The organism is Halostella salina, from assembly GCF_003675855.1.
Lineage (GTDB): Archaea > Halobacteriota > Halobacteria > Halobacteriales > Natronoarchaeaceae > Halostella > Halostella salina.
Window position 1 is genome coordinate 55,207 of the sequence record NZ_RCIH01000001.1, and the last position, 442,370, is coordinate 497,576.

General features: G+C 69.4%; 460 protein-coding genes, 5 tRNA genes and 2 pseudogenes (2 of these 467 only partly in view). 251 read left to right on the forward strand and 216 right to left on the reverse strand.

The features are described 5' to 3' along the window. Both D8896_RS00315 and lwrS read right to left on the reverse strand, forming a co-directional pair. Positions 1-234: the 5' portion of a hypothetical protein gene (locus tag D8896_RS00315; RefSeq protein ID WP_121820082.1), read on the reverse strand. It extends 366 nt beyond the left edge of the window; the window shows 234 of its 600 coding nt (coding positions 1-234); it begins with the start codon at positions 232-234; its stop codon lies beyond the left edge, outside the window. An 85-nt stretch (positions 235-319) separates the two neighbouring features. Next, entirely contained in the window at positions 320-721 is a 402-nt protein-coding gene (gene lwrS / locus D8896_RS00320) for an LWR-salt protein (protein WP_121820083.1), read from the reverse strand. 88 nt (positions 722-809) lie between these two features. On the opposite strand from lwrS, the gene D8896_RS19050 reads away from it, so the two are divergent. From D8896_RS19050 to D8896_RS00335, 4 genes are all read left to right on the forward strand, one after another. Beyond that, on the forward strand, positions 810-965 hold the full coding sequence (locus tag D8896_RS19050) for a hypothetical protein (protein WP_162991371.1): 156 nt from the start codon (positions 810-812) through the stop codon (positions 963-965). Between the two features lie 98 nt (positions 966-1,063). Next, positions 1,064-1,975: an ABC transporter ATP-binding protein gene (locus tag D8896_RS00325; RefSeq protein WP_121820084.1), complete on the forward strand. Its 912-nt coding sequence runs from the start codon at positions 1,064-1,066 to the stop codon at positions 1,973-1,975. After that, positions 1,972-2,781, forward strand: coding sequence for an ABC transporter permease (locus D8896_RS00330; protein ID WP_121820085.1), 810 nt, complete (start codon positions 1,972-1,974; stop codon positions 2,779-2,781). Before D8896_RS00325 ends, D8896_RS00330 begins: the two co-directional genes overlap by 4 nt. Further along, on the forward strand, positions 2,778-3,596 hold the full coding sequence (locus D8896_RS00335; protein ID WP_121820086.1) for an ABC transporter permease: 819 nt from the start codon (positions 2,778-2,780) through the stop codon (positions 3,594-3,596). Before D8896_RS00330 ends, D8896_RS00335 begins: the two co-directional genes overlap by 4 nt. A gap of 34 nt (positions 3,597-3,630) precedes the next feature. Here the strand turns inward: D8896_RS00335 and D8896_RS00340 are convergent, their stop codons facing one another. Beyond that, on the reverse strand, positions 3,631-4,020 hold the full coding sequence (locus tag D8896_RS00340; protein WP_121820087.1) for a DUF2237 family protein: 390 nt from the start codon (positions 4,018-4,020) through the stop codon (positions 3,631-3,633). Between the two features lie 261 nt (positions 4,021-4,281). Here D8896_RS00340 and D8896_RS00345 point away from each other — a divergent pair, with 261 nt between their 5' ends. Beyond that, positions 4,282-5,511: an amidohydrolase family protein gene (locus tag D8896_RS00345; RefSeq protein WP_121820088.1), complete on the forward strand. Its 1,230-nt coding sequence runs from the start codon at positions 4,282-4,284 to the stop codon at positions 5,509-5,511. Here D8896_RS00345 and D8896_RS00350 read toward each other — a convergent pair. The 4 genes from D8896_RS00350 to D8896_RS00360 form a co-directional block, all read right to left on the reverse strand. Continuing rightward, positions 5,508-5,900 (reverse strand): hypothetical protein, encoded by a 393-nt coding sequence (locus D8896_RS00350; protein ID WP_375137041.1) that lies wholly within the window; start codon positions 5,898-5,900, stop codon positions 5,508-5,510. The genes D8896_RS00345 and D8896_RS00350 overlap by 4 nt on opposite strands. Beyond that, positions 5,900-6,037 (reverse strand): hypothetical protein, encoded by a 138-nt coding sequence (locus D8896_RS19055; RefSeq protein WP_162991372.1) that lies wholly within the window; start codon positions 6,035-6,037, stop codon positions 5,900-5,902. Before D8896_RS19055 ends, D8896_RS00350 begins: the two co-directional genes overlap by 1 nt. A 125-nt stretch (positions 6,038-6,162) precedes the next feature. Next, positions 6,163-6,567 (reverse strand): helix-turn-helix domain-containing protein, encoded by a 405-nt coding sequence (locus tag D8896_RS00355; protein WP_121820089.1) that lies wholly within the window; start codon positions 6,565-6,567, stop codon positions 6,163-6,165. Positions 6,568-6,683: 116 nt separating this feature from the next. Further along, positions 6,684-6,998 (reverse strand): hypothetical protein, encoded by a 315-nt coding sequence (locus tag D8896_RS00360; protein WP_162991373.1) that lies wholly within the window; start codon positions 6,996-6,998, stop codon positions 6,684-6,686. 247 nt (positions 6,999-7,245) lie between these two features. Here D8896_RS00360 and D8896_RS00365 point away from each other — a divergent pair, with 247 nt between their 5' ends. Both D8896_RS00365 and D8896_RS00370 read left to right on the forward strand, forming a co-directional pair. Further along, a complete protein-coding gene (locus D8896_RS00365; protein ID WP_121820091.1) occupies positions 7,246-7,491 on the forward strand; it encodes a sulfurtransferase TusA family protein in 246 nt (81 codons plus the stop codon). Positions 7,492-7,493: 2 nt separating this feature from the next. Then, positions 7,494-8,072, forward strand: coding sequence for a DsrE/DsrF/DrsH-like family protein (locus tag D8896_RS00370; protein WP_121820092.1), 579 nt, complete (start codon positions 7,494-7,496; stop codon positions 8,070-8,072). Between the two features lie 43 nt (positions 8,073-8,115). On the opposite strand, the gene D8896_RS19060 is transcribed toward D8896_RS00370, so the two are convergent. Together D8896_RS19060 and D8896_RS00375 are read right to left on the reverse strand one after the other, a co-directional pair. Continuing rightward, positions 8,116-8,283 (reverse strand): hypothetical protein, encoded by a 168-nt coding sequence (locus D8896_RS19060; RefSeq protein WP_162991374.1) that lies wholly within the window; start codon positions 8,281-8,283, stop codon positions 8,116-8,118. A gap of 244 nt (positions 8,284-8,527) precedes the next feature. Next, positions 8,528-9,025, reverse strand: coding sequence for a DUF1269 domain-containing protein (locus tag D8896_RS00375; protein ID WP_121820093.1), 498 nt, complete (start codon positions 9,023-9,025; stop codon positions 8,528-8,530). 78 nt (positions 9,026-9,103) lie between these two features. Here D8896_RS00375 and D8896_RS20205 point away from each other — a divergent pair. Further along, positions 9,104-9,274 (forward strand): annotated as a pseudogene (locus tag D8896_RS20205) (GAP family protein); the annotation flags it as partial. Positions 9,275-9,307: 33 nt separating this feature from the next. On the opposite strand, the gene D8896_RS00380 reads toward D8896_RS20205, so the two are convergent. After that, the gene (locus tag D8896_RS00380) at positions 9,308-9,964 is read right to left on the reverse strand and encodes a helix-turn-helix domain-containing protein (protein ID WP_121820094.1); all 657 of its coding nucleotides are present in this window, start codon (positions 9,962-9,964) and stop codon (positions 9,308-9,310) included. 122 nt (positions 9,965-10,086) lie between these two features. Between D8896_RS00380 and D8896_RS00385 the strand changes: the two genes are divergently transcribed. Continuing rightward, on the forward strand, positions 10,087-10,284 hold the full coding sequence (locus D8896_RS00385; protein ID WP_121820095.1) for a hypothetical protein: 198 nt from the start codon (positions 10,087-10,089) through the stop codon (positions 10,282-10,284). A 24-nt stretch (positions 10,285-10,308) separates the two neighbouring features. On the opposite strand, the gene D8896_RS00390 is transcribed toward D8896_RS00385, so the two are convergent. Next, complete coding sequence (locus D8896_RS00390) at positions 10,309-10,977, reverse strand: hypothetical protein (protein ID WP_121820096.1); 669 nt, start codon at positions 10,975-10,977, stop codon at positions 10,309-10,311. A gap of 108 nt (positions 10,978-11,085) precedes the next feature. On the opposite strand from D8896_RS00390, the gene D8896_RS00395 reads away from it, so the two are divergent. Next, positions 11,086-11,781: a YqjF family protein gene (locus D8896_RS00395; protein ID WP_121820097.1), complete on the forward strand. Its 696-nt coding sequence runs from the start codon at positions 11,086-11,088 to the stop codon at positions 11,779-11,781. A 70-nt stretch (positions 11,782-11,851) separates the two neighbouring features. Here the strand turns inward: D8896_RS00395 and D8896_RS00400 are convergent, their stop codons facing one another. Next, complete coding sequence (locus tag D8896_RS00400; protein ID WP_121820098.1) at positions 11,852-12,712, reverse strand: sulfurtransferase; 861 nt, start codon at positions 12,710-12,712, stop codon at positions 11,852-11,854. A gap of 341 nt (positions 12,713-13,053) precedes the next feature. Between D8896_RS00400 and D8896_RS00405 the strand changes: the two genes are divergently transcribed. Then, complete coding sequence (locus D8896_RS00405; RefSeq protein ID WP_121820099.1) at positions 13,054-13,329, forward strand: HalOD1 output domain-containing protein; 276 nt, start codon at positions 13,054-13,056, stop codon at positions 13,327-13,329. 69 nt (positions 13,330-13,398) lie between these two features. Here the strand turns inward: D8896_RS00405 and D8896_RS00410 are convergent, their stop codons facing one another. After that, positions 13,399-14,502: a bactofilin family protein gene (locus D8896_RS00410; protein ID WP_162991375.1), complete on the reverse strand. Its 1,104-nt coding sequence runs from the start codon at positions 14,500-14,502 to the stop codon at positions 13,399-13,401. Between the two features lie 103 nt (positions 14,503-14,605). Between D8896_RS00410 and D8896_RS00415 the strand changes: the two genes are divergently transcribed. Beyond that, a complete protein-coding gene (locus D8896_RS00415; protein WP_121820101.1) occupies positions 14,606-15,589 on the forward strand; it encodes a replication factor C small subunit in 984 nt (327 codons plus the stop codon). A gap of 16 nt (positions 15,590-15,605) precedes the next feature. On the opposite strand, the gene D8896_RS00420 is transcribed toward D8896_RS00415, so the two are convergent. After that, positions 15,606-17,702, reverse strand: coding sequence for an ATP-binding protein (locus tag D8896_RS00420; RefSeq protein ID WP_121820102.1), 2,097 nt, complete (start codon positions 17,700-17,702; stop codon positions 15,606-15,608). A 60-nt stretch (positions 17,703-17,762) separates the two neighbouring features. Next, positions 17,763-18,269, reverse strand: coding sequence for a TspO/MBR family protein (locus D8896_RS00425; RefSeq protein ID WP_240451978.1), 507 nt, complete (start codon positions 18,267-18,269; stop codon positions 17,763-17,765). A 127-nt stretch (positions 18,270-18,396) separates the two neighbouring features. Here D8896_RS00425 and alaS point away from each other — a divergent pair, with 127 nt between their 5' ends. Together alaS and D8896_RS00435 are read left to right on the forward strand one after the other, a co-directional pair. Further along, complete coding sequence (alaS, locus tag D8896_RS00430; RefSeq protein WP_121820104.1) at positions 18,397-21,171, forward strand: alanine--tRNA ligase; 2,775 nt, start codon at positions 18,397-18,399, stop codon at positions 21,169-21,171. 5 nt (positions 21,172-21,176) lie between these two features. Further along, positions 21,177-21,491 carry a hypothetical protein gene (locus tag D8896_RS00435; protein ID WP_121820105.1) on the forward strand — a complete coding sequence of 105 codons (315 nt, stop codon included), beginning with the start codon at positions 21,177-21,179 and terminating at the stop codon, positions 21,489-21,491. 18 nt (positions 21,492-21,509) lie between these two features. Here D8896_RS00435 and D8896_RS00440 read toward each other — a convergent pair whose 3' ends face one another. Beyond that, entirely contained in the window at positions 21,510-22,712 is a 1,203-nt protein-coding gene (locus D8896_RS00440) for an HD domain-containing protein (RefSeq protein WP_121820106.1), read from the reverse strand. 97 nt (positions 22,713-22,809) lie between these two features. On the opposite strand from D8896_RS00440, the gene D8896_RS00445 reads away from it, so the two are divergent. The 7 genes from D8896_RS00445 to D8896_RS00475 all read left to right on the forward strand — a co-directional run bounded on the left by D8896_RS00445 (position 22,810) and on the right by D8896_RS00475 (position 29,301). Next, positions 22,810-23,076, forward strand: coding sequence for a hypothetical protein (locus D8896_RS00445; RefSeq protein WP_121820107.1), 267 nt, complete (start codon positions 22,810-22,812; stop codon positions 23,074-23,076). An 85-nt stretch (positions 23,077-23,161) separates the two neighbouring features. Continuing rightward, the gene (locus D8896_RS00450) at positions 23,162-23,950 is read left to right on the forward strand and encodes an alpha/beta fold hydrolase (protein WP_121820108.1); all 789 of its coding nucleotides are present in this window, start codon (positions 23,162-23,164) and stop codon (positions 23,948-23,950) included. A gap of 84 nt (positions 23,951-24,034) precedes the next feature. Then, positions 24,035-24,736 carry a type 1 glutamine amidotransferase gene (locus D8896_RS00455; RefSeq protein ID WP_121820109.1) on the forward strand — a complete coding sequence of 234 codons (702 nt, stop codon included), beginning with the start codon at positions 24,035-24,037 and terminating at the stop codon, positions 24,734-24,736. Positions 24,737-24,774: 38 nt separating this feature from the next. Then, positions 24,775-25,641 (forward strand): hypothetical protein, encoded by an 867-nt coding sequence (locus D8896_RS00460; RefSeq protein WP_121820110.1) that lies wholly within the window; start codon positions 24,775-24,777, stop codon positions 25,639-25,641. A gap of 49 nt (positions 25,642-25,690) precedes the next feature. Next, positions 25,691-26,854: an acyl-CoA dehydrogenase family protein gene (locus D8896_RS00465; protein ID WP_121820111.1), complete on the forward strand. Its 1,164-nt coding sequence runs from the start codon at positions 25,691-25,693 to the stop codon at positions 26,852-26,854. Between the two features lie 213 nt (positions 26,855-27,067). Next, positions 27,068-28,243, forward strand: coding sequence for an MFS transporter (locus tag D8896_RS00470; protein ID WP_121820112.1), 1,176 nt, complete (start codon positions 27,068-27,070; stop codon positions 28,241-28,243). Positions 28,244-28,365: 122 nt separating this feature from the next. Continuing rightward, on the forward strand, positions 28,366-29,301 hold the full coding sequence (locus D8896_RS00475) for an aminoglycoside phosphotransferase family protein (protein WP_162991376.1): 936 nt from the start codon (positions 28,366-28,368) through the stop codon (positions 29,299-29,301). Here the strand turns inward: D8896_RS00475 and D8896_RS00480 are convergent. Together D8896_RS00480 and D8896_RS00485 are read right to left on the reverse strand one after the other, a co-directional pair. Further along, positions 29,298-29,651 carry a thiol-disulfide oxidoreductase DCC family protein gene (locus tag D8896_RS00480; protein WP_121820114.1) on the reverse strand — a complete coding sequence of 118 codons (354 nt, stop codon included), beginning with the start codon at positions 29,649-29,651 and terminating at the stop codon, positions 29,298-29,300. The two genes, D8896_RS00475 and D8896_RS00480, sit on opposite strands and share 4 nt — an antisense overlap. After that, positions 29,651-30,118 carry a cupin domain-containing protein gene (locus D8896_RS00485; RefSeq protein WP_121820115.1) on the reverse strand — a complete coding sequence of 156 codons (468 nt, stop codon included), beginning with the start codon at positions 30,116-30,118 and terminating at the stop codon, positions 29,651-29,653. Before D8896_RS00485 ends, D8896_RS00480 begins: the two co-directional genes overlap by 1 nt. Before the next feature lie 105 nt (positions 30,119-30,223). Between D8896_RS00485 and D8896_RS00490 the strand changes: the two genes are divergently transcribed. The 3 genes from D8896_RS00490 (at position 30,224) to D8896_RS19065 (ending at position 31,822) form a co-directional block, all read left to right on the forward strand. Next, positions 30,224-30,547: a 4Fe-4S dicluster domain-containing protein gene (locus D8896_RS00490; protein WP_121820116.1), complete on the forward strand. Its 324-nt coding sequence runs from the start codon at positions 30,224-30,226 to the stop codon at positions 30,545-30,547. A gap of 84 nt (positions 30,548-30,631) precedes the next feature. Then, on the forward strand, positions 30,632-31,612 hold the full coding sequence (locus D8896_RS00495; RefSeq protein WP_121820117.1) for a tyrosine--tRNA ligase: 981 nt from the start codon (positions 30,632-30,634) through the stop codon (positions 31,610-31,612). Positions 31,613-31,654: 42 nt separating this feature from the next. Beyond that, positions 31,655-31,822: a hypothetical protein gene (locus tag D8896_RS19065; protein WP_162991361.1), complete on the forward strand. Its 168-nt coding sequence runs from the start codon at positions 31,655-31,657 to the stop codon at positions 31,820-31,822. 12 nt (positions 31,823-31,834) lie between these two features. Here D8896_RS19065 and D8896_RS00500 read toward each other — a convergent pair whose 3' ends face one another. After that, positions 31,835-32,023 carry a DUF7470 family protein gene (locus D8896_RS00500; RefSeq protein WP_121820118.1) on the reverse strand — a complete coding sequence of 63 codons (189 nt, stop codon included), beginning with the start codon at positions 32,021-32,023 and terminating at the stop codon, positions 31,835-31,837. Between the two features lie 90 nt (positions 32,024-32,113). On the opposite strand from D8896_RS00500, the gene eif1A reads away from it, so the two are divergent. Together eif1A and rio1 are read left to right on the forward strand one after the other, a co-directional pair. Further along, complete coding sequence (eif1A, locus tag D8896_RS00505) at positions 32,114-32,398, forward strand: translation initiation factor eIF-1A (protein ID WP_121820119.1); 285 nt, start codon at positions 32,114-32,116, stop codon at positions 32,396-32,398. 57 nt (positions 32,399-32,455) lie between these two features. Next, positions 32,456-33,316: a serine/threonine-protein kinase Rio1 gene (gene rio1 / locus D8896_RS00510; protein WP_121820120.1), complete on the forward strand. Its 861-nt coding sequence runs from the start codon at positions 32,456-32,458 to the stop codon at positions 33,314-33,316. 73 nt (positions 33,317-33,389) lie between these two features. Here the strand turns inward: rio1 and D8896_RS00515 are convergent, their stop codons facing one another. Genes D8896_RS00515 through D8896_RS00555 form a run of 9 tightly spaced genes read right to left on the reverse strand, consistent with a single transcriptional unit; the run spans position 33,390 to position 43,546 of the window. Then, positions 33,390-34,517 (reverse strand): XdhC family protein, encoded by a 1,128-nt coding sequence (locus D8896_RS00515; RefSeq protein ID WP_121820121.1) that lies wholly within the window; start codon positions 34,515-34,517, stop codon positions 33,390-33,392. 1 nt (position 34,518) lies between these two features. Next, positions 34,519-35,340, reverse strand: coding sequence for a Rossmann-like domain-containing protein (locus tag D8896_RS00520; protein WP_121820122.1), 822 nt, complete (start codon positions 35,338-35,340; stop codon positions 34,519-34,521). Further along, positions 35,337-36,719, reverse strand: coding sequence for a VWA domain-containing protein (locus tag D8896_RS00525; protein ID WP_121820123.1), 1,383 nt, complete (start codon positions 36,717-36,719; stop codon positions 35,337-35,339). The genes D8896_RS00520 and D8896_RS00525 overlap by 4 nt, the downstream gene beginning before the upstream one ends. A 2-nt stretch (positions 36,720-36,721) precedes the next feature. Beyond that, the gene (locus tag D8896_RS00530) at positions 36,722-37,681 is read right to left on the reverse strand and encodes an AAA family ATPase (protein ID WP_121820124.1); all 960 of its coding nucleotides are present in this window, start codon (positions 37,679-37,681) and stop codon (positions 36,722-36,724) included. Further along, positions 37,678-38,835 carry an XdhC family protein gene (locus D8896_RS00535; RefSeq protein ID WP_121820125.1) on the reverse strand — a complete coding sequence of 386 codons (1,158 nt, stop codon included), beginning with the start codon at positions 38,833-38,835 and terminating at the stop codon, positions 37,678-37,680. Before D8896_RS00535 ends, D8896_RS00530 begins: the two co-directional genes overlap by 4 nt. Positions 38,836-38,893: 58 nt before the next feature. After that, entirely contained in the window at positions 38,894-41,392 is a 2,499-nt protein-coding gene (locus tag D8896_RS00540; RefSeq protein ID WP_205596734.1) for an aerobic carbon-monoxide dehydrogenase large subunit, read from the reverse strand. Further along, positions 41,389-42,069 carry a (2Fe-2S)-binding protein gene (locus D8896_RS00545; RefSeq protein WP_121820126.1) on the reverse strand — a complete coding sequence of 227 codons (681 nt, stop codon included), beginning with the start codon at positions 42,067-42,069 and terminating at the stop codon, positions 41,389-41,391. Before D8896_RS00545 ends, D8896_RS00540 begins: the two co-directional genes overlap by 4 nt. Beyond that, on the reverse strand, positions 42,066-42,953 hold the full coding sequence (locus D8896_RS00550; protein WP_121820127.1) for an FAD binding domain-containing protein: 888 nt from the start codon (positions 42,951-42,953) through the stop codon (positions 42,066-42,068). Before D8896_RS00550 ends, D8896_RS00545 begins: the two co-directional genes overlap by 4 nt. Then, positions 42,953-43,546, reverse strand: coding sequence for a CoxG family protein (locus D8896_RS00555; RefSeq protein WP_205596735.1), 594 nt, complete (start codon positions 43,544-43,546; stop codon positions 42,953-42,955). The genes D8896_RS00550 and D8896_RS00555 overlap by 1 nt, the downstream gene beginning before the upstream one ends. Positions 43,547-43,780: 234 nt before the next feature. Between D8896_RS00555 and D8896_RS00560 the strand changes: the two genes are divergently transcribed. Beyond that, positions 43,781-44,971 carry a molybdopterin molybdotransferase MoeA gene (locus D8896_RS00560; protein WP_121820671.1) on the forward strand — a complete coding sequence of 397 codons (1,191 nt, stop codon included), beginning with the start codon at positions 43,781-43,783 and terminating at the stop codon, positions 44,969-44,971. Then, positions 44,968-45,696: a nucleotidyltransferase family protein gene (locus D8896_RS00565; RefSeq protein WP_121820129.1), complete on the forward strand. Its 729-nt coding sequence runs from the start codon at positions 44,968-44,970 to the stop codon at positions 45,694-45,696. The genes D8896_RS00560 and D8896_RS00565 overlap by 4 nt, the downstream gene beginning before the upstream one ends. A gap of 12 nt (positions 45,697-45,708) precedes the next feature. On the opposite strand, the gene D8896_RS19070 is transcribed toward D8896_RS00565, so the two are convergent. Further along, the gene (locus D8896_RS19070) at positions 45,709-45,864 is read right to left on the reverse strand and encodes an AbrB/MazE/SpoVT family DNA-binding domain-containing protein (protein ID WP_205596736.1); all 156 of its coding nucleotides are present in this window, start codon (positions 45,862-45,864) and stop codon (positions 45,709-45,711) included. Positions 45,865-46,021: 157 nt separating this feature from the next. Here D8896_RS19070 and D8896_RS00570 point away from each other — a divergent pair, with 157 nt between their 5' ends. Together D8896_RS00570 and D8896_RS00575 are read left to right on the forward strand one after the other, a co-directional pair. Continuing rightward, positions 46,022-46,909 carry a GAF domain-containing protein gene (locus tag D8896_RS00570; protein ID WP_162991378.1) on the forward strand — a complete coding sequence of 296 codons (888 nt, stop codon included), beginning with the start codon at positions 46,022-46,024 and terminating at the stop codon, positions 46,907-46,909. Beyond that, positions 46,902-47,552, forward strand: coding sequence for a DUF7504 family protein (locus D8896_RS00575; RefSeq protein ID WP_121820131.1), 651 nt, complete (start codon positions 46,902-46,904; stop codon positions 47,550-47,552). The genes D8896_RS00570 and D8896_RS00575 overlap by 8 nt, the downstream gene beginning before the upstream one ends. A 95-nt stretch (positions 47,553-47,647) precedes the next feature. Here the strand turns inward: D8896_RS00575 and D8896_RS00580 are convergent, their stop codons facing one another. Next, complete coding sequence (locus D8896_RS00580) at positions 47,648-47,938, reverse strand: hypothetical protein (RefSeq protein ID WP_121820132.1); 291 nt, start codon at positions 47,936-47,938, stop codon at positions 47,648-47,650. Positions 47,939-48,067: 129 nt separating this feature from the next. Between D8896_RS00580 and D8896_RS00585 the strand changes: the two genes are divergently transcribed. From D8896_RS00585 to D8896_RS00600, 4 genes are all read left to right on the forward strand, one after another. Continuing rightward, the gene (locus tag D8896_RS00585; protein ID WP_121820133.1) at positions 48,068-48,493 is read left to right on the forward strand and encodes a CopG family ribbon-helix-helix protein; all 426 of its coding nucleotides are present in this window, start codon (positions 48,068-48,070) and stop codon (positions 48,491-48,493) included. Between the two features lie 43 nt (positions 48,494-48,536). Continuing rightward, positions 48,537-49,463 carry an ArsR/SmtB family transcription factor gene (locus tag D8896_RS00590; protein WP_205596737.1) on the forward strand — a complete coding sequence of 309 codons (927 nt, stop codon included), beginning with the start codon at positions 48,537-48,539 and terminating at the stop codon, positions 49,461-49,463. 194 nt (positions 49,464-49,657) lie between these two features. After that, entirely contained in the window at positions 49,658-50,356 is a 699-nt protein-coding gene (locus tag D8896_RS00595; protein WP_240451980.1) for a class I SAM-dependent methyltransferase, read from the forward strand. A gap of 6 nt (positions 50,357-50,362) precedes the next feature. Continuing rightward, entirely contained in the window at positions 50,363-52,882 is a 2,520-nt protein-coding gene (locus D8896_RS00600) for an efflux RND transporter permease subunit (protein ID WP_121820134.1), read from the forward strand. A 40-nt stretch (positions 52,883-52,922) separates the two neighbouring features. On the opposite strand, the gene D8896_RS00605 is transcribed toward D8896_RS00600, so the two are convergent. The 5 genes from D8896_RS00605 to D8896_RS00625 all read right to left on the reverse strand — a co-directional run bounded on the left by D8896_RS00605 (position 52,923) and on the right by D8896_RS00625 (position 57,186). Further along, the gene (locus D8896_RS00605) at positions 52,923-53,393 is read right to left on the reverse strand and encodes a carotenoid biosynthesis protein (RefSeq protein WP_121820135.1); all 471 of its coding nucleotides are present in this window, start codon (positions 53,391-53,393) and stop codon (positions 52,923-52,925) included. A 75-nt stretch (positions 53,394-53,468) separates the two neighbouring features. Next, the gene (locus D8896_RS00610) at positions 53,469-54,725 is read right to left on the reverse strand and encodes an MFS transporter (protein ID WP_121820136.1); all 1,257 of its coding nucleotides are present in this window, start codon (positions 54,723-54,725) and stop codon (positions 53,469-53,471) included. 99 nt (positions 54,726-54,824) lie between these two features. Then, a complete protein-coding gene (locus D8896_RS00615) occupies positions 54,825-55,832 on the reverse strand; it encodes a sodium:calcium antiporter (RefSeq protein ID WP_121820137.1) in 1,008 nt (335 codons plus the stop codon). Between the two features lie 61 nt (positions 55,833-55,893). Then, positions 55,894-56,343 carry a pyridoxamine 5'-phosphate oxidase family protein gene (locus tag D8896_RS00620; protein WP_121820138.1) on the reverse strand — a complete coding sequence of 150 codons (450 nt, stop codon included), beginning with the start codon at positions 56,341-56,343 and terminating at the stop codon, positions 55,894-55,896. Positions 56,344-56,409: 66 nt separating this feature from the next. Next, the gene (locus D8896_RS00625; protein WP_121820139.1) at positions 56,410-57,186 is read right to left on the reverse strand and encodes an SDR family oxidoreductase; all 777 of its coding nucleotides are present in this window, start codon (positions 57,184-57,186) and stop codon (positions 56,410-56,412) included. Between the two features lie 175 nt (positions 57,187-57,361). On the opposite strand from D8896_RS00625, the gene D8896_RS00630 reads away from it, so the two are divergent. Both D8896_RS00630 and D8896_RS00635 read left to right on the forward strand, forming a co-directional pair. Beyond that, complete coding sequence (locus tag D8896_RS00630) at positions 57,362-57,871, forward strand: plastocyanin/azurin family copper-binding protein (protein ID WP_205596738.1); 510 nt, start codon at positions 57,362-57,364, stop codon at positions 57,869-57,871. 41 nt (positions 57,872-57,912) lie between these two features. Beyond that, the gene (locus tag D8896_RS00635; RefSeq protein WP_121820141.1) at positions 57,913-58,347 is read left to right on the forward strand and encodes a universal stress protein; all 435 of its coding nucleotides are present in this window, start codon (positions 57,913-57,915) and stop codon (positions 58,345-58,347) included. 33 nt (positions 58,348-58,380) lie between these two features. On the opposite strand, the gene D8896_RS00640 is transcribed toward D8896_RS00635, so the two are convergent. Further along, a complete protein-coding gene (locus D8896_RS00640) occupies positions 58,381-58,986 on the reverse strand; it encodes a GAP family protein (RefSeq protein WP_121820142.1) in 606 nt (201 codons plus the stop codon). Between the two features lie 206 nt (positions 58,987-59,192). Here D8896_RS00640 and fer (D8896_RS00645) point away from each other — a divergent pair, with 206 nt between their 5' ends. Together fer (D8896_RS00645) and D8896_RS00650 are read left to right on the forward strand one after the other, a co-directional pair. Further along, positions 59,193-59,873, forward strand: a complete 681-nt coding sequence (gene fer, locus D8896_RS00645) for a ferredoxin Fer (protein ID WP_121820143.1) — start codon at positions 59,193-59,195, stop codon at positions 59,871-59,873. 98 nt (positions 59,874-59,971) lie between these two features. After that, the gene (locus D8896_RS00650; RefSeq protein WP_121820144.1) at positions 59,972-61,141 is read left to right on the forward strand and encodes an MFS transporter; all 1,170 of its coding nucleotides are present in this window, start codon (positions 59,972-59,974) and stop codon (positions 61,139-61,141) included. Between the two features lie 46 nt (positions 61,142-61,187). On the opposite strand, the gene D8896_RS00655 is transcribed toward D8896_RS00650, so the two are convergent. Next, positions 61,188-61,481: a PadR family transcriptional regulator gene (locus D8896_RS00655; RefSeq protein WP_121820145.1), complete on the reverse strand. Its 294-nt coding sequence runs from the start codon at positions 61,479-61,481 to the stop codon at positions 61,188-61,190. Between the two features lie 185 nt (positions 61,482-61,666). Here D8896_RS00655 and D8896_RS00660 point away from each other — a divergent pair, with 185 nt between their 5' ends. Together D8896_RS00660 and D8896_RS00665 are read left to right on the forward strand one after the other, a co-directional pair. Continuing rightward, positions 61,667-62,446, forward strand: coding sequence for a sulfurtransferase (locus D8896_RS00660; RefSeq protein ID WP_121820146.1), 780 nt, complete (start codon positions 61,667-61,669; stop codon positions 62,444-62,446). Between the two features lie 85 nt (positions 62,447-62,531). Further along, positions 62,532-63,917 (forward strand): arylsulfotransferase family protein, encoded by a 1,386-nt coding sequence (locus D8896_RS00665; RefSeq protein ID WP_121820147.1) that lies wholly within the window; start codon positions 62,532-62,534, stop codon positions 63,915-63,917. 25 nt (positions 63,918-63,942) lie between these two features. On the opposite strand, the gene D8896_RS00670 is transcribed toward D8896_RS00665, so the two are convergent. After that, on the reverse strand, positions 63,943-64,242 hold the full coding sequence (locus D8896_RS00670; RefSeq protein WP_121820148.1) for a hypothetical protein: 300 nt from the start codon (positions 64,240-64,242) through the stop codon (positions 63,943-63,945). Between the two features lie 87 nt (positions 64,243-64,329). Between D8896_RS00670 and hisI the strand changes: the two genes are divergently transcribed. Further along, positions 64,330-64,704 carry a phosphoribosyl-AMP cyclohydrolase gene (gene hisI / locus D8896_RS00675; RefSeq protein ID WP_121820149.1) on the forward strand — a complete coding sequence of 125 codons (375 nt, stop codon included), beginning with the start codon at positions 64,330-64,332 and terminating at the stop codon, positions 64,702-64,704. Further along, complete coding sequence (locus tag D8896_RS00680; protein WP_121820150.1) at positions 64,697-65,809, forward strand: DUF7118 family protein; 1,113 nt, start codon at positions 64,697-64,699, stop codon at positions 65,807-65,809. Before hisI ends, D8896_RS00680 begins: the two co-directional genes overlap by 8 nt. A 33-nt stretch (positions 65,810-65,842) precedes the next feature. Here the strand turns inward: D8896_RS00680 and glmM are convergent, their stop codons facing one another. Next, a complete protein-coding gene (glmM, locus tag D8896_RS00685; protein WP_121820151.1) occupies positions 65,843-67,207 on the reverse strand; it encodes a phosphoglucosamine mutase in 1,365 nt (454 codons plus the stop codon). A 115-nt stretch (positions 67,208-67,322) separates the two neighbouring features. Between glmM and D8896_RS00690 the strand changes: the two genes are divergently transcribed. Continuing rightward, positions 67,323-68,132 (forward strand): HVO_0234 family beta-propeller protein, encoded by an 810-nt coding sequence (locus tag D8896_RS00690; RefSeq protein ID WP_121820152.1) that lies wholly within the window; start codon positions 67,323-67,325, stop codon positions 68,130-68,132. 42 nt (positions 68,133-68,174) lie between these two features. Here D8896_RS00690 and D8896_RS00695 read toward each other — a convergent pair whose 3' ends face one another. Together D8896_RS00695 and D8896_RS00700 are read right to left on the reverse strand one after the other, a co-directional pair. Next, positions 68,175-68,417, reverse strand: a complete 243-nt coding sequence (locus D8896_RS00695; RefSeq protein WP_162991379.1) for a HalOD1 output domain-containing protein — start codon at positions 68,415-68,417, stop codon at positions 68,175-68,177. 81 nt (positions 68,418-68,498) lie between these two features. Beyond that, positions 68,499-69,521 (reverse strand): prepilin peptidase, encoded by a 1,023-nt coding sequence (locus tag D8896_RS00700; RefSeq protein ID WP_240451981.1) that lies wholly within the window; start codon positions 69,519-69,521, stop codon positions 68,499-68,501. Positions 69,522-69,653: 132 nt separating this feature from the next. Between D8896_RS00700 and D8896_RS00705 the strand changes: the two genes are divergently transcribed. The 3 genes from D8896_RS00705 to D8896_RS00715 all read left to right on the forward strand — a co-directional run bounded on the left by D8896_RS00705 (position 69,654) and on the right by D8896_RS00715 (position 73,624). Next, the gene (locus tag D8896_RS00705) at positions 69,654-71,333 is read left to right on the forward strand and encodes a hypothetical protein (protein ID WP_162991380.1); all 1,680 of its coding nucleotides are present in this window, start codon (positions 69,654-69,656) and stop codon (positions 71,331-71,333) included. Between the two features lie 289 nt (positions 71,334-71,622). Next, a complete protein-coding gene (locus D8896_RS20110; RefSeq protein ID WP_121820155.1) occupies positions 71,623-71,970 on the forward strand; it encodes a helix-turn-helix domain-containing protein in 348 nt (115 codons plus the stop codon). 214 nt (positions 71,971-72,184) lie between these two features. Next, positions 72,185-73,624 carry a PAS domain S-box protein gene (locus tag D8896_RS00715; RefSeq protein ID WP_240451982.1) on the forward strand — a complete coding sequence of 480 codons (1,440 nt, stop codon included), beginning with the start codon at positions 72,185-72,187 and terminating at the stop codon, positions 73,622-73,624. A gap of 439 nt (positions 73,625-74,063) precedes the next feature. Here the strand turns inward: D8896_RS00715 and fer (D8896_RS00720) are convergent, their stop codons facing one another. Both fer (D8896_RS00720) and D8896_RS00725 read right to left on the reverse strand, forming a co-directional pair. Then, entirely contained in the window at positions 74,064-74,453 is a 390-nt protein-coding gene (gene fer, locus D8896_RS00720; protein ID WP_121820157.1) for a ferredoxin Fer, read from the reverse strand. 129 nt (positions 74,454-74,582) lie between these two features. Then, positions 74,583-75,809 carry an inorganic phosphate transporter gene (locus D8896_RS00725; protein ID WP_121820158.1) on the reverse strand — a complete coding sequence of 409 codons (1,227 nt, stop codon included), beginning with the start codon at positions 75,807-75,809 and terminating at the stop codon, positions 74,583-74,585. A 125-nt stretch (positions 75,810-75,934) separates the two neighbouring features. On the opposite strand from D8896_RS00725, the gene hisA reads away from it, so the two are divergent. Beyond that, positions 75,935-76,663, forward strand: a complete 729-nt coding sequence (hisA, locus tag D8896_RS00730) for a 1-(5-phosphoribosyl)-5-[(5-phosphoribosylamino)methylideneamino]imidazole-4-carboxamide isomerase (protein ID WP_121820159.1) — start codon at positions 75,935-75,937, stop codon at positions 76,661-76,663. Between the two features lie 5 nt (positions 76,664-76,668). On the opposite strand, the gene D8896_RS00735 is transcribed toward hisA, so the two are convergent. Further along, the gene (locus tag D8896_RS00735; RefSeq protein ID WP_121820160.1) at positions 76,669-77,256 is read right to left on the reverse strand and encodes a transcription initiation factor IIB family protein; all 588 of its coding nucleotides are present in this window, start codon (positions 77,254-77,256) and stop codon (positions 76,669-76,671) included. 230 nt (positions 77,257-77,486) lie between these two features. Here D8896_RS00735 and hisB point away from each other — a divergent pair, with 230 nt between their 5' ends. The 3 genes from hisB to D8896_RS00750 all read left to right on the forward strand — a co-directional run bounded on the left by hisB (position 77,487) and on the right by D8896_RS00750 (position 80,178). Beyond that, positions 77,487-78,074, forward strand: a complete 588-nt coding sequence (hisB, locus tag D8896_RS00740) for an imidazoleglycerol-phosphate dehydratase HisB (RefSeq protein WP_121820161.1) — start codon at positions 77,487-77,489, stop codon at positions 78,072-78,074. A 133-nt stretch (positions 78,075-78,207) separates the two neighbouring features. Then, positions 78,208-79,521, forward strand: coding sequence for a serine hydrolase domain-containing protein (locus tag D8896_RS00745; RefSeq protein WP_162991382.1), 1,314 nt, complete (start codon positions 78,208-78,210; stop codon positions 79,519-79,521). A gap of 321 nt (positions 79,522-79,842) precedes the next feature. Next, entirely contained in the window at positions 79,843-80,178 is a 336-nt protein-coding gene (locus D8896_RS00750; protein WP_121820163.1) for a hypothetical protein, read from the forward strand. Between the two features lie 42 nt (positions 80,179-80,220). On the opposite strand, the gene D8896_RS00755 is transcribed toward D8896_RS00750, so the two are convergent. Continuing rightward, positions 80,221-82,779: a PAS domain S-box protein gene (locus D8896_RS00755; protein WP_121820164.1), complete on the reverse strand. Its 2,559-nt coding sequence runs from the start codon at positions 82,777-82,779 to the stop codon at positions 80,221-80,223. Positions 82,780-82,884: 105 nt separating this feature from the next. Between D8896_RS00755 and D8896_RS00760 the strand changes: the two genes are divergently transcribed. The 3 genes from D8896_RS00760 to D8896_RS00770 all read left to right on the forward strand — a co-directional run bounded on the left by D8896_RS00760 (position 82,885) and on the right by D8896_RS00770 (position 84,601). Beyond that, positions 82,885-83,388, forward strand: a complete 504-nt coding sequence (locus tag D8896_RS00760) for an amino acid-binding protein (RefSeq protein WP_121820165.1) — start codon at positions 82,885-82,887, stop codon at positions 83,386-83,388. Between the two features lie 80 nt (positions 83,389-83,468). Next, positions 83,469-84,002, forward strand: coding sequence for a hypothetical protein (locus D8896_RS00765; protein ID WP_121820166.1), 534 nt, complete (start codon positions 83,469-83,471; stop codon positions 84,000-84,002). Continuing rightward, entirely contained in the window at positions 84,002-84,601 is a 600-nt protein-coding gene (locus D8896_RS00770; protein ID WP_121820167.1) for an IMPACT family protein, read from the forward strand. The genes D8896_RS00765 and D8896_RS00770 overlap by 1 nt, the downstream gene beginning before the upstream one ends. A gap of 135 nt (positions 84,602-84,736) precedes the next feature. Here D8896_RS00770 and D8896_RS00775 read toward each other — a convergent pair whose 3' ends face one another. Both D8896_RS00775 and upp read right to left on the reverse strand, forming a co-directional pair. Further along, positions 84,737-84,940: a DUF7569 family protein gene (locus D8896_RS00775; RefSeq protein ID WP_121820168.1), complete on the reverse strand. Its 204-nt coding sequence runs from the start codon at positions 84,938-84,940 to the stop codon at positions 84,737-84,739. A 33-nt stretch (positions 84,941-84,973) separates the two neighbouring features. Beyond that, a complete protein-coding gene (upp, locus tag D8896_RS00780; RefSeq protein ID WP_121820169.1) occupies positions 84,974-85,648 on the reverse strand; it encodes a uracil phosphoribosyltransferase in 675 nt (224 codons plus the stop codon). Between the two features lie 54 nt (positions 85,649-85,702). Between upp and D8896_RS00785 the strand changes: the two genes are divergently transcribed. Beyond that, positions 85,703-86,113: an SRPBCC family protein gene (locus tag D8896_RS00785; protein ID WP_121820170.1), complete on the forward strand. Its 411-nt coding sequence runs from the start codon at positions 85,703-85,705 to the stop codon at positions 86,111-86,113. Positions 86,114-86,146: 33 nt separating this feature from the next. Here D8896_RS00785 and D8896_RS00790 read toward each other — a convergent pair whose 3' ends face one another. Then, positions 86,147-86,515, reverse strand: a complete 369-nt coding sequence (locus D8896_RS00790; protein ID WP_121820171.1) for a cupin domain-containing protein — start codon at positions 86,513-86,515, stop codon at positions 86,147-86,149. Positions 86,516-86,629: 114 nt separating this feature from the next. Between D8896_RS00790 and D8896_RS00795 the strand changes: the two genes are divergently transcribed. The 3 genes from D8896_RS00795 to D8896_RS00805 all read left to right on the forward strand — a co-directional run bounded on the left by D8896_RS00795 (position 86,630) and on the right by D8896_RS00805 (position 88,979). Beyond that, the gene (locus tag D8896_RS00795) at positions 86,630-86,836 is read left to right on the forward strand and encodes a hypothetical protein (RefSeq protein ID WP_121820172.1); all 207 of its coding nucleotides are present in this window, start codon (positions 86,630-86,632) and stop codon (positions 86,834-86,836) included. A gap of 63 nt (positions 86,837-86,899) precedes the next feature. Beyond that, entirely contained in the window at positions 86,900-87,604 is a 705-nt protein-coding gene (locus D8896_RS00800) for a DUF5828 family protein (RefSeq protein WP_121820173.1), read from the forward strand. Between the two features lie 184 nt (positions 87,605-87,788). Further along, the gene (locus tag D8896_RS00805) at positions 87,789-88,979 is read left to right on the forward strand and encodes an inorganic phosphate transporter (protein ID WP_121820174.1); all 1,191 of its coding nucleotides are present in this window, start codon (positions 87,789-87,791) and stop codon (positions 88,977-88,979) included. Positions 88,980-88,983: 4 nt separating this feature from the next. Here the strand turns inward: D8896_RS00805 and D8896_RS00810 are convergent, their stop codons facing one another. Then, positions 88,984-90,372, reverse strand: coding sequence for a hemolysin family protein (locus D8896_RS00810; protein ID WP_121820175.1), 1,389 nt, complete (start codon positions 90,370-90,372; stop codon positions 88,984-88,986). Between the two features lie 142 nt (positions 90,373-90,514). On the opposite strand from D8896_RS00810, the gene D8896_RS00815 reads away from it, so the two are divergent. From D8896_RS00815 to D8896_RS00825, 3 genes are all read left to right on the forward strand, one after another. Beyond that, positions 90,515-90,781, forward strand: a complete 267-nt coding sequence (locus tag D8896_RS00815; protein ID WP_121820176.1) for a glutaredoxin family protein — start codon at positions 90,515-90,517, stop codon at positions 90,779-90,781. Continuing rightward, positions 90,781-91,287: a redoxin domain-containing protein gene (locus D8896_RS00820; RefSeq protein ID WP_121820177.1), complete on the forward strand. Its 507-nt coding sequence runs from the start codon at positions 90,781-90,783 to the stop codon at positions 91,285-91,287. Before D8896_RS00815 ends, D8896_RS00820 begins: the two co-directional genes overlap by 1 nt. 85 nt (positions 91,288-91,372) lie before the next feature. Continuing rightward, a complete protein-coding gene (locus tag D8896_RS00825; protein ID WP_121820178.1) occupies positions 91,373-91,951 on the forward strand; it encodes an L-threonylcarbamoyladenylate synthase in 579 nt (192 codons plus the stop codon). Between the two features lie 61 nt (positions 91,952-92,012). Here the strand turns inward: D8896_RS00825 and D8896_RS00830 are convergent, their stop codons facing one another. From D8896_RS00830 to D8896_RS00840, 3 genes are all read right to left on the reverse strand, one after another. Further along, on the reverse strand, positions 92,013-92,663 hold the full coding sequence (locus D8896_RS00830) for a CRISPR-associated protein Cas4 (RefSeq protein ID WP_121820179.1): 651 nt from the start codon (positions 92,661-92,663) through the stop codon (positions 92,013-92,015). Between the two features lie 62 nt (positions 92,664-92,725). Next, the gene (gene sufU, locus D8896_RS00835; protein ID WP_121820180.1) at positions 92,726-93,154 is read right to left on the reverse strand and encodes a Fe-S cluster assembly sulfur transfer protein SufU; all 429 of its coding nucleotides are present in this window, start codon (positions 93,152-93,154) and stop codon (positions 92,726-92,728) included. A gap of 84 nt (positions 93,155-93,238) precedes the next feature. Further along, positions 93,239-94,231: an aldo/keto reductase gene (locus tag D8896_RS00840; protein WP_121820181.1), complete on the reverse strand. Its 993-nt coding sequence runs from the start codon at positions 94,229-94,231 to the stop codon at positions 93,239-93,241. A gap of 113 nt (positions 94,232-94,344) precedes the next feature. On the opposite strand from D8896_RS00840, the gene D8896_RS00845 reads away from it, so the two are divergent. Continuing rightward, entirely contained in the window at positions 94,345-95,943 is a 1,599-nt protein-coding gene (locus D8896_RS00845) for an LVIVD repeat-containing protein (protein ID WP_121820182.1), read from the forward strand. A gap of 34 nt (positions 95,944-95,977) precedes the next feature. Here the strand turns inward: D8896_RS00845 and D8896_RS00850 are convergent, their stop codons facing one another. Beyond that, complete coding sequence (locus tag D8896_RS00850) at positions 95,978-97,225, reverse strand: aminotransferase class V-fold PLP-dependent enzyme (protein WP_121820183.1); 1,248 nt, start codon at positions 97,223-97,225, stop codon at positions 95,978-95,980. A gap of 134 nt (positions 97,226-97,359) precedes the next feature. Here D8896_RS00850 and D8896_RS00855 point away from each other — a divergent pair, with 134 nt between their 5' ends. Genes D8896_RS00855 through D8896_RS00865 form a run of 3 tightly spaced genes read left to right on the forward strand, consistent with a single transcriptional unit; the run spans position 97,360 to position 99,485 of the window. Beyond that, positions 97,360-98,334, forward strand: coding sequence for an ABC transporter ATP-binding protein (locus D8896_RS00855; protein WP_121820184.1), 975 nt, complete (start codon positions 97,360-97,362; stop codon positions 98,332-98,334). Between the two features lie 55 nt (positions 98,335-98,389). Then, on the forward strand, positions 98,390-99,262 hold the full coding sequence (locus D8896_RS00860; RefSeq protein WP_121820185.1) for an ABC transporter permease subunit: 873 nt from the start codon (positions 98,390-98,392) through the stop codon (positions 99,260-99,262). Positions 99,263-99,293: 31 nt separating this feature from the next. Next, on the forward strand, positions 99,294-99,485 hold the full coding sequence (locus D8896_RS00865; RefSeq protein ID WP_121820186.1) for a hypothetical protein: 192 nt from the start codon (positions 99,294-99,296) through the stop codon (positions 99,483-99,485). Here D8896_RS00865 and D8896_RS00870 read toward each other — a convergent pair whose 3' ends face one another. Together D8896_RS00870 and D8896_RS00875 are read right to left on the reverse strand one after the other, a co-directional pair. After that, positions 99,486-99,779: a DUF424 domain-containing protein gene (locus D8896_RS00870; protein WP_121820187.1), complete on the reverse strand. Its 294-nt coding sequence runs from the start codon at positions 99,777-99,779 to the stop codon at positions 99,486-99,488. Then, the gene (locus D8896_RS00875; protein WP_121820188.1) at positions 99,776-100,504 is read right to left on the reverse strand and encodes a tetratricopeptide repeat protein; all 729 of its coding nucleotides are present in this window, start codon (positions 100,502-100,504) and stop codon (positions 99,776-99,778) included. Before D8896_RS00875 ends, D8896_RS00870 begins: the two co-directional genes overlap by 4 nt. Positions 100,505-100,868: 364 nt before the next feature. On the opposite strand from D8896_RS00875, the gene thpR reads away from it, so the two are divergent. The 11 genes from thpR to D8896_RS00930 all read left to right on the forward strand — a co-directional run bounded on the left by thpR (position 100,869) and on the right by D8896_RS00930 (position 107,831). Next, positions 100,869-101,426 carry an RNA 2',3'-cyclic phosphodiesterase gene (thpR, locus tag D8896_RS00880; RefSeq protein ID WP_121820189.1) on the forward strand — a complete coding sequence of 186 codons (558 nt, stop codon included), beginning with the start codon at positions 100,869-100,871 and terminating at the stop codon, positions 101,424-101,426. A gap of 42 nt (positions 101,427-101,468) precedes the next feature. Next, entirely contained in the window at positions 101,469-101,954 is a 486-nt protein-coding gene (locus D8896_RS00885; protein WP_121820190.1) for a hypothetical protein, read from the forward strand. 74 nt (positions 101,955-102,028) lie between these two features. After that, entirely contained in the window at positions 102,029-102,181 is a 153-nt protein-coding gene (locus D8896_RS00890; protein WP_121816662.1) for a 50S ribosomal protein L39e, read from the forward strand. Then, positions 102,181-102,459, forward strand: a complete 279-nt coding sequence (locus D8896_RS00895) for a 50S ribosomal protein L31e (protein ID WP_121820191.1) — start codon at positions 102,181-102,183, stop codon at positions 102,457-102,459. Before D8896_RS00890 ends, D8896_RS00895 begins: the two co-directional genes overlap by 1 nt. Before the next feature lie 2 nt (positions 102,460-102,461). After that, the gene (locus tag D8896_RS00900; protein ID WP_121820192.1) at positions 102,462-103,127 is read left to right on the forward strand and encodes a translation initiation factor IF-6; all 666 of its coding nucleotides are present in this window, start codon (positions 102,462-102,464) and stop codon (positions 103,125-103,127) included. An 89-nt stretch (positions 103,128-103,216) separates the two neighbouring features. Continuing rightward, entirely contained in the window at positions 103,217-103,393 is a 177-nt protein-coding gene (rpl18a, locus tag D8896_RS00905; protein ID WP_121820193.1) for a 50S ribosomal protein L18Ae, read from the forward strand. Next, a complete protein-coding gene (gene pfdA / locus D8896_RS00910) occupies positions 103,393-103,845 on the forward strand; it encodes a prefoldin subunit alpha (RefSeq protein WP_121820194.1) in 453 nt (150 codons plus the stop codon). The genes rpl18a and pfdA overlap by 1 nt, the downstream gene beginning before the upstream one ends. A 6-nt stretch (positions 103,846-103,851) precedes the next feature. After that, entirely contained in the window at positions 103,852-105,072 is a 1,221-nt protein-coding gene (gene ftsY, locus D8896_RS00915; RefSeq protein ID WP_121820195.1) for a signal recognition particle-docking protein FtsY, read from the forward strand. Between the two features lie 242 nt (positions 105,073-105,314). After that, positions 105,315-105,875 carry a response regulator gene (locus D8896_RS00920; protein WP_121820196.1) on the forward strand — a complete coding sequence of 187 codons (561 nt, stop codon included), beginning with the start codon at positions 105,315-105,317 and terminating at the stop codon, positions 105,873-105,875. A 47-nt stretch (positions 105,876-105,922) separates the two neighbouring features. Then, on the forward strand, positions 105,923-107,335 hold the full coding sequence (locus tag D8896_RS00925) for a signal recognition particle protein Srp54 (protein ID WP_121820197.1): 1,413 nt from the start codon (positions 105,923-105,925) through the stop codon (positions 107,333-107,335). Between the two features lie 307 nt (positions 107,336-107,642). After that, positions 107,643-107,831, forward strand: a complete 189-nt coding sequence (locus D8896_RS00930) for a hypothetical protein (RefSeq protein ID WP_121820198.1) — start codon at positions 107,643-107,645, stop codon at positions 107,829-107,831. A gap of 3 nt (positions 107,832-107,834) precedes the next feature. On the opposite strand, the gene surE is transcribed toward D8896_RS00930, so the two are convergent. Further along, entirely contained in the window at positions 107,835-108,668 is an 834-nt protein-coding gene (surE, locus tag D8896_RS00935) for a 5'/3'-nucleotidase SurE (protein WP_121820199.1), read from the reverse strand. A gap of 92 nt (positions 108,669-108,760) precedes the next feature. Here surE and D8896_RS00940 point away from each other — a divergent pair, with 92 nt between their 5' ends. From D8896_RS00940 to D8896_RS00955, 4 genes are all read left to right on the forward strand, one after another. After that, positions 108,761-109,339, forward strand: a complete 579-nt coding sequence (locus D8896_RS00940) for a magnesium transporter (protein ID WP_121820200.1) — start codon at positions 108,761-108,763, stop codon at positions 109,337-109,339. Between the two features lie 24 nt (positions 109,340-109,363). Next, the gene (locus D8896_RS00945; RefSeq protein WP_121820201.1) at positions 109,364-109,933 is read left to right on the forward strand and encodes a magnesium transporter; all 570 of its coding nucleotides are present in this window, start codon (positions 109,364-109,366) and stop codon (positions 109,931-109,933) included. 82 nt (positions 109,934-110,015) lie between these two features. Next, positions 110,016-111,005 carry a hypothetical protein gene (locus D8896_RS00950; protein ID WP_121820202.1) on the forward strand — a complete coding sequence of 330 codons (990 nt, stop codon included), beginning with the start codon at positions 110,016-110,018 and terminating at the stop codon, positions 111,003-111,005. Positions 111,006-111,042: 37 nt separating this feature from the next. After that, positions 111,043-112,011, forward strand: coding sequence for a nucleoside recognition protein (locus tag D8896_RS00955; RefSeq protein ID WP_121820203.1), 969 nt, complete (start codon positions 111,043-111,045; stop codon positions 112,009-112,011). Here D8896_RS00955 and D8896_RS00960 read toward each other — a convergent pair. The 8 genes from D8896_RS00960 to D8896_RS00995 all read right to left on the reverse strand — a co-directional run bounded on the left by D8896_RS00960 (position 111,971) and on the right by D8896_RS00995 (position 122,734). Further along, complete coding sequence (locus tag D8896_RS00960) at positions 111,971-112,654, reverse strand: MinD/ParA family ATP-binding protein (RefSeq protein ID WP_121820204.1); 684 nt, start codon at positions 112,652-112,654, stop codon at positions 111,971-111,973. The genes D8896_RS00955 and D8896_RS00960 overlap by 41 nt on opposite strands. Beyond that, positions 112,651-113,352 (reverse strand): DUF7857 domain-containing protein, encoded by a 702-nt coding sequence (locus D8896_RS00965; RefSeq protein ID WP_121820205.1) that lies wholly within the window; start codon positions 113,350-113,352, stop codon positions 112,651-112,653. Before D8896_RS00965 ends, D8896_RS00960 begins: the two co-directional genes overlap by 4 nt. A gap of 25 nt (positions 113,353-113,377) precedes the next feature. After that, on the reverse strand, positions 113,378-114,202 hold the full coding sequence (locus D8896_RS00970) for a DUF7856 family protein (protein ID WP_121820206.1): 825 nt from the start codon (positions 114,200-114,202) through the stop codon (positions 113,378-113,380). Further along, entirely contained in the window at positions 114,199-114,537 is a 339-nt protein-coding gene (locus tag D8896_RS00975) for a DUF7855 family protein (protein WP_121820207.1), read from the reverse strand. The genes D8896_RS00970 and D8896_RS00975 overlap by 4 nt, the downstream gene beginning before the upstream one ends. Before the next feature lie 35 nt (positions 114,538-114,572). Next, a complete protein-coding gene (locus D8896_RS00980) occupies positions 114,573-115,169 on the reverse strand; it encodes a DUF7504 family protein (protein ID WP_121820208.1) in 597 nt (198 codons plus the stop codon). Between the two features lie 52 nt (positions 115,170-115,221). Beyond that, a complete protein-coding gene (locus tag D8896_RS00985; RefSeq protein ID WP_121820209.1) occupies positions 115,222-115,497 on the reverse strand; it encodes a DUF7854 family protein in 276 nt (91 codons plus the stop codon). Then, complete coding sequence (locus D8896_RS00990; RefSeq protein WP_121820210.1) at positions 115,498-120,750, reverse strand: LAGLIDADG family homing endonuclease; 5,253 nt, start codon at positions 120,748-120,750, stop codon at positions 115,498-115,500. It abuts the gene before it with no gap. A gap of 70 nt (positions 120,751-120,820) precedes the next feature. Continuing rightward, positions 120,821-122,734 (reverse strand): SLC13 family permease, encoded by a 1,914-nt coding sequence (locus D8896_RS00995; protein WP_375137043.1) that lies wholly within the window; start codon positions 122,732-122,734, stop codon positions 120,821-120,823. Positions 122,735-122,833: 99 nt separating this feature from the next. On the opposite strand from D8896_RS00995, the gene D8896_RS01000 reads away from it, so the two are divergent. Beyond that, positions 122,834-123,646 (forward strand): aldo/keto reductase, encoded by an 813-nt coding sequence (locus D8896_RS01000; RefSeq protein ID WP_121820211.1) that lies wholly within the window; start codon positions 122,834-122,836, stop codon positions 123,644-123,646. 31 nt (positions 123,647-123,677) lie between these two features. Here D8896_RS01000 and D8896_RS01005 read toward each other — a convergent pair. Continuing rightward, positions 123,678-123,751 (reverse strand) — tRNA-Pro (locus D8896_RS01005). A gap of 70 nt (positions 123,752-123,821) precedes the next feature. Beyond that, complete coding sequence (locus D8896_RS01010; protein ID WP_121820212.1) at positions 123,822-125,678, reverse strand: SLC13 family permease; 1,857 nt, start codon at positions 125,676-125,678, stop codon at positions 123,822-123,824. A 108-nt stretch (positions 125,679-125,786) separates the two neighbouring features. Here D8896_RS01010 and D8896_RS01015 point away from each other — a divergent pair, with 108 nt between their 5' ends. Then, positions 125,787-126,242, forward strand: coding sequence for a hypothetical protein (locus D8896_RS01015; RefSeq protein WP_121820213.1), 456 nt, complete (start codon positions 125,787-125,789; stop codon positions 126,240-126,242). Here D8896_RS01015 and D8896_RS01020 read toward each other — a convergent pair. Both D8896_RS01020 and D8896_RS01025 read right to left on the reverse strand, forming a co-directional pair. Next, positions 126,239-128,293, reverse strand: a complete 2,055-nt coding sequence (locus tag D8896_RS01020) for a DEAD/DEAH box helicase (protein ID WP_121820214.1) — start codon at positions 128,291-128,293, stop codon at positions 126,239-126,241. The genes D8896_RS01015 and D8896_RS01020 overlap by 4 nt on opposite strands. Before the next feature lie 42 nt (positions 128,294-128,335). Further along, the gene (locus tag D8896_RS01025; protein WP_121820215.1) at positions 128,336-128,545 is read right to left on the reverse strand and encodes a hypothetical protein; all 210 of its coding nucleotides are present in this window, start codon (positions 128,543-128,545) and stop codon (positions 128,336-128,338) included. A gap of 135 nt (positions 128,546-128,680) precedes the next feature. On the opposite strand from D8896_RS01025, the gene D8896_RS01030 reads away from it, so the two are divergent. After that, complete coding sequence (locus D8896_RS01030) at positions 128,681-130,705, forward strand: hypothetical protein (RefSeq protein ID WP_121820216.1); 2,025 nt, start codon at positions 128,681-128,683, stop codon at positions 130,703-130,705. Positions 130,706-130,764: 59 nt separating this feature from the next. On the opposite strand, the gene D8896_RS01035 is transcribed toward D8896_RS01030, so the two are convergent. Further along, positions 130,765-131,133, reverse strand: coding sequence for a cupin domain-containing protein (locus tag D8896_RS01035; RefSeq protein ID WP_121820217.1), 369 nt, complete (start codon positions 131,131-131,133; stop codon positions 130,765-130,767). An 83-nt stretch (positions 131,134-131,216) separates the two neighbouring features. Between D8896_RS01035 and D8896_RS01040 the strand changes: the two genes are divergently transcribed. The 5 genes from D8896_RS01040 to D8896_RS01060 all read left to right on the forward strand — a co-directional run bounded on the left by D8896_RS01040 (position 131,217) and on the right by D8896_RS01060 (position 135,421). Beyond that, the gene (locus D8896_RS01040; RefSeq protein WP_121820218.1) at positions 131,217-132,389 is read left to right on the forward strand and encodes a CBS domain-containing protein; all 1,173 of its coding nucleotides are present in this window, start codon (positions 131,217-131,219) and stop codon (positions 132,387-132,389) included. Between the two features lie 78 nt (positions 132,390-132,467). Beyond that, the gene (locus tag D8896_RS01045) at positions 132,468-132,893 is read left to right on the forward strand and encodes a low molecular weight phosphatase family protein (RefSeq protein ID WP_121820219.1); all 426 of its coding nucleotides are present in this window, start codon (positions 132,468-132,470) and stop codon (positions 132,891-132,893) included. A 31-nt stretch (positions 132,894-132,924) separates the two neighbouring features. After that, the gene (locus D8896_RS01050; protein ID WP_121820220.1) at positions 132,925-133,701 is read left to right on the forward strand and encodes a PHP domain-containing protein; all 777 of its coding nucleotides are present in this window, start codon (positions 132,925-132,927) and stop codon (positions 133,699-133,701) included. Between the two features lie 119 nt (positions 133,702-133,820). Continuing rightward, on the forward strand, positions 133,821-134,783 hold the full coding sequence (locus tag D8896_RS01055) for a ring-cleaving dioxygenase (protein ID WP_375137047.1): 963 nt from the start codon (positions 133,821-133,823) through the stop codon (positions 134,781-134,783). Next, on the forward strand, positions 134,780-135,421 hold the full coding sequence (locus D8896_RS01060) for an alpha/beta hydrolase (RefSeq protein ID WP_121820222.1): 642 nt from the start codon (positions 134,780-134,782) through the stop codon (positions 135,419-135,421). The genes D8896_RS01055 and D8896_RS01060 overlap by 4 nt, the downstream gene beginning before the upstream one ends. A 20-nt stretch (positions 135,422-135,441) precedes the next feature. Here D8896_RS01060 and arsN2 read toward each other — a convergent pair whose 3' ends face one another. Then, a complete protein-coding gene (gene arsN2 / locus D8896_RS01065) occupies positions 135,442-135,882 on the reverse strand; it encodes an arsenic resistance N-acetyltransferase ArsN2 (RefSeq protein ID WP_121820223.1) in 441 nt (146 codons plus the stop codon). Positions 135,883-135,978: 96 nt separating this feature from the next. Here arsN2 and D8896_RS01070 point away from each other — a divergent pair, with 96 nt between their 5' ends. Further along, positions 135,979-136,299: a cupin domain-containing protein gene (locus tag D8896_RS01070; protein ID WP_121820224.1), complete on the forward strand. Its 321-nt coding sequence runs from the start codon at positions 135,979-135,981 to the stop codon at positions 136,297-136,299. A gap of 44 nt (positions 136,300-136,343) precedes the next feature. Here D8896_RS01070 and D8896_RS01075 read toward each other — a convergent pair whose 3' ends face one another. Both D8896_RS01075 and D8896_RS01080 read right to left on the reverse strand, forming a co-directional pair. After that, positions 136,344-137,990 (reverse strand): DUF1565 domain-containing protein, encoded by a 1,647-nt coding sequence (locus tag D8896_RS01075; RefSeq protein ID WP_121820225.1) that lies wholly within the window; start codon positions 137,988-137,990, stop codon positions 136,344-136,346. 94 nt (positions 137,991-138,084) lie between these two features. Further along, positions 138,085-139,143, reverse strand: a complete 1,059-nt coding sequence (locus D8896_RS01080) for an alcohol dehydrogenase catalytic domain-containing protein (protein ID WP_121820226.1) — start codon at positions 139,141-139,143, stop codon at positions 138,085-138,087. Between the two features lie 127 nt (positions 139,144-139,270). Between D8896_RS01080 and D8896_RS01085 the strand changes: the two genes are divergently transcribed. From D8896_RS01085 to D8896_RS01095, 3 genes are all read left to right on the forward strand, one after another. Further along, positions 139,271-140,194, forward strand: coding sequence for a DUF3267 domain-containing protein (locus D8896_RS01085; RefSeq protein WP_121820227.1), 924 nt, complete (start codon positions 139,271-139,273; stop codon positions 140,192-140,194). A 90-nt stretch (positions 140,195-140,284) separates the two neighbouring features. Then, positions 140,285-141,754, forward strand: coding sequence for an MATE family efflux transporter (locus D8896_RS01090; protein WP_240451983.1), 1,470 nt, complete (start codon positions 140,285-140,287; stop codon positions 141,752-141,754). A 154-nt stretch (positions 141,755-141,908) separates the two neighbouring features. Next, the gene (locus D8896_RS01095; protein WP_121820228.1) at positions 141,909-143,393 is read left to right on the forward strand and encodes an MATE family efflux transporter; all 1,485 of its coding nucleotides are present in this window, start codon (positions 141,909-141,911) and stop codon (positions 143,391-143,393) included. A gap of 28 nt (positions 143,394-143,421) precedes the next feature. Here the strand turns inward: D8896_RS01095 and D8896_RS01100 are convergent, their stop codons facing one another. Beyond that, positions 143,422-143,601: a hypothetical protein gene (locus tag D8896_RS01100; RefSeq protein ID WP_121820229.1), complete on the reverse strand. Its 180-nt coding sequence runs from the start codon at positions 143,599-143,601 to the stop codon at positions 143,422-143,424. Positions 143,602-144,878: 1,277 nt separating this feature from the next. Here D8896_RS01100 and D8896_RS01105 point away from each other — a divergent pair. After that, positions 144,879-145,706, forward strand: coding sequence for an HNH endonuclease (locus D8896_RS01105; protein WP_121820230.1), 828 nt, complete (start codon positions 144,879-144,881; stop codon positions 145,704-145,706). 83 nt (positions 145,707-145,789) lie between these two features. On the opposite strand, the gene D8896_RS01110 is transcribed toward D8896_RS01105, so the two are convergent. Next, a tRNA-His gene (locus D8896_RS01110) sits at positions 145,790-145,862 on the reverse strand. 159 nt (positions 145,863-146,021) lie between these two features. Between D8896_RS01110 and D8896_RS01115 the strand changes: the two genes are divergently transcribed. The 5 genes from D8896_RS01115 to D8896_RS01135 all read left to right on the forward strand — a co-directional run bounded on the left by D8896_RS01115 (position 146,022) and on the right by D8896_RS01135 (position 151,195). Then, complete coding sequence (locus tag D8896_RS01115; RefSeq protein ID WP_121820231.1) at positions 146,022-147,044, forward strand: alcohol dehydrogenase catalytic domain-containing protein; 1,023 nt, start codon at positions 146,022-146,024, stop codon at positions 147,042-147,044. 145 nt (positions 147,045-147,189) lie between these two features. Next, the gene (locus D8896_RS01120) at positions 147,190-148,551 is read left to right on the forward strand and encodes a hemolysin family protein (RefSeq protein WP_121820232.1); all 1,362 of its coding nucleotides are present in this window, start codon (positions 147,190-147,192) and stop codon (positions 148,549-148,551) included. Positions 148,552-148,701: 150 nt separating this feature from the next. Then, positions 148,702-149,538: a phosphoenolpyruvate hydrolase family protein gene (locus tag D8896_RS01125; protein ID WP_121820233.1), complete on the forward strand. Its 837-nt coding sequence runs from the start codon at positions 148,702-148,704 to the stop codon at positions 149,536-149,538. Beyond that, entirely contained in the window at positions 149,535-149,981 is a 447-nt protein-coding gene (locus tag D8896_RS01130) for a cupin domain-containing protein (RefSeq protein WP_121820234.1), read from the forward strand. The genes D8896_RS01125 and D8896_RS01130 overlap by 4 nt, the downstream gene beginning before the upstream one ends. Then, on the forward strand, positions 149,978-151,195 hold the full coding sequence (locus D8896_RS01135; RefSeq protein WP_121820235.1) for a Tm-1-like ATP-binding domain-containing protein: 1,218 nt from the start codon (positions 149,978-149,980) through the stop codon (positions 151,193-151,195). The genes D8896_RS01130 and D8896_RS01135 overlap by 4 nt, the downstream gene beginning before the upstream one ends. A gap of 49 nt (positions 151,196-151,244) precedes the next feature. Here D8896_RS01135 and D8896_RS01140 read toward each other — a convergent pair whose 3' ends face one another. After that, a complete protein-coding gene (locus D8896_RS01140; protein WP_375137048.1) occupies positions 151,245-152,561 on the reverse strand; it encodes an MFS transporter in 1,317 nt (438 codons plus the stop codon). Positions 152,562-152,881: 320 nt separating this feature from the next. Between D8896_RS01140 and D8896_RS01145 the strand changes: the two genes are divergently transcribed. After that, on the forward strand, positions 152,882-153,337 hold the full coding sequence (locus D8896_RS01145; RefSeq protein WP_121820237.1) for a DUF5814 domain-containing protein: 456 nt from the start codon (positions 152,882-152,884) through the stop codon (positions 153,335-153,337). On the opposite strand, the gene D8896_RS01150 is transcribed toward D8896_RS01145, so the two are convergent. Then, a complete protein-coding gene (locus D8896_RS01150) occupies positions 153,334-153,753 on the reverse strand; it encodes a ribbon-helix-helix protein, CopG family (protein ID WP_121820238.1) in 420 nt (139 codons plus the stop codon). The genes D8896_RS01145 and D8896_RS01150 overlap by 4 nt on opposite strands. 185 nt (positions 153,754-153,938) lie before the next feature. Between D8896_RS01150 and D8896_RS01155 the strand changes: the two genes are divergently transcribed. Further along, on the forward strand, positions 153,939-155,120 hold the full coding sequence (locus tag D8896_RS01155) for a glycosyltransferase family 4 protein (RefSeq protein WP_121820239.1): 1,182 nt from the start codon (positions 153,939-153,941) through the stop codon (positions 155,118-155,120). 114 nt (positions 155,121-155,234) lie between these two features. Here D8896_RS01155 and D8896_RS01160 read toward each other — a convergent pair whose 3' ends face one another. Then, positions 155,235-155,789 carry a metal-dependent hydrolase gene (locus D8896_RS01160; protein ID WP_121820240.1) on the reverse strand — a complete coding sequence of 185 codons (555 nt, stop codon included), beginning with the start codon at positions 155,787-155,789 and terminating at the stop codon, positions 155,235-155,237. Between the two features lie 168 nt (positions 155,790-155,957). Further along, positions 155,958-156,977 carry a glycosyltransferase family 4 protein gene (locus tag D8896_RS01165; protein ID WP_240451991.1) on the reverse strand — a complete coding sequence of 340 codons (1,020 nt, stop codon included), beginning with the start codon at positions 156,975-156,977 and terminating at the stop codon, positions 155,958-155,960. 699 nt (positions 156,978-157,676) lie between these two features. Here D8896_RS01165 and D8896_RS19075 point away from each other — a divergent pair. Next, on the forward strand, positions 157,677-159,404 hold the full coding sequence (locus D8896_RS19075; protein ID WP_162991384.1) for a right-handed parallel beta-helix repeat-containing protein: 1,728 nt from the start codon (positions 157,677-157,679) through the stop codon (positions 159,402-159,404). Between the two features lie 68 nt (positions 159,405-159,472). Here the strand turns inward: D8896_RS19075 and D8896_RS01180 are convergent, their stop codons facing one another. Together D8896_RS01180 and D8896_RS01185 are read right to left on the reverse strand one after the other, a co-directional pair. Beyond that, the gene (locus D8896_RS01180; RefSeq protein ID WP_121820244.1) at positions 159,473-161,446 is read right to left on the reverse strand and encodes a hypothetical protein; all 1,974 of its coding nucleotides are present in this window, start codon (positions 161,444-161,446) and stop codon (positions 159,473-159,475) included. Between the two features lie 183 nt (positions 161,447-161,629). Beyond that, the gene (locus D8896_RS01185) at positions 161,630-163,108 is read right to left on the reverse strand and encodes a lipopolysaccharide biosynthesis protein (RefSeq protein WP_121820245.1); all 1,479 of its coding nucleotides are present in this window, start codon (positions 163,106-163,108) and stop codon (positions 161,630-161,632) included. A 556-nt stretch (positions 163,109-163,664) separates the two neighbouring features. Here D8896_RS01185 and D8896_RS01190 point away from each other — a divergent pair. The 3 genes from D8896_RS01190 to D8896_RS01200 all read left to right on the forward strand — a co-directional run bounded on the left by D8896_RS01190 (position 163,665) and on the right by D8896_RS01200 (position 166,884). Beyond that, positions 163,665-164,636, forward strand: coding sequence for a glycosyltransferase family 4 protein (locus tag D8896_RS01190; RefSeq protein WP_121820246.1), 972 nt, complete (start codon positions 163,665-163,667; stop codon positions 164,634-164,636). 81 nt (positions 164,637-164,717) lie between these two features. After that, positions 164,718-165,797 (forward strand): DUF1616 domain-containing protein, encoded by a 1,080-nt coding sequence (locus D8896_RS01195; RefSeq protein ID WP_162991385.1) that lies wholly within the window; start codon positions 164,718-164,720, stop codon positions 165,795-165,797. A 70-nt stretch (positions 165,798-165,867) separates the two neighbouring features. Beyond that, the gene (locus D8896_RS01200; protein ID WP_121820248.1) at positions 165,868-166,884 is read left to right on the forward strand and encodes a glycosyltransferase family 2 protein; all 1,017 of its coding nucleotides are present in this window, start codon (positions 165,868-165,870) and stop codon (positions 166,882-166,884) included. Between the two features lie 75 nt (positions 166,885-166,959). On the opposite strand, the gene D8896_RS01205 is transcribed toward D8896_RS01200, so the two are convergent. Then, positions 166,960-168,522 carry a hypothetical protein gene (locus D8896_RS01205; protein WP_121820249.1) on the reverse strand — a complete coding sequence of 521 codons (1,563 nt, stop codon included), beginning with the start codon at positions 168,520-168,522 and terminating at the stop codon, positions 166,960-166,962. Between the two features lie 392 nt (positions 168,523-168,914). Between D8896_RS01205 and D8896_RS01210 the strand changes: the two genes are divergently transcribed. Next, positions 168,915-169,955, forward strand: coding sequence for a GNAT family N-acetyltransferase (locus D8896_RS01210; RefSeq protein ID WP_162991386.1), 1,041 nt, complete (start codon positions 168,915-168,917; stop codon positions 169,953-169,955). A gap of 3 nt (positions 169,956-169,958) precedes the next feature. On the opposite strand, the gene D8896_RS01215 is transcribed toward D8896_RS01210, so the two are convergent. Both D8896_RS01215 and D8896_RS01220 read right to left on the reverse strand, forming a co-directional pair. Next, positions 169,959-170,879, reverse strand: coding sequence for a polysaccharide deacetylase family protein (locus D8896_RS01215; RefSeq protein ID WP_121820251.1), 921 nt, complete (start codon positions 170,877-170,879; stop codon positions 169,959-169,961). 208 nt (positions 170,880-171,087) lie between these two features. Beyond that, the gene (locus tag D8896_RS01220) at positions 171,088-171,732 is read right to left on the reverse strand and encodes a helix-turn-helix domain-containing protein (protein WP_121820252.1); all 645 of its coding nucleotides are present in this window, start codon (positions 171,730-171,732) and stop codon (positions 171,088-171,090) included. A gap of 85 nt (positions 171,733-171,817) precedes the next feature. Here D8896_RS01220 and hutU point away from each other — a divergent pair, with 85 nt between their 5' ends. The 4 genes from hutU to hutH are packed head-to-tail and all read left to right on the forward strand — an operon-like array spanning position 171,818 to position 177,348. Then, entirely contained in the window at positions 171,818-173,566 is a 1,749-nt protein-coding gene (hutU, locus tag D8896_RS01225; protein WP_121820253.1) for a urocanate hydratase, read from the forward strand. Continuing rightward, entirely contained in the window at positions 173,563-174,522 is a 960-nt protein-coding gene (gene hutG / locus D8896_RS01230) for a formimidoylglutamase (protein WP_121820254.1), read from the forward strand. Before hutU ends, hutG begins: the two co-directional genes overlap by 4 nt. Then, positions 174,519-175,736, forward strand: coding sequence for an imidazolonepropionase (hutI, locus tag D8896_RS01235; protein ID WP_121820255.1), 1,218 nt, complete (start codon positions 174,519-174,521; stop codon positions 175,734-175,736). Before hutG ends, hutI begins: the two co-directional genes overlap by 4 nt. Continuing rightward, a complete protein-coding gene (gene hutH / locus D8896_RS01240) occupies positions 175,729-177,348 on the forward strand; it encodes a histidine ammonia-lyase (protein ID WP_121820256.1) in 1,620 nt (539 codons plus the stop codon). The genes hutI and hutH overlap by 8 nt, the downstream gene beginning before the upstream one ends. A 272-nt stretch (positions 177,349-177,620) precedes the next feature. On the opposite strand, the gene D8896_RS01245 is transcribed toward hutH, so the two are convergent. Together D8896_RS01245 and D8896_RS01250 are read right to left on the reverse strand one after the other, a co-directional pair. Beyond that, on the reverse strand, positions 177,621-178,223 hold the full coding sequence (locus D8896_RS01245; RefSeq protein WP_121820257.1) for an RPA family protein: 603 nt from the start codon (positions 178,221-178,223) through the stop codon (positions 177,621-177,623). Between the two features lies 1 nt (position 178,224). After that, the gene (locus tag D8896_RS01250; RefSeq protein WP_121820258.1) at positions 178,225-179,154 is read right to left on the reverse strand and encodes a replication factor A; all 930 of its coding nucleotides are present in this window, start codon (positions 179,152-179,154) and stop codon (positions 178,225-178,227) included. Positions 179,155-179,440: 286 nt separating this feature from the next. Here D8896_RS01250 and D8896_RS01255 point away from each other — a divergent pair, with 286 nt between their 5' ends. The 5 genes from D8896_RS01255 to D8896_RS01280 all read left to right on the forward strand — a co-directional run bounded on the left by D8896_RS01255 (position 179,441) and on the right by D8896_RS01280 (position 183,229). Continuing rightward, positions 179,441-180,232: a glycosyltransferase family A protein gene (locus D8896_RS01255; RefSeq protein WP_205596741.1), complete on the forward strand. Its 792-nt coding sequence runs from the start codon at positions 179,441-179,443 to the stop codon at positions 180,230-180,232. Further along, complete coding sequence (locus D8896_RS19700; RefSeq protein WP_205596742.1) at positions 180,210-180,776, forward strand: methyltransferase domain-containing protein; 567 nt, start codon at positions 180,210-180,212, stop codon at positions 180,774-180,776. Before D8896_RS01255 ends, D8896_RS19700 begins: the two co-directional genes overlap by 23 nt. Further along, a complete protein-coding gene (locus D8896_RS01270) occupies positions 180,773-181,789 on the forward strand; it encodes an alkaline phosphatase family protein (protein ID WP_121820259.1) in 1,017 nt (338 codons plus the stop codon). The genes D8896_RS19700 and D8896_RS01270 overlap by 4 nt, the downstream gene beginning before the upstream one ends. Positions 181,790-181,919: 130 nt before the next feature. Next, positions 181,920-182,195, forward strand: coding sequence for a DUF7091 family protein (locus tag D8896_RS01275; protein WP_121820260.1), 276 nt, complete (start codon positions 181,920-181,922; stop codon positions 182,193-182,195). Continuing rightward, positions 182,192-183,229 carry a mannose-1-phosphate guanylyltransferase gene (locus tag D8896_RS01280; protein ID WP_121820261.1) on the forward strand — a complete coding sequence of 346 codons (1,038 nt, stop codon included), beginning with the start codon at positions 182,192-182,194 and terminating at the stop codon, positions 183,227-183,229. Before D8896_RS01275 ends, D8896_RS01280 begins: the two co-directional genes overlap by 4 nt. 6 nt (positions 183,230-183,235) lie before the next feature. Here D8896_RS01280 and D8896_RS01285 read toward each other — a convergent pair whose 3' ends face one another. The 3 genes from D8896_RS01285 to D8896_RS01290 form a co-directional block, all read right to left on the reverse strand. Further along, on the reverse strand, positions 183,236-183,487 hold the full coding sequence (locus tag D8896_RS01285) for a bZIP transcription factor (protein WP_121820262.1): 252 nt from the start codon (positions 183,485-183,487) through the stop codon (positions 183,236-183,238). Between the two features lie 99 nt (positions 183,488-183,586). After that, positions 183,587-183,730 (reverse strand): hypothetical protein, encoded by a 144-nt coding sequence (locus D8896_RS19080; RefSeq protein WP_162991387.1) that lies wholly within the window; start codon positions 183,728-183,730, stop codon positions 183,587-183,589. An 86-nt stretch (positions 183,731-183,816) separates the two neighbouring features. Continuing rightward, on the reverse strand, positions 183,817-184,602 hold the full coding sequence (locus D8896_RS01290) for an SDR family oxidoreductase (RefSeq protein ID WP_121820263.1): 786 nt from the start codon (positions 184,600-184,602) through the stop codon (positions 183,817-183,819). A 113-nt stretch (positions 184,603-184,715) separates the two neighbouring features. On the opposite strand from D8896_RS01290, the gene D8896_RS01295 reads away from it, so the two are divergent. Continuing rightward, positions 184,716-185,411 carry a cupin domain-containing protein gene (locus D8896_RS01295; RefSeq protein ID WP_121820264.1) on the forward strand — a complete coding sequence of 232 codons (696 nt, stop codon included), beginning with the start codon at positions 184,716-184,718 and terminating at the stop codon, positions 185,409-185,411. Between the two features lie 24 nt (positions 185,412-185,435). Here D8896_RS01295 and D8896_RS01300 read toward each other — a convergent pair whose 3' ends face one another. The 5 genes from D8896_RS01300 to D8896_RS01320 form a co-directional block, all read right to left on the reverse strand. Further along, positions 185,436-185,924, reverse strand: coding sequence for a Tfx family DNA-binding protein (locus D8896_RS01300; protein WP_121820265.1), 489 nt, complete (start codon positions 185,922-185,924; stop codon positions 185,436-185,438). Positions 185,925-185,998: 74 nt separating this feature from the next. Next, positions 185,999-186,454, reverse strand: coding sequence for a TRAM domain-containing protein (locus D8896_RS01305; RefSeq protein ID WP_121820266.1), 456 nt, complete (start codon positions 186,452-186,454; stop codon positions 185,999-186,001). 106 nt (positions 186,455-186,560) lie between these two features. After that, entirely contained in the window at positions 186,561-187,802 is a 1,242-nt protein-coding gene (locus D8896_RS01310) for a Zn-dependent hydrolase (protein WP_121820267.1), read from the reverse strand. After that, entirely contained in the window at positions 187,799-189,061 is a 1,263-nt protein-coding gene (gene thrC / locus D8896_RS01315) for a threonine synthase (protein ID WP_121820268.1), read from the reverse strand. The genes D8896_RS01310 and thrC overlap by 4 nt, the downstream gene beginning before the upstream one ends. Before the next feature lie 77 nt (positions 189,062-189,138). Then, positions 189,139-190,308 (reverse strand): M20 family metallopeptidase, encoded by a 1,170-nt coding sequence (locus D8896_RS01320; protein ID WP_121820269.1) that lies wholly within the window; start codon positions 190,306-190,308, stop codon positions 189,139-189,141. Positions 190,309-190,391: 83 nt separating this feature from the next. Between D8896_RS01320 and D8896_RS01325 the strand changes: the two genes are divergently transcribed. After that, entirely contained in the window at positions 190,392-190,991 is a 600-nt protein-coding gene (locus D8896_RS01325) for a hypothetical protein (RefSeq protein WP_121820270.1), read from the forward strand. A 9-nt stretch (positions 190,992-191,000) separates the two neighbouring features. On the opposite strand, the gene D8896_RS01330 is transcribed toward D8896_RS01325, so the two are convergent. Both D8896_RS01330 and D8896_RS01335 read right to left on the reverse strand, forming a co-directional pair. Further along, the gene (locus tag D8896_RS01330) at positions 191,001-191,816 is read right to left on the reverse strand and encodes a hypothetical protein (RefSeq protein ID WP_121820271.1); all 816 of its coding nucleotides are present in this window, start codon (positions 191,814-191,816) and stop codon (positions 191,001-191,003) included. Positions 191,817-192,041: 225 nt separating this feature from the next. Continuing rightward, positions 192,042-193,034, reverse strand: coding sequence for a radical SAM protein (locus D8896_RS01335; protein WP_121820272.1), 993 nt, complete (start codon positions 193,032-193,034; stop codon positions 192,042-192,044). Positions 193,035-193,184: 150 nt separating this feature from the next. Between D8896_RS01335 and D8896_RS01340 the strand changes: the two genes are divergently transcribed. Next, positions 193,185-194,285, forward strand: coding sequence for a DUF373 family protein (locus D8896_RS01340; protein ID WP_121820273.1), 1,101 nt, complete (start codon positions 193,185-193,187; stop codon positions 194,283-194,285). 31 nt (positions 194,286-194,316) lie between these two features. Here D8896_RS01340 and D8896_RS01345 read toward each other — a convergent pair whose 3' ends face one another. Then, positions 194,317-195,159: a polyprenyl synthetase family protein gene (locus D8896_RS01345; protein WP_121820274.1), complete on the reverse strand. Its 843-nt coding sequence runs from the start codon at positions 195,157-195,159 to the stop codon at positions 194,317-194,319. An 85-nt stretch (positions 195,160-195,244) separates the two neighbouring features. Between D8896_RS01345 and D8896_RS01350 the strand changes: the two genes are divergently transcribed. Together D8896_RS01350 and D8896_RS01355 are read left to right on the forward strand one after the other, a co-directional pair. Continuing rightward, positions 195,245-196,471 carry an FAD-dependent oxidoreductase gene (locus D8896_RS01350; protein ID WP_121820275.1) on the forward strand — a complete coding sequence of 409 codons (1,227 nt, stop codon included), beginning with the start codon at positions 195,245-195,247 and terminating at the stop codon, positions 196,469-196,471. Between the two features lie 96 nt (positions 196,472-196,567). Further along, complete coding sequence (locus D8896_RS01355; RefSeq protein WP_121820276.1) at positions 196,568-197,227, forward strand: hypothetical protein; 660 nt, start codon at positions 196,568-196,570, stop codon at positions 197,225-197,227. A 224-nt stretch (positions 197,228-197,451) separates the two neighbouring features. Here the strand turns inward: D8896_RS01355 and D8896_RS01360 are convergent, their stop codons facing one another. The 4 genes from D8896_RS01360 to D8896_RS01375 all read right to left on the reverse strand — a co-directional run bounded on the left by D8896_RS01360 (position 197,452) and on the right by D8896_RS01375 (position 200,909). Then, the gene (locus D8896_RS01360; protein ID WP_121820277.1) at positions 197,452-198,408 is read right to left on the reverse strand and encodes an electron transfer flavoprotein subunit alpha/FixB family protein; all 957 of its coding nucleotides are present in this window, start codon (positions 198,406-198,408) and stop codon (positions 197,452-197,454) included. Next, a complete protein-coding gene (locus tag D8896_RS01365) occupies positions 198,405-199,196 on the reverse strand; it encodes an electron transfer flavoprotein subunit beta/FixA family protein (RefSeq protein ID WP_121820678.1) in 792 nt (263 codons plus the stop codon). The genes D8896_RS01360 and D8896_RS01365 overlap by 4 nt, the downstream gene beginning before the upstream one ends. Before the next feature lie 86 nt (positions 199,197-199,282). Continuing rightward, on the reverse strand, positions 199,283-199,675 hold the full coding sequence (locus D8896_RS01370) for a hypothetical protein (RefSeq protein WP_205596743.1): 393 nt from the start codon (positions 199,673-199,675) through the stop codon (positions 199,283-199,285). A 61-nt stretch (positions 199,676-199,736) separates the two neighbouring features. Continuing rightward, positions 199,737-200,909: a helix-turn-helix transcriptional regulator gene (locus D8896_RS01375; RefSeq protein ID WP_121820278.1), complete on the reverse strand. Its 1,173-nt coding sequence runs from the start codon at positions 200,907-200,909 to the stop codon at positions 199,737-199,739. A gap of 243 nt (positions 200,910-201,152) precedes the next feature. On the opposite strand from D8896_RS01375, the gene D8896_RS01380 reads away from it, so the two are divergent. Together D8896_RS01380 and D8896_RS01385 are read left to right on the forward strand one after the other, a co-directional pair. After that, positions 201,153-202,355 (forward strand): DUF7094 domain-containing protein, encoded by a 1,203-nt coding sequence (locus D8896_RS01380; RefSeq protein WP_121820279.1) that lies wholly within the window; start codon positions 201,153-201,155, stop codon positions 202,353-202,355. A gap of 89 nt (positions 202,356-202,444) precedes the next feature. Then, positions 202,445-202,951 (forward strand): type IV pilin, encoded by a 507-nt coding sequence (locus D8896_RS01385; RefSeq protein WP_121820280.1) that lies wholly within the window; start codon positions 202,445-202,447, stop codon positions 202,949-202,951. Between the two features lie 33 nt (positions 202,952-202,984). Here the strand turns inward: D8896_RS01385 and D8896_RS01390 are convergent, their stop codons facing one another. Further along, entirely contained in the window at positions 202,985-203,608 is a 624-nt protein-coding gene (locus D8896_RS01390) for a methyltransferase domain-containing protein (protein ID WP_121820281.1), read from the reverse strand. Between the two features lie 213 nt (positions 203,609-203,821). On the opposite strand from D8896_RS01390, the gene D8896_RS01395 reads away from it, so the two are divergent. The 14 genes from D8896_RS01395 (at position 203,822) to D8896_RS01460 (ending at position 218,028) form a co-directional block, all read left to right on the forward strand. After that, positions 203,822-204,133 carry a V-type ATP synthase subunit H gene (locus tag D8896_RS01395; RefSeq protein WP_121820282.1) on the forward strand — a complete coding sequence of 104 codons (312 nt, stop codon included), beginning with the start codon at positions 203,822-203,824 and terminating at the stop codon, positions 204,131-204,133. Then, a complete protein-coding gene (locus tag D8896_RS01400; protein WP_121820283.1) occupies positions 204,120-206,336 on the forward strand; it encodes a V-type ATP synthase subunit I in 2,217 nt (738 codons plus the stop codon). The genes D8896_RS01395 and D8896_RS01400 overlap by 14 nt, the downstream gene beginning before the upstream one ends. Positions 206,337-206,588: 252 nt before the next feature. Then, positions 206,589-206,870: a hypothetical protein gene (locus tag D8896_RS01405; protein ID WP_121820284.1), complete on the forward strand. Its 282-nt coding sequence runs from the start codon at positions 206,589-206,591 to the stop codon at positions 206,868-206,870. Between the two features lie 20 nt (positions 206,871-206,890). Then, on the forward strand, positions 206,891-207,475 hold the full coding sequence (locus tag D8896_RS01410; RefSeq protein WP_121820285.1) for a V-type ATP synthase subunit E: 585 nt from the start codon (positions 206,891-206,893) through the stop codon (positions 207,473-207,475). Beyond that, a complete protein-coding gene (locus D8896_RS01415; RefSeq protein WP_121820286.1) occupies positions 207,472-208,518 on the forward strand; it encodes a V-type ATP synthase subunit C in 1,047 nt (348 codons plus the stop codon). The genes D8896_RS01410 and D8896_RS01415 overlap by 4 nt, the downstream gene beginning before the upstream one ends. Then, positions 208,515-208,838, forward strand: coding sequence for a V-type ATP synthase subunit F (locus D8896_RS01420; RefSeq protein WP_121820287.1), 324 nt, complete (start codon positions 208,515-208,517; stop codon positions 208,836-208,838). The genes D8896_RS01415 and D8896_RS01420 overlap by 4 nt, the downstream gene beginning before the upstream one ends. Before the next feature lie 7 nt (positions 208,839-208,845). Continuing rightward, positions 208,846-210,612 (forward strand): ATP synthase subunit A, encoded by a 1,767-nt coding sequence (locus tag D8896_RS01425; RefSeq protein WP_121820288.1) that lies wholly within the window; start codon positions 208,846-208,848, stop codon positions 210,610-210,612. 3 nt (positions 210,613-210,615) lie between these two features. After that, positions 210,616-212,040 carry an ATP synthase subunit B gene (locus D8896_RS01430; protein ID WP_121820289.1) on the forward strand — a complete coding sequence of 475 codons (1,425 nt, stop codon included), beginning with the start codon at positions 210,616-210,618 and terminating at the stop codon, positions 212,038-212,040. A gap of 94 nt (positions 212,041-212,134) precedes the next feature. Further along, positions 212,135-214,153, forward strand: a complete 2,019-nt coding sequence (locus D8896_RS01435; protein WP_121820290.1) for a bacterio-opsin activator domain-containing protein — start codon at positions 212,135-212,137, stop codon at positions 214,151-214,153. 44 nt (positions 214,154-214,197) lie between these two features. Continuing rightward, positions 214,198-214,929, forward strand: coding sequence for a bacteriorhodopsin (locus tag D8896_RS01440; RefSeq protein ID WP_121820291.1), 732 nt, complete (start codon positions 214,198-214,200; stop codon positions 214,927-214,929). Positions 214,930-215,024: 95 nt separating this feature from the next. Continuing rightward, on the forward strand, positions 215,025-215,759 hold the full coding sequence (locus D8896_RS01445; RefSeq protein ID WP_121820292.1) for a lycopene cyclase domain-containing protein: 735 nt from the start codon (positions 215,025-215,027) through the stop codon (positions 215,757-215,759). After that, positions 215,750-216,811, forward strand: coding sequence for a Brp/Blh family beta-carotene 15,15'-dioxygenase (locus D8896_RS01450; RefSeq protein WP_240451984.1), 1,062 nt, complete (start codon positions 215,750-215,752; stop codon positions 216,809-216,811). The genes D8896_RS01445 and D8896_RS01450 overlap by 10 nt, the downstream gene beginning before the upstream one ends. 50 nt (positions 216,812-216,861) lie before the next feature. Next, complete coding sequence (locus D8896_RS01455; protein WP_121820293.1) at positions 216,862-217,551, forward strand: V-type ATP synthase subunit D; 690 nt, start codon at positions 216,862-216,864, stop codon at positions 217,549-217,551. Between the two features lie 87 nt (positions 217,552-217,638). Next, entirely contained in the window at positions 217,639-218,028 is a 390-nt protein-coding gene (locus D8896_RS01460; RefSeq protein ID WP_121820294.1) for a DUF6276 family protein, read from the forward strand. On the opposite strand, the gene D8896_RS01465 is transcribed toward D8896_RS01460, so the two are convergent. The 3 genes from D8896_RS01465 to prf1 are packed head-to-tail and all read right to left on the reverse strand — an operon-like array spanning position 218,025 to position 220,954. Then, positions 218,025-218,798 carry a helix-turn-helix transcriptional regulator gene (locus D8896_RS01465; RefSeq protein WP_121820295.1) on the reverse strand — a complete coding sequence of 258 codons (774 nt, stop codon included), beginning with the start codon at positions 218,796-218,798 and terminating at the stop codon, positions 218,025-218,027. The two genes, D8896_RS01460 and D8896_RS01465, sit on opposite strands and share 4 nt — an antisense overlap. A gap of 59 nt (positions 218,799-218,857) precedes the next feature. After that, on the reverse strand, positions 218,858-219,640 hold the full coding sequence (locus D8896_RS01470; protein ID WP_121820296.1) for a helix-turn-helix transcriptional regulator: 783 nt from the start codon (positions 219,638-219,640) through the stop codon (positions 218,858-218,860). Positions 219,641-219,700: 60 nt separating this feature from the next. After that, a complete protein-coding gene (gene prf1 / locus D8896_RS01475) occupies positions 219,701-220,954 on the reverse strand; it encodes a peptide chain release factor aRF-1 (protein WP_121820297.1) in 1,254 nt (417 codons plus the stop codon). Between the two features lie 174 nt (positions 220,955-221,128). Between prf1 and minD the strand changes: the two are divergent. Next, a pseudogene (minD, locus tag D8896_RS01480) lies at positions 221,129-222,010 on the forward strand (cell division ATPase MinD); the annotation flags it as partial. Positions 222,011-222,568: 558 nt separating this feature from the next. Here the strand turns inward: minD and argS are convergent. Further along, entirely contained in the window at positions 222,569-224,347 is a 1,779-nt protein-coding gene (gene argS / locus D8896_RS01485) for an arginine--tRNA ligase (protein WP_121820298.1), read from the reverse strand. 126 nt (positions 224,348-224,473) lie between these two features. Between argS and D8896_RS01490 the strand changes: the two genes are divergently transcribed. Beyond that, a complete protein-coding gene (locus D8896_RS01490) occupies positions 224,474-224,830 on the forward strand; it encodes a TRAM domain-containing protein (protein ID WP_121820299.1) in 357 nt (118 codons plus the stop codon). A gap of 3 nt (positions 224,831-224,833) precedes the next feature. On the opposite strand, the gene D8896_RS01495 is transcribed toward D8896_RS01490, so the two are convergent. The 6 genes from D8896_RS01495 to D8896_RS01520 all read right to left on the reverse strand — a co-directional run bounded on the left by D8896_RS01495 (position 224,834) and on the right by D8896_RS01520 (position 231,694). Beyond that, positions 224,834-226,168, reverse strand: coding sequence for a VWA domain-containing protein (locus D8896_RS01495; protein ID WP_121820300.1), 1,335 nt, complete (start codon positions 226,166-226,168; stop codon positions 224,834-224,836). A 2-nt stretch (positions 226,169-226,170) separates the two neighbouring features. Next, on the reverse strand, positions 226,171-227,094 hold the full coding sequence (locus D8896_RS01500; RefSeq protein WP_121820680.1) for an AAA family ATPase: 924 nt from the start codon (positions 227,092-227,094) through the stop codon (positions 226,171-226,173). Between the two features lie 139 nt (positions 227,095-227,233). Next, positions 227,234-228,118, reverse strand: coding sequence for an FAD binding domain-containing protein (locus D8896_RS01505; RefSeq protein WP_121820301.1), 885 nt, complete (start codon positions 228,116-228,118; stop codon positions 227,234-227,236). Continuing rightward, positions 228,118-230,496, reverse strand: a complete 2,379-nt coding sequence (locus D8896_RS01510; RefSeq protein ID WP_121820302.1) for a xanthine dehydrogenase family protein molybdopterin-binding subunit — start codon at positions 230,494-230,496, stop codon at positions 228,118-228,120. Before D8896_RS01510 ends, D8896_RS01505 begins: the two co-directional genes overlap by 1 nt. 1 nt (position 230,497) lies before the next feature. Further along, positions 230,498-230,992 (reverse strand): (2Fe-2S)-binding protein, encoded by a 495-nt coding sequence (locus D8896_RS01515; protein ID WP_121820303.1) that lies wholly within the window; start codon positions 230,990-230,992, stop codon positions 230,498-230,500. A 99-nt stretch (positions 230,993-231,091) separates the two neighbouring features. Next, positions 231,092-231,694 (reverse strand): CoxG family protein, encoded by a 603-nt coding sequence (locus tag D8896_RS01520; protein ID WP_121820304.1) that lies wholly within the window; start codon positions 231,692-231,694, stop codon positions 231,092-231,094. 364 nt (positions 231,695-232,058) lie between these two features. On the opposite strand from D8896_RS01520, the gene D8896_RS01525 reads away from it, so the two are divergent. After that, on the forward strand, positions 232,059-233,432 hold the full coding sequence (locus tag D8896_RS01525) for a metallophosphoesterase (RefSeq protein ID WP_121820305.1): 1,374 nt from the start codon (positions 232,059-232,061) through the stop codon (positions 233,430-233,432). Positions 233,433-233,656: 224 nt separating this feature from the next. On the opposite strand, the gene D8896_RS01530 is transcribed toward D8896_RS01525, so the two are convergent. Beyond that, complete coding sequence (locus D8896_RS01530; RefSeq protein WP_121820306.1) at positions 233,657-234,397, reverse strand: DUF2270 domain-containing protein; 741 nt, start codon at positions 234,395-234,397, stop codon at positions 233,657-233,659. A 142-nt stretch (positions 234,398-234,539) separates the two neighbouring features. Here D8896_RS01530 and D8896_RS01535 point away from each other — a divergent pair, with 142 nt between their 5' ends. From D8896_RS01535 to ribB, 6 genes are all read left to right on the forward strand, one after another. Continuing rightward, positions 234,540-235,784 carry an inorganic phosphate transporter gene (locus D8896_RS01535; protein ID WP_121820307.1) on the forward strand — a complete coding sequence of 415 codons (1,245 nt, stop codon included), beginning with the start codon at positions 234,540-234,542 and terminating at the stop codon, positions 235,782-235,784. Between the two features lie 113 nt (positions 235,785-235,897). After that, positions 235,898-236,209: a hypothetical protein gene (locus D8896_RS01540; protein ID WP_121820308.1), complete on the forward strand. Its 312-nt coding sequence runs from the start codon at positions 235,898-235,900 to the stop codon at positions 236,207-236,209. A gap of 106 nt (positions 236,210-236,315) precedes the next feature. Then, a complete protein-coding gene (locus D8896_RS01545; protein WP_121820309.1) occupies positions 236,316-236,783 on the forward strand; it encodes a GNAT family N-acetyltransferase in 468 nt (155 codons plus the stop codon). 52 nt (positions 236,784-236,835) lie between these two features. Next, positions 236,836-237,813, forward strand: coding sequence for a 4-demethylwyosine synthase TYW1 (gene twy1 / locus D8896_RS01550; RefSeq protein WP_121820310.1), 978 nt, complete (start codon positions 236,836-236,838; stop codon positions 237,811-237,813). A 148-nt stretch (positions 237,814-237,961) separates the two neighbouring features. Continuing rightward, positions 237,962-238,666, forward strand: a complete 705-nt coding sequence (locus tag D8896_RS01555) for a DUF120 domain-containing protein (RefSeq protein WP_121820311.1) — start codon at positions 237,962-237,964, stop codon at positions 238,664-238,666. After that, the gene (ribB, locus tag D8896_RS01560) at positions 238,663-239,316 is read left to right on the forward strand and encodes a 3,4-dihydroxy-2-butanone-4-phosphate synthase (protein ID WP_121820312.1); all 654 of its coding nucleotides are present in this window, start codon (positions 238,663-238,665) and stop codon (positions 239,314-239,316) included. The genes D8896_RS01555 and ribB overlap by 4 nt, the downstream gene beginning before the upstream one ends. A 36-nt stretch (positions 239,317-239,352) precedes the next feature. Here ribB and D8896_RS01565 read toward each other — a convergent pair whose 3' ends face one another. Next, a complete protein-coding gene (locus D8896_RS01565) occupies positions 239,353-239,760 on the reverse strand; it encodes a hypothetical protein (RefSeq protein ID WP_121820313.1) in 408 nt (135 codons plus the stop codon). Positions 239,761-239,901: 141 nt separating this feature from the next. Between D8896_RS01565 and D8896_RS01570 the strand changes: the two genes are divergently transcribed. After that, the gene (locus D8896_RS01570) at positions 239,902-240,831 is read left to right on the forward strand and encodes a branched-chain amino acid transaminase (RefSeq protein ID WP_121820314.1); all 930 of its coding nucleotides are present in this window, start codon (positions 239,902-239,904) and stop codon (positions 240,829-240,831) included. A 90-nt stretch (positions 240,832-240,921) separates the two neighbouring features. Here the strand turns inward: D8896_RS01570 and D8896_RS01575 are convergent, their stop codons facing one another. Beyond that, the gene (locus D8896_RS01575) at positions 240,922-241,593 is read right to left on the reverse strand and encodes a DUF502 domain-containing protein (RefSeq protein WP_121820315.1); all 672 of its coding nucleotides are present in this window, start codon (positions 241,591-241,593) and stop codon (positions 240,922-240,924) included. 42 nt (positions 241,594-241,635) lie between these two features. After that, positions 241,636-242,472: a proline dehydrogenase family protein gene (locus D8896_RS01580; protein WP_121820316.1), complete on the reverse strand. Its 837-nt coding sequence runs from the start codon at positions 242,470-242,472 to the stop codon at positions 241,636-241,638. A 145-nt stretch (positions 242,473-242,617) separates the two neighbouring features. On the opposite strand from D8896_RS01580, the gene D8896_RS01585 reads away from it, so the two are divergent. Beyond that, complete coding sequence (locus D8896_RS01585; protein ID WP_121820317.1) at positions 242,618-243,163, forward strand: CDP-2,3-bis-(O-geranylgeranyl)-sn-glycerol synthase; 546 nt, start codon at positions 242,618-242,620, stop codon at positions 243,161-243,163. 285 nt (positions 243,164-243,448) lie between these two features. Next, a complete protein-coding gene (gene pyrE, locus D8896_RS01590) occupies positions 243,449-243,973 on the forward strand; it encodes an orotate phosphoribosyltransferase (protein ID WP_121820318.1) in 525 nt (174 codons plus the stop codon). Here pyrE and D8896_RS19085 read toward each other — a convergent pair. Continuing rightward, a complete protein-coding gene (locus D8896_RS19085; protein ID WP_162991388.1) occupies positions 243,970-244,155 on the reverse strand; it encodes a hypothetical protein in 186 nt (61 codons plus the stop codon). The two genes, pyrE and D8896_RS19085, sit on opposite strands and share 4 nt — an antisense overlap. Before the next feature lie 262 nt (positions 244,156-244,417). On the opposite strand from D8896_RS19085, the gene thrS reads away from it, so the two are divergent. The 3 genes from thrS (at position 244,418) to D8896_RS01610 (ending at position 247,517) form a co-directional block, all read left to right on the forward strand. After that, complete coding sequence (gene thrS / locus D8896_RS01600; RefSeq protein WP_121820320.1) at positions 244,418-246,367, forward strand: threonine--tRNA ligase; 1,950 nt, start codon at positions 244,418-244,420, stop codon at positions 246,365-246,367. 126 nt (positions 246,368-246,493) lie between these two features. After that, complete coding sequence (locus D8896_RS01605) at positions 246,494-246,676, forward strand: hypothetical protein (protein WP_162991389.1); 183 nt, start codon at positions 246,494-246,496, stop codon at positions 246,674-246,676. 130 nt (positions 246,677-246,806) lie between these two features. Then, the gene (locus tag D8896_RS01610) at positions 246,807-247,517 is read left to right on the forward strand and encodes a phosphoribosyltransferase family protein (protein WP_121820322.1); all 711 of its coding nucleotides are present in this window, start codon (positions 246,807-246,809) and stop codon (positions 247,515-247,517) included. On the opposite strand, the gene D8896_RS01615 is transcribed toward D8896_RS01610, so the two are convergent. Continuing rightward, complete coding sequence (locus D8896_RS01615) at positions 247,514-249,430, reverse strand: DEAD/DEAH box helicase (RefSeq protein WP_121820323.1); 1,917 nt, start codon at positions 249,428-249,430, stop codon at positions 247,514-247,516. The two genes, D8896_RS01610 and D8896_RS01615, sit on opposite strands and share 4 nt — an antisense overlap. 149 nt (positions 249,431-249,579) lie before the next feature. On the opposite strand from D8896_RS01615, the gene D8896_RS01620 reads away from it, so the two are divergent. The 4 genes from D8896_RS01620 (at position 249,580) to D8896_RS01635 (ending at position 252,365) form a co-directional block, all read left to right on the forward strand. Beyond that, positions 249,580-251,007, forward strand: coding sequence for an NCS2 family permease (locus D8896_RS01620; protein ID WP_121820324.1), 1,428 nt, complete (start codon positions 249,580-249,582; stop codon positions 251,005-251,007). Between the two features lie 84 nt (positions 251,008-251,091). Continuing rightward, positions 251,092-251,349 carry a glutathione S-transferase N-terminal domain-containing protein gene (locus D8896_RS01625; protein ID WP_121820325.1) on the forward strand — a complete coding sequence of 86 codons (258 nt, stop codon included), beginning with the start codon at positions 251,092-251,094 and terminating at the stop codon, positions 251,347-251,349. Between the two features lie 117 nt (positions 251,350-251,466). Further along, complete coding sequence (locus D8896_RS01630; RefSeq protein WP_121820326.1) at positions 251,467-251,823, forward strand: hypothetical protein; 357 nt, start codon at positions 251,467-251,469, stop codon at positions 251,821-251,823. Positions 251,824-251,933: 110 nt separating this feature from the next. Beyond that, positions 251,934-252,365 (forward strand): universal stress protein, encoded by a 432-nt coding sequence (locus D8896_RS01635; protein WP_121820327.1) that lies wholly within the window; start codon positions 251,934-251,936, stop codon positions 252,363-252,365. Here the strand turns inward: D8896_RS01635 and D8896_RS01640 are convergent. The 3 genes from D8896_RS01640 to D8896_RS01650 form a co-directional block, all read right to left on the reverse strand. Then, entirely contained in the window at positions 252,362-253,558 is a 1,197-nt protein-coding gene (locus D8896_RS01640) for an inorganic phosphate transporter (RefSeq protein ID WP_121820328.1), read from the reverse strand. The two genes, D8896_RS01635 and D8896_RS01640, sit on opposite strands and share 4 nt — an antisense overlap. Beyond that, positions 253,558-254,439 carry a universal stress protein gene (locus tag D8896_RS01645; RefSeq protein WP_121820329.1) on the reverse strand — a complete coding sequence of 294 codons (882 nt, stop codon included), beginning with the start codon at positions 254,437-254,439 and terminating at the stop codon, positions 253,558-253,560. The genes D8896_RS01640 and D8896_RS01645 overlap by 1 nt, the downstream gene beginning before the upstream one ends. Positions 254,440-254,526: 87 nt before the next feature. Then, positions 254,527-255,492 carry a transcriptional regulator gene (locus tag D8896_RS01650; protein WP_121820330.1) on the reverse strand — a complete coding sequence of 322 codons (966 nt, stop codon included), beginning with the start codon at positions 255,490-255,492 and terminating at the stop codon, positions 254,527-254,529. A gap of 148 nt (positions 255,493-255,640) precedes the next feature. Between D8896_RS01650 and D8896_RS01655 the strand changes: the two genes are divergently transcribed. Continuing rightward, entirely contained in the window at positions 255,641-256,909 is a 1,269-nt protein-coding gene (locus D8896_RS01655) for a tRNA(Ile)(2)-agmatinylcytidine synthase (protein WP_121820331.1), read from the forward strand. Between the two features lie 28 nt (positions 256,910-256,937). On the opposite strand, the gene D8896_RS01660 is transcribed toward D8896_RS01655, so the two are convergent. Beyond that, positions 256,938-258,206 carry an outer membrane protein assembly factor BamB family protein gene (locus D8896_RS01660; protein WP_121820332.1) on the reverse strand — a complete coding sequence of 423 codons (1,269 nt, stop codon included), beginning with the start codon at positions 258,204-258,206 and terminating at the stop codon, positions 256,938-256,940. A gap of 145 nt (positions 258,207-258,351) precedes the next feature. On the opposite strand from D8896_RS01660, the gene D8896_RS01665 reads away from it, so the two are divergent. Next, on the forward strand, positions 258,352-259,152 hold the full coding sequence (locus tag D8896_RS01665) for an inositol monophosphatase family protein (RefSeq protein WP_121820333.1): 801 nt from the start codon (positions 258,352-258,354) through the stop codon (positions 259,150-259,152). A gap of 61 nt (positions 259,153-259,213) precedes the next feature. Here D8896_RS01665 and phnE read toward each other — a convergent pair whose 3' ends face one another. From phnE to D8896_RS01690, 5 genes are all read right to left on the reverse strand, one after another. After that, complete coding sequence (gene phnE / locus D8896_RS01670) at positions 259,214-260,200, reverse strand: phosphonate ABC transporter, permease protein PhnE (RefSeq protein ID WP_121820334.1); 987 nt, start codon at positions 260,198-260,200, stop codon at positions 259,214-259,216. Further along, positions 260,197-260,955, reverse strand: coding sequence for a phosphonate ABC transporter ATP-binding protein (gene phnC, locus D8896_RS01675; protein ID WP_121820335.1), 759 nt, complete (start codon positions 260,953-260,955; stop codon positions 260,197-260,199). Before phnC ends, phnE begins: the two co-directional genes overlap by 4 nt. A 75-nt stretch (positions 260,956-261,030) precedes the next feature. Continuing rightward, positions 261,031-262,002, reverse strand: coding sequence for a phosphate/phosphite/phosphonate ABC transporter substrate-binding protein (locus tag D8896_RS01680; RefSeq protein ID WP_121820336.1), 972 nt, complete (start codon positions 262,000-262,002; stop codon positions 261,031-261,033). 153 nt (positions 262,003-262,155) lie between these two features. Next, complete coding sequence (locus D8896_RS01685) at positions 262,156-263,349, reverse strand: pyridoxal-phosphate dependent enzyme (protein WP_121820337.1); 1,194 nt, start codon at positions 263,347-263,349, stop codon at positions 262,156-262,158. Then, complete coding sequence (locus tag D8896_RS01690; RefSeq protein WP_121820681.1) at positions 263,349-264,305, reverse strand: succinylglutamate desuccinylase/aspartoacylase family protein; 957 nt, start codon at positions 264,303-264,305, stop codon at positions 263,349-263,351. Before D8896_RS01690 ends, D8896_RS01685 begins: the two co-directional genes overlap by 1 nt. 112 nt (positions 264,306-264,417) lie before the next feature. On the opposite strand from D8896_RS01690, the gene D8896_RS01695 reads away from it, so the two are divergent. Continuing rightward, the gene (locus D8896_RS01695; protein WP_121820338.1) at positions 264,418-264,708 is read left to right on the forward strand and encodes a DUF7536 family protein; all 291 of its coding nucleotides are present in this window, start codon (positions 264,418-264,420) and stop codon (positions 264,706-264,708) included. 10 nt (positions 264,709-264,718) lie between these two features. Here D8896_RS01695 and D8896_RS01700 read toward each other — a convergent pair whose 3' ends face one another. Next, positions 264,719-265,915, reverse strand: a complete 1,197-nt coding sequence (locus D8896_RS01700; RefSeq protein WP_121820339.1) for a potassium channel family protein — start codon at positions 265,913-265,915, stop codon at positions 264,719-264,721. 117 nt (positions 265,916-266,032) lie between these two features. Here D8896_RS01700 and D8896_RS01705 point away from each other — a divergent pair, with 117 nt between their 5' ends. From D8896_RS01705 to thsB, 9 genes are all read left to right on the forward strand, one after another. After that, positions 266,033-266,716 (forward strand): haloacid dehalogenase type II, encoded by a 684-nt coding sequence (locus D8896_RS01705; protein WP_121820340.1) that lies wholly within the window; start codon positions 266,033-266,035, stop codon positions 266,714-266,716. Between the two features lie 131 nt (positions 266,717-266,847). Next, a complete protein-coding gene (gene citZ, locus D8896_RS01710; protein ID WP_121820341.1) occupies positions 266,848-267,987 on the forward strand; it encodes a citrate synthase in 1,140 nt (379 codons plus the stop codon). 322 nt (positions 267,988-268,309) lie between these two features. Then, the gene (locus D8896_RS19090; protein ID WP_162991390.1) at positions 268,310-268,498 is read left to right on the forward strand and encodes a DUF7511 domain-containing protein; all 189 of its coding nucleotides are present in this window, start codon (positions 268,310-268,312) and stop codon (positions 268,496-268,498) included. A gap of 261 nt (positions 268,499-268,759) precedes the next feature. Beyond that, positions 268,760-269,971, forward strand: coding sequence for a threonine ammonia-lyase (gene ilvA, locus D8896_RS01715; RefSeq protein ID WP_121820342.1), 1,212 nt, complete (start codon positions 268,760-268,762; stop codon positions 269,969-269,971). A 55-nt stretch (positions 269,972-270,026) separates the two neighbouring features. Next, positions 270,027-270,407: a RidA family protein gene (locus D8896_RS01720; protein ID WP_121820343.1), complete on the forward strand. Its 381-nt coding sequence runs from the start codon at positions 270,027-270,029 to the stop codon at positions 270,405-270,407. Between the two features lie 31 nt (positions 270,408-270,438). Further along, positions 270,439-270,645 (forward strand): hypothetical protein, encoded by a 207-nt coding sequence (locus tag D8896_RS01725; RefSeq protein WP_121820344.1) that lies wholly within the window; start codon positions 270,439-270,441, stop codon positions 270,643-270,645. Positions 270,646-270,674: 29 nt separating this feature from the next. Continuing rightward, positions 270,675-270,756, forward strand: a tRNA-Ser gene (locus D8896_RS01730). A 521-nt stretch (positions 270,757-271,277) separates the two neighbouring features. Continuing rightward, positions 271,278-272,006 carry an SOS response-associated peptidase gene (locus D8896_RS01735; protein WP_121820345.1) on the forward strand — a complete coding sequence of 243 codons (729 nt, stop codon included), beginning with the start codon at positions 271,278-271,280 and terminating at the stop codon, positions 272,004-272,006. A 200-nt stretch (positions 272,007-272,206) separates the two neighbouring features. Beyond that, positions 272,207-273,847 (forward strand): thermosome subunit beta, encoded by a 1,641-nt coding sequence (gene thsB / locus D8896_RS01740; RefSeq protein WP_121820346.1) that lies wholly within the window; start codon positions 272,207-272,209, stop codon positions 273,845-273,847. Between the two features lie 405 nt (positions 273,848-274,252). Here the strand turns inward: thsB and lrp are convergent, their stop codons facing one another. Beyond that, a complete protein-coding gene (gene lrp / locus D8896_RS01745; RefSeq protein ID WP_121820347.1) occupies positions 274,253-274,711 on the reverse strand; it encodes an HTH-type transcriptional regulator Lrp in 459 nt (152 codons plus the stop codon). 126 nt (positions 274,712-274,837) lie between these two features. Between lrp and glnA the strand changes: the two genes are divergently transcribed. Beyond that, positions 274,838-276,205 (forward strand): type I glutamate--ammonia ligase, encoded by a 1,368-nt coding sequence (gene glnA / locus D8896_RS01750; RefSeq protein WP_121820348.1) that lies wholly within the window; start codon positions 274,838-274,840, stop codon positions 276,203-276,205. A 10-nt stretch (positions 276,206-276,215) separates the two neighbouring features. Here glnA and D8896_RS01755 read toward each other — a convergent pair whose 3' ends face one another. The 3 genes from D8896_RS01755 to D8896_RS01765 form a co-directional block, all read right to left on the reverse strand. Further along, positions 276,216-277,091, reverse strand: coding sequence for a phosphatase PAP2 family protein (locus D8896_RS01755; protein ID WP_121820349.1), 876 nt, complete (start codon positions 277,089-277,091; stop codon positions 276,216-276,218). Next, positions 277,088-278,383, reverse strand: a complete 1,296-nt coding sequence (locus D8896_RS01760; protein ID WP_240451985.1) for a YihY/virulence factor BrkB family protein — start codon at positions 278,381-278,383, stop codon at positions 277,088-277,090. The genes D8896_RS01755 and D8896_RS01760 overlap by 4 nt, the downstream gene beginning before the upstream one ends. A 75-nt stretch (positions 278,384-278,458) precedes the next feature. Then, entirely contained in the window at positions 278,459-279,568 is a 1,110-nt protein-coding gene (locus D8896_RS01765) for a tRNA (guanine(26)-N(2))-dimethyltransferase (protein WP_121820350.1), read from the reverse strand. Positions 279,569-279,922: 354 nt separating this feature from the next. Between D8896_RS01765 and D8896_RS01770 the strand changes: the two genes are divergently transcribed. Further along, complete coding sequence (locus D8896_RS01770) at positions 279,923-280,279, forward strand: hypothetical protein (protein WP_121820351.1); 357 nt, start codon at positions 279,923-279,925, stop codon at positions 280,277-280,279. Between the two features lie 209 nt (positions 280,280-280,488). Here the strand turns inward: D8896_RS01770 and D8896_RS01775 are convergent, their stop codons facing one another. From D8896_RS01775 to D8896_RS01800, 6 genes are all read right to left on the reverse strand, one after another. Further along, on the reverse strand, positions 280,489-281,103 hold the full coding sequence (locus D8896_RS01775; RefSeq protein WP_121820352.1) for an SOUL family heme-binding protein: 615 nt from the start codon (positions 281,101-281,103) through the stop codon (positions 280,489-280,491). A gap of 56 nt (positions 281,104-281,159) precedes the next feature. After that, positions 281,160-281,822 carry an imidazole glycerol phosphate synthase subunit HisH gene (gene hisH / locus D8896_RS01780; RefSeq protein ID WP_121820353.1) on the reverse strand — a complete coding sequence of 221 codons (663 nt, stop codon included), beginning with the start codon at positions 281,820-281,822 and terminating at the stop codon, positions 281,160-281,162. Between the two features lie 38 nt (positions 281,823-281,860). Further along, positions 281,861-282,523: an HAD family hydrolase gene (locus D8896_RS01785; RefSeq protein ID WP_121820354.1), complete on the reverse strand. Its 663-nt coding sequence runs from the start codon at positions 282,521-282,523 to the stop codon at positions 281,861-281,863. A 57-nt stretch (positions 282,524-282,580) separates the two neighbouring features. Continuing rightward, complete coding sequence (locus D8896_RS01790; RefSeq protein ID WP_121820355.1) at positions 282,581-283,177, reverse strand: uracil-DNA glycosylase; 597 nt, start codon at positions 283,175-283,177, stop codon at positions 282,581-282,583. Positions 283,178-283,246: 69 nt separating this feature from the next. Then, positions 283,247-283,828, reverse strand: a complete 582-nt coding sequence (locus D8896_RS01795; RefSeq protein WP_121820683.1) for an endonuclease dU — start codon at positions 283,826-283,828, stop codon at positions 283,247-283,249. Positions 283,829-283,910: 82 nt separating this feature from the next. Beyond that, positions 283,911-284,096, reverse strand: coding sequence for a DUF5786 family protein (locus D8896_RS01800; protein ID WP_121820356.1), 186 nt, complete (start codon positions 284,094-284,096; stop codon positions 283,911-283,913). 130 nt (positions 284,097-284,226) lie between these two features. Between D8896_RS01800 and D8896_RS01805 the strand changes: the two genes are divergently transcribed. After that, positions 284,227-284,838, forward strand: coding sequence for an MBL fold metallo-hydrolase (locus D8896_RS01805; protein WP_121820357.1), 612 nt, complete (start codon positions 284,227-284,229; stop codon positions 284,836-284,838). Positions 284,839-284,879: 41 nt separating this feature from the next. Here the strand turns inward: D8896_RS01805 and D8896_RS01810 are convergent, their stop codons facing one another. Both D8896_RS01810 and D8896_RS01815 read right to left on the reverse strand, forming a co-directional pair. Then, positions 284,880-285,029 carry a 50S ribosomal protein L40e gene (locus tag D8896_RS01810; protein ID WP_121820358.1) on the reverse strand — a complete coding sequence of 50 codons (150 nt, stop codon included), beginning with the start codon at positions 285,027-285,029 and terminating at the stop codon, positions 284,880-284,882. A 48-nt stretch (positions 285,030-285,077) separates the two neighbouring features. Then, the gene (locus D8896_RS01815; RefSeq protein ID WP_121820359.1) at positions 285,078-285,572 is read right to left on the reverse strand and encodes a DUF367 family protein; all 495 of its coding nucleotides are present in this window, start codon (positions 285,570-285,572) and stop codon (positions 285,078-285,080) included. 105 nt (positions 285,573-285,677) lie between these two features. Between D8896_RS01815 and D8896_RS01820 the strand changes: the two genes are divergently transcribed. Next, a complete protein-coding gene (locus tag D8896_RS01820; protein ID WP_121820360.1) occupies positions 285,678-286,562 on the forward strand; it encodes a redoxin domain-containing protein in 885 nt (294 codons plus the stop codon). Positions 286,563-286,590: 28 nt separating this feature from the next. On the opposite strand, the gene D8896_RS19095 is transcribed toward D8896_RS01820, so the two are convergent. Further along, on the reverse strand, positions 286,591-286,734 hold the full coding sequence (locus D8896_RS19095; protein WP_162991391.1) for a hypothetical protein: 144 nt from the start codon (positions 286,732-286,734) through the stop codon (positions 286,591-286,593). 86 nt (positions 286,735-286,820) lie between these two features. On the opposite strand from D8896_RS19095, the gene D8896_RS01825 reads away from it, so the two are divergent. Continuing rightward, positions 286,821-287,153, forward strand: coding sequence for a nuclear transport factor 2 family protein (locus D8896_RS01825; RefSeq protein ID WP_121820361.1), 333 nt, complete (start codon positions 286,821-286,823; stop codon positions 287,151-287,153). A 6-nt stretch (positions 287,154-287,159) separates the two neighbouring features. Here the strand turns inward: D8896_RS01825 and serS are convergent, their stop codons facing one another. After that, positions 287,160-288,542 (reverse strand): serine--tRNA ligase, encoded by a 1,383-nt coding sequence (gene serS, locus D8896_RS01830; protein WP_121820362.1) that lies wholly within the window; start codon positions 288,540-288,542, stop codon positions 287,160-287,162. Between the two features lie 142 nt (positions 288,543-288,684). Between serS and D8896_RS01835 the strand changes: the two genes are divergently transcribed. From D8896_RS01835 to D8896_RS01855, 5 genes are all read left to right on the forward strand, one after another. Beyond that, positions 288,685-289,416 carry a cupredoxin domain-containing protein gene (locus D8896_RS01835; protein ID WP_121820363.1) on the forward strand — a complete coding sequence of 244 codons (732 nt, stop codon included), beginning with the start codon at positions 288,685-288,687 and terminating at the stop codon, positions 289,414-289,416. Positions 289,417-289,483: 67 nt separating this feature from the next. Continuing rightward, positions 289,484-290,398, forward strand: coding sequence for an MBL fold metallo-hydrolase (locus D8896_RS01840; protein ID WP_121820364.1), 915 nt, complete (start codon positions 289,484-289,486; stop codon positions 290,396-290,398). A gap of 93 nt (positions 290,399-290,491) precedes the next feature. Beyond that, positions 290,492-292,441: an AMP-dependent synthetase/ligase gene (locus D8896_RS01845; protein ID WP_121820365.1), complete on the forward strand. Its 1,950-nt coding sequence runs from the start codon at positions 290,492-290,494 to the stop codon at positions 292,439-292,441. A gap of 81 nt (positions 292,442-292,522) precedes the next feature. Next, positions 292,523-294,523, forward strand: coding sequence for an AMP-dependent synthetase/ligase (locus tag D8896_RS01850; protein WP_121820366.1), 2,001 nt, complete (start codon positions 292,523-292,525; stop codon positions 294,521-294,523). A gap of 128 nt (positions 294,524-294,651) precedes the next feature. After that, positions 294,652-296,550 (forward strand): cation:proton antiporter domain-containing protein, encoded by a 1,899-nt coding sequence (locus D8896_RS01855; protein WP_259372637.1) that lies wholly within the window; start codon positions 294,652-294,654, stop codon positions 296,548-296,550. A gap of 37 nt (positions 296,551-296,587) precedes the next feature. Here the strand turns inward: D8896_RS01855 and D8896_RS01860 are convergent, their stop codons facing one another. From D8896_RS01860 to D8896_RS01870, 3 genes are read right to left on the reverse strand one after another with little or no spacing between them, the layout of a single operon-like run. Further along, positions 296,588-297,340, reverse strand: coding sequence for an ABC transporter ATP-binding protein (locus tag D8896_RS01860; protein ID WP_121820367.1), 753 nt, complete (start codon positions 297,338-297,340; stop codon positions 296,588-296,590). A 38-nt stretch (positions 297,341-297,378) separates the two neighbouring features. Beyond that, positions 297,379-297,834, reverse strand: coding sequence for a 30S ribosomal protein S19e (locus tag D8896_RS01865; protein ID WP_121820368.1), 456 nt, complete (start codon positions 297,832-297,834; stop codon positions 297,379-297,381). A gap of 60 nt (positions 297,835-297,894) precedes the next feature. After that, complete coding sequence (locus tag D8896_RS01870) at positions 297,895-298,923, reverse strand: lysylphosphatidylglycerol synthase transmembrane domain-containing protein (RefSeq protein WP_121820369.1); 1,029 nt, start codon at positions 298,921-298,923, stop codon at positions 297,895-297,897. A 97-nt stretch (positions 298,924-299,020) separates the two neighbouring features. Here D8896_RS01870 and thiL point away from each other — a divergent pair, with 97 nt between their 5' ends. After that, on the forward strand, positions 299,021-299,896 hold the full coding sequence (gene thiL / locus D8896_RS01875) for a thiamine-phosphate kinase (protein WP_121820370.1): 876 nt from the start codon (positions 299,021-299,023) through the stop codon (positions 299,894-299,896). 26 nt (positions 299,897-299,922) lie between these two features. Here the strand turns inward: thiL and D8896_RS01880 are convergent, their stop codons facing one another. From D8896_RS01880 to D8896_RS19100, 4 genes are all read right to left on the reverse strand, one after another. Beyond that, a complete protein-coding gene (locus D8896_RS01880) occupies positions 299,923-301,026 on the reverse strand; it encodes a site-2 protease family protein (protein ID WP_121820371.1) in 1,104 nt (367 codons plus the stop codon). Between the two features lie 93 nt (positions 301,027-301,119). Further along, on the reverse strand, positions 301,120-301,374 hold the full coding sequence (locus D8896_RS01885; RefSeq protein WP_121820372.1) for a DUF7123 family protein: 255 nt from the start codon (positions 301,372-301,374) through the stop codon (positions 301,120-301,122). A 238-nt stretch (positions 301,375-301,612) separates the two neighbouring features. Continuing rightward, positions 301,613-302,440, reverse strand: coding sequence for a molybdopterin synthase (locus D8896_RS01890; RefSeq protein WP_121820373.1), 828 nt, complete (start codon positions 302,438-302,440; stop codon positions 301,613-301,615). Positions 302,441-302,480: 40 nt separating this feature from the next. Further along, positions 302,481-303,737 carry a hypothetical protein gene (locus D8896_RS19100; protein ID WP_162991392.1) on the reverse strand — a complete coding sequence of 419 codons (1,257 nt, stop codon included), beginning with the start codon at positions 303,735-303,737 and terminating at the stop codon, positions 302,481-302,483. 156 nt (positions 303,738-303,893) lie between these two features. Between D8896_RS19100 and pyrH the strand changes: the two genes are divergently transcribed. The 3 genes from pyrH (at position 303,894) to D8896_RS01910 (ending at position 308,176) form a co-directional block, all read left to right on the forward strand. Beyond that, a complete protein-coding gene (gene pyrH, locus D8896_RS01900) occupies positions 303,894-304,613 on the forward strand; it encodes a UMP kinase (RefSeq protein ID WP_121820374.1) in 720 nt (239 codons plus the stop codon). Continuing rightward, positions 304,610-306,304, forward strand: a complete 1,695-nt coding sequence (gene lysS, locus D8896_RS01905) for a lysine--tRNA ligase (RefSeq protein WP_121820375.1) — start codon at positions 304,610-304,612, stop codon at positions 306,302-306,304. Before pyrH ends, lysS begins: the two co-directional genes overlap by 4 nt. Before the next feature lie 84 nt (positions 306,305-306,388). Continuing rightward, entirely contained in the window at positions 306,389-308,176 is a 1,788-nt protein-coding gene (locus D8896_RS01910; protein ID WP_121820376.1) for a site-2 protease family protein, read from the forward strand. A 21-nt stretch (positions 308,177-308,197) separates the two neighbouring features. Here the strand turns inward: D8896_RS01910 and D8896_RS01915 are convergent, their stop codons facing one another. Further along, positions 308,198-308,716 carry a PadR family transcriptional regulator gene (locus D8896_RS01915; RefSeq protein WP_121820377.1) on the reverse strand — a complete coding sequence of 173 codons (519 nt, stop codon included), beginning with the start codon at positions 308,714-308,716 and terminating at the stop codon, positions 308,198-308,200. A gap of 63 nt (positions 308,717-308,779) precedes the next feature. Next, entirely contained in the window at positions 308,780-309,247 is a 468-nt protein-coding gene (locus D8896_RS19705; protein WP_205596746.1) for a hypothetical protein, read from the reverse strand. A 117-nt stretch (positions 309,248-309,364) separates the two neighbouring features. On the opposite strand from D8896_RS19705, the gene D8896_RS01925 reads away from it, so the two are divergent. Continuing rightward, the gene (locus D8896_RS01925; RefSeq protein ID WP_121820378.1) at positions 309,365-311,119 is read left to right on the forward strand and encodes a heme-binding protein; all 1,755 of its coding nucleotides are present in this window, start codon (positions 309,365-309,367) and stop codon (positions 311,117-311,119) included. A gap of 6 nt (positions 311,120-311,125) precedes the next feature. Here D8896_RS01925 and D8896_RS01930 read toward each other — a convergent pair whose 3' ends face one another. From D8896_RS01930 to D8896_RS01940, 3 genes are all read right to left on the reverse strand, one after another. After that, positions 311,126-312,190, reverse strand: coding sequence for a PAS domain-containing sensor histidine kinase (locus D8896_RS01930; RefSeq protein WP_121820379.1), 1,065 nt, complete (start codon positions 312,188-312,190; stop codon positions 311,126-311,128). A 124-nt stretch (positions 312,191-312,314) separates the two neighbouring features. Then, a complete protein-coding gene (locus D8896_RS19710) occupies positions 312,315-312,839 on the reverse strand; it encodes an HVO_2922 family protein (RefSeq protein ID WP_205596747.1) in 525 nt (174 codons plus the stop codon). 266 nt (positions 312,840-313,105) lie between these two features. After that, the gene (locus D8896_RS01940; protein ID WP_121820380.1) at positions 313,106-314,164 is read right to left on the reverse strand and encodes an aldo/keto reductase; all 1,059 of its coding nucleotides are present in this window, start codon (positions 314,162-314,164) and stop codon (positions 313,106-313,108) included. Between the two features lie 126 nt (positions 314,165-314,290). Between D8896_RS01940 and D8896_RS01945 the strand changes: the two genes are divergently transcribed. After that, positions 314,291-315,196: an acyltransferase gene (locus D8896_RS01945; protein ID WP_121820381.1), complete on the forward strand. Its 906-nt coding sequence runs from the start codon at positions 314,291-314,293 to the stop codon at positions 315,194-315,196. Here D8896_RS01945 and D8896_RS01950 read toward each other — a convergent pair. After that, on the reverse strand, positions 315,187-316,503 hold the full coding sequence (locus D8896_RS01950) for an aryl-sulfate sulfotransferase (RefSeq protein WP_121820382.1): 1,317 nt from the start codon (positions 316,501-316,503) through the stop codon (positions 315,187-315,189). The two genes, D8896_RS01945 and D8896_RS01950, sit on opposite strands and share 10 nt — an antisense overlap. An 80-nt stretch (positions 316,504-316,583) precedes the next feature. Here D8896_RS01950 and D8896_RS01955 point away from each other — a divergent pair, with 80 nt between their 5' ends. Next, positions 316,584-316,904, forward strand: coding sequence for a DUF7577 domain-containing protein (locus D8896_RS01955; RefSeq protein WP_121820383.1), 321 nt, complete (start codon positions 316,584-316,586; stop codon positions 316,902-316,904). Positions 316,905-316,980: 76 nt separating this feature from the next. Then, positions 316,981-317,697 (forward strand): Nmad3 family putative nucleotide modification protein, encoded by a 717-nt coding sequence (locus D8896_RS01960; RefSeq protein WP_121820384.1) that lies wholly within the window; start codon positions 316,981-316,983, stop codon positions 317,695-317,697. 28 nt (positions 317,698-317,725) lie between these two features. Here the strand turns inward: D8896_RS01960 and D8896_RS01965 are convergent, their stop codons facing one another. From D8896_RS01965 to D8896_RS01975, 3 genes are all read right to left on the reverse strand, one after another. Beyond that, complete coding sequence (locus tag D8896_RS01965) at positions 317,726-319,864, reverse strand: beta-glucosidase (RefSeq protein WP_121820385.1); 2,139 nt, start codon at positions 319,862-319,864, stop codon at positions 317,726-317,728. Positions 319,865-319,965: 101 nt separating this feature from the next. After that, the gene (locus D8896_RS01970; RefSeq protein ID WP_121820386.1) at positions 319,966-320,868 is read right to left on the reverse strand and encodes an ROK family protein; all 903 of its coding nucleotides are present in this window, start codon (positions 320,866-320,868) and stop codon (positions 319,966-319,968) included. Between the two features lie 395 nt (positions 320,869-321,263). After that, positions 321,264-321,334: transfer RNA gene (locus D8896_RS01975), tRNA-Gly, on the reverse strand. Between the two features lie 294 nt (positions 321,335-321,628). On the opposite strand from D8896_RS01975, the gene D8896_RS01980 reads away from it, so the two are divergent. Then, positions 321,629-322,426 (forward strand): NAD+ synthase, encoded by a 798-nt coding sequence (locus D8896_RS01980; RefSeq protein WP_121820387.1) that lies wholly within the window; start codon positions 321,629-321,631, stop codon positions 322,424-322,426. A 37-nt stretch (positions 322,427-322,463) separates the two neighbouring features. Here D8896_RS01980 and D8896_RS01985 read toward each other — a convergent pair whose 3' ends face one another. Beyond that, positions 322,464-323,066: a hypothetical protein gene (locus D8896_RS01985; protein WP_121820388.1), complete on the reverse strand. Its 603-nt coding sequence runs from the start codon at positions 323,064-323,066 to the stop codon at positions 322,464-322,466. Positions 323,067-323,091: 25 nt separating this feature from the next. Next, positions 323,092-323,778 carry an enoyl-CoA hydratase/isomerase family protein gene (locus D8896_RS01990; protein ID WP_121820389.1) on the reverse strand — a complete coding sequence of 229 codons (687 nt, stop codon included), beginning with the start codon at positions 323,776-323,778 and terminating at the stop codon, positions 323,092-323,094. Positions 323,779-323,838: 60 nt separating this feature from the next. Here D8896_RS01990 and D8896_RS01995 point away from each other — a divergent pair, with 60 nt between their 5' ends. Together D8896_RS01995 and D8896_RS02000 are read left to right on the forward strand one after the other, a co-directional pair. Beyond that, complete coding sequence (locus tag D8896_RS01995; RefSeq protein ID WP_121820390.1) at positions 323,839-324,510, forward strand: DUF7114 family protein; 672 nt, start codon at positions 323,839-323,841, stop codon at positions 324,508-324,510. Between the two features lie 61 nt (positions 324,511-324,571). Continuing rightward, positions 324,572-324,643 (forward strand) — tRNA-Thr (locus tag D8896_RS02000). A gap of 60 nt (positions 324,644-324,703) precedes the next feature. Here D8896_RS02000 and D8896_RS02005 read toward each other — a convergent pair. The 7 genes from D8896_RS02005 to D8896_RS02035 form a co-directional block, all read right to left on the reverse strand. After that, positions 324,704-325,603 carry a mechanosensitive ion channel family protein gene (locus D8896_RS02005; protein ID WP_121820391.1) on the reverse strand — a complete coding sequence of 300 codons (900 nt, stop codon included), beginning with the start codon at positions 325,601-325,603 and terminating at the stop codon, positions 324,704-324,706. A gap of 98 nt (positions 325,604-325,701) precedes the next feature. Next, on the reverse strand, positions 325,702-325,989 hold the full coding sequence (locus tag D8896_RS02010; RefSeq protein WP_121820392.1) for a 4a-hydroxytetrahydrobiopterin dehydratase: 288 nt from the start codon (positions 325,987-325,989) through the stop codon (positions 325,702-325,704). 61 nt (positions 325,990-326,050) lie between these two features. Next, entirely contained in the window at positions 326,051-327,391 is a 1,341-nt protein-coding gene (gene hemA / locus D8896_RS02015) for a glutamyl-tRNA reductase (protein ID WP_121820393.1), read from the reverse strand. Further along, positions 327,391-328,047, reverse strand: a complete 657-nt coding sequence (locus D8896_RS02020) for a precorrin-2 dehydrogenase/sirohydrochlorin ferrochelatase family protein (RefSeq protein ID WP_121820394.1) — start codon at positions 328,045-328,047, stop codon at positions 327,391-327,393. The genes hemA and D8896_RS02020 overlap by 1 nt, the downstream gene beginning before the upstream one ends. Positions 328,048-328,069: 22 nt before the next feature. Continuing rightward, positions 328,070-329,134, reverse strand: coding sequence for a siroheme decarboxylase subunit beta (gene ahbB, locus D8896_RS02025; RefSeq protein ID WP_121820395.1), 1,065 nt, complete (start codon positions 329,132-329,134; stop codon positions 328,070-328,072). A gap of 69 nt (positions 329,135-329,203) precedes the next feature. Next, on the reverse strand, positions 329,204-329,602 hold the full coding sequence (locus D8896_RS02030; RefSeq protein ID WP_121820396.1) for a DUF5778 family protein: 399 nt from the start codon (positions 329,600-329,602) through the stop codon (positions 329,204-329,206). 207 nt (positions 329,603-329,809) lie between these two features. After that, positions 329,810-330,004 (reverse strand): cold-shock protein, encoded by a 195-nt coding sequence (locus D8896_RS02035; protein ID WP_121820397.1) that lies wholly within the window; start codon positions 330,002-330,004, stop codon positions 329,810-329,812. A 124-nt stretch (positions 330,005-330,128) separates the two neighbouring features. Between D8896_RS02035 and uppS the strand changes: the two genes are divergently transcribed. Further along, positions 330,129-331,073: a polyprenyl diphosphate synthase gene (uppS, locus tag D8896_RS02040; RefSeq protein WP_121820398.1), complete on the forward strand. Its 945-nt coding sequence runs from the start codon at positions 330,129-330,131 to the stop codon at positions 331,071-331,073. Positions 331,074-331,192: 119 nt separating this feature from the next. Here uppS and D8896_RS02045 read toward each other — a convergent pair whose 3' ends face one another. Further along, positions 331,193-331,801: an undecaprenyl diphosphate synthase family protein gene (locus D8896_RS02045; protein WP_121820399.1), complete on the reverse strand. Its 609-nt coding sequence runs from the start codon at positions 331,799-331,801 to the stop codon at positions 331,193-331,195. A 103-nt stretch (positions 331,802-331,904) separates the two neighbouring features. Between D8896_RS02045 and D8896_RS02050 the strand changes: the two genes are divergently transcribed. Both D8896_RS02050 and D8896_RS02055 read left to right on the forward strand, forming a co-directional pair. Next, positions 331,905-333,245 carry a DUF92 domain-containing protein gene (locus tag D8896_RS02050; RefSeq protein WP_121820400.1) on the forward strand — a complete coding sequence of 447 codons (1,341 nt, stop codon included), beginning with the start codon at positions 331,905-331,907 and terminating at the stop codon, positions 333,243-333,245. Then, positions 333,242-333,688, forward strand: coding sequence for a GNAT family N-acetyltransferase (locus D8896_RS02055; protein ID WP_121820401.1), 447 nt, complete (start codon positions 333,242-333,244; stop codon positions 333,686-333,688). The genes D8896_RS02050 and D8896_RS02055 overlap by 4 nt, the downstream gene beginning before the upstream one ends. Before the next feature lie 37 nt (positions 333,689-333,725). Here the strand turns inward: D8896_RS02055 and dnaG are convergent, their stop codons facing one another. The 3 genes from dnaG to thiC form a co-directional block, all read right to left on the reverse strand. Next, entirely contained in the window at positions 333,726-335,072 is a 1,347-nt protein-coding gene (dnaG, locus tag D8896_RS02060) for a DNA primase DnaG (RefSeq protein WP_121820402.1), read from the reverse strand. 104 nt (positions 335,073-335,176) lie between these two features. Next, a complete protein-coding gene (locus D8896_RS02065; RefSeq protein WP_121820403.1) occupies positions 335,177-335,896 on the reverse strand; it encodes a sugar phosphate isomerase/epimerase family protein in 720 nt (239 codons plus the stop codon). A 91-nt stretch (positions 335,897-335,987) separates the two neighbouring features. Continuing rightward, positions 335,988-337,481, reverse strand: a complete 1,494-nt coding sequence (gene thiC / locus D8896_RS02070; protein ID WP_121820404.1) for a phosphomethylpyrimidine synthase ThiC — start codon at positions 337,479-337,481, stop codon at positions 335,988-335,990. A gap of 102 nt (positions 337,482-337,583) precedes the next feature. Here thiC and D8896_RS02075 point away from each other — a divergent pair, with 102 nt between their 5' ends. Next, positions 337,584-338,489 (forward strand): HFX_2341 family transcriptional regulator, encoded by a 906-nt coding sequence (locus tag D8896_RS02075; RefSeq protein WP_121820405.1) that lies wholly within the window; start codon positions 337,584-337,586, stop codon positions 338,487-338,489. A gap of 26 nt (positions 338,490-338,515) precedes the next feature. On the opposite strand, the gene D8896_RS02080 is transcribed toward D8896_RS02075, so the two are convergent. Then, the gene (locus tag D8896_RS02080) at positions 338,516-341,107 is read right to left on the reverse strand and encodes an efflux RND transporter permease subunit (protein WP_121820406.1); all 2,592 of its coding nucleotides are present in this window, start codon (positions 341,105-341,107) and stop codon (positions 338,516-338,518) included. Positions 341,108-341,179: 72 nt separating this feature from the next. Between D8896_RS02080 and D8896_RS02085 the strand changes: the two genes are divergently transcribed. From D8896_RS02085 to D8896_RS02095, 3 genes are all read left to right on the forward strand, one after another. Then, positions 341,180-341,818: a hypothetical protein gene (locus D8896_RS02085; RefSeq protein ID WP_121820407.1), complete on the forward strand. Its 639-nt coding sequence runs from the start codon at positions 341,180-341,182 to the stop codon at positions 341,816-341,818. 266 nt (positions 341,819-342,084) lie between these two features. Continuing rightward, a complete protein-coding gene (locus D8896_RS02090; protein WP_121820408.1) occupies positions 342,085-344,727 on the forward strand; it encodes a valine--tRNA ligase in 2,643 nt (880 codons plus the stop codon). Between the two features lie 136 nt (positions 344,728-344,863). Next, complete coding sequence (locus tag D8896_RS02095; protein WP_162991393.1) at positions 344,864-345,748, forward strand: hypothetical protein; 885 nt, start codon at positions 344,864-344,866, stop codon at positions 345,746-345,748. Between the two features lie 39 nt (positions 345,749-345,787). Here D8896_RS02095 and D8896_RS02100 read toward each other — a convergent pair whose 3' ends face one another. Continuing rightward, positions 345,788-346,366: a hypothetical protein gene (locus D8896_RS02100; RefSeq protein WP_121820410.1), complete on the reverse strand. Its 579-nt coding sequence runs from the start codon at positions 346,364-346,366 to the stop codon at positions 345,788-345,790. A 196-nt stretch (positions 346,367-346,562) separates the two neighbouring features. Here D8896_RS02100 and D8896_RS02105 point away from each other — a divergent pair, with 196 nt between their 5' ends. Then, positions 346,563-347,519 (forward strand): RNA polymerase sigma factor, encoded by a 957-nt coding sequence (locus D8896_RS02105; protein ID WP_121820411.1) that lies wholly within the window; start codon positions 346,563-346,565, stop codon positions 347,517-347,519. A 16-nt stretch (positions 347,520-347,535) separates the two neighbouring features. Then, on the forward strand, positions 347,536-347,898 hold the full coding sequence (locus D8896_RS02110; RefSeq protein WP_121820412.1) for a hypothetical protein: 363 nt from the start codon (positions 347,536-347,538) through the stop codon (positions 347,896-347,898). 11 nt (positions 347,899-347,909) lie between these two features. Here the strand turns inward: D8896_RS02110 and D8896_RS02115 are convergent, their stop codons facing one another. Beyond that, a complete protein-coding gene (locus D8896_RS02115) occupies positions 347,910-348,626 on the reverse strand; it encodes a DUF1405 domain-containing protein (protein ID WP_121820413.1) in 717 nt (238 codons plus the stop codon). A gap of 109 nt (positions 348,627-348,735) precedes the next feature. Here D8896_RS02115 and pdxS point away from each other — a divergent pair, with 109 nt between their 5' ends. After that, positions 348,736-349,644, forward strand: a complete 909-nt coding sequence (gene pdxS, locus D8896_RS02120) for a pyridoxal 5'-phosphate synthase lyase subunit PdxS (protein WP_121820414.1) — start codon at positions 348,736-348,738, stop codon at positions 349,642-349,644. On the opposite strand, the gene D8896_RS02125 is transcribed toward pdxS, so the two are convergent. Then, complete coding sequence (locus tag D8896_RS02125) at positions 349,641-349,988, reverse strand: hypothetical protein (RefSeq protein WP_121820415.1); 348 nt, start codon at positions 349,986-349,988, stop codon at positions 349,641-349,643. The genes pdxS and D8896_RS02125 overlap by 4 nt on opposite strands. Then, a complete protein-coding gene (locus D8896_RS02130; protein WP_121820416.1) occupies positions 349,978-350,862 on the reverse strand; it encodes a homoserine kinase in 885 nt (294 codons plus the stop codon). The genes D8896_RS02125 and D8896_RS02130 overlap by 11 nt, the downstream gene beginning before the upstream one ends. Before the next feature lie 111 nt (positions 350,863-350,973). On the opposite strand from D8896_RS02130, the gene D8896_RS02135 reads away from it, so the two are divergent. Next, positions 350,974-352,314 carry an NAD(P)/FAD-dependent oxidoreductase gene (locus D8896_RS02135; protein WP_121820417.1) on the forward strand — a complete coding sequence of 447 codons (1,341 nt, stop codon included), beginning with the start codon at positions 350,974-350,976 and terminating at the stop codon, positions 352,312-352,314. A gap of 81 nt (positions 352,315-352,395) precedes the next feature. Continuing rightward, positions 352,396-354,225: a formate/nitrite transporter family protein gene (locus tag D8896_RS02140; RefSeq protein WP_121820418.1), complete on the forward strand. Its 1,830-nt coding sequence runs from the start codon at positions 352,396-352,398 to the stop codon at positions 354,223-354,225. A gap of 23 nt (positions 354,226-354,248) precedes the next feature. Here the strand turns inward: D8896_RS02140 and D8896_RS02145 are convergent, their stop codons facing one another. Beyond that, positions 354,249-354,827, reverse strand: coding sequence for a DUF6149 family protein (locus D8896_RS02145; RefSeq protein ID WP_121820419.1), 579 nt, complete (start codon positions 354,825-354,827; stop codon positions 354,249-354,251). An 84-nt stretch (positions 354,828-354,911) separates the two neighbouring features. Here D8896_RS02145 and D8896_RS02150 point away from each other — a divergent pair, with 84 nt between their 5' ends. The 12 genes from D8896_RS02150 to D8896_RS02205 all read left to right on the forward strand — a co-directional run bounded on the left by D8896_RS02150 (position 354,912) and on the right by D8896_RS02205 (position 367,936). Further along, entirely contained in the window at positions 354,912-356,186 is a 1,275-nt protein-coding gene (locus D8896_RS02150) for an NAD(P)/FAD-dependent oxidoreductase (RefSeq protein ID WP_121820420.1), read from the forward strand. 117 nt (positions 356,187-356,303) lie between these two features. Then, on the forward strand, positions 356,304-356,546 hold the full coding sequence (locus tag D8896_RS02155) for a hypothetical protein (protein WP_121820421.1): 243 nt from the start codon (positions 356,304-356,306) through the stop codon (positions 356,544-356,546). A 57-nt stretch (positions 356,547-356,603) separates the two neighbouring features. After that, on the forward strand, positions 356,604-357,017 hold the full coding sequence (locus tag D8896_RS02160; protein WP_121820422.1) for a DUF7124 domain-containing protein: 414 nt from the start codon (positions 356,604-356,606) through the stop codon (positions 357,015-357,017). Position 357,018: 1 nt separating this feature from the next. Beyond that, on the forward strand, positions 357,019-357,795 hold the full coding sequence (locus tag D8896_RS02165) for a hypothetical protein (protein WP_121820423.1): 777 nt from the start codon (positions 357,019-357,021) through the stop codon (positions 357,793-357,795). Positions 357,796-357,844: 49 nt separating this feature from the next. After that, positions 357,845-358,114 carry a hypothetical protein gene (locus D8896_RS02170; RefSeq protein ID WP_121820424.1) on the forward strand — a complete coding sequence of 90 codons (270 nt, stop codon included), beginning with the start codon at positions 357,845-357,847 and terminating at the stop codon, positions 358,112-358,114. Positions 358,115-358,157: 43 nt separating this feature from the next. Beyond that, complete coding sequence (locus D8896_RS02175) at positions 358,158-358,691, forward strand: DUF5815 family protein (RefSeq protein ID WP_121820425.1); 534 nt, start codon at positions 358,158-358,160, stop codon at positions 358,689-358,691. A gap of 99 nt (positions 358,692-358,790) precedes the next feature. Beyond that, the gene (locus tag D8896_RS02180) at positions 358,791-359,015 is read left to right on the forward strand and encodes a hypothetical protein (protein WP_121820426.1); all 225 of its coding nucleotides are present in this window, start codon (positions 358,791-358,793) and stop codon (positions 359,013-359,015) included. Between the two features lie 61 nt (positions 359,016-359,076). Further along, positions 359,077-360,645, forward strand: a complete 1,569-nt coding sequence (locus tag D8896_RS02185; RefSeq protein WP_121820427.1) for a DUF7827 domain-containing protein — start codon at positions 359,077-359,079, stop codon at positions 360,643-360,645. 137 nt (positions 360,646-360,782) lie between these two features. Beyond that, positions 360,783-362,462, forward strand: coding sequence for a zinc-ribbon domain-containing protein (locus tag D8896_RS02190; RefSeq protein WP_121820428.1), 1,680 nt, complete (start codon positions 360,783-360,785; stop codon positions 362,460-362,462). Between the two features lie 141 nt (positions 362,463-362,603). Then, positions 362,604-365,849, forward strand: coding sequence for a carbamoyl-phosphate synthase large subunit (carB, locus tag D8896_RS02195; protein ID WP_121820429.1), 3,246 nt, complete (start codon positions 362,604-362,606; stop codon positions 365,847-365,849). Between the two features lie 96 nt (positions 365,850-365,945). Next, positions 365,946-367,067: a FecCD family ABC transporter permease gene (locus D8896_RS02200; protein WP_121820430.1), complete on the forward strand. Its 1,122-nt coding sequence runs from the start codon at positions 365,946-365,948 to the stop codon at positions 367,065-367,067. Next, positions 367,067-367,936 (forward strand): ABC transporter ATP-binding protein, encoded by an 870-nt coding sequence (locus D8896_RS02205; RefSeq protein ID WP_121820431.1) that lies wholly within the window; start codon positions 367,067-367,069, stop codon positions 367,934-367,936. Before D8896_RS02200 ends, D8896_RS02205 begins: the two co-directional genes overlap by 1 nt. Positions 367,937-367,950: 14 nt before the next feature. Here the strand turns inward: D8896_RS02205 and D8896_RS19105 are convergent, their stop codons facing one another. Both D8896_RS19105 and carA read right to left on the reverse strand, forming a co-directional pair. Further along, positions 367,951-368,094 carry a hypothetical protein gene (locus D8896_RS19105; protein WP_162991394.1) on the reverse strand — a complete coding sequence of 48 codons (144 nt, stop codon included), beginning with the start codon at positions 368,092-368,094 and terminating at the stop codon, positions 367,951-367,953. A 261-nt stretch (positions 368,095-368,355) separates the two neighbouring features. Continuing rightward, on the reverse strand, positions 368,356-369,438 hold the full coding sequence (carA, locus tag D8896_RS02210; RefSeq protein WP_121820432.1) for a glutamine-hydrolyzing carbamoyl-phosphate synthase small subunit: 1,083 nt from the start codon (positions 369,436-369,438) through the stop codon (positions 368,356-368,358). Positions 369,439-369,544: 106 nt separating this feature from the next. Between carA and D8896_RS02215 the strand changes: the two genes are divergently transcribed. Beyond that, positions 369,545-369,958, forward strand: a complete 414-nt coding sequence (locus D8896_RS02215) for an Lrp/AsnC family transcriptional regulator (protein ID WP_121820433.1) — start codon at positions 369,545-369,547, stop codon at positions 369,956-369,958. On the opposite strand, the gene D8896_RS02220 is transcribed toward D8896_RS02215, so the two are convergent. Next, positions 369,955-370,671 (reverse strand): CehA/McbA family metallohydrolase, encoded by a 717-nt coding sequence (locus D8896_RS02220; protein ID WP_121820434.1) that lies wholly within the window; start codon positions 370,669-370,671, stop codon positions 369,955-369,957. The two genes, D8896_RS02215 and D8896_RS02220, sit on opposite strands and share 4 nt — an antisense overlap. Before the next feature lie 116 nt (positions 370,672-370,787). Between D8896_RS02220 and D8896_RS02225 the strand changes: the two genes are divergently transcribed. The 4 genes from D8896_RS02225 to D8896_RS02240 all read left to right on the forward strand — a co-directional run bounded on the left by D8896_RS02225 (position 370,788) and on the right by D8896_RS02240 (position 375,113). Beyond that, positions 370,788-371,714: a diacylglycerol/lipid kinase family protein gene (locus D8896_RS02225; protein WP_375137049.1), complete on the forward strand. Its 927-nt coding sequence runs from the start codon at positions 370,788-370,790 to the stop codon at positions 371,712-371,714. Between the two features lie 39 nt (positions 371,715-371,753). After that, positions 371,754-372,323: an NUDIX hydrolase gene (locus tag D8896_RS02230; RefSeq protein ID WP_121820436.1), complete on the forward strand. Its 570-nt coding sequence runs from the start codon at positions 371,754-371,756 to the stop codon at positions 372,321-372,323. Between the two features lie 162 nt (positions 372,324-372,485). Then, entirely contained in the window at positions 372,486-372,806 is a 321-nt protein-coding gene (locus D8896_RS02235; RefSeq protein ID WP_121820437.1) for a DUF7853 family protein, read from the forward strand. A gap of 270 nt (positions 372,807-373,076) precedes the next feature. Next, positions 373,077-375,113, forward strand: coding sequence for a DUF7282 domain-containing protein (locus D8896_RS02240; protein ID WP_121820438.1), 2,037 nt, complete (start codon positions 373,077-373,079; stop codon positions 375,111-375,113). Between the two features lie 9 nt (positions 375,114-375,122). On the opposite strand, the gene D8896_RS02245 is transcribed toward D8896_RS02240, so the two are convergent. Together D8896_RS02245 and D8896_RS02250 are read right to left on the reverse strand one after the other, a co-directional pair. Further along, positions 375,123-375,398: a hypothetical protein gene (locus tag D8896_RS02245; RefSeq protein WP_121820439.1), complete on the reverse strand. Its 276-nt coding sequence runs from the start codon at positions 375,396-375,398 to the stop codon at positions 375,123-375,125. Then, entirely contained in the window at positions 375,388-376,428 is a 1,041-nt protein-coding gene (locus D8896_RS02250; protein WP_121820440.1) for a zinc-binding dehydrogenase, read from the reverse strand. The genes D8896_RS02245 and D8896_RS02250 overlap by 11 nt, the downstream gene beginning before the upstream one ends. Before the next feature lie 93 nt (positions 376,429-376,521). Here D8896_RS02250 and D8896_RS20065 point away from each other — a divergent pair, with 93 nt between their 5' ends. Beyond that, positions 376,522-377,373, forward strand: a complete 852-nt coding sequence (locus D8896_RS20065) for a MogA/MoaB family molybdenum cofactor biosynthesis protein (protein ID WP_121820441.1) — start codon at positions 376,522-376,524, stop codon at positions 377,371-377,373. A gap of 70 nt (positions 377,374-377,443) precedes the next feature. After that, positions 377,444-378,034, forward strand: a complete 591-nt coding sequence (locus D8896_RS02260) for a riboflavin synthase (protein WP_121820442.1) — start codon at positions 377,444-377,446, stop codon at positions 378,032-378,034. Between the two features lie 10 nt (positions 378,035-378,044). Here D8896_RS02260 and D8896_RS02265 read toward each other — a convergent pair whose 3' ends face one another. Then, positions 378,045-378,365: a cupin domain-containing protein gene (locus tag D8896_RS02265; RefSeq protein ID WP_121820443.1), complete on the reverse strand. Its 321-nt coding sequence runs from the start codon at positions 378,363-378,365 to the stop codon at positions 378,045-378,047. Between the two features lie 376 nt (positions 378,366-378,741). Here D8896_RS02265 and D8896_RS02270 point away from each other — a divergent pair, with 376 nt between their 5' ends. Both D8896_RS02270 and D8896_RS02275 read left to right on the forward strand, forming a co-directional pair. Beyond that, positions 378,742-379,698 carry a WD40/YVTN/BNR-like repeat-containing protein gene (locus D8896_RS02270; protein ID WP_121820444.1) on the forward strand — a complete coding sequence of 319 codons (957 nt, stop codon included), beginning with the start codon at positions 378,742-378,744 and terminating at the stop codon, positions 379,696-379,698. 226 nt (positions 379,699-379,924) lie between these two features. Next, positions 379,925-380,194, forward strand: a complete 270-nt coding sequence (locus tag D8896_RS02275; RefSeq protein WP_121820445.1) for a HalOD1 output domain-containing protein — start codon at positions 379,925-379,927, stop codon at positions 380,192-380,194. A gap of 12 nt (positions 380,195-380,206) precedes the next feature. Here D8896_RS02275 and D8896_RS02280 read toward each other — a convergent pair whose 3' ends face one another. The 4 genes from D8896_RS02280 to D8896_RS02295 all read right to left on the reverse strand — a co-directional run bounded on the left by D8896_RS02280 (position 380,207) and on the right by D8896_RS02295 (position 383,876). Continuing rightward, complete coding sequence (locus D8896_RS02280; RefSeq protein WP_121820446.1) at positions 380,207-380,530, reverse strand: DUF7126 family protein; 324 nt, start codon at positions 380,528-380,530, stop codon at positions 380,207-380,209. Positions 380,531-380,592: 62 nt separating this feature from the next. Further along, positions 380,593-381,510: a glutamine-hydrolyzing GMP synthase gene (gene guaA, locus D8896_RS02285; RefSeq protein WP_121820447.1), complete on the reverse strand. Its 918-nt coding sequence runs from the start codon at positions 381,508-381,510 to the stop codon at positions 380,593-380,595. Continuing rightward, complete coding sequence (locus tag D8896_RS02290) at positions 381,510-383,195, reverse strand: CTP synthase (RefSeq protein ID WP_121820448.1); 1,686 nt, start codon at positions 383,193-383,195, stop codon at positions 381,510-381,512. Before D8896_RS02290 ends, guaA begins: the two co-directional genes overlap by 1 nt. 87 nt (positions 383,196-383,282) lie before the next feature. Next, on the reverse strand, positions 383,283-383,876 hold the full coding sequence (locus tag D8896_RS02295; RefSeq protein ID WP_121820449.1) for a CocE/NonD family hydrolase: 594 nt from the start codon (positions 383,874-383,876) through the stop codon (positions 383,283-383,285). A 54-nt stretch (positions 383,877-383,930) separates the two neighbouring features. Between D8896_RS02295 and D8896_RS02300 the strand changes: the two genes are divergently transcribed. Further along, on the forward strand, positions 383,931-384,788 hold the full coding sequence (locus D8896_RS02300; protein ID WP_121820450.1) for a PspA/IM30 family protein: 858 nt from the start codon (positions 383,931-383,933) through the stop codon (positions 384,786-384,788). Between the two features lie 101 nt (positions 384,789-384,889). Here the strand turns inward: D8896_RS02300 and D8896_RS02305 are convergent, their stop codons facing one another. Continuing rightward, the gene (locus D8896_RS02305; RefSeq protein WP_121820451.1) at positions 384,890-385,918 is read right to left on the reverse strand and encodes a hypothetical protein; all 1,029 of its coding nucleotides are present in this window, start codon (positions 385,916-385,918) and stop codon (positions 384,890-384,892) included. Between the two features lie 77 nt (positions 385,919-385,995). On the opposite strand from D8896_RS02305, the gene D8896_RS02310 reads away from it, so the two are divergent. From D8896_RS02310 to D8896_RS02325, 4 genes are read left to right on the forward strand one after another with little or no spacing between them, the layout of a single operon-like run. Next, positions 385,996-386,184: a hypothetical protein gene (locus tag D8896_RS02310; RefSeq protein WP_162991395.1), complete on the forward strand. Its 189-nt coding sequence runs from the start codon at positions 385,996-385,998 to the stop codon at positions 386,182-386,184. 48 nt (positions 386,185-386,232) lie between these two features. Beyond that, positions 386,233-387,777 (forward strand): His/Gly/Thr/Pro-type tRNA ligase C-terminal domain-containing protein, encoded by a 1,545-nt coding sequence (locus tag D8896_RS02315; RefSeq protein ID WP_121820453.1) that lies wholly within the window; start codon positions 386,233-386,235, stop codon positions 387,775-387,777. Between the two features lie 38 nt (positions 387,778-387,815). Further along, positions 387,816-388,499 (forward strand): helix-turn-helix domain-containing protein, encoded by a 684-nt coding sequence (locus D8896_RS02320; RefSeq protein ID WP_121820454.1) that lies wholly within the window; start codon positions 387,816-387,818, stop codon positions 388,497-388,499. A 44-nt stretch (positions 388,500-388,543) separates the two neighbouring features. After that, a complete protein-coding gene (locus D8896_RS02325) occupies positions 388,544-388,837 on the forward strand; it encodes a HalOD1 output domain-containing protein (protein WP_162991396.1) in 294 nt (97 codons plus the stop codon). On the opposite strand, the gene D8896_RS02330 is transcribed toward D8896_RS02325, so the two are convergent. The 4 genes from D8896_RS02330 to D8896_RS02345 all read right to left on the reverse strand — a co-directional run bounded on the left by D8896_RS02330 (position 388,838) and on the right by D8896_RS02345 (position 392,319). Next, positions 388,838-389,878 carry a dipeptide epimerase gene (locus tag D8896_RS02330; RefSeq protein ID WP_121820455.1) on the reverse strand — a complete coding sequence of 347 codons (1,041 nt, stop codon included), beginning with the start codon at positions 389,876-389,878 and terminating at the stop codon, positions 388,838-388,840. Beyond that, positions 389,875-390,888 (reverse strand): DUF1611 domain-containing protein, encoded by a 1,014-nt coding sequence (locus tag D8896_RS02335; protein WP_121820456.1) that lies wholly within the window; start codon positions 390,886-390,888, stop codon positions 389,875-389,877. The genes D8896_RS02330 and D8896_RS02335 overlap by 4 nt, the downstream gene beginning before the upstream one ends. A 53-nt stretch (positions 390,889-390,941) precedes the next feature. Continuing rightward, a complete protein-coding gene (locus D8896_RS02340) occupies positions 390,942-391,832 on the reverse strand; it encodes a Vms1/Ankzf1 family peptidyl-tRNA hydrolase (protein ID WP_121820457.1) in 891 nt (296 codons plus the stop codon). 130 nt (positions 391,833-391,962) lie between these two features. After that, on the reverse strand, positions 391,963-392,319 hold the full coding sequence (locus D8896_RS02345) for a DUF5802 family protein (RefSeq protein ID WP_121820458.1): 357 nt from the start codon (positions 392,317-392,319) through the stop codon (positions 391,963-391,965). Positions 392,320-392,480: 161 nt separating this feature from the next. Here D8896_RS02345 and D8896_RS02350 point away from each other — a divergent pair, with 161 nt between their 5' ends. Beyond that, positions 392,481-393,173 (forward strand): metalloregulator ArsR/SmtB family transcription factor, encoded by a 693-nt coding sequence (locus D8896_RS02350; protein WP_121820459.1) that lies wholly within the window; start codon positions 392,481-392,483, stop codon positions 393,171-393,173. On the opposite strand, the gene D8896_RS02355 is transcribed toward D8896_RS02350, so the two are convergent. Together D8896_RS02355 and D8896_RS02360 are read right to left on the reverse strand one after the other, a co-directional pair. Then, positions 393,170-393,655: a flagellar type III secretion system protein FlhB gene (locus D8896_RS02355; protein ID WP_121820460.1), complete on the reverse strand. Its 486-nt coding sequence runs from the start codon at positions 393,653-393,655 to the stop codon at positions 393,170-393,172. The two genes, D8896_RS02350 and D8896_RS02355, sit on opposite strands and share 4 nt — an antisense overlap. Positions 393,656-393,718: 63 nt before the next feature. Beyond that, the gene (locus D8896_RS02360; protein WP_121820461.1) at positions 393,719-394,240 is read right to left on the reverse strand and encodes a hypothetical protein; all 522 of its coding nucleotides are present in this window, start codon (positions 394,238-394,240) and stop codon (positions 393,719-393,721) included. Positions 394,241-394,383: 143 nt separating this feature from the next. On the opposite strand from D8896_RS02360, the gene gatD reads away from it, so the two are divergent. Continuing rightward, entirely contained in the window at positions 394,384-395,634 is a 1,251-nt protein-coding gene (gene gatD / locus D8896_RS02365; RefSeq protein WP_121820462.1) for a Glu-tRNA(Gln) amidotransferase subunit GatD, read from the forward strand. Next, positions 395,625-396,545, forward strand: a complete 921-nt coding sequence (locus D8896_RS02370) for a GNAT family N-acetyltransferase (protein WP_121820463.1) — start codon at positions 395,625-395,627, stop codon at positions 396,543-396,545. The genes gatD and D8896_RS02370 overlap by 10 nt, the downstream gene beginning before the upstream one ends. A 39-nt stretch (positions 396,546-396,584) precedes the next feature. On the opposite strand, the gene D8896_RS02375 is transcribed toward D8896_RS02370, so the two are convergent. Genes D8896_RS02375 through D8896_RS02385 form a run of 3 tightly spaced genes read right to left on the reverse strand, consistent with a single transcriptional unit; the run spans position 396,585 to position 399,294 of the window. Further along, positions 396,585-396,860: a ubiquitin-like small modifier protein 1 gene (locus D8896_RS02375; protein WP_121820464.1), complete on the reverse strand. Its 276-nt coding sequence runs from the start codon at positions 396,858-396,860 to the stop codon at positions 396,585-396,587. Positions 396,861-396,880: 20 nt separating this feature from the next. After that, positions 396,881-398,029: a TrkA C-terminal domain-containing protein gene (locus D8896_RS02380; protein ID WP_121820465.1), complete on the reverse strand. Its 1,149-nt coding sequence runs from the start codon at positions 398,027-398,029 to the stop codon at positions 396,881-396,883. Continuing rightward, positions 398,026-399,294 carry a potassium channel family protein gene (locus D8896_RS02385; protein ID WP_121820466.1) on the reverse strand — a complete coding sequence of 423 codons (1,269 nt, stop codon included), beginning with the start codon at positions 399,292-399,294 and terminating at the stop codon, positions 398,026-398,028. Before D8896_RS02385 ends, D8896_RS02380 begins: the two co-directional genes overlap by 4 nt. 105 nt (positions 399,295-399,399) lie before the next feature. Between D8896_RS02385 and D8896_RS02390 the strand changes: the two genes are divergently transcribed. Beyond that, positions 399,400-400,554 carry an NAD-binding protein gene (locus tag D8896_RS02390; protein ID WP_121820467.1) on the forward strand — a complete coding sequence of 385 codons (1,155 nt, stop codon included), beginning with the start codon at positions 399,400-399,402 and terminating at the stop codon, positions 400,552-400,554. A gap of 90 nt (positions 400,555-400,644) precedes the next feature. Then, positions 400,645-401,130, forward strand: coding sequence for a hypothetical protein (locus D8896_RS02395; RefSeq protein WP_121820468.1), 486 nt, complete (start codon positions 400,645-400,647; stop codon positions 401,128-401,130). A gap of 63 nt (positions 401,131-401,193) precedes the next feature. On the opposite strand, the gene D8896_RS02400 is transcribed toward D8896_RS02395, so the two are convergent. From D8896_RS02400 to D8896_RS02415, 4 genes are all read right to left on the reverse strand, one after another. Further along, entirely contained in the window at positions 401,194-402,549 is a 1,356-nt protein-coding gene (locus D8896_RS02400; RefSeq protein WP_121820469.1) for an HPP family protein, read from the reverse strand. A 68-nt stretch (positions 402,550-402,617) separates the two neighbouring features. Next, the gene (locus D8896_RS02405) at positions 402,618-403,343 is read right to left on the reverse strand and encodes a nucleoside phosphorylase (RefSeq protein WP_121820470.1); all 726 of its coding nucleotides are present in this window, start codon (positions 403,341-403,343) and stop codon (positions 402,618-402,620) included. Positions 403,344-403,394: 51 nt separating this feature from the next. Further along, positions 403,395-403,700, reverse strand: coding sequence for a HalOD1 output domain-containing protein (locus D8896_RS02410; protein ID WP_121820471.1), 306 nt, complete (start codon positions 403,698-403,700; stop codon positions 403,395-403,397). A 133-nt stretch (positions 403,701-403,833) separates the two neighbouring features. Continuing rightward, the gene (locus tag D8896_RS02415) at positions 403,834-404,658 is read right to left on the reverse strand and encodes a DUF63 family protein (protein ID WP_121820472.1); all 825 of its coding nucleotides are present in this window, start codon (positions 404,656-404,658) and stop codon (positions 403,834-403,836) included. A 118-nt stretch (positions 404,659-404,776) separates the two neighbouring features. Between D8896_RS02415 and deoC the strand changes: the two genes are divergently transcribed. Continuing rightward, positions 404,777-405,412: a deoxyribose-phosphate aldolase gene (deoC, locus tag D8896_RS02420; protein WP_121820473.1), complete on the forward strand. Its 636-nt coding sequence runs from the start codon at positions 404,777-404,779 to the stop codon at positions 405,410-405,412. 9 nt (positions 405,413-405,421) lie between these two features. On the opposite strand, the gene D8896_RS02425 is transcribed toward deoC, so the two are convergent. Further along, positions 405,422-407,377: a PGF-CTERM sorting domain-containing protein gene (locus D8896_RS02425; RefSeq protein ID WP_121820474.1), complete on the reverse strand. Its 1,956-nt coding sequence runs from the start codon at positions 407,375-407,377 to the stop codon at positions 405,422-405,424. A gap of 166 nt (positions 407,378-407,543) precedes the next feature. Here D8896_RS02425 and D8896_RS02430 point away from each other — a divergent pair, with 166 nt between their 5' ends. Both D8896_RS02430 and D8896_RS02435 read left to right on the forward strand, forming a co-directional pair. Then, positions 407,544-408,794 carry a tRNA (N(6)-L-threonylcarbamoyladenosine(37)-C(2))-methylthiotransferase gene (locus D8896_RS02430; protein ID WP_121820475.1) on the forward strand — a complete coding sequence of 417 codons (1,251 nt, stop codon included), beginning with the start codon at positions 407,544-407,546 and terminating at the stop codon, positions 408,792-408,794. A gap of 3 nt (positions 408,795-408,797) precedes the next feature. Further along, the gene (locus tag D8896_RS02435; protein WP_121820476.1) at positions 408,798-409,166 is read left to right on the forward strand and encodes a hypothetical protein; all 369 of its coding nucleotides are present in this window, start codon (positions 408,798-408,800) and stop codon (positions 409,164-409,166) included. 47 nt (positions 409,167-409,213) lie between these two features. Here the strand turns inward: D8896_RS02435 and D8896_RS02440 are convergent, their stop codons facing one another. Beyond that, positions 409,214-410,140, reverse strand: coding sequence for a cation diffusion facilitator family transporter (locus D8896_RS02440; RefSeq protein WP_121820477.1), 927 nt, complete (start codon positions 410,138-410,140; stop codon positions 409,214-409,216). Positions 410,141-410,193: 53 nt separating this feature from the next. Then, on the reverse strand, positions 410,194-410,736 hold the full coding sequence (locus D8896_RS02445) for an HIT family protein (RefSeq protein ID WP_121820478.1): 543 nt from the start codon (positions 410,734-410,736) through the stop codon (positions 410,194-410,196). Positions 410,737-411,046: 310 nt separating this feature from the next. Between D8896_RS02445 and D8896_RS02450 the strand changes: the two genes are divergently transcribed. Continuing rightward, complete coding sequence (locus tag D8896_RS02450) at positions 411,047-411,247, forward strand: DUF7835 family putative zinc beta-ribbon protein (protein WP_121820479.1); 201 nt, start codon at positions 411,047-411,049, stop codon at positions 411,245-411,247. Here D8896_RS02450 and map read toward each other — a convergent pair. Beyond that, positions 411,244-412,140: a type II methionyl aminopeptidase gene (gene map, locus D8896_RS02455; RefSeq protein WP_121820480.1), complete on the reverse strand. Its 897-nt coding sequence runs from the start codon at positions 412,138-412,140 to the stop codon at positions 411,244-411,246. The genes D8896_RS02450 and map overlap by 4 nt on opposite strands. Positions 412,141-412,523: 383 nt before the next feature. On the opposite strand from map, the gene D8896_RS02460 reads away from it, so the two are divergent. Further along, on the forward strand, positions 412,524-414,272 hold the full coding sequence (locus tag D8896_RS02460; protein ID WP_162991397.1) for a midas domain-containing protein: 1,749 nt from the start codon (positions 412,524-412,526) through the stop codon (positions 414,270-414,272). A 93-nt stretch (positions 414,273-414,365) separates the two neighbouring features. Beyond that, the gene (locus D8896_RS02465; RefSeq protein WP_121820482.1) at positions 414,366-414,731 is read left to right on the forward strand and encodes a hypothetical protein; all 366 of its coding nucleotides are present in this window, start codon (positions 414,366-414,368) and stop codon (positions 414,729-414,731) included. Between the two features lie 11 nt (positions 414,732-414,742). Here the strand turns inward: D8896_RS02465 and D8896_RS02470 are convergent, their stop codons facing one another. Then, positions 414,743-415,681: an isoaspartyl peptidase/L-asparaginase gene (locus D8896_RS02470; protein ID WP_121820688.1), complete on the reverse strand. Its 939-nt coding sequence runs from the start codon at positions 415,679-415,681 to the stop codon at positions 414,743-414,745. An 85-nt stretch (positions 415,682-415,766) separates the two neighbouring features. Between D8896_RS02470 and D8896_RS02475 the strand changes: the two genes are divergently transcribed. Together D8896_RS02475 and icd are read left to right on the forward strand one after the other, a co-directional pair. Next, on the forward strand, positions 415,767-416,459 hold the full coding sequence (locus tag D8896_RS02475) for a hypothetical protein (RefSeq protein ID WP_121820689.1): 693 nt from the start codon (positions 415,767-415,769) through the stop codon (positions 416,457-416,459). 122 nt (positions 416,460-416,581) lie between these two features. Further along, the gene (icd, locus tag D8896_RS02480; RefSeq protein WP_121820483.1) at positions 416,582-417,859 is read left to right on the forward strand and encodes an isocitrate dehydrogenase (NADP(+)); all 1,278 of its coding nucleotides are present in this window, start codon (positions 416,582-416,584) and stop codon (positions 417,857-417,859) included. Between the two features lie 102 nt (positions 417,860-417,961). Here the strand turns inward: icd and D8896_RS02485 are convergent, their stop codons facing one another. Further along, the gene (locus tag D8896_RS02485; RefSeq protein WP_121820484.1) at positions 417,962-418,234 is read right to left on the reverse strand and encodes a hypothetical protein; all 273 of its coding nucleotides are present in this window, start codon (positions 418,232-418,234) and stop codon (positions 417,962-417,964) included. 83 nt (positions 418,235-418,317) lie between these two features. Here D8896_RS02485 and D8896_RS02490 point away from each other — a divergent pair, with 83 nt between their 5' ends. Next, the gene (locus D8896_RS02490; protein WP_121820485.1) at positions 418,318-418,767 is read left to right on the forward strand and encodes a GNAT family N-acetyltransferase; all 450 of its coding nucleotides are present in this window, start codon (positions 418,318-418,320) and stop codon (positions 418,765-418,767) included. Between the two features lies 1 nt (position 418,768). Here the strand turns inward: D8896_RS02490 and D8896_RS02495 are convergent, their stop codons facing one another. Beyond that, positions 418,769-420,205: a PAS domain-containing protein gene (locus D8896_RS02495; RefSeq protein ID WP_121820486.1), complete on the reverse strand. Its 1,437-nt coding sequence runs from the start codon at positions 420,203-420,205 to the stop codon at positions 418,769-418,771. 131 nt (positions 420,206-420,336) lie between these two features. Then, positions 420,337-420,678 carry a cupin domain-containing protein gene (locus tag D8896_RS02500; RefSeq protein WP_121820487.1) on the reverse strand — a complete coding sequence of 114 codons (342 nt, stop codon included), beginning with the start codon at positions 420,676-420,678 and terminating at the stop codon, positions 420,337-420,339. 83 nt (positions 420,679-420,761) lie between these two features. Between D8896_RS02500 and D8896_RS02505 the strand changes: the two genes are divergently transcribed. Then, the gene (locus tag D8896_RS02505) at positions 420,762-421,289 is read left to right on the forward strand and encodes a DUF5817 domain-containing protein (protein WP_121820488.1); all 528 of its coding nucleotides are present in this window, start codon (positions 420,762-420,764) and stop codon (positions 421,287-421,289) included. Position 421,290: 1 nt separating this feature from the next. After that, complete coding sequence (locus D8896_RS02510) at positions 421,291-421,650, forward strand: hypothetical protein (RefSeq protein ID WP_121820489.1); 360 nt, start codon at positions 421,291-421,293, stop codon at positions 421,648-421,650. Here D8896_RS02510 and D8896_RS19960 read toward each other — a convergent pair. The 3 genes from D8896_RS19960 to D8896_RS02520 all read right to left on the reverse strand — a co-directional run bounded on the left by D8896_RS19960 (position 421,645) and on the right by D8896_RS02520 (position 423,799). Next, positions 421,645-421,773 carry a hypothetical protein gene (locus tag D8896_RS19960; RefSeq protein WP_259372638.1) on the reverse strand — a complete coding sequence of 43 codons (129 nt, stop codon included), beginning with the start codon at positions 421,771-421,773 and terminating at the stop codon, positions 421,645-421,647. The two genes, D8896_RS02510 and D8896_RS19960, sit on opposite strands and share 6 nt — an antisense overlap. A gap of 200 nt (positions 421,774-421,973) precedes the next feature. Next, positions 421,974-423,233, reverse strand: coding sequence for a hydroxymethylglutaryl-CoA reductase (NADPH) (gene hmgA / locus D8896_RS02515; RefSeq protein WP_121820490.1), 1,260 nt, complete (start codon positions 423,231-423,233; stop codon positions 421,974-421,976). 35 nt (positions 423,234-423,268) lie between these two features. Then, complete coding sequence (locus tag D8896_RS02520; protein ID WP_121820491.1) at positions 423,269-423,799, reverse strand: GbsR/MarR family transcriptional regulator; 531 nt, start codon at positions 423,797-423,799, stop codon at positions 423,269-423,271. Positions 423,800-423,865: 66 nt separating this feature from the next. Here D8896_RS02520 and D8896_RS02525 point away from each other — a divergent pair, with 66 nt between their 5' ends. From D8896_RS02525 to D8896_RS02540, 4 genes are all read left to right on the forward strand, one after another. Then, positions 423,866-424,666, forward strand: coding sequence for an ABC transporter ATP-binding protein (locus tag D8896_RS02525; RefSeq protein WP_121820492.1), 801 nt, complete (start codon positions 423,866-423,868; stop codon positions 424,664-424,666). A 1-nt stretch (position 424,667) separates the two neighbouring features. Further along, positions 424,668-425,435, forward strand: coding sequence for an ABC transporter permease (locus D8896_RS02530; protein ID WP_121820493.1), 768 nt, complete (start codon positions 424,668-424,670; stop codon positions 425,433-425,435). Further along, complete coding sequence (locus D8896_RS02535; protein WP_162991398.1) at positions 425,432-426,166, forward strand: ABC transporter permease; 735 nt, start codon at positions 425,432-425,434, stop codon at positions 426,164-426,166. The genes D8896_RS02530 and D8896_RS02535 overlap by 4 nt, the downstream gene beginning before the upstream one ends. 98 nt (positions 426,167-426,264) lie before the next feature. Further along, on the forward strand, positions 426,265-427,791 hold the full coding sequence (locus D8896_RS02540; RefSeq protein ID WP_121820495.1) for an amidohydrolase: 1,527 nt from the start codon (positions 426,265-426,267) through the stop codon (positions 427,789-427,791). A gap of 13 nt (positions 427,792-427,804) precedes the next feature. On the opposite strand, the gene D8896_RS02545 is transcribed toward D8896_RS02540, so the two are convergent. Beyond that, a complete protein-coding gene (locus D8896_RS02545; protein WP_121820496.1) occupies positions 427,805-428,128 on the reverse strand; it encodes a hypothetical protein in 324 nt (107 codons plus the stop codon). Positions 428,129-428,327: 199 nt separating this feature from the next. Between D8896_RS02545 and nadA the strand changes: the two genes are divergently transcribed. The 3 genes from nadA to nadC are packed head-to-tail and all read left to right on the forward strand — an operon-like array spanning position 428,328 to position 431,793. Then, on the forward strand, positions 428,328-429,455 hold the full coding sequence (nadA, locus tag D8896_RS02550; protein ID WP_205596749.1) for a quinolinate synthase NadA: 1,128 nt from the start codon (positions 428,328-428,330) through the stop codon (positions 429,453-429,455). After that, on the forward strand, positions 429,452-430,972 hold the full coding sequence (locus D8896_RS02555) for an L-aspartate oxidase (protein WP_121820498.1): 1,521 nt from the start codon (positions 429,452-429,454) through the stop codon (positions 430,970-430,972). Before nadA ends, D8896_RS02555 begins: the two co-directional genes overlap by 4 nt. A 2-nt stretch (positions 430,973-430,974) precedes the next feature. Beyond that, positions 430,975-431,793, forward strand: a complete 819-nt coding sequence (gene nadC / locus D8896_RS02560) for a carboxylating nicotinate-nucleotide diphosphorylase (protein WP_121820499.1) — start codon at positions 430,975-430,977, stop codon at positions 431,791-431,793. Between the two features lie 51 nt (positions 431,794-431,844). On the opposite strand, the gene D8896_RS02565 is transcribed toward nadC, so the two are convergent. Next, positions 431,845-432,897: a hypothetical protein gene (locus tag D8896_RS02565; RefSeq protein WP_162991399.1), complete on the reverse strand. Its 1,053-nt coding sequence runs from the start codon at positions 432,895-432,897 to the stop codon at positions 431,845-431,847. 113 nt (positions 432,898-433,010) lie between these two features. Here D8896_RS02565 and D8896_RS02570 point away from each other — a divergent pair, with 113 nt between their 5' ends. Further along, a complete protein-coding gene (locus D8896_RS02570) occupies positions 433,011-433,214 on the forward strand; it encodes a hypothetical protein (RefSeq protein WP_121820501.1) in 204 nt (67 codons plus the stop codon). Here the strand turns inward: D8896_RS02570 and gpmI are convergent, their stop codons facing one another. Continuing rightward, positions 433,215-434,768 carry a 2,3-bisphosphoglycerate-independent phosphoglycerate mutase gene (gene gpmI / locus D8896_RS02575; RefSeq protein WP_121820502.1) on the reverse strand — a complete coding sequence of 518 codons (1,554 nt, stop codon included), beginning with the start codon at positions 434,766-434,768 and terminating at the stop codon, positions 433,215-433,217. A 152-nt stretch (positions 434,769-434,920) separates the two neighbouring features. Here gpmI and D8896_RS02580 point away from each other — a divergent pair, with 152 nt between their 5' ends. Continuing rightward, on the forward strand, positions 434,921-436,162 hold the full coding sequence (locus tag D8896_RS02580) for a DNA double-strand break repair nuclease NurA (protein WP_121820503.1): 1,242 nt from the start codon (positions 434,921-434,923) through the stop codon (positions 436,160-436,162). A 33-nt stretch (positions 436,163-436,195) separates the two neighbouring features. On the opposite strand, the gene D8896_RS02585 is transcribed toward D8896_RS02580, so the two are convergent. Then, positions 436,196-439,654 (reverse strand): PAS domain S-box protein, encoded by a 3,459-nt coding sequence (locus tag D8896_RS02585; protein WP_121820504.1) that lies wholly within the window; start codon positions 439,652-439,654, stop codon positions 436,196-436,198. Between the two features lie 242 nt (positions 439,655-439,896). Between D8896_RS02585 and D8896_RS02590 the strand changes: the two genes are divergently transcribed. Beyond that, complete coding sequence (locus D8896_RS02590; RefSeq protein WP_121820505.1) at positions 439,897-440,223, forward strand: DUF7344 domain-containing protein; 327 nt, start codon at positions 439,897-439,899, stop codon at positions 440,221-440,223. Between the two features lie 8 nt (positions 440,224-440,231). On the opposite strand, the gene D8896_RS02595 is transcribed toward D8896_RS02590, so the two are convergent. Beyond that, positions 440,232-440,576, reverse strand: a complete 345-nt coding sequence (locus tag D8896_RS02595) for a DUF7113 family protein (RefSeq protein ID WP_121820506.1) — start codon at positions 440,574-440,576, stop codon at positions 440,232-440,234. A gap of 104 nt (positions 440,577-440,680) precedes the next feature. Here D8896_RS02595 and D8896_RS02600 point away from each other — a divergent pair, with 104 nt between their 5' ends. Beyond that, positions 440,681-442,370, forward strand: partial view of an ATP-binding protein gene (locus D8896_RS02600; protein WP_121820507.1) — the 5' portion only. It continues 170 nt past the right edge of the window; only the first 1,690 of its 1,860 coding nucleotides appear in the window; it begins with the start codon at positions 440,681-440,683; its stop codon lies off the right edge, out of view.

Sequence of the window (442,370 nt, forward strand, 5' to 3'; positions counted from 1 at the left end):
GCCCAGGGCGACCGGATCGTCCGGCAGCACCGAGTCGACGGTCCCGCCGGTGATCTCGTCGATGCGGTAGAAGAAGTAGACGACGGTCACGACGAACGCGGCGACGAAGCCGATGACGCCGTAGATAAGCCCCCCGACGGGCCGGAATCCGTCTGTGGGAGACTGCGTCGTCTGTCCCGCCTGTCTCGCCTGCCCCGTCTGTCTCGGCTGTTGTTGTTGTCCTCGTGAGGACATACAGCTGTCCTGACAGCGTGCCGGCATAAAACCTCGCGAGGAAGCAATATCTCAAATGAAACGTTGGTCGTACAACACCCAGGACTCACCTGGTCTCCGGATCGGGGAGAACGTGAATCGAACTCCCCAGATACTTCGAGAGGGCGTCGTCGACGGTGTCAGCGTTGAACTCGTCGAGCGACGCCCCGACCTCGTCCCGGAGCGCGTCCAGATACGCCTCGTCGGTCCGCAACTCGCTGAACGAGACCTCGGCGACCGTGACGCCGAGGGCGTCTTCGGTCAGGGCGCGGAAGTGTTCGGGGTCGCTCAGTTCGCCGCGCCAGAGGTTGTCCCGGAAGAACAGCCAGCCGTCATCGCCGGGCGGCGCGGCCTCGCGGGACAGGGTCGTCTCGAACGTCGCCGGGTCGACCGTCGTCCCGGGCGGCGACGGGTCGAGGCGAAACGCGACGCGGAACACGTATCGGGCGGTCCCGACGTGACCGGACATAGTCGGCGGTACGCTCGCTCCGATGAAAAGCGCTCGTCCGGCCACAATGGTTATCTATCCGATCCGAGTTGGGTGTGAACGGACAGCAATGGTCGATCTCCCCGGCATCCTCGCGACCGTGTTCGGCGACCGCTCCGCGACCGTCAGGGAGTGTCGCCGCTGTGGGGCCACGGCGGCGGCCGACGAGGACGTCTGCTCGAACTGCGACGCCGGGGAGATCGTCGAATACAGGCTCGACTCGTGACGGCCCCCGATCTGCGATCGCTTATAACCCTTTGGCAGGCTTGCGCCGCCTGATACCGGTCTGCTCGATTCATTACCGTTTGGTTGTTCGTGGGTGGTATGGCAGCCATCGAAGCGACCGACGTGTCGAAACGGTACGGCAGCGTGCACGCGCTGGACCGAGTCAACCTGACCGTCGAGGAGGGGGAGACGTTCGGCTTCCTCGGACCGAACGGGGCCGGCAAGTCGACGTTTCTCAACACGCTGCTCGATTTCATCAAGCCGACGGCCGGGTCGGTCGAGATATTCGGCCACGACTGCCAGACCGAGACCGTCGCGGTCCGCGAACGGGTCGGCGTCCTCCCGGAGGGCTACTCGGTGTTCGACCGGCTGACGGGCCGCCAGCACATCGAGTACGCCATCGAGTCGAAGGACAGCGACGCCGACCCGATGGACATCCTCGACCGCGTCGGGCTCAGTCCCGAGGCCGACCGCAAGGCCGGGGGCTACTCCAAGGGGATGGCACAGCGACTGGTGTTCGGGATGGCGCTCGCCGGCGAACCGGACCTCCTGTTGCTGGACGAGCCGACGACGGGGCTGGACCCGAACGGCGCGAAGGAGATGCGCGAGATCCTCCGCGAGGAGAACGAGCGCGGGGCGACGATCTTCTTCTCGTCGCACATCCTCGAACAGGTCGAGGCGGTCTGTGACCGCGTCGGGATCCTGCAGGGGGGCCAGCTCGTCGCCGTCGACACGATAGAGGGACTCCGGAGTTCGCTCGGTGGCGGCACCAAGCTCGTCATCACGCCGGACGAACTCCGCGACGGGACCGTCGAGACTATCCGGGCGGTCGAGGGCGTCGAGACGGCCGTCGCCGAGGAGGGGCCGACCATCGAGGTGACCTGCACGAACGACGCGAAGATGGACATCCTCGTCGAACTGCGCAACGCGGGCGTCGATATCATCAACTTTCGGACCGAGGAGGCGTCGCTCGAGGACATGTTCGTCGAGTACACCGGTGGCGGGCGATGACGTGGGAGGACGTGGTCCGGCACGACGGCCGGCTGTGTCTCGGCGAGCGGTCGGTCAGGCTCGTCCTCGCGGCGGTCGTGTTCGCGGTTCTCGTGCCGGCGTACTTCTATCCGATCAACGGCACGCCCCCGTTCACGACGGCCCGGTTCGGCGGGTACGCCAGCGGCTGGGTCACCCTTCTCGTCCCGCTGGCCGGACTCGTGCTCGGCTACAACGCGATCGCCGAGGACCGGGAGTCCGGGGCGGTCCGGCTCTCGCTGTCGCTCCCGAACAGCCGACAGGACCTGCTGTTCGGGACGTTCCTGAGCCGCACCGGGCTGCTGACGGCCGCGATCCTGACGGGGATGGCCCTCGGCGGCGCGCTGGTCGTCTACCCCTTCGGCGAACTCGTCCTCCTGCCGTTCCTGGGGTACGTCCTCCTGACGGTCCTGTTCGGGGCCGTCTGGACCGGCCTCGGCGTCGCGGTGTCGTCGGCCGTCACGACCCAGCGCCGGGCCAAGGCCCTCGGGTTCGTCCTCTTCGCCGCCTTCGTGCTCCTCTGGGACACCGGCGTGAACGCCGTGCGGATCGGGCTGGAGCGGGTCGGCCTGACCGACGGGACGCTTCCCGACCCGGTCCAGTTCCTCGTCGGCAGCACGCCGGGCAACGTGTACGGACGGCTGGTCCGCGGGTTCGTCGAGCCGACCGGCGGCGTCGGCGGCCCCTGGTACCTGAGCGAATGGGTCGCCGTCCCCCTGCTAGTGCTGTGGCTAGTGGTGCCGCTCGGGATCGCAAATCGCCGGTTCGACCGGAGTGATCTGGCATGAGCTGGCGGGCCCTCGCCGGAAAGGACGTTCGCGACGCCGCGCGGTCGCGGACCGCGTGGCTGCTGACGGCGCTGTCGCTGCTGGTCTACGGCGGCATCGCCGTCTATCAGGGCTCCGTCGGTGAGCCGACGCTGGCGTCGCTGGTCGGCACCCTCTCGGCCGCCGTGGTTCGGGTCGTCCCGGCGCTCGGCCTGCTGGTCGGCTACAAGTCGATCGCCGACGAGCGGGCGGACGGCAGCCTGCTCCTGACCCTGTCGATGCCCCACAGCCGCCGGGACCTGGCGGTCGGGAAGTTCGTCGGCCGGACCGTCGTGTTGCTCGCGCCGACGCTCGGCGCGCTGCTCGTCGCCGGCGCGATCGGCGTCGGCAAGTTCGGCACCGACGGGCTCGCGAGCTTCCCGTGGTTCCTGCTGGTGGCAGCCCTCTACGGGACCGTGTTCGTGGCGGTCGGCGTCGGTATCTCGATGACGACGACCGACGACCGCCGGCTCACGCTCGGCGCGATCGGCGCGTACGTGTTCCTCGTGAACCTCTACGGCGGCGTCCACTCGGCGGTGCTGGTGTTCCTCCATCGCGGGCGGTTCCAGGTGCTTTCGAACCTGCCCGACTGGGCGCTCCTCTACCGCCTCTTCCAGCCCAGCGAGGCCTACTACCGGCTGCTCCATCTCGGCTTCGACGCCGCCCCCGCGGCCCGCTATCTGGCGGGCGGCGCGCCGTTCTACGTCGACTGGTGGATGGCGCTCGTCGTGCTCGCCGTCTACTGTGTGGGGGCGCTCGGGATCGGCTACCGGCGGTTCAGCGCCGGCGACCTGTAGCCCGGGCCGGTGCCGGGTACGGTCGCCGCGGCGCTCACGCGTCGTAGGCGTGTGCTTCGAGCGTCGCCAGCTCGACCGAATCCAGCACCGCCTCGTTCGTCGCTTCGAGCACGACGGGCGGGACGGTCGTCTCCGGGAGGCGCTGGGTACGCGTGGCTTCGAGCGCCTCGACCCACCGCCCGAGGCAGAGACACCAGCGGTCGCCCGGGTCGAGCCCGGGGAACTGGAGCTCCGGGCGCGGCGTCACGAGGTCGTTGGCCCGCTCCTTGCTGAAGCTCAGGAACTCCTCGGTCATCACCGCACAGAGTTCGTGTCTGCCCCGGTCGTCGGGGTGGGTGCCACAGCAGCCGTCGCGCTCGAAGCCGGTCGTCGGGTCGGTGCTGCAGGCCGCGAGTTCCTCGCCGAGAACGTTCCGTTCGGACATACGGGCGGATCGTGTCGTGGGGGTAAAATTCCCCGTGCGTGACGGTCCCCTGGCCTCCCAGTAGTCGCCATCGGCGGTCATCCGGCGTAACTCGGCGACCGAATCGCGACGAGCGTCGTCGCGGGGCCCCCGACAACCAGTTGACGCATACGTCCTATGGACTACATCGGATAGTTTGCACACCGTCGGGTGTCTGCACGAGCGTCACGACGGGATTCCCCCGACCGGACAGGCTTTGCAGCAGCAACACAACCCGTACGTATGCCAGACCTGATCGTCCGGGACGCGTATCTCGCCGACCGGGACGCGGTGGTCGACATCGCCGTCGAGTCGGGCCGGATAGCCGCGATCGCGCCGGCGGTCGACGCGACCGCGCCGACGGAGGTCGACGCCGACGGCGGCCTCGTGTCGCCCGGACTCGTCGACAGTCACGTCCACCTCGACATGGCCGAGTCCGCGTCCGACGGGCGGCGGCCGCGCAACAACGACGGCGGGTTCGACCGCGACGACGTGATCCGGAAGACCGCGTCGTACTTCGAGGCGACGGACCCGGCGACGATCCGGTCGACGGTCCGGTCGGTCGGTGCCGAGGCCGTCGCCAACGGCGTCCTGCACGTCCGCACCCACGCGTACGTCGACGGAACGGTCGGCTCGGACGTCGTTCGAGCCGTACTGGACGCCCGCGAGGAACTCGCGGATCTGCTGGACATCGAGGTCGTCGCGTTCCCACAGCGGGGGATCGGCCGGGACGCGGGGTCCGAAGCCGCAGTCCGAGCGGCACTCGACGCGGGCGCTGACATCGTCGGCGGGCTCGACCCGGTGACGCGCAACGACGACCGGGCGGGCACCGTCCGGCGGTGGTTCGACATCGCCCGGGACCACGACGCCGACCTCGACGTCCACGTCCACGAGCCCGGGGAGACGGGCCTCCGGACGCTCGAACACGTCGCGAAGCAGGCGGTCGAACGCGACCACCGGGACAGGGTGACCGCCAGCCACGCCTACGCGCTGGCGGATTCCGAGCCGGACCGGCTCGAAGCGCTGTTCGATACCTTCGATGAGGCGGGGCTGAGTCTGGTCACGTGTTATCAGAGCACGCCGGATGGAATGCCCCTGCGGGAGGCCCACGAGGCCGGCCTCACACTCGCACACGGGACGGACCAGGTCCACGACCTGTGGGGCGCACACGGGAACGTCGACGCGCTCGAGGCGATGCTGGTCGAGTCATTAAAGCTGCCGGCGTACTCGACGAACTCCGGCCTCGAAACGCTCTGGGCGCTGATCACGGCCCACGGCGGCGACCTCCTCGGCGTCGACGGCTACGGCGTCGCCACGGGAACGCCGGCGGACCTGGTCGTCCACGACGCCGCGTCCCCGCAGTGGGCGATCCTCGAAAACAGGCCGCCTGCGTACGTGCTCAAGGACGGCGTCGTCGTCGCGGCGGACGGCGAACTCTCCGACTCACACGACTGGACATTCGGGCCGCGCTAATTCAGGTCCGCCCCGTCAGCCGTTGGGGTTCCTTCGAGGGCGGCCGTCCGTGGGACGACTTCGATGGCCGTCTCGGCCGCGATGGCGGCCCCGCCGTCGACGCGCTCGACGCGCAGGACCACGTCCTCCGGGGTGGCACAGCCGCAACTCACGAACTCGTCCCACTCGTCGCCGACCGAGACGGGTCCCGCGTGGGCCCGTCGGAGGTACTGTCGGTACGTCCGCTCGGTCAGGTTCTCGCGGAGCCACTCGCCGTCGGCGACCCACCAGTCGCCGTCTGCATCCGGGTCCGTCTCCGGGGGGCGAAAGGAGACCACGATCCGGTCGGCACCGTTCTCCACGGTCTCGGGGTCGGCCGTATTGACGCCGGGCGAGTCGCTCGTCCCCATCAGTCGTCCGCCCCCGTGTCGATCGATCCGGCCGGTTCCGGGCCGGACGCGTTCGGTTCGGGGTACGCCTCCACGTCGAGGACGGTCGTACTCCCCACGCCGGCGGCGGTGACCGCCTGCTGGTAGTCGCGGTCCATCACCGAGAGGTACGCGGCGTTCGTAAATAACACCTTTGGATAGAATATACAATACTGCCGGGGCAGTCCCGTTGCGTCGGAACCCCGAACGGCGGAGGGAGCGAACCGGGGAGCAAGGCGGCCGGTTAGCCTTCGACCTGCGGTGTCCCCGCCTCCTCCTCCTCGTACTTCGTCTCGAACTCCTGAATGAGCTGGCCCATCTTGGCGTACCAGTCGTTGAGCAGCCGCTGCATGTTGTCCGCGATGTTGGCCGGGTCGGTCGGCTTGTACACGTGGTAGTAGCCGCCCTGTTCGTAGTTGACCTGCTCCTTCTGGATGAAGCCGGCCTGCAGAAGCCGCTGGACGGCGCGGTACGCGGTCGACCGCTCGCGGTCGACGGCCTCCCCGATCTCGTCGACGGTGAGCGGCTCGTCGGTGTCGACGAGCGCCTGAAACACCTCCCTGTCGAGTTGCTTGAGCCCGTGGAAGCATTCGAGCAGCCCCTCACACTCCATGTCACGCTGGAGCTGTTCGGACATCGAATCTGGCATTGTTCTCACCTCTCCGTTGACGCTACGCGGTTAAAAGATTTGTGTAGAGAACGTACAATCCTCTGCGAAGGCGCGGGCACGTGACGGAAAACGCTGCTGTGCGAAAGCGGCGGTCGTCACCCCACGGGAAGCAGCCGGACTGCGAGAAACCCGAGCGCGAGCAGCACACGCCGCAGGCCACCGGTCAGGTCGCGGCGGACGTCGAGCGCGACGACTCCGGCGACGAGTAGCGACGCCGCGACCGGGAACCACAGCCCGTCGACTCCGAGCGCCCGCTGCTCGACTCCGACGACGGATCCTGCCGTCCCATTTGGGCCGAGCGTCGCGAACTCGACGTTCGCGAGAACCGCGCCGACAGCCCCCGCCAGAAGCCGGACGCTGTGTCGCTCCGCCACGTCGGCGGCCGGCGTCGGAAAGTCGTCAGCGTTCATGTCGTACACCCCCAGCTACCCGACGGATGTACAAAAGGTTTGTATAGAAATACATTTACTACACAATATAGAAACGACAACCAGATCCGGGAAAGCGTCTTAAAGGCTCAAAAGCCGACTATGGCTCGAAAAATGGACTATCTGGCTGTCTGAATGTTCGCAGCACTCACAATAACCAACATTCTTTTGACCGCGGATGCAATATTGTGCGATAGCTCCAATACGAATCAACGGAGCGGATCAACCAATGAGTGCAGAATTCGACATCGCGGAGACGCTCGACGTGAAAGGTGCATCGTGTCCCATGCCGGTCGTGCAGACGAAGACGGCGGTCGACGACATGGACGCCGGGGACGTGCTGGAAGTGCTGGCCACCGACCCCGGAAGTATGAGCGACATCGACGGGTGGGCCGACGGTACTGACGGCGTCGAACTCGTTGACCAGGCGGAGGGCGACGACGTGTACAGATACTACGTGCGCAAGACGGAGTGACGATGAGCACGGAGACACCAGACGCGTCGGCCGAGGGCCCCCCCTCGCGCGCCGAACTCGCCGCACGCGTCGACGAACTGGAGGACGCACTCGCGGCGACCACCGTGGAGAGCGAGGACGACAGCAGGAAGATGAGTATCATCGCCACGAAGGGGACCCTCGACATGGCGTACCCGCCGCTCATCCTTGCGAGCACCGCGGCCGCCTTCGGCTACGAGGTTACGGTCTTTCACACGTTCTGGGGGCTTGACATCCTCCACGAGGAGCGCTCGAAGGACCTCAAGCTGAGTTCGGTCGGAAACCCGAACATGCCCGTGCCGAACGCGGTCGCCGCGCTGCCGGGCATGGACCGCGTGACGACCAAGCTGATGGAAAAGCGGATCGCCGACAACGACACCGCCACCATCGCGGAACTCATCGAGACGAGCCTCGACATGGGCGTGGAGTTCCAGGCCTGTCAGATGACTATCGACCTGCTGGACTACGACGAGGACGACTTCTACGACGGCGTCACGACCGGTGTCGGCGCGGCGACGGCGCTGCAGGACATGGCCGAGGCCGATATCCAACTTCTCGTCTGAACGGACGATCCCGACGCGGCCATATCGGACGAACTCGGCCGGGCTACCCGTCGACCGCAGCGTCGTAGTCGTCCGGAGCACCCGAGAAGAGCGTGATCGTGTCGTAGCCCAGCCAGACGATGACGACGACCAGCACCGTCCGATCCCAGGGCTTACTCGTGCTGATCGCCCCCGACGCTCGCGGAGAACTCGTCGTCGGGGTGCCGTTCACCCACCAGCGGCGTCGTCTACATCCGCGAGGAACTCGTCGAGCGCTGTGAGGTCGCTTTCACGCTGTCCCTCGGGGATCAGTACCTGTACCAGACGCATGGACGGCGTAGATCGGAAGCGGGAATAAAGCCGACTGTGGCCGAGTAGCACCGTCCGCTCCGTCCGGACGAACGAAAAAAGCCCTCGGAGCGGAAACGGATCTGAATGGCCGTGGGGCCGCTTCGGGGTCCACTCCCGCTACTCGATCAGGCAGCCATTTTCTCCGCGGCGAACTGCTCGCGGAGTTTCTCCTCGTCCTCGGCCGAGAGGTTCGTCTCCAGGATCTCGGGGCCGAACGGTTCGAGCGCATCGACGACGCGGTCGCGCTGGACGCTGCTCACGAGCATGAAAAGCGCGGACTCGCCGGGGTCTATCTGTTCGCCAACCGCCTCGATGAACGAGTCGTCGATCCCGATGTCCGAAAACCGTCCGCCCAGCGCGCCACTCACCGCACCGACCGCCATCCCCAGCACCGGCGCGAGGAAGATAAGCCCGATGAGCAGCCCCCAGAACGCGCCGCCCATCGCTCCTGCCCCGACGAGGCTCTGGGCCTGTTTCACGTCCGTCTTTCCGTCCTCGTTCCGGACCACGACGGCCGCGTCCTCCATCGTGATAAGCTCCTGTTTCTGTAGTTCGAAGAGCTTGTCGCGCACTTTGAGCGCACCCGATTCGTTGTCGAACGCCAGTACGATCAGTTTCTTCATTTCGTTCCCCCCAGTCGAACTCGGACGTAGGATATGAAGTACGTTAGCATGGATGGACTGACCTGACAGTCGTCCTGAGTCGTACTGTTGCTCGCGATGGTACACACGTACCGGACCAGACACGAGTCGGAGCCACCCCGATGGATGGGTAAACTCGAAACCGCGACGCCACGGTTCTCGTTCAGACTGGGATTTCTCCTGCTCGGGTGTTTCCCGATCGACCTCCTCACGTCGGTCGCCGTGGGTACTGGAAGTACTGTAACTGACAACGCACCAGATATCCTACCCTCCAAGCAGCCGGCGCATCACGGTCGCCTCGGCCTTCCGGATGTGTTCCGCCGCGGTCGACGTGGCACAGCCGAGTTCGTCGGCGACAGTCTCGCTCGTCGCGCGGCGCGGCACGTCGTAGTAGCCGAGTTCGACCGCCGTCCGGACGACCTCGCGCTGGCGGTCCGACAGCGCGTCGACGACCCGCTCCGCCGCCACCCGGTCGCCGCCGACCGCCTCTATCTCCACGCGGACGCTCGCCGGGGCCGTCTCGACGGCGGCCTGGATGTCGGCGTCCCAGCCCACGACTGTGAACGTGTAGCTCCCGTCCGGGTTCCACTCGGCCGGGGGGATCGTCAGCAAGCTCCCTTGCCCGAACTGCTCCCACAGCCCCCACGCGTCGGCCGTGCCGTCGCCCGTGACGAAGCAGTAACAGTCGTCGGCGTCGACGGGGAGGAGTTCGTACTCGTCGACGGCGGGGTCGTCCCGGAGCGCCCGCTCGAACCGGTCGGTGTCCCCCCGGACGCGCAGCAGGAACGCCGCCTCCGGCGTCGAGACGTTCCAGTTGACGACCTGCACCCGGGCGAACTGCTCGTCCCCGCCAGTCGTACGCTCGAACGTTATCGGGAGGTCGAGATCACCCGGATGGATGGTGAGACGAACGCGTTTCATGCGTGTCGACCGCCGGCCGTTCCGATGTCGGCGGTTCGTCCGAGGGTTCTCCGCGATCGCTTATAAACCCGGTAGAAATATCCGGTGACACGCATTCCTCCGCGAAGCCCCTCCGGTATTGCATGAAAGGCGACATGCTGATCGTGCTCGGCAGCGTCGGCGCGTCGTTCGTGGCCGTCCCCGCCGTCCTGACGTACCTGTTCGCGGTCCGGGGGGTATCGTCGGTGGGGGACGCCGGAATGCAGGCGCTGGGGTTGGTCGCGATGCTCCCCGGGTTCCTGATGGGAGCATCGGCGCTGTGGGTCGCCGCGCGGGGCTGACCCGCGGGCCGCTGCCGTCTCGTGCTACCCGTCCCTCCCGGTGTCGTAGTCGTCCGGATCCCCGGAGAGAAGCGTAATCGCGTCGTAGACGAGTCGGACGAGGACGACGACTAACACCGTGCGACTCCACACCGCCAGGGCAGAGAGGACGATTGCACCGGGCACCCACTGGACGGCGTTGCTCCGACCGCGCTGGGCCCGCGTCAGGAGGAGGCCGGTCGCGGCCACCCCGCCCGCGACCCATGGGCCGGCCCCGAGCGACAGCAGCGCCGCCAGGACGAACCCGTGGAACAGCGTCGTCTCGACGACCGCCCCCGTCACGGCGACGGCGATGCGGCGGGCCGGCGGCTGGTCGAACACGAACAGCGACACGTCGTCGGCGGGGATCCCGTCGCCGGCGAACCGGTAGGCGAGCGCGACGAGCAGCATCGTTCCGGCGAACGCGATGAACCCGTACAGCAGGCCGTCGACGAGGACGCCGACCGACGGGATCCGGAGCCACAGGTCTCGGGGCTCGCCGGCCACGAGGACGAGCGCGACGACTGCGCCAAGCGCGGCCCAGTTCCGCAGGAGCGAGCGCCGGATCCGCGGCCAGTCGACGCTCGTCGCGGTCCGTTGGCGGTGGTACCCGACCGCCGGGAGGGCGAACGAAAGGACCAATCCGAGGCCGAGAAGCGGGGGCGACAGCGACATCCCGTCGGACTGGTGGTTCGCGGAACGAAACTCCTGCGATCGGGTCGGATGCGTTCGGCCGAACCGGACCGTCCCAACCGCTTTGCCCGCGGAGTCCCGAGCTATCGTATGGTCGTCCCGCTGGAGATGCGCTGGCGGCACCTGCTGTTCGAGAACTGGCCGGTCGACCCGGACGTGCTGGACGCACACCTCCCGGCGGGCCTGACGCCGGACGTGTTCGACGGGTTGGCGTGGCTCTCGGTCGTCCCCTTCACCAACGCCGCCGTCCGGCCGAAAGGGGTACCCGGGCGACTCGGCGTCGACCTGCCGGAACTCAACCTCCGGACGTACGTCACGCGCGACGGCGTGCCGAGCGTCTACTTCTTCGCGCTCGACGCACAGGGGGTCGCCGCCGTCCTCGGCGCGCGGCTGTTCCATCACCTCCCGTACTACTACGCGCGGATCTCGCTGACCGTCGACGACGGCCGGGTGCGCTTCGACAGCCGCCGCCGGCATCCGGGTGCCAGGCCGGCGCGGTTCACGGGGTCGTACTGGCCGACCGGCGAGCCGTTCCGGGCGGCCGACGACCCGTTCGCGCGGTTCCTCGTCGAGCGCTACCGCTTCTACACCGAGGCCCAGGACGGGTCGATCCGCTACACGGACGTGGACCACCCGCCGTGGACGCTGTACCCGGCCGACGCGGAGGTGGAGGCGAACACGCTGCTGTCGGCTCACGGGTTCGCGCGGCCGGACGCCGAGCCGACGTACTACTACAGCCCGGGGCTGGACGTGGTCGCCTCGCGGAGCAAGCGGGCGGAACAGTGACCGACCGGACGGACTGCGACACGGCCGGCTCTCCGGTCGGGCGGCGATAAAAAAAGGCTACGCGAACGGCTTACTCGCCGGTTTCGATCGGCGCGTCGACGAGGTTGCCCCACTCGGTCCAGGAGCCGTCGTAGTTGACGGTGTCCTCGTAGCCGAGCAGTTCGTGGAGCGCGAACCAGGCGACCGACGAGCGCTCGCCGATGCGGCAGTAGGCGACGGTCGTGCCCTCGCCGTCGATGTCCTCCTCGGCGTACAGCTCCTCCAGCTCGTCGGCGGTCTTGAACGTGCCGTCGTCGTTCGTGACGGCCGCCCACGAGATGTTCTTCGCGCCGGGGATGTGGCCGCCGCGCTGGGCCGTCTCCTGGAGTCCCGGCGGGGCGAGCACCTCGCCGCTGAACTCCTCGGGCGAGCGGACGTCGACCAGCGGAACGCCGCGGTCGATCGCCTTCTCCACGTCGTCGCGGTACGCGCGGATGGACTCGCGCGGGCCGCCGGCGTCGTACTCGACGGCCGAGAAGTCGGGTGCTTCGTCGGTGGTCGGGTAGTCGTTCTCGACCCAGTACTCGCGGCCGCCGTCGAGCAGGCGCACGTCGTCGTGGCCGTAGTACTTGAACTGCCAGTAGGCGTAGGCGGCGAACCAGTTGGAGTTGTCGCCGTACAGGACGACCGTCGAGTCGTCGCTGATGCCGTGGGAGCCCAGCAGGTCCTCGAAGTCCTCCTTCTCGAGGATGTCACGCTGCGTCTGGTCCTGAAGCTGTGTCTCCCAGTTGAAGCCGATCGCGCCGGGCGCGTGGCTCTCCTCGTAGGCTTCGGTGTCGACGTCGACTTCGACCAGTCGGTAGTCGGCGTCGTCGCTCTCGAACTCGTCCAGGTGCTCTTCGACCCAGTCGGCCGAGACGAGCACGTCGTTCGCGTAGTCACTGTCGGTCATACACCCATCCATACGTGCCCCCATCTTAAAGAGACTACAGATTCGGCAGGTTCCGCCTCCCCGCCGAACTCCCGGATCATGTTGCCGACGAACGCCGGCGACCACGGTCGAACACGCCGTCTCGGCCGCGCGTGCCGGCCGTCGCTCCGGCGTCTCCGGCAGCGAAGCCGCCGTGTCGACCGATATGCAGCAAAAGTTGCGGCTATCTCAGAGATCGGTGGTCGGACCCGCCCGCTCCGAGTTGTGCCGTCGCCCCGTCCGCCCGACTTCGACGGCGCTCCGACCGTCCCTCGCTCGTTGGTTTCAGTAGATTTAAATAACTCTATGTTGCCGACGTTGTCATGTCAAGCGCGAAGTGTGCCCGACAAGCCGCGCAGGAGGGGGAGCCGATACTCGGCGTCGTCGAAGCGGTCGCCGAGCGCGAGGGGACCGACCCGACGCAGTTGCCGCCGCTGCAGGAGACCATCGACGCCGACGCGGTCGCGACCCTGCTAGACGGGGCCGACGACTCCGTCGCCGTCGAATTCACGTATCTCGGGCATACGGTCGTCGTCCGCGGGGACGGCACGTTCAGCGTCGATCCGCTGGGTGACTGCCGGCCGTCCGTCGAGACCTGACGGCACCGTCTTCGGCCCGTTGCACGGGGGCGCGACCCAGGTACACGCGATGACGCGTTTCTCTTTCCGTCACGTCGTCCCGGTGTCGCTCCCCGCGTCGGGCGTCGGCGTCGCGTCGCCGGCCCGGCGGTCGTTCCGCCGCCGACGGTAGCCGCCCGTCATGACGCCGAGCAGCGCCCCGAGACCGATCAGGAACACGAGGAGGCCGAACAGGCCACCCAGCAGCGGCACCTGCGTCACCAGCGCGACGACGACGAGGCCGACGACGAGCGCCAGCCAGCGGCTGTCTATTTCGGTCAGCGCGAGCAGCGCCACGCCCACGACGAACGCGCCGTACACGCTCCCGAGCCACGCGAGCAGGAGGAAGAGCAGCAACCAGGCGAAGGCGATGGGGAGGCCGATGATCGTGATCGCAAACAGGACGAACACGATCGGTGCGGCGATCACGGCCAACAGCCCGAGCCCGCCCGACCGGAGCGGCCTGTCGACGCCGTGCTCGCCGACGCGTGCCGAGAAGGCGGGCAGGGCGAGCAACAGCAGCGCGCCGAGCAGGAAGTTCATCAGAAGCCCGAACAGCGTCCCGAGCCAGGGCACCGTCGGCAGTTCCGGCCCCACCGACAGCGACCCGTCCTGGATCGTCTCGCCGCCCACCGTGCCGCCGTCGGCGACGGTGAGGGTCCCGTCGTAGCGGAGGTCGCCCTCGACCGTGCCGGTCTCCGTGACCGTGATCGTCCCGGCGGCCAGCCGCGCGCTGTCGACGGTGCCGGCGATGGTGACCGTCCCTCCGGCGGCCTCCAGCGTCCCGCCGACGGTGCCGTTGGTGCCGACCTCGACGTTGCCGCCGACGGCCATCACGTCGCCGCCCACGTCGCCAGTGATCCGGACGTTCCCCGCGAACGACTCCACGTCGCCCCGAACCTCGCCACGGATGATCACGTTGCCGGCGAACGCCTGCAGGTCGCCGGTGACGGTCCCCCTGACGATCACGTTGCCGGCGCTGGCCGAGAGGTCGTCGTCTATCGTCTCCCCTTCCTCGACGACGACGGTGTCGCCCGTGCGGTTCTCGTCGGCGGCAACAACCCCCGGCAGGAGCGCGACGACGACGAGCACCGCCAGCACGAGCGCGATCGGGCGCGAACCCCTCCCCCACAGCGAGCCGCTGTCCCCTGTCATACTCATCCGACCACGGACGCGACCAAAAGTGTAATCCATGCAACCTGAGAGGTACGGCGTCGGTCTCGGGGGCTTTATGCCCGTCAGGGGCTTTGCCGGGAGTATGAGCACGGCGGACGCCGAGGCCGACGACGCGTCGGGGCGATCGGAGATCTGGATCGAGAAGTACCGGCCCGAGACGCTCGACGACGTGGTCGGCCAGGCGGAGATCACCGACCGACTGCGGAGCTACATCGAGCGCGACGACCTGCCCAACCTCATGTTCTCGGGCGAGGCGGGCATCGGCAAGACGACCTCCGCGATCGCCATCGCCCGCGCGGTGTACGGCGACGACTGGCAGGAGAACTTCCTCGAACTCAACGCCTCCGACGAGCGCGGCATCGACGTGGTCCGGGGTCGGATCAAGGACTTCGCGCGGGCGAGCTTCGGCGACTACGACTACCGGATCATCTTCCTCGACGAGGCCGACTCGCTGACCAGCGACGCCCAGTCCGCGCTCCGCCGGACGATGGAGCAGTTCTCGGGCAACACGCGTTTCATCCTCTCGTGTAACTACTCCAGCCAGATCATCGACCCGATCCAGTCCCGGTGTGCCGTCTTCCGGTTCTCGCCGCTGTCTGACGAGGCCGTCGAGCAGGAGGTGCGCCGCATCGCCGACGAGGAGGGGATCGAGGTGACACAGGACGGGGTCGACGCCATCGCGTACGCCGCCGACGGCGACATGCGCAAGGCGATCAACGCGCTTCAGGCCGCCGCCGTGATGGGCGAGACGGTCGACGAGGACGCCGTGTTCACCATCACCAGCACCGCCCGCCCGGAGGAGGTCCGCGAGATGGTTACGACGGCGCTGGACGGCGACTTCGTCGCCGCACGCGCGACACTCGACGAACTGCTGACCGAGAAGGGGATCGCCGGCGGCGACGTGATCGACCAGCTCCACCGGTCCGTCTGGGAGTTCGACCTCGACGACGAGGCCGCCGTCCGCGTGATGGACCGCGTCGGCGAGGCCGACTACCGCATCACCGAGGGCGCGAACGAGCGCGTCCAGCTGGAGGCGCTGTTGGCGTCGCTGGCGCTGGAAAAGTAACCACCCGGCCCCCGGCCTACACCTCGAACTCGAACCGCGCGCCGCCAGCCGCCGAGTCCGTCAGCTCGACCGTCCAGCCGTGCGCCTCGGCGACCTGCTGGACGATGGCGAGCCCGTACCCCGTCCCGTTCTTCCGCGTCGTGTAGCCCGACTCGAAGACGGTGTCGCGTTCGTCCTCGGGGATGCCCGGGCCGTCGTCGGCCACGAAGAACCCGTCGTCGGTTTCCCCGATGCGGACCGTCGTCCGACCCTCGTCCCCGCCGCGGGTGAACGCGCCGGCCGTCGCCGGGTCGGCGGTCGTATCGGGGTCGAAGACGCCGGGGTCGTCGGCGGACGGCCCGTCGGTCGTCGGGGTGTCGGCCCCACCGACGCCGGCGTGCTCGGCGTCCATGCCCGTGGTCGCCTCCGCAGACACTTCCTCCTCGGCGGTCTCCCCGTCCACGGCGTGTTCCGCGACGTTCCGGCGACCCTGCGAGTCGGGGCTCGTCGAACCGTGTTCCACGCTGTCCTGCCGAGTTTGCGAGGCAGGACTCGTTGAGCTGTGCTCAACGGCGTTCCGGAAGAGGTTGCCCAGGAGGTCCCGCAGGCGGTCGGGGTCGCCGTCGACGACGCGGTCGGTGTCGACGGTCAGGCTACAGCCCCTCGTGTCGACGTTCTGCCAGGCTTCGTGGGCGACGATCCGCAGTTCGACCGGTCGGGTGTCGCCGACGATCTCGCCCTGCTGGGCCAGCGAGAGCAGTTCGTCGATCATCCGGCTCATCCGGTCGTGTGCCCCCTCGATCCGGTCGAAGTACTCGGGGTCGCCGGAGTCGCGGGCCATCTCCAGGTAGCCGCTGGCGACGTTGAGCGGGTTCCGGAGGTCGTGGCTGACGATGCTCGTGAACTCGTCCAGCCGTTCGTTCTGTCGCTCCAGTTCCCGCTCGCGGCGCTTCTGGTCCGTGATGTCGGTGTAGATCGAGTACCCCTGCGTGCTCCGCTCGCCGACGGTCAGCGGCACGACGTGGAGCAGGAAGTCCCTGACGCCCTCCGCCGTCTGCCGGCGCGTCGTGGTCCGCAGGCGCTCCCCCTCGCGGAGCGCCCGGTTCAGGTTCTCGGCCTCCGACTCCCGGTCCGGGGGGACGACGTACTCGTCGATGTTCTCGCCGACCACCTCGTCGGCGTCGTAGCCGAACGTCTCCTCGAACTGGGGGTTCACGTCCCGGACGACCGGCGTGTCCTCGTGGAACTCGTAGCTGACGACGGCGTCGGGGACGTTCTCGAACAGGGCGGCGAGGCGGTCGCGCTCGGTCTTCAGTTCGGCCTCGTGCTCCCGGCGGGCCGCCTCGGCCCGGATGCGCGAGAGCGTCTCCTCGACGTGCGTGAGCAGGAGTTCTGCGAGTTCGCGGTCGCGCTCGTCGAACGCGCCGACCTCCCGGGCGGCCGCCTGGAACAGCGCGTCGTCGCCGACCGGCACCGAGAGCACCGACCGGTACGTCTCCGCGGCGGCCGACGCGTCGGGGTCCTCCCGCAGGTCGTCGAGCAGTATCGTCTCGCCGCGCTGGTAGGTTCGCCCGGCGATCCCCTCGTCGGCCGGAATGCGCTCGTAGCCGGACTCGGTCATCCCCTCCGACACCGACTGCGGGACGAACCAGCCGTCCTCCACCACGTCGATGCCGCAGATGTCGAACTCCAGCACGCGCTCGGCGGCCTCGACGGTGCGGTCGAACAGCTCCGCCTCGGTCCGGCAGGCGACGATATCGACCGCGCTGGTGTGGAGTTGCTCGATCTTCGGCCCCGCGGACTCGGAGCGGAGCACCCACGTCACCTCGTCGACGACGGCGTTGAGGGTGACCCCGTCGGGGTCGGCCCGCACGTAGCCGGCGAACGCGGTCGTCGGCACGTCGGACGGTGGCCGCTCGGTCCAGAGGACGGCCGGCACCGTCCACTCGTACCGGGTGGCGGCGTCGGTACACGGCTCGTCGACGACGAGACAGTCCGCCTCGTCCGCGTCGGCCAGGTCCTCCGGGCGAACGACCGTCCCGACCAGGTCGTCCCGGTCGGAGATCGCCGCCGCTACCGCGTCACGGCGGTCGGGGTTCGAAAGCGCGAACAACACGGTCGGCAGCCCGGACATTGCGTATCGGTTTCCTTGTTAATATTACTCGCGGCTCGCCCGTATAACAGTTCTGGTTGATCAGGCGTTGAGCGCCAGGATCGCGTAGTTGAGCGCCGCGGCGAAGGCGACCCAGGCCAGATAGGGAACGAACAGGGCTCCCGCTCGGCGGTCGACCCGGGAAAACGCCCGGGCCGTCGCCGCCGCGAGAGCGAAGAGGACGACGATCACCCCGAGGGCGAGCCCGAGGTTCTGCAGGAGGAAGAACGCGGGCGTCCAGACGACGTTGAACGCGAACTGGAGCGCGAACAGCCCCAGCGCGACCCGCACCGCGGGGTCGTCGGTGCCCGTCCGCCAGACGAGATACAATGCGATCCCGAGCAGGGTGAAGAGGACGGTCCAGACGACCCCGAACGCCGCCCCCGGCGGGTAGAACCACGGCTTCTCCAGCGCCCGGAACCAGTCGCTCCCGGGACCGCCGAGCAGCGCGGGGGCGGCCCCGACGGCGTTGACCAGCAGGACGCTCACGAGGAGGCCCGGCAGGTCGTCCCTGGCCAGCGACTCCCTGCTGTCGGCGCGCGTGTTCACGCCTCCGACCACGACGGCGGCCGGGAAAGTGGTTTCGCCGCCGGAACCCGGGCCGTACCGGCCGCGCGGCCGCTCTGTCGGCGGTTGCGGAACTGTTATACGGACCGCGTGGCCACCTTTCCCTATCATGAGCGAACTCGAAGCGGAGTACCGTCTCGAGTATTTCGAGACGAACGACTTCGTGCGACGGGAGTGTCCGGAGTGTGGCGACCACTTCTGGACGCGCGACGAGGACCGCCGGACCTGCGGGGAGCCGCCCTGCGAGGACTACGGGTTCATCGACAACGCGGGGTTCGACGAGGAGTACACCCTGGAGGAGATGCGGGAGGCGTTCCTCTCCTTCTTCGAGGAGCACGGGCACGAGCGGATCGACCCCTACCCCGTGGCCGCGAACCGCTGGCGGGACGACGTGTTGCTCACACAGGCCTCCATCTACGACTTCCAGCCGCTGGTCACCAGCGGGCAGACGCCGCCGCCCGCGAACCCGCTGACGGTCTCCCAGCCCTGCATCCGGATGCAGGACATCGACAACGTGGGGAAGACGGGCCGCCACACGATGGCGTTCGAGATGATGGCCCACCACGCGTTCAACACGCGCGAGGACGTCGACGAGGACGAGTACGCCTACCACGGCGAGGTGTACTGGAAGGACGAGTGCGTGGAGTACTGCGACGACTTCTTCACGTCGATGGGGGCCGACCCCGAGGAGATCACGTACATCGAGGACCCGTGGGTCGGCGGCGGCAACGCCGGGCCGGCCATCGAGGTCATCTACCGCGGCGCGGAGCTGGCCACGCTCGTCTTCATGTCGATGGAGCAGGACCCCGACGGCGAGTACGAGATGAAAGACGGGAACACGTACTCGAAGATGGACACCTACATCGTCGACACCGGCTACGGGCTGGAGCGGTGGACGTGGGTGAGCCAGGGGACGCCGACCGTCTACGAGGCCGTCTACCCGGACATGATCGAGTTCCTCAAGGACAACGCGGGGATCGACCTCACCGAGGACGAGGCCGACCTGGTCCACCGGGCCGCGAAGCTCGCCGGCCACATGGACATCGACGAGGCCGAGGACATGGAGGCGGCCCGCGACAACATCGCCGACAAGCTCGGCGTCGAGACGGCCGAACTGGAGGCGCTGATGGAGCCGCTGGAGGACATCTACGCCATCGCGGACCACTGCCGGACGCTGGCCTACATGCTCGGCGACGAGATCGTCCCCTCGAACGTCGGGACCGGCTACCTCGCCCGGATGGTGCTGCGCCGCACCAAGCGCCTCTGTGACACGGTCGGCGTCGACGCGCCGCTGGACGAACTCGTCGACCGGCAGGCCGAGCGGCTCGGGTACGAGAACCGCGACACCGTCCGCGACATCGTCCGCACCGAGGTCGAGAAGTACCGCGAGACGCTGGAGCGTGGCTCCCGCCGCGTCGAGACCCTCGCCGAGGAGTACAGCGAGCGCGACGAGCCGATCCCGACCGAGGAGCTGATCGAGCTGTACGACTCCCACGGCATCCAGCCCGACATGGTCGAGGAGATCGCCGCGGAGAAGGGCGCGAGCGTGGCGACGCCCGACGACTTCTACGGGCTGGTCGCCGAGCGCCACGACTCCGACGACGGCGGCGTCGAGGAGACGGAGGACGACGAGCGGTTCGCGGACCTCCCCGAGACGGACAAGCTGTACTACGACGACCAGGACGGCACCGAGTTCGAGGCGGTCGTCCTCGACGTGTTCGAGCGCGAGGACGGCTACGACGTGGTGCTGGACCAGACGATGTTCTACCCGGAGGGCGGCGGCCAGCCCGCCGACACCGGGACGCTCGCCTCCGACGAGGCGACCGTGGAGGTGACCGACGTCCAGATCGAGGACGGCGTCGTCCTCCACCGGACCGACGGCGACCCCGGCAAGGGCGACTTCGTCCGCGGCCAGATCGACGCTGGCCGCCGCCGCCAGCTGATGCGGCACCACACCGCGACCCACGTCGTCATCCACGCCGCCCGGCAGGTGCTCGGCGACCACGTCCGGCAGGCCGGGGCGCAGAAGGGCGTCGACTCCTCCCGGATCGACCTCAGCCACTACGACCGCATCTCCCGCGAGGAGATAAAGGAGATAGAGCGCGTCGCAAACGGGATCGTGATGGAGAACACGTCGGTCACCCAGGAGTGGCCCCACCGCAACGAGGCCGAGGCCGAACACGGCTTCGACCTCTACCAGGGCGGCATCCCGCCGGGGACGAACATCCGCCTGATCCACGTCGCCGACGACGTGCAGGCCTGCGGCGGCACGCACGTCGACCGGACCGGCGACATCGGCGCGATCAAGGTGCTCGGCACCGAGCGCGTCCAGGACGGGGTCGAGCGGATCACCTTCGCGGCCGGCGAGGCCGCGGTCGAGGGCACGCAGGAGACGGAGGACGCCCTCTACGAGGCGGCCGACGTGCTCGACGTGTCGCCACAGGCGGTGCCCGACACCGCCGAGCGGTTCTTCTCCGAGTGGAAGGAGCGGGGCAAGCGCATCGAGGAACTGAAGGAGGAACTCGCCGCGGCCCGGGCCGGCGGCTCCGGCGGCGGGGAGGAGGTCGCGGTCGGCGACGCCACCGCCGTCGTCCAGCGCCTCGACGCCGACATGGACGAACTGCGTGCGACGGCGAACGCGCTCGTCGACGAGGGGAAGATCGCCGTGCTCGGCAGCGCGACGGACGGCGCGACGTTCGTCGTCGCGGTGCCCGACGGCGTCGGCGTCAACGCCGGCGACGTCGTCGGCGAACTCGCCGGCAAGGTCGGCGGCGGCGGCGGCGGCCCGCCGGACTTCGCGCAGGGCGGCGGTCCCGACACGGACGCGCTGGACGACGCGCTCGCCGACGCCCCGGACGTGCTCCGGCAGGTGCGAAACGTCTGATACTGATGGACGGTGACGAGTACGCGGCGCTGGTCGACGCGCTCGCGGACGACGTCGAGGGGACGCTGGCCGACGCCGACGGCCACGACGACCGGGAGGACGCGCTCTGGGCGGCCGTCGGCGCGTTCGTCCCGGAGATGGAGCGGGCGGTCTGCGAGGACGTGCTCGCCCACGCCGACGCCGACCCGATGGACGACCTCGTCGCGGAGGTCGCCGCGATGCGCGACTCCGACGACGACGAGCGGGTGCGGGCCGAGGCCTTCACCGTGCTGTTGCAGGACGTGAACGCCCGTGTCGCCGCACGGGGCGGCTACGAGTAGCGCCGCGGACCGGGCTTCTCACCGCGGCGCGCCGTTCGACAGGTCGATCGCCGCGCCGCCCTCGTCCAGCCCCAGCACCCGGACCGCGGCCTCGCCGACCGCTGTCGCCCGTTCTTCCGGCGCGTACACGCCGAGTCGCCACTGGGTGCGCTGGGCGCTCCGCAGGCCCTGCACCAGCGCTGACTGCTCGTGGAGGCGGCGCACGTCGCCGTTGACGACGACCCGGGTGGAGGACTCGGGCATGCTCGGCTCGCCCGGGCTGTCGAGCAGTACCTCCCGCTCGGGGGCGTCGGCCGCCGCCGCGATCTCCCGTTCCAGTTCCCGGACGCGCTCGTGGCCCGCACCGACGACGGCGTCCGGCACCGCGTCGATCTCCGCCCACGCGGCGCGCTTGTACAGGTCGCGCGTTGCGAGACGGGCCGCCGTGTCGGCGGTGCCGTCGTGTCGCCGGAGCGCCGCGAGCAGTTCGTCGTCGGTCATCCGGGCGAAGCGCTCGGGAGCGAGGTCCGTCCCGTCCAGCAGGCGCTCGCAGACGCGTTCGAGCATCGCGCCGGCGATCCGCGAGACGTGGTGGCGGTACACCGTCGCGTTCATCAGCGCCCGGGCGACCAGCACGCTCTCGGCGGTGGGGACGTTCCCCTCCGCGAGCGCGAGGTCACAGTCGACCAGCGCCAGCGACCGGAGCAGGCGGCCGTGGTCGATCGTGCCGTACGGGACGCCGGTGTGGTGGGCGTCCCGGACGAGGTAGTCCATCCGGTCCACGTCGAGTTCGCCCGAAACCAGCTGGCCGAGTTCGCCCTCGCCGGCGACGAGATCCGCGACGGCGTCCGTGTCGAGCCCGTGCGATTCGAGGACAGCGGCGAGTTCGCCGTCCCCGAGCAGGTCGTGTACGTCGTCGTGGTGCCGGCCGAGGCGGCGCTCGATGACGGCCTCCGTCTGGTGGCCGTAGGGCCCGTGGCCCACGTCGTGCAGCAGCGCCGCGGCCCGCACTGCCTCCGCCCGTGCGCCGTCGACGCCGAGGCGCTCCAGCGCCCGCCCCGCGAGGTGGTAGACGCCGAGGCTGTGCTCGAAGCGCGTGTGGTTCGCCGACGGGTAGACGAGCCGCACCGTCGACAGCTGCTTGATGTTCCGCAGGCGCTGGACCGCCTCGGTGTCCAGCAGGTCCCGCGCGACGCCTTCCACGTCGACGTGGCCGTGGACGGAGTCCTTGATCGCGTTCATGCCCCACCGGTGTCGCCGCGGGGGCAAAAACCGGGCGGGTCCGGACGCTCGGAAAGGGGACGACCGATTTATCCCACTACGACGGGTCGATACGTCCGTGAATCCGAAACGACTGGCCGACCTCCTGTTTCTCTACGCCGGCCTCCTGAACGTCGTCCAGTACGCTGTCGCCCACGGACTGCGGCTCGAACTCGGGTCGGCGTGGCAACTCGCCGCCGGGTTCATCTTCGCGCTGGTCGCCGCCAGCCGGTGGAACCAGCCGCCGGACGAGGTCGGGCCGAACGAGTACGGGCCGCTGATCTACGCGCTCGTCGCGCTCTGTGGGATCTTGACGCTGCTCACGGTCGGGCTGGCCGTCGTCTGAGGCCGTCGTCGCGGATCCGCCGGGCCGGGCACTCGGCCGCGGTCAGGCGAGCCGATTAAGGGCGGGGAGGGCGCAGGTTCGAGCGATGCCGACTGCGACAACCGACGGCGCGACGCTGTACTACGAGACGGACGGCGAGGGCGAGACCGTCGCGTTCGTCGGCGACGCCGGCTACGGCGCGTGGCAGTGGGGGTGGACCGCGCCGGCCGTCGCCGGGCCGTTCGAGACGCTCGTGTACGACCACCGCGGGACGGGGCGCTCGGACGCGCCAGACGGTCCGTACGACGTGCCGACGCTCGCGGATGACCTCGACGCGGTGCTCGCCGATGCGGGGGCGCGTAACGCCCACCTCGTCGGCGCGGGGGTCGGCGGGCTGGTCGCGCTGGGGTACGCGCACCGGCACTCCCGTGCCGAGACGCTGACGCTGCTCGCCACGCCCGCGAGCGGCGACGACCTCCGGGACCCGGCGGACCGCCTGCTCGCCGACCCCGACGACCCGGACGCGCTCCGCGGGACGCTCGACGCGGCGTTCTCGCCCGAGTTCCGGGACGCCCAGCCGGATCTCATCGACGACATCGTCGGGTGGCGTGCCGCGGACGACGCCGGCCCGGAAGCCGCCCGGGCACAGGTCGCCGCCGCCGAGGCGTACGACCCCGAGCCGCTGTACGAGGTCACGCTGCCGGCGCTGGTGCTCGCCGGGACGGACGACCCCGTGGTCCCCGTCTCGTCGGCCGAGCGCCTCGCCGCCGACCTGCCGAAGGGCGAGTTCGAGGCGGTCCACGGCCGCCATCTCTTCTTCGCCGAGCAGTCCCGGCCGGTGGCGGACCGGCTGACGGGCTTTCTGGAGAGCCACGCCGATCTGGACCTGGAGTAGCCCGCTTCGACCGCCGTCCCGAACGCCGGCAGGTTTCCGGCGCGGGCGTAACGCACTTGTCCCTCTCTCCACTGGACGTAACTGATGAGTCGACCGCGTATCGCCGTGCTGAACGCCGCACACGACCCCGAGCACAACCGTCGCAACTTCCGGCGGGAGCTCGACGCCGACGTGACCGAGTTCGACGTCGTCGGCGAGGAGTTCCCCGAGACGTTCGAGTTCGACGGCTGTCTGGTCACCGGGTCGCGTGCGTCGGTCTACTGGGACGAGGAGTGGATCGAACCCACGAAGGCGTGGGTTCGGACCGCGATCGACCGCGGCCTCCCGTTCCTCGGCGTCTGCTGGGGGCACCAGCTCCTGGCGGACGTGCTCGGCGGGCGCGTCGAGCCGATGGGCGAGTACGAGATCGGCTACCGCGAGGTGCGCCACTCCGGCGACTCGCGGCTGTTCGACGGCATCGACGAGGCGTTCACCGTGTTCACGACCCACTCCGACGCCGTCGTCGAACTGCCGCCGGGAGCCGAGCCGATCGCCGCGAACGATTATTCGAACCACGGGTTCCGCAAGGGCCGTACCTTCGGCGTGCAGTTCCACCCCGAGTACGACATCGAGACGGCCGAATACGTGACCGAGGGGAAGGACCTGCCGGAGCCGCGGATCCAGTCGGTGCTGGACGGCATCAACGCCGAGAACTACGCGGCCGCCTGCGAGGCGAAGGCGCTGTTCGACAACTTCCTCGACTTCGTCGAGGAGGTGTCCGACGCGCCGCGGGCCGCCGCGGACTGACTGCAACCTTTTTATTCAATCGGGACAAGCAAAAAACGATGAGTGCCTCGTCCGTCGTCGACTCGCTCCGACAGCCGGAGTACACCGGCGAGAACCGCTGTACGCCGTGTACCGTCGTGAACGTGATCCTCGCTGTACTCGGCAGCGCCGCGGTGGGCTGGCTCGCCGCGACGGTGGCCGGCCCGTCAGTCGGCGCGGGGGCGGGGGCCACCGCGTTCGCGCTCTGTCTGGCCGCGATCTACCTGCGGGGCTACCTCGTCCCCGGGACGCCGACGCTCACGAAGCGGTATCTCCCGGACCGCGTGCTCGCGTGGTTCGACAAGGCTCCCGCCGCGGTCGACCAGTCGACGGCGGCCGATTCGGCGCGCGACGCCGACGCGGAGTTCGACCCGGTCGACCCCGAGCAGGTCCTGCTCGACGCGGGGGCGGTCGAACCCTGCGAGTCGGTCGACGACCTCTGTCTCGCCGACGGGTTCCGCGAGACGTGGGTCGGCGCGATGGACGCGGATGTGACCGCGGACGACGCCGTCGCGGCGCTGGGGCTGTCCGTCGCGGACTGCCAGCTAGCCGAGTTCGAGGGCGCGTACCGCCTGGAGCGTGACGGCCGGCGCGTCGCGCAGTGGCCGTCGAAGGCGGCGCTGGTCGCCGACGTGGCCGGCGCGACGGCGTTCGAGCGGCAGTACGACGGCTGGGCGTCGCTCGACTCGGAGGACCGCGGCCAGTTGCTGTCGGCGCTTCGCCTCTTTGCCGACACGTGCCCGCTCTGTGGCGGCCGGGTCGAACTCGGCGAGGACACCGTCGAATCCTGCTGTCGGTCCTACGACGTGGTGGCGGTGACCTGCGGCGACTGCGACGCCCGCCTGCTGGAGGAACGCTGGGACGGCGACGCCGCAGCGGCCGCGTAGGGGCAAGAATTGCGGAGCGCTTTTCATCCGCCGGACGAGAGAGTATCGCATGCTCGACTACGTGGGACTGGAGGCGGATCTGGACGAGGAAGAGCGCCTGATCCGGGACACGGCTCGGGAGTTCGTCGAGGACCGCGTCATGCCCGACATCGGGGAACATTTCGAGGCGGGGACGTTCCCGACCGACCTCATCGAGGAGATGGGCGAACTCGGCTTCTACGCGCCGAACCTGGAGGGGTACGGCTCGCCGAACGTGAGCGAGCGGGCCTACGGCCTGCTGATGCAGGAACTCGAGGCCGGCGACTCCGGGATCCGGTCGATGGCCAGCGTGCAGGGCGCGCTGGTGATGTACCCCATCCACGCCTTCGGCAGCGAGGCCCAGAAGGAGCGCTGGCTCCCGGACCTCGGTACTGGCGACGCCGTGGGCTGTTTCGGGCTCACGGAGCCGGACCACGGCTCGAACCCCGCCGGGATGGAGACCCGGGCCGAGCGCGACGCCGGCGAGTACGTCCTCAACGGCTCGAAGACGTGGATCACGAACTCGCCCATCGCGGACGTGGCGGTCGTCTGGGCGCGGGACCGCTCGGCCGAGGACGACCCCGTCCGCGGGTTCCTCGTCGAGACGGACCGCGACGGCGTGACGACGAACAAGATCGACGACAAGCTGTCGATGCGCGCGTCGGTCACCGGCGAGATCGGGCTGAACGACGTGACCGTGCCCGAGGAGAACGTCCTCCCGGGCGTCTCGGGCATGAAGGGCCCGCTCTCCTGTCTCACGCAGGCCCGCTACGGCATCGCGTGGGGCGCGGTCGGCGCGGCGCGGGACTGCTTCGAGACCGCGCGGGGGTACGCGCAGGACCGCGACCAGTTCGGCGGCCCCATCGGCCGGTTCCAGCTCCAGCAGCGCAAGCTCGCCGAGATGGCGACGCAGATAACGACCGCGCAACTGCTCGCCCACCGCCTCGCGGACCTGAAGGAACGCGGCGACCTCCGTCCGCAGCACGTCTCGATGGCCAAGCGCAACAACGTCCGGATGGCCCGTGAGCAGTCCAAAGTCGCCCGCGAGATGCTCGGCGGCAACGGGATCACGACGGACTACTCGCCGATGCGCCACATGGCGAACATGGAGACGGTGTACACCTACGAGGGGACCCACGACATCCACACGCTGATCCTCGGGGAGGACCTCACCGGGATTCCAGCCTACGAGTAGCGCGCAAGCGCTACGAGTGACGGTGGAATTCCGGTGAGTAACCGGCATCGCCGCCTACGAGTAGCGAGGCGACGGCGTCGCCTCGAACGAACGGCGGAGCCGTGAGTGGCGGGGCGGCCCGCCGGAAGCGAGCCATTCCCACCCGCACCGGTCCCGGATCGACGGCCTCTTTGACCGCACGGCCCGAGTTCGCCCCGAGAGCTGACTATCTCGATGGAGTGGCGATACAGGGAGACGGTGCTCGTCCTGAGCACGCTGGCGTTCTTCGCGACGATGGCCGGTCGGCTGGCGATCAGCCCGGTCGTGCCGGCGATCACCGACGCGTTCTCGGTGTCGAACGGCGTCGTCGGGCTGGCGCTGACGGGGCTGTGGATGGCGTACTTCGCGGCGCAGTTCCCGAGCGGGATCCTCGCCGACCGCTTCGGCGAGCGGCGGGTCATCCTCGTCGCGGTTGGCGGGACGGCCGTCACGAGCCTGTTGCTCGCGGCCGCACCGGCGTTTTCCGTCTTCGTGCTCGCGACGGTGCTGCTCGGCGGGGTCGCGGGCCTCCACTACAGCGTCGCGTCGACGCTTCTGGCCCGGACGTACACCGGCAGCCTCGGCGCGGCGATCGGCTTCCACAACTCCGGCGGGCCGGCGGCGGGGCTGGTCGCGCCCGTCGCCGCCGCGTGGGTCGGCGCGCAGTACGGCTGGCGGCCGGCCGTGGCGCTCGGCGCGGTCGTCGCCGTCCCCATCTTCCTCCTCTTCGCCTGGCGCGTCCGGCCGACGGAGCCGCGCCGCCCCGACGACCCGATGGCGGAGCGGTTCGACCGCGACCCGATCGTCGAACTGCTCTCCCGGCCGCGGATCGCCTTCACCGTCTGTCTCGCCGCCGCGGGGGCGTTCGTCTGGCAGGCAACGTCGTCGTTCCTGCCCACCTTCCTCACCGCCTTCCGCGGCCAGTCCCAGACGGTCGCGGGTGCGGTGTTCTCGGCGTACTTCGTCGTGCAGGCGGTCACCCAGGTCGGCGTCGGCGCGGTCTCGGACCGCTACGGCCGGGAGCCCGCAACCGCCGGCTGCATGGTGCTCGCGGCCGCCGGGTTCGCGCTCCTGATCGCGGCACCGGGCACCCTCGCACTCGCGGCGGCGGTCCTGCTCGTCGGCACCGGTCTCGGCTGGGGCGGCGCGCTCATCCCGCGGTTCATGGACGAACTCGGCGACGAGGAGCAGGGCGCGGGCTTCGGCCTCGTCCGAACGGTGTATGGCGTCGTCGGCTCGTTCGGCTCGGTCGTCACCGGCCTGCTGGCCGACCTGTTCGGCTGGGCCGTCTCCTTCGGCGTGCTCACGGGGCTGCTGGTGCTCGTGTTCGCCGCGCTCGCCGTCAACTGGGTGCTCGAACTTGGGTACTGACTCGTCGGAAGCCGAAACGACTAACTGCGCCGCCGCCGCAGTTTTCCGCGTCTTCTCCCGGCCGGAGCCGCGGCACCGTGTTGCGCTCCGGCCGGCCGTCGCACGAGACGCGACGGAACACCATGTCGGAACCGACTCAGGACGGCCGAGCCGTCCACGACGCGCTCGCACAGCACTTCGAGCAGTACGAGGTCCGCCGCCTCCTCCACGACGTACCGCCCCACGAGACGTACGAGGTGACGGTCGACGGCCGGCGCGCCGTCTGCAAGGTGGCGACCGACCCGCGCGGCGACCCCACGACCGAGGCGCACGTGATCTCGCACGTCGGCCGGGAGACCTCGGTGCCGGTCCCCACGGTGATCGCCGTCGGGACCGACCACTTCGTCGCGGCGTGGCACCCCGACGCTCCGCGGACCGCGACGGTCGACGAGGCGACGGCGCACACGATGGGTGCGGGCGTGGCGGCGCTCCACGACGCGACCGCGGGGGCGTTCGACGCGCCGGGACCGTTCGGGGCTGACGACGGGACGCTGACCGTCGACGGCCACGAGGACTGGCACGCCGCCCTGACCGCGCGCCTCGCCGACCGGCGCGACTACCTGTCGACCGTCGGGCACGCCGACGTCGCCGACGCAGTCGTCGACTTCCTGCGTGCGAACCCGGACGCGCTCGCCGGTGCCGGCGAGCCTGTGCTCTGTCACGGCGACTTCGTGCCCGCTCACGCGAGCGTGAACGGCGGGGAACTCGCTTGCGTGATCGACTTCGAGCACGCGCTCTGCGGTCCCGCGGAGTACGACTGCTGGCGGACGCTGTTACCGCTCGGGATCGAGGCGGACGCCGCCGTCGTCGACCGGTTCCGGGCGGGCTACGAGTCCGTCCGGTCCCTGTCCGCGGGGTTCGAGCGCCGGGAGCCGGTGTATCGAATCGTCCTCACGGTCTCGTACCTGAAGTCGCTGTACCTGCAGGACCGCCACGACGCCGGGTCGACCCGGGAACGGGCCGAGCGACTCCGCGAGGTCGTCTTCGACGGCCTCGACGAGCTGGAGCGGACCTACTAGCGGCGCATCAGCTTCCCCAGCAGCCCGCGGTGGTCCGCCACCAGCCGGTACAGCGGCTCGCGGACGCGCTCGCTCCCGGGGACGGCGCGGAACGCCGCGACGGCGAGGCTGTACGGCGGCCCGAGGCGCTCGGCGGCCACCTCCGTCGCTTTCCCGCAGGAGTACACCGCGTCGGCGGTCAGCAGGTGCGCGCACGTCTCGTAGTCGTCGGGCAGGCGGGCCAGCTGGTCGGGCGACAGCTCCGAGAAGCCGACGAGATCGAACTCGCCGCGGGCGGCGGCGAACTTCGCCGACCAGGTGCAGAAGCCGCAGTCGTCGTCGTACACGAGCCGCGGCGGAGCGTCGGCCATCAGTCGAACCGTCCCGTCTCGGCGTCGCACTCCTCGCACAGCGTGACGATGGCGTCGCGCTCGTCGGTCATCTCGATCCGCTGGCGCGTCGGCTCGCCGCAGTCCGGGCACTGGCGTCGGATCTCCGTCTCTCCGGCGTCCTGCGGCGCGCCCATCGCCAGCGCGACGACGCGCTCGTCGCCGCGGTTGACCCCGCGCTGGAACTCGCCCGGTCCGAACCGGACCAGTTCGTTCGGCCCGACCTCGACGTCGCCGTCGGCGGTGGTGAACGTCGCTGTCCCCGACTGCACGTAGAACACCTCCTCCTGCTTCTCGTGGGCGTGGAACCCGTACGCGAAGCTCTCGCCGGGGGCGAGTTCGTAGTAGTTCAGCGCCAGCTCCGCCGCGCCGAGCGCGTCGGTCAGCGGGCGCACCACGTCCGCCGGGCCCATCCGGCTCTCCATGTCGTCGAGCGACTGCCGTTTCATACCCGGAGCATGGCCGCCGAGCGGGAAAAAGCCACGCGACCGCGCCCCCTCGGCCGTCGGGCTGCCGTCGGCGGACTTAAGGCCGCGACGCCCCGCCGTACACGCATGGCTATCGACCCGCAGTTCGACGAGCACCGCGAGGTCGTCGAGGAGCACGAGGGGCATGACGTGTGGGGGCCGGTGGAGGAGCCGGAGACGCTGGGCATCCACGGGACCCACGTCGCCGTCGACTTCGACATCTGTCTGGCCGACGGGGCGTGTCTGGAAGACTGCCCCGTCGACGTGTTCGAGTGGGTCGACACGCCCGGCCACCCCGAAAGCGAGATCAAGGCCGACCCCGCCAACGAGGCCCAGTGCATCGACTGCATGCTCTGCGTCGACGTCTGCCCCGTCGACGCCATCGACGTGGACGGGAGCCGGTCGGCCTGATCCGGCTCCGCGACGCCTCTGACCGCGGCGCCGCGACGGACCGACACCGTAGCCTCTAAACGGGCGCTCCGCCACGCCGTAGGTATGGACACGTACGACCTGATCACCCGGAACGCGGCCGAGGTGGTCACGGAGGACGAGGCGGAGGCGCTGGCCGAGGACCCCGACGGGAAGCGGGCGTACGTCGGCTACGAGCCCTCCGGCGTGCTCCACATCGGTCACATGCTGACCGCGAACAAGCTGATCGACCTGCAGGAGGCCGGCTTCGAGGTGACCGTGCTGCTGGCGGACGTGCACGCCTACCTGAACGACAAGGGCACGTTCGAGGAGATCCGCGAGACGGCCGAGCGGATGCAGGCGCAGTTCATCGCGTACGGGCTGGACGAGGCACAGACGGAGTTCGTCTACGGCTCCGCCTACCAGATGGACGAGGAGTACGAACTGGACCTGCACAGCCTGCAGGTCGAGACGTCGCTCAACCGCGCCCAGCGCGCGATGGCCGAGATCCAGAGCGGCGAGACGGCGAAGGTGAGCCACGTCGTCTACCCGCTGATGCAGGCGCTCGACATCGAGTACCTCGACGTGGATCTGGCGGTCGGCGGGCTGGACCAGCGCAAGGTCCACATGCTCGCCCGGGAGAACCTGCCCGCGCTGGGCTACGACTCGCCGACCAGCCTCCACACGCCGATCCTCGCGGACCTCACCACGGGCGTCGGCAAGATGTCCTCCAGCACGGGCGTCACCATCTCGATGGAGGACACGACCGAGGACATCGAGGAGAAGGTCAACTCGGCGTACTGCCCGCCGACGCGGGACCCCGACCCGGACGACGACGGCAACGAGCGCGAGAATCCGGTGCTGGAGATCTTCCGGTACCACGTGTTCCCGCGGTTCGAGACGGTCGTCGTCGAGCGCCCCGACCAGTACGGCGGCGACCTGGAGTACGACGACTACGAGGCGTTGGCCGACGACCTGGAGGGCGGCGAACTCCACCCCGCCGACGCGAAGTCGGCGCTGGCGGAGTACCTCGACCGGCTCATCGAACCCGGGCGGCAGAAGCTCTGAGGCGACGAAACGGTTTTCCGACGTTACATATGACCGGTACATATGCCGGAGCGAAACCACGCTGCTGGTGAACGATCCCTTCTCGATCTCGCGGGGGTCCTCGATGACGAGGAAGCAACCGCGCTGCGAGAGGCGATCGACGAGCTGTCGCTAACACCGGAAACGGAGACGCTGGAGCGCCTCAGCGAGAAAGAATCCGGACGTGACTGATCGTCTCCGGACTTACATCATCCCGCCCATCCCGAGCGAGCCGAGCAGGTTGCTGACGAGGGCCTTCACGGTCAGTCCGAAGCCGAGCAGCATCAGCGCGAGGCCGGCCGCGATGATCCGACTCTCCCACGCGACCAGCGCCAGTCCGACAAGCACGACGACGAGGCCGACCAGTCCGGCCGCGCCGAGTTTCCTGAGCATGGGTGCGCCGACGGTCGCCGGAACTTAAAGCGCGGCGATTCCGCCGACGACTCCCGCGATTTTAAAAGTCTGCCGTGCCTTGGTACCCGTATGAGCGACAATCAGGGGCGCAAAGACCTCCGTATGCCGGACGACGACGAGGTGTTCGCAACAGTGACCGAGATGCTGGGCGCGAACCGCGTCAAGGTGCGCTGCGCGGACGGCACAGAGCGAACCGCCCGGATCCCGGGCAAGATGCAGAAACGCATCTGGATCCGCGAGGACGACGTGGTCCTCGTCGAGCCGTGGGACTGGCAGGACGAGAAGGCCGACATCACCTGGCGCTACGAGAAGCAGGACGCCGACCAGCTCCGCGAGGAAGGTCACATTCAGTAGCTCTTCTATGGCGACATCGCAACCTCTACCCCGATTAGCCGCCGATCCGTCCCGCCCATGACCGGGGAGTTCGAGCTGGTCGACCGGGAGAACGCCGACGCCCCGGGCGACGAGTGGGCGGAACTCGACGTGTCGGACACGGAGGCCGACCGCATCGCCCGCCGGCGGGACCGCGAGTTCGACGAGTTCCGGAAGAAGATCAAGAACAGCGAGCGGTTCAAGGTGGAGGCGTCGGTGTTCGACGACGCCACCTTCGCCGCGCTGTACAAGCTGGTGCAGGACGGCTACGTCGACGCGCTCGGCGGGCCCGTCTCCACGGGCAAGGAGGCCAACGTGTACGCGGCGCTGGGCGGCGACGGCGAGGTGGCGATCAAGGTGTACCGGATCAGCGCGAGCAACTTCCGGGACATGCGGGACTACCTCACCGGCGACCCCCGGATCGAGGAGCTGGGCGGCGACAAGAAGCGGGTCGTCCTCGCGTGGACGAAAAAGGAGTTCGCCAACCTCAAGCGGGCGCAGGCCGCGGGCGTCCGCGTCCCCGAGCCGATCGCCGTCGAGCGCAACGCACTGGTCATGGAGTTCCTCGGCCACGACGGCGAGCGGGCGAAGCGGCTCGGGGAAGTCCACGTCGAGAACCCGGAGACGGCCTACGAGGTGCTCCGGGAGTACGTCCGCCGGCTGTACGACGCCGGCCTCGTCCACGGCGACCTCTCGGAGTACAACGTCGTCGTGTACGACGGCCACCTCGTCGTCATCGACGTGGGGCAGGCGGTGACGATCCACCACCCCAACGCGGAGGACTTTCTCGAACGCGACTGCGAGAACGTGGCCGCCTTCTTTGCCCGGCAGGGCCTCGACGTGACCGGCGACGACCTGCTCTCGTACGTCCGCGAAAACGCCGACCCCCGCGAGAACTGAGCGCGGTCCGTTGCGGGGCCTGATCGGGGCCGACCTGCCACGGGACCTGCCCGCGGTCGGCCGCGAACCGCACTCACTCCTCGCCGACGTCGACCCGCTCGTGGATGTGGCCCTCGCGCTCGCGCAGGTGTCGCGGCGACCGGTCGTTCGCGACGGCGAGGACCTCCGCGACGATGCTGTGGGCGATCTGGTACGGCGACCCGCCGCCCAGATCCAGCCCGATCGGCGTGTACAGCGACGCCAGGTCGCTCTCGTCGAACTCGCCGAACTCGTCGAGCATCTCCTCGAACCGCTCGTTCGGTCCCATGAGCCCGACGTACGGCGCGTCCGACGCCAGCAGCGTCTCGACGGTGAGCCGGTCGTCGACGAAGTTGTGGGTCATCACGACCGCGTGGGTGCGGTCGTCGAGCGCCAGTTCCTCGCCGACCTGGCCGGGCGAGGTGGTCACCGTCCGGTCGGCCGCGGGGAACCGCTCGGCGATGTCGACGCCGCCGCGGAAGCCGACGACGGTGACGCGGAAGTCGTTTTTCGCCGCCAGTTCGGTGACCGGCCCGACGTCGTGCCCGGTGCCGAACACCACCAGCTCCGACGGCGCGGCGAGCCCGTCGACGAACAGCTCTACGTCCGCGACGGTCACGGTGCCGGACCGACCCCGCTCGGCGAGGTCGGCGGCCGGGTCCGCGACGGACGGCCACCCCTCGGCCGGCGAGCCGTCCGGGCGTTCGAGCCGGTCCGTGTCGGGGTAGTAGTACGCCCGGTCGCCCCGCTGGAAGCCGTCCCGGTCCGCATCGAGGACGGTCACGACCGCCACGTCCCGCCCGTCCGCGAACGCGTCGACTGCCGGCCGGTACGTCGCGTCCAGCGGTTCGAGCAACACGTCGATGACGCCGTTGCAGCCGACGCCGAGGCCCCAGACGTCCTCCTCGTCGTCGTCCATCAGGTCGTAGGTGACGAGCTCCGGCCGGCCCGACTCGCGGATGCGGTCGGCGGCCGAGCGGAGTTCGTGTTCGAGACAGCCGGCCGTGATCGACCCGACGCCGGTCCCGCCGGCGTCGAGGAGCATCTTCGCCCCCGGCCGGCGGTAGGCGTTGCCCTCGACGTCGACGATGGTCGCGAGCACGTCGGTGCCCTCGGCGTCGAGGCGGTCGGCGATCCGCTGTACCACTTCCGTCTCCGGCACGCTCCAGTTGCTCTCGGACATGTCAGGTTGTCTCCCGTAGTCGGATGGTCGATGGACGCTCCCGAGCCACGTACACCTTTCGGACGCCGCGGTCGTGGAGGTCGGTCCCGCAGTCCCCGTCGGCGACCGCCGTGCGGACCCGGTCGGGGTCGTCGACCCGCGCCCCGGCGACGACGTCGACCCCGGCGTCGAACAGCGGCTCCGGCAGGAGCGACGCCGTCGCGCCGACGAGGACGACCGTCGCGTCGTCGGGTGCCGCGTCGAGGTATCGCTCGATGCCGCCGTACACGAACGTCGATCCGGTGACGAACACCACGTCGGCGTCGGCCATCGCCGCCCGGGCTTCCCCCGGCTCGAACGTCCGGACGGTGACGCCGTCGGGCGCGGTCACCTCGCCGACCGGCTCCCGTTCTACGACCCGCACCGTCACGCCGTCGAACTTCCGGAACGCGGGGCGGAACAGCCCGACGGTGACGACCGTCTCGACGTCGTCGGCCAGCAGCGCCATCGGGTCGCCGGTCCGCCACCGGACGTGCGGGGCCGAGGCCGCGTTCAGCGTCGCGACGGCGGCCGCGCGTTCGAGGCGGCCGTGCGTCGCGGCGGCACCGTCGCCCGCTTCCGGCCCTCGAATTGGGGCCAGCAACGCGTCGACTGTCTCCCCGAGTGCGGTGGAGTCCGCTCCGCGCGGGCGGTGTGCGAGGCCGGCCAGCCGGTCCCCGTCCGGGCCGACGAGTTCGACCAGCACCGCCGCCCCGCCGACGGTCACGCGGTCGAGGCGGTGTCCGGCGAACGCGTCGCGCGCCCGGAGCGCGTCGTCGACCGCCCGTAGCAGCCGGTCGGTCACGGCGAGCCACCCCCGTCGGCCGCGCGCCGGCCGTCGTGTTCGTAGCCGACCGGCCCGGCGAGCCCGCGCGTCTCGATCTGGCGTGCTGCCTCGCCGAGGTCGGCCGCCTCGGCGAAGCCAAACAGCGCGTCGACGTAGGGGAGCACCGTCGCCATCCCGCGCGAGGCCGGCTCGAACGCCGGCGAGACGGCAAGCGGGTTGAGCCAGACGACCGCGCTCGCCCGGTCGGCGAGCCAGGTGATCCCGGCGGAGAGATCCGCCGAGTCGCCCACGTCCAGCCCGTCGCTGACGACGACGACCGCGGTCCGGCGGTCGACGGCGTAGGGTGCCGTCCGGCGGAGCGTCCCGAACGCGTGGCCGATCCGGGTGCCGCCGCCCCACTCGACGCCCGCCTCGCGGAGCGCCGCTGCCGGGTCGCCGTCGGCCCGCGCGAAGGCGTCGGTCGCCTCGACCAGATCCGTGTCGAAGAGGAACACCCGTGCGTCCAGCGCCCGCGTCGTGAGGCGCTCGGCGAGCGTCAGGAGCGCGCTCCTGTCTACCGTATCGAGGACGGAGCCGCTCACGTCGACGAGCAGGCAGCAGCGCAGTTCGCTCGCCCGCGCGTCGGTCCGCGGGAGGTCCATCGGCACGCCGCCAGTTGCGAGGCTCGCCCGGAGCGCGCCCCGGGCGTCGACGGCCGACCCCGCGGGGGACCGGCGGCGACGGCGGCCGGGCAGCGTCGCCAGCGCGTCGACGAAGCGGTCGACGGCCGCGCGGTCGCCGTCCGCGACCGACGGCGTCGCCGCGTCCACCGGCTCGCTCCCGCCGACGGCGCTGTACCGGCGCGCGTCCGCGCCGTCGGGGTCGGTCGCCCGGTCGCCGGACGCCCGGCGGCGCTCGGTCGGGATCCGGACCTCGACGGTGCCGTCCCCCTCGCCGTCAAGATCCGGCGGGTCGGCGTCGTCGAGGGTGTCGGCCTCGCCGTCGCCGTCGTCGGTCGCCCCGGTGGCGTCCGGCCCGTCGCCGTCGTCGCCCGACGCTTCCGGGCCGTCAGACGCGGTGGCAATCCGGTCGATCCCGCCCCGGAGCCGCTGCCAGAACTCGGGGAACGCCTCGTCGAACGCCGCGGCGTCGCCCGCCTCGGCGACGAGGCTCGCGCGGAGCGCCGCCTCGACGCGGTCCCGGTCGTCCAGCCCGACCGCCGCGAGCGCCCGGGCGGCGTCCTGCGCCGCCGCGGCGTGGACGCTCGCCCCGTCCGCCCGCAGGTCCCGGACCAGCCGAAACAGCTCCACGAGGACGTGCTTCCGGGCGGCACGGAAGTCCGGGGCGCTCCCTGTCGTGCCGTACTCGTCGATGCCAGCGCCGCGGCCGTCGCCGTCCGGACCCCCGTTCCCCCCCATGGTCACTCGACCCGGTCGGTCGCCGCGACCGCGGCCTCGTGCAGTCGGTTCAGTAGCTCGTCGTCGACGCCGGTCACGTCCTCGGCCTCCTTCAGCAGGCAGCCGAGGGTGCGTTCGATCTCGCCCGGCGACAGCGGCTCGTCGCGCTCCTCGCGGCGGAGCCGCGCGACGGCCTGCGCCCAGTCCAGCGTCTCCGCGACGCCCGGCTGCTTGAGAAAGGACTCCTCGCGCAGTTCCGCGACGACGGCGCACACCTCGGCCGCGACGGCGGCGTCCAGTTCGGGCACCTTCCGGCGGACGATCTCGTACTCGGTTTCGAAGCTCGGCGGCTCGACGTGGAGGTAGAGACAGCGCCGCTTCAGCGCGTCGCTCAGCCCCCGCGTCCGGTTCGACGTGAGCACGACGACCGGCGGCTGGTCGGCGCTCACGGTGCCGTACTCCGGGATCGACACCTGGAAGTCCGACAGCACCTCCAGCAGGAACGCCTCGAACGCCTCGTCGGCGCGGTCGATCTCGTCGATGAGCAGGACCGGCGGCCGGTCGCCGTCGGTTCGGAGCGCGCGCAGCAGCGGCCGTTCGAGCAGGTACTCCTCGTCGAACACCGACGCCTCCCCGGGACTCCCGCCCCGACCGCCGCCACCCGCCACCGCGCCCTCGTCGCCCTGCACGGCCAGCAGCTGCTTCGTGTAGTTCCACTCGTACAGCGCGTTCTCGGCTGTCAGCCCCTCGTAACACTGCAGCCGGATCAGCTCCGTGTCGAACGCCGCCGCGAGCGTCTTGCCCAGTTCGGTCTTCCCGCTGCCGGGCGGTCCCTCGACGAGCAACGGCTGACCCAGTTGCAGGGCGAGCGCGACGGTCGTCACGGTGCGGTCGTCGGCGACGTAGTCGGTCCGGTCGAACCGCTCCCGGAGGTCGGCCTCCGTCACCGCGTCGAACGCCCCGGCCGCCCCCTGCTCGCTCACGGCTCCACCTCCGCGACGTACTCCGCCGGCTCGGACTCGAACGAGTCGGCACAGCCGTGACAGCAGAAGTGGTACGTCTCCCCCCCGTACTCGACGCTCGCCGCGGCGTCGTCGGGGTCGACCGTCATCCCGCAGACGGGATCGACGGCCGCGTCGGAGCCGTCCGCGTCGGTCTCGTCGCCCTCGTGGCCGTCGTCGCCGTGGTCGTGGCCGCCGCCGTCGCTGTGGTCGTGGCCACTGTGGTCGTCGTGATCATGGCCGCCGTGGTCGGCGGCGGCGTCCGCGTCCTCGCTCGCCGCGGCGTCGTCGTCCACGCTCCCACGCGAGCGCACGTCGACGACCTCCGCGAGCAGGCTGGCGGCGAGTTCGGCCGGCGTGTGCGCGTCGATGTCGACGCCGGCCGGGTTCGTGACGGCCGATCGAATCCCCTCGGGGTCGCGGTCGAGCAGCCCGGCGGCGCGCTCGACCTCCTCGGTGGCCCGTTCGTCGCTGGCGACCAGCCCGACGTACGGCGCGTCCGCGAGGACTCCGGCGGCGACCCCCCGGGCGTCGTACCCGCCCATCGAGGCGACGACGACGACCGGCGACCGGCCGACTGCATCGGCGATCTCGGACGGCTCGACCGTGGCGAGGACGTTCGTGCCCGCGGGTACGTCCGGCTCGGCGTCCCCGTCCGCAACCACGAGCGTCACGTCGACCGCCAGTTCGTCGGCCATGCGGGCGAGCGACCGCGCGACCGGCGAGTCGCCGACGACGACCAGTTCGGTCCGGGCGACCGGTTCGAGGAATATCTCCAGCACGCCGTCGCTGTGACACCGCATGGGGAACGCGTCGAGGCCCGGCCGGTCGACGGTCGCCGGGTCCGGCGCGATCCCGATCAGGCGCGGCTCGCCCGCCGCGATCGCCTCGCGGGCCTCCTCGGCCACGACCGACTGGGCGCAGGACACCCCGCCGACCCAGCCGTGCAGTTCGCCGTCCTGCGTCACGACCGCTCGGTCGCCGACGTTGGCCGACACCGGCGGCTCGCGCCGGACGACGGTCGCGCGGGCGTACGGCTCCCCGCGTGTCTGCAGTTCGTCCTCCAGTGCCGATACGTCCCCGTCGTCCAGCCCGCTCCCGCGGGGCGCGTCGTGTGCTGTCTCGTCGTGTGGCATCGTGTGGTGTGAGCGTCGCCGGGGCGGGCGGTCCGTCCCGGCAGTCGGCGCGGTGCGGTCAGTCGTCGGCCGGTTCCCCGTCGTCCTCGACGCTGAACTCGACGTTCCGGACGGGCTGGTGGCTCAGCCCGACCTCGTCCAGTTTCTCCCAGACCACGTCGGGCGTCATCGGCATCTCGACGTGGCTGACGCCCTCGTGGGACATCGCGTCGACGACGGCGTTGACGATCGCCGGCGGCGAGCCGACGGTCGGCGACTCGCCGACGCCCTTCGCCCCGATCGGATGGTGGGGCGACGGCGTGACGGTGTGGCCCGTCTCGAAGTTGGGGATCTCGTTTGCGGTCGGCAGCAGGTAGTTCATGAAGTCGCCGCCCGTGACGTTGCCGTTGTCGTCGTAGGTGACGTGCTCCATGAGCGCCGTCCCGATCCCCTGTGCGAGGCCGCCGTGGATCTGCCCCTCGATGATCATGGGGTTGATCCGGTTGCCGCAGTCGTCGACGGCGACGAACTTCTCGAACTCGATCTCGCCGGTCTCGCGGTCGATCTCGACGATCACGATGTACGACCCGAACGGGTACGTCATCTCCGGCGGGTCGTAGTAGTTCACCGCCTCGAGCCCCGGCTCCTCGCCGCCGGGGTGGTTCATGTACGCGCCGGCCGCGATCTCGGTGATGGTGATCGAGCGGTCGGGCGCGCCGGCGACGTGGAACTCGCCGGACTCGCGGTCCCACTCGATGTCCTCCTCGGCGGCCTCCAGCTCGTTGGCCGCGATGGACTTGGCCTTGTCGCGGACCTTCCGCGCCGCGACGGCGGCGGCCGCGCCGGCGACCGGCGTCGACCGGGAGCCGTAGGTGCCCAGTCCGTATGGCTCCGTGTCGGTGTCGCCGTGCTCGACGACGATGTCGTCGACGTCCATGCCGAGCTCCTCGGCGACGATCTGGGCGAACGTCGTCTCGTGACCCTGCCCCTGCGTCTGGACGCCGATGCGCAGGACTGCGTTGCCGGTCGGGTTCACGCGCAGGTCCGCGGAGTCGAACATCTCGATGCCGGCGATGTCGCACTGCTTGCCGGGGCCGGCCCCGACGACCTCGGTGAAGGAGGAGATGCCGATGCCCAGCAGCTTGTCGGCGTCCTCCTCCAGCCGGCGCTGTTGCTCCTCGCGGTAGTGCTCGTAGTCGGCCATCTCCAGGGCCTTGTCGAGCGCCTTCTCGTAGTCCCCGGAGTCGTAGTTCCACCCCGTCGCGGACTCGTAGGGGAACGCGTCCGACGGGATGAAGTTCTTCCGCCGGATCTCCGCCGGGTCCATGTCGAGTTCGTCGGCGAGCACCTTCACCATGCGCTCGATGAGGTACACCGCCTCCGTCACGCGGAACGAACACCGATACGCGACGCCGCCGGGGGCGGTGTTGGTGTACACCCCCGTCAGCGAGCCGTACGCCGCCTCGATGTCGTACGACCCGGTGAAGATGTTGAAGAAGCCCGCCGGGAACTTCGAGGGCTGGGCCGCCGCGTTGTACGCGCCGTGGTTGGCGAGCACGTCGACTTTGACGCCCTCGATCACGCCGTCCTCGGTGGCGGCGAGTTCGCCCGTCATGTCGTAGTCGCGGGCGAACCCGGTCGTCTGGATGTTCTCCGAGCGCTCCTCGATCCACTTGACCGGCTCCTCCAGCACGTACGACGCCGCCGCGGCGACGACGTAGCCGGGGTAGATCGGCACCTTGTTGCCGAAGCCGCCCCCCACGTCCGGGCTGACGATCCGGACCTTGTGCTCGGGGATGCCCGACACCTGCGAGAACAGGGTGCGGTGGGCGTGGGGTGCCTGCGAGGTCATGTGGACCGTCATCTTGTCCTTGCCGGGGTCCCAGTCGGCGACCGCGCCGCAGGTCTCGATCGGCGCGGGGTGGAGCCGCTGGTACAGCATGTCCTCCTCGACGGTCACGTCGGCCTCGTCGAACACCTGCTCGGTCTGCTCCTTCTCGCCGGTTTCCCAGTCGAAGATGTGGTTGTCCTCCTGGTCTTCCAGTTCGTCGCGGACCAGCGGCGCGTCGTCTTCGAGCGCCTCCTCGGCGTCGACGACCGGGTCGAGCACGTCGTACTCGACCTCGACCTTCTGCGCGCCGTCCTTCGCGGCGTAGCGGTCCTCGGCGATGACGGCCGCGACCTCCTGTGACTGGAACTTCACCTTGTCCCGGACGAGCACGTCCTGCGTGTCGTCCATCAGCGTCGGCATCGTCGCCAGGTCGTGAGCCAGCAGGTCCTCCGCCGTGAGCACGGCGACGACCTCGTCCATCGCCTCGGCCCGGGAGCCGTCTATCTCCTCGATCCGGGCGTGAGCGTGCGGACTCCGGACGATCTCGCAGTGGAGCATCCCCGGTTTCTTGATGTCGTCGACGTAGTTGCCCCGGCCGGTGATGAAGCGCTTGTCCTCCTTGCGGCTCACCTCCTCGCCCATGCCGCCGCGGCCGTGGCCGCAGTGTTTCTCCGGTTCGGGGCCGTCGTCGTCCGGGTGCTGGTACTCCGTGTCGGCGTCGGGTGCGTTTTCGCGGTCGGAACTCACTGGTCGTCACCTCCGAGGTGGTCGCGGTCGAACTGGTCGTCGAACGACTCCCGGTCGCCGTCGGGACCGCCACAGCAGTCCTCCAGCCCGCAGAACGTGTCGGCGTCGCCTGCCGTGGCGAACTCGGCGTCCGTGTCGTCGCCAGCCGTCGCACCGCCGTCGGCGGCCGCCGTCCCGCCGTCCGTCGCGGCACGGGCGTCGAGCTCGTCGGCCGCGTACTCGATCGATCGGACGATGTTCTGGTAGCCCGTACACCGACAGAGGTTGCCGCTTATCGCCTCGCGGATCTCGTCCTCGACGGGGTCGGGGTTCTCGTCCAGCAGCGCCTTGCCGGCCATGAGCATCCCCGGGGTGCAGTAGCCACACTGCAGGCCGTGCTCCTCGCGGAACCCCTCCTGTAGCGGGTGGAGGCCGTCGGACGCGGGCAGGTCCTCCATCCCCTCGACGGTGAGGATCTCCGCGCCGTCGGCCTGCGTCGCGAACATCAGGCAGGACTTGATCGGTTCGCCGTCCTTCAGCACGGTGCAGGCCCCGCAGTTGCCGGTGTCACAGCCGATGTGCGTGCCCGTCAGGTCCAGGTCCTCGCGGATCGCGTGGACGAGGAGCCGCCGCGGCTCCACTGCCACCGTGTGCTCGGTGCCGTTTACCGTCAGCGTGATCTCCGTTTCGTCGGTCACTGTGTAACCCTCCGTTTGACCGTCCCGGCGCGCTCGGCGGCGTCGCCCAGCGCGCGCTGTGTGAGGACGTTCACCATCCGTTCCTTGTACGCCGCGCCGCCGTGCTCGTCGGACTCGGGGTTGGACTGCTCGCTCGCCAGCTCCCCGGCCTCCTCGAACAGGTCGGCGCTGGGGCGCTCGCCTTCGAGCAGGTCCTCGGCGTCGGTCGCGCGGGCGTTCGTGATGTCGACCGCCGTCATCCCGATCCCGGCCGTCTCGATGACGCCGTCGTCGTCCATGACGAGCCGTGCGCCGACGCCGGCCATCGCGTAGTCGCCGGTCTTGCGCTTCAGCTTGTGGTACGCGCTGCCCTCGTTCGGCTCCGGCGTCGGGACGCGCACCTCCGTGATCAGTTCGTCCTCCGACAGCGTCGTGTCGTACGGCAGGAGGAAGAACTCGTCGGCCGGGATCGTCCGGTCGCCGTCCGGCCCGTGGGCGACGACCTCGCCCTCGTGGGCCAGCAGGACGCTCCCCCAGTCGCCCTTCGGGTCGGCCTGCGCGACGGAGCCGACGACCGTCCCGCGGTTGCGGATCTGCGGGTCCGCGACGAGCGGCGCGGTGTCGGCGAAGCTGCCGTAGCGCTCGGCTATCAGGTCGGACTCCTCCACGTCGGCGTGGCGCGCGAGCGCCCCGAGCTTGAGGTAGCCGTCGTCCTCGTGGAGGTAGTCGAGCGAGTCGATGCCGTTGATGTCGACGACGACGTCGGGGTTCGCCAGCCGGAACCGGAGCATCGGCACGAGGCTCTGGCCGCCGGCGAGGATCGTCGGGTCGTCCAGGCTCTCCAGCAGGCTCGTCGCCTCCCCGACCGTCGACGGTTCGTAATGTTCGAACGGTGCGGATTTCATCAGAACATCCCCCGGATCTTGTCCGTGACGCCCGAGTCAGTCTCCTCGACCTCGGTCATCTCGGACTCGATGTTGCTGAAGAAGTTGTTCACGATCTTGTTGGCGACCGGGTTGATGACGCGGCCGCCGAGCTGTGCGATCCGCCCGGAGATGTCCGCCTCGGTCCACCACTCGATGCGGGAGCCGTCGCCGTCCTCCAGCTCGTGGATCCGCATCCCCGACTCCATGCTGAAGCCGCTGCTGCTGGCGGAGCCGGAGCCGGTCGCCGTCATCTCGAAGTTCTCCTCGTCGCGCTCGTCGATGGTGACCGTCGTCTCGAACTTCGGCTTCACGCTACCGACGCCGACCTGCATCAGCGCCGCGTACTGCTGGCCCTCCTTGAACGCTCGTGCGGCGACCGCGTCGGCGTCTGCCTCCGGGAGCGTCTCGACGTCCTCCTCGGGCTCGTAGCTGTCCCACTCGAAGTCGTCGTCCATCGGCGTGATGTACTTGCAGCCCTTCAGCGCGTCCCGGACCGCGATGGGGTCCGAGAGCACGACCCAGGCCTTGTCGGGCGGTACGTCCGCCAGTTCGAACTCGCCGTCGAACTCCATCAGCGACCGCCTCCGTCCGCCCCGGTTCGTCGCTCGCTCGCCGCCGTCATCTTTTATAACCCTCCACTATGAGCATACTATTACCACGCTCCATGCTATGGGATACCACCCTAATAAGGTTATTGAACGTGAAAGATACGTCGTGGACGAGATCACACCGATCCGAGCCGTCGAGACCGACGGAGCGAACCGGGAGGTGCAGGGCGAGTGACCGCTGACCACGACCACGGGGAGATGCGCTCCTGGCGGGATGGGGCCGAGACGGTCCGCGATCTGCGCGCTCGCCGGCTCGAACGCCGCAACGTCGAGACGGTTCCGCTGGACCGGATCGCCGGGCGCGAACTCGCCGAGCCGGTCGACGCGCCGACGGCCGTGCCCGCCCGGAGCCACGCGACGATGGACGGGTACGCGTTCGACGCCGCCGGCGAGTACCCCTACGACCTCGTCGACGCCGAGGTGTACCCGGACGACGAGCCGCCGTCGCTCGCGGCCGGCGAGGCCGTCAGGATCTTCACCGGCGCGCCAGTCCCGCCCGACGCCAACGCCGTGCTGAAACAGGAGGAGGCGACCGTCGAAGACGGGCGGCTGACGGGGACGCCCACCGATCCCGGGACGTACGTGTACGAGCGCGGGAGCAACGTCGCCGAGGGCGAGCGCCTGTTCGACGCGGGGGAGCGCCTCGGGCCGAAGGACGCCCTGTTGCTCGGGGACCTCGGAATCGACGAGGTGGCCGTCCGCGAGCGCCTCTCGGCCGGCCTGCTGGCGACCGGCACGGAGATCCACGAGGGGAAACACCGCGACCTGGACTCGCCGATGCTCGCCGGCCTCGTCCGGTCGTGGGGCCACGAGGCGACGTACGAGGGGACCGTCCCCGACGACTACGAGCGCGTCCGGGACCGGATCGCCGCCCTCGCGGCCGACCACGACGTGGTGCTGACGACCGGCGGGACGAGCGTGGGGAAAGCCGACTACGTCGTCCGGGCGCTGCGCGAACTGGGCGACGTGCTGTTCCACCGCGTCCGCCTCCGTCCCGGCAAACCGATCGCCGTCGCCGAACTCCCCGATGCGGTCGTCTTCGCCATCCCCGGCAAGCCGGTCGGCGCGCACGCGGTCACGTCGCTGGTCGCCCGACCCTACTTCACCGGGCGCGTCGACCTGCCCACCGTCGACGCGACGATGGCCTGCGACGTTGGCATCTCGGTCCCCGGCTTCGCCTACGCCGTCCCGGTGACGCTCGCGGACGGGACGGCGACGCCGCTCGGCCACGCCGAGTCGCCGCTCGCGGTGTACGACGACGAGTTCGACCCGAGCGTGCTCTCCTCCAGCACGCGCGCGTCCCGGGCCGACGGGTTCGTCCTCACCGAGGACGCGCTGGCCGCGGACGAACCGGTCGACGTGGTTCCCTACCCCGTCGTGGAGCGATGACGGCCGACGACGCGGAGGATGCCGCCGGGGACGCCGACTCCACCGACGGTCGGCCGTCCGGGGGCGACCTCCCACTCGTCGAACCGCCGTTCGGCGGGGACGAACCGGACGACGGGACCGACCCGGACGACGGCGAGTCGCCCCGCGTCGGCGGCGTCCTCCTCGCGGGCGGGACCAGCAGCCGCTACGGCGACCGGAACAAGCTGCTGGAACCGGTCGACGGCGAGCCGATCGTCGCTCGCGCGGCGCGGACGCTCGTCGACGCGGGACTGGACCCGGTTGTGGCGGTCACCGGCCACGAGGCCGGACGCGTGCGGGCGGCGCTGTCGGACTCCCCAGTCACGACGGTCCACAACCCGGACTACCGGGACGGTCAGGCGTCCTCGGTCCGAACCGGGGTCGCGGCGCTCCGCGAGCGGGCGGCGGTCGACGCCGCCGTCGTCGCGCTCGGCGACATGCCCTTCGTCGATCCGGGGACGGTGCGGACGCTCGTGGCCGCGTACGCCGCGGGCGTCGGGGACGCGCTCGCCGCCGCCCACGACGGCGAGCGCGGGAATCCGGTGCTGTTCGACCGTCGTTTCTTCGACGACCTGACCGACGTGGCGGGCGACACGGGCGGCCGGGCGATACTGCTCGGCAGCGATGCGGGCGCGCTCGTCGCGGTCGCGGACCCGGGCGTGCGCCGGGACGTGGACGAACCGGATGACCTCGACGACGGCCGCTAAACTCCCGCGGCGCTACTCGTCGTCGGCCGCCTTCCGGACGACGATATCGCCGTTCTCGACGTGCCACTCGACGCGGTCGCCGGCCCCCACGTCGAGGAAGTTCCGAACCGGCTTCGGGACCGTCGTCAGGTTCTTCTCCGAGACCTTGGTGTCGGTGAGGTTACCCATCGGTCCGGCGTACGGCCGTAGCACACACATAGTTTGCGCTACGTCGTCGCGTAGCGACCCGTCTGTCTCGGCCCCGTCGCTAGTGCCGGCGCTCGCTGCACCCGCCGGCCCCGGAAACGGGCAGAAATTTTACTACCGGTTGACGGGATATCCGACCGTGATCCTCTGTGTGGACCCGGACGACCGGGAGCGGGAACGGACCGCCGAGGCGCTCGCGGCGGCGGGGTTCGACACCCGGACTGCAGGGTCGGTCGCGGACGCCCGCGATGTGCTCGACGGCGACCTGACAGTCGAGTGTCTCGTCACCGAGCAGGTGCTCCCCGACGGGTCCGGCCTCGAACTCGTGCAGGCAACCCGGGAGACGGCCCCCGACACCGCCTGTGTTCTCTACACCGACCGTCCGATCGAGCAGATCGACACGGCCGCCTTCGGCGAACTCGTGGCCGAGTACCTCCCGAAGGCCGGCCCGGAGACGCTGGACGAACTCGTGTCGCTCGTCGAACACAGCGTCGCCTTCCACAACCAGACCGCCTACCCCCTCCCCGAGAACGAGGACGCCCGCGTGGCCGCCCTCGGGCGATACGCGATCGACCCGGAGGCGCTCGGGGACTCCGTCGACCGGTTGACCGAGGTCGCGACCGAACTGTTCGACATCGACGCCGCCGCGGTCGGGCTTATCGACGCGCACGAGGAGCGGTTTTTCGCCTGCCACGGCGTCTCGTTCGGTCAGATCCCGCGCGAGGAGACGGTCTGTACGTACGCCATCCTCGACGAGGACGTGACGGTCCTCGAGGACGTTCGCGACGACCCCCGGTTCGCGGAGAACGACCATCTCGCGGCCGCGGACATCCGGTTCTACGCGAGCGCGCCGCTCGTGACGCCGGACGGTGAGGCGATCGGTGCCTTCTGTGTGTTCGACGACGCTCCGCGGGCGTTCTCCGACCGCGACCGGGAGCTTCTGTCCATGCTCGCCGACGAGGCGATGGAGCAACTCGACCTGCGCCGCCGCCTGCGCGACGGTGATGGGGGGGATACCGATGGGTGACCCCTACGCGTTCGACGGGCTTCCGGTGGAGCCGATCCGGGCCGGAACGGTGCTACTCGTCTCCGGGCCGATGCATGCGGGTGCTCGCGACCTGGCCCTGCAACTGCTCTCGGGGACGGCCGACGAGGGGGTCGTCATCATCACCACCAACCGTCGGGCGGAGCGGATCGCGGACGACTGCGCACGGGTCGGGATCGAACTCGCGGCCGACCGGGCCGCGATCCTCGACTGCGTCGGCGAGGAGGCCTCGAACGTGCCGGCGCGGGTGCTCTCGGTCTCCGGCCCGGCGGACCTGACCGGCATCGGGATGTGCTTCTCCGACGTGTACCGGGATTACAACAGTTCGGGGATCGAACGCGTCCGCACGGGGCTGTTCTCGCTGTCGACGCTGCTCTCCTTTGGCGACCTCAAGTCGGTCTCCCGCTTTGCCCACACGCTCGGGGGTCGCATCGACAGCGTCGACGGGTTCGGCGTCCTCCTCATCGACCCCGTGATCCACGACGACCGGACGATCAGCACGCTTAGCCAGTTCTGTGACGCCCGGATCGACGTCCGGGACACGGACGCCACGCCGGAACTGCGCGTCCGCGGGCTGCCCGACCAGCCCCGCGAGTGGACCCCGTTCGAACCCACCTCGGACTGACCGGTTCGGGGCGGCCGGAACCGCCGGACGAACCTGCCGGTGGGGGGAGCGCGAGTCCAGCGACCGGGGTACACGAGAAATCGCGCTGACGCCGGCTACACCGCCGAGTTCCAGCGGTGCGCGCCGCCGTCCGACGCCCGGTCGAAGTCCATGTCGAAGCGGTCGGAGTCGAGCAACACCGGTCCCGGCACGTACGCGTCGTCGTCCCCGACGGCGGTCAGGAGGCCGCGCTCGTGCATCGTCGACAGCACGTCGCGGACCGTCCGCTCCCGGCCGTCGACCAGATTCGCCTCCGCCATCACGGCGTCAACGTCGACGCGTCCTTCCAACATCGCGAGCCGGATCGCGGACACCCACGCCGGCTCGCGCCTCATCTCCCGACACATCGTTGTTGCACGGCAAGTCCGGCGAGGTAATATAACTTGCTGCAGGGCCTGCCGACGGCTTCGTGTGGGGCGGCGGTCCGATCGCCGGACAACGTAATCCTTAACAACTTTTCCCGCTTCAGTTAATATATGACGGTCGCAAGCGTCTCGATGCCCGAGGAACTCCTGAACCGGATCGACGAGTTCGCCGAGGACCACGGCTACACCGGCCGGAGCGAGGTCGTCCGGGAGGCCGCCCGCAACCTGCTCGGGGAGTTCGAGGACAAGCGCCTGGAGGGCCGCGAGCTGATGGGCATCATCACCGTGATGTTCGACTACGAGACGACCAGCGTCGAGGAGAAGATGATGCATCTCCGCCACGAGCACGAGAACCTGGTCGCGTCGAACTTCCACAGCCACGTCGGCGAGCACCACTGCATGGAGCTGTTCATCCTCGAGGGGTCGCTGGAGGAGATCTCGACGTTCGTCGGGAAGATCCGCGCGACCCAGGACACGCTGAACGTCGACTACTCGGTGATGCCGGTCGACGACTTCAACCCCCTGACGGCGGAGTAGCGGTCCCGTACCTTCATCTGGTCGCGGCCCGTTTTGCGACGCCATGAGCGACTCGATGGACGGCCGGTCGGCCGACGCGGTCTTCGGACTCCTCGCCGACAGCACGCGCGTCGAGATCCTGCGGGCAGTCGCGGTCAAACAGTCCGAGCTGCCACAGCGGTCGGGACCGATGCGGCTGTCGTTCTCCGACATCTACGACGCGGTCGACGTCGACAACACGTCGAAGCTGTCGTACCACCTCGGGGAGCTGACTGGCACCTTCCTCCGCAAGGACGAGGACGGGTACTCCTTTACCCACGCCGGGCAGGAGCTCGTTCGCTTCGTTCTCTCGGGCAACTACGAGCGACCGCCGGCGTTCGGCCCGGTGGAGACTCGCGGGACGTGCCTGTTCTGCGGTGCGACGGAACTGGAGGCCCGGTTCCAGCACGAGCTGTTCTTCGTCGTCTGTACCGACTGCGAGGAACCCGCGATGGGCTACTTCCTCAAGCCCGCGCAGGCGCGGGCCTGGGACGGCGAGGAACTGGTCCGGATGGCGATCCGGAAACAGACGTTCGACTACCGGCAGGTCAGACGCGGGGTCTGTCCGACCTGCGCCGGCCCGCTCTCGACCGTGGTGATGGACGCCAGCGACTCGCCGTTACCCGACGCGGACTCGTTCGTGGCGGTGGACCGCTGCGAGGCGTGTCTGCGCCGCTACTCCGGACCGTTGACCTACGGCGTCGCGCACCATCCCGCGTCGGTCGCCTTCCACTGGGACCACGGGATCGACGTGCTGTCGGAGGGGATCCGGCTGTTCAACGACCGCATTCGGGCGGGGCGCTGGACCTCCGAGCAGGCAGCGACGGACCCCGCCGAGTACGCGGTCGAGTTGCGCGAGGGCGACGACGTGCTTCGTGCCCGCCTCGACGACACCGCGACGGTGATCCACACGGAGCGCGTGCGACGCAGCGGCGTCGGTCAGCCGGAATAGTGAAAGAAGAATTACAAAACGCCGGTTGAGTGACTCGGCCAACGCACGCTCCCGTCTCCCGGTGATCCGACGATCATCCCCGTTTCGCGGGCGCTCCGGCTCAAATCCGATTTTGAAACGGGGCTGGTAATATATCAAAAAGTCGATAATACTTATGAACGAGCGAGCCGCCCGGTCGAACGAGGAACGAACCCATGAACTCGACCGAACGACCCGAGCACGGACGAGCACAGTCCGCCGAGCGCGGGGCCGACGCCGGCACCGACCCCGTCGGAAACCGGCCAATGTCCACCGACGAGATCCGGGCCGCCTACGCCGACTACGCCGACGCATTCCGGCGGTTCGAACGGTTCGACCGCTTGTTCGTCGGCGGCTACCGGGAGCGGCAGTTCGGCGACGCCGAGGGCCGCGTCCTCGACGTCGCCTGCGGCACCGGGACGAACTTCCCGTACCTCCCCGGGACGGTCGACCTCGTCGGCGTCGACATCAGCCCGGAGATGCTGGCGGGTGCCCGCGACCGGCTCGCCGACCTCGAACTCGACGGGACGGTCCGCCGGATGGACGCCCAGAACCTCGACTTTCCGGACGACAGCTTCGACACCGTGATCTCGGCGCTGTCGACCTGCACGTTCCCGGACCCGGTCGCCGCTCTGCGGGAGATGGAGCGCGTCTGCGACCCCGACGGCCGGATCCTGCTCGTCGAACACGGCCGGAGCAGCGTCGGTCCGGTCGCGCGCTTCCAGGAGTGGCGCGCCGACGCTCACTACGAGACGGCCGGCTGTCGCTGGACGCAGGAACCGCTGGCCGTCGTCGACGAGGCGGGGCTGACGGTCCGGCGCGCCGACTCCGGCTTCCTCGGGATGATCACGACGGTCGAGGCCGTCCCGGAGTGATCCACGATGTCGGGATCCAGCCTCAAACGGCTCGTCGACGGATGGGTCGGCATGCTCACGACCCATAGCTGGGCGGTCGTCCTCGTGATGCTCGTGCTGACGGCCGGGATGGCCGTCGGGGCGACGGGGATGAACACCGACAGCGGCGGGGGCGGCAACGCGATGCTGCCCGAGACGACGCCCGACCGGAAGGCCGACTACGTCGCCGAGCGCTACGGCGACGGGTCGGGGGGCGGCGACCCGGTGCGCGTCGAGGTGTACGTCCGCGACGCCGACGGGAACGCGCTGTCGAAGGCCGCGCTGCTCGACGCGCTACGCTACCAGCGGGCGGTGACCGACAACGCGTCCGTCGCCACCGCGACGCCCGACGACGGCGGGGTCCGGAGCGTCCCCAGCCTCGTCGCGCGGCGACTGGCGGACGACCCGGACGCGGACCTCGACGCGCAGGTCGCCGCGCTCGACGGCGCGAGCGAGCAGGCGGTCGACGCCGCCCTCCGCGGGACGCTCACCGCGGATTCGGCGGCGCTGCGCCTGCTGCCCGCCAGCTACGAGCCGGGCACCGCGACCGCCGAGAGCCACCGCCTGCTGTTCGCGTTCGAGGCGGCCGACGACGGCGAGGCACCGAGCGCCGCGACGAAGGCGCTGTTCGCGGAAGCGGACGGCCGCGAGGACCCCGAGTTCTTCACGCTCGGCGAGCACGCCATCGCCCAAAACAGCGAGCGGATGAACCGGAACACGGCCCAGTTCGTCCTCCCCATCGCGCTGGCGCTGATCGTCGGCGTCCTCGCGTTCACGTACCGCGACGTCGTCGACGTGGCGGTCGGGCTGGTCGGCGTCGTCGTCTCCGTCGTCTGGATGTTCGGGATCCTCGGCTGGCTGAACGTCGCCGCCGGGATCACGATGATCGTCGGGCCGGTGCTGATCGCCGGGTTGAGCATCGACTACGGGTTCCACGTGTTCACGCGCTACCGCGAGAACCGCGGCCCCGACGAGGGCGTCCGACCGCCGATGCGCCGCGCCGTCCGGGCCGTCGCGTTCGCGCTCGGCCTCGTGACGCTGACCACGGCGATCGGCTTCCTCTCGAACGTCGTCAACCCCGTGCCGGACATCCGCGCGCTGGGGATCGGGATCACGCTCGGCGTCGTCTCGTCGTTCGTGGTGTTCCTGACGCTCGTCCCGGCGCTGAAGGTCGGGGTCGATAGCCTGCTGGAGCGCTTCGGGCTCGACCGCCGGAAGCGACCGCTCGGCGAGAGCGCCCTCGTCCGGCCCCTGCTGCAGGCCAGCGTCGGGCTGGCGAAGCGGGCCGCGCCGGCCGTCATCGTCCTCGCGCTGGTCGCGGGCAGCAGCGGCGCGGTCGCGTGGACGGCGCTGGACGAGAAGCCGTTCGAGCGCCAGACGGAACCGGCCGCGGAGTGGAAGACCGAACTCCCCGGGCCGATGGCCTGGGACGGCGGGGACTACAGCCTGCACCGGAGCTACGTCAACGAGCAGTACCGCGCGGTCGCCGACGACGAGAGCGAGCGCGTCCAGCTGCTCGTCGAGGGCGACGTGACCGACGCGGACACGTTAGACCGCGTCCAGCGCGGCGCTGACGCTCTCGCCGCGGACCGGCGGGGGAGCGCCCGCGTCGTCTCGCCCGTGACCGTCATGGGCTCGGTCGCCGAGCGCAACGACGCGTTCGCGGAGACCCTCGCGGCCGCCGACACGGACGGCGACGGCGTGCCGGACCGGAACGTCGGGGCGGTGTACGACCGCCTCTACGAGGTCGCGCCCGGCGCGGCGAGCCGCGTGATAGAGCGGACCGACGGCGAGTACCGGTCGGTGCGCGTCGTCGGCCCCGCCGACGGCACCGGCACCCTCGATGAGCGCGCCGGCGACCAGCGTGTGGCCGCCACGGCGGTCGCGTCCGGCGACGACGACCTGACCGTCACGGCCGTCAGCGGCACGACGATCCGGCAGGCCGGGATCGCTGCGCTCACCGACGGCATCCTCCGCGTGATGGCGCTGGCGCTGGCGGCGGTGCTGCTCGCCCTGGTCGCAGTCTCGTGGCGCGTCCACGGGAGCGCCTCGCTGGGCGTGGTCACGGGCGTCCCCGTCGCGCTGGTGACCGGGCTCGTCGTCACCGGCATGTATCTGCTCGACGTGCCCCTGACGATGCTGACGGCGCTCCTGATGAGCCTCGTCATCGGGCTGGGGATCGACTACAACATCCACCTGAGCGACCGGTTCGCCGGGGAACTGCGCGACGGCCGCGCCCCGTCCGCGGCGCTCGAAGCCGCCGTCGTCGGCACCGGGGGCGCGCTGCTCGGCAGCGCCCTGACCACCGCCGTCGCGTTCCTCTCGCTGACGCTTCACCCCTCCCCCCAGCTACAGAACTTCGGCACGCTGGTCGTGCTGGCCCTGCTCGCCGCCTTCGTCGTGAGCACCGTCGTCCTCCCGAGCATGCTCGCGCTCTGGGCGCGCGCCGGCAGGTCCGAGGCGATTCGCGGCGGCTCGGAGCGCCCGGCGGCGGCCGCCGACGATTGAGGGGGCCGTCGGGACGACGGACGGGCCCGTCCGCATCCCCTCAGAGGAACGGCACGGCAAACGCCGCCGTCGCGGCGCTGATGACGGCCCATCCGGCGTAGTTCCACCACGGGACGCCACGGAAGCGCGGTCCGGGGAGGTCGTCGGTGTACGTCCAGTGGCCGTCCGCGACGCCGCGGTGGTCGACGAGCAGGTCGTACCCCGTCGCCAGCGCCGCGCCGGCCGCGACCGCCGGCCAGCCGTCGACCGCCAGCAGCGCGACCCGGAACGCGGCGTACACGGCACCCGTCCACCCCAACAGGACGTAGAGCGGGACGCCGACGACTTTCGGGCCGATATGGTGGTCGAGCCAGCCGGCGTTGATCACGGCCGCCTCGGCGACGAACGCGACGGCGGCCCCGCCGCCGAAGAATGCGACCGTCGCGGCCGTCGGCCACGTGACGGCGGCGTGGACGAGCGCGACGAGACCGACCGCCGCGGTCGTCGCGGCGAAGGTTCGACTGTCGGACATGCGCGGGACTACCCGTCGAGCCGGCATAAAGCCGGAGCGTTCCGGCTGTCGTCGCTCCGCGGCGGCCGCTGCCGGTCAGTCGGCGGCCGACGCGGCCGGCGAGTCGTAGCCGGACTTGACGGGCGGCGACAGCGCGAACAGGAGGGCGGCCCCGACGATGAACACGGCACCGAGCAGCGCCACCGCGTCCAGCGTCGACCACCACGTGGCGAGGACGCCGCTCCCGACGCGGAACGGGATGCCGGCGACCGAGCGCAGCATGGCGACCGACGACAGCAGGGTCGCGCGGCCGACCGACTGCACCTGGTCGTTGATGTACCCCTGGTAGATCGGTCGGATCACCGAGCTGCCGCCCTTCATCGCGAAGAACATCGGGAACGCCAGCAGCGGAACCAGCCCCGCGGCGACGTACGTCGCGGCGATCCCGACGGGGACGAGCAGCATCGCGTTGCGGACGCCCAGCAGCGACTCCAGGTCGCTGGCGTAGTCGCTCGTCACGGCCGAGACGACGGTAAAGGAGGCGTAGAGGAAGCCGATCGTCGGCGCCTCGGCGAGCCCCCAGCGCTCCAGCCGCGGCCCGACGCTGGCCTCCAGCGTGTTCTGCGCGATGGGCTGGATCCACATGTCCATCGTGAGGATCGCGCCGCTGAACAGCGCGAGGTAGACGACGAAGGAGCGCAGGCTCGGCGCGGCCAGCTGGTCGCGGATGACCGGGAGCGCGTCGACGATGGTCATCACCTCGTCGTCGGTGTCCTCGTCGTCGTCGTACGCCCGGTTCTGCGGGAGTCGGAGGACGAGGACGAGGTTGATCAGCGCCACCGCGACGCCCGCGTAGAACGGGTAGAAGCGGTTCGTCGCGTAGAGAAAGCCGCCGGCGATCAGCGTGACGACGCTCACCCACTGCCCGATCGCCCGGCCGCGGCCCTGGACGCGGGTGAACTCGTCCTCGTCGCCGTGCTCGGCGAGCGTGTCGTACAGCCACGCGCTCCCGCTGCCGGAGATGAACGTGCCGCCGAACGACAGCATCACGAACGTGAACGTGAAGCCGACGAAGTCGGTGGCGACGAGGTAGCTGGCGTTCGACACCACCATCAGCGCCGCCCCGACCGCGAGGCTGTTCCGGCGGCCGATCCGGTCGCCGACGTAGCCGGTCGGGATCTCGCCCGTCACGACGACGACCGCCTGGATCGTGGCGATCAGGCCGATCTGGGCGAAGCTGAGGCCGTTCCACAGCAGGAACAGCGTGTACACGGGGTAGTGGAAGCCGGGGCGGGCGGTCGCGCGGTAGAGGTAGTAACGGGTGACGACCGCGGACTTGGAGAGGCGCGCCATCTGCGGGTTCCCGGAGGATCATTTCGAATCGATATATATCTGGCGTGTATGTGTCACGCATTCTCAGAAACCGACCGCGGCGCGGCGGCTGCCGGTCGATCAGATGCCCTGCACCGTCTCGATCAGGCCGAGCGTCTCCGCCGTCATCCACGCGAGAAAGACGGCGTACAGCGCGAGGAAGCCGACGGCCTCGCTGTCGGTGAGTTCGAGGTGGGTGCGGGTGAAGACGATGAACACGATCGTCGCGAACGCGAGAAACCCCATCGTCGGGATGGTCGCGAGGAAGTTGATCGTCGCCGACCCGGCGAGCAGGACGCCGACGGGGATGGCGACGAGGAGGTTGAACGTGTTGCTCCCGAGCACGTTCGTGAGGCTGGTGACGCTCTCGTCGTCCCTGGCGGCGCGGACGCTGACGACGGCGTCGGGCAGGCTCGTCGCCGCGGCGATCACGGTCAGCCCCCACAGGAAACTCGGCGTTCCGAACGCCGCGCCGAAGGCGAGGACGGCCCGGACGAGGCCCTCGACGCCGACGGCGATGACGACCAGCGAGACCGCGAGCGTGGCCCACTCCCGGCGCGTGTCGACCTCGATCGTGCGGGACGGCACGTAGTCGCGAGTGTCCTGATACTGGAGGAAGACGTACACGCCGTACGTCACGAGCGGCATGGCCGCCAGCGCCGGCGTGAGGACCGCCGCCTCGTTCGTGCCGCCGGGGACGTACGTCGCGCCGAGGGCAAAGGTGATAAAGAGGACGAGGACGCTGATAATGTAGAACTGGGCGTCCTTGTGGACGATGTCCCGCGTCGCCTCCAGTTCCTCGCTGGAGAACGCCGACGCCGCCGGGATCACGAGCAGGTTGAAGATGGCGCTCCCGACGATGGTGCCGACCCCGAGCGCGAACTCGCCGTGGACGAGGGTGCCGATGACGACGGAGCTCAGCTCCGGGAAGCTCGACCCGACGGCGACCACGACCGCGCCGTGCACGGCGACGGGGAGGCCGTAGTGCTTGCTGAGGCGCTCGGCCGAGCGTTCGAGCGCCACGCTCCCCTTCCAGATGACGGCAGTCGAGACGACCGCCAGCGCGGCGTACGCGAGGAGTCCGACCATCCGTTGGCTCGTCCGTCTCGCCCCGCGGACTAAGGTGTTCGTGACGGACGCGGGCGACGGGTCAGCGGTCGGCGACGGCTTCCTTCCGGCCCGACACCTCGTCGGGGTCGAGCCTGTAGTCCTCGAACGGCACCTCCTCCCGCGGCCGGTCGAAGATGTCGACGACGGGGATGTGGACTCCCCACAGGCCTTGCGTCGCGGTCGAGTCGTAGGGCTCGTCGGCGAGCGGTTCGAGCCGTCCCGTCGCCACGACGCTCCGCCACCCGTGGTCCGTGTCCCGATGGACGACGACGGTGACCGGCCTGTCGACGACCGCGCCCTTTCCCCCGTTCGACGGCGACGAGAGCCGGAAGTAGAACTCACCCGCGTCGGCGTTGTAGCCGTACGACACCGGCAGCGAGAACGGCGGCTCGTCCCCGCCCGCGCCGAACGAGACGACGCCGGTCCCCCCGTCGCCGAGCAGTTCGTCGCGCTCCTCGTCGGTCATCTGGACCCAGCGGAGGTCGCTCATGGATCGGCGTACGATACCATACAGCATAAGCGGGCCGGGGTACCTGTGCCCGACCGTACCTGTCGGCTACGCGGTGTGTGTCGCGCCGCCGTCGACGACCAGCGACTCGGCGGTGACGAAACTCGCCATGTCGCTGGCCAGGAACAGGACGGCGTCCGCCACGTCGCCGGGCTGGCCGAACCGCTGAAGGGGGATCGCCTCCCGGGTCGCCTCACCCTCCTCGGTGCCGACGATCGGCGAGTCCTCCGTCGTCATCGCCGTCTCGATCACGCCCGGGTGGACGGCGTTGACGCGGACCCCTTGCGGGCCGAGTTCGGCCGCGAGCGCGTACGTGAACAGCCGGATCCCGCCCTTGGCCGTGCAGTACGGCGTCAGCCCGCCGTACCCGCGTATTCCGGCGACGCTGGAGACGTTGACGATGCTCCCGCCGCCGTTGCCGGCCATCCGTTCGGCGGCGAGTTGCGACGCGAAGAAGACGCCGTCCTGGTTGACACGCATCAGCTGTCGGTACTCGTCGGGCTCCACGTCACCGATCGGGGCCTGCGGGCCGACGATCCCGGCGTTGTTGATCAGCACGTCCACGCCGCCGTACTCCTCCGCGGCGTCCATGGCGGCGGTCAGGTCGTCGTGGTCGGTCACGTCACAGGAGACGAACGTCGCCTCGGCGTCCGACTCCTCGCGGACGACCTCGTGTGTCGGGTCGCCGCCCTCCCGTGGCTCCTCGCGCAGGTCGGCGACGACGACCGCCGCGCCCTCCCCGGCGAACCGCCGTGCGATCGCCCGTCCGATACCGCTCGCTGCCCCGGTCACGACTGCCGTCCGGCCGTCAAGTAGCGATGGCATACCGCACGGCCCACGCCGAGACACATCTTTCTCGGGGGTACCTTTCGAACCGCCCGAGAGCTCCCGACGCGAATCTACTTGACGCTGTTCCTCGACGTTCGAGCGGGGGAAGCAGATGGGGATCAGCAAGCGGCGCGGTCGACGAGCAGAAACGGACACGGCCGGGGGGCCGGTCGTGAGCCGACGCCGCGTGCTCGCGGCGTCCGTGGGGGCCGCGGCGGGAGCGACGGCCGTGGGGAGCCGAAGGGGGTCGGCACAGGAAGCCGTGACGGTCGAACTGGTGGACTTCGCGTTTGAACCGGGCACGGACGACCCGCTGGTCGTCGCGCCGGGGACTACCGTCCGGTTCGTGTGGATCACCGACAACCACAACGTCGTCGTCGATTCCCAGCCGGAGGGTGCGGGCTGGGAGGGGCACGAACCGATAGAGAACGCGGGGTTCGAGTTCGAGCACACGTTCGAGACGGCGGGCGAGTACGCGTTCTACTGTTCGCCTCACCAGTCGCTCGGGATGGAGGGGACCATCGAGGTCCGCGAGGGCGGCGCGCCCGCCGGGGAGGGCCCGGTTGGGGATCTCCTTCCGGACCCTGCGCTGACGGTCGCCATCCTGAGCTTCGGGGCGTTGCTGTTCGTCACGTTCTTCGTGTACTTCTTCAGCAAGTACGGGGGCGACTACGGCGAGTAACCCACCCCGACGGGTATGTCGGTGCGCGTCGTACGCCGTCCATGCCGACGAACGTCCTCGTTCCGATGGACTACTCCGACCTGTCGAAGAAGGCGCTCCGGCGGGCGCTCTCGCTGCATCCCGACGCGGCGATCACCGTCCTCCACGTCATCGACTGGCACACGAGCGACCTCGGTCCCGGCGGCTGGGGCGACTCGCCGAACACGTTCGAGGACTGGCTCGCCGAGGCCCGGGAGCACGCGGCGGACCTGTTCGACGAGGCCGAAGCGATCGCGGCGGAGTACGACACCACGGTCGCGACGGACACCGCAGTCGGCGACGACGCCCGACAGATCGTCCAGTACGCCGAGGACCACGACGTGGACCTGGTCGTGATCGGGAGCCACGGCCGGTCGATCCCGGCCAGGGTCCTTCTGGGGAGCGTCTCGGAGACGGTCGTGCGCCGCGCGCCGGTGCCCGTGATGGTCGTCCGCTGACGGTGACGACGCTCACGGGGAGGGTCGGCCGGGTCAGGTCAGCAGGAGCGCGACGAAAAACAGGAGGACGGCCTCGTTGACGACCCACGAGTTCGCCTCCATCCAGCCCCTGGCCCGCGGCATGAACGCCGCGCCGCGCTCCCCGAACGCGAGCAGGACGAGCGACGGCAGCGCGAGCAGCAGGAGTGTGGCGAGGACGAACGGGACGGCGTCGGTCAACGGCGCGCCGCGGGCCGAGAGGAAGGAGCCGACGGCGACGGCGGTGAGGATGTCCGTCGGGAAAACCCCGAGCAGGAGAAACCCCAGCCTGAACGAGAACCGCGGGCTCGCGCCCGTCAGCTTCCCCATCCACGCGGGCGGTTCGGCCTTCGCCCGGTTCCGGTACACGTTGGCCATCGCGACCAGAAGGACCACGAGGATCACGATGTCGAGCGTCCCGCCGGAGAGGCCCTCGCGGGCGGCACCGTCGCCGAACGCATAGCCGAGCGCCACGACGGCGGTGATCGACACCGCGGCTCCGAGGACGTACGCGGCCGAGTTCGCCCGCCAGCGGTCGCTCGTCGCGAGGAAGACGGCGCTGAGCAGTTGCGGGCCGGCGACCATCACGACGGCCAGCGGGAGCACCCGTAGCTCGCTCATCCCTCTCCCTCCCCGGTCCGGCTCCGACGCCCCGAGCGTGTCGGCGGCACGGCCGCTGTTCCACGGCCACGCGCATAAACGCGGGCGGCCCCGGCGGCTGGCACGGCTCACAGTCGTCGGCCCCGTCACCCGATGCGTATCCGGTCCGTGCCGGGCGGCCGACGCCCGGCAGAACATATATGCTTTCGATTCCCCTAGCGGCGTCCATGGATTCCCCGTTCGCGGTCCTCCGGGTCGACCCGACCGCAGACGAGGAGGAGATCGAGCGAGCGTACCGTCGCCGGGTGCTGGAGACTCATCCGGACCAGAACGGGTCCACTCGCGAGTTCCGCCGCGTGCAGGCGGCCTACGAGGCGATCAAGTCCGAGCGCGGACTCCCCGGACGCACCCACGCCGGGAGCGACCCCGACCCTGACCCCGACGCCGCCGACGCTGACGCCGACAGTCCGGACGGGCGCGAGAAGACCCGCGTCGAGTATCTGAACTACGAGGTGCTCGACGACTACGGTTGGTCGCTGGACGACGACGACCTGTTCGAGAAGGCGTCCGACGAGGGCCTCACGTCGTCGGCCGACTGCGGGCGCTTCCTCCACGACACGCCCGGGTCGCTCCTGCAGGGTGCCGAGGACTGCGGGTTCACCTGGCCGTACTCCTGTCGCGGCGGGGCCTGCGCCAACTGCGCCGTCGCGGTCACCGAGGGCGAACTGGAGATGCCGGTCGACCACATCCTCCCCGAGGAGCTGATGGACCAGGGGATCCGGCTCTCCTGTGTCGGCCAGCCCGTCACCGACGAGCTACAGGTCGTGTACAACGTGAAACACCTCCCCGACCTGGACGACCTCCTGCTCCCGCCGCGCTCGTTCGACGGCGCGGCCGGCAGCGACTGATCCCGGCCGTCGCGGCGGCTGGCAGCCGGGTCGCCGGAAGCCGTCGCGGGTTGCCGCAAGCCGAACCCCGAAACGTCGGAGCCGAGACCGGTCAGGTAATGGACCGACGCGGCTGGGAACTGCTGGGCGTGACGACGGCGGCCTTCTTCGTGACGATGGTCGCCCGGCTGTCGCTCTCGCCGCTCGTCCCCGACATCATGCTCGCCTTCGACGTGTCGAAAAGCGTCGTCGGGGTGGCGCTGTCGGGGATGTGGGCCGCCTACGCGCTGTTCCAGTTCCCCGGCGGCGTCCTCGCGGACCGCCTCGGCGAGCGCCGTGTCGTCCTGCTGGCGATGGCGGCGACCGGCGGCGCGTGTGTCGTCCTCGCGGCAGCGCCGACGTTCCCGCTGTTCGCCGCCTTCGCGGTCGTCCTCGGCGCGTCGGCGGGGCTGTACTTCACCGCCGGTACGTCGTTTCTCACGTCCCAGTTCGAGAACACGGGCCGCGCGCTCGGCGTCCACGAGATCGGCGCGTCGGGGGCGGGGCTGGTCGCCCCCGTCGCCAGCGCGTACGTCGCCGCACGGCTGGACTGGTGGGCCGGCCCGCTCGTCCCCGCGGCGATCGCCCTCGTCGTCCTCGTCCTGTTCGCGTGGTTGGTGCCCGAGACGCCGGCCTCCGCGCCCGACGTGACCCTGTCCGACCAGGTCGATGCCCGGCGGCTGCTCGACCTGCTCTCCCGGCCGAGCATCCTCTTCACGACCGTCGTCGCCATGGTGGGCTTCTTCACCTGGCAGTCCTTCGCCTCCTTCTTCCCGACGTTTCTGGAGGAGTACGCCGGACTCACGACGGGCGAGGCGAGCCTCATCTTCGGCGTCGTGTTCGCGATCACCGTCGTCACCGCGCCCGGGCTCGGCTGGGCCTCGGACGCGACCGGCCGCGACGCCGCCATCGCCGCCTCGCTTGCCTCCGGCGTCGCCGGGTACGCGCTGTTCCTGTTCGTCGGTGGGCCGGTCGCGCTCGTCGCGGGAAGCGTCCTCGTCGCCCTCGGGCTCAGCTGGCCCGGCGTCGTCAACTCCCGGTTCATGGACCACCTCGCGCCCGACGAGCGCGGGACCGGGTTCGGACTCGTCCGGACGGTCGTGTTGCTCGTCAGTTCGCTCGGCAGCGGCGTGACGGGGACGCTGGCCGAGGAGGCGGGCTGGCTGGCGGCGTACGGCCTCGTCGCGACGCTGCTCGGGCTGGTCGTGGTTCTACTCGTCGGCAATCGTGCGCTCGGGATCGACGCGTAGCGCGGCGGTGCGACTGCCGGGCGCTCGGACGGACAAACGGTCCGTCTCAGGCGGCCTCCAGCGTCTCCTCGTCGACGAACTGCGCCTCCCACTCCCGGCGGTCGGCGATCTCGCGACGGCCGCGGCTCGTGAGGCGGTACTCGTTCGTCCGGCGGTCCTTCTCGCTTTTCTCGACGAGCCCCTTCTCGACGAGCGTGTCGAGGTTCGGGTAGAGCCGCCCGTGGTGGATCTCCGCCTCGTAGTAGTCGTCCAGCACCTCCTTGATCGCGAGCCCGTGTGGTGCCTCTTGCCCGGCGACGGCGTACAGCAGGTCGCGCTGGAACCCGGTCAGGTCAAACATTGTGTCCCAATATATCGATAGTAACATGTTTGCACTTAAACATCAGGGTGCGAACGACCCGCAACGGGGGCGACGCCCCGGCTCGCGGGGTCCACGGCGTTCCGCGATCGGTTGCCGACTCGAACCGCCGTGCCCGCGTTGTCACCTTCAGTACGCATAAACCCGCGGCGGCCCGACCGCCTCGTATGACCGACGACATCGTCGTCTCGCGCGAGTGGCTCGCGGCCCACCGCGACGAGGTCCGGATCGTGGACGTCCGCGACGCCTGGGAGTACGACGGGATCGGCCACATCCCGGGAGCGGTCAACGTCCCGTTCGACCGGTTCCGGAGCGAGAGCGAGGAGACGGCGGGCATGCTCCCCGGCGCGGACGCGTTCGCCGACCTCATGAGCGAGGCCGGCATCGCCCCGGCCGACACCGTCGTCGCCTACGACGACACCCACGGCGTGTTCGCCGCGCGCTTTCTGGTCACCGCGCAGGTGTACGGCCACGACGACGTGCGACTGCTGGACGGCGACTACAGCGCGTGGAACCTGGAACACGCGACGACGACCGACGCGCCCGCGGTCGAGCCGACCGACTACGTCGCGGACCCGCCGGCGGACTCGATCCTCGTCGACCACGAGGCGGTCCGGGAAGCGATGGACGCCGACGCCGTCCTCGTCGACACCCGCGACGACTGGGAGTACGAGGAGGGCCACATCCCCGGCGCGGTCAATCTGGACTGGAAGGAGCTCGTCGACGACGAGACGCGCGGGCTGAAACCCCGCGAGGAACTGGAGACCGTTCTCGACTCGTACGGCATCACGCCGGACCGGCGCGTCGTGCTGTACTGCAACACCGCCCGGCGGATCAGCCACACGTACGTCGTCCTGCGTCATCTGGGCTACGAGGACGTGGCGTTCTACGAGGGGAGCCTCACGGAGTGGACCGACGTTGGCGGCCCCGTCGAATCCGGGTCGTAGCCGGCCGACGCGGTCATCCTCCGTCGTGTTTGTGCGGACGAGGAAAACAACCATATTTGTCGCCGCCCGTCGTTGGGACAGAGGGATGACAGCGCGGAGTACCCTCCTCGACGCGCTCGGTGCCGTCCGCCGGCAGGTCACCCGTCACCGACTTCGCGTCGCCTTCGCCGCGGTCGTCGCGCTGTGTGGCGGCGTCATCGGCTTCGCCGCCGTCACGGGGTCGACGACGGCCAACGCCGAAGCGGTCCCCGAGGCCCCGCCGACGGAGAACCACACGGTCGTCACCGAGTCGGCCCGGTACGGCACGATCATCGCGTACGCCCCCAACGGGAGCGTCGCCTACTACAACAACAGCCACACGAAGTACTTCGACGTCGACCCCGTCGAGGGGCGGTCGATGACCGTCGAGTACACCGCCGTCGACACGCTGGTCACCGAGAGCGAGCGGTGTCGCGACCCGCCCTGTACCCGCAACGTCATCGAGCGGGTGAACATCTCCACCGGCGAGGTGACGGAGGTCGTCAGCCGCTTCGACTACCGGGAGATCGCGGGCGAGTGGCACGACCACGTCCGGGTCAACGAGACGCACGTTCTCGTCGCCGACATGGCCGACGACCGGGTGTTCATGCTCGACACCGCGAGCGGCGTCGTCGACTGGGCCTGGAACGCCCAGAGCGAGTTCCCCGTCGACGAGGGCGGCCACTACCCCGGCGACTGGACCCACCTGAACGACGTGAGCCTGCTCGACGACGGCCGGGTGATGGTGAGCCTGCGCAACCAGGACCAGGTCGTGTTCATCGAGCCCGATGCGGGCCTGAACGAGTCGTGGACGCTCGGGAGCGAGGGGAACCACTCCCGGCTGTACGAGCAGCACAACCCCGACTACATCCCCGAGGAGCGCGGCGGCCCGGCGGTCGTCGTCGCCGACTCGGAGAACGGGCGCGTCGTGGAGTACCAGCGCGAGGGCGACGGCTGGACCCGGACCTGGGAGTGGTCGGACGCCCGGCTGCAGTGGCCACGGGACGCCGACCGCCTGCCGAACGGGAACACCCTCATCACCGACACGAACGGCGGCCGCCTCGTCGAGGTGAACCCCGAGGGCGAGGTGGTCTGGGGGGTCGAACTCTCACATCCCTACGACGCCGAGCGCCTGGGGACGGGACCCGAGAGCGCGGGCGGTGAGAGCGCCGCGGCGCTCGGTCTCGAATCGCAGACGCGTGAGAGCGCCGGCGGACAGGGGTACGACTTCCGCGGGTTCGGTCCGGTGGTGCGCTTCCTCCGGGACGTGACCCCGCCGCGGGTCGTCAACGCCGTCATCTACGTCAGCCCGACGTGGCTCGGTCCGGCGGAGATCGGTCCCGCGGTGGTCGGGACGGTCGCCGCCGTCTCCTGGGGCGGGCTGGAGGGCTGGTGGTTCCTCCGGTCGCGGAACGTCGGTCTGCGGTCGCCGGTGTACCGGGAGGAGGAGTGATCCGCGGGCCGCCGCGCGTTCGGCACTACCCCGACAGCGCGTCGTACACTGGGTAGACCAGCGTCCACAGCGACGCGAACGCCGCCCCGACGATCACGACGGCCGCGAGAACGTCCGTGTCCGGCCGCGGTCCGGCGACGAGCGCCCACAGCGTGGCGACGGGGAGGACGACCGCCACCGCGAGGCTCCCCAGTTCGACCGCCGCGAGCCGCGGGTTCGCGCGCAACTCCGCGAGGAGGCCGGCGTCCCCTCCGTCACCGTCGGCTCCGTCCGGGTCCACGGTCGCGTCGGCCGCCGCCCCGCCGTCCTCGGTCGCCTCGTCCATGCGACGGCCTGTGTCCCCGACGCACAAAACGCTCCCGGGGGCGCCCCGAGGGAAAGACCTACCTGCGACACGAGCGTTCCCTCGGGCATGACCGAGGCCACCGCGGTGGATCTCGACTTCGGCGACGACGGCCTGATCCCCGCCGTCGCGCAGGACGCCGACTCCGGCGAGGTGCTGATGCTCGCCTACGTCTCCCGGGAGGCGTTCGAACGCACCCGCGAGACGGGGCGGGCACACTACTACTCGCGGAGCCGGGACGAACTCTGGGAGAAGGGTGCGACCAGCGGCAACGTCCAGACGGTCGAGGAGGTGCGCGTCGACTGCGACGGCGACAGCCTGCTCTACGTCGTCGACCAGGAGGGCGGTGCCTGCCACACCGGCTACGAGTCGTGTTTCCACCGGACGGCCGACGGCGAGGTCGTCGGCGAACGGGTGTTCGACCCGGACGAAGCGTATGAGTGACCGCGCGGCCGAACTGGCGGAGGCCGACGAGGCGGTCCACGAGGCCGAGGCGGCCGTCGTGGAGGTCGGCACCGACGCCGTCGAGACGGTCGCCGACGCCCACGGCGAGCTGACCGACCTGCTGGAGCGCTACGAGGACAGCGCCACCGGCACCGGCGATTTCAAGGCGTACGTCGAGTTCCAGGACGCCGTCGCCGAACTCGTCGAGGGGCTGCCCGACGACCTGCCGAACCGCGACGCCTTCGAGTCGGCGCTGGAGATCCTCGACCAGCGCCGCCTGAGCGAGGACGACTTCGCCGCCGCCCGCGAGGCGCTCGCCCCCGCGGCCGAGACGGCGCGCCTGCTCGACGAGCGCGACCGCGCCGTCGCCGAATACCGCGAGGCGCGCAAGGCCGCCGCCCGCCGGAAGCGGACCGTCGAGGAGCGGATCGAGGAACTCGAACGGCTGGTCGAACTCGGCGACGCCGACCTCGACGCCCCCGTCGAGCGCCTGCGGGAGCCGGTCGAGGCGTACGACGACGCCGTCCGCGAGGCGTTCCGCGAGTTCCGGAGCGAGGAGAGCGCCCGCGAGGTGCTCGAACTGGCCGTCGCCGCCGAGCGCTACCCCCTGGTCGACCTGGACGCGCCGCCCGAGGACCTGCTCGCCTACGTCCGCGAGTCGCCCGCCGGCGAGGAACCGGTGCCGACGCTGCTCGACTACGCTGACTACTCGCGGTCGAAGCTCGACCACTACGTCGACGACGCGGCCGAGCTGAAACGGCGGGTGGCGACCCGGGAGACGTACCTCGAACGGTTCGACGCCGAGCCCTTTACCGTCGGGTGGCCGCCGCCCGAGGCCGACGACCTCTGGTGGCGCTCGCGGGAGCTGATCTCGCTCGTCTCCCGCTTTGCGCCCGAGGCCGTGGTCGCGAAGCTCCGCGAGGTGCGGGCGCTGACCCGCGAGGACGACTACGAGCGCCTGCGGACCGCCGCGGTCGCCAGGGACCAACTCGGTCCCGACGAGCGCGAGCGCCTCGCGGAGGGCGACGTGGCGGCCGAACTCGACGAACTGCGGGCCGAGCGCGACGCGCTGGACGAGGCGCTGACCGAGTACCCGGACCGGTGAGAAACGGCGGCCTGTGGCGATCCCTCCCCCCGTTCAGACCCCGGTTTTCGCGTCCTCCAGCCGCTCGGCCATCCCGTCGGCGAGCTTCGCCGCGCGGCGCTGGTCGCGGGCCTCCGCGTAGATGCGGACGAGCGGCTCGGTGCCGCTGGGTCGGGCGAGCACCCAGGCGTCGCCGTAGTCCAGCCGGTAGCCGTCGGTGGCGTTGAGTTCGGCGTCGGCGTCGGCGGCGCGGGCCTCGGCGGCCGACAGCATCGCCCGGCGCTCGGCGTCGCCGTCGTACTCGATGTTCCGGCGGACGTTGTAGTAGTCGTCGTACGGCGCGACGACCTCGCTGGCGGGGCGGTCGGCGATCAGTTCGAGGAACCGGGCGGCGATGTACGCGCCGTCGCGGGCGAGCCGGTAGTTCGGGAAGAAGACGCCGCCGTTGCCCTCGCCGGCGACCGGGACCGACGCGCCCTCGGCGCGAAGCTCGCGGATCCGGGAGATGATGTTCGTGCTGCCGATGGGGGTGAGTTCGAGCGACGCGCCGGCGGCCTCGACCACGTCGACGAGGCGCTGGGAGACGTTGACCGCGGAGACGGTCGTGTCGCCGGCCTCCAGTTCGGCGGCGGCCAGCGCGGCGAAGGTGGCGTCGCCCTCGATGTACTCGCCGCGTTCGTCGTAGAAGATGGCGCGGTCGGCGTCGCCGTCGTGGGCGACGCCCAGGTCGGCGTCCGTCGCGGCGACCAGCCGGCCGAGGTCCCCGAGGTTCTCGGGGATCGGCTCGGGGTCGCGTCCCGGGAAGTGGCCGTCCGGCTGGGCGTTGACGGTGACGACGCGACAGCCCAGCTCCCGGAAGAACTCGGGGTTCGTGAGCGCGCCGGCCCCGTGGCCCGGGTCGACGGCCACGGTGAGGTCGGCGTCGGCGATCCGCTCGCCGTCGACGGCGGCGTGGAGCGCCTCCGTGTAGCGCCGGCGCGCGCCCTCGACCCGGCGGGCGTCGCCGGTCGCGTGCCACGGCACCGTCTCGGTGCGCTCGGCCAGCAGCGTCTCCTCGACGCGCTCCAGTTCGCCGACCGACAGCTCGACGCCGTCGGCCCCGAACAGCTTCATCCCGTTGAACTCCGGCGGGTTGTGCGACGCGGTGATCATCAGCGCCGGCACGCCCTCGCTCTCGGCGTAGGCCTGCAGCCCCGGCGTCGGGACGACGCCGAGCCGGTCGACGTCCGCGCCGACGCTCGCCAGACCGCTCGCGGCGGCGTCGGCGAGCATCCGGCCCGTCTTCCGCGTGTCCCGTCCCACCGCGACCCTGTCGGCCCGCCAGACCGTTCCCGCCGCCGTCGCCACCCGCAGGAGGAACTCGGGTGTCACCGTCTCGTTGACGACCCCCCGCGTTCCGCTCGACCCGAACACTTCCATTATCTACGCTTCCGGATGCGTCCCTCAAAGTGGTTCCGAAGCGAGGGCGGACGCGCCGCCCCGCGCCCGGGACGAGGGCGGAACGCTTTCCGTGGTGGCCCCCGACGCCCCCGGCATGGTCAGCATCGACGAGAAGCGGGTGTACGGGGACCGGGCGGGCGAGACGACGGCGTACGTCGCCAGCGGGCAGGGCGTCGCCGCCGTCTCCGTCTCCGACGACCGCGTCGGGGAGTACGGCATCGACCACGCCTGCACCGCCCTCGACATCGCGGCCGCCGACGGGCAACTGGCCGCCGCGACGCCGACCGACGTGCTCGTGAAGGACGGCGAGTCGTACGACCAACTCGGCTTCGGCCCGGCCGTCGCGGTCGGCTTCGACGGCGACGCGCTCGTGGCGGTCGGCCCGGACTGGTCGGTCGCCCGCACGACGGAGGCCGGCGAGTGGGAGTCGGTCGGTGCGGTCGACAGCCCCGTCCGCGCCGTCGACGGCGACCTGGTCGCCGCCGAGGACGGCGTGTACCGTGTGCGTGACGGCGGGATCGACCACGTCGGACTGGACGACGCCCGCGACGTGTCGACCCCGGGTACGCCGCTCGCCGGCACGGGCGACGGACTCTACCGGCTCGGTGCCGGCTGGATGTCACAGGTCGACGGCGAGTTCCGGCTGGTCGCCGCGGCACGGGACGCGTCGCCCGGCGAACTCGGCCGCGCCCACGCGGTGACCCGGGACCACCTGTACGCACACGCCGACGGCGAGTGGACGGTCGTCGACGTGCCGGCGGACGACCCCGTCGCCGGCGTGGGCTACGGACCTGACGCGACCTACGCCATCGCGACGGACGGCACCTTCCTCGCGGACGCGGGCGACGGCTGGCGGACCCAGCCGCTCGGCCTGACGGAGATCGGCGGCGTCGCGGTGCCGTAGCGGCGGCTCCGCGGTGGCTCCGTCGCGGCCGAGAACCCCGGATTACTTCAGCTGTATCTCCCCTTCCCCGCAGACGACGACCGTGTGCCCGTGATACTCGAACCCGACCGACACTGACGTGTCGGCGGAGTCGAGCAGTCGTTCCAGCAGGTCCGCGTCGAGTACCTCCGCAAGCGGCGGTAACGCCATCGGGTCCACCCCGTCCGCCTCCGCGACCCGTTCGGCGATCCTGACGACCAGGTCGTCGCCGTCGGCTGTTTCGTTCGGGGATTGTAAACAGTTCATAAAACGGGTTCATGGTAATTGCTGATAAAGCTGCTGGCCAATCGTTTCGGTACACCGATCCCGTTTACAACCGGCCCCCGCTCACACGACCCCGAGCAGTTCGAACAGCCCGAACAGCACGTCGCCGTACGTCAGCGCGACCGCGAGCCCGACGAACGTCGGGACGAGAAACGGGACGCCGGGCGATACCCACACCGTCTCCGCGGTCGAGAGCACCTGCAGGCCGTCGCGCAGGTCCCGCTCCGTCGCCCCGTACGCGCCGTCGACGTCCGCCAGGAACGCCGCCGCGCCCCACGGGTCGTCGTACTCCCCGTCGCCGTCGGCGGCGCGCTTCCCGTCAGCGTCGTCCAGTTCCGGGACGGAGCCGTCGCCGCCGTCCGGGGCCGCCGCCACCGCGCCGTCCGTCGGCGGGTTCGGGTCGTCCGGGAGCGTCGCCGGGTTCCGCAGCGCGTCGGGATTTGCCCGGAGGGTCGACAGGTCGACCCCGCGCCAGCGCAGGTACATCCGGAGGGCGTCGAGGTCCAGGCCGCGGCGGGTGCCGCCATCCGGTGCGGAGAGCAGGCGGCCGTGAGTCTGCGGAACCGCCTCGACCGGCACCGGCCGGCCGACGAACATGGTCGTCGACAGCCGCCCCGCGGCGGCGTTTCTCGCGGCCAGCACCAGCGGCGCGGCCATCCCGAACAGCACCGTGTTCGTGAGGACCGTAAAGGAGAACACGCCGACGTTCGTCCCCTGCACCGGCAGCGTCGCCCACGGGAGGTCGTACGTCGGGTACGCGGGGATGAGCAGGGCCAGCGTCAGCAGCGCCTTCGCGTCCGCGCCGCCGAAGCCGCCGCTCCACCAGAACAGGTAGGCCAGCGGCACGACCAGCCCGACGCTCACCGCCGTCGGCACGAGGAAGCGCCGCCAGACGAACTCGCCGGCGGTCCAGGCCGTCCACGCGTCCCACGCCAGCAGCGCGAGCGCGAACGCCGTCAGCGGGACCCAGACGACGTTCGAGACGCGTCTGGTCGCGATGTCGCGGTACGCCGCCCACGCGAAGGCCGGGACGGCGAGTAGCCGCAGGAGGTCCGTCGGGTCTGCGTCGACGAGTGGCCCGGGCACGTTCGCACGGGTGGGGGCCGCCCTGTTAGGCGTTGCGCTTGGCGGGTGCCGGACGGCCGCCGTGACTCGATGTGCACGGCGTGCACAGCGGCCGTCCAGTAACATAATGGTGACATCAGGGAACCGTTCACCATGGTCAGTGACCGGCTGTCTCGCCGGCGGATGCTCGCTGCAGCGGGGCTCGCTGGTGCCCTCGCCGGCTGTACGGACCTCGTCGGCGACGGGGCGTCAGGGACCACTGCACCGTCGGACGGCACCGACACCGACAGCACCGACGCCGAAACGGCCACGCCGAACGCGGCCCCGCGAATCGCCGACATCTCCATCGCGCCGACCCCGGCGTCGCAGACCGATATCGTGACGGTGACGCTCACGGCGGCCAACGACGGATCCGCCGCGTTCGACGGCGAACTCGTCATCGGCAACGGTGAGTCCCCGATCGCGAGCGAACCGGTGACCATCCCCGCCGGCGAGACCACCAGCGTCACGGCCGAACGGGAGGTCCTGCGTGTCGGTGAGCGACGGTTCGAGGGGGCGATCCGTCGGAACGGTGGCCGGGTCGACCGGGAGCAGGCGAGCGTGCAGGTGCAGGGATCCCCGAACTCGTTCGTCGGCGTCGACGGCACGTCGCTCACGCTCGACGACGGCACGTTCTACCTCTCGGGGGCGAACCCGAGCATGGAGTTCACGCTGGGCTTTGGCCACCCGCACCACGACCGACTCCGTCCACACATGTTCGAGGGGCTCAGCCGCGTTGGGGCGACTGTTGCTCGCGTCCTCGCCGGGAACGCACCCATCGAATACGGTGGGCCGTTTCCCGGCGAGGACAACTCGGAGTTTTTCAGCCGGTTCGACGAGGTCGTCGTCCGGGCGAAACGCCGGAACGTCCGGCTGGCAGTCCCCATCATCAGCGGCGCGCCGAGCTACCGCACCGACCCTGCCGAGAACCTCGCCGCCGACGTCCCCGGCTTCGTCCACCGGTCCGACACCGCGGAGAAAATAAACGACTTCTATCACGACGAACAGTGTCTCGCCCTGTACAAACAGTGGGTCGAGGAACTGCTGACCCACGAAAACCAGTTCACGGGCGTCGAGTATCGGAACGACCCCACGATCATGCTGTGGGAGCTCGGCAACGAGGTCGAGTACTACAAGGCCTGGGAGCGCGACAGGCAGACGCTCCGGCCGTGGATCGAGGAGGTCGGTCCCTTCGTTCAGGAACTCGCCGGGGACCAGCTACTGACGACGGGTATCCACGGCTGGCCGGATAGCCGGAACAACTTCGTCGAGGACCACCGGCCCGACTGTATCGACGTGTGTTCGCTCCACTGGTGGGTTGGCCGGGCGCACTACGACCTTCCGGCGGACGAGGCGGCGGCCCTGTTCGACGAGAAGATCGCCGCCGCCCACGAGACCATCGGTAAGCCGCTGTGGTTCAGCGAGTACAACTGGGGGTATCCCGGCGGCGGCGACGCCGAGGGGATCGAGGACGAGTTCCTCGAAACGCGCAACCGGAAGCTGCGACGGCTACACGACCGGCTGGACGAAGCCGACGTTGCGGCCACCGCGGTCCACGAACTGACATCGAAGCACGTCCTCGAAAACATCATCGAGCGCCACCGGGAGACGGGGAGCACGGAGATCTACGCGGATGCGGATGCCGGGACCGTCGAGGAACTCCGTCGGTACGCCCGTATCACCCGGGAGAAATCGACGTCATCGGCGGTTCCGGACCTCCCGCCCGACGAGTACACGCTCCCCGAAAACCGCGGCTACCCGTCGAACGAACGAGTTCGGTCGTGGCTCAGATGACGCGGTTCTGCTTGACTCGCCACACGTCACGGAAGCACGAGCAATTGACTGGAATCGAGCCGGGGCGGCCACGACCACACATCTGTACGCGATTGATGGGGACGCGAATCGATTCTCGGAGCGACGACTGGAACACCTATAGTCGAGTCGGTGTGGCTCTGTGCTGGAGGCGAACCGAGGTCGTATGCGCTGCTGGACATACGCGACGAGCTCGTCCCGATGTTCGGCGTCGTTGAGGAGGCACTCGCCCGGGCTGGATTAGTGGTCCGACGACCGCTTGTCTATCGGGATGGGAAGATTCGCGGCCACGTTGTCGGTGATTCGGGGGCGTTACAGGGGGTTCTGGAGGGGTTGCCCGAGCCTGAACGTGCAACTCAACGAGATCGGACAGTTCCGCAGTGCCCGTGTGAACCCCGTGTCAAAGCTCAGCGACCGACAGTGGGAAGCACTTGAAACTGCGCTCGAACTGGGCTACTACGACCAGCCCCGGCAGGTACCCACGATGATATCGCTGGACGGCTCGGCTGTGCGTCTAACACGGCGAGTGGACACCTGCAAAAAGCCGAGGCGAAACTCGTTCGTGCTGTCATGGGGCTGTCGGAGCGACCATCTGACGACAGTTTACCTTCGCTGGTGAAGCCGGTCTGATGTGTGATAAAAACGCCCACGCCATCTTCTTATATCTGCGACCGGATTGTAATTACTTCGGAACAGATGTTTCGTTTTCTTGTCGCTCGATCAGGCATCCCGCGCCACGGAAAATCGATGCGCAAACCGATACCCTGCAAAATCCGCTGACTGGCCTCGGTAACGGCCAAATATTTTTTGCTCCTGGGGAATATGTTGGCGGTATGTCACCCGGGCGTGGCGAATCACTACGGTTTCTCGTCGCTGATGGCGAGGCGTCCTTTGCCACGTCGGTTGCTGATTCTCTCGAAGCCGCCCATGAGGCAGTCACTGCTGAGGCAATTTCTTCGGAACGCGAGGTCATCGAGCAGGGAGCGAGGATCAGTGCTGACGCAATCATCGTGGGAGACACACTCCAAACGCCAGTAGAGACGATTGCACGGCTCACGAATGGGTCTGACCGTCCAGTCGTGCTGTTAACCGACAGTACGTCAAGAGAGCCGATCCCGGCGGCTATCGAAGCCGGTGTCACGGATGTCCTCCCACGGGTAGCCGCAGAGAGCCAGTATGAACTACTCATCGAGCAACTCAGCAGCGAACAGGGGTCCAACGGTGACTCACCGGGGGCGAACGAGGATGCTAACGGCTCCAGAAGCGCCGCGGAACGCGCGTACCGGTCGGTGTTCGAGAACGTCAGCGACGGTCTCGTCGTCCACGACCCTGAGACCGGTGAGATCGTCGATGTCAACGAGCGGTTCTGCGAAATGAACGGGTATGAACGAGCGGAACTAATTGGCAAGGATATCGGAATCGTGACCGCGCCCGCCGAGGAGTATAGCTACGAGGCCGCCTACGAGAGGATCGAGGCTGCCCGAACGGAGGGCCCACAACTGTTCGAGTGGCGTAACCAGCGTCGAACCGGCGAGACATTCCCCGTCGAAGTGCATCTCTCCGTCGTTCGACTCCAAGGCGAGCAACGCGTCTTAGCGAGCGTGCGAGATATCTCCGAGCGCAAGCGCCGTGAACAACGCTTGAAGGTGTTCAACCGCATCCTGCGACATAATCTACGCAACCGGGTTGACGTGATCAAAAGCCATGCAGCGGAGTTAGCAGATCGCACCGACGGTCACGACGCAACCCGAATTAGCACCGCAGCCGATAGGCTTGCGGCAATTGCCGAGCGGGCACGTAAGACTGACCAGTTCATGTCCCGAGAGCGCAACGAAACGACGGTCAATCTTTCAGAGCGTATCGGGACGATCCTTGACTCGATTGGAAACTCGGATCGGCACGTGACTATCACACGTGATCTGCCGAAACGATCCACACTCGTGACTGACGGTGAAGTGATTGACGTGGTCTTGGAGAATGCTCTAGACAACGCTATCCAGTACGCCGAATCGTCGGTCGAAGTAACCGTTGAGTCGGTTCCCGATGGATACGAAATCAGTATTACTGACGACGGCCCTGGGATCCCATCCGAGGAGCTAAGTCCACTCGACGCGCGGACTGAAACGGATCTTCAGCACGGGCGTGGGTTGGGTCTCTGGCAACTCAAGTGGGGTGTGCAGAAACTCAACGGGCGTCTCTCATTTGACGTCAGCCGGGGAACGATAGTCCAGATCACCATTCCAGACCTTCGAGCGGATGGAAGACACCAGTAGGCCACGGTACGCTGCTGACGGGTTCGGTCACAACGCGGCGAAGGAGTTGCGCTCGCTGAGTTTCGGATGGGGCGCGGTACAGCGGATGTCGCCCGCTCTAACGTCTGCTATAGTGGCGAACCAGTGCCGTCGGTGTGGCCAAGCCGGCCAGCGGCTGTGGTGCGCTGGTCGGCGGCGGTGACGAGTTCGGTGCCGTCACTCGCCCCGAGCCGTGGGGCGGCATGTTGTTGTAGACGGTCTCGTACACGTGTCTTACCGCACCCCTCCGAATTCTTGCGATTGCTCTCTTAGCTTACACCTGTCTATCTATCCGTTGAGAGTAACTACCAGAATACGGTCATCACTCCGAGAGCCTTTTGCGCGGGGAGGATCAGAATAATCGGCTTCTGCGTGGCTCTGTGGCTCCCCCAAATGTTAAACGAGCGTTTTACGCAATTACCTATATGACGCGGTTCTGCAGGTAGTCGAGGTGCTTCGCGTTGTAGACGATCTTGACCTCGTCGGCGTCGGGGGAGCCGATGCAGGTCAGGCGAACGTTCTTCTCCTCGACCTCCTCGTCGGAGAGGATCTGCTGCATGTCCATGTCGATGTCGCCCTCCTTGACGATGGCCGCGCAGTTCGCACACGCACCGGCGCGACACGAGAACGGCCAGTCGTACCCCTGGGCCTCCGCGGCCTCGAGGATGTACTCGCCCTCGTTGACGTCGAGCGTGCCGTAGTCCTCGTCGCCGAGGCCCGCGTCGGCCGCTTTCTCGAAGAGGTCGTCGTCGTCCATGTCCCAGCCCTGGTCGTCTAGCACTTCGTAGTTGAGGTATTCTACCGTGGGCATCACCTTGGCGATTCGACCCCCTGACTGTTAGAAGTTGCTGTTTTCGCGCCGGCGGACGCGATACAACGATCGTGAAGGAGTCGGTCTCGCCGCCGGACTCGTCGCGGATGACCTGTCGCGGTCGGTCGGTCACCCGACGATCCCGGGCACGAACTGGAACACGAGGAAGGCGGCGATCGTCGCGATGGCGGGCACGAGGTTCTGGAGCGCGATCACCCGCGCCGTCGTCGCCGGTTCGAACAGGTCGGAGGCCCGGGGGATGTCGTCGGCCTCCTCGTCGCCGATCGGCGGCACGTCCCTCGGTTCGGTCTCATCGGGATCCGGGGTCGGGTCGCCGACCGTCGCCGCGCCCTCGTCGGCCTCCGCGGCGAGCGCGCCGACGGAGATGCGCTCCGGCCCCTCGCCGCGAACCGTGTCGGCCACGGTGGCGGTGCGTGTCGCCCGCCCCCAGCCAAGCCCGAGGATGCTCATCGTCGCCACGACGACGAAACTCGCCGGGATGCCGAGCACCGAGAGGACGGTGATGAGCGTCGCGCTCACCACCTCGACGACCAGCGCCGCGAGCAGGGGGAGTTCGGTGAGGTCGTTGCCCATCGTGTCGAGCGTCCGGCGGGCGATCGTCACCGCGCCGAGGCCGATCGCGCCGGCCGCCAGCAGGATGCCGGCGTTCATCGATATCGAGCCGTTGCCGACCAGCGGCGCGACGGCGTTGGCGACGTTCGACGCCCCGGCGGAGAACGCCATGTAACAGCCGATCACGATCACCAGAGCCGTCCCGACGAACTCGCGGGGCGTCGTGTTCGGTCCCAGTCCGGGACGCGGGATCGCGCCCGAGCGGTCGAGCGCGAGCAGGCGGCCCTCGGTCTGGGTGACCTCGAAGCGCCGGACGAGCGCGGGGTAGAAGTACCGCCCGATGACGCCGCTCACCCAGAAGGCGATCACCGGGGCGACGATCCACCACGACACGATCTCCAGCATCACGGCGGCGTTCAACTGCCCGGTGGCGACGCCGAGCCCGGCGATCGCCCCCACCGCGGTCATCGACGTCGACGCCGGGACCCCGACGACGTTCGAGAGGAACAGCGCGAAGCCGATGAAGAAAAGGACCGTGATGCTCACCTCCAGCGAGAACAGCCCCGACGGGACGATCTGGCCGCCCATCGTCTCGACGACGTTGCGGCCGACGGTCCACCCGCCGAGCAGCGCGAATACGGCCATCAGACCCCCTGCTGCGAGCTTCGAGACGACGCCGCTGCCGACCGCCGGGCCGAAGGCGACGCCGGTGGAGGACCCCCCGATGTTGAACCCGACGAAGGCGGCGACGGCGATCCCGACCGCGAGAAGTATCTCGGACACGGTCGTAGTATCGAGAGTGGGAAACATAACTCTTGCAGACACCGGCGAGCGGCAGCTGCGGTCCGCGACCGGCTCCGTGGCGGCGTCCCGGTGGCTTTACCGCCCTCCCGCGCCGACAGGATGCCATGACACCGTTCCCCGAGTTCGAAGTCGTCCCCGCCGTCGACGTACAGGACGGCGAGGTCGTCCAGCTCGTGCAGGGCGAGCGCGGCACCGAGAAGCGGTACGGCGACCCCGTCGAGTCGGCCGAGCGCTGGGTCGACGACGGCGCGGCGACGCTCCACCTGGTGGACCTGGACGGCGCGTTCGAGGGCGAGCGCGCGAACGCCGACGCCATCGGCCGCGTCATCGATGCGGTCGACGTCGACGTGCAACTCGGCGGCGGGATCCGGACCGCCGACGACGCCCGGGCGCTGCTGGACCGCGGCGTCGACCGCGTCATCCTCGGCACCGCGGCCGTCGAGAACCCCGACATCGTCGGCGAGATAAGCGACACACACCCCGGCTCCGTGATGGTCAGCCTCGACGCGAAGGAGGGGGAGGTCGTCGTCTCGGGCTGGACCGAGGGGACCGGACTCGACCCCGCCGCGGCGGCCGAGCGGTACGAGGAGCTGGGTGCCGGCGCGATCCTGTTTACCGATGTGGACGTGGAAGGGCAACTGGACGGCGTCAACACCGACCCCGTCGAGCGGATCGCCGAGGCTGTCGAGATCCCCGTCGTCGCCAGCGGCGGCGTGGCGACGCTCTCCGACGTACGCGCCTTGCGCGACGCCGGCGCGGCCGCCGTCGTGGTCGGGAGCGCGCTGTACGAGGGCCGGTTCAGCCTGCGCGAGGCGGCGCGGGCGGTCGAGTAGTCGGCCTACTCCCCGTCGAACCGCGGCGCGTACCACGAGCGCACGGCGAGCGTCGAGACGGGGAGTTCCGCCGTCACGGTCGCGGGCGTCGCGTCGCTCGCGGCGACGACCGCCGCGGCGGCGATCCCGAGCGGGTCGTCCGAGTCGTGTGGGTCGACCGCGGCGAGTCGGTCGCGGGCGCGCCCCTCGACCGCCGCCGGCAGGTCGCACGCGTCGACCACGCGGCCGACGAACCGCTCCGGGCCGGTCGCGGAGAGGCAGAGCCCGAACGCGCGCACGAGTTCGTCGTAGGCGCGGCTCACGAGGTGGTGGGGCAGGTCGCTCGCCTCGACGACCTCCGCCTTCGTCCGCGGGAGTTCGGCGAGCCTGACGGCGGCGTAGGTCGCCGCCGCGCCGACGGTTTCCGGGTTCCGGTCCGGACAGGCGTCGGCCTCGAACGCGCCGTGGAGGAGCCGGTGCGCGTCGTCGCGAGTCTCGGTCGGGAGCGACAGCGCGCTGGCGAGCCGGTTGACGGCGTACTCGCCGCGGAGCGTGGTGCCGTCGCGCGACCGGTCGGCGGCCGGAACCGTCGCCTCCGTCGGGGCCGTCGCCATCAGTCGACCACCCCGGCCGGTGCAGTCTTCGAACACGGATCGTAAAGGGAGACGTCAGTTTCTATCATGCTCGTTTACTCTTGCTCGGTTTGGAGTATCGTATGTCTGCTTCTATGCTGGAGAAGTTTAATTATTTCCCTTCTCAGCATCGCGGCTGATCGCCCGCCCGACGATCCGGAGTGGCTGTGGACGAACGCAACCACCTTGTACGCCCGGCGTCATGGACCGGTATGAGCGACCGCACGGCCGCCGTGACCCGCGAGACGGCCGAAACCGAGGTCGAGGTGACGCTCGACGTCGACGGCGACGGGGAGTCGACCGTCGACACCGGGGTCGGCTTCTTCGACCACATGCTCGAATCGTTCGCCAAGCACGGCCTGTTCGACCTGACCGTCCGCTGCGACGGCGACCTGGAGATAGACGACCACCACACCGTCGAGGACGTGGCTATCGTCCTCGGCGAGGCGTTCGACGAGGCGCTGGGCGACCGCGCGCGCATCGAGCGGTTCGCCGACCGCCGCGTGCCGCTGGACGAGGCGGTCGCATCGGTCGTCGTCGACGTGAGCGGGCGTCCCGTGTTCCGCTTTTCCGGCGAGTTCTCGCAGGCGTCGGTCGGCGGCCTGACCAGCCACATGGCGAAGCACTTCCTGCGCTCGCTGGCGACGAACGCCGGCCTGACGCTCCACGCGGAGGTGACCGGCGAGAACGCCCACCACGAGATCGAGGCGCTGTTCAAGGCGACCGCCCGAGCGATGGACGACGCGACCCGGATCGACGAGCGTCGCTCCGGCGTCGCCTCCACGAAAGGCGACCTCTGACCGGGGCACTCCTTCTCCGCGGATCCGCGTGTACCAGCCGATAGCGCCGGCGCTCGGCACGGAGTTGGGGTGTGGGGACAGATTTAAGTAGGAGTGTAAAGCATTCTTTACTGTAAAGGGAGCTTTACGACAAGTGACCTTGACACCGATGACGCCACCACACCGCCCCTCCGACCCGACGCATCGCACGAACGCCGCCCGCCCCGCGACCGACGGCTCCGGCGACGCATCCCCGACGCGCCGGCGGCTGCTCCGCGCGCTGGCTGCCGCCGGAACCGCCGCAGTGGCGGGCTGTAGTGGCGGCGACGGAACGACGACCGACGCGTCCGCCACGACGACGGGGACCACTGCGTCCCGGTCCGCGACCGACGCCACGACCGAGTCGCCCGACACGACGACCGACCCCGACGATTCGGCCCTCCCGACCACCGGCGACGTGCCCCCGGAACTGGACGGCGTCGACGAGGCGGTGCGCTCGTTCGTCGCGGACCGCGGGATCACCGCGGCGGCGCTCGGCGTCTCGAAGGACGGCGAACCCGTCCTCGAACGCGGGTACGGCTGGGCCGGCGACGCCCAGTCCACCCCTCTGTCGCCGGACGCACCGTTCCGGATCGCCAGCCTCACGAAGTCGCTGACCGCGGCGGCGGTCCGGTCGCTGTTCGGCGACGGCCTCTCGCGCGACACGACGGTCCTCTCCGTGCTGGACCTGGAGCCGCCCTCTGGCGAACTCGGCGACGAACGGCTGCGCGACGTGACCGTCGAGCACCTCCTGACCCACGCCGGCGGGTGGAACGCGCAGGCGACGTTCGACCCCGTGTTCCACGATTTCGCCATCGCCGACGCGCTCGACCTGTCCGGGCCGCCCGACACGCGCGATATCGCCCGCTACATGCTCGGCCAGCCGCTCCAGTTCGACCCCGGGTCGCGGCACGTCTACTCGAACTTCGGCTACGCCCTGCTCGGTCTCGTCGTCGAGGCCGAGTCGGGGACGCCGTTCCCCGAGTACGTCCGCGAGACACTGTTCGACGGGTCGCCGCCCGGCCCGCTGTACGAGGGCCGGACGCGCCCCGACGAGCGCCGCGACGCCGAGCCACACTACGAGAGCGCCAACCGGTGCCCGAACGCGATGGCGCTGGAGTCGGCCGAGCGCGTCCCCTGCGCCGACGGCGGGTTCCACCTGTCGGCGCTCGGCGGAGCCGGCGAACTCGTCACCGACACCCGAACCCTGCTGACGTTCCTCCGGGACCACCCCGTCGACGGCTTCGCGACGGCCGAGGACTACCCCCACGAGCCGGCCTTTGGCTCCCTCCCGGGCACGTTCACGATGCTCCACGAGCGCGAGGACGGCGTCGCCGTGGCGGTCCTGCTCAACCGGCGCGGCCGGGGGTACGGTTCGATCGCCGAGGTCGTCGGGAGCGCGCTCGACGACGTGGACGCGTGGCCCTGACCGCCCGCCTGCCCGCGGTACGCCGAGGTTACGGCGCGTAATCCCGTCTTTCTTCGGCGCTCGGTCGTCCCTGCCCGAGATCAGTCATCCCGGCCGCCCGGAACCTCCGGTGAAACCAACCGACTCGGCCGCGAAATGCCGTTCGCTGTCGCCTCCCACACGTACATTTCTAGCCCCGCCGTGCCCGGCCGTGGCTACGATCGTAGCCGTTCCGCGTAAGCCCCGCACGCCGCTACGGTAAGGTACGATGAATCCCACGCTCACAACGGTAAGCTCGACGTACGACCGCCCCGCCGCACCCGAAACGGGGGTGTCCGAACCGTGATGTGGCAGGACCTCGTGTTCATGGCCGGCAGCTCCCTCTCGATCGTCTTTCTCGCGCCCACGCTCCGCGACGCCGACGCGCAGGTACCCCTCGGCACCAGCCTCCCCTCCATGGCGATCGGGCTGGTGTACGGCGTGACGTTCTCGACGCTCGGCATGCCGTTCTCCGCGGCCGGCGCGTTCGCCGCGGGGACGATGTGGTCGCTCATCGCGGTCGTCCGGTCCCCCACCGACGCGACGACGCTGACGCGGCGCGAGGGCCTGCGGCTGTTCGCCCGCGACCTCCGGCGCTGGCTGGACCGTCGCGTCCCCTCCGGGCGGGACGGCGTCTGACCGCGACGTGTCGCAGTCAGGTAGCTGGCGGACGCAAACGCGTCAGTCGTCCAGCCGCGGCAGGACCAGCGAGACGACGGCACCGCCGCGCGCGCTCTCGTCGAACTCGACGTGCCCGCCGTAGATGTCGGCGATCCACGCGACGAGCCACAGCCCCAGCCCGCTGGCGTGCTGGAGCTGCGTGATCTCGGCGTCGCCGGTGACGACCGCCTGCTCGTGCTCGGGGATGCCCGGCCCGTCGTCGGCCACGCGGACCGCGACGCGCTCGCCGTCGGGGTCGACCGTCACGCGAACCGTCCCCTCGCCGTGTTCGACCGCGTTCTCGACCAGGTTCTCGACGGCGACGGCGATCCGGTCGTCGCCGGCCACTCTGGCGGTCCCGGCGGCGTCGAACTCGATGCTGACGCCGTCCAGTCGGTCGAAGGTGTCGATCACCCGGCGGACCACGTCGACGGCGTCGACGCCGGTGCCGTCGCCCTCCTGTTCGACCAGCTGCTCGGCCTCCCGGGCCTTGTCGCTCAGCGCGACCAGGTCCTCGACCGTCTCGACGAGCGTCCCGGCGTACTCCGCGACCGTCTCGTCCGTCGTCCGTGCGGCGATCTCCTCGCCGTACCCGGCCACGAGCGTCAGGTCGTTCCGGAGGTTGTGGCGGAGGACGCGGTTGAGCACCTGTAGCTGGCGCTGCCGGAGCTGCTGTTCGGTGATGTCCGTGTAGATCCCGAAGCCGTACACCTCGTCGCCGTTCTCCGTGTACGGCAGGCCGCGAAAGAGGAACTGCCGTGGACCGTCGGCGGTGAGCCGCCGCACCTCGCGCTGGACGACCCGCTGTCGCTCCGACTGGCGGTCCAGTTCGACGGCCTCGGACCGCTGGTCCGGGAGCAGGATGTGGTCGTTGATCGACTCGCCGATCACCGTCGTCGGGTCGTAGCCGAACACGTCGGCGAAGGCGGGGTTGACCGACTCGACGACCGGCTCGCCGTCGACGAACCGAACCTCGACGACGGCGTCGGGGATGTTGTCGAACAGGTACTCGAACCGGCTCCGCTCCTCCCGGAGCCGGGTCCGGGCCTGCTCCAGCGCCGAGAGGTCGCGAACGCTCCCGACGGTCCCCTCGAACCGGTCCTCGGACGGCAGCAGCGACAGCTCGATCTCCACGGGGAACGGGTCGCCCTCGGCCGTCAGAAGCGTCGTCTCGAACGTCTCGCTGTCCCGGTCCGGCTCCCCGAGCAGCGACCGGACGATACGCTCGCCCGTCTCGACGGCCTCGCCGTCGATGACCGTCGAGACGTGGCTCCCCACGAGTTCCTCCCGTTCGCGCCCCAGTCGGTCCGCAAGCGGCGGGGTGACGTGCGTGAGTTCCCCGTTCTCGTCGGCGACGTACAGCATGTCCTGGACCGTCTCGAACACGGTCTCGAACCGCCGCAGCTCCGTCTGCCGGTCGACGCGGTCCAGCGCGACCGTCGCGCTCTCGGCGAGCAGGCGCGCGAGCTGTTCGGCCTCCTCGTCCCGGTCGTCCCCCGTCGCCCCCGCGACGACTGCGCCGTGGTCCCCGAGCGGCACCACCAGCAACGACTCCGGGGTCGCGCCGGTCGTTTCCTCGACGGTCCGACTTTCCCCTGTGGCCAGCGCCGCCGCGACACGGTCGGCCGCCGGCGGCGCGTCCGGCCCGGTGAAGCCCGGCGCTGTCCCGGTGACCGCCGCCGGCTGCAGGTCGCCGCTCGCGTCGTCGAGCAGGTACACGCCGCTCGGCTCGAACCCGAGCACCTCGGCGACCGCGTCGGCGACGATCCGGGCGACGGCCGCCGCCGACTCCGCCTCGATCAGCGACCCGCTGGCGTCGAGCAGCCCGTTCAGCGTCGCCTCGCGCTCCTTGCGCTCGGTGATGTCCCGGAGCGAGCCGGTGAAAAAGCGCTCGCCGTCCCGCGTGAACTCGCCGAACGAGACCGCGACGGGGCGCTCGGTCCCGTCCGCGAGCTCGACTGGCAGCTCGATGTAGTTCCAGTCGAGCTGTCGCTCCCCCGTGTCGAGGTAGCGGGCCACCCCCTCCCGGTGTGATTCGCGCAGTCGCTCCGGGATCAGCTTCGTCAGCGGCTGTCCGACGAGCGCCTCGGTTTCGTACCCCGTCAGGTCGCTCAGCGCCTCGTTGGCGAAGACGATCGTGCTGTCGGCGTCGACCGTGACGACGGCGTCGCTGATGCTCTCGGCGACCGCCCGGATGGAGTCGAGCGAGGGGCCGGGCGGCTCGCCGTCCATCGCGGCCGCGACGCGGTCGGCGACGGACTCGCTCGCCGCCAGCGCGTCGCGTGCGACGTACTCGGTCACGTCCAGCCGGGTCGCGTCGGCGGCCTCGTGGCCGTCCGCTTCGTCGGCGACCAGCAGGACCGGCACGTCGGGGTCGTGCTCTCGAACGGCGGCGACCACGTCCAGCCCGTCGAGCCCGTCGAGGTCGGACTCGGTGACCACGCAGTCGACCGACCCGTCGCCGAGCGCTTCGAACACCTCGCCGAGCGACGTGGCGACGCGGCGGGTCGCGTCCTCGGGGACCAGGGCGCGCTCGTCACCCGCGGGCCGGACGGCCAGCACGACGTTTGCCTCCCCCATTCTACCGGCGTCTCGCGGCGGTGAACCATCAATGCTCCGGCCTCGCCCGGCGGCGATTCTACCGGACCCGCCACCACTAAGGGACGCTCCCCCGAGATCCGAGACATGTTCGACGACATCATGGAGAAGTTCGAGGGCTCCCCGAGCCAGCAGGCGGTGATCCGCCTGCTTCTGGAGCGGGGCTTCTCCGTCAACGACGAGGGGCGGGTGGTCTCCGGGGGGATCGAGATCCCCAACACCGGGATCGCCCGGGAGATCGACGTGGACCGGCGGGTCGTCGACTCGACGACCGACGCGATCCTCGCCGACGACGAACTGCGGCGGATCTTCCAGAACATCTCCGCGATCCCGAGCCTGATGGATCTGGCCCCGGTGCTCGACCTGACCGTCCTGACCGTCGCTGTCTCCGACGCCGAACAGGAGGGGATCGTCGCGGAGATCACCGGCCTGCTCGCGGCCCGGGGCATCTCGATCCGGCAGACCATCAGCGAGGACCCCGAGTTCACCGACGAACCCCGGCTCTACGTCATCACCGACGCCGAGATCCCGGGCGACCTCATCAACGACATCCGGTCGCTCGACTTCGTCCGGAAGATCGAACTGCAGTGACCACCCCCCGGGGCCCGAACCGGGCCGCCGGCCGGACCCACCTCGCAACGCTCTTGGGCGTGCCCCCGGTAGGATCGGACATGGACAAGGGGACACGCGGGGCCGTGGAGTCGGTGGGCGTATTGCTCGCCGCGCTGACCGGCGGCCTGCACCTGATGATCGGGCTTCCCCGATTCACGATCTATCTCGACGCCGGGCAGCCGTTTCTCGACATCCGGCAGTTCCTGTTCGTGCTCTCCGGCGTCGCCGTCTTCCTCGGCGTCACGCTGTGGTACATGGGGCTCCGGCGCGACGCCGTCTACGGGGCCGGCATCCTGCTGATGCTCGGCTACCTCGTCGGCTGGCTGGTGCTCGGCGGCCACGGCGGCCAGTTCGCCTGGCAGGGCGGCCACCACGCCGGCAGCCCGCTCGTCACGCTGTTCGAACACCTCGTCTCCGACTGGCGGTTGCTGCTCACGAAGGTCATCGAATCGTCGCTGCTGGTCGTGCTCGTCGCGCTGCTGTACGACGAACTGACCCGCGACGACGCGGATGCAGACGACTCGGGGGCGACCGCTGACGACGCGGCGACGGACGCCGACGGCGCGGGCGTCGGCGACGCGGACGCGAGCTGATGGCCGACGACGCCTACCGAACCGTCGACGGCCGCGCGACCGCCGCCTTCGAGGTACGAGGGTCGGAGTTTCTCGGTCACGTCGCGCCGGTCGAACGCGTCGACGCGGCCGAGGCGTTCGTCGACGAGGTGCGCGCGGAGTACGACGACGCGACGCACAACGTGCCGGCGTACCGCGTCCGGGCCGACCCCTTCCGCGAGTATTCGAGCGACGACGGCGAGCCGTCCGGCTCGGCCGGCAAGCCCGCGCTGAACGTGTTACAGGGCGAGGACCTGGAGAACGTCGCCGTCGTCGTCACGCGCTACTACGGCGGGACGAACCTCGGCGTCGGCGGGCTGGTGAGCGCCTACGGGCGCGCGGTCAAGGACGCCGTCGAGGCGGCCGGCGTCGTCGAGCGCCGGCCGCACGAGACGGTGGTCATCACCGTCGACTACGACGACTCCGGCACCGTGCGGTCGACCCTGGAAAGCGCCGGCGTCGCGTTCGACGCCGCCTACGAGGCCGACGTGCGGTTCGAGGCGACCGTCCCGGTCGCCGACGCCGCCGACCTGCGGGACCGGATCCGGAGCGCGACGAGCGGACGGGCGCGGATCGAGTAGCTCCGTACCGCTACCGCCGGCTCCGGACCGATACTGAGCGTTCAAGGGGTGCGTTTCGGGAGGAGATCGAGACCGCCCGTCCCGCCGTAGTCCCCCGTGTTCGACCCGAAACTCAGGGGTTCGACGCGCGTCGAACTAGTCGACGATGATCTCGTCGTCGCCGTCGTCGATGACCTCACGGTCGGTTCCCATCTCGGTCTCGTAGCGGTCGATCCAGTCGGCGAAACACTCCGGGCAGAGCCGCTGGGAGTCGATCTGCGAGCGGTCGACCGTCAGTCGGACCGTCCGGGCGAGCGCGTCGGAGACGGGGTCGCCACAGCCGTCGCAGCCATCTGTCATGGGAAGGCCGTGGGACCCCGTGACAATAGCCTTTTACGTCGTCCGGAACGCGCGGTCGCCGGCGTCGCCCAGCCCCGGGACGATGAAGCCGTCGTCGTCGAGGTGGTCGTCGATGCTGACGGTCAGCAGGTCGGTTTCGGGGTACTGCTCGCCGACGCGCAGGAGGCCGTCGGGCGCGCTCACCGCCGAGAGGACGATGAGGTGTTCCGGCTCCGGCGAGTTCTCGATGACGTGGTCGAGGACGGCACACATCGTGCTCCCGGTCGCGAGCATCGGGTCGGCGATGATGACGGTGTCCTCCTCGCGGATCTCCGGCAGCTTCACGTAGTCGATTGAGATGGGGAACTCGCCGTCGTCCATCCCGGCCTCCTCGTCGCGGGAGGCGCTGATGACGCCCTGGCGGGCGCGGGGGAACGCCTTGAGCAGCCCCTCGACGAACGGCGTCGCCGCGCGCAGGACGTTGATGATGACCACGTCGTCCAGTCCCTTCACGCGCTCGCCCATCGTCTCCTCCAGCGGCGTCCGGATCGAGACGTACTCGGTCTCCATCCGACCGTCGATGATCTCGTAGCCACAGAGGCGGCCGAGCTTCACCAGCCCCTTGCGGAACGCGACCTGCTCGGTGTCGACGTCCCGGAGCTGTGAGAGCGTGTCCTTCGCCAAGGCGTGGTCGACGACGTACGCGTCGTCGCGGTCTTCGATCGTCATTGGCCGGTACACCGTTCGCCGAGGATTATAAGGTAACGGTTCGAAGCCCCCACGATGCGAACTGTCGAGGTGTCGCGGTTCGTGCAGGCGTTCCCGGACGAGGTCGAGCGCGCGCTGACGCCCGCCTCGGTCGTCGAGTACGAAGGTAGTTTCACGGTTCGAGATGTCGACGACCGCGGCGACGAGTGGATCGTGACCGTCGGCGGCGCGGGCGTCGAGTTCCCCCTCCGGTTCGAGCGCCGGGAGGCGGGGCTGTACTACGAACAGGCCGGCGACGCCGGCCCGCTGGCGGCGATGGAGACGACGCTCTCGGTTGCGCCGGAGAACGAGGGGAGCCGCGTCACCGCCCGCTCGTCGGTCGCCGGCGGGATGCCGCTGTCGACGCTCACGGACCGACTCGTCGCGTGGAAGCGGAAGGGGGAACTGCGTCGGGCGCTCGCCGAACTGGCGGCGGACCTCTCCTGACGCTCGCCGCGCCGACCGGCGCGGACGGCTCGTTCACGGCTCGTACGGGTGGACGTCGTCGACGGCCGGTGCGCCGACGGCGAGCACGCGCGCCGCCCCGTCGGCGTCCTCGGCGACGAACGCGCGTTGCGGGCTGTCCGGTTCGACGACGAACGCCTCGTTTGCGGCGACGACGTGGGTCCCCTCGGGCGTCTCGACGGAGAGTTCGCCGGCGACGACGTAGAACACCTCCTCCTGCTCGTCGTGGTAGTGGTACGCCAGGGGGATCGCCTCGCCCGGTTCGGGTTCGTACACGTTCACGGCGACGTTGTCGAGGTCGGCCGTCTCGCTGATCGACCGCCGCGTGCAGGGGCGGTCCGGCGTCGGTTCGACGTCGTCCAGAACCACGTGCTGGTATCCCATGGCCGACGCTATCGGAACGCCGGCCCAATACAGCTTCGGCGGCGGTCGGACGCCGGGACTGAACGCGCGGGAAAGGGTTAACAGATTCCGCACGGACGATCCTGACGAACAGCCATGGACAGCGACGAAAACGAGGCCTGTGGGCGCTGCAGCATGACCACGGTCGTCGACGCGGCGGAGGTCGACCGCGACCCGTTCGACGGCGACCGGATCGAGGTCGACGAGGACGAACTGCGAACGGCGGCGAAACCCGCCGTCCTGCTCGGCCGCGCCAAGCGGCGACTCAACGAGATCGCGACCAGCCTGACGTACGGCCGGTAGTCCTCGAACCGGGGGATCGCCGCAAAGCGTTTAACCGTTCCCGCGCGTACGGACGCCAGGCGCATGGAAGAGAGCATCTCGGGGTTCAAAATCCGAGGGACGTGGGGGGACGTGGTCGAACACGGGGAGCGAGTGACCCGCGCGCTCCGCGACCTGGACGTCAACGAGGGTGACCACGACTACGCCGACGCCTTCGACGAGTGGAACGAGTGGCGGCCGAAGTCCCACGAGCGCATGGAGGCCGACGTGAGCGAGAAGACGGCCGAGCAGGCCAGCGTCGGCGAGGGTAAAGGCGAGAAGGCGGGGAAGAACCCCGACGAGGACATCCAGACTGCGGGCGAGAAGCTCACCGAGTCCTACGAGAAACTGGAGGACGACGACCGCGAGGGCGCGGTCGGCAAGTGGGGCGAGTCCCTGGAGTACGTCGCCCGCGCGGCCGACTCCGCCGGGCGCAAGGCCCTGCGCGCGGTCGAGGACACCGTCTACCAGCGCGTGATGACCCAGATCGCGCCGTACTACTTCGACAACGAACTCGTCAGCGCGAACCTCCAGAACACCACGAACGGCGACGGCGAGGAGACGTTCGTCTTCGAGATCAACGTCAACGACGACGACCTCAAGGAGTCCGTCTCCGAGCGCCTCGCGGAGTACGAGGACACCGTCGACCGCTGGCACGTCGACACCGAGAAGGAGACCGAGAACGTCGAGGCCGTCGAGGGCGTGGAGGCCCCGGAGGACGAGGAGCGGTCAAAACCGTCTTCGAACTGAGCGGCGTTTCATCGCCGCGATCGCGAAGCGGTTTTGAAGAAGCCATCCTCGAACTGACCGCAGTTCATCTGCGGTCCCGCGACGAAGGCTCGAAGAAGCCATCCTCGAACTGAGCGGCGGTGGCCCGTTCTCGCGGTGCCGCAGACGGTAGGCACTTGTACGACCCCCGAGTAGCCGGTAGCCAATGGTAGCAGCCGGGACGCTTGCGACGGTCGTTGTCGCCGGACTGGCCAGCCTGTTCATGGCCTGGGCGATCGGTGCCGGGTCGAGCGGCTCCACCCCCTTCGCGCCGGCGGTCGGCGCGAACGCCATCTCCGTGATGCGGGCGGGCTTTTTCGTCGGCATCCTCGGCTTCGCCGGCGCGGTGTTACAGGGCGCGAACGTCTCCGAGGCGGTCGGGCGCGAGCTGATCGGCGGCGTCACCCTGTCGCCGGTCGCGGCCGTCGTCGGGCTGACCATCGCCGCGGTGCTCGTGGCGATCGGCGTATTCGCGGGCTACCCCATCGCCACGGCGTTTACCGTCACCGGCGCGGTGATCGGCGTCGGGCTGGCGATGGGCGGCGACCCGGCGTGGGCGAAGTACCGCGAGATCGGCACGCTGTGGGTGCTGACGCCCTTCATCGGCGGCGGGGCCGCGTACGCCACCGCGAAGACGCTGCGCGACGAACGGGTGCCCGAGCGGGTCGCGATCCCGCTGCTCGCGGGGGTGGTCGCGGCCATCGTCACCAACATCAACTTCGTGGTGCTCGGCCCGGCGGGCGAGGCCGCGAGCATCGCCGGAACGCTCGCGCTGACGGTCGCCGACGGCGGCCTCGCCGCCCGCGCCGGCATCACGGTCGGGCTGGCGCTCGTCGCGGTCGGCGCGCTCGCCCGCGACATCGACGCCGACCCGGCGGCCGGCCAGCGCCACTTCCTGCTCGTGCTCGGCGGCCTCGTCGCGTTCTCGGCCGGCGGGAGCCAGGTCGGGCTGGCCATCGGCCCGCTGCTGCCCCTCGTCTCCCCCGGGTCCGCCGTGGTGGTGCCGCTGACAACGGTGCTGGTGTTCGGCGGCGTCGGCCTGCTGGTCGGCTCGTGGACCGGCGCGCCGCGAATGATCAAGGCGCTCAGTCAGGACTACTCGTCGCTGGGGCCGCGGCGCTCGATCGCGGCGCTGATCCCCTCCTTCGCCATCGCGCAGGCGGCGGTCTTCTTCGGGATCCCCGTCTCGTTCAACGAGATCATCGTCTCGGCGATCATCGGCAGCGGCTACGCCGCGGGCGGGAGCGGCGTGAGCGGGCGGAAAATGCTCTTCACCGTGCTCGCGTGGGTCGCCTCGCTGACGATCGCCGTCGTCGCGGGGTACGGCGGATTCCTCGTGGTCGACGCGGTCGTGTAGGGCGCTACGTCTCCTCGGGCTGTAGCTCGTCCGGATCCGTGTCGAGTTCCTCGCCGTCCTCGGTTTCGATCTCGGTGAGGCGGGCGTTCATGATCCGGGTGTTCTCGACTTGCTCGACGGTGATCTCGACGCCGTCGTACTCGATCGACTCGCCCTCCTCCACGAGGCGGCCGGCGCGGTTGAACACGAAGCCGGCGATCGTCTCGAACTCCTCGCCCTCCGGCAGGTCGATCTCCAGCGCGTCGTTGATCTCGTCGATGTTGACCTCGCCGCGGACGCGGACGGTGTCGTCGTCGAGGTACTCGATCGGCTCTTCCTCCTCGCCCTCGAGGATCTCGCCGACGATCTCCTCGATCATGTCCTCCATCGTCACCAGCCCCTCGGTGGTGCCGAACTCGTCGATGACGATCACCATGTGCATGCGGTTCTCGCGCATCTCGGTGAGCAGCTCGTCGACGTTTTTCGACTCGGGGACGTGCAGCGTCGGCTGGATGAAGTCGTCGAGGTCGAGGTCGTCGGCGTCGGCCGCGCCGTAGTTCAGGTCCCGGACCAGGTCGCGGATGTGGGCGACGCCGATGACGTTGTCGAGGCTGCCCTCGTACACCGGCAGGCGGGCGTGGTCGCTCTGGACGCAGGTCTGGATCGCCTCCTCGACGCTGGCGTCCTTCGGGATGCCGGTCACGTCGAGGCGGGGCGTCATCACCTCCTTGGCGATCGTGTTGTTGAACCGGAAGATGCGCTGGAGCATCTCGCGTTCGTCCTCCTCGATGACGCCCTCGCGCTCGCCGGTCTCGATCATGTCCTGGATCTCGTCGCGGGTGACGTAGGAGGTCTCGATGGCCGAGCGACCGCCGGTCACCTTGTTGACGAGGCGGGTGAGGTAGTCGAACGTGACGATCAGCGGCAGGAGGAAGTACTCCGAGAGCTTCAGCGGCCGGGCGATCCGGAGCGCCCACGACTCCGTGTTCTCGACGGCGTAGGACTTGGGCGCGCTCTCGCCGAACAGCAGGACCAGCGCGGTGATCCCGAACGTGGCCCCGAGCACGGCCTCCCCGCGGGAGACGTAGTAGCCCAGCAGCCCCGTGGCGATCGAGGACATCGCGATGTTGACGATGTTGTTGCCGACGAGGATCGTCACCAGAAGCCTGTGGGGGTCGGATTTGAGCTCCTTGAGCGTCTCCGCGCCCGGCTTCCCCTCCTCGACGAGCGCCTCGATCCGGTGTGCCGCCAGCGAGAACATGGCGATCTCCGAGGAGGAGAAAAACGCCGACAGCGCCATGAGTACGACGAGGGTCCCGACACCGATCGCCGTTATCATCGACTGGTCGACGGCGACGCCGAACAGTTCGAGTGCCTGCAACGGTCGCACCGTGGAGAGCCCGGATATACCCATCAACCGCCACCTAACCCTGCCCGGGAATTAACTCTTGTCACCTCGGCACGGACGCCGGGCGACCGTACGGTCACGCTCGTCGGCGAACCACGGCCCTGCCGCGGGCGAAGCCCTTACGGCCGAACCGGTCCCATTGATCGGTATGAGCGACCCGACGATCACGTTCTACCGGCTACAGGCGTGCCCGTACTGCGAGCGCGTGACGCGAACGCTGGACGAACTCGGGCTCGACTACCAGTCCCGGTTCATCGAGCCGATGCACTCGGACCGCAACGTCGTCAAGCGGATCAGCGGCAAGCGCACCGTCCCGGCGATCGTCGACGGGAACACCGGCGTCACGATGAGCGAGAGCGCCAACATCGTGGAGTATCTCGAACGGACGTACGGCGAGGACGGGGGTGGTGCCTGATGGTCGACTTCGAGGTCGTCTCCCTCCCCGAGACCGACCACGTCGACGAGGGCGACACCGCCCCGGACTTCACCCGGCCGCTCGTCAACGACGAGTACTGGGAGGACGCCGCGCTGTCCGACATCGCCGACGACGGGCCGGCCCTGCTCGTGTTCCACCCGATGGACGGCGCGTTCCCGGCGACGTACGTGTGGAACGAGATCCGCGACCGCGGGTGGACCGACGACCTCACCGTCGTCGGCCTCTCGATCTCGTCGCCGTACGAGCACAAGGCGTTCATCGAGGACCGGGGGATCGACGCCCGCCTGTTCAGCGACCCGAAGGCCACCGTCGCCGTCGAGTACGGGATCGCCCACGACCTGGACGGCATGGCCGGGGTCACCGAACCTCGCCCGGCGGTGTACCTGCTCGATGGGGACCGCACCGTCGAGTACGCGTGGGTCGCTGACGAGTGGCCCGCGTTCCCCGACTACGACGAGGTCGAGGCCGCCATCGAGTCGCGCTGATCCGGCGGCGTTGCACCGCGCTCCCGCCTCCCACCGCCCTGCCCGTGACGACACGCTTTTTGCCCGACGGCGGCCACGTTCGGCCATGAGCGACGTGTCGACCGCCGCCGAGGCCGTCAGGAACGGCGATCTGGTCGTCTACCCGACCGAGACGGTGTACGGGCTCGGCGCGGACGCGCTGGACCCCGACGCAGTCGAGCGCGCGTTCGCGGCGAAGGGACGGGACCGGTCGAAGCCGCTGTCGCTCGGCGTGCCGGACGTGGACGCCGCGCTGTCGTACGTCCGCCCGACCGAGCGCGCGGAGCGGTTCATGCGCGAGTTCCTCCCCGGCTCGGTGACGGTGGTCTGCGAGCGAACCGACGACGTGCCGGACGCGCTCACCGCCGGCCGGGACCGCGTGGGGATCCGGATCCCGGACCACGACCTTGCACGCGAGCTGCTCGCCGAAGCGGGCCCGCTGACGGCGACGAGCGCGAACGTGAGCGGCCGGGGCAGCGTCACCCGCGTCGCCGACCTCGACGACGACTTCCTCGACTCGGTCGCCGTCGTGCTGGACGGCGGCGAGACGCCCGGCACCGAGAGCACCGTCGTCGACGTCGAACGGGACGAGGTGATCCGACGCGGCGCGGACGCCGACCGGATCGAGGCGTGGCTCCGGGCGTAGCCGGCTGCCCCTGACGGCGACGGCTACGGCGCGGAGCGGCCCCCGACTGACGGCGGCGTGACTACGACAGCAGCGAGCGGAGCGTCCGCGTTTTCACGCCGCACTCGTCGCTGTACTCGCAGGGGTTGCACTTGTTGCGGTCGTTCAGGCGCGGCGGCGGGCCGTCGAGCGACTCGACGGTGCGGACCGCGGTGCGGTACGCCGCTTTCCGGCGCGTCGTGAGTTGCACCGTTCTGACGATGCCGTGGGCGGGGTACTCCACGTACGCCCGCTTGACCGGCCGTTCGCGCTCCCACGCGAGCGCCTTGGCCGCGGCGACGGCGTGGACGGCGTGGGGTTCCCACACGCCCTCATCGGGCGGCGACCCCGGCGAGACGACCGACGGCCGGGGCGGGTCCTCGATGATCTTGTGCGCGACGCCGCGGCACTCCCGGCCCGAGAGCAGCACGTCGCGGCGCGGCGGGTCGGCGAGCGCGGTCCAGTCGTCGGTCCGGTCGCGGGCACGCCGGAGGTTCCGCCGGTAGCGCTCCGGCGTGGTCTCGGTCGGGAGACCGGCGAATGCGGCGTCCGGTGCGTCTATCAGTTCGCCGTAGCGGTGGGCCAGGTCACGGCGCTCGGCGACGACCGGCGGCGGGTCGCGGTCGCTCCGGCGCGCGTAGTACAGTTTCCGCGGGCAGTACGCGGCCGTCCGCAGGTCGCTGAAGGGGATCACGGTCCCGGTTGGCCGCGGGCCGGTACAAAAAGGTGTGGCGGGGTCGGCCGGCGGCCGCGTCGTCAGTCGTCGTCTTCCTCGGTCGTCGTCCTGTCGATGTCCTTCTCGCCGCGGTAGATCTCCGCGCCGTCCTGTGCGACCTTCTCGGCGAGGACGGCGCATTTCACGCGCATCGGGCTGATGTCGACGCCGAGCATGTCGATCACGTCGTCGCGGTCCATCTCGTCGAGTTCGTCCAGCGTCTTCCCGCGGAGTTCGCCCGAGAGCATGCTCGCCGAGGCCTGACTGATCGCACAGCCGTCGCCGCGGAACGCGACCGCCTCGATCGTCTCGTCGTCCTCGTCCAGTTTCACGTCCATCCGGATCTCGTCGCCGCACATCGGGTTCTCGCCGACGTGGGTGTACGTGGCGTCCTCGATCTCCCCGTAGTTGCGGGGGTTCTTGTAGTGGTCGAGGATCTGCTGCCGGTACATGTCCGAGCCCATTCCCATTGTTGTCGCTCGATACGGGCGGGCCGCGGAAAAGGATTCCGAGCGAGCGGGTCGTCCGTGGGGCGCGTCGGCGGCGAACGCACCCTACACGTCGGCGAAGGGGCCGCCCTTCGCCTCGGCGAGCCGGCGGAACTGGTCGTCCGACAGCGACACGTCGGCCGCGCCGAGGTTCTCCTCCAGCTGCTCGCGGGTGCGCGCGCCGACGATGGGGGCCGTCACCGCGTCGTGGTGCATCAGGAACGCTATCGACACCTGCGCCGGCGTCGCGCCGACCTCGTCGGCGACCGACCGGACGACGTCCAGCACGTCGAAGTGGTCGGCGGTCAGGTAGTGGTCGCGCCAGCGGTCGCCGTCGGAGGCCGTCGAATCGTCGGGCAGGTCGGCGTCGCGCTCGTACTTGCCGGTGAGAAAGCCCTGCGCGAGCGGGCTCCACGGCACCACGCCGATCCCGTAGTCCCGGCACATGTCGAGGTACGACCCCTCCGTCTCCCGGTCGATCAGGTTGTACCGCGGCTGGGCGACGTTGAACGGTTCGTACCCCTTCCGGCGGGCGACCTCGTTCGCCTTCGCGACCTTCCAGCCGTTCGGTTCGAGCGTCGACGTGCCGAGGTAGTTCACCTTCCCCTCCTCGACGAACCCGTTCAGCGTGCGCATGAACTCCTCGACCGGCGTGTCGTCGTCGAACCGATGGGTGTACAGCAGGTCGACGTAGTCGGTGTCCAGCCGGTCGAGGATGCGGTCGATCTGCCGCCGGAGGTGCTTCCGGCCGAGGCCGCCGCCGTTGGGGTCGCCCTCGCGGGTCGGCCAGTAGATCTTCGAGGCGATCACGAAGTCCTCGCGGTCGCGGTCGGCCAGCCAGTTGCCGATCCAGCGCTCGCTTTTGCCGTCGCCGTACACGTCGGCGGTGTCGATAAAGCGGCCGCCGGCCGCCTCGTAGGCGTTCAGCAGTTCGTACGCCCGTTCCTCACCGATCTCGATCGAGCCTTTCGGCGTCTCCCGGCCGAACCGCCACGTGCCGAAGGCGAGTTCGCTGACTCGCGTACCGGTCGACCCGAGGGGGGCGTAGTCGAGTTCCATCGGCCGGATCTTTCGTGACCATCACAAGAAGTCCATCGATACGCCGCGACGGGATCCCGCGTCGACAGGTCGCTCCGAAAACGTTTTTGGCGCGGTGTACGGTAGCTGTTGCCATGCAACGGCTGCCCTCCACCGCCAGCCGCCGAACCGTGCTGTCGACGGTCGCCGCCGCGCCGGTCGTCGGATCGCTCGCCGGAACCGCCGCCGCCCGGACCGACCCCGAGCCGACCATCGAACCGGCGGCCGAACTGGAACTCGACGGCGTCGCCGAGGTCGTCGTCGACGACGACGGGTCGACCGTCTACTGTTCGCTGACGGACGGGTTCGGCGTCGTGGACGCGAGCGACCCGTCGAACCCCGAGGTGCTGTACGAGGAGCGCGGGATGGAGCACGACGGCGACGGGCCGATGGACGACATCATGGACGTGAAGGTGTCGGGCGACCGGCTCGCGGTCGCCGGTCCCAACGCCGGGTTCGGAAGCGACTTCTCCGGCGTGTTCCTCTACGACGTGTCGGACCCGGCGTCGCCCGAGCGCGTCGCCTTCGAGCCGACCGGCCACGGGATCCACAACTGCTCGCTTGACGGCGACCGCCTGTACCTCACCGGCACCGGCCTGTCCGGGTCGCCGGCGATGATCTACGACGTGTCCGACGACGACCCCGAGAAGGTCGGGGAGTGGTCCGCCGCCGACGCCGACGACGCGTGGGCCGACGTGTCGCGCAACTACGCCCAGTGTCACGACCTGTACGGACGGGACGACACGCTTTACGTCGCCTACTGGGACGCCGGCACCTGGGTCGTCGACGTGTCGGACCCGGCGAACCCGACGGCCCGGACCCACGTCGGCGGCCACGACCCCGCGTACCTCGAATCGCTGGGACGCAATCCGACGCCGGAGTTCTTCGAGCTCCCGGGCAACAGCCACTACGTCCAGCCCAACGGCGACGCCTCCGTGCTGTTCGTCGGCAAGGAGGCCTGGAACCGCGAGGATACAGAGACCGACGGTGGCCCCGGCGGGATCGAACTGTGGGACGGCGCGGAGGACCCGACGCTGCGGACCGTCCTCCGGCCGCCCCAGCCCAGCCCCGAGATCGACGGGAGCGGCTGGACCTCCCACAACTTCGGCGTCGACGGCGACCGGCTGTACACCTCGTGGTACGGCGGCGGCGTCCGCGTCTTCGACGTGAGCGACCTCGGATCGCCGCAGCTGCTGGGCGAGTGGCGCGACCCGTCGTCGACCTCCTTCTGGAGCGCCACGCCGCTCGAGGAGGGGTTCGTCGCCGGGAGCTATCAGAACCCGAGCAACTCCCGCGAACAGCGACAGAACGGAGCCGGCGCGAAACTGTACGTGTTCCCCGAACCGGACGGCGAGAACGCGAAGGACGCGCGGACGATGGAGCGCCGCGCGTTCCCGGAGCCGGAGGACGCCGGCGGGGGCGCGCCCGAGACGACCACGACAACGACGGCCGACACGACGACTGCACCGGCCACGACGACCGCACCGCCGACCACCACGGCGACGGGCGGTACGACCGCCACAACCGGCGACGGGACGACCGCCGGCGGCGACACGACGCCCGACGAGGGGTCCGGCGACGACGGCGGTGACGGCGACAGCGACGCCGGCGGCCAGCCCGGGTTCGGAGCGCTCACGGCGCTGGTCGGCGGCGGCCTCGGGCTGTGGCGGTACGCGAACGGCGACGAGGAGTAGCGGGCGGCGGTCGGGGTCGGTCGCTTCGGCGACGCTACGCGAACAGCTCCCGCGCGGCGTCGATCGCCTCGACCAGCCGGTCGACCTCCTCGCGGGTGTTGTACACGTAGAACGAGGCCCGGACGGACGCCGGGACCCCCAGCTTGTCGTGGAGCGGCTGGGTGCAGTGGTCGCCCGCGCGGACGGCGACGGCGAAGTCGTTGCAGATGCTGGCGAGGTCGTGGGCGTGGACCCCCTCCAGGTTGAACGAGACGAGGCCGCCGCGCTCCGGGCCCGGCGGCGGGCCGTACAGCTCCACGTCGTCGTGCTCGGAGAGCCTGTCGTAGGCGTACTCGGTGAGTTCGGCCTCGTGGCGCTGGATCCGTTCGACCCCGATGTCCTCGGTGTAGTCGACGGCCTCGGCCAGCCCGACGCCCTGCGCGATGACGGGCGTCCCGGCCTCGAACTTCCAGGGCACGTCGGCCCACGTCGAGTCCTCGAACGTGACCTTCCGGATCATCCCGCCGCCGTAGTAGTGCGGCTCCATCTCCGCCAGCAGTTCCTGCTTGCCGTACAGGCAGCCGATCCCCGTCGGCCCGGCCATCTTGTGCCCGGAGAAGGCGTAGAAGTCGGCGTCGATCGCCTCCACGTCGACCGGGCGGTTCGGCACGGCCTGCGCGCCGTCGACGAAGGCGTACGCGTCGTGGTCGTGGGCGATGTCGGCGATGTCGCCGACCGGGTTGACCGTGCCGAGCGTGTTCGAGACGTGGACGACGCTGACGAGTTCGGTGTCGTCGGTGATCAGCTCCGCAGCGTGGTCCATGTCGAGGCGGCCGTCCTCGGTGACCCGGATGTACTTCACGTCCGCGCCGGTGCGCTTGCCGATCTGCTGCCACGTCACCAGCGACGCGTGGTGCTCCATCTCCGTCGTCACGATCTCGTCGCCGGGACCGAGTTCGTTCAGCCCCCAGGCGAAAGCGACCAGGTTCTCCGCCTCGGTTGTGTTTTTCGTGAACACCAGTTCCTCGCGGCCGCCGCTGGCCCCGACGAACTCGGCCACCTTGTCGTGGGCCTCCTCGTAGGCGAGCGAGGCCTCCTGGCTCAGGTGGTGGATGCCGCGGTGGACGTTCGCGTTCGTCGTCCGGTAGTAGTCGGCGATCGCGTCGACCACCCGGTCGGGGGTCTGGGTCGTCGCGGCGTTGTCGAGATACGCCACCTGATCGCCGTCGAACTCCCGCTGGAGGATCGGGTACTCCTCCCGTATCGACGCCACGTCGAGCGGCGCGGACTCGCTGGTTTCCATTGGGCGAAAGGACGGTCTGGAGGCAGAACACTCCTTCGGTCCGCCCGGTCGCAAATAAATATCTTTCCACGCGTTGCGGACTCGGCGACCCGCTGGCCCCCTCTAATAGGGCGGCCACACCCGTTCGAACCGAGATGACTGCCATCGAAACCGACGGCCTGACGAAGCGGTTCGGCGACCTCGTCGCGGTCGACGACGTGAGCCTCGCCGTCGACGAGGGCGAGGTGTTCGGCTTCCTCGGCCCCAACGGCGCGGGGAAGTCGACGACGATCAACATGCTGCTGGACTTCGTCCGCCCCACCGACGGGTCGGCGACGGTGCTCGGCCACGACGCGCAGGCCGAGTCCAAGCGGGTCCACGAGCGCGTCGGCGTGCTCCCGGAGGGATTCGACCTGTACAACCGGCTGACCGGGCGCAAGCACGTCCGCTTCGCCATGCGTGCGAAGGGGATCGACGGCGACCCTGACGCGATCCTCGAACGGGTCGGCCTCGGCGGCGACGACGCCGGGCGGGTCGCCGGCGACTACTCGAAGGGGATGCGCCAGCGCCTCGCCTTCGGCATGGCGCTGGTCGGCGACCCCGACCTGCTGGTCATGGACGAGCCGTCGTCGGGGCTGGACCCGACCGGCATCAACGAGATGCAGGAACTGGTCCGGGCGGAGGCCGAGCGCGGGACGACCGTGTTCTTCTCCAGCCACATCCTCGAACACGTCGAGGCGGTCTGTGACCGCGTCGGGGTCATGAGCGAGGGCGAACTCGTCGCCGTCGGCACGCTGTCGGAGCTGAACGAGCAGTTCGGGAGCGACGCCCGCCTCGACCTGACGCTCGACTCGGTCCCCGAGCGCGCGGTCGAGCGGCTGCCCGACCTCGACGGCGTCAGCGGCGTCGACCGCGACGGCGACCTGCTCTCCGTGCGCTGTACCGACCCGGCGGCGAAGGCGACGGCGATAAACCGCGTCGAGGAGGCCGGCGCGACCGTGCGCGACATCGACGTCCAGGACCACGACATCGACGAGCTGTTCGCGCGGCTGACCGGCGACGGGACGGCCGCCGACGCGTCGACGGGCGACGCCGACGCTGACCGCCGCGAGGCGGAGGTGGTCGCATGAGCGAGCACGGCGAGCGAGTGCGGGGACGCCGGGCCGACGGTCCGGAGGTGGTCGCATGAGCGTCTCCGTCGTCGCCCGGAAGGACTTCGAGGACGCGCTCCGCTCGCGGATGCTCTGGTCGCTGACCGGCCTGCTCGCCGTGCTGATCGCCGTCGGCTACGTGGCGGTGTGGAACTGGGGTCACGACACCACCGCCGAGGCGATGGTCGGGTTCCTCTCCCTGCCGCTGCAGGTGCTGGTACCGATCTCGGCGCTGATCGTCGGCTACATGGCGGTCGTCGGCGAGCGCCGCTCGGGCAGCATCAAGCTTCTGCTCGGCCTGCCCCCGACGCGCGGCGACATCGTGTTCGGGAAACTCGTCGGGCGCAGCGGCGTCGTCGCGGTGGCCGTCCTGACCGGCTTCGCCGTCGCCGCCCTGCTCTCGCTGGCGCTGTTCGGTGCCCTCCCCCTCGCCGCGCTGGGCGGCCTGCTGGTCGCGACGCTGCTGCTCGGCCTCGCGTTCGTCGGCATCGCCGTCGGCGTCTCCGCGGCGTCGGCCTCCCGTGGCCGGGCGATGGCGGCGACCGTCGGGACGTACATCGTGTTCATCGGGTTCTGGAAGCTGCTGACGGCGGGCGTCTACTACTTCGCGAACGACGGCGCGCCGTCGCTCCCGATCGAGGGGCCGTATCTCCTGCTCGAACGGCTCAACCCGATGCAGGCCTTTGCCGTCGTGGCGACGGAGCTGACCGGGCGGGACGTGTTCCCGGTGCTGTTCCAGTACGGCGTCGGCATCCCGACTGTGCCGAGTAGCGAGCTGTCGACTGCCGTCCCTGGCGACCTCCCGTTCTACCTCGAACCGTGGTCGGCCGTCGCGGTGCTGGTCGCGTGGTTCGTCGCCCCGATGACGGTCGGCTACCTGCGGTTCCGGGCGGCCGACCTCGGGTGAGGCTTATGCCGTTCCCGCCCTCAGGGGCGGTATGGCGACGAAACGTTCGTTCGGCGTGAGCCTCCTGTTGCTCGGTGTCGCCTTCGCCGGCGTCTTTCACACCGTGGCGGCCCTGGCGTTCGACAGCGGTCTCTTCGTCGTCGGCATCGCCGTGACGGCGGCGTCGCTGCTCGGCATCGTGCTCGTGAACGTCTCGATCACCGGCCCGCCGAAGGACGACTAATCAGCCCAGCGACAGCAACTGCGCGTGCAGCGTCGACTCCACTTCGAGGACGTTCCGCTCGTCGACGAACCCCTCGTCGATCGCCAGTTCGACGGCGTCGCGGCCGACGATGTTGGCGACCGTCGCGCGGGCGAGGCTGTCGACGACGGTCGCCTCGTCGACGCGCTCGCCGCCGTAGAACTCCTCGCTGACGGTGAGCGACACTTCGCCCTCCTCGAACGTCTCGCCGATGAGCCCGTCGTCGCAGACGGCGACGAGCAGTCCTTCCTCCGTCTCGCGCTCGTTGACGATCACTCTACCAGCTCCTGCTCGGCCTCCTTGCGTAGCTCCTCGGCCTCCTCGACGATCTCCTCGGCGCGGTCGTACTCGCCCAGCTCCTCCAGCGCGCGGGCCTTCTCGTCCAGCACGGCGGCGTTGCGCATCCCCAGCCGGATCGCGTTGTCGATGCTGTTCAGCGCGTCCTCGGCCAGCCCGCGCTCCAGCAGGAAGAAGCCGCGGTTGTACCACGCCTGCGCGAACCGCTCGTCGATCTCGACGGCGCGCTCGGCGTGCTCCAGCGCCTGCTCGCTCCGCCCGGACTCCCACAGCGCGTACGCGAGGTTCGTCTCCGCGCTGGCGGCGTGCTCGCTGGAGTCGTCGATCGACAGCGCCTCGCGGTACGCGCCGATGGCGGCGTCCCACTCCTCCAGTTCGGCGTGGGCCGCGCCCTTGTTCGTCCAGGCCTCCTGCTCGACCGACTCGTCGTCGGCGAAGCGGGCCGCGCGCTCGAACGCGTCGGTCGCCTGCTCGTAGCGGTTGATCCGGACGTACTCCAGCCCCACGTCGACAAGCGAATCGGCGTCGACCTGGTCGTCGGCCATGGCTGACTCGTCGAGCAGGTCCGACACGACCCGCGAGTCGACGGGGTCGACCTTGTCCGGGTCCACGTCGAGTTCCGGCGGGTCGAGGTCGAACTCGTCGTAGGGGTCGCCAAAGCCCTGCCCCTCGGAGAACTGGTGGTCGTCGCGTTCGTCAGTCATGGCCGTCGATACGCCGGGAGTGTGGTTAAGCCCTACGAACGAGAAAGCCCTCGAAATCGCCTGGCGGCGATTTCGTCGCCCTTTCTATGTCCTCCACGACGCCCTCGGCTCCGCCTCGGGCGTCGGTCCAGGCCCGCTAGTCTGCGCGAGTCGCGGCGGTCGCCGCGACACGCTCCGAGCGCCTGCCCTTCCCCGTCCGCTGGCGGCGCTCGGCAGGGCCTCGCGCACGCCAGCGCGGCCAGTTGGCAATGTCGGCCGAGCGTTGTAGGCCGTCGGTTTGGTCACCGATCCGGTAACCACATCGGTTGCAACCAAACCGGTCCGCGCGGCGTACTTTCAAGCCCTGCGCGGCCGTACCGCCGCCATGCGACTGTTCGTCAGCGTCGACCTGCCCGACGATCTCGCGGACGCGGTCCGGGAGGGACAGGAACTGTTCGAGGGTGCGAGCGGGCTGAACTTCACCGACCCCGAGCAGGCCCACATCACGATGAAGTTCCTCGGCGAGGTCGACGAGTCGCGACTGGACGAGGTGACCGCGGCCGTCGAGCGCGGGGTCGACGCCGCCGAGGTCTCGGGCTCGTTCCCGGCGCGATTCGCCGGCCTTGGCGTGTTCCCGCACCTCGATTACATCAGCGTCGTGTGGCTCGGCGTCGAGGTCGGCAGCGACGAACTGGCGGCGCTCCACGAGGGGATCGAGGCGGAGACGACGGCGGTCGGCTTCGACCCGGAGGACCACGACTTCACCCCGCACGTCACGCTCGCCCGGATGGAGCACGCGGGCGGCAAAGAGCAGGTGCAGGAGGTCGTGGAGAACCGCCACCCGACGGTGGGCGAGATGGTCGTCGACGAGGTGCGCCTCACCGAGAGCGTCCTGACCGACGACGGGCCGGAGTACTCGACGGTCGAGTCGTTCCCGCTGTGAGGCGGCGGAAAGCATTTGGCACGGGGGTTTCACGGACGAGCCGTGCGAACGAAACATCACACCGCGCTGCTCGTCCTCCTTGCGGTGTCCGCGGGATGCGTGGGTCTCCCGACTGACGGGGCGACGACCGCGGGCGTGACGACGGACGAACCCGTACACTCCGCACCCGGGACGACAGGGATGGCGACGGACGCGGTGACAACCGCGCGGACGACGACCGCGATGCAGGTGAACGACGACCGCGGCGGCCAACTCATCGCCACCGTCGTCGACGATCCGCCGACGGACGCCGACGTGGCCGACTACGACGAGGCGAACGTCTCCGACGGCCGGATCGACTACGCGGTCGAGATGGCGACCACCGACGACGAGTACAACGAAAGCTACGCCGAGCCACTCCCGCCGGGCGAGGCCGAGGCCGTGGCCGATGTCCTCTCTTCGTTGCCCGTCCACGAGGACGGCGGCTACGGGTACTACGTCCGCTACGCGAACGAGACGGTCCGGCTCGTCGTCCGATTCGACGACTGACGGACGTGCCGTCCCGCACCGCCCGACTGCAAAGGAACAAGATTTTAAGCGGGCGTGGGGTAGATGGGGCCACTATGGGTAAGAAATCGAAGGCCAAGAAAAAGCGGCTCGCGAAGCTCGAGAACCAGAACAGCCGGGTGCCCGCCTGGGTCATGATGAAGACGGACATGGAGGTCCAGCGAAACCCCAAGCGGCGCAACTGGCGGCGTAACGACACCGACGAATAATGAGCGCCAGCGACTTCGAGGAGCGGGTCGTCACCGTTCCGCTGCGCGACGCGAAGGCCGAGGCAAAGCACAAGCGCGCCGACAAGGCGATGACGCTCGTCCGCGAGCACCTCGCCCAGCACTTCTCCGTCGAGGAGGAGGACGTGCGGCTTGACCCCTCGATCAACGAGGCCGTCTGGTCGCAGGGCCGCAAGAACCCGCCGAGCAAGCTCCGCGTCCGCGCCGCCCGCTTCGACGAGGAGGGGCGGGGCGTCGTCGAGGCAGAGTACGCCGAGTAACTTTGCTCCGCGCCGCGTTTTCCGGGTCGTCGTACGTCGGTGTGTTCGCACGCGCGACTGACCAGTGTCTGCTGATCCGCCCCGACACCCCCGACGCCCTCGTGAGCGACATCGAGGACGAACTCGACGTGCCGGCCGTCCCGACGACCGTCGGCGGGTCGAGCACGGTCGGCGCGCTCGTCGCCGGCAACGCGAACGGGCTGCTCGTCAGCCGCCAGCTCCGGGAGATCGAGCGCGAGCGGATCGAGGACGCCGTCGACGTGCCCGTCACGGAGCTGCCCTCCCGGCTCAACTCCGTCGGGAACGTCGTGCTGGCCAACGACGCCGGCGCGTACGTCCATCCGGACCTCTCAGACGAGGCCGTCGACACCGTGGCGGACGCGCTCGGCGTGCCGGTCGAGCGCGGCGAACTCGCCGGCGTCCGCACCGTCGGCACCGCCGCCGTCGCGACGAACGACGGCGTGCTCTGTCACCCGAAAACGACCGACGGCGAACTGGACTTTTTGGAGGACCTGCTCGACGTTCACGCCGACATCGGCACGATCAACTACGGCGCGCCGCTGGTCGGCTCCGGCCTCGTCGCCAACGCCCACGGCTACGTCGCCGGCGACGACACCACCGGTCCCGAACTCGGGCGCATCGAGGACGCGCTCGGCTACATCGACTGAACGCCGTCCGGCGGTCGGCGGGCCACAGTTCCGTTTCCTCGCCGGCACAGGTAGGAAGATACTTCCGGCGCAAGGTCGGATGGAGCAGTATGAGCGAGTTTACTGTCAGCGGTCGATTCCAGAGCCGAGACGGCTGGGACCGGTTCGAAAAGACGGTCGACGCCGAGAACGGGAACGTCGCCGAGGAGTACGTCTACTCCCGGCTCGGTAGCCACCACGGGCTCAAGCGCACGCAGATCGACGTTTCGGAGGTCGAGGCACAATGATGGGCGGTGGCCAGCAGGAGCTCCAGCAGATCTCCCAGGAGATCCAGGAGATCCAGGAGGAGGTCGAGACGCTCGAAGAGGAGGTCGAGGAGCTACAGACCGAGAAGTCGGAGATCGACGAGGCCATCGAGGCCATCGAGACGCTCGAGACCGGCTCGACGGTGCAGGTACCGCTGGGCGGCGACGCCTACCTCCGCGCGGAAGTGCAGGACATCGACGAGGTCATCGTCGGGCTGGGCGGTGGCTACGCCGCGGAGCGCGAGCAGGACGACGCCGTCGAGACGCTTGAGAACAAGAAAGAGCACGTCGACGAGCGCATCGACGACGTGAACTCGGAGATCGCCGAGCTGGAGGCCGAGAGCGAGGAGCTGGAGCAGCAGGCCCAGCAGATGCAGCAACAGCAGATGCAACAGCAGATGCAGCAGATGCAGGGCGAGGACGACGACGAGTAACGGGCGATGTTCGACAGCCTGAAGGACAAGCTCGGCAGCTTCCGCGACGACGTCGAGGAAACCGCCGAGGAGAAAGCCGAGGACGCCGACGCGGAGCCGGCCGACGACGCTGACGCCGAGACGGACGGCGTCACCGCCGACGAGGCCGACACCGCCGAGCGCCCCGAGAGCGAGGCCGCGGTGGCCGACGCCGAGTCGCCCGAGACGGCGACGGCAACCGGCGCGGAGCCGGCCGACGAGCGGGGCGTCGCGGACGACCCGGCGGTCGACGACGAGGCCGCCGGCTCCGAAGCCGGGGCTGGCGACGCGGACGCCGACTCCGACGCTGCCGACGACGACGGCGGTACCGGTTTCGCGCGCAAGGCGAAGGCGGCCGCCACCGGGAAGTTCGTCATCGAGGAGGAGGACCTGGAGGACCCTCTCTGGGAGCTGGAGATGGCGCTGCTGGAGAGCGACGTGGAGATGAGCGTCGCCGAGGAGATACTCGACACGCTCCGCGAGGAACTCGTCGGCGAAACCCGCGGGTTCACCCAGAGCACCGGCTCCGTCGTCGAGGACGCGCTGCGCGAGGCGCTGCTGGAGGTCATCAGCGTCGGCCAGTTCGACTTCGACGAGCGGGTCGCCGCGGCGGACAAGCCGCTCGTCATCATCTTCACCGGCGTCAACGGCGTCGGGAAGACCACCACGATAGCGAAGCTCTCCCGCTACCTCGAACAGCGGGGCTACTCCTCCGTGCTGGCGAACGGCGACACGTACCGCGCCGGCGCGAACGAGCAGATCCAGAAACACGCCGACGCGTTAGACCGGAAGCTCATCTCCCATCAGCAGGGCGGCGACCCTGCCGCGGTCATCTACGACGCCGTCGAGTACGCCGAGGCCAACGACGTGGACGTGGTGCTGGGCGACACGGCCGGCCGCCTCCACACCGACGAGGGGCTGATGGACCAGCTGGAGAAGATCGGTCGGGTCGTCGGACCGGACATGACGCTGTTCGTCGACGAGGCCGTCGCCGGGCAGGACGCGGTCCAGCGCGCCAAGCAGTTCGACGAGGCGGCGACCATCGACGGGTCGGTTCTCACGAAGGCCGACGCCGACCCGCAGGGCGGCGCGGCGATCTCGATCGCCCACGTCACGGGCAAGCCGATCCTCTTTCTGGGGACCGGGCAGGAGTACGACGACATCGAGCGGTTCGACCCCGACGAGATGGTCGAACGCCTGCTTGGGTAACGGGGCGGCACGGACCCCAGCGCAAGCAGTCGGCAACTGCACCCGCCTCTTCCGCGACGCCGTTCTTGCGGTGCTGTGGCGTGCTCTTCTTGGCCGAACGTCAAGTCACGGACTCGTCCCGAGTAACTGACGACGATACCCGGTACTGCTGTACGCCGGTCGGCACGGCTCGCCGGGGCATTCCGTTATCTTTTTGATACGAACTGTGCAATCCTCACCGGACCCGAACGGTCGCACTTCCGATGACAGACGATCCGACCGTCCTCATCGTCGACGACGAGGACAAGCTCGCCGATATGTACTCGCTGTGGCTCCGGCGCGAGTACGACGTACGGACCGCAAACGACGCCCGCGACGCGGCGGACGCGCTCGACCAGTCGGTCGACGTGCTGTTGCTTGACCGCCGGATGCCCGGCGTGTCGGGCGACCGCCTGCTCGACGAACTGGCCGACACCAGACCGTTCAGCGTGGTTCTGGTCACCGCCGTCGACCCCGACTTCGACATCGTCGACATGTCGTTCGACGACTACCTGCCGAAACCCGTCCAGCACGACGACCTGACGGCCGCGATCGAACACCAGCTAACCGCACAGGAACACGGCGAGACGCTCCGGACGTACTTCGCCGCCCGCGCGAAACTCGGCGCGCTCGAAGCCCGGAAGCCCGCACACGAACTCGACCGGAACGACGCGTACGCCGACCTGCGGTCGCGGGCCGACGGTCTCGAATCGACCCTCCGTGGCTCCGTGCCCGGGTTCGACGAACTCGTGGCTGGCTTTACGGCCATCGACCGCGGGACGTAGCCCGAGAAAAAGGCTTTAACGCGGCGGTGCCGTAGGTCGCGGTAATAATGGTACTCGACGATCTCGGGAGTTCGCTGCGGGGCACGCTCGACAAGCTCCGCGGGAAGTCCCGAATCAGCGAGGAGGACGTCGAGGAGGTCGTCAAGGAGATCCAGCGCTCGCTCCTGCAGGCCGACGTCGACGTCTCGCTCGTGATGGACCTGTCGGACAGCATCAAGGAGCGCGCCCTGGAGGAGGAACCCCCTTCCGGCACTACCGCCCGGGAGCACGTTCTCCGGATCGTCTACGAGGAGATGGTCGACCTCGTCGGCGAGAGCACCGAACTCCCCCTGGAGGAGCAGACCATCCTGCTCGCCGGCCTGTACGGCTCGGGGAAGACGACAACCGCCGCCAAGATGGCGTGGTGGTTCTCGAAGAAGGGCCTCCGCCCGGCCGTCATCCAGACCGACACCGACCGCCCCGGCGCGTACGACCAGGCCAAGCAGATGGCCGAGCGCGCCGAGGTCGACTTCTACGGCGACCCCGACGCTGACGACCCCGTCGCGATCGCCGAAGAGGGCCTCGAAGCGACCGAGGACGCCGACGTGCGTATCGTCGACACGGCCGGCCGCGACGGGCTCAACGAGGAACTCATCGACCAGATCGAGGAGATCGAGGCCGCCGCGAACCCGGACCGCAACCTGCTCGTCATCGACGCCGCGATGGGACAGAGCGCCAAGGACCAGGCCCAGGAGTTCGAGGAGTCGATCGGCATCGACGGCGTCGCTATCACCAAGTTAGACGGGACGGCGAAGGGTGGCGGCGCGCTCGCGGCGGTCAACGAGACCGGCTCCTCCATCGCCTTCCTCGGCACCGGCGAGGAGGTGAAGGACGTCGAGCGGTTCGAACCCGACGGCTTCATCTCCCGCCTGCTCGGGATGGGCGACCTCAAGCAGCTCACCGAGCGCGTCGAGCGCGCGATGGCCGAGAGCCGCGAGGAGGACGACGACGACTGGGACCCCGAGGACATGCTCCAGGGCCAGTTCACCCTCCGCGACATGAAAAAGCAGATGGACGCGATGAACCGGATGGGACCGCTCGACCAGGTGATGGACATGATCCCCGGCCTCGGCGGCGGCGTCAAGGACCAGCTGCCCGACGACGCGATGGACGTGACCCAGGAGCGCATGCGCTCCTTCGAGGTCATCATGGACTCGATGACCGAGGACGAACTGGAGAACCCCCGGAAGATCGGCCAGAGCCGCACCGAGCGCATCGCCCGCGGCAGCGGCCAGCCCGAGGACCGCGTGCGCGAACTGCTCCAGCAGCACAAGATGATGGAGCGCACCATCAAGCAGTTCCAGGGCATGGGCCAGGGCGACATGGACATGCAGCGCATGATGAAGAAGATGCAGAACCAGGGCGGCGGCGGTGGCGGCGGCATGGGCGGGATGGGCGGCGGCGGGGATTTCCCGTTCTAAGACGACCTTTTTCCCGCTCGGGTGCGCCTGCGGCGCACCGCTCGCGGCAAAAATGTCGATCAAAAAGGCCGGACGCGGCCGTCGGCCGCGTCCGGGGAAACGCCGCCTCCGGCGGCGTATGCTTGATACTGAACCGCCTCGCTCCGCTCGCGCGGATGCTGACAGCAGACCGCCTGCCCTCCCCCGTCGCCGGACACGCGCCGCGGAGCGGCGCGGTCCGGCGGGGCCGTCGGAATAGTCTCGCATCGCAGTTTTCCTTCCCGGAGACGAAACCGTAATCCGGTTCGTCGAGTGTATTCACAGCAAAATGGTCGAAACCAAGCTGATCAACGTGCTGATCCTGTGGTTCGTCGCCGCGACGTTCCTCCAGACGTCCTCCGGGTCGGGCGACGGTCCGCTGCTGCTCGGCATGAGTTTCCTTGCGCTCGGTCTCCTCTGGGCGATACCGGCCTATTTCGTCGTCAGACTCTTCGGCGCGGTCGGTGCGCTCGACTGACCGCTACCGCGCGTTCAGCGTCTCGACGATGGCGTCGAGTTTCTCGTGGTGCGTCGCGGTTCGCGGCGCGGACAGCGGCGAGACGCTCACCTCGCCGTCGACGATGGCGCGGCGGTCCGAGCCCTCGTCGTAGCGGTCCCGGACCTCGTCGACGTTCGGCAGGGGGTTCTCGTAGCCGACGGTGTGGGGCCAGAACTTGTCGCGGAGTTCGACGTAGCGCTCGCCGTCGTCGACCGTCACGTCGTCGGGCGCGTCGGCGTCGTGGTCGACCAGCACGTCGAAGTCGTCGTCGGGGTGCGTGACGCGGATCCGGGGGTCGGTCGCGCCGATGGGCGCGTTGACGTTGAGCAGGTCGACCGACTCGAACACGCTCGCGTCCAGCGAGCGCTCGATCAGTTCGCGGGCGACGCGGGCGGGTTCGTCGAAGTCGTAGTCGGCGGGCGGATGCGGGAAGAACTCGACGTTGTGGTACGCCGAGACGGCGACGGCGGGCGTGCCGAGGAACGCGGCCTCCATCGCCGCGCCGACGGTGCCCGACCGGCCGAGCACGTACGCGCCCATGTTCGGCCCGTGGTTGCAGCCAGAGACGACGAGGTCGAACTCGCGGTCGAGGCCGCGCAGGCCGTAGGCGACGCAGTCCGCGGGGGTGCCGGCGAGCGCGTAGCCGAACTCGTGGTCGACTCGCGTGGCCGCCGACGTGCGCTTGCGCCCGACCCCGGACTGGTTGTCGGCGGGCGCGACGACCGTCACGTCGCCGACGGACTGTAACTCCTCGCGGAGGACCGCCAGCCCGTCGCCGTCGATGCCGTCGTCGTTCGTCAGGAGGATATCGGTCACGGTGGTCTGGAATCCGTTCGCGCGCCCCTAAGGCTGCCGATACCCCACCGAAGCCGCCTCGTTTTATCCACCCCGGGGACGTGGCACCGTCCATGAGCGTCCGCGAGGTGGCCGTCGACGCCTACCGGGAGGCGCTGCCGGTGCTCGCCGCGAGCGCGGTCGGGGGGCTGTTCGCGGGGGTCGTTCTCGGCGGGATGCAGGCGGAACTCCGTCGGGTGTCGGGGCTGCTCGTGCTGGTGCCGGCGCTGCTCGCCACCCGCGGCAACGTGTACGGCGCGCTCGGCGCGAAGCTCTCCTCGGCGCTCCACCAGGGTCTGATCGACCCGACGTTCGACCCCGACGACGAGCGGCTGGTCGCCGCCCTCACCGCCGCGATGGCCAACGGCGTCTTCGTGAGCCTCTTCGCCGCGGTCGTCGCCTACGGGACGCTGGTCGTCCTCTCGCGCCCCGTGGCGTCGCTGGCGACGCTCGTCGGGATCGCAGCGATCGCCGGTCTGCTGTCCGGGGTCGCGCTGACCGTCGTCGTCGTCGCCGCGGTGTTCGTCGGCTTCCGCCGGGGGCTGAACCCCGACACGCTGGTCGGGCCCGTCGTCACGACGACCGGCGACGTGTTCGGGATGGCGATGCTGCTGGTCGCCGCCAGAACCGTTCTCGCGCTGGGGGGTGGCTGAATGCGGGTCGCCGGAGGGAGCTGAATGGCGGGGGACCGGAGCGGGACGTGGACGGTCAGGGGGATCGCCAGGGCGATGCTTCCCCTGCTGGCGGTCCTGACGGTCGTCGAGGTGGGCAGCGGGCTCGTCCTCGACACGTTCGAAAACCAGCTACTGCGCTACCCTGCCCTGCTCGTGCTGGTGCCGGTCACCATCGGCACCGCGGGCAACCTCGGCAGCATCCTCGCGGCGCGGCTCTCGACGGCGTTTCACCTCGGCACGCTCTCGTTTGCGCCCGACGACGACCGCCTGCTGGGGAACGCGGTCGCCACGGTCGCCCTCGCGCTGACGACGTTCCCGGCAGTCGGGGCGAGCGCGTGGGCCGTCACCTCCCTTTCCGGCGGCGCGGCGCTCGGCGTCGGCACGGTCGTCCTCGTGGCGACGGTCTCGGGCGCGGTGCTCGCCGTCCTCGCGGTCGCCGTCACGCTGGTCGCCACCTACGCCGCCTACCGGCTCCGGCTCGACCCGGACGACGTGGTGATCCCGGCCGTGACCAACGTCTGTGACGTGCTCGGCGTGCTCGTCCTCTTCGGGGCCGTCCGCGTGCTGGTCTGACGCGGCGCGCTCCGACGACGCGCCGCCCCCGTCGACTGCGGAAGCCAGAAGGGTCAAGTCCCGCCACTCCCCGAGTGGGGGTATGCGACGCCGAAGCTATCTTCGAGGGCTCTCGACGACCGCGGTCGGCCTCGCCCTCGCCGGCTGTTCGAGCGGGGGCAGCGGCGACGAGGGACCGGCGGACACGGGGACCGGCGGGAACGGGACGACCAGCAGCGGGAACGGCGGCCGGCGGATCGACGCCGCCATCGCGGCCGCCATCGGCGAACTCAACACCGGGCTCGGCGAACTCTCGGCCGCGCAGGACCGCTTTGCGGCCGACGAGTCGTTCGACTTCGCCGGCGTCGCCGACCGGGTCGACGCCGCCCGTTCCGAGCTCGACGGGATCGAGGGCGAGCCGTCCGGCGAGCAGTCGACCGCGATCGAGCAGGTCCGGCGGTACGCGTCCGTCGTGGCGGCGATGAACGCGGCGTTTCTCACGCTCGTCGACGCCGAACCCACGGCCGAGGACGCCGAGGCGGCGGTCGACGCCGAGGAGTACGACCGCGCCGAGTCGCTCGTGGCGGAGCTGGAGACCACGACCGGCGAGGCCCAGTCCACGCTCGAAGGGGCCCGCAGCGACGCCGAGGGTCTGGATCCAGACGTACTCGAATCGCGCGAGAGCGTCGAAGTCGCCCGGATCCGGGAGGGGTACGCCCAGCTCATGTCGCTGGCCAACGGCTTCAACGCGCTGGCCCGCGCCAACGGCGACCTGATCGACGGCCGGACGGCGCTCGCGACCGGCCGGGACCACGCCGACGCCGAGGAGTACGGCGAGGCGGAGTCGGCGTTCGGCCGCGCCGGCGACCGGTTCGAGGCCGCGAACGGGACGGCGACGTCGGCGCTCGACGCCCGGCCGCCGGAGCGCGTCACCGGGCCGCTCGAACTCGCGGCGTGTCGGAGCGGTCACCTCACGACCGCCGCGGAGCACTTCGCGGCGAGCGCCCGGGCCGCGGCCGACGGCGACCGAAGCGAAGCCGCCGACGAACAGGACGCGGCAGAGGACGCGGTCGACTCGGCGGAGAACTGCTGATCGACGGGCATTTGCCCGCGCCGTCGTACCCTCCACTGTGCAGTGGATCGTCGACCTGCTCGTCGGGACGGTCCTCCCCCGGGTCGCAGGGATCACCCTCTTCATCGCCCTCGGGGTCGGGCTGGCCAACCTCGCCGTCGAGTTCGGAGCCGTGCGGTACATCGCCGGCCTCGCCGCGCCGCTGACCGGCCCGGCGAACCTCCCGCGGGAGGTGGGTACTGCGATCCTCACGACGACCGCCTCCACGACCGCCGGCTACGGCATGCTCGCGGAGTTCCGCGAGTCGGGCACGCTCGACGACCGCGCGACGCTGGTCGCCGTGACGATAAACACCTTCTTCGGCTTCGTCCAGCACATCTTCACGTTCTACGCGCCGGTGTTGATCCCGATCCTCGGGCTGGAAGTCGGCCTGCTGTACGTCGGCACCCGCGCCGCGGTCGCGCTCGGGATCACCGTCGTCGGCGTGCTCGCCGGCGCCGTCCTGCTCTCCGAGGAGAACGTCGACCCCGTCGCCCTGCCCGATGACGTGGAGGGGCCGGACCCCGACGAGAGCACGCTCGGCGAGAAGTTCCGCGGGGCGGCGACGGCGACGAAGGAGAAGGTCGTGGACATCGTTCCACGCCTGCTCGTCATCTACTTCCTCGTCAGCGTGCTCGTCGCCCGGGTCGATCTACGGGAGGCGACCGCTGTCGCCGAACCGTTGACCGACATGGTCGGCCTCCCCGGGGCGGCCGTCCCCGTGATCGCGGTCTTCGCGTTCGACACGACGAGCGGAGCCATCGCCATCGCCCCGCTGCTTGGCGACCCGTTCACGCCCCGGGAGGCCGTGGCGGCGATGCTCGTCGGCGGGATCGTCTCCTTCGCCGTCTCGACGTTCAAGCGGTCGATCCCGTTCCAGTACGGGATCTGGGGCGCGGAGTTCGGCTCGAAGGTGATCGCCGTCAACACCGCGCTGAAGGTCGTCTTCATCGCGGCGGCGCTCGCGGTGTTGCTGGCCCCGCCGTGACCGCGTCGGCGACCCCGCGGAGGCGCTCGGCGGCCGTGCTCCCCGGAGCAACCTCACTCACCGGGACGCCAGCGCGCTGTGCCCGCCTGACGGCCTCGGACTCCGGGACTGCCGTCGCCGGCGCGCCGAGCGCCCGCTCCACGCGGCCGGTCGGCGGCGACGACCCGGACATGTTCAGCGCCACGTGGGCGACGCCGGCGTCGAGTTCGCGGGCGAGTTCCCGCGTCCGGACCAGGTCCCTGACGGCGAACTCGTCCGGACGGGCGACCAGCACCGACCGGTCGGCGGCGAACAGCGGCAGGCCGGCGTCGGCCGCCATCCCGGCGGGGCAGTCGACCACGACGGACCCGTAGGCGTCGGCGACGGCCGTCACCGCGTCGACCAGCGCCGTCGGGTCGGCGGCCCGGGCTCCGGCGAGCGTCCGTCCACAGGGGAGCAGGTCAACCGGGCCGCCTTCCCGAACCGCCTCGACGGGGTCGGCCCGGTCCACGAGCACGTCGTGGAGGTCCGGTCCCGTCGAATCGGGCAGGTCCGCCATCCCGAGGTCGGCGTCGACGACGACCGCGTCCAGTTCCGCTCCGAGGTTGAGCGCAACGGTCGACTTCCCGACGCCGCCTTTCCCGCCCGCGACGGCGAGGATCACGACAGCGTCCGGAGCGGCGCGAGGTCGGTCGCCTCGGCGCTCCCCTCGGCACGGTCGGCCAGCGCCGCCGCGCGCCGCTCGACTGCCCGGAGCGTCGCGGCGTCGTCCGCGGCTTCCTCGACCGCGCGCTCGACAGCCCCGAGTCCCCCGGCGTCGTCGACCACCGCCGTCGCCTCGGCGAGCGTCTCGGCCCCGGCGCAGGCCTCGACGGTGCGGACCCGCGACTCGACGGTTGCGAACCACTCCGCGACCGGCGGCGGCACGTCCGGTTCGGGGCCGTCGCGGTCGCGTTCGGCCGACGGCGCGTTCGCGGCCGGCACCGCGTCCCGCGGCGGCGCGGGGTCTCCGAGCCGCCGGACCAGTGCGGCCGCGTCGTCCGGAGTGGGATCGCTGTCCACACCGTTCCCCACGCCCTCGGGCGTCACCCGCACATCCTCGACGACCCGAATCGCCGGCGACTCCGGGGCTGTGTGGCTGGCGAAGCCGACGCCCTCGCGCTCGCCCGGTTCGAGCGTCACCGTGACCGCGTCGCCGTCCCAGCCGTCGGCGGGGACGCCGTGTCTGCGTGGCGGTAGCGTCGGCCCGTCGAGCGCGTTCTCCAGACGCACCCGCCGGCGCACGTCCGTCCCGTTCCGGACGACCGCCGCGACGAGCGTCACGCCGTCCTCGCGCCGCGTCCGACTCTCGACCTCGACCATGGCGACGCTGGCCGCGCTCTCGCACTTAAACCCTCACGACGGGTGCGCCGAGGCGTTCGGCTGCAGCGCTCGGGCGTTCGAAGCGGTCACAGGCGAGGACGACCGGCGCGTCGACCGCCGCGACGCGGACGACGGCGAGCGCCGCGGTCACGGGGTCGCCCTCGAAGCCGGCCGGCGGGTCGGTCACCCGGCCCTCGCCCGGCACCGCGTCGACGGCGTCCGCGAACTCGCTCGCGAGGGCGGCCGCAAGGTGTTCCCGTGCGGTCCGCCGGCGGTTCGCCACCCTGTCCTCCAGCCGGAGGCGGCGGTCCCGGGCGTCGCGGGCCGCCCGGGCGGTCTCGCGGGCGCTCCGGAGCGCCTGCTCGGCGGCGATGCGTTCGGTCCGGACCTCCGACAGTTCGCGTATCGCCGCGGTGCGCTCGTCGTCCACCGCGTCGGCGTCACCCTCGGCCGCGGCCGTTTCCAGCGCCTCGACGCGCCCGCGGAGTTCGCTGACGCGCTCCGCGAGGGCCGCCTCGCGCTCGCCCGCCTCCGCGACGCGTCGGCGCGCGGTCTCGCAGTCGACGGACGGCGGGTTGAGGTTCGCCAGTTCCGCCCGCGCCTCGGCGAGTTCGTCGTCGACCGGACTCGCCAGCCCCCGCGAGCGCGCGGCGGCGGCCAGCGCCGCTCGGACAGCCACCGTCGATCCGGCGACGACCGGCGAGACTCGCTCGTGTACCGGTCCGGGGTCGGCACAGTCGATCCAGTCGGCATCCCCGACCGCGCGGTCGACCGTCGCGGGCGAGAAGTCGCTGTCCCGGAGGTCGACCGCTCGCCCGTCGCGGACGCCGTCGTCCAGTTCGACCCTCACAGCTCCCGCTCCCGCAGGCGTTCCGGCGACGGGTGGTCGGTGCCCGCCACGAACTTGGCGTACGGCGTGCTTGTGGCGTCCCGGTTCTCGTATGCGGCCGCCGCTTCCCGGACGGCGTCCGGCGCGTCGGCGAACTCGTTGAACGGCTCCGTCCGCTCTACCTGCACGTCCCCGCCGTGTTTCTCGCGGAGTCGGAGCGCGAGCAGCGCCCCCAGCTCCGTCGCCTCGAACAGCGCCGCGCGGCCGAACCGCCGGACGACCGTTCCCTCGTGGCTCGAACAGACGTTCCGCAACGTCTGCCGTGCCGCCTGCGAGTACGTGACGATGAGCAGCACGCACCACCGTTCGAACGCATAAATTTAATACTTTACTACTGGAATCTACTGCCACGGACGGCGGTCGTCCCATCGTCGTCGATCCGAACCGCGGCGTCGAACACGGTCTGTATCTGCGCGACGACCAGCGCGGAGTGGGCGTCCGGGTCGAGGTGGAAGTGGCCGGTCGCGCCGAACGCGTACAGCCGGCCGGTCAGGACGTGGAGGAACTCGTACACGGTCTCGACGTCCACGTACTGGAGCAGCGCCGTGACGGAGTCGAAACAGACGACGCTCTGGGCGTCCGAGTCGGCCCACTCGTTCAACACTTCGCTCACGCGGATGCTGATCCCCGTCAGGTCGTTCGGGGTGCCGACCCGTTCGACCCTGTCCGGCTGTGGCCCCTCGGCGTCGAACCCGTCGGTGCTCTCGCCGGAGGCGAGGACGTACGTCGCCGCCGGCCGACCGCCCGCCCGGTCGATCCACTCGGCGAGTCGGCGCTGGGGCGAGCCGGTAAAGGAGACGAACAGCAGGTTCGTCGGCTGGTCGGACGGGTGGAGGAGGTCGACACAAACTGATCCGTCGTCCGCGGCCGCCGGCGCGAGCAGGACCACCGCTGTCGCGTCCCCGACCGAGTCGGCGAGGTCACTCATCGTCGACCCATGCTGTTGAGTTGGACCGGCCGTCCCGGCAAAACCCTTCCGGTCACTCGTCGAGCTGCTCGACGGCCACCTCCCGATCCACGCCGGAGAGGTCACGCACCCGCTCGCGGGCCTCCCGCCGGGACTCGGCGACGACCACCAGCCCGTCGGCGGGGCCGTCGCCCTGCGCTCGATACGGCGCGAGCCCGCCGTCGAACTCGGTCGCGTACGTCCGTACCACGCCGACGACCTCGCGTTCGAGGCTCTCGAGGTCCGTCTCCCCCTGCTCGTACTCCGCGAGCGCGTCCTCGACGTTTCTGAGTGCGGCGATCCGGTCCATCTACGTGGTCCGGAGGTGGTCGGTCTGGGGCTCGTACACCTCGCCCTGCTGTTTCAGCTTCTCTATCTCGTGTTCGGCCTTGGAGTGGTCCATGCCGATCTCGTCGGCGCGGTCCAGCACCACGTCGACCGGCGCGCCCTCGTCGTACTCCTCCTCGATGTCGCTGATCAGTTGCTTGATGTTGCGGATGCGGTCGCGCTGGGTCTTCGACGTGCCCGTCTCGACCACGTCGGCGTCGAACTGGCCCGTCTCCGGGTCCACGCCGATGTCCTGCAGACAGGAGCGGACGATCTCGATGACCCGTTCGGCGTCCTCGTGTTCGACCGTGTCCGAGAGCCGCACGCGGGCGCTTGCCTCCGCGAGGCGCACCAGCGCCTCCAGTTTCCGGGCGGTCACCGGGACCGGTGCGTCCTCGTCCTGGCCCTTCGCGCGGAGGTCGACGTAGAAATCGCGGATCGCCTCCCGCGCCGCGTCGGTCATCCGCGGATGGCAGTTCTGCTTCGCGTAGGCGACGTACTTCCGGAGCAGTTCGGCCTCTATCTCCGGGTCGACCTCCTCGGTCACCTCGTCGACCTCCGCCTGGGTCACGTCCGGCGACGCCATCTCCGAGCGCTGGGTGTTCAGCTCCCCGGCGTAGTTCGTCGTCAGGATGTGCTCGGCGAGGTTGCGGTCCTCCTCCTCGTCGGGCTGGTCGGTGACGGTGAAGATCAGGTCGAACCGCGAGATCAGGGCCGGCTCGAGGTCGATCTGCTCGCCGATCGACTCGTACTGGTCGAATCGGCCGTACTTGGGGTTGGCGGCCCCGAGCAGCGAACAGCGCGACTTGAGCGTGGCATTGATCCCCGCCTTGGAGACGCTGATCTTCTGCTGTTCGAGCGCCTCGTGCATGGCCGAGCGGTCGTCGGCGGCCATCTTGTCGAGTTCGTCGATCGCGGCGACGCCCTTGTCCGCCAGCACCAGCGCGCCGGCTTCGAGCGTCCACTGCTGGCCGTCCCCGAAGTCGTCGCGGACGGCGGCGGCGGTGTTGTGGGTGACGACGCCGTTCCCGACGAAGTTGTTCGTGTCGGGGACTGTCAGGTCGAACACTTCCTTCCTGCCGGTATCGACGGCGGCGACGACCTCGTCCCAGCGGAGGTCGGCATCGACCGTCTCCCGAACCTCGGTCTCGACCGGCCCGAGGTCGATGTCTTCGAGCATCGACCGGGCCCACGCTCGACCGGGATCATCTCCCCGGTGGACGTTCTGGTAGTACTGGCCCGTTTCTCCTTCGACGGCCGCGAGCGTCGATCCGATGGGAAGCCGCTCACGCTGACGCCGCTCGTCGGCGGTGATACGTTCCAGCGCCTGTCGCTTTTCACGGGACGCGAAGCCGATCGCGTCGGCGTAGCGGTCGATATCCGCGCCGTACATCTCGACGAACTGCTGGACGTGCTTGGACTCGATCGTGTAGCCGTCGTCGAGTTCGTAGCTCCCGCGTCGGTCGCGCTCTCGCGTTCGAGCGCGGACTCCGTACGTTTCGAGCATCAGCTGTACCTGTCGGGCTAGCTCGTCGCTAATGGTCGACAACAGAACGCTCGAACCGCCGGCGTCGCGTACCGAAACCGAGCCGTCGGCGTCCATCAGACCGCGGAGGAAGGCATCGCCGTGTTCCGCAACCGTCAGCTCCGGTGCGAGTGCGAGGTCCTCCTTTGGCGTTTCCATGCCAGCGTTCGAGAACAGCCGCGCTATCGTCGCGCTGTTGACGCGGATACACGGAACCTTGTCCGCCTGGCGTTCGACCTCCGGACGCTTGTCGAACTTCTCGTCGAAGATATCGGCCGCGCGTTCGAGCAACGTTTCGTTACCGTTTGAGATCCGGACCATCCCGCGATTGCCGCCGCGACGGTCGAGCGAGATGTCGCCGTCGCCGAACACGAGCCCCAGCAGATACATGAGGTCCTCGTCGAACGTTTCGGGAATCGTAATGCTATCACCGTGTCTGACCATCAGCCGGTCGAACTGAACGTCCGCTCGCGTCGCGCCGACGGCGTCGAGCATTCGGTCTAACTTCTCCAGTGGGACGTGCCGGTTCTTGAGGTGACAGTAGATGAAATCCTCCGAGAGGTCGAGTGCCGCTGCGGCGTCCCGTAGCGTCCCGAACTCCTCCCGGAGCGACTCCCGGAGGAACGTGACCGAACCCTCGGCGAGTTGCACCTTCTCGCTCGTCAGTTCGAGGAACTCCCGCACACGAACCTCGGAGCGGTCGAGGTCGCCGTACCGGGGAACTGCGACGTGGTCGCCCGCTTCGATCTCGGAGATCTGTCGCCATTCGATTCCGTCCGCCCCGCAGGTCAGAACCGGAGTGTTCACCGACGCTTCCAACTCTTTCCCGTGGTTCGTTTCGATCCGTCGACACGGTTTCTCCGGCATCCGCCACAGATGCGAGGTGGTCGCGTCCGTCATCTCCCCCGCGTTCCGGTCGAACGTCCGCACGTCGATCGCCCCCCCGACGCCCGTCTCGGTGTCAACCGGGTCGGGAAGGGACTCCGTCACGATGTCCCGGATGGGTCTGTACCCGTCGTCGGTGTGGATCATCGTGTCCCCGGTGACACACAACCCCGCGCTGGAGGACCCCTTGCCGGAGGTGTAGACGGACCGGGGCGCGATATTTTGGATATATGATAAGAGCTGGGAGTTGTGCGAAACGACGTTGTTCGTGAGGTAGTTGTGCGTGTCCGCAACTTCGAGGTCGTACACCCAGTCTTCTTCGGGTTCGACACACTGGATCGACGCTATGCAGTCCCACCGAACGTCGCCCGTAACGAGTGATCGGAGTGCTTCGACGTCGCTTGCAGCGGCGAGTGCATCGTCGATCCGGTCCTGTACGACCTGCTTTGCATCGGTTACACGACCGCCGTCAGGGGCGACTTCACCCTGCTCGTAGAGACTGACGGATCGCTGGCAAACTCCGATACCGTCTGCCAACTCCGTTTGTGAGAGCCCCAGGAGTTGGCGCGCTGTCTCGACTGCGGTCCAGTTCCCGGATTCGACGCTTTCCTGGAGGTCCCGAAGTTCGTTCAACCGTTCCTCGAACCTCGAAACGACCTCTCGGAGGCTTTCCCGACTGGGGTTTCGGTCTCCCCGCTCGTAGTGTTGGTACGTCGGCCGAGGGATACCGCAATCGAACTGAGTGAGACGGAGTCGCTCCCGAACCCGTCGCAAGTCGTCTCCCACTTCGGGGATAACGTCCCGGTTGGTATTCGTCTCCCCCTCGTCAACTTCCCGCGCCGCCTTGGCTTTCCTGTCCGTAACGAACCCGACCCGTTCGCGGTATCGCTGGAACTGCTCTCCACTCACACGGAGCCGATAACTTCCGTTGGCCCGCTCGAACTGCTGGGAGGTGATCCCGACCGATAACAGGAGGCTACGAACGTCCCTGAGCAATTCCTCGCTCGCTGAGGCAACTGCTAACTCCCGCTGGGTTGCCGAGACGTGGCCCTCGGCGTCGACGTACGCTCGCAGGAACTCGGCTTTCGTCGCCTTCGTTGCGCTCATCACTGCGTCCGGCACTCGTTGATCGGCCGAGGATTCGAGGATCGACGGTTCGAGGTTCTCGAGGAAGGTGACGAACTCGGACGACGAACAGTAGATCTCTTTGGCTGATTTCCCGGGATGGGACCTGCGTTCAGTGTAGTTCAGTCCCAGTGCATTGAGCGCGTCACTCACATCGTCGAGGATCTCCCGGTCGTTGTTCGTTACGAAAACGTGTCCGGTGTTGTCGTCGCGCCGCTCGACGTACCCTTCTGCGATGATGTATCCGACCAGTCGTGCCAGTTTTGCCGTCCACTCTTCGGGTAGATCTAACCGAACCGCGTTGTTCGACTTCGCTCGTCGATACGAGGTGGTAATCGTGTCGTCCCCTGCGGTCGGCAGCGTATCAGGGACTGCAACGAAATCGCCGTCTCGAAGGTCTTCCGCCGGGACTGCAGCGAATCCGTTGTCGGATTGAACGAACAACGGATGCGACGGGGTGACTTCGAGTTCCGTACCGGTCGCCGTCCGGATCCGATACATCCGTTCGGGTGCTTCCCGCTTCCACACCTTTGTGGCTCGTTTGTGGACGAGTTCCCCGTCGTCGTCCATCGACGGCAGTGGAATATCCACCTCCTGGTACACTCCGTCGTCGACCGGTTTTGGATCGTCCAGCTGCGACTCGACGATCTCCCGGATCGGCCGCTGGGTCCCGTCGGCCAGCGTCACTCTCGTATCACCGGTAACACATTTGCCCGTACCCGGATCCCCGATCAGGAGCATGTGCAGGTCGCCCCGGATCCGGGACTCGTCGGGGAGGTGCTTTGTGACGCCGGAGAACAGCTGGAGGATCATCGCGAGCTTCTCCTGCTCGTAGCCGTAGATGGAGGGCGCGATGGAGCCGACCATCCGCTCGTAGATGTCGGGTTCGTTGGAGAGGGAGACGATGGCCTGCTTGTCCTCCTCGGTGATCTCCATGTCCTCGAACTGCTCCTCCTCGACCTCGACGGAGACGCCGTCCATGTACACGTCGAAGACGGCTGACTTCTCCTGCTGGCTGCCCTGCTGCTCCAGGTTCAGGACGCCCGTCGCGGCGACGTGGTCGCCGGGGGTCACCTCGCCGGTGATGTCGTCCTCGACGTGGACGTCGATCGCCTGCGGCGTCTCGCCGCCGCGCAGCCCCTCGGGGCTTTCCTGCACGCGGATCTTCTGGGAGTCGACGAACTCCGACTGGTCGAAGTTGATCTGGAACGGGCCCTGCCGCTCGCAGCCCTGACACTCGTGGGGCTCCTGGAAGTTGCCGCTGGACTGGGGAACGCGGGTGAGCGTTCCGCAGCGCTGGCACTCGAAGGCGGCCTCCTCTATCTTCGGGCGCACGTCCGTCGCCTTGCGGACGATGCCCCGCACCGAGACCAGGTTGTTGACGTGCCGGGAGCGTATCTCCCGGATCTCGGTTGTCTCGGGGAGGTTCCGGATGCGGACGTGGGCCTGCCCGAGGCTCACGTCGACCGGGAGGTCGTACAGCCGGAGCGCCTCCTCGGCGTACTCCCGGAGCTGGTCGGGCTTCGAGAGGTAGTCGTCGGCCAGGTCGGGGTCGTAGCGGTAGAGGTCCTGCCAGTCGACGTACAGCGACCGCTGCTCGTTCGGGTAGCGCTGCGCGAGCTGCCCGATCTCGTCGCGGTAGTACGACCGGTAGAACTGCTCGAACGAGTCGACGAGTTCGGTGTTGTCCGCCTGGGCCATTCACCACCCCTTAGCGCGTTATCCCCTATGAAGGTTGGCAAACCCCGGAGCGGAAGTGGTGGGGGTGTTTTCACACCGACCAGAAGAAGGCGATCCCGAGGACCGTCACCACCGACAGGAGCAACTGGAGCGGCGCGCCGATCCGGAAGTAGTCGGTAAAGCGGTAGCCGCCGGGGCCGTAGACGAACAGGTTCGTCTGGTAGCCGATCGGCCCGAGAAACGCCGTCGAGGCGGCGAAGGTCACCGCGAGCACGAACGCGAAGGGGTTCGCGCCGATCCGCGTCGCCGTGTCGACGGCGACGGGAAGCATCAGCACGACGCTGGCGTTGTTACTCACCACCTCGGTTATCAGCCCCGTTCCGAGGTAGAACACCCACAGCACACCGATGGCGGGCAGGTACTCTCCGGTCCCGGCCAGCGCCGCCCCGAGCAGCGCCGCGCCGCCGGTTCCCTCCAGCGCGACACCGAGCGGGATCACGCCCGCGAGCAGGAAGATCACGTCCCATTCGACGGACTCGTAGATCTCCGTCGGCTGCAACACGCCGGTCGCCACCATCGCGACGACGCCGGCGAGCGCGGTCACGAGGATCGGGAACCCGCCCGCGAGGAACTGCTCGACCGCGGCGATCCCGGTGGCCGCGCCGACCCCGTCCCACGGCATCGCCGCGATCCCGACGACGCCGGCCATGATCGCCAGCGCGTGTGGGATCTTCTCGGTGCGGTAGTCCGGGCGCGACGGTTCGTGGGCGACGATCAGCTCGTCGGTCCTCGCGAGCCGGTCGATCCGCTCGGGCGCGGCCTGGACCAGCAGCGTGTCGCCGACGCGGATCTGCCGCCCCTCCAGCCCCTCGTGGACGGTCTCGCCGCGACTGCGGAACGCGAGCACCGTCGCGTCGTACCGCTCCCGGAACCCCGCCCCGGCCAGCGTCTCGCCGAGCAGGAACGACCCGCGCGGAACGACCACCTCGACGAGCGTCTGCTCCCCGCCGGGAGCCGTCTCCAGTTCCGACTCGGTCCGGGGCGTTCCGGTGACCCTGAGCGACCGTCGCCCGGCGAGGTCCGCGACCGCCGTCCGGTCGGCGCGGAGGCGGAGCCTGTCGCCCGCCCGGATCTCCCTCGGGCCGAGGGGTTCGAGGAACGTCCGCCCCTCCCGGAGGAGCTGGACGATGTCGGCGTCGAACCCGGTTTCGGCGGTCGTCTCGTCGACCGTCGTTCCCACCAGCCGCGACCCCGGTTCGACGACGACCTCCGTGAGGTACTTGCCGACCCGGTACTCCCGGACCACGTCGTCGTCGGGCGGCACCCGCTCGGGCAGCAGCCGGTGACCCACCAGGAGCAGGTACAGACCGCCGACGAGCAACACGATGACGCCCAGCCTGGTGAACTCGAACATCCCGAACGGGTGGCCGATGAGCCGGTCCGACACGTCGCTGGCGAGGATGTTGGTCGACGTGCCGATCAGCGTCAGCGTCCCGCCGAGCATCGACGCGTACGACAGCGGGATCAGCAGCTTCGAGGGCGACGTGTCGCCCCGGTTGGCGATGTCGGAGACGACCGGCACCAGCACCGCCACGACCGGCGTGTTGTTGACGAAGCCCGACGCCGGCCCGGCGACGCCGACGGTCGCCAGGAGCTGTCGGTCGAGGCTGTCGCCCGCGAAGTCGGCCATCCGCCGGCCGAGGATCTGGACCGTTCCGGTCCGCGCGACGCCGGCGCTGAGGATCAGCATCGCCAGGACGGTTATCGTCGCCTCGTTCGCGAACCCCGCGATCCCCTCCTCCGGCGAGATGCCCGTCCACGGCTCCAGCACCATCAGCAACACCATCAGCAGGATCGCGGTCACGTCGACCGGCAGGTACTCCGTGACGAACAGCGCGACCGCGAGCGCGACGACGGCAAACACGACGAGCACGTCGGTCGTCACTGCCGGGGACGGCTGACTCGCGAGGGGGACCGCCGACCGCGGGACCGCCGGGAGCGTCACGGATCGTCCGATCCACACCGTCGACACGGATAAGCGCCGCCTGCACCCGACCGTGCCGGAACGGACAGAGCCAAGGCCCGGCCGCGGCAACGACGTGCCATGCCGATCGACGACCTGCCCAGACTGGGGCTGGGAACCTACTCCGACGCCGACCGCGAGCAGTGGACCGACACCGTCGAAACCGCGCTTGACGTCGGCTACCGCCACGTCGACACCGCACAGGTGTACGAGAACGAGCGGTACGTCGGCGAGGGGATCGCGGCGTCGGACGTCGACCGCGACGACCTGTTTCTCGCCACGAAGACCGTCCACATCGACCTGCCGCCCGAGCCGAGCGGCGTTCCGGACGCCATCGACGGCTGTCTCGACCGTCTCGGCGTCGACTACGTCGACCTGCTGTACGTCCACTGGCCGTCCGGTCTCTACGACGCCGAGGCGGTCCTCCCGGCGTTCGACGATGCGGTCGACGACGGCCGGATCCGCAACGTCGGCCTGTCGAACTTCACGCCGGAACTGCTGGACGAGGCCCGCGAGGTCCTCGACGCGCCCGTGGCGGCCCATCAGGTCGAACTGCACCCGCTCCTCCAGCAGGACGAACTCGTCGAGTACGCCCAGCGCCACGACCACTGGCTCGTCGCCTACTCCCCGCTCGCACAGGGCGAGGTGGTCGACGTGCCCGTCCTGCGGGAGATCGCCGACAAACACGACGCGACCCCCGCACAGGTGAGCCTCGCGTGGCTGTCCTCGAAGGACAACGTCGCCGCCATCCCGAAGGCCAGTAGCCGGGACCACCTCCGCGAGAACCTCGCGGCGCTGGACCTGGAACTCGACGACGAAGACGTCGCCCGGATCGAGGCCATCGACCGCGAGCAGCGATTCGTCGACCCCGACCACGCGCCCTGGAACCGGTAGCCAGAGCTCGTCGCGTCTGTTTTTCGAAAAGTGGGATCGCGCGGATTTGAACCGCGGTTACGAGCACCCAAGGCTCGAAGTATAGCCAGGCTAACCCACGATCCCGCATTGACGTTACTACGGTCAGGGTATAAAGGGTTTCGCTCGGCATTTTGCGCCCGACTCCGGCACGGAGTCAGACGCCCCAGATCGCGGCGATGCCGAGCGTCGTCGTGATAGCAAACAGCAACTGGAGCGGCCCGCCGACGCGGACGTAGTCGGTGAAGCGGTAGCCGCCGGGCCCGTAGACGAACAGGTTCGTCTGGTAGCCCACCGGCGTCATGAACGCGGTGCTGGCGGCGAAGGTGACGGCGAGGACGAACGAGAACGCGTTCGCGCCGAGCCGGGTCGCCGCCTCGAAGGCGACCGGCACCATGAGCACGACGCTGGCGTTGTTGCTGACGACGTTGGTCAGGAGCGCGGTGACGACGTACAGCAGGCCGAGCACGGCGATCGCCGGCAGGGCGGCGGCGCTCGCCACGACGGCGTCGGCGACCAGCGCGGCCGCCCCGGAGTTCTCCATCGCCAGCCCGAGCGGGATCACGCCCGCGAGCAGGACGATCACGTCCCACTGAACGGCGTCGTACACCTCGCCGGGCTTGAGACAGCCCGACACAACCATCCCGAGCGCGCCCGCGAGCGCCGCGACCATGATCGGGAGGAGGTCGAGCGCGGCGACGCCGACGACGCCGGCGACGATCCCCAGCGCGACGGGGATCTTCGACCGGCGGAACGTCCGGCGCTCGACCTCGCCGGCGACGGTGAAATCCCGGTTGCGGTCGAGCCGTTCGACGCTGTCCGGCGTCGCCTGCACGAGCAGGGTGTCGCCGATCCGAAGCGGGACGTGGTCCATGCGCTTGCGCACCACGTCGCCGCCGCGCCGGAGCGCGAGCACCGTCGCGTCGTAGCGCTGCCGGAACCCGGCGGAGACGAGCGTCTCGCCCAGCAGCGCCGACCCCGGCGGGATCACCACCTCCACGAGCGTCTGCGCTTCAGCGGCCGTCTCCAGTTCCGACTCGTCGACCTCGACCTCCGGGAGGAGGTCCAGCCCCTCGGCGTCGCTTATCTCCAGGAGGGTGTCGCGGTCGGTCCGGACGGCGAACACGTCGCCCGCCCGGATCGTCTTCGGACCGAGCGGCTCGATGAACACGCGCTCGCCCCGGACTAACTGGACGAGGTCCACGTCGTAGTCGAGTTCCCGCATCGTCGTCCGGACGGTCCGGCCGACCAGCGGCGAGTCCTCGCGGACGACGACCTCGGTGAGGTAGTCGCCCATCTCGAACTCCTCGGTGAGGTCCCCGGCGGGTTTGATGCGCTCGGGGGTGAGCCACCGCCCGACGGTGAGCAGGTAGACCGTGCCGACGACGCTCAGCAGCACGCCGAGCGCGGTGAACTCGAACATGCCGAACCCCCGGCCGAGAAACTCCGGGCGGGCGACGATGTCGCTGGCGAGGATGTTGGTCGACGTGCCGATGAGCGTCAGCGTCCCGCCGAACATCGACGCGTACGACAGCGGGATCAGCAGCTTCGACGGCGACGTGTTTCCCTCGTGGGCGAGGTCGGTGACCATCGGGAGCAGGATGGCGACGGCGGCGGTGTTGTTGATGAACCCGGAGATGGGGCCGACGACGCCGATGGTCGCGCCGAGCTGTCGCCCCTCGTCGTCGCGGGTGTAGGCCGCTATTTTCTGTCCCAGCAGCTGGACGATCCCCGTCCGCTGGACGCCGTCGCTAAGGATGAACATGGCCAGCACGGTGATCGTCGCCGTGCTGGCGAAGCCGGAGACGCCCTGCTCGGGCGAGTCGAGCACGACGACGGCCGAATCGAGCAGGCCGGCCCGGACGAACGCGCCGCTGACCGGCTCGACCAGCAGGAGCGCGACCATCACCCCGAGCGCCGTGATGTCGACCGGCACCGCCTCGGTGGCAAAGAGGACCAGCGCGGCGACGATGATGGCGAACACGACGGCGACGGCCGGGGTGATGGGTGCCACACCGGGGGAACGGCGGCGGCGGGAAAAAACCCACCGACGCGGACACGTCGCCCGGGGTTCCCGGGGTCGGCGGCCAACTTTAACGTGTCCGCGCTCGGACGTACCGCTATGGTCCCCTCCCCCCGAATCCTGCTCGTCGGCCCGCCCGAGAACCGCCGGCGTCGCCTTCTCGCGCTCGCGTTCGTCCCCTTCCTGTTCGTCGCGACGTTCGCGGCGTACGCCGTCGGCGCGTTCGGCGTGTCCGGCTGCGTCGTGTTCATCCCCGGGCAGGCCATGCTCGTCGGGCTCGCCGCCGCGGCCGTCGCCGGCTACGCCCGGGTCGGGCTGGCCGTCGGGTGGCTCGGCGCGTACGCCCCGCTGCTCGGGTTCAACGCGGACCACGCGTTCATGGGGCTATCGTCCAGAACGCGGGTGGAACAGCTCGCCTACTTCCTCGAACCCGACGGGCTGGCGTTCTACGCGGTCGTCGCGCTCGTGTTCGGAACCGTCGCCTTCGCCGCGGGGTACGTGCTCCGGACCTGCGTCGCGGTGCTGTGGGGGGAGTGGACGGTCGCCGACCGCTAAAGGTCGTCCTCGTCCAGTTCCGCGTCGGCGACGAGGCTGTAGGGGTGTTTCTCCTTGCGGATGCCATCCAACAGGAGGAACGCCTCGCGGGGGTCGAGGAAGTGGCTCGTCACGGCCCGGCCGAGCGGCGTCGGCTCGAACCCGTCGATGAACTCGTACTCCAGGAGCTTGCCGATGGCGTGTTTCGTCGGCACCTCGCCGATCATGCGGTCGTTGAGCCGCTTTGCGCCCTTGCCCGCGACGGTGACGTTCGCCAGCGTCTCCTCGACGGCGGAGCTCTCGTCGTAGCGGGTGCGGACAGCCTCCATCTCCCCCTTGAGGAGCTTGAACGCCACCTCGTCCTCGGTCATCTCCATGCTGCCGTGGTAGCTCTCGTCGGGTTCGACGAGGACGTACACCTTCCCGGTGTCGTGGTAGTCGGGGCGGCCGGCGCGGCCGAGCATCTGGTGGAACTCCTGGACGGTGAGCCACTCGATCCCCATCGCGAGGCGGTCGAAGATCACCTGCGAGGCCGGGAAGTCGACGCCAGCCGCCAGCGCGGCGGTCGTGACGACGGCAGCGAGGTCCTGGTCGGCGAACATCCGTTCGACCTTCTTCCGACGGCCGTAGTCCAGCCCCGCGTGGTACGGCGCGGACTCGTACTCCAGCTTCCGGCTGATCTCGTGGCAGCGCCGCCGCGAGTTGGTGAAGATGATCGTCTGCCCGCGGTACCCTTTCGAGGACTTGCTGTCGAACTCCCGACGGACCAGCTTGTTCTCGATGCGGGGTTTCTCGCGGCCGTCGGCGAACGTGACGTGGCGCTCGATGGGGACCGGCCGCTCCTCGAACTCCACGAGGTTCGCCCGCAGCTGGCCGGCGAGTTCGCTCGGGTTGCCGACCGTCGCGGAGAGGTACACCCACTGCGCGCCGCCGTAGTCCGACCGCTCGTCGGCGCGCGTCTCGCAGTAGTGTTTGAGCCGCGAGATGAGGCCGTCGAGGCGGTGTCCCCGGCCCTCCTCCTGGAGCGTGTGGACCTCGTCGATGACGACGGTGCCGATGTCGCCGAGGTCACGTCCGGTGCGGAGCGCGTGGTCGATCCCCTCGTACGTGCCGACGATCACGTCGGCGTTCGGGTCGAAGCGGTTGCCGTCGTCCCGGACGCGGCTCGCGCCGACGCGGATCGAGACGTTCACCAGGTCGCCGTACTCGTCGCGGAAGTCCTCGTGTTTCTGGTTGGCCAGCGCCACCAGCGGGACGAGAAACAGCATCTTCCCGTTGCCGTTCAGCGCGCGGTCCAGACCGGTCATCTCGCCGACCAGCGTCTTCCCGGTCGCCGTCGCGCTGACGACCAGCTGGTCGCGACCGTCGAACAGTCCGTTCTCGACCGCGAGGCTCTGGACGGGCAGCAGCTCCTCGAAGCGGTCCTCCAGCAGGCCCTGAACGCCCGGGTGGAGGTTCAGCTCGTCGACGCGGATGTTCTCGATGCTGTCGGTCGTCGCGCTGATTTCGTCGAACTTCGTCAGGTCGGGGTCGAGATGCCCCTTCAGGAGGTTCGTGATCCGGTCCAGGTCCTGCACGTCAAGCAGGAGTTCCTCCAGCCGGTCCCGGGCGGCCCCGGTCATCTCGCCCTGGTAGGAGAGTTCGCGCTCCAGCTCCTGCTTGGCGCAGTCCGGACAGATGTACTCGTCGTCGGTCTCGATGGCGGTGTCGGACGTGATCGGCGAATAGCGACCGTCGGAGGCACAGAGACGACAGGTCCGGACGGCCTTCGCCGACAGCTGGTAGCCGTCGAGCATCGCCTGCAGGCGCTTCCGTGCGCCGGGCGAGGTCTGCTCGGAGATGCGGATGCGTTCGGCCCGGCGGGCGATCTCCACGAACTGGTCGGGGTCGCGTGGCTCCTCGCTGGAGCCCTGCTTGATCCGGAACCTCCCCGGCCGGGGACCGGCTCCCGTCTCCTTCAGTTCGAGCTTGGCGCGGAACACCCTGCTCCCGTCGCGGACGACCGCGACGACGAAGTGGTCGCCGGACTCGTGGAGGAACAGCGTGTCCACCTGCTGGACCTGCCGTGACACGGAAACGGGTACGAGATACGGGTATTTCAGGTGTTCGGAACGCTACGGGAGGGCAAAGCGGCGGCGGTCCGTGACCGTCGCGTCGCAGTCCGGACAGCGGTACACGTCGTGGGGGCGACCGTTGCGGCGCTCCTCGGCGACGGTCCAGTCGCCGTCCGGCGGACTCTCGTGGCCGCAGTCGGGGCAGGAAAGCACCGCCTTTCGGGTGCGCCGTGCGCCGCTGGCGGTGGAGATGTGGTCGAGGCGATTCATTGCCATCCCGTAGGCGCTCAGCCGGTAAAAGCCCCGTGGCGGCGCGGGATCGATCCTTATGATCCGCAGCCGTACGGGTCCCGACGGTGCCGACGGCCGATAGTATAACGTACCCCTGCGTGTTGTTCACACCACATGCCAGATTCGGGGGACGGGGATGGGACCGTGTCCTTCGGGACCGACGGCGACGCGGTGGTGGTACGGGACGCTATCGAGGACCGAACGCTTCGTCTGGGGACGGCCGACCGACCGAAGCTCCGACCGGCGGTGACCGACATGTTCGTCTTCCCGGTCGACCGGGCCGTGTCGTTCAGGACCACGAAGCTCCGCGTCGGGGCTCACAGTAACGTCCGCCTCCGTGACGGCGACGGCGACGACCGCGGCGGGTTCGACACGAGACCGCGGGCGGTGTCCGGCGGGACGCATTTCCTCGCAGTGGACGGGCCGGTCAAGCTGTACGTCAGGGTCCCGGACGCGTCCTTCACCGCGGCGTACGCCCACGCGGAGCGCCAGACCGCGCCCCTCGTCGTCGAGTTCGACGAGCCGACGGAGCTCGCGGTCGGCGCGCGGTCCGAACACACCCGTCCGGCGGCGACGATCACGGTGCCCGGGTCGCCGAGCGGGATGCTTACGGCCGTCTCTTATCTGGGGTCGTCGGTGAAGGAGTTCTCGGCGGAGCGGTCGTGGCCGTCGCTCCGCGGCCACCCGCCGGCGATCGAGGTCGGGGACGAACTCGACGTGCCGGCGTCGCTCTCGAAGCCCGACACCGGCGTGACGATAGCGGTGCCGCCGTCGTACGCGAACGCGTACCGGGTCGCGCCGCTCGCCTTCTACCTCGGCGCGACGGTCGAATCCGGGGGCAGCCCGGAGCTCCGGCTCGACAACGGCTACGTCGAACCGCTCCGGACCGACGACCGCTCGCTGACGGCGACCGTCGCGGACCTGCTCGGCCGGTGTCTCCTGCTTGACTCGCTCGTCCGGGTCGGCGGCTACTACTCGCTCCCGCGCCACGAGTACGACGAACTCGCGCCGCATCTCCCCTTCTACCCGCCGAACCTCTACGACGCGTCGATCCCCGACCAGCTGATCGAGTATCTGGAGGTCTCCCGGTCGCGGATCGAACTGTACCTCCCCAGGTGGCCGACGCAGGCGGTGCTCCGGCCGCGGGCCGCGGACGGGGAACTGCTCCCGTCGGTCCTCGACGGGCTCGCCCCCGTCCGCGTCTCGGCGTCCGCGACCGGGTGGCCCGACCGCGACTCGCCCACGACGGCGTACGTCCACGACGACCCGCCGGCCGGAACCTGTCGCCTCGTCCCGTCGTCGTTCGAGCACGTCCGGTCGTGGTCCCCGCCGAGTCCGGAGGACGCGTCGGTCGCCGTCCTGACGGCCGACGCCGGCCGCGCCGCGCGCTTCCGGGCGCTCCTGAGCGACGACCCGCTCGCGGCGGGGTCGGTCTCCGTTCGCCACTGGGACGACGACCGTGCCGCGGACGCGCTCGCGGCGAGCAACGACCTGCTGTACTGCGACCGCTCGGTCCCGCCCGAGCGACGCGCCGCCGTTGCGTCGGCGACCACGCCGCCGGATCCCGACGCGACCGACGCGCGAACCGTCGTGTTCGCCGGCGAGGGGGCGTTCCCGGCTGCCGTCGACGCGGTCGAACGCGGCGGCGTCGGCGGGGTCGCGGCCGAGCGCCCGCTCTCACCGCGTCGGATCCGGACGCTGGTCGAGGCGCTGCTCGCCGGGCACCCCCTCTCCGAGAGCGTCCGGCTCGCCGCCATCGGGGAGGAGACGCCGTTCCGGCTCGTCGGGGTTCCCTCGCGGACGGCGGTGCGACTCGACGGCGCGAACGTCCCGATCCGGGTCGACGTGGAGTCGGTCGCGGCCGACGAACACGAGGTCACCGTCCGCCATCAGGTGACCGACGAGCAGCCACTCGGCACGTGTGCCCGGTTCGACGGGCCGCCAGCGCGCGACGCGTATCAGCTGACCGGAACGCCCCTGACGCGCTCGGCCCGGGCCACGGCCTCGGAGGTCCGCGACCTGCTGGCTGACCCCGATTCAGTCGTCCGGTTCAACGGGACCACGTACCACGACGAGACCGATGCGTCGACGGCGTTCGTCCGCGACGAGGCCCGACGGCATCTTCGCCCCGGTCGGTGACACTGACCGCCGGCGGACGCCGGTCCTCGGCGGTCCCGGACTCGCGCCGTGCGCCGGCGTCACTCCGCGAGTTCGATCTCGTCGTCGCCGTTCGGCACCGCACAGAGGAACGCGCCCGGCTCGTCGCCCTCGTTCCGGTACCAGTGGACGACGCCCGCCGGGATCAGGAGGCTGTCGCCCGCGCCCACGACGCGCTCCTCGCCGTCGATCCCGACGACGTACTCGCCGTCCAGCACGTACTGCTCGTGTTCGACCGCGTTGGTGTGTTTCGGCACCGTCGCGCCGGGATCCAGGGTGAACCGCCGGATGGCGAAGTTGGGCGCACCGTCGCTCGCATCGACCAGCACGCCCTTCGAGAGGCCCTCTGCGGCGTCGACCGGTTCGTACTCCACCTCGTCCGCGCGGCGGATCAATGGGTCCGCGTCCATAGCCGACCGTACGCGCCGACCGCCGTAGTCCTGTCGGGACCACGGGGACCGTTTTAATAGCCAGCCCTCGAACATCCCACACCATGCGAAGCTTCCGCATCGGCTCCCTGTTCGGGATCCCGATCAAGCTCGACCTCACGTTCCTGATCGTCTTGCCGTTGTTCGCCTACCTGATCGGTTCGCAGGTCGGGCCGACGACGGACGTGTTGAACACCGTCTGGTCGGCCGGGATCACGACGGGACCGCTCACCGAGGGCGCGACGCCGTGGGTGCTCGGGTCGGCCGCCGCGGTCGGCCTGTTCGTCGGCGTCGTCCTCCACGAACTCGGCCACTCGCTCGTGGCGATGCGCTACGGGTTCCCGATCGACTCGATCACGCTGTGGATCTTCGGCGGGATCGCCTCCTTTTCCGAGATGCCCGAGGACTGGAAGCAGGAACTGCAGATCGCCATCGCCGGCCCGGTCGTCAGCGTGGCGGTCGGTGCGGTCTGTTACGCCGCGCTCGTCTCGCTCCCGGCGTCGCTGGACGCCGTCAAGTTCGTCGTCGGCTATCTCGCGATCCTGAACTTCGTGCTGGCCGTCTTCAACATGCTGCCGGGGTTCCCGATGGACGGCGGGCGCGTCCTGCGGGCGCTGCTCGCCCGGAACAGGCCGTACGCTCGGGCGACCCAGATCGCCGCCGAGGTCGGGAAGGGCTTTGCCCTCCTGCTCGGGCTCTGGGGGCTGTTCAACTTCCAGATCCTGCTCGTCGGCATCGCCTTCTTCATCTACATCGGCGCGTCCAGCGAGTCCCAGCAGGTGACGATGAAGGCGGCCTTCCAGAACGTCACGGTCCGGGATCTGATGACGCCCCGGGAGGACCTCCACACGGTCGGTCCCGACGCCTCCGTCGCCGAACTGATGCAGCGGATGTTCACCGAGCGCCACACGGGCTACCCGGTCGTCGACGGCGACGACCTCGTGGGGCTGGTCACGCTGGACGACGCCCGCGAGGTCAAGGAGGTCGAGCGCGACGCCTACGAGGTGTCGGAGGTGATGAGCCGCGACCTGCGGACCGTCTCGCCCGACACCGACGCCATGACCGCGATCGAGGACATCCAGCGCCACGGGATCGGCCGCCTGCTCGTCGTCGACGACCGGGGCGACCTGGTCGGTCTCATCTCGCGGACCGACGTGATGACCGCGTTCAACATCATCCAGTCGACCGGGTCGCTTGAACCCGCCCGCGAGGCGGGGACGGCCGAGCGCGCCGACTGAGCGACCGGGATCCGTCATATATAGTTCTCGGGAGCGCACATAGCAACCGCTTTTCCCTGCTCCCCGAAAGACAGCGCCATGAGCCACGACACGGTTCGATTCGGGTTCGTCTGCGTCCAGAACGCCGGCCGCAGCCAGATGTCGGCCGCCTTCGCCGAACGGGAGATCGAACGCCGCGGTCTCGGCGACCGCGCGGCGGTCCTCACCGGCGGTACGCACCCCGCCGACGCGGTCCACGACGAGGTGGTCGAGACGATGCGGGAACGCGACATCGACCTCTCGGACCGTCAGCCTCGTGAGGTGACGACCGGCGAACTGAACGACTGTGACGTGGTGGCGACGATGGGCTGTTCGACGCTCGAACTGGACGCCGACGTGGATACGCGGGACTGGGACCTCACCGACCCCGACGGCAAAGCCCCCGACGAGGTCCGTGCGATCCGCGACGAGATCGAAGAGCGCGTTCGGGCGCTGTTCGACGAGCGGTTCGGCGAGGCGGCGTAGTTTCAAGTCGCCGCCAGCCGTTCCTCCGGCCGTGCGGGACTATCACGTCCACTCGAACTACTCCGACGGCCGGTTCCTCCCGGCGATGGTCCGCGCGGCGAGCGACGCCGGACTCGACGCGGTCGGGTTCGCCGACCACTGCACCATCTCGGCCCGCGCGGAACCGCGGGCGATCCGCGCGAAACTGGGGTTCAATCTGGACCGGACGTACGAGCGCCGCCGTCAGGGTATCGAGCAGGTGCGGGCCGATGCCGACATCGACGTGTACGACGCCGTCGAGATGGACTACGCCCCGGCGGACGAGGAGCGAATCGCCGGCTTCCTCGACGAGGCGGGCTTCGACTACGCCGTCGGGAGCGTCCACGAGGTCCGCGGGCTGAACGTCCAGAACCCGGCGAACTTCAGGGGGATGGCCGACGCCGAGCGCGACGCCGTCGTCGACGAGTACTTCGACGCGCTCGTCGCCCTCGCCGAGTCGGAACTGTTCGACGTGGCGGCCCATCCGGACCTGATAGAGCGCGTGCCGCCGTTGCGCGGCCGCGCGACCGCCGACCACTACCGCCGGGCGGCCCGGGCCTTTGCCGACTCCCCAACCGTCCCCGAGATAAACGCCGGACGCGCCCTGCGGGACGAGTCGGTCGTCCACCCCGAATCGGCGTTCCTCGACGCCCTCCGCGACCGCGACGTGTCCCTCACCGTCGGCACCGACTCGCACATGCCCGGAGAGATCGGCGAGCGCGCGGCGTTTCTCGACGATTTCCTCGCGGAACGGGGGATCGACCCGGTCGCTCCGCCGGCGCTTCGGTGACGGTCGCGCCGCCGGGGCCACCGGTCAGCCGCATCGCGCGGTCGGTCCGGTAACACTCGTGTCACCTGGTTTCGCCCCCGTCCGAGAAACCGTATAAGCGCCGGACCCCTAGGATCGCTATCGTGACCACCACACCCGACAGCGGGGACCGAACCGTCGGTCTCCACCACGTAACGGCGATAGCGAACGACCCCGGGGCAAACGTCGCGTTCTACACGGACGTTCTCGGGCTCCGTCTCGTCAAGCAAACGGTGAACTTCGACGACGTGGAGACGTACCACCTGTACTACGGCGACAAGGTCGGCACGCCCGGGACGGCGATGACCTTCTTCCCGTTCGCGAACGGCACTTCCGGGACCGTCGGCCGAGGCCAGCCGAGCGCGACGGCGTTCGTGATCCCGGAGGGGTCGGTCGACTACTGGACCGACCGACTCGAATCAGAGGGCGTCGACCGCGACGACCCCGTCGAGCGCTTCGGCGAGACGGTCGTCCCGTTCCGCGACCCGGACGGCCAGCCGCTCGAACTCGTCGTCGGCGAGAGCGACATCGAGCCGTGGGCGGACGGGCCGGTCCCGGCCGAGCACGCCGTCCGCGGGTTCCACGGCGTGACGCTGGATTCGCTCGACCCCGCCGCCACCGACGGCGCGCTGTCGGCGCTGGGCTACGAGGCCGTGGCCGAGGAGGGCGACCGGACGCGCTACCGGGCGGCGGGCGACCGCGCCGCGGTCGTGGAGGTGCTCGACCGCCCCGACGGCCGCCACGGCCAGCAGGGGGTCGGCACCGTCCACCACGTCGCCTTCCGCGCGCCGGACGAGGAAACCCAGCTAGCGTGGCGGGAACGCCTCGTCGACGCCGGCTACCGCGTCACCGAGCAGAAGGACAGGCAGTACTTCAAGTCGATCTACTTCCGCGAGCCGGGCGGGATCCTCTTCGAGGTGGCGACGGACGGTCCCGGCTTCACCCGGGACGAGTCGGTCGACGAACTCGGCTCGGACCTGCAACTCCCGCCGTGGCTCGAAGGCTCGCGCGAGTCGATCGAGGCGGCGCTGCCGCCGCTGGCGGGCGCGGAGGCGACACGATGAGCGGCCCGCACCAGGATCAGCCGCTCGTCACCGCCGGCGCGGACATCGACGCGGCCGACGCCGCGGTGGTGCTGGCCCACGGCCGCGGCGCGACCGCCCGGAGCATCCTCGGGATGACCGCCGAGTTCGACGCCGACGGCGTCGCCTACCTCGCGCCGCAGGCCGCGCGCAACACCTGGTACCCCAACTCCTTCCTCGCGCCCGTCGAGCAGAACGAACCCGGTCGGACCTCGGGCCTGCAGGCGATCGAGGACGCGATCGAACGTGCCACCGACGCGGGGATCCCGGTCGAGCGCGTCGGCGTGATGGGGTTCTCGCAGGGCGGCTGTCTCGCCAGCGAGTTCGTCGCGCGCAACCCGCGGCGCTACGGGTTCCTCGCGGCGCTCTCGGGCGGCCTCATCGGCGAGACCGTCGACCCGGACGCGTACGAGGGGTCGGTCGAGGGGACGCCGGTGTTCCTCGGCTGCAGCGACGTGGACCCGCACATCCCGCTGGAGCGCGTCGAGGCGACGACCGCCGCGTTCGAGCAACTCGGCGGCGACGTGACCGAGCGCATCTACGAGGGGATGGGCCACGGCGTCAACGAGGACGAGATCGAGTTCGTCGGCGGGCTGGTCGCCGACATCGCGTCGGCCTGACGGCAGCGACGCCGGCCCGGTCACAGCGACTTTCGCATGCACGTCGCCGCCGCGGGACAGAGGTCGTCGAATTCGGCGGTTCCCCGGAGCGCCGTCGGTGCGGCATCGCGTTCGACGACCTCGTACCCGCGGGCCGCGAAGAACGCCGCGGCGGTCGTCGTGAGCAAGTATAGCGTCCCGACGCCGTCGGCGCTGGCCTCTGCCTCCAGCGCCTCGCACAGCGCCGCGCCGTACCCCTCCCCACGGGCCGACCGATCGACCACGACCGAGCGGAGCAGGCCCGCGTCACCGTCTCGTTCGACGCCGCCGACGCCGACCCGCTCGTCGCCGTCCGATGCGACGTAGAAACAGTCCGGCTTCTCCCGCACGTCAGCCGTCGGCAGATCGTTCGCTGCCAGCAGCGTCTCGACGTAGTCGAGCGCGTCGTCGGCCGGACGGAGGGTGAGCAGCGCGTCGCTCATGGGCCCACCTGACGCGGGCGAGCGGCTAATAGCTTCCCCGGCGGTCGTCCTGCCGCCTGGTGAAGCTATTTCGGTCGCGCCGTCCAACGGCCACGTATGACGTACTCCCACGTCAACTACGAGGACGTCGACGAGGTATCGGACGGGCTAACCTTCCTGCGCGACCCGCTGGACTGCGAGAACCTCGGCGTGTCCGTGCTGGAGTGCGATCCGGGCTGGGAGGGGATGGCTCACGACCACGGCGACGAGGGCCACGAGGAGGTGTACCTCCTCGTCGACGGCTCGGCGACGGTGACCGTCGACGGCGAGGACGTGGCGATGGAGGCCGGCGACGCGATCCGCGTTCCGCCGGGTGCCGAGCGCCAGATCAGCAACGGCGACGCGGAGAGCACGTTCGTCCTGGCCGGCGCGCCGTAGCCGCGCGCGCCGTCCTGTCGTCTGTCACCGACGAACGCGGCGGATCAGCCGCCGTCGACAACATGAATGCGTCCGATCTTCTGCCCGTTGCGGGTTATCGCTAGCTCCTTCGGCGCTGCGAGCCCACCGACCGAGAACCGGACTTCCTCCGTCTCGCCCGCGGGGACGGTGACCGTCCTGTCCGCGAGCTTGTAGCCGACGTGTCGCAGACGGAACACCACCCGTTCGGCACTGTCGCCGGTGTTCGTGACGGTTATGGTCGCCTCGATCTCCGTTTCGGCCGGCACGTCGGCCGCGCTCACCGACACGTCGAGGTTCGGGGCCGTCCTGTGCCCCGAGAAGGCCGCCTCCTTCGTCGGCGGGGTCCCCTCCCAGGGGCTGTCGCCGCCGAGGTGGCCGACGCCGTCGCTGGTCGGGAGCCCGGAGGGGCACGACGACCCGGGCGCGGCGTCGGTGTACCCGTCGAACAGGTTGCCACAGATCGCCCGCTGGTCCGACGGTAGCGGGTTGCTGTCGCGGCCGGGCCGTGCCGACGCCCGGAGCAGGTCGACCGCGTCGCTTCTGTTGCCGGTGAACACGTTCCCGTAGATGGCGTGGCCCGTCCCCATCTGACGTTCCGTCTCAGTCTGGGGTTCCGCCAGATACGTTCCGGGGTCGCTCAGGAACGCCACCGGGCCGATCCCGACGGCCGTGCCTTTCGCGTTCCGGATCACGTTCCATCGAACGGTACAGTCACGCCCGCCGAGAGAGACCGACCGCGAGTAAAAGCTATCGTCCGACTGCACCCCGCCGGCGTCGGTACAGTACTCGACCGTGATGTTTCTCGTCCCCTCCTTGCAGTCGACGAGTTCGGCGTGTGGGTGTCCCTCGGAGTTGTCGATGTGGTGGACCCGGACGTTGCGGGTGTGGTCGTAGTCCTCGAAGTTGCCGCGCCGCGCCAGGTTGTCGGCGGCCGTCCCGAGATACACGACCTCGCCGTAGTGGCCGTCACGCTCGCTGAACAGCCAGTACGCGCCCGCCGGACCGATGACTTTGAAGCCGCCGATCTCCGAGTTCTTGATGCGCTTGCTGTTGATGAGTGCGCCCCCGGCGTGACCGATCCGGTGTGGCGAAACGACCAGCCCCTCGATGTAGCCGACCTCCGCGGCGGACGAATTGAGGAAGATGAGATGCGTCGGAGCGTACGACTCCGCTTGCTCCGGTTCGTCGGGGTTGTACAGGCCGCTAAACGTCAACCCCGTGATGTGGACGTAGCTCGCGTCCACGCCCAGCGCCTCCCACTCGTTGTCCCGTGGCGGTTTCAGGACGGCGTCGGGCGGTCCCGTGAGGGTGAGGGGTGCGTCCGGCTCCCCGCCGTCCTGTATTCTGACGTACTCGTAGTACTCGCCGGGGTGGACGTACACCGTCTCGCCGGGGCCGGCCCGGTCGAGGGCAGTCTGGATCGATGCCAGCGGTTTCGCTTCGGTCCCGGGGTTCGCGTCGTCCCCGTCCAGCGATACGTGTAACACGGCGGATCGGTCGTCGTCGGTCCGCTCCGAGTCGGCCGCCGAAGTCGGTGTCTGTGCCGTCCCCGTCGTTCCCGACGTCGTCGTGTCGGCGGTCGTCCCGGTCGGCGACGCCCCCTGACAGCCGCCGAGCGTGCCGGCGACCGCTGTCGCGAGCAGTTGACGGCGGGAGACACGTTGGTTCATAGGGCTACCGTCTCTCGATTAGCGCCTGCCGGTAATTATCCTACTGTGCGGGAACTGTGCACGCCGCGCACACCGAAGCAGTCCGCGCCGCCCGTCAGAACTCCGTCACGACCTCGACGCCGACCGCGTCGAACTCGCTCATCGCGGCGAGGCGGTCGGAGACGTCGCCCAGCGCGACGGTGTCGGTGACGAGCGCCTCCGGATCGACCCGGCCGTTCGCCAGCAGGCGGAACAGCTCCTCGTAGCGCGTCGGCGGCATCCCGCGAGATCCCTCGACGGTCAGGTCGCGCTGGACGATGTCGTCGACGGGGAGCGGGATCTCGCCGCGGTCGTCGTCGCCGGTGAGGCCGACCTGCACGTGGACCCCGCCGCGGGCGAGCGAGTCGAGCGCCGTCCGACAGGTCTCGGCGGTCCCGAGCGCGTCGACGGAGACGTCGGCCCCGCCGACCAGTTCCCGGACGCGGCCCGGCACGTCGTCGACCGCGTCGGCGTTTATCGTCTCGACCGCGCCCACGTCTTCGGCCAGTTCCAGTGGTGCGTCGCGTACGTCGACGGCGACCGGCGTGCCGCCGAGTGCCGCCGCCACCTGCACGGCCGAGAGCCCGACGCCGCCGCAGCCGACCACGACGACGCGGTCGCCGCCGTCCACGCCCGCCACCGCGTCCAGTCCCTCGAACGCCGTGACGAACCGGCAGCCGAGGCTGGCGGCCGCGGTCGCGGACACGTCGTCCGGGAGCGGGACGGCGTTCACGTCCGCGTTCGGGACGTGGAACGCCTCGGCGAACGCGCCCGGCGCGGCGGGGCCGAAGCCGAGCGCCGTGGCTCCCTCGCAGTAGTTGGTTTTCCCGCGGCGACACGCCGGGCAGGTGCCGTCCGCGAGGTTGAACGGGACGACGACGCGGTCGCCCGGTTCGACCGACTCGACTTCCTCGCCGACTTCGCGGACGACGCCGGCCGGCTCGTGGCCGAGCACCTGCCCGGTCGGGACGCGGTCGTCGACCCAGTCGCCGTGGCCCTGCCAGGCGTGCCAGTCGCTCCGGCAGATCCCGCAGGCCTCCGTCTCGACGACGACGCCGTCCGGGTCGGCCGTCGGCTCGGGCAGGTTGCGCTCCGCGAGCGGTTCGCCGTACGATTCGAGGACGAGCGCGCGCATGGCGGGGAATGGTCCGCCCGCGGGATTAGTGGTTGGGATGGCGGCGAACGGGGCGGCGAGCGCCGACGCGCCGCGCGGACCCGACAGCCGTGCGATACGTTAAGGCTGGCCCCGTCGATGACGCGGTATGGCAACGGCACAGGGGGACGACGCCGAGACGGTGCTCGCGGACCTCGAACTGACGCGGAGCCTCACCATCCAGATGGCCGCGCTCTCGACGCTCGGGTTCGTCGTCGGCGCGGCCGTGCTCGGCGTCGTCTATCAGGCGGCCACGGGCCATCCGGCGGCGTTTCGGTTCGCGCCGGCCGGCGTCGGCTGGTGGACCGACGCGCTGAACCTGCTGGTGATCGCATTTCTGGCGACGGCGTTTGTCGTGCCCCACGAACTGCTGCACGGGCTCGCGATCCGCCACTACGGCGGCGAGGCGCGGTACGGCGTCGGCGTCGCGCACTTCATCCTCCCGTACGCCTACGCGACGACTGACCACGAGTTCACCCGCGACCAGTTCGTCGTCGTCCTCCTGACGCCGCTGGTCGTGCTGACGGCGGTCGGGCTGCCGGCGATGCTCGCCTTCGAATGGGGGTGGCTGATCGTCCCGCTCGCGGCCAACGCGGCCGGGGCGGTGGCGGACCTCTGGATGACGCTGACGCTGGTCGGCTACCCGTCACACGTCCGCCTGCAGGACCATCCCGACGGGGTCCGGATCCTCGGCCGGCCCGGCGACCGGCCGGGGACGCTGTCCGTGACGGCGCTGGTCTGGGACGCGCTCGCGGGGGCCGCCGTCGCCGCGCTCGGCGTACTGGTCCTGCTGGCGGTCGCCGGGCCGTTCGTGCTTTCGGCGCTCGGCGTCGAGTCGCTCACCGTCGGCACGCCCGGGACGATCACGTACCTGTTCTCGTTCGTGAACACGCCGACCGAAATATCGCTCGGCGTCGGTCCCGGCGTTCTGGTGGTCGGGGCCGTCGTGGGGCTGACGTACGCGTTCGCTCGGAGCTACCGGCGGAGCGCCGCGGCGGGCGAGCCACGCGCCGACGCGGACCCCGGCCGCTGACACCGGTCGCCCCGCCGGGCGGTTCATCACCCGGTGTCGGGGGGTTCCTCGATCTCAAGACCTTTGACCGCGAGCGGCCGATCCGGGATCGTGTCGTGGAGCCGTCCGCCGAACCCGTTCCGGCTGGCGCTGCTGTGGGTCGGGACCCTGCTCGCGCGCGCCGGCCTGCTCGACCGCCGGAGAGCGGAGCGGACGACCGACCTGGCGTGGCCCCGGATCGTCACGGGCGTCGCCCGAATGTCCAAGTCCGCGGCGGACGTGGCGATGGTCGGCGTCGCGCTCGGCCCGGCGGCGATCGCCGGCGTCGGCTTCGCCACGCCGTTCTGGGGGATCGCGTTCGCGCTCGGGGCCGGCGTCGCCGGCGCGACCATCGGCCTCGTCTCGCAGCGGTACGGGGCCGACGCCGACGACCTGACGCTTGCCGTCACGACGAGCGCGCTGGTCGTCCTCGCGTTCACGCTGCCGGTCGCGGCGCTGTATCTCGCGGTCCCGCGGGAACTGATCGCGCTGCTCGGCGGCGACCCCGGGACGGTCGCGTACGGCGCTGACTACCTCGCGGTCGTCGCCGTCGCCGTCCCCGTCGCCGGGCTGAACCTGATCGCGAGTCGCACGCTCGTCGGGGCCGACGACGCGTGGACGCCGATGGTGCTCCGGACGGTCGGGGCCGCGGTCAACGTCGCCATCAACGCCGTGCTCATCTTCGGGCTCGACATGGGCGTCGTCGGGGCGGCGGCCGGCACCGTCGCCGCCAACGTGCTCGTCCTCTCGGCGTTTGCCGTCGGCTTCGCGGGCTGGCGGCTCCCCGTCGTCGGGGAGTTCCCCGTCACGCTGTCGCTCGCCGGCCCGCTCGTCACGCTCGCGGAGGTCCGCGACGTGGTGTCGATCGGCGTCCCGCTCGTGTTCACCAACCTCGCGCGCCGCGCCGCCCAGTTCCCGATGCTCGCCATCGTCGCGCTGTTCGGGTCGGACGTGGTCGCTGCGTTCGTCATCGCCCGGCGCGTCCGCGACCTGCTCGACACGCCCGGCTGGGGGTTCTCGCTGGCCTCCAGCAGCCTCGTCGGGCAGGAACTCGGCGTCGGCGACGAGGGCGACGCCGAGACGTACGCCCGCGAGGTGCTCCGGTTCGGCGTCGCCGTCTACGTCCTCGGGGCCGCCGCGGTGTTGCTGCTCGCCGAGCAGGTCGGCCGGCTGTTCGTCGACGACCCCTCGATCCTCCCGCTCGTGACGGCGTTCATCGTCGTCGCCTGCGTCAGCGTCGTGTTCCGCGGCGTGAGCGGCGGCGCGACCGGACCGCTCCGCGCCAGCGGCGACACGCGCTGGCCGTTCTACGGGCAGGCGCTCGGCCTCTACGCGTTCTCGCTACCCGTCGCCTATCTCGGCGCGGTGTCGGTGCCGGTCCCCGGGATCGGCACGCTGCCGGCGCTCGGTATCGGGGCGCTGTACGTCGCGCTGGTGCTGGAGACGCTCGTCCCCGCCGTCGTCACCTACTACCGGTTCGCCGGCGGCCGCTGGAAGGCGATCAGCCGGTCGTACCGACCCGAACCGTCGGCGGGGGATTAGGGGCGGTCGCCCGTCCGACCTTCCCCGTTCGTCGGACTTTTGATGCGGCCGCCGATACGTTTCGACGTTCTATGCGAGCCGCCCCCTTCGCCTCCGTCCGGTCGCCCCCGGACCCGCGAACCGCCCCGAACGCCCCGCCGACGGTGATCCGCGGATGAGCGCAGGCGACGGTTCCGGGCCCGTCTCCCGGCTGGTCGCTGGCCTCCGCGCCCGCGTCGGGACGGTGTTCAAGACGCGCGACGAGTTCGACCTCACCGAGGGCAGCATCGCCCGGCCGCTGTTCTACCTCTCGCTTCCCATCGTCGTCACGAACCTGCTCCAGACCGCGTACAACCTCGTCGACACGATCTGGCTGGGCCGGTACAGCACGGACGCGCTGGCGGCGATCAGCGTCGCCTTCCCGGTCGTCTTCTTCCTGATCTCGCTCGGACTCGGCATCTCCATCGCCGGGAGCATCCTCGTCGCCCAGAACGTCGGCGCGGACGACGAGGCCCAGGCCGAGTTCGCCGCCTCGCAGACGGTCACGTTCGCCGTCGTCGCGTCGGTGATCCTCGGCGGCGTCGGCTACTTCGTCGTCGAGGACATCCTCCGTCTGCTCGGCACCGACGCCGGCGTGTTGCCGGGCGCGACCGCGTACCTGCAGATCATCTCGCTCGGCATGGTGTTCATGTTCGCCTTCTTCGTGTTCATGTCGCTGATGCGGGGGTACGGCGACACGATCACGCCGATGGTCGTGATGTTCGTCACCGTCGTGGTCAACATGGTGCTCGACCCCTTCCTCATCTTCGGGTGGGGACCGTTCCCCCGGCTCGGCATCGAGGGGGCGGCGTACGCGACGGTGTTCTCGCGGGCGCTGGCGACCGTCATCGGGATGGGGATCATGTTCCGGGGCAACCGCGGCGTTCAGATCCGCCTCGGCCAGATGAAACCCGACCTCGGCTACCTCCGCAAGCTCCTGCGAGTCGGCGTTCCCGCCTCCGTCGAGGGGACCGGCAACGCCATCGCGGTGAACCTGATGCTCGTCATCGTCAACACGTTCCCCACCGTCGTCGTCGCCGCCTACGGCGTCGGCGTGCGGATGTTCTCGGTGATCTTCCTGCCCGCCATCGCCGTCGGCCGGGGCGTCGAGACGATGGCCGGGCAGAACATCGGTGCCGGCGAGGAGGACCGCGCGGCGACGGCCTCCCACTTCGCCGCCCGCGCGATGTTTTTCGTCCTCGCCGGGGCCGGCGTGCTCGTCTGGCTCGGCGCGGGGAACATCGTCGCGGTGTTCTCCGACGACCCGCAGGTCGTCGAGGTCGGGCGGCTGTTCCTGCGCTACGTCGCGCCGACCTTCGGCTTCACCGGCATCTTCCACGCCTACAAGGGGGCGTTCCGCGGTGCCGGGCAGACGCTCACGGCGGCGGCTGTCTCGATCGCCATGCTCGGCGGGATCCGCCTCCCGGTCGCCTGGTTCGCCGCCGGTCCGTTCGGCCCCGAGGGCATCTGGCTGGCCTTCGCGGTGTCGAACGTCTGCGGCGCGGTCATGGGGTACGCGTGGTACCGCCGCGGCACCTGGCGCGACGGCGACCTCACCGGGGATGCGGCCGCTCCCGGCGCGGCGGACGCCGGCGACGCCGACGTGGACCCGGTCGACTGACAGCGGTTGCGCTCGGCTGACGACGCCGCTACTCCACGCCCAGAACTCGTGCGATCTCGTCCTCGTCGAGCAGGTCGACCAGCGACGCCTCCTCGCTCCGGTAGGCGTCCAGTTCCTCGTCGGTCAGTCGCTCCCGGAGTTCCGCGTCGCCCAGTCGGGCTTCGAGCGTGTCGTCGATGTCTTCGGGGTCGTAGCCGGATACTGGCATGTGGTGGTGTACTACATGCGGAAACTTAGCGTTCCGGGCGCGTTCAGTGATACGTTCCGTGCTTCAGCGACTCGTTCGCGGGATTGATTTTGTCGATTCTCGTCGCCCTTGCCTCCGTTCTCGTGGTCTGTGTCGCTCCGGCGTGGCGGGTCGGCGAGGTCGTTCGATAGGCCAGAACGGAAATGCTGGCCTGTGTCTATAGGCGGAGCAGCCGAATGCCTCCGGGATGACGAGAGAGCTTTGCTCTCTCGAACCACTTGACTTCGAGGCAGTTCACCGTACAGCAGCCCGCTTATCCGCAAGAATACGTGAATTCACCGAGTGTACTCCGCGGAATATGCCGTTCCGCTTGCGGGCGAACTACTGCACGAGCGCACCTGCAAAAAGCGCGAGAAACGGGACACTCGGTCGTCTTACAGTCGTTTGCCCCGGCCCGACCTGAACGGCCGGGACTGAGCTGAGGGGCGTTCCTTCGTCCGTTCGATCGAATACCGCAGATACGCCGTACATCTCCGTATAGACCCGTGATTTCGGGGGTTCGCCGACGACTATCGCGGATCTCGATGAAAGCCCGCGATACCCGGAAAACGCCGCGCTCAATGCTTTCAGGACGGGAATCCCTCGTCGAGCCACCAGCTGCCCAATACTACGCAAGCAGATATATCCGGGTGGTATCGTTCCTGTTGTGTTGTACATCTACGTTCCGTCTTTCGATTACTCACTTTGCTATTTTATATAAAATATGCATTATTAGGTTTCGCCCCGTCCGAATTCGGGCAGTACAGGGCAACTCGTCCGAGCGGACGGGTCGACTTCGTACGTTTCGTCTTTGCAGTCGGCTTTTCGTGCTCCATCGATGCACAACCGGCTCCGAGACACCTCCTTACCGGAGAATACGCTAGTTGTACGATTCCGGAGCATGTCCAAGAAGACGGATACTGCCCGCTCCACACTCGAAACCGGTGTATGGTGGGTGTACTGAACGGCATGGACCCGGGCTCTCAGCAACCGGCATGCCGGAATCGTACACCCCACGAACGTGTATCGGTACTCAGGGCTTCCGTCTGTTCCACCCAACTTTCGCTACGTCAGGTGTCCCCGATCGGTCACCAGTTGCAGTCGACACCATGCGTCCACCGTTCTCTCGGGACAGACAACACGACACGGAACTCGGACGCAGACTGTCGGTTTGTACTCCTCGTCGATGATGCTACTGCACCCAGTGTTATCTGCGCGCCTGCACCGGTGCAGGCGCGCTGTCGTGCCTGCGAGAACCAATGAACATCGCTCTCGAAACGCCGGACTCGTGTCCACAGTGTAATCGAACGTTCGAAACCGAACGGGGACTGCGCGTCCACCACAGTCGCGTCCACGGGGAAACCCTGCCGAATCGGGTTTGCCCGATATGTCGGACAGAATTTCATTCGAGTTACGAGAAGACGTACTGCTCGCAAGCGTGCCTTGATGAGGGAACCTCGAACAGCGGGACCGAGAATCCGAACTACCGGGGCGGGAAGTCAGTAACCGCATGCACGCTTTGTGATTCGAAGTTCGAATACTACCCCTCGCAGAAGGCGGGTCTCTACTGCCCGGACTGTGTCGAGACGGAACAGTGGCGAGTCGTCCCCGAACGCACCGGCGAACGGAATCCACAGTGGAACGGTGGAAAACGAGCCCTCGAATGTGCTGTCTGTGCGCAGTCTATCGACCGATATCCGAGCAACTTAGGCGAGGTCGCTGTCTGCGGCGAGGACTGTCGTCGTCAATGGTTGTCCGATTCGTTCACCGGTGACGGGCATCCGAACTGGAACGGCGGCGGGAACGGTGCGTACGGGACGGGTTGGAGTGCGGTACGAAGGCAGGCTCTCGAACGAGATGGGTACCGCTGTATCGTCTGTGACACGTCCGCGGACGAACTCGGCCGAAACCCCGACGTCCATCATCTCGTCCCTGTCCGAACGTTCATCGAATCCGCGGACCACACCAGAGAGGACGCGCATTTCCTCGATAACGTCGTCTCGCTGTGTATCAACTGTCACCGCAAAGCCGAGTTCGGCAAGATATCTCCGGAACGACTCCGAGCATTGCGGGACGGTGATAACTGAACAGGCGGCCTCTCGAATCGGAACCCGACACGAGACGACGCACTGTCTGGTTTAAATTCTAGTAGAATATGAATAAATTAAGGGTCCAGGTGCGAGAATTGAACCCGCGTCTCAGCCTCCACAAGGCTGAAGGATAGTCCACTACCCCAACCCGGACACATCTACGAGTAACAGACGAGGAATTAAAATACGTTACGGCTCCGAGCTGTGGGTGACAAACGTCCACGTACCGGACGGTGCGCCGCGGACGAAGAAACCTGTACCGGGTGGTTCGTTGGCCCCCGATCCTATCCGTCGGGCGGCCGATCCCACGATATGCGCGCCGCGGCCTTCACTGAACTGACCGGCCCGGACGGGGTGTCGATCGTCGAACAGCCGACGCCGGATCCGGGGCCCGGCGAGGCGGTCGTCGACGTGGAGGCGTGTTCGATCAACCGCCACGACCTCTGGATACTGGAGGGGGACTCGGCGATGGTCGACGCCGACGACCTGCCGTTCGTAAGCGGGCTCGACGTGGCCGGAACCGTGAGTGAGGTGGGTGCGGGAGTCGCGGAAGTTGAACCGGGCGACCGCGTCCTGCTCTGTCCGAACCAGACCTGCGGGCGCTGTCGGTTCTGCCGCGAGGGGCCGGAGAACCGCTGCGAATCGTTCTCGCTGTACCACGGCGGGCTGGCGGCGTCGGCACGCGTCGCGGCCGACCGCCTGATCCCGATCCCCGAGGGCGTCGACGCGACGACGGCGGCGACCCTGCCGACGGCGTACCTGACCGCCTATCACATGCTTCGGCAGGCCTCGGTCGAACCGGGCGACCTGCTGTTCGTGCCGGGCGCGACGGGCGGGGTGGGCGTCGCGAGCGTCCAGCTCGCCGACGTGCTCGGCGTCCGGACGGTCGGCACTTCGTCGTCGGCAGCGAAGCTCGACCGCGTCGCGGAGCTGGGCGCGGACCACACGGTGCTGGGAATCGATCCGGACGACCTCCGCGAATCGGTCGGTGCTGTCGGCGATCCGGACGCGGTCGTCAACCACCTCGGCGGCCCCTACACGGAACTCGGGCTCGACCTCCTCCGGCGCGGCGGGCGGATGGTCGTCTGCGGGCGCACCGCGGGCGGCCGGTCCGAGATAGACGTGCCCGACCTCTTTCTGGGCCACAAGCAGGTGATCGGCAGCACGATGGGCACACAGGCCGATCTGGAGCGGCTCGTCGACCTGGTTGCGGCGGGGGACCTCGACCCGGCCGTCGACCGGACGTATCCCCTGTCAGAGACCGGTGCAGCCTTCGCCGCGATGCAGGACCGCGAGACGGTCGGCAAGATCGTGGTCACGAACGCCCGCGAGTGACGGAACGGGGTGGGCCTGTCGCGGCATCGAGACGGTCGGTGCTTGCCCCAGACATGCCGTCCCCGGCTCATTCCGACGTTTTAGTAGGTGGAGCGAGATAGGGGGGTATGGACACACTGAACGGTCGCACTTCCGGCCCCTACCGATGGTAAACGTCGCACTCTCGGTCGGCCAACTCGTCGTTGCGCTGATCCTCGTGGTGCTGAACGGCTTTTTCGTCGCCTCGGAGTTCGCTTTTGTCAGGATCCGGGGCACGTCGGTCGAACAGCTCGCTGAAGAGGGACGGACCGGCGCGGCGACGCTACAGGAGGTGATGACGAACCTCGACGACTACCTCGCGACGACGCAGCTCGGCATCACCATCGCCTCGCTCGGGCTGGGGTGGGTCGGCGAGCCCGCCGTGGCGTCACTCATCGAGCCCGCGCTGGAACCGGTGCTCCCGCCCAACCTCATCCATCTCGTCGCCTTCGCGGTGGGCTTCAGCATCATCACGTTCCTGCACGTCGTCTTCGGCGAACTCGCGCCGAAGACGCTCGCGATCGCCCAGACCGAGCGCCTCTCGCTGTTCCTCGCCCCGCCGATGAAGTTCTTCTACTACATCCTCTATCCGGGGATCGTCGTCTTCAACGGGACGGCGAACGCGTTCACGCGCGCGCTCGGCGTCCCGCCCGCCTCCGAATCGGACGAGACGCTCGGCGAGCGGGAGCTACTTCGGGTACTCACGCGCTCCGGCGAGGAGGGCGACATCGACGTGACGGAGGTGCGGATGATAGAGCGCGTGTTCGACCTCGACGACACCGCGGTCCGAGAGGTGATGGTTCCGCGGCCGGACGTGGTGAGCGTTCGGGCCGACGCCACGCTCTCGGAACTGCAGTCGGTCGTCCTCGAGGCCGGCCACACGCGCTATCCGGTGCTCGACGCCGACGACGGCGACCAGGTGGTCGGCTTCGTCGACGTCAAGGACATCCTGCGCGCGACGACGGACGGCGGTGACGCCGAGACGGTCGACGACATCGCCCGCGAGATCCGCATCGTTCCGGAGACGATGGCGATCAGCGACCTCCTGTTGCAGTTCCGCGAGGACCGCCAGCAGATGGCCGCGGTCATCGACGAATGGGGCGCGTTCGAGGGGATCGCGACGGTCGAGGACGTCGTCGAGGCCCTCGTCGGGGACCTCCGGGACGGCTTCGACGTGGACGAGCGCGAACACTCGATACGCCAGCGCGACGACGGGGGGTACGACATCGACGGCGGCGTCTCGCTGTCGGACGTCAACGACGCTCTCGACGAGACGTTCGAAAGCGAGGAGGTCGAAACGATCGGCGGGCTGGTGCTCGGACGGCTCAACCGCGTGCCGGAGCGCGGCGACAGCGTCGAGATCGACGGTCTCGTCGTCGAGGTGACGGCCATCGACGGGAGCCGCATTTCGACGGTGCGAGTCCACGAACGGGACGGCGATGAACTCGCCGGCGACGAACTGGACGGCGACGACCCGGCGGCGGAGTGAGCGGGGCGCTCCGGCTGGTTTCACGACTCTCCCGGCGGAGTCGTTCCCGCCGGCCGACTGACGACGCTGTTCCCGGGGTGCTGGCCGTCTCCGCCGCGAACTATTGTTGGCGAACGTTAATGATGGATGCGGTGGTCGCTACCTAGTGTCATGCACTTCGACCGCGAGGAGTCGCTTTCGCGGCTCCGCGAGACAGTGGAATCGGGGGAGCCGATCATCGGTGCCGGCGCGGGGACGGGGATGTCAGCGAAGTTCGCCGAGCGCGGCGGCGTCGACCTGCTGATCATCTACAACTCCGGACGCTACCGGATGAACGGGCGCGGGTCGCTCGCCGGCCTGCTGCCGTACGGCGACGCGAACGAGATCGTCGTCGACATGGGGCGGCAGGTGCTGCCCGTCGTCGAGGATACGCCCGTGCTGGCCGGCGTCAACGGGACCGACCCATTCCGGGAGATGGACGTGTTCATCGAGGACCTCAAGCGCCGGGGATTCTCGGGCGTCCAGAACTTCCCGACGGTGGGGCTGATCGACGAGGACAGCGGGTTCCGGCAGAACCTGGAGGAGACGGGGATGGGGTACGACAGGGAGGTCGAGATGATCCGCGAGGCCGCCGACCAGGGGATGCTCACCTGCCCGTACGTGTTCACCGAGGAGCAGGCCCGCACGATGGCCGAGGCGGGGGCGGACGTGGTCGTCTCGCACATGGGCCTGACGACCTCCGGCGACATCGGGGCGGAGACGGCGCTCGACCTCGAAACCGCCGCCGAGCGCGTGCAGGCCCACCACGACGCCGCGAAGGAGGTGAACGAGGACGTCATGGTGATCTGCCACGGCGGCCCGATCGCCTGGCCCGACGACGCCGAGTACGTCCTGCAGCACACCGAGGGCGTGGTCGGCTTCTTCGGCGCGTCCAGCATCGAGCGCCTCCCGACCGAGGAGGCCATCGAGAACCAGACGCGGGAGTTCAAGGGGATCGATCTCGGATGAGCAACGCCGACGCGGGGCGCTTCGTCGCGCCCGACGACGTGGAGAGCCAGGCGTTCGACTGGGGCGTCCTGAAGTGGCTGAGCACGCCCGACGTGACCGGCGGCGAGCGGTTCAGCGCCGGCGTCGTGCGGCTCGAACCCGGCAAGGGCCACGAGCGACACACCCACCCCGACAGCGACGAGATCCTCTACGTGATCAGCGGGACCGGCGAGCAGGAACTCGGCGACGAGCGCCGGGAGATCGGCCCGGGCGAACTGGTCTACGTCCCCGAGGGCGTCGAACACGGTACGGCAAACACCGGCTGGGAGCCGCTCGTATTGCTGGCGGTGTACGCGCCGCCCGGACCCGAGGCGGAGCTCCGGGACCTCCCGGGCTGCGAGATCGTCCCGCCGGGCGAACTGCCGGCGGCGAACCGCGGCGAGTCGACGGGTGGTGAGCCATGAGTATCGTCCTCGTCGGCACGCTGGACACGAAGGCCGAGGAGTTCGCGTTCGCCCGCGACGTGATCGCGGCGCAGGGCGTCGACGTGCACGTGGTCGACACCGGCGTCATGGGCGATCCCGGGTTCGAACCGGACACCAGCGCCGCCGAAGTGGCCGAGGCTGCCGGGGCCGACCTCGACGACCTGCGCGACCGGGGCGACCGCGGCGAGGCGATGGACGCCATGGGTCGCGGCGCGGCCGAGGTCGCAACCCGACTCCACGAGGACGGCGTGCTGGACGGGATCCTCGGGCTGGGCGGCTCCGGGAACACGTCCATCGCCACGACAGCGATGCGCGAACTGCCAGTCGGCGTCCCGAAGGTGATGGTGTCGACGATGGCCTCGGGCGACGTGGAGCCGTACGTCGGCGCGACCGACGTGACGATGATGTACTCCGTCGCCGACGTCGAGGGGCTGAACCAGCTCTCGCGGCGGATCATCGCCAACGCGGCGCTTGCGACCGTCGGCATGGTGACGAACGAGGCCGACGTCGACGTCGAGGAGCGGCCGACAGTCGGGCTCACGATGTTCGGCGTCACGACGCCCTGCGTCCAGACCGCCCGCGAGTACCTCGAATCGGAGGGGTACGAGACCATCGTCTTCCACGCGACCGGTACCGGGGGCAAGGCGATGGAGGACCTCGTCCGGCAGGGCGTCATCGACGGCGTCCTCGACGTAACGACGACCGAGTGGGCCGACGAGCACGTCGGCGGCGTCCTCAACGCCGGCCCGGACCGGCTGGACGCACCCGGCGAGGTCGGGATCCCCCACGTCGTCTCCGTCGGCGCGCTCGACATGGTGAACTTCGGGCCGCCCGACTCGGTGCCCGACGAGTTCGCCGACCGGACGTTCCACGAGCACAACCCGCAGGTGACGCTGATGCGGACGACGCCCGACGAGACCGAAGCGATCGGCGAGATTATCGCCGGAAAGCTGAACGACGCCGACGGCACCGTGGCGGTGTACCTCCCGCTTTCGGGCGTCTCCATGCTGGACGTGGCGGGCGAGGAGTTCCACGACCCCGAGGCGGACGCCGCCCTGTTCGACGCGCTCCGGGAGCATCTGGCCGAAGACGTGGACCTCGTCGAGATGGAGACCGACGTCAACGACGACGAGTTCGCGCTGGCGATGGCGCGGCGGCTGGACGAACTCATGCGCGAGACGGGGCGGGCCTGAGTGGGACGCGCCGCGGACCGTCCGCGGCCTCCGGCGGTTCCCTGTGGCGTCAGTCGTCGCCGGGGGCGCTCTCCGTGCCGCCGGCGTCGCCCCAGTCGAGGAGCCCGTCGACGGTGGCGCGCTCGGCGATCTTCGGGCGGTACACCCAGGCGTTGAGCAGGACGATAGGCACCATGATCGCCGCGACGATGGCGTAGCCGACGTGGAGGTTCGGGAGGTCGAGCACCGCCCCGGAGTAGATGAGCGGGAAGACGATGCCCCCGACCGTCCCCACGCCGCCGACGATGCCCGCGACCGAGCCGGAACTGTTGGGGAACATCGCGGGCACCTGGGCGAAGATGGCTCCCTCGGCGAACGCACAGGCCATACCCACCAGGAAGCCGGCCACGACCGTCACCAGCACCACGCCGGAGAGGCCCGCGGCGGTCATGCCCAGCATCGCGACGACGATGAAACACAGCGAGAGGAACGTCCACTGCTCGCGGTAGCGTCCCTCGAACACGGGCAGGATGTTCTTCTCCTTCCGCGCCAGCACGTCGCTGACGTAGCCGCCGATGGGACGCAGGAGGCCCGCAGCGATCGAGAACGTCCCCGCGAACGTGCTCGCGAGCACCAGGTCCCCCGTCGAGAACGCCCGCTGGTAGTACGTCGTCAGCCAGCTGGCCATCGACAGTTCGAGGCCGAAGCTCATCACGTACGCCAGCGCGGCCACGACCGTCCCGTAGCGCGTCGCGGTGTGGACCCACTGCTTGAGGGTGGCGCTGTCGGCGGTCGCCTGCCGGCGCTCCTCGGTCTTCGCCGCCTCGCCGAGCGCGTAGTAGACGACCGCGAGCAGGATCGAGACGACGCCCGTGTAGAAGAAGGCGGCCCGCCAGTTCGTCTGGAACAGCGGCCCGCTCCACTCCGGGCCGAACGCCCGCGGGAGGATCAGTGCGCCGCCCGCCGCGCCGGCGTTGCCGACGCCGGCGTAGATCCCCTCGGCGGTGCCGAGCTGTTCCTCCGGGAACCACTCCGCGACGTGCTGGATGCCGACGACGAACGTGATCCCCGCTGTCGCGACGATCAGGCGCTCGACGAAGAAGACCGTGTAGGACTGCGCGAACGCGCTCGCCATCGAGAAGACGCCGACGTACGCGAGCACGATGGCGAACACCGTCGGCGCGCCGTACTTGTCCGAGAGCCACCCCGTCAGCATCCGGCCGAAGGGCGCGAGCCAGATGGCGGCGCTCGCGAGGATCCCGATCTCCGCCGTCGACAGCCCGAACTCCGCGGCCATCGGGCCCGTGAACGGTGCGAACGAGAACCAGATGAGGAAGGAGAAATTAAAGCCGACAGTGGCGAGCACCAGCGTCCGCCACTTCGTCATCGGGATCAGGCCCATGTGACGCCCCCCGTGACCGTGTTCCCACGACCCGGCCAGTGGGTGCCCGGTTCCATAATGGTCGTTGGTACGGATTTGTTCTGGACGAGTGAACTCATTTTGGCTGTTTAGGTAGAGAAAAGCAGACTACTAAACGGTACGCGTTGACAATCGTCCCGTATCCCTGAGATCGATGCCCGGTTCGCCCGATCCTCTATCGTGTTTTGCCTCCTTAAGGACGTATTCCCGACGGCCCGTGGGCCGGCGGCTCGCGTGTCGTCCATCCGGGAGGCTTTTGCGCGCCGCTGCCGTATCGCGGAGCAACTGTGGCGATCACGGACAAGATCTACGTCAAGAACCACCGCCAGCTCAGCTCCCAGCTGGACACGAACATTCCGAAAGGGGCGTTCAAGGGCGCGACGCTCGACGTGCTGTTCACCGGTGACGGGCTGGAGAAGCTGAACGAGGCGACCCGCGACAAGGTGCTCGACTTCGCGGAGGACTTCCTCGACTGCGACTGCGACAACAACCCCTACTGTGGCCACCCGGAGGAGAAGTTCATCCGCTATCTGCTGGAACTGCGCGCGCAGGGCCTCGGCCCGTCAGCCATCGTCGACGTGATGGGCGACGACTACATGCTGTACGCCTACGAGGGCGACGTGCTCTCCTTCCTCGACAACGGCGTGCGGACGCTTGAGGCGGCCGAGGAACTCGCCGATGTCGAGGGCAACGACGAGATGCGCCGGCGGATCCGCGAGGAGAAGCAGACGCTCTCCGGTTAGGTGAACCGGTAGGACTGCTCGTCCTCGTCGTCCTCGTCGTCTAGCTCCTCCAGCTGGATCACGTCCTCGTCGTCGTCGCTTTGCTCCTCCAGGCGTTCGCGGAGTTCGGTGACGTAGCGTTTGTGCTCCTCTAGCTGTTCGCGGAGGTGGTCGGCCTCCAGTTCGAGCCGCTCGTGTTCGCGGACGAAGCTCTTCGGGACCTCGACTTTCGGCGGGAACGCGGAGGTGTCTTCCTCCCCCTCGTTTAGCTCGTGCTCCGGAACGACCCGGACCTTGCCGTCGTGGGCAACGAGCGTGTCCACGTAGTCGCGGAACACCGCCGACAGCGAGAGGTCGCGCTCCTCCGCGATCTCCCGGAGCGTCTCGAAGGCGTCCTCGTTGACGCGGAAGGAGATCGTCTTGTTCTTGTTGCCCATCTCTCTCCGAGGATCTAATCCCAATCCACTTAATCGTTTGTCAGACGACACCACGGAATGCTGCGATCGGCTCGCTCGACCGTCCTCACCGTTCCGACTGATCCAAACGACAAACGACCGGTTTGTGTCCGCCTTCGGCCGATAACTACCCAATAACCAAACGGATCCAGGCGGGCTTGTCTCCAATGGCTCCCTCGGTTCAGGGATCGGCCCCACGGGTCTGTATCGTCACCACGGCTCACCATACGACTGATTCGCGGGTCGTTCACCGGGAAGCGATCTCGCTTGAGCGGGCCGGGTACGATGTCACCTACTACACTCCGTTCGCCGACGATTGTCCGGTCGATGCCGTCACATACGCCGATCACGCCTCGGGTTCCATTCCGTCGATCCGCGAGCGGCTGTTCTTCGTGGTGAAGCTCATGCACATGTTGTGGGGCACGGATTACGACGTCTACCACCTCCACAGCGTCGAATTACTTCCGCTCGGGGGTCTCCTCGGGGCCGTCTCCGATGGGTGCGTCGTCTACGACGTCCACGAGAACGTCGAGGACGCACTGACGCACAAGGAGTTCCTTCCCGACCCGGTGAACTCCCACTTCGCGACGGTCGCCTCGGCGGTGGAACTCACGTTGACACGGTTACTCGACGCCGTCATCGTCGCCTCCCCCGACTTGCTCGAACGCTTCGATTCAAACGATGAGGTGACCGTGGTGACGAACTACCCTCGACGCGGACTGGCCGAAGGGACGTCGATGAAGGGTCGACACGAAGACAACGGGGAGCCGACCCAGTTCGTCTACTGCGGGCATCTCGCTGAGTACAGGGGTATCCTGACGCTGATCGATGCGGTCGACAGGCTCCCGGACCGGTACGACGTTTCGCTCGTCCTCGGGGGCGAGTACGCCTCGGACGGGATCCGGGAGCGGATTCAGCGTCGCGCGGCGGAGACCGACCGGGTCCGACTCGTCGGGTGGTTACCGACGTTCGACGACATGATCGAACTATTTCGGCGGTCGGACGTCGGGCTCATGTGCTTCCATCCCGACCCGAACAAGACCGATGCGGTTCACCGTTCGAACAAGCTCTTCCAGTACATGGCTACTGCTCTCCCGGTCATCGTGTCCGATGTAGGGGAGTGGGAACAGTTCGTCGCAGACATCGGTTTCGGCGTCGCAGTCGACCCACACGACCCCGAGGCGATCGCGACGGCGATGGCCGAACTCGCGGACGATCCCGACCGTCGTGCCGAGCTCGGCCGAAACGGACACGAGGCAGCCCTCGACCGCTACAACTGGGAGTCGCAGTGCGAAACGTTACTCGCACTCTACCGACGGTTGGCCCCCGGGTCTGACCGACAAGAGTGATCTGCCTCGCAACTGATCCGCCCTGCAATCGATCCGACCGACCGAGACGCACGGGTGTCGACTGTCGGGGCCGTAATGACGTGGTCGAAACGACTCCGGTCGGACGACGATCGGTTACCCCGTGATGCGGTGTACGACGACGGACAGCGCGGACCGAAGGGTTGCCAACCCCGGACGCCCGTCACGGTCCCAAACGACGAACGCGAGGGCGACCAACGCGAAATCGAGCAAAACGAACGGACCGTGTTCGACCAGAGAGAGACGTGCCACGAACGAAAGCTCCGTGTCGTACGGCGGGACCGACGTCACCGGCCACAGAAGCGTTCCGAGGACCGTCTCGTCCCCGAGAGCGATCGCCGGAACGACGTCCATCGCCGTGTGGGAAACCCACCCGACACCGAGCGGAATCACATATCTGCGATCAGTCGGAGCTAAGAGATACCAGAGGCCGCCGAGCACGACTCCCGCAGTGAGCAGGGAGTGTGCGAACGTTCGCCCGGTTGGGAGTACGAAGAACAGCCAAGCCAGCGGCTTGTCGACGAGGTCAGGCAACTGCGTCCCGAAGAGGGCGACGAGCGTCGCGGGTCCGGTCGGCGGCCTGCCTCCGCCGTGCCGACACAGCAACGAGTACGCCAGATACCCCACCGCCGCGTGTCCCGTCGGTAACATGGTAATCTTAGCCCGTGATCGGAAATCAGTCTAGGGTCAAGGCGGCGTAGGTAGCGGTTCGCCGGCCGAGTGTAACGACCTGGACTGTCGTGGGGTCGCTCCCGATAGCGGTCCACGCAACGTGCCGTCCGCTGTCCGAAACGCCATCAGTCGAGCCACGGCTGTCTACTACTCGCCGTACGCTTCGTGCAGCAACCGCTCACCGATACTCTTCCAGTCCATATGTCGGTTCTTGAACTCGTACCCGTTCCGACCCATGGTCTTCGCCTTATCGGCATCCTTCAGTAGCGAGGCGCACGCGGTGGCCAGTTCCTCCGGATTCTCGGGTTCGACTAGCAGCCCCGTCTTCCCGTGGTCGACGACTTCCGGCAATCCGCCGACCGCCGTCGCGATCACCGGTTTCTTGAACGAGTACGCGATCGGAACGATACCCGACTGTGATGCCTCTCTGTACGGCAGGACAACGGCTCGGCACCGACTGAATAGTTCACAGACGGTCTCGTTCGGAATGAACTCGTTGCGCACTGTCACGTGCTCGTCAGCAGCGTTCTCGTCGTCCAGCGGCCCGTTTCCCGCGACGATCATGGAGTACTCGTCGACCGATTCCGCCAAGTGTTGGTTCGCCTCGAGCAACGTATCGACGCCTTTGTACGGGCGGATCCGTCCGAAGAACAGCAGCGAGTCGTCGTAGCGGAGAGCCGAGTCACAGTACCGGCGGAAAAACGAGTAGTCGCCGTGGTTGATCCGGACGAGTCGGTCGCCGATACCGAACCGCTGTTCGCACGCCGCGGCGTTGTACTCCCCGTGGACGACGACTCGATCGACGCTACGGACGAGCAACGAACGGGTGATAGCCTTGCGAAGTTTCCTTTCGCCGGGGTGGTCGGTCACGTCGTGGAGCGTGAACACCGTCCGTCGTCCTCGGAGCGCGAGTAACGAGGGAACGATGAGCGGGTCCAGGATCGTCGCGTGGACCACGTCGACCCCACGGTCCGATAACCGCCGGTACAGTCTGGTCCACATCCGGACGACACTCGGTCGCAGTTCCGATACCGACCGCGGGAAATCGAATTCCTCGACGGTTACATCGCTCTTGAACAGCGATCGGTCCGCCCCGCTGCCGACGATGGCGGAGACGTCGGCGATCCGGGAGAGGGCGTTTGCCGTCTGCGAACAGTAGTGCAACATCCCGCCGTCATCGGCCGTCGTGACGACGGTGACGGTCACGTCGTTCGCCGTGGGCCGGTCCGCCCTCTCCGCACCGACACTTCTATCCGCCACGATCCGCGTTCCCGCTTCGTTTCTCCTCGGGTTTGCGTTCCCGCGCTCGCGAAGGTCGACTGGCTGTCATGTGGGCTGATTCGGGATCGGGATTTAGCCGAGCACGCATCTTGGTTATGTTCCGCGTAGTGTGGCCGGGTCGGTGTCGCTGCGGATCTGGTGGCTGGTTCGCGCCTCGGTCGAACTACTCCCACTGGTTCGCAATCCCTACGAAACGAAGCAGCCGGTGCAACGCGACCGGGGTCTGGTCGTCGTGCGCGTTTCCGGAACCGGTGTGCGGATTTCACCCGGTAAGGACTGCTTACGAGCGATCTGCGGTGGGAAACCGAGTTCAAAACCGGCCGACGGACAGGAACTCTCGATAGCCCATCGTTGAAAGTACACTTCATGGTAAGTAAAGTAATGCAGATGAGGCGGAATTGAGAGACAAAAAGGTAGCAACAGTAATCAACCCTGACTAAATGAGGCTAAACCGGAATAATATTTTTCAGTAAAAACTCAATTCTCTCTGGTGTGCCAGAAGATAAGGAACGTGGTACGGACAGTAAGTTAAGCCTAAATTCGGAAAGTGATCGCGGAACAAACAGTACTTCGCGAAGAGGATACATGAAAACGGCTGGTGCGGTCATCGGTTCCGCCGCCCTTCTATCCAACAACGCCTCTGCGTCGCAGAGCGACCCCACGAACGTCCTGACGATCCACGGCGACCAGGGGAAAGCGCGCTATCAGTTCACCGTCAGCGGCGAACTCGAGAAGAACACGGACTCCGACGCATCGATCAACAGTAACGACAAGATCTCAGGAAGCTCCGCCGAAGGGCAGGTTTGGGGCGGCAGGGACAGCTACCGGTTCTCCGGAGAGGTCACCCAGTTCGACTTCTCGAAGGGCGTGGGGACGCTGTACCTCAACGGGGAGGAGGTGACCGTATCCGAACTTCTCGCTTCGACGGGAGGTGACGACTCCGGGCTCTCGCAGATCGAGTTATCCCTCTCCTCGCTCAGCCAGACCTACACGCACTACACGATCGACGTCGCAGCAGCGAACCCGCCGAAAGTGGTGACGAGCGACGACGAGGTCGAAAGCCGCCTGTTGGCCGAGGACGACGACGTCGTCACTGAGGTCAGCGACGGCCACTACCGGATCGAGGGCCAGACCGGAACCGGGAGTGGAACCCCGCCCGCATACGGTGACACCTTCCGCTGGGAGACGTCCGAGGAGATGTGGGGTATCCTCGACTTCGCCTACGAGGGTGCGTCCGCGTCGGACCTGGAGATAACCATCTCGCCGTTGGGATCGGTACAGTCCTCCACCGACGAGTCCAGTTCCGATTCGGATTCGGATTCGGATTCGGATTCGGATTCGGGGTCTGGTTCGAACACGGTCGTCGGCGGTGGAGATAACTACTCGAACACCGTACCTCAGTCGGAGGCGTCGGTGGTGGTTTCGTCGAGTAGCGAACTCGTGAACGCGCTCGGATCCACGTCGAGCGGCGATGTCGTCTACGTCCGCGGCGACTCGACGATCACGCTCGACCGCCGCCTGGACGTTCCGTCCGGCGTTACGCTGGCGTCGGACCGCGGGATCGACGGATCGTCCGGTGGGGAGATCAGGACCGAGAGCGCGCTGTGGCCCTTCCTCGCAGCGGCCAACGGTGCCCGCGTCACTGGTGTGCAGATCAGCGGCCCGCACACGCAGCACAGCTCCGACTCTAGCCGCAGTCTCTCCATCGGTATCGACGCGAAGGGATCGTCGGGCGTCGAGATCGACAACTGCGAGGTGTCCGGGTTCAGGTACGCCGGCGTCCGCGCCGGGAGCGACACGAACGTCAGTCACAGTCACATCCATCACTGCTCCCTGTCGGGGTACGGATACGGGGTCGAGACCACCGTTGGGCACCCGATCGTCGAGTACAACTACATCAACTACACTCGGCACGGTGTCATGTCTAACGGGGAGAACGGCTACACGTGCCGGTATAACCACTTCGGCCCGGACGCGATCGGTCACGTGATCGACGTTCACGAACCGGGCGGAACGACGACGAAGATCCATCACAACACCGTCGAGGCGGCGACGTACCATGAGGATGCGACGGCGTCCTGGTACCCTAGCGGCGAGCCAGCCATCCAGGTGATGGTCCAGGGCAGCCCCGACGACGTGGCCGACATCCACCACAACTGGTTCTACAATTCTAACGCCCCGGAGGCGGGCAACACCGGGGACAACCAGTCGGCGATCGTCCAGAAGGGGCCCAGCGAGTGGACGAACGTGTCGCACTCCGAGAACCACTACGGTACCGACGACCCCGGTTCCGGAATCGGCCATCCTCGATAGGAGCCGTTACCCGATCAGGCTCTCTTCCTGTGGGCAGTCACTCCGTGGCGGTCGGCGCGGCCACCGCCTCATGGCGTAGTGCACATGACGACGTCTTCGGCCGTGTACACGTAGTTACGATCCCGCGGACAGACCCGTTCCTGCGGGAGTCGTCCGGTAGTGAGGAACCCATCCGGACCCAGATACACCGGACGACCTTCGGACTGGTACGCGCGGTAGACGACCGGGCTCTCCTCCGGGGTCACTTGACCGTCGTCGGTCACAGTGAACATGTAGGCCGAAAACGAGTACTCTTCCTCGAAGCGTCTCTCGGGGTCCTCGTTGACCCTGGTGAGTGCCCGGAAATAGGGGTTGTCCGTGTAGATCGGCTCCCCGTCCGCCGGGATGGTTTCGTGGAAAGTCTCGCCGGCGGCCACTTCTGGAGCCGTGTGGGCCCACTTCTGCCACTGCCGTTCGAACGTCGGGTTGTCGATAGTCGCGGGCTGGGAGACCATCATCGCCGTTGGGAACACCAACAGAAAGACGATGAGGACGACGGCGACGTCGTGGGCTCCGAGGCGGATCACGAAGTGCCTGATTCCGGCGGCACCGACGACGACCATCGGTGCGTACATGAACGCGTACCAGCGGGGAGGGACCAGGAACCGAAAGCCGAACAGCGGGAGCCCCATCAGGAACACCATCGTGGCCGTGATCGCGCCGATGAAGGTGTACGTCGCGACGGATCGGTCGCGCTGGAGCATCGTCAGACAGCCGTAAGCCGCGACCGCCAGGAGGAGGAAGAACCCGATCTTGTCCACGTACGCCGCGATCCGGGCCACGACCCCCGTCGACACCGGCTCGCCGCCCCGAGTCGGAACGTCCTGCACCAGATTGAGGAACCCGACCGATTCCGAGATCCACCGCTGTGAGATCTCGATGACGCCAGTGATGAAGAGGCCGCCGAGCCACGGCGTGACGGCCCACTGGACCAGGACAAAAGCCAGGAAAATGCCGAACGCACCCAGTAGGTACCGCTCGTCGCTGGGGATGCTCATCCCCTCGACGAACCGGGCCGCGAACAGGACGACGGTGGTCGTTCCGAGGAAGACGAGCGTGATGAACGCCGACACCTGATGCGTGAGTGCGACGACGATGCTGAAGGCGGCCAGCAGGGCGAAGTCGACCCGGTCGACCTCCGTGTACAGCGCTCGGGTGAGGAAAAACAGGACGGCGAGAAAGAAGACCAGGCCGAGGCTGGTCGTGCTGATGTAGAGCCCCCAGTAGATGACGTAATCGGACCCGGCGAACAGCGCGGTCGCGAACAGCGCCCACCTGACGCCCGTGACGTACCGCGTCGTCGCGTACACGAACAACACAGAAAGTGGCATGACGAGTCCGATACCGAGATAGAGCGCGGCCCGGAGCGAGACGTCGAACAGTTCGGCAGCGGCGACCGTCAGAAGGTGATAAAACGGCGCAGTGTAGTACTTCACCCCTGAGATGGCAGAGAGCGACCCCGTTTCCTGGATCGCGGCGGCGTAGCTTGTCACGTGCGTCCAGTTGTCGAATCCGATGAACCCTGGGGTGGTCAACAGCCCCGCGTACCGCACGACGACCGCGAGAGCGACGATTTCGACGAGGACGACCCGATAGTCGAGCTCCTCGACGCTTGCGAAGACGATCTGGGCCAGCACAAGGCTCCCGACGGTGCCGGCGACCAGGTGAAACGCGACGGGCCGACCGCCGGCCGCGGCCGCGATGACGACCAGACTCGACAAGCCGACAACGACGAACCGCGGCACCAGCCTCGAGACTGGAACCGTCGTCCGAAACGACGCGACGCCCGCGGTTCGTGATGACGTCCGCGAGTCAGATCGTACCGCGAGGAGATAGAGCAAACACCCGACGCCCAGGGCGGTCGGGATCCCCTGCACGAGGATGTCCGTGGTGACGAATCCGAGCGGGAGGAGCGCCACCGAGAGGACGAAGCCGACCGCTGCGGCGAGCACGTCGGTCTCGGCCTCGACCAGCCGTTCGAGCTTCTCCCGTACGCTTCTCATGCGTTCTCCCCCGACGATCCCCGGCTTGGGGCGGTCGCAATCCTCGTGTGCACCACATTCGGTATCGGTTGGTTGTAATGACCACGTTACAGCGGGTAAGGCCGACTTGTCTGGCCGCCGAGGACGACCGGTGCGGGCTGACAACCACCGTGGCAAGGACGGGGGGACGGGCGATTGAGCCCGTCATTTGGAGACGACGCCGACCCGCGTCAGCAACGTCCGGACCTCCCACCCGTCGATAGCGCCGCTGAGCAGGGCAGCGATCAGGTGGACTGCGAATCCGACCAGGGGGACGAGAACGAGCGCTAGGAGGTCCCCAGTGATCGCTGCGGAGAGCGAAACCACGACGGCCGCCGTAACGATGGTCGTCGCTACGACGCGTCCGACCCGGACGTCGCCGAGCGGGTCGTATCCGATACGCCGGGCGGTCACTACGTGGAATACGAGCATCGATCCGTAACCAACGCTCGTCGCGACAGCCGCGCCGACCATGGCGTACTGCGGGATCAGGGCCGCGTTTAGCGCGAGGTTGAGCAGGGATGCGCTCCCGGTCGCGACGATTAACGGGAGGAGGTTACCCCGCGCCTGACTGATCGCTATCAGCGGGCGCGCGGCGGCGAAGCCGATAGTTCCGGGAAGCAACCATATCAGCGGACCGATAACGGGCGCGAAGTCGGAACCGTAGTACAGCGGAACGAACCGGTCCGCTAACGTCGCGATCCCGACCGCGAGTAGCCCGGAAAACAGCATCGTGTACCGTGTGACCTGCGCGGCTAACTCGTTGATACGCTCGTACGCCTCGTCGCTCCAGAGCGTGGAGGCCGAGTGAAGCAACAGCGTCTGAAGGGAGATCGGCACGATCCAGAGGTACTCCGCGAGCGACAGCGCCGCCTTGTAGTACCCCGTCTGTTCGCTTCCCGCGAACGTTCGGAGCATTACGATATCGACGTGAAACAGCGACATCGTCAGGAGCACGAGGACGATGTTGAGCACGTTGAACGAGAGTAGTTCGTCCCGCGGGAAATCGCTCGGTGGGAGGGTGAGGACGCTCCGTACCGGCACTCGGCGAAAAACCAACGACAGGCCGACCGCGGCGATCACCACGTTCGCGACCGCGATACCGCCCAACATCCCCACGACGCCGTAGCCGACGGCAGCGAGTCCGAGTCCGACCCCTCTCGAAAGGGCTTCGTTCACCGCTTCGAGCGTCTCGGAGTACCGTTCGAGGCCGTAGCCCATCAGCGTCCGCCGCGCTAACATCCGATACTGAATCACGACGAGGAGGACCGCCAACAGGTAGAACTCGGCCTCCAGCTCCGCGCTGAAGAGGCGCTGGACGACCCCTGACCCGGTGAGGAGAACCACACCGCCCGCGCCTGCGACCGCGAGGACTGTCGCCAGCCTCGCGTAGAATCCGAACACGTTTGGGTACCATCCGGTAGCGTCGCGGTTCTCACCGATGTACTTCTGTACCCCTTCCGTGACTCCCGAACTGACGACCACTATGCTCAACGAAAGGACAGACATGATGAACGCGTAGTCACCGTAGCCACCGGGACCGAGTACGCGAACGATGAACGGTAACGTGACGATCGAGATCACCGAAACCAACAGCCTGGACCCGAGGATCGAAACGAACCCCTCGATCAGGCTCCGCCCCACGGTGTTACTTCCCGTCCGGGGAGACCCGCGACACGGAGTCGGGCCTCGTCCACTCGGTTCGCGTTTCTCCCCGCTGCAGATCCGTTACGAGGTGGCTGGGCTGACCGCTACCCTCCGTTTCGGCCCGAGTCAGTCGTGTCAGAAAGACAGCCATGTCTACCAGCCTGTACACGACTCCAGGCATCCGGACGGTTTTGTTATTCTGTCGGTACGCCGGAGATCGGTCCCATTACGTTCCGTCCGGGTGTGTGAAGATGAGCCTCCGTAGCGGGGTCGACGTGTCTATCTCCCCGTTCACGCGACTCGGCTCTGACTGGGTGAGAACACCGTCTTCCCTTTCGGGAGCCGATCCGTCGAAGTCACGCAGCCAACGATCCCGACCCCACCGCTGTGACGGCCAGTTGCATAAGTCTACGTTATGCGGAGTAGCGATTCAATAACAAAGTGCGCACGAACAATGTCTTGAACAGGTTCCCAAGCGATCGCCTCGGGTCCTGATAGCGGACCGACCGCTCGTCGGGGACTCGGATTCGATGCCGGACGGGAAGAGATCTACATGTCGAACGAACCGACGCTGCGAACGCTTCAGCTCGTCACCACTCCCCGACCCTTCTTCGAGCAACAGATCCGGGTGCTCGAAGGGAACGGTATCTCGTGTACGACCGTCTCCGTTCCCGGAGTGAAGGGCGAACGGACCCTGAAAGAGTACGTCCGGTTTTACGGCCGTACGATCCGCCGAGCGGTTGGTTCTGACTTCGATATCGTTCAGGCGAACTATGGACTCACCGCTCCCGCAGCCATTGCACAACCGAAGCGACCGGTGGTTCTCTGGTTCTGGGGGACCGAACTCTTCGGGCAGTACAGCCGGATCAACAAACTCTGTGCCGAGTACGCCGACGCGGTGATCGTGATGTCCGAGGAGATGGCCGGCCGTCTTGATCGTCCGACCTACATCATTCGACACGGGGTCGACACGGACCGGTTCAGGCCGCTCCCACGTGACGAGGCGCTAGCCGAACTCGGGTGGAATCCCGACGCGAAACACGTGTTGTTCCCGTACGACCCGGGCCGAGAACTCAAGAACTACCCCCGTGCGAAAGCGGTCGTTGATACGACCGCCGAGCGAATCAGTTCCGACGTCGAACTTCACGCCGTCCACGGCGTCGCACACGAGCGGATCCCGGTGTACATGAACGCCGCTGACGCGCTGCTTCTCACCTCGAAAACGGAGGGCTCCCCCAATTCAGTGAGGGAAGCGCTCGCCTGCAATCTCCCGATCATCTCCGTTGATGTCGGCGACGTCAGGGAGCGGACACTCGGAGTCGACAACTGCCACGTCTGTGACGCGGACGACGAACTCGTCGCGAGCCTCGGGGACGTTCTGGAGAGTGATGAGCGCTCGTCCGGTCGAGAGCGGATCGACGAATTTAGCCTGGATCGGATGACCCGGGACCTCCTCACAGTGTACGACGACGTCCTCCCGGATTTCCAGCGGGAAGGGTCCCGACTCATACGAGATGAACGATGAACCGCAGGCCCGTTCCGCGGTCGACCGGAACTACCACATGGCACACTCGCTGTCATGACTGATACCGAACCCTGGCCCCCGATGTTCACCGACCTCGCCGCGGGGATCCTTTTTATCGGGGCGTTACTCACCGTAGCGCTCGTCTCCGACCACGTTCAGTTCACGTCCGTGATTCAGCTATTGGTCGGCGTTCCGGTGTTCCTGTTCGTTCCCGGGTATCCGATCACCCTTGTGCTCTTTCCTCGCACGCGGCCGGAGGCGGTTCGGACGAGCGAGTCCGTCGCGGACTCGTTTCATCAACGAGCCCTCAGCCCGGTCGAGCGGTTCGCTCTCTCGGTCGTGACGAGCGTAGTGGTAGTGGCAGTCGTCACGCTCGCTGTGACCCTGCTCCCGTCCGGGATCAGCGAGTTGTCGATTGTGAGCGGGATCGCTGCGGTGACCCTTCTGTTCACCGCGGCCGCGGCGACGGGGCACCGACGAGTGCCGCCCGAAGATCGGCCTACCGGGCTGCTCAACGCGATACCGACCCCCACTCCCGAACGCACGTGGTCCGAGCAACCGAAACTGACGCTCCTGAACCTCATGGTCGTCCTCAGCGTGATTCTCGCGGCGTCAGTAGTGGTGTTTCAACCGTTCGGCCCGCCGGCGTCGGAGCCGTTCTCGGAGTATCAACTACTGGTGGAGCAACCGGACGGTGATCTAGCTGCCACCGACTACCCGGGCCAGTTCACCGCGGGCGAGAACGAGTCGCTCTCCGTTCGCATACGGAACCACGAGGGGCAAGCGGTAAACTACACCGTGGTTGTCCGAGTCGAGCGACTAACTGGGACAGATGAGTCCCCGTCGGGTCGGGTGATACGACGCGATCGGTTCCACGTTCCGGTTGAGGCTGGCGGCTCGCGTACGGTCCGTCGCTCACCGTCGTTGTCGACCAGCGGTGATTACCGTCTCGTCTACCTGTTCTACGAGGACTCTCCTGCCGGCGCACCCGACCGCGAAAGCGCCGACGGTGCGCTTCACCTGCGGATCTCGGTCTCCGAGCCATCGAACCGTGTTTCTCTTCCGAACGAACGCACGGTCCCAGTTTCATCCCCGATTTCCCTGTCTTTTGTGCCGAACACCGCTTATAAATATTCGAGTATTCACGGTTCCCGATCGTAATACGGCGTTGTGGTGTCCTTAGCAATCAATAACTATGGGTGCTCCGATGCTACCAGTTCGAAGATTCTCGATGTACGAAGGCAGAACGGTCGGCGTCGTCGTACCGGCTTACAATGAAGCCGACCACGTCGGGCACGTGATCCGGAAGATGCCATCGTTTGTTGACCGCATCTACGTGGTTGACGACGCGTCGACCGACAACACTTGGGAGGAGATCAGGGGGGCAGCGGAACGGTTGAACGAACACGGGCACGCCGAAGTGGACCGACACCTGTCGGGTCGGGGTACCCTGGTTACCGGGGGACGAGTCATCCCGATACGTCACGAAACGAACCGGGGGGTCGGCGGTGCGATCAAGACCGGATATCTCTCCGCACTTGCCGACGAGATGGACGTGACGGCCGTTATCGCCGGCGACGATCAAATGGACCAAACGCTGCTGAAATCGCTTCTCGAACCGATCGTACAGGGACGGGCCGACTACGCAAAGGGCAACCGGTTCCTCTCGGCGGAGGACCGGGAGAACGTGCCCCGATTCCGTCTCTTTGGCAACGCCATGCTCTCGTTTCTCACGAAGGTTGCCAGCGGGTACTGGACGATCAGCGATTCACAGAACGGGTACACGGCGATCTCCCGCGAGGCGCTCGAATCGATCGAAACCGATCGAATGTACGAATTTTACGGGTACTGCAACGACATTCTGGTCCGACTCAACGTGGCGGGGATGACAGTCGTCGACGTGCCGCTGCCTATCAGCTACGAGGACGAATCGAGTAATATAAATTATTTTACATATGTTCCCCACGTCTCCGGGATGCTACTGCGAAACTTCCTCTGGCGGTTGAAAACAAAGTACGTATTGAGGGACTTCCACCCGCTCGTCCTGCTGTACGGCTTTGGTGCCGTCGGAAGTATCGCTTTTGCCCTCCAGTCGTTCAACGCGGCTCGTTCGGAGGACGGGCCCCAGCTGTCAACGACTGTGAACAACGGATTAGTGGCTGGCCTGCTGCTCGTTCTGGCGATGGTCTTTGATAGGATCGACAACGACCATCTTGACGAAAGCTGGATCGAAGACTCGGAGGTATAATCGAACCCCAACGAGCTCGGTGATGCGGGACCCAAAAGGAATCGGTCGACGGCACCCTGTACGGCGCGGTCACCGTTACGAGCGGATCGCACTCCAGTAATTGAGCTTTGCGATGGCGAGAAGCGTATCCGGCCCGGGGTCGAACCGGTCCCGGTTTTGCTCGAAGAGCGAAGCGCTGTGACTGAAGACCTCCTCGTTCCAGGGGGAAAGACCGGCCCATATCGCGGTTTTGGTCTCGTGATCCCCGTCTGTGGCCCCGGTGCCGTTCACGTGGTAGTTCGCTGCCTGTGAGCCGTCCTCCGTGACCGCGACGTTCCGTGTGTACGTCCTCGCGAGACGGATCATATCCTCCGCAGTAAACGGTGACCCTCGCTCTCCGGCCTCCGTCCGGTTGTATAGCGATGTAGCGAACTCGATGTCAATGTGCCCGTGGTTGATGTCCTCTGGCCGGTCTTCGACTGCATCGTCCAGTCCAGGAGCCCAGGGCCGGTATTCCGAGGCAGGATCCGCAGTCGACCACCCGTCCGCAAACTGTCCTTTCGACCAGTAGTACGACCAGACGTATGCACCGGACTCATCGACCCGTAAGTCGTTTCTGAAGGTGCGAGCCAGCCGCTGGGCCCTTTTGGCGTACGACGAGTCGCCGGTGACCGCCGCGAGCGTGGACAGTGACAGGCCGAGCGCGAGCGACTGGTTGTGTGGCAGTTCGACCGATTCGTTCGGTGTCGGGGATCCGGGCGTAAAGACGTAGTACCCCTCCCTCTCGTCCTTCAGTCGCCACTGAGGGTCGTGGACCCGAACCGCTCGCTCGGCGGCTCGCCGGTACTGGCTGGCGCGCTCCTCGTAACGGGGACGTTCACGAAGCTCCGACGTCTCGGCGACCAGTCGTGCGAAGGTGGCCAGCGGCAGCGTTATCAACCCCGTGTGAACGGCGAAAATATAGTGCGGTGAGTCGAGTCCGTACTCCCCGGCGACAGGCGTTCCGACATCGTCCGCTGTACTCTGGATATCTCTGACCGTGACGAGACAGGAATCGGGCGTTTCCTCGGGAAACCCCTCGTGATTTATCCGCGTCACGGCGTAGTTCACGTCGTCCGGATCCATGGTAAGACCCTCGTAAGACGTTGTTCGTCCGAGGGCGGAGTTCCGGACAACCAGATCGAAGCCATCGGAACCGGACGCCGTCGAGACTGTGGCCGTCGATCGATCGCCGTACGCAGCTGCGGTGCGAACTTCGAGGGACGGCTGTCCGGCCTCGTCGGGCAGGCGGACTCGGCCGATCGTGTACGGCGAGTCGGCTCGCCACACCGGAAGCGACTTGCCGCGGTAGTCGGTTACGCCTCGCTCGCTGTCACGGTTCTGGAGAACTGCGTCCGCGTGTTCGATGAACGCGTCCAGATACGACTCGTCGTCGTGGGCGAGATACATCAGTAAATACGCCCGCATAACGTACGACTCCCCCCAGGCAAGGAGTCCGCTCTCGCTCGTCCCCTCGCTATCGTTGGTCACTCCGGTAAGCCCGCCACCGTCGTGAAACTCGGCGTCGAATTCGTCGAACGTCGTGGCCATCTCGAAGTGGCTCTTGTCCGGGACGTCCGCGCTGTCTCGGGGAGCGATCGTGCAGCCCGTGAGGGACACTCCCGCAGCCGAAATAGTATTTTTAATCATACTTCTACGGGTAACCCGTGAATCCCTCATACTCGGAAACACGTCTATCCGTCCTAAGATAGTCGCTTTCGACGTATAACTCGAAGGGTGAACGGCCGAAAATAATATCAAAGAAAACTGGTATTTGCTGGGAATCCCACCCCATCCCGTCGCAGGCCTCCTTTGCATTCCCGTCACCTGACGTTACCGCGGGTCGGCCCCGTGGCAAATCGGTACAAAGGGGTGCATTACAACGGCGGGCGGAGTTGCATTCCGAACAGCAGTGACTGGGTGTGTCTGGGCATCCCCGCGGAACGCCGGTCACACTCGCGGAACCATTCAGCAAGCCAATGAGTATACACACACCGACAGACGGACTTCGCGTGTCGGAACGGGTCACGACGCCGGACCGGTGGAAACCGGTGGAGAGAGCAGGCTCCACGGTCTATTCGACGTGGGAGTGGGGGACGATCTGTGAGGAGTTTGGCCACGAACGTTACTATCTCGGGATTGTGGAGAACGACGAACTCGTTGCGGGGGTGCCCCTGATGCACGTTGAGAGCAGGCTATTCGGGAGCGAACTGGTTTCGATGCCCTACGCTCCGTACGGCGCTTTCTACCTCTCCGAGGAGCTCGCCGATCCGGACGAGTACCGGGACCGGTTGTTGGCTGACGTACGACGGCTTTCGGACGCGCTCGGGGTCACACAGATGACGATCCGGGGCAACGAGATCGAGTCCGCCCTCGACGATATCCGTCACACGTCCCGGTTCGTCACCTTCGAACGGGACCTCTCGGAGGGCGTCGAAGAAGCCTGGGAGTCCGTTTCGTCCCGGTTCCGCCGTTCCGTCCGTAAGGCCAGAAAAAACGGGGTCCGTGTCGAGCGGGGCTTCGACAGTTCGGCGTTCGATGCCTACTACGAGATGTATCTCGACAACATGCGCTACTACGGAACCCCTCCCTACTCGCGCCGGTTCTTTCGGAACGTCCACGAGTATCTCGGCCGCGAGGGCGCGTTCGAGATGTACCTCGCCTACGACCCGGATGGAAAGCCGATCAACGGGGTAACCGTCTTCCTTTCGGGCTCGAAAGCGATCTACTGGACGGGCGTGTCCGACCACGAGTACAGGGACCTCAACGGTGGGAGCCTGTTACTCTGGGAGGCGATCACCGATAGTTGCGCCCGCGACTTTCCGGTGTTCGATCTTGGACGGACACGGGAGGGGACCGGCGTGTACGACTACAAGAAGGGGATCGGGGAACCGGTCGACCTCGTGGACACCCATTATGCACCCGACGGTGATCTTGACCTAACCGATCCCGCGAATGACAGCTACGAGAAGTACAAACGCGTCTGGCAGCAGCTTCCGCTTCGCGCCACGGAGTACGTCGGCCCGCACATTCGAAAGCGGTTGAGTCTGTGAGAGCTACGGTCCAAACGCGGAGTCGGCGACGTGCCTACACGGTCTCTGATCGTGTGGGATCGAGCGTAGCAGCTTCCGGATCCGGTTTTCGGCTGTCGCTCCCTTAAATAGCCAGAATACCGGCCGTCGGTTTACACTCCCGACGTCTGGGAAGGATCCGCGGGCGATGTCGAGCGGATGGAAATAGAAGACCGAGTGTCCTTTCCCGAGGCTCTGTTTGATCCCTCTCTCCAGGATTCGCCGACCGAATATCCTGATGAGCGGCCCACCGGCTGTCGGGACCCGCGCCCCCGGGAAGCGGAAGTACGGCCACGGTAGTTCGACTAGGTCGCGGCTTCCTCCGGGGCTGAGCGTCCCGTTTTCCGGCACGTACGGCGTTCGGCCAACGTCGCCGAGCGACTGATCCGTCTTGTTGTACAGCGAGTTCCGCGCGACTGAGCTGTCGTATTCGAAGCCCAGATCCTCTACGATGTCGAGCATCCACCCGGCGACGTACACCGCGGGGGCTCTGAACCCTGTAACGTCCTGCCCCGAAGTAGATTCCAGTATGGACTTAGCCCGGATGAGGCGGTCGCGGTACTCGTCCTCGGTGAAACGCGGTTCCTTCGTGTCGGGGTGGATCGCAAACTCGTGGTGGAGGCCGTGGCAGCCGATCTCGTGGCCGCGTGAGGCAATCTCCTCTACGAGGCCCGGGTAGTTCTCGACGATGTCCGCGACGACGAAAAACGTCGCAGTGATGCCCAGTTCGTCGAACAGGTCGAGCGTTCGCTTCGTCGGACTGGTCAAGTAATCGTACTTCCCGTCCCACGAGTCGAGGAACTCCGACGCTGACGGATACGGCGAAAACGGAGCGCCGGATACCGTCGGTACGTGATACCAGTCCTCGACGTCGACCGAGACGGCCAGTTTACTGGCCTCGCTCATCTCTCTCCCATCGTTGCACGTCTAAAACCCCGGCTATCGTAATAAATGCACTACGTGTGAATTCTGGAACGTTCGCCAGTGAGACCTGTACTGCGGCGGGCTGAGGGCCGGTCCTCCACCGGCTCCGAGCGACTGAGTGTCCCTACTTTCGCTCATGCGGTTTTCCAGCTCCGTCCCTAGTTTATCAGCCATGGACCGCCAAGCGCCGCTACAGGTAGCCCGCGAACGCCTCGACCACCTTCCGCTCGGCGCGTCGGAGGTGGTCCTCGGCGGTCCGGCGCTCCACGCCGACCGATTCGGCGATCGCTGCCGTCGTGGTTCCACGCGGTAGCTCGTAGTAGCCATTCTCGACGGCGGTCAGCATCACCTCTCGCTGCCGCGCGGTCAGTTCGGGTACCACGCCGCCGGGGTCCAGTAGCGGGCCGTCGCCGGTGACGGCATCGACCCCACGTTTCGACTCGACGGTGACTTGGTGGCCGTCGTCGACGAGGTCGCGGTACACGCGACTCAGCGCCTCGCCCGACAGCGCAAGGACCCGGGAGATCCGCTCGCCGTCGGCGTAGCGAAGCGGCGGGAGGAGCAGACAGCCGTGCCGGCCGACGTAGCGCTCGACGTTGTCCGACCGCTGCGCGGCGAGACAGCCCTCGGTCACCGCGACCTGTTCGTCGCCGTCCCGCACCCGGTCGGCGATCCCGACCGTCTCCGCCACGTCCGCGAGGGCGGCGTCGGCGTCCGCCCCCACCGCGCGCACGAGGTCGCAGTGGTCGTTGCACCAGAGGTCGACGCAGACCTCGCGGCCGGCGGTGGGGATCGGCTGTGCCGCGTCGCCGACGCGGAAGGTGGCCTCGTACACGTTCGGCCGTCGCCGCCCCATATTTATAAAACCCACTCCGCATGGAGTCCAGTAGCTTTCTCCCTGTGATCCCGTAGCACCGTGCATGGGAGACCAACGACAGCAGGCGTCCGCCGGCGTCGGCACGCCCAGCGACCAGTGGCGCGAGTACCGCGGCGCGCCGACGGGTACGGACATCGAATGCGAAGGCTGGCGACAGGAGGCGGCGCTGCGCGTCCTGAACAACAACCTCGACCCAGAGGTCGCCGAGAAGCCCGAGGACCTCGTCGTGTACGGCGGCACGGGTCGGGCGGCCCGGAGCTGGGACGCGTACGACGCCATCGTCGACGAACTCCGCGAACTGGACGACGAGGAGACGCTGCTGGTCCAGAGCGGCAAGCCGGTCGGGCGCTTCCGGACGCACGGGATGGCCCCGCGGGTGCTCATCGCCAACTCCAACCTCGTCGGGAAGTGGGACGGCTGGGAGCATTTCCACGAACTGGAGGCGAAGGGGCTGATCATGTACGGGCAGATGACCGCGGGGTCGTGGGCGTACATCGGCACCCAGGGGATCATTCAGGGCACCTACGAGACGCTCGCCGAACTCGCCCGCGACGAGTACGATGGGGACCTCCAGGGGCGGATCGTCGCCACGGGTGGCCTCGGCGGGATGGGCGGCGCACAGCCGCTGGCCGTCACGATGAACGGGGGCGTCTGCATCGCCGCCGAGGTCGACGAGAGCCGCATCGACCGCCGGATCGAGACGGGCTACTGCATGGAGAAGGCCGACGACCTGGACGACGCGCTCTCACGCGCCCGCGAGGCCGCTGAGGCCGGCGAGGCCTACAGCGTCGGCGTCCACGTCAACGCGGCCGATATGCTGGAGGCGATGCTCGAACGCGACTTCGTCCCGGACGTGGTCACGGACCAGACCAGCGCCCACGACGAACTGGAGGGGTACTACCCCAGCGGCTACACGGTCGCGGAGGCCGACGACCTGCGCGAGCGCGACCCCGACCGCTACCGCGAGGAGAGCCTCGACACGATGGAACGGCACGTCGACGCCATCCTCGAACTGCAGGAGCGCGGCGCGACGGCGTTCGAGTACGGCAACAACATCCGCGGACAGGTCAAAGAGCACCGCGGCGCGGACGACGCGTTCGACTACCCCGGCTTCGTCCCGGCGTACATCCGCCCGCAGTTCTGCCGCGGCCGCGGCCCGTTCCGCTGGATGGCGCTGTCGGGGGACCCCGCGGACATCCACCGGACCGACGAGGCGGTGAAGGAGCTGTTCCCCGAGAAGGAGTCGCTGCACCGCTGGATCGACCTCGCACAGGAGCAGGTCGAGTTTCAGGGGCTCCCGGCGCGGGTGTGCTGGCTCGGGTACCAGTCGGAAGCGGCCGACGAGCGCGACGGCGACGCCCTCACCGAGCGTGCCCGCTTCGCCCTGCGGATCAACGACCTCGTCCGCGAGGGGGAGATCAGCGCGCCCATCGTCGTCACCCGCGACCACCTCGACGCGGGCAGCGTCGCCAGTCCGAACCGCGAGACGGAGGCGATGAAAGACGGGTCGGACGCGATAGCCGACTGGCCGATCCTGAACGCCCTGCTGAACTGCGCGGCGGGGGCCGACATCGTCGCGGTGCACGACGGCGGCGGTGTCGGCATCGGGAACGCGCTCCACGCGAACAACCACGTCGTGCTGGACGGCACGGATCTGGCGGCGCGCAAGGCCCGCCGGGTGTTCACGACGGACCCCGGGATGGGCGTGATACGGCACGCCGACGCGGGCTACGACGAGGCCGAGCAGGAGGCCCGCGAGTCGAACGTCGCCGTCCCCATGGACGACCGATGAGCCTCGGCGACGCCCCCCGCTGGGAGGGGCCGTCCGACGACCCCGCCGACGAGCAGTTCGGCGACGTCGTCGAACCGACGGCGCTCGACGCGGCGGACGGCTACGACGCCGTCCTCGTCGGCGAGCCGTACGACGGCGCAGTGATCGGCCGCCGCGGCGCGGCCGACGGGCCGACGGGGATTCGGAACGCCCTCGCCGGCGTGAAGACCCACCACTTCGACGCCGGGCCGGTTGGCTCCGTCGGCGACCTCGGGGACGTGTCGCTCCCCGACGGGAGCGGGACGGCCGCGGACGGCGACGCACCGGCAGCCGGCGACGTGGCGGCGGTCCAGGACGCGGTCACCGAGACGACCCGCGCCGTCCACGAGTCCGACGCCCTTCCGGTATTCCTCGGCGGCGATAACTCGCTGACCGTCCCGAACGCCGCGCCGCTGCTGGACCGGGGGAGCCTCGGCGTGATCAACTTCGACGCACACCTCGACTGTCGCGAGGTCCGGGACGGGCCGACGAGCGGCACGCCGTACCGCCAGCTGTTCGACCGCGGCCTCGACGCCTACGCCCCCGTCGGCGCGCGACACTTCGAGACGTCGACGGCGTACGCCGAGTACGTCCGGGAGCAGGGCGGCGAGGTCGTCACCGCCGAGGAGGTCGGGGACGGCGTCGTCGGGGCGGTCGACCGCGCGCTGGAGACCGTCCGCGGCGTCGACGCGCTGTACGTCAGCGTCGACCTGGACGTCCTCGACGCGGCCGCCGCGCCCGGCGTGAGCGCGCCGACGCCCGGCGGCCTGTCCACGCGGGAGCTGTTCCGGGCGCTCCGACTCGTCGCCGCGGACGACCGCGTCGCCGGGTTCGAGGTGGTCGAGTGCGCGCCGCCGCTGGACGACGGGACGCTGACGGCCGACGCCGGAGCGCGGGCCGTCGCGCACTTCCTCGCAGCCGCGGGGGTGGGGCGATGACCGACCTCGTCGTCCACGACGCGAGCGAGGTCGTGGTCGGACCCGATGGCGACGGCGGGCTGGACGTACGGGAGAATGCGGCTGTCGTCGTCGACGACGGCGAGGTGGCCCGGGTCGGTGACACGGACGCGGTGACCCGCGAGTACCCCCCGGCGAACGCCGACCGCGCGGTCGATGCGGCCGGGCGGGCGATCGTCCCGGGGTTCGTCGACCCGCACACCCACGCGGTCTTCGCGGGCGACCGGGCCGACGAGTTCGCCACGAAGCTCCGCGGGAAAACCTACCAGGAGATCCTCGCGGAGGGCGGCGGGATCCTGCGGACCGTCCGCGCCACCCGCGCGGCGAGCGACGAGGCACTCCTGACGAACCTGCTCGGCCACCTCGATGCGATGCTCGCCAACGGAACGACGACCGTCGAGGTGAAGTCGGGGTACGGGCTCGACACGGAGACGGAACTGCGACTGCTGGACGCGATCGGTCGGGCCGACGAACAGCACCCTGTCGACGTGGTGCCGACGTTCATGGGCGCACACGCCGTCCCCGAGGACCGGGACGCGGACGACTACGTCGACGAGGTGGTCGACGAGCAGATTCCCGCGGTGGCCGACCAGGGCGTCGCCGAGTGCTGCGACGTTTTCTGCGAGGCCGACGCCTTCTCCGTCGAGGGGTCCCGGCGCGTGCTCGAAGCCGGTCGCGACGCCGGACTGACGCCGAAGGTCCACGCCGAGGAGTTCACCCGCCTCGGCGGCGCGCAACTCGCCGCCGACGTTGGCGCGGTCAGCGCGGACCACCTGCTCCACGCGACGGCCGAGGACGCCCGCGCGCTGGCAGACGCCGGTGTCGTCCCGACGCTGCTCCCCGCGACGGCGTTCGGCCTCGGCGCGGACTACGCCGACCCCGAGCCGTTCCGCGAGGCCGGGTCGCCGGTCGCGCTCGCAACCGACTTCAACCCGAACTGCTTCTCGCGGGACCAGGCCTTTACCGCGACGCTCGCCTGCGTGGAGATGGGACTGGAACCCGCCGCGGCGCTCCGCGGGATCACCCGCGACTCGGCGCTCGCAGTCGACCGCACGGACGGCACCGGCACGCTCCGCGAGGGCGCGCCGGGCGACCTCGTCGTCCTTGACGCGCCGTCGCACCTGCACATTCCGTACCGGTTCGACGGGGCCGTGGCGGACACCGTCGTCAAGTCGGGGGTGGTCGTCCATGAGTGAGGTCGTCCTCGACGGCGAGTCGCTGACGCCCGCCGAGGTGGCTGCCGTCGCTCGTGACGACGCCACCGTTCGGATCGCGGACGACGCACGCGAGGCGGTCCGCAAGTCCCGCGAGCGCGTCGCGGACGTGCTCGACAGCGGCGAGACGGTGTACGGCATCAACACCGGGTTCGGCGAACTCGTCGACGAGCGCATCCCGCCCGAGGACGTGGCGCAGCTCCAGACCAACCTCGTCCGCAGCCACGCGGCCGGCGCGGGCCGCGAACTCGACCGCGAGGAGGTCCGCGCGATGCTCGTCACCCGCGTCAACGCCCTCGTCAAGGGGTACTCCGGGATCCGCGAGGTCGTCGTCGACCACCTCGTGACGATGCTGAACGAGCGCGTCCATCCGGTCGTGAAATCCCGGGGTAGCCTCGGCGCGAGCGGCGACCTCGCGCCGCTGGCCCACATGGCGCTCGTGTTGCTCGGCGAGGGCGAGGCCCGCGTCGAGGACGGCGACACCGACCGCCTCCCCGGCGACGCCGCGCTCGCCCGCGCCGACCTCGAACCCCTCGCGCTCGAAGCCAAGGAGGGGCTGGCGCTCATCAACGGCACCCAGCTCACCGTCGGGCTCGCCGCGCTGGCAGTCGTCGACAGCGAGCGCGCCGTCCGCGCGGCCGACGCCGCGGGCGCGCTGACGACGGAGGTGACGCTCGGCACGACGGCGGCCTGCGACGACGCGATCCAGGCGGTCCGCCCCCACCGCGGCCAGCGCGTCAGCGCCCGGAACGTCAAGCGGCTCACCGAGGCGTCGGGGATCGTCGAGGCACACCGCAACTGCGACCGCGTGCAGGACGCCTACTCGATCCGCTGTCTCCCGCAGGTCCACGGGGCGGTCCGGGACGCCGTGTCCCACCTCCGGGACGCGGTCGAGACGGAACTGAACAGCGCCACGGACAACCCGCTCGTCTTCCCGCCCGGAGCCGTCGACGACCGCGCCAGCGGGACCGACGAGGCGGCAGTGCTCTCCGGCGGGAACTTCCACGGCGAACCGCTGGCGCTCCGGCTGGACTACCTCACCAGTGCCGTCACCGAACTCGCCGCCATCTGCGAGCGCCGCGTCGACCGGTTGCTCAACCCGAACCTGCAGGAGTCACACTTGCCGCCGTTTCTCACACCCGAGAGCGGACTCCAGTCCGGGTACATGATCGCGCAGTACACCGCCGCGGCGCTGGTCAACGAATGTCGTTCGATCGGCCGCCCGTCGACCGACAACACGCCGGTCAGCGGCGGACAGGAGGACCACGTCAGCATGAGCGGCCAGTCCGCGCTCGACGCCCGCCGCGCGGTCGCGAACGCGACGACGGTCGTCGGCGTCGAACTGCTGTGTGCGGCCCAGGCCGCGGAGTTCGTCACGCCCGAGGCGGTGCGGGCGGCGACGCCGGGCGGCGACGGCCCGGACGACGACGTCGACCTCGACCACGGCGACGGCACCGCGCGCGTCTACGAGGCGGTCCGCGAGGTCGTCTCGCCGCTCGATGCGGACCGGCCGGTCCACGAGGACATCGATCTCGCCCGGGCCGTCGTCGCGGCCGGCGCGCTCGACGCGGCGCTCGGTGACCTGGTCGAGTGAGTCACGTCGAAAAGCGGGAGTGAGAAGCCGGCGGCTCCGGTGCTCAACTGACGTATCGGAACCGAGACCGTCTATCGGTCCCGGTCGGCTATCGAGCGCCGGTCGGGGATATCCGCCCGGCACTTCGGACAGCGTCGGTTGACGCTGTTGTTGACCAGTCGACCGCAGTTGGGGCATTCCGAGACGTTCGAGTCAACCATCCAATACTACCCGGCACAACGGTTTGTTTGATAAATTATTCGGTTCCGAGTAGTGTTTCGGGGCGGTCCCCCCTACTCCGCCTCGACCTGCTCCTCCTCGGGGTCGCCGTCGCCCTCGAGGCTCTCCAGGGCGGTGACGACGTCCCGCCGGTAGTTCTCGACGGGCAGGTCGTACTGCTCGTCGGCCATCCCGGCGTACTCGTCGGTCTCGGCGTCGAACGCGTCGACCCGGTCGAGCGTCCGCTCGGCCGTCTCGACGACCCAGCGGTCCCGGGTCGCGGCGTCGACCACGGTGATCGATTCGGGCCGGACGGAGACGTTGACCGTGCCGTCGTCCGTCTCGTAGGTTCGGGGCTTCCCGACGACAGCGACGTACTCCGGTGGTTCAAGGTCCCGGAGCATGCCGGCCGCGTCTGGCTGGTACTGGCCGGCGTACATGAAGAACGTGCCGGTGGGGTCGACCACGCGGCCGCGCCAGTACTCGCTGTCCTCGCCCACGTCCTCCTTCTCGGTGAGCGTGCCGACCACGAACACGCGGTTGGCGCGCTCGCCCGTCGGCAGGAGCGCGTAGTTGGGCGCGCGCTCGTCGTCGGACTCCTTGAACGTGTAGCCGGCGTCGTTGAACTCGCTGGCGAAGACGCGCCGCGCGACTTCGCGGGTGGGTGCGTCGCTCATCTCAGATCGACCTCGCTCTGATGAGGGCGTCCTCGTGGTCGACTGGCCCGTCCAGTTCCTCGACCTCGTCGGCCAAGACGTAGCGGCCGAACACCGGCCCGGCGACGCGGTAGTAGCGGCCGAGCACGTCCTCGGCCATCTCGTCCGCGACGACGGTGGTGTCGAGCGCGTCCATCGCCATGTCCTTGGCCTCTTCGAGGCTCATGCCGGTCAGGTCCTCGGTCGCCTCCTTGTCGAAGATGACCTCGTGGGCGTCCTCGCCGTCGTCCAGCACGCCCTTGATCCGGAGGTCGAACTCGCCCTCGACCTCGCCGTGTTCCTGACAGCGCCCGTTCTGGAGGACGCGGGTGCAGTCGTCCTCGGGACAGCGCTTGATGAGGCCGCTGCCGCTCTGGATGTCGACCAGCGCGCCCGCCACCTCCTCGGTGTCGTCGCCGACCTCGATATCCTCGTCCAGCTCCTCGATGACGGTGGTGCTGTTCAGCTTCACCGAGAACTGGCCCTCGTACTCGTCGGTGACGACGTTCTCCAGACGGTACACCGCGCCCTCCTCCAGTGCGGGGAGGTCGGATTTGGCCCACTTGGTGAACTTGATCGTGCCGGTCTCGTCGCCGATGAGGCCGACCTGCGCGACGGCGTCGCTCCGGGGGTCCCAGAGGTCGACGACCTTCGCGGTCACGTCGATCCACTCCTCCGGGGCGTCGACCTCTGCGAGGCCCGGCTCCGCGTTGCTGCCGCCGCTGCCGAGGGCGTCGCGGTCCATGTCGGCCTCGTCGAGGTAGTGGTTCGTCACGCTCCGGCGCGCCTCCTCGACCGGCACCTTGTACTCGTCGACCAGCGTCGAGAGGCGGTCCTCCACGTCGTCGACGGTGATATCTAGATGGTCCGAGAACTGTTCGTGTACGTCTTCCGCGTGTTCGCGTAGCGTCATTGTTGCCTCGTGTCTCCGCCTGGTTTCGTCGGGAGACGGTCGCCGCTTGGTCGCCTTTGCATAAAAACCCTCGCAGAGCGCGGCGGAAGTGAAGACGAGCCGTAGCGGCGCGCAGGGCGTCGGTCCAGTCGGATTGCTACCGGGTACGTGCCGTTCGCCTGCGGTCGGTTCCGCGGTGCTTCCACCGAAGCTGCGAACGGTTGCGGAACCCTGTTCCTAACCCGGGTAACCTCCGTAGAACAAAAGCCGCCCCGCCCCTCCATACGGCTGGTTTACCGTGGGGAACGTGCACGAGGTCGACACGATAGAGGTCGCCATGCCGACCGCCGACAGCGGGAGCGTCATCGACGAGACGCTGGCGCGCCTCCGGCGGTCCGTGACGGCGACGGACGTGACGGTCGCGCGCCTGCTGCTGGTCGACGACGAGAGCGACGACGATACCCGAGCCGTCGCCCGTCGGCACGCAGCGGAAGCCGGGTGGCCCGTCGAGATACGGTCCCGCCCCTGCTCGCTGCCGCGCGCCCGGGAGGTGGCCATCGGGGCGGTCGAGACGGACTGGTTCCTCTTCCTCGACGACGACGCCCGGGTAAGCGAGTCCTACGTCGGCGACCTGCTCGCCGCGACGGCCCCGCTGGTCGGCGGCGTCCAGGGGCGGAAGGCCGCGCGCACCGAGCGCCCGTCCGACTGGGTCCGCCGGCGGTCGCGGCGGGCGGGCACGCACGCGACGCTGCTCCGGCGCGCGGCGGTGCAGGACCTCTCGTTCCCGTCGGATCTCCACGTGCTGGAGGACGAGTACCTGCGGCGACACGTCGAGGACCGGGGCTACCTCTGGACGTTCAACCACCGCGCCACCTTCGAGCACGCGAACCAGGAGCGCCACCCGATCGGCTGGCAGGAGGGGTATCTCGGCGCGAAGTACGGCCTCTCGCGGTTCCACGACGTGGCGCTGAACGTGCCCTTCGCGGCCGCCACGGGACGCAACCCCGCGCCGCACGCGAAGCGCGCCGCCGGCTGGGTCGCGGGACGGATTGCGCGGTCGGCAGGAGGTGAGACGGATGTCGACCCCGCGAACGCTTGACGTCGGCTGCGGCGACAACAAGCGCGACCCCGACGCCGTCGGGCTGGACGTCCGCCCGTACGACGCCGTCGACGTGGTGTACGACGTCAGCGCGACGCCGTGGCCGTTCCGCGACGACACGTTCGACCGCGTGCTCGCCTACTCGGTACTCGAACACCTGCCGGACCTCCCCGCTGCGATGGCGGAGATCCACCGCGTCTGCCGCGACAGGGCGACCGTCGTCGGGAAGGTCCCCCACTGGACGGACCGGAACGCGTACGTCGACCCGACCCACGTCGCCCGCCCGCGGGGGACCCTCGCGGACGGCGGCGACGGCGTGACGCTCCCGTGGGCACTCGCCGACGAGACGGGGCCCGACGCGCCGCCGGTGACGATGGTCGCGGGGTTCGACGAGCGCACCTTCGAGTTCTGGGACCCGACGACCGAGCTGGGTGCGCGGGGCTACTTCGACCCCGAGTTCCGCGTCCGCCGTGCCGAGCGGATCCGTCGCGTCCGGTTCTGGAAGTCCCGCCCCGTCGAGTTCGATCTGGAGGTGCGGAAGTGACCACGGTCGTCCTCGGCTGGGACGGGCTGGACGCCGACCTCGTCGAGGCGTTCGACCTCGGCGGGGCGTTCGGCGACCACGACCGCCGGATCGACACGTTCGACAACCCCGTCCTCGGCAAGCCCCACACGTACGAGGTGTGGCCCTCCATCGTCACCGGCCGTCCGCCGAGCGCCCACGGCGTCCGGGCGGCCACCGAGGAGGACGGCGTGGCGTGGGCCAACCCCGCCATCGCGACGACCGCGCGCCTCGCGCGTCGCGTCGTCCCGGAGTCGCTCCGGACCCGGGTCGGGGCGCTGCTCCGCCAGCGCGGGGCCGGCCTCGACTTCAAGACCCCCGAGTGGTACCGGGAGCGCGGCGTCGACACGGTGTTCGACGGGCGGACGGCCCGGGCGGTCACGGTGCCGAACTATGTCACGGCCCGCGACGAGCGCCTCGGCCTCGACGCCGACCGCGGCGCGGCGCTCGGCGACTTCCTCGCCGTGGGGGAGGGAGACGACGAGGGAACGGTCCACGCGCCCAGGGTCTCCGTCCCCGAACTGGAGGAGCGGCTGGTCGGCGAGGCAACCGAGAAACTCGGCGTCGTCCGCGCCTGCGTCCAGCGCGAGTACGACATCGTCTTCGTCTGGCTGGGCTACCTCGACACCGTCGGCCACCTCGCGCCGGTCGTCGACGAGGGGGGCTGGCAGGAGCGCGCGTACCGCCTCGCAGCCGCGCTGACGGACGAGGTGGCCGGCGCGCTCGCGCCCGGGGACACGCTGGTCTGTCTCTCCGACCACGGGCTGCAGGACGGCGACCACACCCACGACGCGTACCTCGCGGCCGACGACGCCGCGGCGGTCCGGGACGTGCAGTCCGTCCTCGACGCGCGCGAGGGGCTGGAGCGCGTCACCCCCGCGTCCGGCGAGCGCGAGGACCCGCCGGTCCGCGAGCGGTTCCGGGGCGAGAGCACCGCCGCCTCGAAGGACGCCGCGGCGGTCCGCGACCAGCTCGAGGACCTGGGCTACCTCTGAGGCGCGGTCGGTCGTCGACGACGGCTCCACCCTGCCCGTCGGCGACGGCGCTTCTCCCCGGGTCCGGCGGGAAGCCTATGTGGATCGCCCGCCACCGATCCGGTATGTTCGCGTCCCCGGAGGGATCGCCGTGAGCGACGACCGCGTCTCGCGGTTCATCAGGTCGACGGCCCGCAAGGCGGGCGAGCAGTACGGCGAGGCCAGACGCGCGTACCGCTCGGCGCGCCTCCAGCACGGCCTGCCGACCGACGACGCCGGCCGCGCCCGGATCGTCTGCCGGCGCTACGCCCAGAAGCGGACCGCCGCGATAGACGACCGCGGCCGCCCGGCCTGCTTCGAAGCCGGTCACCCCGACTGCGAGGGCTGCGCCGAGGACGTGCGCGAGGGGCGGATCGAGACGTGGTGAGGGCGCTCGCCGACCGGACGCTCGTCGCCGTGATACTCGCCGGCGGGACCGGCACGCGGCTCTACCCCGCGAGCAGGAGCGACCGGCCCAAGCAGTTCCGCGCGTTCGGCAACGACCGGTCGCTGCTGGCCCGGACGGCCGACCGCGTCGCCTTCGCCGACGAGACGGTCGTGCTCACGCGCGAGGCGTTCGCCGACGACGTACCCGACCACGCGCCCGACGCCGACGTGCTGGTCGAACCCGCGGCGCGGGACACCGGCCCGGCCTTGGTCTACGCCGCGGCCCGTCTCCGCGAGCGCTTCCCGGACGCCGTCCTGTGCTGCGTCCCGAGCGACCACCACGTCTGGGGCGACTTCGCGGGGGCTGCGCGCCGCGCCGCTCGCGTCGCCGCCGCGACGGACGGACTGGTGACGCTCGGCGTCGAGCCGACCCGCCCGGCGACGGAGTACGGGTACATCGCGCCCGGCCCGGAGCGCGAGACGACAGACGGCGACGCCTACGCGCCGGTCGAACGATTCCGGGAGAAACCGGACCGCGAGGCGGCCGCGGACCTCGTTGCCGACTGCTACTGGAACGCCGGCGTCTTCGCGTGGACGCCCGACGCCTTCCTCCGGGAGTGCCGCGGGACGCCGCTCGCGGCCGTGGCGGACGCGGCCGACGCCGACGACCCGGACGCGCTCCGGGCCGCCGTCGAGGCGGTCGACCCGGTCAGCGTCGACTACGCCGTTATGGAGCGCACCGACGACGCGTACGTCGTCCCGGCGGAGATGGAGTGGGACGACCTCGGGTCGTGGGACGCGCTGGAGCGCGTGCTGGAGACGGACGCGGACGGCAACGCCGTTCTCGGCGACGCGCTGACGGTCGACGCGTCGGGCACCGTGGTCGCCACGGGCGGCGAGGCGCACGTCTCCGTGGTCGGCGCGGACGACCTCGTCGTCGCGGCGTACGGCGACCGCGTGCTGGTCGTGCCGAAAGCCGAGGCCCAGCGCGTTCGGGAGGTCGTGGACCGACTCCGCGAAGAAAATTCGTTCTAGTTCGCGCTACTCCGCGGTGCCGTCCGGCGGTTCGCCGTCCGCGTCGCCCGCGTCGTTTCGCGCTTCGAGCTCCGCCACGCGCGCTTCGAGGTCGGCGATCCGCTCGTCCTGGCTCCGAACGTAGCCCCAGGCCCCGCCGAGGAGGAGCATCACCGGCAGGAATCCGAACAGGAACACTATCGGGCCGAACAGCGCAAGGACGAAGCCCCCGAGGGGGATCGCGAGGAAGACGACCAGCAGTCGGAGACCGGTGTTCATGCGTATCCGTCAAGCCGTCCGACAGTTGGATTTTTCGCCGTTCGCCGTCGACGGAACCGTCTCGAAGTCGGTTAAATCGCCCCGCTGCCCCCCGGACGACTACCGTCGCCACACGAACACCACGACGCCGAGCACCAGCAGTCCGACGCCCCACCACACCGAGTCACCCGGCAGGTACGCCAGCAGGAGCGTGACGACGCCCGAACTGATGAGCGACCAGCCGACCGTGGTTCGATAGCTCACGGCTGCCCTACCACGGGAAGCGGGTCGTTCGTTTCGCCTCCGCGGCCCGCTCGCCGCGGCGTCGGCCGCCCGTCGACGCCGGGACGCTACGACCGCAGGCGGCCGCCGTCGACCGGCATCGCCACGCCGTTGACGAAGCTCGCGCGCTCGCTGGAGAGGAAGGCGACGGCGTCGCCGAGTTCCATCGGGTCGCCGACCCGGCCGAGCGGGATGTCCGACGACCAGTCGTCCAGTCCCTCGTCGTAGCTGTCGTACTCGCCGCGGTCGAGCGCCTGCTCGACGAGTTCCTGAATGCGGGGCGTTTCGTGTGCGCCCGGCAGGACGGCGTTCGCCCGCACGTCCGGGGCGAACTCCCGCGAGACGGTCTTGACGGTGCCGATGACCGCCCGGCGGACGGCGTTCGAGAGGATCAGCCCGTCGATGGCCTCGCGGACGCTGGTGGAGGTGATCGAGACGATGCTCCCGGCGTCGCTTTCTTCGAGGTGGGGGTACGCCTCCTTCAGCGTCCAGACGTGGCTCATCACGAGCATGTCGTAGGCGCTGTACCAGTCCTGTTCGTCCATGTCGAGGAAGGCCCCGCTCGGGACGCCACCGGCGGAGGTGACGACGTGGTCGATCCCGCCGAACGCGTCTGCGGTCTCCTCAACCAGCGCGACGACCTCCTTCCGGTTCGTGATGTCGGCCGGGAGTGCGCGCACCTCGCCGTCGGCGACCGCTTCGACTTCCTCCCGGGCGTCGTCGAGTCGGTCCTCGCTCCGGCCGCAGATGGCCACGTTCGCGCCCTCGCGGGCGAGCGCCTTCGCGCTCGCGAGGCCCAGTCCGCTCGAACTCGCCGTGACGAGCGCCCCGTTGCCGTCTATTCCGAGATCCATATCCGGCCCAACGCGGGCCGGTCACTAATTTTCGGGGGCCGCGGCAGCCCGCGGCCGGTTCGCAGCCGGCGGACCACCCACTTCTTTACCGCCGCCGGTCGCACGACGAGGGGATGTCGACGATCACGACCGGCCGCCCCCTCGACGAGGACGGCACCCCGACCGACGGTCCTGCCCTCCAGCTTGACCCCGACGGCCCCGCCGCAGACCTGCTCCGCGAATCCTCCCGTCCCCTCGCGTCCAGCCCCGGCGCTGGGCTGTGGGCGACGATACTGTCGTATCCGGACGACGACGCGACGCCCCCGGAACTGCTCCTGTTTCTCGCGCCCGACGCGCTCGAACTTCCGTCCCACGTCCACCCCGACGACCCCGAGACGTTCCGCGCTGTCGAGGGCGAGTTCACGCTCGTCGTCGAGGGGGAACCCCAGCGGCTCGCACCGGGCGAGTCCTACACCGTCGATCCTGGGCAGGAACACGGCTTCCGCAACGACACCGACGGGTTCGTCGCGGTCCACGCGACGCTGCCCTGGACGCTGACGATAGACACGCAGTACACCTTCTTCGGACTGGACCACGAGGGACAGTTCGGCGACGACGGCGAGTACGGCGAACCGGGCTTCCTCCACGGGATGGTGATGAGTGAGGCCATCAGCGACGGCACGAAGATCGCAGGGCTGCCGACTGCCGTCCAGCGACTCCTGTGGGCCACCGTCGGCCGGGTTGCGAAGGCGCGTGGCCACGCCGCCGTCGACGAGCGGTACCTCCGCGACGAGTTCTGGCGGGCGAACGTCGAGCAGCCGGACCTGTAGCCGGCCCGGGGCTTGCCGACCGCCTCACTCCGGCTGTCGGACCCGGACGTTGCCGTCGCTGGTGACGCCGACGAGCAGCGCCGTCCGCACTTCGCGGCCGGTGACCGCGTCGCCGGCGGCGTCGCTGACGGTCTTCATCAGGTCGGGGGCGGTGTAGCTCACCTTCACGCCCGCCTCGTCGCAGGCGTCGTAGACGCGCTGGGGCACGTCGTACAGGTCCGTCCCGGGGTCGACCTCGACCTGTACCGGCGCTTTCAGCGCGTCGGCGAACGCCACCGTCTCCCGGGCCTTCTCGACGTTGGTCCGCGCGCTCGCCTCGACGCTGGAGACGTTCGCCCGGGAGGTGCCGAGCAGGTCGGCGATGGCGGACTGGGCCGCGCCGCGCTGCCGCAGCGCCAGCACCTCCGCCTGCCGGCGGGTCAGCACGCTCTCGGCCGGGTCGAACCCGACCCGGTCCAGCAGCCCGTCGACGCCGCCCTCGATCCCCGCTACTGCGTCGTCCCCGTCGCTCATCGGTCTAACTTACGGGCGCAGCGCGAAAAACGGTCGGGACTGTCCATGCGGTCGGCGACGAGGGGTCGGCGCCGTCACGACCCCCAGAAGTTGTCTCGGCTCCCGAGCTGTTCCCGGGGACTGCTGCCGTCCTCGTCCGCGGTTTCGGTGTCATCGATGTCGTCGCCGTCGTCGCCCTCGTCGGTGTCGTCGTCCTCCATCGGGAGGCGCTCGACCTCCTCGGCGCGGGCGTGGTTCGAGTGGACCTCGGTGATCTGCACCTTCGCCCGCGCCTCCGGGAGGACGCCGTCGACGAGCACGATGAACCCGTCCTCGGTGCGGCCGACGCCCGCACCGCTCTCGTGGATGTCCTCCACGTCGACGACCAGCTTCTCCTTCGGCTTCACGGGCTGGGTCTTCAGGTCCTCTATCGGCTGGCTGTAGTGGTTGCACCACTCCTTTCCGCCGCGGTCGCCGTAGTGCTGGCACCCCATTCCCTCGATCCGCTCGGAGAAACTGGGGCATTCGTCGGCGAGTGGACAGTCCGCCATGGGGTACGGTATTCCGCCGGGCGATTAAACGCTTGCGGCTTTTCGGGCGCGGCCCGGGTGCGTCGGTAAGTCGTCCCAGCGCCGGCGGGGCGTTCGGCTGCGGCGGTTAGCCCTCGGCCCGCTTTCGGACGGCCCGGAGCAGCACCTCGGTCCCCGCGACCACGTCGTCCCACTCGGTGAACTCGCTCTCGCGGTGGCTGACGCCGTCGACGCTCGGGACGAAGATCATGCTCGTCGGCGTCACCGTGTTGAGGTAGTTGGCGTCGTGGCCCGCGCCGCTGACCAGCCGCGTGTACTCGCAGCCGGCGTCCTCGGCGGCCTCGACGACCGTCTCGATGCAGCCCTCGTCGAACGGGTCCGCGTCGATGCGCATGATCTCCTCGACCTCGTGGTCGAGCCCCTCCCGCTCGGCGGCCCACGCGACCTCGTTGCGGACGCGCTCGACGGCGGCAGCGACGGTCGCGTTGTCGTACGACCGGAGGTCGACCGTGAACTCGACGCGCTCGGGGATGACGTTGATCGCGTTCGGCCATACGTCGACGCTGCCGACCGTGCCGACGAGGTCCGTGCCTTCGGTCGCGGTCAGCTCCCGGACCGCCTTCGTCACGTCGGCCGCCCCGACGAAGGCGTCGCGGCGCATGGTCATCGGCGTCGGGCCGGCGTGGTTGGCCTGCCCCTCGAACGTGACGTTCAGCCAGGCGAAGCCGTACACGCCCTCGACGGCCGCCACGGGGACGCCCTCCCGTTCGAGGAACGGCCCCTGCTCGACGTGCAACTCGAAGTAACAGTGGAGGTCGCCCGGCTCGCAGGGCGCGTCGCCCCTGTAGCCGATCCGCTCCAGTTCCTCGCCGAAGGTCCGCCCCTCGTCGTCCTCGCGCCCGTAGGCGTACTCCAGGTCGAACTCGGCGGCGTACACGCCGCTGCCGAGCATGTCCGGCTGGAAGCGGACGCCCTCCTCGTTGCTCCAGGCGACGATCTCTATGGGGCGGTCGGTCTCGACGCCGGCGTCGTTCAGCGCCTCGACGACCTCCAGCGCGCCGAGCACGCCGACGACCCCGTCGTACCGGCCGCCGTTGTACTGGCTGTCGACGTGCGAGCCGAACAGGACGGTTGCGGCGTCCGGATCGCGGCCCTCGCGCCGGCCGAAGATGTTGCCCATCGCGTCGACCCGCACGTCCAGCCCCGCCTCGCGGAACCACTCGACGAGGCGGTCCCGAGCCTGCTTGTTCGCGTCCGAGAGCGCCGGCCGGTTCACCCCACCGGCCTCCGTCGCGCCGATCTCGTTGAACGCGTCGAACCGGTCGCGGAACCGGTCCCCGTCGACCGTGACCGACGTATCCGCGGTCACTCCGCACCCTCCGTTGCGGGGTCCGGTCCGCCGTACAGCGCCGACACCTCCTCGATCCGGGGGTCGATCGGGGTGACGCCCTCGGTCGCCCGCTGTGCGCCCGCGGTGTCCTTCAGCCCGAAGCCGGTCGAGTTGACGACGACCGTCTCGTCGCGGTCGATCACGCCCTCCGCCACCGCCTGCCTGACGCCGGCGACCGCCGCCGCGCCGGCCGGTTCGGCGTAGATCCCTTCGGTCCGGCCGAGCAGCGTCTCGGCGTCGAGGATGGCCTCGTCGTCCACGAGGACGGCGGTGCCGTCGCTCTCCTCCAGCGCCCGGCAGGCCTTGACGGTGTTTCGCGGTCGCCCGACGGCGATGCTGTCGGCCACCGTCTCCGCGACCTCGTCGGCGTCGCCGTGCTCGTGGAACGCGTCGTGGATCGCCGACGCGCCCTCGGCCTGCACGCCGAGCATCTTCGGGGTGTCGTCGACGTAGCCGAGTTCGTGGAACTCCCGGAACCCCTTCCACGCGCCGGCGGTCGTGCAGCCGTCGCCCATCGAGAAGGCGATCCAGTCGGGCACCTCGCCGCGGACGGCCGACTGCTCGGCGAGTTCGTGGCCGACCGTGCGCTTGCCCTCGACCTGGAACGGGTTGATCGCCGCGTTCCGGTTGTACCAGCCGTACGCGTCGGTCACGTCGACGCTCAGGTCGTACGCCTCGTCGTAGGAGCCCTCGACCGCGAGCACGTCCGCGCCGTAGACGAGCGGCTGGGCGAGCTTCCCCTCGGGCGCGTCGCCGGGGACGAAGATCCGGCAGTCGAGGCCGCCGCGGGCGGCGTAGCCCGCGAGCGACGCCGCGGCGTTGCCGGTCGACGCGCAGGTGACCACGTCTCTGCCGGCCCGCTTCGCCTTCGTGACCGCGATCGAACTCGCCCGGTCCTTGAAGCAGCCGGTCGGGTTCCGACCGTCGTCCTTGACGAGCGTCTCGACGCCGAGCGCGTCGCTCAGGTGCGGCGCGTCGAACAGGTCCGTGCCGCCCTCGCCGAGCGTGACGACTTCGGCGTCGTCGTGGACCGGCAGGAACGCCTCGTACTTCCACTGGCTGTCGATGACGCCGTCCACGTCGGCGTCGAACGCGTCGTTGATGGCGTCGTAGTCGTAGATCACTTCCAGAATGCCCGCGACGCCCTCGTGCTCCGGGCAGGTGTACATCACCTGGTCCGGGTCGTACTCGGCCTCACAGAGAGTACACTCCAGCGTCTCCACGTGGTCCATTGTCATACCGGGTGGAGGGGAAGCCGGGGCATAAAGGGGCCGGCGGCGGCAGCACGGGCCGTTTCGCGTGGCCCTCGGCCCGATTACCTCTCCAGTAGCTCACGCGTCGCACCATCCAGCACCGCCAGCCCCGTCTCGACCGCGTCCAGTTCCACGAACTCGTCGACCGTGTGGGCCTGCGCGAGGCTGCCCGGCCCCCACGTGACCGCCTCCATGCCGGCGTCGTTGACGAAGTTGCGCACGTCCGTCGCGGCCTTGATGCCGAACGGCTCCGGCGCGACGCCCGCGATGTCGGCGGAATGCGCCCGGAACGTCTCGGCGAGCGGGCTGTCGACGGGGACCGCCGCCGACTCGTACGTCGTGTCCCGCTCCCACTCGACGTCGACGCTGTGCTCGCGCTGGACGGCCGCGAGCATGTCGTCGACCTCGCGGTCGACGGTCTCGATCGACTCGTCGGGCAGCACGCGGCGGTCGAGCGTGAACCGTGCGGTCTCGGGGAGGATGCCACGGTTCGACCCGACGCCGGCCTCGAAGTCGGTCACGGTAGCGTACGCCGACCCGACGAGGTCGTCGCTTCGCTCGCGCAGTTCGGCGTCGTACGCGGCGACCGCGTCGAGCACCGGTTCGGCGTTGCGGACCGCGTTCGACCCCTGGTCCGGCCTGCTCGCGTGGGACGCCTCCCCGCCGACGATGACCTCGTACCAGCCCAGCCCCTTCGCGCTCGTCGCCGTCCGCATCCCGGTCGGTTCGAGGACGACGCCGTAGTCGCCGTCGTACCCCTGCTCCAGCAACGTCTCCGTCCCCGGCACGCCGGTCTCCTCGCCGATCGCCGCGTGGACGACGACGGAACCGTCGAGCGCGCCGGAGTCGAGGTCGTCCTGCAGGTCCGCCGCGACAAGCATGGCGATCGCCAGCCCCGCCTTCATGTCGACGGCCCCGCGGCCGTACATTCGGCCGTCCTCGACCGTCGGGTCGTACGGGTCGTGGGTCCACGCGTCCGGGTCGTCGACGGGGACCACGTCGAGGTGACCGTTCAGCACCACTGTCGGGTCGCCGTCGCCGACCCGCGCCGCCGCCTGCGGGCGGTCTGCGTCCGGCTCGAACACGAGCGACGCGTCGATCCCACGCTCCGCGAACCAGTCGACGACGAAGCGAGCCAGCTCTCCCTCGTTGCCGGGCGGGTTCTCGGTCTCGATCGCCACCATGTCCGCTAGCAGCCGTTCGAGCCGCTCCCGCCGCGATGTCTCGGCCATACTCTCCCGATTTCGGGATGGGTGAAAAGTGTATCTGCCGCCGCCGTCGCAACGCTTTTTCCCGGCCGCACCAACCCGCCGACATGACCCGCCGCGTCCCCGAACTCGCACTCGTCGTCGGGCTGGTGCTCGCCGGGTCGTTCGTCGCGGCCGTCGTCGCGCTCGAACCCGGCTTCCTCCGCGACCCGGCGAGCCTGCTGGTGACGGTCGCCATCGCCGTCGCGGTGCTGTACCCCTTCGCGGCGTTCACGGCAGTCCGGATGGACGACCCGGAGTGGCTCCTGCCGCCGGACGCCGTGCTCGCGGCCGCGCTCGTCGCCGGGGTCGGGGTCGCCCTGCTGGGCGCGACGGCGGCCAGCGCGTCGCTCGCGCTCGCCGTGGCGACGCTCCTCGTCGCCCCGCCGGCCGCCTACAACGCGACCCACGGCGGCCGCCTCCACTCCATGCCCGCCTTCCCGGCGCTGGTCGGGTCGGCCGCCACCGGCGTCGCGGTGTTCGGCCTCGGCGCGGCGACCGGCGCGAACCCGCTGGTGTACGGGCTCGTCGCCGCCGCCCTGTTGCTGCTCGGCGGCGCGTACTACACCGACCGCGTGCCGGGACGGCGCGCCGAGCGCCGGGCCGGCGTCGTCGTCTCGGGCGGGTTCGTCGCCTGCGCTGCGGAGTATGTGCTGTTCGCGCTGTAGCGTCCCGTCCTATCCGTTGACCGATTCCGCGAACACGACGACGATTCGCGGCTCCGAGACGGCCGACTCGGCGGGGCACGAGTCCGCGCGCTCGACGGGTATCGTCCCGTTCCCGACCGCCGCACGCTCCTCGTCGCTCAGCCAGGTCCACAGCTCCACCTCGGCGGTGCCGCCGCCCCCGACGCTGTCGGGCGTCGACCAGTAGTCGCCGTCGTCGCGGTACTCGACGGGCCGGTCCCGTCGCTCGTCGGTGTACACGCACGCCGTGGCCCGCGGGAAGTCGGCCGTCTCGCGGAACACGAACCCGTTCTCGGCCGTCACCGTGCCCAGCGCGACGCCCTGGCGGTCGTCGACCACCGCCTCGTCGGCCACGGTGGCAGTGTAGACGAGACCGCCGACCGCAAGATCCACCGCGACGAGCAGCGCCGCGACGGCGAGCAGGACGGCGACCGCGCGCCGTGCCGTCCCGGTGTCAGTCCGGAGGCCGCGCTCGCGGTGCAGATAGCCGAGCCCCACGAACAGCGCCGACGACGCCGCCAGCGCGACGAACACGCCGGACTCGCCGAACTCGAACCGGCTCAGGAGGTAGGCGACGAAGGCGACGTACGTCGCCGCCGACAGCACGTACAGCACCGCGTCCAGTCCCGCCCGACGGACCGCCGTCGCCGCGACGAACAGCGCGAGAAAGCCGACCAGAAACAGGGCCGCCTTCACCGTCAGCGAGAGGTCGAACACGAGGTCGCGCGCGAAGTAGACGAGCGCCGCGACGCCGAAGACAACCCCGACGGCGTACAGCACTTTCGAGCCGTCGAACTCGAACTTCACGCCGCGGACACCCCGCTGCCGGTGGGTCGCATCGTCACCATGAACGCTCCGAGTCCCGATAAAACGGCGGGCTTAGGTGTCAGAAAATCAAGCCAGCGGCGTCCGTTCGACCACCGTCCCAGTACGACCTTTTCCGTCGTCGGGTGGCCTCGGGGGCTCGGCCACCGCTCCTCGCAAAAGCTCGACCAAAACACCCGCTCGCTCCCTGCGGTCGCTCCCGGCTCTCTACGCCAGCGGCGTCCGCTCGACCACCGTCCCGTCGACGCTCGGGTACTGCTCGACGATTTCGCCTTCCTCAAGGTCGCCTTCCTCGACCATCTCCTCCAGGAGCCACCAGGCGAGTTCGACGTGGTCCGATTTGACGCTGTAGAACTCCTCGGGGACGCCGAGCTCCGCCAGGCGCTCCTCGGTCTCCCAGGTCTTGCCGTAGACGATCGTGCCGTCGTCGGTCACCTCGTCGAACTCCCGGCGGATGTTTCGGGCCATCCGCTTCATGCGGTTTCTGTGCTGGGCGGCGTCCTTGAACACGCTGGTGCAGAAGTACACCTGCTCGTGGTCGCCCATCGCGTCGAGGATCTCCTTCGAGCCGTCGACGGCGCTCATGTGGCCGTCCTGCAGTTCGTACCCCTTCTCCTGCATCCGGCGGTAGTTGCCGTCGGACATCTCGAACTCGTTGATGTTGCAGAAGTCGGCCGCGCCCTCGTCGAGGAAGTCGAGGAACTCCTGCTCGGCGCGGATACCGGGGATCTCGAACGCGGGCGTCAGCCCCTCCTCGCGGGCGACGTAGAGGATCTCCTCCCACTCGGTGCCGTGCATGTCGCCCCACAGGTCAAGCGGCGGGTGGAACCGGATCTCGTCCAGTCCAGCCTCCGAGAGGCGGCGCATGTTCTCGCGGCCGCCGGTGATCCCGGTGTAGAGGTGCGTGTGGTGGTCCTCGCCGAACTCCTCTTTCAGCAGGGAGAGGTAGTGACAGGTGCGGTCCAGCGCTTCCTGGGGTTCGCCGCCGGTGATGGACGTGCCCAGCGCGTCCATCCGTTTTGCCTCGGCGATCACGTCCTCGTCGGACTCGACCTTCCGCTCGTTGGCGTACACGTCGGTGACGTTCTTGCGGTTCTCGCCGAGGGGGCAGTAGAAGCAGTCGCGCTGGTCACAGTAGCCGTAGACGAACATGACCATCTTGCCGCCTTTCGCGCACTGCTCACAGCCCTTCGATATCATTCGTTGCACCGTCCTACCGCCCCGAGCGTCAAAAGCGGACCGGAACAGCGACGGCGGCCGTGCGGTCGCGGCGTCGCCGGTGGACCACGGTGCGGGCCGGCGACCGTCACCCCCAAAGGCAGATAAACATCGTCCGCGAACTACCGCCCGATGCTGCTGGTGCTCTGTGTCGACCTCGACGACGACCTCGGCCGCAAGACCGACGTGGAGACGCCGGTCGTCGGCCGCGACGCCGTCGAGGACGCCGCCGTCGCGCTGGCGACCGAGGACCCCGAGGACAGCGACGTGAACGTACTGTTCCAGGGCATCCACGTCGCGAACGAGGTGACCGACGAGGAGGTCACCGTCGCGGCCGTCACCGGCAACGACGGCGGCGACGTGAGCGCCAACCGCGAGGTCGGCGAGGAGGTCGACGAGGTGCTGGCCGGCCTCTCGACCGGCGAGGGCGTCACCGCGCTGATCGTCACGGACGGCGCGCAGGACGAGAGCGTCGTCCCGGTGATCCGCTCGCGGGTCACCGTCGACGGCGTCCGCCGGGTCGTCGTCCGGCAGGCACAGGACCTCGAATCGGTGTACTACACGATGAAGCAGGTGCTTGACGACCCGGAGACACGCGGGACGATCCTCATCCCGATGGGCATTCTCCTGCTCATCTATCCCCTCGCCGTGATCGCTAGCATGTTCGAACTGCCCGGCGGCGTGGTGTTCGGCGTCGTCTCGGCGCTGCTCGGTTTCTACCTCCTCTCGCGGGGACTCGGCCTGATGCAGACGATGGACGCGCTCGTCGGCCGGGCGCGAAACAGCCTCTACGCCGGCCGGGTGACGATAATCACCTACCTCGTCGCGGCCGTTCTGCTGGTGATCGGTGGCGTCAGCGGCGTGGGCAGGCTGGAAACCGTCCGGATGGACGCCGCCGGCACGCTCGGCGCGCTGGAGGTGCTTGCGGCACTCGTCTACGGCGCTGTCCAGTGGTTCGCCGCCGCCGGGATCACCACGAGCCTCGGCCAGATCACCGACGAGTACCTCGCGGACCGCCTTGAGTGGCGCTACCTGAACGCCCCGTTCTACGTCCTCTCCATCGCCGTCGTGCTGGACGCGGTCAGCGCCTACTTCCTCGACCTGGTGAACCTCTCGTACCTCGCCGCGGCGCTGACCGGTGGGACGCTGCTGGGACTGGTGAGCACGCTCGCCTTCGCGGTCGCGGAGTCGCGGTTCCCGAGAAACGCCGAGCGGGACCGGGACCCGGCCTGACGGCGCGCTGGTCGGTCCTGCCGACCGCGCCCTACCGCTCCCGCACGACGACGAACCGCGCGAGGTCCTGCAGGTACTCGCGGGCCTGCGTGTCCGCGGTGTCGACACGATCTAGCGCCGACAGCGCCCGGTCGGCCTCCTCGCGGGCGCGGTCGTTTGCCTCCTCCGGCGTCAGGTCGGTCACCTGCACCACGGAGGGGCGGTCCATCTCCGCGTCGATCCCCGTCGGCTTCCCGAGGTCCTCGGCGTCGGCGGTCGCGTCGAGCACGTCGTCCCGGATCTGGAAGGCGACGCCGACGCGCTCGGCGTACTCGCCGAACGCCTCGACCGCGAACGGGTCGGCGTCGGCGGCGATGGCACCGAGTTCGGCGGCAGCCCGGAACAGCGCGCCCGTCTTCCGGCGGGCCAGTTCCATGTACTCCTCCTCGTTCGTCGGCTGGGCGACGAGTTCGGTCGCCTCGCCCTCGCCGAGTTCGACCATCGACTCGGCGACGACCTGCATCGCCGCGGGGCTGGTCGAGAACAGCGCGAACGCCTCCCCCAGCAGGCCGTCGCTCGACACGATGGCGGGACCATAGCCGTACTTCGTCCACGAGCTGTCGACGCCTCTGCGGACGTCCGACCGGTCGATGATGTCGTCGATAACGAGCGAGGCGTTGTGGACGAGTTCGACGCCGACGCCGAAGTCGACGGCGTCCTCGGCGTCGCCGCCCGCGGCCTCGCAGGCGAGCAAGGTCACCATCGGCCGCACGCGCTTCCCCCCGGAGAGCGCGACGTGGCGGACCTCGTCTTCGAGCTCCGCCGGTTCGACGCCGTCGACGACCGCCGTGAGGCGGTCCTCGACGAGCGACTGTCGGCGTTCGAGGAACTCCATTACTGCCGGCTTAGGACCGCCCCCGCAAGTACGTGACGGAACTGGTCGTGCCCACACCTATGCCGCTGGCGTCCCTAGCGCGTGTATGTCTTCGACAGACGTGCTCGTCGTCGGCGGCGGCGCGACCGGTGTGGGGATCGCACGCGACCTCGCGATCCGCGGCGTCGACGCCACGCTGGTCGACCGCGACGGCCTGAACGGCGGCACGACCGGGCGATCGCACGGCCTGCTCCACAGCGGCGCGCGCTACGCCGAGAACGACCCCGAAGGTGCCCGCGAGTGCATCGCGGAGAGTCGGGTCCTCCGCGAGATAGCGCCCCACTGCCTCGGCGGCGACGGCGGCTACTTCGTCGCGCTTGCCGACGACGATCCGGACTACTTCGACGAGAAGGTAGCCGCCTGCCGCGACCTCGACATCCCGGTCGACGTGCTCGACGGCGAGGCGGCCCGCGAGACCGTCCCCGACCTCGCGGCGACCGTCGACCGCGTGGCGGCGGTCCCCGACCGGGTGATCCACCCCTCAGCGCTCGTCGCGGCGACGGCGGCCGACGCCCGTGACCACGGGGCGACGATCCGGCCGCACACGCCGGTCCGCGACCTGCTCGTCGAGGGCGGGCGAGTCGCCGGCGCGGCCGTCGAAGCCGAGGCCGCCGTCGAGACGATCCGCGCGGACCACGTCGTCAACGCGACCGGCGCGTGGGCCGGCGAACTGGCCGAACTGGCCGGGGTCGACGTGGAGATGCGGCCCAGTCGCGGCGTGATGGTCGCGGTCGACTACGGGGGCCTGCCGGTCGTCCTGAACCGCTGTCGGCCGCCCGCGGACGGCGACATCGTCGTCCCCCACGCCGACCAGGCCGTGCTCGGCACGACCAGCGTCGACGTCGACGACCCCGACGACTACCCGCAGGAGGACTGGGAGGTCGAACGCTGCATCGAGGAGTGCGCCCGCCTCCTGCCGCCGGTTGCCGACGCGACGGTCGAACGGGTCTGGTGGGGCGTCCGCCCGCTGTACGGCCCGGACGAGGACGAACGCCCGGGCGGCCGTGGCATCTCGCGGGGCTTTTTCGTCCTCGACCACGCCGACCGCGACGGCGTCGCCGGCTTCACCACCGTCGTCGGCGGGAAGCTGACCACACACAGACAGATGGCCGAAGCCGTCGCGGACCGCGTCTGCGAGCGCCTCGGCGTCGACGCCGACTGCCGGACCGCCGACGAACCGCTCCCGTTCCGCGACGACCCCGAGGGTCTCGCGGCGGCCGTCGGCGAGTTCGACGCGGCCGCGCCGTCGGACGTTGACGTCGATCCGCACTGACGAATATCTGCGCTACGCGCTCGTTCGGTCTCGTCGTCAGTAGCTCGGAAGTCCGCGTTCCTCGCGCCCGCGTTCGCTCGTGGCCCCCGTGTTGCCGTGGCGCTGCTGGCCGCCGGCTCGGTTGCCGCCGCCACGTCCTGCCCTGCGGCGCTGCTCGTTGGCCGGGGTGTCCCCCTGCCGTCCGTGCTGCTGTCGTTGCTGCCGGCGCGACGATCCACCGTGTCGGCGGCCGGGGTTTCCACGCTGGCCACCTTGCTGGCTGTGCCGTCCCTGTCCGTACCGCTTCCCCTGCTGCTGACTTCGCTGCTGGCCTCGCTGTTGCCCGGCCTCCCCGGACTGCTGGGCGCGCTGGTGGCTGTGCTGCTGGCGCTCGCCGCCCCGGCCGCGCTGCTGGCCGCCTCGCGACCGGTGCTGCTGTGTCTGTCCCTGCTGGTGCTGCTGTGCCTGCCCGCGCTCGGTTCGCTGCTGCCCCCGGTTCCCCTGTTGCTGTCCCCGGTGTTCCTGCTGGTATTGCTGTCCGTGCTTCCCCTGGTTCTGCCGGCCCGATTGCCCCTTACGGGACCCTCGCTGGCTGGTTTCCGCTCGGTCCGTTCCTCGCTCGCTTCGGCTGTGGTATCGCGCCATTGCAGTCCCGGGCAACGACGAGGTCCGGGATTAACCGCGCCGGTCGTTCGCGCCGTTTCGCGTGAAAGCGCCGTCGTCGCCGACGGTAAGCCCGGCCAAGCGGCGGGAAAGTGGCTTCGTGGACGGCCGTAACCCCGGCTTGCAATCGGTCATCGGACAGAAACCGTGGCGTACTCCGGGCGTCGTCCCGCGTCAGTCGCCCGCGGTGACCACTCGTTGCGAAACGCCCGCGAAAAACAGCGAACCCCTACTCGAACTCCTCGATCAGCGCCGGCACCACGTGCGACCACCTTTTCCGACTCGGGTCGCCCGCGGCGACCACTCGTCGCAAAACGTGGGCGAAAAACCGCCGGACTCTACTCGAACTCCTCGATCAGCGCCGGCACCACGTCGAACAGGTCGTCGACGATGCCGTAGTCGGCCAGGTCGAAGATGGGGGCGTTCGGGTCGGTGTTGATCGCGACGATGGTGTCGCTGCCTTTCATCCCGGCGACGTGCTGGACCGCGCCGGAGATGCCGATGGCGATGTACACGTCGGGGGTGACGACCTTCCCGGACTGGCCGACCTGCCGGTTCTTCGGGAGCCAGCCGTTGTCGACGATCGGCCGCGAGGACGACAGCGTCGCGTCCAGCGCGTCGGCCAGATCCTGCACGAGTTCGATGTTCTCCTCCTCCTCGATGCCGCGGCCGACGCTGACGAGCACGTCGGCCTCGCTGATGTCCACGTCGCCGCCGCCGGCCTCCTCGAAGCCGGTGACCGTCGAGCGGACCGCGGACTCGTCGATGTCGGCGTCGAACGCCGTCACGTCGGCGTCGCCGGTGCCCTCGGCGGGCGGCCACTCCGCGCCGCGGATCGTGACGACGGCGCGGTCGGCGTCGAGTTCGACGGTCGTCTCGACCTTCGAACCGTACATCTCGCGGGTCGCGACGAGGCCGTCGCCCGAGGCGTCCAGACCGATCACGTCCGTGACCACCGGGAGGTCGAGCCGGTTCGCCACCGCGGGCGCGTAGTCGAGCCCGTTGACGCTGTTGGGCGTCACGACGTAGCCGGCGTCGGTCGTGTCGTACAGCTGTGCGACCGCCTGGGTGTACACGCCGTGGTTGAACTCCTCGCCGTGGTCGACGGTGTGGATCGCGTCGACGCCCTCGCGGTTCAGGTCCTCGGCGAAGGCGTCCACGTCGCCGCCGATGACGGCCAGGTGGAGGTCGCCGCCGGTCTCGTCGGCGAGTTCGCGCCCGACGGTGATGACCTCGTAGCTCACGTCGCGCAGGTCGCCGCGGCGGTGCTCGGCGACGGCGAGCACGTCCGTCATTCTGCCACCCCCTTGTCGCGGAGCAGGTCAGCGAGCTGTCCGGCCTCCTCCTCGGGACCGCCGTCGAAGTACGTCGCGTCGCTCTCGGTTTCCGGCTCGTACATCTCGGTCAGCCGCAGGTCGCTCTCCACGTCGGCCGCCGAGAGGCCCAGGTCGTCGAGGTCCTTCGGCGCGATCTCCTTGCTCTGGGCCTGCCGGATGCCCCGCAGGCTGGCGTAGCGCGGCTCGTTGATACCCGTCTGGATCGTCAGGACGGCGGGCAGTTCCACGTCGGTCACCTCGTCGACGCCCCCTTCCAGTTCGCGGTGGACGTGGGCGACGCCCGCGTCGGCGTCGAGGTCCAGCTGGTTCACGACGGCGGCCCACTCGAAGCCGATCTCGTCGGCCAGCGCCACGCCGGTCGCGCCGAACGCGTCGTCGCCGGCCTGCACGCCGGACAGCACGAGATCCGGGTCCTCTTCCTCGACGACCGCCTCCAGCAGGCGAACCTTCGCGTCCACGTCGAGCAGGTCGGTCCCTTCCAGGGACTCGTCCCAGACGCGCACCGCCCGGTCCGCACCCTTCGCCAGCGCCATGCGGATCGTCTCCTCGCTGCGCTCCGGGCCGATCGTGACCGCGACGACCTCCACGTCGTCGCCGTCCTCGGCGATCTGGACGCCCTCCTCGACGGCGTAGTCGTCCCACTCGTTCAAGTCGTAGGTGAGATACTGCGACCCGATCTCGGTCCCCTCGATCTCGAAGTCGTCCTCGACTTCGGCGACCTCCTTGACCGTTACGAGAACTTTCATCATCGTTGTTGTTCCATCGTCGCGGAGATAAACGTTTTCGAAACCCTGCGTGCCGGACGAGCCGTTTCCGTGGGCGTGGGTCCGAGTCAGAGGTCCGTCCGTCGGAGCCAGACCCCGGCTGCCGTCAGAAGCGCCCCCACCAGAAGCCAGCCACTCAATCTCGTTGCGGCGGCCACCAGCGACTCCGTGCTCCCGCCGGCCACGACCTGATACACCTGTAGCATGAAGAGACCGACCGCCAGCAGGCCCGGCCCGTAGGCGCTGGCCGCCAGCATCTCCCGGCCGCTCCCCCGCGTGTAGAGGTACGCGGCCAACCCGCCGGCCAGGGGGATCGGGAGGACTCCCAGATGGTCGCCCGCCGTCAACTCGACGCCCAGCAGAAAAGCCAACGAGACGCCGAACGCGGCCGCGGCGCGCCGGGAACCGCTCGTGTGTACGTAGTCGACGGCGCGGGCAACCGCGGCCCGGACTCGGCTCATACGGGACACAGGACTCCCCGGACAAAGGTCTCTCGCATGTTCGATAGTTCGCGGGCGGCCGTCAGTCGATGTCGCCGATGTCCTCGTCCGGGAGCGTGATCAGGTTCTCCCGGCCGATCCGGAGCTTGTCGATCCGGTCGTCGTCGTCCATCGAGGAGAGCAACTGGGACACCTTCGCGTTCGACCACCCCGTCTCGGAGACGATCTTCGCCTGCTTCATCCGGCCGCCGTTCTCCTCCAGCAGCCGAGTTACACGCTCCTCGTCGGACAGCAGCGTCTCGTCGATCGTGTCGTCGTCCGCCGGCTCGTCCTCGTCAGCGTCGGCCGCGTCCCCATCCGCGTCGGCTCCGGCGTCCGGTTCGGTCACCGCGCCGGTCTCGGTGGCGGGGGCGGTGTCTGCGACCACGCCGCCACTCCCCCCGTTCTGTCGGCGGGCGAGGAGGTAGCCGCCGGTGCCGACGGCGACGACCAGCGCGACGACCCCGACGCCGAGCAGCGCCATCGGGATCGGTTCGTCGGCGTCGCCGCCGGGACCGGTCGTTTCGCCGCCACCGCCGTTGGTCCCGTTGCCGTCCGAGCCGCTCGGGGTGTAGACGATCGTGATCTCGTTCCGGTTGAACTCGTACGGACCGTTCCACTCGAACGTCCCGTTCTCGTGGCCGCGGGGGGCGGTGGACGGGATGTGGCCGTCGGGTGGCTCGATGACGAGCCGCTGCCCGTCGTCGAGCTGGGGGAACCACGTCCCGGAGGTCCCGTTGAACGCGTCGCCGACGGCGATCCGGTCGTCGCCGTTCACGCTGGCGAAGTTCGTCCAGGTGAAATGAAACGCGATGATCCCGGTGTCGTTCGCGACCCGGCCGGTGTATCGGCCGTTCCGGATCGTCATGTTGCGACCGGTCGCCGCCGACGCCTCGTCGGCGAACTGCTGGAACGTCGATTCGGTCACCGGCGGGCGCTCCTCGCCGGCGACGATCTCGTCCCGATAGTCGCGGAACGCCTCGGTGTCGTTCTCTGTCTCGAGGTGTTGTCGGAACTCGACCGTCCAGTTCGCGTGGCCGGACTCGGTGATCCGGACCCGGAACACGGTCTCCGGGTCCGGCGGATCGGCCGTCTGCTGGGCGGCGGCCGGCGGTCGGCCGGGGTCGGTTCCTAGCGGCATCGCTGCTGCCGCACCGACCGGGGCGAGGACCAGGGAGACGAGGAGGGCAAACGAAACGGCGGCACGTAACCGCATACGTGGCCACTGGTTCCCCCGGGGAGAAAATGCTTTCTATCCCCGATAAAACGTCAGCGCCGGCTTTGAACGGTCTCCGGACCGCTCGAAGGCTCCCGTCCCCGGCGGAATCCGTCGTTGCAGGGGGCAGTTGCCGCTCCCTGTCCGCGATAAGCACCCGTTTCAGCGACGAGGTGCCGGGGCCGAATGGTTCCTCTCCGAGTGCCGACCGGTTTTTGTATCAGTAGCATGTAGCACCCCCCGATGAAGCGTATCACGGCCCTGGTCATGGTCCTGATCCTCGCCGTGCCGGCCCCTGCCCTCGCCCTCGCGGCTCCGGCGGACGGCTCCCCGCCGACCGGAGCGCCGGCCGCCGTCGACGACCGAGCGGAATCGAACTCCACCGAACGCCTCTCCCTCCCGGGCGACGTGACGTCCACGACCGTCAAGCCGTCGGCCGACATGGCCCAGGTCGTCGGTGACGCCGACGACACGTTCGCCGCGCGCTTCCGAACCCGCGCGGCGAACGTGTCGGTCCAGGCCGCTGGCTCCACGACGGCCCGTGTGGCGGCCGCCCAGGCGATGCTTGACGACATCGAGACCCGGGCCGACCGCCTCCAGCGGACCGAACGGACGGCCGTCCGCTCGTACGTCAACGGTACGAGTTCGGCGACCGAACTGCTCCGGACGCTCGCGTCGGTCCACACCCGCGCGGAAGCCCTCGACCAGTCGCTGTACGCACACGGCCAGCTGGCCGCCACCATCGACGGCTACGACGCCGTCGACCGGCGCGGCGAGATCAGAACGCAGCTCACGATGCTCCGGTCGCCCGCCAGACAGCGCGTCGGCGAGGCGTTCGCCGGCACCGGCGACGTCGACGACATCACGCGGGTCGCGGCATCCGAGTCGGGCGTCGTCGTCGGAACGCTGGCGGACGGCCAGTACCACCGTGAGGCGATCCGGTTCGACAACCGGGACGACAACACGACCGACACGTTCGACGGCGACCTCGCGGCGGTGCTCGACTACGCCAGGACCGACCTGTACCCCTGGGCCACCGCGAACCAGCAGGGGAACCTCGCACTCTCGGGGACGTACGAGGGCCAGTACCGCCTTGCGATCCCACACACCCACGGAAGCCTCACGATCTACCTCGACGGCACCACCCGGGGGGTGTTCCGTGAGTTCCAGGCGCTCAACGTCGACCGGCTCCCCCGGAGCTCCGTACTCAACGACACCGATGGGAACCTCACGATGCGGATCGAGCGGACGCCGGATGACGGCCCGGCCCGGTTCAACGTGACCGATGCCGCCGGCGAGCCGGTCGATGCAGTGGTTCGGATCAACGGCGAGCGGGTCGGCACGACGGGCGACGACGGCCTCCTGTGGACGCTCCCGCCGCGCTCGTACTACCTCGCCTCGGCCACTGCGGGCGGGACGACGGTGAATTCGACCGTCGGAGCCTGACGCTGTCCGCAGCTGCGTCCCGATGCGTCGGAGCCCGTCTCGGACGCACGGCCTGGGGTTTTTGTCGGGAGCCGCGGCCACACCCGGCCGTGTCACGTCCCCCGACCGATCACTCCCGGCCGCGCTGCCGACGGGTCGCGGGCCAGTCCCGCGGGGTCGCCCCCGTCGTCGGCGTCGTGTTGCTGGTCGTCTGTACCGTCGTCCTCGGCGGCGCGGTCGCGTTCGCAGCCGACCGACCGTCCGACCCACCGCCGACGGCCGCGTTCACGCTCTCGGCGGACGCGGACGACGACCGGATAGCGGTCACCCACCGCGCCGGCGACGCCGTCGACGTGACGGATCTGGACGTCCACGTCACGGTCGACGACGAACCGCTCGACCGCCAGCCGCCGGTCCCGTTCTTCTCCGGGCTGGGGTTCCACAGCGGCCCGACCGGGCCGTTCAACCCCGCCGGGGGCACGACGTGGCGGCCCGGCGAGACGGCGTCGTTCAGGGTGGCGACCACGAACGACCCGACGGTCGACCCCGGCGACGACGTGACGGTCAGGCTCTCGGTTCGGGGGTCGACGGTGGCGACGCTGACGACCACCGCGTGAACGGCGGCCGGCCTGCCACCGTCGGGGCTCCCCTTACTCGGGGGCGCGGGCGACCGTCGTGATCGCCACGTCGGGGTCGTAGCTCGGCCCCATCAGCCGGTGTTCGATCCCCTCGAACCCGGCCTCGGAGAACATCCGGTCGGCCTCCTCGGCGTCGTAAAACAGCATGATGCTGTCGGCGACCTTCTGCATGATCCCCGTCTCGGGGTAGTTCGGCCCGACGACGAGCACCTGCCCGCCCGGCTTCAGGACGCGCCGGAACTCCCGGAGCGCCCGCACGGGATGGGGCCAGTACTCGATGGAGCCCGAGGACCAGATCACGTCGAAGCTGTCGGTCTTGAACGGCAGACGCTCGGCGTCGCCGCGGTAGAACCGGACCGGGCCGTCGGTCTTGCCGAACTTCGCCCACGCCTTCTCCATCTGGTGGACGCTCTGGTCCAGCCCGTGGACCTCGTCGACGTGGTCGAGCAGGCCTTCGGTGCCGAACCCGGTGCCACAGCCCACGTCCAGCACCCGGTCGTCCGGCTCGATGTCGAGCAGGCCGAGCGCCTCGCTGCGCATCTCCTCGTTCCAGACGAACGGGTTCACCTGGTCGTACACCTTCGAGAGGTACTTGTAGAACAGCCTCGCGCGGGCCTTGTTCTCGAGGATTCCCATCGGCAACCTGTTCGGTCGCCCGGCAAATAACCCTGCTGTTCCGGTCGAGCGCCCGGTACACGTCGTCCTCGTCCGCCGGCATCCCCGGAGTCGACCGGACCGCCGCGCTCCGCCCGGCCAGCCGTGCCGCCCGGTTCGACCGGAAGCGACCCGTCGCCGGTTCCTTTCGCAACTACCTTATAGACGCTTCCGCAAGTCACGCCCGATAACAGTATGCCGAGGCCAGAGGTTCTGGAACGAATACAGGACGTCGAACAGGAGGCCGACGAGATCGTCGAGCTGGCCGAGGAGGAGCGCGAGGAGCGCATCGCCGACGCCCGCGAGGAGGCCGAGGAGGAGGCCCGCGAACTCCGCGAGCGTCGTCTCGAGGAGGCCCGCGAGGAGATCGAGGCGGAGCGCGAGGAGATCCTCGAGGAGGGCGTCGAGGCCCGCGAGGAGCTCGTCGAACGCGCCGAGTTCCGGAAAGACGAGGTGATCGAGTACGTCGTCGACACGTTCACGGAGGCGGTGCATGCTCAGACCTGAGCGGATGAGCAAGGTGTCCGTGACCGGCTCCAAGGCCGTCATGGACGACGTGATCGAGACGGTCCACGACCTGAACCTGCTCCACCTGAGCGACTACGACGGCTCGTGGGAGGGGTTCACGAACGGCGACCCGGCCGAGGGGGCCGACGACGCCTCCGAGAAGCTCGTCACCGTCCGCTCGCTGGAGAGCATCCTCGACGTCGACGCGGACGACGCCGGCCCGAGCCGGATCGTCTCCGACGAGGCGCTCGACACGGAACTGGAGGAGATCCGCGTCGAGGCCAACGAGCTCGACGACCGGCTCGACGAGCTCGACGACGAGCTTCGCGCCGTCGAGGAGGAGATAGACGCCGTCGAACCGTTCGCCGACCTCGGGATCGACCTCGACCTGCTGTCGGGGTACGACAACCTTCAGGTCGCCGTCGGCGAGGGCGACGAGGAAGCCGTCGCCGCCGCGGTGGCCGACGCTGACGGGATCGAGACGTTCGATACGTTCACCGGGGACCGCGTCGTCGCCGTCTTCGCCTACCCGGCCGACGGCGCGGACGACGACGTCCTCGAAGACGCCCTCGTCGGCGTCGACTTTGCGACCGTCGAGATCCCGGACGCCGAGGGCAGTCCCGGAGAGTACGTCGAGGAGCTTCGCCACGAGAAACAGCGCCTCGAATCCGAGCGGTCGACCGTCGAAGGGGAGCTGGAGGAGCTTCGCCTCGACGCGGCCGGCTTCCTGCTGGCCGCCGAGGAGAAGCTCACCATCGAGGTCCAGAAGTCCGAAGCGCCGCTCCAGTTCGCCACGACCGAGAACAGCTTCGTGGCCGAGGGATGGATCCCGACCGGCGAGTACGACGAACTCGTCGCGGCGCTCGAATCGGCCGTCGGCGACCGCGTCGAGGTCGACGAACTCGAACGCGCCGAGTACCGCGAGGGGCACCCGACCAGTACCGAGTCGGTCGGAGACCAGGCGGCCGCGGGCGGCGCTGCCGAGACGGCCACGGACGGCGGGGCGGTGACCGTCGGCGACGACCCGCCGGTCGTCCAGAGCAACGACGGGCCCGTCGAGCCGTTCGAGTTCCTGCTGAAGATGATCAACCGGCCGAAGTACACCGAACTCGACCCGACGGTGATCATCTTCCTCACGTTCCCGGCCTTCTTCGGGTACATGATCGGCGACCTCGGGTACGGGCTGCTGTACCTGGGCATCGGCTTCCTGCTGTACAGCCGCCTCGACGACGACGTGTTCCGCAGCCTCGGCGCGATCGGGATGTGGATCGGCGGCTTCACCGCGCTGTTTGGCGTGTTGTACGGCGAGATGTTCGGACTCCACTTCCTCGGCGACGTGGTGTTCGGCGACGCCGGACCGCCGATGCACAAGGGGCTGCAGCCGGCCTACGGCGCGTACGCCAGCACGTGGCTGATGCTGAGCGTCCTGCTCGGCCTGCTCCATCTGACGCTTGGCTACGTGTTCGGGTTCGTCAACGAACTCGACCACGGCGTCGTCGACGCCTACCTTGAGAAGGGGTCGTGGGCGACGCTGATGATCGGGCTCTGGGTCTGGATCTTCAGCCGTCACGCCTCGGGGATCAAGCCCGACTTCCTGTTCACGGCGCTGAACGAGGGGCAGGAAGCGGCCTACGCCCTCGGCTTCAGCGGGCTCCCGGCGAGCGTCGGCGTCAACGTCGGGCTGCCGCTGGCCGCCGTCGGCTTCGTCACGATGGTGTACGGTGAGGTCCAGCACTACGGTGGCCTCGGCATCCTCGTCGGCGCGCTGGAGAGCTTCAGCGTGTTCGGCGACGCGCTCTCGTACCTCCGGATCGCCGCGGTGATCCTGGCGAAGGCGGGGATGGCGTTCGTCGTCAACCTCCTGTTCTTCGGCGTGTACGTCGTCGAGACGGACACGGGCGCGGAGTGGCACTTCGGCATGAACCACTCGCCGCAGTACATGCTCGAACAGGGGACCTACCACGGCCACGAGGTCTCCGAAGTGATGTTCGGCGGCCTGATGCACATGGGTGTCGTCGGCGTCGTCGCCGGCGTTCTCGTGTTCGTCGTCGGCCATCTGATCGTCCTGGCGCTCGGCCTCACGAGCGCCGGCCTGCAGGGGATCCGCCTCGAGTACGTCGAGTTCTTCGACAAGTTCTACGAGGGCGGCGGCCGCGTCTTCGAACCGTTCGGCTACGACCGCGAACACACGGCCGAGGACTGAGTTCGCCGGCGGTCCGTTCGGAGCGTTTTCTTCGTCTCCTGTCGACTACGCCCGTCAGCACCGCACAGGCCGCCCCGTTTCGGCAGTTCGAGGCCCCGGTCGCCGCCGGCAGAAACCGAAACTATAATGCCCGTTGAATCCCCGATAGAGCGGTCCAGACGGGCGATAGCGGCGGTTTCGTTTGGGAAGTTTTATGAACACTGGCGGGCGAAGTGGAGTCTGTTCGGTTACAACTACGAGGTACGCATAAACATGTTCGAAGCTCTCGCCGACATCGGACCGCTCGCACTGGACAATCTGAACGAAACCGCCCTGCAGCTCCAGGGTGACGCCCAGCCCGCCATCACATCCGACGGCGCGGCCGCCCTCGGTATCGGCCTGGCCGCCATCGGTGCCGGCTACGCGGAGCGCGGTATCGGTGCCGCCGCCGTCGGCGCACTCGCGGAGGACTCCATCTCCACCGGTATCGGGATCGTCATGACGGTCCTGCCGGAGACGCTGGTGATCTTCGCGCTGGTCGCGCTCTTCGTCTAAACCGCCCCCACTTTCTCACAATGAGTTTGGACACAGTCGTTGAGGACATCCGAGACGAAGCCCGCGCGCGTGCGGAGGAGATTCGCGCGGAGGGTGAAGAGCGCGCCGAGGAGATCGTCGCCGAGGCCGAGGCCGACGCCGAGGAGACGGTCGCGGAGGCCGAGCGCGAGGTCGAGGCCGAGATCGAGCAGGAGCGCGAGCAGCGCCTCTCCAGCGCGAAGCTCGAGGCCAAGCAGGAGCGCCTCGAAGCCCGCCGGGACGTGCTGCAGGAGGTCCGCGAGTCGGTCGAGGACGAACTCGCCGCCCTCGACGGCGACGAGCGCGAGGAGCTCACCCGCGCCCTGCTGGACGCCGCGGCCGTCGAGTTCGACGAGGGGTCGGACGTGCTCGTCTACGCCCGCCCCGACGACGAGGAACTCGTCACGGACATCCTGGACGACTACGACGGCTACGAGCACGCCGGCGAGGTCGACTGCCTCGGCGGCGTCGTCGTCGAGAGCGACGCCAGCCGCGTCCGGGTCGACAACACGTTCGACTCCGTGCTGGAGGACGTGTGGGAGGACAACCTGAAAGAGATCAGCGCCCGTCTGTTCGAGGAGCAATGAGCGCGACCGGTTCGAACCCGGAGTACGTGAACGCTCGCGTCCGGGCTCGCCGGGCCAAGCTGTTCGCCGACGAGGACTACCGGAAGCTGGTCCGCATGGGGCCGGGCGAGATCGCCCGCTTCATGGAGGAGACGGAGTACGAAACCGAGATCAACGCGCTGGGGTCGCGCCACGAGGGCGTCGACCTCATCGAGTACGCGCTGAACCGGAACATGGCGAAGCATTTCGACGACCTGCTTCGCTGGTCCGGCGGGACCGTGTACGACCGGATCGCCAGCTACCTCCGGAAGTTCGACGCCTGGAACGTCAAGACGGTGCTGCGCGGCATCTACTCCGGCGCGGAGCCGGAAGCGATCCGCACCGACCTCATCGGGGCCGGCGAGTTCGACGACGACCTGCTCGACCGGCTGGTCAACGCCGGTGCGATCGAGGACGCCGTCGAACTGCTCGACGGCACCATCTTCGGCGAGCCGCTCGCCGCGGCGTTCGAGGAGTACGAGGAGACCGGCGTGCTGGTCCCGCTTGAGAACGCCGTCGACCGCGCGTTCTACGAGCATCTGCTCGACGACGTGTCGGGCACCGACGAGGCGACGCAGCTGTACGTCGAGGTCCTGCAGGCCGAGATCGACTTCCGGAACGTCCGGAACGCGCTCCGGCTCGCCCGGAGCGGCGCGGAGATGGACCCCGCCGAGTACTACATCGCCGGCGGCAAGCTGTTCGACGAGAACGAGCTGTCCCGGCTGGTGGGCGACACCGACCAGCTCGTCACCCACGTTCGCGACAGCGACTACGGCGACGAGCTGTCCGCCGCGCTCGACGGCCTCGAGGACGCGGACAGCCTCATGGGGTTCGAGCAGGCCCTCGACGCGGCGCTGCTGGAGTACTCCCGCGTCCTGTCGAGCAGGTTCCCCCTCTCCATCTGCCCGGTGCTGGCGTACGTCCTCGCCAAGGAGCGCGAGGTCGACAACATCCGCGCCGTCGCCCGCGGCAGGGAGGCGGGGCTGAGCGAGGCCGAGATCGAGGAGGAGCTGGTGATAGTATGAGCCAGGAGATCGCCGTCGTCGGCAGCCCCGAGTTCACGACCGGGTTCCGGCTCGCCGGCGTCCGCGAGTTCGAGAACGTCCCCGAGGACCGCAAGGCCGAGGAGTTAGACGAGGCGGTCGAGCGCGTCCTCGGCGACGAGAACATCGGGATCGTCGTTATGCACGCCGAGGACCTAGACCACCTGTCCCGAACGGTGCGCGAGTCGGTCGAGACGAGCGTCGAACCGACCGTCGTCACGCTCGGCGGCGGTGCCGGGAGCGGGGGGCTCCGCGACAAGATCAAGCGTGCGATCGGTATCGACCTGATGGAGGAAGACTAACGCAACTATGAGTCAAGCAACAGAGACGGACGACGTCCGCGAGGACGGCGTCATCGACAGCGTGAGCGGTCCCGTCGTGACCGCCACGGACCTCGACGCCCGGATGAACGACGTGGTGTACGTCGGCACGGAAGGGCTGATGGGCGAGGTCATCGAGATCGAAGGGAACCGCACGACCATCCAGGTGTACGAGGAGACCTCGGGCGTCGGCCCCGGCGAACCCGTCGAGAACACGGGCGAGCCGCTGTCGGTCGACCTCGGCCCGGGGATGCTGGACTCCATCTACGACGGCGTCCAGCGCCCCCTCGACGTGCTGGAGGAGAAGATGGGCGCGTTCCTCGACCGCGGCGTCGACGCCCCCGGGATCGACCTGGAGAAGACCTGGGAGTTCGAGCCGGAGGTCGAGGAGGGCGACGAGGTCGAGCCCGGCGATATCGTCGGCGTCGTCCCCGAGACCGTCACCATCGACCACAAGGTGATGGTACCCCCCGACTACGAGGGCGGCGAGGTCGTCGCCGTCGAGTCGGGCAACTTCACCGTCGAGGAGACGGTCGTCGAACTGGCCAACGGCGAGGAGGTCCAGATGCGCCAGGAGTGGCCGGTTCGCGAGGCCCGGCCCGCGTCCGACAAGATGACGCCGACCGAGCCGCTGGTGACGGGCCAGCGAGTGCAGGACGGCCTGTTCCCGCTCGCCAAGGGCGGGACGGCGGCCATCCCGGGTCCGTTCGGCTCCGGGAAGACCGTCACCCAGCAGCAGCTCGCCAAGTGGTCCGACGCGGACATCGTCGTCTACATCGGCTGTGGCGAGCGCGGCAACGAGATGACCGAGGTCATCGAGGACTTCCCGGAGCTGCCCGACCCGCAGACCGGGAACCCGCTGATGGCCCGGACCTGCCTCATCGCCAACACGTCGAACATGCCGGTCGCGGCCCGCGAGTCCTGCATCTACACCGGGATCACCATCGCGGAGTTCTACCGCGACATGGGCTACGACGTGGCGCTGATGGCCGACTCCACCTCGCGGTGGGCCGAGGCCATGCGCGAGATCTCCTCCCGGCTGGAGGAGATGCCCGGCGAGGAGGGCTACCCCGCGTACCTCGCGGCCCGTCTCTCCGAGTTCTACGAGCGCGCCGGCTACTTCGAGAACATCAACGGCACCGAGGGATCGGTGTCCGCGGTCGGCGCGGTCAGCCCGCCCGGCGGCGACTTCTCGGAGCCGGTTACCCAGAACACGCTGCGCATCGTCAAGACGTTCTGGGCGCTCGATGCCGACCTGGCCGAGCGCCGGCACTTCCCGGCGATCAACTGGAACGAGTCGTACTCGCTGTACAAAAACCAGCTCGACCCCTGGTTCGAGGACAACGTCGCCGCCGACTGGCCGGACGTGCGCCAGTGGGCCGTCGACGTGCTGGACGAGGAGGACGAACTGCAGGAGATCGTCCAGCTCGTCGGGAAGGACGCCCTGCCCGACGACCAGCAGCTCACCCTGGAGGTCGCCCGTTACCTGCGCGAGGCGTTCCTCCAGCAGAACGCGCTCCACGACGTGGACACGTACTGTCCGCCGGAGAAGACCTACCGCATCGTCACCGGGATCAAGACGTTCCACGACGAGGCGTTCGAGGCGCTCGACGCGGGCGTCCCGGTCGACGAGATCGTCGACATCGACGCGCTGCCGCGACTCAACCGCATCGGCACGACCCCGGACGACGAGGCCGACGAGTTCGTCTCCGAGATCGAGGACGACATCGAATCGCAGCTTCGGGAGCTGTACTGAACCATGAAAGAGTACAAAACCATCACGGAGATCAGCGGCCCGCTGGTGTTCGCCGAGGTCGACGAGCCGATCGGCTACGACGAGATCGTCGAGATCGAGACGCCGGACGGCGACACCAAGCGCGGGCAGGTACTGGAATCGAGCGACGGCATCGTCTCCATTCAGGTGTTCGAGGGGACCGAAGGGATCGACCGCGACTCGTCGGTCCGCTTCCTGGGCGAGACGATGAAGATGCCGGTCACGGAGGACCTGCTCGGGCGCGTCCTCGACGGCTCGGGCAACCCGATCGACGGCGGGCCGGAGATCGTCCCCGACGAGCGCCGCGACATCGTCGGCGCGGCGATCAACCCCTACGCCCGCGAGTACCCCGAGGAGTTCATCCAGACCGGCGTGTCGGCCATCGACGGCATGAACACGCTGGTCCGCGGGCAGAAGCTCCCCATCTTCTCGGCGTCGGGCCTGCCGCACAACGACCTGGCGCTGCAGATCGCACGGCAGGCGACGGTGCCGGAGGAGGACGAGACCGACGAGGACGGCGACGGCTCCGAGTTCGCGGTGATCTTCGGCGCGATGGGGATCACCCAGGAGGAGGCCAACGAGTTCATGGACGACTTCGAGCGCACCGGCGCGCTGGAGCGCTCTGTCGTGTTCATGAACCTCGCGGACGACCCCGCAGTCGAGCGGACGGTCACGCCGCGGATGGCCCTGACCACCGCCGAGTACCTCGCGTTCGACAAGGGGTACCACGTGCTGGTCATCCTCACCGACATGACCAACTACTGTGAGGCGCTGCGCGAGATCGGTGCCGCCCGCGAGGAGGTCCCGGGGCGCCGGGGCTACCCCGGGTACATGTACACCGACCTCGCCCAGCTGTACGAGCGCGCCGGCCGCATCGAGGGCCGCGAGGGGTCGGTGACGCAGATCCCCATCCTGACGATGCCCGGCGACGACGACACGCACCCGATCCCCGACCTGACCGGCTACATCACCGAGGGCCAGATCATGATGGACCGGGACCTCAACAGCCAGGGGATCGAGCCGCCGGTCGACGTGCTGCCGAGCCTCTCCCGGCTGATGGACGACGGGATCGGCGAGGGGCTGACCCGCGCCGACCACGGCGACGTGTCCGACCAGATGTACGCCGCGTACGCGGAGGGCGAGGACCTGCGCGACCTGGTGAACATCGTCGGCCGCGAGGCGCTCTCCGAGCGCGACAACAAGTTCCTCGACTTCGCCGACCGCTTCGAGGAGGAGCTGGTCCAGCAGGGGTTCGACACGAACCGCGACATCGACGAGACGCTCGAACTCGGCTGGGACCTGCTGTCGATGCTCCCGAAGGCCGAGCTGAACCGCGTCGACGAGGAGCTCATCGAGGAGCACTACCGCGAGGACGAGGACGCCGCCGCCGAGGAAGTCACGGCCGACTGACGGTTCCGGGCGACGCGCGGCACCGCGCCGGCTGACTGATTTTTCTGTTTGCCGCGGGCACAGGCTTACGGGTCTTCGGGCCCTGTGATTGTTCATGACAGACAGCGGGGGCCGGCGAGTGCTGTACGTCGACTCCGACGCGGCCGCGCGGCGGCGCGTGGCGTCGGCGCTCGCCGCGGAGGGGCTGGACGTACGGACGGCGGCGACGGCGGCCGAGGCGCTGGGCGGCCTCCGCAGCAGGGGTGTCGACTGTGTGGTCACCGCTTACGACCTGTCGGACGACCACGGGGGAGCCCTCGTTCGCGGCGTCCGAACGATCGCGCCCGGTCTGGCCGTGACCCTGTTCGCCGACGCGGGCGTCGACCCGCCGGACGCGGCGGCGACCGGCGACCTGCCGGCGCTGGTACCGCGAAGCGAGGGGCCTGCCGGACTCGCCGAACGGGTCGCAGGCGAACTGCGGTCGGGGGGCGGGTGGGCCCCAGGCGATCCCGGCCGTGCGGTGCCCGAGGCGCTCAAGGAGCGGGCGATGGACGAGGCCCCCGTCGGGATCACGATATCCGACCCGTCGCTGCCCGACAACCCGCTGATCTACGTCAACCAGGCGTACGTCGAGATGACCGGCTACCGGGAGGACGAGGTACTGGGCCGGAACTGCCGGCTCCTCCAGGGAGAGGGGACGAACGAGGACCGCGTCGCGGAGATGGCGGCGGCGATAGCGCGGGACGAGCCGGTAACCGTCGAACTGCGCAACTACCGGAAGGACGGAACGGAGTTCTGGAACCGCGTCGACATCGCCCCGATCGTCGAGGACGGCGCGGTCACCAACTACGTCGGCTTCCAGACGGATATCACGGAGCGAAAGCGGGCAGAGCGCCGTGCCGAGCGTAACGCCGTCGCCGCGCGGCGGGAGCAGGCCAACCTGGAGCACCTGGTCGACCGGGTCCAGGGGCTCATGCGGGACGTGACCGCGACGACCGTGCGGGCGGAGAGCCGCGACGAGATGGAGCGGGAGGTGTGTGCCCGGATCGCGGCGACCGACAACTACGTCGCGGCCTGGGTCGGCGACCTCGTCCCGACCCTGGATCGGGTCGAGGCGCGCGCGAGCGCGGGCGAGTCGGCCGACCGGCTCGCCGACCTCTCGGTCGACGTCGAGGCGGCTTCGGGTCCGACCGCCGAGGCGGCGACGACCGACGCCGTCCGCGCCGTGGTGCGGGCCAGCGACCCGCTCCATGCCGGGGCGTCGGCCGTCGCACCGCCGTCGGCTGAGGCGCTGGCGGCGGTGCCGCTCGCGTACCGCGACTCCCGGTACGGCGTGCTCAACGTGTACGCGGCGGACGCCGAGGCGTTCGACGACCGCGAGACGGTCGTGCTCGAATCGCTCGCCCGGGCGGTCGCGTCGGCGGTCGCACGGTTCGAGAGCCGCCGGGTGCTCACCAGCCACACCGTCACCGAGTTGACCGTCGGGTTCTCGGACGAGACGAACCCCTTCGTCGCCCTGGCCACCGACGCGGACGCACGCCTGGAGTACGAGGGGGGACTGCTCGACGACGAGGGCCGCTGGGTCACCTTCTTCGCCGTCGACGGGGCCGACCCCGAGCGCGTCTGCGCCGCCGCGTCGACCGACCCGGCCGTCGCGGCCGCGACCCCGCTCTCGACGGCCGACGACGGCGGGGTCGTCGAGATAACCGTCGCCGACCCGACGCTCGTCGAACTGCTCGCCGACAGCGGCGCGCGGACGACCGGTGTCACCGTGACCCCGGACGGCCACGCCCGGCTCCGGCTCGACGTGGCCGACAGGGACGCGGTTCGCACCGTCGTCGAGTCGGTCGCCGCGGTGTACGACGGGACGGAGCTGCTGGCGACCCACGAGCGCGACCGCCCCTCCCGCACCCCCCGGGAGTTCCGGTCGAACGTGATAGACCAGCTGACCGAACGCCAGCGCGTGGCGCTCCAGAAGGCGTATCTCGGCGGCTTCTTCGAGTGGCCACACGAGGTCTCCGGCGACGAACTCGCCGAGTCAATGGGGATCTCACGCTCCACGTTCCACCAGCATCTCCGTGCCGCGGAGCGCAAGATCGTCGCCGAACTGTTCGCCGACGCGGTCCCTGACTAGTTTGGTACGTCGTCTATTGTTGATTATCACCAAAAACCGATCGTATGCCACAACCCGGCTCCGAATCGATATGGCTGTGGATAGGCACCGCAGGAATGACGCTCGGTATGCTGTACTTCATCGGGAGAGGCTGGGGAGTACGCGACACCGAGCAGGAACAGTTCTACGTCATCACGATATTCATCACCGCGATCGCGGCGGCGTCGTACTTCTCAATGGCGACGGGCTTCGGGCTCACGGAGATCGAGGTCGCAGGGGACACCCTCGACATCTACTGGGCCCGGTACGCCGACTGGCTGTTCACCACGCCGCTCCTGTTGCTCGACCTCGCGTTGCTGGCACGGGTCGACAGGAACACGATAGCCACCCTGATCGGGCTGGACGTGTTCATGATCGTCACCGGGCTGGTCGGCGCGCTGGTGACCGAGTCGGTCGCGTTCCGCCTCGCCTGGTGGGGGATCAGCACCGCCGCGCTGCTGTTCCTGCTGTACTTCCTGGTGCAGGGGCTCTCGGAGATGGCCGACGAGCGCCCCGCCGAGGTGAACAGCCTCGTCAGCACGCTCCAGGGAATACTGGTCGTGCTGTGGATCGCGTATCCGATCGTGTGGATCGTCGGCACCGAGGGGCTGGGGTACGTCCCGCTGTACGCCGAGACGGCGGCGTTCATGGTGCTTGACCTCTCGGCGAAGGTCGGCTTCGGCTTCGTCCTGCTGCGGAGCCGCTCGGTGCTCGACGCCGCGACCGACGTGCAGCCAGCCTCGCCGACGGCCGACTGACCGCGGCCGTTCCCCGGCCGTCCCGGACGGCCCGCCCGTAGCAGCGCCGCCGGTCGCTCCCGGCGGGAAACTGACCTCTCACCCGTCGCTCACCCATGCTCCACCCCCTGATCGTCGTCACGTACTTCGGGTTTCACCTGACGTTCGTCGTTCCGCCGGCGGTCGGCCTGACGGCCGCGTCGCTGTCCCGCCCGGCTCGCGAGGGCGCGGACGTGCCGGTCGGCGGTCTGGCCGCCATCGTCGTGCTGGCGCTTTTGTACACGACGCCGTGGGACAACTACCTCATCGAGCAGGGGGTCTGGCACTACGGCGAGGGCGTCGTCGCCGGGACCATCTGGCACGCGCCGGTCGAGGAGTACCTGTTCATCGCGCTCCAGCCGCTCGTGACGGCGCTGTGGCTGTCCCGGGTCCACGACGGCGGCGACCCCGGCCCGACAGCGACCGTCCGAAACCGGGTCGCCGGTCTGCTCGCCGGCGTCGCCGTCGGCGGCGTCGGCGCGGTCCTGCTGTCGAGCGACCCCACGTTCTACCTCGGCGCGATCCTGCTGTGGGCCGCGCCGGTGCTGGCCATCCAGTGGGCGTTCGGCTGGCCGTACCTCTGGCACCACCGACGGGTCGTCGCCGTCGGCGTCGCGGTGCCGACGCTGTACTTCTGGGTGGCCGACCGGATCGCGCTGGCACAGGGGATCTGGGTGATCTCCGAGACGTACACGGTCGGGGTCGACATCCTCGGCCTGCCCGTCGAGGAGGCGCTCTTTTTCCTCGTGACGAACCTCTTCATCGTGCAGGGGCTGGTCCTGTACGAGTGGGTGATCGAGCGGTGGCGGTAGACCGGCCGACCATCCCGACCCGGGCGGTCCGGCGGACGCTCAGGACGGCGGTGTTGCGCCCATCGTGGGCGGTCCTCGGCGCGCTCGCAGTCGTTTTCGCCGCCGGCGCGACGCTGCCGCCGCGGCTCCGGTACGCGCCGCTCGCGCTGTCGGTCGTCCTCTTCGGCCTGCCACACGGCGCGGTCGACCACCTTGCCGTCCCGCGGGCTCGCGGCCGGTCGCCGTCGGCGCGGGCGGCGCTGGCCGTCGGTACGCTGTATCTCGTGCTCGGGGCGGCCTACGCCGCGCTGTGGGCCGTCGCGCCGGTGCCCGCGGCCGTCGGGTTCGTCGCCCTCACCTGGCTCCACTGGGGACAGGGCGACCTCCACGCCGCCGTGGCGCTCGCGGGGGCCGACCACCTCCGGACGCGTGCACAGCGCGGGCTGTTCGTCGCCGTCCGTGGCGGCCTGCCGATGCTGGTCCCGCTGCTCGCGTTTCCGGGCGAGTACCGCCGCGTGCTGTCGGCGTTCGTCGCGCTGTTCGGCGACGGGTCGCTGGGGGCCTGGGCGCGGCTGTTCGCTCCGGAGGTTCGCCTCGCCCTCGGTGTCGGCTTCCTCGGGCTGACGGTCGCCAGCCTCGCACTCGGTCGGGCCCGTACCGGCCCGGACGCCGGCGGGTGGCGGGTCGATGCCGGCGAGACGGCCCTGCTGTGGGCGTACTTCCTGACGGTGCCGCCGCTGTTCGCCATCGGCGCGTACTTCCCGCTGTGGCACTCGCTCCGGCACGTCGCCCGCCTCATGCTGGTCGACGACGACGCCGCGGACCTGCTCGCCGACGGCCGGTGGCGTCCCGCACTCGCCCGGTTCGCGCGGGATGCCGCCCCGCTGACCGCGCTCTCCCTCGTCTTCCTCGCCGCGTTCGCGGTCGCCGTGCCGGGCGACCCCCGTTCGGAACTGGGCGTCGCGGCGCTGTATCTCGTCTTTATCGCCGTGTTGACCCTCCCCCACGTGGTCGTGGTCTCCGCGATGGACCGCGCCGAGGGCGTCTGGCGACCCGGGCACGCGGGGCGCTGACGGCTAATCTGTAAACAGTTATCCGTGCGGGCGCGCAAGGCCGAACCAAGATGGCCAAGGACGTCAAACCCACTCGGAAGGAGCTGATGCAGATCGAGGACCGCATCGAACTCTCCGAGCGGGGCCACGACACGCTGGAGAAAAAGCGGGACGGCCTCATCATGGAGTTCATGGACATCCTCGACCAGGCACAGGACGTTCGGGGGAACGTCGAGGAGAACTACGAGGACGCCCAGAAGAAGATGGACATGGCCCGCGCGATGGAGGGCGACGTGGCCGTCCGCGGGGCCGCCGCCGCGCTGAAGGAACATCCCGAGATCACGACGGAGTCCCACAACATCATGGGCGTCGTCGTCCCGCAGATCGAGTCGAGCAAGGTGAAAAAGAGCCTCGACGAGCGCGGCTACGGCGTCGTCGGCACCAGCGCCCGCATCGACGAGGCCGCCGAGGCCTACGAGGAACTGCTCGACTCCATCATCCTCGCCGCCGAGGTCGAGACGGCGATGAAGAAGATGCTGGACGAGATCGAGAAGACAAAGCGCCGCGTCAACGCCCTGGAGTTCACGCTCCTGCCCGAACTGTACTCGAACCAGGAGTACATCGAGCAGAAGCTGGAGGAGCAGGAGCGCGAGGAGATCTTCCGCATGAAGAAGATCAAGGACAAGAAAGAGGAGGAGGAGGCCGAGGCCCGCAAGGCCGCCGAGGAGACGGAGCAAGAGACCGTCACGGCCGACGACTGAGGGCGCGACCCGACCGTCAAGCGCTCGGGCGACCGTCACGACGACGCGCCGCCGTATCTTTTTCACCTCGCTGCCCGACGCTCCGGTATGGACTGCCCGGACTGTGGCGCGCCGACCGTTCGCTTCGCCGTGCCGTCGGACCTGCGGGACCACGCGCCCGACGACGGCGACGCGGCGGCGATCTGTACCGACTGTCTCCGCGTCCATCCGGCGGCGGAGCCGGCCGACGATCCGGAGTTCGGCGCGGTGAGCGACGCGTTCCCGACGGCGGCGAGCGCGGCGGTGCCGGCGGCGCTGCTGCTCGGGGTGCTCCCGTCGCTGGCGCTCAACCGCGAGTCGATCACCGTCCTCGTCGGGCGCGTCGAAGCCGCCGGCACCGACCCGCTCCTGCTCTGTGACCGCCTCGCCGCGGACCCGACGCTGTCGCCGTCGGTGGATCTGGAGCGCCGCCGCCACCAGCTAGAACAGTTGCTCTAGAACGCCGGCGAGATGTCGGCGGCGTGGCTCCGGTAGCTCCGGAACACGTCCCAGGCCCACGCGGCCGCTGCCGGGCGGTCGTTGCTGACGACGCCCCGGAGGTCGCCCCCGTCGTCGTAGGTCACCACCCGCGTCTTCCACCCCTCGTCGGTCCTGCCCAGCACCATGCCGAACGGCACGCTGTCGACGGTCAGCGGCCGGAACCCCCGGTCGACCATGGCGCTCGCCCGGTCGCCGAGGATCTCCCGCAGCCGTTCGGCCAGCGTGGCGTCGAAGACGAACTCGGCGGTCGCGCCGCGTTCGCGGACGGCGTCGTCGACGAGGTCGACGATCCGCGCCCGGCTGATCACCGTCGAGAGCCCGTACAGGCGGGAGGCATCGCGGAGCACCGATTCGACGGCCCCCAGCGAATCGCGCCGGTTCCTGTCGTCGACTGTCGCCCCGCGGAGCAGGCGGAGGTCGAGCGGCGCATCCGGGGGCAGAGGGGACAGCACGTCGGTAGCCGTCTGCAGGTCCCGCGTCGCGGCGAACAGGCTGTCGGCGATCGATGCCGCCAGCCGGCCGACGGCGGTCAGCCGGTAGCCCCGGTCCGTCTCCTCGGCCAGCCCGGCGGACCACAGTTCGCGGAGGGCGCGGTCGACGGTGGACCGCGAGACGTCGAGGTCGTCGACGAGGGACCGTTTCTCGCATGGTCCGGCGCGGAGGGCGACGAGAAAATCGTGTCTGTTGCACAGCGTCCGTACGAGCGCCATCGCGTCCTCGCGGTCCATTCAGTTCTCCGATACTTCGGGCAGCGTGTTATGTATGGTGGCCGACTCGACGGCGGGCGTCACGACCGGCCGAACTCGTCGGCGGCCGCCCGGTAGCGCTCGAAGGTCGCCTCGCCCCACTCGACGGCCGCCGGGGAGTCGTTGACGACGACCCCGCGAAGCTCCGACTCCGGGCCGTAGACGGCGACGGCGACCCGCTCCGTGTCGCCGTCCCGGGTGAGCGCAAGCCCGAAGGGGAGCGTGTCGGTCTCGTACACATCGACCCCGCTCTCGACTGTTCCGCTGACCACGTCGGGGTACGACTCCCGGAGGTGGTCGGCGACGGACGCCGCGAGGACGATCTCGGTCCGAACCTCGCCGTCCAGCGTCGCGGCGGCGATGCGCTCGACCGACTCCGGAGCGGTCACTGCGGCCGCGAGGCCGCGGAACTCGTCGGCGGCCGTGACCAGTTCGGTGAGGCGCTCGACCGGCCGGTACGGCGTCGGTGGCTGCGCACGGTGGACGGTCCCGCCGCGAACGGCGTCGAGGGTGATCGGCGCGTCGGCCGGCAGTTCCGCCAGCAGCGGTCCGGCTTCGTCGACCGCGTCCAGCGCGTCGACGAACTCCCGGTAGCTCCGGACCGCGAGCCGTCCGCTGGCCGACACCGTGTACCCACCGTCGACCCGTGTGACGAACCCGGCACCCTCGAGTTCGCGCAGCGCCCGGTCGACCGTCGACCGGGACACCGACAGGTCGGCGGCGAGCGTCCCCTTGTCCGCGACCGCCCCGTCGAGCCGCTCCAGCGTCTCGACGCGTCGGGTGACGAGGTCGATCACGTCCGGCTCGACGTCCGTTCGTGCCATCCCGTCGATGTATTCCCAGTCTGACGTATAAATCTGACTACTGGCCGCCGTCGGCGTCGCTTACACGCCCGTTGAGTACCGCAGCAGGCCGGCGACCCCGCCGAAGGCGTCGTACAGCTGTTCGCCCTTCTCGAAGTCCGTCGAGATGAACTTCGTCTCCGTGCCGCGCTGCTCGGCGATGGCGATGAGGTGGTCGATGGCGTCCTCGCGCTCGCCCTCGTCGGCCGGCACCTCCTCGCCACACTCCGAACAGGTGTGGTCGGGCGTGTTCTTCCGGCGGTCGATGACCTCGCGCTCCTCGTGGCCGTTGGAACACTCGTAGGTGATCACGTCCTCGCGGAGGTCCTCGCTGATGAGCAGCGTCTCCACCGACCCCATGATCAGGTTCCGCCGGGTCTGCTCGAACCCGTAGGTGGCTTCGTCGCCCGCGTGAAGCTCCTTGAAGAAGTCCTGCATCAGGTTCTTGTCCTTCATCACCTCGGCGTCGGCGAGCGCGTCCTCCGCCGCGTCGACGAGGTCGTACAGCCCGGACTCGTCGGTGTAGGACACGTCGAACTTCCCGAGCACCGTGTCCTGCAGCTCGTGGTGGAGGTAGTCGCCGTCGAGGAACTCGTCTTTCGTCGGCGAGGGACCGCCGACGAGGATGCCGTCTAACTCGTGGCGCTGCTCGACGAACAGGTCGTTGGCCATCCCGGCGACCTCCTGGTAGAAGTTGTCGATCGCTTCGAGGCGCAGGCGGGCGAACCGCTGGGCGGACTGGCCGCCTTTGCGCTGTTTGCCCGGCACCAGCGAGGTGGCGGACTTGACGGGTTCGACGCGCTTGCCCCGGAGCCAGCCGACGTTGGCCTCGCGCCGGTCGAGCACGATGAGGCCGTACAGCCCCTTGTCCGCGAGCATGTCCTCCAGCGGTTCGGTGAGGAACTCCGAGTCGCAGTGGTAGCGGAACGACTCGATGGCCATCGGCGGGCTCTCCAGGACCTTCGTGATCATGTCGGTCTGGCCGCCGCCGGAATCGACCGCGCCGGAGAAGATGACGACGCCGTTCTCGGGCGGGTAGTTGTCGAAGTAGCGCAGGCGCGACTTGATAGAGGAGAGGGCGTCCTGCACGTTCGTCCGCGTCTGCTTGGATTTGATGTTGCTCGCTTCGCTGTGCTCCTGTGTGACGTGCTGGACGACGGAGCTGATCTGCTTGTCGTCGGGGATGTAGATCGTGACGAGCTGCGTGCCCGACCCCTCGTACTCCTTCAGGTCCTCGATGACCTTCCGGAACTCGTATTTCTTCCGGTCGGACTGCTCGCTCTCCTGCTGACTCATTATCGTGTGTACGCCCCGGAGCGGCTAAGTATTCTTTGTCTTTGTGGGGGTCCGTCCGCCGCGGACCTCGGTTCCGGGCGTCGCCGTCGTGTTTCGGCGGTTCGCTCGCCGTTCCGACGTCTCGGAGTCTGACGATGTTTTATTACCCGGCCACGTCTTGACACGGGTAGCAACATGGCATCGGACACAGTGTACGCCGTCGCGAGCGGCAAGGGCGGCGTCGGAAAGACGACGACGACGGTGAACGTCGGCACGGCGCTTGCCGGTGCCGGCAACAGCGTCGCCGTCGTCGACGCGGACATGGGGATGGCGAACCTCGCGGGGCTGGTCAGCCTCTCGCCCGACGCGACGACGCTCCACGAGGTGCTCGCCGGGGAGGCGTCGGTCGAGGAGGCGACGTACGAACTCGCCGACGGGATCGTGGCGGTCCCGAGCGGCGCGGACCTGGAGAGCTACGCGGACGTCGACGCCACGGGGCTGGGGGACGTCGTCGACCGCCTCCGCGAGAAGTTCGACTACGTCCTGCTCGACGTGGGGGCGGGCATCAGCCACGAGTCGGTGCTCCCGCTCGGACTGGCCGACGAGGTGGTGCTCGTGACGACGCCCGAACCCGCGTCAGTGAAGGACGCCTCGAAGACGGCCGACCTGACCGAGCGCGCCGACGGGAGCGTCGCGGGCCTCGTCATCACCCGGGTCCGCGACGACCGGAACTTCGACTTCGAGGGGATCGCCGACCGCGTCGGCGTCCCCCTGCTCGGCACCGTCCCGGAGGACGACGCGGTCCGTGACTCGGTGTACACCGGGACGCCGGTGGTCGTCGACTCGCCCGAGAGCCCTGCCGCGGTCGCGTACCGACGGCTGGCGAAGCGGCTCGTCGGCGACGACGACGACCCCGCTGCCGGTTCTGAGGCGGCGGCCGCGACTTCCGACGCCGAGGATGCGGACGACGAGGACGACGGCGTCGACGAGGAGGACGACACGGAGCCGACAGCCGACGACGCGGACGAGGAGACGGCGTCGCACACCGAGGTGTCCAGCGCCATCGAGGACGTGGACGACGGTGATACGGGAAACCGGCACACTGACGACGACTCGGCCGCTTCCGCCACCCCGGACGCCGGGGCGTCGTCAGCGGATAGGGACGGCGAGACGGACGACGACGGCGTGACGATCCCCGACGCGGAAGGAACCGACGGCGGCGAGGACGACGGCGACGAGGACCGGATCGCCTTCGAGGAGGACGACGAGGCGGTCCCGTTCAGCGACCGGGACCCGTCCGGGGCGGGCGACGACGCGGACGAGGACGGCGAGGATGGGGACGGGGATGACGACGAAGACGATGACGGCGGCGGCATCCTCGGTGGGCTGCTTGGCTGACGGCCGCTGCAGTCACCGACGTACTCGTTCTTCCGAACGTCTTCGCACGAAACGGGAAAGTTGAACACGGAGTCCCGTCAATCGCGGCGTATGTCCGACTCCGACAACTCCGTGCCGTTCATCTGGATACTGCTGTTCGTGCTGCTCGTGATCGGTGGGATGGTGCTGGCGATCAACTTCGTCGGCGGCAGCGTGTTCTGAGGCGGCCAGTCCGTCTATGGCCGGCGATCGCCCGACCTACATCGACTCGGGCGCGTCCACGCCGAGCACGTCGAGCGCGTTGCCGACGGCGTGTTTCGACGCCGTGACGAGCGCGAGGCGGGCGTCCCGCAGTTCGGGGTCCACGTCGTCGGCGAGCACCGGGCACTCGCGGTAGAAGGCGTTGAACCGCTCGGCGAGCGTCCGGGTGTAGGTGGCGACGACGTGGGGCTCGAGGTCCGCAGCGGCCTCCTCGACGACCGCCGGGAAGCGGGCGACCGCGCGGAGCAGGTCCCGCTCGTACTCGGTGTCGAGCAGGTCGGCGTCTACGTCCCCGAGGGCGGCCGCCGCGTCGCCCCCGGCGGCTCCGTCCGCCTCGTCCAGAATGCCACAGCATCTGGCGTGGACGTACTGGACGTACGGCGCGGACTGTGCCTCGAAGTCCAGCGCGCGCTCCCACTCGAAGGTGATCGCCTTGGCGGGCTGTTTCGAGACGATGTCGTAGCGGACCGCGCCGACGCCGACCTGCCGGGCGATGCGCTCGACGTCCTCGTCGGTCAGGTCGTCGTCGCGGATACGGTCGTCGAGGCGGTCCTCGACCTCGTCGCGGGCGCGGTCGATCGCCTCGTCCAGCAGGTCGTCCAGGTCGACGCCGGTGCCCTCGCGCGTGCTCATCTTCCCTTCGGGGAGGTTGACGTAGGAGTACAGCACCTGCTCAAGCTGGTCGGTGTCGTTGCCGAGCAGTTCCAGCGTCGTCCGGAGCTGGTCGGCCTGCAGGCGATGGTCCTCGCCCAGCACCGTCACCGCGCGGTCGTAGTTGTCGAACTTCCACTCGTGGTGGGCGAGGTCGCGGGTCGGGTAGAGGCTGGTGCCGTCCGAGCGCAGGAAGACGAGGTTCTTGTCGATGCCGTGGTCCTCTAAGTCGAGCTGCCAGGCGTCCTCCTCGTAGACGGCCTCGTCGAGGTCCTTGAGGCGGTCGACCACGTCGTCGGTCGAGCCGTCGAACATGAACCGCGTCTCCTTGACGAACTCGTCGAACTCGGCGGGGAGCCGGGCGAGGCAGTCCTGCATCCCGCCGAGCACCTGGTCGACCACCTCGCTGACGCGCTCGTAGGTTTCCTCGTCGCCGGCTTCGAGGCCCTGCATGATCGACTCTATCTCCGCCTCGGCCTCGGCGACCGCCTCGTCGTCGGCGTCCTCCAGAAACGCGTTGCCTTTCCGGTAGTAGCGCACGAGGTCGTACTCGACCCGGTCGCGTTCGGGTTCCCCGTCGAGGTCGTCCTCGTCGAACCGCTCGTACGCCCAGGTGAACACCGCCATCTGCCGGCCGGCGTCGTTGACGTAGTAGTGGCGGTCGACGTCGTAGCCGGCGTAGTCCAGCGAGTTGGCGACTGCGTCGCCGACGATGGGGTTGCGCGCCCGCCCGACGTGGACCGGGCCGGTGGGGTTCGCGCTCGTGTGCTCGACGACGACCGAGGTGTCCTTCGGGTCGAGCCGGCCGTACGACTCGCTGCGTGCCGCGTCGAGCGCGTCGGCGAAGTAGCGCTCGCTCGGCAGGAAGTTGACGTACGGCCCCTGCGTGTCGACGCGGTCGACGTACTCGCAGTCGCCGACGTCGACGGCGTCGGCCACGTCGGCGGCCACCTTCGGCGGCGGCGCGCCGACCTCGCCGGCCAGCCGGAAGGCGACGCTCGAGGCCAGCACGGCGTCGACGTCTTCCGGCGGCTCCTCGATACCGAGGTCGTCGGTCGGGAGGTCGAGCGCGGCCAGCGCGTCGGCCAGCACGGCCTCGACCTCCTCGCGGACGGCTAGGAACATACGCGCTCGTTTTCGGGCCGGGAGTATAGGGGTGACGGGTTGCGGTCGGGGTGTGGCGGCTGAACACGGTCTCCGCCGGGCGTCGCGTCCGAACCGCTTTACTGTCCGCCCTGCGACCGGCCGGACATGCAGTACATCTGGGCGGCTGCCGCGGTCGGGGTCGGCGTCGTCGGCGTCGCGCTGGCGGCGCTCGTGCTCCGTCGGCGCGGGTCGACCGACGCACGGGAGTCCCGGCGGGCACACGAGGCGGCACAGGAGCGCGAACCGCCGGTCGAGATCGGCGGGACCTACGAGTTCGGCGTGACGGAGTTCACGGACCACCACTCCGGCGAGCGCGTCGCCGTGGGGAAAGTCGAGGGGTTCGTGCTGTTCGTCGAGGACGTGCCGGACTCGCTCTCGGCGGGCGACGTGATCCGCGCGAAGGTGCTGTCGTTCAACGAGGGCCGGACCTCGGCGGACGCGACGTTCGTCGAGCGGGCCTGACGGTCACGAGTCCGGGCTTCGAGTCGCGTCCGTCGACCCCCGAACCCGGCGGGGGTCGTGCTCGAACCCGATGCGACCGCCGGGACCGTACTGTTCCAGTTGCCGCGCTATCTCCGTTACGTCGGCGACCCCGGTGAACGCGAAGAGCCCGTCGACGAAGGGGAGCGCCGCCGCCATGCCGGCGACCGTCGGTTCGTACGCCGGGCTGGCCGCCAGGGGGTTGAGCCACAGCACCGCTGGTGCGCGCCGCGAGACCCACGCCAGCCCGTCCGTGAGCGCCGACTGGTCGCCCGTCTCGATCCCGTCGCTCACCACGACGACGACCGTCCGGCGGTCGACTGCGGTGGGGTGGTCCCGCCGAACCGTGTCGACTGCGTGGCCGATCCGCGTCCCGCCGCCCCAGGCCGTCTCGGCGCGTTCGAGTTCGCGGAGCGCGTCGGCGGTCGTCGGCGCGTCGAACGCGGCGCTCACCTCGCGCACCTCGCTGTCGAAGAAGAACACCCGGCTCCGCCGGAGGCGCGCGGCGACGGCCCGCAGGAACCGCAGCAGGAAGCCGCGGTCGACGGTGTCCAGCACGGACCGCGACACGTCCGCGAGGACGAGCGCGCGGAGGGCCGACGCCCGGCGGTCGCGCTCGGGGACCGACGCGACGGCCCCGCCCGTCGCGACGCTCCGGCGGAGCGCCCGGCGAGCGTCGGCCTGCCGGCCCGTCGACGCCGGCTGCCAGCGGCGGCCGCGCAGCGTCGCGAGCGCGTCCACCAGCCGGTCCACGGCTGCGTCGAGCGTCCCGTCCTCCGCGACCGGGGCGGCGTCGACGGTCACCCGTTCCGGGCGGCCGGCGGGGCTGTAGGTGGCCGTCGTCGCGTCCTCGTCGGCCGTGCCGGGGCCGTGTCCGAGCGCGCTGGTCATGATGGAGACGGCCGCGTCGTTCCCCCCGTCGCCGTCCGAATCCGCCGTTCCTTCCTCGTCGGCTGTCGCCCCGTCGGCGGGGTCGTCGGCTCCCAGCGGGGCGAGCGCGCCGTCCGGGCGGTCATCGGCCAGTCCCCCGGCTCCGTCGCCGTCGAGGTGGGCGTCGAGGCGACGCCAGAACTCCGCGAACATGCGGTCGAACGCGTCGATGTCCTCGGCGCGGGTGACGAGCGCCGCCCGGAGCGCCGCCCGCGCGCGGTCCTCGTCGTCGAAGCCGACCTCGACCAGCGCGCGGGCGGCGACGAGCGGGGCGTTCGCGGGGACGTCCACGCCGGCCCGGCGGAGCGTGCGGACGAACGTCAGCAGGGCGTCGACCACGTCGTCGCGGACGCCCGCCACGTCCGGCACGTCGCCGGCTGGCTCGCGCATCGTCAGCCGTCCGCCCGCGCCTCGCGGGCGGCCTCGACGAGCGTCTCCAGCAGCGTTTCGTCGACTCGTTCCACGTCCTCGACCTCCTTCAGCAGACAGCCGATGGTGTGTTCGATCTCGGCCGTCGTGAGCGGCTCGTCGTCGCCGTTCCGCCGCAGGTCCGCGACGGCGCGCGCCCAGTCCAGCGTCTCCGCGACGCCGGGCTGCTTGCGGAACGGCTCCTCGCGCAGCCGCTCGGTGACCGCACACAGCTCCGCGGCGACCGCGCCGTCCAGTTCGGGTACCTTCCGCTCGACGATCGCTCGCTCCTTCTCGAAGCTCGGCGGCTCGACGTGGAGGAACAGACACCGGCGCTTCAGCGCGTCGCTCAGCCCGCGCGTCCGGTTCGAGGTGATGACCACGACCGGCGGCGTCTCCGCACGGACCGTCCCGAGCTCCGGCACCGACACCTGGAAGTCCGACAGCACCTCCAGCAGGAGCGCCTCGAACTCCTCGTCGGCCCGGTCCACCTCGTCGATGAGCAACACCGGCGGCCGGTCACCCTCGCTCGACAGCGCCGTCAGCAGCGGCCGTTCCAGCAGGTACTCCTCGGAGAACACCGACGCGTCGGGGTCGTCGACGCCGCCCTCGTCGGCCTGGACCGCGAGCAGTTGCTTGGTGTAGTTCCACTCGTACAGCGCGTTCTCGGCCGCCAGCCCCTCGTAACACTGGAGCCTGACGAGGTCGGTGCCGAAGCCCTCGGCCAGCACCTTCGCGAGCTCGGTCTTGCCGGCCCCCGGTTCGCCCTCGACGAGCAGCGGGCGGCCGAGCCGGAGCGAGAGCAGGACCGTGGTCACGATGTCGTCGTCGGCGACGTAGTCCGTCGCCTCGAACGCAGCCCGGAGTTCGTCCTCGGTCACGTCGCCGAAGCCGTCGCCGTCGCTCACGCTCCACACCTCCCGGACCGTCGCCGGCAGCGCGTTCGTCCTCGGCAGCCCGGCCGTCGCCGAAACCGTCGCTTGCCGACGGCTCGTCGCCGCCGTCGCGCGTCGCGCGGCGGCACGGCTGGCGTCCGGTCGGGCCGGATCACGCCGGCACGATGGCCCCGGCGCGTTCGGCCGCCCGGCCCAGCGCCCGCTCGGTGTACACTTCGAGCAGGTGGGCGCGGTACTCCCCGGACGCCTGCAGGTCGTCCATCATCATCGAGGTGTCGAGGTCGTCGGCCACGCGCTCGGCCGCCGCCGCGATGGCGTCCTCGCCCAGCTGCTCGCCCTCGATGGCGTCCTCGACGGGGTCTAAGCGGACGCCGTGGTCCATCGCGCCGTTCGCGCCGACGCGGGCGTCCGTGACCGTCCCGTCGTCGACCTGCAGTCTGGCGGCGACGCCGATCAGCGCGTAGCCGGAGGACGGGCTGGGTTTTTTCACGTACGCGCCGCCCGCCGAGCCGTCGACGCGGGGCACCTCGACCCGCGTGAGGAGTTCGTCCTCAGCGAGGTCGGTCATGTACATCGCGACGAAGAAGTCGTCGGCGTCGATCCGACGCTCCCCGTCCCGGCCCTCCGCGACGAGCGTGAGGTCGCTGGCGATGGCCGCGCCCGGCAGGTCCGACGCCGGGTCGGCGTGTGCGAGGTTGCCGCCGATGGTGCCGCGGTTGCGCACCTGCGTGTCGCCGATCTCGCTCGCGGCCTCGGCGAGCGCCGTCGCGCCGTCCCACAGCTCGTCCGTGTCGTCGATCTCGGCGTAGGTCGTCAGCGCGCCGACGCTGGTCGTGTCGCCGTTGTGGTCGATCCCCTGCATCGCGTCGATGTGGCCAATGTCCACGACGACGTCGGGGTCCGCCAGCCCGCTTTTCATTGTCGGGAGCAGGCTGTGGCCGCCGGCCAGCACCTCCGCGTCCGGGTGTTCGTCGAGCAGGTCGAGCGCGTCCTCGACGCTCTCGGCGCGCAGGTAGTCGAACTCGCCGGGGTACATCACGCACCACCCCCGTTCTCCCGCATCGCGCGCCAGACCTTCTCGTCCTTCAGCGGCATGTCGATGTGGTCCACGTCGAACGGCTCCAGCGCGTCGACGACCGCGTTGACGACGGCCTGCGGCGCGGCGATCGTGCCGGCCTCGCCGACGCCCTTGACGCCGAGCGGGTTGTGCGGCGAGGGCGTCACCGTCGAGTCGGTCTCCATCTCGGGGATGTGCTCGGCCTTCGGCACGGCGTAGTCCTGCATCGACCCCGTCAGCAGCTGGCCGTTCTCGTCGTACTCGGCGGCCTCGTAGAGCGCCTGCCCGATGCCCTGGGCGACGCCGCCGTGGATCTGCCCCTCGACGATCTTGGGGTTGATCTGGTTGCCCACGTCGTCGACGGCGACGTACTGTTCGAACTCGATCTCGCCGGTGTCGGGGTTGACCTCGACGACGGCGGCGTGCATGCCGAAGGGGAACACGAAGTTGTCCGGGTCGTAGAAGCTCGTCGCCTCCAGCCCCGGCTCCGTCTCCGCGGGCATGTCGTGGGCGAGGTACGCCTGCTGTGCGACCTCCTTGATGTGGAGCGACCGGTCCGGTGCCCCCGAGATGTGGAACTCGCCGTTCTCGAACTCGATGTCGTCCTCGGTGGCCTCTAACTGGTGGGCCGCGATCGATTTCGCCTTCTCGACGACCTTCTGGGAGCTCTTGACGAGCGAACTCCCGCCGACTGCGGCCGACCGCGAGCCGTAGGTGCCCATCCCATGCGGGATCTCGTCGGTGTCGCCCTCGACCACGTCCACGTCCTCGTAGTCGATGCCGAGTTCGTTGGCGACGATCTGGGCGTAGGTGGTGTCGTGGCCCTGCCCGTGGCCGGACGTGCCACAGAACGCGGTCACCGTCCCCGACGGGTGGAATCGGACGAGCGAGGACTCCCAGAGCCCGGCCTGCGCGCCGAGCTGCCCGGCCAGCTCCGACGGCGCGAGGCCGCAGGCCTCGATGTACGCCGAGAAGCCGATCCCGAGGTATTTGCCCTCCTCGCGCGCCCGCTCCTGGCGCTCGCGGAACGAGTCGTAGTCGACCATCTCCAGCGCCCGGTCGAGCGTCTTCTCGTACTCGCCGCTGTCGTAGACGACCGCGACCTGCGTCTGGTACGGGAACGCGTCGTCTGGCACGAAGTTCTGCCGCCGGAACTCGACGGGGTCCATCTCCATCTCCTTCGCGCCGAGGTGGATCAGGCGCTCGACGAGGTACGACGCCTCCGGGCGGCCGGCACCGCGGTAGGCGTCGACCGGCGGGACGTTCGTGAACGCCCCGGTCACCTCACAGTGGATCGCAGGGATGTCGTACTGCCCCGAGAGCAGCGTGCCGTAGAGGTAGGTCGGGACGGCGGGGGCGAAGGTCGAGAGGTACGCGCCGAGGTTCGCCTCGGTCTCGACCTGCAGGCCGACGATGTTGCCGTCGTCGTCCATCGCGATCTCGCCGTGGCTCTCGTGGCCCCGGCCCTGCGCGTCGGTCAGATACGTCTCCGAGCGCGTGGCGATCCACTTCACCGGGCGCTCGACCTGCTTTGCCGCCCACGCGGCCAGCGCCTCGTCGGCGTAGTGGTGGATCTTGCTCCCGAAGCCGCCGCCCACGTCGGGGGCGCGGATCTGGAGCTTGTGTTCCGGGTGGTCGATGACACCCGACATGAGCAGGCGGTGGAGATGCGGGTTCTGCGTCGTCATCGCCACCTCCAGCTCCTCTGTCGAGGGGTTGTAGTCCGCGACCGCGCCGCGCGGCTCCATCGCGTTGGGGATCAGCAGCTGGTTCTCCAGGTCGACGCTCGCGGTGTGGCTTGCCTCCTCGAACGCCTCCGCGGTCCGCTCGGCGTCGCCGATCTCCCACTCGAAGGCGGTGTTGCCCGGCGCGTCCTCGTGGAGGTCGGGCGCGCCGTTCAACGCCTCGTTCGGGCTGGTCGCGGCGTCGAGGCGGTCGTACTCGACGTCGATAGCGTCGACGGCGTCGTGGGCGGCGTACCGCTCCTCCGCGATCACGATGGCCGTCGCGTCGCCTTGGTACCGGACGCGCTCGCCGGCGAGCATCGGGTGGTCGACCTGCCGGAGCGAGTCCAGCAGCCACCCCACCGGGAGGTTCCCCGGCACGTCGACGTCCTCGGCGGTGAACACGGCGATCACGTCGTCCATCGCCTCGGCGGCGCTGGTGTCGACGCCCTCGATCTTCGCGTGGGCGTGCTGGCTCCGCTTGACCGCCATGTGGGTCATCCCCGGGAGCTGGATGTCGTCTGTGTACTCGGCATCGCCGGTGAGCAGGGCGGGGTCCTCCCGGCGCTCGATGGCCGAGCCGAGGATGTCCGCGGCGTCGACGTCGTCCGGGTCGACGGATTCGACGCTCATCTCAGTCGTCCCCCTGGGCGGCCGCCCCGCCCATCTTCTCCGCGGCGTTCTCGACCGCGTTGACGATGTTCTGGTAGCCGGTGCAGCGACAGAGGTTCCCCTCCAGCGCCTCGCGGATCTCCTCGTCGTCGGGGTCGGGGTTCTCGTCCAGCAACTGCGTGGCGGTCATCATCATCCCCGGCGTGCAGTAGCCACACTGCAGGCCGTGTTCCTCCTGGAACCCCTCCTGAATCGGGTGGAACTCGCCGTCGTCGGCGAGCCCCTCGACCGTGGTGATCTCCCCGCCGTCGGCCTGTGCCGCGAGCACGGTGCAGGACTTGACGGCGTCCCCGCCGAGGTGGACCGTACAGGCCCCGCACATGGTGCTCTCGCACCCCACGTTGAGCCCGGTGTACCCGAGCTGGTCCCGCAACGCGTGGACCAGCAACTCCCGTGATTCGACTGTCAGTTCGTGTTCCGTCCCGTTTACCGTGAGCGTAATGTCGTGTTCTGCCATGACTGGGTGCGGCCGGTCGGGCCGCGTGGTTGCGGACCGGCGCGGTCCATCGTTCGGCCGACGTGGCCGGACTGTGCGACTGCCGCGAGCGCGTGGCGACTACAGCAGGTTTCGGACGCGGTCGCGAAGCCCCTCGGAGTCGTCCTCCTCGGCGACTTCCGTCAGCCGGTCCTCGACGCTGCCGAAGAACCGGTTGACGACCCGGTTCGCGACCGGGTTGATGACGCGCTGTCCCATCTGTGCGACCTTGCCGAACACGTCGGCCTCGGCCTCCCACTCGATGTCGACGCCCTCGTCGGTGTCGACCAGGGTCATGCCCGAGGACATCTCGAACGAGGAGTCGCTCGCGCTGCCCTCGCCCGAGGCGTTCATCGACGGGAACTCCCGCTCGTCGATGGTGATCACCGTCCGGAAGCTCGGCTTGACGCTGCCGACGCCGAGCTGCATCAGCGCCGCGTAGTGGCCGCCCTCGACGAACGCCCGTTCCGAGATGTCCTCCGGATCGGCCTCCGGCAGCGTCGGCGGGTCGTCCTCGGCGTCGGCCTCCCCGAGCGCGTCGAAGTCCACGTCGTCCGGGTCCTCGACCCGCGTCAGGAACTGACAGCCCGGCAACGACTGCTTGATCAGGACCGGGTCCGACAGCGCGAGCCACACCTCCTCCGTCGACACGTCCTCGATAGTGAACGTCCCGTCGAACTCCACGGTCAGCTCACCCCGACCCGTCTCGTGTGTCGTGTTATCGTGGTTCTTGGTACCATTCTACTGTGAGAAACAGGCTCGCTCACGTAATAAACTTTAGTGAGGGTTGGGCTCCGGAGCCGGCCCTAACTCGATGCACGCCGGCCGTGGACGGGGAACGCGTGACGTGTCGTCGCTGCTCGCCGAGACCGGCGCTCGCCTGGCGGCGGTAGCTTCTTTCCGATTCGTGCCGTAGCGTTCGAGGGCACTCGTCCGGTGGGGGAAGCGTCCAGTCGTGCTGTCGGACTCCAGGAGCACGGTGTCCCGAACCCGTCGAGGCAGTCGTCTACCGGATACGAGGGGCCGACACACTCGACTACCACGCACCATGAGCACGGAGTCACAGGGGGATTCGACGCGGTACTACTTCATCAGCGACCTGCACATCGGCGGCGACGAGACTCTGCAGGAAGTCGAGTTCATGGACGAACTCCTCGCCTTCCTCCGGGAGTTGGAGGCGAGCGACGAGGACGCCGAACTCATCGTCAACGGCGACGCGTTCGGGCTCTGGGAGTTCACCGAACTGGAGGGGATGGCCAAGTTCGACGCGCTCCTCGAACGCTATCCGGAACTGTTCGAACAGCTCCGGAAGACCGGCGAGCGCATCCCGATCACGTTCATCCCCGGGAACCACGACTACGAACTCGCGTGTCACGCCGAGTACGTCGACCGCCTCGCCGAGTACAACGTCACCCTCGAACAGGAGGTCGTAATCACCCGCGAAGTCGCCGACCGCGAGATCTGGATCGAGCACGGCCAGCAGCGCGACCCGAACAACGAGAGTCCCGACTTCGGCAACCCGTACGCGAACCCGCCGGGGTACTACGTGAACCGCCACATCACGAGCAGAGCCGGCCGGCTCTCGAAGCGCGGGAAGTTCAACTGGCTGAAGGACATCCAGTCGGTGACGCCGACGACGCAGATCCCCGACTGGCTGGTCTCCCAGTACTTCTACCGGGAAATGAGTCCCCTGCTGCGGTACGCCGCGGTGCCGTTCCTCCTGCTCTTTCAGGTGAGCGTGCTCTATCTCCTCGCGGTGGTGCTCGACGCCGTCGGCGTCTGGTCGCTGCCGGACGCGGTCGTGACGTTCGTGCTCACTCGCCTGAGCGTCGTCGGTACGCTCATCGACTTCGTGCTCGTCGTGAACGCCGTCGTCATTGCCGTTCTCGCCATCCTCGCGGTGCCGCTCTTTTTCCTCGTCCGGGACGTGCGGAGGACGCTCGACCGGTTCGGCCTGATCGGCGGCGACGACCCGGAGGACACCAACGACAGGTACCTCGACGCCGCCCAGGGGGTGTTCGACGCGCACCCCGAGGTCGCCGTGTTCGTCTACGGGCACACCCACCGCGCATCTGTCACCGAGGTCGATGACCGCGTCGTCGTGAACACGGGGACGTGGCTGCGACGGCTCCACCGAAAGCCGGTGGTGCTCGGGCTGATCCCGCACGTGTTCTACCCCTCGTACCGCCTGAACTACGTGTGCATCTCCGAGGCGGACGGGTCGGTCGTCGTCGAGTACGAGGTCATCCCGAAGCCGGACCCGGCGGACCTGACGCTGCTGGAGCGACTGCTCGCTCGACGGGGACGGGTCAACCAGTCGATCCCGGAGCGGACGAGCGTCGACGGCGAACGGCCGACGGTGTACCAGTCCGAGCGCTCCGACGACGACGTGGCCGTGAGCGGGGAGAACGCGGACGGCTGACCCGTGCTTCGACAGGTCGCAGTCCGACGCTCCGTCCGAGTTCGTCCTCACACGCAAGCCCATGGAGCATACCACGCACTGGTCCCGAGAACACGTACGCCATCCAACGAACGCCCCTGGGAAAAGAGAGGGTTCAGCCAGTTGTTGCTTCCAGGGTCCCCCACCCCTGGCAGTCGTCCAGTTGCGGGCGGTCGGGCTTGGATCGGATTCGTGTGGCCGATCGATCACCGATTTCGCGACTCGTCGTTCGCGTCCGAACCCTTCCAGTCGCCCTCCGTTCCTTTGCGGAATTCGCCTTTCGCCTGGCGTTCCCGCGGCCACACCGCGGTCGCGAGCAGCGCCACGTAGAACACGACGACGACCGCGATCACGACCGGTCCCTGGATTCGAGCGATCGCGGCGGCTCCGATCCAGTCATCGCGCACCGCGAACGCGGTTACTCTGAACACCCACGCAACGAGGAGAACGCCGAGCAACGCGAGATACACGCGCCGCAGGCGGTTTGCGAGGGCCTCCTGCATCGACACTTTCACGGTCGGCTCACGGTAGTCCTGACTCAGTTCTACTCGCCAGTCGGCGCGTTCGACGTCCCGTGACGGGTCCAGGGCAGTTGCGATCAGGTTCTCCTGAAGCATCCGAGCGCGTGCCCGAAAGACGTCGTAGTCCCGGTACCGCCGCGCCTCGATGCCGAGGAAGACCGTGACGACCACGATCCCGATCAACAGGATGTAGTGAGGGTTGTCGGGGCTCGCGAACGCCCACGTCAGGATCGCTGCCATCACCGTCACCGCCCACGTCGTCGTCTGGTCGAGGCGCTGTCGCCACGTGTCCACCCGGCCGAGTTCCCCCCGGTACGCGTGGGCCATCACCGAGCCGAGACCCGTGCTCTCGTCGACCATCTCGCGACCGATCTCCCGCTGTTCGGGCGTCGTCGGATCAAACGTATCGTCGTTCGAGTCCCCCATGCGCGACGAACACCGCGGCGTCTCATAAGCGAATGCGGCGCGGACGTGAAACGTGTCCGCGACCGCGAAGCCGACCACAGCACGCTACCCAGCAAGGGCGCGTACCTATATCAACGAGGGCATCGAAGCCACGGATGGCACGATGGTGTCGCTACTTGCTGTCGCCGGGGTCGCGGTCGCCGTCTTTGTCGGATTCAACATCGGCGGTTCGTCGACGGGCGTGGCGTTCGGGCCGGCCGTCGGCGCCCGCCTCCTCAGGAAAGCGACCGCGGCAGCCCTGTTCGTCGGGTTCGCGTTCCTCGGGGCCTGGACCGTCGGCCGGAACGTCATCGCGACGATGAGCAGCAGTATCGTTCCGGCGGCGCAGTTCACCCCGGTCGCGAGCGTCGCCGTCCTGTTTTTCACCGGCGGCTCGCTGCTGATCTCGAATCTCTACGGCGTTCCGGCGTCGACGTCGATGACGGCGGTCGGGGCCATCGTCGGCCTCGGCCTCGCGACGGACTCGCTCAATCAGGCGCTGATGTTCACGATCCTCTCGGCGTGGATCGTCGCACCGCTGCTGAGTTTCCTCGTCGGACTCGTGGTCGGTCGCTACGCGTACCCGTATCTCGACCGCTACGTCGCGTTCACGCAGTTCGACCTGCACTTCGTGCAGCTCGACCGGTCCGGACGGGTTCCGCGACCGTACCTGAATCCGCGTGCGTCACCGCGGGACGTGGTCGGGTCGGTATCCGTCGTGGTCATCGCGTGTTACATGGCGTTCTCCGCGGGGGCGTCGAACGCGGCGAACGCCGTGGCCCCCCTCGTCGGTGAGGGCGGGACGCTCACCGTCGACCAGGGCGTCCTGCTCGCGGTGCTGGCTTTCGGGCTGGGTGGGTTCACCATCGCCCGTCGGACGCTGGAGACGGTCGGGGACGACATCACCGAGCTGCCGGTGCTCGCGTCGCTGATCGTCTCGGTCGTCGGCGGAACGGTGATCACGATCCTGTCCGCCTATGGGATCCCCGCTAGCCTCGCGGTGAGTACGACCTCGACGATCATCGGGCTCGGCTGGGGGCGTGCAAGCCGGGCGAGGACGCTCGCGGAGCTAGCGACGCCGACACCCGAGCCGTCGGACGTCGAGGTCTCGACCGGTGCGCTCGTCACGTCCCGCGCCGAGGACGCGCCGACCGGCCCAACCATCGGTGATGTCGCCCGCCAGGAGGCCACGGCCGAGAAACCCGACGAACTCCCGGACATCCCAGACGTCGGTGCGGAGGGCCCGGCGGACCTCGACGAGAAGAGCCTGTTTGACCCGATGGCGGCCAAACGCATCGTGACGATGTGGGTGCTGACGCCGTCGCTGGCAGTCGCCACCTCCTACCCGGTGTTCATGTTCTTGCTGTAAGCGGTCGTGGAACCCCGACGAATACAGGTAGAGCGAACGGTTGGCCGAAAGCGGGAACCGGACGCTGGGACCGACGTACTTCAGCGTTGCCGGAGTAGGGCAGACGCTCAACGATGGCCACAGACACACCCTCCCGTGAAGCGATCGAAGACCGGATCGAGCATGTCGGGCGATACGCCCGCCTGATCCGGGCCGGATTGGTCGTTATCGTCAGCGCCTTTCTCCTCGCGCTCGGCGGTGTGCTCCCGGCCCATCTCGACAGCCCAGCACGGGCGATCCAGTCGGTACTCATGCCGCTCACGTTCGTCGGCCTGGGCCTCATCCTCTACGGGATCGGGATGCATCTTCACCTCATGCACCTGAACATCGTCCGGCAGCTCCAGCCGGCGAGCGAGGACGACTCAGCGGGTCCGGAGACGAAGTGAGGCCCGACCGAAACGGACGAACAGTGGCGGAGTGCGTATGCGGTGGCTGGGTGGTCTGCTCCGCTTGCTTGCGTACTTTGAAGACCGGACGGTCGGGAGGCAACGTATGGAACTCGTCGAAGCCACCCGCGACGACCTCGATGCGCTCGTCGCTCGCTGGGCTGCGCTCGCGGAGTCGATGGAGTCGTTCGATGAGTTGAACGAACTCGTCGACGCGGCCGCCGACGACGTCGCCGAAGCCGGCTTCCGCGAGCAGCTCGACGACGAACGCGTCACCGACTACCTCGTCGTCCACGAGGACGAGCCCATCGGCTACGTGAAACTCCGCGAGGACCACCACCCCTCCCGACAGTACGCACACGCCCTTCGCATCGTCGACCTGTACATCGACGAGGCCCGACGAAACCGCGGCCACGGCACGGACGTCGTCGAACGCGTCAAAGCGGTGGCCCGGCGACGAGGCTGTGACCACCTCAAAGTCGCCTGTGACTGGCGGAACGACGCTGCGCGACGCTTCTACCGAGACACGGGGTTCCGACCGAAGCAAGTCGAATACGCGCAACCGTTGGAGTGAGACGCCACGGAGAGGAAAGAACGTTTTACCCTCGGCGGCCTTGCATCCTCCAATGAGCGACTCGGACGGGCCGAAACAGGTCGGCAACCCCGACTACCACAGCGAGAACCACACGGCCGCCCAGACGTGTGGCTGGACGGCCAACGCCCTGCGCGGCGAGGGGAAGTGTTACAAGTACATCTTCTACGGCATCGAGTCCCACCGCTGCATGCAGATGACGCCGGTCGTCAAGTGCAACGAGCGCTGCGTGTTCTGCTGGCGCGACCACGCGGGCCACGCGTACGAACTCGGCGACGTGGAGTGGGACGACCCCGCCGCCGTCGCGGACGCGAGCGTCGAACTCCAGCAGAAACTGCTCTCGGGCTTCGGCGGCAACGACGAGGTGCCCCGAGAGGTGTTCGAGCAGGCGATGGAGCCCCGGCACGTCGCCATCAGCCTGGACGGCGAGCCGACGCTGTACCCGCACCTCCCGGAACTGATCGAGGAGTTCCACGACCGCGACATCACCACGTTCCTCGTCTCGAACGGGACGAACCCGGAGATGCTGGATCGCTGTGACCCCACCCAGCTGTACGTCAGCGTCGACGCGGCCGAGCGGCACACGTTCGACGAGGTGGTCAAGCCCGTCGACGACGACGCCTGGGAGCGCCTCGTCGACACGATGGACGTGCTGGCCGACAAGGACGACACCCGGACCGTCCTGCGGACGACGCTCGTGAACGGACAAAACATGCGCGACCCGGACTGGTACGCCGGGTTCTACCGGAGGGCCGACCCCGACTTCGTGGAGCTGAAGGCGTACATGCACGTCGGCCACTCCCAGGGGCGGCTCGACCGCGACTCGATGCCCGACCACGAGGACGTGCTGGCCTTCGCCGAGGACGTGGCCGAGCACATGCCCGACCACGACGAGATCCGCGGCGTGCCGGAGTCCCGCGTCGCGCTGCTCGCCCGCGAGCAGGACACCTGGGTGCCGAAGCTGAAGAAGGGCAGCGAGTTCTGGGAGCGCGACCCGGTCGTCGGCGACTGAACGCGTCCGGCCACGGCGTCGGACCGGTGCGTTTAGGTGACCGCCGCGCGAAGCAACGAACAACGCGCTCTTCGTTCCCTACCGTTCCAAAACTGGAATGCGTTCCACATCCGTCATGCTTATGCCGGCAGGCCGACTACCGTCGCGTATGTCAGACGCAGCGTCGGTCGCGGTCGGGCCCGACGAACTCGCGGTGTTGAAGCTGCTCGCCCTCGACGGCGGACTGGGCGGTGAGTTCAAAACGTCCTGCGGGGCCGTCGCGAACCGGCTGGACGCCTCGGACCAGACGGCCTCCCGCCGCCTCCAGCGGCTGGAGGACGCCGGCTACGTCGAACGCGACACCGTCTCGGACGGCCAGTGGGTCGCGGTCACCGACGCCGGCGAGCGCGCGCTCCGCAGGGAGTACGAGGACTACCGTCGCGTGTTCGAGGCCGACGCCGGCGTCGAACTCGCCGGCACCGTCACCGGGGGAATGGGCGAGGGCCGCCACTACATCTCGCTGCCCGGCTACATGGAGCAGTTCGTCGACCGCCTCGGCTACGAGCCGTTCGCCGGCACGCTGAACGTCGACCTGACCGACGAGAGCGTCCGGCGGCGCTCGGCCATGGCGTCGCTCGACCCGGTCCACATCGACGGCTGGGAGGACGAGGAGCGGACGTACGGCCCGGCGGTCTGTTACCCCGCGACGGTCGAGACGGCGGCGGGCGAGCGGTTCGAGGACTGCCACGTCATCGCGCCCGAGCGCACCCACCACGACGAGGACCAGCTGGAGGTGATCGCGCCGGTCAAACTGCGCGACGAACTCGGGATCGACGACGAGGACCGCCTGACGGTCCGGGTGTCGGAGCGATGAAACAGCAGCAGAGCACAGTCGAGCGCGCGGTCGAGGCGTTCCGCGCCGGCGAGCCCGTCCTGATCCACGACGCGGCCGACCGGGAGGGCGAGACGGACCTGGTCTACCCGGCGGCCGTCGTGACCGCTGCAGACGTGGCGCGCATGCGAAACGACGCCGGCGGGCTGGTGTGTACGGCGCTCGCCGACGAGGTGGCCGACGCCTTCGACCTCCCCTTCCTTGCGTCGGCGGTCGACCACCCCGTCACCGGCGACCACGACCTGGGGTACGACGACCGGTCGTCGTTCTCGCTGACGGTGAACCACCGCGACACGTACACCGGGATCACGGACAACGACCGCGCGCTGACGATCAGCGAACTCGGGAAGGCGGCCGCCGATCCCGAAGGGACCGACTTCGCCGACGTGTTCCGGTCGCCCGGCCACGTCCACCTGCTGCGGGCCGCGCCCGGCCTCGTCGCGGACCGCGGCGGCCACACGGAGTACGCCGTCGCGCTGGCGCTGGCGGCCGACCGCGAACCCGCCGCGGTCGTCTGTGAGATGCTGGACGACGAGACCGGCGAGGCGCTCGCTCCCGAGGCCGCCCGCCGGTACGGCGAGCGGACGGGGACGCCGTTCGTCGAGGGCGAGCGGCTCGCCGACGAACTGTAACGCGGTCGGCTCGACGAGCGCCTCGCCGACCGGCCCTCACTCGCGGATGGTGATGCCGGTCCGGTTGAGGTAGGCCCGGAACGTCTCCGTGTCGCCCGTGATGATGCGGCCGATGTTGGCCTCGTACTGCGAGATGGTGTACTGTCCCCCCTGAGCCTGGGGCGGGGTCGGCTCGGGGACGAACGCACGCCCGTCGTCGACGCTGACGACGACGTGGTACTCGACGGGGGAGTCCCCGTAGTAGACGTAGTAGCCAAAGCGGGCGTTCGACCCCTGGATCTGGGCGGTCCAGTGGGCGTCGTAGCGCTTGTCGAGCTGGTCCTCCCGGCTCAGCCGGAGCGCCACGTCCGGCTTGTACGTCCAGGTGCCCCGGTTCGCGAACTGGATCCAGTCGTTGAACTCCGAGGCGTCGATCATCTCCCGAACCTCCTCGTACGTCGTCATATCCCACGTTTCCGAACCGGATTACATAAACCTAATTACAACTGTCGCCGCCCGGGTGCACGGTCCGACGTCGGTATACGATGAAACGACCCTGATCGAAAACCGTGAACACTCATTAGGGTGGGTGACAACTCCCCGAACATGAGCTTCGAGGACATGGACGTGGACACGATCTGGATGGACGGGGAGTTCGTCGACTGGGAGGACGCCCAGATCCACGTGCTGACCCACGGCCTGCACTACGGGAGCGGTATCTTCGAAGGCGTTCGCTGTTACGACACCGAGGAGGGGCCCGCGATCTTCCGGTGGGAGGAACACCTGGACCGGTTCTACGAGTCGGCCAAGCCCTACGACATGGAGATCGACTACTCCCGCGAGGAGCTGACCGAGGCGACCGAGACGCTGATCCGCGAGCAGGACCTGGAGTCCTGCTACATCCGCCCCATCGCCTTCTACGGCTACGACAGCCTCGGCGTCAGCCCGGGCGACTGCCCGACCCGGGTCGCCATCGCCTGCTGGCCGTGGGGGACGTACCTCGGCGAGGACGCCCTCGAAAACGGCGTCGAGGTCATGGTCTCCTCGTGGCGCAAGCACGCCTCAAGTCAGATCCCGACCAACGCCAAGACGACCGGGCTGTACGTCAACAGTATGCTCGCCGGCGAGGAAGCCCGCCGCAACGGCTTCACCGAGGCCATCGTGCTGAACAAGGAGGGCCAGGTCGCCGAGGGACCGGGTGAGAACCTGTTTCTCGTCCGCGACGGCGAACTGTACACGCCCGGCCTCGCCGAGAGCATCCTCGACGGGATCACCCGCCGGAGCGTGATCGAGGTCGCCCGCGATCTCGGCTACACCGTCCACGACGACGCCACCATCTCCCGGGGCGAACTCAACACCGCCGACGAACTGTTCTTCACCGGCACCGCCGCGGAGGTCACGCCGATCCGGCAGGTCGACAACGTCGAGATCGGCTCCGGGACCCGTGGCCCCGTTACCGAGGAGATCCAGTCGGCGTTCTTCGACGTCGTCGAACGCCGCACCGACGAGTACGAGGACTGGTTCAGCTACGTGTAGGCGGTCTCGCCCGCGTTAGCGTTTGCTTTCGCTACTTCCCGGTAAGCGTCCGCGCCGCTAGGCGATTACCGGTACCGGCGAGCAGCGCTATCAGTCGTCGTCCGGTGTGCCATCGTTCGCGTCGCCGTCGCGGGCGTTCTCGATGACGTCGATCGGGATCCCGTTCTCGCCGCGGTCGGAGTCGCCGAAGCCGGCGCTGAGGATGCGCGTGAGGGCGTCTTCGACGCGCTCGTCGGTTTCGTTGATATCTTCGGGGGCGACCTCGATCACGAACCCGCTCGTGATGTTCGGCGCGGTCGGGAGGAAGATGATCTCGCGGCCGTCGTCGGTCGTGCGTCCGGTTTTGAACGCCGTCATTCGCATCCCGGGCACCGGTTCGAGCTTCACGGGCGTCTGGAGCTGTTCGGTGCCGCCGAGCGCCGTCTCGGCGGCCATCTTCGACGCGTTGTACACCACGCGAAGCCCCGGGACCCGGTTTGCCACGTCGTCGACCGCCGCCTCGAAGAACCCGCCGATCGCCGTCCGCATGAGGTAGCCGACGGCGAACACGAGGATGATGAAGACGGTGAGCGTCACCAGCACGCGGAGGGGGTCGAGGTAGTCCGTGCTGATACCGTACGCCCGGAGCAGGTCCGCGCTGACGATCATCTCGGGGGTGACGGAGGCGATCAGCCCGTACACCCACGCGATGACGTACGCCGAGATGATCACGGGGACGAGAACGATGAGTCCGCTCGCGAAGTCCCGCTTCCAGGAGGCCATGTACGTCCCCCTTCAGAACCGGGGCTAATCAGCGCTTCCCATTCACCCGGTCAGAACCGCCCGGGCGGCGAACAGCAGGTTCTCCTTGCGTTCGGCGACCCGCCGGTAGAAGTAGGAGAGCCACTTGTCGCCGTAGGGGACGTACTGCCACACTTCGTACTCCTCCGCGAGGTCGAACTGCGCGTCCTCGCGGACGCCCATCAGCATCTGGATCTCGAAGTCGGTGCCGTACTCGTCGTGGAGGTCGGTCGCGTACTCGATCATCTCGGGGTCGTGGCTCCCGACGGCGACGCCGCGGTCGTACTCCCGGAACGCGAGTTCGAGCAGGTCGCGGTACGCCTCGTTGACCCGCGCCTTGTCGGTGTAGGCCACGTCGCCCGGTTCGTCGTACGCGCCCTTGACCAGTCGGACCTTCCCGGGCACGTCGGCGAGCCGTTTCACGTCCTCGGTGGTCCGCTTCAGGTTCGCCTGGAGGCAGACGCCGACGCCGCCGCCGTGTTCCCGCGCCAGGTCCTCGTAGGCGTCGAGCGTCGCGTCGGTCGTCGTGTGGTCCTCCATGTCGACCCAGACGAACACGTCGCGCTCGGCGGCGTGGTCGACGACCGCCCGGAGGTTCTCTCGGAACGTCTCCTCGCCCACGTCGAGGCCGACCTGCGAGGGCTTGACCGAGATGCAGACGTCGCCGGCGGTTGCCGCGATGTCCTCGACGAGGTCGCGGTACGCGTCGCGGTCGTCGGCAGCGGGGGCGGGGTTGTCGTAGTGCTCCCCGAGCAGGTTCAGGATGGCCCCCACGTCCCGGTCGTTGAGCCGTCGCGCGTGGTCCAGCGCCGCCGCGGGCGTCTCGCCCGCGACGAAGTTGCTCGCGATGGGCGGTATCATAGTCGACGCTTGGCGGCCGTTCCTTTTAGTTGATTACAAATCGGTCGCGGGCGGGTGCCCCCCGCCAAGAGACCGCTGCCGACCCGTGCCGCGGCGTTCGCCGAAACCACGCCCGATTAAGGGCCGGGGGTGTCTGTCGCCCCACATGAACATCGTCGACGCCATCGTCCTCGCGTTCTGGGTGATGTTGCCCGCCTACGTGCCGAACAACGCCGCGGTGCTCGCTGGCGGCGGCCGCCCCATCGACGGCGGCCGAACCTGGGGCGGCCGCCGCGTGCTGGGCGACGGCAAAACGTGGCGCGGCACGCTGGTCGGCACGCTCGCCGGCGCGGCGCTGGCGCTGGCCCTCTCGGCGGTCGCCGGGGATGTGGGGGACGTGCTCGGCGTCGCCCTCCCGACGTTCCCCGCGCCCGTCGTCGTCGCGCTTCCGTTCGGCGCGATGCTCGGCGACATCGCCGCCTCCTTCCTCAAGCGCCGCACCGGGCGCGAGCGCGGCGCGGCGTTCCCCGGCGTCGACCAGCTCGACTTCGCGGTGGCGGCCCTCGCGCTCGCGTTCCTCGCGGCCCCCGGGTGGGCGACCGAGACGTTCACGCTCCCGGTGCTTGCGGTGATCTTCGTACTCACCCCCCTGTTGCACGTGACGACGAACATCGGCGCGTACTGGCTCGGGCTGAAAAACGAGCCGTGGTGAGACGACCTTTTTCCCGGTCGGGTGTCCTCGCTTGCCTCCGGCGCGCTGCGGGCACCCTCCCGGCAAAAAGCTCGGCCAAAAAACCCGGACGCGGCCGACGGCCGCGTCCGGCGAAACGGCGGCGAAGCCGCCGTATGATCGACCACAGACGGCCAGCCCTCCCCCGTCCTCGCGCGGTGCTCGCCGGCGCGGCTCGCACCCGCTCGCGGCCCTGATAACGGTTCGAGGGAGTCCACACGATCGCATTCCACGGCGCTTAAGCCCCGGCGTCGCGCGGGAACGCCTATGGCAAACGCCGACCTCATCGAGGCGCTCCGGGACGCCGACGCGGTGAAGTTCGGGGAGTTCGAGCTGTCCCACGGCGGGACGAGCGACTACTACGTCGACAAGTACCTCTTCGAGACGGACCCGCGCTGTCTCGAACTCATCGCCGAGGCCTTCGCCGAGCGCGTCGGCGACGCGAAGCTCGGCGGCGTGGCGCTCGGCGGGGTCCCGCTCGTCGCCGTGACCGCGGTGAAGGCGGGCAACCCCTACGTCATCGCCCGGAAGCAGCAGAAGGAGTACGGCACGGCGAACCTGATCGAGGGACGGCTCGACGAGGGTGAGGAGGTCGTCGTCATCGAGGACATCGCCACGACGGGCCAGAGCGCGGTCGATGCCGTCGAGGCGCTCCGGGACGCCGGCGCGACGGTCGAGCGGGCGCTCGTCGTCGTCGACCGCGAGGAGGGCGGCCGGGAGAACCTCGCGGACCACGGCGTCGAACTGGAAGCGCTGGTCACCGCCGAGGAACTGCTCGCCGCGCGCGACTAGGCCAACCGACTGTACAGCGTCCACGCGACTGCGAGCGCGGCGAAGCCGACGCCCAGCGCCGTCGCGGTCGGGGGACTGTCGCTAAAGCTCCAGCCGTACGCGAGGGAGCCGACGATGGCGACGACGAACGCGACCGCACCGAGTATCTTGAGGACCGGCTGGTTGGATGCTCGTCCGGGCATACGCCGGACTTCGCCGGCGACCTTCATAAAGCGGTCGTCCGGTTTCAGCGCGAGAAACCGGTCCGTGGCGGCGGATCTCGCTGTCGTCCCATCCGTGTGCTCCCCCGGCGGCAGCATCGCAACGCTTTTTCGCTCCCCTTGCAAAGTGAGGACCACGATGGCAGGTGTCCACTTTACAGGTCGGGCCTTCGCCCGCAACTAACAACCACCGACACCTGTCCGTTCTCTCGCTGGCGCTCGTCGACCAGCCAGGGGTGTAACCATGTCACAGGAACCAGATTCACAGGGAGACCGGATCGCAGTCGTACTGCCGGATGGCTCGGAACTCGAAGTCGACCGGGGCGCGACCGTCGAGGACGTCGCCTTCGAGATCGGCCCGGGGCTGGGCCGGGACACTGTCGGCGGCCGGATCGACGGCGAACTCGTCGGCAAGGAGGTGCCGATCCACGAGGACGGTGCCGAGATCGAGATCGTCACCGCCGACAGCGACGAGTACGTGCGCGTCCTGCGCCACACCGCCTCGCACTGCCTCGCGCAGGCCGTCCAGCGCCTGTACGACGACGTCGACCTCGCGATCGGCCCGCCGACCGACGACGGCTTCTACTACGACTTCGACGACCTCGACGTCGACGAGGACGACCTGGACGACATCCTCGCGGAGATGGAGGAGATAATCGACGCCGACTACGACGTTGTGTACGAGGAGGTGTCGGTCGAGGACGCCCGCGAGCGCCTGGCCGACCAGCCGTACAAGCTCGAACTGCTGGAGGAACTCGCCGACGAGGGCGAGACGGTCTCGTTCTACAGTCAGGGCGAATGGGAAGACCTCTGCAAGGGCCCCCACGTCGACTCGACCGGCGAGATCGGCGCGGTCGAACTGCTGGAGATCGCTGCCGCGTACTGGCGGGGCGACGAGGACAACCCGATGCAGACCCGCATCTACGGCACCGCCTTCGAGTCCGAAGACGATCTGGAGGCGTTCAAGGAGCGCCGCCGCGAGGCCGAGCGACGGGACCACCGGAAGATCGGCCGCGAGATGGACCTGTTCTCGATCCAGGACGTGACCGGGCCGGGGCTGCCGCTGTACCACCCACCGGGCAAGACCATCCTCCGCGAACTGGAGTCGTTCGTCGAGGACCTCAACCTCGACGCGGGCTACGAGTACGTCGAGACGCCCCACGTGTTCAAGACCGACCTCTGGAAGGAGAGCGGGCACTACGAGAACTACCGGGACGACATGTTCGTCTTCGACGTCGACGACGACGAGTACGGACTCAAGCCGATGAACTGCCCGGGCCACGCGACGATCTTCGACGACAGCTCCTGGTCCTACCGCGACCTGCCGATGCGGTACGCCGAGAACGGGAAGGTGTACCGCAAGGAGCAGCGCGGCGAACTCTCCGGGCTCTCGCGGGTCTGGGCGTTCACCATCGACGACGGCCACCTGTTCGTCCGCCCCGACCAGATCGAGCGCGAGGTCGAGCAGACGATGGACATGATAGACGAGGTGCTCTCGACGTTCGACCTCGACTACGAGGTCGCGCTCGCCACCCGCCCCGAGAAGAGCGTCGGCTCCGACGAGATCTGGGAGCGCGCCGAGTCCCAGCTGGAGTCCGTCCTCGAATCCCGGAACTTCGACTACGAGGTCGAGGAGGGTGACGGCGCGTTCTACGGCCCGAAGATCGACTTCGCGTTCGAGGACGCCATCGGCCGCCGGTGGGACGGGCCCACGGTCCAGCTCGACTTCAACATGCCCGAGCGCCTCGACCTGAGCTACGCCGGCGAGGACAACGAGGACCACCGTCCGGTGATGATCCACCGCGCGCTGTACGGCAGCTACGAGCGATTCTTCATGGTGCTCATCGAGCACTTCGCCGGCAACTTCCCGCTGTGGCTCGCGCCCGAGCAGGTCCGCGTCCTGCCGATCAGCGACGACAACCTCGGCTACGCCCACCGCGTGAAAAACGAGTTCGACGGGTTCCGCGTCGAGGTCGACGACCGCGACGGCACCATCGAGCGCAAGATCCGCGCGGCCCACGACGACCGCGTCCCCTACATGATCATCGTCGGCGACGACGAGGAAGAAGACGGGAACATCTCCGTGCGCGACCGCGAGGAGCGCCAGGAGTACGACGTCGAGATCGACGCGTTCCGCGACCACCTGCGCGCGGAACGCGACGAGAAGCGCACCGACGCCGACTTCCTGGCGTAGACCCGTCTGCCCCTTACAGTTCGGCTGGACTGCCGGATCAGCCGATCCTCACAGCCTGCGACCGAAACGGGTGCCGTCGATGGGAAATAGTATTTATATCTTGAATTGAATCTCGGAATTATGGGTGTGCTTCGACGACTTCCCGTTCACGTACTGCTGTTTGCCGCCATCGTCGTAACTGGGTTTTCCGTGTTTTTGCTGTTCGAAACCGGTTCGGCGGAGTCTCTCCTCGTGGTACTATCGCTGTACGGCGGTCTCTCGATCATCCTTGCAGTGAGGTTACTCCGGGTCTCGAAGGATCATGCGTAGTTCAACCCCTCACGGTGTGCGAGAGTGCCGGAGGTCGTCCGCTGTCGTTTCGGCGTTTGTGCAGGTGCTGCCGTGTTTTGCGCTCGGCTGACACCGATGTATTCATATTTGTGCAACTGTGACTATCGTCATGAACCGCGCAGAGAAAGCCGGCCTCCAGTTGCAGGCCGTCTCGGTGTTGCGGATGCTGAAGGAGTCGCGGACGTACGACGAACTCGCCGACCTGACGGACCTCCCGGCGGGCGACCTCAACCGGTACGTGAACGGGCACGTGCTGCCGAGCGCCGAGCGCGCCCGCGAGGTGGTCGACGGCGTGGGCCGCGAGGCGCTGTCCCGCGAACTGGAGGAGCGCGTCCGCGTCGACGAGGAGGGGTACGTCGACAACTCCGGCGTCGTGTTCGACCAGTCGTTTCTCGACCTCATCGCGCCCGTCGCGGCCGGCGCGTTCGACTTCGAGCGCCCGGACGTGGTGTTGACCGCGGCGACCGACGGCATCACGCTCGCCGCGGCGATGGCGAGCTACTTCGGCGCGCGCTCGGCGTACGCCAAGAAGTCCAAGGAGACGGCCGTCGAGGAGTTCATCGAGTCGCGCCAGCGCCTCCAGTCCGGCATCGAACTCACCTACTACCTCCCGGCGTCGGCCATCGAACCCGGCGAGACGGTGCTGGTCGTCGACGACCTCATCCGCTCCGGCGAGACCCAGGAGCTGCTGCTCGACATCGCCACCAGCGCCGACGCCGATGTCTGTGGCGTCTTCGCGCTCATCGCCGTCGGCGACGAAGGCGTCGCCCGCGCCCGCGACCGAACCGACGCGCCGGTCGGCGCGCTAACGCAGTATTAGGGCTGTCTGCTGCCTAACTTCGCCCGCGTCGCCCGGATCCGTTCTGTCACCGCACCGTCCTCGTCGACGCGCTCGGCCAGCGACGCCGTCGCGTTGAGCAGCCACTCGGCCCGCTCGGCGGTGCGGCGAACGTCGCCCGGGCCGACGCCGTAGCGCTCGGCGAGGTCGGCGGCGTCCGTTCCCCGGACCCAGTCGTCGAGCATCCGGGCGGTTTTCAGCGACGCGAGCCACGTCTGGAAGTCGCCGTCGAACTCCCGGACGGGCTTTGCGAGTTCGTCGGCGTGGTCCATCGCGAACTTCGTGAGGCGACCGGCCTCGCTGTTGCGGACGTAGGAGCCGCGCATGTCCGGCGTGTCACAGACGAGTTCGAGGACCGTCAGCGACGTGACCCGGTCCATGGTCGTCGCCCGCTCGATGGCCGCGAGCACGTCCGCACCGGTCAGCGGGTCGACGTACACCCGCGAGACGAGTTCGCCCAGATCCGTCGCCGCAAGCGACGCGCCGTCGTCGACCATCCCGTTGTCGTCGAGGTACGCGAGCGCGTCGTCGACGGCGTCCGACAGGTCCGCGTCCGGCCCCTGGTGGGCGTAGAACGTCGAGTCGAGCACGTCCAGCAGGTCCTCGCGCGACCGGGCGAACCCGCTGGCGACGGTCGCCAGAACGTGCGTCCGGAGCGCCTCCTCGCGGGCCAGTTTCGACGTGACCGCCTCTGGGTCCGCGCCGACGTAGCGCTCCCGGAGGTCGGCGGCGGCGTCCTCGTCGCCCACCAGCACCGCCTCGCCGTAGGGGTCGAGTCCGGGCCGCCCGGCCCGGCCGAACATCTGGTGGACCTCAAGCACCGGGAGCGGCTGGACGCCGTCGTCCGTATAGCGGACGGTGTCCCGCACCACGACGCGCCGCGCGGGCACGTTCACGCCCGCCGCGAGCGTCGGCGTCGCGACGATCACCGACAGCGCGCGGTCCCGGAAGGCGGCCTCGACGGCCGTGCGGTGGTCCGAGCGCAGGCCGGCGTGGTGGAAGGCGACGCCGTCCTCGGCGCGGTCCGCCAGGTCCGTCCCGGTGCCGGTGGTCGCCGTCTCGCGGAGGTCGGCGGCGGCGTCCCCGCCCGGCGGCTCCGGGACGACCCCCGCGTCGGTCAGGTCGCGGGCGAGTTCCTGCGTCCCCTGCCGGGAGTTGACGAACACGAGACACTGGCCGCCCTCGGCGATTGCGTCCCGGACGAGCGCGACCGTCGGCGCGTCGCCCTCGGTCGGCAAGGGCCGGTCGTCGCCGTCCTCGAACGCGATCGCGCCGTCGGCGTACACGCCCGCCCGGAGGTCGACGGGCCGCCACGTCGAAGTGACGAGTTCGGCGTCCAGCCAGTCGGCGACGGCGTCCGCGTTGGCGACGGTCGCGGAGAGGCCGACCACCTGCAGGCCGGCGGTGAGCCGCTGGAGCTTCGCGATCGTCACCTCCAGCGTCGGGCCGCGGTCGACCGAGTCGAGCAGGTGGATCTCGTCTATCACCGCACAGCCGACGTTCTCGACCCACGAGGCCCCGTTGCGGATCGCCGAGTCGACCTTCTCGCTCGTGGCGACGACCACGTCGTGTTCCCCGAGCTCCTCGTCCGGGGTGTCGAAGTCGCCGGTGGCGATGCCGACGCTCACGCCGGGCAGGTCCGCGAACGTCTCGTACTTCTCGGTCGCCAGCGCCCGGAGCGGGACGATGAAGAGGGCGGTCCCCTCGGCCGTGAGCATCGCCAGCTGCGCGACGAACGTCTTCCCGCTGGCGGTCGGCACCGCGGCGACGACGGACTCGCCGTCGGCGACCCCCGCCTCGACCGCGGCGGCCTGGGGCGGGTACAGCTCCTCGATGCCCTGCTCGCGGTAGTGCTCGACGAACTCGGGGTCGAGCGGGAGGTCGCCAACCTGCATTCGTCCACCGTTCGGGCGGCTCGACATATAAACCTGCGCGCCGGCCCGACGGCACGGACCGAGGACTGTTATATCCACGTTTGTGATTACTCTCCTGTGAATGCACACAGAAATACTTAAGAGAAATCCGTAACGTCGCACAGACGTGCATGGATCTGTCTAAGACGCTGTCGGCGTACTTCGACCTCGACGAGCACGGCACGGACGTGGCCACGGAGGTCGTCGCCGGGGTCACGACGTTCCTGACGATGTCCTACATCATCGTGGTCAACCCCGCGGTGATGGCACAGTCGACCAACGACGCGGGCGAGGTCACGTCGCCCGGTGTCGCCATCGACGGCTACACGGAGGCCGAGGTGGTCCAGATGCTCGCCGTCGTCACGATACTGGCCTCGGCGGCGGCCATCTTCGTGATGGCGTTCTACGCCAACCGGCCGTTCGGGCAGGCTCCGGGCCTCGGCCTGAACGCCTTCTTCGCCTTCACCGTCGTCGGCGCGATGGGGATCCCCTGGCAGACGGCGCTGGCCGCCGTCGTGACCGAGGGCGTCCTGTTCATCCTGCTGACTGCGGTCGGCGCGCGGGAGTACGTCATCCGCCTGTTCCCCGAACCCGTGAAGTTCGCAGTCGGGACCGGGATCGGCCTGTTCCTCGCGCTGATCGGGCTGGAGGCGATGCACGTCGTCGTCGGCGCGGACCAGGCCGGCACGATCCTCGCGCTCGGCGACCTCGCCGCGGACCCGGTCGCCGTGCTGTCGGTCGTCGGCCTCTTTGCGACGCTCGCGCTGTACGCCGCCGGGGTGCGGGGCGCGATCATCCTCGGCATCCTCGCCACGACGGTCGCGGGATGGGGGCTGACGATGGGCGGCGTGACCGCCGAGGGCGTCCTCGCCCCGGCGTCGCTGCCCGCGGCGCAGTACGACATCACGCCGCTCGCGGGCGCGTTCGTCGAAGGCTTCCGGAACGTCGAGGCGTTCACGTTCGCGCTGGTCGTGTTCACCTTCTTCTTCGTCGACTTCTTCGACACCGCCGGCACGCTCGTCGGCGTCGGGCAGGCCGGGGACTTCCTCGACGAGGACGGCAACCTGCCCGACATCGACAGGCCCCTGATGGCCGACGCGGTCGGCACCACGGTCGGCGGCATCCTCGGCACGTCGACGGTGACGACGTACATCGAGTCCGCGACGGGCGTCGAGGAGGGCGGCCGCACCGGGCTGACCGCGCTGGTGATCGGCGTCCTCTTCCTGCTGTCGCTGGCCGTCGTCCCGCTGGCGGCCGCCATCCCGCAGTACGCCTCCCACATCGCGCTGGTCGTCGTCGCCATCATCATGCTCGGCAACGTCACCGAGGTCCAGTGGGACGACGTGACCCACTCGGTCCCCGCGGGGATGACGATCATCGTGATGCCGCTGACGTTCTCCATCGCCTACGGCATCGCCGCCGGGATCATCAGCTACCCCGTGATCAAGGCGGCGACGGGCGAGGCCCGCGACGTGTCGCCCGGCCAGTGGGCGCTCGCGCTCGCCTTCGTCGGCTACTTCTTCGTCCGGACGAGCGGGGTCCTCACCGGCCAGCTGTAGCCGGCCGGGTGTCCTCCGCCGGGCGTGCGCTCCCGGCACACACGGTCCGGCCGCTTTTTTGTCCGGGTCACCTACGTCGGCGTGATGCCGAACCTCGAACTGTACGAACTGGCGGGCTGCCCGTACTGCGCGAAAGTCAAGGACAAGCTCGACGAACTCGGGCTGGACTACGAGTCCCACATGGTGCCCAGCTCCCACAGCGAGCGCACCGAAGTCGAGCAGGTGAGCGGTCAGACCGGCGTCCCGGTGCTGGTCGACTCCGACCACGGCGTCGAGGGGATGCCCGAGAGCGACGACATCGTGGAGTACCTCGAAGAGACGTACGGCGACGGCGCGGCGTAGACGGACGAACGCGGTTTCGCCGACTCGTTCGCCGTTTCGTCCCGGCCGGTCGTAGCCGCTGGACCGGCCCGGTTCGGAGAGGAAACGTTTCCGGGCTGGCGGACGACGACCGCACGAATGTCGCTCGACAGGCCCCTCCCGCTCGCCGTCGCGTTCGGACTGCTCGTCGGCGCGTTCGTCAACTGGTTCCTCCTCACGCACTGGTTCCCGGCGCTCGGCGTCGCGGCCATCTACGCCGGCGCGGCGTACTTCTACCTCGCGTTCGATCTCTCCCTGCTCGGGACGCAGGTCGAGTTCGCCGAGCGCCGGGACAGGGTCGGCTACGCTGTCGGGCTGTTCGGGCTGAGCGTGAGTCCGCTGGCCATCGGCGAGTACGCCGGCCTGGGGGAGTCGACGGTGTACGGGCTGGTCGTCTGGGTCATGGGCGTGATCGCCTTCCTCCTCTTGTCGACAGCGGCGGCACACGGGGAGTAGCGAGGGGATCCGCGGACGCCGGGTCGTCGATCCGTCACGAACTCTTCGAACCGGTCCCTGTCCCTTGCGGCAGGAGCGGATACATACCGGTCCGCGACGAACGTGATGGTATGGAACCGTCGCACGTCCTCGTCCCGCTGGACGGCTCGCCGCTCGCGGACGACGCGCTGGCCCACGCGCTCGCGGTCCACGACTGCCGGGTCACCGTGCTGAACGTCGTCACGCCGCCGGACGCCGGGATGAGCGAGGGCGGCGTGCTGGAGGCCGGTGCGGAGCGTCGCGAGGCGGCCACGGAGCGCGCCGAGCGCCTCGTCGAGCGTGCCCGAAACCGCGCCGAGGCGGCGGACCGGTCCGTCGAGACGGCCGTCGAGTCGGGCGATCCCGCGGACGTCGTCGTGGCGTACGCCGAGGACCACGGGGTCGACCACATCGTCATGGGGAGCCACGGCGGCGAGCGCAGCGACCTCGCCCGGCGGCTGCTCGGGACGGTCGCGACGGCCGTCGTGAGCGAGGCCCCCGTCACCGTCACTGTCGTCCGCTAGCCGCCCAGTACGGCCGCGAAGACGCGGTACAGCGCGAAGCCGACCGCCGTCGAGGAGACGAGCGTGATCAGCCAGAACGCGACGGTCCAGCCGATCTTCGACCGCGAGACGCCCGCGGAGCCGCCGGCCAGCCCGCCGCCGATCACCCCCGAGATGATGATGTTGTTGAAGGAGATGGGGATGCCGAGTGCGATGGCAAGCTGGGCGATGACGAAGCCCGGGACGAGCGCGGCGATCGAGCGCCGCAGGCCCAGTTGCGCGTACTCCCGCGAGGTCGCCTGCAGCAGCCGCGGCGCGCCCATCCACGCCCCGGCGAGGATGCCGGTGGCACCGAGCGCCAGCAGGGCGACCCCTGGCAGGCCGAGCTGGTCCCGCGCGAGCGTCTCCAGCGGGCCCGTGGCGAGCCCGACCTGGCTGCCGCCGCTGGAGAAGGCGACGACGCTCCCGAGCGCGAGCAGGAACCACCGGATCCCGGCGTCGACCGACGCGCGCATCCGGCGGCGGATGACCGCGTAGCCAAGCACGGCGAACGCGACCGTCGTGGCCGCCTCGGCGACCGGGACGCCGCCGGCGGTCGGCGCGCCGACGAGTCGGGCGAAAAAGCCCGCGAGGGTTCCCTGCGGGCCGGGCGACGGGATCACCCCCAGCGAGACGTTCGCCAGGATGCCGGCGACGACGCCGGCGAGCAGGGGGACGCCCACCGTGTCCGGCACGTCGTCGCGGCGGAGGAGCTTCGCCGTCAGGTAGGCGATGCCGCCGGACATGAACGGGACGGCCAGCCAGAACGCCCCGAGGCGGCGGTACGTGTCCCATGCCGGGCTCCCGCCCAGCGACAGGCCGACGCCGACGACCGCGCCGGAGGTGGCGAACGCCGCCGGAATCGGGTAGCCGGAGTAGACGCCGACGGTCATGAACACCGCGGCGGTGAGCAGTCCGGCCGAGGCGGCCAGCGGCGAGAGCGTCACGCCGTCGATCAGCCCGGTCCCGACCGTCTCGGAGATGCTCCCGCCCTGGGTGAGCGCGCCGAGCGCGGCGAACACGCCGATGAGGAAGGCGGCCCGCATCGTCGGGATGGCGTTCGCCCCGACCGCCGGGGCAAAGGGCGGCGAGTTGCTGTTCGCGCCCAGCGACCACGCCATGAACAGCCCCGCGAGCGCGGCGAGCCCGACCAGCGCGGGAAACGCCGCGCTCATCAGCCCCTCCGGAACCCGGCGACCAGCCCCCGAAGCCCGGTCCGTGCGGCCTCCGAGGCGCGGGCGATCAGCACGGTCTGCCCGCTCCGCTCGGCGACTTCCCGGGGGATCGACCCGACCAGCCGCGCCTGCAGCGTTCCGCGCCTCGTCGCCCCGAAGACGACGAGGTCGTGCTCGTCCGCCGCCGTCACCAGCGCATCCGTCGCGTCGTCAGCCTCGCGGACGGCGGCCGTCACCTCGACCGACGGCCCGGGCGCGGCCTCGACCGCGGCGCGACCGCCGGCGGCCCACTCCGCGGCGGCGTCGCTCCCGTCCTCCGGCGTCGCGACGGCAAGCGCCGTCACGCTCGCGTCGTTGGCGGCGGCGACGGCCTTCGCCATGGCCGCTGCCGGGCGGACGTGCGGGCCGCCGGCGACCGGGAGCAACACGGCGTCGACGCCGTCGGCGATCCTTCCGATCCGCTCGACGTACACGTCACAGGCCGCCCGGCGGAGCACGGCGTCGACGCTGCTGCCGAGCACCACGCCCGAGCGCCGCCGCTCGCCGTGCCACCCCAGGACCAGCGCGGTGGGACCCAGTTCGGCGACCGCCCGGAGCAGTCCGTCCTCGGGCGACCGGGCGACGAACATCTCGGCGTCGACGGGCACGTCGTCGGGCACGACGCCGGAGGCGCGGTCGAGCATCGCCTGCCGGTCGCCGGAGTACTCCTCGATTATCGTCTCGTCGGAGAACACGCCGAAGGGGGAGTCGTGGGACTTGACGACGACGCTGACGACCCGTACGCCGCCGTCGACGACCCGGGCGAGGTCGCTCGCGGTCCGCACCAGCTGTTCGACGTGGTCGGGGTTGCTGACCGCGACCAGCACCTCGGGGCTGTCCATTACCCTAACTTCGACGTGGCGGTACAAAAGCTTCGCGCGAGTGACGGGACTGAGAGCCGTCGCGGATCGCGACTGCGGCGGGCCGTCTCAGGCCGGTTCGCCGTCGGAGCGCTCGCGGATGAGGTCGCGCAGGGTGTCGGCGTCCCTGATGTCCTCGACCTCGTCGCGCTCGATGATCGCGGTGCCCTCGACGGAGTCGCGCTTGGCGCTGTCGACGAAGTACACCGACCGGGTCCGGGTGACGCGGCCGAGCGACCCCATGATCCGGGCGCGCTTCTCGGCGGTGCGGGTGAACTCGGAGTGGCCCGTCAGCACCGTCTCCTCGCTCTCGTCGTCGTCCTCGCTGACGGCCTTGAACGGCGCGCGCAGCGTCGGGTGCACGTCGAAGCCGGCACGGGTCATGACGGCGACGATGCGCTCGTCGTCGGGGTCGGCTTCGGGGTCGTCGGGCGTGGGGTCGGCATCGTGGACCTCCTCGGCCCCGTCGAGGACGGAGACGGGGCTGGTCAGCGGCGCGTCGAACATCTCCTCTAACTCCATGGCGACCTCGACGGAGGCGTTCATGCCGTCCTCGTACTTCGAGACGGTGCGCCTAGAGACGCCGAGTTCGGAGGCCAGCTGGCCGAGGCTCCACCCCTTCTCCTCGCGCTCGTCGGCGAGCACGTCGCTGTCGATGTTGACGTAGAGGCCGCCGGGCGCGGCGTAGATGAGCGGCGGCACCTCCTCGACGAACAGGTTCATCGCGGTGTCCGGGCTCATCACCGGGACGCCGTGGCGGAAGTACACCACGTCCGGCTCCAGTTCCTCGTCGCGGGTGCGCAGGCCGACGACCATCGGTGTGCCGTTGAGATACGTGCCGAGCCGGCGCATCTCCGCGCCGGTCGCGCCGTCGAACGCGTCGATGTTGGCGAGGATCTTCAGCAACACGAGGTCCTCGCCGCGGCGCGCGGCGATGTCGAAGCTCTTCGGCCGGATCGCACACCGGTCGCTCACCGTGAAGCCGGCGTCCTCGAGCATGGCCGTGACGTTGCCGACCAGAGCGGACCGGGACATACCCGTACGTAAGCGATTCATCGCATATAGGCGTTGTGCCGAAGCGATCCCGGCCACTGCGGGCGATTTTCGGCTCACGAGCCGACAGTTACTTGTGCTCTCGGCGGACCCGAAAGCGGTTACACCGCCCCCGCCGTACCTGTCCGCGATGACAGTCGTCGGCATCGACGACACCGACTCCCGCGAGCGCGGGATGTGCACGACGTACGTCGCCCGCGAGGTGGCCGACCGGATCCGCGGGGCCGGCGGGACCGTCGAGCGACTGCTCCTGGTGCGCCTGAACCCCGCAGTCGAGCACAAGACCCGTGGCAACGCCGCGCTCGCCGTCCACGTCGACGCCGACCCCGAGACGGCTTTCGCGGTCGCCCGCGAGGAACTCGACGCCGCGGCCGAGACCGACGACCCGAACACCAACCCCGGCCTCGTCGTCGCGCCCGGCGACCCCGCCGACGTGCCCGACGACGTGGCCGCCTTCGCCCGCGACGCGATGCGGGACCACCACGGAGTGGCGGACGCGACCGCGCTCGCCGACGCCCGTGGCTACCGCCGCGCCGGCTGGAAGAATGCCCGCGGGACGGTCGGCGCGCTGGCCGCCGTCGGCGCGTGGCGGGCGGTCCCCGAGTGGACCTACGAGTACATCTCCTACCGCCGCGCCGACGCACGCGGAACGCCCCGCGAGGTCGACCTCGACTCGGTGTTCGCTGCGGCCGACGACGCCTACCCCGACGCCTGGGACACCGTCGACCGCGGCGAGGGCGAGGCGGTCTGCGTCCCGCACACGCCCGGCCCGATCCTACACGGAATTCGCGGCGACGACCCCGACACGGTGCGTGCGGTCGCCGAGCGGATCGAGAGCGAACCGGTCGAGTCGACGGCGCTGTTCCACACGAACCAGGGGACCGACGCCCACCTCCGGGACGCCGCGCTGGCCGACGCCAGCGACGGTCGCTCGTACCGCGTCGACGGGACGGTCGCCGACCCACCCGAGACCCGCGAGGGCGGCCACGTGTTCCTGACGCTCGCCGAGGGCGACGCCGAACTTCCCTGCGCCGCCTTCGAGCCGACGAAGCGGTTCCGCGACCGCGTCCGCGCGCTCCGCGTCGGCGACCGGATCACCGCCTGCGGCGAGGTGAGCGACGGGACGCTCAAGCTGGAGAAGCTCGCCGTCCGCGACCTGAATGCGATCGAACTCGTCACGCCCGACTGCCCCGACTGCGGCCGATCGATGGAGAGCGCCGGCGCGGACCAGGGCTACCGCTGCCGGGACTGTGGGACGAGCGCGCCCGGCAAGGTCGAGCGGCCGGTCGACCGCGACCTCGAACCGGGCTGGTACGAGGTGCCGCCGTGTGCGCGGCGGCATATTGCGAAACCCTTGGTTCGTGGCGGGTTCGATGCGCCGACCCATCCCGAGCGGTGAATCGGTCCAGTCACGACTGCCGCTACTCCTACCCGACCGCCATCACCGACCCGTCCCAGCTACCGACGAACAGCCGGCCACCGGCGACGGCCATCGTCGCGGCCGGCGACGGGAGCGACAGCGACCACTCCGCGGTCCCGCCGGCGCGGTCGAACGCGTGCAACCGCGGGTCGGAGGGGCCGTCGGCGGCCGCGGTGGCGACGTACACCGAGTTCGCCGTCGCGACGGGCGAGGCCCACACGGTGCGGTTCGGGAACCGCTTCGTCCACGAACGGTCGCCGGCGTGCGAGTACCGACCGACGTGCGCCGTCACCGTTCCGTCGTCGGTGCTCGCCCAGACCACGGACACCGACTCGGGCGTCACGGCCGGCGGCGGCACCTGGTGGCCGAGCGACGCCTGCCACTCGACCGCGCCCTCCTCCAGCGCGTCGAGCGTGACCGGCGGCGTCGGCGTCACCCGCCCGGAGGCGTCCCGGCCGCCGTAGTACACCGCGTCGCTCGCGGCGACGGCGTGGACCTGCGGGCTGATCGGCGTTTCGCTCGTCCAGTTCCGGCCCGGCGGGTCGCCGAGCAACCGCTCTACGGTTCCGCGCCGCACGTCGACCGCACAGGCGGGCGACCCCGCCGTTCCGCCGAGGTAGAGTTCCGTCCCCCGGACCGCGGGTGCCGGGTCGCGGTTCCCGCCCAGGTCTATCGACCAGCGCCGGTCGCCGTCCGCGAGCGCGTCGAGTCGCCCGTGTGGCGGCGTCGTCGACCCCTCTGTCCCGTAGTTCAAGGTGGCGTACACGGCGTCGTCCGTGGCGACGACCGGGCGGAACCGCGGGCCGAGCACCTCGTCGTACGTGACCGTCCAGCGACGTTCCCCGTTCGTTCGGTCGAACGCCCGCACTCGCGGCACGCCGCCGTCGACGCTGCCGGCGTACACCGCCCCGTCGGTGACCGCTGGCCCGTACACCGCCTCGCTCCGTGCTGCCCGCCACGAGTGGTCGCCGGTGGCGGCCTCGAGCGCAACGAGGCCGTCGCCGCCGACGTACAGCGTCCCGTCCGCGACGACCGGCGAGGGAGCGCCGTAGCCGTATCGTCGTCCGTCCGTCACCCTTCGGGTCCACTCGACGGACGGGTCGGGCCCCGGGCCGACGGCTGCGGGGACGTGGTTGCTGTTGGTCGTGTCGTGGGCGTGGAGGGGCCAGTCGCCGTGGTCGCGGCGGGTCGTCACGGGGTCCGGGGTTCCCGAACACCCGGCGAAGGCGCTCGTGACGCCGACGGCCGCCGCGGCGAGGAACCGTCGTCTGTTCATTTCGTGTTCGTCGTCGCCCGGCGGTTCCGGGCGGACGGGTAAGTGTATTTTGCCTGCCGAACGCTAGCGGGAAGAAGTCGCGCGTGGCCGGTAACTGCCGCAGTCGGACCGGGGCTATTTTCCCGCCGGCGGCCGGACGCCCGCCATGGACGAGATCGAACGCGCCGACGTCGCCGTCGCCGCAGCGCGCGAGGGTGCGAGCGTCGCCGCCGACTACTTCCGGACGGACGTGCCCGTCGAGATGAAAGACGGGAAGACCGACGTGGTGACCCGCGCCGACCGCGAGGCACAGGAACGGGTCATCGAGACGATCCGCGAGACGTTCCCCGACGCGACGGTCGTCGGCGAGGAGGACGACGCGCCGACGGTCGTCCCCGACGACGGCCCCGCCTTCGTCGTTGACCCCATCGACGGGACGAACAACTTCGTGCGCGACATCCCGATCTGGTGTACGAGCGTCGCGGCCGTCGTCGACGGCGAGCCGATCGCCGCGGCGACGGTCGTGCCGCCGACGGGCGACGAGTACATCGCCCGGGACGGCGAGACACGGTTCAACGGCGAGCCGGTGACGGTCAGCGACCGGACGGATCCCCAGGCGAGCACGGTCTGCCCGACACTCTGGTGGGGGCTCGACCGCCGCGACGAGTACGCCGCCGCCGCGACCGGCGTGGTCGAGCGCTTCGCCGACCTGCGGCGCTACGGCTCGGCACAGGTCTCCTTCGGCTACGTCGCCTCGGGCGCGCTGGACGGGATCTTCTCGAACCTCCAAGGGAACCCGTGGGACACCGTCGCCGGGGCGCATCTGGTCCGGCAGGCCGGCGGGCGCGTCACCGACCTGGAGGGGGAGCACTGGCGACACGACAGCACGGGCGTCGTCGTGTCGAACGGCGGGATCCACGACGAGTTGCTGGCCGTGGCCCGCGAAGCCGACGCCGCACGCGAGTGACGGCGCTCCCGGACGGACGAAACTGAAGCGCCGAAAGACGGGAGAAAACGGGAACTTCGCGTTACTTCCAGATCGACTCGGCCATCCGCTGTGGGAACTCCTTGAGCAGCGTCAGGAACCCCTTGCTGTCGCTCTCGCCGCCGCGCAGGTACGACCGGGTGCGCTGGCTGATCATCTCGACGGAGATGACGAGCATGAGGATAACGAGAATGGTCGCCATCATGTTCGTGTAGTGGAACAGCTGGCGTTCGAGCAGGAGCACGTACCCCAGGCCGCCGCCGCCGATAAGCCCCATCGTGACGGCGATGCGGGTGTTGATCTCGAAGATGTACAGCGCCCACGCGATGAAGGGCGTGAACACCTGCGAGAGCATCCCGAACACGACCGTCTGCGGTCCGTCGGCACCCGTCGACCGGATGCCCTCGATCGGGCCGTCCTCGATCTCCTCGAGTTCGTCGGTGAACAGGCGACCGAGGTTCCCCATCGTGTCGGTGCCGATGGCGAGCGTCGCCGTGAACGGCGTCACGCCGCCGAGCGGGATGTAGATGAGCGCCCACACGAGCGCCGGGATGGCGCGGATGGTGGACATGATACCACGGAAGATGAAGTTAAAGGGGAACGGCGTCACGCGCTCGGACCCGAGCACGCCGAGGATGAGCGCACCCGGGAAGCCGAGGACGGTCCCGGCAAAGCCCATCGACAGCGTGATGATGGCCTGCTGGAACAGGTTCCGCGCCTGGATGAACTCCCAGTAGGCCCCCATGTCGATGAAGGGGATGCCGAAGTACGTCGCCGGGGGGAAGAACTGGCCGAGCGCGGCCGTGAACTCGGGCCAGTACCGAACGATCTCGCCGATGGTGAAACCGACCTCCGACAGCGCCCGCTGGAAGAGGATCCCGAACACAACCAGTCCGATGCCCATCAGCACCCGGCGGATCGTCCGGGAGCGCTTGAGCGCGTTCAGCTGGTCCTCGGCCGGCTCCGTGGCGGCGGTCCCGAAGCCGAAGTACGCGAGCAGCCCCCGGTCCGACCCGTCGTCCGTGCTCATGCTACCGCCTCCTCGCTGTCGTTCTCACGGGTAATGCTCGTCTCCTTGCCGTAGATCCGGTCGACGGCGTCGATCGTGAGGTCGTCGAGGTCGCCGTCGAACACCTTCTCGCCCTCTTTCAGCCCGATGAACCGGTCCCCGAACTCGCGGGCGATGTTCACCTGGTGGAGACTGGCGACGGTCGTGATGTCGCGCTCGTCGGCGGCGGTGCGGAGGTAGCCCATCACGGTCTCGGCGCTCGCCGGATCGAGGCTCGCGACCGGCTCGTCGGCGAGCAGCGTCGTCGGCTGCTGGACCAGCGCCCGGGCGATGCCGACACGCTGCTGTTGCCCGCCGCTCATGCTGTCGGCGCGCTGTCCGGACTCCTCCAGCAGGCCGACCGTCTCCAGCGCTCGAAGCGCCTCAAGCTTGTCCTCGTGGTCGTTCCACTGGAAGAGGCTCCGGAGGAAGCCGGTGCGGTTCAGCGATCCCGAGAGCGCGTTCGAGTACGCGCTCATCTGCTCGATGATGTTGTGCTGCTGGAACACCATCGCGACGTCGTTGCGCTGGCCGACGACCTCCTCACCGTCGATAGTGATTCGGCCGTCTGTCGGGGAGGTGAGACCGTTAAGACAGCGTAACAGCGTCGACTTTCCCGCGCCGGAGGTCCCGAGGAGGATCACGAACTCCCCGTCGTCGACCGAGAACGAGACGTCGTCGATGGCCTGGACGTCCCCGTAAGACTTGCTCAGGTTTTCTACTCGAATAGTTCCCATCGTTGGCTACTCTAACTTTGACGGATAATGAATGCTGTTAACTCGTTCGATACGGGCAAAACGTGTTGATCGGGGTTACTGCCCGAGTTCGACGCCCAGCGTGTCGATGACTTCCTGGACCGGCTGGTAGTCGTCGACGGAGCCTTCGGCAAGCCCCGTGAACCAGAGCTGCTCCTCGGCGTCCTCTTCGATGAGGTCGTCCTCCTCGGCGTTCAGCAGCGCGTCGATGACGCGCCCTTTCACGTCCTCGTCAAGTCCGGAGCGGGCGAGGATGGGGGCACGCGGGATCGGCTGTGACGTGGCCAGCAGCTGGAACTCCTGCTCGTCGGTCGCGGAGCCCGCACTGTCGAACTCGGCCGACTTCTCCTGGAACCGTTCGGGGAACTGGTCCGCCGGAACGTGCGGGGTCGACACGAACGCGCCCGTGCCAGCGGCGACGACCGGGTCGCGGTTGATGAGCGTCTCGCGGGCGGTCGCGTGGTCCGACCACTGCCCGGAGAAGTCCTCCGGCTCGCCGTTGGGGGCGTTACCGGTGTCCAGCCCGGCCTCGCTCAGCATGTACAGCGGGAACAGCGAGCCGCTGGTCGACAGCGCGTCAGCGAAGGCGATCGTCTCGCCCTCCAGGTCGGCCAGCTCGTTGATGTCGTTGTCCGGCAGCGTCGTGATCGTCGAGAAGTACTGGGCCGCACCGTACGCGATGCGGATACCGGCGACCTCCGCGACGTCCTGCTCGCCGGCCTGCAGCGCGATGGCGGGCGCGGCGTCGGCCACGTCGGTCTGCTCGCTTTTGAGCGCCTGTAGCACCGCGGCGTAGTCGGCCGCGACTGTGGATTCGATCGTGACGTCTGCCTCGTCTTCGAGGTAGTTGAACAGCGGCTGATACTGCTGCTGGATGTCCACGTCGGACTCCGCGGGCGTGAGCGAGAACGTGATCGAACTCGAGTCGCCCCCGCTGCTGCCGCCCGTGAGGTCACCGATACAGCCAGCACTGAACGCGACCGTTCCGGCCGCACCGACGCCCTTGAGGAATTTTCGCCGATCTGTCATAGGGACGTGCGGAAATTCGAAGGTTAACAAATAAAGTTTGCTATTATCGGTACATAGACCATGGAAGACCACAGTTCGGAGAAAGCGTGGTGACGAAGGATAATGACTGCGAGGCGACATCCGCGCCGTCGGCGAGTTCCGGCCGACCCCGGGTCAGAGCGTCTTCATGCCGCTGCCGGTCAGCGGCACGACCACGTCGTCGTCCTCGTCGACGACGCCGCGGCGACGGTACTCCGCGAGCGCGGCGGGCGCGATCGCGCTTGTCGGTTCGACGTAGAAGCCGGCGCGGTGGAGCCGGTCCAGACTCCCCTCGACCGCGTCGGCGTCCAGCGCGACCGCGTCGCCGTCGGTGTCGCGGATGGCGTCGACGATCTGGTCGTGGCGGGCCGGCTCCCGAATGTGGATCCCGTCGACGATGTCGTTCGGGTCGTCGTCGTCCTCGTCGCGGTCGAGCGCGGCCGTCAGCTCCGACCCGTCGTTTTCGGCCTCGACGGGGTCGCTCCCCAGTTCCTCGGCGATCGGCGCGTAGCCGGTGCCCTGCGCGCCGAGCAGGCGCGGCTCGGCGTCGGTGATGCCGGCCTCGCGGAGCGCGCGGAAGCCGCGGTACGCGCCGAGCAGGAGCGTCCCGTGACCGAGCGGGAGGACGACGGCGTCGGGAACCGTCCACTCACGCTGGGCGGCCACCTCGAACGCGAACGTCATCGTGCCGGCGTAGAACGCCGGGTTCCAGGCGTGGCTGGCGTACCAGCCCTCGCCGGACTGGTGGGGGGCGTCGCCGAGGCCCGCCGCGTTCCCGTCGCCCTCGACGGCGTCGAGACAGGCCTCGGTGACGGCCTCCCGGTCACCCTCGACCCGGACCGGACGCGCGCCGGCGCGCTGGATGGCGACGAGCTTGGACTGCTTGATGTCGGCGGGTACGTATATCTCCGCGTCCAGCCCGGCGCGGGCGGCGTAGGTTGCGATCGCGGCCCCGGCGTTGCCGGAGGAGTCCTCGATCACGGTGTCGACGCCGAGTTCGACCGCACGCGAGAGGACGGTCGTCGCGCCGCGGTCCTTGTAGCTCCCCGTGGGGAACACGTACTCCAGCTTGAACTGGGCGTCCCACTCGGGAGCGTCGACGAGCGGCGTGAACCCCTCGCCGAGGGTCACCTGCCGGCTCACCGGCAGGAACTCGAAGAACGTCCACAGCCCCCGCCGGGTGTCGAGCTTCGAAAACGGCGGCGGGCTGCCGTCGGGCCGCGGCTGGACGGCGAAGTCGAGCGCGTGGCCGCAGGCACAGCGCCACGGCTCCGTCGGCCCGGCCTCGTACTCGGTGCCGCAGGCGCGGCAGTGCAGGTCCGCCGGCATCAGTACTCGTCCACGTCGGTGGCGACCGAGCAGACGTACTCGCCGGTCGCGACCTGGGGCAATCTGCGGGAGCGCCAGAATATCCCGCTGCTGTCCGCCTGCACCTCCGCCTTCCGCGTTCCGAACGTGTCCGTCACGTAAAACAGCGTGTCGCCGGCGCTGACGCGGTCGCCGAGGTCGCGCTCGTACCGGACCAGCCCGCCGACGGGCGAGCCGAACTGGTCGAAGCCGCTGGCGCGGACCTGCGGCTCGACGTCGGCGGTGCCGTCGAGGAAGCCGTAGTGTCGCAGGACGTTGAACACGCCGTCGACGCCGACGCGGATGCTCCGCTCGTCCCAGCCGACCGAGCCGCCCAGTTCGGGGTCGATCGTCGGGATCCCCTCGTCGGGGGCGGCCCGGGCGAGCTGGCCGTCCGGTCCCTTCTGGTCGAGCACGTAGCCGGCCCCGAACGCCTTCGCAAGCTCAAGACAGTCCGCGTGGGCGCGGTGGCGCTTGCCACAGCGGACGCGCACCTCGTCTATCATCCGGCTCGTCGACCCCTGGTGGAGGTCGAGGATGAGGTCGGCGCGGGTCGCCGCATCGAACGTCGCCGCCGCGATACGCTCGCTCGACGTGCCCGACTCGTCCCCGGGGTACGCGCGGTTCATCTTCGTGTCGTCGATCGGGTTGCGGTGCTCTGCCACCTGGAACCCGTGGTAGTTGACGATCCCGACGACCAGCACCTGCCCGGCGATCTCGGCGGGGTCCAGCTGGGGCACGACCCGCTGGACGACGCCGACGCCGTTCAGTTCGTCCCCGTCGCTGGCCGCCTGCACGTACAGGGTCTTGCCCGACGCCGCACCGTTTACCACCGCGACCGGGAGCTTCGCGGGGCTCCCGTCCCGTGTCTCGCCGACGCGGAGCCGCCCCGTGTCCATCTCGCCCGGGGCGGCACTCGCCGTTCCCAACGTCGTCATTGCCGGATCGTCGGAGTGATACGCCTTAGGGGTTCGGACTTTCCGTCGCCGAACGCGTCCGCCGACGGTCCGGAACGATGCCGATTTGACCCCGGAGCCCCCACGTTCGACCGTGTCCGACGACGTCCCCGACCGGCCGCCGATGGTGCAGTTCATGCTGGCGCTGAACGTGCCGCGCAACGCGAAACTAAGCGCCGTCGCCGGCGTCGCCTTCGCCGCGGTCCTCTACGGCTTCTTCGTCGTCGCGCCCGCCGTCCTGCCGGGCGTCCCCGCCCGCGGTCGTTCGCCGGTGCTGTATCTCACGCTCGCCTTCGTCGCCGCGGTGACGACGGCACTGCTGCTCGTCACCGTTCTGACGGTCGTCTCGGCCGTGCGGTTCGCCCGGGAGGACGACGAGTACTGACGCCGGGGGGTCAGCTCACGAGCTCCGCCAGCCGGTCCGCGCCGGTCCGCGTCCCCTTCGCGAGGATCACGTCGCCGCCGTTCAGCCGGGTTTCGGGGCCGGGCGACACCACCCAGTCGTCGTCGCCCTCGCCCGGCCGGCGGACGGCGATGACGCGGGTGCCGGTCTCGGTCTTCACCTCGCGCTCGCCCAGGGTGACGCCGTCGAGTTCGCTCCCGGGCGTGACGGTCAGCCGGACGATCACCTCGTCGCTCTCCAGCACCGCCTCCGTGACGACCGGGTGCGCGCCGATCCCCCGGAGGACGCCCTCGGAGATCTCCAGCGCGGCGTCGCTGATCTCCTCCGTGCTGGTGCCGATCCGGACCAGCCCGCGGAGCGCCACGGGGTCGTCGACCCGGGCCGCCGCCCGCAGCGTCCACGCCTCGAACCGGGACTGGAGGGCGTCGACCTCGGCTTCCAGTTCGGCGACCTCGCCCGCCACCTCCTCGCTGTCGAACAGCACCGAGCCGTACGCCAGGTCGACGGCGAGTTCGCTCATGTTCTTCATCAGGACGATGGAGTCGACCGCGCGGTCGAGGTCGTCGATGCCCGCGTCCGTCGGCTCCGGCGGGCTGTAGGCGGTCCGGGTCGCCGTCCCGTACACCGTCGAGATGCCGTCGTCGGGGCCGCGGAGCAACACCACGTCGCCGCCGTCGAGCCGGGTCTCCCGGTCGGGGTTCAGCAGCCAGTCGCCGCCTCGCCTGATCGCGATCACCCGGACGCCGGTCTCCGTTTCGAGGTTGATCCCGCCGAGCGTCCGGCCGGCGTACTCGCTGTCCTCGTGGACCGTCGCGCGGACCAGCGTCTCGACGGCCTCGGGCAGCGCCGTCCGCAGTGCGTCGGGCAGCCCGACCTCCTCCAGCACGACCGCCGCGATGTCGCCCGCGGCGTCGCTGATCCCCTCGGCCGCGCCGACGACGCCGAGGACGGGCGCGAGCTGCTCGGCGTCGTCGACGCTCCGGGCGGCCATCAGCAGGCTCATCCGCGTCCGGAGCTGGAGCACGTCCATCCGCTCTTCGAGCGTCAGCACCTCCTCGGCCAGGTCGTCGCTCCCTAAAAGCACCGCCGAGTACGAGAGGTCGATGAGCAGCTCCGCGGTGTCTTTCATCTCCGCGAGCAGTTCCTTGACGCTCGCGGGTTCGTACTCGACCGCGCCGGGGGCGTCCATGCCCCGGCCTTGCATGGCTCCGGAGAAAAGCGTTGCCCGCCGCCGTCCAAGACGCCGGTCGCGGCCGTCCCCACCGCGGTCCCAACGCCTTTGCGACCGCGCGTGCCACCTCTTCACATGGCACTCGACACCGACGCCGTCGAGGCGGTGGCGTTCGACTCCTACGGGACGCTCGTCGACCCCGGATCGGTGACGGACGCGCTCGGCGAGCACGTCGACGACCCCGAACTGGTCGCCGAGCGCTGGCGGACCCGGTCGCTGGAGTACGCCTTCGTCGCCACGTCGACCGGCGAGTACGACACCTTCTACGAGCTGAACCGCCACGCGCTGCGGCAGGCGCTTCACACCGTCGATGCCGACCTCTCGGCCGACGAGCGCGACGAGGTGCTCGCGGCCTACCACGACCTGACCGTCTTCGACGACGTCCGGCCCGGGATGGAGCGGCTCGCCGACGCCGGCTACGACCTGTACGTGCTCTCGAACGGGAACCCCGAGATGCTCGACTCGATGGCCGACAGCGTCGGTCTCGACGGGCTCGTCGAGGAGTACGTCAGCGCCGACGAGATCCGCCGGTTCAAGCCGGCACCCGAGATCTACGAGCACGGCGCGGAGCGCATCGGCGTGCCGCCCGAGCGCGTCGCGTTCGTCGCGGCGGGCTGGTGGGACGTACCGGGCGCGCTCCACGCCGGGATGCAGGGTGTCTGGGTGAACCGGGCGGACGACATCTGGGGCCCCTACGAGGTCGAACCGGACCTGACCGTGGCGGCGTTCGACGAACTGGCCGACGAACTCGACGCGTAGTCGCTGGCCCCGTCGCTGTCCGCCGGCGTACCGACGTGTCGCGGTCCCTGCCGTGATCGTTCGTTGGCTCACGCGGGAGCTGACGCGGGAAACGATAATGCTTTTCCGGGATGGTGAGCAACTCTCACGGTATGTCCGACGAGCTGAAGAAGGGGCTTGAGGGTGTGCTTGTCGCGGAGTCCGGGCTGAGCCACATCGACGGCGACGAGGGTCGTCTCGTCTACCGCGGCTACGCCATCGAGGACCTGGCACGGGAGGCGAGCTACGAGGAGGTCCTCTACCTGCTCTGGCACGGCCACCTCCCGGACGCGGGGGAGCTCGCCACGTTCGCCGACGAGATGGCGGCCGAGCGCGAGGTCGACGACGGCGTGCTGGCGACCGTCCGGGAGCTCGCCGAGCAGGACGAGGACCCGATGGCCGCGCTCCGGACCGCGGTGTCGATGCTCTCTGCCTACGACCCGGACGACTCCGACCACGCGCCGGACGACCGGGAAGCCAACCTCCGGAAGGGCCGCCGGCTCACCGCGAAGATCCCGACGATCCTCGCAGCGTACAACCGGATCCGGAACGGGCAAGAGCCCGTCGCACCCCGGGAGGACCTCGACCACGCCGCGAACTTCCTCTACATGCTGAACGGCGAGGAGCCCGACGACGTGCTCGCCGAGACGTTCGACATGGCGCTGGTGCTCCACGCCGACCACGGCCTGAACGCCTCGACGTTCGCCGCGATGGTCACCTCCAGCACGCTCGCGGACCTGCACAGCGCCGTCACCTCCGCCATCGGGACGCTGTCGGGCGGCCTGCACGGCGGCGCGAACCAGAACGTGATGCGGATGCTGAAGGAGGTCGACGACAGCGACAAGGAGCCGGTGACGTGGGTCGAGGACGCGCTAGACGAGGGTCGGCGCGTCCCCGGCTTCGGCCACCGCGTGTACAACGTCAAGGACCCCCGCGCGAAGATCCTCGGCGAGGAGTCCGAGGCGCTCGGCGAGGCCGCCGGCGACACGAAGTGGTACGAGTACAGCGTCGCCATCGAGGAGTACATGGCCGAGGAGAAAGGCATCGCGCCCAACGTCGACTTCTACTCCGCCTCGACGTACTACCAGATGGGCATCCCGATCGACATCTACACCCCCATCTTCGCGATGAGCCGCGCCGGCGGCTGGATCGCTCACGTGCTCGAACAGTACGAGGACAACCGCCTCATCCGGCCGCGCGCCCGGTACGTCGGTGCCGAGAGCGAGGAGTTCGTCCCGGTCGACGAGCGCTGATACGGTCGATACTTTTCCGATCCGCGACCCTGTGGGATACTCCCACATCACACACACCTCCGTTCGGGACGCGCCCGGTAACCGGCTACTACCCCGGATCCCGAAACGTTTCAAAACCGCTTCTTGCGTACGCTGTCGGTTGGTATCGACCGTAATCGAGTATTACTGCAGCCGAACGATGCGGCCGCGATCGACGACGAAGTAAGCATCAACTACTCGCCACGTCGTCGCACTAGCCGCCGTATAACCAAGTCCGTCAAGCCGCTTGTGGTGAACCGGGGGAGGGGGAAGAGTCCCGGACGCGGACGCGACGCAACCAACCATGAGCACGAACACGCCGACAACCGATTCGGGGTCGCCTGGGGAGGAACTACACGCCGTTACCGTGGCGAACGACGGGGAGCCGGACGAGTGTACGCTCTACCCGCGAGGGAGCACCGGTCTCGACCGGATGTCGACGTGGATCACGGCCGAGGGCGGGGCGTTCGTCGACCTCGACTCGGTCAGGTAGTCCGTGTGACTCCGTGCCGAACGACGCCCGACGGACGGGCGTCGGACGGGCGCACGACGCCGATTTGATCCCGACGCTGTCGTCCGGTTTCACTTTCACCCTACACACCTGAGCTTTATGCTTCATCCCGTGCCTCCGTAGGACGCACGCCACACGCACCGTGCATTCCCCTCTCCCCTTTGGCCACCGCATCCCCAGTCGCGTCGCCGTCGGTCACACAGTTTCCTAAATCATTAACCACGCGGAGCAGAAGGCTCGACCATGCTCGATATTTCGGACGTTCGCGAGGCCCGCGAACGGGTGTCCGAGACGGCACGCCGGACGCCGCTCGACTACTCCCACACCTTCTCGACGATGACCGGTGCGGAGGTGTCCCTGAAACTGGAGAACTTCCAGCGGACGGGGTCGTTCAAGATCCGCGGGGCGACGAACCGGATCAAGACGCTTACGGACGCCGAAAAAACTGCGGGCGTCGTCACGGCCAGCGCGGGCAACCACGCGCAGGGCGTCGCGCTTGCCGCCTCGCGGGTCGGGGTCGACTCGAAGATCGTCATGCCGGAGAACGCGCCGATCTCCAAGATCAAGGCGACGCGGAGCTACGGCGCTGAGGTGGTGCTCCACGGCGCGGACTACGACGAGGCGGCCGAGCGCGCCCACGAGATAGAGCGCGCGGAGGACCGGACGTACGTCCACGCGTTCGACGACGAGATGGTGATGGCCGGTCAGGGGACGATCGGCCTGGAGATCGTCGAGGACTGCCCGGAGGTCGACACCGTCGTCGTCCCCATCGGCGGCGGCGGGCTGATCAGCGGTATCGCCACCGCGGTCAAGGCGTACGACCCCGAGATCCGGGTGGTCGGCGTACAGGCCGAAGGGGCATCCTCCGTCGCCACCTCGCTGCAGAAGGGCGCGATCCACGAACTCGACGCCGTCGACACGATCGCGGACGGTATCGCCACCCGGAGCGTCGGCGAACGCCCGTTCGAGGTGATCCAGGAGCGCGTCGACGAGGTCGCCACGGTGCCCGACGGCGACATCGCCATGGCGATCACCCATCTGCTCGAACGCTCGAAGACGATGGTGGAGGGCGCGGGTGCGGTCCCGCTGGCGGCGGTGCTGGAGGGCCACCTCGACTACGACGAGGACGAGGTCATCGTCCCCGCGCTCTGTGGCGGGAACATCGACCTGAACATGCTAACGACGGTGATCATGCGCGGCCTGGTTGAGACCGGCCGGTACCTGAAGGTGCGCACCGTCCTGGAGGACCAGCCCGGATCCCTTGAGAACCTGCTCGAAGTCATCGCCGACATGCGCGCGAACATCTACGCCATCCAGCACGACCGCACCTCCCGGGAGATCGGCATGAGCGACACGGAGGTCGAACTCGACCTGGAGACCCGCGGTCCCGAGCACGTCGACCGCTTGCTGGCGGAGCTGCGGGACCAGGGGTACGAGGTCGACGTGCTGGTGTAGCCGTCGGCCGCCGAAGCTACTGACCTTTAAGTCCCCACCGGCCGACGGTTTCGGCATGAAACGCGTCATCGAGACACCCGACGCCCCCGCCGCAGTGGGCGCGTACAGTCAGGGAACGACGGACGGATCGATCGTCTTTACCGCGGGCCAGATCCCCATGACGGCCGACGGCGACCTGCTCGACGACGAGTCAATCACCGTCCAGACGCGGCAGGCGCTGGAGAACGTCTCGGCTATCCTCGAGGAGGAGGGCGCGACGGTCGAGGACGCCCTGAAGGTGACGGTGTACATGGACGACATCGACGACTTCGACGAGATGAACGAGGCGTACAAGGAGTACTTCCTCGACAACCCGCCCGCCAGAAGCGCCGTCGAGGTCGCCGCCCTGCCGAAGGGCGTCGGCGTCGAGATCGAGGCGATCGCCACGCTCGATTGACCGCGACGCCCGCCGCCCGGAGCGACGCAGCATGAGACCTCGTGTCAAGTCCAGCCTCCTCTGGGGCGTCGTCGGTGCGCTCGCCTTCCTCGTGCTGTATCAGGGGTACCTGCTGTTCGACGGGGAGGGGGTTCCGGTGCCCGCGGTCGCGGCCGTCGCGGTCGCGGTCGCGACGGGGGCGACTACCCTCTCCTATCTCGGGGAGGGCTGGCTGGCCGGACGGAACGGAAGGGTTTAAACGGTCCTCCCGATTACACCCGAGTGCGTGCCAGGATGGCCGAACGGCAAGGCGCACGCCTGGAAAGCGTGTTCCCTTTCGGGATTCTGGGTTCAAATCCCAGTCCTGGCGTTTCCTCGACCGTAATCCGAACGCGGAGCGACTGCAACGGATAGGCCTCTCGTCGGTGGGCCTCTAGTCCCGGCGTTTTCGTATCGACAAAATATCGTCCCGGACAGCGGCGGCCGGCGCTGTCCGTCGGTGACGGCCCGGCCGTCGCGGCGGTTGCGGGTCGACGGGACGGCCGGCGACGGGGTGCGTGGAGCGTGTGAACTATGCGGTGGCCGCAGGTGTCGCCGGACGGTCCCGTCGGCGTGGTCGGGCCGGCGCGGTCACGGTCGAACCTCGACCGGGTTCTCGACCGCGATCCACTGCCCGGCACGCGCCGGGTCCCGGATCTCGAACCACCCGCTTTCGCAGACGACGGCTTCGCAGTTGTCGGTCATACCCACCGGGTGACTTGGTCCGTCACCCGGCCGTGGCTACGGTCGAACCCACCTTCAGTACACGCCGAATAACGACGCGACGCGCCCCGAAGGCCCCGACTACCGCCGAACGCGGGAGTTTTCCCCCAGCAGGACCGACGGGTGGTCATGTGTGGTCGCTACAGCCTGTTCGCCCCGCGAGAGGACGTGGCCGACCTGCTCGGCGTCGACCCCGGGGCGGCGACGGCGGTCGAACCGCGGTACAACATGGCCCCCGGTCAGGACCTCCCCGTCGTGCGCGACGCCGCCGCCGACCGCGTCGAACGCCTTCGCTGGGGGCTGGTACCCCCCTGGGCCGACGACGACGGGTCGGGACTGATCAACGCCCGAGCGGAGACCGTCGCGGACAAGCCGAGCTTTCGGGACGCGTTCGCACAGTCCCACGCGGCCGACGGCCCGCGGGCCGGGCGGTGTCTCGTTCCCGCTGACGGGTTCTACGAGTGGGTCGAAACCGACGGCGGGAAACGGCCCTACCGCGTCGCGTTCGAGGACGACCGGCCGTTCCTGATGGCCGGCCTCTGGGCGACGTGGGAGACCGAAGTGGAACAGGTGGGTCTCGACGCGTTCGGCGACGGCGACCCGGAGACGGAGACACGACGCGTCGACTCCTTCACCGTCGTCACGACCGAACCGAACGACCTCGTCGCCGACCTCCACCACCGGATGGCGGTCATCCTCGACGACGACGCGGCCGAGCGGTGGCTCACCGCCGACCCCGACGACGCGCTCGACCTGCTCGACACGTATCCGGCCGACGAGATGCGTGCCTACCCGGTGTCGACCGCCGTCAACGACCCGTCGAACGACTCGCCGGCGCTCGTCGAACCCGCCGACTAGACACATATAAAGAGCGGCGGCGGCTCCGGATCACCCGTGGTAGCGCCGCGGTACCGAATGACATGGTGCTACCCACCGAACGGCTCCCTGCTTGCGATTAAACGGAACAGTAAGTTACGGCGCGCTGTCGTCGATCGGATCGACAACACAATCTTTATATAGAATCACATTCATACTTCGAGGTGACTATGAGCCAGCGAATGCAGCAGGGGCAGCCGATGATCGTAATGAGCGAGGAGTCCCAGCGCGTCAAGGACCAGGACGCGCAGAACTACAACATCTCCGCGGCGCGTGCGGTGGCGGAGGCGGTTCGCTCCACGCTCGGCCCGAAAGGAATGGACAAGATGCTCGTCGACTCGATGGGTGACGTGACCATCACGAACGACGGCGTCACCATCCTCCAGGAGATGGACATCGACAACCCGACGGCCGAGATGATCATCGAGGTCGCCGAGACACAGGAGGACGAGGCCGGTGACGGCACCACGACGGCCGTCGCCATCGCCGGTGAGCTCCTGAAGAACGCCGAGGACCTCCTCGAACAGGACATCCACCCGACGGCGATCATCCGCGGGTTCCACCTCGCAAGCGAGCAGGCCCGCGAGGAGGTCAACAACGTCGCCGAGGACGTCGACGCCGACGACGAGGAGCTGCTCCGCTCCGTCGCCGAGACGTCGATGACCGGCAAGGGCGCGGAGCTGAACAAGGAGCATCTCTCCCAGCTCATCGTCGACGCCGTCTCGGCAGTCACCGTCGACGACACGCCCGACCTGGAGTTCCTCAACATCGAGACCCAGACCGGCCGCTCGGCCGGCGAGTCCGAGCTGATCAACGGCGGCACCGTCAGCAAGGACCCCGTCCACGACGACATGCCCACGTCCGTCGAGGACGCCGACGTCCTCCTGCTCGACCAGGCCATCGAGGTCGAGGAGACCAACGTCGACACCGAGGTCTCCGTGACGGACCCCGACCAGCTCCAGCAGTTCCTCGACCAGGAGGAGGAGCAGCTCAAGGAGAAGGTCGACAAGATCGCCGCCTCCGGCGCTGACGTCGTCTTCTGCCAGAAGGGCATCGACGACCTCGCCCAGCACTACCTCGCGAAGGAGGGCATCCTCGCCGTCCGCCGCGCGAAGAAGTCCGACATCGAGTTCCTCAAGGAGGTCGTCGGCGCGAACATCGTCTCCGACCTCAACAGCCTCTCCGCGGACGACCTCGGCTTCGGCGACGTGACCCGCGACGCCGAGGACGAGCTGTTCTACGTCACGGGCGAGGACACCCACGGCGTGACGCTCATCCTCCGCGGCTCGACCGACCACGTGGTCGACGAGCTGGAGCGCGGCGTCAACGACGCGCTCGACGTCGTCGCCCAGACCGTCTCCGACGGCCGCGTCGTCGCCGGCGGCGGTGCCATCGAGGTCGAGGTCGCCAGCCGCCTGCGCGACTTCGCCGACGGCGTCGAGGGCCGCGAGCAGCTGGCCGTCGAGGCGTTCGCCGACTCGCTGGAGCTCGTCCCGCGCGTCCTCGCCGAGAACGCCGGGCTGGACTCCATCGACACGCTCGTCGACCTGCGCGCCGACCACGAGGCCGGCGACGTCCGCGCGGGCCTGAACGTGTTCTCCTCCAGCGTCGAGGACACCTTTGACGCCGGCGTCGTCGAGCCCGCACACGCCAAGGAGCAGGCGCTCTCGTCTGCCACCGAGGCCGCGAACCTCGTGCTCAAGATCGACGACATCATCTCCGCCGGCGACCTCTCGACCGACAAGGAGGACGACGAGGCCGGCGGCCCCGGCGGTGCCGGCGGCATGGGCGGCATGGGCGGCGGCATGGGCGGCATGATGTAAACTCGGCTCACACCGACTACATCACCCCCTGACTGCTGTTCCGTTCGCTCACCGATCTGTTGCGATCCGATTTTTCCCGCGGTACCGATGGCCCGTACGTCGGAGACTTAACGGTCGGTACTGCGTCGGCGATGTCGCTGCGCGATGCCTGTCACGACAACGTGGCCGGGAGCGCGTGCCGCGAACGGACGTGAGCGGCCGCGCGAGGACGCGGAACGCGGCTGGGACTCCAGCGCGTGTCGGCCGCCGAGGCCGACCGCGCAACACAGGCTGTCCTGGTGGATAACGAAGGGCGAGCGAGGCGCTTCCCAAGCGCCGAGCGAGGGCTTTACCGTCGGCTGTACGTCTACGAAGGATCTCGGCACCAGAGGTGCCGAGTCCTTCGGGCCGGTACAGCCGGCGGTATTAGTCCTGGATATCCAGTTCGAACTGCTCGTTCTCGCTGGCGGCGTCCAGTACGACGCTGGTGTTGCTCTCGTTGATGTCCGGGTCCGTCAGCAGTTTCTTGATCTGGGCGTTCATCCCGTCGGTGTCCTGGAACTTGCCGATGGCGATGATGTCGTAGTTGCCGGTGACCTCGTACACGCTTATCATCTGCTTGTGGCCCTCGAGCCGGCCGGTGATGTCCGGGAGGGCGTTCCCCTCGACTTTCAGCTGGATGATCGCCGTCACGTCGTAGCCGAGCGCGCTGTAGTCGACGACCGGTGTGTACCCGTCGATGACGCCCTCCTCCTCCAGGTCCGAGAGGTGGTTCGACACCGTCGTCACCGAGACGTCCAGTTCCTCGCCGAGGCTCCGCAGGCTCGCGCGACCGTCGTTCAAAAGTGCATTCACTAGCTCCGCGTCGAGATTTTCGTACGTCATTACTTCGGGGGTCGTTCTCCAGGCATTAGAATTTAACGAATATCCAATTTCATCCGTATAGGGGAAGAATTGCGCAGAGGGACAGGACTTTAGTAGTAGGCATATTTGACTACGGTGACGAGAAAGATGACAACCGGAAATCTTGCAGACGAGGCCGATGGCCTCACCGAGGCGGAGGAAGCGGTGTTAGAGGAGATCGAGGAGGAGAACGTCAAGTTCGTCCGGCTGCAGTTCACCGACATCACCGGCACGGTCAAGAACGTCTCCATCCCGGCGGGGCAGGTCGAGAAAGCGTTCAAAGAGGGCATCTGGTTCGACGGCTCCTCGATCGAGGGGTTCGTCCGGATCCAGGAGTCGGACATGCGCCTCGAACCCGACCCCGAGACGTTCGCGGTCCTCCCGTGGCGGACCGACGACAACGCGGCCAGCGCCCGTCTCATCTGTGACGTGGCAAACACCGACGGGACGCCGTTCGAGGGCGGCCCACGGCAGGTCCTGAAAAGCGTCATTGAGCGCGCCGAGTCGATGGGCTACGAGATCTCCATCGGTCCCGAGCCGGAGTTCTTCCTGTTCGAGAAGGACGAGCACGGGAAGGCGACGACAAATCCCCACGACTCCGGCGGCTACTTCGACCTCGCGCCCAAGGACCTCGCGTCCGACGTGCGCCGCGAGATCATCTTCACGCTGGAGGACATGGGCTTCGAGATCGAGGCCAGCCACCACGAGGTCGCCGAGGGCCAACACGAGATCAACTTCAAGTACGACGACGCGCTGGGCACGGCCGACAACATCGCGACGTTCCGCGCGGTCGTCCGCGCCGTCGCCGAGCAGCACGACCTGCACGCGACGTTCATGCCCAAGCCGATCGGCGAGATCAACGGCTCCGGCATGCACAGCCACATCTCGCTGTTCGACGAGGACGGCAACGCCTTCGCCGACGACGACGACGAGTTCAACCTCTCGGAGCTCGCGTACAACTTCATGGGCGGCGTCCTGAACCACGCCCAGGCGTTCACGGCCGTCACGAACCCGACCGTCAACTCCTACAAGCGCCTCGTCCCCGGTTACGAGGCCCCGGTGTACATCGCGTGGTCCGACGTGAACCGCTCGGCGCTGATCCGCGTCCCCGACGCGGCCGGCACGAGCGCCCGGTTCGAGATCCGCAGCCCGGACCCGTCGTGTAACCCCTACCTCGCGTACGCCGCGGTCATCTCCGCCGGCCTGGAGGGCATCGAGAACGACGCCGACCCCGGCGACCCGGTCCGCGAGGACATCTACGAGTTCGACGACGAGAAGCGGGAGGAGTACGGCATCGAGACGCTCCCCCCGAACCTCGGCGCGGCCGTCGACGCCCTGGAGGAGGACGAGGTCATCACCGAAGCGCTGGGCGACCACGTCAGCGAGAAGTTCGCCGAGGCGAAGAACGCCGACTACGCGGACTACAAGACCCACGTCAGCTCGTGGGAGGAGGAGAAGTACCTGGAGAAGTTCTAACTCGGCCGACCTACGCTTTTTTCGTCCGGACGACTGCACCGGGTGCGACGATGATACCGCCGACGCCCAGCGCCGCCACCGCGACGACTGCCACCCGCGGCAGCGGGACGACGAGCCAGAGCGCCGCGACCGCACCGAGCACAGCGGCCGTGACGAGCGCGTAGCCGACGCCGACGGTCGATCGGGGCCACGGCTCCGCCGGGACCGCCACGAGGTGCCACGCGGCCAGCGCGCCGGCGGCCGCGCCGAACGCTGCGAGCGGGTCCGTCGCGCCGCCGCTGACCGCGACCGCGACGACCCCCGCGACCGTCGCCGCGCCGAACGCGAGCGCCGGCCCGTCCTCGACGCGGTCGACGGCGGCCGCTATCCCCGCCAAATACGCCGCGCCGACGGCCACGCCGGCGACCACGTCGACCAGGTAGTGGACGCCAAGCACCAGCCGCGAGAGGGAGATGACGACGACCAGCCCCCCTGCGGCGGCGAACCGCTGCCGGCGGGTTCCCACGTCGGTCCACAGGGCCAGCGCGCCCCACACTGCGGCGCTGCCGACCGCGTGGCCGCTCGGGAAGCCGTAGCTCTCGGCGCTGACGGTCTCGGCGTACACCGGTTCGAACGCGGCCGGCACCGCCGCCGGTAGCGCTGGCGGCGCGACTGGGGGCCGGGGGAGCGCGAAGGCGTGCTTGAGCGCCAGCGTCAGCGCCACCGCGCCGAGCGCGACCCCGACGATCCGGGCGGCGCGGTCGCGGTCCCAGTACCAGTACAGCAGTGAGAGGATCAGGACGTACAGCCAGATGTCGCCCAGCTGGGTCACCAGCGCGAAGGCGGCCGCGACGCTCTCGGGCAGCAGTTCGCGGAGGGCGTCGACCGCCGCGCCACCGCGGCTCATGAGCGCCAGTCGCCGACCGCGTTCCGCAGGCGACCGGGCAGGCCGAGCACCGAAAGTCCCGCGCCCACCAGCATCATCAGGACGTAGAGGCCGAGCGTCGACAGCCAGACGACGAGCATGGCGAGGATCGCCCAGCCGCCCGACAGCAGGTAGAACGCGCCGATCGTCATCGCGGTGCCGTACAGCAGGACGAGGTACGGCCCCCAGCCGCGGGCGTGGCCCCGTCGGACCCGCCTGCGGACGTACCGTTTCAGGTCGTGCTCTATCTCCTCGCGGTGGACCGTCCGGTCCTCGATATCGTCCTCGAACGCCGCCAGCTCCTCGCGGAGCCGCTCGACCTCGGCTTCGAGGTCCTCCCCGTCGTCCGCTTCCTCGTCGTCCGCGCCGGGAGCCGTGTCAGGGTCGTCAGCCGATGGTCCACCGGTCGCGGCCGTGTCGTCCTCCTCGGTCATCGGTCGGGTCGTCCGTAACTGTCGACCGCCCGGGTGTTGTACTTGCCGGTCCGCCCGGTCGGCGTACCCGGTCCTGACGGCGTTGACCACCGCACCGAGCATGAGCAGTATCGCGCCGACGTACAGCCACGTCACCAGCAGCAGGACGCCGCCGAGGACGCCGTAGGCGGCGTACGCGTCGGCGCTGGCGGCGTACACGCGGAACCCGGTGCCGAGCACCGTCCACCCGGTCGCAGCGAGGACGGCCCCCGGCAGGGCGTCCCGGAGCGACAGCGGTACGTTCGGGAACACGTAGTACAGCGGGAGGAAGACGACGACGAGCGTGAGAAAGCCCGCCAGCGACGCCAGCTCGCCCGCGAACGGGCCGCCGAGGACGGCGACCGCCGCGGCGACGCCGGCGACCGCGGCTCCGCCCGCGCCGACCGCGAACAGGACGACCGCGCCGTCGCGCAGTTCGGTGACCAGCGTCCCCTCGTCGGTCGTGCCGAACACCTGCGAGAACGCGCTGTCGAGGCCGCGGAACACCTTCAGACCGCCCCACAGCAGCCCGCCGACGCCGACGAGCGTCGCGCCGCCCCGGCCGGCGTCGGCCGTCAGCGCGTCCCGGATCAGGTCCGCCCCGGTCGGCGTGAGGAGCTGGTCGGCGGTAGCGACGACCGCATCGGCAAGCGCGTCGCCGCCCAGCACGCTCGCCACGACCAGCGCGAGCAACAGCAGCGGCACCAGCGAGACGAAGGCGTAGTACGCGATGCCGGCTGCCAGGAACGTGACCTGTCGCTCCCGCACGACGGCGACGACGCTCCGCACGAATCCGACGGCTCCAGTGACGCTCCGGCGCACGACGGACCCTTCGCCGGCCGGACACTAATGGCTCGCGCTCCCGACGGGGGCGACGTGGTCTCGACCTGTGCCGGCTTACTCGTGGGCGGTCGCCTCACGGATCGCCGCCACGTCGGCGTCGGTCTTGAACGTCGTCCCGCCGTAGTGGGCGCGGGAGGCCGCGTAGCCCGCCTCGCGCAGTTGGTCGAGGAACGCGTCCATTCCGGCGGCGGGGCGGCTCCACTGCTTGCAGAGCCGATGCTGGTCGTAGTGGGTCGGCTCGTCGAGTTCGGCTTCGAGCGTGTCGAGGAGGTCGCGGGCTCTCCCGGCCGTGCCCATGTCGTCGCTCACCGCGTCCCGAACGGCCGCGACGAACTCGTGCTCCCGCAGCGAGCCGAGCCAGACCGGCCCGGCCGTCGTGACGCGCTCGCCGCCGCAGTGTGGGCAGTCGTCCAGCGGGTCCGCGATCAGGCCGCGCTCGGTCTCGCGGTAGAGGCAGTCCTCGCAGTGGTAGACGTGGCCGAGTTCGTCCACGGCGGCGTTGGCGTCGGTCGCACGGTGCTCCAGTTCGAGGTACGTCCGGGCGTAGTGGTTCGTCGCGTGGGACAGCAGCGGGCGGACGCCCACGTCGTAGCGCGCGGCGGTCCGGGCCAGCGCCGAGACGAGCACGCGCAGGCCCATCTCGCCGTGGTAGTCGGTGTTGCGCGGCACGGCGCTGTACTTGCGGACGCCGCTGTCGAAATGCGCGCCACAGAGCGGCGCGGTGTCGGTTGCGGTGACACAGACCAGGTTCCGCGCGTTGGCGAACGCGGCGTCGGCGTACGGGATCGGCGTCCCGAACGGGTCGATGTCGACCACGTCGAACAGCTCCTCGTGCATGAGTGCGTTCGCGTCGCGCTGCACGGCTTCGCCGTCGAGGTCGTTCGCGGCGAGGTTGCGCTCACAGAGGGCGACGGCGTCTCCGTCCACGTCACAGAGCGTCGCGTCCCACCCCTCGGCGGCGGCCCGAACGCCGCGGATGCCGCTTGCCGCCATCGCGTCGAGGTACGAGTCGGCCCGCGGCTCGCGCTCGCCGTACGCCCGCAGGACGGCGACGGTGAGGTCCCGGTTCAGCTCCTGCACCGGGTTGAAAAACACCGCGTCGTCGATGCCCTCGCTCTCCTGCTCGGGGACCTCGATCTCGACCCCGCCTTCCCGGACGTGCATACTCGCCCTCGCCGCGCCGCCGCCGTAAGCGATGCGGATCGCCGGTCGGCAGGCCCGGGCGGCGCTCGCTACGCTCGCCCGGCTGGCCGTCGCCCGCTCGAACAACTTCCCGGGTGGGACTGAAAGGGGCCGCGCGCTCGCCAGCCGAGGCGACGCAAGCACCGCAGGCCGACGGCCGAGGAGCGCAGCGAGCCGCAGGCGGCGAGCGCGCGGGGGCTTTCGGGGCGATCGTACTCACCGGCCACGCCGTCACGTTCGCGGGCGACGGCTCCTTACTTGATCCCCGACACCGAACCTGTTTTGTCGGGGGCCTCCCTACGCCGGGACAGTGATCGGACGCGACGGCGGCCCGGGGTGGCGACGGTGACCCGCGTCGAGGAGTGGCAGGCCGCGCTGGCGGAGGCCGGCGAGCTGACGCCCGACGCGGTCAGCCGCATCACCGCCGTCCACGGCGACCGCGGCGTCCGCGCCATCGAGGCCGTCTCCGAGGGTCGGGTGAAGGAGTACCGCGACTTCACCGTCGTCGTCGGCCACCGCGAGGAGTACGTCGTCGAGGACGGCGGCTGCACCTGCAAGGACAGCGAGTACAACCTCGACCCCGAGGATCCCACCGAACTCTGCTGGCACACGCTCGCGGTCGCCATCGCCGAACGCATCGGCGCGGTCGAGCACCACGACATGTGGTACTCGGAGGTCAGAGAATTCCTCTAAAGAAAGCCCTTGCGCGCCGCTGGCGCGGCGCGCTGCGCCCTTTTCATGTCCGCCGCCAGAATCGCTGCGCGATTCTCGCTAAGGCCCGCTAGTCTGCGCGAGCGCTGACGGTCGTCAGCGCACGCTTCGGGTGCCTGCCCTCCCCCGGACGCTCGCCCGCGGCGCGAAAGCGCGCCGCGCGCTCGCGCTGGCCGCGTGGCAATGTCGGGCTACGCTATCTCGACCGCAACCTCGTTCCTCCGGAGGAACGGCGGCGTCAGGGGGTCGTCGTAGCGCAGGAGGAACGGCTCCCCCTGCGGTTGCAGTTCGTGGGCCGCGAGCGTGTCGAGCAGTTCGCGCTCGTACTTCCGGACGCGCGCCGCCGAGGCCGTCCACGAGAAGGACGTGACGGCCAGCTTTCTGGTGTCCTCGACGACCAGTTCGACCGCCGGATCCGTCGGCTCCGGGGCCGTCTCCGGCGTGTACTCGCCGGGGAGGTAGAACGCCATCGTCACGCCCGTCTCCGTCTCGGTCGAGCGGACCGGCGCGGTCATGGCGACCTCGGCCCCCTCGGTGCGCACCGGCGCGGTCATCGCTACCTCGTCGCCGGCCCGGTTCTCCCCCGCGATGTAGCCGGCCAGCCGCCGGAACGCCGCCCGCTCGGTCCCGGCGGTCGTCTCGGCCAGCACCGTCCGCGGGTAGCGCCTGATCTCGACGCCGTCGACCGTCCGGACGGTCGCGTACCGGACGCGGTCGGTCGCCGCCGCGAGGTAGAGGCTCCGCCCGATCCACGCCGCTGCGAGGCCGCCCGCTGCGGCCAGCGCCCACTTCGTTGCCCTGTGCATGGACGCCCTACGTCGCGAACGTACAAAACCAGCACCGTGGGTCGCCACCGCCGAGGCTACGCGTCGGCGCAGATATCGACGAAGTTCCGCAGGATCGTCAGCCCCGTCTCGCCGCTCTTCTCCGGGTGGAACTGCGTGCCGAACACGTTGCCGGCCTCGCTGGCGACGATGCTCGGGAACGCGGTCCCGTAGTCGGTCGTCGCCACCACCGCGTCGGCGTCGTCAGGCTGGGCGTAGTAGGAGTGGACGAAGTAGGCGTACTCCCCATCGACGCCGTCGACCAGCGGATGGTCGCGCTCGACGGAAAGTTCGTTCCAGCCCATGTGGGGCACTTTGCGGTCGCCGTCGAACCGGACGTTCGTCCCGGGGACGAGGGCGAGGCCCTGCACATCGCCCTGGCCGGCGCGTTTGGCCTCCTCGCTGCTGGTCAGGAGCATCTGCATCCCGAGACAGATCCCGAAGACGGGCTGGCCGCGCTCGGCGGCGTCGACGAGCGCCTCGCGGTACGGCCCGGCGTTCTCGACGCCCTCGCGGAACGCGCCGACGCCCGGGAGCACGATGCCGTCCGCCTCGGCGAACGTGCCGGGATCGTCCGAGACCGTCACGTCCGCACCGGCGCGCTCCAGCCCTCTGGTCACGCTCCGGAGGTTCCCGAGGCCGTAGTCGACGACGACGACCGACGCCGTCGCCTGGGTCGCCGTCTGCGTCTGCTGGCTCATGGCCGAACGTTGGCGGAGGCGGGGCAAGTCGCTTTCCCTTACACGACCTCGCGGAGTTCCGTCAGGTCCGCGACCGTGTGGGTCGGCTCGCGCTCCAGCGGCTCCGGGTCGTGGTTCGGGCGGTCGACGTAGACGGAGTCGATCCCGGCGGCGTGGGCCGCCACCACGTCGGTCGCGCTGTCGCCGACGTACAGCGCGCGGTCGGCGTCGAGCGCGGCCAGCGCGTCCTCGATCAGGTCCGGTTCGGGCTTCTTCCGGGCGACGCCCGCGACCGACATCTCGCGGCCGATCGCCGGGTCGAACCGGCCGGCGAGGTCGTAGTGGTCGACGATGAACTCGATAGTCGGGTGCTGGTTGTTGCTCACGATGGCACAGTCCGCGTCGAACTCGTCGACGACGGCCACGTCGTCGTACAGCGCCTTCCCGCCGTTCTCGATGGCCTCGCGCTGAGCGCGCAGGACGTGGTGCTCGCGGCGCTCCCAGAACGCCTCGTGGTCGACGCCGTAGGTCTCGCAGATTGCGTCGAGGTCGTCCATCCGCCCCCGCATGCAGTAGTCGACGTGGTCCGGATCGGGGTCCGCGATGCCCACGTCCCGGAACGCCGCGCGGACCGCGGGCGCGATGACATCGGGCGTCGACCGCTCGACGATCACGCCGTCGTTGTCGAACAGGACCGCGTCGTAGCTGGTGGCGTCTCCCATTCGACCGCGGCTAGGGACCGGACGGCGATATATCCCGCGCTCGGACGTCGGGCCGTGTCAGAACTCCCCGAGCCGAGACTGGCCGCCCTCGCCCGCCCCCTCGCCGGCGAGGTCGGCCGCGGTCGCGATCGTCTCCTCGAACGTCCCGCGCTGGCTCCGGTCGTACAGCGTCGCTGCCGGGTGGACACAGACGAGCACGCGCCGCGGCTCGCCCGCAATCCGCACGTCCGACAGGTTGCCGGCCTCCTTGGTCACCGCCACGTCGCGTCCGAGCAGGTGCTGACTCGGCACCTTCCCGAGCGTGACGACAACCTCGGGGTCGACGGCGTCGATCTCGGATTCGAGATACCCGCGGCAGTTCGACAGTTCCTCCGTCGTCGGGTCGCGGTTCTCCGGCGGGCGACACCTGACGCAGTTGGTGATCCGGACCGCCCCGCGCTCCAGCCCAGCCTCCAGCAGCACCTCGTCCAGCACGTCGCCGCTCCGGCCGACGAACGGCTCGCCCTGCTCGTCCTCGTTGGCTCCCGGCGCTTCGCCGACGAACAGCACGTCGGCGTCCGCCGGGCCGGTCCCGTTGACGATCCGACTCCGGGACTCGCAGAGCGCAGGGCAGCGCTCGCAGTCCGTGACCGTCAGTCCGTCCATCCCGTCCATACCGTCACGTTCGCCCGCCCCCACTATGCTCTTCGGGTTCGTCCGCCGTCGGCGGTCGTCGGTGCCACGTCACCCCGGGCCGACCCCGTCGCCCGGGTCCCGCCGCCGCAGGTCGTCCCCCGCACGCGCCGCCAGCCGTGCCACGCGGAGCGGCTCGGGGCGGCCGCCCGCCGGCGTGAACGCGCGGACGACGCGGGCGGCCTCGTCGTCGTCGACGCCGACGCTCCGGACGAACACCGTATCCCCGTCCACCTCGACCTGCCGACGCGGCGGCAGCGCCTCGTACGCCGCCAGCCGGCGGTCCAGCGCGTCGCCGTCGAACGCCTCACGGAGCGACGGCTCCAGCCCGTCGCTGTCCTCGAACGTGACCGCGAGGGCGGGGCGCTCGGTCGCGGCGTGGACGCGCTCCAGGTCGACGACGTTGTACCACGCCAGCGCGACGCCGGCCACCAGCACGTAGCGTACGTCCTCGCGGTCCAGCCGCTCCCAGAGGTCGACGGTCCCGGCGGTCGCGTCGCTCCCGCCCACGGTGCACGAAGAAAACGCGAACCCGTCGACGACGCGGGACGCCCGGACGACCGCGCCGGCCAGCGTGCTCCGGTCGCCGCGGTACGATTCGGCCACGCCGAGCGCCCGCGTTCCGGGTTTCATCATAGTGTTCGCTCTCGTCACGTATCGGTGGTCGCCGGTGTCGGAGCTGGCGACTACCGGTACACAGTGAGAGCGAACACTATCAGCTCGCGTCGCTCTCCTTGATGTCCTTCAGTCGGTCGATCAGTTCGTCGCTCGACGCCCCGATCTCGAACTCGACATCGCCGTCGTGGTCGTTTGCCCCTGTCGCTACCCCGTCGTCATCGTCGATGTCGGCGTCGATGTTCTGGTTCTCTTGTTCCGATTCGTCGTAGCTCCCGAAACCCATGCTACACACGTCACTAACGACTTCGACCTAAAAAATTCCTCGCAGGCGACAACCCGGTGGTATTTTCGATGAATCGACCGGGACCGCTCGGTCCCGCACCGTTTTCCCGGTCGACCACCCACTGTGACGCATGGAGGTCGTCAACGTCACCGCGGACGCGGACACGTTCACCTGCAACGCCTACCTCGCCCTCGGCGAGCGAACGACGCTGGTCGACGCCGGGTCGATGCCGGGCGTGGTCGACCGGATCCGCGAGGCAACCGCCGGCGTGGATGCCGTCGTGCTGACCCACCAGCACGGCGACCACGTCGAGGAACTCGACGCCGTCGTCGATGCGTTCGACCCCGAGGTCGTCGCGTACGCCGACCACCCCCACCGGACGCGGGCGATCGACGACGGCGACGAGGTGGTCGTCGGCGACGAGCGGACCGAGGTGGTGTTCACGCCCGGCCACGCCGACGACCACGTCTCGCTGGTCGGCCCGGAGAGCATCTTCAGCGGCGACGTGGTCGTCCACGACGACGGCGCGTTCGACTACGGGAGCTTCGGCCGGACCGACTACCCCGGCCAGTCCCGTGAGGCACTCATCGACAGCATCGAGCGCATCCTCGACCGACTCCCGGACGGCGTCGAACACATGTACGCCGGCCACGGGGGCGTGTTCCACGGCGACGTCCGGGACGTGATCGAGACGGCGCTGTCGCGGGCGGAAAAGCGCGAGCCGAAGTACCCTGACGAGTAGCGCGGCTGGCCGGCGGCGAACGAAGCGGAAAAACGACCGAGTTACGCGCTGCGGGACTCCTTCGCCTTCGGGCGGAGGTTCCCGTAGCCGCACTTCCGGCACTTGTCGGTCCGCTTGGGGTTGCGGGCGTTACAGCGCATGCAGATCATCTTGTCGAGGATTCGCCCCTCCGCTTTGTCGAACGTAGCCATACCCGCCCGTTGCCAGCGGCCGGATAAAAGGGTTTCCGAGTGCGCTCGCTACTCCTCGGCGAGGTACTCGTCCTGAACGGCCACCACCTCGGCCGAGTCCTCGCAGTCCGCGTACCGTTCGAGGGGTTCGGCGTTCAGCTGCAAGAACGTCTCGCCCCACGTGAACTTCGAGAGGATCCGTTCGGCGTGCTCGCGTTCGCCGAGGATCGTCAGCCCGGCGGCCAGCGCCTCGACGGTCGTCAGGCGGAACGGCTTCCCGTAGTTGACGGGGTTGGCGGCGACGAGGAAGGGGAGCGCCCGGTGTTCGCCCGGCAGGTCGAACATCGCCTCGCCGGCCGTCTCCCACGAGCAGTCGAGCGCGACGAGCCGTCCGGCGTCGGCGTCGGCCGGCGACAGCGCCCGCTCCGCGTGGGGGTTCAGCACGACGCCGTACGGCGTCGCCCCCGCCGTCGGATGGAGTTCGGCCAGGTCGAAGCGGTCGAGCTTCCGGGCCGTGCATTTGTCGGGGTCGTCGTCGCCCTCGTACAGGACGTGCAGGTCCACGCGTCGGCGTAGACGGGTGGCCGGCAAAAACGCTCGGACTCCGCCGCCGGACGCCGGCGAGGCGGCGGGAGAACAGTTAAGGGAGCAGCGTCACCCGGTGCCCGTATGATCGAGGTCGGAGACGACGCCCCATCGTTCCGGCTGCCGGGTACAGTCGACGGCGAGTTCGCCGAGTTCGCGCTGGACGACTACGTCGGCGAGTCGATCGTCGTCCTGGTGTTTTACCCCGCGGACTTCAGCCCGACCTGTACCGACGAGCTGTGTAGCCTCCGGGACTTCGACGTGGTCGCCCTCCGGAACGAGGTGACGATCCTCGGCATCTCGGGCGACAGCGCGTACAGCCACCGGGCGTTCGCCGAGGAGTACGGCCTCGGGTTCCCGCTGTTGTCCGACTCCCTCGGCGACGTCGCGGCGAAGTACGGCGTCCGCCACGACGAGTTCCGCGGCCACGCGCACCGCCCACAGCGGTCGGTGTTCGTCGTCGACGTGTCCGGGACCGTCCAGTACATCTGGGTCGCGGACGCGACGGTGGAGCTACCGGATCTGGACGCCGTCCGCGACGCGATCGAGTCGGTGCAGGACGACGGCGTTGCGATCGAACGCTACCGGACCGCGGGGAATCACTATCGGTACGGCCGTTCGGAGTTCGACGCGGCCCGGGAGCGCTACGAGGCGGCCGGGAGCGACGACGCGGGCGACTGGGCCGCCGCGGCCGACGGGTTCGAGGAGGCGGAGGGGTACTTCGACTCGGCGGTGGGTTCCTTCGCCGCCGCAGAGCGGTTCGGGTCCGGTCCGATCGCGGACAGCGCGGCGACGGCTGGCGATGTCGCTGACGCGTATCGGCGGGCAGCGAAGTGGTTCTCGGAGTCGGCGGACTACTACGCCGACGGCCGCCCCGACCTGGGCGACGAGTACCGCGAGGACGCGGCCGACGCGCTGGCGTCGGTCGAGGACGAGTCGGTCCCGGACCTGTACGCGCTCGGTCAGTGACCGACCCGCGGTCGGCTGACCGACGGTATCACCGCCGGAGTACGCCGACCGCGACACCGACCGACGGCAGGGACACCAGCAGGAGCGCGAGGATCCCGCCGAACCAGACCGAGACGACGTTGAGCCCGAGCAGCGTGATCAGGATGACCGCCTTCTGGTTGATGGAGAGCATGCGCGCCGGTTCGGCCATGGGCGGCAAACCGTCTTCGGTCCCGGGCGACCGACGGGTTTTCCAGCCCCCCGGCCGCAGTGGGGAGCATGGCCGACGCCGAGGCGACGGTCCGGGCGTACTACGCCGCGCTCGACGAGGGGGCGTACGGCGACCTCGAGTCGCTGCTCGCGCCCGACTTCGTCCAGCACCGACCGGACCGGACGTTCGAGGGCCGCGAGGCGTTCGTCGCGTTCATGCGCGACGACCGGCCGATGACCGACACGACACACGAGCTGCTGACCGTGTTCGTCGCCGGCGACGCCGTCGCGGTTCGCGGCCGCCTGCTCGACGCCGACGGCGAACCGCTGTTCCCCTTCGTCGACGTCCACGAACTGGACGGTGACGGCCGGATCGAGCGCCTGGAGACGTTCACGCGGTGAGCGCCCCTACTCCCGCTCGCCCGCACCAAGGGCGCTCTCGCCGACGGGGTCCTCACCCTCGATGACCTCCTGGCCGCCCATGTACGGGCGGAGCGCCTCCGGCACCGTGACGGTGCCGTCCTCGTTCTGGTAGTACTCCATGACGGCGACCATCACGCGCGGAACGGCCAGCCCCGACCCGTTCAGCGTGTGGAGGTACTCGGCGCTCTCGTGGCGCTCCGGCCGGTAGCGCAGGCCGGCGCGGCGCGCCTGGAAGTCCTCGAAGTTCGAGACGCTGGAGACCTCTAGCCAGCGCCCGCCTTCCTCGGGGCCGTCGTCCATGTCGTCGCCCGGTGCCCACACCTCGATGTCGTACTTTTTGGCCTGGGTAAAGCCCATGTCGCCGGTGCACATGTCCAGCACGCGGTAGGGGAGGCCCAGACGGTCCAGCACTTCCTCGGCCTCGCCGAGCAGGCCCTCCAGCCGGTCGTAGCTCTCGTCGGGGCGGACGAAGTTGACGAGTTCGACCTTGTGGAACTGGTGGACGCGGACGTACCCCCGGGTCTCGGTGCCGTGCTCGCCGGCCTCGCGCCGGAAGTTCGGCGAGAACGCCTGGTGTTTGACGGGGAGGTCGTCGTCCAGCAGGATCTCGTCGCGGTACATGTTCGTCACCGGTACCTCGGCGGTCGGCAGGAGCCAGAGGTCGTCGTCGTCGTACTCGTCGTCCTGCCGCGCGCCGACGCGGTAGGCGTCGTCGGCGAACTTCGGGAGCTGTCCCGTCCCCCGCATCGACTCGCTGTTGACGGGGATCGGCGGGAGCACGTCGTCGTACCCCTGCTCGCGGTGCACGTCGAGCATGAACTGGACCAGCGCGTGCTCCAGCCGCGCGCCGGCCCCCTTGACGAACTGGAAGCCGCCGCCGGTCACCTTCGCGCCGCGCTCGAAGTCGAGCACGTCCAGTTCCTCGCCGAGGTCGTAGTGGGGGACGACCTCGTCGGGCAGGTCCCGCAGGTCGTCGAACCCCTCGCGGTAGCGCTCGACGTTGTCGCTCTCGTCGTCGCCGACCGGGACGCTCTCGTGGGGGACGTTCGGCAGTGCGAGCATGCGCTCGTCGAGTTCTGCGGCGAGTTCGTCGGCGCGCTCCTCGACCGACTCCAGTTCGGCCTTGAGTTCGCTGGAGCGCTCGATTGCCTCCTGAGCCGCCTCCTCCTTGCCCTCCTGTTTCAGCTCCCCGATGCGGCTCGACACCTCGTTGCGCTCGTGGCGCAGGTCGTCGCCGCGGGCCTTCAGCTCGCGCCACTCCTCGTCCAGCGCGAGCACCTCGTCGACATCGACGCCGTCGACCCCCTTGCGGTCGACGGCCTGCCGGACCTCGTCGGGGTGCTCGCGTAGATACGTCCGGTCGAGCATTGTTGTCCGTGGGTTCTCGACGCCGTGGCAAAACCGTGTCGGAACTGTGGGACGCCGTCACGGTGGCGGGGCGTCGGTCGCGGCCGCCGGGGTCCGACCGGCCACCCCACGCTTATGCGCCGGCGGTCCCCAGTAGGGACGTATGTCCGACCGTTTCCACGCGTCCCGCCGCGGGGTGCTGACGGCGACCGCCGCGGCGCTTGCGGTCCCCGCTGTCGTCGGGGCGCGCTCGGCGACCGAGGCCGACACACAGACCGAGACGTTTCGGCTGGCGAGCGACCTCGACGGCTGGCGGGGCGTCGCCCCCGCCGCGATCGAGGGCGAGATGAACCCGACGCTGTCGCTGACGCCGGGCGAGGAGTACGAGATCGTCTGGGAGAACGCCGACGGCGTCTCACACAACCTGTACGTCGAGGACGGGAGCGGCGACGCGGTCGCCAGCACCGAGACGGTCGGCGAGGAGGGCGCGACCCGCTCGGTGACGTTCACCGCGACCGAGGCCGTCGCGACGTACCGCTGTCGCATCCACGGGTCGATGACGGGCGACGTGCAGGTCGGGTCGGAGACGACGACCACAACGACCGAAGACGGCGGGACCGACACGACCCAGGCGTCGGACACGACCGGCGTCGACGGCGGAACGACCACGACCGACACGGCCGAAACGACGGCCGACGGAGGCGACGACGGCACGGACGCCACGGACGGCGACGGCGGAGCGGGTGACGACGGCAGCGACGGATCCGGGGACGGCGACGACAGGGAGGACGGCGGCGACGGCTCCAGCGACTCCGGCGGACAGCCCGGGTTCGGCGTCGCCGCGGCGGTCGCGGGGCTGGCCGGCGCGCTCGGCCTGCGGCGTCGGCGACGCTGACCGGGTCGGGACGGTGTCACGTGCCGCGGCACGAGGTTTTTTGCCGCCCGGGGGCGGCGGTTTTCCCATGGACGCGGGAGACGTTCGGCGGGTGACGACGGGCGACTGCACTGACCTGTACTACGTCGACACCGGGATGTACGGCACCGCGGAGTACGGCTCGGTGTACGTGGTCGACGACGAGCGGCCGGCCATCGTGGACACGGGGATCGGGACGAACTACGAGCGTATCCTCGACGCGCTGGCGGAGGCCGGGATCGACCCCGAGGAACTGGCCGTCATCGCGGTGACGCACGTCCACCTCGACCACGCGGGCGGCGCGGGCTTTCTCGCCGACGCGTGCCCGAACGCCGAGGTGTACGTCCACGAGCGCGGCGCGCGCCACCTCGCGGACCCCTCGCGGCTCTGGGAAGGGACCAAACAGGCCGTCGGCGACCAGATCGAGTTCTACACCGAACCGGAGCCGGTGCCCGAGGACCGGATCACCGAACTCACTGACGGCGACGCGATCGATCTGGGCGAGCACGAACTGATCGCCCAGCACGCACCGGGACATGCCCCCCACCAGGTCGTGTTCGAGGACCCCGCCAACGACGCCGTCTTCACCGCGGACGCCGCCGGGATCTGGGTACCGTCCATCGACGAGATCAAGGAGACGACGCCGCCGCCGCAGTTCGACCTGGAGGCGGCGCTGGCCGACGCCGAGATGCTGGTGGCGATGGAGCCGGAGACGCTGCTCTTCGCCCACTTCGGCCCCACCGAGGCCGACGGCGTGCTCGCCGAGTACACCGACGTGCTCACCGACTGGGTCGGAGCCGTCGAGCGAAAGCGCGCGGAACTCCCCAATGACGAGGCGGTGATCGACCACTTCGTCGAGCGCACATCGATGGACCGCGTGTGGGGCGAGCGGAAGGCAAGCGGCGAGACGGCGATGAACGTCCGCGGCGTCCTGGCGTATCTGGACCGCCGGGACGACGAGTAGGTCGCGGGCGCATCCGTCGTTGCGAGTAAACGGCCGTTCACTCCCCCGCGGTTCCATCATGATTTATCCCCCGCGGCCCCGCTTTCGGTTCGTATGAGTTGGCGGGACGCGGAACGCGAGTACACCGACGAGGTCATCGGGGAGACGCCGCTGCCGCGCATGTTCGAGGACGCCGCGGCGAGACACCGGCAGCGGCCGGCCCAGCAGTACAAGGGGGGCATCCACGACCGCTCGCTCACCGGGACCGTCCTCGCGGCGGCCCCCGACGGGGAGTTCCGGAGCCTGTCGTACGACGACGTGCGCTCCATCGTGCGGAACCTCGCGGCGGGCTTTCGCGACCTCGGGATCGGCACGGACGACCGCGTCGCAATCTACGCCCAGACCCGCATGGAGTGGGCGCAGTGTGACTTCGCCCTGCTCGCGGCGGGCGCGGTCGTGACGACGGTGTACAAGGGGTCATCGCGGTCGCAGGTCCGGTACCTGCTCGACGACCCGGACGCCGACGCCGTCGTCGTGGAGGGGCGCGAGCAGCTCGACTCCGTGCTGGCCGTGGCGGACGACCTGGACCTCTCGGCCATCGTGACGATGGACGCCGTCGACAGCGACCGCGACGACGTGTACACGCTGGCCGAGGTCCACGAGCGCGGCGCGACGGCGTACGACCCCAACGAGTACGAGTCGTGGGTCGACGCCCGCGACCCCGACGACCTGGCGAGCCTCATCTACACCTCCGGCACCACCGGCCAGCCGAAGGGCGTCAAGCTCACCCACCGGAACTTCCGGTCGAACGTCAACGGGATCCGCAAGCGGTACGCTGACCGCCCGGACCGGGACGGCGGCCCGACGATAGACCAGGACACCAAGACGGTCTCGTTCCTGCCGCTTGCCCACGTGTTCGAGCGGACGGCCGGCCACTTCGTCATGTTCGCCAGCGGGGCCTGCGTCGCCTACGCGGAAAGCCCGGACACGCTCCGCGACGACTTCCAGGCCGTCGAGCCGACCTCGGCGACGAGCGTACCGCGGGTGTACGAGAAGATCTACGACGCGATCCGCGAGCAGGCCAGCGAGTCCGACATGAAGGAGCGGATCTTCGAGTGGGCGACCGACGTGGGCCGGGCGTATCACGAGGCCGACAGTCCGGGCGTCGCGCTCCGGGGGAAGAAGGCCGTCGCGGACCGCCTCGTCTTCGACCAGGTGAAAGACGCGCTCGGCGGGAACGTCGAGTTCCTGATCAGCGGCGGCGGGAGCCTCTCGCCGGACCTCTGTGCGCTGTACCACGGGATGGGCCTGCCGATCTACGAGGGGTACGGCCTCACCGAGACCGCGCCGGTCGTCGCGGTCAACCCGCCGGACCACCCGCAGGTCGGCACCATCGGCCCGCCGCTCCCCGACGTTGACACGCGGATCGACGACTCGGTCGTTCCCGAGGAGCAGTTCGCCGACGCCGAGGGCGAGGTGGGCGAACTGCTGGTACGGGGGCCGAACGTGACCGAGGGGTACTGGAACAAGCCCGAGGAGACCGACGCCGCCTTCACCGCGGCCGAGGACGGCGAGGGCCGCTGGTTCCGAACCGGCGACATCATCCAGCGACGCCCGGACGACTACCTCACGTTCAAGGAGCGCGCGAAGCAGTTGCTCGTCCTCTCGACGGGGAAAAACGTCGCGCCCGCCCCCATCGAGGACGCCTTCGCCGCCAGCGAAGTCGTCGAGCAGTGCATGGTGATGGGCGACGGCGAGAAGTTCGTCAGCGCCCTGCTGGTGCCGAACGTCGACACGGTTCGGGCGTGGGCCGACGAGGAGGGGATCGACCTGCCCGACGACCGCGCGGCGATCTGTCGCGACGACCGCGTCCACGAGTTCGTGCAGGAAGAGGTCGACCGGATCAACGAGCAGTTCGAGTCCCACGAGCGGATCAAGCAGTTCCGCCTCGTCCCCGAGGAGTTCACCGAGGACAACGACCTGCTGACGCCGACGATGAAGAAGAAGCGCCGGAACATCCTCGACCGCTTCGCCGACGAGATAGAGTCGATATACGAGGAGTAGCGCCCGCCCGGTCCCGTCCGCGTTCCTGTCAAGAAACAGTAAAACGATTTATAATGTAGTAGGTTGACTGATACGTCAATCATGGCCTGGCAGGAGGCGGAACGCGAGTACACGGACGAGGTGATCGGGGAGACACCGCTCCCGCGGGCGTTCGAGGACGCAGTCGAGCGACACGGGGCCAAACCAGCCCAGCAGTACAAGGGGGGGATCTACGACCGGGCGCTCGTCGGGACGGCGGTCGACGCGGCGCCGGACGGCGAGTACGCGACGATCACCTACGACGAGATGCGGGGGATCGTCGCCCGACTGGCGGCTGGCTTCCGTGCGCTCGGCGTCGACGGGGGCGACCGCGTCGGGATGTTCGCCGCGACCCGGATGGAGTGGGCGCAGTGTGACCTCGCGCTGCTCTCGGCCGGCGCGGCCGTGACGACGGTGTACAAGAGTTCCTCGCCCGACCAGGTGCGGTACCTGCTGGACGACCCCGGCGCGTCGGGCGTCGTCGTCGAGAACGAGGAACTGCTGGAGCGGGTGCTGTCGGTCAGCGACGCGCTCGACCTGCGCTTTGCCATCGTGATGGACGACGTCGGCGAGGAGTACGCCGACGAGGACGGGGTGTACACGCTGGACGAGGTGTACGAGCAGGGCGCGGAGCGGTTCGACGAGGACGACTACGCCTCGTGGATCGACGACCTGGAACCGGACGACCTGGCGAGTCTCGTGTACACGAGCGGGACCACCGGCCAGCCGAAGGGCGTCCAGCTCACCCACCGGAACCTCCGGGCGAACGTCAACCAGCTGCGCAAGCGCTACGGCCCGCGTCCCGACAAGCCGAACAGTATGGCCGTCATGGACGCCGGCACCACGACGGTGTCGTATCTCCCGCTCGCCCACATCTTCGAGCGGACGACCGGCCACTTCTACCCCTTCTCCAGCGGGGGCTGTGTGGCCTACGCCGAGAGCCCGGACACGCTCAAGGAGGACTTCAAAACCGTCGAGCCCGACGGCGCGACGAGCGTGCCGCGGGTGTACGAAAAGATCTACGACGCGATCCGCGAGCAGGCCAGCGAGTCCGACTTCAAGCAGCGGATCTTCGAGTGGGCGACCGACGTGAGCCGGGCGTACTACCGGGCTGACAGGCCCGGCTACGGCCTCCGCGCGAAGCTGTGGCTCGCCGACAAGCTCGTGTTCAGCGACGTGAAGGCGGCGCTTGGGGGCAACATCGAGTGGCTCTCCAGCGGCGGCGGCACGCTCTCCGAGGAGCTCTGTACCCTGTACCACGGGATGGGCCTGCCGATCTACGAGGGGTACGGCCTCACCGAGGCCGCGCCGGTCGTCTCAACGAACCCCATCGAGGAGCCGAAACTCGGCACCATCGGCCCGCCGTTGCCCGGCGTCGAGGTGAAGATAGACAAGACCGTCGTCCCGGAGTCGGAGTTCACCGACGCGCTCGGCGACGTGGGCGAACTGCTGGTGCGCGGCCCGAACGTCACCGAGGGGTACTGGAACAAGCCCGAGGAGACCGCCGCGGCGTTCGTCGACGCCGAGGACGGCGGCGACCCCTGGTTCCGCACCGGCGACATCGTCCAGCAGCGACCCGACGACTACCTCGTTTTCCGGGAGCGCGCGAAACAGATCGTCGTCCTCTCGACGGGGAAAAACGTCGCGCCGACGCCGATCGAGGACGCCTTCGCCGCCAGCGACGTGATCGAACAGGTGATGGTCACCGGCGACGGCGAGAAGTTCATCGGGGCGCTGGTCGTGCCGAACTTCGAGGCGCTCCGGGCGGCGGCGGAGGCCGAGGGCGTCGACGTGCCGGAGACGCCCGCGGCGATGTGCGAGCACGACGGCGTTCGCGAGGTGATCGAGGCGGAGGTCGAGGCGGTCAACGAGCGGTTCGAACCCCACGAGCGGATCAAGCAGTTCCGCCTCGTCCCCGAGGAGTTCACCGAGGACAACGACCTGCTCACGCCGTCGATGAAGAAAAAGCGCGGCCACATCCGCGAGCGGTACCAGCACCTCGTCGACGACATCTACGGGGCCGACGGGGCGGCCGACGAGCGCACGCCCGAGGCGGCCGACTGACGGAAACGACCGCCTGAATGGGTGGTCTTTTCCCGCGGACGGTCATTGTCACAGTCGATGGACTGGTCGAGCCGACAAGCGACGGCAAGGGTCGCCGCTTCCATGTCGCTGCTGCGGGGTGACCGCCGGTGACCGCGATCCTCGCGGCCGGTCCCGAGGGCGGGTCGAACCTGCTCGCCGTCGTCGCGCTGATCATTGGTCTGGGCGTCGTCTCGCAGATGCTCGCCGCCCGGTACCGCGTCCCGAGCGTCATCTTTCTGATCACGGCCGGTATCGTCGCCGGCCCGGAGGTGCTCGACCTGTTCGACCCCGACGCCTTCGGCGGGGCCGTCTCGGCCATCGTCGGCGTCAGCGTCGCCATCATCGTGTTCGAGGGGGCGTTCAACCTCCGGATCGACAAGCTCCGGGAGGCCCCCTCGGCGGCGGTCCGCCTCGTGACCGTCGGCGCGCTGATCGCCTTCGTCGGCACGACGGTCACGGTCCGCTTTGCCCTCGGTGCCGACTGGAGTGTCGCCATGGTCGTCGGGTCGCTGCTGGTGGCGACCGGCCCGACCGTCGTCACGCCGATACTGGAGGTCGTCGCCGTCCGGGACCGCGTCGCCGCGGCGCTGGAGACGGAGGGGATCGTCAACGACGTGACCGCGGCCATCTTCGCGGTCGTCGCCTTCGAGGCGCTCGCGCTGTCGGACGCGACGCCGGTCGACTACGTCTACCTGTTCGTCGAACGGCTCGGCGTCGGGCTGCTCGTCGGCCTGGTCGTCGCGGGCGTGCTCTGGTACGTCCTCACTCACGTGGACCTCTCGCGGGGGAACGCCCCACAGACCGCCCGACTGCTCGTGCTCGCCGGTGCCATCGTCGCCTTCGGCGTCGCGTCGACGATCCGGAGCGAGGCGGGCGTCGCCGCCGTCGCCGCCTCGGGGGTCCTCCTCGGGAACCTCGACATCCCCTACGAGACCGACATCGAGGAGTTCAAGGGCGACCTGACGCTCATCGTCCTCTCCTTCGTCTTCATCGTGCTCGCGGCGCTGCTGGAGTTCGACAAGCTCCTCGCGCTCGGTGCGGGCGGGATAGTTGTCGTGCTGGTCGTCACGCTGGTGTTGCGGCCGCTGCTCGTCTTTCTCTCGACGACCGGCGACCGCTTCACCAGAAACGAGAAGCTGTTCGTCAGCTTCGTCGGGCCGCGCGGCATCATCCCGGCGTCGGTCGCCACCCTGTTCGCGCTCGAACTGAGCAACCCCGAATCCGTGCCGTACAACCCGGCCGGCGCGGACATCCTCGTGGGGACCGTCTTCCTCGTCATCCTCGTCACCGTCGTGTTTCAGGCCGGGCTCGCGAGGCAGATAGCCGAATACTTCGAAGTGATACCAATGCGTGTACTCATCGTCGGAGGCGGGAAGGTGGGCCGGTCGCTCGCCGAACGCCTCGAAGACCGCGGAGAGGACGTCGTCCTCATCGAGCAGGACGCGGACATCGTCGAACGCTCCCGAAACGAGGGTTACACCGTCCACCACGGCGACGGGACCGACACGGAGGTGTTGCGCTCGGCCGGGGCGGAGAACGCCAAGATAGTCGCCGCGGCCACGGGCGACGACGACGCGAACCTGCTGGTTGCACAGCTCGCAAGCTCGAAGTTCGACGTCGACACCGTGCTGGCCCGGGCGAACAACCCGGACAACGTCGACGCGTTCGAGGACCTGGGCGTCCGGACCATCTCGGCGTCGATGGCGACGGCGTGGGCGATGGACAACGTCATCGAGCGCCCCGCCCTGTCGAACTGGATGACCGAACTCGGCCGGACCGGCGACGTACAGGAGATCGAGGTGACCGCCGAGGACCTGGTCGGCAAGACGATCGCACAGCTCGACGACGAACTCCCCAAGGGCGTCCTCATCGCGCTCGTCGGCCGGGAGGACGACCACCACGTCCCCGACGGCGACTTCACGCTCCGGCAGGGCGACCACATCACGTTCCTCGGTCGGACCGAGGCGGTCCACGAGGCGCTGGAGCGCTGTCACCCCCACGACTGAGAGAACGGCTATGAGAGCGCCCCGACCATCGACTCCGTCAGTCCGCGGTCGCCGGCTCCTCGGTCACTTCGAGGAACGCGTCCTCCAGGCTCCGGCGCTCGCCGGACTCGGCCTGTCGCTTTAGCTCGTCGGGCGCGCCCTCGGCAACGAGCCGCCCGTCGTGGAGGACGCCGACGCGGTCGGCGAGTTCGTCGACCACGGGGAGGATATGCGTCGAGAGGAAGACGGTCATCTCGCGGTCCGCGAGGTCGGCGATCGTCTCCCGCATCGTCCGGGCGGCCCGGGGGTCCAGCCCGCTGGTCGGCTCGTCGAGAAAGGCGACGGCCGGCCGGTGGAGAACCGCCTGAATGACGCCCGTCTTCTGGCGCATCCCCTTCGAGTACGCGCCGATCCGCTTGTCCGCATCGTCGGCGAGGTCGAACCGCGAGAGCAGGCTCTCGATGCGCTCGCTCGCCTCGTCCTCCGGGATGTCCCGGAGCCCGGCGACGTACTCAAGCTGCTCGCGACCGGTCAGCTCGTCGTACAGCGGGGGCTCCTCGGGGAGATAGCCGATGTGGGGCGTGACGCGGTCGCGCGTTCGCACGTCGTGGCCGGCGACCTCGGCCGTTCCGGAGGTGGGGCGGACCAGCGTCGCCAGCATGCGCATCGTCGTCGTCTTCCCCGCGCCGTTCGGGCCGAGGAAGCCGTACACGGTGCCGGCGGGGATCGACAGCGAGACGTCGTCGACCGCGAGCGTGTCGTCGTAGCGCTTCGTGAGGGCGTCGGTTCGGATCGCGGGGCCGTCGCTCATGGGTGACGGTTCGGCGACCGAAATGAAAACCGTTTGGCTTACGCGTACCGTTCGAGTTCGGGGCGGTCGAGGTCCTCGAGTACCTCGCCGGCCGTCTCGTCGAGCAGGCTGCGGCCCTCGGCGGTGATGCGGCGGCCCTCGCCGTCGGCGGTCTCGACGAGGTCCTCCTCCTCCAGGTCCTGCAGGATGGTGCGGATGACGTTCTTGCTGCCGTCGGTCCGCTTGGCCGGGGAGACGCGGTAGCGGTTCGAACCGCGCTTCGTGCCGCCGTACTCGGTCGAGAGGCGCTCGATGCCGACCGGGCCGTCCGTGGCGACCTTGCGGAGCAGGCTCGCGGCGCGCACGGCGTAGAAGTCCTCCTGCTCGGGCGGCAGTTCGCGGTCGACGCCGGTCTTGGCGAACTTGCCCCACTGCGGTTCCTCGACTCGGTCCTCCAGTTCGTCGGCGAGCGCGTCGATGAGCGCGTCCGCCGGCACGTCGTACAGCGTTGTCATAGCATTCCGTTCCCCCGCGCGGCATTTAAGAGCATCGTATTGGGCCGAAACCCCGCGGCCTCAGCCCCCGCCGGTCGCGCCCGACGCGACCGCGACCCCGCCGCCGATCGCCGTCGAGAGCAGGTACGTCGCCGCGCGGTGGAGGACGACGGCGGCGCTGACCGTCGCCAGCGCCAGTCCGGTCGTCGGCACGAGCAGGGCGGCAAGCACCGCCTCGATCCCGCCCAGTCCGCCGGGGAGCGGCGTCACGCCGGCGACGCTGCCCAGCGGGATGACGAGCATCACCGCGCCGAAGGAGACGGCGTGGCCGAGCGCGTACAGCGAGAGCCACAGCGAACACATCTGGGCCAGCCACCCGAGCGCGGAGAAGCCGAGCGCGACCAGCAGCGTCCGGCGGTCGGCCCCGACGCGCTCTATCGTCCGGAAGAACCCCTCGATCCGGCGTTCGAGCGCGTCGGCGGTCGGCGGCGACCGGCGGGGGATCACCCGGCTGATCCCCCGGATGACGGGCGTCACGACCCGGACGGCGGCCTGTTCGACGCGGTAGCGGTGTCGCCAGCCGACGTACGCCAGCGCTGGCAGCGCCACCGCAAGCGCCCCGACGGAGGCCGCGGCGTATCCGAGACGCGCGTCGAACGTCACCTCCGTCGCCATGTACGCGACGCCCATGAGGGCAAAGCCGATCGAGGGGACGAAGTTCAGCGCGTCGACGCTCGCGATCGCGGCCAGCGACGTCTCGTACTCGCTGTCGGTCGCCCGCGAGATGAGCAGGGCGGTGACCGGCTCGCCGCCGGCCTGTCCGAACGGCGTGACGTTGTTCGCGAACATCGCCCCGGCGAACACCAGAAACGACCGCGGGACCGACAGCTGGATGTCGAGCCCGCCGAGGACGGTCCGGAGCGCGAGCCCCCACGCGAGGAGCCAGCACAGCGCCACGGCGACCATCGCGCCGACCACCGGCAGGCTCGCCTGTCCCAGCGCCGCGAGCACGTCCTCGAACCCGGCCACCCACAGCAGGACCCCGAGCAGCCCCAGCGCGCCGACGAACCCGACGACCTTCGCCCGCGTGCTCCCGTTCCCGTCGCTCATGCTACCCGTTGGGGGCGTGGGGCAGTTGAACCCTCCGACCGCACGCCGACGCTGCCGACACCGGACGGTTTTTCGCCCGGGGCCCGAATGCGCCCGTATGGACGAACGGACGGCGCTGACGCTGCTCGGCGACGCCGTCGTGGCGGCCGGCGACGACGCGGCCGTCGTCGACGGGCAGGTGCTGACGACGGATATGCTCCACGAGCGGACGGACTTCCCGGCGGGAACGACCCGGTACACCGCGGGCTGGCGGGCGGTCGGCGCGTCGCTGTCGGACGTGGCGGCGATGGGGGCCGACCCGGTCGCGGCAGTCGCCGCGTACGCCGCCCCCGGCTTCGACCGCGAGGAACTCCGCGCGTTCGTCGACGGCGCGACGGCCGTCTGCGAGCGCGTCGGCGCGGCGTACGTCGGCGGCGACCTTGACGAACACGACGAGTTCACGGTCGCGACGACGGCGCTGGGCGACGCCGACGACCCGGTCCGGCGGCACGGTGCGAGTCCCGGCGAGCGCGTCTGTGTCACCGGGACGTTCGGCCGGAGCGCCGCGGCGCTCCGGCTGTTCGACCGGGGCGAGGTCGAACGCGCGAACGACCTGTTCCGGTTCGAACCGCGGGCGGCTGCCGGCCGGGCCGTCGCCCCCCACGCGACCGCGATGCTGGACTCCAGCGACGGGCTGGCCCGGTCGCTCCACCAGCTCGCGGCGGCGAGCGACTGCGGGTTCGCGGTCGAGGCGGACGCGGTGCCGGTCGACGGGGCGGTCGACGAGGTGGCCGCGGACGCGGCCGAGCGGCGGGAACTCGGCTTTTTCTTCGGCGAGGACTTCGAACTGGTGTTCACCGTCCCCGAGGACGCGCTTCCGGCGATCCGGACGGAGTCACCCACGCCGGTGTCCACGATCGGCCGCGTCACCGAGAGTGGGGTCACGCTCGACGACGAGCCGCTACCGGATCGTGGTTTCACGCACGGCGAGTAGGCTGTCCGGACGGGAACCCGTAGTTCTCAGCCCGCGTACGCGATCGGGACCGGCGTGAAACAGAGCGCGCCGAGGACGAAGGTGAGCGCGCCGACCGCCAGCCGCGGCGTGTCGAGCGACTCGTCGTGGACGGGCGTCGCCGGGCCGGCGAAGGCGATCACGGCGGCGAACACGCCCCAGAACGCCCACAGGAAGGTGGCGTTGCTCGCCGCGTCGGCGACGTAGTGGAGGTAGCCGGCCAGCCCGAACAGCCCCGCCGGCACCAGCGCGGCGACCGTCTCCTGCCGGTTGCCGGCCATCGCCCGGACGATGTGGCCGCCGTCCAACTGGCCGACCGGGAGCAGGTTCAGGAACGTGACGAACATCCCGACCCAGCCGCCGACGACGACCGGGTTGACCGACTGGCCGGCCGGGAAGTACAGTTGCTGGCCGGTCAGTTCGGCGAGGGCGACGAGCAGCGGCGGGTAGCCCAGATCGTACGGGATCGCCCCCGGCGGGATGTCGACCGGCGGGAGGTACAGGCCGACGGTCGTGACGGCGACGGTCGCCACCAGGCCGGCGAGCGGCCCGGCGACGCCGATGTCGAACAGCGCCTTCCGGTCGGGCATCTGGCCTTTCATCCGGATCACCGCGCCCATCGTCCCGACCAGCGTCGGCACCGGCAGGAAGTACGGTAGCGACGCGTTGACGCCGTGATAGCGGCTCATAACGTAGTGGCCCAGTTCGTGGACGCCGAGGACGCCCATGATCGCCACGGAGAACGGCCAGGCGCGAAACAGCGACAGCGGGTCGGCGCTCAGGTCGAAGCCGTACCACCACACCGCACCGGTAAACAGCGTCGAGAACACCGTGGCGACCGCCAGCACGACGTTCGTCCATGGGATCCCGTCCACGCCCACGTCTACCGGCTCCGCGACCAGCACGAACTCGCCGGTCCGTCGGGTCAGCTGTACCTCGTACCCGCGTTCGCGGAACCGGGGCCACACCCGTTCCATCAGCTCGTCCGCCGGCACCAGGGGATCGCCGAAGTACACCAGCCGCTCGCCGTCGGTGCGAACCTCGTAGACCCGGAAGAACGCGTCGAACGCGTCGACGGGGGGACCGGCGTCCGGGTCGTCGATCTCCGCCATTGGCGTTTTTACGGTTCGAAGGGTGATAAGCCCAATGACGGCGTGGGGATGGGGGCTGTCGGGGCGGTCGATCAGGGCGTTCTTCGCCGGGGATCAGGCGGGTTCGACGCGCCAGGTCGTCGCGCTCGTGTACGACCACTTCTCGACTTCGAGGCCGCCGGCCGAGTCGCTCAGCTTGACCATCAGCGCGCCGATCTCCTTGGGCGAGAGACCGACCTCGTCCGCGATGAACTTGCTCTTGAAGTACAGCTCCCCGTCTTTCGCCTTGGACCGGAGGAACTGCTTGAGACGCTCTTCCTTGCTGTCTGTCGAGGGCTCCTCACCGGAGGGCTGCGTGGTAGCGCTCATTGTGTTGTCGCCTCGCTCACCGCTTGGACCGGGAATATGTTATAAAGGAAGGTTGCTTTGGCCTGTTTCGGACGCTTTTAGCTCAGTACAGGGTTTTCGCGGGATTTTATCCGGATGTATCACCTTTCACGAGCGGCTCAGAACTGCCAAGACGTTTTACAACCATATCTAATGTCTTATTCGTGCGTCGGGGTCCAGCTGGGATCAGGCCACCGATCCGCCCGGCGAAACGCGTCGATCACCGCTGGTGGACCCAGAACTCGTCCCCCACAGTCACCTCCTTCTTGAAGATCGGCACGTCCTCCTTGAGCCGGTCGATGCCGTCCTCGACCGTCTCGAACGCCTCTTCGCGGTGGCCCGCGAGCACGACCACGAAGACGATGTCCTCGCCGTACTCGATGGTGCCCGTCCGGTGGTGCATGAGCACCTCGTGGACGCCGTCGCGGGCCTCCAGTTCCGCACGGAGTGCGTCGAGTCGTTCCTGGGCGACGCCCTCGTACTTCTCGAACTCCAGCGCCTCGGTCGGGTCGTCGTCGTCGTGCTCTTTTGCCCGGACGCGGCCAGTGAACGTCGCTATCGCACCGGCCTTCTCGGCGTCCGGTGACCGTTTCGCCTCGGCGACGAGCGAGCCGAGCGACTCGTACGGCTCCACGTCGTCGAGCGCCGCGACGACGGCGTCGGGGTCCACGTCGTCGGCCGTTTCGCCGGTCGCCACGGCCGCCCCGCGGTGGTCGCGCCCGCCGAGCACGACCTGCGGCAGGTCGGCATCGCTGAACCCCTCGACGACCGCGTAGTCGTGGTCCGCCGCGAGGTCGTCCAGCGTCGCCGTGAGTCCCCGGTCGTCGCCCGTTGCAAACCACCCGTCGTCGTCGGTGATCCCGTACGTCTCGGCCGCACCGGCGGCGCGGTGGCGCGCGGTGTCTTTCCCCTCGGTGTCCACGTCCGGGGCGTGGGTCAGGTGCTTGACCGTCGCGACTCGCCCCTCGTCCCGGAGCCGTGCGACCAGCCGCTCAACCAGCGTCGTCTTCCCGCTGTCGGAGGGCCCGACGACACCGACTACGTTCATACCGGTTCCTCGGTTCCGGTCCCGCTTGTACCCTTCGGCATCACCGGCGCGCGCCCGCGACGAGCGTCAGCAACGCGGCGACGGCGGCGAGGACGCCGAACCCGTCGAGCCCCCCACCGTCGGACGATTCGTCGCCGGTCGTCGTTTCCGTGCGCTCGACGCGGATCGTCGCGCGCTCGCCGTTCACGACCGCCTGGTACGTGCCCGCCGCGAGGATCCGCCTGTCGAACGCGACCGTCCGGTTCTCGCCCGGTTCGACGGTCACGTTCCGCACGGCCACGGTCTCGCCGAACAGCCGGAGCGGGACCCGAACCGTCTCCTCGCTCGCACGCTCGTTGACGACCGTCGCCCGGATCGCAACTGCCTCGCCGGCCGAGACCGGCGTCCGGTTGACCGCTACGTCCGTGACGCCGACAGTCCCGTCCGACCCCTCGCCGTCGTTTCCGTCAGTCTCGTTCGACTGGCTGAGTCTACCGCGGTCAGGAGGATCACTACCGTCATCGGTGGTCTCGCCGTCCGCGGGTTCGGTTGGGCTGTCGCCGTCCGCGGTCCCGTCGCCGTCCGGCATCGACGAACGCTCGCTGGATCCGGATTCGTCGCCGTCCGGACCGTCGGTAGGCTCGTCGTCCACCGTGCCGGTCGCGTTCGTGGGGCTGTTCACCGATTCGTCCGGGGTGCTGACGTCGTCCCCGGCATCGGCACTTCCGTCGTCCTCGCCAGCCGATCCGTCGTTGCTTCCGCCCCCGTCCTGTGCTCTATCGTCCCCGGCTGCCGGACCGCTGTCGTCGCTCTCCCGCCCGTCGTCGCCCTCGGCGTCGTCGGCCGGCTCGCGTGCGTCCGTCCGATCGTCGTTCTCCGACGGTTCGGCGTCGTCCGGTTGGCCGGTGTCGTCAGGTGGCCCAGCATCGTCCGGCGACCCGAAATCATCCGGCGGGCCGGCGTCGTCGGGTGGTCCTGCATCGTCGGGCGGCCCGGCGTCAGCCGGCGGTCCCGAACCGGCGTCATCGTCGTCGTCCGCCTCGGCTTCGTCTTCCTCGTCGTCCTCGTCCGGCGTCACTCGGTCACCTTCATCGGCTTCGTCCTCCTCATCGTCGTCCTCGTCGTCTTCGTCGTCCTCATCGTCCTCGTCGTCTTCGTCGTCCTCATCGTCCTCGTCGTCTTCGTCGTCCTCATCGTCCTCGTCGTCCTCCTGAACGATCGACACGCTGTCGGTGCCGACGCCGCCCGCGGCTGCCGGGCCGGCGACCGCACCGACGAGGAGCGCGACACACAGCAGGACCGCGGCGATCCGACTCATCGAGTTCCCGGTGCTACCACGTCGAACGGGATTGTAATGACGGGCCCACAGTCGGAAACCGGAGCTTTATCGCGCCGTTCGGCTGGCGGAACGCCGTGCTCCCGCGCCCCGGAGTTGGCAACCCTTAAGAGCGCGACCGGGCTACTCGGCGATAGCATGAAAGTGGTCGTTTCTATCGGCGGGAGCGTGCTCGCGCCCGACCTCGGGTCGGAGCGGGTCAGCGAGCACGCGGCCGTCATCGAGGCGCTCGCCGACGAGGGGTGTTCGGTCGGCGCGGTCGTCGGGGGCGGCGGCGTCGCCCGCGAGTACATCGGGACAGCGCGGGATCTGGGGGCCAACGAGATCCAGCTGGACCAGATCGGTATCGACGTGACGCGGCTGAACGCGCGCCTGCTCATCGCGGCGCTGGGTGGCGACGCGGTGCCCGCGCCGGCCGAGGACTACGAGGAGGCCGGCGAGGCGATGCGCCGCGGCGACATCTGCGTGATGGGCGGCGTGACGCCGGCACAGACGACCGACGCCGTCAGCGCGGCGCTGGCGGAGTACGTCAACGCCGACCTGCTCGTGTACGCGACGAGCGTCCCCGGCGTGTTCAGCGCCGATCCGAACGAGACCGACGACGCCCAGCAGTACGCGCAGCTGTCCGCGGGCGAACTGGTCGACGTGATCGCCGACCTGGACATGAACGCCGGCAGCTCCGCGCCGGTCGACCTGCTCGCCGCGAAGATCATCGAGCGCTCCGGCGTCCGCACGGTCGTCCTCGACGGCACCGACCCGTCGCGGATCGCGGCGGCGGTCCGCTACGGCGACCACGAGGGGACCGACGTGGTCCCCGAGGGTGCGGGCGACGAGCCGACGTACTGGGCCGAGGGATGAGTGACGCGCGCGACCCGTACACGCTCCAGGGGGCCGAGGGGCGACACGCGTTCTGGGCCGACGCGATCGCGGACGAGATAGAAGCTCGCGACCCCGACGAGCCGATCGTCATCAAGGGCGGTATCTCGCCGTCCGGCGTTCCCCATCTGGGCAACGTCAACGAGATCATGCGGGGCTACGTCGTCGCCGAGGCGCTCCGCGACCGCGGCCACGAGGTCCGGCAGGTGTTCACCGCCGACGACCGCGACCCGCTCCGAAAGCTCCCCCGGACGCTCGCCGACCTGGACGGGAACCTCGTCGACCTGGGGGAGGTCGACGCCGGCGCGCTCGGGCGCAACCTCGGGCGGCCGTACACGGACATCCCCGACCCCTTCGGCTGCTGTGACTCCTACGGCGACCACTTCTCGTCGCTGATCGCCGAGAGCGCCGACCTGCTGGATGTCCCCCTCGACGTCGTGTCGAACACTGACCTGTACGAGTCCGGCGAGTTCGCGGACGCAACCCGGACCGTCCTTGACCGCGCGGACCGCGCCCGCGAGGTGCTCGCGCAGTACCAGGACAAGGTCGACGGGGAGTACGTGCCGTTCAACCCCATCTGCGCGGACTGCGGGAAGATCACCGAGACGGTGACCGCGGTCGACGTCGAAGCAGGAACCGTCGACTACGTCTGCACCGACATGGAGGCCGGCGACCGGACGATCGAGGGCTGTGGCCACGAGGGCACCGCGACGTTCCGCGAGGGGAAGCTCCCGTGGCGGTTCGAGTGGCCCGCCCAGTGGGAGCTGCTCGGCGTCGACTTCGAGCCGTTCGGCAAGGACCACGCCGAAGGGTCCTGGCCCAGCGGCGAGGAGATCGCCCGCGAGGTGTTCGAGTTCGAGCCGCCGGTCCCGATGACCTACGAGTGGTTCACCCTCAACGGCGAGCCGTTCTCCTCCTCCGAGGGGAACGTCATCCTCGTCTCGGACGTGCTGGAACTGCTGGAACCCGAAGTTCTCCGGTACTTCTTCACGAAGGACCCGACGACTGCCCGGGACTTCGACGTGGAGCGGCTCGACCAGCTGGTCGACGAGTTCGACGCCGTCGAGGCGGCGTACTTCGGCGAGGGCGACGCCGACGAGGACGAACGCGCGTTCGCGGAGCGGGCGTACCCGATCGCGGTCGACGGGGCGGCTACCGCCGCCAGTCCGGAGCGCGCCAGCGGGCGCGCGGACGACGTCCGCGAGGACCGGATCCGCCTGCCGTACACGTTCGCGGCGGTGCTGGGCATGACTGACGACCCCGACCTCCGCGAGGAGATCGCACGGCGAGAGGGCCACATCCCGGACGACGCGCCCGACTGGGCCGTCGAGGACGCGCTGGCCCGCGTCGAGCGCGCCCGCAACTGGGCGCGCCGTACGGACAACGCCTTCAACTACGAACTCAAGCGCCGCGAGATGCCCGACGTGGATCTGGACGACGCCACCGCCGCGGCGCTCGACGACCTCGCCGACTTCGTCGAGGACGAGGACGACCCCGAGGCGATCCAGGGGGAGATCTACGAGACGGCGAAACGTCACGACGTTCCGGTCGGCGACTTCTTCTCCGTCGGCTACCGGCTGTTCTTCGACGAGGACCAGGGGCCGAAGCTCGGTCCGTTCCTGGCGAAGCTGGACCGGACGTTCGTGCTGGAGCGGCTCCGCCGCGAGCGCTGACCGGCTGCTGCGCGTGAGACCGACGCCCGCCGGCGACTCGGGGAAACCAAACCCATTTGACTCGGCCGCCCCTGCGATGGCACAATGAGTACGCTGACGTGGGTGCTCGCCGGCATCGTCGCCTACTGGCTGGTGGTGTTGCTGCTGCGACGCCGCGGCCTGCTGCCCGACTACGTCGGCACGCAGGGGCCGATCATGACCCTCCACACGAAGCGCGGCCGTGACTTCCTCGACTGGGCCGCCGGCCCGAAGCGGTTCTGGCGCGCCTGGTCGAACTTCGGGATCGGGATCGCCCTCGTGTTGATGGTCGGCTCGTTCCTGTTCCTGCTGTTTGGCGCGTTCACGGCGCTCCAGCAGACGGAGACGACGGCGGCCAACCAGCCCCGGAACGTGCTGGTCATCCCCGGCGTCAACGACTTCCTCCCGCTGGCGGTCGCCCCGGAGATCGTCACCGGGCTCGCGGTCGGCCTCATCGTCCACGAGGGCGGCCACGGCCTGCTCTGTCGCGTTGAGGACATCGAGATCGACTCGATGGGACTGGCCCTGCTCGCCATCATCCCCGTCGGCGCGTTCGTCGAACCCGACGAGGAGAGCCAGCGGTCGGTCGACCGCGGCGGCCGGACGCGGATGTTCGCCGCCGGCGTCACCAACAACTTCGCCGTGACGGTGATCGCCTTCGCGCTCCTGTTCGGTCCGGTGGTGGGCTCTATCGGCGTCGCCTCCGGCGCGGCGGTCGGCGGGAGCCTTCAGGGGTCCCCGGCGAAGGCGGCCGACATCGGCTACGGCGACCGGATCACGGCGGTCGAGGGACAGCCCATCGAGTCGAACGGCGACCTCACGGCCGTCCTCGACAACGAGAGCGCGCGGGAGGTGACGGTGGAGGTCAACGGCGAGGACCGCCGGACGGTCAGTCGTTCGGTGCTCGTCACCGGCGTCCTCCCCGACGGGCCCGTGGACATCGACCGCGGCGCGACGATACGCGCCGTCAACGGGACGCCGGTGTACACGGAGCGTGCCTTCGACGATGCGGTCGCCGAACGGGCGGTCGTCCGCGCCACAGTCGCGGAGAACGACACGGTCCGGAACGTCACGTTCCCCGTCGGCGCGTACGCACAGGTCGCCGGGGACGGGCCGCTCGCCGGCACCGAGGCCAGCGCCGGCGACGAACTCGTCATCGTCCGGCTGAACGACGACCGGATCACCTCGCTCTCGGACCTGACCGACTGGCTGGACGACACGTCGCCCGGCGACGAGGTCAGGATGGTCGCCTACCGGGGCGGCGAGCGCGTGACGTACAACGTCACGCTGGCGGAGCATCCCCGTGACGACACGGGCTTTATCGGCATCACGCGGCTGGCAACCGGAACGACCGGGCTCACGGTCAGCGACTTCGGCATCCGGGAGTATCCGGCCGGCCAGTTCCTCGGCCTGCTCGGCGGCGACGGCGGTGATGCGATCCCGCTGCTCTCCGGCCCGGTCGCCTCCTTCTTCGGCAAGGTCGTCTTCACCCTGTTCATGCCGCTGGGGTCGCTCGCCGGCTTCGCGTTCCCCTTCGCGGGCTTTACGAACCCGGTGACGAACTTCTACGTCGTCGAGGGGCCGCTCGCCTTCCTCGGCGGCGGCGTGTTCGCGCTCGCGAACGTGCTGTTCTGGACCGGCTGGATCAACGTCCAGCTCGGCTTCTTCAACTGTATCCCGGCGTTCCCGCTGGACGGCGGGCGGATCCTCCGGACGAGCACGGAGGCGGTCGTCTCCAGACTCCCCCTGGAGTCGTCCCACGAACTCACCCGGACGGTGACGACCACGGTGGGGATGACGATGTTCGTCGCGTTCCTGCTGCTGGTGTTCGGGCCGCAGCTCGTGGCCGGGTAGGGCGACGGCGGCCGACCGCCGTCAGTCGGGGTCGATCCCGTGGCGCTCGTTGAACGCCTCGGGCGTCTCCTCGATCCGGTCGAACTCGTCGAAGTAGTGTTCGTGATGGCGGATCATCTGCTCGACGATCCAGGCGCTGAACTCCTCGTCGAACCGCCAGGCGTTCTCGACGGGCGGCACGTCGAACCGGTCGTCGGTGGCGAAGCCGACGTACACGTGGTAGAACCCGAGGATCACGTCGGCGAACTCCTTTGCCTTGTCGGCGCTCTCCTCGCGCTTCTCGGTCAGTTCCTCGCGGCCGTCGTCGGTGAGTTCGAAGTACTTGCGGTCGGGTTCGTCCTCTCGCTCGATGCGCTCGGCCCAGCCCTTCTCTTCGAACTTGTAGAGAATGGGGTAGACGGAGCCGTACGACGGCTCCCAGTGGCCGCCGCTTATCTCCTCTATCTCCTTTAGAATCTCGTATCCGTACCGCGGTTTCTCCGCCAGCAGTTCGAGCACGACGTACGAGATCAGGCCTTTCGGCGGACCGCTCTTCCGCATTGGCGGCTCTTTCCCGTGGTGCGGGTGAAAGGGTTTCGGTCACTCCCGGCCGCGGGCCGCGGATCAGCCGCCGCGGTCCCCCTGGTCGGTGCCGGTCGCGTCGTCCGCCCTCTCCGTGTCGGGCTCGTCGGCGTCAGTCCTGTCAGCATCGGTTTCGTCGGCCATTCCGGCAGCGTCGGCGGTCTCGCCGGCCGCCGTCCCCTCGTCGTCGGTCGCCGTCCCGCCTGCCGGACCGTCCGAGCGAGGCGTCGTCCCGGACGCCGGAGCGCGGTCCCGACCGTCCAGCTGAAGCGCCCGGCGGACGACGTACAGGAGGACGACGCCGCTTCCGACCGCGAGGACGAACTGGGTCGCCAGCGCGAACAGCCCGCCGAGCGCGGTCGGGCCGGCCAGTGTGGCAAGGGAAAACGGGAGGACGGCGACGCCGACGACGAGTACGACGAGCTTGGCGATCGGTATCGCCTCGTACATGATGCGGTCGAAGTCCAGTTCGCCCGTCTCCGGCTCGATGAACGGCGGCGTGGAGGGCATCGCCCGACCGTTCAGTCCGCCGGAGTATCAGCTTTGTCACTGGACCGCGGTGCGTGGCCGACTCTGGCGGCGCGAACGAACGGTAAGGTCCTTACTCCACGCGTCCGAACCGCCGGTATGGACCGACGCGACCCGCCGCCGACCGAAGAGGGCTGGTACGTGCTCCACGACCTCCGGACGATCGACTGGGACGCCTGGCGCGAGGCGTCCGCCCGGAAGCAGGAGCGCGCAGTCGACGAGGGCGTCGAGTATCTGGAGGGCGTCACGGGCGTCGACGGGGACGACGGCGACTCCGCCGTCTTCAGCGTCGTCGGGCACAAGGCCGACCTCATGCTCGTCCACCTGCGCCCGACGCTGGACGACCTGAACGCCCTCGAACGGCGCTTCGAGGGCACTGCCCTCGCCGAGTTCACCGAGCGCGCCAGCTCCTACGTCTCCGTCACGGAGGCATCGGGCTACACCGAGCGCGCCCGCGACTACTTCGACGGCGAAGTCGACGAGGACTCCGGCCTCGCCCAGTACATCCAGGCGCGGCTCCACCCCGACCTCCCCGACGCTGGCTACGTCAGCTTCTACCCGATGAGCAAGCGCCGGGACCCCGAGTACAACTGGTACGACCTGCCCTTCGACGAGCGTGCCGAGCACATGGAGCGCCACGGCGACATCGGCCGGGAGTACGCCGGCAAGGTGTCCCAGATCATCTCCGGCAGCGTCGGCCTGGACGACTGGGAGTGGGGGGTCACGCTGTTCGGCGACGACCTGACCGACGTGAAGGACCTGCTGTACGAGATGCGGTTCGACCCCTCCTCGTCGAAGTTCGCCGAGTTCGGCCAGTTCTACGTCGGCCGCCGGTTCCCGCCCGGCGACCTCGACGCGCTGCTGGCCGGCGAGCAGGTGCCGACCGACGAGGGCGACGACGCCGACGCCGCTGGCGACTCGGCCGTCACCGCGGCACTCGACGCGCTCGGCGTCGACGCCGACGCGCCCGACGGCGCACACGGCCTGGTCCTGCGCTCGGACGCCGACGCCGAGGCGGTCCGCGAGGAGGTCGACGGCCTCCGGGGCAACTTCGAACACTACGACACGCACATTCTGACCGAGGTCCACGCGGACGACGACGGGACGGCGGTCGTCTCGCTGTGGGAGACCGAGAGCGCCGCCGACACGGCGCAGGGCTTCCTCGAGGAACTGCCGGGCGTGACCGACACGACTGCCGGCCCGCTCGCGGGCGACGGCGGTGCCGACGCGACTGACGACGAGGACGACGAGGGCGACGCCGAGAGCATCCGCGAGGAGCTCGCGGATCTGGACATCTACGCGGGCAAGCCCCACGGCGAGGACGTGTACGCGCTGACGCTGTACTCCGAGGCCGACCCGGAGGAACTCCAGACGGAGGTCGACGACCTCTCGGACGGGTTCGACCGCTACGACACCCACATCAAAACCGCCGTCTACAAGGCCGAAGGCGCTGATCCGGCGGTCGTCTCCCTGTGGGAAACCGAGAGCGCCGCCGACACCGCCAGCGACTTCCTCGCCGACCTGCCCGGGATCGTCCGGCAGGCCGGCGACAGGGCGGACGACGACGATACCGCCTTCGGCACGATGGGGATGTTCTACACCGTCAAGCCAGACTACCGCGAGGAGTTCGGCGACCAGTTCGAGACGGTCGGCGAGCTGCTGGCCGACATGGATGGCCACCGCGAGACGAACCTCTACGAGAACCGCGAGGACGAAAACGACATGTTCATCGCCTCCCGCTGGGACTCGAAGGAGGACGCGATGGCCTTCTTCCGGAGCGACGCCTTCGGCGACACCGTCGAGTGGGGCCGCGACGTGCTCGCCGACCGACCGCGCCACGTGTTCCTGGCGTAGCGCCGGTCAGGCGTCGGCCAGCGGGAGCGCGACGTTGAACACGCTCCCCTGATTCCCGTTGTCCTCGACCCATATCTCGCCGCCGTACCCCTCGACCAGCGTCCGTGCGAGATAGAGACCGAGCCCCGTCCCCGGGCTCTCCAGCCCCTTCTCGCCGCGCCCGAAGATCACCTCCTTCCGGTCGTCGGGCACCGACGGGCCGTTGTCCGCGACCGTCACGAGGGCGACGCCGTCGCGGACCGCGACCGCGACCGCGATCTCGGGGAGGTCGGTGTCGTTGTGGACGACCGCGTTCTGCAGGAGGTTGTGGAAGACGGATTCGAGCATGTCGTCCGCGCTGACCCGTACGTTCTGTCCGAGACCGTAGGCGGTGATCGCGACGCGGTCGTGTTTCGCACGGACCGTCTCGACCGCCGACCCGACCACGTCGGTCACCGACACCGGCCGGCGCTCGGGACCGTCCTCGAGCATCGTGTTGGTGAGGTCCCGAGCGGTCGTCGTGAGTTCGATCGCCTCCGTCACCGACAGCAGGATGTCGTCGAGATGGTCCGCACCCTCGTCGTCGACGTGGTCCGCCAGCATCTCGGCCCGCCCGCGAACGATCTGCATCTCGTTGCGGAGGTCGTGGCGGACCACCTGGTTCAGCATCTCCAGCTTCTCCCGCTTTCGCTCCCGCTCCTCGCGCCGCCGCCGCTGCTCGGTGATGTCGCGGACGAACCCGCCGGTGCTGACCATCTCGCCGTCCTCGTAGATCGGCTCGCCGTAGGCCCACACCCACCGACCGTACTCCTCGTCGGGGTTGACGCGGTACTCCAGTTCCGTGGATTCCTCGTTAGCCATCTCCATCATCGCCTCCCGGACGCGCTCGCGGTCGTCCGGGTGGACGCCGTCGAGGAAGTTCGTCGGATCGTCGTACACGCGCTCTCGCGACAGTCCCCAGATGTCCTCGAAGGCGTCGCTGACGTACAGCGTCTCAGACCAGTCCGGGCCGGTCAGGTAGATGCAGTCGGGGCTACTCTGTCCGAGTTGGTCGAGCAGCTGTTTCGCCTCGACGGGGGCCAGTCCGTCCATTTTCTAGACAGTATGACCATCGCTACAAAAACCCGATGGCCCTCATAGTGTTTATTCTCACTGTTTACCGGTGCTCGCCGTCACTGTACAGGCGAGCACCGGTAATTGGCGAGAATAAACACTATCACTCCGGGACCAGTTCCACCTCGCCGCCGGGTGCGTTTGCCTGCACGCTCCGGAGCCCCTGCTCGGCGTTCCGCCTCGAGGAGTAGCCCTGCCCGCCGTCGGCGATGACGTTGCCGTTGTCGTGGCGGAGCCGCCAGCGCCAGTCCCCCGCCCGGTCGCGGTACAGTTCGAACCGCGCCTTCGACTCCTCGACGGTCGGCTGTTCGTCGGCGAACGGGTCCGCCGGAAGCGCATCCGCCGGCTCGCGGTCGGTCTGTGCGTCGGCCGTCCCCTCGGCGCGCTCGGCGAGGTCGACCCCCTCGACCGCCCGGTCGACGTCCGGCGGCGATTCACGCTCGTCGCTCCCGACGGCGTCCTCGACCGCGGCCGCGACCGTTTCCGCGTCGACCCGCAACACGCCGTCGACGCCCGGGGCCGAGAGGTCCGTCGTCACCGTCCCGTCCCCCGCCGAGGCCAGTTCGAGTTCGTTCTCGTCGACTTCGACCTCAAGCGTCGCCGAGACGCTGACCGTGTTCTCACCCATGCGTACTACTGGGTCGACGACGGGGTTAACCGTTCGCCCGGCGTGAAGTGAAAGTGAAAATCCGGAGGGGAACCGATTCGCAGTCGTGCGGTTTCGATCGGAAACGGTGGGGTTCGGGATCCGGTGTGCGATCCGGGACGTTCGTCCGTTCAGTCCCCGATGCAAAAGTACAGGAGATCACGGTCTCGCGACGGGACGCTCAACCGATTAATCTCCTGCACTCACGAGCGCCGCGACCGCAGGTTCGGGATGAAACCCTCACCCGTTCAGTCGCCGGCGCTCACCTTCTCCACGTCTGCCGCCTCGATGTCCTCGCCGCCGACCGACGACCGGAGGGCGTCCATCCCGTCGTCGCGGTCGACTCCGAAGTTGTCCTCGTGGAGGTCGGCGACGCGGGCCATCTCCTCGTCGCTCATCGCCGGCGTGTCCGGGGCGGCGGCCCACTCGTCGATGTCGTCGGTCGTGCGGAACGTCGGCGTCACGCTGGCGACCTCGTCGTGACCGAGCAGCCACTGGATGGCGGCCTGGCCCATCGTGCGCTCGCCGTCGCGTTCGAGGAAGCGCAGCGCGTCGACCTTCTCCCAGCCCGTCTCGTACCACTCGTCGGGGCGGTAGGCGCGGTGGTCGCCCTCGCCCAGCTCCGTCTCCGGGGTGACCTGCTCGTTCAGCAGGCCCGAGGAGTGGGGGACGCGGGGGAGCAGGCTCGTGTCGGCGTCCAGTTCGCGGATGGTGTCGAGGAAGTGCTGGCCGGGAGCCTGTTCGAGCACGTTGAACACGACCTGCACGGCGTCGAACTCCTCCTCGACCGCGCGGTCGCCCTCGGCGAGCCAGCCGATGGAGGGGCCGAGCGCCCAGCCGACCGCGTCGACAACGTCCTCCTCCCGGAGTTCGTCCAGCGTCTCCAGCACGTCGTGGTCGACCTCGTCGACGTTGGCGTTGTGGAGCATCAGCAGGTCGAGACGCTCCATCCCGAGGCGGTCGAGGCTGCGGTCGACGGCGGTGCGGATCCACTCGCCGTCCATCCGTTTCGGCAGTTCGCCGTGGCCGGCCTGCGGGTTGTTGTAGAAGTCGTAGCCGACCTTGGTGCCGAGCGTCACCTCGCCGCGGCGGTCACGGAGCGCCTGGCCGACCAGCTCCTCGCTGTCGCCGTGGCCGTACACGTCGCCGGTGTCGAAGAACGTGACGCCCGCATCGAGCGCGTGGTGAATCATCTCGACGGCCTGCTCCTCGCTGCGGTCGCCCCACCAGTCCGTGCCGACGACCCACGCGCCGAACCCGACTTCGCTGACCTCGACGCCCGAATCGCCCAGCGTTCGGTAGTTCATATTCGGTCGTTTGGAGCGTGGCCACTTAGCGGGTGCGGATCCCGTGTGGGCCGTGCCCCGCCGCCCTCTGGTGCCGACCACACACAACCGAATCCATTTCAACGCGGCCCGCCAACGTGCTGGTCAATGACGAAGCGACACGTCTCGCTCCCGGCGGAGGCGGACGAGGGGGTCACGGCGTTCATCGAGGAGGTCGACGAGCGGCTGTCCGGCGACGAGGACACCTGCACCGTCGTGCAGGACGTGCTGGTCGACCTCTACGGGGACCGCGAGGCGTACGAGCGCTGGCAGTCCGGCAAGGACGTGTCCAACGCCGAGCGCGTCCGCCTGCAGGGGTACGATCCGTGCAACGCGACGCTGGAGTCGGAGTACTACGCCGAGAAGGACGAGGAGCGCTTCGAGCGCTCGAAACACCTCCAGTGGCTCTGGCGGCAGTTCGACGCGACGCCGATGGCGGACAACGTCGAGTTCGCGCTGCGCTTCCGCCGGATGCTCGCCGACCACCTGTTCGACGACTGTGGGGAGAACTGCCGCTTCTTCAAGGGGATCACGTTCACCTACGGCCACAACATCACGGTCGGCGACAACGTGGTCGTCCACGACGACGTGCATCTGGACGACCGCGGGAAACTCACGGTCGGCGACCGCGTCTCGATCAGCGACGGCGTCCACGTGTACAGCCACGACCACGACGTGGTCGACCAGACCGAAGTGCGCAACTACCACACGGTCATCGAGGACGACGCCCGCGTCACCTACGACGCGATGGTGCGGGCCGGCAACAGGGTCGGCCGGAACGCCGTCGTCGGCGCGCGCGGCGTCGTCCAGTCCGACGTGCCGGCCCACCACATCGCCGTCGGGATGCCGGCAAAGAGCATCAAGGTCAAGCCGGGCTGGGAGGACGAAGCGGTTCCGCTGGAGGGAGCGAACGAGAACCGCCAGGAGGAGCGCCGCATCGAGTACGACCTGGACGACGGGATCGACGTGTTCGACGAGTTCGACCGGAACCTGTCGCCGCCGGGTCAGCGGTAGCGCCGCCACCCCCGCCGGACGCCGAGCACCGCGAAGTCGAGGACGATGGCGAGCGACGCGAGCGCGCCGGCTCCAAGCGTCACCAGGTGCGGCAACGCGATCCAGTTCGGGAGGACGAACCGCGCCCACGCTTCCATCTGTGCGGCCGTCTCCAGCACCGCCGACCGGTCCTCGGTCCGGTCGTTCAGCCGGGTTCCGGGCACCGTCTCGCCGTCCTCCTCGGGCACCGAGAGCCGGTCCGCCGAGTACGGCATCGCCAGCCGACCGTACTCCCAGACCACCTCGCCATGGTCGTTCACCTCGATCACGCGGTTGTTGAACGTGTCGACGATCAGCGTGTTGCCGTTCGGGAGCCGGTCGGCGTCCCGGGGCCACAGGAGCAGGTCGCTCCCGCCGTACTCCCACACCTTCGTTTCGTTCTCGACGTCGTACTCGACGACGCGGTCGTTCTCGCTGTCGGCGATAAGCACGGTTCCCCACTCATCCAGCCGGTGGGGGTTGTGCTGTTCGTACATCGTCCCGTGGTCGCCGGGTTCGCCGACCACGTCGACGATGTCGTTCGTCCCGGGGTCGACCTCGATGATCACGTCGAAGTTGCGGATCGAGAGCTGGAAGTTGCCGTTGTCCAGCCGGTCGATGTCGTTCATGTGGGTCCAGTCGGACTCGGGACCCTGCTTTTCGGGTCCGCCGTACTCCTCCCGGAACTCGGAGCCAGCTCCGAGATGTTCGTTCGCGTCCCACTCCCAGGTGATCGACCCGTTTTCGGCGACGGTGAACGCGCGGTTCTCGCCCATGTCGATGACCGCCGTCTCGCCGTTTGCCAGCCGGTCCACGTCGTGGACCTCGTGGTGGCTGACGAACTCGTCGTACCAGGTGTGTCGCCAGACGACCTCCTTCTCGTCGTCGGTGAGCGTGTCGCCGTCGATCTCCAGCACGCGGTTGTGGACGCACTGCTCGGGCCGGATCCGGCGGTGTTCGGACGGGCAGTCCTCGCCGGGCACCTTCGTCGCGACCGCGACGAGCAGGTTGCCGTTGTCGAGCAGTTCGGAGTCGAACACCCGCGAGTTCGGGGGGTCGTACACCCACAGCCGTTCGCCCGCCGGCGTCACCTCCATCGCCTTCCCGTCGAAGTCGTCGCCGTAGCTCTGGACGCTGATCAGCGTGTTCCCCGGGTACAGTTCGTCGGGGTTCGATACGGCCGCACCCCCGGGACCGCCGCGGTCAGCGAGCGCGACCTGCAGGCCGAACAGCGCCGTGAGGACCAGCACGGCGGCGGAGAGCGCAAGCACGCGCGTCCGTCGATCCATACCCGCGAGTGTCGCGGCGGGGGCCTAACTCTGACGGTCCCGCGGCAACACACAAGTAGCCACGTCACATAGTACCACACGTGAACGTACCAGGGTGGGCGCTGGCGTACGCGGGGGCATCCGTGGTCGTCTACCTGGTCCTGTACTACTACCTCCGGGGGGACGACGAGGGGTCGACGCGGGACCCGTTCGCCGACGAGAACGGCGGCGACTACTCGCCGGGGTCGCCGGTCGGTCCCGACCGGGGGGAGGCCGCGCGGGAGGGGCGGGACCCACACCGGGCGACGGCGGCGGACGGCGAGTCGGGTCGCCGCTGTCCCCACTGCGGCGCGCGAAACGACCCGGACCAGACGTACACGTACTGCCACCGCTGCGTGCAGCGCCTCGGCATGACGCCGTAGCCGATCCCGCCGCCGAACGGGGTCGCCCCGCCGCGGTCGCGGGTCGCTTTTCACCGACGCGTACCTATCCGACGCCATGCCAAACGCGGTCGCGATCAACGTCGGCGCGAACACGACGCTCCCGGGGTTCCGCGGGCCGGTATTCCCGGACGGCTCCTTCGAGTACATCCCGATCCCGGAACGCGAACCGGCCGCCGAACCGCTGCCGACGTACGCCGACCTGAACCTGTCGACCGACGTGCCCGCCGACGTGCGCGATACCGCGGTCCACCTCGACCCCGAGTTCGCCGAGTACCCCGAGTGCGAGGCGTACACGTACGGCGACGAGCACGCCGTCAAGGCCGGCCCGCTCTCCGACCTCTCCGCCGGCGACTACGCGCTGTTCTACGCGACGCTGTCGACCGCCGGCGACCCTGCCGACTGGATGGCTCCGGAGTGGGGCGCGTACCTGATCGGCGCATTCCGCCTCGACCGCGACCCCGTCACCGACTACGCGGCGCTCGGAAGCGACGAGCGCCCACGATTCGCCAACAACGCCCACGTCAAGCGCGAGACGGTCGACGCCGCGGTGCTCCTGTCGGGCGACCCCGACGAATCGCGCCTGCTCGACCGCGCGGTACCGCTGTCGAGCCGAACCGCGGGTGCCGACCCGAACCGGCTCGTCACCGACCTCTCCGCGGACTCCGGCAAGGGACCGTGGTGGCGGCGACCGCTCCGGTTCGACGCGACGGCGACCGCGGAACTGCTCGACGTGGTCGACTCCGGGACGGTCGACCGCTGTTTCGCCGACTGACGCGGCGTCGGTCCGGGCGTCCGCCCGGTCAGTCCAGCGTCACCGACGCCGTCCCGCGGATGTCCCGGGAGGAGCGCCCCGCTGCGACCGTGTACGGTCCCGCCGGCGTCGTCCAGCCGGACCCCTCCTCGTAGTAGGCGAAGGCGTCGGGATGGAGGTCGACCGCCACCGTCGTACGCTCGCCCGGATCCAGCCGGACCTTCTCGAACCCCGCGAGTTCGCGCTCCGGGCGGGAGACGGCCGGGTCGTCCTCGCCGACGTACGCCTGTACGACCTCCGTTCCCGCGCGCTCGGCGACGTTCTCGACGGGGACCCGGAGCGTCACCTCGTCGCCGTTCCGTTCGACGGTCGGCGCGCCGTACTCGAACGCCGCGTACGACTCGCCGTGGCCGAACGGGAACGTCGGCTCGGTCCCCTCGCGGTCGAGGTAGCGGTAGCCGACGAACACGCCCTCGGCGTACTCCACGGCGTCGTCGCCCGGGAACGCGCCCGGTTCGGCCGTGGGGTACTGCTCCTCGGGTGCGAACGTGACCGGGAGGCGGCCGCCGGGGTCGGCGTCGCCGTACAGCACGGCCGCGAGCGCCTCGCCCTCGGCCTGCCCCGCGTACCACGCCCCGACGACGGCGTCGACGCGGTCCAGCCACGGCAGTTCGACCGGCCCGCCGCTCCGCACGACGACGACGGTCCGCTCGGCGGCCTCGGCGACGGCGGCGACGAGTTCGTCCTGCCGGCCGGGGAGGCGCAGGTCCTCGCGGTCCTTCCCCTCCGTCGTGTCGTCCTGCACGACGACGACCGCGCAGTCGGCGTCCGCGGCCGCCGCGACGGCCGCGTCGAAGTCGGCCGGCGGGGCGTCGTCGTCTTCGTCGTCTGCCCCCTCCTCCTCGCCGAACCCGGGGATGTCGTCGAACAGCGACGACTCGGGGATCCGGTCGACCCCGCGTTCGAACGCGCAGTCGGCGGCGCGCTCGCGCAGCCCCTCGACCGGGCTGGTCTGCACGAACGGCGTCACCTCGGAGGAGCCGCCCCCGCCCAGTTTCGCCTCGTCGGCGTTCGGCCCGACGACGGCCAGTTCGGCGTCGTCGGCCAGCGGGAGCGCGCCGTCGTTCCGCAGGAGCACGGTCCCCTCGACAGCGATCCGGCGGGCCAGATCGCGGTGCTCGGGCGCGTCGAGCCCGTCGTCGGTCTCCGCGTCGCTCCCGCCGTCACGGTCGAACACGCCGAACCGCTCCATCGTCCCGAGGATCCGGCGGACCTTCGCGTCGACGACGGACTCGTCGACCGCGCCGGACTCGACGGCCTCGCGGAGCGGGTCGGCGAAGAACTTCGTGTCCTGCATGTCCGCGACGGTGTCCGGGAACTCCATCTCGTCCGGGTCGAGCCCCTCCGGCAGCGCCCCGTCGGGCACCATCTCGGCGAACGTCACGCCGGGCATCTCCAGGTCGAGCCCCGCTTCTGCCGCCGGGACCGTGCTCTCGGTGCCGTACCAGTCGGACATGACGATCCCGTCGAAGCCGAACTCCCCGCGCAACACGTCGCCGAGCAGGTGCGGGTGCTCGCTCGCGTACGTCCCGTTGATCCGGTTGTACGCGGTCATCACCGCGCCGGCGTCGCCCTCCTCGACGGCCGCGCGGAAGGCGGGGAGATATATCTCCCGCAGCGCGCGCTCGCTCACCTCGGCGTCGACCGCGTAGCGGTTCGTCTCCTGGTTGTTGGCGGCGTAATGCTTGACCGTCGCGGCCACGCCCTCGGACTGCACGCCCTCGACCGTCCCGACCGCCAGACGGGCCGCGAGCTGTGGGTCCTCGCCGTAGTACTCGAAGTTCCGCCCGCACTGAGGGGCACGCGCGATGTTCACGCCCGGGCCGAGCAGCACGTCCTGGCCGTACGCCCGCGCCTCGCGGCCCATCGCCGCGCCCTGCTCCCGGGCCAGCGACGGGCCCCACGTCGCCGCCAGCGCGATGGAGGCGGGGAACGCGGTCGCCCGGCCCGCCTCGACGCGGACGCCGAGCGGCCCGTCGACCAGCCGGAGCGCCGGGACATCGAGCCGCTCGACCGGCGGGACGTACCCCGTCGCCTGCCCTTCCGGGTCCACGTCGCCGTGAACGAGGTCGATCTTCTCGGCCAGCGTCAGGTCGGCGACCAGCGACTCGACGCGCTCGCTCGTCATCGTCGCCTCCGTGTTCGGGTCATGTCCGGGCGGTACGGCCCGGTCTGGGATAATACGTCCAGTTTCCGTACGACTTGCCGGGAGGGCGGCCCCCGCGGCCGTCAGGCCACGTCCCGTGCCGCCTCCGCTGCTCCGTGGAGTTCGAGGCTGGCGTCCTGCGACGCCACCGTCACCTCTGGCGCGCCGGTGACGCAGTAGTCGTCGAGGTCGACCCGCTCGACGGCGTGCACGTCGTCGTCGTACGTGAGGAACTCGGGGTGGTTCGCCGCGACGCCGCCCCCGACGACGACGCGGTCGAGCGCGAACAGGTCGGTGACCGTCCCGATCCCGGCGGCGTTGATCCGCTTGAGCCGGGTGTAGTAGTCGCGGGCCACCGGGTCGCCGTCGTCGACGGCCCGGAAGAACGCGGCGGCGTCCTCCTCGCCCGTCAGGGCGGTGTCCCGGTCCTCCGTACTGAGCCACTCGGCGACGCGCTCGGGGATCCGGTCGCCGGCGGCGTACCCTTCCCACGGGTTCCGGACGCCGTCGTGGACGACGTGGCCGTCCCAGCCGAGGTTGACGAACCCGCCCTCCGCGCCCCGGATCAGCCGACCGCGGTGGAGGACGCCCAGCCCGATACCGGTGCTTATCGTGAGGTACGCGCCGTTCTCGTCGTCGCCCACGTCGCCTCGCGCCCGCAACCCCAGCGCGCTCGCGTCGCCGTCGTTCTCGGCCGCCAGCGGGGCGTCCAGCCGGTCCGCGACCGGCCGCAGGTCCCAGCCGTCGCCGTCCCAGTTCGACGCGGCGTCGATCACGGTGCGGTCGTCCCGGAGGATCCCCGCCACGGCGACGCCGACGGCGTCGACGGGCCGGTCGAACTCGGTCGCGAGCAGGTCGGCCAGTTCCGCCGGCGATCCCACGTCGTCGGTCGGCCGTCGCCACGGTTCACCCAGCAGTCCCGTCGCGTCGGCCGCCACTCCCCGGATCCACGTGCCGCCGACGTCGACCGCCGCCACTCTGGTCATACGGGTCGACGGATACGACAGTTAGTAAAATCACCGCGTCGACTCGTCCGGTCCCCGCATAGCGCAGAAACGACTCTCACGTGTTGTTCGCGGCAAAATGCGCCGGCCGGGATTCCCGCGAGCGGAGCGAGCGGGAAGTCGGGCGGCAAACGACCGCAGGGAGTGCGCCGGCCGGGAATTGAACTGGGCGAGACGTTCCGGGCGTGCGGCGCTTCGCGCCGGTCCGGGGCTGCGACTCGCTTGCTCAATTCCCGCGGGCGATTTCACTGCTCACTGTCGTTCGCAGGAAATGCGCCGGCCGGGAATTGAACCCGATGGCGAGACTCGCTCCGCTCGTCTCGCGTGATTCAATTCCCGCGAACGCATTCGCTCCTCGCGTCCGCTCGTCGCAGAAATGCGCCGGCCGGGAATTGAACCCGGGCTATGAGCTTGGGAAGCTCATGTCCTACCACTAGACCACCGGCGCTCGTTCGTTTCATTCACTCACGCCGTGCATCGACGGACGTAGTCCGTCTCAACACCGACGCGCTCGTTCACGCCGTTCACTCGCGCGCCGAGGCTCGCAAATCCTGCGGATTTGCTCACCACCGGCGCACGTCACACCCGTAACGGGTGTTTGGCGCTTACCCCAACTTCCCTATCGCCACACTTGAACGTAGCGCTTCGATCCGACCCGTCAGCCACCGCGGGCGGGTGGTCGTTCGTCCACTTCTGGCGCGTGACAGGTGCCTATTAGGGCCGCCGTCCCCTACGGACGCCCATGATCGATCTCCGCTTTTCGGAGTCGGAACTGGAGGCTCGCCGGGAGAACATCACCTCGTTCATCGCGGACACCGTCGACACAGCGGGGGCCGACGGCGCGGTACTCGGGCTCTCGGGCGGCGTCGACAGTTCGCTGGTCGCCCATCTCACCGTAGAGGCGCTCGGCGAGGACGCGCTGTACGGGCTCGTCATGCCGGGCACCGTGAGCAGCGACGACAACATGAGCGACGCCGAGCGCGTCGCCGAAAAGCTCGGCATCGACTACGACGTGGTCGAGATCGAACCGGTCGTCGACACGCTGCTCGACGCGTACCCCGACGCGGCGGGCGACGAGGTCGCGGTCGGGAACAGCCGAGCGCGGGTCCGGGCGGTGCTGAACTACCTCGTCGCGAACCACGAGAACCGGCTCGTGCTCGGCACGGGCAACCGGAGCGAGGCGATGGCGGGCTACTTCACGAAGTACGGCGACCAGGCGGTCGACTGCAACCCCATCGGCAACCTCTACAAGGCGCAGGTGCGCCAGCTCGCCACGGCCGTCGGCGTCCCCGAGGGCATCGTCACGAAGCCGCCGACCGCGGGGCTGTGGGCGGACCAGACGGACGAGGGCGAGATGGGCGTCGGCTACGACACCCTGGACGCCATCCTCGCGCTCCACATCGAGGGGCCGCTGTCGGCGGATTCGACCCGGCGCGAGCTGGGCGTCGAGGAGGCGACGATAGAACGCGTCCGAGAGCTGTACCGGCAAAGCGCACACAAGCGGTCGATGCCGCCCGCGCCGGACGAGCCTGCGCCGTAATAGGACTTCACTCCGTCCGGGTCGGCGTCGTCCAGCGCTACGACGTGGTGACGATCACTCGCACCTGATCGCCGCGCTGGAGGACGTACTGTGCAGGGTCGACCGACTCCCCGTTGACCGTGATCGTGACGTTCGTACCGTCGTCGCCGTCCTCGTAGGTTGTGCCGTCGAAGGTCACCGAGTCCTCGGTCACCTCGATGCCGAGCGTGGCGAGGCCGTACTCCAGACTCACGTCCTGTCCGTGAACGTGCCAGCGGCTTCCGTCGCCGCCCTCGTAGTGGAAGTAGTCGTCCTGTAGCTGATACTGGTCCTGACTAAAATCGAGCGTCTGGCCGTCGATCGTGACGTTCATCGTCCCGTGGTAGTGGACGCTCCGCAGGTCGTGGGGCGTTATCTCCGCGTCGGCGCTCGGACCGCTCCCGCCCGCGAGCAGGACGTACGCGAGCGCGCCGGCGATCAGCACGCCGACGACCCCCGCGCCGACCACCGCCATCGTCGGGATCCCGCCGTCGCCGTCGTCGAGGTCGTCGACCCGCCGCCGTTCGATGCGGGTCAGTTCGTCGGGGTGCTCGTCGCGGAGGTGTCGGAGGTAGGCGTCCTCCTCGTCGAACGACGCCCCGCAGTGGTCGCACTCGTCCATGGTTTCCGTCAGGGACAACGCGCACCTAACCCTTGCGACTCCGGCGGTTCGAGGCGAGGTCGGCGAAGGCGGCGACCTCGCGCTCCTCGCGCGTCCCGGTGTCGGCGTCGTCGCGCAGACGCTCTTTGACGGCCGCGAGCGCGGCCGGGTCGTTGCCCGCAACCTCCTCGGCGACCGCCAGCGGCTCCTCGACGACGCGCGACACCAGCCCCATCTCCCGCGCTTCGGCGGCGTCGACGACCCGCCCGGAGAGCGCCAGGTCCATCGCCTCGCCCTCGTCGACGATTCGGGGGAGGCGAACGGTCCCGCCCCACGCGCCGAACAGGCCGAACTCGACGCCAGGCTCGGCGAACGTCGCCGCTGGCGTCGCCACCCGGAGGTCGCAGGCCAGCGCCAGCTCCATCCCGCCGCCCCGGGCCGCCCCGTCGACCCCCGCCACGACGACGCTGTCGCTCTCCGCGATCGCGGTCGCGGTCCGCTGGCCGCGCCGTGCCAGCGCCGCCGCCCCGTCGCCGTCCAGCTCATCGACCACGTTCAGGTCCGCCCCGGCGCAGAACGCCTCGCCGGCCCCGCGGAGGGAGACGACGGGCGTCGCGGCGTCGGTGACGGCCGCTCGCAGCTCGTCGAGGCCGGCCGGCGTGAGGGCGTTGCGCCGCTCCGGACGGGCCAGCGTGACGGTCGTGATCCGGCCGTCCGCAGTCGATTCGATCATGCCACCGCGTGGGGGCTTGTTTCCAAAGGTCTTTGCCCCTGCCACCGCTAGCTCGCAGTGATGGAAGAGGCCGCCATGTGCCGGCGCGCGGCCCGCGATGCCGTTCGGGACATCGGTCCCGAGCGCCTCCGGACCGTCATCGACGACCTGCTTGCCGACGCCTCGATGCTCCCCGGTGCGCTCGCGCTGCTGAGCGCGCGGGCCGCCGACGAGAGCGTCGAACTCGACAGCGTCGCCGACCGCGCGGCCGGCGTCCAGCTCATCTACGACGGGCTCCGGCTCACTCGCGAACTCTCGCGCGAGGAACCCTGGGCCGACCGCGAGGACCACACCGATCCGAACCTCGACGTGCTCGCCGCCGACGTGCTCGTCGCCCGCGGCTTCTACCTGCTCGCCAGGACCGACGCCGCCGGGAAAGCCGTCGAGACGGTCCGTGCGTTCGGTCGGGACGAGACGCTCGCCCGCGCTCCCGGGGCGGATACGGTCGCACTCGACGGCTCGCTCGAACGGAACGTGCTCGAACTGGCGACCACGGCCGGCACGACCGCGGTCGGCATCGCCCCCTCCGCCGCCGCGCTGGACACCGCGGCCGCGCTGTTCGAGAACCGCGAGCCGCCGCTCCCGCCGGCCGCGGACGCGCTACCGGACTCCCCCGGCGACCTCGGTATCGGTGCGAACGCGACCGAGGGTGGCGGCTCCGACGGCGTCCCACAGTCGGCCTCGGATCGCTGACGGCGGCGGGACGGATCGAAACGCCTAAAGATAAACCCGGACAAGGGAGGGACGCGAACGCGCCTGGGTAGCTTAGCGGTAAAGCGCGTCCTTGGTAAGGACGAGAGCCCGGGTTCAAATCCCGGCCTAGGCTTTCCGCGTTCACCTCGATGCTTCCTCGCGGTCCCGTTCGACACACCCCGCTGCAGCCGTCTCACCTGTCGTCCGGTCGGTCGTCCGTCTCCACCGTGACCCGTCCCGAGAGGTCCTGGGGGTTCGCGGGCGCGACGGCGACGCCGGCGTCGAGCAGTCGCTGCTTGGCTTCGGTTCGGTACTCCGTCCGGAGGCTCGCGATGTCGACGTCCGTGGGGTCGCCGACCCAGAACCAGACCGTCACCTCGACCGCCGACCCGCCCAGTTCCGTGACGTGGACCGCCGGTGCCGGGTCGTCGAGGGTCCGTGGGTCCGCGGCGGCAACGTCCAGTAACATCCCCCGGACCTCGTCGATGGGCTCGGAGTACGCCACGGTGAGCGATTCCTCGACCCGGTACCGGTCCCGCGCGAACGGGCGGGTGATCGCCGTGCTCGTCAGCATCGTGTTCGGTACGACGACGACCTCGCCGCCGGGCGTCCGCACCCGGGTGACCCGGAGGTCGATCTCCTCGACCGTCCCCTCCGTCTCGTCCCACACGATGTAGTCGTCGACGTTGAAATCCGGGTCGGCGACGAGGAACACCCCGCTGACGAGGTTCCCGATCACCTCCTGCCCGGCGACGCCGAGCGCCAGCGTCGCGGCGGCCAGAACGATGCCCGACCCGGCGGCGACACCGCCGAGCCCCGCCGCCTGAACCGCGATGGGGATGCCGACGACGACGAAGCCCACCCCGAGGTAGAGTTCGATCGCCTCGACCACGGTCGGATTGTTCGGGTTCCGGGCGCGAACCGCCCGGACGAGCGGCGGCAACAGCACGATCCGGCCGAGGAGGTACACGCCCACCAGCGTCCCGAGGAAGACAACGACGCTCCGGAGGTCGTCCTGATACGCCCCGACGAACTCCGTCGCCCCGGTCTGGAACACGGCGACTCCGGCCGCGAGGAGGTGATCCGGTTGCACACGGGACGCACGGGCGGGGAGGCGCTAAAACCCCCACGGTGCAGTCGGGCTGCCGGCGTGGCGGCGGTCCCGGTCGGCGGGCCGACGTACCGTGGCCGCTACTCTTCGTGGCCCGACTCGGACTCGACCAGCTCCGCCATGTGGACGTCCTGGTCGGTGATCCCGCCTTCCTCGTGGCTGGTGAAGCGAACTTCGACCTCCTTGTAGCCGATCCGGATCTCGGGGTGGTGGAACTCCGCCTCGGCGATCTCGCCGACGAGCTGTGCGAAGTTGACGCCGCGGAGGTAGTCGTCGAACTCGTAGGTCCGGACGACCTCGTCGCCCTCACGGTGCCACTCCTCGGGGAGCTGTGTCTCGATCTCCTCGTCCGAAAGTAGCTCTGCCATGCACGGAGTAACCGAACGCAGGGTGAAAACGGTTGCCCCGCCGGCGGTACGACCGCGGTGGTCAGTCGTCGTCGAACGAGCCGACCGGGGCGTCCGCCGGGAGGTCGTCCGGGAACTCGTCCGGCATCGCGTCGGCGGCGGGCGGCCCGTCCGCCTCCCCGCCGAACTCGGGGTCGAACAGCTGTAGCGCGGTGTGGATCGTCGTCCAGTCGTCGTCGGCGGCGGCCTCCCGGAGGCTCTTGGTCGGCGCGGCGAGCAACTGCCCGACGAGCGAGTCGGCCAGCGACTCGACTATCTCGCGTTGCTCCTCGGTGAGGTCGCCCTCGGCCTCCAGCTGGGACACCGCGGTCGACACCTCGCGGGCCTTGACGCGCTCGGCGCTCTCGTACATGGCGGCGATGACCTCGTCGGCCCGCTTGCGCTTGTACTGGTCCAGCAGGCGGTCGAACTCCTCGTCTATCATCGTCTCGGCGCGGTCGGCGGCCGCCCGGCGTTGCTGTCGGGTCTCGTCGGTCACCGACTCCAGCGCGTCGAGGTCGTACACCGCGACCGCGTCGATGTCGTCCGCCGCCGGCGACACGTCCCGGGGCTGTGCGAGGTCGACGACGACGGTCTCGCCGGCGTCGGCGAGGTCGGCGGCGTCGAGCACGCGGTCGTCGCTCGCCGTCGCGGTGACGACCACATCGGCGCGGTCGGCCGCCGCCGTGACGCCCGGCAGCGCGATCGCCCTCGCGTCCGCGTCGACCTCCTTGGCGACGTGTTCGGCGTGCGGGACGGTCCGGTTGGCGACGAGGATCTCCGCTGCGCCGTGGGCCGCGAGCGCGCGAGCCGAGAGCGTGCCCATCTCGCCCGCGCCGACGACGAGCACCGTCGCCGTCGAGAGGTCGGTTTCGGCGTCGGCGAGTCTGGCCGCGGCGGTGCCGAGCGACACCGCGCCCTCGTTGATCGTCGTCTCCGTCCGGACGCGCTCGCCGACGTGGATCGCCTTGGTCACGGCGTCCTCCAGCATCGGCCCGATGCCGCCCGCGCCGCGAGCCTCCTCGTATGCGGTGCGGATCTGGCCGAGGATCTGGTCCTCGCCGAGGACGAGCGATTCGAGCCCGGCGGCGACACGGAGGAGGTGGCGCAGACTCCCCTCGTGGTCGAGTTCGACCGCGGCGTCGTCGGGGACGGCCGCGACGAACTCGTCCAGCGCGGCGCGGCCCGCCGCCGGGTCGTCCGCCACGACGTACGCCTCGACGCGGTTGCACGTCTGGAGGGCGAACGCCTCCGAGACGCCCTCGGCCCGGGAGAGGGTCGAGACGACCGTCCGCTGGTCCGGGCCGCTGGCGGCGGCGAGCGTGTCCACGTCGGCGTGCTCGTGGGAGACGCTCACGCCCGCGATAACGCCGTCGCTCGGCATCACGACGGATCACCCGGGCTATCGTCCTCGAAACTGATCACGTCACGGACCACTTGCTGGAGGTTGGTGTCCCCCCTACGTAAACCCTTCCAAACGGCCGACGAGCGGACGACGGTCCGGACGGCGTCCCGCCGTTCCGCCGGTGGCACGTCCGCTGCCTGTAACTCCTCGCGGAGGTCGCCGACCAGGTCGGCCAGTTCGCCGGCCCCGTCTATCTCGCCCTCGATCCGCTCGCGGAGGTGCTTGCTCAGGGCCGGTGCGGTCCCGCCCGTCGCGACGGCGGCGACGACCGGGTCATCACGGACGGTCGCGGGGACGACCACGCTGCCGACCTCGCGGTCGCCGTGCCGGTCGGTCCGGTTGACCAGCGCGCCGGCCGCCCGGGCGGCGTCGGCGGCCGCCGCGTTCACCGTCTCGTCGTCGGTCGCGGCGACGACCAGCGCCGGGTCGAAGCGCTCGACCCAGCCGTCCACGTCGTCGGGCGAGGGGGCAGCCCGCACCCGCTCGGCTCCGCCGAAGTCGCGCTCGGCGAAGCCGGGGCTCACGACGACGACACGGGCCTCGCGGGCGAACTTGCGCGCCTTCCGCGCGGCGACGGGGCCGCCGCCGAACACGAGCACGGTCGCGCCGGTGAAGTCGTGAAGTAGCGGGATCATGCGGTGGTGGCGGGTGACGGGGTCATTCGGCCGTGTTCGCGGTCGCGCGCTCGTCGATGCGGATGCCCGTCTTCTTCAGGATGCGCGTCGAGAACAGCGTGTCCCAGTCCTCGTCGCCCACGTCCCAGAACTCGGCCATCCGCTCGCGCACCTGCTCGACCCGTCGGTCGCTCTCTTCCTCGCTCCGGCCGTGGGTCATGGCGAAGAAGTTGTACGGCCACACGCCCTCGTGGCGCGGCCGACGGTAGCAGTGCGTGACGAAGGGAAGCGACGCGATCTCGGGGCCGACCTCGTCGACCACGTCGTCGGGCACGTCCCACACCGTCATCCCGTTTTCCGTGTACCCGAGCGCGTAGTGCGTCGGGATGACGCCGACCCGCCGGATCTTCCCCTCGGCGTCGAACCGCTTGATCGTCTCCAGCACCCACTCGACGTCCGCGCCGACCGCGTCGGCAACGTCGCGGTACGGCGTCGCGGTGACCGGGAGGCCGTCCTGGATCTCGACGACCAGGTCGCGCTCGGCGGGCGTCAGCGTCGCCGCGTCGGTCGGCGTCACGTCCGGCCCGAGGTGAGACAGGTCCACGTCGCCGTCGGGGATCGGCCCGTCGACGTAGAACTTCGCCTCGACGCGGAACTCTCGCTGTTTTGGGAGGTTGTACGTCTCCTGTCCCGTTTCGGCCTCGATCTCGGACAGCACCTCCTCGACGTGAGCCTTGTCCGCAACGCTCACGACGAACCACATGTTGAGGTGAGGATGCTCGCGCTCGTAGTTGTGGGCCACCTCGCGGTGGGCGTTGACCGTCTCGGCGACCTCGTCGAAGCGGTCCTCGGGCGCGTGCATGGCGACGAGGGTTGCCGTCCCGCCGATCTCTGCCGCGTTTATCAGCGGCCCGAACCGGGTCAGCACGCCCCGCTCGTCGAGGTCGCGGACCCGCGCCAGCAGTTCGTCGCCGTCCACGTCGACGCCCCGCTCGCGGAGCGCCGCGGCCGCCGGCTCGAACGGGTCGCAGACGACCGGAAAGCCGCCCTGAAAGGCGTTGACGACGGCGCGGTCCCGCTCGTCCAGATCGGCGTCCGTCCTGCTCATAGCCGGTACTCGGGACCGGGCGCGTATAAGCGATGCGAGGCGGGACGGCTCGCCGGGCGGCAGTCGGCCCTAGTCGCCGCGAACGCCCGTCACGTCGAACCCCTGCTCGCGGATGTCCGCCAGAATGGCCTCCTGGTCGGCGCTGGCCTCGTAGTAGAACACCACGTCGTACGTCCCCTCGCGCAGGAGCTGCTGGCACTCCCAGACGAACTCGTCGCCGTCCAGCGTCCGCCCCTGATGCTGGTTCGACGCGAACTCGGGGTCGTCGGAGCCGGAGTAGACGTACGTCTCGGCGTCGGTCGCGTGCCCGGCGATGATCTCGCCCACGTCGATCGTCGCCTGTGTCATCGCGATGTCGTCCTGCGACTCGATCCCGGTGTGGACGACCGCGCCGTTCAGTTCGATCTCGCCGGGTTCGAGGAGCTGTTTCGTCCGCCGGTACAGGTCGTCGTCCAGAGCTTCGGCCATTAGCCGAACCGATGGCTCGCGGTCCCTTATGCTACCTGCTTCGTCGACGCGCGGACCCGTCGCTTGTCGCGTTGAAAGAATGTAGAAACGGTGCACGGGCGGACTGCGAGAGGGTTGCCCCCCGTAGATGCGCGTCACCGCACCGCCTGACAGCGCCCGGATTCGTGTGGGCTGGATAACGGCCGAAGCCGTCTCCGAATAGCCGGTTTACAGACGCTCGAGGTTCGTCGCGCGCGGGCCCTTGTCGGCCTGCTCGATGTCGAACTCGACTTCCTGACCTTCCTCCAGGTCAGGACCGCCGACGTCCTCCATGTGGAAGAACACGTCTTCCTCGGAGTCCTCGCTGTCAATGAAACCGTAACCGCCCGTGTCGTTGAAGAAGTCGACCGTACCTTTCGCCATTGCAACTCTCCAGAATCGCCCCGTGCATATAAGCCATGCGACTCGCCCCGGCGAGCGTGGCCGCCGTACGTGACAGCACGACACACAAGACACATGATGCCCGCCACCGTCATCGTAGTCGAGCATGCTGTCTCGCCTCCGCGAGCGCGCCGACGCCGCCTACGAGCGGCTGCTGGAACGCGAGGTGTCCGGTACGCCCTCCCACGTCGCCGTCATTCAGGACGGCAACCGCCGATACGCGGAAAAGCAAGGTGCGGACACGGACGACGGCTACCGCGCCGGCGCACAGACGACCGAACGGGTTCTCGACTGGTGTTCGGATCTCGGCATCGACGAACTCACGCTGTACGCCTTCTCGACGGAGAACTTCAACCGGCCGCCGGAGCAGCAGGAGACGCTGTTCGACCTGCTGGAGGAGAAGCTGTACGAGTTCGCCGACGCCGACCGCGTCCACGAGGAGGAGGTGTGCATCCGCGCGCTCGGCGACGTGGACCGCCTGCCCGAGCGCGTGCGCGAGGCGGTCGCGTACACGGAGGACCGGACGCGGGAGTACGACGAGTTCGTGCTGAACATCGCGCTGGCCTACGGCGGCCGCGAGGAGCTGCTGTCGGCGGCCCGGAGCGTGGCGGCCGACGTCGACGCCGGCGACCTCGACCCGAACGACGTGGACGTCGAGACCGTCGAGGAGCGCCTGTACGGCCGTCCTGTCCGCGACGTGGACCTCATCATCCGGACCGGCGGCGACGAGCGGACGAGCAACTTCCTCCCGTGGCACGCCAACGGCAACGAGGCCGCCGTGTTCTTCTGTGCGCCCTACTGGCCGGAGTTCTCCCGCGTCGATTTCCTCCGGGGCATCCGGACGTACGAACACCGCGAGCGCTCGTGGCGGCGCACGCGTGCGCGACGCGGTCTCGCGCTCCTGCGAGCGCTGGGTGGCGTCGAACTCGACGAGGCGCGCAGCGTCGTCCGGCGGTTCCGCGACTCGCTCCCGAGCGGCGAGCGCTCGACCGTCGACGAAGTTGCCGACGAGGTCGCGGCCGAGGACGAGGAACTGCGGGCGGCGGACTGAACGCAGTCGACTAGCGGCCGAATTTCCGTCAGTCCGCTCGCCGAAGCTCGCTCCCTGACGACGTTTGGACTACCGTCCGAACTTCCGCCGGTCCGTTGCACTCCCCGGCGGCGTTCGGCCTATCGGCCGAACCGCCTGTTCCGCTCGCCGAACTCCCGGAGCGCGCGCAGGTAGTCCCGCTTCCGGAAGTCCCGCCAGTTCACGTCGGTGAAGTACAGCTCCGAGTAGACGGACTGCCAGATCATGAAATCCGAGAGCCGCTCGGCCCCGGTCTTGATCACGAGGTCCGGCTCCTCCGGGAAGACGAGTCGGTCCTCGATATCCTCGGCCTCGATGTCGTCGGGGTCCAGGTCGCCGTCCTCGACCTCCTCGGCGAGCCCCCGCACCGCGTGCGTGAACTCGTGTTTCCCGCCGAGGCCGATGCTCACCTGAATCGGCGCGTCGGCGGGCTCGTCGTCGTCCGGGCCGCGAACGTCGACCGGATGCGGGGCGTCGATGTCGTCGAACTGCCGCTTCAGCGTCGGGACGGCGGCCTCGTCGAGGACGCTGACGGGGACGGTGACGCGCTCGGCCCCGTACTCGAACGCCCACGAGAACGCGTCCTCCAGCGTGTCGTACGCGCCCTGTTCCAGCAGGTCGCGCTCCGTGATGACGACCGCGACGTGGTCGGGGCGCTGATAGTCGGCAAGCCGGAGGCGGGCGGCGAGATAGCGGTCGTACAGTCCCACGGCACGACGTTTTCCGGCGACCCGACTAAAACGCACGGGTCGACGCCGTCGCCCGTTGGCTTCGGGAAGGTTAAGTAACCTACCTACAAACGGACGCGGTAACGTGACATCGACAGTGCGGCGAGCGGCCGGGTTCGCTGCCGTCGGGAGCATCGCGCTGGCCGCACCGCTGCTCGGGGCGGCGGCCGCGCTCCCCTTCGCCGCCGTCGCCGCACTCGCCGCCGTCGTCGACGACGGCCCCGTGTTCGACCTGTTCGCCCGGCCGGGCGACCGGGAGGAGGGCCGGCTCAACGGGCTGATCGGCTTCTCGCTCGCCGCCACCGGGCTCGGCCTCCTCTCGGCGGTCACGGCGATCCCCGCCCTGGCCTTCGTCGGGGCCGTCCTCTGCCTGTGCTACGGCAACCTCGTCGCCCAACTGTTCGGGGGCCGCTGGCCCGGCCCGTTCGCCGACGCGGTCGGCTTCGTCGGCGGCGGGACCCTCGGCTGTGGTGTCGGGATCGCCGCCGCCGCGGCGCTGGGCGGGACCGCGTCGCCGTCGCCGCCCACCGCCGTGTTTCTGGCGACCAGCGCCGCGCTGCTGGGCGCGCTGCTCCGGGCCGTCTTCTTCGAGCGTGACGACCCCCTCGTGTTGCTCTCGGTCGGCTTCCTCCTGTGGTTCCTGTGGGCGCTGACCGAACCGGTCACCGCGACGGAGGTCGGCGTCGCCCTCGCGGTGACGGTTGCGGTCGGCTACGCCTCCTACGCGCTCGACACCGCCTCCGTCTCGGGGATGCTCTCGGGCGTGTTCCTCGGCCTGCTGACGGTCGTCCTCGGCGGGATCGGCTGGTTCGCCGTCATCATCGCCTTCTTCGGTATCGGCGGCCTCTCGACGAAGTTCCGGTACGAGGAGAAGGAGCAACGCGGCGTCGCCGAGGAGAACGAGGGGGCCCGCGGCAGCGCCAACGTGTTCAGCAATGCCGCCGTGGCGCTGGCGGCCGTCCTCGGCTACGCCGCCGCCCCCTTCGAACTCGCCGTCGCCGGGGGCGTTCGCGTCGAGGCGCTCCCGTTCGTGTACGCGTTCGCGGGGTCGGTGTCGACGGCGATGAGCGACACCCTCTCCAGCGAGATCGGCGGCGTGTTCGACCGCCCGCGACTGATAACGACCCTCGAACCGGTCGATCCGGGGACCGACGGCGGCGTCACCTGGCAGGGCGAGGTGGCCGGCTTTGCCGGCGCGTCGGTGATCGCGCTCATCGCCGTCGGGCTGCTCGACACGGTCGGGACGGCCGGCGGCGGCGTCGTCCTCGTGGCGGGCGTCGCCGGGATGACCGTCGACAGCCTGCTCGGGGCGACGGTAGAGGGCGGCCGCCTCGGCAACCAGAGCGTCAACTTCCTCGCGACCCTCTCGGGGGCGGTCGTCGGGGCGGGGCTGGCGGTCGTCGCGGGTGTTCCCGCGGTCGCGTGATCCGAGCCGCGACGGCCGCAGACCTGCCCGTCCTCGGCGTGCTTCAGTCGCTGCTCCCCGAATCGTCGCCGAAGTTGCTCGCGGCGAGTATCGACGGTCCCGGCGTCGTCCTCGTCTCCGTCCCGGACGCCCCCGCAGCCGATCCGGGCGCGACCGGAACGCCGGTCGGCTACCTCCTCGCGACGACCGGCCCGGACCCGGCCCACCTCGCCGAACTCGTCGTCGCCCCCGCATACCGTCGGGAGGGGCGGGGCCGGCGGCTCCTCGCGGCCGCGCTCCCGCGGCTCCGCGACGCGGGCGCGACCGCGGTCGAGATCGCCGTCGAACCGGACAATGACGCGGCACGGACGCTGTACGCCGAGTTCGGGTTCGAGGAACGCGAGCGGGTCGACGGATACTACGAGAACGGCGGGACGGCGGTGCTGCTCCGACGGTCGCTGTAACCGCCGGCGGTTCCCGCGGGGACGTTTCCCGGGACGGCTACAGCGCGATGTCGGCGGCTGCGTGGACCCGAACGCCGGTGGGGCGCTTCGTGAAGTCGCCGAGTTCGCGGCCGACGACCGTCCCGACGCCGCGGTCGGCCGCCACGTCGGCGAGGCGCTGGCTGACGACGCCGTCGAGGACGACGGTCTCGGGGACGTTCTCGGCGTCGGCGACCGCGTCGCGGGCCGCGTCGGCGGGAGCCTCCGCGATCGGTTCGGCGTCGCCGTCCAGTAACCGGACGATGCCCCGCTCGCCGTCGATCACGTCGGCGACGTGGTCGCGGAGCGTTTCGGGGAGCGCGTCGGCGTCGCCCGATGCGGTCGGGTCGTCGGTCGTCGCGGCGGTCCCTGCATCGCTTCCGGTCTCGTCGGCCGCGCCGCGGCGAAGCGGCTCCGCGGCGTCGCCGCCGTCGCCCGCCCCCGCCGGCGAGTCGGGGGTTTCGGGGGACTGCGGGCCGTCGGACACGTCCGCGGTCGGCGGGGAGGGCGACTGGCTTCCGTCGGTGGCGACGGGTTCGCCGGCGTCGCCGGGGTCCGCGCGGTTCGCGACCGAGGCGTACGGCGTCTTCTCGCGGAGGGCGGCGAAGGCCTCCTCCCGGGAGAGGTCCTCGACGGACTTCCCCTCGGGGGCGAAGGCGACGTAGTCGACCTCGCCCACCTGCGCCAGTTCGCGCAGGATGAGGTGGCCGCCGCGGTCGCCGTCGAGGAAGGCGGTGACCGTCCGCTCGGCCGTGAGGTCGCCGACGGCGTCGGGCACGTCGGTGCCGTCGACCGCGACGGCGTTCTTGATGCCGTACCGCAGCAGCGTCAGCACGTCCGACCGCCCCTCGACGACGACGACGGCGTCGCTGTCGGCGACGTGGGGACCGGCCGGCTGGCCCTCGTACTCGGTGATGTCGGCGACGCGAACGCTCTCCCTGACCTCGTCGAGTATCTCCTCGCTGGTCATCACGCCCTCGTCGAACGACTCCTGGAGGAGTTCCTGGGCTCGCTCCACGACCCACCGGCGCTTGGCCGCGCGCACGTCCTCGATGTCGGTGATCTCCAGGGTCGCCTCGCACGGGCCGATGCGGGTGAGCGTCTCCAGCGAGGCCGCGAGCGTGGCGGTCTCGACCCTGTCGAGGCTCGTCGCGATGGTGGCCGTGCCGGTCGACCGGCCGCCCTCGCTCGCTATCTCCACCTCGATGCGACCGACCTTCGAGGACTGCTGTAACCCTCTGAGGTCGAGGTCGTCGCCGAGGAGGCCCTCCGTCTGACCGTAGATCGCACCGACGACGTCACTCCGCTCTACCACCCCGTCGGCGCTGATCTCCGCGTGAATGAGATATTTCGATGTATCTTCCATTGGTGAACTGCCCGGGTGACGGGCTGAATGGTGATGCCATGTGTAGCCATGGACCATAAATACATGGCGGGTGCCGGTTGAAATAGTTGTCGTCGCCCGCCGGGCTACTGGCGTTCGTCGAGCGCCGCGGCCCCGTGTGCCAGCGACGACAGCGGGTCGGCCGGGTCGTCGTGTTCGTACACCAGCCACTCGACGCCGGCGTCGCGGGCCGCCTCGACGCAGGCCCCGACGTCGAGGTCGCCCTCGCCCAGTTCCACCGGCGTCCGCGAGTCCGCATCCACGTCCTTCAGGTGGACCAGCGGCACGCTCTCGATCCGGGAGAGCAGGGCGACCGGATCCGCGCCGGCGGCCAGCGCCCAGCCGAGGTCGAGTTCTATCGCGACGGCGTCGCCGAGCGTCTCGACCAGCAGGTCGAACGCCGTCCTGTCGCCGAGGTCAGTGAACTCGTGGTCGTGGTTGTGGTAGGCGAGCCGAAGTCCCCGGTCCGCCAGCGCGTCGCCGACGGCGGTGAGCCGGTGCGCCGTCTCCTCGACGGCCGCCGCGGACTCGAAGCCCGACGGGTCGACGTACGGGACGACGACCGTGTTGCAGCCCGCGGCGTCGCAGGCCGCGGCGACGGACTGTACGTCCTCCTCCAGTTCCTCGATCCCGACGTGTGCGGCGGCCGCCGACAGCCCGGCGTCGTCGAGCGCCGCCGGTGCGTCGTCGCCCGGCGCGCCGGCGAACTCGACGCCGTCGAGCGCCGTGTTGCCGACCCGGGCGAGCAGTTCCGGCGTCGACGCCTCGACGTGGCGAAGCGTGTACAGCTGAATGGCAGTTCGCATACCTGTCGCGTCGGTCGGGAGCCGCAAATAACCCGGCCCCGGACTGGGCGTCGGTCGACCGGTCGGACGCGTCGATTCGGTCCTGGGGCCGTCAGTCGTCCGTCTCGGGGGTCGCGCGGGCGTCGTCCGTCGCCGCGTCGGTCCCGTCGGACCCGTCGACGTCGTGGGAGCCGACCGGCGGCAGGTTCGCCTCGGCGGCTGGCGAGTCCGCGAGGTCGGTGTCGTCGGCGATGCTCGACATCTCCCCGTCTGCCTCCCTCGGCTGGTCAGACGCCCCGGGCGACTGACTGCTTCGAGAATCGCGCCGCGATTCTCGAACGTCCTGATCCACCCGCATCGAGCAGAACTCGACGCCGCACATCGAGCAGAACCTCGCCTCTTTGTAGTTGTCCCCGGGGAGCGACTGGTCGTGGTACTCGCGGGCGCGTTCGGGGTCCAGCGAGAGGTCGAACTGCTCGGACCAGTCGAACGCGTAGCGCGCCTCCGAGAGCGCGTCGTCCCAGTCCCGCGCCCCCTCGCGGCCGTTCGCCACGTCGGCGGCGTGGGCGGCGATGCGGTAGGCTGCCAGCCCGTCCCGCACGTCCTCGCGCTCGGGGAGACCGAGATGCTCCTTCGGCGTGACGTAGCACAGCATCGCCGCGCCGGCCCGGGCCGCCTCCGTCGCGCCGATGGCGCTCGTGATGTGGTCGTAGCCGGGCGCGATGTCGGTGACGAGCGGGCCGAGCACGTAGAACGGCGCGCCGTCGCAGACCTCCTGCTGGCGCTGGACGTTGTCGGCCACCTCGTCCATCGGGATGTGGCCCGGCCCCTCGACCATCACCTGCACGCCGTGGTCCCAGGCGGTCCGGGTGAGTTCGCCGAGCGTGTCGAGTTCGGCGAACTGGGCGGCGTCGCTCGCGTCGGCGAGACAGCCCGGGCGCAGGCCGTCGCCGAGGCTGAACGTCACGTCGTGGTCGGCGAATATCTCGCAGATCGCCTCGAACTCCGTGTAGAGGGGGTTCTGTGCGCCGTTCTCCTCCATCCACTGCGCGAGCAGCGACCCGCCACGGGAGACGATGCCGGTCTTCCGGCCGTCGGTCAGCGGCAGGTGTTCCATGAGGACGCCCGCGTGGATGGTCATGTAGTCGACGCCCTGTTCGGCCTGCTTCTCGATGACGTCGAGCAGCAGGTCGGGCGTGAGGTCGGCCACGTCGTCGACCTTCGTCACCGCCTCGTAGATGGGGACGGTGCCGACCGGGACCGGCGAGCGGTCGACGTTCGCCTCGCGGATGCGGTCCAGGTCGCCGCCCGTGCTCAGGTCCATCACGGTGTCCGCGCCGTGGTGGACGGCCGTGTGGAGCTTCTCCAGTTCGCCCTCCAGGTCGCTCGTCGTCTCGCTGTTGCCGATGTTGGCGTTGACCTTCGTCGCGAACTCCCGGCCGATGATCATCGGGTCGAGGCGGTCGTGGTGTTCGTTGGCCGGGATCACCGCCTGCCCCTCGGCGACCTGCTCGCGGACGAACTCCGGGTCGACGTTCTCGCGCTCGGCGACGCGCTCCATCTCGGGGGTGACAACCCCGTCCCGCGCTCTGCGGATCTGCGTCATGATAACTAAGTTGTACCACTTAGTAATAAAACCGGGGGTGACCGCGGCCCCGACGGTCGCGAGACTGGTGGTTTATGGTACCGCCGCCACCACGTACCGGGTATGCAAACGCACATCGTCCCGGTCGGCTTCGACTACGACCGGCTGATCGCGCCGCTGGTGCGCGACCAGTTCGACGTCGACCACGTAATTTTGCTGGAGGGGGCGGTCGGGAGCGAGGCCAACGTCGAGTACTCCCGGAACCTCTCGGAGAAACTGGAGAAGGACTTCCGGAACCTGCTCGGGGCGTCGACCGAGCGGTTCGTCATCGCGGACGTGTACGACTACGACGCGGCGTTCACGCAGGCGTACGACCTCATCAACGCCGAACTCGACGACGACAACGAGGTGTGGGTCAACGTCAGCGCGATGCCCCGCACCGTTTCCTTTGCCTTCGCGACGGCGGCCCACTCGATCATGGTCGAGCGGGAGGGTGACCGCGACCAGATCCACACCTACTACACGGTTCCCGAGAAGTACCTGGAAACCGAACTCGCCGAGGAACTGCGCCGACAGATCGACCTGCTCGCGGACGTGCGGGACGGGGACGTGGACGACGGCCGGGTCGACGAGCGCCTGGAGAGCGCCCGCGACCTGCTCGCGGAGTTCGACGAGCGCGGCACGACCATTGGGGCCAAGGAGATCGACGGCGACCACATCGTCGAACTGCCGGTCGCCTCGTTCTCGAACGTGAAGCCGTTCGAGGAGCTGATCCTCTACAAGCTCGGCGAGCACGGCGAGTTCGAGTCGGTGTCGGAACTCGCGGAGGCGCTTGCCGACGAACTCAACGAGGAGTACACCGACAGCTTCCGGTCGAAGGTGATCTACAACGTCGACCGCCTCGGCCCCGGCGGGAAGGGGTACATCGAGCAGGAGGCCGGCGGGAAGTCATACCGGACCCGGCTCTCCCGGATCGGGGAGCTGTGGGTGAACTCCCACTCCAACGGCGGCGACGGACTGGACGGCTAAGCCGGCGATCCGCCGACGGCTGCCCCCTACGCGAACCGCGCCAGCGCCCGCTCCCGGAGGACGAGCAGACAGGGCAGCACGGTCAGGCAGGCGACGAAGGCGTACACGATCGACAGCCCCGTCACGATGCCGAAGCGCTGGAGCGGCGGCGCGAGCGCGAGCGACAGCACGCCGAAGCCGGCGGCCGTCGTTGCGGCGCTGCCCAGCAGCGCACCGCCCGTCCCCGTCACCCCGGCCGACAGCGCGTCGACGAAGCCGTCGCGTCGCGTCCGCTCTTCCACCACACGCTCGGTGAGGTGGATGCTGTAGTCGACGCCGAGGCCGATGGCGAGGCTGGTGATCACCGCCGTCTCGCTGTTAAAGGGGATGCCGACGGCCCGCATCGTCCCGAGCAGCCACGCCAGCGCGATAAGCACCGGGATGAGCGTCACGACGCTCAGCCCCGGCGCGCCGTGTCGCCGCCAGTACAGCGCCGTCAGGAAGACGAGGATGACGACCAGCGTGACCGCGAAGGCCTGCACGAGCGTCTCCAGCAGGGCGTCCTGCAGGACGGCAGTGACCACCGGCCCGCTGGTCGCCACGGCCGTCACCGGTGCGCCGGACGACGCCGCGTCGGCGAACGCTCGCACGTCCCCGGCGATCGTCTGGGCCGGGGCGTCGCCCTGCACGCCGACGACGAGGCGGGCCGAGGCGTACTCGCCGCCCTCGGTCCGGGCGAGGTGCTCCGCGGCCCGGTCGGGCACGGCGTCGTAGACGAGGTCGTACACCGCGGCCACGTCCCGGTCGGGCAGCCCGTCGCCGTCGTCGTCCCGCTCTGCGATGGCGGCGGCGACCGTCTCGTTTCCGCCGGCAACGTCGCGGAGCAGGGTGTGCGGTCCCTCGACCGCGGCCGTGCCGTCCGAGCGGACGACGACCGCGCCGTCGGTGTCGGGGTCGTTCGTGGCCGCGTCGAGCGAGCGCAGCGTCGCGGGGTCGGTGACGTTCCCGCGTAGCAGCACTTGCGCTTCGGCCCCCTGCCCGCGCTGGCGGAAGTTGTCGCCGAGGTAGGCGGCGTGGTCGCGCACGTCGTAGTTCCCCGGCGCGAGCGGGCCGGGCAGCGAGTCTGCCCATGCCGGCGCGTCCTCGGGCAGGAAGTCGGCGCGGTTGAACTCCGTGTCGATGCCGGTCGCGCCGTACGCGCCGGCCGAGGCCAGCAGGAGCGCGACGACCACGACGCCGACCGGTGCGCGCCGCGCGAGGCCGACGGCACCCGAGAGGCCGCGGTTGATCGGCCCGGCCCCGAGCCCGACCGCCGTCTTGCGGCGCTCGAAGCCGAACCGGTCGAACGCGTTCTCGACGCCGAGCTTGACGGCAGGAACGAGCGCCCCGAACACGACGAACGTGGCGAGGATGCCGCCAGCCGACAGCACCGCGAAGTCCTGAATCGCGGTCAGCGGGCTGACGTAGTTCGAGAGGAAGCCGATCCCCGTCGAGAACGTCGCCGCGCCGAGCGCGAACACGACGCCTGCGACGCCGAGGCGCGTCGCGTCGGCGGGGCTCCGGCGGCCCACGGCGTCGTCATCGGACCGAAGGGTCCCCTCGCGGGCCTCCCGGTAGCGCATCACGACGTGGAGCGAGTAGTCGATGGAGAGGCCGATGAGCAGGAAGGGGACGGCGATCAGCAGCTGGCTCGACGGGATCCCGAGCCACCCCTGCAGCCCGGCCAGCCACGCCAGCACCGCCGCGATGCCGAACACGCCCACCAGCACGTCCGCAACGTCGCGGTAGGCGACGCCGAGCACCAGCAGGACGAGCACGAGCGCGACGGGCGTGATGATCGCGAAACTGTCGCCGACCGCCCGCGTCGACGCGTCGTCGGTGATCCCCTGGCCGAAGGCGAAGCCGTCGTCGAACCGCTCCTCGACGAGCGACTCGATCGCCAGCTGTGCGTCGTAGGCGGCGGTCGGGTCCTCGTCCGGGCCGCTGCTGTCGGTCTGGAACACGAACGCGATCCGCGCGTCGGCGGTCGTCTCGCCCGGTTCGTACGACGACGGGAGGAACTGGTACGGGTCGCCGCCGGGCGTCTCCGTCTCGGGGTCCAGCACCCGGCCGACGAGCGCCTCGACCTCGCTCGCGTTGCGCGATTCGAGGGCAGCGATCTGCTCGTCCATCGTGGGGGCTGGTGGCCGGTTAGCCGCGACTTGGCCGCCGGTACTGTTGCCGCCCTCACCGGGCGGCCCGCCGACACCCCGGTCCTCGTAGTAGGCGGCCGTCGCGATCACGTTCTCCAGGCCAACGACTCCCTGCTCCTCTCGGAGCGTGGGCGCGACGGTGTCGTTGGCCCGCAGGTCACGCTGGAGGCGGAGACTCTCCAGGAGCGAGTCCCGCGAGAGGACGTTGCCCTCGCGGACGACGACCTGCGTCACGACGGCGTCGTCGCTCGGATAGTCGGCTTCGATCTCCTCCAGAGCGGCTCGCTCGGGCGAGTCGGTCTCGAACTGGCCGATACCGCCGGACTCGGTCTCGCCGACGACCGCGCCCGCGGCGACGACGGCGGTCAGCAGGAGCACGGCGACGGCGACGAGGCGATACCGGGCGGCGAGGAAGGCGGCGTAGCGGTCGGCGAGTCCGTCGGTCATCGTCCCTCGCTGTGGCCCGTACGCTCTTATACTTTCGGTGGATATTAGCTACTGTATAATCTAATACCGATTATGAACACCGACACGGACCGGGACCGCGGGGTCCTGACGACGGCGGACCGCGAGTACCTGCTCGGCGAGCGGGAGCTGAGCCACGAGCAGTCGAAGCGCAACGCGGAGGCCCGCATCCGCCGCCGGATCGAGAACGGGATCCTCGACTTCGACCTGCTCACGCACTACCTCGACGAGGCCGACCGGCGGCAGGTGTTCGCGGGCGCGGCGGACGACGAGGCGCTGATCGACGCCGTGACCGCGATGCTCTCCTTTGCGTACATCGGCCTGAAGGAGCAGGGCGTCGACTTCGAGCGCGTCCTCGAACCGGCGGTCCGGGGCGCGGAGACGGCGTACGCCGTCGACCAGCTCTCGGCCAACGTCGACGTGACGGTGACGTTCGCAGTCGAAACCGAGGTGAACTCATCGCTGGACGGCGTCGAGGCGCGCATCGCCGAGGGGACGCCCGTCTCGCCGCGGGAGCTGTTCTCGCTGGTGATGGAGCGGGAGACCGAACTCGCAGAGCACGACCGCATCACGCTCCGCGTCGAGGACGGTCCGGCGGCGGAGAACGACCACGTCGACCGCCTCGCCGACTACCTCGACGCCGACGTGCGCTTCCCGACTGACTCGCTGGCGGTCCTCACCTGGGCGGAGTGACGCCGGCCGCCCGCGCGTTCGCGAGCCGTTCGCCGCGCCGGGATGACGTAAGGATTAAACCCGAACGGGAAGCACAGTTACGACGATGAGCCGGAACGACGCAGTCGGTCGGTCGCCCGCCGCCGCTGCGGTATCCGTACGTGTAGGGGCGTCCTAGCCCCGCCCCACCACTTCTTCGTCCGGCGACGCCCGCGCCCCGACAGCGCCACGGCGAGGAACCGACCAGTACCGATGACAGCGACACCACACCGACGACACGACAACACATGAGCGCAGACACCGAACCACGAGACGGCCTCGACGGCGAGTACGACGCCGAGGCGACCGAATCGAAGTGGCAGGAGCACTGGGTCGAGAACGAAACCTACGCCTACGGGGGCGACGCCGAGACGGACCCCAACACCGTCTACTCCATCGACACGCCGCCGCCGACCGTGTCGGGCAGCCTCCACATGGGCCACATGTACGGCCAGGCGCTCCAGGACTTCGCCGCCCGGTTCCATCGCATGGCCGACGGCGACGTGCTGTTTCCCTTCGGCTACGACGACAACGGCATCGCCTCCGAGCGGCTGACCGAGCAGGAACTGGGCATCCGCCACGGCGACTTCTCCCGCCGCGAGTTCCAGCAGAAGTGCCGGGAGGTCTGCCGGGAGTACGAGGCCGAGTTCACCGAGAAGATGCAGGGGCTCGGGATCTCGATCGACTGGGACCGTACCTACAAGACGATAAGCCCCGAGGTCCAGCGGGTCTCGCAGCTGTCCTTCCTCGACCTGTACGAGCAGGGCCGCGAGTACCGCAAGCAGGCCCCCGCGATCTGGTGTCCCGACTGCGAGACGGCGATCTCGCAGGTGGAGCAGGAGGACGCCGAGCGCCACACCCACTTCAACGACGTGCGGTTCGACCTGACCGAGCCGACCGAGGGGGGCCGGGACTCCTTCGTCATCGGGACGACCCGCCCCGAACTGCTCCCGGCCTGCGTCGCCGTCTTCGTCCACCCCGACGACGACGAGAACCGGGACCTGATCGGGAAGGAGGCCGAGGTGCCGCTGTTCGGGCACACCGTCCCGATCATCGAGGACGACCGCGTCGACCTGGAGACGGGCACCGGCGTCGTGATGTGCTGTACGTTCGGCGACCAGAACGACATCGAGTGGTACCAGGCCCACGACCTCCCGCTGCGGGTCGCCATCGACGAGTCCGCGACGATGACCGAGCTCGCCGGCGACTACGAGGGCATGAGCACCCACGAGGCCCGCGAGGCCATCGCCGAGGACCTGGACGCAGCCGGCCACCTCGTCGACCGCGAGGAACACACCCACACGGTGCAGGTCCACGAGCGCTGCGAGACCGACGTGGAGTTCCGCGTCTCCGAGCAGTGGTACGTCGAGATACTCGACCACAAGGAGGAGTATCTGGAGGCCGGCCGCGAGATGGACTGGTACCCCGAGAAGATGTTCACGCGGTACGAGCACTGGATCGAGGGGCTGGAGTGGGACTGGCTCATCTCCCGCCAGCGCGACTCCGGCATCCCGTTCCCGGTGTGGTACTGCGAGGACTGCGGCCAGGAGGTCATGGCCGACCGCGAGGACCTACCCGTCGACCCGCTCGCCGACGACCCGCCGGTCGACGCCTGCCCCGAGTGCGGGGGCGGCGAGTTCGAGCCGGAAAACGACGTGTTCGACACGTGGGCGACCTCCAGCCTGACGCCGCTGATCAACGCCGGCTGGGACCCCGAGACCCTCGGCGACGGCGAACTCGCGGGCGGTGACCTCGCCAACCCCGAACTGTACCCGTTCGACCTGCGGCCGCAGGCCCACGACATCATCAGCTTCTGGCTGTTCCACACGGTCGTCAAGTGCTACGAGCACACCGGCGAGGTGCCGTTCGACACCGTCATGATCCACGGCCACGTCCTGGACGAGAACCGGGAGAAGATGTCCAAGTCCAAGGGCAACATCGTCGCGCCGGAGGACGTCGTCGCCGAGTACCCCGTCGACGCGATCCGCTACTGGGCGGCGTCGACGGCCGTCGGCGACGACTTCCCCTTCCTGGACAAGGACATCGTCGCCGGCGAGAAGCTGCTCCGGAAGCTCTGGAACGCCTCGAAGCTCGTCGACCAGCTCACGCCAGACGCCGTCGACGAGCCGGCGGAACTGGACCCCATCGACGAGTGGCTGCTGGCGGAACTCGACGCAGTCGTCGAAGACCTGACCGCCCACTTCCGGGAGTACGAGTTCGCCAAGGCCCGCGACCGCCTGCGGACGTTCTTCTGGAACACGTTCTGCGACGACTACCTGGAGATCGCCAAGAACCGCGACACCGACTCGACGGCGTACGCGCTCCTGACGGCTCACCGGACGTTCTGCAAGCTCTTTGCCCCCCTACTCCCGCACGTCACCGAGGAGCTGTGGCGGACGATGCACGGCGACGGCAGCGTCCACACGACCGACTGGCCCGAGCCGCGCGGCTACGAGGCCGACCTCGCCGCCGGCGAGACGGCGATGGAGGTCGTCTCCGCGCTCCGCAAGTACAAGACCGACCACCAGCTCGCGCTCAACGCCGACCTCGATTCGGTCGAGGTGTACGGCGACCTGGGCGGCATGGCCGACGCCGTCGCTGAGGTGATGCACGTCGACGACCTGACGGCGGTCGACGAGGAGCCGGACATCACCACGGAGATCGCAAGCGTCGACCTGGACTACTCGACGGTCGGTCCGCAGTACGGCGAGAAAGTCGGCGAGATCGACGCCGGCATCGAGGCCGGCGAGTTCGAGGTCGACGACGACGGCCTCCACGTCGCCGGCGAGACGCTCGGCCCCGACCTGTTCGAGGTCGAGCGCGAGCGCACCTACTCCGGCGACGGCGAGATGATCGAGACGGAGTCGGCGGTCGTCGTCGTGCGGAACTGAGCGGCGGACGACCCTCTTCGGTTCGCCCGTTTTTCGACCGACGTTTTGGAATACCCGTACGTTTCCACCGTTGAACCGCCACCTGACGGATTACATCTACCAAGATATTATATTTGCTCAATTATTTGAACCGGACATGTCCGGTCTCGTGGAGGACGAGCACCCCATCTTCAACTACGACAGTTCGTCCGCGGCCAAACTCTGGGTTGATGGCGACGGACCGATCGAGGAGTTCGAGTTCACGTTGACGAACAGGCGAGTTATCGTATCGTCGGATGAAACGGGGACGGTGTCGGCACCGCTTCCGGTTCTGGGGAGAATCGGGTCGAAAACGGAGACGTCACTGACTGCTCGGGGGAACACATACCTAAAGTGGCTCTCGCTGTCAGTTATCGGTGGGATACTCCTGTACTCGCTATATTTTGCGCTGACGAACTCGATCCTCTGGGCGGTTTTTTACGGTGTGATTTTCCTCGTCATCTGGGTGAAAGGTGTCTCGTGGATTCGGAACGGCTTTAGTTGGGATTGGCGCTGGCTCAGCTTCCACGTCGATGAGGAGTCCGACCTTGGGAAAGCAGTCATGGGGTACGCCGATACCGACCCGGAGTCCTCGGGGAGTGATATCCTGATCCGGCTCCGGGATGACGATTTCTCGACCGAGGAGATGCAGAACCTCACCGGACTCAAGCTCGCGGCACTCCGCAGCGAAAAAGAACCGTTTGCGGTCCCGAACGCCGTGTTAGAACACTGTGGGATGCAGATCAAAACCCCGGACACGATCACACTCAAGCCGGATAGGGCCCGGAACTACGACGGGGGCCCCAAAGCAGGCGGGTACTACGTCTGTGAAGGATGTGGGGAGAAACTCGATGCTGCCTTCGACATTCAGGGCAGTAACCCGGCAACGTGTGGGGAATGCGGGTACGAACTCGATGACCAGCAGGGAGCGAGAAGTGAGGGGATGGAGGCCGAATCAGCGTGGGCAGATGCGATGGGCGACGACGACCCCTGGGACATTTGAGAACTGTGAACACAGCTCATTCACGGAATACTCGCATCATCAATTCGCATCCGCCGATGTGATCGACACCGAGAACTCCCACTCGGCAGTTGCCTCGCGCTCCGGTACGCCGTAGCTGTGTTCGAACGTGAACTCCCCCGGCGGCATACACACGTCGTCCTCGTGGTTGCCCCACAGCTGGTACTCCATCGCGTGTTCATCGCCCGGGGAGACCGTTTTCCGTTCCGCGGTGTCGGGCCATCCCAGTCCGTTGTCCGACGCCGGTTCCCAGCAGTCAGATGATGACTTGTTGACTGCCGGCGGCGCGGCCAGCAGTAGCCAGTCACCGCTCTCGCTGTGTGAGCCGGTGTAGGGGAAGTAGAACCCCGTATCCAGCGTGACCGACTGCGACCCGGTGTTTTTCAGGGCGATCTCGACGGCTGCTGTGCCATCCGGCGTGATCCGTTGCTCGGTTAGCGTCACGAACACCCGGAGGCCGCCCGGCAAGTTCTGCTCGACGGACTCCATCGAGACGGTCCGTTTCTCGGGCGACTCGTTGCCAAGGGGGAGGGTCGAGAGGCAACCCGACAGCGCGCTCGCCGTCAGGCCACACGACGCGAGGACCGTACGTCGGTTCATATTCTCATCCCACACATAGAGAGTGTAATAATGCTCCGGAGGGGCGATCGCAGTTCGAACCGCTGCCGGGACGGGTGAACTGGTAGTATAGCCACTGCTCCGTTCGCCTCCTGTACTTGAATTCACATTGGTTAGATAATATTCTTAGCAAATTCTAGAAAATTACTATGGTTCGGAACGTTCAACTCTCGGCTGCATGCCCTCCAACCGACCAGTCGACAGACGGACGTTCCTGAAAACGACAGCTACCACCGTGGGCGGCGTCGCGACGCTCGCCGCGGCGAGCACGACCGGCCGCGCCGGCGGCGACTCCGGTCGCCCGCCGGCCGACGACGTGAAAGAGCGGATCCGGGACGCCGACCCGGACGCCATCCGCGAGGCCTACGCCGAGGCGTACGGCAAGCGCGTCGCGGGCAAGGTCGTCGCGCGCTGGAGACGCTACGCCCGGAAGGTGCTGCGCGACAGGATGGACGCCGAGGCCGCGTTCGAGGCGTTCCTCGACGACATCTCGTCGCTCTCCGGGGACCTGCGGCGCGACATCGCGGACGCGAGACGGGCGGTGCGGTCGAACGACCTCCGCACCGACCACGGGGAGGCGGTCGCGGCGGGGGAACTCGACCGCGACAGCGCCGCGGTGACCGACGTCACGACGCAGGACAGTCAGGAGGTGCTCCTGATCGACGGCGGCGTCGGGGGCGACGGCGTCACCGGGTTCCGGGACTCGAACTACTACACGAACCTCAACAAGGTCACCGCCATCTGCGAGACGCTCGGCGCTGGGTTCATCTCGCAGTGGGCCTGGCTGGAGGGGAACGTGTACATCCAGAACGGCGGCACCCACGACCTGGTCTGTGACTACTTCGAGAACGGGCTGGTCGTGGGCGGCAGCGCCTCCTACGACGTCTGGATCCAGGAAGAGGGGGACGACTACAAGACGTGGGGGAACCTGAAGAGCACGAGCAGTTCCGTGTACGGGGAAGACTCACGCGCCGCGCAGTTCACGCTGAGCGACGACAGCGTGTACAACGTCGGCGTCCGGCTGAAAGTCGAGACCTCGGGGATCGGCGAGGCGCTGTCGGACTACCAGACGATCAACGCCGACGGCTCGACGCGCGGGCTGGAAATAAACGAACTGCGGCTCGAACCGGTGTAACGAGGGTGAGAGAGACGTGACCGACACGCTCCACCGGATCAGGCGGCTGCTCGTCGCCGGCCTCTACCTGTTCGTGGTCGCGGTGGCCGCCGGCGTCCTTCTGCGCGACCCGACCAGCGACCTCGTCGCCGTGCCGGTCGCCGCGGCGGCCCTCGTGGCGGCCCACGCGCTACGGGCCGACACGCTCGACGGTCTGGGCTACGCAGTCGGCGGGTTCCTCGCGGCTGCGGTCGTAGTGCTGGCGCTTGCGGCCGCGAGCGCCGCGGGGGTGGGGGTCCCGTCGCCGTCCGACGCCGTCGCGATGCCGCTGGTCGCCGCGGTGCTGCTGGCGGCGTACGCACTCGCGCTCCGCGACGGCGGCCGGTTCGCCGGCGGGTAGCGGCTCGACGGCTACGAGCGCTCGGCTTCTAGCTTCTTCACCCGCGTCGCGAGCGCCAGGAACGTCGCCAGCAGCGTCAGCACGACCGCGCCGGCGGCGGCGTACTCGTGGGCCGGCGAGGTGTGGACGACGGCGCTGCCGGTCAGGTCCTCGGCGGGGACGAACGTGTGGTGGGGCGTGCCGACGATGGGCACGAAGTAGTCGACCACGTCGTTGAACCCGTACCACAGCAGTGCGACGGCGACGCCCCCGACCCGAAAGTCAGCGATCCGATAGAGGACGAAGCCCTGGACGACCATCGCGAGGTGGCTCCAGAACAGGAAGTTGTACATCGCGGGGTGGAGGTAGGAGAAGTCGGATTTGAACACGAGCAGGACGTACGGCGTCCAGAACCCGAGCTTCAGACAGCCGAAGAAGGCGAGGGCGGTGAGCCATTCCCGCTGGCGGCCGAGCTTCCACGAGGCGATGGCGGCCGCGATGAACAGCGTCGCCACGGGGCTGTCGGGGACGAACGGCCACATGACGGTCGGCTCCCGCGCGAGCTGGCCGGTGATCAGCGACCCCGACAGCATGAGGGGGTCGAACCCGTAGTACCAGAAGCCGAAGGCGGTGCCGAGCAGGTTGATGGCCACGACGAGCCAGGCAAAGCGGAGGCCGAGGTCCTCCAGTTTCCGCGGGACGGGGGCGACGTACCACGGAAGCGACGGCCGCGCCGGAAGCGTTGACATCGGCCGTGTCCACGCAACAGGGGCGCAAAACGGTAGCGGTTTCGGCGCGACGCCGAGTGCCGGCTACGGAAAGGACAGCGGTAAGTGCGACCGGTCCGAACGGATCGCCATGGCCGAAGACACCGATCTGGAGGAGCTCAAACGCGGCACGGAACTCGTCAAGCGGGGCTTCGCCCGCATGCAGAAAGGCGGCGTCATCATGGACGTCGTCAACCGCGAGCAGGCCCGCATCGCCGAGGACGCCGGCGCGGTCGCGGTGATGGCACTAGAGGCGGTCCCGGCCGACATCCGCAAGCGCGGCGGCGTCGCCCGGATGCCCGACCCCGTCGACGTGGAGGCGATCATCGACGAGGTGTCGATCCCGGTGATGGGCAAGTCCCGGATCGGCCACGCGAAGGAGGCCCAGATCCTCGAAGCCATCGGCGTCGACATGATCGACGAGAGCGAGGTGCTGACGCCGGCCGACGACCGCTACCACATCGACAAGCGCGACTTCACCTCGCCGTTCGTCTGCGGTGCGCGCAACCTCGGCGAGGCGCTCCGCCGGATCGACGAGGGCGCGGCGATGATCCGCACCAAGGGCGAGGCCGGCACCGGCGACGTGAACCAGGCCGTCCACCACCAGCGCAACATCAAGGGGTCGATCCGGAAGCTCGAAGGCATGAGTTACCAGGAGCGCGAGAAGTGGGCCCGCGAGCACGAGGCTCCCGCGGACCTGGTCCACGAGACGGCCGACCAGGGCCGGCTACCCGTCGTCAACTTCGCCGCCGGCGGCATCGCGACGCCAGCGGACGCGGCGCTGATGATGCACCACGGCTGCGACGGCATCTTCGTCGGCAGCGGCATCTTCGGCGCGGAGGACCCCACGGCGATGGGCGAGGCCATCGTGCAGGCGACGAACAACTGGGACGACCCCGAGGCGCTCGCCGACATCAGCAAGGACATCGGCAGCGGCATGCGCGGCGACGCCAACGCCGACCTCCCCGAGGAGGAGAAGCTGCAGGACCGCGGCGTCTAGTCGGCTCCCGTTCTCTCTTTCACGGTTACCGCGACCAGTAACGACAGGTACCCGCCGACACCGCCGAGCAGCGCCCACAGCGCCCAGTCCGGCGCTCGCGGCCCGACGGCGACGGCAAGACCGACCGCGACCAGCGTCGCGCCCCACCGCACCCCCGGACGCTTCCAGAGACGGCGAACGCGCTCGCGGTGGCGGAACAGGACGGCCTCCAGCAACAGCGCACCGGCGGCACCGGCGGCGATTGCTGACGAGGTGGGCGTGGCTCCCCGCCGTGCGAGAAGGACGACCGGAACCAGACCGACGGCCAGCGCTGAGAGCGCGTCGGTCGCCCGTTCACGGGTCACGGAACACTTCCGCCCCGCCGGCGATCCGGGTCCGGTACGCCCGGGCGTCCACCCCGGCGTCGTCGAACGCCTCGACCATCGCGGACGCGACCCGGCGGCGACCGTCGGCGCGACAGGCGGCGATGACGCCCGGGCCAGCGCCGCTGACGGTGACGCCGGTCGCGCCGGCGTCCAGCGCTGCCTCGCGGACCGCGTCGTAGCCGGTTATCAGCTCCGCGCGGGCGGGCGTGACGATGGCGTCCTCCATCCCCTCGCCGACGAGTTCCGGGTCGTCGCGGGCCATGCCGACGGTGAGCGTGGCGGCGCGGCCGACGGTGTCGACAACGTCCTCCACATCGGCCGACTCCGGCACGACCCGGCGGGCGTCGCGGGTCGAGACGACGATGTCCGGGAGGCAGACGACGAGCGGTACGTTCGCGTCGACGTGGACGACGCCGTCGCCGCGGGCGACCGTGAAGCCGCCGAGCAGGGCGGGCGCGACGTTGTCCTCGTGGGCCTCGCCGGACACCAGCGCCTCGCCCTCCGCGGCGACCGGCACCAGTTCCTCCCGGGTGAGGCCGCGGTCGTACAGTTCGTTCAGGGCGAGCGCCGCCCCGGCGGCGCTGGCGGCCGACGAGCCGAGGCCCGACGCCGGGCGGACGCCCTTGTCGATCCGGATCCGGGCGGGGGCGTCCAGCGCCTCGGCGACGGCCCCGGCGGTGTTTTTCTCCGGGTCCTCGGGGATGTACTGGCTGCCGGCCCCCGTCACCTCGATGGTCGTCTCGGGGGCGCGCTCGACCCGGACCACGTCCGCGGGGCGGTCCAGCGCCGCCCCGAACACGTCGAACCCGCTCCCGAGGTTGGCGCTGGTCGCGGGAGCGCGGACGGTGAGCATGTCAGTCAGTTACCTGACCCCACGCAAAAAGGTAGCGAACCCGCCGCTCGACCGGAACGTACCCGGCGCTCCATGGAAAGACCCATCCCGGCAACGGCCGAACCCCCGGCCATGATCGGCATCGTCGGCGGCGGGATCGCCGGGCTGGCGGCGGCCCACCGCCTGCAGGAGCGCGGCCACGAGGTGCAGGTGTTCGAGGCGAGCGATGCGATGGGCGGCCTCGCGGCCACCTACGAGACCCAGGGTGACCCCATCGAACGCTACTACCACCACCTCTCGAAGTCGGAGGAGACCATCGTCGAGGTGATCGAGGACCTGGGGCTCGGCGACCGCCTGGAGTGGCGCTACTCGACCACGGCGAACTACGTCGACGGCGTCGTTCACCCGCTGGACAAGCCCTGGGAGATACTGGCCTTCCCGCACCTCTCGCTGTACGACACGTTCCGGCTCGGCCTGCTGACGATGGACATCGACGTCCGCGGCGGCGTTCCGAAGTTCGACTCCTACGAGCGTCTGGAGGACTTCGAGGACGTACCGATCCGCGAGTTCGTCGTCGAGCACACGACCGAGGGCGTGTACGAGAACTTCTTCGAGCCGCTGCTGGACGCGAAGTTCGGCGACCGCAAGGACGACGTGAGCGCGGCGTGGCTGCTCGGCCGGATCAAGTTCCGCGGCGAGCGGGACCTGCTCCGCGGCGAGATCCTCGGCTATCTGGAGGGGGGCTTCGGCGTCCTGCTCGACGCGCTGGTCGAGGCGGTCGGCCGCGAGAACATCACGACGGGCGCGCGAGTGACCGACCTCGGGATGGCGGACGGGGCGGTCGAGTCGCTGACCGCCGAGACCGGTGACGGCGTCGAGACCCACGCCGTCGACGGCGTCGTCGTCGCCGCGATGCCGAACGTGCTGGAGGCCCTGACCGGCTACGAGTGCGACATCGACTTCCAGGGGACGATCTGCTCGGTGATCTCGATGGACGAACCGCTGCTCGACACGTACTGGCTCAACGTCGCCGATGACGCGCCCTTCGGCGCGCTCATCGAGCACACAAACTTCGTCGAACCCGAGCGCTACGGCGGCGAACACCTGCTGTACGTCGCCCGCTACGTGCAGGACCCGAGCGAGGAGATCTGGGGACTCGACGACGAGGCCGTCGAGGAGCGCTGGTTCGACGGCATCGAGGACCTGTTCCCCGCGTTCGACCGCGACGCGGTGAACTGGGTCGAAACGTCTCGCAACCCCCGCACTGCGCCGGTGTACGAGCGCGGCTACCTCGACATGGTGATCCCGTACGACCTCGGCGACGAGGTGGCCGACGGGCTGTACTACGCCGGGATGGCGAGCCGCGCGCAGTACCCCGAGCGGAGCCTCAACGGCGGCATCGTCGCCGGCTTCGAGGCTGCTGACCGGGCCGTCGAGCGGGCGCGGACGGCGGCGACGCCGGAGCCGAACTGACGCCCGGCATCCGGCCTGTCCCCGCTCTCTTGCCGTCCGGGAAGCCCAAACGTTTAGTTCTGCCCTGCGACGCTTCCGATAATGGCCGACCCCGATCACGACCCCGACACCTCGGAGGGGGAGGAGGCGGAGGAGGCGGTACGAGAGGCGGTCGAACGCTCCCGGAGCGGCGCGCCAGCTGTCGGGCGGGTCGTCCGCGACCGGTTCTCGACCGACGAGGTGTTCCAGCGGATCGTCGCGGCCGCCGACGAGGAGATCACCGCGGGGAACCGCGAACTGTTCTTCAGCGGGCTGGCGGCGGGCTTTGCGATCACCGTCACGTTCCTGCTGTACGTCTCGCTGTACGCCTCCACGGGCGGCGACCCGGTGCTCTCGGCGATGCTGTACCCCCTCGGGTTCATCTACATCATCATCGGCGGCTACCAGCTGTACACCGAGCAGACGCTGCCCCCGGTCCTGCTGACCCTGGAGCGGCTGGCGAGCATCCCGGCGCTGCTGCGGAACTGGACGGTCGTGCTCGCCGGGAACTTCACCGGCGGCCTGCTCGGCGCGGCCGCCCTCGCGTTCGGCGGCGTGCTGTCGCCGGAGGCCTCGGTCGCCGCCTCCAGCATCGCTCAGAAGGGGATCGACACGGCCTGGTGGCCGCTGTTCTCGAAGGGAGCCTTCGCCGGCCTCATCGTCGCCGGTGTCGTCTGGGTCGAGTACGCCGCCCGCGACACCATCTCCCGGCTCGTCGTCGTGTACATCGCGTTCCTCTCGATCCCGATCGGCGGGCTGTTCCACTCCGTCGTCTCCTTCACCGAGCTGATCTATCTGGTGTTCGAGGGCAACCAGCCGCTGCTCGGCGGGCTGGTCGAGTTCGTCCTCCCGGTGTTACTCGGCAACACGGTCGGCGGCGTCGTGCTCGTCACCGCCGTCAACTACTTCCAGACGACCGAGGCGCGCCTCGAATCGGCGCGGTTCGAGGGCGACGACCGCCAGCTCTCCCTCCGGGAGTGGGCGTTCGGCGACCTCGTCGGCCGATCCTACGTGCCGCTCGTCGACACCGCGGAGGCGACGCCGACGACCGACGACGGCCCCTACCGCGTCGTCGTCCCCATCTCGAACCCGCGGACGGAGCAGCGGCTCGTCGAGTTCGCCGGCCGGCTGGCAGACGACCACGAGGACGCCGTCGTCGAGGTGGTCCACATCGTCCAGAAGCCGGCACGCACGTACGGTGCCCGGCAGAGCCGGCGGATCGTCGACGAATCGGAGGCGCTGATGACGGAGCTCTGCGCGTCGATCGACGAGTACGACGTGGAGTGGCGGACCTCGACGGTCGTGTCGCACCGCTCGTTCGAGGAGGTGTTCGTCGTCGCCGAGCGCAAGCGCGCCGACCTCGTCGTGATGGGCTGGGGCGAGGACCGGCTGTGGGACGCCGCCCGCGCCGAGCGCCCGATCGCCGAACTCACCAGTCAGCTCCCCTGTGACTTCCTCGTGCTCAAGGACCGAAACCTCGACATCTCGCGGGTGCTCCTGTCGGTCGTCGACAACGACAACGCGGACCTCAGCGCCGAGGTCGCCGATATGCTCGACTCGACCGCCGGCTCCGACGTCTCGCTGCTCCACGTCGTCGACGGTCCGGACGAGCTCGAAGCCGGCGAGCGGTTCCTCTCGGAATGGGCCGCCGAGCGCGGCCTCGACGACGCCGTCTTCACGGTCGACGACTCCGGCGACCCCGAGTCGGCCATCCGCCGCGAGGCGGCCGACCACACGCTGCTTTTGGTCGGCGCGACCGAGCGCGGCCTGCTCTCCCGGCTCGTTCACGGCTCGTTGCACTACGACATCGTCGAGGAGGTCGACTGTTCGGTGCTGCTGGCCGAACGGCCGGGTAAGCGGAGCCTCCGCGAACGGCTGTTCGGGCGGCGGTAGCCGGCGGGGTGCGCCGCGGCGGCTTACTTCTCGACGCCGGGCGCGTCGCCCACGTCAACCTCGCTCGGCTCGTCGTGCCCGCCGACGACGAGGTTGCCGTCGCCGTCCTCGACGTACACGTCGTCGGCGAAGCCGCCCTCGGCGTGGGGGTGCTCGGGGTCGTCGAGTTTCTCGGGCGTCGAGGGGGCCTCGGCGACGCCGTCGGCCGGGTAGAACTCGCCGAGCGGGTCGTCGATGGTGATCCCGTGGCGCTCGAAGAACTCGGCGTGGCGGTCGTAGTGGGTTTCCAGTTCGTCGCTGGGAAACTCCATCATCTCCGTCCAGCCGTGGTTGTAGAAGTCGAAGTTGGCCTGCACGTGGGTGATCTCGCGGGCCTCAGCCTCGGTGAAGCCGGCGTTCAGCGCGGCGACGTACGTGTCGAACGTCGCGTCGAAGAAGTCGTCGAGGTGGTCGCGGCGCTCCTCGCGGTGTGTCTCGTCGGCCTTGTCGAGGAAGACGGAGGTGTGGAGGTCGACGAGCTTGCTCCGCACGACGCCGCCGACGACCGGCGTGGTGAGCGACTTCTTCGCGGCCCAGTGACGGACGTTCTGGCGGATCTTCATATCGGGCGTTGGGCTGGGAACCTATTCAACCCCGCGACGCGGAGATAGCAATCCACTTCAACCCCCATTCCGAAGTAGCCGACCATGACCCAGTCGTACGTAATCATCGGTGACGGTATCGCGGGGAGTTCCGCGGCCGAGACACTTCGGGAAGAGGCCCCGGAGTCGTCGATCACCGTCATCACCGATGAAGGCGAAGCCCTGTACAATCGCATCCTCATCAAGGAGTTCGCCAAAGGGAAGCTTCCGGAAGCCCCCATCTCCATCCACGAGGAGGACTGGTACGCCGAGCGGGACATCGACCTGGCGCTCAACACGCACGTCACCGAGATCGACCCCGACGCGAACGAGGTTCACACGCACGCCGGCGACGTGTACGAGTTCGACAAACTGCTGGTCGCGACCGGCGGCACGCCGACCCAGCTCCCCGTCGACAACAGCGACGCCGACGGGATCCACCACTTCTGGACGTTTCAGGACGCCCGGAAGATCGCCGAGCACGCCGAGGAGGCCGAGACGGGCGCGGTCGTCGGGGCCGGCCTGCTCGGCATCGACCTGGCGGCCATCTGCGGCGCACAGGGTATCGATGCCAACTACTTCATGCGCGGCAACCGCTGGTGGCGCTACGCGCTGTCGGAGGAGGGCGCGGAGATCATCCACGACGGCCTGCGCGAGAAGGGCGTCACCCCCGTTTTCGAGAGCGGCGTCGACCGCTTCGTCACGGACGACGACGGCCACGTCACCGCGACGGTGACGCCGGACGGCGAGGAACACGACAGCGACTTCGTCGGCGTCGCCATCGGCTTGGACTTCAACACCGAGGTCCTGCGTGGCACCGGCGTCGAACTCGACGACGGCGTCGTCGTCGACGAGTACATGCGAACGGACGTCGACGACATCTACGCGGCCGGCGACCTCACGCGCTTCTACGACACCATCCTCAACGAGCACGGCCAGAACGGCTCGTGGGGCAGCGCGAAGGAGCAGGGACAGGTCGCCGCCAAGAACATGGTCGCGGACATCGACGCCGACGGGACGACGGCCGACGAGGACGAGTCCGAGGCGTTCCGCTGGGTCTCCTCGTACTCGATCACGCACTTCGACTTCCCGTTCCTTTCCTTCGGTCATCCGACGCTGGGCGACGACCACGTCGAGCGCAAGTACAGCGACACCGAGTGGCGGCGGCTGGCGCTCAAGGACGGCAAGATCGTCGGCGGCGTCCTCATCGGCGACCTGGCACCCCAGAGCGCGTTCAAGAAGCTCGTCCGCGAGGAGCGCGACGTGAGCGGCCAGACCGACGTGCTGCTGGAGAAGGAGGTCGACCTCGACAAGCTCGACGCGCCCGCACAGGAGCAGTAGCGCCCGCGACGCCCTGATTCCTTCGCGATCCCGTACCCGATCCCCCGACGGCGGAGCGATAAACTCGCCGGGAGGGGAACGTTTATGATAAACTATGCCATTCGTTGGCACGCAACGATGGCTGGTTCCTCGACCACGGACGCCCACACGCGGCATCTCACTGTACGACGAACGGACTCGGTTCCGGCGGACGCCCGCGTCCGCCACGTCGACGAACTCTCCGACGACGCCCGACAGCGGCTGATCGCGGTCGTCGGCGGCGACGCGACGGGTGCGCGACTCGACGGGACGACAGCGGGCGAGTTCGCCGACGGCGACGTGGTCGTGTCCACCGGCTACTACGAGGTCGACCTGACGTAGCGGTCCCGCCTGCCACGGACCGAAGGCGTTTTGCACGCGCCACGACGACTTGCGGGCATGGATGGCGGCGGAGACGGCGAGATGACGCTCGCCTTCGAACTCGCGGCACTGCAGGAGCTGGCGAACCCGTCGGCCGTGTTCGACGGGGCGCGCCGGTGGAGCAAGTACGTCGGCGTCGTCTCGGAGAAGCCGACGTACGTCGTCACGAACTTCACGCGCAAGGAGCGCATCCGGCAGGACTTCTTCTCCGGACCGCGCGGGAAAGCCGAGAGCCTGGAGAGCGTCAGAGAGCAGTTCGACACCGACCGCCACGTGTTCATCGGCACGACCGACGAGGACCGCGACCTGGCCGACGAGGTCGGCTGGGAGTACCTCCCCGTCGAGGACGCTGCCGAAGCCGCCGAGTGGGAACTGGGCGACGGCGACGAGGAGACGACCGACGACGACCGCGAGCGCGACGACTGGCCGTAGGATGAACCTCATCGAGACGCTCCGGGACGGGTACGCCCGCGCGGGGTCGCCAGCGGGCGTCGCCCTGACCGGCCTCGCGTTCTGCTTCCAGCTCGCGAGCACGGTCGGGCTGCAGAGCCAGCCCGCCGAGGCCACCGCCGCGCTCCGCGAGGACTTCCCGTCGCTGGCTCCGCCCGTCGACGGGCCGCTCGCGCTCCCCATGTCGGCCGGCGCGGCGGCGGCGCTGTCGCTGCTGGCGACGGTCGGCACCGTCGCGGTGTTCGTCGTCGGCTTCCGGGCGCTGTCGGCCGACGGGGTGCCCGCACCCGGGACCGTCACCCGGAACCTCGGCCGGGCGACGCTCCACGGCCTCGTCGGCTACCTCGCCCTGTTGCTCCTCGTGGCGGTCGGCACCGTCATGCTCGTCCTGCCCGGGCTGTTCGCCCTGGTCAGCTTCGCCTTCTTCGTCGGCTTCGTCGCGCTGGAGGACGAGGGCGTGGTGAGCGCGTACCGCCACAGCTGGGCGCTGGCGAGCGGCCACCGGCTCCGGATCGGGCTGCTGTTCCTGGCGCTCGTGCTCGCGGTCCTGCTGTTCACCGCCGTCGCTGGAATCGCGCTGTCGCCTCTGCTGGCCGTGTCGGAGGTCGGCTGGTGGATCGGCAATATCGCCGTCAGCGCCGTCGCGCTCGTCTACGCCGTCGCCGTGCTCTCGGCCGGCTTCGAGCGCCTGCGCGACGACGAGGCCACCGCCGCCGAGGACGACGAGTTCGCCGACATCGACGACGAACTCCTGCCCTGAACCCCCGTCGTCCCCGGAGTTTTTGGTCCATGCAGCCGTGTCGTCGAGCATGACCGAGGAATCGACGACGGTCGACGTGGAGGTCGAGGTCGAGGTGGACAGCGACGAACTCGAGATCGAGGTCGGCGAGGCGACGGAGGCCGAGGCCGAACTGGAGACGCCGGGGCTCGAAATCGAGGTTGAGGTCGAGGTCGAACGCGAGGCCGACGGCGAGGAATCGGAAGCGGACGAGGCGGAAAGCGCGGAGGCAGAAGATGGAGAGAACGAGACGGAGGACGAGGCGTACGAGGACCCCGAGGCCGAGGGGTTCGACGGGTGACCGAGTCGGGGCGCTTTTACCCCTGAACCCACAACTCGCGGGCATGGCAGAACCGCGCGTGCCGGGCGAGTCCGGCGGCGACGTGCAGCTCCCCTGCGGCGAGAGCGTCAGGGTCGGCGACCTCGATATGGGACTGCGCGAGTTCGACTGTGCCTGCGGCGACGCCCACGCCGTCGTGCTGGACGTGCACCCGCCGTCGCGGTTCTTCCCGGAGTTTCTGGTGGAGATCCTCCGGGAGACGATCGAGACCGAGGACGACCTCGGGGAGTTCGGCACCCCCCACCTGATGGGGATCGTCATGGAGGAGTTCCCCGAGTCGGTCGTCAGCGAGGACCTCTCGGAGAACGGGTCGGTGGGCTACTCGCTGCTGTGGGTCACGGACTTCGACTCCCGCCGGCTCCACGAGGTCGCCGTCGAACTCGTCGTGGAGCTGATGGAACACGCCGTCAGCCACGCCGAGGACGACGGCGCGATGACCGCCTTCGAGGAGCAGATGCTCGACTTCGACGTCGCGGAGTTCGTCGAGCAGTACCGCGAGCGCCGCGACTTCGACGACGAACACGACACGGCGGTGTAGACCCGGCCGACCGTGGGCGGGACGCCCGGACAGGCGTCCGCCGTGCGTCCGTCGCGTGTCCGACGATCTTTTATTAGGGATGACGTTGAACCGCCGCTCATGCGCTCTCGGGGGGACGCAGAGCGGGTCAGGGCGGTGCTTCGCCAGCTCGACCCGGACGAGCCGTTGACCGCACGCGAGATACGTGACCTGCTCGCCGACCGCGGCGTGGAGCTGGACAGCGCTCACCGCGTCGCCACGGAACTCGGCCGGCTGGCCGACCGCGGCCACGTCGACGTGATCCGGGACCGGCCGTACCGGTACTGCCTCGACGACCCCGCGTAGGGTTCCGGCGACGTTTCGCCCGGCAGATAGTTTTATCCGCCCGACACCCGATCCCCGGTTTGTGACAGGGAACTCACACAGGGCTGCGGGGATCGCGGTCGCGGCGCTTCTGGCGCTCGCGGCGGTCGCGGGACCGGGCGTTACCACCGCCGACGGCGGCGTGCCCGACGCGTCGTTCGGGAACAGCGTCGTCACTGAGCAGCGCGGCGACGTGGCCGTCGTGACCGTCTTCCTGCAGGACACCGATACGGCGACGCTGACCGTCGGCTCCCAGGAAGTCAACTACGAGACGCGCGTCCGGGTGCGTGACGGGGACGGCGACGGGCAGGTTCGGGTCCGGATCAACCTTCACCTCGCCAACGGTTGGACGGGCGCATCGGCGAACGAGGTGTACAGCACCGTCGACGGGAGCGACTCCGTGGACGCGACCCGGCAGACCGGCGCGCTCGACTCGCCGCTGGACGCGGGCAACTACGAGATGGAACTGTCCATCGACGGCAGCCCGACCGACGTGGCGGCCCTCGAACTCGAATCGCGGTCGACCGGCTCAGTCGACACGTTCGTCGGGGCGGCCGACATCGACCCGGGCGACAGGCAGGCGGTGGTTGAGGGGGTGGCCCAGCGCGACGCCGTCGCGCGCGGGGACCTAGCTCTCGTGGCGATACAGGCCTCGGGCGTGTCGGGCTACATCCGGAACGCCGGGGATCTGGAGGGGACGCAGGGCGTCTCCCTGCGCATCGAGCAGTCCAACGCCGGCGCGAACCAGAATCCGAAGCGGATCGCCGTCGGCGACGGCGTCCTGCACACGTTCCCGGAGAGCGACCTGCTCCTGCTCGCCGTCGACACCGCCGAGGCGGGCGTCGAATCCGGCGAGGAGTACACGGCGGAGTTCGTCGTCAGCAGCGACAACCCCTACACCGACACCACGCAGACGGCGAGTACGACGTTCCGGATCCGCGACCGGACCGCCTCGTTCTCCGACACGCCGATCCGGGTCGACCCCGATACGGCCCAGACGGTCCGGGGCACGGCCTCCGTCGCGCCCGGAACCGAGCTAACCCTGCGGTTTGAGAGCCAGAACGACCTCGACCCGTTCATCAAGGACCCGACGGTCACCGTCGGCGCCGACGGCAGTTTCTCGACCGCCGTCGACTTCAGCGGTAACGAGGCCGGCACCGAGTTCACCGCCGTCGTCGTGGAGGGCGACACGCAGATAAGCGGCACGGCAGACGGGGTCATCGAGGGCGACAGCCGTACGGCGACCACGACGCCAACGCCGGCGACGACGACGCGAACCCCGACGACGACACGGCCGGCGACGACCACGACGCGGGTCGAGACGACGACGGCGGTTCCGACCACCCGGTTCGAGACGACCACGACCACCCGGGTGACGTACACCGCGGTGACGGAGCGAGCGACGACGACCCGGTGGCCCACGGCGACGCTGTCCGAGCAGGGGTTCACCAGCGTCGACACGACGACCACCTGGAGCGCGACCGGCTCCGCCGGCGGGATCAACGGCTCGGGCAACGCGTCGTTCGCCCCCGGCGGACAGCCGGGCTTTACCGGCCTGCTCGCGGGGGCCGCGCTGCTGCTGGTCCTCGCGCTGAGCCGTCGCGGGGAGTGAGACGGACCGCCGTTATCGGTGGGGGGCACTGACGACGCTGTCTCGGTGACGCCGGACGACGGCAGGGACAGTCCGGCCGCGGTGTGGCGTCTTCGCCGGTGCTAACCTTTATACGTCGACTATGTCGATCAGTTGGCATGGAATACTGTCCGGAATGTGGGACCGAGGCGCGAACCGACGTGACGTACTGTCCGGGCTGTGGGACGGACCTCACCGAGTACCGGCAGTGGTCCCCTTCGGCGGACGCCGCTCCCGACGACGCCCCGTCGGAGGGGGCCGACGCGGACGCCGGGGCTGGGCCGGACGCCGGCGACCAGCCGCCCGCGGGGGAAGCCGGCACCGACCCGGAGTCGGCGGCCGACGCCGTGGACCACGACCGCGAGGGACCGGTCGACGATGCCGACGACGGGACGGACCGACAGCGACCGCCGGCGGGCGCTCCCGGCGACGACACCGCCGACGCCGCGTCGCCCGGCGACGAAACACGGCCCGACGCTCGTCCGGGCGACCGGGGGGACGGCGACCACGACCAGTCCGCCGGCGGAGGGTCGGCCGACGACCGGCCGGTGGACGACCCGAAAGCGGGTGGACAGCGGAACGGGAGCGCCGACCCGCAGACCGAGCCGGACGAACCGCGCGACGGACACCAGCCCGGGGCGGGCGGCGGTCGTGGCACCGAACCGGACCGGAACCCCGACCGACCGGACGAACGGTCCCGGCGAGCGGGACAGGACCAGCCGCCGGGCGGCCGGCAGCAGGGCCAGCCGCAGGGTGGGGACCGACGGTCCGGCCCGGACCCACAGCGCGACCAGCCGCGGGACGGGGGACAACAGCCCGGCCACGGCCAGCCGCCCGGGCAGGGTGACCGGCCGAACGAGCCGCGCCAGCAGGGGGGCCGACAGCAGCAGGGGCGCGGCGGCCAGCCCGCACCGAACGCGGGTGGCGGCCAGCCGGCCGGGGGCCGTGGACGCGCGAACCAGCCACAGGGCGGCCGGCAGGCCGCGGACCCACAGCCTGCAGGCGGAGCCGCCGGACAGACCGGCGGGAACCAGTGGCAGGGCGAGGCGACCGGCGGGACGGCGCAGGGTCGGGGGACTGCGGTCGACCGCACCCCGTCGTTCACCGACCGGCTCACCGCGCTCCCGTTCGCGCGGAGCCTGGGCGTCGGTGCGGCGCTGTACGTCGCCACCTACGCCGTGACGTATCTCGCCTTCCTCGCCGACGTGCTCGTGCTCAACGCGTCGAAACACGAACTCTCGGCGTCGAACCTCATGCCGCTCTCGCCGGTCGACAACGCCACGGCCAGCATGTGGCAGTTCGTCGGCTGGCTGTTCTACGAGGGCCAGATGGTGACCATTGAAGAAACCCGTGTCATGGAAACGGGCGGCCAGCAGGAGTCGACGACCGAGGCCATCTCCCTCTTCGAGCCGTCGTACTGGACGCAGTTTCAGGGCATCAGCGACATCATCGTCACGAGCGCTCTGTACACGGCGGTCCCGGTACTGGTGCTGATCGCTGGCAGCGCGCTGTTCGTCAAATATCAGCGCGGTCGCGCTGACGACTCGCCAAGCGGTATGTTGCTCGGCGCGAGCGTCGTCGTCGGCTACGCCGTCCTTGCCGCCGCCGGATCGCTGCTGTTCTCGGCGACACATACTGACTTCGAATCCTCAGCAATGGTTGAACTCAGCAGGACGCCCGTGCTGATGGAGGCGGTCATGTTCCCCGCTGCCTTCGCGCTGGTGGCGGGTGCCGTCGGCGGTATCGTCGCCGATTCGCTCGGCGACGACGACGCGCCGGCGGCCCAGCCCCGGCAGTAGCGCGGTCCTCGCGGTTCTTCCGTCGGTACGACCGTCACCCCCGTCGCAATCGTTGCGGGATTCGAAATTCGAAATCGTGTTTCGCTACTCGTAATCTATCGTGGGGCTTATTACGATGTGCGAACTTCGGACTGGTAACGCATGAGCAACGGGGACACCGAGGACCGGACGATACTTCTCATCGGCAGCGGGCCGATCCAGATCGGACAGGCCGCGGAGTTCGACTACTCCGGCGCGCAGGCGTGTCGCGCCCTGCAGGAGGAGGGCGCGCGAGTCGTCCTCGTGAACTCCAACCCGGCGACGATCATGACCGACCCGGAGATGGCCGACGAGGTGTACATCGAGCCGATCACGACGGAGGCCATCGCCGAGATCATCCGGAAGGAACGGCCCGACGGCGTCATCGCCGGACTGGGCGGCCAGACCGGGCTGAACGTCACCGCCGAACTCGCCGAGGAGGGCGTGTTAGAGGAGTACGACGTGGACGTCATGGGGACGCCGCTCGACACCATCTACGCCACGGAGGACCGCGACCTGTTCCGCCAGCGGATGCACGACCTGGGCGAACCCGTCCCGAAGTCGACGACGATCTCGCTCGACGAGGGCGAGGAAGTGACCGAGCTGTCCGACGCTGACGTGCAGGAGCGCGTCGACGACGCCGTCGAGGCGGTCGGCGGACTGCCGGTCATCTCCCGGACGACGTACACGCTCGGCGGCTCCGGCTCCGGCGTCGTCAACGACATCGACGAACTGTACGAGCGCGTCCGGAAGGGGCTGCGCCTCTCCCGGAACAGCGAGGTGCTCATCACCGAGTCCATCGAGGGGTGGGTCGAACTGGAGTACGAGGTGATGCGGGACGCCGACGACTCCTGTATCATCATCTGCAACATGGAGAACCTCGACCCGATGGGGATCCACACCGGGGAGTCGACGGTCGTCACGCCCTCGCAGGTCATCCCGGACGAGGGCCACCAGGAGATGCGCGACGTGGCCCTGAAAGTCATCCGCGACCTGGAGATCCACGGCGGCTGTAACATCCAGTTCGCGTGGCGCGACGACGGCACGCCCGGCGGCGAGTACCGCGTCGTCGAGGTGAACCCGCGCGTCTCCCGCTCGTCGGCGCTGGCCTCGAAGGCGACCGGCTACCCGATCGCCCGCGTGACCGCGAAGGTCGCCCTGGGCAAGCGCCTCCACGAGATCGATAACGAGATCACGGGCGAGACGACCGCCGCCTTCGAGCCGGCGATCGACTACATCGTCACCAAGGTGCCACGCTGGCCCATCGACAAGTTCGACGACGTCGACTTCGAGCTGACGACGGCGATGAAGTCGACCGGCGAGGCGATGGCGATCGGCCGGACGTTCGAGGAGAGCCTCCTGAAGGCGCTGCGCTCCTCCGAGTACTCGCCCGACGTCGACTGGGACGACGTCGACGACGAGACGCTGAAGGAGCACTACCTCGAACGCGCGTCCCCGGACCGCCCGTACGCCATCTTCGAGGCGTTCGAGCGCGGGTACGACGTCGACGAGGTCGTCGAACTCACGGGGATCTACGAGTGGTACGTCGAGCGCTTCGGCAACGTCGCCGACGCCGCCGTCGCGGCGCAGGACGGCGAGTTCGGCGAGGCCGCCGAACTCGGCTTCACGAACAGTCAGGTCGCCGCCGGCATCGACTCCAGCGAAGCCTCGGACCTGCCGAAGGCCGACGGCGGGGAGATAGACGCCGTGGAGTCGGCCGCACCGGACCGCTCGTTCAAGCAGGTCGACACCTGCGCCGGCGAGTTCGAGGCGTCGACGCCGTACTACTACTCGGCGCGCGAGCCGGCCGCAAGCGGCGTCGCGACCGGCTACGACGAGCTCCAGGTCGACACCGACGCCGAGAGCGTCGTCGTGGTCGGCGGCGGCCCGATCCGCATCGGGCAGGGCGTCGAGTTCGACTACTGCTCGGTCCACGCGGTCCGTGCGCTCCGCGAGCAGGGGATCGACGCCCACGTCATCAACAACAACCCCGAGACCGTCTCGACTGACTACGACACCTCCGACGGCCTCTTCTTCGAGCCGATCACCGCCGAGGAGGTCGCCGACGTGGTCGAGGCGACCGGCGCGGACGGCGTGATGGTCCAGTTCGGCGGGCAGACCTCCGTCAACGTCGGCGAACCGCTGGCCGACGAACTCGACCGCCGCGGCCTCGACTGCGAGATCATGGGCACCGGCGTCGAGGCGATGGACCTCGCCGAGGACCGCGACCGGTTCAACGTCCTGATGGACGAGCTGGGCATCGCACAGCCCGAGGGCGGGAGCGCGGAGAGCGAGGCCGAGGCGCTCGAACTCGCCCACGAGATCGGCTACCCCGTGCTCGTGCGTCCGTCGTACGTGCTCGGCGGCCGCGCGATGGAGGTCGTGTACGACGACGAGGAGCTGGAGGAGTACATCGAGGAGGCCGTCCGGGTCAGCCCGGACAAGCCGATCCTCGTCGACGACTTCCTCGCCGACGCGATCGAACTCGACGTCGATGCTGTTGCGGACGGCGAGGACGTCGTCATCGGCGGCGTGATGGAGCACATCGAGAGCGCGGGCGTCCACTCCGGCGACTCCGCCTGCATGATCCCGCCGCGGTCGCTCTCCGACGAGACGATGGCCCGCGTCCGCGAGGTGACCGAGGAGATCGCGACGGCGCTCGACACGGTCGGCCTGCTGAATGTCCAGCTTGCGGTCACCGGCGTCCACGACCCCGACGCCGACGCCGAGGTGTACGTGCTGGAGGCGAACCCGCGCTCCTCGCGCACCGTCCCGTTCGTCTCGAAGGCGACGGGCGTCCCGATCGCAAAGCTGGCCGCGAAGGTGATGGCGGGCGCGTCGCTCGCCGACCTGGACGTGCAGGAGCAGGTGCCCGAGCGCACGAGCGTCAAGGAGGTCGTCCTGCCGTTCGACCGCCTGCCGGGCAGCGACCCGCGCCTCGGTCCGGAGATGAAGTCGACCGGCGAGGTGATGGGTACCGCTGGAACGTTCGGCAAGGCCTACGACAAAGCGCAGGACTCCACCGGCAAGCCGATCCCCCGCGGCGGGACCGCCGTGGTCGACCTCTCGGCCGACGAGTTCCCGGACCCCGACACCGAGGCGGGCGAGGCGCTCGTCGAGGGGTACACCGAACACTTCGACCTCTCGGAGGCCGTCGACCTCGTCGAGGCCGCCAAGCGCGGCGAGATAGACCTCATCGTCTCCCGCAAGCGCGAACTGCTGGAGGTCGCTGTCGAGGAGGAGATCACCTACTTCTCGACGGAGGCCAGCGCCCGCGCCGCGCTCGAAGCACTCGACGCGGCCGACGACCCGCTCGACGTGGCCCCCGTCGACGAGCGCCCGAAGGCGGCACGGGAGTGGGGCAAGTAGGCCGAACTTCGGCCCGCAACCGGTCCGTTTCTTTCGCCTCGTCGGCGGTCACCGATCGTAACTACTAACCCCACGATTAGGTTAGCCTAAAACGACATGGGTAGATCGGAGACGGCGGGGGGTGCCCGGACGACGAACCGGCAGGGGTGGGTCAGCCGGACCCTCGCGCTGTTCTGTCTCGGCTGTACCGCGCTCACCGTCGCCGGCGGGCTGGTGCAGGTGAGCTTCGGGACGTACTCGATGACGATCGAGCAGGCGTGGCGGACCGTGTTCGACCCCGGCGTGGTGTTCAACCTCGACGCGTGGAACGCGTTCCTCTTCGGGGGCGAACTGCCGGAGATGACCACACGGAGCGTCGTCGTCTGGAACCTCCGGCTCCCCCGGGTGTTCGTCGGGATGATCGCCGGCGCGACGCTCGCCGTCTCGGGCGCTATCTTCCAGGCGGTCACGCGCAACGAGCTGGCGAGCCCCTTCGTGCTCGGCGTGAGTTCGGGAGCCGGCTTCGCGGTGCTGCTGACCCTCGTGGTGTTCAGCGGCCTCGCGCCGTTCCTTCCCTTCCTCGCGGCCGCCGGCGGGGCGCTGGCCTTTCTGGTCGTGTACGCCATCGCCTGGAAGGGCGGGACGAGCCCCGTCCGACTCGTTCTCGCGGGCGTGATCGTCAACATGGTGTTCCAGTCGCTCCAGCGCGCGCTGTTTTTCTTCGCGGACGACCTGGGGGTCGTCCAGACGGCGATCGCCTGGACGACCGGCTCGCTCACCGGCACGGGCTGGGAGGAGGTCCGGATCGCCGTCCTGCCGGCGCTGATCGCCATCGCCATCGCCCTCGCCGGTGCCCGCCAGCTGAACGTCCTCCTGCTCGGCGAGCGGACGGCCCAGTCGCTCGGCATGCGCGTCGAGCGCGTCCGGTTCCTGCTCTCGGGCGTCGCCATCCTCGCGGCCAGCGCCGCCATCGCCGTGGCCGGCATCGTCGGCTTCTTCGGCCTGGTCGTCCCCCACATCGTCCGGAACGTCGTCGGGAGCGACTACCGGCGGCTGATGGTCGGTTGCCTCTTCGCCGGCCCGGCGCTGATGGTGGTCGCCGACGTGGGCGCGCGGCTGTTCTTCCCGGTCGTGCTGAACTCGCCCCGGCAGGTGCCGGTGGGCGTCGTCACCGGGCTGGTCGGCGGGCCGTACTTCCTCTACCTGATGCGGAAACAGCAGTCGATGGGTGAGCTCTGATGGCACCGACGAACGCCGACGCACGGACCGACGAATCGGGCGGCGAACGGATCACCGACGGCGACGGGGCCGTCGTCGACAGCGCGCTCGTCGGCGACGGGCTCGAACTGAGCTACCCGACGAGCGACGGGGCGGTCGTCGACTGCGCCCGCCTCGACATTCCGGAGGGGGCCGTCACGGCGCTCGTGGGGCCGAACGGCAGCGGCAAGAGCACGCTGCTGAAGGGGCTTTCCGACCATCTCGACCCGGACGCCGGCACGGTGCGGATCCGCGGGCGGGACCTAGAGTCGTTCGGCAAGAAGGAGCTCGCCCGCGAACTCGGCGTGCTCTCGCAGGAGAACGACTCGCTGGACAGCATCACGGTCGAGGACCTGGCGTACCACGGCCGCTACCCCCACCGCGGGTTCTTCGACGACACGACCGACGCGGACCGCGAGGCGGTCGAGCGCGCACTGGACCTGGCCGGCGTCGACCACCTCCGCGACGCCGAACTCGGGCAGCTGAGCGGCGGCCAGAAGCAACTGGCGTGGATCGCCATGGTGCTCGCACAGGACACGGACGTGCTCCTGCTCGACGAGCCGACGACGTTTCTCGACCTCTACCACCAGTTCCGCGTGCTGGAGACGGTGCGCCAGCTCAACGAGCGGCAGGGTGTCACCGTCGCCGTCGTGCTCCACGACATCGCGCAGGCCGCCCGCTTCGCGGACTACCTCGTGGCGATGCGCGACGGGGAACTGTACGACTGGGGGCCGCCGGATGAGGTGGTGACCGAACAGCTACTCGCGGACGTGTTCGGCGTCGAGGCCACGGTCGAGCACGACCCCGAACTGCAGGTGCTCCCCCACCGCGCGCTGCCCGACGACGAGTGAGTCGTCGGCGACCGCTAGTACGCCTCCGACTCCTCGACCGGTCCCCAGATCACGTACTCCTCGCACTCCGGACACTGGAGCGGCGGCATCTCGTGGACGACCCCGCCAAGCTGCCTGTTGTCGACGACGATCCCGCAGTTCCCGCACTGTTTCGCCATGGGATCACCCGGTGTGCCGGGGGCTTAATCCGGGCTTATCGTTGCGCACGGTTCGGACCGTTTCGGACCGTTCCGACCGTTGCAGGCGTGAAACGGTCGCCGTGCTGTCAGTGAACCCTCCGAAAACAGCGGCGAACGCGAACCGCGATCAGTCGTCGGCTTATCCGGCTGCGACTGCAGCAGCGAGATGTAACTCGCTGCCGCTCAGTCGTCAGCCTCATCCAGCCGCGACCGCAGCGGCGAGATGAAACTCGTCGCCGATCAGTCGTCGGCTGGAGCCACCGTCGTCCGGCTCTCCGTCAGCCCGAGCACGTCGTCGAAGAAGTCGAGCGAGTCGTTCGGCCCGGGGTTGGCCTCGGGGTGGTACTGGCGCGTGATGACGCCGAGTTCGTCGCTGTCGAGGCCCTCCGGCGTGTCGTCGTTGACGTTGACCTGCGTCACGTCGAGCGCGTCGCCCGGGTCGCCGACCGTGTAGCCGTGGTTCTGCGTCGTCATCACGACGCGGTTCGTCTCCAGGTCGCGGACCGGCTGGTTGACGCCGCGGTGGCCGAAGTCCATCTTCTCGGTGGTGCCGCCGAGCGCGCGGGCGACGACCTGCTGGCCGAGACAGATGCCGGCGATGGGCGTCTCGCCGACGTAGGTGTCGACGAGCGCCTCGGCGGCCTCGAAGTTCGCGGGGTCGCCGGGACCGTTCGAGATAAAGAGTAGGTCCGGGTCGACGGCGTCCACGTCGGCCTCCGTCGCGTCGTAGGGCAGGACGTGGACGTCAGCGCCGCGGGCGACCAGCGAGTCGACGATCGATCCCTTCGCGCCACAGTCGATCAGCGCCACGTCGGCGTCGGCGTACGCGCCGTCGTCGTCGCCCTCGTGGACGACGGGTTCGGCGACGCTGACTTGCGCGCCGATGTCCTCGTGCTCGCTCATGCCCTTGCAGGCGTCGAGTTCGGCCAGCGCGTCCTCGGCCGTCGCGTCGTCGCCGACGGCGATGCCACATTTCATCGCGCCGCCCTCCCGGATGTCCGTCACGAGGTCGCGGGTGTCGATGTGGTCGACCGCCGGGACGCCCTCGTCGGCGAGCCACTCGGCCACGTCGTCGGTGAGTTCCCGGGCGACGACGGCGCGGGGGTGGACTCGGTCGGACTCGAACCGCTCCTCGCGCACGCCGTAGTTGCCGATCAGCGGGTAGGAGAACGTGAGCACCTGCTCCTCGTAGGAGGGGTCGGTGAGGCTCTCCTCGTAGCCCGTGTACGCTGTCGTGAAGACCAGTTCGCCGCGGCTCGTTCCCGGGGAGCGGCCACGCGCTTCGACCACGTGCCCGCCTTCGAGCGCTACGTAGGCGTCCATCGTTACGAACTACGTATAGCTCCGCGGTCTATAAACCTTGCTTTCGAAGCGAAGTTACGAATTTCGAAATCATCAAGTGACGCCCCGCGGTAGTGTCGGGCAACGGATGGACGACCTCGACCAGCAGATACTGAACATCCTCCGACGCGACGCGCGGACGGCGTACACGGAGATCGCCGACCGCGTCGGCACGTCGGAGGGAACGGTACGGAACCGCGTCGAGCGAATGACCGAGGAGGGGATCATCGAGCGGTTCACCGTCACCACGCGCACGGGCAACGTGAAGGCGATGATCGAGGTGGGCGTCGCCGTCGACGTGGACACCACCGCCGTCTCCGAGCGCATGGCCGAGTGGGAGGAGGTCGACTTCGTCTGGCAGGTCAGCGGCGAGGAGGACGTGGTGCTGGTCGTGGACGCCTCCGACACGCAGGGCGTGAACGACCTGATCACGCAGGCCCGCGAGATGGAGGACGTGGTGAGCACGAAGACCCGACTGATCCTCGACGAGAAGCTCGGCTAGTCCTCGCTCCCGCCCTCGCCCGGCGGCGGCCCGACGCCGGGCGTCGCCCACTCCGGCCGGTCGAGTTGCCCTTTCCACGCGTGGATCCGGCGGTACGCCGGCCGGAGCAGCCCGTTCGGGAAGCCGCTCCCGACCTGCGCCTCGACCCGGCCGTCGCGGATCGCATCGACGACGCTTTCGGCGGTGAGTTCGTCGGCGTCGACGGTCGTGTACGCGCGTCCGGCCTCGAAGGGGTAGTGGGCGTCGCTCCCGCCGGTCATCGGCAGGTCGTGGCCCCGCGCGAGGTGTTCGACCCACGGCCGGGTGCGCGGGTGCTTGCCGTTGATCTCGATGGCGTCGAACGGCGCGTCGACGTGCCGGACCGTGCTGTTGCGATACGGGTGAGCGACGATGGCGGCGCAGTCGTGCTCGTGGGCCAGCGCGACCGTCTCCTGAGGCGTGAGCGTCTCCGGTTCGGTGTGACGCGGCGGGTCCGGCCCGACGACGAGCACGTGGCCCCGCGTCGTCGTCACCTCGATGCCCGGGATCACGGCGAAGCCGTCGGGCGTCTCGAACTCGCGGTAGTAGTCGTGGTTCGTCGTCGCCAGCCCGTGCAGGCCGCGTCGCCGCGCCACGGCGACCAGCAGCCGGAACCCGGCGGGGTCGTACGTCTCCCCGAGGCGCGGCCGCCCGTGGAAAAACCGGGTGTGGGTGTGCAGGTCGATGGCGAACACGCTAGACGGACGGCAGCGAGCGCCTTATGCGTCGGCCCGCGCCACGTCGCCCTTCGGCCGTCCCGTCGCGCGACCCCCGAGCCATTTGCCGGTCGCCGCCGTCGTCCGTACGGGGGATACCAGTGAGCAACACGACAGGCGGGGACGGCGAGCGCGTGCTCGTGCTGAACCCGCAGAGCGGGAGCGGGGACCACGCTCCGGAGGTGCACGGCCGGGCGGACGAGCACGGGTTCGAGGTGCGCGAGACGGCGGCGGCGGGCGACGCGGTCGACTTCGCGGCCGCGGCCGCGGAATCGGGTGCCGACCTGATCGCCGCGGCGGGCGGCGACGGGACGCTGAACGAGGTCGTGCGCGGCATCGACCGGGCCGACGCCTTCGACGAGGTGACGTTCGCGGCCGTCCCGACGGGGACCGGCAACAACTTCGCCGGCAACGTTGGGGTCCGCGGGATCAGCCACGCGTTCGAACTGATCGATTCCGGGGAGCGACGGGCGATCGACCTGGGGTACGCCAACGGCCGGCCGTTCCTCAACTCCTGTGTGGGCGGGCTCACGGCGGACGCGAGCGCGAACACCAGTCCGGAGCTAAAGGAGCGCCTCGGCGTGGCCGCGTACGTCGTCAGCACGCTCCGGACCGTCACGGAGTTCGAGGGCATGCCGCTCCACGTCGAGACCAGCGACGAGATCGCCGAGACGTGGCGGGGGGATGCGCTGATCGTGTTGATCGGCAACTGCCGACGCGCTCCGGCGGGCGACGGCCGGACGCAGGCGAACGTCGAGGACGGCCTGCTGGACGTGACCATCGTCGAGGAAGCGCCGACCGGCGACCTCGCCCGGGACGCCGTCGTGCAGCGCGTCCTCGGGGCCGACGCGGCTGGGACGGTCCGACTGCTGACCCCGTCGCTGTCGCTCTCGACCGCCGACGAGGAGATCGCCTACAGCCTCGACGGGGAGATGATCGCCGCCGCCGACCTGCAGGTCGACACCGAACGGCGACGGCTCCGGCTCCCCGTCGGCGACGCGTACGACCCGGACCCGGGCTGATCCGAAGAGGGTTTGACAGCGCCCGCCGATGCCACTGCTATGAGCGCCGACGACGGGGCCGCCGAGGGCCTCACACACGAGAACGCGGGACAGGACGTGATCGCGGTCGACGCCGACGACAACGCCGAGGGGCTGGTCAACCGACTGGACGCCCACACCGGGGACGGGATCCGCCACCGCGCGTTCACTGCGCTCGTGTTCGACGAGGAGGGGCACATTCTGCTCGCGCAGCGAAGTCCGGACAAGCGCCTCTGGGACACCCACTGGGACGGCACCGTCGCCTCCCACCCCGTCGAGGGACAGAGTCAGAAGGAGGCGACGCGGGAGCGACTTCAGGAGGAACTCGGCGTGACGCCCGACCAGTACGACGACCTGCGCCTCACCGACAAGTTCGAGTACAAGCGCTACTACGAGAACGCGGGCGTCGAGCACGAGGTGTGTGCGGTCCTCCAGCTGACGCTGACCGACACGACGCTCGACCCGGACCCCGAGGAGGTCGCCGGCCTGATGTGGGTCCCATACGAGCGACTCCACCGCAACCCGCAGTGGTACCGCCAGCTGCGCCTCTGTCCCTGGTTCCAGATCGCGATGCGACGCGACGTCGAGTAGTCAGTCGACGGCTGTTTCCCTTTGAACTAATTTTTCGCCTGTACGATCGATGGGATCCGGGAAAACTATTCTAAATTCTCTAAAAAGACGCAAAACGCCGTGAATTGGGCGATTCTATGGCGAGGGTTAATACGTCAGGGAGTCGTAGACGTATCTGAGCCAATGAGTACGAGTACGGCGGACACCGACGCCGGAGCGCTCGACCTGACGCGGTCGGAACAGTGGGTCCTCCACCACGCGATGTTGCAGGAACTGGAGGCCGCGGCGGCGGCCGACGAGTCCGAACCGTGGTGGGCGATCGCCGTCCTCGAACAGGTCGAGGCGGACGGCGCGCTGGCGCTGACGTGTTTCGAGGCCTGGCGGGTCACGCGGTCGCTCCGGTCGTACGCCGCGGACGCGCCGGACCGCGACAGCACGGCGGCCGAGGCGGTCGCCGAGCGGCTGTCTACGGCGTACGAGTCCCCGCCGCTGGCGACGACGTAGCCCCGGGCCGTCCCGCCGGCCTCGCCGGACAGGTTACCCCACGGAGGTGTCGGCGGACGGGGAACGCGCTCGGCCGCGACGCGCGGGTAACCTCCGATTACGGTCCCTCGCGCGGGCGGTCGGCATTTTACCGCCGTCCGGGTCCGGATCTAATCCGCGCCGTCGTCCACGGCCGCCGACTGGTCCGAACGCTGTCAGCGTTACGCCCGTTTTTCGGCTCGCTGAACGTTCTACGCCGTTTATCCTCGCACCGACCGCCTTTCGGTTCGTATGGTGAGTACCAAGACGACAAGCGCAGTGTTCGTTGCACTCCTGCTCGTGACGGCCGGCGGTGTGGCGACGGCCGCCACGGCGGGGGACGCCGACGGGACAGCTGCTGTACCGATAGACGACCGGATCGCACAACAGGACGAGGACGACGAAGCCGATGACGATGACGCCGTCGGGGACGCGAACTTCGAGGTGTCGGACCTCTCCGCGGTCGACGCCGCGCCCGCGGGCGACGTGGTCACGGTGACCGCCGACCTGACGAACCCCGCGGCCGACGACGCCGAGGGGTTTGTCGAGTTCCGCCTCGACGGCGAGGTGGTCGAGCGGCGGTATCTCGCGCTCGACGGCGACGAGAGCCGGACCGTCGAGTTCAACGTGAACACGACCGACGTGCCGCCCGGCGACTACGTCCACGGCGTGTTCACCGCCGACAGCGGCGAGGTCGCCGAGCTAACGCTCGTCGAGACCGCGGAGTCGTTCACCGTCGCGAACCTCTCCGCGCCCGACGAGGCGACCCTTGACGAGCCGGTGACCGTCACCGCCGACATCGCGAACGACGGCGACGAGACCGACGAGCAGGCCGTCGACGCGCGTCTCGACGGCGACGTCGTCGACCGGACGAACGTCAGCCTCGACGCCGGCGAGAACGAGACGGTCGAGTTCGAGGTCACACCGGAGGAGACCGGCACGCAGTACCTGAGCGTGTTCACCCGTGACGACGGCGAGTTCCGGGAGATAACCGTCACCGCCGCCGGGGACGACGATGACGACGCGCGGGACAGGGATGACGACGGCGCGGACGACGGTGACGACGCGGAACCGACGGCGAACATCACGTTCGAGAACCAGACGTCGAACGGCAGTACGGTCACCGTCGCCGAGGTGAACACGAGTGACGGCGGGTTCGTGGCGATCCACAATGACTCGCTGCTGGACGGTAACGTCGTGGGTAGCGTCGTCGGCGTCTCGGAGTACATCGAACCGGGCGAAGAGGACGACCTGGAGGTCGAACTGTTCGACGTGCCCGGCGCCGAGTTCGAGGAAGACGAACTCGCCGAGAATCAGACGCTGATCGCGATGCCGCACCTCGATTCGAACGACAACGAGACGTACGACTTCGTCGCGACGAACGGTTCGGCGGACGGCCCGTACGTCAACGACACTGACGACCCCGTGGTCGACGACGCCTTCGTCACCGTCGAAGCGGACGAGAATAACGACACCGACGACGCCGAACCGACCGCGACGGTAACCTTCGAGAACCAGACGTCGAACGGTAGTACGGTCACTATCGCCGAGGTGAACACGAGCGACGGCGGGTTCGTCGCGATCCACGACGACTCGCTGCTGGACGACAACGCCGTGGGCAGCGTGATCGGCGTCTCGGAGTACATCGAACCGGGCGAAGAGGACGACCTGGAGGTCGAACTGTTCGACGTGCCGGGTGCGGAGTTCGACGATGACGAGCTATCGGAGAACCAGACGCTGATCGCGATGCCGCACCTCGACACGAACGACAATGAGACGTACGACTTCGTCGCCACCCAGAACGGCGAGGACGGCCCGTACCTCAACGAGACCGGCGAACCCGTCGTCGACGACGCGTTCGTCACCGTCGAGGACGACGGTATCGCCGACAACGTGACGGACAACGCTACCGACGAAGAGCCGGTCGCCGACAACGCGACTGAAGACGGCGTCGCCGACAACGTCACCGACGATAACGCTACAGATGACGGCATCGCCGACAACGTGACGGACGACGGCGTGGCGGACAACGTCACCGAGGACAATGCAACGGACGACGGCGTCGTGGACAACGCGACGGACGACGGCGTTGCGGACAACGCGACCGGTGACGATGCCGCGGACAACGCGACTGACGGCATCGCGGACGACGAACCCGACGGCGTCGACGACGACGCCGCGGACGACCTCCCGGCTGACAACGCCACGGACGGCGTCGACGACGCCGAGGGGAACGAAACGGCAGGCAACGAAAGCGACGGCGCTAACGACGAAGCGCTGATCGGGTAGCCGGCGCGCTTACCGCGACCGGTCCCCGTCTTCGCCGCCGCGCACGGCGGCCCACACCGCGGTCGCGCCGAGCAGGAACGCCGGGACCAGCGGCAGGATCAGGAACGCGACCCGGAACGGCAGGCTCGGCGGTCGCAGGAGGATGATGGCGGGCACCACCAGAAAGCAGATGATTATCACGCCGACCAGCGTCCAGCCTCGCCAGTCGAACTCGCGGTCGGCGGTGGCGTCGCTCGTCGCGGTACCCTCCGGTTCGTGGACGTAGCCGCCGTCGTCAGAGCTCACTGTCGGGGATTACCACCACTTTGCCAAAGCCCTCACGGTTCTCCAGCAGTTCGTGGGCGCGGGCCGTCTCGCTCATCGGGAGCACCTCGCGGGTCCGTGGCTCGAACGTGCCGTCCCAGACGAGTTCGAGGACGTCGTCGACCTGCCCCGGCGTCGCCATCGTCGACCCGATCACCTGCAGCTGGTTCCAGAAGATGCGGTTGATGTCGGTCTCGGGGTTCGGCCCGGTCGTCGCGCCGCAGGTGAGCAGCCGGCCGCCCTTGGCGAGGCTGGCGAGCGAATCGGTCCACGTCGCCGCGCCGACGTGGTCGACGACGACGTCGACGCCGCGCTTGCCGGTCAGGTCGCGGATCCGCCGGGCGAAGTCCTCGGCCTCGTAGTCGATGACGTGGTCCGCGCCGCAGTCGCGGGCGTGTTCGAGTTTCTCGTCGCTGCTGCCGGTGGCGTACACGGTCGCGCCGGCGTGGTCGGCGATCTGGACCGCCGCGTGGCCGACGCCGCCGCTCGCGCCCAGCACGAGCACGTCCTCGCCGGCGGTCACGTCTCCGCGGTCCATCAGCATCCGCCAGGCGGTCTGGAACACGAGCGGCGCGGCGGCGGCCGTCTCCCAGTCGACGCCCTCGGGGACGTGGACGAGGTTCTTCTCGGGGACGGCAGCTTGCTCGCTGTGGACGCCGCGGGTGTGCTCGCCGATGACGCCGAAGCGGACGCACATCGACGGGTCGCCGTTGCGGCAGTACTCGCACTCCCCGCAGTACGTCCCGGCGGCCAGCGCGACGCGGTCGCCGGGTTCGAACCGGGAGACGCGGTCACCGACCGACTCGACGACGCCTGCCCCGTCGCTGCCGGGGATGTGGGGCATCTCCAGGTCGATGTGTGGCAGCCCCCGGCGCGTCCACACGTCGAGGTGGTTCAGCGCGCCGGCCTTCACGTCGACCAGCACCTCGTCGGCGTCGGGGTCGGGGTCCGGGAACTCGCCGTACTCGATGACATCGGTGCCGCCGTGGCCGGTGAACTTGACTGCTTGCACGTCCGATCCCTCGGCGAGCGCGGGCAAAAAGTCGACGAAAGACCACGACAGTTCCGGGGGAGACTTTTGTGGCCGCCGCCGGAACGGATCGGTATGGTCGACTTCCAGTCACGCGACACGCGGCGAGGGTTGGACGAGGACGAGGAGGACGAACCGGACGAGGAAGCCGAGTCGGAGGTCGACGACGGAGCCGAACCGGACTCCGACGGAGCGACCGAACCGGGCGAGGAGACCGTCCCCGACGCGTCGGAGGGCGACCCGGACCCCGAACCTGCCGACGCTGCGGCCGGGACGGTCCCGGAGGCGGACGGGAGCGACGCCGAGGGCGCTCCCCACGGCCGGGACGACGACTCGGGCGGGCACGACCCCGGCGGCACCGGCGACCACGACCGAGACGACGGCGGCCACGATGCCAACGACCACGGCCACGGCGACCACGCTCACGCCGACCACCATCACCACGACGTGGACACGCTGGGGGTCGCGGTCGTCACCGTCTCCTCGTCGCGGACGCTGTCGGACGACCCGGCGGGCGACACGATCACGGAGACGATGGAAGCCGCCGACGACGAGGTGGTCACCCGCGAACTGATCCCCGACGACTACGACCGGATCGAGGGGACGCTCTCCAACCTCGTCGGGCGCGAGGACGTGGATATCGTCGTCACCACCGGCGGCACCGGCGTGACGCCCGACGACGTGACGATCGAGGCGGCAAAGCGCCTGTTCGACAAGGAACTGCCCGGCTTCGGCGAGCTGTTCCGGCTGCTCTCCTACGACGAGATCGGGACGAAGGTCGTCGCCACGCGGGCGACGGCCGGGATCGTCGACGGCGTCCCCGTGTTCTGTCTCCCCGGGAGTGAGAATGCCGCCCTGCTGGGCGCGGAGACGATCATCTCCGAGGAGGCGGCCCACATCGCGGGGCTGGCGAACCGCGACGAGTAGCGTAACGGAATCGTTACGAAAAACGGATTTGAAAAGCGTTATCGGAGCCGGAGCCGTCGGTCCAGCCGCGATGTACACCGGTGTCGTCGAGACGACTGGCGAACTGCGTGCGAAGGAACTGCGGGACGGCGGCTGTCGGCTCCGGATCGGGACCGACACCTCCTCGGTGGCCCCGGACGACAGCGTCGGGATTCAGGGCGTCTGTCTCACCGCCGAGCGCGTCGGCGACGGCTGGTTCGAGGCCTTCTGCTCGCCGGAAACCGTCGAGCGGACGTACCTCGCGGCCCTCGACCCGGGCGCGCCCGTCAACGTCGAGACGCCCGTGTCCCCCGGGGGGACGCTCGACGGCCACGTCGTCAAGGGAACCGTCGACACCGTGACCGAGGTCACGGCCGTCGAACCGGACGGCGACGGCTGGCGCTACGAGTTCGCCGTCCCGGAGGGGTACGGCAGGTTCCTCGTGGAGAAGGGGTCGGTGGCGGTAGACGGGATCAGCCTCACGGTCGCAGCGGTCGGTGATGGGACGTTCGAGGCTGCGGTGATCCCTGCGACCCGGGAGATAACGACGCTCTCGGAGAAAGCCGTCGGCGACCCGGTCCACTTCGAGGCGGACCTGCTGGCGAAGTACGCCCAGCAAGGGCAGACGGCGGGGACGACGTGACTGTGCTCCCCTATCTGGGCATCGGACAGAGGCTCGCGGTCAGCACCGCGACCCCGTCCTCGGCGTCGTTGCGCGCGCCGTGGGCGACGCCGCGCTCGTGGAGGACGACACCGGGTGCGGCGACCTCCTCCTCCGTCCCGTCCTGCAGGACGGTGACCGTCCCCTCGACGACGTGGAACACGTTCGTCGAGTCGGCGTGTTCGTGCGGATCCAGTTTCGCGCCGGGACCGAGCGCGAACGCCTTGACGAGCACGTCGTCCTGCACGACGACCTCCGCATCGACGACTTCGCCGCGCTCGGGGTCCAGATCGGGATAGCGGTCGAGCGACATGAGGCGTGATACGCCGTCGCGTAGGATAGTCGTGTCGGCGCGCTACACCCGAACCGTCACCTCACTCGTCGTCCCGTCGACGGTTGCGTTCCCGACGAACGCCGCCTCCCGACCTACGGCCCGAGCTAGTCGACTGTGACCCGGTGGGACGGGTTACGAGATGCAGTGATCCGAATCACATAAAATTCAGTATGTGGAGTTCGACTCGACCAGGTCCTCGATTTTACGGGTTATAAAATATCTACACGGTGTTTCAAATCACCCACCCGACCTAACATCCGTTCGAGTATGGCTTTTGAACTCGGATAAAACGGGTTAATTCCGACTAACTACGTCTTGGCTTTAATATATCCACGCCCCATGTTCCGGGTGAAGCATGGTCGACTCCAATCCCACTCGGCGAACGATGCTGAAGGCGATCGGTGGTACCGCAGCGCTCGCAGCCGTCCCCGCGAGCGTGCAGGCGAGCGATTCCGAATGGACGGTTGCCGAGACGCCGACCGCGTCCACCCTGCACGGCGTCCAGACCACGACGAACGGGTACTACGCCGTCGGCGGCGGTGGAGTCGTCCTGCGGCGCGGTGCCGATGGCTGGCGGAAGGTCATCGACGGCGGCCCCACGGGCAACGGCAACAGCCTCTTCGGTTCCGACGTGACCGACTACGGCTCCCGGCTCTGGTTCGTCGGCGCGAGCGGCGCGATCGGCGAGTACAACGTCAACGCGGGCAACCTGCAGGACCACTCCGCGCCCAACGACAACACGAACAACTACAACGACGTGGCCGTCACCGGCGAGGGCGGCGAGGCGAACGTGTACGTCGCGGGCGACTCCGGGAAGATCTACTACAGCTTCGAGAACGGCGAGAGCCAGACCTGGGAGTACGTCACGCCGGGCAGCGGGTCGGCGATCCAGGCGATCGACTTCCACGGGCCGCGCTCCGGGCACGCGGTCGACACGAACGGGCGCGTGTTCGAGACGACCGACGGCGTCACGTGGGAGGCGATCGGCCTGCAGGACGCCAACGTGAACTTCTACGGGGTCGACAGCGACGGCGTCGACGACGTGTGGGTCTCCGGCGGCGGCGGCATGGTGTTCCACTACGACGGCGCGCAGTGGACCGCGACCGACACCGGCGACGCCGGACTCCAGGACGTCGAGGTCGCGGCCGACGACGCCGACGGCTACACCATCGGCGGCGGCGGGAAGGTGTACGACTACGACGGCGAGGACTGGGTCGCGGTCGACACGCCGTCCGGGTCGAACCTGAAAGCCGCCCTCGACAGCCGGACCGACATCGCGGTCGGTGCCGGCGGGACGGTCCTCGAACGGTAAGCCGCCGGCCACGCCATCCCCGACACCCGCAGGTCCCGACCTGTCATCCCCGGCTCCCGGCCTCGTCCGCCGGATATCAGAGGCACCCGTCGCCGGGAGCCACTCGTTCCTGCCCCGTTTTCGACGCGTCCAGTTCGCCGCGTAGCTACGCCTCTCGGCCGCGTGACGGGTCACGGAATGGGGGAGTCCGAACAACTATTTCCCGGCCCGTCCGGGGAGGGAGTAGATGACGGAACTAGAGAGCGACATCGTTCGGCGGGAACTGGACCCCGAGCGGGAGAGCCCCGCGGCGGAGGTTGCGGAGATCGTAGCTGACCTGGAGGACAAGGACCAGACCGAACTGACGGCGATCTACGACTGCATCGACCACATGATTGACCACATCTTCTCGGAGCCTCCCGCCCCCGGGGCGCAGGTACAGGTCGAGTTCACCTATGAGGGGTACCGGGTCACCGTCGAGCAGGACGGCAGCGCCCAGTTCATCAGGGTGACGTAGGTCGTCCGCCGCCTATGCGCCCGTCAGTTCCTCGGCGACGGCGTCGGGACCGAGTAGCTCGGGGTCCACCGCGAAATCGACCTGTCCGCTGGCGAACTCGGGGAGGGAGTCGCGGGAGTAGACGACGACCCGGAGGTCGTCGACGAGGTCCCGGGCGATCGGGACGGCGGTCGCCTGTCCCACGTCGGTGATCACGAACAGGTCGGCGTCGACGATACCGGCGTCCTCCAGCGCGGGGCGGGTCGCCACCCCGTCGATCCGGGTGACGCTGACGCCTTCGGCTTCGAGTGCGGGGACGAGGTCGTCGGCGTCGGAACCGGTGAAGATCGCGTTCATGGGGTACGGGACGTGTTCAGGGGTTTTGTGTCTTCCTCGTTGCTTCGACGCTCGGTCGTCGGTTACTCGTACTCGATGGTCGCCGGCGGCTTGTGGGTCACGTCGTAGACGACGCGGGCGACGTTCTCGTGGGAGCCGGTGATCCGCGACTGGATGCGCTGGAGGGTCTCCCAGTCGAGTTCCTGCGCGCGGGCGGTCATCCCGTCGCGGCTCTCGACGGAGCGCACCGAGACGACCCAGCCGTGGACGCGGTTGTCGCCCTTGACGCCGGTCGCCTTGCCGATGACGGCGGCCAGCGCCTGCCACGGCTCGTACTCCTCCAGTTCCTCCTCGACGACGTGGTTCGCCTCGCGGGCCACTTCGAGTTTCTCCTCGGTCACCTCGCCGATGATCCGGACGGCGAGGCCGGGACCGGGGAACGGCATGCGCTCGGCGACCACCTCCTCGAGGTCGAGCGCCCGGGCGACCTCGCGGACCTCGTCCTTGTACAGGTCCCGCATCGGCTCGACGATCCCCTCGAAGTCGACGACTTCGGGGAGCCCGCCGACGTTATGATGGGACTTGATCGTCCCCTCGCTCTCGATGCGGTCGGGGTAGATCGTCCCCTGGACGAGGTAGTCGGCGTCGACCTCCTTTGCGACCGTCTCGAACTCCCGGATGAACCCCTCGCCGATGACGTGGCGCTTCTCCTCGGGGTCGGTGACGCCTGCGAGCTTGTCGAGGAAGCGGTCCTTGGCGTCGACGATCCGCAGCGAGTCCATGTAATCGAACGTCTCCCGTATCTGGGCCGTCTCGCCTTTCCGCATCAGGCCGGTGTCGACGTAGACCGGGGTGAGCTGGTCGCCCAGCGCCTCGTAGGCCAGCGCGGCGGCCGTCGAGGAGTCGACCCCGCCCGACAGCGCGATGACGGCGTTCTTGTCGCCCACGGCGTCGCTTATCTCCGCGACCTTCTCGTCGATGAACTCGTCGACGTCGACCATCAGGCCTCCACCCCCTTCACGTCGGCCGCGTCGTCAGCGCCGTCGATCCCGGCCAGCTCCATCGCCGTCTCGACGAGACCGACGAAGGGCGGCGACGCGCGGTCCGGGCGCGACCGGAACTCGGGGTGGAACTGCGTCCCGAGGAAGTACGGGTGGTCCTCCAGTTCGAGGATCTCCATCCGGTTGCCGGCCCGACCGGAGAACACCAGATCCGTCTCCGCGAAGTCCTCGAAGTAGTTCGGGTTCACCTCGTAGCGGTGGCGGTGTCGTTCCGTGCAGGAGGAGCCGCCGTACACGTCCTCGGCGAGCGTGCCGGGGGTGATGTCGGTCTGGTGGGCACCGAGCCGCATCGTCCCGCCCATGTCCGACACCTCGTACTGCTCGGGCAGGATGTCGATGACGGGGTGGCTCGTCCCGTCGTCCATCTCGGCGCTGTGGGCGTCCTCGTAGCCCAGCACGTTGCGCGCCACCTCGACGACGGCCATCTGGAAGCCGAGACAGAGGCCGAGGAACGGCACGTCGTTCTCCCGGGCGTACTCGATGGCGCGGATCTTCCCCTCGGTCCCGCGGGAGCCGAAGCCGCCCGGGACCACGATCCCGTCGGCCGCTTCGAGGCGCTCGCGGTGCTTTCCGCCCGCGCTTCCGTCGACCATCTCGTCGGAGTCGACCCAGTTGATGTTCACGTTGACGCCTTTCGCCAGTCCGGCGTGTTTCAGCGCCTCGTTGACCGACATGTACGCGTCCTCCAGGTCGTACTTGCCGACCAGCGCGATGTCGACCTCGTCTTCGCGCTCGCGCGTGACGATCTCCCGCCACTCGTTGTCCCGTTCGGCCGCCGGGATGGCGCGGTCGGCGAGGCCGAGTTCCTGCATCACGTACTCGTCCAACCCCTCCTCCTCGACCATCAGCGGGACGTGGTAGATGTCCTCGACGTCCGGGTTTGAGAAGACGGCGTCGGTGGGCACGTCACAGAACAGGGCGATCTTCTCTTTCGTGTGTGGCTCCAGTTTGTCGTCGGCGCGCCCGACCAGTACGTCGGGCTGGAGGCCGATCGAGCGCAGTTCCTTGACGCTGTGCTGGGTCGGCTTGGTCTTCTGTTCGCCGTTTTTCGAGTAGGGGACGAGCGTGACGTGGGTGAAGAGGATGTCCTCGTCGTCCTCCTCGTGGGCGAACTGGCGGAGCGCCTCCAGATACGGCATCCCCTCGATGTCGCCGACGGTTCCCCCGACCTCGATGAGACAGACGTCGGTCCCCTCGGCGGCCTCGCGGATGCGGCGCTTGATGTCGTTGGTGACGTGGGGGATGATCTGGACCGTCTTGCCGAGGTAGTCCCCGGCGCGCTCCTTCTCGATGACGTGCTGGTAGGTCTTGCCCGTCGTGATGTTGTGGTCGAACGTCATGTCCTCGTCGAGGAACCGCTCGTAGTTCCCCAGGTCGAGGTCGACCTCCCCGCCGTCTTTCAGGACGTACACTTCGCCGTGCTGGTAGGGGTTCATCGTCCCGGCGTCGACGTTGAGGTACGGGTCTATCTTCACCGCCGTCACGTCGAACCCGGCGTTCTTGAGGAGGCGGCCGGTGCTGGCGGCGGTGATCCCCTTGCCCAGCCCGGACATCACGCCCCCCGTGACGAAGATGAACTTGTTCCCCAATGTGGGGTCGTATTCGGATTCAGGATCGGTCGGCATACCGATCGTGCGCAACCCCGATTCAAAACGATTTCGGAGCGCGCCACGCACCGGCCGACGCCGCGCCCTCCGCGCGCCGAAACCCCCCTACAGCTCTGCGGCGAGGAACTCGGCGACGAGCCCGCCGATCCGGTCGTGCTTCCCGACGAAGAAATGATCCGCGGACAGCTCCACCACGTCGTCGCCGCGCTCGCGTGCGACCTCGACGACCGGCGTCGGGTCGGCCGTGTCGTCGCGCGTTCCGAATATCACCTGTGCCGGGCAGTCGAGCCCTTCCAGTGCCCCCGCGGCGTCCAGGTCGTCCCGGAGCCGCGCGGCGGGCGCGAGCGTCGAGACGGCCACCACCGGGCGGTCGACCGACGCCGCCGCCAGCAGCGCCATCGCGCCGCCGAAGCTGTAGCCGAAGAGCGCGACCCCGTCGTACCGGTCGGCGGCCCAGCGAACCGCGTTGCGGGCGTCCTCGCGCTCGCCGTACCCCTCGTCCCAGTCGCCGTAGTCGAAGCGCAGACAGGCGACGCCGCGGTCGACCAGAGCGTCGCCGACGGCGGTCAGCCGGGCGTCGCCACGGTGGCCGCGGTGCTGCGGATGGGGCGGGCAGGCGACGACGCAGGCCGTCGCCCCGCCGTCCGGTTCGTCGAGCGTCCCCCGAACGTCCCGCGCGCCGGGGACGAGTACGTCCATATCCGTCCGTTGACGGGGTTGGGATTTTAAGGTCGCGGTCCCGTAACTGGGGGTATGGGAATACTCTCTCGGGCCTCCTACGTCATCCGGTCGAAGGTCAACGCGGTGCTCAACCGCGCTGAGGACCCGACGGAGACGCTCGACTACTCGTACGAGCAGCTACGCGACGAGCTACAGGACGTGAAACGCGGCATCGCCGACCTGACGACCCAGAAGAAGCGCCTGGAGATGCAGAAGCGACGGCTGGAGGAGAACGTCGACAAGCACAACGAGCAGGCCCGCGAGGCCGTCCGGCAGGACCGCGACGACCTCGCGCGCCGTGCTCTGGAGAAGAAGAAGGCGAAGATGACGCAGATCGAGGAGCTGGAGGGCCAGATCGCCGACCTCCAGCAAACGCAGGACAACCTCGTCGAGAAGAAGGAGACCCTCCAGCAGCGCATCGAGGAGTTCCGGACGAAAAAGGAGACGATGAAGGCGCGCTACGAGGCCGCCGAGGCCAGCGCCCGCGTCTCCGAGGCGATGACCGGCGCGGGCGACGAAATGGAGGACGTGGGCCGGGCCATCGAGCGCGCCGAGGACCGGACCCAGGAGATGGAGGCCCGCTCGGCCGCCATGGACGAACTGCAGGACGAGGGCGTGTTCGAGGACGCCCTCTCGGACAAGGACCAGCTGGACCGCGAACTGGAGGAGGTCCGGACCAGCGGCGCGGTCGACGCCGAACTCGACACGCTGAAAGCCGAGATGGACGCCGAGGAGGCCGAGACGGCGGAGGGTGACGGGACCGCGGACGCGGAGACCGAGCCGACGGAGGACGTGGAGTTCGAGACGGAGGGCGGCGGCGACGTCGACGTGGACGTCGACGAGTCCGAGGTGGAGTCGGAGCTAGAGGACCTCAAAAGCGAGGAGAAGTAGGCTCCGCCCGGTCGCGGGGAAGAGTGTTTGCGCTCGCCACGTCCCGATGGTCGCCGGTACCGGTGCAGGCGACTACCGGTACCCAGTGAGAGCAAACACTGTCAGTCCACGTCGATCGTCTCCGCCCGGTCCGAGTCCCGGAGGATGAACGGTCCGATCGCGAGCGTCCGCTTCGCGACCGTGGCGATCCGGAGGACGAAGGAGACGAGGATCAGGAACGGGAACACCGACACCGTCGCGGCGGCGCTGACGAGCCAGACGATGTTGTCGACGCCGAGCGTCGCGCCGGGGAACGACGTGGGGTCGAGAAAGAGGAGGGCGGAGGTCGAGACGAGCAGCGCCGGCACCGCGGCGTAGACGATGGCCCGCGAGAGGTTCACGAGCTCCCACTGGAAGTACAGCGTCTTGATGTGCTCCCGAGCCGGGCCGAACAGCGACAGCACGTCGACCAGGTCCTCCGCGGCCTTCGACGTCTCGTCGTCGAACTGGTCGCCGTACGTCCGTCTGAGCTGGTTCAGCTCGTAGATCTTCCAGGAGTAGTTGTAGTCGAGCGCGGCGTCTATCACGGCGAACGTGCCGAAGTCGGCGTCCTCGAGTCTGTCGCCGACCGCCTCTGCGTTCCCGACGAGTTCGTCGACGTACCGGTTGACCTGGTCGCGGACCTCGCCGGAGCCCTCGGCTGCGTGGTCCTCGAACGCGTTCGCGCGGGTCTTCGTCGCCTCGACGAGCGCGCCGAGGAACGCTGCCGGTTCGGGCGGGGCCGCCGCGCCGATCACGTCGGCCACGTCGTCGCGGAAATCCATCGACCCCTGCATCCGACCGCGCTGGTCGCCGAGCGGGCCGAGTTCCTGCGAGAGGACCACCTGATTGATCGTGACGACGAGGGTCACGCCAGTGATGATCGAGGTGATCATCGCCTGAAACGCGGTCTCGGCCGGGTCGGACCCCTCCATCGTCGCCCGGAGCGGCGACCCGTCGAGCGTGCCGAGAACGACGAGCGTGACGAACACGGCCGCCGCCAGCACGCCGGCGACCGCCCACCGGTTGACGTGCATCAGGGCTCGCAGCCGGTATCGACTCTCGTCGGCCCGTTCGCGCATCGTGTCCGCCGGCGATGACTCGTCGGCCATGCCGGATGGGTACGCGGGCATCACGGAAATGGCTACCCGACCGGAACGCTAAGGCGGTGGCCGTCCACGGCTCCGACATGCCGGACGCTCGCTACGAGTACGCCACCGAAGTGGTGTCGCTGTACCCCAACGCGCTCGACGCCGACCGGTTCGACGGGCTGTTGAACGACCGCGCGGCCGACGGCTGGGCGCTCGACCGGACGCTCGCTATCGACGAGTCGACGCTGCTGTTCGTCTTCCGCAGGCCCGCCGACACGGAGGCGTGACCGGACCGCCGACGGCACCCTTTTCACCGCCCGCCGGGTTGCTCGACTATGCGACTGCTGTACGCCCACGCCGACCGCGCAGCGGTCGACGCCGCCGACGGGGCGACGGCGGAACTCACCGACTGCGTGGCCGCGTTCGTCGCGGTCGAGCCGGGGGACGCCGCGGCCCCGGAAGCCGTCGCGACGAGCGCCGCTGACGAACTGCGGACGGTCGCGGACCGCCTCGGCGTCGACGGGGTCGTCCTCTACCGATGTCCGCACCTGCTCGACGCGGCGGCCGCCGAGGGTCCCGCAGCGACGGCCGTCGACGCGCTCGCCGAGCGACTCCCGGCCGACTACGACGTTCGGCGCGCACGGGTCGAGGGGGACGCCGGCGGCGCGGTCGACTGGCGCGGCCACCCGCTCGCGGTGGGCGGTTGCCGGGTCGGACCGGCGGCCGACAGCCTGCAGGCGGCTGACGACCGCGCGGTCGTAACGCCCTCTGGTGATCGGCGCGACCCGGGGACTGCGGACGGCACCCTCCGCGCGGTCGCGGACGCCGGTCGACCGTCGACGGATCCGCCGGGCGACGACCGCCTCCGCGAACTCGGCTTCCTCGCCGAGGACGGGGCGACCTGGCTCCCGCGGGGCGCGTTCGTCCGCGACGCGCTCGCCGCCCGCGCCGACGACCTGCTCGCCGAGGCGGGCGCGGTCCGCGTGGCGGCCGCCGACTCCCACGAGGGACGGGGGCCGGCCGCATCCGTCCCGGCCGACATCGCTGACGCCGACCTGCCGGTGCGCCTCCGCGACCCGGGCGGCTGGCGCGGGGCCGACGCGCCGGAGATGGCCGTCGTCGTCGCGGACGCGACGGCCGGAGCGGACGAATTCAGACGGGCGGCTGCGATCGCCCGCGAGGCGGTCGGGGACCTCGGTGTCGACGCCGCCCCCGTCGTGCGGACGGTCGCGGGCGGGGCCGACGCCGGCCCGTCGTCGGCGGCCGTCGCCGCCGCGGTCGACGCGCCAGTCCTCGCCGAGACGCTCCCGATGCGGGTCGGGCGCTGGTCGACGGCGCTGGACTTCGTCGCCGTCGTCGACGGCCGCGCGGTTCGGACCGGCGCAGTCAGGTACGACCCGCCGCGGAGCGACTCGGCCGACGGCGGGCCGTCGCGTCCGACCGTCCGCTGTGCGCCGGTCGGCCGGCTCGACGTGGCGATCCGGGCGACGGTCGCCGGAGATGGCGGCCTTCCGACGTGGCTCGCGCCGACGCAGGTCCGGCTCGTGCCGGTCGACGCGGGGCACGCCGAGCGCTGCGACGCCGTCGTCGCGGCGCTGTCCGAGTCGGGCGTCCGCGCGGACGTCGACGACCGCGAGCTATCAGTCGGCGACCGGATCGGCCGCGCCGAGGCGGCGGGCGTCCCCTACTACGCCGTCGTGGGGGAGCGCGAGGCTGGTGACGGGCCGCTCCCCGTGACCGAGCGGGCGAGCGGCCGCGAGTCGGCGATGACCGTCGCGGAACTGGCCGAAACCGTCCGCGAGGCGACGGCGGCCTATCCGTCGCGCCGACGGCCGCTGCCGGCGCGCCTGCGCGACTGGCCGCCGGTCGGCGGCGCGTAGCGCCCGACGCATTTGTTCGTCGGGACCGTACGCCCCACATGACCGTCATCGCCGACCTGCGAGTACCGCCCGCGGAGTTCGTGCTCGCGCACTCGCTGCACTCCGTCGACGACGCGCAGGTGGAGGTCGAACGCGTCGCGGCGACGGACGAGGACCACGTGACACCGTACTTCTGGGTGACCGCCGGGGACCTCGACGCGTTCGACGACGCGCTCCGCGAGGACGGCACCGCACGGGACCCGAGCCTGCTGGAGCGCAACGATCACGAGCGACTCTACCGGGTGGACTGGCACGCGCCCGACCACGGGATCGTGTCAGCCATCGCGAACTCGCTGGCGACCCTGCTGACGGCGTCCGCGGCGGACGAGTGGCACGTTCGGCTCCTGTTTCCGGACGACGAGGCGCTCTCGACGTTCCACGACCACGCGCAGCGCTGTGACCTGACGTTCGACGTGGACCGGCTCTACCGACCGGACGACCCAGGGGAGTTCGAGCAGTACGGGCTCACGGCCGACCAGCGCGAGGCGCTGCTGGCGGTTCTCCGAGCCGGCTACTTCGACGTTCCGCGGGGATCGACGCTCGCGGCGGTCGCGGCGGAACTGGACATCTCCGACACCGCGCTATCGACCCGGCTCCGCCGGGCACACGCCAACCTCATCCGCGCGACGATCGCCCGGGGCGAGGGGCAGGGTGACTTAAAGAGCGTGAATACTCACGGGTAGACCATACACCGGCGGGGACCGTACGGTCGACGGGTGGAACGATGATGAGACGACAGGCGATCGACGGGCAGCCGACGAGCGATGGCGGCGGGGAACCGGACGGAAACGAGCGGGCGCGGATCGCCGACCTGACGTGTTACGAGTCCGCGAGCGCGGCAGTGGTCGACGCCGTCGCCGAGGCGGCGGGCGTGGAGCCGACGGACCTGCGGCCGCTGTTCGAGTTCGTCGACCCGGATGCGCTGGACAGCCTCGCGGCCGACGCGACCGTTCGGTTCCGGTACGCCGGGTACTCGGTGACCGTGTCGACGGACGAAGTCGTCGTCCGCGCCCCGGGCTGATCAGCGCGGGACTGCACCGGTCCCCGGCCGGTCGACCGACGCGAGGTCGATCACGCCGTCGGGCATCGGCACGCCGGCGAACGGGTCACGGTCGAGCAGGAGCGAGCCGTCCAGGTCGGCGTAGTCGAGCAGCGGCGCGAGGTGGGCCCCCGCGGCGATGGAGGCGTTGCTCTCGACCATGCAGCCGAGCATCACCTCCAGCCCCTGCGCTCGGGCGGCGTGGACCATCCGTCGGGCCTCGGCGAGGCCGCCGCATTTCATCAGCTTGATCGTGACGATGTCGGTCCGGTCGGCGACGCGGGGCACGTCGTCGACGGTCACGCAGGACTCGTCGGCGGCTATCGGCAGTGCCGACCGCTCGTACACGAACTGTAGCCCCTCGGGATTCTCCGCGGGCACCGGCTGTTCGATGAACTCCACGCCGTAGTCGGCCAGCGTCTCGGACATGCGGACGGCCTCGCGGGGCGTCCACGCCTCGTTGGCGTCGACCCGGATCCGGGCGTCGGGGGCCGCCGAGCGCACCGCGTCGACGACGGCCTCGTCGCGGTCGGTGCCGACTTTCACCTTCAGCACCTCGTGGCCGGCAGCGACCGCGTCCGCGGCCTTCTCGTGCATGCGGTCCGGGTCGTCCAGCCCGATCGTAAAGGAGGTGCTGACGGTCCGGTCCGGGTCCAGCCCCCAGTAGCGGTACAGCGGCAGGTCGGCGCGCTTGGCGATCAGGTCGTGGAGGGCGATGCTGACGGCACAGCGCGCCGCGGGGTTGTCCCGGACCGTTTCGCGCATACGGCGCTCGATCCGCTGTCGCTGGTGGGGATCGCCCACGTCCTCGACGACGGACAGCAGGTCCGGCAGCACCGCTGCGACGGTGTCGGCCGTCTCGCCGTAGTGGCGCGCGGGGGCCGCGCCGCCGACGCCGACCCGGCCCTCGTCGTCCGCGACCCGGACGACGACGTTCTCCGAGACGGTCTGGGTGCCGCGGGCGATGGTGAAGGGAGTCTCCAGCGGCAGCTCCAGCCGCTCGAACGACGCGGAGAGCGTCACAGCACCGCCTCCAGCACGGCGTCGGGGTCGAATCTGACGAGGTCCGCGGCCGGCGCGTCGAGCGCATCGCCGAACTCGGCGACCGCCTCGCGGGCCGCGTCGTCGCCGGCCACGTCCATCGTGTTCAGCGCCCCGGCGACGACGGTCCCCTCGTGGACCGGCGCGGCGAGCGACTCGTACAGGTCGACGTACGTCGGGAGGGCGGGCAGACGGAACTCCTCGTACCCGTGGATCCGCTCCCGGCCGGCGCGGTGACAGAGCACCATCCGGTCCGGCATCGCGCCGTGGAGGATGCCGCAGGTCACCGCGGAGTACGCCGGGTGGACGATGCTCCCCTGCCCCTCCACGAACAGGTAGTCGTGGTCGTCGCCTTTTTCCACGATCATCTCCTCGACCGCCCCGGCGGTGAAGTCGCTGACGACGCGGTCGACGGGGTTCCCCCACCCCTCGACCATGATCCCCGTCTGGCCCGTCGGGACCACGGCGGCGTCGTGGCCACGCTCGCGGGCGGCCGCGGCGAGTTCCATCGTCGTCGTCATCTTCCCGACCGAGCAGTCCGTGCCGACCGTGAGGATCACTTCGGCGTCGACCTCGCGGGCGACGCCGTCGGCGACGGTCAGGTCGTCTGGCGGGCGGCGCACGTCCCGGAGTTCGCAGCCGTGCTCGTCGGCGAGCCGGGCGAATTCGTCGTCGTCCGCGAGGAAGTAGTGGAGCCCGGCGACAACGTCACAGCCCCGCTCCAGCGCGGCGCGCACGTCCGACCGCCACGACTCGTCGAAGCCGCCGCCGATCGGCGCGATGCCGATCAGGAGCGCGTCGACCGCGCCGACATCGTCCATCGATCCGACGATCGGCGCGTCCTGTACGTCCGGCACGTGGTCGCTCACGCGCTCGCCGGCGCGGTCCCGGTCGAGGACGGCGGTGACCTCGTGGTCGCCGTACCGCAGGACGCCGAGCGCCGTCTTGGCGCGGCCGGGGAACTGCTCGTGTGCGAGGATCGCGATGCGCATACGCTTCCCAAGCAGGGGCGGGGGCATAAGCGCGGCGCGGGCGGCAACCCGGTTCAGATCCGGTACAGCGTCGTCGTCCAGAAGTCGTAGAACGCCTCCTCTAAGGCGTCCTCGGGGTCGCCGGTCGCGTCGACGGCGGCGGTCGCTGTCGCCTCGGCGTCGACGTCGTCCAGCACGGTGGACTCGCCGACGAGCACCAGCCGGTCGGCGTCGCGGTCGGCGAGCGCCGCCTCCGCGCGTTCGACGTGGTCGGCGACCTGCTCGTCCCGGCGGCGCTCGAAGCGGGCCTGCGAGAAGCCGCCCTTCGAGTGGTTCCCCTTCACGTCGCTCTCGAACGCCGTCGTCGCGACGCGCTCCCGGCCGTCGTACTCGCCGAGCGCGAACAGGTCCGCCCGGACCACGGCGAACGCGAACCGACCCGTCGGCAGGAACCACTCGCGGTCGAGTTCGAACCCGTCGTCCCACGCGGCGAAGGTGTCCGGGGCGACCGGCGGGTCGAACGCCGCGCTCACGACGCCGGCGTCGTCCGTGACGGCGAGGCAGGGGCCGGCGCGGTCGACCAGCGGCGCGCGGTCGCCGAACACCTCGCGGACCGCGTCCGGGACCGTCCCGTCGACCATCGCGGTCAGCGCGCCCTCCGGCCCGGCGTCGACGCTGGCGAGGCGGTCCAGCACCGCGGCGAGGCGGTCGCCCCGAAGCTCCTCGACGCCGCGGTAGTCGAGCGCCGCGTCGTCGTCGCCGCCAGCCCGCTCGACGCGGTCCTCTAGCTCGGCCACCCGGTCCTCGAGTCGGTTGACGCGCTCCTCGGCGTCCTGCCGGGCGCTGACGGCGTCGGCACGGCGCTCGGACTCGGCCTCCAGCTGCCGCTCCAGATGTCGCTTCTCCTCCTCCAGCTCGTCGATGCGCTCCTTCAGCGCCGCCCGCCCGAGCAACTCGTCGAGCATCGGATGGGACGGGACGGCGCGGCCACTTCTAGGTTCCGACGAGCGGCCACCATACGGTCGATCGCACGTCAGCTTCGAGGGTCACCGGTCCGCCCGGTGACCCATCGGGGCACGGGTACAACCGACCGTGTCAGGTGTTGTCCGGCCGGCCGTCGCCCCCGGAGAGTCTGAGAAGCTGGGAGGCGCGGTCGGCCTTCGCCAGCAGCACCTCCCGGAGCGCCGGCGGGTCGCGGACGCCGTCGTCGAGGAGCGTCTCGGGGACCGCGAGCGTGTCCGACGGGACGCCCTCCTCGCCGTGGACCGGGAAGTGTCGGGTTCCGAGCTTCATCACGAGCGGTGTGTCGAGGCGCTCGATCCCCTCGCCGCTCGCGTACAGTTGCTCGTTGACGCGTTCGTGCTGTGCCCGCTGCATCACCGCGTGCTCCCCGTCGAACGGCTCCACGTAGAGCCGCCCGAAGTAGTAGCCGCTGGAGAACTCCTCGAACATGCTATGCAGTAGCATGACATGCGACGGGGCGGTATAAGCTTTCCTCCGCAGGGCTTTTGTCGACCGCTATCAGTTCCCCGTCGGGCGGTCCACGCGCGACGCCGCGAGCGGGCGGGGAAAGCAGTCACCCTTTTTACTGCTCGCCGCGAACCCCCGGTCGAATGGATTCTGCCGCGCTGCTGGACCTGCTCGGCAACGAGAACCGCAGGCGGATCCTGCGGCTGCTCGCGCGCAAGCCCTGCTACGTCACCGAGATCAGCGAATACCTCGGCGTCAGCCCGAAGGCGGTCATCGAGCATCTCCGGAAGCTAGAGGAAGCGGGGCTGGTCGAGAGCCACACCGACGACCAGCGGCGCAAGTACTTCCACATCGCGCGGAACCTGCGGCTGGAGGTGAACGTCTCGCCGTACGGCTTCGGGACGAAGAGCGCCTACCCGGCGAGCCGGAGCCTCGACATCACGACCTGGCGCTACCTCTCGCTCGATATCGACCCGGCCGACGCCGTGGCGGACGACGACTCCGGCGACGGCGGCGACCCGGACACGGACGACCCCGCCGAACTCGCGGCGTCGATCGCACGGCTGGAGGAACTGGAGAACGAACTCTCGATGGCCCAGCGGTGGGTGCAGGGCCGGCTGACCGACCTGCTGGACCGCATCTCGGCGGCGACCGACGAGGAGGTCAACAGCCGGCTGTCGGCCGACGTGCTGCGCGCGCTGTCCGAGGGCCCTCACACGGTCGCCGAACTCGCCGACCGGGTCGACGCGTCGCCGGAACTCGTCGAGCGGACGCTGGCCGCGATGGCCGAAGCCGACCTCGTCCGCCGGACCGAGGAGGGCTGGACGCTCGCCTAGATCTCCCGGGTCAGCCCGTCGCGCAGGTCCCGGCCGAAGTAGACGCCGAGCAGCCCCGCGACCCCGCCGACGACGGCGCTGATGGCGATCAGCGGCACGCCGACGCCCGCAAGCGTCAGGAGCGCGTTCCGGAGCAGCGACGCGCCGCCGCCGACGGCGATCCCGGCTAGCCCGACCTCCGCGTACCGCCGCTCCGAACTCGCCAGCCCGACGGCGAAGGCGACGGCGAACATCCCGAGCGCCCGGCCGAAGAAGGGGATCGTCGCGCCGCCGGCGACGAGGCCGACCGTCAGCAGGACGGCCGAGACGAGGAAGGTGCCGGGGTCGAACCAGCGCTCTAGTCCGGACGGCTCGTCTTCGGACTCCGCCCGTGTATCCGACTCCGTGCCGGACCGCAGGCCCCCGCCGCCGAACGTGTCGTCGAGCGACTCGTCGACCGGCTCGTCGCTCGACCGGGTGCGCTGTTCGGTGCGCTCGCTCATGGAAACAGGTTGGTGGCCGACGGGCAAGGTCTTTTCCCCGCACCATCGACCGCCTGAACGACGCTACACGGGCAGGAGCACGTACAGCGAGGGGACGAGCAGCGCCACCGCGAGCCCGTACACCGCGGCGGAGACGGCCCACTGCAGGCGGATCCCGCCGCCCCGGTCGTCGTAGTCCGCGAGACGGCGCGGGCCGACCCGCGGGAGGACGACCGCGCCGAACAGGACGACGGCGAAGGCGGCCGCGGCCGCCGCGGCGAGGAGCCGCGAGACGGACACGAAGCCGAAGACGAGCAGTTCCACGTCCCGGAGGTCCCCCGTCGCGATCAGCAGGAGTTCGACGCCGACGGCGACGAGGATGCCGGCGAGGTAGTGAACCGTGTGGCTCCCGAGGGGGACGACCGCGTCCGGCACGTCCGGCCAGACGGCCGCGAGCGCGACCTCCTTGGGCACGTCGCCCTCGGGGAGCGCAGCCATCGGGAAGTTTGCTATCGCGGCGGCACCGAACCCGGCGAGCACGGCGACCGCGATCCGAACGGGAACCGCCCGGAGTTCGGCTCCGGCCGCGTGTGCGACGACGCTCATGCCGGTTCGGAGCGGCGCTCGACGCATAAAGTCTCCGAGATGCCGGAACGTGGCGACACCGACGGCTGACCTCCGCCGGACGGTCGACCCCTGCCGTCCGGAACGCAACGCTTGAAGTGCCGCGGGCCGAACCCACGGGCAAGATGAACGCAGGCGACCGCGTCCGCGTCGAACGCGCGGACCAGACCCACGAGGGCGTGTTGCTCCCCTCGACGACGGCGGACCACCTCGTCGTCAAGCTCGACGGCGGCTACAACGTCGGCATCGACCGCGCGGCGGCCGACGTCGAGGTGCTCGAAGCCGACGCCCACGAGATCGAGGAGGGCGGCGACGGCAACGCCTCGACCGTCGAGTTCGACGAGGACCTCCCGACGGTGTCGCTGATCAGCACCGGCGGCACCATCGCCTCGACGGTCGACTACCGCACCGGCGCGGTGACCGCGCAGTTCGACGCCGAGGACGTGCTCCGGGCCGTCCCGGACCTGGCGGGGCTGGCGAACTACCGCGGCCGCGTCGTCGCCAACATCCTCTCGGAGAACATGACCCCCGACGTGTGGCGGGAGCTCGCCGAGGCCGTCCACGAGGAGATCGAGGCCGGCGCGGACGGCGTCGTCGTGATGCACGGCACCGACACCATGCAGTACAGCGCCGCCGCGCTCTCCTTCATGCTCGACACGCCGGTCCCGGTCGTGTTCACCGGGAGCCAGCGGTCGGCCGACCGGCCCTCGTCGGACAACGTGATGAACGCCGTCTGCGCCGTCGAGGCCGCGAAAAGCGACGCCGCCGAGGTCATGGTCTGCATGCACGCCTCCGAGAGCGACGACGTCTGCGCGCTCCACCGGGGCACCCGCGTCCGGAAGAACCACACCTCCCGCCGGGACGCGTTCGAGACCGTCGGCGCGAAGCCGCTGGGCGAGGTCGACTACGAGACCGGCGAGCGGCCCGAGGTCTCCTTCCGCCGGGACTACGCCGAGCGCGGCGCGGCCGACCTCGCCATCGCGCCCGAACTGAACCCCGAGGTCGAACTCCTGAAGTTCGCGCCGGGGATGGACACGAGCTTCCTCGACGCCGTCGAGGGCAAGGACGGCCTCGTGATCGAGGGCACCGGCCTCGGCCACGTCCACACCGACCTCATTCCGCGGATCGAGGACCTGGTCGACGACGGCACGACGGTCGTCATGACCAGCCAGTGCATCGAGGGCCGGGTCTGCGACCGCGTGTACGACACCGGCCGCGACCTGCTCGACGCCGGCGTCGTCGAGGCCGGCGACACCCTGCCCGGCACCGCGATGGTCAAGCTGATGTGGGCGCTGGAACACACTTCCGACCCCGAGACGACGATGGCGGAGCCGGTCGCCGGCGAACTCACCGAGCGCTCCGTCCCATGGGAGTGAGCGAGGTGGCGGTTCGCCCCGCGACCGCCGACGACTACGAGGACGTGGTCGCGTTCACCGAGGGGACGTGGGCCGAGCGCGGTGCCAGCGACTACATCCCCCGGATCTACCACGACTGGATCGAGGGCCCCGACGGCGGCGAGCGACAGCGCACGCTCGTCGGCGTCGTCGACGGCCGCGCGGTCAGCGTCGCGCAGGCGGTCATGCTCTCCGAGCACGAGGCGTGGTGTCAGGGGATGCGCGTCGCCCCCGAGCACCGCGGCGAGGGGGTCGGGGAAGCGGTCACGTACGGCCTGTTCGACTGGGCGCGCGAGCGCGGCGCGGTCGTCGCCCGGAACATGGTGTTCTCGTGGAACGTCGCCGGCCTCGGGCACTCCCGCGCGATGGGCTTCGAGCCGGCGACGGAGTTCCGCTGGGCACACCCCGAGCCGGCCCCCGACGCCGAACCGGCGGCGACGGTGACCGACGACCCCGACGCCGCCTGGTCGTACTGGACGGACAGCGACGCCCGCGACCACCTCGGCGGGCTGACGCTCGCGATGGACGAGACGTGGGCGGTGCAGGACCTGACCCGCGACCTGCTCCACCGCGCCGCAGACGAGACGGCGACGTTCGCGGTGCAGGACGGCGGCACGCGCGGGATGGCCTACCGCGTCCGGGACTACGAGCGCGAGAACGAGGACGGCGAGGTCGAACACCGCGCCGAGTACGGCGTCGGCGCGTGGGACGACCCCGACGCCTGCCGCGACCTGCTGGCCGCGGTCCGCCGGGACGCCGGCGAACTCGGCGCGGACCGCGTCCGCGTGCTGGTGCCCGAGACCGCCCGCCACGTCAGCGACGTGGCGGCCACGCGGACCCGCGTCTCCGACGAGCCGGACTTCGTGATGGCGGTCGACCTCACCGACCGCTGAACGCGGCGGCGGGGACCGCCGGACTCCGGCTCCCGCCCGCTACCCGCCGCTGACCGGCGGGAACAGCGCGAGTTCGTCGCCCGGCTCGACCTGCTCCTCTAATCCGTCGCCTTCGACGAGCACGTTCGTCCCGTTCCGGAGGACGTTGATGTGGTCGCGAAGCTCGCCGTCGTCGGTCAGTACGCGCCCCTCCAGCGCCGGCCGCTCGGCCAGCAGCGCGTCGAGTGCCGCCCCGACGGTGTCGGCGTCCCCGTCGACCGGCACCTCCTTCGTCCCGGCGCGCTCGGCGAGGTCCGCGAACAGCTTCCACTGCATGCCTGACGGTGGCCGGCGCGTCAGGAAGTAAGTTCCGCCTCCGGCGGTCCGGCGGCGGCCTCGAACGCGCGGAGGTTCGCGGGGCGAGCGACGGCGTACACCGTGTCGCCCACGGCGAGCACCCGGTCGCGGGCCGGCAGTGCCTCGACACGGCTGTTCGTCCCCGTCACGGCCGCCACCGTCACCGAGAGCGCCCCGACGGGCTGGCCGACCAGCGGACTCCCGTCGGCGAGCGTAGCAGCCCCCATCGTCTCGGGGGCGGCGCGCAGCAGCGACGCGAACTCGCGGTCGGCCGACCGCTCCGCCGGGAGCGTCACGAGCCGGTAGCTCGCGTCCGGGTCGATCGCCCGGGCCTCCGCCTCGTCCAGCGCGAGCGTCGCCACGTCGCCGACGGCGGCGCGCAGTTCGGCCGTCGTCACGCGCTCCGGCTCCGCGCCGTCGCGCCACACCTGCACGAGGTCGCCGGGCGAGGCCGAGAACGCCGGGTCGGCGCGGACGGCGACGGCGGCGCTGCCGGGCGCGAGCGTCGGCCCGAGCCCCGCCGCCCGGCTGCCGAGCGCGAGGTACTCGACGGTCCCGTCCGCCGCGACCGCGAGGTCGACGTGGCCGACGCCGTAGTCGTCGCGGAGCCGCGCCCGGATCCGGTCCTCCAGCTCGGCGACGGTGAGCCGGCGGGGGAACAGAAAGACCGTCCCGGCGACCTCCTCCTTCGTCTCGGCCGACACCGGGTCGTACCCGTCGATGTCCTCGACAGTCTCGGGGAGTTCCACGCGGACGACCCGGCCCGCCGCTCGCACCAGCTGGCTCACCTCCCGGTCAACGTCGCGCGTGCCGGTGACCGACAGCGAATCGGTCGCCAGCCGGTCGCCGAGCCGCCGCCCGACGTCGGAGGCGATCCCGCCGACGAGAAACGCGAGGACGGTGAACGCGGCGGCCGTCGGGTCGAGCAGGTCGGACTGGCCGACGATCGCGTCCCGGAGCGCGGCGTCCGTGTTGAGCCACGCGCCGATCACGGAGAGGCCGAGCAGGATCGCGATCCCGTCGGGCACCGCTTCCCGTCCGTACCAGCGGTAGGCGAACGCGACCATCGCCGCGACGGCCCCGGCGATCGCCGCGAACACGAGGATCCGCGTCCCGGCCGCGACGGCCGGCCCGACCTGTCCGATCACTGGCCGGCCCCCCTGAACCGGTCGAAACCGTCGGTCGTCCCCGCGACGAACAGCTCGTCGCCGGGCGACAGCGGTGAGGTGCCGTCCGGCGAGAACGTCCAGCCGTCGGCCGCGGGGCCGGACCGACCGTCGCCGTCGCGCTTGACCGCGAGCACGGCCACGCCGTCGGTCGCCCGGACGTTCGCCTCGCCCAGCGTCCGCCCGTCGAGGTCGCTCCCGGACGCGACGGTCAGCCGGCGGATCCGCTTGCCGGCCCGGCGCAGCAGGGAGACGAGTTCGTACTCCCGGCGGACCCCCCGTGCGAGGACGACCACGCGGCCCCGGTCGGCCCGCAGGAGCGTGGGAGCTTTCCCCTTCGGCACGGCGACGGTCACCCGGCCCTCGCCGCCGGTCGTCGTCGGCGCGGCCGGTTCGGCGTCCCGTTCCTCCGTCTCGTCGTCGGTGCCGCCGTCGGTCGCAACGTCCCCGTCGCGACGGGCGGGCTGGGCTGCCGGCCCGGTCCCTTCGGGATCCGACTTCGCGCTGACGACCGTCCCCTCGACGCGCTCCCCGTCGGTCACGATACGAACCCGGTCGCCGCGGGCGATCCCGGTCGGGACGAGCGCGGCGATCGAGACGGCGCGCTGGCCGGCCGGGACCCGGCGCGACAGTCCGCCCGAGGACGGCGCGGCGCTGATCGTCGCGCGCCCCCGGGAGTCGATCGACGCGGTCGCGTCCGCCAGGTCGTGCTCCGACCGGATGCGTTCGGCCAGCCGGCGCTCGATCTCCGGCAGCGGCAGGTCGGCGGGGAAGCGCCACGAGCCGTCCCGGATCGTCGCTCGCACGTCCTCCGGCAGCGGCGGGTAGCCCTCGATGTCGCCGACGCTCCCGGCGGCCGTGACCGTCACCTGCCCCATGCCGCCGACGAACTCGACCACGTCCATCGAGAGCGTCGTGCGGCCGATCGAGCGCAGCGAGAACCGCTTGGGGAGCGTCGCGCCGAGCTTGTCGCCCTGGCTGTGGGCGTACAGCGACAGCATCATCACGATCGTAACCGCGACGATCAGCCGCGGGGACCCCTGTATCGTCGGGTCGATCAGCCCGAGCAGGCCGCCGTTGACGCCGGCGACCGCGACCGCGAGGACGACGACGCCGAGTCCCGGAAGCGTCACGCCGGTGAAGTACTTGAACACGAACCCGAGCGCGCCGGAGACCAGCGCCGGGAAGATGCCGGTGAGCAGGCCCAGATAGATCCCGAGCAGCGCCTCGACGGGGAGGGATGCCATGGAACCGGTATGGCAGGCGACCGGTAAGACAGTTGCCCTCCGCGGGACCGCAGTGGGGTTCCGACACCGACGGGCTTTTTTCCGGACGCCGTGAGGGACGACTGTATGGCCACCCTCAGGGAACGGTTCGGGGTGCGAGCGACGGTGTGGCTGGTGCTTGCGGTCGCCGTCCTGTCGGTCGTCACCGGGATCGCCAACATCACCGACACGACGGTGGTGTTCGGCCCCTTCGCCGACCGGATCCCGCCGGAGATTCAGCGGCTCGCCGGCTTCACCGGCGCGCTGACCGGTTTCCTGATGCTGGCGAGCGCGCTGGGGTTGCGCCGCGGCCTCCGGGCCGCCTGGTACACCACCGTGGTCTTGCTCCCGGTGACCGCCGGACAGGGGTTCGCCCAGTCCAGCGAACTCTCCTTCCCGCTGATCGTCCTCTCGCTGGCGGCGCTGCCGGCCGTCCTCCTCAACTACCGGCGATTCGACCGCGAGGTGTCGCTGACGACGCCGCAACTGGCCTCCGGGATCGCGCTCTCGGGCGTGCTGGTGTACGGCACCGTCGGCGCGTACGCGCTCCGCGAGGAGTTCGACGGCGTCTCGACGGCGCTCGACGCGTTCTACTACACCATCGTCACGGCCAGCACCGTCGGCTACGGCGACGTGACCGCGACCTCGCAGCAGGCGAAGCTGTTCTCCGTTTCCGTCGTCGTGCTCGGCACGGCGAGTTTCGCCATCGCCCTGGGCGCGCTGCTCGGCCCCGCCATCGAAGCCCGCCTCACCAAGGCACTCGGAAAGATGACAGACTCAGAGCTCGAACTCGTCGAGAACCACGTGCTGGTCCTCGGCTACGGCGACCTGACGGAACCGCTCCTGACCGAACTCTCCGACGGCGACGTCGAGTTCGTCGTCGTCGCGCCGAACCCGGAGCAGGTGGAGACGCTCCGCGAACGCGGCTTCCTCGTGATCCAGGGCGACCCGAGCGACGACGAGACGCTCGAACGCGCACAGCTCGGCGACGCCCGCGCCGTCGTCGCCGCGACCAACAACGACGCCGAGGACGCCCTCAGCATCCTGAGCGCCCGGGAACTGCGGCCCGACGCCCGGATCGTCGCCGCCGCAACCGACCGCGAGAACGTCGAGAAGCTCCGCCGGGCGGGCGCGGACGTGGTAATAAGCCCCGCCTCCATCGGCGGCCACCTGCTCATGCAGTCCGCGCTCGGCGAGGACGACACCGAGGCGATAGCGAATCGACTGATCGAGGAGACGTGAGGCAGTACGTGTCCCTCGCCGACCGACTTTGCGTTGCCGGCCGACCCGACTCCGAAAGCAATTTTTACTTCACTATATTTCCTTCTATCAATGAAAAAAAAACGACGGGATTTCATCTCTGGGCTGGCCGGCTGCTCACTAGCGCTGGTCGGTGGCTGCCTCGGGGAACTGGGGGCGACGAACAACTCTACCGACGCGGCGACGACGGACGACGGGACGGCGACGAACGTGGCCGCGACCGACACAGCAACCGGGACGGCTTCCGCCGACACGACGGCGGCGTCCCCCGACACAACGGTAGACGCTACTGACACGTACGACCGGTCGGCCCCGGCAGCAGCCCTCACCATCGAGCAACACGAGGAGACGCTCCCGACGGACGTGACCGTCACGCTGGAGTCGCTCAATGCCGACCACATCCGAGTCGAAACCACCGAGCGGACGAAACGGCTCGACGAGGCCGGTGGCAGCGTCACGCTGACCGACCTCGACGGCGGACGCGTGCTGGTGATCGCCGTTCGTGGCGACGAGGAGAGCCTCATTCAGACGTACGAAGTGACGGGAAGCGAGGCGTAACCGTCACACGCGTGCGACCGGCGCGGTGGTCGGCCGTGGCCCGACGACCCGTGAACGGGACGGTCATGCTAGGTGCACGACACCGACGGCGGCGTCGACCTCGTCGATCCGTTCGAACGTGGGCGGCGAGACGAACCGCGAGGCGGCGCTCCGGTCAGTGCTCGCCCCGATGAGCGTCAGGTCGAACTTCGGGGCGTCCCGCGCGATGAACGACTCGACGGCGTCGTTGACGACCCGCGTCTCGAACGACCCGTCGAACGTCTCGACCACGTCGGCGAGCGTCTCCTCGGCGGACCGCCGGTTGCGCTCGTCGTCGATACACGTCGCGACGGTGACGCGACCCGTCGGCCCCGCCAGCCGGCAGGCGAAGTCGACCTTCACGTGGGCTGCCTCACCGGCCGACCGGATCGGGACGAGAACCCGCTGCCAGCGACGGTCCTCGTCGGGGAGGCGGGCGGCGACCACGTCCATGTCGCCGCGGAACAGCGTCCGGACGTACGACGAGAGATGTCCGTGGCGCTGCTCGTAGGGGGCGACGATCAGGTCGCAGTTCTCCTCCCGTGCGGCCCGGAGCGTCGCCACGGCGGGCGACTCCGTCGAGACGACGGCGACCTGACAGGGGACGCCGACTCGCGTCCGGACGGTCTCGGCGCGGGATTCGAGGTCGGCCGCCACGTCGTCGGGGTCGTCCTCGCCGTCCGCGAGTCCGAGCAACACTACCTTCCCCGCCTCGTGGGCGGCGGCCAGTCGCGCGCCGAGGGCGGTCGTCGCGCCGACGTTCCCCCCGCGGACCGGGACCAGCACGTGGTCGTCGCCCTTCGTCGAGCGGTAGAGGTACTTCGCGCGGTTCTCGTAGAACTCGTGCCGCCAGACGACGAAGGCCAGCGCGACGAGCGACGACGACGCCGCGACGCTGACGACGTACGCCCCCGGCGACGCGTCGATGAGCAACACGAGCAGGCCGCAGGCGTAGGCGGAGGGCTCCTCGGCGTCGAGCGACCACGTGACGAGTCCGGTGAGAAACACCGCCAGCGCGGCCCCGGCGGCGCTGGCCTGAAACCGGCCGCCGGGGTCGGCAAGCGCGAGGGTCGAGATCTCGAGTGCCAGCCAGCCGCTTGCGGCACCGGCCGTCAGGCCGAGGACGAACCTGCGGGGCGACGCGTACTGTCCCTCCGGGTCCGAGAACAGCGTGTACGACCCCGAGGCGAGCGGCGGGAAGAGCAGGTACGACAGCGTCGGCACCGCGTTCGACAGGGCCGTGACGAGCGCGATGAGCAGCGGTACCGCGACGACCGCGGAGACGCGCACGAGGTTCTCGGTGTGTTCGAGCCAGCGGTGTACGGCCCGGATCTCCCGGCGCTCGACGCGTCGAAGCCGTCGCACGAGGGACCGCCAGCGGCTCCGGAGCGCGTCGCGCATGCTCGAACGGTCGGTCGACGGCAGGATATTTGTTCCGCTGGGGGCCGCGGGACGGCGACCGCGACCGCCTACAGTTCGGTCGTCGCGTCCAGCGTGATCTGGATGGCGCGCTCGACGTTGTTCTTGGCCTTCTCGGGGAGTTCGTCGTCGTCGGTCGCGCCCTTCTGTGTCCCCTCCACGAGATTGCCGTCCACGGTACAGATCGCGCCGGCCCGCATCCCCTTGCGCCGGGCGAGGGTAAACAGCGCGGCGGCCTCCATCTCGACAGCGAGCACGCCGGCGTCCTCCCAGGCCTCGACGTACTCGTCGGTCTCGGCGTAGAACGCGTCGTCGGTCGCGACCGCCCCGACGTGGACGTCCTCGTCGTTCTCCTCGGCGCTATCCACGAGCGCCGTCAGTACGTCGTAGTCGGGGACGGCGGGGAGCGAGACGCGCTCGTAGCGCTTCGTCGTCCCCTCGTCTTTCGCCGCGCCGGTAGCGACGACCATGTCGCCGATCTCGATGCCCGCCTGGAGCGCGCCGGTCGTCCCGACGCGGATCAGCGTCTCGACGCCGACCGCGTGCAGTTCCTCGGCGGCGATCGTGGCGGAGGGACTACCGATCCCGGTCGAGCAGATGGTCAGTTCCCGGCCGTCGTACTCGGCGTTGACGACCTTGTACTCGCGGTTCTCGGCGACGACGGTGTGGTCGTCACAGAGGTTCGCGATCCGGTCCACGCGGCCGGGGTCGCCCGGCACGAGCGCGATGTCGGTCAGGTCGCCCTCCTCGACGAGCAGATGCGGCTGTTTGGCCATATCACGGCGTTCGCGCGACGCCGAGAAAAAGCGTGTGCTTCCCTGCGGTGGTCACTCGCGGACGGTTATCTCGCCGCACCCCCGGACCTCGACGGTGTACCCGTCTACCTGTAGCCGGACTGTCGTCACGCTGCCGGGTGTCTCCCACCCGTCGAACAGCGCGTCAAGCGCGTCCGGGTCGACGTGGTCGTACAGCCGCGTCGTCGTCGCCGTCGGCGGCTCGTTCCGAACCGCCGCGATCGCTCGCGCGACGGCCACGCTCGGCGGTTCGCCGTCGTCCGCCCGGCAGCGATGGGCAGCGTCGCCGCGCTTGAAGCCTGTGCTGTCGGGTCGCGCATCGGATAGTTCCCCACTCATTGTGTATCCCCCCTTTCGGGCGTCCCTCGGCTACTGGTGACACGTCCCCGAATAAATAGTTTCGTCAGACAGTCATAAAATAACCGACAGTATTTGTCGGACAACTATCCGAAAATGGACACGATCCCGGCGCTCAGCCGCTGACGGCGAACAGCAGGAGGTTGTGGACGCCGGGACCGAGCCCGACCGCGGCGACCAGACCGAGCAGCACTCGCCCCTGTCGCGGGGCGTCCCGGACGTACTCCTCGAACAGCCAGACCACGAGCAGCGCGAGCGCGACCTTGACGACGACGAACAGCCAGCCGACGCCGATGGTGTCGGCGACCGGGAGCCGTCCCGCAAGGTCCAGCACCGCCTGCGAGGTCGGCGTCCGCTCGCCGGCCCCCAGCACGTCGACGCCGATGGCGGTCGAGACGCCGTCGAGCGAGTGTGCGAACACGACCAGCGCGCCGCTCTTGCCGGTGACGGCGGCCGCCTCGGTGACGGTGAAACTCAGGAACACCCAAGCGAGGGCGGCGACCACGCCGGCCACGACCGCGCCCACGACCGGCCAGAACGGGTTCAGCGAGCCACCCTGTGCACCCAGATACAGCGAGAACATGGTGAAGGTGATAGCGACCCCGGTGCCGATCGTCCCGACCTGCCGCGCCGTCGATGCGTTCCGGCGCATGGCCGTGAGTAGCGTGGCGACGATCCAGACGAGTCCGGCGACGATGGCGGTCGTGACGTACACCGCGCCCGTGCTGAACAGCGGTTCGAGTATCGACGGGAACGCACCCTGCTGGTAGAGGACGTGTAACACGGCGCCGGTGGCCATCCACGGCGCGAACGCGACGACCGTCCAGTCGCTGACGGGCGGGTCGATCGCCCAGAGCAACGCGACCGTCGCGGCGAGTCCGATCCCCAGCCCCACGAGATACGGCAGCGACGGCAGCGTGAACCCTTCCGGCAAGACCATATCGATCCGGCCGCCCGGCAACGATGAAAATCTTCCGATAGACGAGTTGAATACAACACGACAGGAACGGTCACGGCCCTGTCACGGGACTTATTATCCGAGCGCGAAAGGGCCGGGTATGGACCGCCAGACGCTCGCGGAACGCATCGACCACACTGTTCTGGGTCCCGAAACGACGCCCGCCGACGTACGGCGCGTGCTCGACGAGGCCGCGGAGTACGGGATGAACGCCTGTATCCCGCCCTGCTACGTCGCCGAGGCGGCCGAGTACGCTCCCGACGTGACCCTCGCCACGGTCGTCGGCTTCCCCCACGGCCAGCACGCCCCCGGCGTCAAGGCCGCGGAGGCGGAAACCGTCTGGGACGAGGGTGCCGACGAGGTCGACGTGGTGCTGAACGTCGGCCGCCTGCGGGCGGGCGAGGACGACGCCGTCCGCGAGGAACTGGCGGCCGTCGTCGCCGCCGTCCCCATCCCCGTGAAGGTGATCGTCGAGGCGACGCTGCTGGACGAATCCGAACTCCGGCGGGCGTGCGAGGCGGCCGTCGACGCCGACGCCGACTTCGTGAAGACCTCAACCGGCTTCGCCGACGGCGGCGCGCGGGTCGCGGACGTCGAGGTCATGAGCGAGTACCTCCCGGTGAAAGCCAGCGGCGGCGTCGGGAACTACGAACGGGCGAAAGCGATGTTCGACGCCGGGGCCGAGCGCATCGGCGCGTCGAGCGGCGTCGCGATCGTCGAAAGCTTCGAGAAGTAGTCGGGGTCGTTACGCGGCGCGACGCCGGGCGACAAGCGCCACCGCGGCGAGCGCGACCAGCGCGACGACCGGGCCGAAGCCGGGCAGCGAGGAGGACGACTCGTCGCCGTCGTCGCCGTCCTCACCGCCGTCGTCGGTCTGGATGCCGAGGTAGTTACGCGCCTCCTCGGTGTCCATCTCGGGGAAGCTCTTCTCGTCGGGGCTCCAGTCGTCCGGCATGTTGACCTCGGTGTCGTCGCCGACCATCGAGAGTTCGCGCACGTCGGACTCGCTGGCGTCGGAGCCGACCGCGCCGGGCATCCGGACGTACGTGACGGTCTCGTCGCCCTCGTACTGCCCCACGGCGCTGGCGATGGCGACGTCGTCGCCGTACTGCTCGGCCATCACGTCGCGGAACGCGGAGACGTTCTCGAAGCTCGCGCCCGCTTCGAACGTGACCTCGCCGTCACCGACGCTTGCGTCCATCCGGGCCGTCTCGAACTCCGACTGCTGGAACGAGCGGAGGAACGACCGCGCCTGCTCGTTGGGTCCGGTCGACGACTCGGTGTTCTGGAGCGCGCTGTCGATGGCGTTGTCGATCAGGCCCTCCTGGCTGAACGTCGCCGAGCCGCTGGCGACCAGCTCGCCGTTTTGGGTCTCGGCGTGGGCCTCGAAGGTGGTGTCACCGCTCCACTCGACGCCCCGCTCTTCGAGTTCGCTCACGTACGCCGCCCAGTTCTCGGTCGAACTGTCCATGCTGAACTGCATCGTCACCGTCTCCGGGTCGGGGATGTCGACTTCGCCCTCCCAGGTGACCGTCTGTTCGAGTTCGGCGGCCTGCTGGGCCTCCAGCCGGCTGCGGGCCGTGTCGATGTCCATCCCTTCGGTGTCCATCTCGGAGGCTTCGAGGATGTCGAGCGTCGCGGTGGCGGCCTCGTCGTAGTTGTCGATCCGGACGTTCCAGTTCGCGGTCGCGCCGTCGGCCTGCACGTCGACCGAGCCGGACAGCTCGGTCAGCTCGACGGACTGGATGCGGTCGGCGAGGTCGCTGGCTTCGCTCTCGGAGAGGTCCAGCTCCCGGGACTCCGAAAGCGAGGTCGCGAGCTGCTGGGAGACGGCCTCGTCGACGCCGGTGAACTCGACGGTGTACTCGATGTCGAGGCGGTTCTCGGCCTCGTCGTACGAGTACGCCTCGACGTTCACGTCGGCGTTCCCGTCGAGCTGGTAGGCGACGGCGTTGAACTGCGCTTCGAGGGTGCGCGTCGCGTTCTCACGGGTGTTCCAGGACGCCTCGCTGTACGTCCCGACGGTGTACTCCTGTGCCGCGGTGAGGGTGTAGCCGTCGTCAGTCTCGGACAGCGTGAACGCCTGGCTCATCCGGGTACTGCTCGGGATCGCCTGGTCGCTGTCGGGGGTCACCGACACGGTGCCCTGCGTCCTGAACATCGATGCCGTCGAGGTCATCGACCCTTCAGTCGAGACGCTTCCGGTCGTCGTCGTCGCGCCAGTCGTGGAGTCGTCGACGAGCGTGGCATCGAGCGTCATCGACCCGGTGGACTCCTCGCGGGTCTGGGTCGCCGACGCGTCGAACGTCAGTTCCTCGACCGACTCCGGCTGGGCCATCGAGAACGCGCCGGAGGCGTTCATCGACTCCGGCCCGAGGACGAACGAGGCGTTGCCGGCGAAGTCGTTCTCCATCGACTCGTCGACCGTGTCGTTGATGAAGATGTGGAACAGTCCCTCGGAGAGGTCGGCCCCGAAGTGACCGTTCGCCGTCTCGCTGTCCGCCTCGTTCCGGTAGACGAGGACCGCGTCGCCGTCGCCGTCGACGTACACCTCGTCGGCGGGTTCGACGGAGTCGCCTTCCTGCGTACTGTTCAACGTGCCGTCGTCGGGGGCTGCGCCCATCGCCATCGCCCCGGCCGAACTCGTGACCAGGAGGAGGGCGAACGTGAGGGCGGCCCACGTCGTTCTATGTGGTCCCATAGATATCGGAGAATGTTTCTGCCGAATAATAATACCACCGACTAGCTTCACGCGCTGAAACAGTGCGCCCGGGCCGAACCGGGTTACTTCGCCCCGCTCCCTCGCCCCACGCCGCTCCCCGATCCGTCGTGCTTTTGCCCGCGCGGCCGCAACGACGGACACGCGAATGGCCCGCTACCACATCGAGACGTACGGCTGCACGTCGAACCGCGGCGAGAGCCGCGAGATAGAGCGGAAGCTCCGGGACGCGGGCCACAAACCGGTCGACGGCGTCGAGGCGGCCGACGTCGCCATCATGAACACCTGCACGGTCGTCGAAAAGACGGAGCGCAACATGCTCCGCCGGGCCCGCGAACTGGAGGACGAGGCCGCGGACCTCATCGTCACGGGCTGCATGGCGCTGGCCCAGGGCGAGGAGTTCGAGCAGGCCGGCATCGACGCCCGGGTCCTCCACTGGGACGACGTGCCGACCGCGGTGCGCAACGGCGAGTGTCCCACCCCGGAGAGCGGGACCGAGCCGGTGCTGGACGGCGTCGTCGGCATCCTCCCCATCGCGCGGGGCTGTATGAGCGACTGCTCGTACTGCATCACCAAGCAGGCGACCGGCAAGATAGACTCGCCGCCGGTCGAGGCAAACGTCGAGAAGGCCCGCGCGCTGGTCCACGCCGGCGCGAAAGAGATCCGGATCACCGGGCAGGACACCGGCGTGTACGGCTGGGACGACGGCGAGCGCAAGCTCCACGTCCTGCTGGACCGGATCTGCGACATCGAGGGCGACTTCCGGGTCCGCGTCGGCATGGCGAACCCGAAGGGGATCCACGGCATCCGCGAGGAGCTCGCGGCCGTGTTCGCCGACAACGAGAAGCTGTACAACTTCATCCACGCGCCCGTCCAGAGCGGGTCGAACGACGTGCTCGGCGACATGCGCCGCCAGCACCAGGTGTCGGAGTTCGTCGAGGTCGTCGAGACGTTCGATCGCTACCTCGACCACTGGACGCTGTCGACTGACTTCATCGTCGGCTTCCCCTCCGAGACCGAGCACGACCACGAGCAGAGCATGGCCCTGTTCCGCGAGGTCCGCCCGGAGAAGGTCAACGTCACCCGCTTCTCGAAGCGCCCCGGCACCGACGCCGCCGACATGAAGGGACTGGGCGGGCAGACAAAGAAGGACCGCTCGAAGGCGATGTCCGAACTCAAGCGCGAGGTCGTCGCCGAGGCGTACGACGAACTCGTCGGCACGACCCGCGAGGTGCTCGTCGCCGAGGAGGGGACCGGCGACTCCGTGAAGTGCCGCGACGGCGCGTACCGGCAGATCATCGTGCAGAACGCCTCCGACTACGACTTCGCGGTTGGGGAGTTCATCGAGGTCGAGGTGACGGGCCACAACACCGTGTACGCGCTGGCGGAGCCGATGTGAGGGATGCGCCTCTCCCGTCGGCACGTTCTGGGGACGCTGGTCGCGGCCGCCGGTGCCGGCTGTTCGTCGCCGAATACCGGTGCCCTCGACCTCGATCTCATCAACAACACCTCGACCACCCACCGCGTCGATATCACCTTCGAGGATGACGACGAAACGGCGTTCGCGGAGACGTACACCGTGGACCCGGCTGCTTCGATCGTCGAAAACGAGATACTGACCGGACGGGTGTACGCAGTGACCGTTACACTGGACACCGGCGAAACGGCACGACACCGGTATGTAGCGGACACGGACTGTACGGACCGCGGCGTAACGGTGACGCTACTGGAGGATCCGACGATCGACATCGCACAGGAGGACTGCTCATAGGCACCCGCGCGACGGTCACGGCTACCCGGTGTTGACGGGTCCGCCGCTCACTCCCCGCCCCCGAACTCCCGGAGCAGTTCGTCGGCGACCTCGTCCTCCTTCCATTCGCCGAGTTCCTTCGGGTCGACGTGGACGTAGGCGTCGTCGACCTGTGGCAGTTCCCGGATCGACTCGATGACGGCCGTCTCGATGGCGTGGGCCTCGCGGAGGGTGCGGTCGCCCTCCACCTCGACGTGGAGACTCACGTCGATCTCCGGGCCGACGTAGTGGGCGATCACATCGTGGACACCCTCCACGTCCGGGTGGTCGAGCGCGCGTGCGACGATCTCAGCGCGGAGGTCCTCCGGCGGGGCCGCGCCGACGAGGTAGTTGACGTTGTCCCGGACGATCTCGACGCCGGTGTAGACGATGCCCACCGAGACGACGCCTGCGGCCAGGGGGTCGAGTACCGGCACCCCTGCGCCGGCTCCCACGACCCCGACCAGCGCGGCGGCCGCGGTGAGGATGTCGTTGCGGTTGTCCAGGGCGGCCGCCCGGACCGCCGGGGAGTTGTTCTCCTCGCCGACCCGCAGGCAGTAGCGGTAGAGGGCGTACTTTACGACCGCCGTCGCGACGAGAACCGTCACCGCGGCCCAGCCGTGGGTGACGGCGACGGTGCCGGCGAGAATATCCGTGACGGCGCTGTAGAACACGAACCCGCCGACGGCGAAGATCGCGAGCGCGATAAACAGCGAGACGAACGGTTCGATGCGCTCGTGGCCGTGTGGATGCTCGAAGTCCGGCGGGCGGGTCGTCAGGTACAGTCCAGCGAGGACGACGACGCTGTACCCGGAGTCGGCGAGGCTGTTGACGGCCTCGGAGCCGACGGCGAGGCTCCCTGTCCAGACCCACACGCCGCCCTTCGCGAGGGCGAGCGTCAGGTTGGCGAGCAGGACGACGATCCCGACCGCCCGGAGCGCCGCGCCGCGGTTCATCGCGTCGGGGTACGCCCGGCCCCCCTAAGGGCGTGTCGACTACGCCGCGGGGTTCAGCCGCCGTCGATCCGGACTGCTCCCGACTCCGATACGGTCGTGCCGTCCTGTGCCGCGAACGCGTCGTGCAGGCGGTCGTACGTGTCTTCCAGCGCCTCCACAATGACCTTCGTATCGCTCAGTACGGGCATGAAGTTGGTGTCGCCCTCCCAGCGCGGCACGACGTGGGTGTGGAGATGGTCGTCGACCGACCCGCCCGCGCCGTCGCCGAGGTTCAGGCCGGCGTTGAAGCCGTCCGCGCCGAGCGCCTCGTCGAGCGCGTCGAACGTCCGCTGTTTCAGGCGGGCGTGGTCGAGCAGCACTTCGTCCGGCAGGTCGCCGTACTCCCCGGTGTGGCGGTCGGGGATCACCATCGCGTGGCCCGGGTTGTACGGGTAGTTGTTGAGCAGGACGAACGCGTGGTCGCTCCGGGCGACCACCAGATTCCCCTCGTCGTCACCGAGTTCCGGGAGTTCGCAGAACACGCAGTCGTCTATCTCGGGGTTTTTCCCCTTGCGTTCGACCCACTCGATCCGCCACGGCGCGAACACCTGGTCCATGGGGGACCGGTGCGGACGCCGGACAGTTATACTGTCGGTCGGCCCCGGATATATTAGCGCATTTATATGACAGTGGCCCCTCACTTCGACCGGCGTTCGAATCGGATTCCGGCCGGTCTCAAGGGGTGCTATACGGTTACAGGATCCGATTGTAGACCGGCATCAAACGTCTCTAAGCTCTCTATAACGCTAAAAACACGATCTAAGCACCGATACGTGTCGAGTTCTAGTCCCTGCGTCGCGATCGCGTCGAAACGGTCAGAACGAAGAAGGGTTTTTATATCTCCCACCGACTGTAGAACGTGTATTGATGGCCACGACTGACGACTCCTTCGACGGGATCACCGAGCCGTGTAGTTCGTGTGGGACGGATACGCTACACGAGGTGTCCGTTCAGATACGGACCGAGAGCCTCAAGGACGAGAACGCGCAGTTCTCACGCGAACCGTACCGCGTCGCGGAGTGTCAGCGCTGTGGCGAGCGGTCCAGCCAGCGGATGAACAACGCCTAACGCGTCGTGACCTCACACCCGTCGGGGGTGACGATCAGCGTGTGCTCCTTCTGACTTACCAACGCGCCGTCGTCTTCCTTCAGTACGGGGTAGCCGTGGACGATGTCGTTTGCCTTCAGCCGACGTAGCGCCATCTTCGCCCGCGAGGTGTCCAGCCACCGCGTGGCGAAGGGGAGCGTCCGGAACTCCTCGGTGATCTGCTCCAGAGCCTGACGCGCCTGCCGGTTTCGGATCGACCCCTCGCGCTCCAGGGCGAATATCTCCTCGTCGGCTCCCTCGTTGACCTTCCCCGACCCGTCGGTGGCGAACGGCTCGATCGCGACCACGTCCCCGACCTCCAGGGTGGTTCCCTGTGACACCGCCCGGTTCGGGATGTTCGGCGCGGTGTGTTGCTCCCAGTGGCCCAGCCCGTGGCCGGTGAGGTTGACGACCGGGTTGAACCCGTACCCGTCGATCACGTCCTCGATCGCGGCCCCGACCTCGCCGGTCTCGACCCCGGGTTCGACAACGTCGAGTGCGGCGTCGAGCGCCTCCTCGCTCGCCTCGGCTAACTCGTCGTGGCCCGACAGGTCGACGGTAATCGCGGTGTCGGCGAGCCAGCCGTCGACGTGGACGCCGATATCGAGGTTCACCATCTCCTCGCCGAACGTCTCCTCGTCGTCGATGGACGGCGTGGCGTGGGCCGCCTCCTCGTCGATGCTGATGTTGACGGGGAAGGCGGGTTCGCCGCCGAGTTCCCGGATGCGGTTCTCGGCGTACTCCGCGACGTCGAGGTGGGACGCGCCGACCTCGACGCGTTCGGCCGCCTCGGCGCGAACCTGCGCCAGTATTTCGCCGGCCTCCCGGTGTTTCTCGTACTGCTCGGCGTCCAGGTCCACGTCGGTCTCTGCCATGTCCGTCCGTAGGCCGGACCGGCAAAAAGAGGTTGCGTCTCACCGGCCACCGTGTGCTTGCCCGGCCGCGTGCGAGCGCTTCGACGCCCGAACGGAGGGTGTTCACCGCGTCGGCCGGTGGCGACGACGGGCTGGCTATGTGTCTCACGATACCAATGATCGAGGAACGTCCGCCACGTCCGTTGCGCCCGCCCTGCGGTACGTCGCCAGTTAGGACAGCCCTGCAGGCGGGGGGTTCCGCGGTTACAAAGCACCGTCTACCGGCGACCTCCGCGAACGGTATACTGGGTCAAACGCGGTTAAGACGCGTCGGAGAACGGGAACGGAGCGGAACGGCTCCGCTCGTTTATGCAGGGTGTCATCCTACGCTCCGAGGCCACAGCATGAACAAGCAAGCTACGCTGGCTGTCTTTCTCACAGCCATGATGTTGCTCTCCGTCGTCCCGGCGGGAGCGATAGCGACAGGGACGCAAACGACCGACGAGACGGTATCGACCGACGGGGTCGTGCTCCAGAACGTGACCGTCGAGGAGCTGGAGGTCGGCAACGTAACCATCGAGAACGCAACCATCGAGGAACTGCACGTCGACCAGCTGCGCACGAACGACCGCGCGTTCACGAACACGACGTTCGAGAACGTCACGTTCGAGCAGCTGACGCTGGAGGACGTCACCCTCGAAGACGTGACCGGCGAGCAGGAGACGCTCCGGGAGCTGTTCGGCGACGACATCCAGACGACCGAGGTGTCGGACGCCACGACGAACGAGACGAACGAAACGGACAACGAGACGGACGATGACGAGATGACGGAGGACACGCTGAACGTCTCGGACGAGAACGCCACTGACGACGACAACGTGACGGTCGCCTTCGCCCAGGAGGAGAACGAGACGACCGGCAACGAGACTGGGATGCAGGAGGACAACGAAACGGCCGACAACGAAACTGTCGGTGACGACGCCGACACCAACGAGACCGACGGCGCGATGAACGAGACGGATGACGACGCCGCCGATGGTCTGAACGAGACCGACGGGACGGACGACACGGCCCAGACCGACGACGGCGCGGGACTCGTGGTTCAGGACATGACGATCGAGCGGCTCACGGTCGAGACGCTCGTCGTCGAGGAGCTGTCGATCCAGAACGACGAGGTCGGTATCTTCGGGCAGGCCGAGGACGACGACACCGACGAGATGGACGAGACGGACGGAACGAACGAGACGGACGGCAACGAGACGGACACGACAGCAGACAACGAGACCGACACCGCAACCGACAACGCAACTGACACCACCACGGACAACGAGACCGACACTGCGACCGGAACCCAGGAGGACGGCCGGGTGATCGGCGAACTGGTCATCGAGGAACTGTCCGTCGAGAACATGACCGTCGAGTCGATGACGGTCGAGTCGGTTTCCGCGCCGGGCCTCGACACCGGCGACGACGCGACGAACGAGACGGACGACGAGACGCTGGCTGACGGTGGAGCGGACGACAACGAGACGACCGACGGACTGAACGAAACCGACGACAACGAAACCACGGACGAGCTGAACGAGACGGGTGACAACGAGACGACCGACGGCCTGAACGAAACCGACGACAACGCGACCGTCGGTGACGACAACACGACCGTCGGTGACGACAACGAGACGGCGAACGACACCACCGCCGGCTGGAACGTCGCTCAGGAGGAAAACGAGACGACGACCAACGAGACCGGCACGCAGGAGGACAACGAGACGACGACTAACGAAACCACGACCGACAACGAGACGGTCGGCGACGACACCGACGCCAACGAGACCGACGACGCGATGAACGAGACGGACGAGACGACGAACGAGACTGACGGGATGGAGACCGACGGCACGCAGGAAGCCGACGTACAGCAGATCACGGTCGGCAACATGACCGTCGGAAACGCGACGGTGTCGCAGGCCTCCGCCGGGGATGTCGAACTCTCGTTATCGGACGACTTCGACAGCCTGGCGATCGTGGGGGTCGACCTGCCGACCGGGGTGATGATCGGCGACAGCTACAACGTCACTGTCACCGTGTTGAACCCGACGGACGAACGGATCTCCGAGTTCCTGCAGTACCGCATCGGCGGGAGCAACTACTAGGCGGAACGTGCGGGCGTTCCGGCCGGTGAGACGGCGAACGTCACCTTCGAGACCGACGAGGCCGAGTTCCCCGAAGGGGAGTACTCGCAGTCGGTGAACACCAGCAAACATTCGGTGTTCGGTACGATCAGTTTCGTGGCCGAGGAGGACGAGGAGCAGCCACTCGCGGACGACGGTGACGACATGGACGGAGCCGACGACGACACCGACACCGCTGACAACGAGACCACCGACGGGCTGAACGAAACCGACGACACGACGACGGACGACACTGCCGACAACGAAACCGTCGGCAACGACACGACGGCGGGCAACGAGACGACCGCCGGGAACGACACCGCGGGCAACGAGACGGTCGGCGACGACACGGCGACCGGCGACGACACCACCGCGGGCAACGAGACGGCCGACGACGGGAACGCCACGGAGACCGAAACCGAGGCTGTCGTCGTCGCGTAACGCCCGCCGGACTATTCTTTCGCGGTCGCGGTCTGCATCGCGTCGCTGTTGAACGCCGAGCCGACGCTCCCGTCGCGGCCAAGCACGATGACGCCGGCGTCGGAGCCGGTGATCTCGCCGAACGTCTCGATGGCGGCGTCGGCGGCGGCCGCGGCGTCGTCGCCGCGTTCGAGGCGGCGGACGGCCCGCCGGGCGAGCGTCACGCGGGCGATGTCCTCGCCGGCACCGGTCGCGCTGGCTCCGCCGGCGGGGGCGCAGTAGAAGCCGCTGCCGACCTGTGGCACGTCGCCGACGCGCCCGGCCAGCGCGAGCCACCGGCCGCCCGTCGAGGTCGCCGCTGCGAGGCGGTCGCCGGCGCGTGCGACCGCGCCGACGGTGTCGTGATCCGACGGATCACGGCTCGACGGACCCCGTCCGTCGGCGTCGTGGTCGGTTCCGTCGCCGCCGGCGTCCCGACCGTCGGCGTCCGTCGACCCGAACCGGTCGCGAAGCCAGCCGAGGTGCTCGGCCGGCCCGCCTTCCGGCGGGTCCACCTCGGCCCAGCGGTCGCGGGTGCGCTCAGTCCAGAGGTCACAGTCGGTTTCGACGCCGTAGTCGGCGGCGAGGTCGACCCCCTGCTGACCGCTGACGAGCACGTGGGGCGTCTCCTCCAGCACCACTCTGGCGGCCGAGACGGCGTGTTCGACGCCGGGGAGCGACGCGACCGCGCCGACCGCTCGGTCGTCGGTCATCAGTCCGGCGTCGGTCCTGATCGCGCCGTCGGACTGGACCGCGCCGCCGACGCCGGCGTTGAACCGCGGGTTCGACTCCAGGACCCTGACCGCCGCCGTCACCGCGTCCAGTGGCGATCCGGCCCCGACGCCGGTCGCGGCCGCCTCGTCGAGCACCGCCTGTCGCGCCTCGGGGTCGTCGGGCGACGCGCCAGCGCCGCCGTGGACGATGACCTGCATGGGTGCCGACGCGGCGGCGACCACCTTAGTTCCCCCCGTCGCCGTCCCCGAAACGCTCTTGCCGTCGCCCTGCGACGCCCCGGCCATGCCAATGTACGCCCGCGAGTCCCCCACGGGGCTACAGGTGATAGACGAGTGGGCGGACGGCGTCGGCTGGCTCGCCCATCCCGAGGAGGACGGCCGCCGGGCGAGCCACGCCGTCCGCGGCGACGGCGGCGTCTGGGTGTTCGACCCGCTCGACGCGCCCGGGCTCGACGACCTGCTGGCGTCGCTGGGCGACGTGGCCGGCGTCGTCGTCTGTTCGGACTACCACGCCCGGGACGCCGACGCCGTGGCGACCCGCCACGACGTTCCGGTCCACGTCCCGCGCTTTCTGGACCGCGTCGCCGAGCGCGTCTCGGCACCGGTTGAGTCGGTCGGCTCCGTCGCCGGCTTCGAGTTGACCCACGTCCGGCCGCTGTACGCCTGGAACGAGGCAGTCGCCTACCGCGACCGCGACGGAACGCTGTACGTCCCGGACTACTGCTCCTCGCATTCGAAGTTCACCGTCGGAGACGAGCGACTCGGCTTCCCCACGCTCTCCCGACTCTCGCCGCCGACCGACGTGTTTGCCGGACTGGACCCTGACCGCATCCTGTTCGGCCACGGCGAAGGCGTCTTCGAGAACGCGGCCACCGCCCTCGACGACGCCCTCTCGGGCGGGCGACGGCGTGTCCCCCGTGCGCTGGTCACGAACCTCCCCGGGGAACTCCGAGCGATGCTCGGCGCGCTCCGGTAGTCGCTGGGTTGTGCGACCACCGAAACCCGCTTAACGCCCGCTAATCGACCTCTACGGACGCCTGAATCCCGAACGGGAAATGGCAGCCCTTTTGTCCCAGTCGGCGTTCCGTAGTAACGACCATGAGCTACGACGAGATCGAAGTTCCGGACTCGGGACAGCAGATCGAGGTCGTCGACGAGGAGAACGACGAGATTTCCGTCCCCGAGGACCCGATCATCCCGATCATCCACGGCGACGGCATCGGCAAGGACGTCGGTCCTGCCGCCCAGAAGGTGCTTCAGGCCGCCGCCGAGGCAACCGGCCGCGAGATCAACTGGATGCGCGTCTACGCCGGCGAGAGCGCCCGCGAGCGCTACGACGAGGACGTGCACCTGCCCGACGAGACCGTCGAGGCGATCGAGGAACACCGCGTCGCGATCAAGGGCCCGCTGACGACGCCCGTCGGCGCGGGCTTCCGGTCGCTCAACGTCGCGCTGCGACAGACGCTCGACCTCTTCGCCAACGTCCGACCGACGTACTACCTCGACGGCGTCCCCTCCCCGATGAAAGCGCCCGAGGAGATGGACATGGTGACGTTCCGGGAGAACACCGAGGACGTGTACGCCGGCATCGAGTGGGAGCAGGGCACCGACGAGGTCGAGCAGGTCCGGAACTTCGTCGAGGACGAGATGGGCTTCGACGAGACCATCCACGACGGTCCGGTCGGCATCGGCATCAAGCCGATCACCGAGAAGGGCAGCAAGCGCCTCGTCCGCCGCGCCATCGACTACGCCCTCGAACACGACCGCGAGAAGGTCACGCTGGTCCACAAGGGGAACATCATGAAGTTCACCGAGGGGCAGTTCTCCGAGTGGGGCATGGAGGTCGCCGACGAGGAGTACCCTGACGACGAGGTCTTTGCCGCGCCCGACTCGCTGTGGGAGGAGCAGGACGACATCGACATCCCGGAGGACGCCGTCATGGTCGAGGAGCGCCTCGCCGACGCGATGCTCCAGTGGATGCAGCTCCGCACCGACGAGTTCGACGTGCTCGCCATGCCGAACCTCAACGGCGACTACCTCTCGGACGCCGCCGGCGCGCAGATCGGCGGTCTCGGCATCGCGCCGGGCGGCAACTTCGGCAAGGCCCGCATGCTCGCCGAGCCGGTCCACGGCTCCGCGCCCAAGCGCGCCGGCCAGAACAAGGCCAACCCGAGCGCGCTCATCCTCTCGGGCCGCCTGATGTTCGACTATCTCGGCTGGGACGACGCCGCGGACCTCGTGCGCGACGCCGTCGAGGAGACCATCTCCTCGGGCAAGGTCACTTACGACCTCGAACGCCAGATCGAGGGCGGCGAGAAGCTCGGCACCACGGAGTACGCCGAGGCGATCGTCGACAACATCGAAAAGCTGTCATAGACAGCTTTTCGTGCGCCCGGAAATCTACGATTTCCGGGAATATCGAGAAACTCTCCTGACGTAACCCGGACTCTCAGTCCCTTTTTCACGGACGACGCCGACCTACAGGAACCGCCGGAACTGCCAGTACAGCCCCTGCAGCGCGTTCCGAACCGCCCGAACCGGCGAGAACCCGGTGTCCGGATCCTCGGCGGGTTCGAACGCCTCGGCCAGCACCGACGGCGGCACGCGTCGTATCTCGCCCGTGTGTTCGCGCCGCCCGTCGGCGTCCGCGACCCGCAGGAGGGTCACGTCGTCCAGCGTCCCGACGACGCGGTAGACGCCGGACGGGTAGTCGTCGCCGGTCGCGCGGTAGTGGTCGCCAGCGTCGGCCATGTGCGACGGAACGTCCCACGCCCCCGTGAAACCCCGGCCGGGCTTCGCAACGTTCTCTTGTCACCGTCGCCAACCGCGACGCGATGAGCCACCACGCGGACCACGACGGGCTCGACGTGCGGGTCGTCCGGACCGACGCCGAGTACGATGACGCGCTCGCGGTGCGCTTCGCGGTGTTCGTCGAGGAGCAGGGCGTCCCGAAGGACCTGGAGGTCGACGAGTACGAGGACGACGCGGTCCACTTCGTGGCGTACCTCGACGACGACCCGGTCGGGGCCGCGCGGCTCCGTGAGTACGGCGACGACGCCAAGGTCGAGCGCGTGGCCGTGCTCCCGCCCCACCGCGGCGAGGGCCACGGGGCGGAGATCATGCGCGAGGTCGAGGGCGTCGCGGCGGCTCGGGACTACGCCCGGATCGTCCTGCACGCCCAGACCCGCGCAGCCGGGTTCTACGACAACCGCGGCTACGAGCGCGTCGGCGAGGAGTTCGAGGAGGCGGGCATCCCGCACGTCGAGATGGTCAAGAACCTGTGACTCACGGCCCGCCGGGGTTGGGCCCGGTGTCGAACGAGAACCGCGCTCCGCCCGCGCGCCCGCCCTCGACCGAAACCGACCAGCCGTGTGCCTCGGCGACGGCGTCGACGATGGCGAGGCCGATCCCCGTGCCGCCGTCCGAGACGCCCCACTCGAACACCGCCTTCCGGTCCTCCGGGGGGATCCCCGGACCATCGTCCTCGACGGCGAACCCCGTCCGCGTCGATTCGACGCGGACCACGGGCTTCTCCCCGCCGTGGTCCGCGACGTTGCGAAACAGGTTCTCGAACAGTGACCGGACCCGGTCGGGGTCGCCCTCGACGCTTCCGACCCCGGTTTCGACGACGAGTTCGCCGTCAGCCGGGCCCGCGACCTCCCACGCCCGTTCGGCGACCTCTCCGAGGTCGACCGGCTCCGGCTCCTCGACGGCGGTTCCCTCCCGTGCGACGGTGAGCATACTGGCTATCAGCGCGTCCATCCGGTCGAGCGCCGCCTCGGCGTCGTCGAGGTGCCCCTCGTCGCCCGTCTCACGGGCCAGGTCGAGGTTACCGACCGCGGCGTTCAGCGGGTTGCGCAGGTCGTGGCTGACGATATCCGCGAAGCGGTCGAGCCGCTCGTTTCGCCGCCGTAGCTCCTCCTCTAGCTCCTTGCGCTCCGTGATCTCCTTCTGGAAGCCGAAGAAGTGGGTGACCGTGCCGTTCGCGTCCCGGACCGGTGCGATGTCGAGCTGGTTCCAGAACGGGGTCCCGTCACGCCGGTAGTTCAGCAGGTCCACCGCGACGCGCTCGCCGCGGTCGATCGCCGTCCGGAGCTTCGCGACGGTCGACTCGTCCGTTTCGGGGCCCTGGAGGAACCGGCAGTTCCGGCCGACGACCTCCTCGACCCGGTAGCCGGTCATCGCCTCGAACCCGTCGTTGGCGTACACGAGCGGCTGGTCGCCGTCGGCGGTGGCTATCGTGATGCCGACCGGGGCCTGGTCGATCGCCCTGCGCTGCAGTTCGAGGTGGCTGCGTTCCCGCGCCCGCCCGACCGTCCGCAGGACCGTCGCCGCGAGCACGCGCCGCTCCCCGTCGTCGGCGTCCGGTGAGACGTGCGTGCCGCCCGCTCTGACGAACTGCTCGACCGTCGGCGGCGGAACGCGGTCGTACAGGAGGACCGGCGTCCCGCCGGGGCCCGAATCGGCGGCCAGTTCGGGGGCGTCGACCGCCGGCGGGTCGTGGGCCGCGACGAGGCAGTCGACGGCTGCGTCGGTCGGCGGCGTGCCGTACGCGACGACGTCGAACCCCTGCTGTTCGAGGGCGGTCGCGACACCATCTGCGACCGGGCCGACCACGCCGACGGCGACCCCGTCCGGCGCCGGCCCGTCGTCCGCCGCGGTGTCGTCGAGGATCGGCTGCTGGGGGCGCTCCGCGCTGTCGGTGCCCCGTGAACGAGTCATACTTGCGATACGTTCGGCGCGTACCTAACTGTATCGGCCTGCTACCGGTTAGCACGACTCTCCGCGTTCGGGTTCGTTCGGGGGTGACGGGTGGTGCTACGGATCCGCTGCGGACCGCGAGCAGGCGGCGCTCAGTCCCGCCAGTCGGGGTTCTCGCGGGGCGGGCTGAAGACGTCGACGCCGCGGACCGTCTCGTCGCCGCGGTTCTCGGCGGCGTGGGTCTCGCCGCCGGGGATCGCGTAGGAGTCGTCCGGTTCGACGACGATTTCCTCGCCGTCGTCGAGCACGAACGTCAGCGTGCCCTCGACGAGAAAGCCCGTCTGCTCGTGGGGGTGGCTGTGGGCCGGCACCGTCGCGCCCGGTTCGATCTCGAAGTGCTGGACGTTCATCTCGTCGCCGCCGGCGAGCACCGCCAGGTCGACGCCGTCGACGGCCTCGGTCGGGTCGCGGTCCGCGAGGGAGACGCGTTCCATAGGTCCGTGTTCACATGAACCGACCTAAGCGTTCGCCTCGCGGAGCCGGAGCGTTCAACTGCCGGCGACGCCAACGGCCGACCATGTACGCCGTGGTCGGGTGCAGCGACTGCAGCGCCCTCTGGATCGTCGAGGGGCGGCCGGACACCTCGCAGTGTCCCCGCTGTGGCTCGCGCCGGCAGTACGACAAGCGCCGGCAGTTCGTCACCACCGAGGACGAGGACCACGCCCGGGAGGTGCGCGCCTCGATGCTCGCGAACCGCCGCGACGAGGGCGAGGCGTTCGCGGACCTGGACTCCTTCTCGGAGCTCGAACAACAGGCGGCCGAGGCCGGGATGGACGACGACGAGTACCTCGACCGCGCGGGCGTCGACCCGGACGCCGTCGCCGCCGCCGGCGACCGCGCCGAGTCCGGCAGCGGCGGGAGCGGCCAGTCGCGCAAGGAGACGGTGCTGTCGGCCCTGCGGGAACTCGACCGGCCGACCGAGGACGAGGTCGTCGCGTACGCCGGCGAGCACGGCGTCCCCGGCGACTACGTCCGCGACGCGCTCGACAAGCTCGCCCGCCGCGGCGAGGTCAGCGAACACCGCGGCGAGTACCGCCTGCTGTAGGGTGGCGGGGACCCGTTTCGACACCGCCGGGGCCGCGGTCGGGACGCTCGTCGGCCTCGCCGGCCTGCTGTTTCTCGCACAGCCCCTCGTCGGTAGCGTCCGGGTCGGCGGCGTCGCGGTCCCCCCGTTCGTCCTCTCGGCGGGCGTCCTCGGTGTCGGGTTCGCCCTCGGCGCGGTGCTGTTCCGGCGGCAGGGCCGCCGGACCGCGGCGCGGGTCCACGGCGTCGGCGCGCTCGCGTGGCTGGCGCTGTTCGCCGGGGCCAGCGTCGGCAGCCAGACGCTCGTCGTCGCGGGGGTGCTCGTCGTCGTCGCCGGCGCGCTCACGCTCGGGGCGGAGGCGGCCCGTCGGCGCGGGTCATAGCAGCCCGAGCGTTTCGAGGATACCGATCAGCATGGCGATCACGGTCAGCAGCAGCTTGACGATGTGCAGCCACCGCTGCGCACGGGACACCGGTCGCTCGTCGTCGTGAGCGTGTTCGATCATGGTGAGTGGAACGCCCGCGGGTGGTCGTCCGACGGACGCACTCGAACCTACGTCCGTTCGGTGGTTAAGCGCCGGTCTTGGACGCGCAGTGAAAGTGAAACTGAAGGGTTCGGTGGGAGAAGTCGCCGGTATCCGAACCGAGGCGGTCGCTATCAGCAGGACGCAGTTCTCGCACTTCCAAGTCGACGGTGAAAGTGGTTCTACCGGCCGAGGTCCTCGTGGGCGCTGGAGAGGTGGCGCGAGGCCAGCGCCGCGAGCAGGGAGAGTTCGCCCGCCAGCGCGCCGGCGGCGATGACCTCCGCGAGCGCGTCGGCGTTTGAGCCGGCGGGATCGCCGCCGCCGCTGAGGCCGAGCACGTCGAGCGCCTCGGCCTGCGTCGGTAGCTTCGTCCCGCCGCCGACGGTGCCGACTTCGAGGCTGGCGAGGCTGACGCTGACGTACAGGCCGTCCTCGCGGGCCTCCGCCGTGGTGATGGCGTTCGCGCCCTCGACGACCTGCGCGGCGTCCTGTCCCGTGGCGAGGAAGACGGCGGCGACGGTGTTGGCGGCGTGAGCGTTGAACCCGAGGCTGCCGGCCTTCGCGCTGCCGACGAGGTTCTTCCGGGTGTTCGCCTCCTCGATGGCCTCGGGCGTGGTGTGGAGGCGCTCCTCGACGGTCTCCCGGGGGAGGACGGCGTCGGCGGTGACGGTCCGGCCGCGGCCCTCGACGGCGTTGATCGCCGCGGGCTTCTTGTCCGAGCAGAGGTTGCCCGACAGCGCGACCAGGTCGGCGGGTGTCTCGTCCTCCACGACGCCGGCGGCCTCGCGGGTGGCGATGGTGGCCATGTTCATCCCCATCGCGTCCTTCGTGTCGTACACGAACCGGAGGTAGACCGAGTCGCCGACGACGTAGGGGTCGACCTCCAGCAGTTCGCCGTGGCTCGTCGTCGACTCGGCGGCCGCCCGGAGCCGGTCGGCGTTGTCGCCGACCCACTCGACCACCTCGCTGGCCTCGGCGACGCCGTCGACGCTGAACACCGGCGCGCGGGTCATCCCCGACTTCGTGACGCGGGCCGTCGCGCCGCCGGCCCCGCGGATCACCGAGAGGCCGCGGTTGACGCTGGCCACGAGCGCGCCTTCCGTCGTCGCCATCGGCAGGTAGTAGTCGCCCTCGGCCGCGCCGCCGTGATCGGACCCGCCGGTCCGATCGCTCGTCGAGCTTCGCTCGTCGGTGTTGACGGGGACCGGCCCGGCGACGCCCATCGGAATCTGCGCGCCGCCGACCATGTTCTCGATGGCCGACTCCGCGTCGGCGGCGTCGAACGCGTAGTCGGCGACGGCGTCGAACTCGGCCCCCGTCTCGTCGGCGACCACCTCGCGCCGGACGGCAGCGGCCGTTTCCGGGTCGGTTCGGTCGTCGAGTTCGTGCAGGCGGATATCGCCCTCTCGGACGCGCTCGGCCAGCATCTCGGGGTCGTCCATGCCCGCCGTTCGTCCCGGGGGCGGCCTAACGTTTTCTACTCGCGGCGCAGTCGGCTCACGAGGTCGGTGAGCCGGTCCAGCGAACTGCTGGTCAGCGCGTCGATCATCGTCTCGCTCCGGTCGTACATCCGCCGGAGCCGCCGGACCTTCTCCAGGTCGCGGGCCGCCTGCTCCGTGTCGGCGGCCTCCAGTTCGGCCTCGGCCTCCGCCAGCGCGCGGCTCATCACCGTCACCTCGCGCAGCACCTCGTTGCGGAGGAACTCCTGAAACACGCGCCAGAAGTCCGTCTCGGCCTCGAAGTACGCACGCTTGCCCTCACCCGGCATCGAGCGTCGGTGGACGAGATGATAGCGTTCAAGCGCGCTCATCGCGGTGCTCACCGTCGACTTCGCGTAGCCGCTGTCGGCCACGAGTTCGTCGAGCGACCGCGGCTCGTCCGCGAAAAACAGCAGGCCGTACAGCCGCCCGTAGCTCCGCTGGAACCCGTACACCTCCGCGCTGCGCTCCATGGCCGCGATGACTCGCTCGCGTGCGGCCTCGACGCCCTCGTCCTCGGTGTCGCTCATCGGCGGGAGTTGGCACCGAAACGTCTAATACGTTGTGTTCGGAATATTCGATAAACAGCGAATATTATGAACGGTACCGATCCCTCCCCTCCCGAGGCCGAACGAGGAACCGACCGGCCGTCGCCCTCCGGCGCGGAGCCGGTGCTGCGTGCGACCGGACTGACCAAGACGTACCGCTCCCGACTCCCGTTCGTCGGCCGCACCGTCGAGGTGCTCGACGGGGCCGATATCTCCCTGTACCCCGGCGAGGTCGTCGGCATCGTCGGGGCGAACGGCTCCGGCAAGTCGACGCTGCTGAAGATCCTCGTCGGCGCGCTGGAGCCCGACGACGGCACCGTCTCGCGGGGGACGACGGTCGGCTGGTGCCCCCAGGAGACGCTACTGTACGACCGGCTGACGGTCCGGGAGACGTTCGACCTGTTCGGCGAGGCGTACGACCTCGCCGACGACCGGGTCGCCGAGCGCCGCGACGAACTCGCGGACCGGCTGGGCTTCGAGGAGTTCCTCGACTACCGGGTCGACCACCTCTCGGGCGGGAACCGGCAGAAGGTGAACCTCGCGGTCGCGCTGCTGCACGACCCCGACGTGCTCCTGCTCGACGAGCCCTACACCGGCTTCGACTGGGAGACGTACCTCGCGTTCTGGGAGCTCACCGAGGATCTCCGCGAGCGTGGCACGGCCGTCGCCATCATCTCCCACCTCATCAGCGAGCGCGAGCGCTTCGACCGGGTTCTCGAACTGAAAGACGGGAGCCTCACGGAGCAAGCGGAGGCCCCGCAGCAGGCCCGCTCGGCGGCCCACGGGAACGACGCGGCGGCCCCCGACGCTGATGGATCGGCGGGGGCGGCCGACGCGGGAGGTGAGTGACATGGGGCGGCTCGCCACCGGAACGCGGTCGCGGCTGGCGGAGTTCGTCAGGCAGCCGACGACGCTGGCGATGCTGGTCCTCCTCCCGCCCGTCGTCATCGAGACCTACGGCGTCGCCATGGAGTCGTTCCCGCAGGTGCTCGGCACGTCGGCCGACCCGGCGACCGTCGGACGCATGTCCGGGACGCTGTTCGCCGTCGCCTTTCTCGCGGGGCTGGTCGGGCTCTTTCAGGTTATCAGCGCCGCGAACGGCGACGAGCGGCTCTCGGTGGCGGGCTTCCCCCGGTCGGCGCTGCTGGCCTCCCGACTGGTCACGATGGTCGTCGTCGCCGTCCTCGCGGCCGTCGTCGCATTCGCCGTCCTGGCCGTTCAGGTCGAGGTGGCCGCGCCCGCGCTGGCGTTCGGCGTGCTCGGGCTGGCGGGACTGGTGTACGGCCTGCTCGGGGTCGTCGTCGGGAGCCTGCTCCCGCGCGAACTGGAGGGGTCGATCGTGCTGGTGTTTCTGGCCGACATCGACAACGCGCTGTCCTCGGGGCTGTTTCCCGTCGACGCGTCGGCCTCGCTCCCGCTCGTCGGCGAGCTGTCGGCGACCGACTTCGTGCCGCTGTACCACCCCCACGAGCTGTTCACCGCCGCGGTGCTCGACGGCGACCTCGCGGCCGGCCACCTCGCCCCGGCGCTGGCGTGGGTCGCCGTCCTGCTCGTCGCGGCGTTTCTCGCCTACGTGCGCTCGACCGGTGACGGCGTCCTCGGGAGGTGGGGCGCGTGACCCGCGTCGGCACGGCGCTGCGGCTCGGTGCCCGCGAGTTCCGGCGCACCCCACTGCTGGTCGCGCTACTCGTGGTCGCGCCGGCCTACGTCATCGGCGTGTTCACGCTCGCCGCGCCCGACGGCCGGGCCGTTCTGCATCTGGTCGGCGGGGACACCGTCCGCACGACGCTCCCCGAGGCGTTCCCGGCCTTTACGACGCCGATGACCGCCGCCCTGCTCGCCGGCATCGCGGGCCTGTTCCTGATGCACTCGGCGGCCGACGCCGACGGCCGGCTGGTCGTCGCCGGCTACCGGTCCCGGCAGGTCGTCCTCTCGCGACTCGGGCTGCTGGCCGTCGTCGCCGCCGTCGCCAGCGCCGTCTCCGTCGGGGTCATGCTCACGGCGTTCGAGCCGTCGGCGCTCGGCTGGTTCCTCCTCGGAACCGGTCTGACGGCCCTGCTGTACGGGATGGTGGGCGTGCTTGCCGGGATTCTGCTCGACAAGCTCCCCGGCGTCTACCTCATCCTCTTCGGGTCGATGATCGACCTGTTCGTCTTCCAGAACCCGATGGCGACGAGCCGCCCCGACCTGGCGACCTACCTGCCGGGTCACTTCCCGCTGGCGCTGGCGATGAACGCCGGCTTCGCCGGGAGCGTCGACCTCGCGCAGCTCGCCTGGGGACTCGCCTATCTCGGCGTGCTGACGGTCGCCGCGACGCTGGCGTTCTACCGGCAGATGCGGGTCGCCTGACGGTCCCGCCGCACCGGGCGGCGGCCGCCCGCCTCTCCGACCGCCCGCGCCCGCCCGCTTCCCAAACCGTTTTGCCGCTCCCCCACGCCGTCGCCGGTATGACCGAGGCCGCGGACCTGATCCTGACGAACGCCGAGGTGCACACGCTGACGGACTCCGACGGGACGGCGGAGGCGGTCGCCGTCCGCGACGGCCGGATCGTCCGCGTCGACGACGCCTACGAGGTCGACTTCCTGGAGGGCGTCGACACCACCGTCCGCGACCTCGACGGCGCGGTCGTGCTGCCGGGCTTCGTCGACGCCCACACGCACATGGAGCAGGTCGGGCAGTTCCGGGTCCACGCCGACCTGGGCGCGGCGAGCGACCGCGACGACGCCGTCGAGCGCCTCGCCGACGGCGCGCGCGACGACCGCGAGTGGATACTGGGCTTCGGCTACGACGAGAGCGAGTGGCCCGGCGGCGACTACCTGACCCGCGAGGACCTGGACGCCGTCAGCGATGACCGCCCGGTCGCGGCGATCCGGGTCGACATGCACACCGCGTCGCTGAACTCGGCGGCGCTGGACCGGCTGGACCTGCCCGCCGACCACGTCGAGACCGCGGGCGGCGAGCCGACCGGCGTCGTCGTCGAGGACGCCGTCGAGGCGGTCCGGGAGGACTTCGCGCCCGGTCCCGCCGAGACGCGGGAGCTGATCGCCGCGGCGCGGGACCGCGCCCACGAACTCGGCGTCACCGGCGTCCACGACATGGTGCGGGACTCCCACGCGCCGCGGGCGTACCGCGAACTCGACCGCGCGGACGAGCTGGGGCTCCGCGTCCGGATCAACTACTGGAGCGACCACCTCGCCGCCGTCCGCGAACTGGGTCTGCGGACCAACCACGGGAGCGACATGGTTCGCGTCGGCGGGATCAAGTCCTTCACCGACGGCAGCATCGGCGGGCGCACGGCGAAACTGTTCGAGCCGTACGCCGACGGCGACGGGACCGGGACGTGGGTCGTCGACCCCGACGACCTCCGCGCCGTGGTCGACGAGGTCGACGACGCCGGCCTGCAGATGACGACCCACGCCATCGGCGACGAGGCGATCGAGGTCACGCTGTCAGCGTACGAGTCCACCGACGACCCCGGCGCGGCCCGCCACCGGATCGAACACGTCGAACTCGCCACCGACGAGCAGATCGAGCGCATGGCCGACGCGGGCGTCGTCGCCTCCGTCCAGCCGAACTTCCACCGCTGGGCGGCCGAGAGTGGCCTGTACGACCGCCGTCTCGGCGACGAGCGCCGGCGGCGGACCAACCGCCTCGCGCGCCTCGCCGAGGCGGACCTCCCGCTGGCCTTCGGCAGCGACGTGATGCCGTTCGGGCCGCTGGAGGGCGTCCACCACGCCGTCAACGCGCCGACCGACGCGGGGTCGCTGTCCGTCACGGCCGCGCTCCGCGCGTACACGAGCGGCGCGGCGTACGCCGGGTTCGACGAGGACAGACTGGGGACGATCGAACCGGGCACCGCGGCGGACTTCACCGTGCTCGACCGTTCGCCGTGGGAGCACGCCGAGGCGATCCGCGAGGTCGACGTGCTGGCGACGGTCGTCGACGGCGACGTGGTGTACGACGCACGGGAGTGAACGCCGGGGCCGGTCAGTCCCGTCCGATCACTCGTTCTCCGGCACCGAGCGCCGCCGTCCCGACAAGCATTCCGACGGCTAGCCACAGCATCGCACCGACCGACGCGAACACGGCGACGCCCGCCACCCAGAGGACGCCGACGACCGTGACGCCGAAGCGATACCGTGGGTCGTCGAGCGGTCGCCGGACGGCGGTCGAGAGCGGCCCGAGAACGACTCCCACCGCCAGCCACGGGACCGAGAGCGCCTCGCCCTCCAGCACGGCGGCGGCCGCCAGTAGCGCCCCGACAGCGACCGCGGCCTCGAAGTCACGCTCCGCGACCAGTCGCTCGGTCATGGACAGTGATGGTCCCAGCGGCGTCAAAACCTTTCTGTAGCGACCTAATTCACGATCCGTGTTCGATCGGCGGGTTTTGAGCCTGATAGACGTTGGATGTCGGTTTGTAGGGACGGAGACATTGACGCGCTTTCTCTGAAGAAGAAATTTTTTCATTATCGGTATCCGAACTCCAGACAGGGAACTAACAGTGCCACGAATGGAAACGGCTGACATCGAGACGGACCTCAGCCTCTTCAAGTACGACAACCTCGAACAGTTGCCCGAGGCGTACCGCGAACTCGACGAAGACGAGCGAACGGCACGCATCGAGGCGGCCCGCGACGAACTCGGCGACGACGTGGTGGTGCTCGGCCACAACTACCAGCGCCGGGAGATCGTCGAGCACGCGGACTTCGTCGGCGACTCCTACGGCCTCTCCGTCGAGGCCGCCGAGACCGACGCCGACTACGTGGTGTTCGGCGGGGTCACGTTCATGGCCGAGAGCGCGGACGTGATCACCGACGACGACCAGTCGGTGATCCTCCCGTCGATGGAGGCGTCCTGCCCGATGGCGGGGATGGCGGAGGCGCTGCAGGTCGACGCCGCGTGGGCGGAGATCACCGCGGCAGCGCCGGACCGGGATATCGTGCCGGTGACGTACATGAACTCCTACGCCGACCTCAAGGCGTTCTGCGCCGAACAGGGCGGCGCGGTCTGCACGTCGTCGAACGCCGCCGACGTGTTCGACTGGGCGCTGTCGAAGGGCGATGCCGTCCTCTTCCTGCCGGACAAACACCTCGGCGAGAACACCGCCCACGAACTCGGCCTCGAGGACAGCGTGGCCGAGTGGGACCCCTGGGACCCCGAGGGGAAGGACGCCGGCGAGGTCGCAGCGAGCGACATCGTGCTCTGGGACGGCTACTGCCAGGTCCACGAGCGGTTCCGACCCGAGCACGTCCGGCAGATCCGCGAGGACCACGACGACGCGAACGTCATCGTCCATCCCGAGTGCCGTCGGGAGGTCGTCGAGGCTGCGGACGTTGCGGGCAGCACCGCCACGATCCGCGAGACGGTGGCCGAGGCCGACCCCGGCGAGACGTGGGCGATCGGGACGGAGATCCACCTGACCAACCACCTCCAGTGGTGGCACCCGGAGGTGAACGTCGTCCCCCTCTGCGGCGAGGCGTGCATGGACTGCAACGCGATGCGCCAGATCGACCCCAACTATCTCGCGTGGGTGCTGGAGGAACTGGCCGCCGGCTGGGAGCGAAACGTCGTGTCGGTCAAGTCGGAGACGGCCGAACTCGCCGAACTGGCCGTCGAGCGCATGCTGGCGATAGCATGACGGGGGCGCGCACCGCCGACGTGCTCGTCGTCGGCAGCGGCATCGCGGGCTGTAGCGCCGCGCTCGCCGCCGCGCGGGCGGGTGCGGACGTGCTGCTCGTCACGAAGGCCGAGCGTCCCGAGGACGCCAGCACGGACTGGGCGCAGGGCGGCATCGCCACCACGCGGGGCGACCCCGAGTCGCTCAAGCGCGACGTGCTGGCGGCCAGCGACGGCACCGCCGACCCCGAGGCCGTCGACACGCTCATGGCGGACGCCCCGACTGCTGTTCGGGACGTACTCGTCGAGACGCTCGACGTGCCGTTCGACGGGACCGACGCGGGGTACGACTACGCCCGCGAGGCCGGCCACTCCCGCGAGCGGATCCTCCACGTCGACGCCAGCACCGGGCGGCACCTCCTCCGACCGTTCCTCCGCCACCTCGACGGCCACGAGCGCGTGACCGTGCTGGAGGACACCGCCGCGCTCGACCTGATCACGGAGGAGGGGCAGGTCCGCGGCGCGCTGCTGGACACCGCGCCGACCGGCGACCCCGTCTTCGCCGGCGCGACGGTGCTCGCGACCGGCGGCATCGGCGCGTGCTACCGGCGGTCGACGAACCCGGCTGCGGCGACCGGCGACGGGGTCGCCATGGCCGCGCTCGCGGGGGCCGACGTGGCCGACATGGCGTACGTGCAGTTCCACCCGACGGCGTACGCGGGCGACGCGGCTGGCGGCGACGACGCCGCCGGCGACACGTTCCTCGTCAGCGAGGCCGTCCGCGGCGAGGGCGCGCTCCTGCGCAACGGCGACGGCGAGCGGTTCATGCCGGGCTACCACGACGACGCGGAACTCGCGCCGCGGGACGTGGTCGCCCGCGCCGTCGCCGCCGAGCGCGACGCGACCGGCGAGGTCCGGCTTGACGTGTCCCCGCTGGAGTTCGCCGACGAGTTCCCGGACCTCGCGGCGAAGTGCGAGGAACGCGGCGTCGACCCCGACGCTGGTATCCCGGTCGCGCCCGCCCAGCACTTCCTCTGTGGCGGCGTCGCGGTCGACGAGCAGGGGCGGACCAGCCTCGACCGCCTGTTCGCCGTCGGGGAGTGCGCCCGCACCGGCGTCCACGGCGCGAACCGCCTCGCCAGCACGAGCCTGCTGGAGGGGCTGGTGTGGGGCCGCCGGGCCGGACGGGCGGCCGCCGGCAACGAGGTCGTCGAGTGCGAGTCCCCGGAACTGCGCGACAGCGACCCCGACCTCCCCGATCGTTTCGCGGCGGAGAAGTTCACTCGCCTGCGCCGCGTGATGGACGAGTACGCCGGCATCCGCCGGACGCCCGAGGGCCTCGACCGCGCGCGGAGCGTCCTCCGCCGGCTCAAGGGCGAGGTCGACGCGTACGCCCGCACCAGAACGTCGCGGGAGCTGTACGAACTCCGCAACGCCGCGGTGACCAGCCTGCTCGTGGTCCGCGCGGCCGCCGAGCACGACGAGTCGGTTGGCTGTCACTGGATCGCCGAGCCCGACCCGGCCCCGGCGGGGGACTGACGATGCCGGTGACGGACCGGCAGGTCGAACGCTGGCTCCGGGAGGACCTGGGCCACCACGACGCCACCAACGACGTGCCCGGCGAGACGACGGGCCGTCTGGTCGCACGGGAGGCGGGCGTCGCCGCCGGGCTGGACGCCGCCGTCGCCACCTTCGACTACCTCGGCGTCGACGCCGAGCGACAGGCCGAAGCCGGGGACTGCATCGAACCGGGCGAGGCCGTCCTGACCGTTTCCGGCGCGGCGCAGTCGGTGCTCCGTGGCGAGCGCGTCGCGGTCAACGTCGCCGGCCACGCCTCCGGCGTGGCGACGAAGACCCGCGCGGCCGTCGACGCCGCCCGCGAGGTCACCGACGACGTGGCGGTGGCCGGGACCCGCAAGACGACGCCCGGGCTCCGCGGGGTCGAGAAGCGGGCACTTTCGACGGGCGGCGGCGACACCCACCGCCTCGACCTCTCGCACATGGCGATGGTCAAGGAGAACCACGCGGCCGAACTGGGGCTGGAAGCCGCGATCCAGCGGTTTCAGGAGCGCACCTCATTCGCGACGAAGGTGGAGGCGGAGGTGGAAGAGCCCGCCGACGCCCCGCGGGCCGCCGCGGCGGGAGCCGATATCGTCCTGCTCGACAACATGTCGCCCGCGGAGACGAGCGAGGCGGTCGACCTGCTCCGCGACGCCGCGGCCGGCGCGCTCGCGGAGGCCTCGGGGGGGATCACCGTCGACGACGTGCCGGCCTACGCCCGGACCGGCGTCGACGTGATCTCGATGGGGTCGCTCACCCACTCCGCGCCGTCGCTGGACTACTCGTTCCGGACCGGGTGAGCCGTCGCCCGCCGGGTGCGCGGTGCAGCGGAACCCGCGGGACCGTGCGCGTCACCCGACGTCGTGACCGGTCTGTTTCTGACAGGTCGGGTAACACGTCCCGTGCGTGAGCGCGAAGCAGATCACGCCGCAGGCGACCGCGATGGGCCACGACGCGATGTAGCGCGCGCACTTGACGCCACAGCCACCGCCTGCGGCCGCCTTGAGGACGGTGCAGAGCTTCGAACACCAGTCCGTGCAGACGCCCATCACGCAGGTGATGTGGCCCTGCGTCGAGACGCCGTCGCCGCCCGCGTCGACGGTCACGTCCTGTACGTGGCCGTCGAGGCTCCCGTCCGCGTCGCGCCCGGCGAACCCGTCCGCGAACTCGACGACGATCCGGCGGACGACGTCCTCGCCGTCGGCGACCGGGACGACGAGCCCCTTCCGGTCGTCGCGCTGGTTGTGGACGTAGGCTGTCGCCTCCTCGACGACCTCCCCGTCGGCGGCCGCCCTGGCGTCGGCGTACGCCGGCAGGTCGTCGAGGCCGTCGAGCAGCGACTCCACGGTCGGGGTTGCCACGTCGAGCACCTCCCGCTTGGTCCCGTCGACGGTCGTGACGCCGTCGCCGCGTCGGGCCCTGCCGTGGACCTTCAGTTCCCCGTCGAACAGGTCGTCGGACTTGTGGTACTCTATCACCGGCCCTGACTCGTCGTCCGAGCCGAACCGAACCTCGTACCCCGTCGCTCCGTCGACGGTGTACCTCCGCACTGTCGACAGCCCCGGTTGCTCGCCGAGTTCGTCGGCCACGTACCGCACCTCGGACGACCGGACCGCCTCCGAGACGAGCTGTCCCCGCTTCCGTCCGCGGACCTCCTCGGTCTCTATCTCCGGGCGGTCGCCCCCGTCCGCATCCCCGTCGGGCCCGGCCGCCGCGCTCACGCCCGACCCGAGCGTGAGCGCGCCGAAGGAGAGCCCGACGGTCCGGAGGAACGCCCGCCGGTCCGGGTCAGGGGCGTCCCGGAGCTCGGAGAGCGTCTCCCACGTCTCGACACAGCCGCCACCGTCGTCGATTTCCCGCTCGATCCGCTCGCGTGCTGTCGATGACGCGTCTTTTTTGCTCATGTGTGAATACTGCATTATCGGTGTGTGTCCGGTAGTAAAAGTATTTTACCGCTAGCAATTAATATTACTATAGTGAAGAAAAATATAACACCCTGCCGGCGGATCCCCCGGGTATGGTAGAGCAGATGAACGCGGAGATCGAGCCGACGGTTCGAACCGGCGTCCTCGCGCTCGTCGCCGTGCTCGGCGTCCCCACGGCCCTCTACTTCGGGCTGCGGGGACCGCTCGGCGCGGCGACGGCCAACGCGCTCGCGCTCGGCTCCTCGGTGGTTCTCGCGGTCGCCGCCGTCGCCGTGCTGCTGTGGCGAGGGGAGTAGCTACTCCAGCAGGCTCTCGCCGGTCATCGCCGCCGGCTGGTCGACGCCCAGCAGCGACAGCACCGTCGGGGCGATGTCCGCGAGCGTGCCGCCCGACCGGACGCTACGGCCTGCGCCCGTCCCGTCCGGGGCGACGTAGATCAGCGGCACGTCGTTGTACGTGTGGGCGGTGTGCGGGTCGTCCTCCGTGCCCATGTCGTCGGCGTTGCCGTGGTCGGCGGTGACCAGCACGTGCGCGCCGCGGTCGGTGAGGTGGTCGACGAGGCGACCGAGCTGCGTGTCGACGGTCTCGACGGCCGTCACGGCGGCGTCGTAGTCCCCGGTGTGGCCCACCATGTCGGGGTTGGCGTAGTTCAGCACGAGCGCGTCGGGGTCGTCGCTGTCGACGATCCGGACGGCGCTGTCGGTCACCTCGGGGGCGCTCATCTCCGGCTGCATGTCGTAGGTCGCCACGTCCGGCGACTCGACGATCTCGCGGCGTTCGCCCTCGAACTCCACCTCCCGGCCGCCGTTGAGGAAGTAGGTGACGTGGGGGTACTTCTCGGACTCGGCGATGCGGAGCTGGGTCCTGCCGTGCGCGGCCAGCGTCTCGCCGAGCGTGTCCTCGGGGCGGCGGGGCGGGAAGGCGACGGGCAGGTCGAACGTCTCGTCGTACTGCGTCATCGTCACCACCTCCACGTCCGGCGGCGACGTGGCAAAGTCCCACTCGGGGTCGATGTCCGCGAGCAGCCGGGTGAGCTGCCGGGCGCGGTCCGAGCGGTAGTTGAAGAAGACGACCGCGTCGCCGTCCTGGAGTGCGTGCTCGCCCCGCACCAGCGTCGGCTCGACGAACTCGTCGGTGTCGCCGCGGTCGTACGACTCCTCGACGGCGGCGACCGAGGACGCCGACGCGTGCTCAGCCTCGCGGTTGACGATGGCGTCGTACGCCCGGCGGGTCCGCTCCCAGTTCTGGTCGCGGTCCATCGCGTAGTAGCGGCCCGACACCGTCGCCACGTCGCCGGTGCCGTGCTCGTCGAGGACGCTCTCCAGTTCGCGGAGGTAGCCCGCGCCCGCGGTCGGGTCCGTGTCGCGGCCGTCCATGAAGGCGTGGGTGACGGCCTCGACGCCGCGCTCGGCGGCCATCTCGACGAGCGCGAACAGGTGCTCGTAGTCCGAGTGGACCCCGCCGTCGCTGACCAGGCCCATGAAGTGGACCCGGCCGTCGTGTTCCTTCGCGTACGTCGAGGCTGCCTGGAGGGCGTCGTTGGTGTGGAAGGAGCCGTCCGCGATGGCGTCGCTGATCCGGGTGTACTCCTGTTTGACCACGCGCCCCGCGCCGATGTTCAGGTGGCCGACCTCGCTGTTGCCCATCTGTCCTTCCGGGAGCCCGACCCGGCGGCCCGACACCTCCAGCGTGCCGTACGCGCCCGCGTCGGCGAGCCGGTCGAAGTTCGGCGTGTCCGCGCCGACCACGGCGTCGCGCCCGCCCGACGCGCTGCCCGACGCCCGGTCGGACCGTCGCGGGTTTCGGTCGCTCAGCCCCCAGCCGTCGAGAATGATCACAGCCGCGTCCATGTCCGGCGTGTCACGGCGGCGCGGTAACTACCCTTCGATCCGGGGCACGTGAGCGTCCGACGCGGCCCAGCTTGCGGCGCGTCAGCACGGTCTCGGGGGCCGACCGCTCGGTCCGCTGGCTTTTTCGTGTCGGCCCCGAATCCCCGTGACAGATGACGCTCGACCCGGTGCATTTCGAGGGGATCGCCCGGCTGGCCCGCAGGATCGGCCGGGACGTCGACGACGGCGACCACACGGAACTCGCCGAGGACGTCTGGGCGGACTTTCTCGAACCGCTGGTCGACGACGACGGGCGCGAGGTGGTCACCCCGCTCGACGACCGGCGGCGGCGGTCGATCGACGTGGAGGCCGCCGCACTCCGGGGGTCGCCGTTCGATTCGACCCACGGGCTGGACTCCGGGACGATCAACCCGACCACGTTCAAGAACGGGCTGGTGCTGGACGTGGCACAGGCCGCGATGAGCGGCTGTCCCTCGGATCTGGACCTCCACCGGTCCCGGAGCCTCGTGGCGACGGTTCACGCCAGCGACGACGCCGTGAAACTGCCCGAGGAGTGGGTCACCTACGACGAGGGGTACGGTCGGCGGCGCGTGCTCCAAGCCCCGCCCGTGAACCGGTTCATGGAGGGGGTCGTCCACGCGCTGGCGCTGTACCTCGCCGAGAGCGAGCACGCGCTCGAACACGCCGACTGCGTCGACGACCTCCTCATCCTCGACGGGCCGCTGTACCCGAAGGAGCTGCTGAACTGGCAGGACCGCGACGCCGAACTCCGGGAGCTGGCCCACGACGCAAAGCCCCGCGCCATCGTCGAGAACTACGTCCGCCTCGTCGAGCGCTTCGTCGCCGCGGACACGCCGCTGGTCGGCTTCGTCAAGAACCCCTCCTCGAAGCTCATCACCCGGACGGTCGACCGCAAGGGCCACCCCGCGCCGTGGGTCGACGACACCGCCCTCTTCGTCCGCCTGCTTGAGCGCCGCGAGGACGGCGAGCGCCGCACCGACCAGCTCACCTTCACGAACTGGTTCGTCTCGCGGGGCGGCTCCGACCGCACGCTGGCCGCCGACGGCGACGCGCTCGGCATCGACCGGGAACTCGACCCGTCGGCGTACGAGGTGACGTTCTTCGTGGTGTACGACCCCCGCGAGGACGTGCTGTACAAGGTCGAAGCGCCGTACGCGGTCACGTCGGACCCCGACGTGCGGGACCGGCTGGAGCGCCACCTGCTCGCCGAGATCGCGGCCGAGCGCGGCCCGCCCGCCGCCGTCCACAAGGCCGACTCGCTGGCCCGGATCAGCCGGGAGGAGAAGCGGTCGCTCCGCCGGACGTTCGAGCGGTCGATGGACACCGAGGAGCAGCGGACGTACGACGACGTGCGGTGGGACGCCGAGCCGTAGTTTCCGGGGACGGCGGCTCCCGCGGGTGGCCCGTCAGGGCAGCACCGCTCCGAGCACTTCCTTCTCGGCCTTCCGGAGGTGCTGGTGGAACGTCGCCGGGCTGACGCCGAGCGACTCGGCCACGTCCTCGCCCGAACTGTCGCGGGGCCACTCGAAGAAGCCGGCGTGGTACGCGGCTTCGAGCGCGGTTCGCTGGCGCTCCGTGAGCGCCTCGAGGCCGGCCCGGCCCCGGTCGTCCGGCACCTCGGCGCGCGTCCGCTGTCGCCGTTTCACCATCTCCGCGGTCGGGTAGGTCTCCTGTACCGCGTCGATCACCTGCCGGGCGTCCGCGCCCGGCGAGAGGTGCAGCCGCATCCGGTAGTCCCCGTCCTCGATGACGGCCTCGTCGACCGACCCGCCGATCGACGCGAGGGCGGCGAGCACCGGCGGGTCCGACAGCCGGAGCTCGAACCCCGATTCGTCGTCCGCCTCGGGGTCGCCGTGGAACGTCACGTCGGTCCAGTGGGGTATCGCGCCGACCAGCGTCTCGAGATCCCCGGTGGCGTCCGGGGTCGCGTTTCCGTACACCAGGAACTCGCCGTCCTCGACCGGGACCGCGCTGTCTATTCGGATGCGGCCCTCGCGGTCCCCGTCCGCCTCGACCGCGTCGAACACGTCCGCGATCCGGAACTCGAGTTCGGTCACCTCGTCGCCCATCAGCGCGCGCTTGCGCTCGGTCGCGGCGATCGCGTGGCCGACGACCTCGCCGAGCTGGCCGACGACCGTCCGCTCGGGTTCGGCGAACGCGTCGGGGCGCTCCGCGTACACGTTCAACACGCCGTAGACGGTGTCCTCGTGAACGATCGGGATCGCCGCGGAGGAGCGTACCCCGTACTCCTCGGCCGTGTCGCGCCACGGGCTGTAGTTCGCGGCGGTCCGCACGTCGCTGACCGTCTGGATCTCGCCGGTGCGCAGCGCCCGCGCGGTGGGACCTTCGCCCCGTTCGTCCGTCTGGTCGGCCGAGATGTGCACGTCGTCGAGGTACTCCGCCGCGCCGGTCTCGGTGCGGACGGTCACCTCCTGGGTCGCCACGTCGACCTCGCCGACCCACGCGAACAGGTACGACTCCGTCTCGACCAGGCGGTCACAGACCGTCTTCTCTATCTCCTCGCGGGTCGACTGGTCGATCGCCGCGTCGGTGATCTCGCGGACGACCTCGTTGATCCCGTTCAGCGCCGCGAGCTGCTCGCGCTGGCGGCGCAGCACCTGCTCGTCCCTGTGGCGGCCGATCGCGGTCGCGAGCACGGTGGCGACCGACTGCACGAACGTCACGTCGTGCTCCGAGAACTCCCTCGTGGCGGTGTCGTGGGTGCCGAGGATCCCCCACGGCTCCTCCCGTGGCCCGATGACCACGCTGATCCCGCTCCGCACGTCGTGGTCGGTCAGCAGGTCCGGCCCGCTGAACCGCGTCTCCGTGGCGAGGTCGCTCACGACCACCGGCTCCGCGGACGCCAGCGTGTAGGCCGCCTGCGAGTCGTCGTCGACGGCCGAGACGGTCGCCTCGCCCACGACCCCCTCGTCCCATCCGACGCCCTGCCGGAGCAGTAGCTCCTCGGCGTCGGCGTCCAGGTCGAGCACCTTGCAGTAGTCGGTGTCGAGCGTCTCGGCCACCTCCGCGGCCGCGGCGGCCATCAGGTCGTCGACGTCGGTGTCCTCCAGCGCGCGCTGGCCGAGGTCGGCGACCACCTCCTGCTGGCGGACGCGCCGCCGCAGCTCGCGCTCGCGTTCGAGGCGGTCGGACACGTCGCGGACGACGCCGCACCGACCGTAGCCGTCGCTCGTCGGCAGCGGGCCGAACCGGGCCTCGACCGGGAACTGGTCGCCGTCCCGGGTGTGGAGGTCGAACTCGAGCACGGCCGCCTCGCGGTCGCCCTCGACCACCGCCGCCGTCCGGTCGGCCGCCTCGCCCGCGAGGTCGTCGTCGTACACCGTCGAGGAAGGGCGGCCGAGCAGCTCCTCGCGCTCCCAGCCGGCCATCTCGCAGAACGCGTCGTTGACCATGACGAACCGGGCGTCGTCGTCGAGCGCGTAGATCCCGTCGTCGACCGTCTCGACGATCGTCTCGTACTGCTCCAGTTCGCGCTCGCGCTCCTTGCGCTCGGTCACGTCCCGGAAGTACACCGAGAGCCCGGTGTCGGACGGGTAGATCGTCGTCTCGAACCACGCGTCGAGCGGTTCGTACTGCGCCTCGAACGAGCGCTGTTCCTGTTCCTCCATCGCCCGGAACGACTCCTCCTCGAACCGCGTGCCGACGACCTCCGGAAACACCTCGACGAACTTCCGTCCGGCGAGTTCGCCCGGCGTCCGGTCGAGCAACTCCGCCGCGCGGTCGCTGACGTAGGTGATGCGGTACTCCGTATCGAGGCCGACGAACGCGTCGTCGATCCGGTCGAACACGTCGTCGAGTTCGCGCTTTAACTCGTCGCGCTGTCGGCGGACCTGCCGTTCGCGCTGCCGTCGCTCGGTCATGTCCCGCGTCACCTTCGTGTACCCCTTCAGTTCGCCGTCGTCGTCGCGGATGGCCGTGACCGTGACGTTCGCCCAGAACCGCGAGCCGTCCTTCGCCACGCGCCAGCCCTCCTCCTCGACCGACCCGAGCCTGGCCGCCGCTTCGAGGTTCCGCTCCGGGACGGACGACACGCGGTCCTCCTCGGTGTAGAAGACGGAGACGTGCTCCCCGATGATCTCGTCGGCGTCGTACCCCTTGATCCGCTCCGCGCCGGGGTTCCAGCTCCGGACCCGTCCCTCCGGGTCCAGCCTGAAGATGGCGTACTCCTCGACGGCGTCGACCATCGACTCGAACTGCTTCCGCTCCTGTCGACGCGCCCGCTCGGTGAGTTTCCGTTCGGTGATGTCGTAGTACAGTTCGACGCGCCCGCCGGCGTACGCGCCGGACGGTATCGGCTTGCTCCGGTGTTCGAGCCACCGCCGCTCGCGGTGCTCGCCCGTCGTCACGCGACACTCGAACCGCTCGGTTGCGGCGTTGTCGTCGTACGCCGAAAGCAGCCGGTCGGTGAACCGCTCCGTGTTCTCGACGACCGGCGCGATCCGCTCGCGCACCAGCGACCGCTTGTCCCGACCGAGCACCCGTTTCCGGTCGACGCCGAAGTACCGCTGGACGGCGTCGTTGATCCAGGCGACGTCGAACTCGGCGTCGAGCACGAACACGCCGACGGCCGCCTCGTCAAGCACGTCCTCGACGACCGATTCGGCGGCCGACGCGGAGCCGCTTGGCGGTCCGGTCGCCCCCGGCCGCCACCAGACGCGGGCGCTCGCGCCGACTTTCTTCGTGTCGAGTTCGCCGTGCTCGACGAGCCGTTCCAGCCGCTCGTACGTGCTCCGCCGGCCGAGGTCGAGCGAGTCCGCCACCTCGCTCGTCGTCCGCGGCTCCCCACCCCTGTCGAAGCGTGCGAGCGTCTCCCGGAGGCTGTCGGTCAACGCTTCGGAGGCCATACCCCATAACAGCGCCTTACCTATTTCAACGCTCCGCCGGTGGAGGGTGCGTAGCGGCCCGCTACTGGAGTAATTAGCGATATACAGGCCGCAAACCCGTTCGAAGCGGTTGCCATCTGGTACGTATCCTGCCGACGGCCGTGCCGGGGCGGGCCTAATCAGTTATAGCGATCGCTTACGGTGGGCAGGCCCGTCGGTACAGGTACTGCCGGCAGCCACCGGCGAAACGGAGCCAGACCACGATGTCACAGAGCACTCACGCGGCCGACGATTCGGGCACAACCCTGTCGAACAGCGAACGCCACCGGCTGCTTGCGTCGGCACAGCGGCGTGCCGTGGTCGGTGTCCTCGCGGACCGGTCGGTCCCGATTGAACTGAACGAGTTGGCGGCGGCCGTCGCCGCCGAACCAACCGACGACACGACCGACGGTCGGACCGCCCGGGAGACCGCGACCGCGCTCCACCACCACCACCTGCCGATGATGGCGGACCTCGGTGCGATCGAGTACGACGCCGAGACGAACGCCGTCGCCGCGTGTCACGTCTGTCCGGCGGCGCTCCGGGAGTAGCCCCCGTCTCAGACCTCCGCGCCCGGCTCTTCCTTCCGGACCTCCACGTCCACGTCCGCACCGTCGACGCCCAGCCGGGCGAACTGCGTCCGGACGTGGTCCTTCGCGGCGTCGAGCGCCTGCTCGCGGGTGTCGAACCCGCGTGGCATCGGCGACTCGAACGCGATCCGCAGTTCGCGGCCGTCGACCTCCTGTGTCGTCCCGCCGCTCTCGACCTCGTAGAACTCGTCGCAGACCCAGACGTACGGCGCGTCCTCGTCGGGCGCGCCCTTGAACGAGGGGGCGCGCTCCCCCCGCTCGTACAGCGTGCCGGTCAGCTCGGTCCCGCCAGCACGGCCGCGAACCAGTAGCATGAACCGCCGGTACGGCGGCGAGACGAATAAGGCCACGGGTCCGGCGGTTCGGAGCGCGACCGAGTGTGCGAACTGTTTTATCGGAACGCTCGCATGTCGGGAACATGGCCGATCTGGGAGATTACACCGAGTACGACGGCGCGGACGGCGACGGGTCGGACGGCGGGGCGGCCGCCGACGGCCCGGACGACGCCGCGGCCGACGACCCCGACACCGGGAGCGACGACGCGGCGTCGTTCGAACCGGTCGACGCGACCGTCGTCGGCGAGGACCAGGGGATCGGCACCGTCGCCGTCTCCGAGGGCCTCTGCATCGGCGAGGACGAGGACGACACCACCCTGCGCGCGTACGTCACGGCCGAGAACCGGCCGAACGTCCGCATCGGCAAGTACCTGCTCGTCCCGTACCCCGACGAGGGCGGGCGGGGGAGCGCCGGGCGCGGCGAGAAGCTGTTCTGCCGGATCACAGCCCTGGAGTACGTCCAGGAGTACCGGAGCGACGACGCCACCGAGATCCACGCCCGGCGGGCGATGCGCAGCGACGGCATCGACGAGGCCGACTTCAAGTTCCTCGCCACGCTGGAGCCGGTGGCGATCCTGTACGAGGAAGACGGCGACCTCAAGCGCCGGATGACCGACCGCGTCCCGAAGCCGGAGACGCCGGTCCGCGAGGCCGACGACGCCTCCGAGATCAAGACGGGGCTGAAGATGCCCGACGACGGCGTGTTCCTCGGCCACCTCTCGGTCGGCGGCGAGAAGGTTCGCACCGCGGCCGAGCCGCCGACGATCGACTACCGGCTGAAGGACGACTACGAGGACGGCGACCCCCTCGTCTTCCGGCACACGCTGGTCGCGGGCGGTACGGGGTCGGGGAAGACCCACGCCTCGAAGAACGTCCTCCGGCAGTTCCTCGCCGCGGACCGCACGTACGACATGGAAGACGGCCGGGAGGCCCGGGCCGCCGTCGTGCAGTTCGACCCGCAGGACGAGTACGCACAGATGCACGACGACAACCCCGCGATGACCGACGACGACCGCCGCCGGTTCGAGCGCGAGGGGATCGCCCACGGCGGCCACGACGACACCAAGGCGCTCGTCCCGGTCGTCGACGGGACCAGCTACGGCGCGGACCACCACCGCGCCGAGCAGGTGGAGTTCACGATACCGTTCTCGATGGTGCGGACGAACCGCTGGCTCATCGCGGGCGGGAGCCTCAACGACAACCAGTTCAACGCGCTGGACGTGCTCGTCGACCGCTTCTTCCGGCAGTACGGGGACAGCGGGACCTACGAGCAGTTCTGCTCCTTCCTCGACGACCCGGCGCTCCGCGAGGAACTCCACGAGAGCGGGCGCGTCCACGAGGCGACGTTCGACGCCGTGACGCGCCGCGTCCGCGGGTTCGGGAGCGTGTTCGACGGCGACGCCCCCCCGATCACGGACCTGGTGCCGGAACTCGTCCGGCCGGGCGGCCTGAGCGTCGTCCCGACGTACCACATCAACGACACGCGGGCGACGGAGGTGGTCGTGCTGGCGGTGTCTTCCCTGCTCGTCGACCAGAAGCTGTCGAACGCGCCGACGTACGACCGGATCAAGGAGACGCCGCTCGTGGTGGGGATGGACGAGGCCCACAACTTCCTCACCGACGCCGACAGCGTGCAGGCCCGGAAGGTGATCGGCAAGTTCACCGACGCCGCAAAGCAGGGCCGCAAGGAGCGACTCGGCCTCTTTCTCATCACGCAGGACCCGCAGGACATCGCCGACCCCGTGTTCAAGCAGATCAACACGACGGTCGTCC

Bases quoted from the DNA above. Each gene is read 5' to 3' on its own strand.
- lwrS (WP_121820083.1), bottom strand. From the start codon at position 721: ATGTCCGGTCACGTCGGGACCGCCCGATACGTGTTCCGCGTCGCGTTT.
- D8896_RS19050 (WP_162991371.1), top strand. From the start codon at position 810: ATGGTCGATCTCCCCGGCATCCTCGCGACCGTGTTCGGCGACCGCTCC.
- D8896_RS00325 (WP_121820084.1), top strand. From the start codon at position 1,064: ATGGCAGCCATCGAAGCGACCGACGTGTCGAAACGGTACGGCAGCGTG.
- D8896_RS00330 (WP_121820085.1), top strand. From the start codon at position 1,972: ATGACGTGGGAGGACGTGGTCCGGCACGACGGCCGGCTGTGTCTCGGC.
- D8896_RS00335 (WP_121820086.1), top strand. From the start codon at position 2,778: ATGAGCTGGCGGGCCCTCGCCGGAAAGGACGTTCGCGACGCCGCGCGG.
- D8896_RS00340 (WP_121820087.1), bottom strand. From the start codon at position 4,020: ATGTCCGAACGGAACGTTCTCGGCGAGGAACTCGCGGCCTGCAGCACC.
- D8896_RS00345 (WP_121820088.1), top strand. From the start codon at position 4,282: ATGCCAGACCTGATCGTCCGGGACGCGTATCTCGCCGACCGGGACGCG.
- D8896_RS00350 (WP_375137041.1), bottom strand. From the start codon at position 5,900: ATGGGGACGAGCGACTCGCCCGGCGTCAATACGGCCGACCCCGAGACC.
- D8896_RS19055 (WP_162991372.1), bottom strand. From the start codon at position 6,037: ATGGACCGCGACTACCAGCAGGCGGTCACCGCCGCCGGCGTGGGGAGT.
- D8896_RS00355 (WP_121820089.1), bottom strand. From the start codon at position 6,567: ATGCCAGATTCGATGTCCGAACAGCTCCAGCGTGACATGGAGTGTGAG.
- D8896_RS00360 (WP_162991373.1), bottom strand. From the start codon at position 6,998: ATGAACGCTGACGACTTTCCGACGCCGGCCGCCGACGTGGCGGAGCGA.
- D8896_RS00365 (WP_121820091.1), top strand. From the start codon at position 7,246: ATGAGTGCAGAATTCGACATCGCGGAGACGCTCGACGTGAAAGGTGCA.
- D8896_RS00370 (WP_121820092.1), top strand. From the start codon at position 7,494: ATGAGCACGGAGACACCAGACGCGTCGGCCGAGGGCCCCCCCTCGCGC.
- D8896_RS00375 (WP_121820093.1), bottom strand. From the start codon at position 9,025: ATGAAGAAACTGATCGTACTGGCGTTCGACAACGAATCGGGTGCGCTC.
- D8896_RS00380 (WP_121820094.1), bottom strand. From the start codon at position 9,964: ATGAAACGCGTTCGTCTCACCATCCATCCGGGTGATCTCGACCTCCCG.
- D8896_RS00385 (WP_121820095.1), top strand. From the start codon at position 10,087: ATGAAAGGCGACATGCTGATCGTGCTCGGCAGCGTCGGCGCGTCGTTC.
- D8896_RS00390 (WP_121820096.1), bottom strand. From the start codon at position 10,977: ATGTCGCTGTCGCCCCCGCTTCTCGGCCTCGGATTGGTCCTTTCGTTC.
- D8896_RS00395 (WP_121820097.1), top strand. From the start codon at position 11,086: ATGGTCGTCCCGCTGGAGATGCGCTGGCGGCACCTGCTGTTCGAGAAC.
- D8896_RS00400 (WP_121820098.1), bottom strand. From the start codon at position 12,712: ATGACCGACAGTGACTACGCGAACGACGTGCTCGTCTCGGCCGACTGG.
- D8896_RS00405 (WP_121820099.1), top strand. From the start codon at position 13,054: ATGTCAAGCGCGAAGTGTGCCCGACAAGCCGCGCAGGAGGGGGAGCCG.
- D8896_RS00410 (WP_162991375.1), bottom strand. From the start codon at position 14,502: ATGACAGGGGACAGCGGCTCGCTGTGGGGGAGGGGTTCGCGCCCGATC.
- D8896_RS00415 (WP_121820101.1), top strand. From the start codon at position 14,606: ATGAGCACGGCGGACGCCGAGGCCGACGACGCGTCGGGGCGATCGGAG.
- D8896_RS00420 (WP_121820102.1), bottom strand. From the start codon at position 17,702: ATGTCCGGGCTGCCGACCGTGTTGTTCGCGCTTTCGAACCCCGACCGC.
- alaS (WP_121820104.1), top strand. From the start codon at position 18,397: ATGAGCGAACTCGAAGCGGAGTACCGTCTCGAGTATTTCGAGACGAAC.
- D8896_RS00435 (WP_121820105.1), top strand. From the start codon at position 21,177: ATGGACGGTGACGAGTACGCGGCGCTGGTCGACGCGCTCGCGGACGAC.
- D8896_RS00440 (WP_121820106.1), bottom strand. From the start codon at position 22,712: ATGAACGCGATCAAGGACTCCGTCCACGGCCACGTCGACGTGGAAGGC.
- D8896_RS00450 (WP_121820108.1), top strand. From the start codon at position 23,162: ATGCCGACTGCGACAACCGACGGCGCGACGCTGTACTACGAGACGGAC.
- D8896_RS00455 (WP_121820109.1), top strand. From the start codon at position 24,035: ATGAGTCGACCGCGTATCGCCGTGCTGAACGCCGCACACGACCCCGAG.
- D8896_RS00460 (WP_121820110.1), top strand. From the start codon at position 24,775: ATGAGTGCCTCGTCCGTCGTCGACTCGCTCCGACAGCCGGAGTACACC.
- D8896_RS00465 (WP_121820111.1), top strand. From the start codon at position 25,691: ATGCTCGACTACGTGGGACTGGAGGCGGATCTGGACGAGGAAGAGCGC.
- D8896_RS00470 (WP_121820112.1), top strand. From the start codon at position 27,068: ATGGAGTGGCGATACAGGGAGACGGTGCTCGTCCTGAGCACGCTGGCG.
- D8896_RS00475 (WP_162991376.1), top strand. From the start codon at position 28,366: ATGTCGGAACCGACTCAGGACGGCCGAGCCGTCCACGACGCGCTCGCA.
- D8896_RS00480 (WP_121820114.1), bottom strand. From the start codon at position 29,651: ATGGCCGACGCTCCGCCGCGGCTCGTGTACGACGACGACTGCGGCTTC.
- D8896_RS00485 (WP_121820115.1), bottom strand. From the start codon at position 30,118: ATGAAACGGCAGTCGCTCGACGACATGGAGAGCCGGATGGGCCCGGCG.
- D8896_RS00490 (WP_121820116.1), top strand. From the start codon at position 30,224: ATGGCTATCGACCCGCAGTTCGACGAGCACCGCGAGGTCGTCGAGGAG.
- D8896_RS00495 (WP_121820117.1), top strand. From the start codon at position 30,632: ATGGACACGTACGACCTGATCACCCGGAACGCGGCCGAGGTGGTCACG.
- D8896_RS19065 (WP_162991361.1), top strand. From the start codon at position 31,655: ATGCCGGAGCGAAACCACGCTGCTGGTGAACGATCCCTTCTCGATCTC.
- D8896_RS00500 (WP_121820118.1), bottom strand. From the start codon at position 32,023: ATGCTCAGGAAACTCGGCGCGGCCGGACTGGTCGGCCTCGTCGTCGTG.
- eif1A (WP_121820119.1), top strand. From the start codon at position 32,114: ATGAGCGACAATCAGGGGCGCAAAGACCTCCGTATGCCGGACGACGAC.
- rio1 (WP_121820120.1), top strand. From the start codon at position 32,456: ATGACCGGGGAGTTCGAGCTGGTCGACCGGGAGAACGCCGACGCCCCG.
- D8896_RS00515 (WP_121820121.1), bottom strand. From the start codon at position 34,517: ATGTCCGAGAGCAACTGGAGCGTGCCGGAGACGGAAGTGGTACAGCGG.
- D8896_RS00525 (WP_121820123.1), bottom strand. From the start codon at position 36,719: ATGGGGGGGAACGGGGGTCCGGACGGCGACGGCCGCGGCGCTGGCATC.
- D8896_RS00535 (WP_121820125.1), bottom strand. From the start codon at position 38,835: ATGCCACACGACGAGACAGCACACGACGCGCCCCGCGGGAGCGGGCTG.
- D8896_RS00550 (WP_121820127.1), bottom strand. From the start codon at position 42,953: ATGAAATCCGCACCGTTCGAACATTACGAACCGTCGACGGTCGGGGAG.
- D8896_RS00555 (WP_205596735.1), bottom strand. From the start codon at position 43,546: ATGGAGTTCGACGGCGAGTTCGAACTGGCGGACGTACCGCCCGACAAG.
- D8896_RS00560 (WP_121820671.1), top strand. From the start codon at position 43,781: ATGCGCTCCTGGCGGGATGGGGCCGAGACGGTCCGCGATCTGCGCGCT.
- D8896_RS00565 (WP_121820129.1), top strand. From the start codon at position 44,968: ATGACGGCCGACGACGCGGAGGATGCCGCCGGGGACGCCGACTCCACC.
- D8896_RS19070 (WP_205596736.1), bottom strand. From the start codon at position 45,864: ATGGGTAACCTCACCGACACCAAGGTCTCGGAGAAGAACCTGACGACG.
- D8896_RS00575 (WP_121820131.1), top strand. From the start codon at position 46,902: ATGGGTGACCCCTACGCGTTCGACGGGCTTCCGGTGGAGCCGATCCGG.
- D8896_RS00580 (WP_121820132.1), bottom strand. From the start codon at position 47,938: ATGTGTCGGGAGATGAGGCGCGAGCCGGCGTGGGTGTCCGCGATCCGG.
- D8896_RS00585 (WP_121820133.1), top strand. From the start codon at position 48,068: ATGACGGTCGCAAGCGTCTCGATGCCCGAGGAACTCCTGAACCGGATC.
- D8896_RS00590 (WP_205596737.1), top strand. From the start codon at position 48,537: ATGAGCGACTCGATGGACGGCCGGTCGGCCGACGCGGTCTTCGGACTC.
- D8896_RS00595 (WP_240451980.1), top strand. From the start codon at position 49,658: ATGAACTCGACCGAACGACCCGAGCACGGACGAGCACAGTCCGCCGAG.
- D8896_RS00600 (WP_121820134.1), top strand. From the start codon at position 50,363: ATGTCGGGATCCAGCCTCAAACGGCTCGTCGACGGATGGGTCGGCATG.
- D8896_RS00605 (WP_121820135.1), bottom strand. From the start codon at position 53,393: ATGTCCGACAGTCGAACCTTCGCCGCGACGACCGCGGCGGTCGGTCTC.
- D8896_RS00610 (WP_121820136.1), bottom strand. From the start codon at position 54,725: ATGGCGCGCCTCTCCAAGTCCGCGGTCGTCACCCGTTACTACCTCTAC.
- D8896_RS00615 (WP_121820137.1), bottom strand. From the start codon at position 55,832: ATGGTCGGACTCCTCGCGTACGCCGCGCTGGCGGTCGTCTCGACTGCC.
- D8896_RS00620 (WP_121820138.1), bottom strand. From the start codon at position 56,343: ATGAGCGACCTCCGCTGGGTCCAGATGACCGACGAGGAGCGCGACGAA.
- D8896_RS00625 (WP_121820139.1), bottom strand. From the start codon at position 57,186: ATGCCATCGCTACTTGACGGCCGGACGGCAGTCGTGACCGGGGCAGCG.
- D8896_RS00635 (WP_121820141.1), top strand. From the start codon at position 57,913: ATGCCGACGAACGTCCTCGTTCCGATGGACTACTCCGACCTGTCGAAG.
- D8896_RS00640 (WP_121820142.1), bottom strand. From the start codon at position 58,986: ATGAGCGAGCTACGGGTGCTCCCGCTGGCCGTCGTGATGGTCGCCGGC.
- fer (WP_121820143.1), top strand. From the start codon at position 59,193: ATGGATTCCCCGTTCGCGGTCCTCCGGGTCGACCCGACCGCAGACGAG.
- D8896_RS00650 (WP_121820144.1), top strand. From the start codon at position 59,972: ATGGACCGACGCGGCTGGGAACTGCTGGGCGTGACGACGGCGGCCTTC.
- D8896_RS00655 (WP_121820145.1), bottom strand. From the start codon at position 61,481: ATGTTTGACCTGACCGGGTTCCAGCGCGACCTGCTGTACGCCGTCGCC.
- D8896_RS00660 (WP_121820146.1), top strand. From the start codon at position 61,667: ATGACCGACGACATCGTCGTCTCGCGCGAGTGGCTCGCGGCCCACCGC.
- D8896_RS00665 (WP_121820147.1), top strand. From the start codon at position 62,532: ATGACAGCGCGGAGTACCCTCCTCGACGCGCTCGGTGCCGTCCGCCGG.
- D8896_RS00670 (WP_121820148.1), bottom strand. From the start codon at position 64,242: ATGGACGAGGCGACCGAGGACGGCGGGGCGGCGGCCGACGCGACCGTG.
- hisI (WP_121820149.1), top strand. From the start codon at position 64,330: ATGACCGAGGCCACCGCGGTGGATCTCGACTTCGGCGACGACGGCCTG.
- D8896_RS00680 (WP_121820150.1), top strand. From the start codon at position 64,697: ATGAGTGACCGCGCGGCCGAACTGGCGGAGGCCGACGAGGCGGTCCAC.
- glmM (WP_121820151.1), bottom strand. From the start codon at position 67,207: ATGGAAGTGTTCGGGTCGAGCGGAACGCGGGGGGTCGTCAACGAGACG.
- D8896_RS00690 (WP_121820152.1), top strand. From the start codon at position 67,323: ATGGTCAGCATCGACGAGAAGCGGGTGTACGGGGACCGGGCGGGCGAG.
- D8896_RS00695 (WP_162991379.1), bottom strand. From the start codon at position 68,417: ATGAACTGTTTACAATCCCCGAACGAAACAGCCGACGGCGACGACCTG.
- D8896_RS00705 (WP_162991380.1), top strand. From the start codon at position 69,654: ATGGTCAGTGACCGGCTGTCTCGCCGGCGGATGCTCGCTGCAGCGGGG.
- D8896_RS20110 (WP_121820155.1), top strand. From the start codon at position 71,623: ATGGGAAGATTCGCGGCCACGTTGTCGGTGATTCGGGGGCGTTACAGG.
- D8896_RS00715 (WP_240451982.1), top strand. From the start codon at position 72,185: ATGTCACCCGGGCGTGGCGAATCACTACGGTTTCTCGTCGCTGATGGC.
- fer (WP_121820157.1), bottom strand. From the start codon at position 74,453: ATGCCCACGGTAGAATACCTCAACTACGAAGTGCTAGACGACCAGGGC.
- hisA (WP_121820159.1), top strand. From the start codon at position 75,935: ATGACACCGTTCCCCGAGTTCGAAGTCGTCCCCGCCGTCGACGTACAG.
- D8896_RS00735 (WP_121820160.1), bottom strand. From the start codon at position 77,256: ATGGCGACGGCCCCGACGGAGGCGACGGTTCCGGCCGCCGACCGGTCG.
- hisB (WP_121820161.1), top strand. From the start codon at position 77,487: ATGAGCGACCGCACGGCCGCCGTGACCCGCGAGACGGCCGAAACCGAG.
- D8896_RS00755 (WP_121820164.1), bottom strand. From the start codon at position 82,779: ATGGGGGAGGCAAACGTCGTGCTGGCCGTCCGGCCCGCGGGTGACGAG.
- D8896_RS00760 (WP_121820165.1), top strand. From the start codon at position 82,885: ATGTTCGACGACATCATGGAGAAGTTCGAGGGCTCCCCGAGCCAGCAG.
- D8896_RS00765 (WP_121820166.1), top strand. From the start codon at position 83,469: ATGGACAAGGGGACACGCGGGGCCGTGGAGTCGGTGGGCGTATTGCTC.
- D8896_RS00770 (WP_121820167.1), top strand. From the start codon at position 84,002: ATGGCCGACGACGCCTACCGAACCGTCGACGGCCGCGCGACCGCCGCC.
- D8896_RS00775 (WP_121820168.1), bottom strand. From the start codon at position 84,940: ATGACAGATGGCTGCGACGGCTGTGGCGACCCCGTCTCCGACGCGCTC.
- upp (WP_121820169.1), bottom strand. From the start codon at position 85,648: ATGACGATCGAAGACCGCGACGACGCGTACGTCGTCGACCACGCCTTG.
- D8896_RS00785 (WP_121820170.1), top strand. From the start codon at position 85,703: ATGCGAACTGTCGAGGTGTCGCGGTTCGTGCAGGCGTTCCCGGACGAG.
- D8896_RS00790 (WP_121820171.1), bottom strand. From the start codon at position 86,515: ATGGGATACCAGCACGTGGTTCTGGACGACGTCGAACCGACGCCGGAC.
- D8896_RS00795 (WP_121820172.1), top strand. From the start codon at position 86,630: ATGGACAGCGACGAAAACGAGGCCTGTGGGCGCTGCAGCATGACCACG.
- D8896_RS00800 (WP_121820173.1), top strand. From the start codon at position 86,900: ATGGAAGAGAGCATCTCGGGGTTCAAAATCCGAGGGACGTGGGGGGAC.
- D8896_RS00805 (WP_121820174.1), top strand. From the start codon at position 87,789: ATGGTAGCAGCCGGGACGCTTGCGACGGTCGTTGTCGCCGGACTGGCC.
- D8896_RS00810 (WP_121820175.1), bottom strand. From the start codon at position 90,372: ATGGGTATATCCGGGCTCTCCACGGTGCGACCGTTGCAGGCACTCGAA.
- D8896_RS00815 (WP_121820176.1), top strand. From the start codon at position 90,515: ATGAGCGACCCGACGATCACGTTCTACCGGCTACAGGCGTGCCCGTAC.
- D8896_RS00820 (WP_121820177.1), top strand. From the start codon at position 90,781: ATGGTCGACTTCGAGGTCGTCTCCCTCCCCGAGACCGACCACGTCGAC.
- D8896_RS00825 (WP_121820178.1), top strand. From the start codon at position 91,373: ATGAGCGACGTGTCGACCGCCGCCGAGGCCGTCAGGAACGGCGATCTG.
- sufU (WP_121820180.1), bottom strand. From the start codon at position 93,154: ATGGGAATGGGCTCGGACATGTACCGGCAGCAGATCCTCGACCACTAC.
- D8896_RS00840 (WP_121820181.1), bottom strand. From the start codon at position 94,231: ATGGAACTCGACTACGCCCCCCTCGGGTCGACCGGTACGCGAGTCAGC.
- D8896_RS00845 (WP_121820182.1), top strand. From the start codon at position 94,345: ATGCAACGGCTGCCCTCCACCGCCAGCCGCCGAACCGTGCTGTCGACG.
- D8896_RS00850 (WP_121820183.1), bottom strand. From the start codon at position 97,225: ATGGAAACCAGCGAGTCCGCGCCGCTCGACGTGGCGTCGATACGGGAG.
- D8896_RS00855 (WP_121820184.1), top strand. From the start codon at position 97,360: ATGACTGCCATCGAAACCGACGGCCTGACGAAGCGGTTCGGCGACCTC.
- D8896_RS00860 (WP_121820185.1), top strand. From the start codon at position 98,390: ATGAGCGTCTCCGTCGTCGCCCGGAAGGACTTCGAGGACGCGCTCCGC.
- D8896_RS00865 (WP_121820186.1), top strand. From the start codon at position 99,294: ATGGCGACGAAACGTTCGTTCGGCGTGAGCCTCCTGTTGCTCGGTGTC.
- D8896_RS00875 (WP_121820188.1), bottom strand. From the start codon at position 100,504: ATGACTGACGAACGCGACGACCACCAGTTCTCCGAGGGGCAGGGCTTT.
- thpR (WP_121820189.1), top strand. From the start codon at position 100,869: ATGCGACTGTTCGTCAGCGTCGACCTGCCCGACGATCTCGCGGACGCG.
- D8896_RS00890 (WP_121816662.1), top strand. From the start codon at position 102,029: ATGGGTAAGAAATCGAAGGCCAAGAAAAAGCGGCTCGCGAAGCTCGAG.
- D8896_RS00895 (WP_121820191.1), top strand. From the start codon at position 102,181: ATGAGCGCCAGCGACTTCGAGGAGCGGGTCGTCACCGTTCCGCTGCGC.
- rpl18a (WP_121820193.1), top strand. From the start codon at position 103,217: ATGAGCGAGTTTACTGTCAGCGGTCGATTCCAGAGCCGAGACGGCTGG.
- pfdA (WP_121820194.1), top strand. From the start codon at position 103,393: ATGGGCGGTGGCCAGCAGGAGCTCCAGCAGATCTCCCAGGAGATCCAG.
- ftsY (WP_121820195.1), top strand. From the start codon at position 103,852: ATGTTCGACAGCCTGAAGGACAAGCTCGGCAGCTTCCGCGACGACGTC.
- D8896_RS00920 (WP_121820196.1), top strand. From the start codon at position 105,315: ATGACAGACGATCCGACCGTCCTCATCGTCGACGACGAGGACAAGCTC.
- D8896_RS00925 (WP_121820197.1), top strand. From the start codon at position 105,923: ATGGTACTCGACGATCTCGGGAGTTCGCTGCGGGGCACGCTCGACAAG.
- D8896_RS00930 (WP_121820198.1), top strand. From the start codon at position 107,643: ATGGTCGAAACCAAGCTGATCAACGTGCTGATCCTGTGGTTCGTCGCC.
- D8896_RS00940 (WP_121820200.1), top strand. From the start codon at position 108,761: ATGAGCGTCCGCGAGGTGGCCGTCGACGCCTACCGGGAGGCGCTGCCG.
- D8896_RS00945 (WP_121820201.1), top strand. From the start codon at position 109,364: ATGGCGGGGGACCGGAGCGGGACGTGGACGGTCAGGGGGATCGCCAGG.
- D8896_RS00950 (WP_121820202.1), top strand. From the start codon at position 110,016: ATGCGACGCCGAAGCTATCTTCGAGGGCTCTCGACGACCGCGGTCGGC.
- D8896_RS00965 (WP_121820205.1), bottom strand. From the start codon at position 113,352: ATGGTCGAGGTCGAGAGTCGGACGCGGCGCGAGGACGGCGTGACGCTC.
- D8896_RS00980 (WP_121820208.1), bottom strand. From the start codon at position 115,169: ATGAGTGACCTCGCCGACTCGGTCGGGGACGCGACAGCGGTGGTCCTG.
- D8896_RS00985 (WP_121820209.1), bottom strand. From the start codon at position 115,497: ATGGACCGGATCGCCGCACTCAGAAACGTCGAGGACGCGCTCGCGGAG.
- D8896_RS00990 (WP_121820210.1), bottom strand. From the start codon at position 120,750: ATGGCCCAGGCGGACAACACCGAACTCGTCGACTCGTTCGAGCAGTTC.
- D8896_RS01000 (WP_121820211.1), top strand. From the start codon at position 122,834: ATGCCGATCGACGACCTGCCCAGACTGGGGCTGGGAACCTACTCCGAC.
- D8896_RS01015 (WP_121820213.1), top strand. From the start codon at position 125,787: ATGGTCCCCTCCCCCCGAATCCTGCTCGTCGGCCCGCCCGAGAACCGC.
- D8896_RS01025 (WP_121820215.1), bottom strand. From the start codon at position 128,545: ATGAATCGCCTCGACCACATCTCCACCGCCAGCGGCGCACGGCGCACC.
- D8896_RS01030 (WP_121820216.1), top strand. From the start codon at position 128,681: ATGCCAGATTCGGGGGACGGGGATGGGACCGTGTCCTTCGGGACCGAC.
- D8896_RS01035 (WP_121820217.1), bottom strand. From the start codon at position 131,133: ATGGACGCGGACCCATTGATCCGCCGCGCGGACGAGGTGGAGTACGAA.
- D8896_RS01040 (WP_121820218.1), top strand. From the start codon at position 131,217: ATGCGAAGCTTCCGCATCGGCTCCCTGTTCGGGATCCCGATCAAGCTC.
- D8896_RS01045 (WP_121820219.1), top strand. From the start codon at position 132,468: ATGAGCCACGACACGGTTCGATTCGGGTTCGTCTGCGTCCAGAACGCC.
- D8896_RS01060 (WP_121820222.1), top strand. From the start codon at position 134,780: ATGAGCGGCCCGCACCAGGATCAGCCGCTCGTCACCGCCGGCGCGGAC.
- arsN2 (WP_121820223.1), bottom strand. From the start codon at position 135,882: ATGAGCGACGCGCTGCTCACCCTCCGTCCGGCCGACGACGCGCTCGAC.
- D8896_RS01070 (WP_121820224.1), top strand. From the start codon at position 135,979: ATGACGTACTCCCACGTCAACTACGAGGACGTCGACGAGGTATCGGAC.
- D8896_RS01075 (WP_121820225.1), bottom strand. From the start codon at position 137,990: ATGAACCAACGTGTCTCCCGCCGTCAACTGCTCGCGACAGCGGTCGCC.
- D8896_RS01080 (WP_121820226.1), bottom strand. From the start codon at position 139,143: ATGCGCGCGCTCGTCCTCGAATCGTACGGCGAACCGCTCGCGGAGCGC.
- D8896_RS01085 (WP_121820227.1), top strand. From the start codon at position 139,271: ATGGCAACGGCACAGGGGGACGACGCCGAGACGGTGCTCGCGGACCTC.
- D8896_RS01095 (WP_121820228.1), top strand. From the start codon at position 141,909: ATGAGCGCAGGCGACGGTTCCGGGCCCGTCTCCCGGCTGGTCGCTGGC.
- D8896_RS01100 (WP_121820229.1), bottom strand. From the start codon at position 143,601: ATGCCAGTATCCGGCTACGACCCCGAAGACATCGACGACACGCTCGAA.
- D8896_RS01105 (WP_121820230.1), top strand. From the start codon at position 144,879: ATGAACATCGCTCTCGAAACGCCGGACTCGTGTCCACAGTGTAATCGA.
- D8896_RS01115 (WP_121820231.1), top strand. From the start codon at position 146,022: ATGCGCGCCGCGGCCTTCACTGAACTGACCGGCCCGGACGGGGTGTCG.
- D8896_RS01120 (WP_121820232.1), top strand. From the start codon at position 147,190: ATGGTAAACGTCGCACTCTCGGTCGGCCAACTCGTCGTTGCGCTGATC.
- D8896_RS01125 (WP_121820233.1), top strand. From the start codon at position 148,702: ATGCACTTCGACCGCGAGGAGTCGCTTTCGCGGCTCCGCGAGACAGTG.
- D8896_RS01130 (WP_121820234.1), top strand. From the start codon at position 149,535: ATGAGCAACGCCGACGCGGGGCGCTTCGTCGCGCCCGACGACGTGGAG.
- D8896_RS01135 (WP_121820235.1), top strand. From the start codon at position 149,978: ATGAGTATCGTCCTCGTCGGCACGCTGGACACGAAGGCCGAGGAGTTC.
- D8896_RS01140 (WP_375137048.1), bottom strand. From the start codon at position 152,561: ATGACGAAGTGGCGGACGCTGGTGCTCGCCACTGTCGGCTTTAATTTC.
- D8896_RS01150 (WP_121820238.1), bottom strand. From the start codon at position 153,753: ATGGGCAACAAGAACAAGACGATCTCCTTCCGCGTCAACGAGGACGCC.
- D8896_RS01155 (WP_121820239.1), top strand. From the start codon at position 153,939: ATGGCTCCCTCGGTTCAGGGATCGGCCCCACGGGTCTGTATCGTCACC.
- D8896_RS01160 (WP_121820240.1), bottom strand. From the start codon at position 155,789: ATGTTACCGACGGGACACGCGGCGGTGGGGTATCTGGCGTACTCGTTG.
- D8896_RS01165 (WP_240451991.1), bottom strand. From the start codon at position 156,977: ATGTTGCACTACTGTTCGCAGACGGCAAACGCCCTCTCCCGGATCGCC.
- D8896_RS19075 (WP_162991384.1), top strand. From the start codon at position 157,677: ATGAAAACGGCTGGTGCGGTCATCGGTTCCGCCGCCCTTCTATCCAAC.
- D8896_RS01180 (WP_121820244.1), bottom strand. From the start codon at position 161,446: ATGAGAAGCGTACGGGAGAAGCTCGAACGGCTGGTCGAGGCCGAGACC.
- D8896_RS01190 (WP_121820246.1), top strand. From the start codon at position 163,665: ATGTCGAACGAACCGACGCTGCGAACGCTTCAGCTCGTCACCACTCCC.
- D8896_RS01195 (WP_162991385.1), top strand. From the start codon at position 164,718: ATGTTCACCGACCTCGCCGCGGGGATCCTTTTTATCGGGGCGTTACTC.
- D8896_RS01200 (WP_121820248.1), top strand. From the start codon at position 165,868: ATGTACGAAGGCAGAACGGTCGGCGTCGTCGTACCGGCTTACAATGAA.
- D8896_RS01215 (WP_121820251.1), bottom strand. From the start codon at position 170,879: ATGAGCGAGGCCAGTAAACTGGCCGTCTCGGTCGACGTCGAGGACTGG.
- hutU (WP_121820253.1), top strand. From the start codon at position 171,818: ATGGGAGACCAACGACAGCAGGCGTCCGCCGGCGTCGGCACGCCCAGC.
- hutG (WP_121820254.1), top strand. From the start codon at position 173,563: ATGAGCCTCGGCGACGCCCCCCGCTGGGAGGGGCCGTCCGACGACCCC.
- hutI (WP_121820255.1), top strand. From the start codon at position 174,519: ATGACCGACCTCGTCGTCCACGACGCGAGCGAGGTCGTGGTCGGACCC.
- hutH (WP_121820256.1), top strand. From the start codon at position 175,729: ATGAGTGAGGTCGTCCTCGACGGCGAGTCGCTGACGCCCGCCGAGGTG.
- D8896_RS01245 (WP_121820257.1), bottom strand. From the start codon at position 178,223: ATGAGCGACGCACCCACCCGCGAAGTCGCGCGGCGCGTCTTCGCCAGC.
- D8896_RS01250 (WP_121820258.1), bottom strand. From the start codon at position 179,154: ATGACGCTACGCGAACACGCGGAAGACGTACACGAACAGTTCTCGGAC.
- D8896_RS19700 (WP_205596742.1), top strand. From the start codon at position 180,210: ATGTCGACCCCGCGAACGCTTGACGTCGGCTGCGGCGACAACAAGCGC.
- D8896_RS01285 (WP_121820262.1), bottom strand. From the start codon at position 183,487: ATGAACACCGGTCTCCGACTGCTGGTCGTCTTCCTCGCGATCCCCCTC.
- D8896_RS01290 (WP_121820263.1), bottom strand. From the start codon at position 184,602: ATGGATCTCGGAATAGACGGCAACGGGGCGCTCGTCACGGCGAGTTCG.
- D8896_RS01295 (WP_121820264.1), top strand. From the start codon at position 184,716: ATGTCGACGATCACGACCGGCCGCCCCCTCGACGAGGACGGCACCCCG.
- D8896_RS01300 (WP_121820265.1), bottom strand. From the start codon at position 185,924: ATGAGCGACGGGGACGACGCAGTAGCGGGGATCGAGGGCGGCGTCGAC.
- D8896_RS01305 (WP_121820266.1), bottom strand. From the start codon at position 186,454: ATGGCGGACTGTCCACTCGCCGACGAATGCCCCAGTTTCTCCGAGCGG.
- thrC (WP_121820268.1), bottom strand. From the start codon at position 189,061: ATGACAATGGACCACGTGGAGACGCTGGAGTGTACTCTCTGTGAGGCC.
- D8896_RS01320 (WP_121820269.1), bottom strand. From the start codon at position 190,308: ATGGCCGAGACATCGCGGCGGGAGCGGCTCGAACGGCTGCTAGCGGAC.
- D8896_RS01325 (WP_121820270.1), top strand. From the start codon at position 190,392: ATGACCCGCCGCGTCCCCGAACTCGCACTCGTCGTCGGGCTGGTGCTC.
- D8896_RS01335 (WP_121820272.1), bottom strand. From the start codon at position 193,034: ATGATATCGAAGGGCTGTGAGCAGTGCGCGAAAGGCGGCAAGATGGTC.
- D8896_RS01340 (WP_121820273.1), top strand. From the start codon at position 193,185: ATGCTGCTGGTGCTCTGTGTCGACCTCGACGACGACCTCGGCCGCAAG.
- D8896_RS01345 (WP_121820274.1), bottom strand. From the start codon at position 195,159: ATGGAGTTCCTCGAACGCCGACAGTCGCTCGTCGAGGACCGCCTCACG.
- D8896_RS01350 (WP_121820275.1), top strand. From the start codon at position 195,245: ATGTCTTCGACAGACGTGCTCGTCGTCGGCGGCGGCGCGACCGGTGTG.
- D8896_RS01360 (WP_121820277.1), bottom strand. From the start codon at position 198,408: ATGACGGACGTGCTCGCCGTCGCCGAGCACCGCCGCGGCGACCTGCGC.
- D8896_RS01365 (WP_121820678.1), bottom strand. From the start codon at position 199,196: ATGAAAGTTCTCGTAACGGTCAAGGAGGTCGCCGAAGTCGAGGACGAC.
- D8896_RS01370 (WP_205596743.1), bottom strand. From the start codon at position 199,675: ATGAGCCGAGTCCGGGCCGCGGTTGCCCGCGCCGTCGACTACGTACAC.
- D8896_RS01375 (WP_121820278.1), bottom strand. From the start codon at position 200,909: ATGCGGTTACGTGCCGCCGTTTCGTTTGCCCTCCTCGTCTCCCTGGTC.
- D8896_RS01380 (WP_121820279.1), top strand. From the start codon at position 201,153: ATGAAGCGTATCACGGCCCTGGTCATGGTCCTGATCCTCGCCGTGCCG.
- D8896_RS01390 (WP_121820281.1), bottom strand. From the start codon at position 203,608: ATGGGAATCCTCGAGAACAAGGCCCGCGCGAGGCTGTTCTACAAGTAC.
- D8896_RS01395 (WP_121820282.1), top strand. From the start codon at position 203,822: ATGCCGAGGCCAGAGGTTCTGGAACGAATACAGGACGTCGAACAGGAG.
- D8896_RS01400 (WP_121820283.1), top strand. From the start codon at position 204,120: ATGCTCAGACCTGAGCGGATGAGCAAGGTGTCCGTGACCGGCTCCAAG.
- D8896_RS01405 (WP_121820284.1), top strand. From the start codon at position 206,589: ATGTTCGAAGCTCTCGCCGACATCGGACCGCTCGCACTGGACAATCTG.
- D8896_RS01410 (WP_121820285.1), top strand. From the start codon at position 206,891: ATGAGTTTGGACACAGTCGTTGAGGACATCCGAGACGAAGCCCGCGCG.
- D8896_RS01415 (WP_121820286.1), top strand. From the start codon at position 207,472: ATGAGCGCGACCGGTTCGAACCCGGAGTACGTGAACGCTCGCGTCCGG.
- D8896_RS01420 (WP_121820287.1), top strand. From the start codon at position 208,515: ATGAGCCAGGAGATCGCCGTCGTCGGCAGCCCCGAGTTCACGACCGGG.
- D8896_RS01425 (WP_121820288.1), top strand. From the start codon at position 208,846: ATGAGTCAAGCAACAGAGACGGACGACGTCCGCGAGGACGGCGTCATC.
- D8896_RS01430 (WP_121820289.1), top strand. From the start codon at position 210,616: ATGAAAGAGTACAAAACCATCACGGAGATCAGCGGCCCGCTGGTGTTC.
- D8896_RS01435 (WP_121820290.1), top strand. From the start codon at position 212,135: ATGACAGACAGCGGGGGCCGGCGAGTGCTGTACGTCGACTCCGACGCG.
- D8896_RS01440 (WP_121820291.1), top strand. From the start codon at position 214,198: ATGCCACAACCCGGCTCCGAATCGATATGGCTGTGGATAGGCACCGCA.
- D8896_RS01445 (WP_121820292.1), top strand. From the start codon at position 215,025: ATGCTCCACCCCCTGATCGTCGTCACGTACTTCGGGTTTCACCTGACG.
- D8896_RS01455 (WP_121820293.1), top strand. From the start codon at position 216,862: ATGGCCAAGGACGTCAAACCCACTCGGAAGGAGCTGATGCAGATCGAG.
- D8896_RS01460 (WP_121820294.1), top strand. From the start codon at position 217,639: ATGGACTGCCCGGACTGTGGCGCGCCGACCGTTCGCTTCGCCGTGCCG.
- D8896_RS01465 (WP_121820295.1), bottom strand. From the start codon at position 218,798: ATGGACCGCGAGGACGCGATGGCGCTCGTACGGACGCTGTGCAACAGA.
- D8896_RS01470 (WP_121820296.1), bottom strand. From the start codon at position 219,640: ATGGCACGAACGGACGTCGAGCCGGACGTGATCGACCTCGTCACCCGA.
- prf1 (WP_121820297.1), bottom strand. From the start codon at position 220,954: ATGAGTCAGCAGGAGAGCGAGCAGTCCGACCGGAAGAAATACGAGTTC.
- argS (WP_121820298.1), bottom strand. From the start codon at position 224,347: ATGTTCCTAGCCGTCCGCGAGGAGGTCGAGGCCGTGCTGGCCGACGCG.
- D8896_RS01490 (WP_121820299.1), top strand. From the start codon at position 224,474: ATGCAGTACATCTGGGCGGCTGCCGCGGTCGGGGTCGGCGTCGTCGGC.
- D8896_RS01495 (WP_121820300.1), bottom strand. From the start codon at position 226,168: ATGCGCGAGCCAGCCGGCGACGTGCCGGACGTGGCGGGCGTCCGCGAC.
- D8896_RS01505 (WP_121820301.1), bottom strand. From the start codon at position 228,118: ATGTACCCCGGCGAGTTCGACTACCTGCGCGCCGAGAGCGTCGAGGAC.
- D8896_RS01510 (WP_121820302.1), bottom strand. From the start codon at position 230,496: ATGAGCGTCGAATCCGTCGACCCGGACGACGTCGACGCCGCGGACATC.
- D8896_RS01515 (WP_121820303.1), bottom strand. From the start codon at position 230,992: ATGGCAGAACACGACATTACGCTCACGGTAAACGGGACGGAACACGAA.
- D8896_RS01525 (WP_121820305.1), top strand. From the start codon at position 232,059: ATGAGCACGGAGTCACAGGGGGATTCGACGCGGTACTACTTCATCAGC.
- D8896_RS01530 (WP_121820306.1), bottom strand. From the start codon at position 234,397: ATGGGGGACTCGAACGACGATACGTTTGATCCGACGACGCCCGAACAG.
- D8896_RS01535 (WP_121820307.1), top strand. From the start codon at position 234,540: ATGGTGTCGCTACTTGCTGTCGCCGGGGTCGCGGTCGCCGTCTTTGTC.
- D8896_RS01540 (WP_121820308.1), top strand. From the start codon at position 235,898: ATGGCCACAGACACACCCTCCCGTGAAGCGATCGAAGACCGGATCGAG.
- D8896_RS01545 (WP_121820309.1), top strand. From the start codon at position 236,316: ATGGAACTCGTCGAAGCCACCCGCGACGACCTCGATGCGCTCGTCGCT.
- twy1 (WP_121820310.1), top strand. From the start codon at position 236,836: ATGAGCGACTCGGACGGGCCGAAACAGGTCGGCAACCCCGACTACCAC.
- D8896_RS01555 (WP_121820311.1), top strand. From the start codon at position 237,962: ATGTCAGACGCAGCGTCGGTCGCGGTCGGGCCCGACGAACTCGCGGTG.
- ribB (WP_121820312.1), top strand. From the start codon at position 238,663: ATGAAACAGCAGCAGAGCACAGTCGAGCGCGCGGTCGAGGCGTTCCGC.
- D8896_RS01565 (WP_121820313.1), bottom strand. From the start codon at position 239,760: ATGACGACGTACGAGGAGGTTCGGGAGATGATCGACGCCTCGGAGTTC.
- D8896_RS01570 (WP_121820314.1), top strand. From the start codon at position 239,902: ATGAGCTTCGAGGACATGGACGTGGACACGATCTGGATGGACGGGGAG.
- D8896_RS01575 (WP_121820315.1), bottom strand. From the start codon at position 241,593: ATGGCCTCCTGGAAGCGGGACTTCGCGAGCGGACTCATCGTTCTCGTC.
- D8896_RS01580 (WP_121820316.1), bottom strand. From the start codon at position 242,472: ATGATACCGCCCATCGCGAGCAACTTCGTCGCGGGCGAGACGCCCGCG.
- D8896_RS01585 (WP_121820317.1), top strand. From the start codon at position 242,618: ATGAACATCGTCGACGCCATCGTCCTCGCGTTCTGGGTGATGTTGCCC.
- pyrE (WP_121820318.1), top strand. From the start codon at position 243,449: ATGGCAAACGCCGACCTCATCGAGGCGCTCCGGGACGCCGACGCGGTG.
- D8896_RS19085 (WP_162991388.1), bottom strand. From the start codon at position 244,155: ATGCCCGGACGAGCATCCAACCAGCCGGTCCTCAAGATACTCGGTGCG.
- thrS (WP_121820320.1), top strand. From the start codon at position 244,418: ATGTCACAGGAACCAGATTCACAGGGAGACCGGATCGCAGTCGTACTG.
- D8896_RS01610 (WP_121820322.1), top strand. From the start codon at position 246,807: ATGAACCGCGCAGAGAAAGCCGGCCTCCAGTTGCAGGCCGTCTCGGTG.
- D8896_RS01615 (WP_121820323.1), bottom strand. From the start codon at position 249,430: ATGCAGGTTGGCGACCTCCCGCTCGACCCCGAGTTCGTCGAGCACTAC.
- D8896_RS01620 (WP_121820324.1), top strand. From the start codon at position 249,580: ATGGATCTGTCTAAGACGCTGTCGGCGTACTTCGACCTCGACGAGCAC.
- D8896_RS01625 (WP_121820325.1), top strand. From the start codon at position 251,092: ATGCCGAACCTCGAACTGTACGAACTGGCGGGCTGCCCGTACTGCGCG.
- D8896_RS01630 (WP_121820326.1), top strand. From the start codon at position 251,467: ATGTCGCTCGACAGGCCCCTCCCGCTCGCCGTCGCGTTCGGACTGCTC.
- D8896_RS01635 (WP_121820327.1), top strand. From the start codon at position 251,934: ATGGAACCGTCGCACGTCCTCGTCCCGCTGGACGGCTCGCCGCTCGCG.
- D8896_RS01640 (WP_121820328.1), bottom strand. From the start codon at position 253,558: ATGAGCGCGGCGTTTCCCGCGCTGGTCGGGCTCGCCGCGCTCGCGGGG.
- D8896_RS01645 (WP_121820329.1), bottom strand. From the start codon at position 254,439: ATGGACAGCCCCGAGGTGCTGGTCGCGGTCAGCAACCCCGACCACGTC.
- D8896_RS01650 (WP_121820330.1), bottom strand. From the start codon at position 255,492: ATGTCCCGGTCCGCTCTGGTCGGCAACGTCACGGCCATGCTCGAGGAC.
- D8896_RS01655 (WP_121820331.1), top strand. From the start codon at position 255,641: ATGACAGTCGTCGGCATCGACGACACCGACTCCCGCGAGCGCGGGATG.
- D8896_RS01660 (WP_121820332.1), bottom strand. From the start codon at position 258,206: ATGAACAGACGACGGTTCCTCGCCGCGGCGGCCGTCGGCGTCACGAGC.
- D8896_RS01665 (WP_121820333.1), top strand. From the start codon at position 258,352: ATGGACGAGATCGAACGCGCCGACGTCGCCGTCGCCGCAGCGCGCGAG.
- phnE (WP_121820334.1), bottom strand. From the start codon at position 260,200: ATGAGCACGGACGACGGGTCGGACCGGGGGCTGCTCGCGTACTTCGGC.
- phnC (WP_121820335.1), bottom strand. From the start codon at position 260,955: ATGGGAACTATTCGAGTAGAAAACCTGAGCAAGTCTTACGGGGACGTC.
- D8896_RS01680 (WP_121820336.1), bottom strand. From the start codon at position 262,002: ATGACAGATCGGCGAAAATTCCTCAAGGGCGTCGGTGCGGCCGGAACG.
- D8896_RS01685 (WP_121820337.1), bottom strand. From the start codon at position 263,349: ATGCCGGCGGACCTGCACTGCCGCGCCTGCGGCACCGAGTACGAGGCC.
- D8896_RS01690 (WP_121820681.1), bottom strand. From the start codon at position 264,305: ATGACGACGTTGGGAACGGCGAGTGCCGCCCCGGGCGAGATGGACACG.
- D8896_RS01700 (WP_121820339.1), bottom strand. From the start codon at position 265,915: ATGGACGCCCCCGGCGCGGTCGAGTACGAACCCGCGAGCGTCAAGGAA.
- D8896_RS01705 (WP_121820340.1), top strand. From the start codon at position 266,033: ATGGCACTCGACACCGACGCCGTCGAGGCGGTGGCGTTCGACTCCTAC.
- citZ (WP_121820341.1), top strand. From the start codon at position 266,848: ATGTCCGACGAGCTGAAGAAGGGGCTTGAGGGTGTGCTTGTCGCGGAG.
- D8896_RS19090 (WP_162991390.1), top strand. From the start codon at position 268,310: ATGAGCACGAACACGCCGACAACCGATTCGGGGTCGCCTGGGGAGGAA.
- ilvA (WP_121820342.1), top strand. From the start codon at position 268,760: ATGCTCGATATTTCGGACGTTCGCGAGGCCCGCGAACGGGTGTCCGAG.
- D8896_RS01720 (WP_121820343.1), top strand. From the start codon at position 270,027: ATGAAACGCGTCATCGAGACACCCGACGCCCCCGCCGCAGTGGGCGCG.
- D8896_RS01725 (WP_121820344.1), top strand. From the start codon at position 270,439: ATGAGACCTCGTGTCAAGTCCAGCCTCCTCTGGGGCGTCGTCGGTGCG.
- D8896_RS01735 (WP_121820345.1), top strand. From the start codon at position 271,278: ATGTGTGGTCGCTACAGCCTGTTCGCCCCGCGAGAGGACGTGGCCGAC.
- thsB (WP_121820346.1), top strand. From the start codon at position 272,207: ATGCAGCAGGGGCAGCCGATGATCGTAATGAGCGAGGAGTCCCAGCGC.
- lrp (WP_121820347.1), bottom strand. From the start codon at position 274,711: ATGACGTACGAAAATCTCGACGCGGAGCTAGTGAATGCACTTTTGAAC.
- glnA (WP_121820348.1), top strand. From the start codon at position 274,838: ATGACAACCGGAAATCTTGCAGACGAGGCCGATGGCCTCACCGAGGCG.
- D8896_RS01755 (WP_121820349.1), bottom strand. From the start codon at position 277,091: ATGAGCCGCGGTGGCGCGGCGGTCGACGCCCTCCGCGAACTGCTGCCC.
- D8896_RS01765 (WP_121820350.1), bottom strand. From the start codon at position 279,568: ATGCACGTCCGGGAAGGCGGGGTCGAGATCGAGGTCCCCGAGCAGGAG.
- D8896_RS01775 (WP_121820352.1), bottom strand. From the start codon at position 281,103: ATGCACAGGGCAACGAAGTGGGCGCTGGCCGCAGCGGGCGGCCTCGCA.
- hisH (WP_121820353.1), bottom strand. From the start codon at position 281,822: ATGAGCCAGCAGACGCAGACGGCGACCCAGGCGACGGCGTCGGTCGTC.
- D8896_RS01785 (WP_121820354.1), bottom strand. From the start codon at position 282,523: ATGGGAGACGCCACCAGCTACGACGCGGTCCTGTTCGACAACGACGGC.
- D8896_RS01790 (WP_121820355.1), bottom strand. From the start codon at position 283,177: ATGGACGGGATGGACGGACTGACGGTCACGGACTGCGAGCGCTGCCCT.
- D8896_RS01795 (WP_121820683.1), bottom strand. From the start codon at position 283,828: ATGAAACCCGGAACGCGGGCGCTCGGCGTGGCCGAATCGTACCGCGGC.
- D8896_RS01800 (WP_121820356.1), bottom strand. From the start codon at position 284,096: ATGGGTTTCGGGAGCTACGACGAATCGGAACAAGAGAACCAGAACATC.
- D8896_RS01805 (WP_121820357.1), top strand. From the start codon at position 284,227: ATGGAGGTCGTCAACGTCACCGCGGACGCGGACACGTTCACCTGCAAC.
- D8896_RS01810 (WP_121820358.1), bottom strand. From the start codon at position 285,029: ATGGCTACGTTCGACAAAGCGGAGGGGCGAATCCTCGACAAGATGATC.
- D8896_RS01820 (WP_121820360.1), top strand. From the start codon at position 285,678: ATGATCGAGGTCGGAGACGACGCCCCATCGTTCCGGCTGCCGGGTACA.
- D8896_RS19095 (WP_162991391.1), bottom strand. From the start codon at position 286,734: ATGCTCTCCATCAACCAGAAGGCGGTCATCCTGATCACGCTGCTCGGG.
- D8896_RS01825 (WP_121820361.1), top strand. From the start codon at position 286,821: ATGGCCGACGCCGAGGCGACGGTCCGGGCGTACTACGCCGCGCTCGAC.
- serS (WP_121820362.1), bottom strand. From the start codon at position 288,542: ATGCTCGACCGGACGTATCTACGCGAGCACCCCGACGAGGTCCGGCAG.
- D8896_RS01835 (WP_121820363.1), top strand. From the start codon at position 288,685: ATGTCCGACCGTTTCCACGCGTCCCGCCGCGGGGTGCTGACGGCGACC.
- D8896_RS01840 (WP_121820364.1), top strand. From the start codon at position 289,484: ATGGACGCGGGAGACGTTCGGCGGGTGACGACGGGCGACTGCACTGAC.
- D8896_RS01845 (WP_121820365.1), top strand. From the start codon at position 290,492: ATGAGTTGGCGGGACGCGGAACGCGAGTACACCGACGAGGTCATCGGG.
- D8896_RS01850 (WP_121820366.1), top strand. From the start codon at position 292,523: ATGGCCTGGCAGGAGGCGGAACGCGAGTACACGGACGAGGTGATCGGG.
- D8896_RS01860 (WP_121820367.1), bottom strand. From the start codon at position 297,340: ATGAGCGACGGCCCCGCGATCCGAACCGACGCCCTCACGAAGCGCTAC.
- D8896_RS01865 (WP_121820368.1), bottom strand. From the start codon at position 297,834: ATGACAACGCTGTACGACGTGCCGGCGGACGCGCTCATCGACGCGCTC.
- D8896_RS01870 (WP_121820369.1), bottom strand. From the start codon at position 298,923: ATGAGCGACGGGAACGGGAGCACGCGGGCGAAGGTCGTCGGGTTCGTC.
- thiL (WP_121820370.1), top strand. From the start codon at position 299,021: ATGGACGAACGGACGGCGCTGACGCTGCTCGGCGACGCCGTCGTGGCG.
- D8896_RS01880 (WP_121820371.1), bottom strand. From the start codon at position 301,026: ATGGCGGAGATCGACGACCCGGACGCCGGTCCCCCCGTCGACGCGTTC.
- D8896_RS01885 (WP_121820372.1), bottom strand. From the start codon at position 301,374: ATGAGCGCTACCACGCAGCCCTCCGGTGAGGAGCCCTCGACAGACAGC.
- D8896_RS01890 (WP_121820373.1), bottom strand. From the start codon at position 302,440: ATGAACGTAGTCGGTGTCGTCGGGCCCTCCGACAGCGGGAAGACGACG.
- D8896_RS19100 (WP_162991392.1), bottom strand. From the start codon at position 303,737: ATGAGTCGGATCGCCGCGGTCCTGCTGTGTGTCGCGCTCCTCGTCGGT.
- pyrH (WP_121820374.1), top strand. From the start codon at position 303,894: ATGAAAGTGGTCGTTTCTATCGGCGGGAGCGTGCTCGCGCCCGACCTC.
- lysS (WP_121820375.1), top strand. From the start codon at position 304,610: ATGAGTGACGCGCGCGACCCGTACACGCTCCAGGGGGCCGAGGGGCGA.
- D8896_RS01910 (WP_121820376.1), top strand. From the start codon at position 306,389: ATGAGTACGCTGACGTGGGTGCTCGCCGGCATCGTCGCCTACTGGCTG.
- D8896_RS01915 (WP_121820377.1), bottom strand. From the start codon at position 308,716: ATGCGGAAGAGCGGTCCGCCGAAAGGCCTGATCTCGTACGTCGTGCTC.
- D8896_RS19705 (WP_205596746.1), bottom strand. From the start codon at position 309,247: ATGCCCTCCACGCCGCCGTTCATCGAGCCGGAGACGGGCGAACTGGAC.
- D8896_RS01925 (WP_121820378.1), top strand. From the start codon at position 309,365: ATGGACCGACGCGACCCGCCGCCGACCGAAGAGGGCTGGTACGTGCTC.
- D8896_RS01930 (WP_121820379.1), bottom strand. From the start codon at position 312,190: ATGGACGGACTGGCCCCCGTCGAGGCGAAACAGCTGCTCGACCAACTC.
- D8896_RS19710 (WP_205596747.1), bottom strand. From the start codon at position 312,839: ATGGGTGAGAACACGGTCAGCGTCTCGGCGACGCTTGAGGTCGAAGTC.
- D8896_RS01940 (WP_121820380.1), bottom strand. From the start codon at position 314,164: ATGAACTACCGAACGCTGGGCGATTCGGGCGTCGAGGTCAGCGAAGTC.
- D8896_RS01945 (WP_121820381.1), top strand. From the start codon at position 314,291: ATGACGAAGCGACACGTCTCGCTCCCGGCGGAGGCGGACGAGGGGGTC.
- D8896_RS01950 (WP_121820382.1), bottom strand. From the start codon at position 316,503: ATGGATCGACGGACGCGCGTGCTTGCGCTCTCCGCCGCCGTGCTGGTC.
- D8896_RS01960 (WP_121820384.1), top strand. From the start codon at position 316,981: ATGCCAAACGCGGTCGCGATCAACGTCGGCGCGAACACGACGCTCCCG.
- D8896_RS01965 (WP_121820385.1), bottom strand. From the start codon at position 319,864: ATGACGAGCGAGCGCGTCGAGTCGCTGGTCGCCGACCTGACGCTGGCC.
- D8896_RS01970 (WP_121820386.1), bottom strand. From the start codon at position 320,868: ATGACCAGAGTGGCGGCGGTCGACGTCGGCGGCACGTGGATCCGGGGA.
- D8896_RS01980 (WP_121820387.1), top strand. From the start codon at position 321,629: ATGATCGATCTCCGCTTTTCGGAGTCGGAACTGGAGGCTCGCCGGGAG.
- D8896_RS01985 (WP_121820388.1), bottom strand. From the start codon at position 323,066: ATGGACGAGTGCGACCACTGCGGGGCGTCGTTCGACGAGGAGGACGCC.
- D8896_RS01990 (WP_121820389.1), bottom strand. From the start codon at position 323,778: ATGATCGAATCGACTGCGGACGGCCGGATCACGACCGTCACGCTGGCC.
- D8896_RS01995 (WP_121820390.1), top strand. From the start codon at position 323,839: ATGGAAGAGGCCGCCATGTGCCGGCGCGCGGCCCGCGATGCCGTTCGG.
- D8896_RS02010 (WP_121820392.1), bottom strand. From the start codon at position 325,989: ATGGCAGAGCTACTTTCGGACGAGGAGATCGAGACACAGCTCCCCGAG.
- hemA (WP_121820393.1), bottom strand. From the start codon at position 327,391: ATGCCGAGCGACGGCGTTATCGCGGGCGTGAGCGTCTCCCACGAGCAC.
- D8896_RS02020 (WP_121820394.1), bottom strand. From the start codon at position 328,047: ATGATCCCGCTACTTCACGACTTCACCGGCGCGACCGTGCTCGTGTTC.
- ahbB (WP_121820395.1), bottom strand. From the start codon at position 329,134: ATGAGCAGGACGGACGCCGATCTGGACGAGCGGGACCGCGCCGTCGTC.
- D8896_RS02030 (WP_121820396.1), bottom strand. From the start codon at position 329,602: ATGGCCGAAGCTCTGGACGACGACCTGTACCGGCGGACGAAACAGCTC.
- D8896_RS02035 (WP_121820397.1), bottom strand. From the start codon at position 330,004: ATGGCGAAAGGTACGGTCGACTTCTTCAACGACACGGGCGGTTACGGT.
- uppS (WP_121820398.1), top strand. From the start codon at position 330,129: ATGCTGTCTCGCCTCCGCGAGCGCGCCGACGCCGCCTACGAGCGGCTG.
- dnaG (WP_121820402.1), bottom strand. From the start codon at position 335,072: ATGGAAGATACATCGAAATATCTCATTCACGCGGAGATCAGCGCCGAC.
- D8896_RS02065 (WP_121820403.1), bottom strand. From the start codon at position 335,896: ATGCGAACTGCCATTCAGCTGTACACGCTTCGCCACGTCGAGGCGTCG.
- thiC (WP_121820404.1), bottom strand. From the start codon at position 337,481: ATGACGCAGATCCGCAGAGCGCGGGACGGGGTTGTCACCCCCGAGATG.
- D8896_RS02075 (WP_121820405.1), top strand. From the start codon at position 337,584: ATGCAAACGCACATCGTCCCGGTCGGCTTCGACTACGACCGGCTGATC.
- D8896_RS02080 (WP_121820406.1), bottom strand. From the start codon at position 341,107: ATGACCGACGGACTCGCCGACCGCTACGCCGCCTTCCTCGCCGCCCGG.
- D8896_RS02085 (WP_121820407.1), top strand. From the start codon at position 341,180: ATGAACACCGACACGGACCGGGACCGCGGGGTCCTGACGACGGCGGAC.
- D8896_RS02090 (WP_121820408.1), top strand. From the start codon at position 342,085: ATGAGCGCAGACACCGAACCACGAGACGGCCTCGACGGCGAGTACGAC.
- D8896_RS02095 (WP_162991393.1), top strand. From the start codon at position 344,864: ATGTCCGGTCTCGTGGAGGACGAGCACCCCATCTTCAACTACGACAGT.
- D8896_RS02100 (WP_121820410.1), bottom strand. From the start codon at position 346,366: ATGAACCGACGTACGGTCCTCGCGTCGTGTGGCCTGACGGCGAGCGCG.
- D8896_RS02105 (WP_121820411.1), top strand. From the start codon at position 346,563: ATGCCCTCCAACCGACCAGTCGACAGACGGACGTTCCTGAAAACGACA.
- D8896_RS02115 (WP_121820413.1), bottom strand. From the start codon at position 348,626: ATGTCAACGCTTCCGGCGCGGCCGTCGCTTCCGTGGTACGTCGCCCCC.
- pdxS (WP_121820414.1), top strand. From the start codon at position 348,736: ATGGCCGAAGACACCGATCTGGAGGAGCTCAAACGCGGCACGGAACTC.
- D8896_RS02130 (WP_121820416.1), bottom strand. From the start codon at position 350,862: ATGCTCACCGTCCGCGCTCCCGCGACCAGCGCCAACCTCGGGAGCGGG.
- D8896_RS02135 (WP_121820417.1), top strand. From the start codon at position 350,974: ATGATCGGCATCGTCGGCGGCGGGATCGCCGGGCTGGCGGCGGCCCAC.
- D8896_RS02140 (WP_121820418.1), top strand. From the start codon at position 352,396: ATGGCCGACCCCGATCACGACCCCGACACCTCGGAGGGGGAGGAGGCG.
- D8896_RS02145 (WP_121820419.1), bottom strand. From the start codon at position 354,827: ATGAAGATCCGCCAGAACGTCCGTCACTGGGCCGCGAAGAAGTCGCTC.
- D8896_RS02150 (WP_121820420.1), top strand. From the start codon at position 354,912: ATGACCCAGTCGTACGTAATCATCGGTGACGGTATCGCGGGGAGTTCC.
- D8896_RS02155 (WP_121820421.1), top strand. From the start codon at position 356,304: ATGGCTGGTTCCTCGACCACGGACGCCCACACGCGGCATCTCACTGTA.
- D8896_RS02160 (WP_121820422.1), top strand. From the start codon at position 356,604: ATGGATGGCGGCGGAGACGGCGAGATGACGCTCGCCTTCGAACTCGCG.
- D8896_RS02165 (WP_121820423.1), top strand. From the start codon at position 357,019: ATGAACCTCATCGAGACGCTCCGGGACGGGTACGCCCGCGCGGGGTCG.
- D8896_RS02170 (WP_121820424.1), top strand. From the start codon at position 357,845: ATGACCGAGGAATCGACGACGGTCGACGTGGAGGTCGAGGTCGAGGTG.
- D8896_RS02175 (WP_121820425.1), top strand. From the start codon at position 358,158: ATGGCAGAACCGCGCGTGCCGGGCGAGTCCGGCGGCGACGTGCAGCTC.
- D8896_RS02180 (WP_121820426.1), top strand. From the start codon at position 358,791: ATGCGCTCTCGGGGGGACGCAGAGCGGGTCAGGGCGGTGCTTCGCCAG.
- D8896_RS02190 (WP_121820428.1), top strand. From the start codon at position 360,783: ATGGAATACTGTCCGGAATGTGGGACCGAGGCGCGAACCGACGTGACG.
- carB (WP_121820429.1), top strand. From the start codon at position 362,604: ATGAGCAACGGGGACACCGAGGACCGGACGATACTTCTCATCGGCAGC.
- D8896_RS02200 (WP_121820430.1), top strand. From the start codon at position 365,946: ATGGGTAGATCGGAGACGGCGGGGGGTGCCCGGACGACGAACCGGCAG.
- D8896_RS02205 (WP_121820431.1), top strand. From the start codon at position 367,067: ATGGCACCGACGAACGCCGACGCACGGACCGACGAATCGGGCGGCGAA.
- D8896_RS19105 (WP_162991394.1), bottom strand. From the start codon at position 368,094: ATGGCGAAACAGTGCGGGAACTGCGGGATCGTCGTCGACAACAGGCAG.
- carA (WP_121820432.1), bottom strand. From the start codon at position 369,438: ATGGACGCCTACGTAGCGCTCGAAGGCGGGCACGTGGTCGAAGCGCGT.
- D8896_RS02215 (WP_121820433.1), top strand. From the start codon at position 369,545: ATGGACGACCTCGACCAGCAGATACTGAACATCCTCCGACGCGACGCG.
- D8896_RS02230 (WP_121820436.1), top strand. From the start codon at position 371,754: ATGAGCGCCGACGACGGGGCCGCCGAGGGCCTCACACACGAGAACGCG.
- D8896_RS02235 (WP_121820437.1), top strand. From the start codon at position 372,486: ATGAGTACGAGTACGGCGGACACCGACGCCGGAGCGCTCGACCTGACG.
- D8896_RS02240 (WP_121820438.1), top strand. From the start codon at position 373,077: ATGGTGAGTACCAAGACGACAAGCGCAGTGTTCGTTGCACTCCTGCTC.
- D8896_RS20065 (WP_121820441.1), top strand. From the start codon at position 376,522: ATGGTCGACTTCCAGTCACGCGACACGCGGCGAGGGTTGGACGAGGAC.
- D8896_RS02260 (WP_121820442.1), top strand. From the start codon at position 377,444: ATGTACACCGGTGTCGTCGAGACGACTGGCGAACTGCGTGCGAAGGAA.
- D8896_RS02265 (WP_121820443.1), bottom strand. From the start codon at position 378,365: ATGTCGCTCGACCGCTATCCCGATCTGGACCCCGAGCGCGGCGAAGTC.
- D8896_RS02270 (WP_121820444.1), top strand. From the start codon at position 378,742: ATGGTCGACTCCAATCCCACTCGGCGAACGATGCTGAAGGCGATCGGT.
- D8896_RS02275 (WP_121820445.1), top strand. From the start codon at position 379,925: ATGACGGAACTAGAGAGCGACATCGTTCGGCGGGAACTGGACCCCGAG.
- D8896_RS02280 (WP_121820446.1), bottom strand. From the start codon at position 380,530: ATGAACGCGATCTTCACCGGTTCCGACGCCGACGACCTCGTCCCCGCA.
- guaA (WP_121820447.1), bottom strand. From the start codon at position 381,510: ATGGTCGACGTCGACGAGTTCATCGACGAGAAGGTCGCGGAGATAAGC.
- D8896_RS02290 (WP_121820448.1), bottom strand. From the start codon at position 383,195: ATGCCGACCGATCCTGAATCCGAATACGACCCCACATTGGGGAACAAG.
- D8896_RS02295 (WP_121820449.1), bottom strand. From the start codon at position 383,876: ATGGACGTACTCGTCCCCGGCGCGCGGGACGTTCGGGGGACGCTCGAC.
- D8896_RS02300 (WP_121820450.1), top strand. From the start codon at position 383,931: ATGGGAATACTCTCTCGGGCCTCCTACGTCATCCGGTCGAAGGTCAAC.
- D8896_RS02305 (WP_121820451.1), bottom strand. From the start codon at position 385,918: ATGGCCGACGAGTCATCGCCGGCGGACACGATGCGCGAACGGGCCGAC.
- D8896_RS02310 (WP_162991395.1), top strand. From the start codon at position 385,996: ATGCCGGACGCTCGCTACGAGTACGCCACCGAAGTGGTGTCGCTGTAC.
- D8896_RS02315 (WP_121820453.1), top strand. From the start codon at position 386,233: ATGCGACTGCTGTACGCCCACGCCGACCGCGCAGCGGTCGACGCCGCC.
- D8896_RS02320 (WP_121820454.1), top strand. From the start codon at position 387,816: ATGACCGTCATCGCCGACCTGCGAGTACCGCCCGCGGAGTTCGTGCTC.
- D8896_RS02325 (WP_162991396.1), top strand. From the start codon at position 388,544: ATGAGACGACAGGCGATCGACGGGCAGCCGACGAGCGATGGCGGCGGG.
- D8896_RS02335 (WP_121820456.1), bottom strand. From the start codon at position 390,888: ATGCGCATCGCGATCCTCGCACACGAGCAGTTCCCCGGCCGCGCCAAG.
- D8896_RS02340 (WP_121820457.1), bottom strand. From the start codon at position 391,832: ATGCTCGACGAGTTGCTCGGGCGGGCGGCGCTGAAGGAGCGCATCGAC.
- D8896_RS02345 (WP_121820458.1), bottom strand. From the start codon at position 392,319: ATGTTCGAGGAGTTCTCCAGCGGCTACTACTTCGGGCGGCTCTACGTG.
- D8896_RS02350 (WP_121820459.1), top strand. From the start codon at position 392,481: ATGGATTCTGCCGCGCTGCTGGACCTGCTCGGCAACGAGAACCGCAGG.
- D8896_RS02355 (WP_121820460.1), bottom strand. From the start codon at position 393,655: ATGAGCGAGCGCACCGAACAGCGCACCCGGTCGAGCGACGAGCCGGTC.
- D8896_RS02360 (WP_121820461.1), bottom strand. From the start codon at position 394,240: ATGAGCGTCGTCGCACACGCGGCCGGAGCCGAACTCCGGGCGGTTCCC.
- gatD (WP_121820462.1), top strand. From the start codon at position 394,384: ATGAACGCAGGCGACCGCGTCCGCGTCGAACGCGCGGACCAGACCCAC.
- D8896_RS02370 (WP_121820463.1), top strand. From the start codon at position 395,625: ATGGGAGTGAGCGAGGTGGCGGTTCGCCCCGCGACCGCCGACGACTAC.
- D8896_RS02375 (WP_121820464.1), bottom strand. From the start codon at position 396,860: ATGCAGTGGAAGCTGTTCGCGGACCTCGCCGAGCGCGCCGGGACGAAG.
- D8896_RS02385 (WP_121820466.1), bottom strand. From the start codon at position 399,294: ATGGCATCCCTCCCCGTCGAGGCGCTGCTCGGGATCTATCTGGGCCTG.
- D8896_RS02390 (WP_121820467.1), top strand. From the start codon at position 399,400: ATGGCCACCCTCAGGGAACGGTTCGGGGTGCGAGCGACGGTGTGGCTG.
- D8896_RS02395 (WP_121820468.1), top strand. From the start codon at position 400,645: ATGAAAAAAAAACGACGGGATTTCATCTCTGGGCTGGCCGGCTGCTCA.
- D8896_RS02400 (WP_121820469.1), bottom strand. From the start codon at position 402,549: ATGCGCGACGCGCTCCGGAGCCGCTGGCGGTCCCTCGTGCGACGGCTT.
- D8896_RS02405 (WP_121820470.1), bottom strand. From the start codon at position 403,343: ATGGCCAAACAGCCGCATCTGCTCGTCGAGGAGGGCGACCTGACCGAC.
- D8896_RS02410 (WP_121820471.1), bottom strand. From the start codon at position 403,700: ATGAGTGGGGAACTATCCGATGCGCGACCCGACAGCACAGGCTTCAAG.
- D8896_RS02415 (WP_121820472.1), bottom strand. From the start codon at position 404,658: ATGGTCTTGCCGGAAGGGTTCACGCTGCCGTCGCTGCCGTATCTCGTG.
- deoC (WP_121820473.1), top strand. From the start codon at position 404,777: ATGGACCGCCAGACGCTCGCGGAACGCATCGACCACACTGTTCTGGGT.
- D8896_RS02425 (WP_121820474.1), bottom strand. From the start codon at position 407,377: ATGGGACCACATAGAACGACGTGGGCCGCCCTCACGTTCGCCCTCCTC.
- D8896_RS02430 (WP_121820475.1), top strand. From the start codon at position 407,544: ATGGCCCGCTACCACATCGAGACGTACGGCTGCACGTCGAACCGCGGC.
- D8896_RS02435 (WP_121820476.1), top strand. From the start codon at position 408,798: ATGCGCCTCTCCCGTCGGCACGTTCTGGGGACGCTGGTCGCGGCCGCC.
- D8896_RS02440 (WP_121820477.1), bottom strand. From the start codon at position 410,140: ATGAACCGCGGCGCGGCGCTCCGGGCGGTCGGGATCGTCGTCCTGCTC.
- D8896_RS02445 (WP_121820478.1), bottom strand. From the start codon at position 410,736: ATGGACCAGGTGTTCGCGCCGTGGCGGATCGAGTGGGTCGAACGCAAG.
- D8896_RS02450 (WP_121820479.1), top strand. From the start codon at position 411,047: ATGGCCACGACTGACGACTCCTTCGACGGGATCACCGAGCCGTGTAGT.
- map (WP_121820480.1), bottom strand. From the start codon at position 412,140: ATGGCAGAGACCGACGTGGACCTGGACGCCGAGCAGTACGAGAAACAC.
- D8896_RS02460 (WP_162991397.1), top strand. From the start codon at position 412,524: ATGAACAAGCAAGCTACGCTGGCTGTCTTTCTCACAGCCATGATGTTG.
- D8896_RS02470 (WP_121820688.1), bottom strand. From the start codon at position 415,681: ATGCAGGTCATCGTCCACGGCGGCGCTGGCGCGTCGCCCGACGACCCC.
- D8896_RS02475 (WP_121820689.1), top strand. From the start codon at position 415,767: ATGCCAATGTACGCCCGCGAGTCCCCCACGGGGCTACAGGTGATAGAC.
- icd (WP_121820483.1), top strand. From the start codon at position 416,582: ATGAGCTACGACGAGATCGAAGTTCCGGACTCGGGACAGCAGATCGAG.
- D8896_RS02485 (WP_121820484.1), bottom strand. From the start codon at position 418,234: ATGGCCGACGCTGGCGACCACTACCGCGCGACCGGCGACGACTACCCG.
- D8896_RS02490 (WP_121820485.1), top strand. From the start codon at position 418,318: ATGAGCCACCACGCGGACCACGACGGGCTCGACGTGCGGGTCGTCCGG.
- D8896_RS02495 (WP_121820486.1), bottom strand. From the start codon at position 420,205: ATGACTCGTTCACGGGGCACCGACAGCGCGGAGCGCCCCCAGCAGCCG.
- D8896_RS02500 (WP_121820487.1), bottom strand. From the start codon at position 420,678: ATGGAACGCGTCTCCCTCGCGGACCGCGACCCGACCGAGGCCGTCGAC.
- D8896_RS02505 (WP_121820488.1), top strand. From the start codon at position 420,762: ATGTACGCCGTGGTCGGGTGCAGCGACTGCAGCGCCCTCTGGATCGTC.
- D8896_RS19960 (WP_259372638.1), bottom strand. From the start codon at position 421,773: ATGATCGAACACGCTCACGACGACGAGCGACCGGTGTCCCGTGCGCAG.
- hmgA (WP_121820490.1), bottom strand. From the start codon at position 423,233: ATGGACGACCCCGAGATGCTGGCCGAGCGCGTCCGAGAGGGCGATATC.
- D8896_RS02520 (WP_121820491.1), bottom strand. From the start codon at position 423,799: ATGAGCGACACCGAGGACGAGGGCGTCGAGGCCGCACGCGAGCGAGTC.
- D8896_RS02525 (WP_121820492.1), top strand. From the start codon at position 423,866: ATGAACGGTACCGATCCCTCCCCTCCCGAGGCCGAACGAGGAACCGAC.
- D8896_RS02530 (WP_121820493.1), top strand. From the start codon at position 424,668: ATGGGGCGGCTCGCCACCGGAACGCGGTCGCGGCTGGCGGAGTTCGTC.
- D8896_RS02540 (WP_121820495.1), top strand. From the start codon at position 426,265: ATGACCGAGGCCGCGGACCTGATCCTGACGAACGCCGAGGTGCACACG.
- D8896_RS02545 (WP_121820496.1), bottom strand. From the start codon at position 428,128: ATGACCGAGCGACTGGTCGCGGAGCGTGACTTCGAGGCCGCGGTCGCT.
- nadA (WP_205596749.1), top strand. From the start codon at position 428,328: ATGGAAACGGCTGACATCGAGACGGACCTCAGCCTCTTCAAGTACGAC.
- D8896_RS02555 (WP_121820498.1), top strand. From the start codon at position 429,452: ATGACGGGGGCGCGCACCGCCGACGTGCTCGTCGTCGGCAGCGGCATC.
- nadC (WP_121820499.1), top strand. From the start codon at position 430,975: ATGCCGGTGACGGACCGGCAGGTCGAACGCTGGCTCCGGGAGGACCTG.
- D8896_RS02565 (WP_162991399.1), bottom strand. From the start codon at position 432,897: ATGAGCAAAAAAGACGCGTCATCGACAGCACGCGAGCGGATCGAGCGG.
- D8896_RS02570 (WP_121820501.1), top strand. From the start codon at position 433,011: ATGGTAGAGCAGATGAACGCGGAGATCGAGCCGACGGTTCGAACCGGC.
- gpmI (WP_121820502.1), bottom strand. From the start codon at position 434,768: ATGGACGCGGCTGTGATCATTCTCGACGGCTGGGGGCTGAGCGACCGA.
- D8896_RS02580 (WP_121820503.1), top strand. From the start codon at position 434,921: ATGACGCTCGACCCGGTGCATTTCGAGGGGATCGCCCGGCTGGCCCGC.
- D8896_RS02585 (WP_121820504.1), bottom strand. From the start codon at position 439,654: ATGGCCTCCGAAGCGTTGACCGACAGCCTCCGGGAGACGCTCGCACGC.
- D8896_RS02590 (WP_121820505.1), top strand. From the start codon at position 439,897: ATGTCACAGAGCACTCACGCGGCCGACGATTCGGGCACAACCCTGTCG.
- D8896_RS02595 (WP_121820506.1), bottom strand. From the start codon at position 440,576: ATGCTACTGGTTCGCGGCCGTGCTGGCGGGACCGAGCTGACCGGCACG.